Genomic DNA, 461,373 nt, shown 5'->3' on the forward strand with positions numbered 1-461,373 from the left:
GGATGAACTTCTGCGGCCTGCGTGCCTCCTTCAGAAACATAATTCGGGTTTGGATCTACGCCCCATTCACGTTGCCAATCTGCAAGTGGTTGTGGCTGAGGTTGATGCTCTGGTTTCAATAAATACTCAGACACATCAAAACCAATCCCTCCAGCACCAATCACTGCAACCTTTTGACCGACAGGTGCGCCGCGTAACACTTCTGCATAAGACAAGACTTGCGGTGAATCACTCCCTTCGATACGTAATACGCGTGGCACAACACCTGTTGCAATAATAATTTCTTCAAAGCCTTCACGCTCAAGCTGCTCACGATTCACCTTGGTGTTTAAACGTAAGTCGACGCCAGTTTTTTCAATCTGTACTTTGAAATAGCGAATGGTTTCATGAAACTCTTCTTTACCGGGTACAACTTTTGCCAAATTGAACTGTCCACCCACTTCATGACTTGCTTCAAACAGAGTCACTTGGTGTCCACGACTGGCTGCAACTGTCGCGGCTGACATACCTGCGACGCCACCACCCACAACCGCAACTCGTTTCGGTTGTTTCGCTTTCAAATAAACCAACTCAGTTTCAAACGCTGCACGCGGGTTAACTAAACAAGTAGCACGTTGGTTTTTAAAGGTATGATCTAAGCATGCTTGGTTACAAGCGATACACGTATTGATTTCATCGACACGATTGGTCGCTGTTTTATTCACCCAAAAAGCATCAGCCAATAACGGACGCGCCATTTGCACCATATCGGCTTTGCCCGATGCCAAAATCTCTTCTGCCGTGTCTGGCATATTGATACGGTTTGAAGCAATCACTGGCACAGCCACGTGCTTTTTCACTTCCGCAGTATAGTCAACAAAAGCAGCACGTGGCACCGAAGTCACAATGGTCGGAATACGCGCTTCATGCCAGCCAATTCCTGTATTCAATAAGGTAATGCCTGCTTTTTCTAGTGCTTGCGCAATCGTAACCACTTCTTGCATGGTATTGCCGTCATGCACCAAATCGAGCAATGACAAACGGAAGCAAATAATAAATTTCTCGCCGACTTGTGCACGTATCCCTTTGACAATTTCGACCGCAAAACGCATACGGTTTTCAATCGGCCCGCCCCAACGGTCTTCACGTTGGTTCACATGACGGCTTAAGAATTGATTCAGTAAATAACCTTCTGAACCCATAATTTCTACACCGTCATAGCCTGCCTTTTTGGCAAGACTGGCACAGTTAACATAGTCATCAATGGTATTTAAAATTTGCTTTTCAGACATTTGACGCGGTTTAAAAGGCGAAATCGGCGACTTGATTGGACTGGCAGACACAACAAAAGGTTGGTAGCCATAACGTCCAGCATGCAAAATCTGCATTAAAATTTTTGCGCCATGCTTATGTACGGCATGGGTCACTAAACGATGCGGAGCAATATCCCCCAGCGTATTCATCGTCCCGCCCGCAGGAAGAAGCCAACCTTGACGGTTTGGAGAAATCCCGCCTGTAATGATCAGGCCGACTCCGCCTTTAGCACGCTCACCGAAGTATGCAGCCAATTTTGGATAATTATAAAAACGATCTTCCAAGCCCGTATGCATGGAGCCCATCACCACACGGTTTTTAATGGTGGTAAAACCCAAATGTAAGGGTTTTAAAATATGTGCATAGCTATTGGTTGTCATCATGAATCCTTATCTTTGGCTTTGCAACTTGTTGCATACTACTTTAGCTGTTTTTTAAAATATTGGGATGACAATTTATAAAAAATTCTTGGCATCTACGGTCAATCCGACTGAACTCTCAAAAACATACGACAATAAAAAAACCAGTGACGTTGCCCTCACTGGTTTAGTTTTTTAGACCAAAGCCCTTTACTGCCAATGCTTCAGCTTACTGGTTTGACCAATACCCACATTAAAACTATTGGTTGGATCAAGCTTTTCATAATGCGTTCGTAGTGCAGGTTTTGCTACATATAAATGTCCGACATTATGCTCGGCTGGGTATTCGGCCCCACGTGCATCCAGTAAATGCCACATTTGGTGTTCCATCGCCAAAGGATCCACGCCCTTTTTCACAATATAGTCCTGATGAAACACATGACATAAAAAGTGACCATAATAGAGCTTATGAACAATCAGATCATCCATCTCTTTGGGTAAGGTTTCCACCCACTCTCGATCATTACGACGCAATGCGATATCCAGAGCTACAATATCTTCAACTTCTGAACGGTGCGTATCCCGATAGCGAATTGCTGCACCTGCAACGGCAAAGCGATGTAAAAATGCTTTACGTCCTTCTTCCTCGGTACAGTGGAAAAAATCACCTGAGGTTTTATCTTGGAAATAACGTTTTAAAAAGATTTCAACTGTCTCGACATCTTGATTTTCAATCCGAATAACCAAATGATGTTCATACAGGTCACGAAAAGCATTCATCCGTTTCGGTAAATGATTGGGCATGAATTTGGTCACCAGCTGCAAAACTTTATCTGACAGACCTTTCATACCAAATTTTTCTAAGTACGCATCGACCTTATCTTTCATTGCAAATGCAGCAGGTACTTTGGCTGTGCCGAGTTTTTCAATGAACATGAAGGTGTCTTTACCGTACTCTGCCCCAATGTCATAAGCCACGCGGTGGATGTATTCCCCTGCAATCGGCAATCGCGGCAAATCTTTTAGTAAAAAACGGCGGATTTCAGTCAAATCATCATGTGAATTTGTACCCACGTAGAATACTTGGCTTGGAATTTTTTCAAAGGTATCCAAACGTACGGCAAAAACACACACTTTACCCGCCGAACCCGATGCTTCATATAAACGAGATGGATCGGCATTAAAACGCGCGGGCGTATTTTCATCAACTTGTTTAACATCATGTCCATAACGATGGTCCGATGCGCAGCAGCCTGAGTTATTAATAATATCGCCGATTTGATAATTTTTCGTTTCAAGCTTGCTTAGAATTTCTTCAGGTGTTTCGCCTAGGTTCACTCCCAAGTGATTAACCAACTCTAACTGACCATCATCATTAACACGGGCATACAATGCCAGCTCAGTATAAGCAGGACCACGGCGAACCAAAGCACCGCCTGAGTTATTACAGACGCCACCTAAAACTGAAGCTCCAATACACGATGAACCAATCACCGAGTGTGGCTCCCGATTAAATGGCACCAATTCTTTTTCAAGTCGATCTAATGTTGCACCAGGTAGACAAATCACTTGCTGACCGTCATTAATGACCTGAATGCCAACCAAACGACGCGTGCTGATCAGAACCACAGGACGGTCATAGTCATCGCCAAAAGGTGTTGAACCACCAGTCAAACCTGTATTGGCTGCTTGCATAATCACAATACAATCTGCATCAACAGCCGCTTGCAGTACTTGCCACTGTTCCAGTAATGACCCTGGTGCAACAACAGCGAGTACTTTCCCTGCACCGTAACGACGACCTTGGCGGTATAAACGTGTGTCTTTATCGTCAGTTAAAACGTGTTGTTTACCCACAATAGTGATGAGCTTTTGAATAGTTTGCGGTGCGTCTAAATTGGATTGCATTTTATATCCTGCCCATTAATTTTTTGAGCTTTTCAATAAAGCTAGATTATGAAATAACACATTCATTTTTTAAGCGTATTAATCACGGTATTCGATGTCGTGTGGCGGCATGGATGCCGGCGTTGGGCGGGGTACAGGACCTACCCCTCGCCCAACAAAAGATTTTTGTTACTTTTCATCTTTGAAAAGTAAGGTATCGCCTACGCAATTGAACTTAAATTTTTTAATTCAAAATGAGGCAAAGGATGCTTCTTTATATTCATTCGCTTTTATTAGAGAGTTTTACTCAGCCAACTCTCGTTCTAACTTCACTAAACAGTCAGACGTAATATCAGCAATGGTTTTTGCACCTGTTAAAGTCATTGCCACACGCATTTCTTTATCAATTAAATCAAGCAGATTTGAAACACCCTCACCGCCTGCCGCACCTAAAGCATAAACAAAGGCACGACCGAGCATACACGTGTCCGCACCCAACGCCAGCATACGTACCACGTCTAAACCATTACGAATACCCGAATCCGCGAGGATTTTAATATCACCCTTCACTGCATCTGCAATTGGTGGAAGTGCACGTGCAGAAGATAAAACGCCATCCAGCTGACGACCACCATGGTTTGAAACCACAATCCCATCTGCACCGAAACGCACTGCATCTTTGGCATCTTCAGGATCCAAAATTCCTTTAATGACCATTGGCCCATCCCAAAACTCACGAATCCACTCAAGGTCTTTCCACGAAATAGACGGATCAAAGTTAGAACCTAACCAACCAATATAATCTTCTAGACCTGTAGGTTTGCCTAAGTATTTAGAAATATTGCCCAAGTCATGCGGACGTCCCATCATGCCGACATTCCATGCCCAATGTGGATGGAAACACGACTGCATATAACGACGCATTGCTGCATTTGGGCCACTCATACCCGAGTGGGCATCACGGTAACGCGCACCCGGTACAGGCATATCCACGGTAAATACCAAGGTTGAACAGCCTGCCGCTTTAGCACGTTCCAAAGCATTTTTCATGAAACCACGGTCACGCAGCACATAGAGCTGGAACCACATTGGACGCTGAATCGCAGGCGCCACTTCCTCAATTGGACATACTGAAACGGTAGAAAGCGTAAACGGAATACCCTTTTTATCTGCAGCGACCGCAGCTTGAACTTCGCCGCGGCGTGCATACATGCCTGTTAAACCGACAGGAGATAATGCAACAGGCATCGACAAAGTTTCATCAAACAGTTTGGTCTCTAAACTTAACTGTGACATGTCGTTCAGTACACGCTGGCGCAAAGCTATTTTTGATAAATCTTCTACATTACGCTTCAGGGTATATTCTGCATACGCACCACCATCGATGTAATGGAATAAAAATGGCGGTAAACGACGTCGTGCCGCTTCACGGTAGTCATTGGCAGAAGAAATAATCATGCTTATATCCTGTTTAATCGACTGGCGCGCTGACGACGAGCTTCTTCTTCATCAATCATTCGCACCTGTTGTACTACAAACTCAATGTGTCCACAGACTGCTTTACGTGCAGCTTCTGGATCACGACGTTCAATTGCATTCATGACTTGAAAGTGCTGATCATGCAATTGATCAAACCGGTGTGCTTCGCTATAGACTTTTCGGCGTCCCAAAGCGACGTTGAACTGCAACAAATCAAACAGACCACGCATCATCTGAATCAAAACCAAATTATGAGATGCTTCAGCAATCGCTAAATGAAATTTCGCATCTGCACGAGCCGCCTCGTCATCATTTCCCAAAGCCTGAAAATGGTTAATCTGATCATAATGATGTCGGATGTTCACCAGATCTTCTTGGGTTGCGCGTTGTGCTGCATACCAAGTTGTTCCACCTTCTAAAATAATGCGCGCCTCTTGCACATCAAATCGGTAGGCAGGATCTTCACTTATCAAATTACTAATCGGTTGTACGATTTGATAACTGGACCAAGTTGCTGGTAATTGTTTTAAAAAAGTTCCCGCTCCCACTTTGCTGACCAACATACCCATGCTGGTCAACTGCGAAATGGCCTCTCTTAAAGAAGAGCGAGAGACTTGAAGCTGTTCACACAGTTTTCTTTCAGCAGGCAGACGGTCTCCAACTTGCATATTGCTTTGTTCAATCAATACACGCAGGCTTTGTACAGCTTTATCGGAGACTTTCATCTGCTTTCCTTAACGTTGATACACAATTTGTGTTATGGAATCATCCATGGGAACACATAGGCTTGTAGGGTAATCATAATACCCATCATAATTGTGAACGTTATACTGTGTTTTAAGGTAAAACGGAATAAATCAGACTCTTTACCAACCAGTCCTACTGCCGCACACGCAATCGCAATCGATTGCGGTGAAATCATCTTACCGGTCACACCACCGCTGGTATTTGCTGCCACCAGTAAAACTTCTGGCACACCAATTTGCTGAGCTGTAGTAGCCTGAAGTGCTGAAAACAGTGCATTGGCAGAGGTATCTGAACCCGTGAGGAATACACCCAACCAACCCAAGAAAGGCGAGAAGAACGTAAATGCCGAACCTGTATGTGCAAGAGCCAAAGCCAAGGTCGAAGACATACCCGAATAATTTGCGATAAAAGCAAAAGACAACACCATACCAATTGAATAAATGGGAACTTTCAACTCATTCAGAGTTTCACCAAAAGTTACCACAGCATCTTTCGGTTTCATCTTCAAATAGGCAATTGTGATCAATGCTGCAATAAAGATCGCAGTTCCTGTAGCCGAGATCCAATCAAACTTGTAAATCGCGTCATAGTCTTTAATTTCAGCAACCACGGGTGGCATTTTTTGAATCATTTGATGCAAAAATGGCACTTTGATTGAAATCACGAGATCATGCAATGCACCGTCTTTGGCAAATAAATCCTTAAACGGTTTCACACTCCAGATCGTCACCATCACAGTTAAAATCGCGAATGGAGACCATGCTTTTGCAATTTGTCCTACAGTGTATTTTTGCTGTTTTTGTGCAGCCACATCTTCACTCATCGTTGCGTCTTGATCTGCAAAACGGAAAATGTGCTTCGGCTGCCAGTATTTAAACAAAATCGTTAAAGAAACCAAGGATGCAATTGCAGCCGTAATATCAGGTAATTCTGGACCGACAAAGTTAGAAGTTAGGTATTGTGCAATTGCAAAGCTACTTGCACCCACCACAACTGCAGGCCATGTTTCTTTAACACCGCGCCAGCCGTCCATAATTGCCATAATCCAGAACAACACGATTGGCACCATAAATGGTAGCTGACGGCCCACCATTTGGCTGATTTCCATCGTATCAACACCAGAGACTTGTCCAGCAACAATAATTGGAATACCCATTGCACCAAAAGCCACAGGTGCTGTGTTTACGATTAGACAGAGACCTGCTGCATATAACGGTTTAAAGCCTAAACCGACTAATAATGCTGCGGTAATCGCCACAGGAGCACCAAAGCCTGCAGCACCCTCTAAGAAAGTACCGAAAGCAAAACCCACCAACAGCATTTGTAAACGCTGATCTTCAGTAATTGAGAGAATAGAAGAACGAATGATGTCAAACTGGCCTGTCTTCACTGAAATTTTATACAGGAATACCGCACCAATAATGATCCATGCAATTGGCCATAAACCGTAGAGGAAACCATAAGCCATCGATGCGAATGCCATCAGCACCGGCATCTTATAGGTAAATAAAGAGACAAGAAGTGCAAGTACAACAGTGATCGTACCTGCCACACTGCCTTTTAAACGAAATATCGCGAGCGCCAAAAAGAAGAAGATAATCGGAATCAGTGCAATTAGACTTGAAATCCAAATATTCCCCATCGGGTCATACATTTGCTGCCATTGAAGCATTGTCATCTCCTTGAAATGCTTACTAAGATTTAATTTTGAGCATATTATTGGCACTTTTGCCAATATTGGACAGACCAATATGAGCAACCGTAAAGAGAAACAAACCAATAATGACTTATACTTGGCTTATTTTGATTTAAAATGAAGTAAAACTTCAATTAAAAGTTAATATTGGTATGACCAATATCAACTACCTTTATAAACACGATCATATTTCAATCAAATTAATATCATTGTTTTTACTGATATTTTTATGAAAATAATGCTAATTTTAGACTTTAGTCTAATAATATAAAAAATAATCACCGAACTTAAATCCAGCTTAATACTCAAAAAATGGAAAAATCACACAATATTGGTAATACCAATTTAAAACCAAACCAACCTCCCCACTTTTTTGATTAATTTACAGCCTAAACATCTTCTAAAAAGACAAAAATTGAGCACACAATATAGAAACCGATTTTATCCAGATTTTTTTCAACAGTATCGATATGCACATGAGCCTTAATATTTTTAAAGCCCTATGATTTTTTAGAAAAACCATTTGGAAAAGTGCTACAATCGCGGACATATGTATTCTTTCAGGCCACCCATTCTCGGTGCCTATATTTATATCGTTAGGATTAACAATGACTGATAATGCAACTATCTTGCAGAATGTCCCAGTTGGCAAAAAAGTTGGTATTGCCTTCTCTGGTGGTCTAGATACTTCAGCTGCACTTTTGTGGATGAAACAAAAAGGCGCAGAACCTTATGCTTATACAGCAAACTTAGGTCAGCCTGATGAAGACGACTACGATGCGATTCCAAAAAAAGCGGAAGCGTATGGCGCAGTCAAAGCTCGCTTAGTTGACTGCCGTTTACAGCTTGCACTTGAAGGTATTGCTGCAATTCAATGTGGTGCGTTCCACATTTCAACTGGTGGTGTACCGTATTTCAACACGACGCCATTGGGTCGCGCAGTAACAGGGACTATGCTTGTTACCGCAATGAAAGAAGATGATGTCAACATCTGGGGTGATGGTTCAACATATAAAGGAAACGATATTGAACGTTTCTACCGTTATGGTTTGTTGACCAACCCTGCACTTAAAATCTATAAGCCTTGGTTAGACCAAACGTTTATTGATGAATTAGGTGGCCGTGCTGAAATGTCGCAATTCTTGATCGACAACGGCTTTGACTACAAAATGTCAAAAGAAAAAGCGTATTCAACTGACTCAAACATGTTGGGTGCGACCCACGAAGCAAAAGATCTTGAATACCTCAATGCAGGGATCAAAATTGTTGACCCAATCATGGGCGTTGCATTCTGGAAAGACGACGTAGAAGTTAAAGCTGAAGAAGTATCGATTACTTTTGAAGAAGGCTTCCCTGTTGCAATTAATGGTCAACGTATCGAAGACCCTGTTGAGTTCATTCTTGAAGCCAACCGTATTGGTGGTCGTCATGGTCTAGGTATGTCTGACCAAATCGAAAACCGTATTATTGAAGCAAAATCTCGCGGTATTTATGAAGCACCAGGTATGGCACTTCTACATATTGCTTATGAGCGCTTGGTTACTGGTATTCATAACGAAGACACGATTGAACAGTACCGTATTAACGGTCTACGTTTAGGTCGTTTACTTTACCAAGGTCGTTGGTTCGACTCTCAAGCATTAATGCTTCGTGAAACTGCACAGCGTTGGGTTGCCAAAGCCATCACTGGTACTGTGACTTTAGAGCTTCGTCGTGGTAATGACTACACCATCATGAACACTGAGTCTGAAAACCTCACTTATGAAGCTGAGCGTTTGACGATGGAGAAAGGCGATTCAATGTTTACGCCAATGGACCGTATTGGTCAGTTAACTATGCGTAACTTGGACATCACAGATACTCGTGCGAAACTTGGTATTTATACCAATACTGGTTTATTAGCTGTAGGTACTGGTTCTGCTGTTCCACAGTTAAAAGACAAAAACAAATAAGTTTGTTGAATGTCAAAAAAACCGCTCATAAGAGCGGTTTTTTTTATTTTAGCGATTCATTCTATACAAGTCGATGTGGTTAAGGGCTGATAATAAATCTGGTTACGCCCCAATTGCTTGGCGCGGTATAAAGCCTGATCTGCGATACCCAGCAACTCGACTTTACTCAAATCCACCTCACCTTTAAAGACCGTAATTCCTAAACTAATGGTGACAAATGGAGATACTTCAGACATTTGATGCGGAATTTCCAAACGTTCAATCGCTCGGTAAATATTTGAAGCCACCGCATAAGCGCCATGTGCATCAGTTTCAGGTAATAACACCACAAACTCTTCGCCGCCATAACGCGCCACAAAATCCATATGCCGAATCGCATTTTTAATAGATTTTGCAATCGATGAAATCACATCATCGCCCTTTTGGTGACCATAACAGTCGTTATATTTTTTGAAAAAATCAACATCAATAAACAAAATCGACAAGGGTGTTTCATCCTGACGTGATTGCTCATAATAAGTATCCATCATTTCGTCAAAATTACGCCGATTTGATATCTTCGTCAGCTCATCATTCTGACTCAAATGCAGCAATTCTGAAGTATGTATTCGATGTATTTTTTCACTAATTTTAGCGCGACGAATATTTAAAAAAATGATGCGCTCGCGGGCGTAGATCATACGGCTGATGATAAACCCCAGCAAACAGCTACCAAACATTACACGCCCCATCACGATCGCATCAAACTTGACCAGAGTCGAAATCAGGACTAAAAATGAAACCCCAGCGGCTGCCATACCAGTCATAAAAACATATCCTGGTTTTACCCCAGTCAGCAAATACCCCAAGACATAAATCATGCAAATGATCATCATCGCTTGATGACGCAAAGCTTCGGTATGCACCGATATGGTCAACCAAGTCGTCGAGACCACGGCCCAAAACACAGCAAACATGGCTGCATAGGCAAAAAAAGGCTTCAGCTTGACAAAATGTGAAAAAACATAAAGAAATAAAAGACAAACTGCACCATTTAGCAGCCCCAATAAGCAATGAATAAAATCTTGTTTAAAGTGAGACTGTTCAATAATCCAGTAATCCCCCGGAATCGTCAAAATGGCGAAAATAAAATAAGCCAAAACACCAGACCAAAGAAAGTCATTAATATTGCGACGTGCGCGCTCTAAGTTTAATCGCCAAAACTCTTGTTCTAATTTCTGAGGAAAAACCTGACCAATGCGACGGTTGTGTCGTGTAATCAGCTCTTCCATTTTTTCTTTGTCATACTGAAGTTTGGCGAGGTTGTATTTATATTCCATACCAGACCAGATTTAATTCTTGTAGTTGCCTAAAAATAACACAAAATTACAAAGATAAATCATAATAATCAGACAAGATGCCTTTATTTGTCATTACCATTTTTGGCGCATATGCATTATCATCTGTTTTATTTCTTTGACAGAAATCGCCTTGAATACGATTACGATTCTCCAGCCAGATGATTGGCACGCTCACCTTCGTGATGGTCTTGCATTACAACGTACGGTTCCCGATTTAGCCCAACAGTTTTCACGCGCTATTTGTATGCCAAATACCGTACCGCCTGTTAAAACGGTTGAGGAAGCGAATGCGTACCGTGAACGCATCATGGCGCACGTACCAGAAGGTAATGCTTTCGACCCACGTATGGTGTTGTATTTTACTGACACAACTTCACCTGAAGAAGTCAAGAAAATTAAAAACTCTGAGTTTGTAAATGCGATTAAACTCTACCCTGCTGGCGCGACCACCAATTCAGACAATGGTGTAAGCGACATTCGTAAAGTCTATGCCGTTATTGAGCAACTTGAAGAACATCAGGTTCCATTACTGCTGCATGGTGAAGTCACACACAATCATGTCGATATTTTCGACCGTGAAAAGCGATTCTTAGACGAAGTTCTTTCTCCGTTGCTAAAGCAATTTCCAAAACTGAAATTGGTTTTAGAACACATTACCACCAGTGAAGCGGCCAACTTTGTTTTAGAACAAGACCGCAATGTCGCTGCAACCATTACCCCGCAGCATTTACTGTTTAACCGCAATGATATGTTGGTTGGTGGCATTAAACCGCACTTCTATTGCTTACCCATTTTAAAACGTCAAACCCATCAGCAAACTTTGCTCGAAGTTGCGACCAGTGCCAACCCTAAGTTTTTCTTAGGCACAGACAGTGCACCACACTCTAAAAATGCCAAAGAAAATGCATGTGGATGTGCAGGCTGCTACAGCGCACCAACGGCAATTGAACTTTATGCTCAAGCCTTTGATCAAGTGGGTAAACTTGAACGCCTTGAAGGTTTTGCCAGCCACTTTGGTGCAGACTTCTACGGTCTACCGCGCAATACTTCAACAATTACACTGGTAAAAGAAGACCAAGTCATCCCTGAGAGTTTAGACTATTTGGATGGTGAACAGATTATTCCGCTGTATGCGGGTAAAACCATTCAATGGAGAAAAGTGTGACAAATGAAACATTGCCAATAATTGGTCAGCGTTTCCGTGGTTTTCTACCTGTTGTTGTCGATGTCGAAACAGCAGGTTTTAATGCACAGACCGATGCCTTATTGGAAATTGCTGCAATTCCGATTATTTATAATGAAGAAGGTCAATTTGTACCGGGCCCTGCACATCATGCGCATATCAATCCCTTTGAAGGTGCAAATCTAGACCGTCGTTCACTGGACTTTATTGGTATTGATCCCTTTAATCCCATGCGCATGGCCATGGCTGAAGACGAAAAAACAGCATTAAAACGTATTTTTAAAGCCGTCAATGAAGTCCGTCGCCAACAGAACTGTACACATGCGGTCTTGGTCGGTCATAACGCCCACTTTGATTTAGGCTTTGTACAAGCAGCGATTGCACGTACAGGTACTAAAAATCAAAACCCATTTCACAGTTTTTCAGTATTTGACACCGTCACCCTAAGTGCTGTGATGTTTGGTCAGACTGTTCTTGCGAAGTCATGTATTCAAGCTGGGATAGAGTTCGATGGTAAAGAGGCCCACTCGGCTTTATACGATACTCAAAAGACCGCCGAACTGTTCTGTTATATTTTGAACAAACTCGCACCACACCTACTTGACACTCTGATGGCGGATCAATAAGATACCGCCATCCTCGCAACGTCCCTATCGTCTAGAGGCCTAGGACATCGCCCTTTCACGGCGGTAACCGGGGTTCGAATCCCCGTAGGGACGCCATCTTATTCTATTTCTAGAACACATCACTTTTCATTTAATCGGCTATTGACCACCGATGTTTCATTTCAGTTTTAACCATACGCTCGCTATACTATGGTCTGTGTTTTTCAAGGTTGATTGTTATGCTTAAGAAAATTCTAATCTTTTTATTAATTCTATCGCCTTCTATTTTTTATCTATGGTTTGTCCAACAAGGAACCAATAACACTAAACAAGACCCTGTCGCACAAGAAATCCACTCAAGTGTTGAAAACAGCCCTTCTTACCCAACACCTGACCACTAAAAGATAGTCTTTAAGCATTTGTTTTTTAAATTGATACCGATAGTTCATCAGAAAATTTCAATTCACGTGATTTTTCATCTTATTAAAAACTAGAATATAACTTTAAGCCCATTCTTTGATTTTCTATGCAATCTGCAACGCCGCCTTCGCAGTCGTCAACTGATTCACTGCAAAATACCTCATTAAAACGTGCCATGAGCACACGCCACCTGATCATGTTATCGCTTGGTGGTGCCATTGGTACAGGCCTGTTCATGGGCTCAGGCGAAGTGATCTCTCAGGCAGGCCCTCTCGGTGCTGTGCTGGCTTATATTATTGGGGGTTTGATCGCATATATGGTCATGCTTTGCCTTGGAGAGCTTGCAGTACATTTACCTGTTTCTGGTTCATTTGGTGCCTTTGCAACACGTTATATTGGCCCTGGCACAGGTTATATGGTGTCGTGGATGTATTGGCTCGGCTGGTCGGCAACACTTGGCACCGAATTTACCGCAGCAGCCATTTTGGTACAGGAATGGTTCCCACATACGTCGATCTGGTTATGGACGCTAATCTTTGCCAGTGGCGTCCTGATTTCAAACCTTAGTTCAACCCGAGCTTTTGCAGAGTCTGAGTTTTGGCTGTCCATGATTAAAGTCGCAACTGTACTTATTTTCATTCTATTAGGCTTTGCCTGTATTTTCGGTGTTATCCCTTTTCAAGGGTATGAATCTGCCCCCTTATTTAACAGCTTAACCGCACAAGGCTGGCTACCAAATGGCCTTATTCCGTTGTTTACCACCTTATTAATTGTGAACTTTGCCTTTAATGGCACAGAAATGATTGGTATTGCCGCAGGTGAAACTGAAAACCCAGAAAAAAATGTACCCAAAGCCATTCATGCCGCGGTTTGGCGCCTGATTATTTTCTTTGTTGGTACCATCATTGTCATCAGTTCGCTACTTAGCTACACAAACACAGGTTTGCAAGTAGGTGGACATGGCGGCTTAAGCAGCAGCCCGTTTGTGACTGTATTTACCCAGATGGGTATTCCTTACGCCGAAGATTTTATCCGTTTTGTGATTATCACGGCATTATTATCAACCGCAAACTCAGGCTTATATGCTGCATCTCGTATGATGTGGGCCCTGTCCTCACAAAACCAACTCCCCAAGCTTTTTGCCAAAGTAAGTAAATCTGGGGTGCCTTATATTGCCATTTGGGTCACCATGATTGGTGGCTTACCAGGCTTGCTCTCTGAGCAGTTTGGTGCAGATGTCATTTTTAAGAACTTGATGGGTGTTGCAGCATTCACTATGGTGATTGTCTGGATGAGTATTTGCTGGAGTCAGTTTAACTTCCGTCGCCAATGGTTAAAGCAAGGTCATGCTTTATCGGAATTGAAATTCCGTACCCCGTGGTATCCGTTGGTTCCGATCCTAGGCTTTATCTGCTGTACTGCGACAGGTTTAAGTATGGCGGCAGACCCTGAAATGCTTTCAGGTTTTATTGGCTGCTTGCTCTTTATGGCCGCTTGCTATACCAGTTACTATTGGCTCTATCACAATAAAAACTAAGCATCTTCAGCAAAGTGAGCTCAAGCTTATTTTTTGAGCTCACTTTTGCAACAATAAAAAATTCATTCAATTTAATTACTTGTTTTGCCTAATGTTTGAACTTTCAACCATCACAGAGCAAAAACCCTTTTGACAAATAGGCCTTTAATCCTTAATATACGCATCACCTCACAACGTCCCTATCGTCTAGAGGCCTAGGACATCGCCCTTTCACGGCGGTAACCGGGGTTCGAATCCCCGTAGGGACGCCATCTCTTGATCTTATCCGATCAACACTTATTCATAATTACTATTATTTCATTGCAGATTTGCAGTTTTTCACTACAATAGCCCGCTTCATTCCTGAACTTATTAACGCTTATGCACTCATCTCCGAATGATGCTTCGCATCAGGGCAATTCTGCGCCTTTAAAACGCGCTATGAGTACTCGACATCTGGTTATGATTTCGCTTGGTGGCGCAATCGGGACTGGCCTATTTTTAGGATCGGGTGAAGTCATTGCACAAACGGGGCCTGTAGGTGCCATTATTTCTTATTTCCTCGGCGGGATCATTGCATATATGGTCATGCTGTGTTTAGGGGAACTTGCTGTTCATATGCCTGAGTCTGGCTCATTTGGCGCCTATGCCAAACGCTATATCGGACCAGGTACAGGTTATACCATCACATGGCTGTACTGGCTAACGTGGTCAGTCACGCTAGGAACCGAGTTTACAGCTGCCGCACTGCTCATGCAGGAGTGGTTTCCAGATAGTTCAATGTGGATGTGGACTCTAATTTTTGGTGCATTTGTATTTAGTTTAAATATGATTTCGACCAAATGGTTCGCTGAATCTGAGTTTTGGTTGGCTTTAGTCAAAGTTATCACCGTTGTTATTTTTATTTTATTGGGTCTACTCGCTATTTTTGGCGTGATTGGCTACAGAGGCTATGAAGCTGCGCCTTTATTTAGCAACTTAACAGCTCAGGGTTGGTTCCCAGAAGGCTTGTTCCCTATCTTTACCACCATGTTGATCGTGAACTTTGCATTTTCTGGTACAGAGCTGATTGGTGTTGCTGCGGGTGAAACCAAAGATCCTGCTAAGAATGTACCCAAAGCCATCAATACTGCGATTTTCCGCTTATTGATTTTCTTTGTGGGTACCATATTGGTCGTGACTTCACTCCTTCCGCATCAAGAGGCAGGTTTAGCGGCTGAAGGCGTGAGTAGTAGTCCATTTGTAACCGTATTCCAACACATTGGCATTCCTTATGCTGAAGATATCATTCGTTTTGTGATTATCACTGCGTTGCTATCTGCTGCGAACTCGGGACTATTTGCCGCTTCGCGTATGATGTGGTCGTTGTCTTACCAAAAACAGTTGCCAGCAGTCTTCTCAAAAATCAATGCACGTGGTGTCCCTTATGTGGCAGTCATCGTGACCATGATTGGGGGGATGCCGGGTTTACTGTCTGAACAGTTTGCACCTGAAGCCATTTTTACAAACCTTTTAGGTATTGCAGCGTTTACCATGGTCGTCGTTTGGATGAGTATTTGCTTAAGCCAATTTAACTTCCGTCGCCAATGGTATAAACAAGGACGTAAAAAAGAAGAATTAGGTTTTGCAGCACCCCTGTTCCCTATTGTGCCAATCCTTGGCTTTATCTTCTGTTTTATCACCTGCGTCAGTATGGTGTTTGATCCAAGTATGCGTATTAGCTTCTTTGGTTGTTTACTGTTTATTGCAGTATGTTATGCAAGTTATTACACCTTTTATCACAAGAAATCTTAATCCTTACTGTTAAAAAGAGCGACTTCGGTCGCTCTTTTTTTTATACTGTTTTTATCGAGTACATCATCGGTGCATGCCTGATGAATATTGTATGGATTCATGGGATGAATCAGCAGCACAAGACTGCGCGTACCCTGCTTCAACATTGGCTTATGATCTTACAACAGGTACTGAGCGAACTTGGCCGTGCAAATGACCTTCGCTATCTTCAGCGGCACAGTCGGCTGGCCTTTTACGGAGATCTTCTAACACGTCAGCATTTAGAAAACACCCTCAATGCCAGCACCCTCATGCCACAACATTGGTCTCCTTTTTCTTTTTTACATCCTATTCACCTGACGCACACCGCTGCACCCAATATCGAACATCAAGCTGAAATTTCTAAAAACCCCCAGCTCACCATTTCAGATGAACTCTCATTCAATAATAAAATTAAATACATCAGCCTCCTCAGCAAAGATCTGGCCTTACGCGACTTAGCTAGTTTAATCAACCACTTCCCAGAGCTGCATAGTAGCTTTATTCATCGTTTTTTGATGGAAGCGTATCTATATTTATCCAATCCACACTTCATCCACACCGTGCATACGCGTCTGCATGAGCACTTACACGGTACGAAACCCAATATTGTGATTGCCCACTCTTTAGGCAGCGTGATTGCCTATAATTATTTAATTCGACACCCTGAACTTAAGATTCAAGCACTAATTACCCTCGGTTCACCACTTGCTTTTCGCGTTATCCAGTGCCATTTACAGCAACCTATTCAACGGCCTGCAGCTTTATGTGGCGATTGGATCAATTTTTATTCAGATGCTGATTTTCTGAGTGCTTTTCCACTGAACCAAAAACCGTTTGCTTTTACTCCCGCCATTATCAACAAGCAAATCACCACCGATCTTGCTCATCCTCATCTGATCGAAGGCTATTTACGCCATCCCGAGTTCATCAACAACTTGCTTAAGTTGCTTAAAAAATCGGCTTAAATCATATGATTTTTAATCATTTTATCTAGATTGTTTTAAATTTATGCACTCAACACTTAAAACTAGAATTATTTAGAGAAAAGCGTTTGACACCCCTCTATTTTCGCCCTAATATACGCCCACCTCTGAAACGTCCCTATCGTCTAGAGGCCTAGGACATTGCCCTTTCACGGCGGTAACCGGGGTTCGAATCCCCGTAGGGACGCCAATTTCAGAAGTAAAGTTTTATTAAGTCCCTATCGTCTAGAGGCCTAGGACATCGCCCTTTCACGGCGGTAACCGGGGTTCGAATCCCCGTAGGGACGCCATTACTTAAGATCAAAAGTAATTGGTTTTAAAACATCACTTCTGTACTGTCCCTATCGTCTAGAGGCCTAGGACATCGCCCTTTCACGGCGGTAACCGGGGTTCGAATCCCCGTAGGGACGCCATATTCGAGATTGATTCTTTCTAAAGTCATCTCACAAAAAAGCCCAAGCATTATGACTTGGGCTTTTTTATTGCTTGTCTATTTACGATCAACTTCAATTAAAGCGGTCGAGGCAAAAATAGCCTGTGGCGCAATCACAGTTTCATTCAAGGGAATGTTTTTCCCATATCGCTGTTGCATGAGTTGCTTGACTTCAGGCGAACTTAAATTAAATTGCTTCAGTTTGGATAACGGCGCCAACTCAATGCCTAAAGCATCATGATAGGCCTTCCAGACTATTTCTGAGCAATATAAAGCACGATTGTCCCACTCAAAATAAAGATCATAAGGCTGGCCTAAGTATTGTTCTGCGTTCTTGATCAAGTGCTGCTTTTGCTGAACAGTCAAATTCGTTTTAAAGCGCTTCACCACATAATGCCGTTCAACCCCGCGATCAATCCACTGCTGAAGTGCAGTATATTTCACAGGCTGAACCGCCTCTAAAACCCATGATTTTCCATTTTTATGAACAATTAAACCCATATGGCTATAACGGGACTTGGTCGCTTTTTGTATCCCTAAACTTTGCTGAGACTTCGAAACATGAAAAATAATATCGCCCGTTTGATAGGACATATTCGCCCATAGCAGCTGAGGACTTACCAACAGTAAAACAGCACTTAAAATCGCAACATTTCTATTTTTCATCCTAGATTTCCTTTATTCTTCTTTTATAGATACGATCAATCACTTAAAACTAAAAATATTTATGATCTTACATCATCTTCAAAACTCGCGTTCACAACGTATTCTTTGGCTACTTGAGGAACTTGAGCTATCTTATGAACTCAAGCTGTATGATGCAACACAAGCTAGACAAACGAATCTGAAATTTCCAACGCTCGACATTCCACATTATACTCAGACGATACGACTTACGGAAAGCAGCGCAATCGTAGAATACTTATGCCAACTGTGCCAGAAGTTGATTATTCCTCATAAGCATACACAGTATTGGAACTTCTGTTTTTATAGCCATTATAGCGATGCCAGTCTCATGCCCAATTTGGCATTGAAACAAGTTTTCCAACACATTAAACAACAAACACCTTTGCTTGTACGTTTTGTGAGTTTGGCCTTTCAAAGCGCGTTCAATCGTGCTTATTTAAACCCTGAGCTACATCGGCAACTTAAAGAAATTGATACCCACTTAAGCACGCATTCATACTTTGCAGGCGATGTGTTTAGTTATGTGGATATCTTGATGTGGTTTCCAATCTATGCGGCCAGTTATGCCACTCCGCAGTTTGCCCAGTATCAGTCTATTCAACACTATTTCACCCAAAAACAAAGCAGACCTGCCTTTAATGCTGCAATGGCACGTGGGCAATGGTCTGCTTCTTATTTTGAACACTATTGGTCTATCACACAGTGAGGCTATGCTTAAGCTGACTTTCTAGAGTTGACTTGCCCCTTAATCACGGCTTTCACATTGCCTTTTAAATAATTAAAAAACACTTTGAGCGGTGACAGTTTCGGATTTGGTTGTTTACCTTCTGCGATATCCTTAAATTGTGCGGCATACCAGATCACTTCCATAATCGCCATTTTATCAATCATCGAAATACCTGTTTTGATCTTATCGACTGCATAACGTACATCTTGCCCTGCAATTAAACGATTGGTCACGTCGGGTTCTACCGCAAATGGACGCGCCATCCCAATAAAATCACACGCGCCACTCGCTAAGGCTGCGTTCATACCCGCAGCAGTACGAAAACCGCCTGTCACCATCAGCTTACACTGGACTTGTTCACGAATTTTTTCAGCAAACTCTAAAAAGTAAGCCTCACGTGCAATGGTCGACGCTTTACGTTTTTCTTGCTTCACCCCTGCCATCGCAGGTGCTTCATAGCTGCCCCCTGAAATTTCAATCAAATCAATCCCAGCCGCATCAATAGCTTTAAATGTCGCAATGACATCTTCTTCACTAATCCCGCCACGCTGAAAATCTGCTGAATTAAGTTTGACAGAAATAATAAACTGATCCGAGGTCGCTGCACGTACCGCTTTATAAATTTCCAATAAAAAACGCATGCGGTTTTCAGCAGAGCCACCCCATTGATCTTGGCGTTTATTGGTCAACGGCGATAAAAACTGACTGATAAGATAACCATGCGCACCATGTAATTGCACGCCTTCAAAACCCGCTTTTTCACAGATGGCGGCTGAAGTTGCAAAACGTTGGATAATATCAAGGATTTCATCTTCACGAAGCGCTCGCGGCGTTCCGAAGCTCATTGCTAAAGCAGGGCTAAACGGTACTGCTGAAGGTGCAACCGTTTCCTTATTTAAACCCTTAGGACATTGACGGCCCGGATGTGACAACTGCACCAATTGCACCATGCCATGTTTTTTACCAATCGCAGCCCATTGTTTTAGTGGTTCTAAGTCACGTTCGGTTTCAATCACCACCACGCCTGGTTCATTTTTAGCTCGGAAGTCCACCATCACATTACCTGTAATGGCACAGCCTAGGCCTCCTTTTGCCCAAGCCTCATACAAGCCTAAGTGCAAATGATTCGGCTGGCCAGCATGATTGGCCAGTGCTTCACTCATTGCCCCTTTAATCATCTTATTTTTAAAATGGACCTGCCCAATGTCGATTGCGCTTGCAAGCTGGCTCATGAAAATTCATCCTTTAATATTTTTTAGTGTTTTTACTCTATGTGTTTTTTGGCTACAGTCAAGAGAATTTGACAATTCATTTTGTCAAAATTTCTGATCTTTTATTTAGAAAATGATTTTACTGATACTGACTGGCTTGAATCAATTGACGCGTATAGTCAGACTGCGGTTGCTCAAAAAGTTGTTCAGTGGCTTGCAATTCCACTACTTTGGCATGTCGCAAAACCAAAACCTGTTGGCAGAGTGCACGTACCACTTGTAAGTCATGGCCAATAAACAAATAGCTGATACCCTGCTCGTGTTGTAGACGGCGTAATAACGCCACAATCGAACGCTGCGTACTTCGGTCTAAGGCCGAAGTTGGTTCATCTAAAATCAATAGTTTAGGTTGAAGCACCAAGGCTCGTGCCAAAGCCACACGCTGCCTTTGCCCACCAGATAGCTCATGTGGATAATAGCTTTTAAATGCGACTGGCAACTCCACCTGAGTTAAGACATTCTCAATACGCTGTGTTCGCTCAAACAAAGACAAAGGCTTTAAAGTCAAACCTTCTGCAATGATCTGTTCAACACTCATGCGTGGGTTCAAACTTGCGAACGGGTCTTGAAACACGATTTGAAAATCACGACGTAGCGGACGCAATGCCTTTTGCGAGAGTTGGTTTAAATCATGTTCTCCAAACTGGATCTTTCCTCGACTTTCAATCAGCCTTGCTACGGCCAGTGCCAAAGAACTTTTGCCTGCACCACTTTCCCCAACAATTCCCAAAGAATGCCCTTGAGCCAAGCTCAAGTCCAAAGCTTCAACCGCAGCAAGATACTGTGTCGTGCGATTAAACCAGCCTTTTTTAATCGGAAATTTAACCTCAAGTTGTTTTAAGCGGAGCAAAGATGCTGCATCTTGTACGTTAATGGCTTGACCAAAAGAATGATTGAGTAGGTTTTGAGTATAAGTAGACTGCGACTGCTCAAAAATCTGCGCAACCTCTCCTTGCTCTACAACCTTACCTTGATGGATGACCACGACATCATCAGCATAGTGTTTCACCAAGTTGAGGTCATGGCTAATCAAAATCATGGCCATGTTATGGCGCTGTTGTAAAGACTTCAGCAAGTCTAAAATTTGAACTTGCAGCATGACGTCTAGTGCTGTGGTGGGTTCATCTGCAATCAAAATATCAGGCTCTTGCACCAGTGCCATGGCAATCATGACCCGCTGACGCTGCCCGCCAGACAACTCATAAGGAAAACGCTGTAACACACTTTCAGGATTTGGAATACCCACATCCTCTAGCAAGGTAATTACTCGTTGTCGCGCTTGAGCTTTCGACCAACCCTGTGACCATAAAGTCTCGGCAATGATCTTTTCCACCCGATGCAAAGAATTTAAAGCGGTCATTGGCTCTTGAAAAACCATCGCGATTTTTTGCCCACGAATCGGCCTAAGTTGCGCATCGCTCAGCTTTAAGAGATTTTTTCTGTCTAATAATAGTGAGCCTTGCACTTGTAAATCTTTCGGCAATAAACCCATCAAGGCTAAAGCACTGACCGATTTTCCTGAACCGCTCTCTCCAACCAGCGCCAAAGTCTGCCCAGCACGTAGTTCAAAACTGAGCTGATCGACTAATACCCGTTCTGAACTGTGAATGCTCAGGGCATTCACTTCAAGTATCGGAGCTGTTCTATTGGCGTCTAGGGTCAAATGCATCGCGCAAAGCCTCCCCGATATACATCAGCAACGCAAGCACAATAGCCAAGCTAAAAAAGCCAGACAGAGCTAACCATGGTGCATTTAAATTATTCTTGCCTTGTAACAAAAGCTCACCTAATGATGCCGCATCAGGCGGTAGGCCATAGCCCAAGAAATCCAGTGCGGTTAGCGCTGTAATATTGGCTGTTAAGATAAAAGGCAGTTGTGACAGACTCGAGCTGATTGCGTTAGGTAAAATATGCCGAAAAATAATAGCTCGGTTGGTGACACCTAAACTTCGCGCAGCACGGACATAGTCCAACTGGCGGGCCCTTAAAAACTCAGCACGTACCAGTGGAACTAAAATCGTCCAACTAAATAACAGCATGATTAAAAATAACCAGTAGATATTTGGGCTGAACATGCTGACTAAAATCATCACCATGAATAGCATGGGTAGCCCACCCCACACTTCTAAAATACGCTGTCCGATTAAATCGACCCAACCACCGTAATAACCTTGTAGTGCACCAATCACAATGCCCAGTACAGCTGAGCTGAAAGTCAAAACAAAACCGAACAACAATGAGACACGTAAGCCATATAATATTCGTGCCAAAACATCACGACCTTGGTCATCTGTCCCGAGCCAATTTTGCATCGTGGGTGGTGACGGTACAGGGACAGTCAAATCTACATTGGGAGTTTGATATGAATATTGGATCAACGGCCAAACAACCCAACCTTTTGCTTGAATCAGCTGTTGTACCACTGGATCTTTATATTCAGTTTCAGTTTCGAACACACCGCCAAAAGTCGTTTCAGGATGGTGTTTCAATACAGGGAAATACAAAGCATGATCATACTTAACCAACAGCGGCTTATCATTCGCGATCAATTCTGCAGCTAAAGACAGTACAAAAATACAAAGAAATAAAATACAACAACTAAGACCAAGCTTATTTTGCTTAAATCGCTTGAAACCTGCCTGTAAAATAGGTGACATCAGCCTCTCCCTTGCGAATCAAAATGAATTCGCGGATCAATCAACTGATACAACACATCGCCAATCAGACGCAGCAGCAAGCCCAACAAAGTAAAAATGAACAATGTGCCAAAAATCACAGGATAGTCTCGTTGCACAATCGCCTCAAAGCCCAATAGGCCTAAACCATCCAGATTAAATATGATCTCTATAAATAAATTGCCCACAAAGAAGTAAGCGATTAAAGCTTCAGGTAAGCCTGCCACCACAATTAATATCGCATTACGAAACACATGACCATACAACACTTGAGACTCAGTCAGGCCTTTAGACCGTGCCGTCAGCACATAAGGCTTGCTGAGCTCTTCCATAAACGAATACTTGGTGAGATAAGTCACTGTAGCAAAACCACCAATCACCATCGCTAAAAGCGGTAAAGCCATATGCCAGAAATAATCTTTAATTTTGCCCCATAGTGACAAGTCCGCAAAATTCTCCGAAACCAAACCTTGTAAGGGGAACCATTGGAAGTAAGATCCGCCTGCAAAAAAGACAATCAAGAGAATTGCAAAAATAAACGCAGGAACCGCATAAGCCACTGCCAACAGGAGCGATGTAGACTGATCAAACACTGTGCCGTGGAATCGGGCTTTTTTAATGCCCAAAGGAATCGAAATCAGATAAATCAGCAAAGCACTCCACAGCCCCAAGGACAGCGATACAGGTAATTTATCCTTAATCAATGCTGTAACGGGCTGGTCTTTAAAAAAGCTCGTGCCGAAGTCCAGTTGCGCGTAATTTTTCACCATTTCAAAGAAGCGTATATGCATGGGCTGATCAAAACCATAATGTGCTTTGATCTTTGCGAGCATTTCATCACTTAGTCCTTGCGCGCCTTGGTAGACATTTGAGCCTCCACCTGCACCGCCCAAATTACCCAAAGTTTGCATAGCTTCCGCTTGTTGAATGGCTTGCTCAACAGGCCCACCAGGTGCAATTTGGATCACAGCAAAATTGATCAGCAAAATCAGAAATAAGGTCGGAACGATCAGCAACAGCCTTTTGAATATATACATACGCATCTCAAAACCCCCTATGCCAGCTTATGGCTTGGCTGCCTGACCTAAGTACTGACTCACCTTTTTCGCCTGTTTGGCATCACTCCACCAATAATCCAAACCGACATGCAACTGTGGACTCCGTGCTGGTTTTTGATACATGTTCCAATAGGCATACCATTGATCCGCTTTACCATAGGTCGGTATTTGATAATAACCTGCACGCAACAAGCGATCTAAAATACGCGTTTGCACGACCACTTGCTTACGATCAGGCGCTTGAATCAACTGTTGAATCATCTGATCAATCACCGGATTTTGAATACCCGAATAATTATAATTTCCCACCTGATGGGCTGAAGCACTGCCCCACAGTTGCACCTGTTCTTTACCCGGTGTCAAAGACTGCGGCATCGTTTGTAGGGTCATATCAAAATCTTGAGTACGCATCCGCTCATAGTACTGCGGTGTATCAACCTGTCGAATGTTCAGCTGTATTCCTAGGCGCTTTAGATGGCGAACAAAAGGCGTAATTTCACGTACAGCATCACTCGGCTGAATCAGAAATTCAAACTGAATCGGCTTATTTTTCCGATCCAACAATTGCCCTTTGGCATTATATCTATAGCCGTTTTTTAATAAAATCTGTCGTGCGATAAGCAAATTATTTCGATTATAGCCCGATCCATCTGAAGCTGAATAACGCCAGTTCTTTAAAACGCCATCTCGCTGTACGGGATGCAATTTCGCCAAATAAGGCTTTAAGATTTTGATTTCAGCAGCCGAAGGCACACCCTTCGCCTCTAGTTCACTATTAGAAAAATAACTTTGCAAGCGTTGATATTGCCCATAGAACATCGCTTTGTTTTGCCACTCAAAGTCGTAGGCATAAGTTAAAGCTTGGCGAAAATAAATATCTTGAAAGGGCTGACGACGGGTATTAAACACAAAACTTTGCGTCGGTATCGGATTGAAATGCTTAAAGCGATATTTTTTAACGAGACCTTGTTTTACTGCAGGAAAATTATAAGCAGTCACCCATTGTCGTGCGGACTCTTCCTCATGCAAGGTATATAAACCCGCCTTAAATGCAGTAAAAGCAATATCTTTGCTACGATAATACACATAACTCACGCGGTTAAAATTATAGCGCCCTTGGTTGGCCTTTAAATCTCTGGCCCAATACTTTGGATTACGTTTATAAACAACCCTCTGCCCTGCATTGATTTTCTCTAAGAGATAAGGGCCTGATCCTAAAATCGGTTTGATCGAAGTTTTACTAAAATCTTTGCCTTGCCAGTCTTTTTTGGAATAAATTGGCATTCTGGCCACAATCAAAGGCATTTCCACATTATTCCGGGTTTTAAAATGCATTTTGACGCTGTATTTGGACAACACTTCTGTCTTGGCTAAATCTGACAAATACATCTGTAAGCCAAAATTGGATTTGCTTTGAAAGATATCAAAACTGAACTTTACATCGGCTGCGGTAACAAGACTGCCATCACTAAACCGTGCGTTAGGGTTTAAATGAAAAATGATAGCGTTAAAATTTTTCGGGTCATAGCTGACCTTTTCTGCCAGCAACGGATACATCACCGCAGGCTCATCCAAAGAACTACTCATAAGTGAGTCAAATAAATAGTTGGTTCCCTCAACCGCAGTACCGCGACCATTCATGCTGTTTAAGTTATCAAAACTCCCAATGACTGCACGTGTTAATTCGCCACCCTTCGGTGCCTGCACATTGGCATAAGGCAGATGATCCAATTGGCTGTATTTCGGCGTACCATAAGGTGCAATAAAAGGCATGGTCTGCAGTGCAGACCATGCCTTTAAAGGAATCGTTACAAGGCTGAACAGCAAGAGTGTTGTTCTAACCGTCATCGAAGCTTTCTCTGAAATTGCATTTCAACTCAATATTAGTTCGGCACCTTAATTACATCGCCAATGCGCAACTGCGTATTCGGTTTAATGTCATTGAGCTCAGCCAATTGCGAAGTGTCCATACCATAACGACTTGCCAGTCCAATTAAGGTATCGCCACGTTTTACTGTGTACTGCGTAATCAGTTTCGGGATTTGAATGGTCTGCCCAACTTGTAAGCCTGCACGTGCACTCAGGTTATTTAAACTAGCAAGCTCTGACACCGACATCCCAGCACGGCTTGCAATTGAGTTTAACGACTCGCCTGACTTCACTTTATAAGCTTCAGTTGCTCGACCTGAAGTTGCTTGTGATTTTGCTGCCACAGTTTCTGTTTTGACTGGAGCTGAATCAACATCACCTTCAATTTTCAAACGCTGACCGACACGAACATTCGCCGTCCGACTCAGGTTGTTCAATTCAGCCAAATAGTTCAGTTGCAAATGATATTTACGTGCAATGCTATTTAGGGTTTCACCCGATTTCACAACGTGAATATCGGTTGAGTTATTACTTGCAGTGGTTTGTTTTTCGACTGTTTTCGGCGTTTCAACAGCAGGCACTTCACCGGTTAATTTGAGTTTTTGACCTGCACGTAAGCCTGCTGTACGACTCATGTTGTTGAGGTCAGCAATATAATCCATACCCAAATTATATTTCGAAGCAATCGCAGTTAACGAATCTCCTGACTGAACGGTATAAGTATCTGGCACAGTTGAACCCGCAGGGATCTTAATACTTTGACCCACTTGTAAACCGCTATTGGTTGACAGATTATTGAGATCAGCCAACTCCGACAAGCTCATCTTCGACTGTGATGCAATGCTATATAATGTGTCACCACGTTGTACTTTATAACTTTCAACTTTGAACTGTGGCTCAGCTTTGACTGGAAATGCTTTGGCACTACTTGTCGTTAAGCTTTTGACATCATTGAGTGGCACATTAATTTTTTGTCCCACCAACAGGTTGCTGCCCGCATTTAAACCTGGTGTTAAATCTGCCAATTCTTGATTTGACAGCGCATAGCGGTCTGCAATCAGTTTCAGATATTCGCCACGTTTCACCGTATACGACTGGGTTGCCACTTTGGTTGGGCTGCTAGTTTTTTCATCGTTGGATTTAGTACGGGATTGAGCTGTTTCTTTTAAAGAAAGCTTTTGCCCCACACGTACACCACTCGTTACGCTTAAACCGTTATAATCAGCCAACTGTTTTAAGCTTAAACCGAACTCATCCGCGATACCGGTTAAGGTATCATTGGCACGAACAGTATAACTCTCAGGTTTAGTCTCAGCTTTCACGGTAGAACGTACTTCTACTTTTTCAGCTTGTGGCTTTGCATCATATAAATAAATCGATGTACCGACATAAAGTGTGGCATTGGCATCCATTTGGTTCCACTTCGCCACATCACGCCAGTTCACCCCATTTTTGGCAGCAATCAGCGCCAAAGTATCACCCGGTTGTACGGTATAAGTTGAACGTTTACCTTTTGGCGGAACAATTACAATTTCAGAGTCAGTCTTAACAAAATTTTTGCCTTGATTACGCTTCACTTCATCTGAATCTAAACGAGTATTGTCAGCCACAGATTTTGGATAAGCAAAACCTTTGGTTAACTCTTTACCTTGCAGCTCTGCCACAGACTGACTGGTTTGAATTGCGGTGAGCTTAATTTTACCATCTAAAGGATCCACAATTTCTGTGCCTTGAGGGGCCAAAGCTTGAATTTCAGCTACCACTTCAGCTTGCTCTGCTTTCGTCGCAACTGGTTTCAGAACTTCATCGACAGTTTTGCTTTGACCTTCAGCTTGAATTGCCGCGGTTAACTGCTCACGTTCTGCTACTGAAATTAGTGGTTCAACGGAAACTGGTTTCACTGGGGTCGCTGGCGTCACCGCAACTGGAATACGCGGCGCACTTGGAATATCGCTATTGGCAGCAAAAGCAGCCAGTGCATTAGAACCCTTAGGCGTTGAACCACGAGGCGGCGTAGAGATAGCTGCACCGCTTGACGACGTAACCACAGATGAAGTGGTAGGCTTTCCTGTTGTGGTTTTTGTGGTTGTCGTCGCTAAAACAGGTGGTGTAGTTTTCGACGGTGTGATCGCTTTGGTATTTAACCTCGGTGATTCAATTTTGCTTGGTTGAATCGTTTGGTTATTTTCAGGCAGTTTGGTATTTGCAGATGCCCACAAGCCGCCTGAACCACCCTGTAATTTTTTCAAACGTACATCCACTGAAGGGCTCAAATCCGCAGGAATTAAAATCCGCATTGGACTTGCACCATCAATCCATTCACCACGGTGTCCCGGATTTAACTGATACAGCTCGGCACGACTTAAACCGGTAATCGACGCAACTTCATTTAGACTCACCGCGCCCACAGTGACTTCTCTAAAGTGCGGACGATTGGCAATCGGCGGTAAATTGATGTTATAGGCATTTGGATTTTTAATGATCTGCGCAACCGCCAAGAAACGTGGCACATAGTTCATGGTTTCTTCAGGCAGTTTTAATGACCAATAGTCCGTCGGCAAACCTGCGGCTTTATTACGGTTAATCGCTTGTTGAATACGGCCCGGACCTGCATTATAAGCTGCTAGGGCAAGTTCCCACGAACCGAACTGGTTATATAAACTGCCCAAGAACTCATACGCAGCCCGTGTTGACTCCACCACATCACGGCGTCCGTCATATTGGCTACTTTGTTTTAAGCCATAAATACGTCCCGTACTTGGAATAAACTGCCATAAGCCGGCAGCCGCAGCACTACTGGTTGCAGCAGGATCGTACGAACTTTCAATCACAGGCAGAAGAGCCAGCTCTGTTGGTAATCCGCGACGCTCGGCTTCTTTAACGGTGTGATACAAATAACGTGAAGCACGTGCACTTAAACGATCCAAATACGGTTGACGTGAAATGAACCACCCGCGCTGTGCATCAATACGCGGATTCCAATGATCGCTGTTCATTTTAAAGCCCACGGTCATACGCTTCCAAACGTCACCGTGCTTTAACACCAACAGGCGATCCCCTTCCACCGCACGCATGTCGGTTGCAGAAAGTAAATCTTCTAAAGAATCTAGACTATTTGCGTCTAAGTAGTTTGATCCGACTTGTTTGGATTTAGATGTTTGCGTTGCACTTTGCGTCGAGGAGCAACCAGCCAGTCCAAGTGTCGCGAGAGCTGAACCGAGTACTGTAATTTTAAATAATGTCGGTAACATCGGTTGGCCAAAAATGGCAGCTGACTTATACATAAGAAAATCCAAACAACTCGTATAAAATTTATTTTTTAGATCTGCCATTGTAGTAAAGCACGCCGCAGACACAAGGCGTTAATTTAACTTGAAATCAGTATAAATGTTACAAGAAATTAAAAAAGCTGCATCTTATACACTTCTCTAGTGCATTTGCGTTATACAATGGTGCCCGCTTAGTTTTAATTTTCAGTTTACGGAAGTTGTGTATGTCACAAACAATTACCCTGTATGTCGATGGTGCTTGTCGTGGAAACCCTGGTCTTGGGGGATGGGGCGCCTACATTATTACAGAAACTGAAGAACATAAACTGTGTGGCGGTGAAGACAACACCACCAATAACCGTATGGAACTCACCGCGGCCATTGAAGGCATTCTTTTTTGCCCAACCGATGCAAAGTTGGTTGTCTGGACAGATTCAACCTATGTCAAACGCGGCATTACCGAGTGGATTACGGGTTGGAAAAAGAAAAACTGGAAAGATGTTAAAAACCCAGATTTGTGGAAAAAACTCGATGCAGCCTGCCAAGGCCGTGATATCGACTGGCACTGGGTTAAAGGCCATGCAGGTCATGAAGGTAACGAAATGGCAGATCAATTGGCAAACCTTGGTGCCGATCAAACACAGGCTCAACTTCGTCAGTCTAAAACAGCGACAACAGAACCGTCTGTAGATAAAAAAAAAGTTGAACCAGACTGGTTGTTAAACGACCCTTTTGGTTTAGGTTTCGATGACGAAGAAGCCGATGACAGCGAAGATTTAGCCGAAAGTGAAATACACGTTACAGAACAAGAGCCAAGTTTAGTCGCTGAACCAGAACTTGCTACAACAACTCAGTGTTCTATTGAACAAACGCCTGAAGTTGTGGCAAGTGTGGATTTAACACAACTCAAACAACATCCACAAATTGTGATTACTCCACGTAAGGTTGAGGTCTTTGGACCTCGACAGCTCATCCTCGATACAGAGACCACCGGTTTTTATTATCAAGATGGCGATCGCATTATTGAAGTTGGTGCGATTGAAATGGTGAACCGGAAGCTCACAGGCAGCTCTATTCATATCTACATCAACCCGAAAAAACCTGTGGGCGATTCTGAAAATGTCCACGGGATCTCTGATGACTTTTTAAAAGATAAACCGCTGTATCAAGAGATTGCTGACACTTTATTTGCCTATCTCAAAGGTGCGGAAATCATTGCGCATAATGCAAGCTTCGATATGAACTTCTTAGACATGGAGTTCAAGCGTGCAGGATTTGTTGCACTTTCTGAAGTTTGTGCAGTGACAGATACCCTCGCGATGGCAAAATCTAAGCATCCGGGGCAAAAAAACTCACTCGATGCCTTAGTTCGCCGTTACGAAATTCCACAGCGTGACCGTACCTTCCACGGGGCCTTACTGGATGCTGAAATTCTAGCCGACGTTTACTTGGCTATGACAGGTGGTCAGGTTTCCTTTGATATGGATGCCCTGTCACATAGTGAACAACAAAATGGGCAAAGTCAGCGTCAAACACTGGATATTGAACTGGCGGTAATTCACCCTTCAGCCGAAGAACTTGAAGCACATGAGACTTGGGTCAAACAATACCAAGAAAAACATGGCACACCCTGCCTTTTTGCCAAATAAATTCTAAAGTTTTTGTTAACTTTTGTATTACAAGATTTTTCAGTTAGGCTATAGTGATAAACAAGTTGCTATGCCTTCTTTGGGCCGCATATAAACACGATAAAACACTAGGATAGGTGCAGATCAATGTCTTACCAAACCTCTATTCATTTTGATCCAACGGCGCTGCTGATAATAAAAAATGAAGTGGATAACTCCATTAAGCTGGTTGAATCAGCTGTGAGCACCTTAGCGGAAGATCAGACTTTACCTTTTGGAATTGACGATGCATTAAACCAATTTGAGCAATGTGCTCAAGTGCTTGCATTGATTGATATGTCGAGCTTAGCCAAAATTGCTGAATATTCCGCAGAGCTTATGCGCAAGATCATGGGGAATCCTGCACAGATTAATACGCAAGATGTGATTGCACTCAGCGAAGGCACGACCATGCTGAAGCGCTATATTGAATTCATTTGTTTAAGAGAAGTGAAAATTCCACAGTTTTTACTCGACACCTTAAACCGTCTTGAAATTGCATTAGCAAAGCCTTTAACGCAAGAAGGTCAGCACATCGAGTCCTTACTAGACTGTATCACCCCAGATTTCAGCCTCCCTCAAGCACCAAGTCTTGAAAAATCTCAATATGTTCACCGCCTGTACAAGCTGTCTTTAAGTCAAATGTTGAAACAAGAAGAAAGCGAACTTGATTTACAAGCAATGAAATTGGTGGGCACTTATTTAGCGGGTCTAGCAGAACAAACGCCGAGTAAACAATATTGGAACTTGGTCTATGTTGCACTCAATCAAATTGAACAATTGCTCATTAATGAACCACGTTTACGCACTCTGATTAGCATCGAACGTAACATTGCACAGTTCTTTACTGCGCCTGAACGTTTCAAAGCCAGCCTCACCGATCTTGCCAACATTCTCAGCTTATGTATCAGCCAAGAAGACGAAGTGTCTCAACACATCCGTGGCAAACTCAATATTGGCGACGACCTACTCACAGATACGCAGCTGCAAGTTTTCAGTCGTCATCTGTATGGCCCAGATTTCGACACGATGCATACCATTAGTGATTTGGTAACCACCGAAATGTCGCAAATCCGCAATGACATTGAGTACAACTACCAAAACATGACCCCTGAAAAGACCCAAGAGCTCCAAGCAAAACTGGTCGATTTGGCGAACATTTTCAAAGTATTGAACTTAAATGAAGCGCATAATGACTTAAACCGTCAAGCAGCATCACTTAGTCAAGCAGATATGCTGAAAGATGAAGGTTTTGCGCAGCAGTTGATGAACGTGATCTTGTCGGCAATGAACTCGATTGGCGTGTTAGAACGTCACCATACTTCAAGCCGCCTACAGCTTCGTGTGAACAACATGAATATTTCACTAGACCGTTTAGATGAAGCCCATGCTGCTTTATTGACTGAGACTAAAACGTCTATTGACTTAAGTAGTCAAGCGTTGGCGCAATATCAGCAAGAACAAGATTTAACTGCTCTTGAGAATACTCCTGCACAACTACGTGAAGTTGCTGGCGCAATGCTGTTCTTAGGCGCTGAAAATGGTCAAACTGCTCTGAATCTTTCAGCAGATTTTGTGCAACAACAAATCACGGCTGAAACTGCGCTCACTGCCGCTCAGGTGAATCATGTACTTGATGCTCTCGCAAGTGCAGATATGCTGATTGATAACTTAAAAAACAAACAGCCTGTATTACACAGTATGTTTGATGTAGCATTGAACAGTAGCCAAAAACTAAAGACTGTTGCCTAATGTCAGAACTTTCACTTGCTTATATTTTCCACCAACAACAATTGTTGGTGGACCATAACTTTCAATTGCCTCGTGTAGAAAAGCTAGCAAGTGATTTAAGTTTTCACTCGGATGATCAAGTGATTGCCCGAGACCTGCTAGACAATGAGCCGATTCCTGATGGCTTAGAACTCATCCCAATTCGCCAGTTGCTTCCACTCTGGAGCACCAAACAATTCGAACAGGCCAGCCGAGCTATTCAACTGTTAGAATGGCGTCGCAATCATAAATTTTGTAGTCATTGCGGCCACGCCACAGAAGCGCATGCCAGCGAATATGCCATGATCTGCCCTGCCTGCGGTTATCATCAGTATCCACGAGTACAACCCTGTGTTATCACCGTCATTACACGAGGTGAAGATGAAATTCTGTTGGCAAAAAATGCGCGTAATACCCGTAGCAATATGTATGGGTTGATTGCAGGCTTTGTTGAAGTCGGTGAAACCTTAGAAGAAGCGGTACGCCGCGAAACCTTGGAAGAAGTCGGCATTCAAGTTAAAAATATTCAATACTTGGCGAGTCAGCCTTGGCCTTTTCCAAGTAACTTAATGATTGCGTTTAAAGCAGAATACGCATCGGGTGAGCTTTGCTTACAAGAAGAAGAAATCAGCGATGCCCAGTTCTTTAAGTTTGATCAATTGCCTGAAATTCCGTTCAAAGGCAGTATTGCACATGCCATGATCATGCATGCGACAGAAGGCACAACGGTCGCAGATGATACACGTGAGTGGCTGTAAGCTCACTCACCATCGCTACAACAAATACACTTTAAAACCTAATTAGTGCTTAAGCGCATCCTCGAGCGCCTGCATAATTTTTTGCTTGGTCGTGAAGTAACGACTAAACAAACTCGATACCGAACCAATCATTGAAATATGACCAATGCGTGGCACCGTCCAAAGTTGACTGTAGTTGCCTTTTTCTTTCAATCTACGATCCAAATCAACAGCATTGCTTAACCCAACAACATCATCATTCTCAGCAACCAACAGATAATGTTTAACCCTATTCGACTCGACGAAATAATATGGCATCACTTCTTGATAAGGTCTGTTCTGATCAAAAGCATCCGCACAAATTGGATCACCTTTATAGTCAAAATGATAAGGGCCTGCCAAACCAATAATAGCAGTAATTTGACTGCGGCATTGTATTTCATATGGCTTCGGATGATAGAGCGCAGACATCACATTAAACGCGCCCGCAGAATGCCCCATCAACACCACTTTTTCCGTTGAAATTTGATATTTAAGCTGATGTACATTGAGATAATTTAAAGCCAAGCTGAGATCATCAATAGAGGCAGGAAAAATATGCTCAGGCGCCAAGTGGTAGTTAATTACAGCCACATCAAAGCCTTCTTTTGCAAAGGCTTCTCCAATAAAACGATAATCTTTTTTATCGCCATGCATCCATGCGCCGCCATGCACAAATACGATCAGAGGTCGGTGTTCACGCGGTGTTTGTGTACGAAACAAATCTAAACGATGTCGCGCGCGTAGCCCATAGGCCACATTTTCTTGGACCGAATAACCCTTACGCGGTGTTAAACGGTTTAAGGCATAACTACCGACATCATAAATACGAAAGTCACGATAGAGTAATCTTGCATACTCTACCGAACGATTCAGTCTTTGAACAAAAGGCTGAAGCTTATTGAACATTATTTGGCTCAACTTGGTCTGGGTCTATCGCAACAGGCGTTTGCTCTGTCGGTGTTGAATTAATCATTGGTGATGCAAATGCACTGGTCGTTTGCGTCTGTTGCTCTATATTATCCACCAATGTGATAATTTTAGTCACATTCCCCACTTGCTGTAACACTTGGTTTAAATCGGTAATTTCAGCACCATTTAAACGTCCCATCACATATAACACGCCATCTTCGGTGTGAATACGCACTTTCGCATCTGAAACAACAGCAGCTTTCATGATCAAGCCACGTGTATTTGCTGTAACTGAGGTGTCTTGCATGATGGTGCTATAACTAATTTGGTTTCCAACTGTAATGTAGTTATGCACGGTTTTGACATCCGACATCGCACGTACATTGTCTTCAGCCAATTGACGTAAGTGTTGATCGGGTACTTGTCCTGTTAATAAGACATTGCCATGAAAACTTTCGATATTGACACGTGACTGTTTAAAACGACTGTCCAATTTATATAAGTTAATTTTTGCAGTACGCTCAATTGAAGAGTCAATAAAGACCTGCCCTAATGAACGTGCACCGCTTTCTGTTCCTACAGCGGCTGTTCCTGTCCCACCCGAAATGAAACTTGCACATCCAGATAAACTTGCGACGCATAATACGGTCATTGCAATACGATTGAACACTCAGCAAGACTCCTCAACTTTTCAAACTATTTTAATTCAGCATTTCAGCTTTGATTTTGTTCAAAGATTAATAAAGTCTTGATCAAAAGTAAAAGCATTTTCTATCCATTGCTGATCATAAGTGAATTTTGAAAAATCTTGCTGTATGGTTTTTGCAATTTCTTTAAAAAAATCAAAACAAATCACATCAAAGCGGCAATAATATTGCTGGAAATGTGGATGATCTTGTAAAAATAACATGGCCGTTTTTGCTATTTTGCGTTGTTTTGAATAGGAAATTGTTTCAATAGCCTGCGCAAAACGCGTTTTTGAGCGTGCTTTGACCTCAACAAAAACCAATTCCTGCCCTTTTTGTACAATCAGATCAATTTCACCAAAGCGCGAGTGATAATTGGACTGCACATGAACATAACCCTGTTCTTCTAGCACAGTCAAAGCTTGTTGCTCTGCCCATTGTCCCAGTTTCATCTCTTTATCTTCCCTACTTCGTTTTTATTTTTTTAATCATCACATTTCGAAAAACTAAATATCGATCAAAAATCTCACGTCTTGATGTTTAAAACCACTGCTGTGAGTCTCTCGAACCAAACAATTCATTTCATTCTACGTTTTAAAGCCTTTTTGGCGTTTAGATTTCAATCGAATGTCTTCCCGACTCCTGCAAATCCATCGCCGACAATATTCTAACTCACGCCACGACGGACAATTCAGGTAGAATGCTTATCGTGGTATCGGTTGAATGCATCAAAGCACTCAAGCCAACCTATTATTTTATTATTTTGCAGCGCGGAGAAAACCCATGAGTGCCCAGTTATTTGTAGTCGCAACCCCTATTGGGCACTTAGATGACATGACTTACCGCGCAATTGATGTACTAAAATCAGTCAAAATCATTGCTGCTGAGGATACACGAACTTCAACACAATTACTGAAACACTTTAATATTCAAACACCTCTCACCGCATGCCACGATCATAACGAAAGCAACAAAATTGACACCCTTATTCAGCGTTTGTTGAAAGGTGAAGATATGGCGCTTATCAGTGATGCAGGAACGCCTCTTATCAGTGATCCAGGTTTTAAATTGGTTCGTGCGGCACAAGAGCATAATATCCGCGTAATCCCTGTACCGGGCGCATGTGCTGCCATTGCAGCTTTAAGCTCAGTGGGCTTACCAAGTGATCGTTTCAGCTTTGAAGGTTTTTTGTCTTCTAAACAAACCCAACGACTGGCAAGTTTGGAAAAGCTCAAAGACGAAACGCAAACCCTTATTTTTTATGAAGCACCACATCGTATTTTAGACAGTGTCAGTGACATGGCTAAAGTCTTTGGTGCTGACCGCCCTGTCGGTTTTGCCCGTGAAATTACCAAAACCTTTGAAACCATCAAGAAGATGACATTAGGTGAGTTGGTTGAATTTATTGCAAACGATCATCATCAACAAAAAGGTGAGATTGTATTGGTTGTTGGTGGCGCGACCACTGAAAAAGATATGGCACAAGAAAAACTCGACCAGCTTTTAACGCGTCTCTTACAAGATTTGTCAGTGAAAGCTGCATCACAGTTAGCGGCTGATTTGACAGGTATTAAAAAGAAAATTGCATACCAACGCGCTTTAGAACTAACGCAAGATCAGGCTGAATAGGCTTCAATAGCTTAGAATAAAAGTACTGTTTTTATTGTGAATGAAAAAAATAAAGAGCAACAGACGTAAGTGCTTTGGCCTTTCTCTGCTGCTCTCCATGTTAAGCGGTTCCATGTGAACCGCTTAACTCAAATTATGTAGTTATATTATTTAAAATTTATAAGCATGTGTATGGGTTGACTGATCGTCAGTTATAATCTCTATCGAATTAGCTTGCTTCTTGGTAAATACGACCGCCGGGTAGTTGGCAAAAGTATTGTTTCAATGCATCCAAACAACGATGGATCTTCATCGGCTGTTGCTCATGCTTTGAAATGATGGCATATAGCGTAAAGTTAGGGAGCTTCCACTCTGGAAGAACTTCCACTAAAGAACCGTTAACCAATTCTTTTTGCACATCCAAATATAAAATACGTGCAACCCCATGCCCATGTTGGCATAAAGTCTTTGTCACTAAAATATTATTACTGGCTACTCTTGATTTCATCTCAAGTTTAACCGCGTCACCTGTCACCACATTTTTAAAATCAAAATCATGATTATTTTTCATAATCGTGATCGGAATAAGATCATGATTTTTCAAATCTTCAGGTCGTGAAATTGGTGCAGACTGATTCAAATAGCTCGGTGAAGCAACCAAAATCTGTTCCACACGCGCCAGTGGCACGACATGTACACTTTGATCGTCAACTGTTGGGCTCATTCTTAGGGCAATATCAATTCGCCCATTCATCAAATCCACATAATGATTATCTGCTTCAATATGAATAGATAATCCGCGATGTGCAGACATCCAATGCGACAAAGCAGGAATCACATGATTGGCACCTAACTCTGGCGTAGTGGCTATTCGCAGCTCACCCACAAGATCATCGCGCAATTCATTGATACGTATTTTGCCACGTTCAGCAGCGGCGAGCATTTCTTGACAGCTGTGGAAAAAAGCTTGGCCTGCTTCAGTTAAATTCAACTTTCTTGTTGAGCGATGTAAAAGAACAACTTCCATCTCTTGCTCTAAAGAACGAATTTGCTGACTCACAGCACTTGTAGTGATGCCTAACTCACGCGCGGCCCCACTAAATGAACTCTTTTCAACAACACAAGCAAAAACACCCATTGCCCGTAGTTGATCTAACATAAAATTCTCTCTGGATTCATGAGAAGTTTTCATCTATTTGATAAAAACAACTCATTGTATTATACGGTGAATTTTTTGCGTTGCATCCAGATTTTTTAATTTAATGGTAAAACTATAGTCGGATTGATTGGCTTGCCATCTAAGCGTACTTGGAACTCTAACATGGTGCGCGTTGCACCTGTGGATCCCATTTCAGCAATTTTCTGTCCTGCCGTCACATTTTGACCGCTCTTCACATTCATTGCACTGTTGTGTGCATATGCTGTGATATAACCATCAATATGCTTAACCAAAATTAAGTTCCCATATTCTTTCAATCCGTCTGCTGCATACACCACTTGGCCATCTGCTGCTGCATAAATTGGATCACCTTGGTTACCAGCATAGCGAATACCTTTTACATTATTTGCTAAATTATAACCTTGCAAAACAGCGCCGTTACTTGGTTTTACCCAGCGTAAAGTTGAACTTTTCGAGCTCGCAACAGGTGCGGTCGGTACTTTAGCAGGAGTTGTTGTAGTTGTGGTGGTCGTATTTTGACTCGGGAGACCAATATTTTGACGTTGAATTGGAGCGGTTTGTGTAATAGGTTGCGTCGTGGTTGTACGCGGACTACCCGAACCTTTTAAACGTAATGACTGCCCCACATAAATACGATACGGCGCAGCAATATCATTCATGTCTGCAACAGAGGTATAACTCAGCCCATAACGAGTTGCAATACCGCTCAGCGTGTCGCCTGAACGAACTGTATAATAGTCTGGTGCTTTCGCAAAACGTGTTGCATTGTTAACCTGTGGTTTAGAAGCACAACCACTCAAAATAACAGTTGAAACTACAGCTGTGGATAACACGACAGTTTTCAGTAGTGCTGTAGGAATTGCAATGAAACGAATTTGAGACAACACAGACATTTATCTTACTCTCTAAAAATACAAAAAAATAATCAGTTTAATTTGCGCTAAGATTAGCAAAAAAGTATGTGAAAATAGTATCTCTGCGCGTATTTTCACAAAGTTATAACAAACAGCTGAATACATTCCTTGTATTGCTCAGCTGTAGCGCCTTTTAAGCACTTATTTGCCCTTGTAATGCATGCAAAACTTCATAGTTGGTTGCATCCATCTGAATAGGCGTAATACTCACAAAACCATTCGCCACAGCGAAAAAGTCTGACTCTACCTCATCATAACCTCTTTTCGGTTCTGCCACAGCTTCACCCGCAAGCCCAATCCAGTACACTTGACGACCACGTGGGTCAACATGACTGGTAATCGGCTTAGACTGACGACGACGTCCTTGATAAGTAATTTTAGCGCCCTGTAACTCAGCGACATCTGGAATATTAATATTTAAAATATGGCGTGGTGGCAGTGCTGGCAAACCTTGTTTCACAAAGTCATGCACCCACTGTGCAGCATGATGATAATCTTCTGGGCTGTTGTACGATCGCACTTCAGGGCCCGCAAGTGATACCGCAATGGCTGGCTGTTTCATCAGTCGCCCTTCAAAGGCTGCTCCGACTGTACCTGAGTAGAGTACATCATCACCCAAGTTTGCCCCGCTATTGATACCACTAACAACCAGATCAAACTCAAAGTCAAATAAGCCATTCATGGACAAATAGACACAGTCGGCGGGTGTTCCATTGACTGCCCACATGTCGGGTGCAATTTCGATTGGGCGTAAGGGGCGATCTAAAGTCAAAGCACTGGAAAAACCACTGCGTTCACTTTCAGGTGCTACAATCACCACGCGACCTAATGGACGTAAAGCATGTGCGAGCGCTTGAATACCTGGTGCAAAAACACCATCGTCATTGGCTATTAAAATATTCACTGATGGATCTTCTTAAATCTATATGAGTCGGTAAAAGCCTTATACATCTATTTTGCACTCGTCTTCGTCTTTTTAATCTTTACGGGTAGCTTGAAAAAACTAAATCTTTAAAGCGAAAAGAAAAGCTATAGAGTCCTCGATGCAGAACGACTATACATTGAGATCAGGCAATCTGAAAAGATGAAATCATTGATCTGGGTGAGTACTTTAATCTTGCATGAGCAGAGTGCAAAAAAAGAGAGAGCCTAAAAACAGAAGAAGCTCAGCATACGTTCTATTACAGAAAATGCTTTTAAGTGTTTTGATATTAAGCCAATTTATTCGCGTTTTTTACTCATTTCGGATAACAAATCCAGTTGTATTTCTTGTATTTGGGTTAACCTATTCCACTGATGCATCAACAGATGATCTAGTTTTTCATTTAAGTGTTGAATTTCTAACTCTGCCTTTAAATTAATTTTATAATCGTTTTGCGAACGCAATCTGTCTTTGGCTTCCTGTCTATTTTGGCTCATCATAATCACGGGAGCTTGAACCGCAGCAATACAGGATAAAATTAAATTTAATAAAATAAAGGGATAAGGATCGGCAGGATGCGTAACCATGACCACTGTATTAACAATAATCCAAATGGCTAGGAAAGTCGCAAAGCACATGAGAAAAGCCCAACTACCGCCAAAGGTCGCAATTTTATCTGCCAGCCTTTCCCCTAAAGTCCAATTTTGATCCAACTGGTTTTCAACATTCTTGGTGATCACTTCATGTTGTTGCAAACTTTTAATCACCTCATATTCAAGATCAGTCACTTCCCCCTTTTCAGACTTTAACAGGGAATGAACATACTGAATTCGATACTTGGTTAAGTCTGCTTGGCATATATAACTTTGAGGCGACCATTCTGGAAAATCATGTGAAATTTCTTCGGTAATAGATTTTCGTATTGCCCCCATAGGAATGAGGTTTTTAATGAGGAATTTCTGCCCACAGACTAAACATTCATTACTTTGATTTTTTTCGCTCATGCTCGTTCTCTTTTATAATCATTATTGGTTTTGGGGAGATAAACATCATCGAACAAATTTTAAACCAATGTCAAATTTTCACCATCACTCAGAGTAGCTCCTCATTAAGATTTTTCTAGACAGTAGCCATGAATAAAAAAATGCCACAGATATAATCATGATTCTGTGTCTTAAATAAGGCTAAACAAGTTCATATCATCAGGCTAAAAATTAAAAAAATCCAGCTTTAGAGCAAGGAGACAATCAATGCCTAACTCCGCAAGGCCTATGCGTTTAGGTCTACTTTTTCACGCCATATTACTCACAGGTGTCGCAGCTAATGTAGATGCGAATACACCCTCTGTAGTGTTGAGTTCTTCCAAAAATTTTATGTATCCAGATATAGATCATGGTCTAAGTGAAAGTCTTTATCCGAATGAGGCCGCCACTGCTAAAGAAATCGCGAATATCATTGAAATGACGATCCGAAAACAATATGCCACAGATATCGCACTACGTGATGCACACCCTAAAGCACATGGTTGCGTACGCGCAGAATTTAAGATAAACGAGACATTGCCTCCAAACATGGCTTATGGTGTTTTTATTCCGGGGAAAACTTATCAAGCATGGATTCGTTTTTCGAATGGATCGAGTAATGCAAAACAGGCGGATATAAAAAAAGATGCACGCGGCATGGCGATCAAACTTTTAGCCGTGCCAGAGAAAAACCTTTTAGATGAACCTGCGCCTACGCAAGATTTTATCATGGTCAATCACCCTGTATTCTTTGCCAATGACCCTGCTCGTTATCTATCATTTATGCAAGATATCAATAGCGATCGTTTTCTAAAAAAAATGCATGTCCCTTTTGCATTAGGAGCTAAAGGCACTTGGATTGCCTTGAACACTAGAAATAAAATTTCAAATCCACTGCAAACCAGATACTGGTCTATGGTGCCCTATCAGTTAGGAGTTGGCGATCATCGTCAAGCAGTAAAGTACTCTGCTCGTGCATGTTCAAGCGTTGTTAGCCCGATTCCAGTTACTCCTCAAAAGGACTTTTTAAGAGAGGCACTTCGAACGACCTTACAAGACCGTGATGCCTGCATGGAGTTTTTAGTACAACCTCGAACATCCAACTCAATGTCTGTTGAAGACTCGATGACGGAATGGAAAGAAGACCAAGCCCCTTTCTATAAGGTGGCCACTATTCGTATTCCTCAGCAAGTTTTTGATACCCCTGAGCAAAATAAGTTTTGTGAAAATCTATCCTTTACACCATGGCATGCATTAGCTGAACATAAACCACTGGGTGCGATAAACCGAATGCGCAAAGTCATATATGACCAGATTAGTCGCGTCAGACATGAGATGAATTCGGCTAAACAAACAAACGCTAACAATGTCGAAGATCAATAAGGAGTCCTATGGTTAAACTCAATGGCCTGTTAATCTGTGTGTCTAAAGAAGAAGTCTGTATGGTGATAGAACTCCTTCCAGCGCATATTGAATTAACTCATCAAGAAGAAGGCTGCATTTCTTTTGAGGTCAAGCAAAGCCTCGACCCTTTTATCTGGGAGGTGCAGGAAGTGTTTGATAGCATGAAAAGTTTTAAGCATCACCAAAGTAGAACGGCCTCGTCCATTTGGGGAGTGAAAACGCAAAATATTAAACGGCAGTACAAAATATCTGAGGGTGAATAAGGTTTAAGTTTCTAGCTATAAAATGACAGGTCTATGACTAAAACTTGAAATAGCCCTCAAATGAAAGCTCTCTCTATTCAGATCATAAAATTTAAAAATGTTCTGCACTAAAAAACACAATGAAGAATAGCGGTTTTTGTATGGATCATCATGCATTGATCAGGTGTTAAAGCTAAGAGCTTTTTTAGTGAGCAATCGCTGCTGCTTTGGGTTTAAAAGCCACCAAACAAAAGACGATAAAAGCACATAGAACAAAGGATGCGCCAAATCGACTCAGATCCAACCCTCCGTGACTAATGGGCTTATCTAGGAAATCCCCCAGTACGGCACCTAATGGTCGCGTGAGTACAAATGCAGCCCCAAATAAGAAAGTTCTAGAGATTTTGGTCCACATATAAAGCATGGTCAGCAATAAAAGTAAACCGCCAAAGATAAGTGCTGCACTGGTATAGCCCAGCCCTTGTGTATCTGCTGTCCAATCCCCTAGCGCTGTGCCCAATGTTTGGGAAAACATGATGGTCAGCCAATAAAACGCTTCACTTTTGGAAGATTGAATACTTTGTACCGCAATTGACCCGCTGCTGTAGTACCACGCCAATAAAGATAAAATAAGTAAGCCGAATAAGATTAAGCTGCCACCTAAATAGCCCAGTCCTAAGGTACGATCAACATAGTCCGCTATAGTTGTCCCTAGAGTTGTTGTTGCAATAATTGTAGACCAATAAAAAAATGCATTATATTTTTTGGCCTTAATCTGTGCCGCAACGAATATTGCAAAAATAATGGCGAAGATGCCCGTACTTACGATATATCCCAGATTAAGCGACATGGATAAGGCATCCCCCGCTGTTTCACCCAGTGTTGTTGCCGCAATTTTAATGATCCAAAACAACAAAGTGACTTCAGGCACCTTGCTCAACAACTCATGCAGTGTTTTTTCCTCAGTCATGATACGTACCCAAACCTTATTCTTTTGTCTATGCTGAATAATAGTGCTCACAACTGAAACCAATCTTAAATTTCAAAGACCTCGCCCATAGAGGCTGTTTATGGCTTTCAACACCACAACATCTATAGACTTTTCATTCGCTTTATAAATCGTATATTGACCATGAAACCAAGCTGAGTTGCGTTAAACAGCTAAGCTCATGTTGTCGCTCGCTACTCGTAAAGACAGCTGTAAAATAAGTCATGACAAATGTTCTGTTCGCATCAATTTAATTTGCGATATTTTTGAATTTACCTGATTGACCCGTCTATAAGTAAAGGGTTTAGCTTAATGGAACAATGAACGAATGATGGAAACTATGCTTACTGTATCTCGCTTAGCGAAAAAACTCGGTTTATCCAGAACGACTATTCTCTATTATGAGCAACAGGGTTTATTAAAACCAAGCTTAATCGCTGAAAATGGATACCGGTGGTACGGTGAAAGTGAAATTGAGCGTCTTAAAAGCATCATCTCCTACCGTTCTTACGGACTATCCATTTCAGATATTCGTTTTCTTTTATAACCACTTAGCATATCCCAAGGGCAGATCTTGGAAAATCATTTTCGGGCATTGGAACAAGAGATCAATAACTTAAGAGCTCATCAAAAAGCCATCATTGAGTTATTGAAAAAGTCCATTTTATTAAAGGAAAAGTTCGTGAATAAAGCTAAATGGGTAGAGATTATGATCGCAGCAGGTTTATCAAAAGAAGATATGATGAAGTGGCATCAAAAATTTGAAGAGATGGAACCTGAGGAGCATCAAAAATTCTTAGAGTCACTCGACATGACACAAGATGAAATTACAGCTATTCGAAGCTTATAGTGCTTTTTAGCTCTCCAATCTTGAACATGGTGACTATCAAACTCAAGACTCAGTAGCTCTCATCTAAGGGCTATTGTGGATTCACTGCTTACCTATCGTCAGTATTTTTTATCCCTAAATATGATTCCTGCACCAACAAGCAGCTCATCCTAAAGACCGCCAAAACAGAAGATTAGAAGTCGTTAGGATGATCATTGGCGATTAAAAGGTCCAAAACAAAAAACTTTATTAAAAAATGACTGGTCAGAACTTTTCATTGAATTCTAACTGAAAATATATATATTGAGTCTCCGCATCCACCATAAATATGTGATTTTAGAAATGATTAAAAGCTTAACATTACGTAATTTCTTCGGATTAGGCATGGCTATCATGATTTCTCAATCTGCTTTTGCACTAGAGGGATTAAGCACAGAAGAAGCCAACACCATCGTGAAAGAAGATATTGCAGCAGCGCAAGTCATGACCGAATTTTGCCCTGCTTTGGTGGGTCAAGGCCCTAAAATTGAAAGCAACATTCAAACTTTAATTCAAACCTATTTACAAGACTACTCAGATAAGTCGATGACCTATGCAAAATTACAGTCAGACAGCGAATACCAGTCGATTCTGAAAGAAGCTCGTACAGATGCAAAGGGTACTGACAAAGCAGAACAAAAGTCAGTATGTGATGACGTTGTAAACTTTGAAGGTTAATTCAAGTTCTACATCTATATCGCAAAAAAGGATGAATAATGGGGTTATTCATCCTTTTTTTATTGGACGGAAAAATGTAAAAACAATGAAGCGACTTCAACAGCTTCTATACATTTTTGCGCTTACATTTACTTAAAATTTGTTTAAGCTCATCCTATTATGGCAACAACATGTATGCACTTAGGGTTTAGAATGAATTTAAATGTAATGAAAAAAGTGATTTTGGCAGTTTGTGGTTCTTCTTTGATTGCCATCGGTTCGGCTCATGCGGCCAATAAAGACGAAAATATTGAAGTGACTCCACTGCAACAAGTGACGCAGCAAGAGTTGGCTGCAATTTATGTCCTATCAGAAGTTTGTCCAAGTCTCGTTTCAGACCAGAGTCAGTTTGAAAATGGCTACAACGCTTTGGCTAAAGAGTATCTACCGCAACAGAAAAATCCGACTGAATACCTTAAAAGCCTTAGCAAAGAGAAAAAATTCAAGCCTATTTTAGCCGAAGCTCAATCCGATGCGAAAAAAGCAGGCAAAGCAAAAAACCAAGAAATTTGTAAAGAATTGAGCACTTACAGCAAATAATACCAATTGGTTACAATATCTTTGAAATAAGCCGATTTCTACCGTAGAAGTCGGCAGAACTTTGTCCTAAAATGCAAAGCTCTCGTGCTTATACTAAAGAAATCGGAACCCCTTAGAATGATTCAAAAAAGCGCCCTTGCTGCGGCATTACTCGTACCAAGCATTTCATTTGCAGCAACTGTCTTATCCTCACCACCAGAACTAAATAATAAATCATATGTGCTGATGGATTATGAGACTGGGCAAATCCTCGCATCTAAAAATGAAAATGAAAAATTAGCACCAGCATCAATGACAAAAATGATGACGAGTTTCATTATTGAGCAAAAGTTGTTGGCGGGTGAGCTAACCGAAGATGAAAAAGTTCGGATGAACGAGTCTGCTTGGTGTCGTGGTAGTAGTTCAGAATCATGTATGTATGTGCCATTAAATGGTACTGCGACTGCATTAGAGATGTTACGCGGCATTATCATTCAATCGGGTAATGATGCATCTAAAGCTATGGCTGAGCACATTGCTGGGAACGAAGGCACTTTCGTTCACATGATGAACACTGAAGCAAAACGTATCGGCATGACCAATACCAGCTTCATGAACTCAACAGGCATGCCTGCTGAAGGTCACTACTCGACCGCTAAAGACATGGCAACGCTTGCACAGCACATCATTCACGACAGTTCAAAATATTATCCGATTTATTCTGAAAAAGAATTTACCTTTAACGGTATCAAACAAGGCAACCGTAATGCCCTGCTTTATACTGACCCAAGTGTCGATGGTTTAAAAACTGGTCATACTGACGAAGCGGGTTATTGCTTAACAACTTCGGCTAAACGTGGCCCAATGCGTTTGATTTCTGTGATTTTTGGTGCGCCAAGCATTCAAGAACGCGCAACGCAAACACGTGAAATTTTAGCGTGGGGTTATGCAAACTTTGAAACCAAAAATGTTCAAGCTGCGAACCAAGTTTTAGCAAAATCAAAAGTATGGTTTGGTAAAGAAAATGACGTACAAATTGGTTTAGCTGAAACCTTCAACGTAACGATGCCGAAAGGCCAGGCCAACGCAATCAAAACACAACTGGTGGTTCAACCAAAACTGACTGCACCGTTGAAAAAAGGACAAGTGGTTGGTAAATATGTAGCAAGCCTTGATGGTAAAGTGATTGCTGAAAAACCACTTGTGGCGCTAAAAGATGTTGAAGAAGCAGGTTTCTTTGCACGTATGCTTGACCACATCAAACAATTCTTCTCAAACTTATTCTAAGCAGCAACATTTAGACTTAAGTTAAAGCATCCACACCTCGGTCTGGGTGCTTTTTTATTTTATAATGGACACCTACATAAAAGCAGAACACCAACATGGCTAAAAATATTCGCCCTTATTTGAACAGCACGCCACAGCTTGGCAACAACTGCTATATCGATGAAATGTCGGTAGTGATTGGTGATGTCATCTTGGCTGAAAATGTTTCTGTATGGCCTTTTGCCGTAATTCGGGGTGATGTAAACCATATTCGGATTGGTAAAAACTCGAATGTACAAGACCATGCAATGCTGCATGTTAGTCATAAAAAAGCGGACAAACCAAATGGCTCGCCTTTAATCATTGGTGAAGATGTCACCATTGGTCACCATGTCACCTTACATGGCTGTACCATCGGCAACCGTGTTTTGATTGGTATCAATAGCATTGTTTTGGACGATGTCATCATTCCTGACGATGTTATGATTGGTGCAGGAACACTGGTTCCCCCAGGTAAAGTGCTTGAAAGTGGCTATTTATATGTCGGTAGTCCTGCCAAAAAAGTTCGCCTTCTGACAGAAACAGAATTAGCATTCTTACCATATTCAGCACAAAACTATGTCAAAGTATCGGGACATTATTTAGAGCCATGATCATTGGGAGCATTTTGCTCCCCTTTTCATATCAGATCAAATAACAAGCATCACCTTCAAAAATGCTGAATCTGCGGATTAATACTTCTCAAACTCAGTCACTAAAAAATCAATTAGTGCTTTTACCGATGGTAATAAACCACGTCGAGAGGTATAAGCCAGATGAATCAGTTCGGGTTTTGGCTCCCAGTTTGGAATCACTTTGACCAAACGGCCTTCTTTTAAATCATTATGAATAATCAGCTCTGGTAACTTGGCAATCCACGCCTACCACAATACCTGTATAGCCTAGCGGATGAAGAAGATACCAAAAGCGTGGAACTAAGCTACTAATTTTATATCCATAACATAGCCACCACCGCCTAAATTTTGTAGAATACTCCTTTTACCCCATGGTGCTTTTACATGACCGCTTGGACAGCTCACGTCACCGTCGCAACTGTTGTTGAAAAAGACGGAAAATTTCTATTTGTAGAAGAGCATACTGCGGGTGTGACACACACTGTATTTAACCAACCTGCAGGCCATGTTGAATCAGGTGAAACACTCATCGAAGCTGCCATTCGTGAAACTATGGAAGAAACTGGACATGAAGTGTCTATAGATGCGTTATTGGGCATTTATACCTATACACCACCTATGTTTCCAGATCGCACGTATTATCGTTTCTGCTTTTTAGCGCAGTCACTTCATCACAATCCAACGGCCGAACTCGATACAGGTATCGTGGGTGCAGTATGGATGACTTTAGATGAGCTGCTCGAAACGGCTCGTGCACGTAGTCCATTGGTGATTAAAGCGGTTCAAGACGCACTCGCGGGGCAAAAATATCCTTTATCGCTCGTTTATGAGCACCAAAATTCTCCCCTTATTTCAAGTTTGGATGCCTAGTCCTATGCAACAACGTGTCATCGTCGGTATGTCGGGTGGTGTAGATTCATCTGTTTCTGCTGCTCTTCTTCTTCAACAAGATTATCAAGTTGAAGGTCTTTTCATGAAGAACTGGGAAGAAGACGACGGCACGGAATACTGCACGGCGATGGAAGACTTAGCCGATGCTCAAGCCGTCTGTGACAAACTAGGGATTAAACTACACACCGCCAACTTTGCTATGGAATATTGGGATCGTGTATTTGAGCATTTCTTAGCGGAATATGCTGCAGGCCGTACTCCAAACCCAGATATTTTATGTAATAAAGAAATCAAATTCCGTGCGTTCTTAGATCATGCTATGCAACTGGGCGCAGACTTTATTGCGACTGGTCACTATGCACGTCGCGGCGAAACTATGACCAACTCTAAAGGTGAGGAATACGCACCTTTACTGCGTGGTTTAGATAAAAACAAAGACCAGACCTATTTCTTACATGCTGTGCATGGCCGTGAAATTAATAAGACGTTGTTCCCTGTAGGGGAAATTGAAAAGCCTGAAGTACGTAAAATTGCGGAACAATACGACTTAGTCACAGCGAAGAAAAAAGACTCAACGGGCATCTGTTTTATTGGTGAACGTCGTTTTAATGACTTCTTAAAACAATACTTACCTGCACAAGCTGGAAAAATCGTCTTAGATGATGGCAAAGAGGTTGGTGAACATCACGGCTTAATGTACTATACGCTCGGTCAACGCGGTGGTATTGGTATTGGTGGTTTGAAAGGTGTAGCTGAAGGCGCATGGTTCGTTCTACATAAAGATATTGAAAACAACCGTTTGGTGATTGGTCAAGGTCATGAACATCCACTGATGCAAAGCACTGCGCTTTGGAGTGAAACGATTGACTGGGTCGCAGGTGAAATGCAGATTCCTGAAACAGGTTTCCGTTGTACCTCACGGACGCGCTATCGCCAAGATGACCAAGATTGTGTGATCTTTAATGATCCGACTACCCAAGGTGGCGTACGTGTTGAGTTCGATGAACCCCAACGTGCCGTGACGCCGGGTCAGAGTGTCGTATTCTACTCAGGTGAAGTTTGTTTAGGCGGTGGCGTGATTCATCATACCAATGCTCCTAAACCTGATTTTATTTAAAGGATTTTAAGACATGGCTGAGTTACCGTTTCAACAGCCTCAAACTTTGAACGAACGCCAAAACCGAGCTTTAGCGTTGGCGGCTGTTTTTCAGTCCGCGCAACTGACGCATATGACCGCCTTGAGCGGTCAGCAAAGTATTGGGGAAAGCGGTAACTTCTATTTAGAGCAGTTGATTAAAGCCAGTTTAAATATCCGACCAAAGGGCAACCAAAGCGGACAAACTTTAGACTTCTTTCATCAGCTGGCGGACATCTCCTTAGGACTAAAAACCTTAGAAAGTAGCATTACCCAACCCTTTAATACCTCACCCAAAACTCGAATTCCCAAATTATCCACTGCTAAACTTCCCATTACTTATGCCATGGCGCTCTTACAACTCGAAAAGAAAGTGTATAGCAACCCCAAATTCGTTGAAATTATTGAACAGTCCCAACAAAAAATCTTAAGACAGCTTTCTTTTTTCGATAATAACTATTTACATCCAAGCATCATTGCCAACCTCGCACAAACCTACGTCGACACCGCAGGACAAATTAACCCACGCATTATGGTGCGAGGTAATGCAGAAGCATTTAAAGATTCATCGCATACCAACCGCATTCGAGCTTCCCTCTTCACTGGCTTACAAATGGCACATTTATGGCGTCAGCTCGGTGGAAGTTCATGGGGCATGGTGTTTAGCAAACGCAAATTGCTTAAAGATATTCAAGATCTCGCTCGTTTACAGTATCAGGTGATTTAACACATGATCGACGGGCTTTTTAGTTTTACGTTTAATTCCAAAGTTTAAGGAATCGCTATGAACGCTTTAACCGCACTTTCTCCATTAGATGGACGCTACGCTAGCAAATGTGATGCGCTTCGTCCTTTCCTCTCTGAGTTTGGTTTAATCCATGCTCGTGTGACTGTTGAAGTGCGTTGGTTACAAGCGCTTGCAAACCGTCCAGAAATCACTGAAGTGCCTGCTTTCAGTGCTGCGACCAATGCTGCACTTGATGCAATTGTTGCTGACTTTTCTGAAAACGACGCCAACCGTATTAAAGACATCGAACGTACTACAAACCATGACGTCAAAGCGGTTGAGTACTTCCTGAAAGAAAAAATTGAAGGCATCGAAGAGCTTAAAAATGCGGGTGAATTCATTCACTTTGCATGTACGTCTGAAGACATCAACAACTTGTCGCATGCATTAATGCTGAAAAGTGGTCGTGATGTATTGGTTGCATCTATGCAGCAAATCATTGACTCAATGGTGGCATTGTCTGAAAAGCATGCTGACCAACCTATGTTATCTCGTACACATGGTCAGACGGCAAGCCCAACCACTTTGGGTAAAGAAATGGCAAACGTAGCTTATCGTCTTGCGCGCCAAATTAAACAGTTCAAACAAGTTGAGCTTTTAGGCAAAATTAACGGTGCGGTAGGTAACTATAATGCTCACCTTTCTGCTTACCCAGACATCAACTGGCCTGCACACTCACAAGCATTCGTTGAGTCTTTAGGCCTAAGCTTTAACCCATACACCACTCAAATTGAGCCGCATGACTATATGGCAGAACTGTTTGATGCTTTACGTCGTTTCAATACGATTTTGATCGACTTTAACCGTGACGTTTGGGGTTATATCTCGCTTGGTTTCTTCAAGCAAAAACTCAAAGATGGTGAAGTGGGTTCTTCAACGATGCCACACAAAGTAAACCCTATTGACTTCGAAAACTCAGAAGGCAACTTAGGCTTAGCCAATGCTGTACTGGCGCACCTTGGCGAAAAACTTCCAATTTCTCGCTGGCAGCGTGACCTAACGGACTCAACTGTACTACGTAACATGGGTGTTGGTTTTGCACAAAGCTTGATCGCTTTTGAAGCCTGTTTAAAAGGTATTGGTAAACTTGAACTGAATGCTGCACGTATTGATGAAGACTTGAACAATGCGCAAGAAGTTCTAGCTGAACCAATTCAAACGGTAATGCGTCGTTACAACGTTGAAAAACCATATGAAAAACTAAAAGCATTAACTCGTGGTCAAGCCATGACACGTGACATGATGGTTGACTTCGTCAATGGTAATGAACTTGAAGCTGTCCCTGCTGCTGACCGCGCACGTTTAGCGGAAATGACACCTGCAACCTATACAGGTAACGCAGCTGAACAAGCAAAACAAGTTGCTGACTTAATTTCTAAAATCTAATTTTTAGAAATTGAAAAAAAGCGGAGCTTAGGCTTCGCTTTTTTATCTATAATTCAAACAAGAATCTCCTATACGCATAATTGAAAAACCAATAAAAATGATGACAATCCTGAAAAGTAAAACAACGAAAGCTCACATTGACTATCAACTGAAAAAGCCGCATTGGATTGCGCTCATTGTACTCGCTGTCGCCATTGCTTTCGCATCGATCCACCCCCTTGAACTCAGCTCTTATATTTTGCATCAGGTCGGAACCGTATTCATGTTGGTGACGCTGATCATTTGTCTTTATAAAATGGGGCTCAGCTTAATCAGTTTTATGCTTTATATTGGATTTTTGCTGATTCATATACTCGGTGCGCATTATCTATATTCTTATGTACCCTATAATGAATGGTCAATTCAATATTTAAACCTCGACCTCAACCAAAGTTTAGGTTGGACGCGGAATATGTATGATCGCTTTGTACATTTAGCATATGGTCTGCTGCTCTACCCGTTTTTCTACCGTCTGTTTCAAGTGTGGCTGCCTCAACTTTCTAAACTCACCCTATTCTTGCTGGTCATTCAATTTGTGATGGCAAGTAGCCTCATTTACGAATGGATTGAATGGTTTATTGCGATGGGCTTATCGCCTGAAGATGCTGAAAACTACAATGGGCAACAAGGTGATATTTGGGACGCACACCAAGACATGCTTTTAGCCACAGTTGGTGCAATCATCACAGGCATAGCCTGTCTATTGAAAAAGTAATCATTTTGCCTACGATTCGTCTAGCACAACAATTAACGACGATACAGGACTCATTCAAGCGCAAGTGATTTGTACATCAGTTTTAAAAAACAAAAAAACACCACGTCAGGCGTGGTGTTTTTAACTCTCTTAGTCTTTCGCAGACTCATCTGTTGGCACTTCAGTAATTCGGCCACCGCGAGCAAGGAATGCCGCAACTTCGTCTTCAAGTGCTTGGCGTTGTTTTAATTTTGCAGTCACCGTAAGTGTTTCAGCTTCGGCAACATCACCATCACTTGCAGCATTATCAGAAGAATCTGATGCGCCTTTTTCCGCTGCTTGAGCTTCGTCTTCGTCGACTGTTGAGTCTTCTACATCATCATAATCATTTGAATCAGTCATCTTAATCTCCCCACAAATGACATTTTAGGTTCCCATGAATTACTGGTTTCCAATTATGTTGAAATTTAACAAGCTCTCAGCCTTTCGCATAGTCTTATTCAACGGAAAATCGTATCTTTTTTAATCAAAATCGTAATCTTATTTTACGACTGGCTAAAAAATAACACTTCCTTTCTTACACAGCATAACGCGTCTCTTTGAGCAACCCTAAACCATTGGCCTGTGCCATAAAAGCATCTTTTAATACAGGCAATTTTTCAACCTGTTTCAAACCAAAGTTTCGCGCCCATACCACAGGAAAGAGTTGTGTGGTTTCCATCCAACCGATGGCAGACATACTATGCATCATGGCATCATTTTGTCCTTTACGGCGGTGTTCATAACGCTTCAGTGTTTGCTCATGTGCCCACACGCCACGTGCTAGATCATGTAGTAATACATCACACAGTACAGCCGCATCAAGACAACCAATATTCACCCCCTGTCCTGCTAAGGGATGAATCACATGAGCCGCATCACCAATTAAAGCCAAGCCCGCTTTAACATATTGCTGTGCAGCACGTGCTTTGAGTGGGAAAGTGGCACGCGGTGTTGCTTCCAACACTTCGCCTAACATATGATGACTTTCTCGCGTTAACAGCTGGGTAAATTCAGCATCTGAAAGTGCAGCATATTCTTCTGCATAATCATCGGGGAGCGTCCATACGATAGACTGCCAATGCCCTGCTTGCTCTGGTTTTAAACTCGCCATTGGTAAAAATGCCAAAGGCCCCGTTTCTAAAAAAATCTGACGTGCAACGTGTTGATGAGGCTGTGCAGTGCGAATGGCACAGCTTAAACCAGCCTGTTTGTAGTCCAGCACATCGATATCGATAAACGCTTGTTCCCGTACAAAAGAGTTTGCACCATCTGCACCAATCACCAGTTTGGTTTTCAACACCGTACCATCGGCCAAATGGATATACCATAGCCCAACACCTTCTTCGACACGCGTAACTTTAACTTGGGTGCGGTAATCGTTGAGTACAGCAAGCATCTGCTGTTGAATCGCTAAATTAAGCAAACTTGGCTCAACCATAGAACCGAGGGCTTGTTCGCCATGTGGTTCCTGCTTGGACGCATGACCAAAGTTAATTTCACCATAGCCATTTTTATTCCACACCTGCATGCCACTATACGGCATCTGGCGGGCAATTTTATCCCAAACATCAACGGTTTTAAGTAGGTGTATCGTCGCTTGACTGAGTGCCAAGACACGTGGGTTTGCAACACTTAAGGTCTTGTGCTCATCTAAAATAGGTGCAGCATCCAATACGGTAGCTTGCACACCGCCTTGTGCCAAAAGCAAGGCGGTCAGTCCACCAACCAAACCACCGCCAATAATCACCACATCTAAAACATCAGTTTGAACATGACTCATGCTTTTAGCCCCATGGCATAGTTGGCAACGAGTGGTTTAATGCCTGGAATCGTATCAAATGCGACCAGACCAGTATTCCGAATAAACTTTAAGATTGGATTGCTATTGCTAAAGCCTCGTACCACCGAATCACAGAACTTAATTACGCGTTGTTGATCGGTCAAACGTGAAGCCTCATAGGCTTGCAGCATTACGGCATCGCCCAAGTCGGCATTTTGCGCAATTTGCTCCGTTAAATAACGTACTAAGACGTGCGCATCTCGCATACACAAGTTAAAACCTTGCCCCGCAACGGGGTGAATGGTATGCGCAGCATTGCCCATTAAGACCACTCGTCCTACGGCCTGCTTTTCTGCTAGTACTTGTGATAATGGAAAGCTAAAACGCTTACCTGTTTTTTGAAACTTTCCTGCACGGTCGCCATAAGTGTCTTGTAAGGCATCTAAGAAATGTTGGTCATTTTCATCGCCCAACCATTCACCTTCAGTACCTTTTTTCACAGGCCAAACCACGGAGCGACGGTATTCACCTGGAAGCGGCAACAGTGCCAATGGCCCTAAGCTACTAAAACGCTCAAAACCCACATGGTTATGCGGTTTTGAAGTTTGTACCGTGGTCACAATAGCGACTTGATCATAGTCATGCTCCGAAGCACCTATTCCTAAGGCTTTACGGCAGAATGAATCACGTCCATCTGCGGCAATGACAAGTTTTGCTTGCAATGACAGTTGTTCTTCTCCACGACTCGCTTCTATGTAGGCCATATCAGCATCTTGGGTCAGTTGGGTGACTTGTACACCATCAATCAGTTCAATGAATGGTTTCTTCTGAACTTCCGTCAGTAGTACACGACCGAGCCATGCGTTTTCTATGACCTGTCCGAAGCTTTCGACTTTTTCTTGTTCTGCTTTGAGTCGCGCCTTCCCAAAGCTACCTTGTTCGGTGATATTCACTTCTAAAATAGGTGTTGCATGTTCTTGTAAAGCGCTCCACAAACCCAGTTCTTGGTAAATTTGAACTGTCCGACGTGACAAGGCGCTGTTTCTTGCATCAAAGCTAGAGTGGTATGGTGCAAGGTTTACATCATCATAATTTGGGTATTTGATCGCCTCTAAAAGCTTCACCGCAATGTTTTGTTTGGCTAACATCAACGCCAGACTGAGTCCGACCATACCACCACCGACTATGATGACTTCTTGTTGCATGCTTCTATCCTTTTTATGGCGTACCTAAAGTCAAAAACTTCAAATACCTATAAGTTTTAATGGATTTATATTACATCAAAGATTTTCTTTTTTATAATGAAATGGATGTTTTTACGTACTTTCACCGTAAAGTGTCATGTCATGATTTCTGAAAAGACAGTCTTTTAAAGTTCCCTCAAAACTTCTTCAGGACACTGTTTAAACAGACTTATAAGAAATGTGCAACTTTAAACAAATAATGATCATGAAAAATGAATAATACATAAAAAAGCCCAACCACTTCAGATTGAGCTCTTCAATAAAACATAAGCAATTGAATTTAAAATGTAATTTAAAGGATTACTAATAAGGTGTATTATGTTATTTTTAGCAAATTTAAACATTTACCTTATAATTCAACTGTAGTTCATCCGCATTTCTCCCTCTAATGCCCCAGTTTTCTTTAGGAGTTTCAAATATAGTTATCTCAACATCATTTGAATCAATACCGCATAGATTGTTTATATTTTCGAATAGAGACCTAATAAATGCTTTTTTAGTCTCTTTTGTTCGTCCATCGAACATAGAAATTTCAATAATTATATAAGATTTACTGCGATCTACTGGATATACAAAATTCTTGGATTCTAGTGCGATAAAACGTTGAAACCTTTTCTCTTCAGGGTATTTTAATTCTTTAACTAAAGCCTGATGGATAGCTTTACTTAAATTATCACGATGTAATTCTATTGTTTCATTTAAAGCATAAATTTTTATCTGAGACATTACTTTCTCTAAATTAAAATCCTAATTTTAGCTTAGTTTCTCCCCTATTTAACATAATAGTGCTTATTCGAAACAAGAGTCTTAGAATCTAATCAAAGTATCTCTAATTCCTTTAATGCAATTCTCAGCGTCCGAATTGCGGAAGCACGAAAAAGAGGATTTGTCCCATCAGCGGAAGGATTTTTATCTGTCCAAGCGATTGCGGCAAGACATTGAATACCCACATAGAATAGAAATTTCATTTTAGGCACTGTCTGCTTATATGTACACTCCCAACCTTCTAAAAAAGCATTCCGTAATTCTAAATCAGAGAAATCTATATCCACCCAAATAATTTTGGCTAAATCATAAACCGCATCTCCAATACGAGCAGCGTCAAAGTCTATAATACCCGAAATCCGATTTTCACTGTCTGCAAGGATATTTCGACCAATATAGTCACAATGCAGTAAATGAAGCTGTGTCGGCTCACATATCGCTTTAGCGTATTTTCGTAACTCATTCAATTGGTCACAAAACTCATGATAATCAGATGACAATGGATTTATACGAGACATCCATTTTGAGATCATCAATTCTAATTGTTGCTTCCACAATACCCAATGTGTTGATAAGCCGTCTCGATCTTGCCAGAACCTCATATTCAATATGCGCGTTTGTGGAAGCGCACGATGAAGTTCGCCCAAAGCTCGTCCTACATTCCAAAGCAAAGAGATTTTCTGTACCCGCGTACAATTCTTTAATGCTTGATCGACTTGAGTACCTTGTATGGCACTCATGACAAGGATAGAAGAACCTTCCCATTCAAACTTATTTAATACATTTGGCGTTAGTGGAAATTCTTTGAGAGCTTCTAAGATTTCACAGTAACGATCATTAGCCGTTTGATTATTTGCTATTTTGATAAAGACTTCTCCTTGAAAGGATTGCCCTTGATACACTGAAACCCCATTTCTCTGTGTAACTAAATCTAACGTCTTTGCCTGAATTCTATGCTTTAAATCAGATAAATCTTTCATGCTGTCTAATTTCTGTTGTTAATAAAAATGATGATGAAATAACTAAAATTTTTTATTTATAAATATTAGAACTATTGCAAAAGTCAAAAAAACGATCATTTATTGGCAATATAATGAGTGTTGAATGTCACTTTCTCTTGGTGAGAACGTCAGGATGAGGGATGATTCTTCATATAAATCCTCTCCCTAGCCCTCTCCTTTGAAAAGGAAAGGGAACTTTCATTGTGATTTCAATACAGTTCAAAAAACGACTTATGCAAGAACACTATTCTACTTGTCTATTTAACAACTCCATAAACACCTTATAAAAAATAAAAGCCGATCTCATGATCGGCTTTTATACAGTAAATTATATTTATCGCGCCATTAACGCTTCAATCTCTTCTACCGACTTCACCACTTTCGCAGTCAAATTCAGTGGACCGTTTTTGGTTGCTACGATGTCATCTTCAATACGAATACCAATGCCACGCCATTTCACATCAACCGTTTCATCATCAGGTGCAATATACAAGCCTGGTTCAACCGTCACCACCATGCCTTCTTCATAGGTACGCCACACACCTTCTTGCTTATATGAACCAACATCATGCACATCCATACCGAGCCAATGTCCTGTACCATGCATATAAAACTGACGGAAACTTTCCTTTTGGATAATCTCTTCAATATCACCTTGCATAATCCCCAGATCAAGTAGGCCTTGGACTAGAATGCGCACAGCAACATTATGTGGTTCTTTATACGAGTTGCCTACACGCACTGCGTCAATTGCAGCAAGTTGTGCATCGAGAATTACATTATAAAGAGCTTTTTGCTCAGGGCTGAACTTTCCATTGACGGGGAAAGTACGGGTGATGTCTGAAGCATAATATTCATATTCACACGCTGCGTCGATCAGCACCAAATCGCCATCTTTTAGCTCTTTGTTATTCTCTACATAGTGCAAAATGCAAGCGTTTTCACCACCACCGACAATGCTGTTATACGACGGTACACAGCCATTTTGACCAAATACATAATTCAGCTCAGCTTCTAGAGCATATTCCATCATGCCTGGCTTAACAGTTTGCATGGCACGAGTATGCGCTTGTGCGGAAATATCTGAAGCTGTTTGCATCAATGCAATTTCTTGTTCTGACTTAAACAAACGCATTTCATCTAAAATACGATCGAGCTGTATCACTTGTGCAGGTGCAGCAGTCCCACGACGTGACTCACCATTGGCCGTCGTGATCCATTTTGCTACACGCGCATCAAATTCGGGCTGTTGCCCAATACGATAAAATAATTTTTCTTTGCTTAAGAGTTTTTCAATGATTTCTTCATCTAACAAATCTATCGCATACGCTTCGTCAGCTTCATAGTCGTCTACCGCACCATCCACACCTGCGCGGTAACCATTCCAGATTTCCATCTCGCGGTCACGTTCACGGCAGAACAAACTGTAGCTGTACCCGTCTTCATCGTCTTCGGCAAAGGTTTCAATAACCGCTACGGCTTCGGGCTCAGCAAAACCAGTCAGATAAAAGAAGCTGCTATCGGTACGGTATTTATAGTCTGCATCACGATTACGCATCGCCACTGGACTGGTTGCGATAATGGCAATACTGTTCGGACCCATTTGTGCAGCTAAACGGTCACGGCGTTCCTGAAAATCCACTTGCGTTAGTTTCATGTTTGATCTGTCTTTTTTATACCAAAGAATAAAAATGCCACGCGCACCCTATCATGTACGCGCAGCAAGTCTTATGCCAATCAGCTTGGGCGATGCGGCGTAAACATTTCTACAACATTGTTCGCTTCTGTTACAGAACGATCAATTTTTTGCTTGTTATGAAAGTGTTTAAGCAGCGAACTTTCATCAACTGCAATCTTTTTGCGGCCTACAGATAAGCTCACAGGAATTAAACGTACAAACTCGTATAACTCTTGATAGCTCTCTTCACCCTCTTCATCATCATCAGTTTCTTCAAACTCAACTGCCGCCACATCTTGTAAATGTTCGATAAGTTCCATTTCATCTGGGCGAATATGACCCGACGCCAAACCAAAGCCCAGCACTACGCCTGCGCACCAATCCGCCAAAGCTTGTACACGATCTGCTAGCGTATGAGTGTCATCGGGAAGTAACGGTAAATAGTCCAATTCATCGTCAGAAAGTGCATGTGCGACATCTTCTGCTTCATCGGCTAACAAAGCCAAAGCTTCTTCGCTTAACTCAGGAATTTCCAAAGTCGTGAGGATGTGTTGCCACTCTTCACGGCTCGGTGCCTGAGTTACACAAATGATACCCGTGAGTAAACCATGTAACTCACTTGGGCTAGAAATCTCTTCAATTTTAGAAAAATTTGGCTGCCATTCTGACCAACCTGAAATATCGTCTTGCATTCGTTTATCCAATCTCTATACTTCTTATATATTACCTTTGTTTGCAGCACTGTGCGACCACGATATGTTAGAAGAATTACAGCGTCTACAGGCGCATATTGGCGTTTTAAAAACGCGACTTGCTCATTTTGAAAGTGAAAATAGCACTTTAAATGCAGCTAAACTGGATGCTGAAGAACAGCACCGTTCTCAAGTTGTGCAAAAAAATGGCTTAATTACCCAGAAGCAAGAACAAATTGATGATTTAACTGAGCAATTAAGCAGCGCTCAGACCCAATATCAACACTTAAACACTGATGCGACTGCTTTGGCCGATCGTTATAGTCGTTTGGAAAAAAGTTGTACGGATTTAAAAAATCGCTTTCAGGAAATCTTGGCTGAACGTAATGAATTACGTGCAATTAAAGAAAAAATGAACAATGATCAGCGGCAAGCTCAGCAAGAAATCCAAGCACTTCAGCAAGAACGTGAAAGATTGTTACAAAAAAATGAGCATGCCAAAGCTAAAGTCGAAGCCATCATCCAACGTTTGGCTGTTTTAGGCACAGAGCAAGATCATCACGCGCAAGAAATTCAACAACTTGCCCACCCTACTGAAGCTGGCGAGGAAGTTTAATCATGAGCGAACCAATTACCGTTGAATTACGTGTCTTAGGTCATAGCTTTCGTTTAGTCACAACGGAAAAAGAAAAAGCCGACCTTGAACGTGCAGCTCTGCTTTTAAATGATAAATATGATGAGTTTCGCCGTAAAGCGCCACGGGTAGAACCCAGTAAAATTATCATTATGGTGGCACTAGAGTTAATGCAAGAAGTATTGTCGATGAATAAAACACTGCAAGAGTATGCACACGCAGAACGATTACTGGCAAATATTATCGATGACGTTGCGGAACTTGTTTAAACTCGACTGAATTGAATAAAGTATCAACACTTACTCCAGTTGTTTACAGTTCGTAGCGGTGTATGAGTTGCCATCAGCGTGAGATTCGTTATACTTAAGGCAACTCTGAGGTGTTCGCCAGCGGGTCTATTCCCCTGCCGATACTTAAACTTATGGATGTGTTCTGTATATTTAGAGTGTATGCCCACTTTCATGTGGGAAACCCAGCAAGTATACGTCGCGTCCACCTTGAACTCATCGGGTTCAGGGTAACGACACATGCAGCGGCATCTTCGGAGTACTTTAAGTGATTGTTTTTTAATAATCATGAACAAAATTTCTAAATTCTCTATCAAATTAATTTTCATTTTCTAGCCCTTTGTATACTCCATGTATACCAAAGATCTAATCACTAATTCAGCTAGTGCTGTTAGGAAATGAAAATGTCTAATAAGAAAGTAATTATTACCCTCTCGTTTGTTAAAAACCTGATTAAACAACTGTCAGATCCAAACGCGGAAGATTCATTAAAAGAATCAAAATCATATTGTTTTGATATTCCCACGGGTAAACAAATCTTCTTTCGTGACCTTAAACTTATTGGCTTTGCTATCAGGGCCACTCGCCATTCTCTGGTATATACCGTTGAGAAAAAGATGCCAAGTGGCGCTCCTTGTCGTGTAACCATCGGTGATCATGGTCTTTATACACCTGAAACAGCAAGGCAAAAAGCTACCGAGTACCTTCTAGAGATGTCCCAAGGGATAAACCCTAATGACAAAAAAGAACAGCTACGTCAAAAAGCTTCTCAGGAACGTCATAATCATCGGCAAATTCCGACTGTGTTAAATGCTCATAAACACTATATTGAATCTAAATCAGAGCTAAAACCCAATACAGTCGCTGTATATGACAGAGATATGAATCTGTATTTAAAAGATTGGCATCATTTAAAAATTACAGATATAACCATGGAAATGGTAGTTGAAAAGGGCTTTGTTGCACAAACCTATCTCTAAAGGCTTATTCCACAATATAATTCTCAAATGAATAAGCCCACACCTAAAATCTATCATACAACCAATTGGTCTTCTTATAACAGTGCATTAATAAATCGAGGAAATCTCTCAATTTGGTTTGATCCCAAGACTCAATGGTACGCTCAACCCAAAGGTAAACATGGTCGAAATCAAACTTATTCAGATACAGCCATCCAATGCTGTTTAATGATCAAATCCTTATTTCGTCTTTCTTTACGCATGGTCACTGGCTTTGTGCAAAATCTCATTCATCTTTGTAGATTAGATTGGACAGCACCAGACTATTCCACCATCTGCAGAAGACAAAAGCATATTGATATTGCAATTAACTATCAAAAAAGCAGTAATGGTCTCCAGCTACTCGTCGATTCTACTGGCTTAAAGTTTCTAGGCGAAGGTGAATGGAAGCGTAAGAAACACCAACCTGAATATCGTCGCCAATGGCGTAAACTTCATATTGGTATAGATGCTGAAACCCTTCAAATACGCGCTATTCAACTCACTACAAATAATGTGAGTGATTCACAAGTGCTTGGTGATTTACTCGATCAGATTCCACAAGATGAGCAGATTGACTCTGTCTATACTGATGGGGCTTATGACACCAAGCAATGCCGTCAAGTAATTGCAGACCGACAAGCACATGCGGTGATTCCGCCAAGAAAAAATGCGAAACCTTGGAAAGATACAAAGACCAGCTCGCTAGAGCGAAATGAATTACTTCGAACAGTTAAACGTTTAGGAAGAACAATATGGAAAAATTGGTCAGGCTATCATCGCAGAAGTCTGATAGAAACCAAGATGCATTGCATCAAATTATTAGGCGATAAACTCCGTGCGAGAAACTTTCAAAGCCAAGTCAATGAGATTCATGCACGTGTGGCCGTATTAAATAAATTTACAGATTTAGGTCGACCTCACACCCAAGTTGCCACTTAAATTTAGATAACTTGGAAGAAGTTTAGCTTTTGAATGTTTGTGCAACAAAGCCACATAAAATTAACTTTCAATACGATATTGGAAGGTATTTTTAACATTCGACACACTGGTCGGTTTGCCATCGACGAGACGAGGCTGATATTTAAAAGTGAGTGCAGCCTGAATCGAAGGTCGTACAAACATCGGATGACAATCGCCTTGTGCTTTAGGATTTTCTACCCGTCCTTTTTCATTTACGCTATACATCACTGTGCAATCCCCCTCAAGTTTACGATCCAAAGCTTGTTCAGGATAGGCTGGTGCTATTTTTGCAACAGGTTGATAATTTTTAACATCAAATGTTTCAGGATGAGTTTGTGCTTTGGGTTCTACTGATTTCTGGGTCTTTGTCTGAGTTGGTATATCCGCTTTAGACTGCGTATCTACTGTTTTCTGAGATTCAGCTGCTGCCGTTTGCTTTTCTGTCATGACTTGCTGTGTCGGTTTAGCCGCTGTAGGTACAATTTTGTTGCTCTGTGATTCTACAAACTTCTTGGTGGTTTTCGGTTGAACTTCAGCAGGTTTCACAATCTGTTTTTTTGGGACAGGCTCATGTAGCAGTTTTTCTTCGACTATCAGTTCAGGCTTTTTAGGTTGTGGTTGCTGTTTGGCAGGAGGTGGTATTTGCACAAATTGTAATTGAATGGTTTTCGGCTTAGGTTCCACCAATGTTTCATGCATCTCAACCGTACATAACCATGCAATTAGCGCAATATGCAATCCAGCCGTGACCGAAAGCGCTAGACCTTGATCACGAAACCTAATTTTGGAAACGGTTGCCATCATGATTGTGGTTCCTCTGTCACTAGCCCCAAGTTCGTTACCCCACTTTTTTGCAAGGATGCTATGGCCTGTGCAACCAGTTGATAATCGGCATCCTGATCGGCACGCACATAAAACTGTAGGCTTTTATCTTTTTGAATAATCGGAACGAGCTTTTGTTGCATACTGGCTAAATCAATGGCCTGATCCGTGACTTTCTCAGTATTCACTTCCGAACCAATATTCCAGTAATACTGACCATTGGCTTGAATAGATAAGGTCACAATACGCTGCTGTTGTGACGCGGGCATGACATTGGCATCCACTTTAGGCAAATCAATTTGAATGCCTTGTGTCAACATCGGTGCAGTCACCATAAAAATCACCAATAGCACCAACATGACATCAATATAAGGAACCACATTCATTTCAGCATTGAGTTTTAATTTTTGAGGACGCTTAATCATGGCTGTTGCTCCTTAACGCGAAGCGCGCTCAGTGTGCCCCAACAAACGATAAATACGCGTTTGCAACTCATTGGCAAAACCGTAATAACGACTGGAAAGCTTGTCAGCACGTGCCGAAAAGCGGTTATACGCGACTACCGCAGGAATAGCGGCAAATAAACCAATGGCTGTTGCAATCAGCGCTTCTGCAATTCCAGGTGCAACTGTATTGAGGGTTGCCTGTTCAACGGCAGACAGTCCAATAAACGCATTCATAATGCCCCAGACCGTTCCAAATAAGCCTATATACGGGCTGACTGAACCGACTGTTGCAAGAAAGGTCAGATTTTGCTGAAGCTTTTCTTCTTCTTCACTGATGCTGCTGAGCAAACGACGTTCTACCCCATCAATCACATCACTTGTAGTGAGTTGCTCATCTTTGATCAATTGATGGTATTCATCCACCCCATGTTGAAAAATGCTGACTACGCCTTTCTGTTGTTCAGGCTGTTGGTAATCTTGCTGTAAAAGATTGAGATCTTTTTGCTGTCTAAAATTCTTTAAAAAGCGGTTCCAAAGCTGCTCTTGTCCACGAAGTAACATACCGTGACGCACGATTAAATACCAACTTACTACTGAGGATAAAACCAAAATCAACATCACTACTTTCACCAACACACTGGCATGGCTAATCAACATCCAAACCGACATTTGATCCATTGTTGCTTGCATAACGCACTCCAATTTTTTACTGCATGGTGCAGTACATGTATATTTTTAAAATGGGCTGTGACTCTTTGCCCCAGCCTATGTACTAAAGCGCTATTTAGTCTAAATGCAGGGCTTGAGCGATTTTTTCCCATGGCACATATTTAAAGTTCTGATTGGTTTCAGGCATCCGTTTACGTCCATCTTGCACCACCAACATGCCTTGCTTCCATTTGCCACCAAAATTTAGGGAACTCACATCTAGTCCATCTGTTTCAGACACAGCGTCAATGCCTTTGTCGATATTGATGCCTACACGAAATGCGCCACGAACCGTATAAGGTGCTGCGGCATCAAGCACCACAAAGCTGTCATTGCCTTGGCTTGAAACTACCAAATAACTTTGCTTTTTACCGTGATAAAGTCCCATTCCCTCAATGTCATCATGCATCACCTCTCCTACACCTATCACCTGCTGCATAGGGAGCTGAGTTTTTGGATTGAGATCTTTTACCCACACCGCGACATCTTCTTCACCCAAGAAAATACGTCCTGTGGCGTCGTCTACGACACAGCCTTCAGGTTGGGTTTTAACTGAAAAACGTTGTACTTCTTCAGCCCTTAATTTTTGCTGCGTAGCGGTAATGTGGTATTGAACAAAAGTCCCGTTTTTATCGTTTGGAATGGCATAGATTTCACCTTGAGCATCGCGATACATACAAATGCCGTAGATGTCATCTAAAGTCGTTGGTAACTCACCAAGCACAAAGACCCTGCCTGTTTTTGGTTGAATCGCAAATACATGTAAGCTGTTGTGGTCTCGGTTCGATGCCACAGCCAAATCAACCGTTTGATTACCCCACTTAAAGCCATGGCGTACATCGACATTATTGAGTCTCCCGACTGGCAAATACTGTACAGCTTTACCTTGTAGGTCATTGACTTGTAAGCCGCCTTGTTTATCTGTCGCTAAAATACGGGATTGACTCGGCTGTGTGGCATTGTGCCAAATAGCAGGATCATCAGCCGCATCACCTGTACTTGGCACACCCTCTGTCTGCACTTCTGCAGGGATAGTGATGATACTTTGAGCTTTGGTCTGGGTCTGAGTTTCCCATTCAACATCGGCTGCTTTCACCGTTTTATCATCTAAAATCAGTAGAGATTTATCGGTTAAATTTCCGCGAATACTCAGACTTTCCGCCTCCTTTAAACCACTCAGCTGTAATGGTTCTAGGATGTTCCAATGCTTGTCTTGTTTTTGATAACGATAAAGCAGTGGTTTTTCTTCATCAAGCACCGCAATGTGATCATCCACAATGCTAATTGCGGATGGTGTCCCTTGAATCGAGCCAAACGGTTTTACCAAATCGACTGCTTGGCGCACCATATCTGCTTCAGAATGGGCAGGATAGACCCAAACACCGACATTTTCTTCATTGATTAAGAGTTCTGCACTAGTATCATTCACCTTGCAAACAGTACTTGCAGGTGGAAAACTTAAACGACGTACCAACTGCGGCAGGGCCAATGCTTTTTCACGATTCGCCACAAGCCACTGCTCACCTATCCCTTCTTCACCGACTAAAAAGGCAAAACTCAAGCCTTGAGCATCGGTGTATAGACAAACATCTTCGGACTTAAATGAACGCTTTGGAATAAAGCTGGCTTTGTCCCATACTTTATTTTTTAAGTTCATGCTCATCAGTTGAATTTGCTGTTGTTGCAAATTCGATGCAGCAATCAATAAACGCTCCGAACCAATCCGGTAATCAAAACGTCCAAACTGCCCTTGAATGTGATGCAATACATTTTGTTCATCATCTAAAAACTGAAGACCTTTATTCTTACTGCTCAATAGAGCTGTCACTTCTGGCCATGTACTTAAGCTCAACCATTGCACATCTTCAGTTTTAGCTTCATTTGTATCAACTTCGCGTAATTGGAGCTTTTCTGCTGTTGGCTGATCCACCGTTAATGGTTGTGAGCTTACAGGAGATGGAGAAACACCATGCTGACTACATGCTGTCAGTAACACTATGCAACTTGTTAAAACAGACAATTTAAAGCTTGAAAAATTCATAAAATTACTCAAATTTGGGCAACCATATCTCGAGGTTTTCTTCTCAACAAAGAAAACCTGAGCGTTTATTTAGTGAAATTTAAAAATGGGTGTAAGTCAGAGCAAGCTTATAGGCTGGGCCATATTCTTCATACTGCGCGTTGTAAGCCTTCGCACCTGCGTAGTTGTAATAGTGCTCATCGGTGATGTTTTGTACATCAAACTTTAATTGTAAATTTTTTGACAAATTCAGATGACTACTAAAGTCGAGAAAGACTTGCTCATCGGTATAAGTATCTTTTTCAGGCGTATCAATATCACCTAACTCATATAAATAGCTAGACTTATAGTTTGCAGACAAACGTACGCCGAAACGCTCATTTTCCCAACCAATCATGGCATTGCCTACCACATCCGACTGGTTTGGTAAATGAATACGACGGCTCAGAAGTTCGCCATCTTTCATCGAATCAATATCTGCTTCTGACTTACTAAAGGTCGTATTAAAGCCCAGCAAGAAACCATTCCAAGGCGCTCCTAGATGGTCAAACTTTTGTGAGTAGGCAAACTCCATCCCGTACAGTTTTGCTTCATTACCATTTTTATAGGTAATAGCTTCATCAAAGTCAGCCCATTGCCCTGTTCCTGCAATATTGGTGTTATAAATAAAGTTATCGATATCTTTATAAAATGCGTAGAAACCCACCATACTGGCTTTGCCAAAATACTTTTCTACACCCAGATCAAAGTTAGAAGACTCTAAAGGCTTTAACATTGGGTTACCAAACTCAGCTTCATCACCATCGATATAGACACCTGGTGCACTTTGCGCAAAGTTCGGACGTACCACACTATTGGTCCAAGCGGCACGGAGGTAAGCGTTATCGGCCAATTGATAACGTAAATGTAGGCTTGGCAACCAATGATCATAGTCATTTTTATATTTAGTCGCAGTGATCACATCATCGTTGAACTCAAAACCACGTGCTTCAAAGTTGGTATTTTCATAACGTAAGCCTGCAATCACACGCAGTTGATCCAAATCAACGGTATTCATGACATAAGCCGCTTGTATGTCTTCATTCGACTTAAAGTCATTAATGATTGAACCGTCAGCAACCACATAATCATTTGGATTTAATCCACTGATTTTATCTTTAATAGCGTTTTTATTAATGGTTGGACCAAACTGACCCAGTTCATAATGGCTGTTTGAATTGAAATCTGAACTTGACGTACTGAGATCTTCATATTTCCATTCATCGGTATTGTTGGTTTTTTCACGTTGGCTGATTTTTCCGCCGAACTTCAATGCAGCAGCATAATTCCCCAGCATATAGTCTTTCAAAAAGTCTAATTTACCGTTGTATTCTTTATCGGTGGTTTTAGATTTTTCCCACGACACCGAATCTAACTCATAGTTGGCCGCATCATAAAAATCTTGGTCTGCCGTAATTACAGGTTTTTGCGTACTATTAAATCCAACATTACTAAAATCACCTTGGTATTTTGCCCCCGAAATTCCCCCTGGATTTTCCTCCGATGCTTCGCTATAACCGAGCTGACCTTCCACCGTCCACGTGCCAAAACCTTGCTTACCACCGAGGACAAAAGACTGTATTTCTTGTGTTTCTTCACGGCTCTTCAGTGAACGAGTCACTTCTGCATCACCACGCTGGCCTGCAAGTTGTGGATCAGAAAATTCAGCCGCCACTTCCTGACGTGATTCAGTGTCTTTAAAGCGACTATATAAAGTTCTTAAATAGTATTCGCCTGTGTCATTCGGACGGTAATCAAAGTTTAAACCCGCACCAATGCGCTCACGCTCGATGTCATATTGACGCATTGCGGTTTCTTCAAGTGCGTCACCATCCCAAGCCCCACCCGTTTCAACATTGTCCGAGCCAAATTTTCGGTTTTGATAACTCAGTGCCAGTGCCACCCCAAGGTTGTCTTGCCCCTCACCAACACTGAAACGATTACTGAGAGCACCAGATGCTTTAGGGCTATATTTTTCCCGTTTTTCATCATAACCACCTTCAACCGTTCCCGTATAAAACAAACCGTCATGGTCAAAAGCCGATAAACTTTCAACCTGCACCGTACCACCTAATGAGTTGGCATCCATGTCTGGTGTCAGCGTTTTCACCACAGCCAATGACTGTACTAGCTCTGAAGGTAAGACATCCAATGCTACGCCACGGCGATCGCTTTCAGGTGCAGGAACCAAAGTACCATTGATGGTTACTGCATTTAAGTCAGCGCCTAAACCACGAACGGAAACAAAACGTCCTTCGCCTTGGTCACGCTCTGTAGATACACCTGGTATCCGTTGCAACGCTTCTGCGGCATTGTCATCGGGTAATTGTCCAATGCCATCGGCATGTACCACACTGCTGATTTGGTCGGCACGTTTTTGTTCTTTGAGTGCTTTATCCATACTTGCAGCTTGACCAATGACCTGTACATATTCCACCGTGTTATCTTCGGCATGTAGATGCGTCATGCTCAGCATTGACAGGACCAATGTGCTGAGCTGAAAACCCGCACGCTTATGTTTCATGAAACGGCTCTGATTATTTTGCATTATGTTCTTCCCCTCAAGCCAAAGTGGCATGGTTTGAACGCACAATAGAAATTGAATGTGAACATGATGTGACAGTGCCTTTTACGATCTGCCCTTTTTATTTGTTTTTGGCCTTTTTCAGTAAAAAGTGAGCTAATTTGATCTGTATAGAGAAAATACTGAGCATACAGAATGATGCATATTCCCCTCAAAGATAGGGTTTTTCAGCATTTTTATTCTCAAAAATCAAAAATACCCTGATCTATTTTGACCCTAGCCATTGCCATCAAACTGTCATCTAAATCTGTTTAGCTTGGGCGAAAATAAATCATTTCAAAAAATGCTATGCCTAAATACTTTGCTTACTACCGCTGGCCTTTATTATGTGTAGCGACTGCCTGTAGCTTATCCCTTTGGTTGTTTATCTTACTTGGGCAGAGCAAGTCATTTGCTGAATGGAACTGGGTCGATATTTTAGGTGAAGGGGGAGCAACTGTTTTTATTGGTATTTGGATTTTCTTTATTATTAAAAGCCGTCCTTTGGGCCGTGTAACCAACTATATCTTTTATGGACTGTGTTTTATTTTTTTCCACATGTGGATGGACAGCTTAGATGAGTTTATTCGCCTGCCTAAAGAAATCATGTGGGATGCATGGCTTGAGTCCATTCCTTTTCCAATTGGACTGTGTCTATTTACCATCGGGATTTATTTTTGGCATCAAGAAGAACTGGCGATTTCTAAACACATGCAAAAAAGAGAACGCATTTATCGGGATCATCGCTTATTCGATGCACTCACCCCTTTGGCCGATGCTCATTATTTTAAAACACAGCTCAAAGCCGCAATCGAGCAAAACTTGCATGAACCCAGCGACATGTCCGTCATACTGCTAGATATGCATAATTTTAATCAGATTAATCAAACACATGGCTTTGATGAAGGCACATCTATTTTACAGCATGTTTCACAATTGATTAGCTTAAACTTACGACCACAAGACCTGCTCTGCCGCTTCGCAGGAGATCGTTTTATTATGTTGTTACCAGAGACTAAGCTACAACAGGCTGAAAAAATGGCTGCTCAACTTGAACGCATGCTTATGGTCAGTGCTTATTATCAACGTGATCTGTCCGTGCACATTCCTCTAAAAGCACTCACGACCTGCTGCGCTGTCGGACAATACCAAACTGTCCAACAACTCTTGAGTGCCTTAAATCAGCAATTGCTCCAAGTGAAGCAGTACTACTCACCGAAGCGAGTCATGGTATGAGCTTTGAATGCGACTACAGCTACATTCCTGCGCATCATCAATTGTCTATTTTAATTGATTTGGCAGCGAGTCATGAAGTCGAACATCACGTCCTGCTCAGTGGCAGCAGTATTTTCTTAGAAGATATCTTTTCGGGGCAAAAACTAATTAGTCAACAACAGTTACAACAGGTTTTAAAAAATGCTGAACAGTGTTTTCGCAATCAGGACATCAGTTTCTTATTTGGTCAGCGCAGTTTAACCACTCCCTTTAATGACGCCATTAAATCCATGCTTTATGCATCGACCTTCGATGAGGCACTTAGCCGTTATTTAGAATTTTCCGCGTCCGTTTCACCATGGTTATGCCCTCGACTCATGTATAGTCAAAGCCATATTCATATTTATTGGTTAGATGAAAACAAGCTTGAAAATCGCTTTTTAATCGAAAGTGCAATGAGTGCAATACAAGCGTTTAGCCGTCAACTGTACCAAGCCAAATTAGCGTGGAAATTCGAGTTTAATTTTTCTGAACCGGATTATATTGAACAATATTGGACACATTTAGGCAGTGCTTTAGAGTTTAATCGCCCGATCAACATGATGAGCCTACCTCGCGATTTGATTTATGAAAAACTTCCCAATGCCTCTTCGACCTTAGCTTCAATCAGTTATCAATATGCGCTGAAAGAAATGACAGCTCAAAATATTCAACAGAGTTTTTTGCTCAGTTTGCACCAATATTTAATGCAGAATATTCAAAATAATATTCAACTTGAACAAACCGCTGACTATTTTCAAATGAGTTCTGCCACCTTAAAACGTAAACTGAAAAAGCATCAGACCCATTTTCAAGCGCAACTCGATCAAAGTCGTTTGCATACTGCCATCATTTTATATCGTGTACATGGTTTTAAAACTGAACAGATTTCTCAGTATTTACAAATTAACGATGCCACTAATTTTCGACGTGCGTTTAAGCGGTGGAGTGGTTTAACCGTACAAGCGGCACAGTCCTAAGCGCTTATTTTTCCCAAAAAAATCACGGGTATTTCTATTGTAACGTCGAAATTAAAAGTCAAAAACTCATCGGCTAATCACTAAAGTCCGCATAGTCACGTTCGCTGTATTTTTCTGTTTGTGTCCAAGGTGTAGCAACATGTTGGCCAATTTTGCGCACGGTAAAGGTTTTGGCATAGCCTGAGGTCGGTTTGAGCAATTCATATTTTTGAACCAGTTGATCCTGTTCACTCCATATAATATTCAACGTTTGCCCAGCACTGCGTATTTGATAATGCGCTAACTTCGAATCACGTTGAATCAATTGTGCTCGCTTTAAAATGTCAGGATGAATCAAACTATATTCACAGCGCCAACAGTTTTTCATCCCTAGCATTTCTTGATCGACATCCTGCAATTGCACCCGCATTTTTTCATCTGGCAAAATATAAAAACGCTGAAACGGACTTTCTACGTTTGCTTGCCCGACTACATCTTTGCGCTGCATCCACTGAATTGCACTGTCAAAACTCACATGCTCATGGGTGTCTGTTTTGGCAGACACATGAGTGTTGCTATGTATCTGGGCTTCGTCAGCATGCGTTTGTGTGTTTAAACGTTCAATCCAAATATTTTGCTCATCTCGAATTATTTTCTCACTGTATTTTTGAATGGTCGTGACCCCATTGGCATCCAACCGTTCAATCTGATAATCAATACGATATTCATCGGCCGACCATACCCATGGACTGAGCAAACTGAAAGACAATGCTAAGAATTTCATTTTGAATTTGAACGGCCGTATAAATCTTGTATCCATTAGAATCCAAACGCCTTTTTCAATTGCTCAAATACCCATGTATTTTCTTGTGTGCCTTTGAATAGATTTGAATTCTTTCCTTCAGCAAACAGCATCACATCTCCGCCGCCATGTGTTTCGCTTTTCGTCAGTTGTACCCCGACTTCTTGTTTATAGTCGTCAGCAAAGGCTTGCTCGTTGCTAATACTGTCACGAATATCTAAACGTTTACCCGTACCATTTCCAAAAACAAGCGTCGTTCCTGTTGCCCCATTTACATCGCGGTATGGATTATGTACTTGGCCATCAGCCAGCACTTTGCTGTAAGCATTTTGCTCTTTTGCAATATTATAGTCATAGCTCAGCCCCAAAATACCTGGATTAGTTTCCGTCGTTTGACCCGTTCGTGCGGCATAACCATTAAAGGTCATCACATGGTCATGGTCTGCCGTCACTACAATCAAGGTATTGCTCAAATCCACTTTATCCAGTGCAGTTTGAATTGCATCATTAAATGCCTTGGTTTCCTGCAATGCCCGTTTGGCATTATTGGCATGTAGCGCATGGTCAATACGCCCACCCTCAACCATCAAGAAATAGCCTTGTCCATGACTCTGTGCTTGCAGTGCATCAATCGCTTTACTGGTCATCGCCGCCAGACTCGGTTCAGTCTCTATATTCTTCTTGAGTCGATCCAAATCAAAATTTAAATGCGACTGTGTGGAGAACACGCCGAAAATTTTCTGAGTATTGACCGTCTGTGCCAAATCACTTTGGCTTAAAACGGTTTGATAACCCTGCTGTTTAAACTCTGCCAATAAATCACGACCATCCAAGCGCCCTTTGGGGTTAGAGACTGCATCATAAGGCGTCCAATGATTTAAGCCGCCTCCCATAAGGACATTAATGCCATCCAATAAGTTTGGATTATAAGCTTTACCTTTTGGAACAGCTTGAAGCGCTATATCGTATTGCGCATCACGGTGACAGATATGTGCATAGGTTGCCGCAGGTGTGGCATGGGTGAGTTCGGTCGTCGTCACTACGCCAACCGCTTTACCCTGCTTTTTTGCCAGTTCTAAAATACTTAACGCAGGCATCCCTGCGACCATACTACTGCCCTGTTCTGGACAACGGTTGATGGCTTTCGCTAAGCTTTTGCCATTCGGCAATTTTCCTTCTTCAGGTTCGACCGCAACCGTTCCTGTTGTCATGGCAATCACTTCATTTTTATTTTTCTGCCCAGTCATATAGGCGCCCATAGAGGGAGCGCTATCTGTGGTTTGACCATCCTCAGAATAGGTTTTAATCCTTGCTGCGTGCTTCATGCTGTCCATGGCCAGTTTGCCATTTTCCCCCACAGCATAAATACGACTTGCCGTCACTGTGGTTGGTCCCATGCCATCGCCTAAAAAGAATATAACGCTTTTCGTCGGTGTAACTGTGGTGTCCGCAGCATACAAAGCACTTGAAGAAATCGACGCTGTAAGCAGAAGCATCATGTATGGGATGGTTTTTAAAGTATGTTTCATGTGATATCCCTCTGCTATAAGCCTGTGATCTTACGAATGAGGTGATTGACCTCAATATTTTCAAGGCTACCTGAGAACTGATCGGCTCCCTGACCAATCGCACCTAAAAACACATCTGCACCGCCATGCGTTTCTTTATCTTTATAGCCCGTTTGAATCACAGCTTCTTGTTGGAAATCATCCGCAGCAGTGCCCGTACACCAACCCGTTTCAGCCAAAGGATAGGTGAAACTATATTTTTCACCTTGTGGTGCCTTTGGCCCTTGTACAGGATGACAGACATCAGTGTCTTTTAAGTTCAGTACCAAGTCATCCATACGGTTTTGAGTGGGGCGTTTTTTGCCCGTACCAAAACCGATAATCGGATAAGGTTGACCATGAATATCTTGAGCAAAGCCCGCTTGATCATAGTTTTTTACCAATCCAAGCACACTGGTTTCCTTACCTTCGACGTATTTTCCTGTACGCTTGGCATAACCATTTAAAACCAAGGTGTGATCATGGTCGGCTGTGATTACAATCAGTGTATTTTTAAGTTCAGGATCACTTTGTTTAAGCTTTTGAATGGTTGCTTCTAAAGCATCATTTAAGGCAATCGTGTCTTGTAAAGCACGTTTGGCATTGGTGTCATGCAGCGCATGATCTATACGCCCGCCCTCCACCATCAGGAAAAAACCTTTTTTATTTTGCGTCAGGATGTCTAAAGCAGACAGCGTCATTTGCTTGAGACTCGGCTCTGCCAAGTTTTTCTTGGTGCGATCCAAGTCGTAATTTAAATGGCTGTGATTAAATAAACCCAATAATTTTTCATTTTTCGCCAGCTGCACTTGGGAGAGTTGGTTTTCATCAAAAACTACGCGGTAGCCTGCCTTTTGCATCTCGGTAATTAGATTGCGCCCATCAGTACGCTCTCCGTCTGCATCTTTAGGCAAAAATTGACGCTTGCCGCCGCCTAAAACCACATCCACTCCATCTTTGAGTTTTGGGTTATATCTTTGATAAGCATCCCCTTTTGAACTCGGCACCAGCTGTGATGCAATATCATTTTCAGCATCACGGTGGCAAATATGCGCATAAGTCGATGCTGGTGTGGCATGCGTGATCCGCGTCGTGGTCACAACCCCTGTCCCCCAACCCTTTGCTTTGGCTAATTCGAGTAAAGTCTGTGTGTTTTGCTTATTTTTGTTTTGTGGGTTAGTCCCGCACTGGTTATTCCCTACTGAATCAGGTTCAACTGCAATTGTCCCTGTCTGCATCGAGATCACCTCATTTTTCATCTTCACACCGGTCATGTACGCACCCATCGAAGGTGCACTGTCAGTGACTTGCGCATCTTCAGAAAAGGTACGAACAAAGGCAGACTCAGGTAACCGATCAATTGCTAACTGACCATCTTCACCGACAGCATAAATGCGGGAAGCGGTAAGTGTAGTCATGCCCATTCCATCACCCAAGAAAAACACTACACGTTTCGGTTGTTGGACTTTTTGTTGTTTGAGTAGTTGTACTGCATGAGTTGGTTGAGCTTGCATTAAATCACTACTTTGACAAGCGGAGAGAAATAAAGCATTCAAACTTATATATGCCACACTGATTGTTTTTAATTGGAATTTTTCAAGAAAACCGAGCATTGCATCAACCCATCTAAAGATGGCTGAAACATACACTTCGGATATTTAAATCCGATGACATTTAAGCATCAATATAAATTTACTCACTTTCGAAACGCTTTTTCATTTTTTACAATTATCAATATTAACCATCAAATTTGTAACGCAATCTAACGTCTTTATTCTCATTTGACAATGGTTATTATTTACTTTTTGGTAAAATTCAATCAAAATCCCCCAGCCTTCTACAAACCAATCTTTTGAATTACTGCTAAAAATGAAATAGTTAAGCTTTTTTATAACGTATCTTATTAACTTTATGCACTTTTTTACAATAACCACCACTCTCGGGGATCTTAAATGAAACGCTCTTCCATGTTACTTGCTATAGGGCTCTTAATAACCACTCTTTCAGGCTGTGCGACATCACGCGGATTGATTCAAGTTCCAACGCCTAATACTTCCGCATCCTCTCAAGAAGTGCCGAGTTCTAAGAAAGCAATTATCGCGCTGGTCGAAGATAATAGAACATTCCAAGACAAACCCACCACACCTGATATTCCGTCTTTAAAGGATGGTTTAGCCAAAGCAACTACTGAAGAAAAAGCAAAAGCTGTTGCGCGTAAAAGAAATGGCTACGGAAAAGCGTTAGGCGATATTCTTTTAGAAAAAGAGACCGTGTCTGAGTTATTACAAAAACGCACAACTCATGCACTTAAACAATCAGGTTATGAAGTCATTACAGACAATGAAACCAATCGAGCAAATGCCGATCTAATCCTCACCATTAAAATTAATAAATTTTGGTCATGGTTCCAGCCTGGATTTGCGTCAATCAAAATTCACTCAGAAATAGATACAAATGTCGTGAATGCGAAAGACTTGAATACAGCCCCTCTCCACATTTATAGCAAGGTGACAAAATCAGCTCAAATTGCCAATGGTACGAAATGGGTAGAAAACATTGATGGGGTACTTGATGATTATGAGTCTAAATTAATTTCTGCATTGCCAAAAGCAAATCCATAAATAGCTATAAAGTAAAAAAAGCCCTATGTAGAGGGCCTTAAAAGCTAACGAATGTTATACGTTAAAACTTGGGCCATTCTTTAATGACCCATGTTTTTTTAACCACAAATAAAGATAAGTACTACCACTTATGACTATAAGAAACTTTTAACGTTGCTCCATTCGCTACTAAGTGACTTGTGTTGTCACCAGATCTTAGCAATTGGCTATAAAGTGGGTAATATTTTCGGTTAAACATATTTTCTAAACCAATAGTTACAATATCTTTTTTGTTAAGCGCAAAACTACTGATTAAGTCGGCCGTTGTATAAGATTTCACATCATAACGACCAAAACCGTTTACGCCATTCAACCTGTAGTCCTTCGCACCAAAGTAAGTTGCCTGTAGTCTATTCGTCCAAGTATCAGTTGGACTATAAGAGATGTAACCAGTCAATTTTAATGGTGGGATTCTGAAGCCCGTCATATCTTGTTCTTTATTCGTGTTTTGTGGAGTTTCACGACCTTTCATCCACGTTACACTCCCCCCAGTCCCCCAAACATTAACATCATCAATGTAGTCAATAGTTGCTTCAACACCAGAAACTTTCTCTTTTGTTCTAGCAAGAACCAATCCATTGTTAAAAGATTGGACACCTCCAAGGTCAGAGGTTGAATGGAATACGGCAAAACTAGATGAGATATTTTTAAAATCACCCTTCCAACCCAGCTCATAATTATCAACTTTTACAGGTTCTAAAAATGATGAAGCAAGGTTAAAACCGACTCCAGCATTACGTATAACTAAACCAACATCAGGAAGTTGAAAGCCTTGATTAAAAGAGCCGTATATCGAGTGTTGATCAGTTGGAGAGAAAGTAAGATTTGCATTATATAACCATGCATCAGCTTTAACTTTACCCCCTTGGACTGTATAAGGGTTTGGTTTACCTAACTGAGATAATGGGATGAAACTATCGATTTCAGCGTAACTATCTTCATAACGAGTTCCAATCTCAGCAGCCCATTGGTCATTAAATTGATGCTTAAATTGAACAAATCCGCCAAGACTTTGAGTTGTGAGCTCAGGCAAATAAATAAGATTCCCAATTTTAACAAACTCTAGACCACCAGACTGATCATAAATTTGAGGGTCAAAAATATCCAAGGGCATCTCGCTCTTTTCACGACTAAAGTCACCGCCCCAAACGACAGTTGTATCACCCAAGAATTCAAGTGGAGTCGAGACTGTTAAGCGACTACCTAGGACATTATTTTCTTGGTAAATTTGATCTACTTGTTTTCCACGATTTGCATTACCACGCGCATCAAATGGTGAGAAGCGAGTAAAGAAGTCTCGATAGTAAAGTTGTGCATCAACTTTATTTCCTAATAAATCTTTATTGATATAGGTCAAATTATAGATTTGATTTTCATTTTTATTTTGATCTTTTAATTTTAAACCTTTAATTGCTTGAGCAGGTACACTACCAAGAGGATATTTTTTTGTGCTCGTATCAGCTGCATAATCAGAATCTTGTTCTGCATTATAGTAATTCGCCGCAAGCTGTAGGTATTGATTGTCATCAATATGATAGCCAATTTTACCCCCTATGCTATAGGCATCAGCATCATAAAGATCACCTTGACTGGGTTCTGGAGCAACTCTATCACCACTGGCATCATATGGACTACCAATACGTTGATAGCCAAAGTCCAATGCATAGTCAAAATTATCCAAGCTTCCCGTAAAATATTGGTGAATATCCCCACTTAATGCATCTGTACGGAAATTAGTTAAAGGGCTTTGTAAGCCAATAACAGTTTTAGCTGTAGGTTCTCCACCAGCAGCTTTAGTTGTTATAGATATAATCCCGCCTGCTGCACCACTACCGTAAATGGCGTTGCTTCCTCGAATAACTTCAATATTTTGAATACTTTCCGGATCAATAGAAGAAAGACCTCTAGAAGTATCACGCGTTAAATTCATCGGAACACCATCAACTAAGATAAGTGCATTTCGCCCACGTAATGTTTGTCCATAATCTGTAATTGTACGACTTGAATCAGATAAGCCAGGCACAGCTTTTGCTAAAACAGTTGCAATATTCCCTGAAGAACCATTTTTTAAAAGTTCAATTTGTTTTTCATCTAAATTTGTCACTTGTTTTGATTTTTCTTGTACTTCATCAGCACGTGAGGCAGTGAATGTCATTGTTTCTAACTGTTGTACAGTATTTTCTGATGGAGAAACCTTTTCTGAGTTTTCTGCAAAACTCGAATTAGAAATGAAAATTACACCTGTTGTTGCTAATATTGGGAAAAGTTTTTTAGACATAGATATTGAAGAGGGCTTTTTCATAATTTGCAAATAGTAATAAGAATTTTTATCAAAATAATTCTTGTTTACTTTCCAGTCAATTTTTTTATCAAATAACTTTAAATTATTTATTGTAAATAAATAATTTAAAGAAAAAACTATTCAGCTGTTTTGATACGTAATTTTCTAATATTGAAGGGCTTTGTTGCACAAACATTCAAAAGCTAAACTTCTTCCAAGTTATCTAAATTTAAGTGGCAACTTGGGTGTGAGGTCGGCCTAAATCTGTAAATTTATTTAATACGGCCACACGTGCATGAATCTCATTGACTTGGCTTTGAAAGTTTCTCGCACGGAGTTTATCGCCTAATAATTTGATGCAATGCATCTTGGTTTCTATCAGACTTCTGCGATGATAGCCTGACCAATTTTTCCATATTGTTCTTCCTAAACGTTTAACTGTTCGAAGTAATTCATTTCGCTCTAGCGAGCTGGTCTTTGTATCTTTCCAAGGTTTCGCATTTTTTCTTGGCGGAATCACCGCATGTGCTTGTCGGTCTGCAATTACTTGACGGCATTGCTTGGTGTCATAAGCCCCATCAGTATAGACAGAGTCAATCTGCTCATCTTGTGGAATCTGATCGAGTAAATCACCAAGCACTTGTGAATCACTCACATTATTTGTAGTGAGTTGAATAGCGCGTATTTGAAGGGTTTCAGCATCTATACCAATATGAAGTTTACGCCATTGGCGACGATATTCAGGTTGGTGTTTCTTACGCTTCCATTCACCTTCGCCTAGAAACTTTAAGCCAGTAGAATCGACGAGTAGCTGGAGACCATTACTGCTTTTTTGATAGTTAATTGCAATATCAATATGCTTTTGTCTTCTGCAGATGGTGGAATAGTCTGGTGCTGTCCAATCTAATCTACAAAGATGAATGAGACTTTGCACAAAGCCAGTGACCATGCGTAAAGAAAGACGAAATAAGGATTTGATCATTAAACAGCATTGGATGGCTGTATCTGAATAAGTTTGATTTCGACCATGTTTACCTTTGGGTTGAGCGTACCATTGAGTCTTGGGATCAAACCAAATTGAGAGATTTCCTCGATTTATTAATGCACTGTTATAAGAAGACCAATTGGTTGTACGATAGATTTTAGGTGTGGGCTTATTCATTTGAGAATTATATTGTGGAATAAGCCTTTAGAGATAGGTTTGTGCAACAAAGCCTCTTCGGAGTACTTTATTTAGTTAAAATAATAATTACATACAACGCTAATACTCTTTCATTTTTATTTTTCAAGCTTATAGTTTTCATCTTGTCTCTCTGCTACCAAACAAAATGATTATTGAATATCTCTATCTCTTAAAATAACGCTTTTATTGGACTATTAAATCTTTATCGAACCATTTTTCCACTACATTTGTCCATAAAACAAAGCCAATCAGCCCTCAATTATTAAGAATTTCTAAATGAAAAGCCTGACTTAGCTAAATGCTGCATCAGGCTCATTCACATGATTTAATTTTTTAGCAAATCGATCCAATAATATGCTCTGCGTGACAGGTCGCTCCCTGCTGAGCTGTCAACTGAATTACCCCACTTTGATGTGCAAGTACAGGAACTTCCATTTTCATGGCCTCCATAATCGCAACCACTTGCCCCTCTGCAACCTGCTCCCCGTTTTCTACTTTCCAAGCGCTAATTACGCCATTGATTGGTGCAAGTAAGTGTTCAGCACTCACTGCTGTTTCTGTAGCCGGTTGGTCTTGAAACGTCATTGTAGGGTTTTGTGCAAACATACCCGCAGGTAAGCCTAAACGATGTAATTTCCCATCAATTTCAATATAACTGAGTAACATCGGCTGTTGATGATTCGGAATACTGCGTTTCGTTGGCTTTAAGTCCTGTTTAAAATCATTTTCAATCCAACGAGTATGGACATTAAATGTGTCGGTAAAATCAGCTTCATTTAATACAGCACGATGAAAGTCTAAAACCGAAACAACACCTTCAATTTTAAATTGCTTCAGCGCACGTTTAGCGCGAGCGATCGCAATTTCACGGGTTGGGCCTGTGATAATCAGTTTTGCCATAAGCGAATCAAAATGACTCGACACCAAAGAACCAGTACGAACACCTGTGTCTACGCGTACGCCCTGGCCAAATGGTGCTTCAAATAAACTCAATACACCAAATGCAGGAATGAAGCCGCGAGCAGGGTCTTCAGCATTGATACGAAACTCAATGGCATGCCCCTGCACTTTCGGGGTTTCTTTGATTGAAAGTTCATGGCCTTGAGCCACTCGAATTTGCTCAACCACCAAATCGACTTTGGCCGTTTCTTCCGTGACAGGATGTTCCACCTGCAAGCGGGTATTTACTTCTAAAAATGAAAGCTTTCCATCACGGCTTAGCAAATATTCAACGGTACCCGCACCGACATAGTTGGCTGCCTGACAGATATTTTTGGCTGAAGTTAAAATTTCTTCATAAATTGCATCGCTGATAAAAGGCGCTGGGGCTTCTTCAACCAACTTCTGATTACGACGCTGTAGCGAACAATCACGTGTACCTAAAACCACTACATTGCCATGTTGATCGGCAATCACTTGCGCTTCGACATGGCGAGGCTGATCTAAGTATTGCTCAACAAAACACTCACCGCGGCCAAAGGCAGCTTGCGCTTCACGTACAGCCGAATCATACAGCTCTTTTACATCTTCCAGTTTCCAAACGACTTTTAAACCGCGACCACCACCGCCAAACGCGGCTTTAATCGCAATAGGTAAACCAAACTGCTTTGCAAACTCGAGGGCTTCATCAGCATTATGTAAGGGGTCTTGTGTGCCTTGAACTAAAGGTGCACCCACTGAAGCAGCTATCTTACGTGCTTCAATTTTATCACCCAATTTTTCAATGGCGCTTGGCGATGGCCCTACCCACTTTAAGCCTGCATCAATTACGGCCTGTGCAAATTCAGCACGTTCAGATAAAAAGCCATAACCCGGATGCACCATGGTCGCTTTGGATTTTTTAGCAACCTCAAGAATGGCTGGAATATTCAAATAAGTTTCACGTGCAGTTGCACCCGCCAAACCCCATGCTTCATCCGCCAGTTCGACATGCATACTGTCCATATCGTCATCAGCATATAAAGCAACCGATGAAATACCCATATCACGGCAAGCATGAATAATACGAACGGCAATTTCACCACGGTTTGCAATTAATAATTTTTCAGTAGTCATCATTCATTCTCAAAATCTGTAAATTCGGTCATTTTTTTAAATTTGATTTGGCAATCTGCTGGAATCTGTGCCACCAAGTCCCAATGGTGCTTCGCCACAGCCGCAATCACGGGGTAGCCACCAGTTAAAGGATGGTCATTCATAAACAGTACAGGTTGACCGTTTGGCGGAATCTGCAAGGCACCAATACAAGTTCCTTCACTTTCCAACTCATGAGTAATTTTGCGCTGCAACGGCTGCTCACCTGAAAGCCTCAGTCCAACCCGATTACTTTCATTGGTCACAAGCCAAGCTTGCTGACATAAGCGCTCAATGCTCTCTACTTCGAACCAATCCGTTCGCGGTCCCATTACAATGTCGAGCTCAACCACATCGCCGACTTTGGGCAAGTGTAACTTCGCAATTTCGGTATTACTGATATTTGAAACTTCAACCTGTCCTTGATTAACCGTATCCCCCATTTTTAGAGGTTCTGGTCCTAATACAGCCAAACTATCAAATGAGGCGCTATTCAGCACAGGCTGTACGTCGATACCACCACGAATCGCCAGATAATTTCTTAGCCCTGCCGTCGGTGCTTGAATCTGAAATTCATCACCTTCATCAAGGGCAATCGCTTGATAACTCTCAAAGTCAGCCTTTTGGTCATCACTAAATTTCACGTGGATGTTTGAAATTGCTCCCGTAACCGCAATGACTGCGGACTGATGCATTTTGGCTTTCAAACCACCATTTAAAATTTCAATCACAGGCGTCGGAGTTGGGTTACCGACAATTCGATTTGCACTGTGCATCGCCGATACATCCATCGCCCCTGCAACACCAACCCCAATCTTGGTCTGGTTAAAACGCCCTTCATCTTGGATCAGCATCTGTAAACTCGGTGCTGTTACCGTAAACAAAGGCATGGATTGTTTAGGTTCAACTGTACGAGTGACTTGCTGTGGTACGCTAACCGTGGTCGGTTGATGTGTGACATCTTCAAAATGTACTGTCATCCCCGGTAACAGTAGCGCTGGATTTTTACGTTCCAAATCCCACATTTTTTCAGCAGTCGTACCGATCAACTGCCAGCCCCCCGGACTGTCTTTCGGGTAAATCCCTGAATATTGTCCTGCCAGTCCCAAAGAACCCGACGGTATTTTTTTACGTGGCACAGCTAAACGAGGAATATCTGTAAAAGGTCGATCGGGACTGCTCATATAAGCAAAGCCCGGCGCAAAGCCAATAAAAGCCACATTCCAAACACTTTGACGATGCTTCAAGATAACTTCAGCAATTGAAAGCCCTTGTAACTCTGCAACTTGAGCAAGATCTTCGCCCGTATAGCAGATAGGAATAATCAGCTCTTGGACATTACGCTCAACGCCTGAACCAATTTTTATAGTCTGAATCGAAGCAACCAGTGTTTTAAAGGTGGTTTCGATTTCATTAAAAAACACTAAAATTGTTTTTGCAGCAGGGACTAAGTCTTTAATTCCATTCAATTGCATCGTGTGCAATTTATTGTACAACGCCAATGTTTCCTCTAGGCTGGCAAGCTCTATGAGAAAACAATCCGCGTTTACCGATAAAAAACGCATGTGCCTATCCTTTTTAATTGTTCTTTCGTCCCGCTTAACCTATCCATGCACGATCAGGAATGTCGGTAATGAACATATGACCGGGTGCATGGCTAATGGCAAAAGGAATTTTTGAGTTCATCACCGCCGCTTGTGGGGTTACACCACAAGCCCAAAACACAGGAATTTCCCCAGCCTCAATACGTGAAGCATCACCAAAGTCTGGCTGATTCACATCACGAATGCCTAAACCTTCAGGATGTCCAATATGTACAGGCGCACCATGCACACTTGGCATCCGTGCTGTAATTTTGACGGCATCCGCGATTTGATGGGATGGAATTGGACGCATAGAAACCACCATATTGCCCGAAATACGTCCCGCAGGCTGACACTGAATATTACTCAAATACATCGGCACATTGGTCTGATCATGGATATGACGAACTTCAATGCCCGCCTCTTGCAATGCAGTTTCAAAAGAGAAACTACAGCCAATTAGAAACGTCACCAAGTCAGGATGTGCATGATAAATGTCACTCGCATCCGTTACTTCATCGACCATTTCACCCTCTTTCCAGATGCGATAACGTGGAAAGTCGGTGCGTATATCTGAGTTTTCTGCCAGTCTTGTGGCATAAACACCTTCCTCTAGCACGTCTAAAACAGGGCAGCTTTGCGGATTGCGATGTGCATACAGTAGAAAATCATAAGCCCAATCTTTAGGTACCGAAATCATATTGACCTGCGTCATGCCCGCAGCCATACCCGCCGTTGGTTTGTCAAAGCCTGCACGAATTTTTAAACGTGCGGCTAAAGCGGCTTCAAGCTGCGCTGAATCGACTCGGATATCCTTATACATTGCTTACTTCCTCATGCTTTAAGACAAAGGGACGAATTTCAATATGATGATTTAGCAGTTCAGCTTTAATCGCAGCCGACATCTCTAAAGCACCTGCGGTGTCACCATGTAAGCAAATCGTGTCCGCTTGAATAGGGGTAAATACACCATCAATCGACTCAACGCCGCCATTTTTCAACATAGACACCACACGGCGTGCCACAAAGGCTGAGTCATGTAAAACAGCCCCGTCCAAACGTCGTGAAACCAATGAACCATCACTGTTATAAGCACGGTCTGCAAATGCCTCAGATACAACCTTTAAGCCTGCTGCACGTGCTTGCTCAACCAAATGGGAACCTGCCAGTGCCACCAAAACCAGTTCTGGGTTATACATTTTAACGGCATCAATCACCGCAGCGGCCTGAGCGTGATCGTGTGCAATGGTGTTATACAGTGCGCCATGTGGTTTCACATATTGCACGTGAGAACCAGCCACTTTAGCTAGACCATCCAGTGCAGAAATTTGATACAGCACATCGGCAATCAGCTCATCACGTGACACATCCATATTGCGGCGACCAAAACCAACGAGGTCTGGATAAGATACATGCGCGCCAATCGCGACGTTTAATTCAACAGCTTTACGCAGTGTCTTTAAAATCCCCAGCGGATCTCCTGCATGAAAACCACATGCAATGTTGGCACTTGTCACCACGGGTAGAATTTGGTCATCATTGCCCATTTTCCACGAACCAAAACTTTCACCTAAGTCACTATTTAAATCTACAAACATGGCTTAATTCCTTTATCACTTCACCGTCTACTGGCTTAAAGTTTGGTTAAATAATTAAAGACTGTGGTAAAGGACATATAGCCCATCCACCATGTCAACATACATGTGAGTACACCCAAAATAAGTAACCATTTTGGATAGTTATAATTCCCCATCATATCTTTACGGCAAGCGGCAACATAAACAAAAATAGTTAAACCAATCGGCAGTACCAAACCATTAAAGCCACCAACGAAGATCAATAATCCAGCAGGGGTCGCGCCCAGTACGACATACAGTAATAAAGCCAAAGCGATAAATGTAATGGTGGTGTAATTGGTTTGTTTTGGACTGAGGTTTTTCTTAAATGCGGTAAAGAATGAAACCGAAGTATAAGCCGCGCCAATGGTACTACTGATCCCTGCTGCCCAGAAAATCAGACCAAATAATTTATAACCGAAAGTCCCTGCGGCATATTGAAAAGCTTGTGCTGCTGGGTTGGCATCATGGCTGGCTAAATCAATGCTTGCACCACTCACCACTACGCCCAAGAAAGCTAAAAACAGCACATAACGCATGATGCCCACAACCACAATACCTTTGGTTGCAGCTCTTGCGACTTCATCAATATTTTCAGGGCCAACCGCGCCTTTATCCAGTAAACGATGGGCGCCTGCATAACAGATATAGCCGCCGACCGTTCCACCAACAATCGTGGTGATGATGGCAAAATCAATCTGGTCGGGTGCAAACGTTTGATGAACAGCTTGGCCCACAGGTGGCATCACAATGACAGCAACAATGATAATCAAGATGATTTTGAGCAACCCCAAAACGATCATGCTTTTATCCATCGCCAGCGTGGCTTTTCTTGAAGCAAAAATTAAAATGGCTAAAGCACCACTTAAAATGCCGCCCCATTTAGTGTCTAACCCAAATAAGGCATTGAGACCTAAAGCCGCACCTGCAATATTACCAATACTGAAGAAAAAGCCACCCAAAATGACCAGAAAAGCCAGTAAATAACCACTGCCCGGCAAGGCTTTATTGGCAATATCCGAGGCACGCATTTGCGTCAGCGTTACGACACGCCAAATGTTTTGTTGAACCACATAATCAATCAAAATAGACACGAGAATGGCAAAGCCAAACGCCGCACCCAATTTCACAGTAAAGACCGCGGTTTGAGTGAGAAAACCAGGTCCCATGGCGGAGGTTGCCATCATGAAGATTGAAGCAACAATGGCCCATTGGCGATCTGATAAAAAAGAAGATTTTAATAAAGACATATTTAATGCGTTCCTCGTCCATTTGAGCTTAATAACGCTATTTTCAAGTTGAACCAAGAACATCATTTTGTTTGCAAATTCTGTTCTTAAATCCCTTTAACTGACAAAGATTCCCTGTTGCCCAACCAAAGCCATGGCGGATCAAATCTTCTATTTGAAATAAGAACATAGGCAAGCGCGATGAACAATACGACTTTTTACATCCATTATTAAAACTAAATGGCTGTATTTTATTATTTTTTATTTATTAAAAGTCTAATGATAAATTTTACTTATCACGCACGATAAGCTGCTTTTATAGTTTTTCAAACAAATTACGTTTTGAGATAAAGAAACATCACTTGTCAAAAAACTGCGTACGCCTCAATTATTTTTTAATTTTCTCAAGCAATCTTTTCATTGCGCTTTCAGAAACAGTGACTGCGACATCGGTTAATTTCTCTTTCAAGGCAGCATCATTTCCTTGCATATAAATCGAGGTGAAATGAAAGGTCTTGAGCTGGATCGGGGTATTTAAAATTTCCAAGCGACCATCGGTAATTTCCTTTAGCGCCGTTAAGGTCGGCACAACGGCGATTCCCAAACCTTGCTCCGCAAGACGCAATAAGGTCGCAAGCGAATAACTGGTAATTGAAAGCGGCTCATCCAGTGCCTGCTCTTTCATTTTGGCCTTGAGCTCTTTATAGGGATAGGTAATTTTTGGGTAAGTTAAAATGGTATGAGACATCAATGCCTTAAATGACATTTGCCCCACACCACCTTTAAAAGAAGGCGCTGCCAAGAAACTCAGTTCAAAGTCGCACAGCGCCTGCTCTACACACTCGAAAGCCAAAGTCGGACCCAGCAAAAAGGCCATGTCCAAATCTCCCGTACGCACACCTTCTTGCAAATTTGGGGTTAAATCCACCACAATTTCCACAGAAACTTTGGGAAACTCTTTTTGCACTTTTTCGATATATTCAACCAACCACGTATAAACGATGGTCTCGGAAACGCCTAAACGAATTGTTCCTGTGAGGTGCTGGTTTTCAGTCAGCTCAGCCACCAAATCGGTTTCTAAACGCATAAACTTTTCAGCATATTTAAACAGGGTCATGCCTTTATGGGTGGGTTTAAGCTGTCGAAAGCTGCGATCTAGAACTTTAAAACCTAAATCATTTTCAAGAGAGGTGATTTTTTGTGAAACGGCAGGCTGAGTCGTTTGTAATTTTGTGGCAGCCTTATTGAAACTATTTAAAGTCACAACCCAATAAAATGCTTCTAGATTTTTTAAATTCACCCTGAATCCTGCCTTTACTCCATCCCGCTTATAGTACGGCAGTTCCCACTATTTTTTAAGTTACTGTTTTATATAATTTCAAAATGTCTCACGAGATGATGATCATTCAAGCGCTATGCCTTGCCCAAATACATCTATTTTGCGTCTTATACAACCTTACTCGCTCGAACCGGATCAAGGCTCTTTAAATCAAGTTTAGTCAAAAAAAGACGCTTGTAAAAATCAATGTTTATTCGCGCTGCACTTCATCCCATCACGAATCATCATAAAAAAAGCACCTTTGTTAAAAAGATGCTTTTTTTAAACTCAACTGAAAAGGGAGTGTAAAAATCTAAAAGCGCTTATTTACTCTTCTGTAAACGTAAAGCATTTAAGACTACGGACAATGAGCTCAATGACATAGCCACCGCAGCGAACATTGGGGTGAGTAATAACCCTGTTAATGGATAGAAAATTCCTGCTGCCACAGGTACACCTAAACCGTTATACACAAAGGAAAAAGCAAGGTTTTGTTTCATATTCCGCACACCCAGTTTCGCCATATGTAGCGCATCGGCTGCGCCACGAATATCACCTTTAACCAAAGTCACTTGTGCGGTTTGTTTAGCAATATCGGTTCCGTTCCCCATTGCAATTCCGACATTGGCTTGTGCCAAGGCTGGTGCATCGTTAATGCCATCTCCCGCCATCGCCACAATTTTACCTTGGGCCTGATATTTCTTCACGATGTCCAGTTTTTCAGTTGGAGTGCAGTTGCCATATACATGCTGAATCCCCAGTTCTTTTGCGACTAACTGTGCATTCTGCTCATGGTCACCTGTTGCCATCACCACTTCAATGCCATCAGCCATCAATTGCTTAATGACCTCTTGCGCATTTGATTTAATCGCATCGTGAATAGAAATATAAGCCAGCACTTCTTGGCTATTGCTTAAGAAACTGATCACATTGCCTGTCGCACGCTGCTGGTTCAACTGGCTTTGCAAAGTATCATCTAAAGTGATGCCGAGCTGTTCAAGCAGCTTTTGGCTACCAATATAGAGGGTTTGCTCGCCAATCTGACCTTTGACACCAAAGCCAGTCACATCCTCAAAGTCTGCCACTTTCAGCAACTGCTGTGAAGGCACAATTTGCGTCAAAGTCTGTGCAATCGGGTGACTTGAATATTGCTCAATCGAAGCAATCCACTGTTCCGCTTGCGCTTGGTTCACATTTGGGCTGAGCAACTGAATTTCTTTAAGGCTTGGTTTACCTTCCGTCAGAGTCCCTGTTTTATCGACAATCAGGGTATTCACTTTACTTAAAGCTTCAATCGCCTCTGCATCTTTAAATAATACCCCTTTTTGTGCCGCGCACCCTGTAGTGGCCATCACGGACATTGGCGTCGCCAAACCCAGCGCACATGGGCAGGCAATAATCAATACCGCCACCGCACACATCAGAGCCAAGTCAAATTGCGCACCACCAAACACCATCCATGCAACGAAAGTCAAAACACTAATCAGTAACACCACAATCACAAAATACTTGGCAAACACATCGGCCAAACGTTGTAACGGTGCTTTAGAACGCTGTGCTTCTGCCACCGTCTGAATCATTTTCGCCAAAGTGGTATTCGCCCCGACCGCCGTGGTTTGAATACGAATACTGCCTTGTTGATTGACCGTACCACCAATGACTGTGTCATGCATTTGCTTTTTCACAGGTACAGGCTCCCCTGTCATCATGGCTTCATCGACATAGGTTTTGCCTTCCACCACCACACCATCTAGTGGAATCTGTTCACCTGAAGAAATCTGTAGAATATCCCCCTGCTTCACCATGCTAATTTCAACTTCAACCACCTGATCGGCTTGTACCAATTTGGCAGTATTCACTTGTAACTTTAACAAGGCTTTCAGCGAATCTGCGGTTTTGGCACGCGCTTTCAGCTCCATGATTTGCCCCAGCAAGCTTAAGGACACAATCATACAGGCTGCTTCAAAATACACCGCCACGCCATGCCCTGTTTTGGCTGCCATCGGAATCAAACTTGGGAAAATAGTCGCCACCACACTATAAATATAGGCCGCTAACACCCCGACACCAATGAGGCTCCACATATTTAAGTTGCGGGTTTTATACGAGGTCCAGCAACGCTCAATAAACGGTTTACCCGCCCATAGCACTACAGGAGTCGCTAGGACCAACTCAATCCACGGCTGAATATGCGGTGAAATGAAACTATGAATATGTGAACCCATCGCCAGTACAAATACAATCAACGTAAGCGGCAAAGTCATCCAAAAGCGATGGCTAAAATCCACCAATTCAGGGTTCGGTGCATCATCTAAAGTCGGTTGCATCGGCTCGAGTGCCATACCACAAATCGGACACGTCCCCGGTCCCTTTTGTACAATTTCAGGGTCCATCGGACAGGTATAGTCCATATCCGCCGCCCCTTCAGGCACAGGACGCTGATCGGGTGGAATCAGATAAAATTCAGGGTCAGCCTTAAACTTATCTAAGCACGAAGGATTACAAAAATAATAAGTCTGTTGCTGATAATCCGTTTTTAACTCTGTATTCGGATCGACTGACATGCCACAGACAGGGTCCATAAACTCAGCTGATCCAGATGGAGCATGATGTTCATGTTGATGTTTCCCACCACCACAGCAACTACTTTGGGCAACTTCTACCTTCGGCTTGGGTGCACAGCAACTTGCTTTGCTGTCTGGTTCTATTTTCGGCTTAGGCTCACAACAAGATGTTTTTTTCTCTGTCTCTTTCGGAGTTGATCCACAACAGCCAGCAGTAGAAGTAGACACCGATGCTGCATCTTCAGTTTTTACATAAGCCTCTGGGGTTGCAATAAACTTTTGCAAACATTTTTCACTACAAAAATAGTAGTCCTGTCCCTGCCACACGGTATGCGGTTTAGTTAAATCTGTTACGGTCATACCACACACAGGGTCAATAAATGTGGTCTTCTCTGCATCTGACACAGGTTTTGATCCGCAACCACAACCTTTGGAAGTAACTACAGCACTTTCCTCTTTCCCCTGAGATGAAGCATCGCTTATATCTGTTTTGGATTGACTACAACAAACACTGGGCGCCCTTTCTGATGTTAAGTAAGCCTCTGGATTGGCCGAAAATTTCTTTAAACAGCCTGAGCAACAAAACAAATAACGAACTGATTGATACTCATACACATGAGGAGAGTCCTCTGCGACCGTCATCCCACAGACAGGATCGATATTCACCACCATCGGCGCTAATTTCTGTTTGGAACAGCAAGACGTTTTGTGTTGCTCACTCATTCTGACTCACCTTTTATTTTTTGATTGTGTTAGCATAAAGTCTGTACCTAGGTACTGAGTCAAGCCTTTTGGAGATTATTTTATGCTCACTATCGGCAAGCTGGCAAAACACTGTCAAGTGAATGTGGAAACCATTCGTTATTATCAACGGATCGGTCTGATGCGTATTCCTGAAACCACACAAAACTATCGCTACTATAGTCAGCAAGATATTGAAACCTTAAGCTTTATACAAAAAGGTAAAGATGCGGGCTTACAGCTCAGTGAAATTCAAGATCTACTACATTTGCAACTGGATGACCGTGAAAAAGTCCGTGATGTGATTCAGCAACGACTGGAAAAAATTGATCAACGGATTCAAGAGCTGAATGCTTTGAAACAACGCCTTTCAAGCTGGGTGGATGAATGTAAAACCACCACCGACAGTTGCTGCCCAATTTTGCAAGAGCTAAAAAAAGGTTCAACGATTGCACCATAAACAGATACCATCTTTGAAATTTGACGATCATTTTCACACACACCTTTTCGATTCTCAGGACTGCGTTCACCATGTCGATTGAACTTGCCCAACTCAGAAAACAGCTTCGCAAACAACGCAGACAAGTTTCCGCCTATCAACAGCAGCAGTCCGAACTTCAAATTTTACAACGTTTAAGACGTGTGCCCGAATTTAAACATGCCACCCGTGTCGGGATCTATCTACATGCTTTTGGGGAAATTCAAACCCATAAAATCATTGAATATTGTTTTCATCAAAAAAAAGCAGTGTATTTACCGATGATTTGCAATATGAATCAGCGCTTAGTGTGGGTCAAAGTTTCACGTCATCAATTTCAAAATAAACGCTTTTCTCACCATCCGTTGGGTATGCAAGAGCCTATGGCAACACGTGGTCAGCACGTTTCACATTTAGACCTATTACTCATGCCCTTATTGGCGTGTGATCCTTATGGCACACGCATTGGCATGGGTGGTGGTTTTTATGACAAAACCTTGGCTTCTGCGCCCTATCACCGTCCGTTTCGTTTGGGTTTGGCCCATCACTTCCAGTTGGTGCCACAGCGCTTAATTCGAGAAACATGGGATCAACCTTTGGATGGGCTGCTGACCCCTCAACAGCATTTACGCTTCAAGCGCTAAAATTGACATTTTTGACTGTTGAGAATACTTAAAAATCACATGTTTAGTCATTTTTTATACAATTTATTTTGACCTGCCCTTGTATTTTTTAAAATACCCATCACTATAAAAAACATGGCAACACCGTTGTCACTCATTAGGAGTGCCCATGTCTGAAATTATTATGAATCAAGAAACCTTAGAGCCTCAGGTTCCAAGTGTATTACCACTTTTAGCGTTACGTGATGTGGTGGTGTATCCGCACATGCAAATTGCGCTATTTGTAGGTCGTGAAAAATCGATCAATGCAGTTGATGTGGCTCGTAACAGTGACAATCTAGTATTTGTAGTTGCTCAGAAAGATTCTCTTTCAGAAGAAATTGATCACGACAACTTATATCAATACGGTACTGTCGCGAAGATTGTGCAAGTTGTGAATCATGAAAATGATGAAAACTGTATAAAAGTATTAATTGAAGGCTTGCATCGTTCAAAGCTAGAAAAAATCATTGATGAAAATGATTATCTAACCGCAGAACATGCGCTTAGCCCAATGTCAGTCCACATTGACGAAACCACGCAAGAAACACGTGTCCAAGAATTACGTGCCCTATTTGCTCAATATGCTGAAGCAAAGCTGCGTAATGCACGTGAACTGATTGCTGCTGCGAACAAAATTGACGATTTACTGCAGTTGTTATTCTTCGTAGCGACCCGTGTTCCACTGAATATTGATGTGAAGCAAAAATTCCTCGAACACGATGAGTTTGAAGCCCATCTACAAGAACTGATGACGTATTTATTGCAGCAATCTGAAGAACAACAGATTGAGCAAACTTTACATGACTCAGTGAAGCGTCAAATGGAGAAAAATCAACGCGAATACTTCCTCAATGAAAAGATGAAGGTGATTCAGCGTGAGCTTTCTGACATGAATGGCGGCGCGGAAGATGACGTTGCTGAAATTGAAAAACGTCTTGCCGAAGCTGATTTGCCTGAACACGTGCGCAAAAAAGCTGAAAGCGAATTCCGTAAGCTTAAAGCGATGCAACCTGCGTCTAGTGAAGCGGCTGTGGTGCGCAATTATATCGAGGCCATTTTAGATACGCCTTGGAATAAAGCCAGCAAAGTCAGCATTAACTTAAGCAAAGCGCAAGAAATTTTAGATACCGATCATTACGGCTTAGATGACGTAAAAGATCGTATTGTGGAATATTTAGCGGTTCAATCTCGCGTGAAAAAACTCAAAGGCCCAATCCTTTGTTTGGTTGGCCCTCCAGGTGTAGGTAAAACTTCACTGGGTGAATCTGTTGCGAAAGCGACAGGTCGTGAGTTTGTGCGTATGGCACTCGGTGGCGTACGTGACGAAGCGGAAATCCGTGGGCACCGTCGTACTTATATCGGTGCGATGCCGGGTAAAATTGTGCAGTCTTTAACGAAGGTCGGCGTGAAGAACCCATTGTTCTTGCTCGACGAAATCGACAAGATGGCACAAGACTACCGTGGCGACCCTGCTTCTGCGTTGCTTGAAGTACTCGATCCATCACAGAACAGCAAGTTTAACGATCACTATTTAGATCTTGATCTGGACTTGTCTGAAGTGATGTTCATTTGTACTGCGAACAGCATGAATATTCCAGAAGCCTTGCTTGACCGTATGGAAGTGATTCGTCTACCGGGGTATACCGAAGATGAAAAAGTGAATATTGCTGAGCGTTACCTTGTTCCGAAAGCAATGAAGAACAATGGCCTACGTGCGAAAGAATTGACTGTTCATGAAGAAGCGATTCGTGACATCGTACAACGTTATACACGTGAAGCCGGTGTGCGTAGTTTAGAGCGTGAAGTCTCTAAAATTGCCCGTAAAGTGGTAAAAGAAGCGGTCAGCAAGAAGGCGAAAAACCTACAAGTCGACGTGACTTCGGCTAACCTTCCAGACTACTTAGGTCCACATAAGTTTGACTTTGGTATGGCGGAAGACGAAGCCCAAGTGGGTCGTGTCAATGGTTTAGCATGGACTTCGGTCGGTGGTGAGTTGTTGACCATTGAAGTTGCAGCGGTCAAAGGTAAAGGTAAATTCATTACCACGGGTTCACTCGGCGATGTAATGAAAGAGTCCATTACCGCAGCTATGACTGTCGTGCGTACCCGTGCAGATGAATTGGGTATCGAATCGACCCGCTTTGAAGAAACCGATGTTCACGTGCACTTACCAGAAGGTGCAACACCGAAAGATGGTCCATCTGCAGGTTTAGCGTTAACAACTGCATTGGTTTCTGCTTTCACAGGCATCCCAATTCGTCCAGATATTGCCATGACAGGTGAAACCAGTCTTGGTGGTCGTGCAATGCGCATTGGTGGCTTGAAAGAGAAACTACTGGCTGCACACCGTGGTGGAATTAAGCTGGTCTTCATTCCTCAAGACAACGTCCGTGATTTATCTGAAATCCCTGACAATGTCAAAGAAGGTTTAGAGATTAAAGCGGTGAAATCGATTGATGAGATTTTACCACTGGCGTTGACCTCTATGCCTGAGCCTTTGGTCAAAGCACCAATAGTGAAAGCGGTCGATGAAGGCAAAAAAGCTGCACGCCACTAATTCGGCATCGTAAAAAAGAGAGCTTCGGCTCTCTTTTTTATTACAATTTACTGTAGATAACACCACACATCTTTATGCTTTTATTTCCTACAATAATTTGATCAAGGGATACATGTAGGACAACTAAAATGAAAAACCCGATTGGCTGGTTTGAAATTTATGTGGATGACTTATCTCGTGCCAAACAATTTTATGAATCTGTTTTTAATATTCAATTAACTGAATTAACCCCACCAGCAGATGATAATTCACTGCAAATGTGGGCTTTCCCCTCAGACATGCAAGCCTATGGTGCTTCAGGTGCACTGGTGAAAATGCCAGGCCTATCCGCAGGAGGAAACAGTACCTTAATCTATTTTTCATGTGACGATTGTGCGAATGAAGCGAGCCGACTTGTTGAGTCTGGTGGAAAAATTCATGAAGCAAAAACGGCCATTGGTGAATATGGTTTTATTGTGCTGGCCTTTGATAGCGAAGGAAATATGATTGGCCTACATTCCATGACGTGAAATGAATCTACCCATTTTCGCTTAGTTGGTTTGAATTTTTGTATAAAACCTTTTCCTCTATCATCCATCAGACTTGAAAAATCGATAAAAAGCCCGATATAAATAATAAGAACAGATACGCGCTGTATGTTTCTTTTTATTGATAATTTGAAATTGCATGGTCATCTGATTCTCCAGACGGATGACCTTTTATCGCAGTTCTCGCTACTTGGGAACTGCGTTTTTTATTGCTCAAAATACATTAAGGTTTCAATAAATGCTGTACCAACCCATCGATCACATTCGCCATTTTGGTCAAATTCAACGTTGCTAAGCGGTCTGCTTTGGTATGGTAGTGACCATTTCGATAAAATGCGGTATCGGTAATCATGACTGCGGGAATATCAAACTCCCAATAATTCAAATGATCTGAAAAATCAAAAGCATTGGCAAAGCTCGGAGCAACCAAACGCTGACATTCTAACTGATCAAGTTGCTGCATCGCTGCACAATAGCCTGCGCCTAAATCACGTGAACTGACATTACTCACTGTCGCAATAAAATTACCATGGCTTGGATAAATCCACTTTAAGCCCACAGGATAGCTTTGGATGGGTTGTTCGCTAAAGAAGCCGATCATTTCTAAAATATACACACCTTTAATCTTATCTTTTTGTGCCTGAACCGATTTCGCATGCACATAACTGCCCATTTGTTCAGTTTTAGAAAACGGTGGTTCTTCTAAACTATAGAACACAAAGTCCACATTGTTAGGCAGTTTAAACTTCTGCTCTGCCAAAATACGCGCCGTTTCAATAACGCCTGCAACACCAGAGGCATTGTCATCTGCACCATCTTGATCGCCAAAGACGTCATAATGCGCCCCAACAATCACGCGGTCTGCCCGTCCGACGTTTAAACTACACACTACATTTCGGTAAATTTGCTGATTGGCCGTAAAGTTTTGATAGTGACACGGAACGCCCAATAAGCGCATTTGTTCTTTGATCCATGCAGAGACACGGTTCAGTTCATCAAGGTTTTTATAGTTACGTGCTTTGCCCTGACCAATCACTTGCTCCAAATAGACTTGTAGGTTTTGTTCATCAGCCATTTTGGCGTTGCTTGCAAATACCTGCCCTGTGAAAGTACCCAGTACAACAATCAACAAAAAAGCCTGTTTTTTTAAAGTTTTGAGCCACATTGTTATTATTCCAAGTATTTCTTATTCCTTTCATCTGTTGAATTAAGCAACATTAGTTCAGTGAATTCAATTGCATTTTGTTTCGTCTCACTGCAAAGCATTGCTTTCACCGTTATAATGAATCGTCTCCTTATACATGCCCCATTATGAAAATCCGTATTCTGACCATTGGTCAAAAAATGCCTGCATGGGTACTGACTGGTTTTGAAGATTATTTCAAACGTATTCAACCTTTTGTGCAAACGCAGATTATTGAACTGCCAATGGCAAAGCGCGGTAAAAATGATTCAGAAGCAGATATTTTAAAATACCGTCAAATTGAAGGTGATAGCATTTTAAATGCAATGAAAGGTAACGAAGTACTGATTGCTTTGGAAGTCGGTGGTCGTGAGTTTAGCACCGAAAAACTGGCAGAAACCATGAAAGGGTGGATGCTTGAGGGCAATGATATTGTACTGGCAATTGGTGGGCCTGACGGTCACTCTGAAGCAGTACGTAAAGCAGCTGCTTGGCATTGGTCTTTATCCAAACTGACTTTACCACACCCGATGGTTCGCGTGATGCTGATTGAACAGCTTTATCGTGCTATGAGTATTAACCATAATCACCCTTATCATCGTGCAGGTTAAGCTCAAGTATTGTTCTTTTTTTGGAACAATACGTTGATATTTCCCCCATTACACAGATGATAAGAATCTGACAAAATCCTTTTCATCTTCCCTTATTAGGCTTTCACAATGAACTTACAAACGCTACCCGGCTTATTCATTTCTCATGGCTCTCCCATGCTTGCGTTGAATCCAGAGCAAGTTGGGCCTGCGTTACATCGTTTGGGTCTAAACTTACCGACACCACAAGCAATTGTGATTATGTCCGCTCACTGGGAAAGTAACTCACTTGAAGTAAGTACTGGAGCCCGTCCTGAGACATGGCATGACTTTCGAGGCTTTCCTGCTGAGCTTTATGACATTCGCTACCCAGCACCCGGTCAACCTGTTCTAGCCGAAGAAATTCTACATTTATTGGCAGAAGCGGGTTTTTCAGCTCATGCAAACAGTACTCGTCCGCGTGATCATGGCGTTTGGATGCCTTTACTCCATATGTATCCAGATGCAGACATCCCTGTGGTGGAAATTTCACTCCCGATGAATCTGTCGGCAGAAGAGATTTATAAAATTGGTCAAACCCTTGCGCCACTACGCGAGCAGCAGGTCTTGCTCATTGGCTCAGGGAGTATTACCCATAACTTAGCCGAGTTGTCTTGGCATGGTCAGTCACAAGCGGTACCTGAGTGGGCATCGACATTTCGTAATCATGTGGTCGCGAAACTTAGCCATCAGGACTTTGACGCCATTTTAGACTGGGAATCGATTCCTTTTGTCCGTCGTAACCACCCAACGTTAGAACACTTTGCCCCAATATTTTTTGCGATGGGTACAGGACATCGTTTTAATATTGTGCATAGTAGCTTTACCATGGGTGCACTGGGCATGGACATTTACCGTTTTGATTAATGTATAAATTTTACTTATATATTAACAAAAAAATATTTATGGATATATTTTGAAACCCAAAAGAACTGAATGTATCCATTCTTTTAAAAACAACATCGGATATCATGTATCTTGTTATTTTAAATCAAGAACTTGTAACCCATGAAATTAAAATATTTAGCGATTGCCCTTTTCCCACTCGCACTGGCTGCTTGCCAATCATCTGATATTCAAAAAGTAGGAGATTTGGCTGTGTCTGTACTACAACAACAAAATGCAGATCAAACACTCGCAAACTACCATTGGAGCGCGAACACCGCAGGTACGCCTAAACCTTTGGTTTTAAACTTTGACAAACAAGCTGGTCGCTTAGGCATTGCAACCAGTTGTAACGGTATGGGGACTAGCTGGAAAGTTGAGAGTAATCAAATCGTGACGGGTAACCTGATGGCGACTCAAATGGCATGTGAACCAAAAGCCATGGCTCAGGAAGGCATGGCAGCAGATTTATTTGACAACCGTAAAGCACCGTTTGTTTTAAACCTAAATGATCCTGATGCGCCAACACTGACCGTGGTATCGGCAAAAGGTGAAAAAATTGTATTCACAGGTAAGCAAACTGCTGAATCGAAATATCAAAGCCAAGGTGAAACTGTTTTCTTAGAAATTTCACCAGAAACCAAAACATGTTCTGCAGGTGTTGCCCGTATGGAATGCCTACAAGTTCGTGAAATTAAATATGCTGAAAATGGCCTAAAAACGCAGGTCGATAAAGACTGGACGTTATTCTATAACCATATCGATGGTTTCACCCACAATCCGAAAGAGCGTCAAATCGTACGTGTTAAACGTTTTGAAATTGCCAACCCTGCGGCTGACCAATCAAAATATGCTTATGTTCAAGACATGATTATTGAACGTGAAGCGGTCAAAGGTTCATTGTAATCGTTCAATGACCTAGAAAAAAACCGAGGCTATCGCCTCGGTTTTTTATTGGGATTTTCTAAGTGTACAAAACTTAGAATACGCCTTGAGCTAGCATTGCATCTGCAACTTTTACAAAGCCTGCAATGTTCGCACCATTGACATAGTTCACAGTACCATCTGCTTGTGTACCGTATTTCACACAGTTACGGTGAATTTCTTTCATGATCGCATGTAAGCGCTCATCGACTTCTTCAAAAGTCCAACCCAAACGCAAAGCATTTTGTGACATTTCTAAGCCAGAAGTCGCAACACCACCCGCGTTCGATGCTTTACCTGGTGCGTATAAAATTTTCGCTTCAACGAATTTTTCGACTGCATCTAAGGTAGAAGGCATGTTTGCCCCTTCAGCGACACAAATCACACCATTTGCAAGAAGTACTTCAGCATCTGCCTGATCTAACTCATTTTGAGTTGCACATGGCAGTGCAATATCACATGGAATAGACCATGGACGCTGACCTTCTAAGTATTCAAAGCCATGCTTAGATGCAAACTCAGAAATACGACCGCGCTTCACATTTTTCAATTCCATCACTTCAGCAAGTAAAGCATCGGTAAAACCTGCTTTTACATATACCGTACCCGCAGAGTCAGACAATGAAACGACTTTTGCACCCAGATACATTGCTTTTTCAGCAGCGTACTGTGCTACGTTACCAGAACCAGAAATCGTGACTGTTTTGCCTTGGAAGCAGTCGCCACGTGTTTTCAGCATTTCTTCAGCAAAATACACTGTGCCGTAGCCCGTTGCTTCAGGACGCGCCAAAGAACCACCAAAGGTCAAACCTTTACCCGTAAACACAGATGAAGTGTCATTACTTAACTTCTTCATCATGCCAGCCATATAACCCACTTCACGGCCACCCACACCAATATCACCCGCAGGGATATCCGTATTTGAACCTAGGTGACGGTATAGCTCAATCATTAGCGCTTGGCAGAAACGCATAATTTCGCCTTCAGACTTACCCTTAGGATCAAAGTCTGAACCACCTTTACCACCGCCCATTGGCAGTGTAGTGAGGGCATTTTTAAAGGTCTGTTCAAAACCCAAGAACTTAAGAATAGACAAGTTCACCGATGGATGAAAACGCATACCACCTTTAAATGGACCAATAGCCGAGTTGTATTGAACACGGAAAGCACGATTTACATGCGTTTGACCTTGATCATCCACCCATGAAACGCGGAATTGAATCGCACGCTCTGGCTCAACCAAACGCTCCAGCAAACCGTGGTCTGCATAACGAGGATTTTTTTCAATGAACGGCCAAAGGCTGGTCATGACTTCCTCTACCGCTTGTAGAAATTCGGGTTGATGTTCATCACGTGTTTTCACGTAATCTAAAAACTCATTAAGGCTGTTATATTTCAACGCTTAATCCTCAGCAGAAAATGGATCAAAATTGGTCAAATTTTATAAACAATGTTAAATTTTGGCGCAAACAATTAAATATCTTTTACCAACAATTCACAACACATTTCTATAAAAAAACATATTTATCATTTATATAACAATTATTTATATAAAACATACCTCAAAACTGGTTATAAAAAAACACCAATGAAAACACAGGTTTAAAATCTTTTTTTGCTCAAAAATGATGCAGTTAATGAACCGTTTTAGAACACAGGATTATTCAAAAAAAACATGGTAAAATTCAGTGATCTACCTATTTCTCCTAATATCTCTGCAAATTCAGTTGCAGGATTGGTTTACGCATGAATTCGCACATTTCCCTGATCCAAAATATCGATGCCCTCCTTCCCCAAACCCAATGTGGACTCTGCGGACATCGTGATGGATGTCTGCCTTATGCCCAAGCCATCAGCGAAGGTGAAGCAGCCAATAAATGTGTACCCGGCGGGCAGCCTGTAGCCGATGCATTGGCTCAGTTGCTAAACAGGCCAGCATTAATTGCAGAAGAAAGTATTTGGCCTATTCAAGCCGATGGCCGCCCACAGAGAATGAAAGCAGTTATTCGTGAAGATGAATGCATTGGTTGTACCAAATGTATTAGTGCCTGTCCTGTAGATGCCATTATTGGCTCAGGTAAACTTATGCACAGTATTTTGACTGACCTGTGTACAGGCTGTGAATTGTGTATCCCACCTTGTCCTGTCGACTGTATTGACCTTATTCCAGATGTAGACGGCATACCGACGGAAATCTTGCGTAAAGCTGAGCAAGATGATTTAAGACAACGCTATTACGCACATATTCAACGTGAAGAAAAACAGCGTCTACACCGTAAAGGCCCAGTGGTTCGTGCAGAAATTGATACGGCTTTATTTGCCCAGTTTTCAGCACAGAACGATACTATACCCGATATTCAGATCATTGAAAAAGAACCAGAAATGGCAGCAAAACTCGATGCAAAATCCACCATTGAGCTGGCGAAATTACGCGTACAAATTAAAAAATTAGAAAAGCAGCTCAGCGTTCGTGAAGATACGAAAAAACGTTTGTTGTTAGATGACTTAACCCAACACCTTCATCAGTTACAGGAAGCTTAAAACATGCTCACAACAAGCGGAAAACCTGTAAAAAACATGACCAAAAAGCAAATCCAAATCTTTTTTGAACGTTTACGTGCGCAACGTCCAAATCCCAAAACTGAATTAAATTATTCGAGTCCTTTTGAGCTGTTGGTGGCTGTGACCTTGTCTGCTCAGGCGACAGATGTGAGTGTCAACAAAGCTACAGACAAACTCTTTCCTGTTGCCAATACACCTGAAACTATTTACGCCTTAGGGGTCGATGGTTTAAAAACCTATATTAAAACCATAGGTTTATATAATGCGAAGGCCGAAAATGTAATTAAAGCCTGTAAAATGCTGATTGAAAAACATAACAGCATCGTGCCAAACAACCGTGCCGATTTAGAAGCTTTACCCGGTGTAGGGCGAAAAACAGCCAATGTAGTGTTGAATACTGCTTTTGGGCAACCGACCATGGCGGTCGATACGCATATTTTTCGTTTAGGCAATCGTACGGGATTAGCGGTCGGCAAAAATGTGCTTGAAGTCGAGCACCGTTTAGTGAAAGTCATTCCGAAAGAATTTATTGTGGACTCACACCATTGGCTCATTTTACATGGTCGATACTGCTGTATCGCACGCAAACCGAAATGTCATGAATGCATCGTTTCAGATGTGTGTAACTGGCCAGATCGTTTTGAATTTGGTGCAGCACGTATTGCCACAACGACGATTGAAGCTGAACACTAAAGTTCAGTTTTTTTATTGTTGATTTGATTTATCTTTTAAGTCTTGCTGCAACTTCGGATGCAACTGACGTTCTGGTTGCTTCTTCGACAGTTTTTCTTGTTTACTGACATCGCGTAGCATTTTTACGCTAATGCAAAACAAACCCACCAATACCGCCACGGCAACAATAATTAAAACAATGATTCCAACTTGTGCCACACGCGACTCCATTTTTAGAGGATCAAGAAAAAGAGCCCTAATATGACTTAGAGCTCTTTCAATGTCAAAACATTGCCATGTTTAAAACATGCAATTATTTGTCTTGATCAAGAATCGCGAACAAATCTGCTTGTACTTCGTCAATTGGACGTAAGCCATTCAGCTTGTCATAGGTTGGTGCATTTTCACCAGACGCTGCGCGACCTTGGTAGAAACCAACCAACTGTTCAGTTTCAGTGTGGTATGAACCTAAACGCTTACGAATCGTTGCTTCTTGGTCATCTGGACGCTGTACCAGCTCTTCACCAGTTTCGTCGTCCTTACCTTCCACTTTAGGTGGGTTGTAAACGATGTGATAAACACGGCCCGATGCAGGGTGCTGACGGCGACCAGAAAGACGTTGTACGATTTCTTCGTCAGGTACATCAATTTCAATCACGTGATCAATGTTGATGCCTTCATTTTCAAGCGCTTCGGCTTGAGGAATGGTACGAGGGAAACCATCAAAGATACAGCCATTTACACAGTCAGGTTGTGCAATACGTTCTTTCACTAAACCAATGATCAGTTCATCAGATACAAGACCACCATTGTCCATCACGCTTTTAGCTTGTAGACCGAGTTCAGTTCCTTCACGAATTGCAGCACGGAGCATATCACCGGTTGAAATTTGTGGGACATTGTAGCGCTTACAGATCAACTGAGCTTGTGTACCTTTACCTGCTCCAGGTGGTCCGAGTAAGATAATGCGCATAAAAAAACATCCTCATTTAAACAATATATTTGACGCTTTATACATGCCGACAAATTCGACATATTTTTAGCATCTAATTATAAGAAAGCTACAAACAAATGTATTGTACCCGCAATGAAGCCCGTTACCCCACCCAATAAAATCAAAATCCATTCGTCTTCCTGAAATGCAGGACGTAATAAGTTTTGAAATTCTTTCGGCGTTAGCTCCCGAATACGGTCTCTAAACATTTGATAGATTTTCTGTGCACGGCTCGCATTGAACGCTGGGTCGCATACAGGCACCATCGTAATTTCAATTGAACGATCAATCAAGTCCGTCTTGAGTTTTGCGTATTCACGTGGCCCCAAAGACAGCTGCAAAGATGTTCTCACCAATGGTGTTTCCATAATTTCATTAATATGACGTTTGACAATACGACGGGTCTTGTCTTTTTTATTGCCATACATCATTTCAGTCATGATGGATTTTAACGTAATCAGGTCTTCTGTGACTACACTTGCAAACACATCAGACACTTCTTCTTGACGCTTCATGAAAGCGCCTTGCACATTATAAGTCCCAATGCGCGGAATCACAGGCTTAATCCATGGAAACTTACGATCTTTTGTTAATTCAGTCAGTTGCAGATATCGAACATAGTGTGGCTCAATTGGATTAAACACCATCCAAATCGCAATCCAGTTGGTTAAGAAGCCCCATACTGCCGCCCAAAATGGTACGGTCCAATGCCATGGCACCACAAACCAAACAATCATTTGGAAGATACCAAAGAACATCCCAATGAGGGCACTAATATGCCAAATAAAGTTGATTTCTTTCTGACCCACTTTCAAGAACATACGCACCATTAGTCTGCGGTCACCTTCCATTTGGCTGACCACCATATCGCGCATATCCACAAGTGACTCGACGTTCATGGTCAGTTCGGTCACTAATTCTCTGAGCACAGCCGGAAGCTGTTTGTGTGCCTGCGCATAAATTCGACGCTTAATCGAATAAGGTAAGTTTTCCCAAAGTACAGCATTACGGTCAATCATGACTTCATCAATCAGGTGCTCAAGTTCAAAACCAACTTGCTCACCAATGATTCGCGCCATATCCTCAGGATCCATTGCATCTAAAAATTCACGCAAAGAACCAAGCTTAGATAAGGTGTTATCCGTAATGATGCCTGAAATACGCCCCGCTTTTCTGGGCACAATGCCCTGCCAACCCACAGGCAAAGGCCCAATATGAAAGCCCCAAAATGTAATCGGGTAAAAGACCATTTTCAGGGCCATCCAAACGTGCGCCCAAGTCACAAAAGCAGTCACAGGAATAATGCTGAGTACAGCCCAAAAATCGGGTCGATTCAAAAAGGTTTGCCACAACTGATTGACGTACTCAAGCATGCATAACTTCCATATTTAATTTTATTAACTGAATTATATAGCGTTTTAAAAAAGATATTGTGTCTACAAACCGAAACTTAGAGTATAGGAAAATTGTAGTCTCGGTTCAGTTTCTGCAACCACATAGCCCGATTTGGCTTCGAGTTTTTCCCCTGCACCAATCCCTACACTGAAAGTGCTGATTCGTTCAGGACTCAGTAACACATAAGCAAGATCTACACCACCACCAAGGCGAGATTCGTACTCGCCATCCACTTTCTTACTGTCAATATGCCCCGCATAAACACCGAGATAATAGCCATTTTTATCTTTACCAGTAAAATGAACTGGAAATCTAAAACCCAACTGACCACCTACAGGGTAATCATCATTGATAAATACCCCAGCTTTTGCGTATGCAATGCCATAAGGATTCACCCATTCCAGATTGGTGTGCAGTAATTTCTGCGTTACACCAGCCCCTACATTCCACGTTTGAGCACTGCCAGCAGGAATTTTTGCATCTGGCAAAAAGGAATTATCTTGAGCGTAGGCTACGTTTGCACAGGCAACAAGTGCCAACACTGGATAAATTCTTGTCATTATTGTCACCATTATCCGTAATGTTATTTTAGTAATTGGTCCCTTTTTACAGGATTTTGACTGTAGCAGAATTTATAAAACACTTATATACAGCAATTTATATTTTTGATGTCTATAAAGTCAAAATTTAGGCAAAAATGAAAAGCAGAAGCCGCGATTACAAATATCAAAACAGTGTGACATGCGTTAGAATAGCGCGCAGGTATTTTCCTCTTTATCCATGTGTTTAAGTCGATTTGGTATGAAACAGCACTTTCCTTTAAAAAATGTCCAACAAGAAAAGCGCATTTTTCGCAATCGTACCTTTATCTCCATGGGTATTGTGGTTTTCTTCTTGCTGATTTTAGTCACTCGCTATGCCTATTTGCAGCTGGTTCAATTTGACGAGTTTTCAACTGCATCCGATCAAAACCGCATTCGCCTACAACCTTTAGCCCCTGCCCGTGGTTATATTTATGACCGCAATGGTGTGCTGTTGGCGGACAACTATCCAGTCTTTACCGCGACGATGAGTCGAGCGGATGTGACGGATATTGATGCCACGATTGAACGTTTAACGCCAATCTTAGAACTCACCCCTGATGATATTGAGCGCTTTAACAGTCGTATTAAAGCCTCACGTAAAACTGAACGCGTTTCCATTAAACTTAATCTCAATGAAAACGATATTGCTCGCTTTAGCGAAGTTAAATATCAATTCCCTGGGGTTAATATCGAAACCCAGATGACGCGCTACTATCCACATGGTGAGCTATTTGCCCATGTGATTGGTTATGTCGGTCGAATTAACGATAAAGAATTAAAAAGCATCAATAAAGATTTGTATGCGGGCACTAACCTGATTGGTAAAATTGGGGTAGAAAACTCTTATGAAGATTTGCTGCATGGTGTACCAGGAAATGAGTCGGTCGAAGCCGATGCGCATGGTAACGTGCTACGTCATTTAGGTCGCAAAGAACCCGTTCGTGGTAATGACTTATATCTTTCACTCGATTATGGCTTGCAGACGGTTGCCTCAGAGCAGCTTGCAGGTCGTCGTGGTGCAATTGTGGCGATGGATCCACGTACAGGTGAAATTCTTGCCTTGGTCTCAAGTCCAAGTTTTAACCCTAACCTGTTTGTCACCGGCATTAGTCATACCGACTATAGTGGTTTACGCGATAACCTCGATCAACCCTTATATAACCGTGCTGTGCAAGGCGCTTACCCACCTGGCTCGACCATTAAACCGATGTTTGGTTTAGGTGGTATTCATTATGGCTTAATTGATTGGGGCACGGCCATTTCCGATCATGGCTATTTCACACTTCCGGGCGATTCGCATAAATTCCGCGACTGGAAAAAGTCAGGACACGGCGTAGTCAACTTGCATAAATCGCAAGTGGTCTCTTGCGATACCTTCTTCTACATTCTGTCGTTCCGTATGGGCATTGAAAAAATGAACACATGGATGCGCCAGTTTGGCTTTGGTGAAAAAACTGGTGTGGATTTACCAAGTGAAAGTACAGGCCTTTACCCAAACCCCGAATGGAAAATGCGTACCCGAGATGCCAAGTGGCTCAAAGGGGAAACCATTTCAGTAAGTATTGGACAAGGTGCTTTTACAGCAACACCGCTGCAATTGGCCATGGCAACAGCCATTACCGCCAACCATGGTTCACATGTGATTCCGCATGTTTTACAAACCAGTAAAGGCGCAAAACCACATAAAGACTTAAATGCACCTGATGGCAGAATCCAGTTCAATGGCACCGATCAAGACTGGATACAAATGCGTGATGCCATGGTCGATGTCATTGAAACAGGGACTGGACGTGGCATTCGCACGCCAATGTATAAAATTGCAGGTAAAACCGGTACTGCACAGGTCAAAAGTATTGCTCAAGGTAAACGCTATAATGAAGCCCTATTGACTGAACGTCAGTTAGATCACGGTTTATTCGTAGGCTTTGCACCTGCGGAAAACCCTGAAATTGCGATTGCAGTGGTTTGGGAAAATGGTCGTCATGGTGGTTCTGCGGCACAGCTGGCTCGTCCGATCTTAGACTACTGGCTGCTCACACGTCATAAAAATCCAATTCGTCCACAAAACCATCAAATTAGTGGCGGCTTGATGACAGCGGGGATTAAACCGGGTGAATTACCAAGTGGTAGCACTCCACCAGCGACCACAACTGGGACAAGTACAGCTACGCCAACCAGTACTTCCAATACAGCACCCGCTTCAACAACGGCAAATACAAGCCGTTCAGCTACACCACCTTCTGCACCTGTGGAGTCAGACTAATTATGAAAAACCAACTCCGCATCATTGGAGGGGACTGGAAACGTCGTCAACTGCCTTTTGCCAATATTGAAGGTTTACGCCCTACGCCTGATCGCGTACGTGAGACTTTGTTTAATTGGCTCATGTGGGATGTGCAAAACACCAATGTTTTGGATATTTGTGCAGGTTCGGGTGCGTTGGCATTTGAAGCCTTATCACGTGGTGCATCAAAGATAGTGATGATTGAACCTGACCGCAGTCAAGCACAGTTTTTAACGCAAAACTTGGAACTCCTTAAAGTCCCTAAGTCTCGTGCCCAGTTAAAAGTAGCGACTGCACAGCAAACATTAGCCACCTTAAAAGAGCAATTTGACTTGGTCTTTTTAGACCCACCGTATAGCCTAGAGCTATGGGAAGAACTGGCCCTCTTGGCGGATCCGATAATTCAAAATAATGGCTATATTTATGTAGAAGCCGATCGGGATTTGAATCTATTAAAACTTCCAGCATCGTGGGTGCAAGTGAAGAGCACCAAAGCTGGGACTGTACGTGCAGGTTTATATCAAAAGAAAGTGGTGGTTTCCCCATAATCTAGACACTTTTACGCCCTTTTGATTTAGGCCATCACGAAAGAAATTGCTCTTAGTGCATATTAGTGTGGTTCTGAGCTACGCTATGTATAAAGATCAATATACATATTCAAAATCAAGCTAAGGTTTCAATCATTTTTCATGTCTAAAACTATGTAGACAGATCGAAAAACCATACACTCGCTAAAATTTTAAATATATCGCATATGACTTGGTTGATCTTTATCTTAGGTGCAATGGTGGCGGGTTTTGTACAGGGACTCACGGGCTTTGCATTTGCCTTAATTGCCATGTCATTTTGGGTCTGGATCTTGGCACCTCAGCTCGCAGCGCCCTTGGTGGTGTTCGCCTCAGTCTGGAGTCACCTAATTTCCTTAAAGTCGGAATCTGCCTTTCAACTTGATAAAAGCCTTGTTACGCCTTATATCCTTGCAGGTCTGATTGGCGTTCCATTGGGTACCTATCTGTTAGACATCATTCAAGCACATACCTTTAAACTGGTTCTAGGAATTTTTTTGATTCTTTGGTGTCCATTGATGTTAATTAATCCCCAGATTCGCTTCATTCAAAACTCTGGAAAATACGCCGATAGCAGTATTGGTTTTCTTGGAGGTGTATTGGGTGGGTTAGGAGGCTTTTGTGGCTCACTGCCTTCAGCTTGGGTCATGTTAAAAAACCTTCCTAAAGAGCAACAGCGCTCAATTTTAAGGCATTTTAATTTCGCCATTCAGCTATTCACCTTACTCACCTATCTGCTCCGCGGAAATTTAAACTTGCAACATTTACCCTATATGGGCATCTTACTTTTGAGTGTGAGTCTACCTGCCATGCTCGGCGCGCAATTGTTTTATAAAATTTCTGAGCGGCAGTTCAAACATACGGTACTGGGTTTATTGTTTAGTTCAGGCTGTTTTCTATGTATCAGCTATCGCTTTCTGTAGTGCTATAAAAACCTGACTCTGCACTTTGGCATTGGCTTGGGTCAGCAATTGTGTGTTTTGTGTCAAAATAGGCTCATCTTTAAACAACTTAGCTCTACTGGGCTTTCTCCAACTCCAAAAATCTTTATACAATTGGCACACCTTCAAACCCACCGCTCACCATATATGAAACTGCCTCTTGCACTACTGAGTATTTGCTTTATCAGTGCTTGCTCCATAAGCTCATCCAAAGAAATAAAACAAGCCGAAAAACTTCTCCAATCTTTTGACTGTCAAAATATAGAGCGCGATCAGGCAGACCACAGCAGTATGACCAGTTATCATGAACAAGTGCTTGCCAGCAGCAAACAAAAAGCCCAATCCTATGTAGAAAGCTATCAACATGGCGATCAAATTTTTGACCTGCCCCTGCCCGAAGTGATTGAAACACAGCTACAAAGTTATACGGCCGCATGCCAATCACTAGGTGGGGTTTTACCCAATCCCCAGCAAAGTCCTTAAAATACGATTAGCAATAAAAAAGACAGCTCGAAAGCTGTCTTTTTTATTTCATATGATTCGAATTTAAGACACAGTTGAGTCGTTGTGATAGCGAGTATCGACACTGAAATCTTGAGGAAATTTAGCAGAAATTTGCGCATAAAATGCCATAATTTCAGCCATATCTTTTTCATAATCACCAGTAGGATAAATAATTTTACCCACTCCAGTTTTTTTCTTCGCATAGTCCATATAGGCCAACGCAATTGGAACACCTGCACTAACTGCAACATGGTAAAAACCTGTTTTCCACTGTTCCTGCTTGGCACGTGTCCCTTCAGGGGTGACCAACATCACCAACTTAGGGTGTTCTTTAAAAAGATCACTCATGAGTTGCACCATACTTGGACGTGGTTCACCTTCATGCTTCGGACGACGGTCAATACCTATCCCGCCCATTGCACGAACAAATGGCCCAAATGGCAGTTTCATATAGCTGTCTTTAATAGTGATACGGACATGCACACCTAAGGCCTTTAATGCCAAACGAGCGTACAGCGCATCCCAATTGCTGGTATGTGGCGCTGCAATCATTACACATTGATCGATATTCAAATCCCAATGATTATCAATCTGCCACCCCATTAAGGCTAAACTTTGTTCTGCAAGCTTTTCGAACACAAAAAATACCACATTACTGAAAATCCGCGCCGATTCTAGCAATGCTGCTGATCAAATACACGGCGAGACGCTCAATAAAACAACAATTAATCTATAAACGTATATTTTATTTAATTCCAAATATTTCAAGAAAAAACAGGGTCTTTGAGATTAAAGGTAAAAATACGTGAATAGTATTCTTTATTGAAGATACAGAAGCACTCACAGATCTTCACAGATTCATTTCCTGCACTACTGTAGTGTAAAACTAAACATTGAATAATATCAGGTGCTGTATATGCAAAAGACTGTTTTAGCACTATGCCTATCTTTCACCATGTTAACTGCATGCTCAAAGCCAAATGAAAACAATCCTCCACCAGATCACAATGTCACGGCATCTCTGGACGACAGTGCTAGCACAACCGTGATGGATGCACCAGACACAGCAAATGCCTTAGATTGGGTAGGCACATATCAAGGGGTTCTACCCTGTCATGATTGTTCTGGGATCGACACTGAACTTGAACTGACCTTAGATCATCATTTTGTGCTGAAACAAAAATTTTTAGGCAAATCGAATAATAATTATGTCAATGAAGTGAAAGGTTCATTTCAATTTTTGAATGACTCTGATCAACTGATACAGCTCGACTCATCTGGTGATAGCCGTATTTATTATATTGGTGCGCAATTCATTGAAATGCGTGGCGATAAAGGCCAACTACTGGATCAACCTGAGTCCAACTTTAAACTCACCAAATCCTTAGAATAGACACTCGCAACATTCTGAATGATTTAAATTGCTTCTTTATATATCACAGCATAAATTTCACCAAAACATCAAAATGGTGGCTGAATTACTTCGGCCACCTTTATCAGAGTTTACTGCTTTTGGGTCTGCATATTCTTAATTAGCTCGCTAAAATCAAGTGTTGCAGCTTTTTGTACAGGTGGATAATCCATCAAAGATTTAATGTGTGAACCCAGTAATGCCTGTAAAGGTTCAGAAATCCATTGCTTGGTTTGAATAATCTCCGAACGGTCTCTAATACTATCAAAAGTCTCAAATGGGTCTTGACGAAGGTTGTACATCACTGGAAATTTTTGCTTTTGATATTGGTCGTAATAATTTTCACTGGTTTCAAAATGAACTTTCCATTGATTAATACGAACTGCACGTAAAATCGATTCATGATAGTACAGAAAATTATCTCGCATACTCTCTTTTGATTTGCCCGTCCAATAGTCGATATTGTTTACACCATCAATAATTTGCTTACGATTGGTTTTCATCACCTCGACCACATTTTTATTCCCTGCGACATTCGCCAAAGTTGTAAACAAATCCATATGCGACTGAATGCCGTGTTTCACTTGTCCCGCAGGAATATGTCCCGGCCATCGCACCATCATTGGAACACGGACTCCCCCTTCATAGGTCGTCATTTTTTCACCACGGAATGGTGTGGTTCCACCATGATTTTTTGCACTGTGCTCAGGGCCATTATCAGTGGTATAAACAATGATGGTGTTATCCAACACCCCCATCTTCTTCATATCATCCAAGAGTTGACCGACTTGCATATCGTGTTCAACCATACCGCTGCCGTATAGATCATCTTCTGAGGTGGCTTTAGCAGCTAAGTAACGATGCTCAGGACGTAAATGGGTAAACATGTGCATACGACTTGGGTTTAACCATACAAAAAACGGCTTGTCTGCTTTTTTACTGCGCTTCATAAAGTCTAAGCTGGCTGCAATGAATTCATCATCCACCGTTTCCATGCGTTTACGCGAAAGTTCACCCGTATCTTTACATTTTTGCTTACCCATTTTACCAAAACGCGGATCATTCGTTTCATCATCTGTAGTGTTTGCATAACAGTGTAGAACGCCACGAGTACCAAATTTTTGACGGAATTCTGGATCTTTTGGATAATCAAATTGCTCAAAAGTCTCCTCAGTATTGAGGTGATACAAATTACCGAAGAACTCATCAAAACCATGTACCGTTGGTAAATGTTCGTTACGGTCACCCAAGTGGTTTTTACCAAACTGACCACTCATATAACCCAAAGGTTTTAGTACTTCTGCCAGCGTTGGTGTTTCTGGTTTAATCCCTAAAGGCGAATCTGGTCGCCCTACCGTGGTCAAACCTGAACGAATTGGATACTGACCCGTAATAAACGATGCACGACCTGCGGCAGAACTTGGCTGTGCATAATGATCAGTGAACATAATGCCTTCTTTGGCAATACGGTCAATATTCGGCGTGTTATACCCCATAACCCCATGGCTATACGCGCTGACGTTTGTCATGCCCACATCATCCGACATAATCACCAAGATATTCGGTGCTTTTGCCATCAGGGCGGTTGAAAGCAAAGCCCCTCCTGCCAGAGCGATGGAACGTGCAATAATTTTTTTACGCATATGTTTTCCTTAACAGTTTTTGGAACAGATAAAAACTCACTTTCAAACAATTGTATCCACACAATCATTTGATACTTCATCATTTATGGGCGACGTCCTGCCCTACGTTATTACGGTTCTTTTAATGTGGTTGTAAGCGTTTCGCAATCTCACTTTTGGAAGTGGTTGCGGTATGAAAAAATTTCTTTAAGCCTGAGCACAGGTAATGTAAGCCAACTTCTCCTTCAGGGGTTTTCAAGAAACGGTCTTTCGGACAATCGCCCCAGCACAGTTGTAAATATGGACATTTGCGGCAGTATTCTGGGAGTGAGTTTGACTTGGCATAGGCAAATTTCTTTTGTCGCTCTGCAAAAACCAAATCCCCCTGATGGGTCTCTTGAATATTGCCGAGCTTATATTCTGGATAGACAAAGTGATCACAGGAAAATAAATCACCATTGTGCTCCACTGCGAGTGACTTCCCGCAAATCTGTCCAGATACACATTTTTGTGCGCCATATCCAAACATCATCGAAATCACATTCTTAAATTGATCGATAAACACTTGTCCAAAGTCTTGAGCAAACCACTCCTTCCATACAGTAGATAAGAAGCTCCCCCAATCATCCGCAGCAATCGACCAGTCGGTTACTACGGAATCAATAGTTCCGGGTTGTGCTGCGGTACTGCCTAGTTTCGGTAAATCGGCTGGATTCCAGTGTCCTGGCGCTGTTTGTTGGAACTGCGCACTTTCCATGCCTGGAATAAACTGAATCATGTAAGGTTTAACCTGATCACGCAGGAAGCGGTACACATCGAGCGGTCGTTTGCTGTTATCGCGATTGACCACACATAATGCGTTAAAGCGTATTTGGTATTGATGCAGTAGTTGCGCAGCATGCATCACTTTGGCATGGGTAGGTTTACCACCTTTGTTATAACGGTGGATGTCGTGCAAATCGGCTGGACCATCAATGGATAAGCCAACAAGATAATCATGTTTTTTTAGAAAGGCACACCAGTGTTCATCGAGTAAAATACCGTTGGTTTGTAAGTCATTTTCAATGCGTTGATTGGGTTTCTTATATTTATGTTGTAGTGCAGTCACGCGTTTAAAGAAATCCACCCTCATTAAGGTCGGCTCACCGCCCTGCCAACTAAATACAATTTCATCCCCAGTTTGTGCTTCAATATATTGCTTAATATGAAGCTCTAGCATTGACTCCGTCATGCGCGGAGTTTTCGGTTGATGCAACATATCTTGCTTATGCAAATAGAAGCAATAACTACAGTCCAAGTTACACTGTGCGCCAGAGGGCTTGACCATCACGTGATAGCGATATGTTTGTCCCTGCACTTGCAGGCTTTTTAAAGGCGGCGATTCAGCTTGTATAGGTATCATTCGCATTTTTTAGAGTCCTCATTTTTTCAGCGTTCAGGCACTAATTCGCAACTGTACATAACCATGTGCACAAGTCATTTTGCGAAAAGAGATTAGCGAGTTTCATTCCATTCACTACATGAAGTCTGCTAAAGAGCAGAGCCGTTTTGTATTTTGAATGGATTAACCCGAGTGACTGTTGCCGCTAAACACGCAACAGGAAGGCTGCTATAAGATAACCTTTCAGATATTTTGATAATTTCAATGTTTTATAATTCATTCTCTTCTTATCCCTAAGCTTAATTGTCATCAGCAAAGCTACCGTGTAAGAGTAAAAATCAACAGCCAATTCCAATTTAGGCATGCTGAAAAATACTGACCCATCTCACACAGTTGCATTGCTTGGTAGAGCACGTTATCAAACTTTGAAAATAGAAAAACCACTCAAAAGAATGGTAATTGTATTTTTTATGGTCTCTACTTATTAAAGCTTTCTTCGGATTCAGATCATGTTCTAAAACTTATTATTCTTTAGCGTGTATTTGAAAAAATGCCTTTTCCTATACAGCGAATACAGACCTATCGTCGTCTGGAATTTTTGCTGAAAAAGGATTTTGTTGCACAAATATTTAAAAAAATACCCCTAAGCGACTCAAATTTAAGTGACAACTTGGATATGAATTCGGTCTTAAAATGGCTATACGGGCATGTACCTCGTTGACCTAGCTTTGAAAGTTCCTAGCACTGAGTTTATCGCCTAGTAATTTGATGCAATGCATCTTGGTTTCTACCAAACTACGACGATGATAGCCTGACCATTTTTTCCAAATCATTTTTCCTAGGCGTTTAACTATTTTCAATAATTCATTTCTTTCTAAAGATTCTACTTTTTTGTCTTTCCAAGGCTTTGCATTTTTTCTAGGTGGAATCACTGCATACGCTTGCCGATCTGCAATGACCTGACGGCATTGTTTTTGTGTCATAAGCCCCGTCTGTATAGACTGAATCAATCTGCTCATCCAATGGGATTTGATCAAGTAAATCACCGAGTACCTGTGAATCACTGATATTGTTCGTTGTGAGCTGAACTGCACGTATTTGCAGCGTTTCAGCATCTATACCAATGTGAAGCTTACGCCATTGGCGATGATATTCGGGCTGATGTTTCTTCCTTTTCCATTCACCTTCACCTAAAAACTTTAAGCCAGTAGAGTCCACGGGCAAGTGAAGTCCATTACTACTTTTTTGATAGCGAATTGCAATATCAATATGCTTCTGTCTTCTACACAGCGTGGAATAATCTGGTGCTGTCCAATCTAATCCACTAAGTTTAATGAGGCTCTGAACAAATTCTGTGGCTAGGCGTAAAGAGAGTAGAAATAGCGATTTGATTATTAAACAACACTGAATCGCGGCATCGGCATAAGTTTGATTTCGACCTTGCTTACCTTGTGGTTGAGCATACCATTGAGTCGTTGGGTCAAACCAAATGAAGATGTTTCCTCTATTTATTAGTGCTCAGTTATACAAAGGCCAATTAGTTGTGCGATAAATTTTAGGTGCAGGCTTCTTCATTTAGAAATTATATTGATGAAGAAGCCCTTAAGAGTAGGTTTGTGCAACAAAGTCTATTCAGATTAAAAATGGCTAAAAATATCAATTATTTTAATTTAACAGCCTAACTAAACCACTTTAAGCATTATGCACCAAACCAATCCAACATTTACAAATAATAAAAAGGCCGCATTTAAGCGGCCTTTTTACATCTAAAATAATATGGTGCAGCTTACATCATTCCGCCCATACCACCCATGCCGCCCATATCAGGCATTGCTGGCTTGTCTTCTGGAACGTCAGTAATCATACATTCAGTTGTCAACATTAAACCTGCTACAGATGCAGCATGCTCAAGTGCAGAACGCGTTACTTTCGCAGGGTCAAGAATACCCATTTCTAGCATATCGCCATACTCAGAAGTAGCAGCGTTATAACCGAAGTTACCTTCTCCATTTTTTACCGCGTTGATCACAACTGAAGGCTCATCACCCGCATTCGCAACGATTTGACGAAGTGGTGCTTCAATTGCACGACGTAAAATGTTGATACCTACGTTTTGATCGTCATTCGCACCGTTTACGCCGTCAAGTGCAGCTGCAGCACGTACCAGTGCAACACCACCACCAGCAACCACACCTTCTTCAACAGCAGCACGTGTTGCATGAAGCGCATCGTCCACGCGGTCTTTCTTCTCTTTCATTTCAACTTCTGTCGCTGCACCAATTTTGATCACAGCTACACCGCCTGCCAATTTAGCAACACGTTCTTGAAGTTTTTCTTTGTCGTATTCAGAAGACGATTCTTCAATTTGCGCACGAATTTGAGTGACACGTTCAGCAATTTGAGCTGCGTCACCAGCACCGTCAACAATCACAGTATTTTCTTTAGATACAGTGATTTTGTGCGCAGTACCTAAGTCTTGAAGAGAAGCTTGTTCTAAAGTCATGCCGACTTCTTCAGAAATCACAGTCGCGCCCGTCAAGATTGCGATATCTTGAAGCATTGCTTTACGACGGTCACCAAAACCTGGTGCTTTAACCGCACATACTTTGATAATTCCGCGCATGTTGTTCACAACAAGTGTCGCTAACGCTTCACCTTCAACATCTTCAGCGATGATTAAAAGTGGCTTGCCTGTTTTAGCAACAGCTTCAAGTACAGTAATCAATTCACGGATGTTGCTGATTTTTTTGTCAACAAGCAAAATGAATGGGTTTTCTAATTCAGCAGTTAACGTATCTTGTTTGTTTGCAAAGTATGGGCTGATATAACCACGGTCAAATTGCATACCTTCAACAACGTCCAAAGCATCTTCAAAGCCTGAACCTTCCTCAACGGTAATTACGCCTTCTTTACCCACGCGTTCCATTGCTTGTGCAATGAGTTTACCTACAGTTTCGTCAGAGTTTGCAGAGATTGAACCCACTTGTTCAATCGCTTTGGTATCAGACGCTGGTTTAGCCGTTGCTTTAATTTCAGCAACCAATGCTTTAACTGCAAGGTCAATACCACGTTTCAAGTCCATTGGGTTCATGCCCGCAGTTACAGACTTGATGCCTTCATTTAAAATTGCTTGAGCTAGTACAGTTGCTGTTGTTGTACCGTCACCAGCAATGTCATTGGTTTTAGAAGAAACTTCACGAACCAATTGAGCGCCCATGTTCTCAAATTTGTCTTTTAGAGAGATTTCTTTCGCAACCGTTACACCATCTTTAGTGATGTGCGGCGCACCGAAAGAACGGTCGATCACAACGTTACGGCCTTTAGGACCTAAAGTTACTTTTACAGCATCTGCAAGCACGTTTACGCCTGCAATCATTTTAGAACGAGCTGAATCACCAAATTTTACGTCTTTAGCTGACATACTAAACTCCAAATATTCTTAAATTTTAATCAATTGTATTGCTTAAACAGCAAATGAACGTTCTGAATTAACCTTCAAGAACCGCTAAAATATCAGACTCTTTCATCACAAGAAGTTCTTCGCCTTCAACTTTAACTTTAGTGCCTGCATATGCACCAAACAGTACATTGTCGCCCACTTTTACGTCTAAAGCACGAACGCCATTGTCTGTAATTTTGCCATTGCCTACTGCAATGATTTCACCTTGAGCTGGCTGTTCAGCAGCAGAAGTACTCAAAATTAAACCACCTGCAGTTTTAGTTTCCTTTTCTACGCGGCGAATCACAACGTTGTCATGTAAAGGACGAATTTTGCTCATTTCTTGCTCCATAGACATTTTTAAAATGCCGTTGTTTACGATGTGAAGATGACTTCTTATTCCTAGGTCATCAACAAAATTTTGATATGACACTTTTGTGGGGATGGAATAAAACGCTTCAAGGGCAAACACAAAATATTTTTATATTTTTGCGCTCTTTTTAAGCAAACCTCATCAAAGTTTAGATACTCAATTCAATCTGAAGTATTTTGCTGCATCAACTCGAAGTGATTTGTTTCAGCGTTAAAGCTCAAATGTTGTACATCAGCATTCGGCAAAATAATATTCAAGCTATTGGGCAAGCCCGCATGTAAACGATAAGACGTTGCCGTTCCCGCATGAATATCCAGCACAGGATGCGATACCCCAAGTTGATAAATCTGATTCAAATCATAAACGGCAGCGTGGTGTAAATGCCCATGTAAGAGTCCATTTAAACCATGTTGGCTCCATTGCTCCAACGCAATACGACCAAGCATCGGACAGTCTTTCACACCATGACTATGGTCTGGTGGAGTATAAAAAGGCTGATGCGCGACGATCAGTTTAATTTTGTGTGCAGGTGCTTGCTGCAACTTCAGGTCAATCTCTTGAATTTGATTCAGTGAAATATGCCCTCGCGTGTGGTAACGCCGACGAATACTATTCACCCCAACAACATAAAAGTGTTCAGTCTCTAAGGTGTTTTCCATCCCCCCAAAAAACAGTTGATAACGTGCAAAGGGACTGAAAAAACGATTCCACACATGGTACAGCGGAATATCATGATTCCCCGGCACCACCAAATATGGCAGCTTTAAACTGTCTAAAAACTGTCGACAAGCATAAAACTGAATAAACCGCGCGCGCTGCGTCAAATCCCCACTGACCACTACGGCTTCAAAAGGATGTTCCTCACATAACTGACGAATGGCCTGCAAACAGGCTTCGCGTTCGGTCCCAAAGTGTAAATCCGACAAATGTAAAATCATGCGGGAACCATGATATTCAGCGCATGCTTACGTACTGTAATTTTCAGCGGTGGTGTCATCGTGACAATTTCTCCATCTACCGCAACCGTGAGCTTATTACGCTTTGAATGAACAATCACTTCATCTGCTGCAAAGCTATAAACATCGGAAGCCTGATCCAAATTGCCTTTAATCAGCTGCCATAAGATCTTGAACAAAGTCCGCTTATCACTTTTTGCTACTACCACGCCCGCCACTTTGCCTGCTTCCGCCGCCTCGGCAATACGTAGTTTCATTTCTGCCAGTTGAAGTTGATTATTGCCAAAGAAAATCAATGGCGTTTTCACTGGGTAGCGCTGTCCATCGACTTCTACTTCAAGTTTTAACTCTTTACGGTCGCGGATGAGAACATCCAATGCTGAGGTATACGCATGCAATGGAAAGCGCCCAAAATGCTTATTAAACTGTTCTCTTTTTTGAATAAATAAAGGATAAAGCCCTAAACTGGCATTGTTCAAATAGATATGTTGATTCAGCTGTGCCACATGTACAGAACGTGGCTGCCCTTCACTAATTGTTTTGGCCGCATCTAATAAATCCAACGGAATATTCAGCACTCGCGCAACATAGTTAAAGGTACCTAGCGGCAAGATCCCCATGGGAATATCCGTTCCCATCAATTTAGATGCAACAGCATTTAAAGTGCCATCGCCACCTGCAGCAACCACGACCCCTACATTCTCCGCTTGACGATGACGTAGTAAAATATCTTGCATCATCTGATCAAAGTTGATGCACTCACTTAACTCAAATGACTGTATTTCAAAACCCGCAGTACTCAGATCTGCTACCAACTGTTCATACACTTCATCTTTATTTGCGGCATGAAAACCTGATTTTTTATTATAAATAAGTGATAAAGGTTTGAGTTGCTCTGACATTTTGCACCTAAACTTGAAGTAATTGCTCTATTTTTGTCCAAATATTCAACACTTAACAGTTTTGTTATGTAAAATTCAAATGACTACCATTTATTTAATCAATAATAAATCTCAATCACAAAATAAATGCAAGCATATGATTTTAATACTAATATCTTAAATGAATAATCCTCATAAATATAATAAATACACAAAATAAAAGCAAGAAATCTAACCAAACTATTGTTTTTTAATAATTAAAATGAAGCAACTCCATCGAGCTGTTCATAATTTAGATACGCCTTTGGTCTTATTTTTTTTATCAAATTATGCTTTAATACAGCCACTTTTTTTTCATCTTTTCATCTCTGCAGTAAATTTTATTGCTGAGATTGTACTTTGTACAAACGTGTACATATTTGAGATAGGCCTCACCATGACCCAAGTGAACGCACCAGAATTCGTTCGTCACCCTAAGCTTATTGCGTGGGTGGAAGAAATTGCAAAATTAACAAAACCAGCGAAAATTGAATGGTGTGACGGCAGCGAAGAAGAATATCAACGTTATATCAACTTGATGATCGCTAACGGCACAATGCAAGCGCTTAACCAAGAAACGCATCCTGGTTCTTATCTTGCTAATTCTGATCCTTCTGACGTTGCTCGTGTTGAAGGTCGTACTTACATCTGCTCTGAAAAACAAGAAGATGCTGGTGCAACAAACAACTGGGAAGAGCCTGCTGAAATGCGTGCCCGCCTAAATGGTTTGTTTGACGGTTCAATGGCAGGTCGTACTTTATATGTAGTACCGTTCTCTATGGGCCCATTGGGTTCTCATATTGCGCACATTGGTATCGAATTAACTGACTCTCCATATGTAGCAGTTAGCATGTCTAAAATGGCTCGCATGGGTAAAGCTGTTTATGACGTTCTTGGTACAGACGGTGAATTTATTCCTTGCGTACATACTGTTGGTGCGCCGCTTGCTAATGGCGAAAAAGATGTTGCATGGCCTTGCAACCCTGAAAAATACATCGTGCATTATCCAGAAACACGTGAAATCTGGTCTTACGGTTCTGGTTACGGCGGTAACGCATTACTAGGTAAAAAATGCTTAGCTTTACGTATTGCGTCTTCTATGGGTCGTCAACAAGGTTGGTTAGCAGAACACATGCTGATCCTTGGTGTGACTAATCCTCAAGGCGAAAAACACTACATCGCAGCGGCATTCCCTTCTGCTTGTGGTAAAACAAACTTCGCAATGTTGATTCCACCAGCAGGCTACGAAGGTTGGAAAATTGAAACTGTAGGTGACGATATTGCTTGGATCAAACCAGGTGAAGACGGTCGCTTATACGCAATCAACCCAGAAGCAGGTTTCTTCGGTGTAGCGCCTGGTACCAATACCAAGACCAACCCGAACTGTATGGCTACACTTCACAAAGACGTGATCTATACCAACGTTGCGGTAACTGACAATGGTGAAGTATGGTGGGAAGGTCTAACTAAAGAAGCACCTGCTAACCTGACCAACTGGAAAGGTCAACCTCACACTGGCGCAGAAAAAGCGGCTCATCCAAATGCGCGCTTCACTGTTTCAGCTGGTCAATGTCCTTCTATTGATGCTGACTGGGAAAATCCAGCCGGTGTTCCAATTTCAGCGTTCATCTTTGGTGGTCGCCGTGCGGACACAGTGCCTCTAATTTCAGAAGCATTTGACTGGGTAGATGGTGTTTACAAAGCTGCAACTATGGGCTCTGAAACAACTGCTGCGGCCGTAGGCCAACAAGGTATTGTTCGTCGTGACCCATTCGCAATGCTTCCATTTGCTGGTTACAACATGGCGGATTACTTCTCTCACTGGTTAGAGCTTGGTGAAGAAGTTGCAGCGAAAGCTAAAGCTGCGGGCAACAAACTTCCGGGCATCTACAATGTGAACTGGTTCCGTCGTGATGCTGAAGGCAACTTCGTATGGCCTGGTTTCGGTCAAAACATGCGTGTTCTTGAATGGATCATTGACCGTTGTGAAGGCCGTGCTGATGCAGTTGAAACACCAATTGGTTTAGTTCCAACGTATGAACAGTTGAACTGGACAGGTTCTGACTTCACTAAAGCCCAGTTTGACCTTGTGACTTCTCAAGACAAAGATCAATGGATCAAAGAGCTTGAAAGCCACACTGAACTATTCGACAAACTTGGTGAACGCCTACCAGCTGCACTTAAAGCTCGTCAAAACGAACTTTTAGATGCTGTTAAGCAATCTGCTTAATCTTTAAATTAAGCCAAAAAAAAGACCGCATAAGCGGTCTTTTTTTAATCTATTTATAATTTTAAAACTATATAAGTCAACAAAATTTATCCAGCCAATCGCGACTAAAATAAGTAGCAACAACTCAGCCAGCACTTCATGTTTACTCGATCAAAGCCCCCTCCGATTCAACTCAATTTTGAAATCAAAAGCTCAGCAAAGTCGCCAAGAGCACTTATGGCAGCATAGTTGAACTCTATCCGCGTCTTGCTGAACGTGCACAATCAAGTCGGTGTTACGTCGTCATTGACTACAATGCCAGCCAACGCTTTGGCGTATTGTCCGTCCAGTCGTTTGGGGAACGGCTGTAAAATGGAAGACACCTGTAGACTGTAAACAGCTCGGCGGTATCAAAGTTTAAATCTAAAAAAGCCGCAATAGCGGCTTTTTTAATAGAACGGAATGAAATGTAACCTGACACAATCAATACTATGCAGCATCCTCTTGCAGACGACGCAGGTGTAAATCCTGCAAGTAGAGGTCTAAAGCTTGGGTTTCTAGTGCATCAAATTTTAAATACAGCTTAGTCCGGCGTTTTAAAATATCTTCACTGCTGATGGCCCACTCACGTTTCACCACATAATCCACTTCTTGCTGATACAAACCATGGCCAAAAGACTGCCCTAAAGTTTGTACATCTTTGTTCTCACTGAGCATATGCCACACTCGACTACCATAACTGTTTGCCCAACGATGCGCTGTTTGAAAATCCAGTCCTTTGATTTCATGCATCAACTCTGCACATAAAACCTCAACTGAACTAAAACCTTCCGCACCTGGGAGTTTTGCCTCAGCCGTCCATTCCGCCTTCATGTGTGGAAAATAACGTTTTAGCTGTAGCAAAGCCGCTTCCGCCAACTTTCGATAAGTCGTTAACTTTCCACCATAAACAGATAATAATGGTGCTTCATCCGCAACAGGTTTAGATATCGCCAGTACATAATCACGTGTCACTTTAGAGGCTTGTGTACTTGCATCATCATACAATGCCCTTACACCTGCAAAGCTTGAGATTACATCTTCTTGCTGTAATTGAAGCTTGAAATGGTCATTAATCACATCAATCAAATAAGCAGTTTCCTGCTCGGTGATATGGACATGATTTGCATCCCCCTCAAACTCTACGTCCGTGGTACCAATCAGGCTGTATTCATCTAAATAAGGAATTACAAACACAATGCGTTGATCATCATTTTGTAGAATAAACGCATGCGGTTCCGGGTATAAACGCTTCACAATAATATGACTGCCCTGAACCAATCGAATGCCTGCCTTTGGGGTTTTGGACAGTTGCTGTTGAATAAAATCCGTGACCCATGCACCCGTTGCATTAACCAAAGTTCGAGCTTTAATTTGGTAATGTTGTTTTTGATGCTCTAAGGTTAGACACCACACACCCTCCTGCTGAACCGCAGAAACACATCGTGTTTGTGTCCGAATTTGAGCTCCCAGCTCATGCGCTTGAATTGCATTAACTACCACCAAACGAGCATCATCCACAGTACAGTCCGAATATTCAAAACCACGCTTAATGGTGTCTTTTAACGGGCTATCGACATTAAAATGAACAAGCTCCGAGCCCTCTAATGTTTCTCGTTTTGCCAAATAGTCATAGATAAACAAGCCTGAACGAATCAACCACGCAGGACGCAAATAAGGTAAATGCGGCATAATAAAACGCATAGGATGGATCAAATGTGGGGCTTTTTTTAACAGTACTTCACGCTCTAATAGCGCTTCACGCACCAAACGAAATTCTTTTTGTTCGAGATAACGCAATCCACCATGAATGAGCTTGCTACTGGCTGAAGACGTATGACTAGCTAAGTCATCTTTTTCGCAGACGAAAACACTTAAACCGCGCCCTACAGCGTCATTTGCAATGCCCACCCCATTGATGCCCGCGCCCACAACGGCAATATCATAAATGGCATCTGTGTCTTGCATATTCACCTCTCTCATTGAGTTATTGTGTTATTTTTGTTCTTCACGCTAAACTTAACATCAAAATCCAACCTTGTCATACTCCAAAGCCATTCAGATCAGAGGAAATTCGTTATTCTAAATAAATTAATAACTGCATCTATTTTTACAATTTAATTTTTAATTTTGACTATTCAGTGAAAAATCGACTAATTTCCAAGCTAAAAAACACTTTCTTTTCTAAAAATCAACATTCACCATAAAATAAAAAAGCCCTATAACCCCTTGTATTTTAATTGACTATTCACACATTAAAAAATCACAAGAGTTTGTTTTGAATAAGTAAAATGATAATTTCCCATTAAAATAAAGATATTCATTAGAAAAACTTAACAGCATATAAATCATACCAACATTTAGACTAAAGTCGAATGAAGTCCAAGGATAAGGGGCGTATAACGAAACAGAATTTTTTGTTTAATCTTAAAATATATTGTTTTAACTTTTTCTACTTAAAAAGTTAAAAGATGTATTTTCCGAACTTCTCTTTGGGAAATTTTTGTGACTGATCTATCTCCCCAAACTGCTCCAGTAAGCATCGATAAAAAGACCCGCTTAAAATCGATTCTCGGTGGTTCAGCTGGCAACTTAGTTGAATGGTATGACTGGTATGTCTATGCCGCATTTACCTTATATTTCGCGCCACAGTTTTTCCCTGAAGGGGATGACACGGTAAAACTGTTACAAGCTGCTGCCGTCTTTGCACTGGGCTTCCTGATGCGTCCTATTGGCGCGTGGATCATGGGCATTTATGCAGATCGTAAAGGACGTAAATCAGGTCTTACCCTCTCTGTATCTTTAATGTGTGTAGGATCTTTGATTATTGCCTGTGCACCCACCTATGCCAGTGTGGGTATGCTCGCACCTGCCTTATTGCTCTTTGCCCGTTTATTGCAAGGTTTAAGTGTTGGTGGAGAGTACGGTTCAAGCGCAACCTATTTAACGGAAATGGCTGGGAAAAACCATCGTGGTTTCTTCTCTAGTTTTCAGTATGTGACTCTCATTTCAGGTCAGCTCTTGGCGCTGTGTGTGTTGATCATTTTACAACGCACCATGAGCGAAGCACAGTTATCTGAATGGGGATGGCGTATTCCCTTCTTCATTGGTGCTGTACTTGCCATTGTGGTGTTCTGGATTCGTCGTGGTTTGGTTGAAACCCAATCCTCAAAAGATGCACAGGAACAAGCTAAAAATGGTGGCCCAAAATCTAGCGCACTTGCTTTATTTACCAAATATCCAAAGCAAGCGTTCACCGTAATTATGCTGACTGCAGGTGGAACACTGGCATTCAATACCTTTACCACGTATTTACAAAAATACTTAGTCAACACCTCAGGTTTTGAGAAAACCACAGCAACAGAGATCACCACAGCTGCAATCTTTGTCTTCATGCTATTGCAACCTGTGGTGGGTGCACTGTCTGATAAAATTGGTCGTAAACCAATTATGATCACTTTTGGTGTATTGGGTGTACTGTTCACGATTCCAATTTTCAACGGTCTTGGTTCAACCAACAGTCCAACAACCGCATTCATGCTATGTATGAGCGGTATGGTAATTGTAACGGGTTATACCGCAATTAATGCCGTAGTCAAAGCAGAGCTCTTTCCAGCACATATTCGTGCACTAGGGGTTGCCCTGCCTTATGCGATTGCCAATACTATCTTTGGTGGTACAGCAGAACTTGTGGCGTTGAGCTTTAAAAATGCAGGACATGAAAACTACTTCTTTTACTACATCACCTTCATGATTGGCTTATCTCTACTGACTTACATCTTTATGAAAGACACCAAAAAGCACAGCATGATTACCGATCATTGATGCTTAAATTGACTGTGTAAGTTAATAAGCTAAACATAAAAAATGCCTTCTCGAATAAAGGCATTTTTTATGTTTGATCAATTTTTTTGCCGAAACTTGATCGATTGAAATATCGTGAATTACACCTGTGTATGGCATACTAAGAACAAGAATAATGTTAGGAACTTTTTATATGAAAAATACGTATAAACTTTTAGGCTTAAGCTGTATCGTTTTAGCAGTATCTGCATGTCAAAGCACACCTCGCCAGTACAATGGCAATGTTGGCTATCAAATTGAACATCAATCAGCGTCGAGTGCTACCCTTGCTTATACGCTTGCTGCTCGTAAAAATCAGCAACTCGATGAAAATAAATTACAACGTGCTTGCCAAAAAGTTTTAGGTTCACAAAAGAATTATAAATTGGCGATTTTAAGTATTAATGAAATTCCTAATACTGCAGCAGATGTTCCCGAATATGGACGCCAAATTGGTCAAACTCGTGCCACTTTTGGCTTAAGCAATACACCTGACTTACACCAAGGTGAAAACTTTGCAACACGCGAGTCACTTGAAGCACGACCAAGCACACTACATGTTGTACGCTATACGTGCTCTTAAGACCTTCTGATATATAAAAAAGGGCTTAGTGCCCTTTTTGAACATTCAACGTTCGATAAAAACTCACATTGCGAAACTCTAGTGACTCATCTAGATCTGGCCAAGTTGTGGCACTACGCTCATCAAGCTTTATGTATTGCGGATGACTAAAATTTTTAACACGACTATCTGCCACCCAAACCTCAGGTGCAAACTTTAAAAACTCATCTAAAAAGAAACGATTACATTGGTCATATAAAACATCGGCAGCCAATAGAATATCGACCTGTTCAGATTGATATAAGTCATCCAAATACTCTAGCTCTACGTTATTGAGTTCCGCATTGGCACGGCAAGCATCTAAACTAACTGCATCAATATCGCAACAAATCACACGTTTTGCGCCCGCCATTTTGGCTGCAATCGCCACCACACCTGAACCTGCACCAAAATCCAACACCACCTTATCTTTGACATGATGAGGCTCTGCCAGTAACCACTGCGCCATGGCTAGACCTGAAGCCCAACAAAAGATCCAATATGGCGTTTCATTCCAAATACGACGAATGATTTCATCATCCAGTTTATCGGTTGGAAATACTGGAGGAATGAGCCACAGTGAAATGGATGTCTCAGGAAGTTGCTGAGCTAAAAGCTCACAATTTGGAATCACCTCATGCAAGGCTTTTAGTAAATGTTTAGGTGCTTGAGGAAATTGGAAAGTACAGCTCATGGACATTTTATATTTGTAGAATTTTTTAATAAACGCACGACGGAGTCTTACACATTAAGACGCATGATATGCATAACCTTCGGTTCGACCTACTTTTGTTTCGACAAAAGTAGGCAAAACCATTGCCATTTGCTGAACTCGACTGAAATCATCATTTATTTAATGCTTCGCAGAAACATTTTTATCGAATTTGGTCCGGCCTCGAACAGCAGCAAATGACGATGTCACGACTCCAACACCAACATAAAACTGATTTTAGAGTCTTATAAAAATTAACCTAAAGCTTTTTCAGCAGCTTCAACTGTTTGACGAATTAGTGTCGTAATCGTCATTGGGCCAACACCACCTGGAACAGGTGTGTACGCAGAAGCCACTTCTTCAATACCGACCAATTGAATGTCGCCTACACCACCACCATCACGTGGATGGAAACCAGCATCAACAACCACTGCACCTTGTTTGATCCAATCTTTTTGAATCAATTCCGCCTTACCAACCGCGCCCACGATAATATCGGCTTGTTTCACAAAGTCAGCTAAGTTCTGAGTACGTGAGTGGCAGATCGTTACGGTCGCATTGGCTTGAAGTAACATCGCAGCCATTGGCTTACCCAAAATTGCAGAACGTCCTACAACAACAGCATGCTTTCCAGCAATTTCGATATTGTTTTCTTGCAAAATAGTCATAATACCTGCAGGTGTCGCAGAACCATATGCTGCTTCACCCATGGCCATACGACCAAAACCAAGACACGTTACGCCATCCACATCTTTTGCAAGAGAAATTGCATCAAAACATGCACGCTCATCAATTTGTTCAGGCACTGGATGTTGAAGCAAAATACCGTGAACATCAGGATTTGCATTCAGTTTTTCAATTTCTGCCAACAATTGTTCAGTGGTGGTCTCTTTTGGAAGTTCAACTTTAAGTGAGTCCATACCAACACGACGGCAGGCATTTCCTTTCATACGTACATAAGTTGCAGATGCACCATCGTCACCCACCAAAATAGTCGCAAGAATTGGGGTACGACCTGATTTTGCTTTGAGCGCTTCAACGCGAGTTAACAAGTCAGCTTCAATTTTTTTTGCCAATGCACGACCATCTAAAACTAATGCCACGGCACATCTCCAAGTGTTGATATGAATCAATTTTGCACATAATACATGATAATTTTAAATATTTTTCGCTATATGCTGTTTTTATGCGCATACGAATGAAAGCGCTATTGTTTTTTTTTCAGAGCTTGCTAATATACGCATCAACAAGACGCGGCGGGGTGGCAGAGTGGTCATGCAGCGGACTGCAACTCCGTGGACGCCGGTTCGATTCCGACCTCCGCCTCCATCTTGTTAAAGCCCGAGTGGTGAAATCGGTAGACACAGGGGATTTAAAATCCCCCGCCCACAAAGCGTGCCAGTTCGAGTCTGGCCTCGGGCACCATTCTTATACTTCTAAGTATGGTGCATATAAAGAACCCAGCGTTAAGCTGGTTTTTTTATGCCTACAGAAAAAGCATAATGCAATGCACAAAAAAAGAGAGCACATTGACTCTCTTAAAAATAATATCTCATTCGTTTATCACGATAAGGGTGGTAATAAGTAATGTTGCAGATCTTGTTCTAATTTTTCTTGAAAATGAGCTGGCTCAATAATTTTAATGTATGGAATCCAATAACGTACCAAAGGTAAAAGTTGCATTTCATGGCAAATTTGACAATCAATTAATAAACCACCCGATGCATCTTCTAGTACAATTTGTTGCTCTGGCAATAACAGACGTTGCTTAAAATATAAAGCAACTTCAGGTCGCACCGATATTTTGACCGTTTGCTTATGCTTTGCAAACCAAATCCCCTCACTAAGCTCTAATTGGGTCAAAACTTCTAAATGGTGCTCGAAAAGCTCCGACTCATGTACAACCACTTGATCTATTTTACTTAAACGATAAGCACGTAATTCATCAACTACAGCTGCAGCCAAATACCAACTTCCCTGATGATGAATTAAACGATACGGGTCAACATGGCGCAAACGATCATTATAAATAAAACTGATTTTTTGACGCTTATGAATCGCGCCCGCAAAAACCTGAAAATGTTCAGCAAATTGCTGTGCATTTTCATAATAATAACCTTTGGCAGAGAACACTTGATTCGCACGCTCATCAAGCAGGCCACGTAGAAAAGACATATCTAGAGATGGATAGAGCTCACTGATCCCAGAAAGCTGCGCAAAGTTCTGAATGTCTTGTAGCTTAAAGCGCCCAAGATAAACAGGATCTAAAAAGTACTTCTTGGTATATTCATCTTGAAGTAAAGGTAAATACGTATTGAGACGATCAAAATCTCGCTCTATTGTCCGAGTACTCACCTGAAATTCATGTGCTAGTTCTGCAACCCCCAATTGATACCCAGTATTTAATTTAGTCAAAATATTTGCTAAACGCTCCGCAAGGCGTTCATGTGTTGAAGCTTTACGCTTCATATTGCCCTCGCTGCACAATCAATGTTGTGTCTTTATTTATAGTTAAATGCCTAAGCATTATATTCAATATAAATCACTGAATAATATTAAGTAAAAGACAAACAGTCAACTTTCAAGCTATGTCATGTTTTTATCAAAAAAAGCGCTCAATGTTTGTTAGATTTCCTCTTCTTTACAGCGGTTTTCTGATGCGCTAATCGCTCTATATAGCGTTCAAAATGAATTAAGGCTTTATACAACTTATGTAACTCATCAGGTAAAACACTATTATAGATAACCGCCTTATGCAAGCGCTTGAGCGCACGGAAACCATGTGCATGTGTATATGATGTCGATAAAATTTTCATGACAACCCTCTTTTCTGTTTTATTTTTCATTTAAAACCACGTAAATTTGTCAGGTTTAAATTTAGTTGCAAATTTACACCACAGTTTTGACAGGTTGTGTCGAACAGTTATCTTTTTTTAATCTTTGTTAAATTATTTTCTATTTTCAGTACATTATTTTTATTTTTTGGAAAAATTTTAGGCAAAAAAAAGCTGACACTAGGTCAGCTCTATTTTTTATACTATAGAAATATTACAAAATTTTTACCACAATTTTACCCACGTGCTCACCCGTATCCATGCACGCATGTGCTGCTTGAATCTGATCGAAATCAAAAGTTTGATAAATCATTGGCAAGCACTCACCTTTGGCCCATAGCGGTGCTACATGATTTTGTAAACCTTGTGCAATCTCAGCCTTCTCAGCCGTATTTCGTGCACGCATGGTCGAACCTGTGATGGTTAAGCGCTTCATCATAATTTGCCCCAACTTAACCTCTTTGGCTTTTGCCCCACCCAAAAAGGCAATATAAACCAAACGTCCATCGCGGCGAAGCAAGTTCAAATTCTTTTCCAAATACGGTGCACCCACCATATCTAAAATCAAATCAACACCAGCATTTTCCGTTCTCTCATTGATCTCGTGTTCAAAGTCTTGGGTTTTATAATTGATGGCATCTGTTAAATTTGCAATGGCTTGTACTTTTTCATCGCTGCCAACGGTTGCAAAGGTTTTAATGCCCAATGCTTTACATAGCATGAGTGCCGTGGTGCCAATACCACTGGTTCCGCCATGCACCAACACCACTTCCCCTGCTTTGGCTTTACCCATTTGGAACACATTTGCCCAAACCGTGAAAAAAGTTTCAGGAATAGCCGCCGCTTCCACAAAGCTTACATTTTCTGGAATATGTAAAGTTTGACTTTGTGGAACCACGCAATACTCTGCATAACCACCACCATTGGTCAAACCACAAACTTTATCGCCTAATTTAAACTGTGTAACTTCAGCTCCAATTGCAACGACCTCACCTGCAACCTCAAGTCCTGGCACTTGCGTTACCCCAGCCGGCATTGGATATAAACCCTGACGCTGTAAAATATCTGGACGGTTAATACCAAACGCATGAACCTTAACCAAGACCTCGTCTGCTTTTGCTTCAGGGATAGTCACTGTTTCATATGCCAGCTTATCCACACCACCCGGCTCTGTAATAATGACCTGTTGCATCGTTGTTTGTGACATGATTTATTCCTAACTCTTGCGATATTTTTCAAGTTTCATAGACCTATTTGATCATAGAAATAAATTGAAATGAAGAACACCGTACTTATGTATAGTGTGAAGACTATTTTGCTGCGTGATAGCGCTGATCATTGATAAAAAAAGCAAGCTGGGACCGCTCTCGACATCCCTCTCAAACATTACTTAGAACGATTCGGGCCAAATGAAAAGCACAGGTATGTCAGTTGCGTGGCTGATCAGGCAAAGATACAAACTGCATTAGAAATATACGAACCAAAGGTAAAAATACCATAATCAGAGGAAATGCAATCAACCAAGATAAGCTCCAGCTTTTGAGCCAAAGATGGAAGAAATTATGCACTAGGCCTTTATTTAGCAGTAAGTTAAAACCAGAAATAGAACCACTCATCAGGCCGGAAAGCAATAAAGGCATTAACCAATTTAAATGTTTGATATGAATTTTGGGGAGCGTGTTGAACATAATCGACCTGAGTAAATAAAAATTAGCTTTGGCTTTGCGTTTTAACGGTTTGTTTTAAAGCTTTCATAAACTGCCCTAAATGTGGCATAAAGTCTTTAAAGAGTGGAAGGTTTTTATGCTCCAGTATCACCTCACTAAAAAGCTTTAAACCAACAGCAAATGATTTCGCTGCTTCATCATCCAGCATTTGACTGTTTTGAATCACCTGTAACACTTTAAAAATATCGTCGTGGTTATAGCTGTTAAAACTCAAAGTATCGGTATAGGTCGACGGGTTGCCTTGAGCATCTGCAATGTGTTTGAGGGTGACTTCATAAGCATGTTGTTTCATTCTGTTTTCCTAGAGACGTGCAATATTCACCGCTGCTTGATCAATTTGTTCTGCAATAACACGAATTTGTTCAGCGCTCAGCTCACTGTGTTGTATCTTGAGCTTTAAGGAAGCTTTGAGGTTTTCCATCGCACGTTTAATGTCAAGATATTGTTCATTATTTTGAATTTGTTTACGCGTATCAAAACGAGATAAGATCTTTTCCACACTTGCTTGCTCAACCTCAAGATGCTTCAAACCCAAGGCCGTTATACGGTATTGCTTGCGCTCAGCATCATCTAACGCGACCTGAACAAACTGCTGCTCTTCCAAATAATTCAAGGTTGGATAGATCGTTCCTGCACTTGGGCAATAGCCCCCTCCCACAATTTCACCCACTTCTTTAATAAGGTCATAGCCATATTTAGGCGCGAATGAAATGAGATGTAAGGCTAAAAGTTTCATCTGACCCGCTTCAAATAGGCGCTGTTTACGTAACACTGGTGCTGTCTCTAAATCAGCAAAGGGTTCAACTTTTTGTGCTTTAGACATAAAAAGATACATCTTTAAATTATTAAGATATATCTTAAATAATTTTTTAATGATTGCAACCTCAAGCCCTGAAATAGAACATCAAAATTTAAGATCGAATGGATAAACGTGAAGGATTACTTGATATTTTTAGATAAGATTGCTGAACAGTTGCAATACCGCTAAAATTTAACCTATGTTTTCACATTCCCCCTCAAGTGAACTCTGACAAAACTCCTAAAATTCAGAATTAAATTAAAATGACAGATCAACTCAGAAAAAAATTTGAAAACCTACAACTCAATGCTGGGCAAGGCAAGATCAGTGCATTTCTTTCTGTTTCCTTAGGCTTTTTGGGTATTTTTGCTGCTTTATGCTTTTTATTTCCCACTGTGCTCACCACACCAGAGCTACGCCCGCTATATAGCAAACACTATGATGTTTTCTACTATACCTTACTGTTTGGCATTGTAATCAGTGCTGGCTTTGGTACCTATAGTGCGATCATTAAACAGAATAAATATGGTTTTTATGGTTTGTGTATCACCATTTTAGCAGCTATTTTAGGCTGTGGACTGATCAAAGCACCGACATTGCCAGCCCTACCCTTTTATGCAGGTTTTGATTATTTCGTTATTACCTTAATCATCCTTGCTTTGGTTTTTATCCCACTTGAAGGATTCTTTGCAAAGAACACTGAACAGAAAATTCTGCGCGTTGGCTGGGTCACAGACATGAAATATTTCATGTTTAGCCATATTGGCATTCAGCTTTTTTCGTTTTTAACGGTCATGCCTATTCAGTATTGGATCACGCACATTCCCGACAACCCGATTGTGCCTTATGTGCAGGCACAGCCAATTTGGTTACAGTTTATTGAGCTATTGATCGTGGTGGACTTCACCACCTATTGGTTACACCGTGCGATGCATGAAGTGAATTTTTTATGGCGCTTTCATGCCATTCACCATTCAACGGAACAAATGGACTGGCTAGCCTCTTCACGCTTACACATCGTTGAAGTGTTAATGACCCGTTTTATCGCAACCTTACCAATTTTCTTGTTAGGTTTTCATACGTCTGCGGTCTTTGCTTATTTAGTCTTTATTTCTTTCCATGCCATTTTTATTCACTCCAACGTGCGTTTTCGCTTTCCCTATCTGCGCTGGCTGATCGCAACACCTGAGTTTCACCACTGGCATCATTCTTCCGAAAAGCCTGCGATTGATAAAAATTATGCAGCCTTTATTCCACTTTATGACGTGATTTTTAAATCGATTTATATGCCTAATCATTTGGCCAGTGTATATGGCACAGTCGGCTATAAAATTCCAAACAGTTTTGTGAAGCAGTTTACGTGGCCATTTAAACGTTATGTGAATAAACTGAAAAAGCGCTTAAATAAAGATAATGAGACTTCCTAACAAAACCAATCGATTAACAATCTCAATAATTAAAGCTTGTCTAATCCCTCACCAAAATCGAAAACCTGTATCTCCGCAGGTTTTCTTTCATTTTCCAAGCCTTGTAAATCGAACTTAAATTACGCTCGCCCTTTAAATTCTTTTACCATACGATCACTCACGTCCTCTGGATAACACAGTGGCGCAGCACCACCGACTCGATTGTAAGCACTACGTTTACCACACCGACTTCCATTTCTTGCAGTATTGTAAGTACAAGGACAATTTCCCGAATACGCTTGTATCGATTGTTGAATAATTTCCTTCTTAATCGCTTCATCACTTTGCGTGGGCTGTTTAGCATCAGCAGCAAAAGTTAAAGTTAAACCAATAAATAATAATATTTTTTTCATAATACCCCTCTACAAAAGAGGCATTCTATAGCACTGAATTTTTATTGAAATATCATATTATTTATTTGAATAATATTTATCCATCTAAAATAGAAATAAAAAACCCACCTTACGGTGGGTTCCTTCAAATCAGCTCAATCTCTTATAGACGAACCAATTCAACAATTTTATCAGCTAGCTCTTCAACCGCATCTTGAGTGAATGCGACATCTGTGCCGTCGACAAGGTCAGTCACCACAACCACACCTGTTTCACGTACTAGTGCAACCTGATCAGCAGTTAGACCCGCTTTCGCAATCGCAACTACACCTTGTTGAATCAACAAGTTTTCAAGTGCTTGTGCATTTTCTAGAGCTTTCGCAGAGACAGTTACCGCAGCAGGTTTTTGACCTAAACGTGCAGCACGGTCTTCCGCTGTGACAGGGTTGCTATGCGCAGACCATTCCACAGACTCTTCCACCATACCCGCACCAATCGTCACGTTGTTTAAACGGTCGATGAAGATAAACGAACCTGTATAACGACTGTCTTGGTAGCGATCAAATACGACAGGCGCATCAAACTCAACGGTGACATTAGCAATGGCATTCAGCTCAAGGCTATCGACTTGTACCTTTTCCAATGTATTGACATTGGTACGGTAGTTAATTGCAGTGACTTTTGCAGGAACAGTTTGCGTACCCACTTTTAAGTTATACAACTTACCAATCACCAGCGGTTGATCTGCCATCCAAACCACAGTGGCATTGACCGAACGTGAAATTTCTGGCGCAGCTTGATCCGCACGTACAAGCACGTTACCACGCGAAATATCAATTTCGTCATTCAGCGTCAACGTTACTGCTTGACCTGCAACGGCACGCTCTAAGTTCCCATCATAAGTAACGATTTCTTTAACCGTCGACGACTTGCCTGATGGTAAAGCCACGATTTTATCACCTACCGATACATCACCTAGCGCAACTGTACCGCAGAAACCACGGAAGTTGAGGTTTGGACGGTTCACATATTGCACAGGGAAACGAAAATCGTTGGTCACTGAACTGCGGTTAATTTCCACAGACTCAAGCGTACCCATTAACGTTTCGCCTGTATACCATGGCGTATTTGGTGATTTATTGACAACGTTATCACCATTCAATGCTGAAATAGGCGTAAAGATAATGTTGTTTGGCTTACGGTCACCCAATTGCGCCACAAAACCTGCATACTCCGTCTGAATTTCATTGAAGCGCGCTTCAGAAAATTCAACCAAGTCCATTTTGTTAATCGCAACAATAATGTTCTTAATGCCCAGTAAGCTTGCAATATACGTATGGCGACGCGTCTGAGTTTGTACACCATAGCGCGCATCAATCAAGATAATCGCAAGATCACAGGTTGACGCACCCGTTGCCATATTACGCGTATATTGCTCATGTCCCGGTGTGTCAGCAATGATGAACTTACGTTTTTCAGTTGAGAAATAACGATAAGCAACATCAATGGTAATACCCTGCTCACGTTCAGCTTGTAGACCATCTACAAGGAGTGCTAAGTCAGGTGCATCGCCTGTCGTACCGACTTTTTTAGAGTCACGAGTCACCGCTTGCAATTGATCTTCATAAATCAATTTTGAATCGTAAAGCAAACGACCAATTAAAGTTGACTTACCATCATCGACGTTCCCGCAAGTCAGAAAACGCAATAAGTCTTTATTTTCATGTTGTTTTAGATAGCCCAAGATATCTTGGCTAATCAGTTCTGATTGATGAGACATTGCTCAAAACTCCACATATTCTTTAGAAATCGGTTTTAATCTCTTTAATCCCTCTAAATCTCCCTTTGATAAAGGAGGACTTTCCTCCATTTATTTCGGGAGTTCCCCCCTCTTTTTTAAAGAGGGGCTAGAGGGAGATTTTAGAAATAACCTTCTTGCTTTTTCTTCTCCATCGAGCCCGCTTCATCATGGTCAATCATACGACCTTGACGTTCAGAGCTGGTTGCAAGCAACATTTCTTGGATAATTTCAGGTAAGGTATTTGCCGTTGACTCTACTGCACCCGTAAGTGGGTAACAACCAAGTGTACGGAAGCGTACCGATTTCATTTGTGGAACTTCGCCTTCTTTTAAAGGCATACGTTCATCATCAACCATAATCAGGGTGCCACTACGCTCAACCACAGGACGTTCTGCAGCTAAGTAAAGTGGAACCAATGGAATGCTTTCCAAGTAGATATATTGCCAAATATCAAGCTCAGTCCAGTTTGATAGTGGGAACACACGAATACTTTCACCTTTGTTCACTTTACCGTTGTAAAGATTCCAAAGTTCAGGACGTTGGTTTTTTGGGTCCCAACGGTGTTTCGAGTCACGGAATGAATAGACACGTTCTTTCGCACGTGATTTTTCTTCATCACGACGTGCACCACCAAATGCCGCATCAAAACCGTATTTATCAAGTGCTTGTTTTAAGCCTTGAGTTTTCATGATGTCGGTATATTTTGAGCTACCATGGTCAAATGGGTTAATGCCCGCATCTTTCCCTTCTTTGTTTTGATGTACGATCAAATCAAAACCATGGGTTTTTGCCATGTTGTCGCGGAAAGCAATCATGTCTTTAAATTTCCAACCCGTATCGACATGTAGAAGCGGAAATGGAAGCTTGGCAGGATAGAACGCTTTGAGCGCCAGATGCAGCATCACTGCTGAATCCTTACCAATAGAATAAAGCATTACTGGGTTTTCAAACTCAGCAGCTACTTCGCGGATAATATGAATACTCTCAGCTTCAAGCTGTTTAAGATGAGTAAGTCTTTCCTCATTTAATGACATTGACAGCACCAACTCACAAAAATCGTGTACTTATTACACTTTTAAAAATATATATTCATTATAAAGATTTAGTTATACACACTATTGCTTGTTTTATTATATTTATATGCAAAAACCTCATATAAAACAAAATTGATAAGCCCTATAAGTTTTATTCAATAATTAGATATCACTAAATAAACTCAAATATTACATCAACTTCATTCAAAGTATTCAGCCTATTTACCAATTCACTCTTCGATTTTCCTCTAATTTTCTGCTAGGTAATACATCTACAAATAGGCTTTGTTGCACAAACCTATCTCTAAAGGCTTATTCCACAATATAATTCTCAAATGAATAAGCCCACACCTAAAATCTATCGTACAACCAATTGGTCTTCTTATAACAGTGCATTAATAAATCGAGGAAATCTCTCAATTTGGTTTGATCCCAAGACTCAATGGTACGCTCAACCCAAAGGTAAACATGGTCGAAATCAAACTTATTCAGATACAGCCATCCAATGCTGTTTAATGATCAAATCCTTATTTCGTCTTTCTTTACGCATGGTCACTGGCTTTGTGCAAAGTCTCATTCATCTTTGTAGATTAGATTGGACAGCACCAGACTATTCCACCATCTGCAGAAGACAAAAGCATATTGATATTGCAATTAACTATCAAAAAAGCAGTAATGGTCTCCAGCTACTCGTCGATTCTACTGGCTTAAAGTTTCTAGGCGAAGGTGAATGGAAGCGTAAGAAACACCAACCTGAATATCGTCGCCAATGGCGTAAACTTCATATTGGTATAGATGCTGAAACCCTTCAAATACGCGCTATTCAACTCACTACAAATAATGTGAGTGATTCACAAGTGCTTGGTGATTTACTCGATCAGATTCCACAAGATGAGCAGATTGACTCTGTCTATACTGATGGGGCTTATGACACCAAGCAATGCCGTCAAGTAATTGCAGACCGACAAGCACATGCGGTGATTCCGCCAAGAAAAAATGCGAAACCTTGGAAAGATACAAAGACCAGCTCGCTAGAGCGAAATGAATTACTTCGAACAGTTAAACGTTTAGGAAGAACAATATGGAAAAATTGGTCAGGCTATCATCGCAGAAGTCTGATAGAAACCAAGATGCATTGCATCAAATTATTAGGCGATAAACTCCGTGCGAGAAACTTTCAAAGCCAAGTCAATGAGATTCATGCACGTGTGGCCGTATTAAATAAATTTACAGATTTAGGCCGACCTCACACCCAAGTTGCCACTTAAATTTAGATAACTTGGAAGAAGTTTAGCTTTTGAATGTTTGTGCAACAAAGCCCTACAAATACCTAAAGTCTGTTTCATTGAGGTTCTATGTATATGACTTACCAAACTCGTAGCTTAGAGTATTAAAAAGCACACTCAATACAGACCAGCTTGTTGATTTTATATATCAACATGATAACCAAAAATTTGGATTCCAATTACTTCGAGATTAATCCGTAAAACATAAAAACCCGCAATAAATGCGGGTTCTATCACTCTCAAATATTAATAATGAAAAACGCGTTTATCCAAAGGTATTTCTATACCAATCGATGCACCAGCATCATTACCATGTAAATCAGAATCGCTGAACCAACCATTAATTTTGATTGGTACAAATGGACTTAAGTAATGTGACCAAGTTAAATCGATAGCTTTAATATCATCTGTTTCAGGAAAGGCTGCATTGGTAATACGGCCAGATTGATTAACCTTTGCAAATAATAATCGACCATTTAGACGGTTCATTGCATCGAATCGAATATCACCACCCAAAGATACCATTTCACCATCACCACCCATAGCATGCCCCAATGGGAAACCATGTTGGTAATAACCATCGGTATAAGTTGAATGATTATATGAAACCCCTAACGCGTCACGGTTGGTACGAGTATCAGCCCATTCTGTATAAAGTTGATATGGCATGTTTTTAAAAGATGACGAATAATCTACGCCAGCAAGATACATTTTTTTAGAAGGTAATCCACCAGCCTCATCCTCACCTACATATTGTCCATACAGACTCATAGGTACACTCAACAACTGCTGAAAATTCAATCGAGCATCAAATCCTGCAACCTGATTAGACGGATCAGGTTCTCCTGTACCACCGTTATCCTTGTTTCCAATCATAGCATCCCAGAATGAGCTAAAACTTTCTGGTCGTCCCTCGCCCCCCCACTGAAAAGCACGTGAAGCGCCTAATTCTAAATAAGGTAAAGGTTGTGCCGTAAGACGTAGACCCACTAATTTAGCATCAGGTACAGCAGAATAGTCATCTAATTGACCTGCAAATGCTTGATATTGCCACGGACCAATCCATGACAACCATTTTGTTTCAAAAGCTGATTGATCTGCGCGCTGAGCGGTAAAGCCATAGACTGGGCGGCTCGCATCACCTCGTAAAAGACTCCCATCATGACCTGGCCCCCAATATGTTGGTATCTGACCAGCAATCAACCATTGATTCCACAATTTTCCAGCTATGTAAGATCCTTCAACATTAACTTCTTGATCGTTGTCAATTTGTGGGTCTTTTTCTCCATTCACTCTAAGGCGAATATCCCAATTTTCACCACCAGCATTAAATTCCAAACCTGCTTGGTACTGTGCTTTTTCTTGATCACCAAAAGCTTGAGGAATTTCCTTTTGATCACTCTCTGCAAATAAGCGTGCTTTAAACATCGCGTTCTCACGATCGAGATGAGCTCGCACTGACTCAATAACTTTTTGCTGAGCAGGAGTCGCAACTTTAGCCTGAGACAATACTCTTTGAATTTCATCACCGCTCATTGGCCATGTAGATGTGCTAATTTGAATCACACCCTGCTGATTTAACCAGTTTAGATCTGTTCTTAAATTTTGATCATTTAAAACGAGACCTTGAGCAAAGATACTCGTTGTTGCACCCATTAGCACAGCGATTGCAAGTGTTTTTTTTAGAAACATTCCGTTTTATTCTCAGGACTTAAAGCTAAGTGTTACCTTATTTTTTTTATCTCTTTTTTACAAGCTTTTCTATTTAGTAATGTTGTAAAGATCAAAAAAAACCCGCAATGAATGCGGGCTTTTTATGTTCAGATCAAACTTAGTTTTTATGACGCATGTGTGGGAACAGAATCACATCACGAATACTTGCTGCATTAGCGAATAACATAACTAAACGGTCAATACCAATACCCTCACCCGCTGTCGGCGGTAAGCCGTACTCAAGTGCTTCAACAAAGTCTGCATCGTAGTGCATTGCTTCATCATCACCTGCGTCTTTTTCTGAAACCTGAGCTTGGAAACGTTCGGCTTGGTCAATCGGGTCATTCAACTCTGAGAAACCATTCGCAAGTTCACGGCCACCAATAAAGAACTCAAAACGGTCCGTAATGTGTGGGTTATGATCATTACGACGTGCCAATGGCGATGTTTCAGCAGGATATTCTGTAATGAAAGTCGGTTGACGTAGCTGAGTTTCAACAGTTTCTTCAAATACGATGGTTTGAAGTTTACCCAGACCAAAACCTGGTTTTACCTGTTCTTTCAGCTCTTCTTGCACAAATTTTGCCAAGAATTCACGGTCATTGACATTTTCAGGCGTGAACTGTGGGTTGTGTGCAAGAATGGCATCAAACATTGAAATTTTCTTGAATGGGCCTTTGAAGCTATACACTTCTTCACCATAAGGCACATCGGTTGAACCCAAAATGTCCAGCGCTAAACGCTCAAGCATATTTTCGGTAAGTTCCATCAAGTCTTTATAGTCTGCATAAGCTTGATAGAATTCAATCATGGTGAATTCTGGGTTATGACGCGTCGAAACACCTTCGTTACGGAAGTTACGGTTAATTTCAAACACACGCTCAAAACCACCAACAACCAAACGCTTTAAGTAAAGCTCAGGCGCGATACGTAAGAAAAGTGGCATATCCAAAGCATTATGATGCGTTTCAAATGGACGCGCTGATGCTCCACCTGGAATCACATGCATCATCGGTGTTTCTACTTCCATGAAGCGCTTTTCAGTTAAAAATGCACGAATGCCTGAAACCACTTTGGCACGGATTTCAAAAGTCTTACGTGTTTCTTCGTTCACAATCAGGTCAAGATAACGCTTACGATATTTAACTTCAGTATCGTTTAAACCGTGGAATTTATCTGGAAGTGGGCGAAGCGACTTGGTTAAAAGCTCAAAATGTTCGATATGCACATAAAGGTCACCTTTACCAGAACGACCAATATAACCTTTCACCGCGATAATATCGCCAAGATCTAAGCTCTTAATGGTTTCTAAGGTTTCTGGTGCTAACTCTTTACGCGCTACATATAACTGGATACGACCCGTCATATCTTGGATCACGATGAATGAACCGCGGTTCAACATCACACGACCCGCTACAGACACATAAACATGCTCTGCTGCTTCAATTTCTTCTTTGCTTTTGTCTGCAAATTGATCTTGTAAGTCTTGAGCATAATGTTCACGTTTAAAGGTGTTTGGCCATGGGCTAGTGCCCGTTTGTTTGGCTTGATCTTCAATCTGCTTTAACTTGGCATGACGCTGTGCAATTAAATCGTTTTCGGAAATGGCTTGTTCAGAAGTCGATTGAGCGTTTTGTTGCGTCATCTCTGCCTCGTATATGTATTAAAAAACGGAAGTTGCATAGCATAGCAGAATTCCAGACGAATGAGCATCATCAAAAACCACGCGATATATAAAAAAGTATACATCCTGTTTATTTCAGAGCTAAGACGCCCTCTGTATAAAAGTTCTGTCTATTTCTTAGACCAAAAGCTAACTTCATTTCACGATCAATCCCTCTACAATGGACATTATAAATCGTGGAAAAGTAAACTTTTCTCCACTCATAAAATAATTTAGTTTTTTAATTGAATGATAAATCATGAGCAGATGCGAATCTAAAATTTTGTTTTTGCATGGATTAGACTCCTCACGCGAGTCCACTAAGTTCCATGCCATTGATGCAAAGCAGAAATTTTGTATCGATATCGATTATCGCTATCTCAATTTTTCTACCGTAGCCAGTTTCTACGACGATATTATTGAAAAAATAAAACCTGAAATTATTGTTGGACATTGTATTGGTGCGTATTGGGCATTGAAAATGTCGCTGCTGCATCAAATTCCATGTGTGATTGCCAACCCACGTTTAGCCCCTGACTTTCGCGATGATTACCCGAGCATTAATGATACTGACTTAGATCACAATGTGCCGCAAGTGGCCTACTTGGAGCTGGGAGATGAATTAATCGATATGTACGCGGCACAGGAAATTTTAGAAAATTACATGTTGATTCAAGCGGTTGAAGGCGGACATCACCGACTACTTAAACCTGAAAATATTAATCAACTGATTGAACATTTAGAACAACAATATTTATATAAATAAAAAAAGCCTTGGATGTCCCAAGGCTTTTTTATCTGCTTATGCCGCAACAGATTCTGGTTTTGATTTGTCATCTAATACTGACCAAATCTTTAAACCTAAGTCAGTATGCAAATCAGGCAAATCAAGAAAAATACTGGCACCGAGCACTTCATGATTACATTTTGCCACCAGCTGATTAACGGCTTTTAATGTCCCACCTGTCGCTAAAACGTCATCTACAATAATCACTTTTTGCGATGGAGTATTGGCTGACATTTCTAAGCGGTCTAATCCATATTCCAAACTATAACCGACACCCACCACCGGTGGTGGCAGCTTGCCTGCTTTACGTACCAACAATAAACCTTTACCTAAACGTTGTGCCAATAAGCTCGCAAGCACAAAACCACGCGCTTCTACAGCAACAAAACTATCTACTTCCGCCAACTGCTCAGCAGGAATACTTGCAATTAACGCGTCGGTTAAAGGCTCAATATTGCTCATAAACAATGGGGTTAAATCGAAGAAGCAAATCCCAGGTTTTGGAAAATCTTGGACCGTACGAATGTGCGACCACAACGTTGTAGACAAGTTGTTCATAGGAGATCAATAAAATTTGAAAAGGAATAGATGAATTTTACAGCTTTATCTGTTAAAAAAACAGTCAAGCACTGGCTATGCAGCCGACTGAACAACCAAAATATTTATGTAAGTTATTGTTTTCAATTAAATCATTTATTTAATAAATATTAGGTATAGATACACTCAATATTAAAATAGCAATTTAACTTTGAGTTTACAGCACGACCTTAGTCTATACATCAATAATTTTATAAGGCTAGCTGACTGAAAAAACGCATCTTTTTTAGATGTAATTATCTATAACCTTCACACATTCGCAAAACGCGATCTGGTTTTAAATGATACGTTTTGTCCTGATCATCGCTTTTAGCCGATAGATTCAATCATTAAACTCCGATATTTACTTTACATTCGTATTAGAACTGCGTAAAAATTTAGATTAGCGAAGTATGCTAACCACTCAGATGAGTAGCAGCTTGCGTAATGGATTATTTTACTGAACCCTTTCTTGTTCAGCGTTTTGGAGAGTCAAATGAAGAAGTATCAATGCATCGTTTGTGGATGGATTTATGACGAAGCAGAAGGTTGGCCACAAGATGGCATCGTGGCGGGAACGAAATGGGACGATATCCCTGACGATTGGACTTGCCCAGATTGTGGCGTGTCAAAAATCGATTTTGAAATGGTTGAAATCTAATTCATAGTGTTAAAGACCATGCAGCATGGTCTTTTTTTACGTCTTTAAAATAATCTCTGGAGAACCTTATGCATCCCATCGTCATCATTGGCTCAGGTATGGCAGGCTATGCTGTAGCACGTGAATTTCGCAAGCTGAACCCTGAACAAGAGCTGCTTATGCTATGTGCAGATGATGCGACTAATTATGCCAAACCAACATTGTCCAATGCCTTTGTTGCCAACAAAGCGCCTGAACAGATTGCTTTGGGTGATACAGAGAAAATGGCAACACAACTGAAAATGCAAATTGCCACGCATACTTGGGTGAAAGAGATTCATACTGAACAACAGCAGTTAACCGTTATTAAAGATGGCGCTGAATCTACACAGCCCTACTCTCAATTGGTTTTAGCGGTAGGAGCAAACCCAATTCGCTTAGCCATTGCGGGCGATGGAAGTACTGACATTCAAGTTGTAAACAATCTAGACGACTATAAAACCTTCCGCGCAAAACTTGAAAAGCGTGCAGACAAACGTGTAGTCATTTTAGGTGCAGGTCTTATCGGTTGCGAATTTGCCAATGATTTACAACATACAGGTCATCAAGCTACCGTTATCGACTTGGCAAACCAGCCTTTGGGCCGTTTATTGCCAGCGCATGTTTCAAGTGCCTTTAAAGAAAACCTTGAGGCAACGGGTATTCATTTTGTCCTTGGCACCACAGTTGAAAAAGTGTCTAAAATTGAAAATGGTGACTATGTTGTGACCTTAGCCAATGGTCAGTCTTTAGTCGCAGATGTAGTCTTATCTGCGATTGGTCTACAACCAAACATTTCCCTTGCAAAAGAAGCAGGTATTCAAACCAGTCGTGGCATTTTGACCAATGCACAACTTGAGACGAATCAACCGCATATCTACGCCGTAGGAGATTGTGCTGAAGTCAATGGACTCTTGCTACCTTATGTGATGCCAATCATGCAACAAGCACGCGCTTTAGCCAAAACATTAAATGGCGAGACCACTGCGGTGCATTACCCTGCTATGCCTGTAGCAGTTAAAACACCCGCTGCGCCGCTCACTGTTTTGCCTGCGCCAATCGATGCAGAGGTGAACTGGGAAACTGAGGAATTAGACGATGGCATGATTGCCAAAGCCCTAGACAGTCAAGGTACACTTCGCGGCTTCGTACTGCTCGGTGCAACCGCAGCGAAACAACGTTTAGCATTAACAAAACTGGTTCCAGACTTGATTCCAGCACAGGTTTAGAGTTTAAATAAAAGGACATTTATAACAATAGATGTCCTTTATGTGAGGATTACAATAATGAATAGCGCACTCCAATATAATCTTTCACCCTATACCTCTTTCATGCGCGAAACCAAAGTCGACTTAGGCAATGGTATTGAACTCCATGTCGAAATCGGTGGCGAAGACCATCATCCGACCATTGTTTTGATCATGGGCTTAGGAGCACAGCTGTTATTTTGGCCTGATTTCTTCTGTAAATCTCTGATTGATCAAGGGTTCCGTATCATTCGCTTTGATAACAGAGATATTGGTTTATCTTCAAAAATTAAACATCAAGGTCCACGCTTAAACACCCTCAAACTGATGGGGCGTTTTGCTTTAGGTTTAGATAACCGTGGTGCACCTTATGACTTATACGACATGGCTGACGATGTGGCACTACTTTTAGACCGTTTAGGTTTAGATGAAAGCTATGTGATTGGCGCATCCATGGGCGGTATGATTGGGCAAATTCTAGCAGCGCGTCATCCACAGAAGGTCAAAAAGCTCGGCTTAATGTTCACCAGTAACAACCAACCTTTACTGCCACCGCCTTTTCCAAAGCAACTCTTTAGTCTAATTGGTCGACCTGAATCGACCGATGAAGAAGGGATTGTAAGCCATTCTTTGAAAGTGTTTAAGCTTATTGGCTCACCTGATTATCACAATCCAATCGAGTCAATTCAGACTTCTCGCAAATTATATCGCCGAAGTTATTACCCTGCGGGTGTACTTCAACAGTTTTTAGCAATATTATGTACAGGTTCTTTATTGCAACTGGACAAACAGATTCAACAACCGACCCTTGTGGTGCACGGTTCGCGAGACCGTTTACTCCCGCCTAGTCACGGAAAGGCCGTTGCAAAGGCAATTATGGGTGCTAAATTTGAATTAATTGATGGAATGGGGCATGATATCCCACCTCACTTCATTCCAAATCTTAGCGAATTATTTGCACAACACTTTAAATTATAATCATTAGGACACTATGGCTGCATTACCATCCTTAAGACAGCTGTCATATCTCGTTACACTGTCAGAAACGCTGCATTTTACTGAAGCTGCACGCCGTTCATTTGTAACCCAATCGACTTTGTCGGGCGGGATTATGGAGCTTGAACGCCTACTCGGTGGCGTACTTGTAGAGCGTGATCGCCAAAATGTGCGCTTAACTCCTCTAGGCGAGCAAGTCGTTGCTCGTGCTCGTGTTCTACTGGCAGATGCTCAAGACCTGATGCGTTTAAGCCGAGAAATGAGCGAGCCTTTAACTGGTGATTTACATCTAGGTGTTATTCCAACCATTGCGCCATTTATTCTGGCGCAATTGTTAGATGAAGTGCATAAGCAACTCCCTAAAATTCAACTACATTTACACGAAGCGCAAAGTGAGAAAATTGTAGAAAAACTCGAACATGGCAATTTAGACATGGTCGTTTTGGCTCTACCTTTTGATACACGTGGCTTAAAAGTTGCTGAAGTCGCAAAAGAAAGTTTGTTTTTGGTCTGCAATAAATCAGATATCGCAAGCCAAGCCAAATCGCTAGACGACTTAGACCTTTCGCGTTTAATGTTGCTTGAAGAAGGCCACTGCTTACGTGACCACACTCTAAGTGCCTGCCCTATTGGTGAGCGTAAAAACGATCATCGTTTAAAAGCGAGTTCTTTACCGACCCTTGTGGAAATGGTATCGGCTGATCTTGGTTTTACTTTATTACCTGAAATCGCAATTCATACCAATATGATTAAAGCGAATCCAGATTTAATGGTCAAACAAATTGAAGCTGCTCCAAGTCGTATCTTGGCTTTGGTGACACGTAAAAGCACTCCGCTACAAAGCGAATTTGATGTGCTATTACAAATCCTGCAAAAAATTACTCAAGATCTACACTAAGCTTATTTTAGTGCATAAAAAAGGAGTCAAACATGACTCCTTTTTTTGTGCCTGAATCTTTTTTAGATCCAAGCCTCCCCCCAAAATTATTTAATCACATCTAGCAAATAACGCTGTGCATTATGCTCGGTTTCGCCTTCAGCTGGCGTCGCACGAAGCCAAGTTCCATCACCTTGTAGTAACCAAGCTTGTTGATTATCCTGCAAATAGGTCAACAAACCTTGCTGATAAATACGTTTTTTCAAAGCTGGATCTTCAATTGGGAAACAGGCCTCAACACGATTAAATAGGTTCCGATCCATCCAGTCGGCGCTCGAACCATAAATGCGTGCATCGCCATTATTACTAAAATAGAAAACACGCGTATGTTCTAAGAAACGCCCCACGATCGAACGTACACGAATGTTTTCCGAAAGCCCTGGCAAGCCCGGGCGTAGACAACAAATTGAACGAATAATGAGATCAATTTGTACACCTGCCTGTGATGCCTCATACAGCTTATTGATCAGTTGCACTTCGGTTAGTGCATTCACTTTCACAATAATTTGTGCTTTCTTGCCCGCTTTCGCATTGGCAATTTCATCATCAATAAAGTGGATCAATTGTGCATGGAGCGTAAACGGCGCATGAAGTAGCTTTTTCAGCTTCGCCATTTTCCCCATACCTGTCAACTCTTGGAAAATACGGTGTACATCTTCACACAACTCTTTATCGGTCGTGAGCAAGCCATAGTCGGTATAAATTCGTGCATTACCCGCATGGTAGTTACCCGTTCCCAAGTGCACATAACGAACGAGTTTATTATTTTCACGGCGTACCACAAGAATCATTTTGGCATGGGTTTTATAGCCCACAATGCCATAAACAACCACTGCACCCGCTTCTTGTAGCACATTTGCCACTTCGATATTTGACTCTTCATCAAAACGCGCACGCAGCTCAATCACCGCGGTAACTTCTTTACCATTACGCGCCGCTTCTGCTAAGACTTGTACAATTTCAGAGTCTGCACCACTGCGGTATAGGGTTTGCTTAATTGCCAACACTTGTGGGTCACGTGCCGCTTCACGCAACAAGTTAATCACAGGTGCGAAAGACTCAAACGGATGATGTAGTAAAATATCCTGCTTCTGCATTGCAGAGAACATGCTTTCCGACTTTTTCAACACTTTAGGAATAACAGGAATATGTGCGTCATACCGTAGATGTGGACGTTTAAAATTGGACAATAAACGCGCCAAGTTCACAGGTCCTTCGACTTTATACAACTGCTCCTGATGCAGATCAAATTCATCTAGCAAGTAGTTATAAATATGTTCTGGACAGTTTTGTGTAACTTCCAAACGTACTGCTCGTCCAAAACGACGTGAACTTAACTCACCTTTCAGTGCTTTGGCTAAGTCTTCCACATCTTCATTGAGCGCCAAATCAGCATTCCGTGTGACACGGAACTGATAACAGCCTGTTGCTGTCATCCCTGGGAACAAGTCAGAAACATGCTCATGGATGATAGCTGAAAGCATCACATGATGCTCTTTTCCACCTGTGAGCTCATCCGGTAGACGAACCACACGTGGCAATGAACGTGGTGCAGGAACAACGGCCAAATCAATCTGACGACCAAATGCATCTTTCCCTTCCAAAGTCACAATAAAGTTGAGACTTTTATTCACTAAACGCGGAAATGGGTGCGCAGGGTCAAGGCTAATCGGTGTTAAGACAGGTGCGACCTGTTCTTGGAAATATTTCTTCACCCATGAAGACTGTGCAGGCGTCAGTTCCCCACGGCGTAAGAAGCAAATGTCTTCCTCACGTAGTTTCGGCAGAATTTCATCATTGAGAATACGATACTGACGTTCAATTGCAGCATGTGCAGTTTGCGAAATTTGATCGAGTACTTGGCGTGGAGTTAAGCCATCGGGGCTACGGCTTTCATTACCCAGATCCAACTGTTCCATGACGCCCGCAACGCGAATTTCAAAGAACTCATCTAAGTTACGTGAAAAAATCAGTAAGAAATTCATCCGTTCTAACAGCGGATGTAAAGGATCTACGGCTTGTTCCAATACACGTAAATGGAAATCTAATATCGATAACTCACGGTTAATATAGCGATCGTTATACGCGTATTCAGGTTGTAGTATCGGAGATGTGCTTGCTGCCGTATTCATAGCTAACCTTTGATTATTTGAATGCGTTTTATCATGATAAGTATGCTTCAATTTTGTGACAATTTCATAAAAAAAGCCCATAAATTTGGGCTTTTTCACATCAATCAAATTAAGGGATATCGCTATAGCGCATATACTTTCGAATCATGCGCTCACGGTTTTGCAACTTACGGTCATTTTGATGGTCTTGGTAGTATTTCGGATTGGGCAAAATAGCCGCTAAAAAGACCGCCTGCTCTCGGCTTAAGCTACGTGAACTTTTACCAAAGTAGTGTTGGGTCGCAGCTTCCACGCCATAGATATTATCGCCAAATTCCACCGAGTTCAGATATACTTCTAAGATGCGTTCTTTGCTCCACATCCGTTCCATCATCCAAGTTGCAACAGCTTCCTGCCCCTTACGAATGAATGAACGCTTGTTATATAAAAATAAGTTTTTGGCCAATTGCTGAGAAATTGTTGAACCGCCGGCAACCACTTTGCCCGTGTCATTATTACGTTCAAGCGCCGCTTGAATCCCATCCCAGTCAAAACCATGATGTTGCATAAATTTGCCATCTTCAGCCGCAACAATGGCTTTTTTCATGTACTCACTGATCTCATCATAATCACGCCATTCGTGTTGAATGGGTTTAGATGGCTCAGACCAATAATCAATCCGCATAAACATGGTGGTTTCCACTGGCTTGTAACGCCACCACGCTAGGCTTGCAAAAATCCACAACTGTACCAAAAGCACGAAGCTGACAACGACTAACAAACTACGAACAATAAAAGCTTTCATGCCAGTGGCTTACTCCAAAAATCATTTTTATTCATGCTAAGCTTGGGCAAATATAGCAAAATTTTAGCAAGAATAGCATGACCGAGCTTACACCTCCGCAAATCAAAACAAAATTTGACGTACATTTATGGTGGATTACCGCCGTCATTATTGCCGTGAATGTTGGGTTGTTTTTTTGGCAAGTCCTGCATGGCATGGATGTCAGCAATCCAAGTACAGCTGATGCCATACGCTGGGGAGCAGACTATGCACCACTTACCTTCTTGGCTGAACCGATGCGTTTATTGAGCAGTATGTTCTTTCATTTTGGCTTGGTTCACCTCATGTTGAACATGTGGGCGCTGTATATTTTTGGCAGTGTGCTGGAGCAAATGTTTGGACGTGTCTATTTTCTTGCACTATATGTTCTTGCTGGTCTCATGGGTAGCTTGCTCAGTGGTTATATTGCCATTCAAGACAGTTATGAACTGATTCGTATTGGGTTAGCAAACCCTGAACTCTTGCCTCGTGTCGGTGCAGGGGCTTCAGGTGCCGTCATGGGGCTGGGTGCAGCGCTGACGGTTCTATCCCTTCTGCCGATGCTCCCACAGCAACGTTTTATTTTAGATAAAAAGACTTTGCTCATCGTGATGGGAATCAACTTAGCCATGGGTTTTATGATTTCAGGGATTAACAATGCCGCACATATTGGCGGCATGTTGATGGGTGCTGTCTTAGCGGCACTTTGGTATCTCTCCCAAAAGGCGCAGCAGCGTTGGATTATGCCGCTGAGTCTTGTTTTAGCTGCATGCGTATCATATTGGTTTTACTTACACTGCCAAAACCTTGTGGTCTACATTCAACCCTTATGGTCAGAAGTATTAATGATGATGCGTCAACAGCTCAATTTCTAAGATTCAACGCTTAACGTATTAAGAGATCAATCACGATTGATTGATCTCTCTCAAACTTTGTAAAGGTGGAATCTCACTGAGATAACTTAAGCGATAACGCCCAATCAGCGCGCAGAGTAAGGTCATGAACAATGGTAAAATGAGCCAGATTTCCCAGTGTGGCTGAATGGCTAATCCCATGCGATAACATGCGACCGCACTTATCGCTTCAGCAAATAAACAAGAAACCACACCTGCCATAAAACCAATAAAGCCAATTTCTAGACTGAGCATGGTTCTGAGTTTTTGTTTGGAACCACCAAATGAACGTAATAACGCCACTTCACGTTTACGCTCATCCATAAGTAAGTTCAGGCAAGCAATTAAAACCAGAATACCTGAAATACTCACCAAAACCGCGAGGATCGTGACAATCTGCACCAGCACCGTCACAATGCGCTTAATTTCATCTAAAATTAAACTGACATCAATAAAGACAGTGTTGGAAAATTGCTGAATAATGCTGACCAATTTCGCTTTGTCAGACTCAGGAACATAGAAACTACCCAAATAACTGCCAGCATTTTCATCCATGGTCTGTGGCGCAAAAATAAAGAAGAAATTTGGGCTAAAACTTTCCCATTCTACAGTTCGTAAGTTTGCCACTTTGGCGTGAATGACACCCTCTGGTAAGCTAAAGGTCAGTTGATCCCCCACTTTTATCCCAAGCTCTGTCGCGGTATTGGCTTCTACCGAAACTTGTCCTTTTGCTGTGAGTTTTGATGCCCCAGAGACAATTACATTATCTTTAGGATAATTGTCAGCTTGAGTCAAATTTAATTCGCGGCGTAAGGAATTATTTTGCTTGACCAAATCCGCAGCAAAGGGCTGTCCATTTTTGGCAATCAGCCTGCCCCGAATATTGGGATAGAGCGGTGTACTGTTCCATTGGTTCTGCTCAATTTGTGCTTTTAACTTAGGCATGTCAAAAGGCGGTAAACCATATACAAACTGATTCGGGGTTCCCTCAGGAATTTGCTGCTGCCAACGCTCTAATAAATCAGTGCGTAGCACGGCTAAGACCGTAATTAAACTAAGTCCCAAAGCCAAAGCGGTAATCTGAAATGCAGTTTGATAAGGTGTGCGAACATAAGCAGAAACCGCATTTTTCAAGCCACGCAGAAACTTCAAACTCTGCCAGACTACAGCGTATAACACTGCACATAGAATGATAATTGCCCCAATCACCATGGCTGTCAGTACCATGTTTTCAGTCAGAACGATACTAAACAGCACCAGACTAGCCGTTCCTGCGAGCAACATCCAAAACATAGACGAAACCGATTTTTCTTGACTGCGAATGACTCGGATCGGTGGCGTATTTAACAGTTCCCAAAAACTCGGCAAGACAAAACCCAGAAGCACTACGGCACTGGTCAACATAGCAATCGGAATCGGCCCGAGCAGCATATCCCACGCTGAAAACGCAATACTTAAGTGTGGGATCAGTTGTAACATCAACTGTAACAAGCCATACCCCAGCCCAACACCCACGGCACTCCCGACCAGCATGGCAAGCAAAAACACCACACCCAACAAACTGAGATAAGCCCAGAGAATTTGTGACTTCGCCGCCCCCATACAACGCAATAGCGCAATGTGATCTTGGTTTTGTTGTACAAAGCGCTGACTGGTCAAAGCAATCGCAATTCCACACAGCAAAATCGTTAAAATATTCGCTAACTGCAAAAAAGTGTCCAAATTTGCAATTGGTTTCATTAAGCGGGTATTACCCTCACTGGCATTGCGTAAGCGTAAGCTGTTTTGTGGTTCTTCAGCATTGACACTTTGAGCTGCCGCACTGGCATCTTCAGACAATACATTCTGCTTCTTAAAATTTGCTTCAAACTGCTGAGTATTTTGTGCTGTACCTGCCATCAGTAGACGATAGTCAATGCGGCTACCGACTTGTATGGCGTTGGTCTTGGCAATATCCGCTTCAGAAATAATCACCGTTGGCGAGAAACCTGAAAAGCCCAACTCTAGATTGGAATCATGCTCAATCAAGCCTGTCACCTTGAAAGTACCATCTGCAATATTCAGCTGATCGCCCAGTTTAACCCGTAGCAAATCCATAGCACGTTGACTCAACCACACTTCACCCGAAGCAATATGCTTCGCAGCAGGCTGAATGCGTAACTCTCCACGCAGAGGAAAGGCTTGATCGATGGCTTTGACATTGACCATAACAAACTGATCATCGGTATATGCCATCGAACTAAAGACAGTGACTTCGGATTGTTTTAAATTAAGAGCTGTCGCTTGCGCTTTCCATTTCGGATCGAGCTTTTGACTGTCCGTTAGAACCAAATCCCCTGCTAGCATCTCAGCGGCTTGAAGCGCTACGGCATTTTGAATTTGCTCATTACTAAACTTCAGCGCGGTCGTTGCACTGATCGCGAGAATCAACGCAATAATCAATAAATACACACCGCTACTTTTAAAACTTTGCTTCAGCAATGGATGAAATAGAGAATTCATTTTCATCCTCCCGTTCGAGGATGTTCGATCAACTGACCATCGAGTAATTCAAAATGACGCTGACACTGTTCTGCAAGCGTATGGTCATGCGTCACTAAAATGAGGGTCGTACCCAACTCACGGTTCAATTGAAACAATAATTGCTCAATTTCTCGCGCAGTTTGACTGTCTAAGTTTCCTGTTGGTTCATCGGCAAAGATAATTTTTGGCTCAGCAATCAGCGCACGGGCAATTGCGACGCGCTGCTGCTCCCCACCCGAAAGTACCTTCGGTGTTTGGGTGGCCTGTCGTTCCAATCCAACTTTTTGCAACAAACTCAAAGCGCGTTGCTCCGCTTCAGCGAAGCTAAATGATGCATGAAGCCGTAACGGCAGCATCACATTTTCAACAGCAGTCAGGTGTGGTAGCAGTTGAAAGGACTGAAACACAAAGCCAATATGCTTTAAACGCACCTGTGCACGCTGTTCTTCATTGAGCTTGCCAATACTTTCACCACAAACGATTAACTCACCACCGCTAGCCTGATCTAAAGTCGCCAAAATACCCAGTAAGGTAGATTTTCCTGAACCTGAACGTCCTGTAATTGCGACTTGTTCACCTGCTAATATGCTCAGACTCAAATCTGAGAAAATGGTCAGTTCTTTTTGCGGAAGTTTAATCTTTTGTGTCAGTTGCTGGGCAGAAATAATCACTTGTGGCATGATGCTTACATCACTATGAACTTGGGTCATAACATCCCTATATGCAAATATTCGTGAAAAATCGCAAAATCAAAAAACGTATCAGTTCATACTTGGTTTTGCTTGCACTGTGCCTAAGCCCCACTTGGGTTTTTGCAAAAACCGTGATGGTTTTAGGAGATAGCATTAGTGCAGGTTATGGCATAGAACCACAGCAAGCATGGGTAAATTTACTGCAAAAAAGGTTAGACCAACAGTATCCGAAACAACACAAAGTGGTCAATGCCAGTGTGAGTGGTGAAACCACCAGTGGCGCTTTGGCTCGTTTACCCAAACTGTTGCAAACGCATAAGCCAAATGTGGTGGTGATTGAGCTTGGCGGGAATGATGGACTGCGTGGTCAACCACCTCTGATGATTCAAAAAAATTTAGCGCAATTGATTCAGCAGAGTCAAAAAGCCAATGCCACTGTGGTTGTCTTGGGAATGAAAATGCCACCAAACTATGGCACAGCCTATAGCAAGGCATTTGAAAATAATTACAAAGTGGTCAGTCAACAATACAAAGTTAAATTGCTGCCCTTCTTTTTGGAAGGTGTAGCGGGAAATAAAAGCTTGATGCAAAAAGATTTAGTCCACCCAAACGCCAAAGCACAGTCTATTTTATTAAATTTAGCTTATCCCTATGTAAAAGGCGCTTTATAAAGCGCCTTTTACTCTGATCAGCACATAAGATCAGAAGTCAAAAAAAACCACTTCACCACTTTCAAGTGAGTACTCAGCACCAACCACTTGTAACTTGCCTTTGGCAATCAAACTCTCAAGCACAGCTGAGCCATGACGTAACTGATTTACAGAGGCAAATACATTTGAACGTACCGCATGTTTAGACAGTTTGCATAAGTCATGTTTCAGTTCGGTTTGCATCAAGGTTTCAACCGAAGGACGGACACGGTTTACAATCGACATCAAGTTTGCAGACGGTGGGCTATCTGGGTTCATCAGGGTGTCAATGGTGGCTTGAATCGCACCACAATGGCTATGACCAAGTACCACAACGACCGCACAGTCATAACGCTCAGCAGCAAACTCAACACTGCCAACCTGTGAAGGTGCAACTACATTTCCTGCAACACGAATAACAAACAGATCACCCAAACCTTGGTCAAATACCATTTCTGCAGGCACACGAGAATCAGAACATCCCAGTACAATGGCAAATGGATTTTGGTCTTCCGCCATCTCTGCTCGTGCTTGGTGAGACAATTGCTTATGGTGGGTTGTCTCACCCGCTACAAAACGTTGGTTACCTTGTTTTAGACGGCTTAAAGCTTCTTGAGCTGTTAGCATTCCTTTTTCCCACCCGATTGTTGTTAAGTCGCAATAGTTTAATCTTAGAGAAATTGATTGTCACTTGCAAAAAACATAGCGGCTTCTTTTTTTGCTTAATTTTAAATTTGCATTTTATCTCAAACAAATCGTTACGCAGTTCACACTTTATCCAAATGCAGTATATCCTTTCAAATAAATAATTAATGACATTTACATGAAAGCGATTAGAATCAAACAGACCTGTAAATAAACATAAAAACTATTCAAAATCAGAGCATTTTTATCTTATTCGGTCAGTTTTTTCATTCATCTCCGTTTAAGGATGAACCATGATGATGCGCTCAAAATCCATCTTGAAACAAAGTCTAAAGGCCAGTCTATTCGCCTTAGCTTTGTCATTTTCTTTCGCCAGCCATGCGGTCGAAAATACCATCATCAAAGACAAACTCAGTTTACAAAGCTACCTTCTACAAGAACGCGTCACCGCCGGCTTAAAAACCAAAACGCTTAAAGTGGATGACATCGTTTGGAGCTATAACGAAGGCGGTGCAGTTGATAAGCCAACGATTTTGCTGATTCATGGTTTTGCTGGAAATCGAGACAATTGGAACCGTGTGGCACAATTTCTAACGCCGTATTACCACGTGGTTATCCCTGACCTTCCGACCAATGGCGACACCAAAGTCCCTGATGATTTTGATCTCTCTATGCCAAATGTCACAGAGCGACTCCGTCGTTTTGTTGAAGCCATTCATATACAAGATAAGCTGAATGTTGCAGGACATTCTATCGGTGGTTCAATTGCAACTCTATATGCCGCACAATACCCTTTTGACACGCAAAGTTTGTTTTTATTGAACAGTGCGGGCATTTATAAAAACGCCAACACCAACTATGCCAAAGACCCGCAATATTTAAAGCACCTGATTGTGAGTAAACCGGGCGATTTAGATGACGTGATGCAACGTGTCATGCAAACGCCAATCAAAATGCCCTATTATTTAAAACGCGCCCAAGAAAAACAGTTAATTACTCAGGCTGAAAAAAATACTAAAGTGATTGAGCAGTTGGTGACCTTGAACCGAATTTATACCACCGACTCCTTTGCTCGAGTGACCCGCAATATTGAAGCGCCCACCCTCATTTTGTGGGGTAAGCAGGACAAAATTATCAATGTCGAAGTCGCGAATGAGCTCAAAACCTTATTGAAACGTGCTGAAGCTCCTGTCATCCTTAACAATGTTGGCCATATGCCACTTTTGGAAGCAGAACAGGCCGTTGCACAGCACTACCTACCTTTTCTTGCAAAAACACAAAAGTTAAAAAATCCATTGGCTGATAAACTGATTCCATTAAATTAATTTTGTTGAGTACGTATGCAGAAACACCCGATGATTGAGCAGCTCATTGAAGCTCATCTTAATTTTTTAGATCATGAGTTTTCGCAAGCAAGTACCGTACAAAATGAATTCACTCTCTTTTATCACTGGTTTAGAAAACAAACTTTGCAGCAACTGTGGAGCTTTGAAGACATCAATGCGCTGTTGCAAAAACAAGTCCTAGCCACATCTGCGACCGAGCATCTGATTTCACAAATTGCTGAGCACATCAAGTTTGCGTTGATTCACCCCATCAATGAATCAACCAAAATTGCCGATGTGATTCCTGTACTTACCATCGACAAAATTGCGCAGTATGTCGCGAGTAAAAGTGGGCATCGTCAGCGCCTAATTAAAACTGTAGTAAATAACCCAGCTTTTTCGGCCATGATTACCCAGCTGATTCAGCACTCGATTCAAGACTATTTGAACAACTCGGTGATGACCAAACGTGTGCCGGGTGTTTCTAGTTTTATGAAAATGGGCAAGTCGGTACTGGAAACCGTCACGGACTCAAACCTAAATGACACCATCGGACATTATTTGCAAAAGAACATTTTAAAACTCAGTCAAATGAGCGAACAGGTGTTAAATCAAAACTTTAATGATGAAAAGCTATATCACTTTCAAGCCAACCTTTGGCACAAAATCAAAGACATGCCTTTATCAGTTTTGAAAAATTATATTGAAGTACAGGACTTAACTCAAACCGTCGCAATGGGTCACGAAATTTGGGCACACATGCGTCAAACCGACTACCTCCAACAACAGGTGCATGACGGTGTTTACGCTTGGTACATTCGCAACCAAGAACGAACTTTTGATTTACTCCTACGTGACTTAAATATCGACGAAGCTTTAATTCAAAATGAACTTCAAGATTTATTGAATCCTATTATTCAAGAGCTCATCCGATCACATTACTTACGTGATCGAGCACGTTATTATTTAGAACAGTTTTATTATTCTGATCAAGCACAAGCGATTTTAAAGCCATAAAAAAAGCCGCGTTATGCGGCTTTTTTCTTTCATAATTTAGAATGCATACTTCAAGCTCGCATAATAAGCTCGACCTGGTTCGTTGTAGGTTTGACTTGTCGACTCACTGTCTCTCAATTTCTGCTCATCAAAAATGTTACTAATTCCGACACGTGTACTTAAATTTTTACTAAATTTATAACCCAAATTGATACCAGCTATACCATAACTTTTTACAACGCTTGGTTTAAGTGCATCATTTGCCCCACCTGAACCAACCCCAGCTTCAATACGATTTTGAGCATATTGACGTGACTTCTGACGACCATATTGGGTATAAATAAAGTTTACATCCAGTTGGTCAGTAATATCATAATCGAAGATTGAATTGATCGTATAATTCGGCACTAAAGAAAGTGGATTGCCTGTAGACTTATCTTCCGAGTCCATCATATAAGTGAAGTTATTGGTCCAGCTTATTCCATCCCATTCCATTCCAATACTACCTTCAAAACCTTGGATTAAGGCCTCAGGTATATTTTCCCAACGTAAGACATTCCAATTCACTCCAGACGTTGTTGTAGCTGTAGCTAGAACTTCATCACCTGCTGCAATCTTGTCTTTATAATCGTTTCGGAACCAAGCCAAACTTGCATTTAAATTATCTTTTGCAAACTGTATTCCTAACTCTTTATTTACAGAAGTTTCGGGTTTTAAATCGGCATTCCCTTGAAGTAAACAACGGTTTTGAATCGTTGCAGGACACCCATTACCATTTGTTGATAACAAGTATCCTTCTGAGTTCTGATACATATTCGGCGCTTTATACGCTCTTGCTATACCACCTTTTAAAGTGAAATAGTCTCCAAGTTTTTGAGTAATATTTAAACTTGGACTCCAATTCGATCCCGATTTATCATGATCATCAAACCGAACACCCAAAACTAAATCTGTGCTATCTGTAACTTTAAAATTATCTTCAAAGTACACAGAAGCGATACGTGAACTCATATTGCTACGGTCTTTTGGAGCTATCACATCTAGGCCTGACGCACTTCCAGTTGATCCAACCGTTGTGTTTGCTTCATCTTTAAAATCATCTTCAATCCATTCAGCACCTACAGTGATATTTTGGGGAACATAAAATTCCAGAGGAATATTCACCTCACCGTTTAAACGGAAAGTATTTAGTGTTGATGTTGATTTATCAGTTGCGGTATTAATACGACCCTCTGTACTCCCTCCAAGGCCTTCTAATAAGCGTTTATTTTTAGTTTTATCATATTGAATTATAAATTTATTATTCCCCCAATCCCACTCGCCATCATGCATTAATGAATAGCTATCACGATACATTGTATTCGTTTCACTACCGTATAGAGCTGAAAGAATGGCATTGGCTTCCGCATCCGCATTCAGTTGTGAATCCCCTGAATAAAGATTACCTTGACGACTCGAAGATGCATCAAATGTTAGTGTTTGACCATCAACAATTTGCCAAGCTAGGCGTGCTGAAACATCTTCATTCTTAACACCTTCTCGACCTGCTGCTGTACTATTGATTGACTTATTAATGTCAATCGCATCAGGCTGTGTCTTATTAAAGTTACCGTATAAGCGATAAGACAAGACATCCTTAATAATTGGTCCACTAAGATTTATACTGACACGCCCTGACTCCCCTTCTTTCGAGTCCTCTGGCTGATTCGCATAAAGTTCAACCGAACCATGAACTTCGTTTGTGACTTTTTTAGTTTTAATATTAACAACACCACCCATGGCACCTGAGCCATAACGAGCAGCCGCTGGACCACGCAATACTTCAATAGATTCAATCGCATCTGCGGGCACCCAGTTTGAGTCACCGCGAGTATCACGTTCCCCTCTCCAGCCATAACGCACAGAATTTCTCGAATTCACAGGCTTACCATCAACCAAAATCAAGGTATTTTCTGGCCCCATACCGCGAATATCAATTTGGCGGTTATTACCACGTTGTCCCGTTGCACTATTGCCTGTTAAATTTACGCCAGGCATCCGACGTACATATTCAGAAATATCATTTACAACAGGTAATTTTTCTAAATCTTTATCCGTAATAATAGATGCGCCTAGAGACTGCTTAACCTGTTCCTCAGCCGTTAATACAATCGTTTGTAATTGTGTTGTATCTTTTTCTGCCCCTGTAGTCAGCGATTCATTCGCCATCGCAAATGAACTCATTGCCCCTACAACAGCCAAAGCCAAAGTTGATCTCGTCAGATTTTTACCCATAACGCATACACCCAAATACAAAAGAAGGAGAGATTGTGTAAATTTCGTAGGGTATCTTAACAAATGATAAACATATTGCAATAAATATTGATAATTATTCTCAATTATATTTTACCTTTAGATAAAATATAACCCCCTAATTTAAGGAGGTTATTTGGTAAAATGGTTTAAAAATTATTTGAAGTACGCGCCTTCCGCCTGTGTATGGTCTGTCTGGTCAATAACACGACGTAACTCAGGAATGTGTTGTTGTAACGTCGTTTCAACACCCTGTTTCAAGGTGACATCAATTGCTGAACAACCTTGGCAACCACCGCCGAACTTCAGCACAGCCGTTAAACCATGCTCTTCATCTTCAACTACTTCAACCAATGCACAGTTACCACCATGCCCTGCTAGACCAGGGTTAATTTCAGACTGAAGAATATAAGTAATACGCTCTTCAATCGATGCATCAGGACCGACGCGTGGTACTTTCGAGTTTGGTGCACGGAAAGTTAACTGCCCACCAAAACGGTCTTTGTTGTAATCAATCACTGCATCTAATAAATATGGAATAGACGGTGTGTCGATATACGCAGGAAAGTCTGGATAATCTTGACGGTAATCGGTTGGGATCACTTCTTCAGGCGCGCTATATGCCATACAACATTCAGCACGTGGTGTACCCGGATTTTCAACAAATACACGTACAGCAATACCAGGTGTATTTTGTTTTTCTAGTAAATCACGTAAATACTCTTGTGCAGTTGGAGTAATCAATAAGTTTGGAATTTCCTCTGCAACTGCAGTGCTGCTGTTCTCAGTCGACATAACAATCATTTCCTCAAGCTGAAGCTGCTATTTTAACTGAAGATGCGGGGTAATGAAAAAAAATCAACCAAAATTGTCGGATTTATTATGAAAGTTCATCTTTCCGCTCAATTTAATGGCATTATGACCACAAGATAGTTATATGTAGAACATCTCAGAAATGTTGGATTTACCTTTTAATCATACAGTTACGATCATTATTATTACGGTCATTATTTCTATGGTGGCATTTTCAAATCAGAACGTGATGAACCGTCTGATTTTCTGGCCTCCTGCGATGCAACGTGGACAATACGATCGTTTTATTACACATGGCTTTATTCATGCCGATGGTATGCATCTCCTGTTCAATATGTTCACCTTGTTTTTCTTTGGTAGCATTATTGAAAGTTTTTACCGCCAATACTTCTATGAGTTAGGTTTTATTTTGTTTTATCTGGGTGGCTTAATTTTTGCCATTTTACCAAGTTATTTAAAACATAAGAATGATGTGCGCTGGGCAAGCCTTGGTGCTTCTGGTGCGGTCTCTGCGGTATTGTTCGCTTATGTGTTGTTTGAACCTTGGAAGCTAATTTTTGTGTTTTTTATTCCAGTACCTGCGATTATTTTTGCAGTGTTGTACGTGGCATATAGCATCTGGTCAGGTAAAAAAGGCAACTCCAACATCAATCATAGCGCCCATCTTTGGGGAGCTGCTTATGGGGTCATCATGACCTTAATTTTAGAGCCGCGTCTTATCCCACACTTTCTGAGCAAATTAACCCAGTTACCTATTTAAAGCCGAACCCCTAGATTGCAAATGGATTGCATCCATACGCATATAGGCTTAGTAACATTTTTTCACAGCAACGGGTGGTCCTGATTTTTACAATAAACATCAGGACAACTATAAACCAAGGAAATTGCGATGAAAATAATGTCTATATTTGCAGCCTTGATGATCAGCCTCAGTTTTACAGCCTGTGCGGTACACACCCCTGAAGGGAGTATCATCGTCGATCCTGATCGTTCTTATTATCCTCATGGCCAAGGCGATTTCTGTCCACCCGGACAGGCCAAAAAAGGTCGCTGCTAAACTCAAAAGCCTTCTGTTCAGAAGGCTTTTTTATTACATATATTTTTACATAAATTTGGCATGAAATGCCAAGCAGGAATTTGATTTGGCATAGATAATGTTTACAACTGTATATAAATAGCAAATGCCAGTGAGATTTCTTGCATGTCCAATCCCTTAGATGGTCTTCAATTTCCAATTTACTCGAAAACACAAAAAGTTAGTACCTCACGTACAGGGAAAGAGATTATTGCAGAGGCCTTAGCCAATGTTGATCACCAAAGCTCTGTTACTGCACTTACAGAAAAGAACTGGCGTAAACAATATCCACGCTATTTTAAATCCTTAGTTGAATTTGGGATTCGTAATCAAATTGCACCGATTCAAATGGCACAAGATGGGCTCAACAAAGCACATAATGTGTTTGAGTTTTATCGAGATGGGCAAAAGCATCTCCTCAAAGATGTAATGTCACTTGAAAGCGCACCACTGCATACTATTAAACTCAAAGGCGAAAGTCATGCGACGCCTGAATGGTCAGTGCCTTATAAAGGCCAACAACTCAAAGGGGGTACTTTACTTGCACAAATCCAAACATGGTTAGATGCAGGTGTGATTGAACCAAGCCATGCTGAAGCACTGATTGCTTGTGTGGAACATCCTGAATGGTTTGATTTATCAGATCGCACGATGGTTTTGTTCGGTGCGGCCTCTGAAGTAGGTCCACTCACATGGTTAGCCCAATGGAAAGCCAATATTGTGGCGGTTGATTTACCCAATAGTCGTGTATGGGGCAAAATTTTAGACACTATCCAACACGGCAATGCCACGCTATATGCCCCATCGGTTGAAGCGCTGAGTGCAGAAACACCTGTCGCTGTTTTAAAAGAAAAACTAGGCGCAAACCTACTGACACAAGTACCTGAAATTGCACAATGGTTGGTACAAAACCCACATCAGTTAGATTTGGCTGCGATTGCTTATTTGGATGGTGAAAAACATGTCCGCGTTTCCGTTGCAATGGATGCGATCATGCAATATGTCAGTGCACAAAAAGCAGATACCAGTTTGATGTATATGTGTACACCTACCGATGTCTATGCAGTTTCAGAAGAAGTCATTACAGCGTCTGAGCAAAAGTTCAGTGGACGCTCTAAAACGCAGCAGATGATTAGCAAGAGTATTTCAACCCTCAGCGGACAACTATTTTTTAAGAAAAACCTACATGAGCTCATCGAGTCGGATAATACGAAGTCTTATGGTATCGCCGACTGTTTAGTGATTGAACAAGGGCCGAACTATGCGTTGGCTAAACGTATTCAGCAGTGGCGTGCAACGCTTGCTCGCTCAGAAGGTCAGCGCGTCAGCATCAACATTGCGCCATCAACCACCACGCATTCTGTCACCAAAAATCCACTGCTCAAAGCCGCATTTAATGGGGCGAGCTTGTTTGATGTTGAAGCCTTTAAGCCAGCAACCACCAATGCCATCATGGCGGCTTTATGGATCCATGATCTGCGCAATCCTGAGTCTGTAGCCAATCCAGAGAACAAACTTGAACATCCTCTAGAGCTGATGATGCATGGTGCCAATCACGGTGGCTTATGGCGTGTCGCTTATTTAGCACGTACCGCACTACCCTTTGCAGCACTTTATGGTTTTGCCGCAGACAAGCTACCACTCAACAAGGTATTTGCTTTACTCAAAAAGTAAGACCTTGAATACCCGCTTCAATAAAATACAGAGCTAAAAAAACGCTACCTTCGGTAGCGTTTTTTATTATTGGTTTTTACCAATCAGATTAAACAAACTGTAGGAACAACCAGAACAAACCACCTGATAAACAGATCGTTGCTGGCAAGGTAAAGATCCAAGCCGAAAGAATGGTTCTCACTGTTGCAAAGTTTAGACCTGACTTATTCGCCACCATGGTCCCTGCTACCGCAGAGTTCAATACGTGTGTGGTCGATACGGGCATACCAAAGCCATCAGCAGCTGCAATCGTAGTCATCGCCACCAGCTCTGCTGACATGCCTTGACCATAAGTCATATGGTTTTTACCAATACGCTCACCTACAGTCACCACAATACGCTTCCAACCCACCATCGTACCAAGACCTAAAGCCAATGCCACAGCCACTTTCACCCATGTTGGGATGTACTGTAAGAATGAATCTAAGTTACTACGATATTCTTTTACTGTCTTTTTGCCCGCTTCAGACATCGCCGGCAATTGATCCGCTTTATCCAAACGTTTGAATGCTGTCGTGCTTAAGTACATGTCATTACGTAGTGCAGAAACTTCAGCTTCAGGAATATCTTTAAGATCTCCATAATGACCAACACGCTCACCCAAATGATCTGTCAAACTGGCTAAAGCAGGTACGACTTCTGGGGTCATTTCTTTGGTTTGAATATATTGCGTGATCACCGTACGGGCTTTTTCATCTGCAATATCGTTATGATTCGGATAAATCACAGCCGCAGTTTGATCTGAAAGTTGAGCAAATGACTGAATATGCTGTGAATCTAAATTCTTATTTAAAGAATAAGCCAAAGGCACGATACCAATCAAAATCAGCATGATTAGACCCATACCTTTTTGACCGTCATTTGAACCGTGCGCAAAACTCACACCTGTGCAAGTAAAAATCAAAATGGCACGAATCAGTGGAGGTGGTGGTTTGTTGCCTTCAGGTGGTTGAAATAGTTCCAGTTGTTTCTTAAAGATTTTTTTCACCAATAAGAACAACACTGCTGCAAAAGCAAAACCGATCATGGGTGAAAACAGTAAAGCTTTACCGACTTTAATCACCTGATCCATATCTACACCCGAAGCACCGCTACCCGAATGCATCAGGTAGTTCATGATGCCCACACCCAAGATTGAACCAATCAAAGTATGTGAACTTGATGCTGGAATACCCAAGAACCATGTGCCCAAGTTCCACAAAATCGCAGCAATCAACATGGCAAACACCATGGCAAAACCTGCGCCTGAGCTGACATTCATAATCAACTCAACGGGCAGCAGCGCAATAATACCGTAAGCCACTGCACCACTTGCGACCATAACCCCAAGGAAGTTACAGAAACCTGCCCACATCACCGCAACAGGTGCAGACAGTGCATTGGTATAAATGACCGTTGCAACCGCATTGGCAGTATCGTGAAAGCCATTTACAAACTCAAAACCCAAAGCAATGAACAATGCCGTCGCTAAAAGAATTAAAGAGTAAAGATTCAGTGCAGGAACATGCGATAAGTCAGCAGAAAGCTGAAAGCCAATATAAATTAGCGTTGAAATAATGACCGTTAAAAACACCGGCATAAAAAATTTCGGTGTAGGTACGTGCACATTCGTCGACTTGACCTGTGTCACGTGCACCTGATCTTGGACGGGAGGAATATTAGAATTCATGCAGACGGCTAAAGAGGATATCAATATCCCCTATTGTTCAATTTAATTGTGACAATTATATGACAAATGCGTGTCACATGAAGCCAATTTTTTCATAATTGGCTTATTTTAGATCAGCAGTAAATCGCTTATAAGCCTTGAACGCACTGTGCTGGCTCAAAATTTAACTTTTCGGTGCGGATTACGCTGAATTATTTTTTTACATTTGGCTGTGCTGTCTGTAACAATCTGCTCCAATCAATATTTTTCATCTCTATTTCTTCTGATCTATTAACATAGCGGGTCTATATTTCACTTTCGTGAAAACTAAAGCTAAATCAGCCTTTTTTATTTGCCATATAGCCAATACCACTTGAATTAGGCATCAATCAACCTGCTTTTCTGCTAAAATATTGCACGTTTTGAAAACCTGTTTGTGAGTTTTGAATGTCTACACTTGCCACCTTAAAAGCACTTCTTGCCGAGCGCATCCTTATTATCGATGGTGCGATGGGTACCATGATTCAGCGTCACAAGCTCGAAGAAGAAGATTATCGTGGTGAACGCTTTGTAGATTGGGCTTCTGACCTCAAAGGCAACAACGATCTTTTGGTGCTGACTCAGCCACAAATTATCCAAGGCATTCATGAAGCATACCTCGATGCTGGTGCAGACATTATTGAAACCAACAGCTTTAACGGCACACGTGTTTCCATGTCGGATTACCACATGGAAGATTTGGTGCCTGAAATTAACCGTGAAGCAGCACGTTTAGCCAAAGCCACTTGTGAAAAATACTCAACCCCTGACAAACCACGTTTTGTGGCAGGTGTATTGGGACCCACATCACGTACCTGTTCGATTTCACCGAATGTAAACGACCCTGCGTTCCGTAACATTACTTTTGATGAATTAAAAGAAAACTACATTGAAGCGACGCATGCGTTGATTGAAGGTGGTGCAGACATCATCCTGATTGAAACCGTATTTGATACCTTGAACTGTAAAGCGGCAATCTTTGCGGTGAAAGAAGTGTTCAAGCAAATTGGTCGTGAACTGCCAATCATGATTTCGGGCACCATTACCGATGCATCTGGTCGTACCTTAACAGGTCAAACCGCAGAAGCGTTCTGGAACTCGGTTCGTCATGGTGACTTACTCTCAATTGGTTTTAACTGTGCGCTCGGTGCAGACGCGATGCGTCCACACGTTAAAACCATTGCTGATGTAGCCGATACTTTTGTTTCAGCGCATCCAAATGCAGGCTTGCCAAATGCTTTTGGTGAATATGACGAAACCCCTGAACAAACCGCAGCCTTCATTAAAGAATTTGCAGAAAGTGGTTTGATCAATATTACCGGTGGTTGCTGTGGTACAACGCCTGATCATATCCGTGCAATTTACAATGCAGTGAAAGACATTCAGCCACGTCAGGTGCCAGAAACCAAACCTGCCTGCCGTTTAAGTGGTTTAGAACCGTTTAACATTTATGATGATTCGCTATTCGTGAACGTCGGTGAACGTACCAACGTCACAGGCTCAAAAAAATTCCTACGTCTCATCCGTGAAGAAAAGTTTGCTGAAGCTTTAGAAGTTGCACAACAACAAGTTGAAGCTGGTGCACAGATCATTGACATCAACATGGATGAAGGGATGCTCGATTCGCAAAATGCGATGGTGCATTTCCTGAATCTGGTTGCATCTGAGCCTGATATTTCTCGTGTGCCAATCATGATTGACTCATCAAAATGGGAAATCATTGAAGCTGGTTTGAAATGCGTACAAGGTAAGCCAGTCGTCAACTCGATTTCCTTAAAAGAAGGTTATGACGAGTTTGTCGAAAAAGCGCGCTTATGCCGTCAGTACGGTGCTGCGATAATTGTTATGGCCTTTGATGAAACAGGTCAGGCAGATACCGCAAAACGTAAGCGTGAAATCTGTAAACGTTCTTATGATGTTTTAGTCAATGATGTTGGCTTTCCAGCCGAAGATATTATTTTTGACCCGAATGTGTTTGCCGTGGCAACAGGGATTGAAGAACATAATAACTATGGCGTCGATTTTATTGAAGCTACAGGTTGGATCAAACAGAACTTACCGCATGCCATGATCTCGGGTGGTGTCTCTAACGTCTCCTTCTCATTCCGTGGTAATGAACCTGTACGTGAAGCGATTCACTCTGTGTTCCTTTACTATGCCATTAAACAAGGCATGACTATGGGTATCGTGAACGCTGGTCAAATGGCGATTTATGACGATATTCCAAAAGAACTGAAAGACGCGGTTGAAGATGTTGTATTGAACCAAAATCAAGGTGAATCTGGTCAAAACGCCACAGAAAAACTGCTTGAAGTGGCAGAAAAATTCCGTGGTCATAGTGGCGCGCAGCGTGAAGCTGAAAATCTTGAATGGCGCAATGAGTCAGTTGAAAAGCGTCTCGAATATGCGTTGGTAAAAGGCATCACTACCTATATCGACGAAGATACCGAAGAAGCCCGCCTCAAAGCCAAACGTCCTCTTGATGTCATTGAAGGTGCATTGATGGATGGCATGAACGTGGTCGGCGACCTGTTCGGTTCAGGCAAAATGTTCCTACCTCAAGTGGTCAAATCTGCACGTGTGATGAAACAAGCTGTGGCTTGGTTGAACCCGTACATCGAAGCTGAAAAAGGCAATGCACAATCTAAAGGTCGTGTGTTAATGGCAACGGTAAAAGGTGACGTACATGATATTGGTAAAAATATCGTTGGCGTGGTCTTGGGCTGTAATGGTTATGACATCGTTGACCTCGGCGTCATGGTGCCTGCGGAAAAAATCCTGCAAACCGCGATTGATGAAAAATGTGACATTATCGGTTTATCAGGTTTGATCACCCCATCTTTGGATGAAATGGTGTTTGTTGCCAAAGAAATGCAACGTAAAGGCTTTGACATTCCATTGTTGATTGGCGGTGCAACCACCTCTAAAGCACATACCGCAGTCAAAATTGACCCTCAATATTCAAATGATGCGGTAATTTATGTGGCCGATGCTTCTCGTGCAGTCGGTGTGGCAACCACCCTACTCTCGAAAGAAATGCGCGGTAATTTTATTGCTGAACATCGTGCTGAATATGCCAAAATCCGTGAGCGTTTAGCCAATAAGCAACCGAAAGCTGCCAAACTCAGCTATGCCGAATCAATCGAAAATGGCTTTAAAGTGGATGCGAATTATGTGCCACCTATTCCAAATACGATGGGTACACATGTACTGACCAACTACCCACTAGCAACATTGGTGGAGTATTTTGACTGGACACCCTTCTTTATTTCTTGGAGTTTGGCAGGTAAATTCCCGAAAATCCTGACAGATGAAGTTGTGGGTGAAGCGGCAACGGATTTATACAATCAAGCGCAAGCCATGCTCAAAGATGTGATTGAGAATAACCGTTTCGATGCCCGTGCTGTATTTGGTCTATACCCTGCTCAACGTACAGGTGCAGATACAGTCAGCGTGTTTGATGAAACAGCGCAGAATGTCACGCATACTTTTGAACACTTGCGTCAGCAGTCTGACAAAGTTACAGGCAAGCCGAATTTATCTTTAGCCGACTTTATTAGCACCTCGAAAGACAATACCGATTACCTTGGTGGGTTCACTGTGTCGATCTTTGGTGCAGAGGAATTGGCGAATGAATATAAAGCCAAAGGTGATGATTACTCTGCGATCTTGGTTCAGTCTTTAGCGGATCGTTTTGCCGAGGCATTTGCGGAGCATTTGCATGAGCGTATCCGTAAAGAGTTCTGGGGCTATAAAGCCGATGAGACTTTGGGCAATGAAGAATTGATCAAAGAGAAGTATGTCGGTATTCGTCCTGCGCCAGGTTACCCTGCTTGCCCAGAGCATTCTGAGAAAGCGGTGTTATTTGACTGGTTAGGTTCGGAAGCGAAGATTGGTACGAAACTGACTGAACACTTTGCGATGATGCCGCCTTCTTCTGTCAGTGGTTTCTATTATTCACACCCTGAAAGTGAATACTTTAATGTGGGCAAGATTTCTCAAGATCAGCTTGAAGATTATGCGAAGCGTAAGGGTTGGTCACTGGATGAGGCGAAGCGTTGGTTAGCCCCCAATTTAGATGATTCGATTGTTTAATTTAGAGTTATTATAATCTCCCCTAACCCCTCTTTAAAAAAGAGGGGGATGTCATGTGATTAAATGAATTGCGTGACAGCTTCTCCCTTTTTCAAAGGGAGGTTGGGAGGGATTGCATTGATCTTTAAATAAAAAATATATAATAGACCTCTTGCGAAAGTCGTTATTGCAAGTTCATCCGGTTTACCAGTGCAGCGATTAAGTTAATGCGTAAACCGAATCTTTTCCGTCGATTTCGATAGCGTTCACTTAGTATTCTAAATCTTTTCAATTGACTGTTAATATGTTCGATTACAACTCGTATTTTTCCAATCATTTTATTGTACTTTTTCTCAACATCAAATAAGGGTAAATTCTTCTTTTTCTTTATTGGTATCAACAATTTAAAGCCATCTTACCCTAACCCATAGTACCCTAAATCGGTCATAACATATTCAAAATGTTTGAATTTTTTTACTGTTTTTCTTGCCAATTTAATATCATGCTGACTGCCAGAAGATATATCTACTCCTATGATTTGTTTACTCTTCGGATGATAGATCACTTGGGCTTTTAGCGTATGTTTCTTCTTTTTACCACTGTAGAACTTACTCTGATTTTTTTTTCGGGCGTTCTATTGAACATTCTGTAACATCAATAATGACCCAGTTAAATTGTTCGTCTGCTGTTGTAATGCTTCGTTTTGGCAGGGTAAAACGCCTTGATTTCATTAATGCATCTTCAACCTTTTTAATGGTTCGATTCACATTACTTTCAGCGATATGGTAATTTGCAGCCAATTCCAATTGAGTGCTGTAATTCCGTAAGTAATTGAGTGTTAATAATAATTGATCCTCTATAACTAAAGTATGAGGACGCCCAGATTTCTTTTTAAGTGATTCTGCTTCTTTTAAAACTTCGACCATTTCACTAAAAACTGGTCGAGGTACACCAACCAAGCGCTTGAATTCAGAATCTGAAAAACGGTTTAATTTCTGATATTTCATGAAATCTATATTGAGGCAGTTTTTACTTTCGCAAGAGGTCTAATTTACCAAATAAATATTTTAGAAAACTATCAAATGGCAATAATTAAAAATTTGACTTAGCAAGTTTAGAATCTATTTGTAAAATTTTAGGTGATACTGCTGATGGACTTACTGGTACAGAAATTAGTAAATATTTATCCGAATGCAATATTAAAGACCCTCAAATAAATTCTACTAAGTGGAAACGTTTATACGATTCACTAGCCCTTAAACAAAAGGAAGACCAATGTGCAAATAATATTATAGCTTTCATTCAACATGTGATTAGACCATCTCGCCATGTAGATAATCGAACATGGTTTGAACAAATAAGAATGAAATTAAATTATGTTCTTTCATTTGAAGGCTTTGAAATAACTGAAAGTGGTTCTATAAAATATGTAAATACAGTTAAAACATTTTCTGAAGCTGAAGAACGCGCATCCCAACTTAAAAGAATTCTTATAGATAGAAATATACATCCAGACGTGCTCTCATTTTGTAAAGCCGAATTATTAGTCGACAATTATTTCCACACAGTCTTTGAAGCAACTAAAAGCATTGCCGAAAAGATCAGAATCAAAACTAATTTAACCAGTGATGGTTCTGAGTTAGTTGATCATGCTTTTTCATATAAAGGTAAAATTCCTTATTTAGCATTAAATAACTTAACAACTGAAAGTTATGAAAGCGAGCAAAAAGGATTCATGAATTTATTAAAAGGGGTATTTGGAACTTTTAGAAACACTACAGCGCATGTTCCAAAAGTAACATGGGAAATCAATTAACAAGATGCTCTTGATATTTTATCAATGATTTCTCTTATTCATCGAAAACTAGATAAAGCAGTAGAAGCTAAAAAAATATACGAAGGAAATTTGTAATCTTCCCCCCTTTAAAAAGGAGGGAGTTTCGTGAATCCAATACCATCATCAAATTCACGGCAAGTCCTCCTTTATAAAGGGGGATTTAGGGGGATTCTGGATTGGGCGGTTTGAAATATAAGTTCAATAACATCATCAATTTCAGTCAAAACCTGTCTATTACTAAACCTCAACACTACAAGTCCTAATTCGACTAAAACCTCATCTCTAACCCGATCAGCTTCTAAACCTTCTTCAGTAAAGTGTTGCCCACCATCACACTCAATCACCAAATTTGCAGCAGGACAGTAAAAATCCACAATGAAATTTAAAAGTGGCTTCTGCAGATAAAACTGCAAACCTAAAATTTGCTTAGCACGAAGCTTTGACCATAAACGCTTTTCAGCATCAGTCATATTATTTCTAAGATCACGAGACAGTTGTTTCAAATTTTTATTATAAGGTTGCATTACAACTCACTTGGTTTTTATATCTTCTTTTAAGAATCTTGGCATAATAAATGTCACTCAAAATCAAGCTGTTCTAATTGAATCTCTACCACATTCCAGTGATGCATCATCTCGCGCAGCACAATAAAGTAAACCAAACTTGAAATACCGTCATCAGCCACTTGAGACACATAGTATTCCCTACGCTCAACAAAAGTATTAAAAGCACTTTCAAGTTGCACACGGTCAATCGATTGCTGATCTGGAAAAAATAATGCTAAAACCTTTTGGAATAATATATCTGAAGTGGTGGCAATCTTGGGTTGGGCATACTTCATCTGAACGGATTCTAAAAGCTCTTCAATCATATAAATCATCGACTCAATCGCAAGCTCATCTAGCAGCCCACGACGCATACTGTTTGACTGTATAAAGCTTAAACCTTTGTCTAACTGAATATGCTGCCCATCCATTTCAAATGAAAGTTGATCTACGCCCAAGGAAAATTTGAGTACACCATTCAGATCAGTCATCGCATTAATCCTCCAGAGCCAAAGCATGTATACACCCAATGCATTTTTAACGAACGATTATCATCCTGCCGAAATGCAATCGCGCCATCTTAGTTTGATAAGATAGCGCGATTAAAACTAAAGGTCAGCAGTATTCAGTTAGTTTACTTGAGTCTTCGGTAAAAAGAAGGTCGCCAAACCGAGTAAAGGCAATAACGCACACACGCCAAACACCCATTCAATGCCTTTGACGTCAGCCAAATATCCTAAGCCTGCTGCGGCGATGCCACTCACACCGAACATTAAACCGAACATCAAACCTGCAATCATGCCAACTCGCCCTGGAACAGCTTCTTGAGCATAGACCACCATTGCAGCAAAGGCAGAGGACATTACTAAACCTGTGATAATCGAAAGTATGGTCATCCAAAATAGATTGGCATGTGGCATCATCAAAGCAAACGGCGCCATACCAACAAAAGATACCCAAATTACCGCTTTACGCCCAATTCGGTCTCCAATCGGCCCCCCTGCAAATGTACCCAAAGCCACCGCTGCCAAAAAGGCGAATAGATGCAACTGAGCACTTTGCAAACTGAGCTGAAACTTGTTCATTAAATAAAAAGTGAAATAGTTACTGATGCTGGCGATGTAAGTAAATTTGGCAAACATCAACACGCAAATGGTCGACAGCGCAATAACCAATTGACGTCCATGTAATTTGCTTTGAACTTGCTGTGCCTTGGCTGCCAACTGTTTTTTACTGTGGCTGATGCTCCAACGACTGACACCGAACAGCACCCAAATTGCCAGTAAGGCAAATACAATCAACCATGCCACGGCGTGCTGTCCAAAAGGCACAATAATCAGCGCCGCCAATAAAGGCCCAATGGCTGTACCTGTATTACCACCAACCTGAAAGGTTGATTGTGCTGTACCAAAACGCCCACCCGAAGCCATACGCGCCACACGTGAAGCTTCAGGGTGAAAGGTCGAGGAACCCACACCAATCAATGCCGATGCCATGAGCAATACGATAAAATTCGGTGAAAATGCCAACAGCAAAATGCCGCTAAAAGTCACCACCATACCGAGTGGGAGCAGATAAGGTTTCGGATGTTTGTCGGTATAGAGTCCAATCCAAGGTTGCAGTAGCGATGCCGTAATTTGATAGACCAATGAAATCAGTCCGACTTGCGCAAAGCTTAAGGAAAAATTGGTTTTCAGCATTGGATAAATGGCTGGCAAAACGGCTTGAATCAAGTCATTCAGTAGATGCGCAACCGCCACCGCTCCCACCACTTTTATAATCATACCTTGCGGTTGCTCATTGATTGTAGCTTCGCCCATACCCTCTTTCATTTGAATTGAAGACGACATCCCTCGCAAACTCCATGTATTTTTCATCAGGCATTGATTGTAAAATGTCATTCATAAGACTATCTTCCAATAATCATTGTATAACTGACAATTTTAAACTGCACATGCCAAATTCTCTGATTCAAACCGAAATGTCCGAATTGGTGATTGGGCTTTCTTCTGAGCATACCTACCGAGAGATTACCCCTACGCATACCCATTCGCGAGCGCAGTTTCTGTATGCTTCGACAGGGATGATTCAAGTGTTCACCCCAAACCACGTTTGGATCGTGCCGCCGATGTGCGCGCTATGGATTCCGACCCATGTCGAGCATAGTGTGATTTCATTAAGCCGAGTTAAACTCAATACTGCATTGGTTCAGGCCGATGCAGCTGCACTGCTGGGGCAACATTGTTTTATTATTCGGGTCAGCAAGTTATTGCATGAGTTATTGATTCGGCTCAATGCGATAGAACACATTCCACCTTCCGAGCTGATCAGCTCTGATGAACTGTCTCGATCTTTACAGATTTTAATTTTTGATGAAATTCATAAAGCCAATCTGTTGCCCATTCAAATTCCGTGGCCACAAGACAAACGCTTAATGAATATTTGCCAAGCACTATTAAGTACGCCCGATCAGTTAAAAGATTTAAGCACATGGGCAGATGAAATTGGCACCAGCTCCAGAACCTTGATGCGCATGTTTCAAAAGGAAACGGGGCTGTCTTATCGCACATGGGTTCAGCAAATGCATATTGCCCATGCCTTAAGTAAAATTGCCAGTGGTGAATCTGTCGCGCAGATTGCAAGATCTCTTGGCTATAGCAATCCGAGTGCATTTAGTACCATGTTTAAACGTCATTTGGGACAGACCCCGCAACAGTTTAAATATAAAGATGAATAAAATGACACTCGTGACTAAGCACTCAGGCGATCGACAAATAAAATACCATTGAGATGATCGATTTCATGTTGCACAATGCGTGCAGGAAAACCTTCAAAAGTGCTTTCCATTACCTCACCAGTCAAACTGTGATACAGCACCTTAATACTTTGCGCACGCTGTACCTGTCCGCGTTCATTCGGCACACTTAAACAGCCTTCTTCACCCAAGGTCATTGCTTGCGAAAACTCTAAAATTTCAGGATTGACCATCACCACGGCGTCCATTTCAGGCGCATCGGGATAGCGTAAATTTGGCCGTGAAGCCACAATAATGACCCGCTTTGAAATATAGACTTGTGGTGCAGCAATGCCCACACCGCTCCGCTCTAACATGGTCGCAATCATGGCCGAGGCCAACTGCATGAGCCAGTCGCTATTAAATTCTGCATCTGCGACGCGAGCAGCTTTGAGTCTTAAAATATCTTCACCACGTTGTGCAACAGGTAAAATGACACTCATACACAAATCCTAAATTTTTATACCTATTTATTCTTTTTATATCATAAGCTTTTTATCTCGCCTGCGTTATATATTTACGTTGACCGTCAAATCAACTATGTTGATTCATGTATAATTTTTAGTTCAGCCCCAGTAAAGAAAGATTGATTATTCATTCAAAAAAGACTTCTTTAAAATCAAATATAAACCTTTATTCAGCTTTGGAAATATACGCATGGATGCAACACCACGTTTGACCAGAGAAGACAAACGTACCCTTGGGCTGTCATCACTCGGTGGTGCACTTGAGTTCTATGACTTTGTTATTTATGTTTTTTACGCCAAAATTATTTCTGAGTTGTTCTTTCCCGCAGGGCTCAGCCCATTTTGGGCCATGCTGAATACTTACGGTATTTTTGCCGCAGGTTACTTCTTCCGTCCACTTGGCGGTGTAGTCATGGCGCACTTTGGCGACCTCATCGGGCGCAAGCGTCTCTTTAGTTTATCTATTTTGCTCATGGCTTTACCTACCCTCATGATCGGGGTTATGCCAACTTTTGAAACGATTGGTTATACTGCACCGCTGCTTTTGCTCCTTATGCGGGTGGTACAAGGCATTGCAATTGGTGGAGAAATTCCAGCGGCATGGACCTTTGTTTCTGAGCATGTTCCATCTGAAAAAATTGGTTTTGCCAATGGCTTACTTACGGCTGGTTTGTCACTCGGCATCTTGCTCGGTGCTTTAATGTCACTGTTCATTTCTCTTCAGTTTAGTGAAACATCTGTACATGATTGGGCATGGCGCATTCCCTTTATTGTGGGCGGTATTTTTGGCTTAGTGGCCTTGTATTTACGTAGTTATTTGAAAGAGACCCCAGTATTCAAAGCCATGCAAGCACGTAAAGAGCTTTCTAAAGAAATGCCGGTCAAACAAGTCTTAGCCCGTCATAAAACCGCCGTGGTGATTGGTATGCTCTTGACTTGGTTCTTAACTGCTTGTGTAGTGGTTCTGATTTTAGCCATGCCAAACTTACTGACGGGTGCCTTTGGCTTTGAACGTAGCGATGCGTTTCAAATGCAAAGTGCTGCGATCATCATGCAAATGCTGGGATGTATACTCGCTGGGACCTTAGCCGATCGCTTTGGTGCAGCCAAGGTCTTGATTTTTGGCTCGCTCGGTGTCGCCGCTATCGCAACCATTTTCTATCACAGTTTAGGTGCGGTCAGTCCAACTACGGTGTTTGCACTGTATATGCTTTTGGGATTCTTTTCAGGCACGGTTGGGCTTGTGTCCTATAGCATGGTCAAGATGTTCCCTGCTTCGATCCGCTTTTCGGGCATTTCGTTTTCCTACAATGTCGCCTATGCCATTGCAGGAGGCATCACACTCCCTTTGGTTCAATGGCTCAGTCTCTATAGTAACATTGGCGCGATGTATTATATTTGGCTAGTCTGTTTGGTTTGCTTCTTCACAGCTTTGGTTTATCGAACTCAGTTTGAAGCCAAACCCTAAAATAATAAAACCCTTCATAAGCTCTTTCTAGTTGAAAGTGTATAGAATAAAAGTAAGATGTAAGTTTAACTTTTAATATCAATTTGTTTTACTGTAGTGATTAAAGGCAAAAGTATGTGGATTTTTAATCCAGTTGCCATTCTCATAACGTAGAGTGTCTGCCTCACCAGAATCAAGCATACGTACCTGATAAGTACGTAATGGCAAATGCAGTTTAATAAACAGCACCATACTGGTTACAGGAGACCAAATTTGATAAATGGTTATACGCTTATTATTGCGAGTAATTTTTTTACTGCGCCATACGCAATCTTGGTCCTTTTTATCAATCAGGTTTTCATCGACTTCAAACCAATCGCCGCCTTGAGTTGCACCTTGACCTGTCTGTTGTTGCGCCCACAACCAATCTACAAAGTGTCCTCGTGGTTTTGGACACAAGATATGGCGTAAATCACAAATATAACGGTATGGCAGCGGATTATGTATCGTTTCGGTGTTGCTAACTTTACTTTTTACTTTTTCAAAAGGATTGGTGTACAAACGAATAGTTTTGCCATTATCGTCTTTCTGACTTAGATGTGTATTGAGCACCCAATCAATAAAGTGGGTGGTATGATTTAATATATTTGCTGTAGATCTATTATCACCTTTATTTGTTTTTTCCAGCAGAATGCGCTTAAGTTCATTGGTTGAAGCATGCCAACCATTTTTGCCTAAGAATAAGCTCAAAACATCAGAGGTGAAGGGAGCTGAACTAGTGAGGTAAATATCAAAAAAATTACTTAAAGCCTCAAGTTTAACCGCTGTTCCTACATCTTGATTCGTTATCCATTCCTCGGCTAATTGGCGCCATATTTCCCATTTTTGACCGTATTTTTTCACAAGCCATTGTAGGGTAAAATCATAAGAACGACCGTCCTGTTTCTTCCTTTTATTTGTTTTTTTATCTACCATTGCGCTTTCCTAATTTTCGATACTTTCCAGTAAATAATTCTTCAGGGTCAATATCATTAAAACCACGCTCAGTTAATACCTCCCAGCTACGCGTACCTATTTTCTCTACAGGCTCTATCGGGTTTAAAAGTCGCTGTGTCGCTACATTAAGACTGGCAGTGACTTCTTTTGTTGTTGGTGTGGTATAGACCGCTTGTGACTGTAATGATGCATGGTGTAAACATTTCTTAATCACAATTTCTTGTACATCAGCCCTGCGTAAACGTCTTCCATAATTATGTCTGTGTGAGTGAGGTGATAATCCATCGGCTTTACAAGGTCTAAGTCCAATACGCTTTAAACCTTGACAGTAATTGTAGTGAAATGCATTAAGCGTGTAGGGATTACCAGTATGATTACGATGGAAACTCACAAATGCATATGGATGATTGCGCTCAATAATTGACAAAAATCGAGTATAGTTTTGCCAAAGTCTAGCAAATACCTCCCCAAAGATTATTGGAAACCAATGCACTTCTATGTATCCATCTTTGCTGTCAAGTACCCGATTTTTCCAGCCAACATGCTTTTTACCCATAAGATGATTGCGAGGGGTTAAAGCATATTTTTCTTTGAGATAGGCTGCACGAGTTGTCTTTCCTGAACGTCCTCGCCAGTTATTCGGGGCTTTACTATCTTCTGGATGATAGATGCGAATCTGAACACTATTCTCGTTCGATGGGTCAATAAAGACATCTTCAAGCCATAGGTGTAAAGCCTCAGATTCTCGTAAACCACCACCATGCATGAGCAGTAAGATTAGTTGATCACGCAATGCAGCCCTGCGATCTACTGCGCCACCCAAACCATCGAAATAAAAGGCTTCAAAATAACGTTCAGGAAATTCAATAGCATCTTGAGATTGCTTACCTAAAGGACGCTTTCCTTGAATGCTACGAGCGTAACGAACGGTAGTATTGACATGCTTATCTTTGATATGACCAAGAAAGTTGTGTTGGTTTCTACGAAACCATGCAGCGTAATTAAGGCGTTGCGTCAAGCTGTCAGCTTCAACCGGTGGATTCATTGAAACCGCACCATGTTTATCTGCCAACCAATTAGTAATTTTAGTTAATGCATCGATATGTAAGCGAGCTACTTGTTTACTGCAAGGTAGCCAATACAGCCCGGAGGGATCTAATCCATCATCGCCAATAGTTCCTGTATATAATCGACTACTAAAACTCTCAAACATGGCTTGTAGCGAGGTAAATCCATTTACATGCACAACCATGTATTCAAGTAGAAGTTGTGTTGCTTTGATGCAATTACTGATGGTCGCTTGACTCCTACCATCACGCTTTAACTTCAAAGCATATTCAACTAATTGTTTTATTGGTTCTTTGTTCTGATCAAGTAATACGGGTATTTCTGTAAAAACACCTGAATTATCATCTACCACTTTTGCGATGACTTTTACTGTCTGCATAGTTACTCTCTTGAAATTATATCAAGTAAAAATAAAAAGCAGAAAGCACCATAAACATTGATAAAAAAATCAATGCCACTTAGAATGAATTTGTCTTGGACCTGCAAGTTAAAGACAAATTCATAAAGGCCTATACATCAATATGTATGGGTCTTTATGCTTATCTGCTGATAAACAAGAATTAATAAATAATTTAATCCATATACCTTTGCTCCTTAATACCTAATTTTACTGCGATTCTATGACTCTCTCCGCGTAGTGGGACTTTATTATTTTTTAAAATTCGATATACAAGATCAGGTGAGAAATTATTAATACGTGCCCATTCGGCTATAGAAATTCCAGACTGAGAAAAATCATCTCTAACTTGCTTAATTGACTTGATCATATCAGACGAATTTTGAATAAATTTGACGAAAAAATATCGGATGGGAATGCTTAAGTCAAGTAATTATTTTTTATTTTAAGCTATTGTTTTTACTATAATAAATTAATTGAGAAACGTTTATTTATTCATTATATCGTCCATTAATTTAATATTTGATTTTATATTTTTAATATCATTCTCCATAGTTTCTTTATGGTTAATAAAATATTTCTCTAATGTTTTATCATCCGATAATAATGATTGTAGAAACTCAATATTATTTTCTTTATCTTTAATTTGATCTAAAAATTCTGTTTTCTTTTTAGAAAAAATCTCTTCCAATTTTTGCTTCTTTGTTCGATTCCTGAGTTCATTCATACGCGGAGTTTCGGTATAAGAAAAAACATTTTTTCTTGATGTTTCATGATTAACTTCTAAATATTGAAATCGTATTAAAACTTTTAAACCAGAATACATCAAACGCTTGGTCTGATCCTAGACAGTATCGTGGACAACAAATCCCTCTAAATTCTTGAAATATTTCTGTTCAAAGGCTTCTGGGCTTAACCAGCCGTTTGCAGAATGTCTTCTGATTCGATTGTAATAAATCTCAATATAGTCAAACAAGACAGCATTCGCTTCTTTTCGAGTGGCAAACACACTGCCATGGACCACATGACCTTTCAATGTATGAAAGAAGCTTTCAGTCACTGCATTATCCCAACATGAGCAGTATACTGCGCAAGACTGCGTGACATACTTAGAACGCAGTTATTCGTCAATAATAGCGCCCTAAAATCACGACTACAGTACTGTGAGCCTTGGTCCGAATGTACCATGACACCCATTGGATACCCCTGACGAGCCATTGCATAATGAAACGCATCACACACCAATTGACGGTCTATTCGATGGTTGGTTTGCCAACCGACAATACGACGGCTGAATAGATCCAGCATCACACATAAATACAGCCAACCTTGCTTAGTACGGATATAGGTAATATCCGTTGTCCAGATCTTATTGGGTTCATTGACCGTAAATTGACGATCCAACAAGTTAGGCGCTGTAGGCAAACGATGGTTTGAATCAGTCGTATGCTTGTATTTACGTGCAATCCTGCTACGTAAACCAAGCTTTTTAAGCATTCTTCCAACGGTTCGTTCGCTCATGCTGTAACCTAAATCATGCATGTCATGTACCAATGAAGGTGCACCCAATCGTGCATGATGCTGCCAATACACGGCTTTTAAATCATTATATTTCTGCGCTAGATTGGTCTGGCGTTTTCGCCAGGCATAATAGCCTGAAGTGCTGACACCCAGGCATTTACAGGCAGAAGATACAGTGACTTCATTCACATCCAGATCTTGAATTACCGTGTACTTTTCTTGGCATGATCTGTCAGAAAGTACACATGCGCTTTTTTTAAGATGTCATTGGCGTCCCTGAGCTGTTTGACTTCTTTCTCTAATTCTAAAATCCGCTGTTGTTCTGATGAAAGTTGGCGTTTGCTTGAAGCCGCCGGATTGATTTCACGAATCCATTTATCCAATGTTGAATAACCAACACCTAATTTCTGGGCGATTGCAGCTAAAGATTCGTGCGAGTTTGAAAGTGCATAATCAATTGCTTGCTGTTTAAATTCAGGACTAAAACGTTTAGCCATTTCTTGAATCTCCAAAGATTAAAGTTACGTTATCTTTAGAGGGACGTGCTGTCCATTATTTTGTCTAGGATCAGTGTAACGGTTGTAGACGTTTGCATCATTCGCCCTAATCAAAATAAAGTTGATAATCGGTGGTTAATGCATACCATTAATTCACCAGTTATGCGCCAACGTATTAATGAATATGTTACAGGCACGACTAGGCAACGTATTTCTAGAGGAAATTTCTCAAAACTTAAAATTTCTGTCCCACCACTTGAACAACAACGCCGAATTGCGTCTATTTTAGATCAAGCGGATGAGCTACGCCAAAAACGTCAGCAAGCGATTGAAAAGTTAGATCAGCTTTTACAAGCCACCTTTATTGATATGTTTGGCGATCCTGTCAGTAATCCTAAAGGGTGGGAGAAAGAAAAAATGGATACCCTTATGACGATTGTTCGCGGAGGGTCGCCAAGACCAATTGAGAATTTCTTAGGTGGTACTTATCCTTGGATCAAAATTGGTGATGCTACTAAAGGTGATGATTTATTTATTACTAAAACCAAAGAAGCAATTACTGAAGAAGGCTTACATAAAACAAGACTATTACCTGAAGGAAGTGTAATCTTTGCGAATTGTGGAGTAAGCCTTGGGTTTGCACGTATCTTGAAAATTCAAGGATGTATTCACGATGGTTGGTTAGCATTTCAAGATATTCATGAGGATAAAATACATAAATTATTTTTACTAAAAGCTCTTAATTCAATTACTCAATATTTTCGTGATACCGCTCCAGATGGGACTCAACCCAACCTAAATACAGCCATCATGAAAAATTTTGAATTAATTATCCCACCAATGGATTTACAACTTAAGTTTATAGCTATAGTCGAATCCATTGTAAACCAAAAGAAAATATTGGAAACTTCAAATATTGAGTTTTCTAATCTATTCAAATCATTACAAAACCAAGCATTTAACGGAACTTTATAAAATTTAATTTAAAATATGAGGGAATATATACATGAGCAACTTCTCGTTTTTAGAGCCTGAATTTAAAAGTTTAGCAGCGACAGCCAAAGAAGCTGAAAAGCTTGTGTATATATCCCCACAATTTGCCCTTGCTGCGGCACGTTCATCACTCGAAAACCTTGTACTGTGGCTGTATCAATACGATAAGAAACTCACCCAACCTTATGATCCGTCACTGCATAACCTACTCAACGACCTCAAGTTTAAAGACCTGATTCCACCCTATATTTGGGACAAAATGGACAACATCCGCATGGTCGGCAACAGTGCTGTTCATGGGAAAAAGTTCAAGCAGCTCACAACAGAAGAAACGGTAAAACACATCAGCCATTTATTTCTGATGTATGTCTGGTTTGAACGTAACTATGGTTCACCTTCAAAAGACCGTTCACAATCGATTTTATTTAACCCAAAACTCATACCAAATGCTGACAATACTCAGCAAATCACCGCCAACAAAGAACAACTGCAAAAAGAAACTGAAGCTAAAGAAAAACAGTTTGCAGAACAACATAAAGCTTTACGGGAACGTGAACAAAAACTATTTGAGCTGTCCGCCAGTTTAGAAGAGCGTGAAAAATTACTTGCAAATATAGATGCTGAACTTGCACAAAAACGTGCAGACGTTGAACAAGCCAAAATTGCCAACAGCAAAATCGAAGACCATACCGACTATAAAGAAGACGAAACTCGAAAACTTAAAATTGACCTCATGCTTGAAGAAGCAGGCTGGGAAATCGGTACATCGGTTCGAGAGGAAGTTGCTGTAACAGGTATGCCGAGCCCATCGGGTAAAGGTGCAGTGGATTATGTGCTGTATGATGCCAATGGCTTGCCTTTGGCGGTGGTTGAAGCAAAACGTACATCGACTGACCCTGATATTGGACAGCAACAAGCCAAGCTCTATGCAGACTGTTTAGAGCAACAAACAGGACAACGCCCTGTCATTTTCTATACCAATGGTTACAAAACCCGAATTTGGAATGATGTGCAAGGTGGTCCACCACGCTTAGTTCACGGTTTTTTTACACAAGCAGAACTCAAGCGTCTGATCGAAAGACGTAAGAACAACCCTGATTTGAGTAGCTTCCCGATCAATGCGGAGATTGTCGAGCGTTACTACCAAACTCGTGCCATCAAAGCCATGCTTGCAGCCTATCAACGTAAAGAACGTGCAGGCTTACTGATTATGGCAACAGGCACAGGTAAAACACGTACTGCCATTGCACTGGTCGATGTGCTGATGAAAGCCAATGTGGTACAAAAAGCTTTATTCCTTGCCGATCGTACTTCATTGGTCAATCAGGCACACAACGCTTTTAAAGCCAATTTAAAAGATGCCTCATTCGTCAATTTGCTTGAGGATAAAAACCAAGTGGGTCGAGTCTATTTCTCGACCTATCAAACCATGATCGGCTTAATTGACGAAAAAAATGCCGATGGTACACGCCAATTCGGTACAGGCATGTTTGACCTGATTATTATTGATGAAGCACACCGTAGCGTTTACCAAAAATTTGGCGAGATTTTTAAATACTTCGATAGTTTGCTTGTTGGTTTAACCGCAACGCCACGAGATGAAGTAGACCGTGATACATACGCACTGTTTGGCTTAGAAAGCGGTGTCCCGACTGATTACTATGATTTAGATCAAGTGATTGCCGATGGCTATCTTGTGCCACCGAAAGCCTATTCTGTCCCACTTAAATTCATGCGTGAAGGCGTGAAATATGACGAACTCTCTGAAGAAGAAAAACAACATTGGGATAGTCTAAATTGGGGCGATGAAGATGCACCTGAAGAAGTTTCAGCATCCAAGATTAATAAAGAGCTGTTTAATACAGGCACGATTGATTTAATGCTCAAGCACTTGATGGAAAATGGCATTAAAACCGAAGGCGGTGATCGTCTTGGTAAAACCATTATCTTTGCCGTCAATCAAAAACATGCCCAGTTTATTGCTGATCGCTTCAATGAAAACTATCCGCAATATGATGGCAAGTTTGCCCGTGTCATTACCCATGCCACTAAGTATCCACAAAGCCTGATTGATGACTTCAGCAAGAAAGACTTGCCTGAGCCACAGATTGCGATTTCAGTGGATATGCTCGATACAGGGATTGATGTACCTGAAGTGGTCAACTTAGTATTCTTTAAAGCGGTTCGCTCTAAAGTCAAATTTATGCAGATGATTGGGCGTGGTACACGCCTCTGCAAAGAATTATTTAGCCCTGAAAAAGATAAAAAAGAATTCTTTATTTTCGACTATTGTTCTAACTTTGAATACTTCAATGAAAACCCTGATGGTGCGCCTGTTGCGACCACAGAACCATTAGGACAACGTCTATTTAAAGCACGTTTAAATATCCTGAGTTTACTGAATGCGAAGGACGATGCCACCGAAGAATTAAAAGCTGTACAGCAAGATATGCGTCAAAGTTTACAGACTGAAGTGAAGTCCATGAACAATGAGAATTTCATTGTGAAATCTGAACTTGAGCATGTTGAACATTTCAAAAATGATGATGCTTGGAAAAACTTGGATGACCTTGCCATCGGTACATTACGAGAACACATTTCTAAATTACCAAACCAACTTGAGCCTGAAACTTTAGAAGCCAAACTGTTTGATATGCTTTGCTACAACCTTGAGTTGGCAGTATTGGAAAAGAACAATACAGCGATTCAGAGTTATGCCAATAAAGTGATTGAAATTGCTTCTAAACTGGAAAGCAAAGAAAATATTCCTGTTGTTGCAGAACAGATTGCGCTGATTCAAGACATTCAAACCGTTGAATATTGGAAAGGTATTACCTTGCCAATGCTTGAGGCGATGCGTAAACGTATTCGCGGTTTGGTGAAACTGATTGAAAAATCGACCTCGACCATTGTCTACTCCATGCTAGACGATGAAATTGGACAGATGCAAGAGGTTGATATTCCTGTCGTATCAAGTGGTGTCAATTTTGCACAGTACCGTAAGCGTGTAGAAAGTTTCATCAAAGCGAATGAAAATCATATTACGATTGCAAAGTTAAAACGTGGTTTGACTCTTACACCGACTGATTTAAGTGAGCTAGAGCGTTTTGTTTTTGAAGCTCAAGAAGTTGAAAGCCGAGATAAATTTGAAGAATGTTTTGGGACTGAAAAATCCTTACCTCTCTTCATTCGTTCTCTGGTCGGATTAGAGCGTCAGGCGGTACAAGAAGCTTTTTCTAAGTATTTACAAGGCTCAAGCTATAACGAAAAGCAAATCCGCTTTATTGAAATGATGATTGAGCATTTAACCCAACGTGGTGTGCTAGAAGCTTCTCAACTGTATGAACCACCATTTAATCAGATTCATTTTGAAGGGATTGATGGTGTGTTTAATGATGGAGATGCTGATGAAATCTTTGAAGTAGTGGAAGCGTTTAATCAGAGTGCGGTGGCATAGGTTATAGAGATGACGTTCCCATGTACGCGCTGTGGCTTATGTTGTTTAAATATTAAGAATATAGAAGCACTTAAAGAATTTCATCGGGGGGATGGCCGATGTTTTTATTATCATCCAGAAGATGGGTGTGTGATATATAAACATCGACCATTAATTTGTCGTATAGAAAATATGTACCAAAAATATTTTACAGGAGTTATGTCTAAGAATGAGTTTTATAGAGCAAATGCCAAAGTTTGTAATACGTTGCAAGAACAAATAAATTTACCTTTACACCATAGAGTAAGAATGAATGAAGAATAATGTAAATTATGCGTATTTAAAGAAAGAATTACCTCATTTAGAACAACAAATAAATCGCTTTGAGTATATAAATCAACGTAATCAAGACTTTAATGTTGTAGTTTATGGAAAATATAACCATGGTAAGAGTTCATTATTAAATGCACTGTTTTGTAAAGAAGACCACTTTAAAGCAGAAGATAAGAGAACAACAACTGAAAATGCAACCTATGTAGATTCAAATACGGGGGTTGCATGGATTGACACACCTGGTTTAGCTGCCGATGTTGCTGGTGAAGATGATGACCATGCGAATAGTGCAGTTACTAAAGAAGCTGATTTAATTTTGTTTGTTCATAACGTCAAAGTGGGTGAATTAGATCGAGAGGAAATGGAGTATTTGACTCAGCTACTTCAATTAAAAAAACCATCACAAATCATTCTAGTACTGACACAGCAAGATCAACTAAAATCGGATCAATTTGAACAGGTATTTGATAACATTAGTCAACAAGTAGAGAGTCTAAATTTAATAAAAATTAGTGTATCGCAAACACGCTATTTTAAGGGTATTAAAAACAATAGTTCCAACATGCAACAAAGAAGCAATATCGATGAATTAAAAAAAATGATTCATCAGAAGTTAGCTGATTTTAATCAAATAAAGTCAGAAGAATATAAAGATTTACAGACACAAATTTTAACCAGTTTAGAAAATAAAAGTGTGGAAATTTCTACGAAGAAACTTCACAAAATTGAGGAGTTAAATAATATTCATCTTAACTTCCAAACAGACGTCCAAAAGTTAATACAAAAAATTCAACAACAATTTTAGGGGGAAATATGCCTTTACCATTACTAATTGGGTTAGGGGTTGCAGCGGCAGCAGCAGCGGTTGCTGCTGTTGCAATGAGTGATGACAATTCATCATCTGACAATGATCAGGCACGTTTAAATGCTGAGAATGAGGAAAAGCGAGAAAATGCTAAACTTGTTCAAAAAGAAGCCGAAGCTAAAGCCAAACTTACAGCGAGAAAAAAGTTATTGGATACTGAATTCTTAAAATTAGCTGAGCAGTATTCTCTGCCTACCGATGATCAAACGCGGTTGAAAAGTTTAGTTATTCACAAAACGAGCTTGAATAGATTGAAATCGCACATTGAAAATATTTGGCCAAATTCTGAAATATCAAAAAAATTATCTAGAGAAATTAAAGATCTAGATGTTGAATCAAAACAGCTCAACGCTAATATACAAGCTTTAAAAGAGATAAAAAATGCATAAACAAGTATTCTTCGATCAGTTGGAAAAATTTGAAACTGGCTATATTAAACAAGCAAAACAAGCTGATGAATTGATTCAAAAACAAAAAAAACAATTGCATCACGACATGTTCGAGTTATTAAGTCAGCCGAAAAAATTAAATAGCAGAGGTGCTTTAGCTAAACAATTTGATAGTCTGAATTTTGAGCTTAAGAATTTATTTGAAGAATGGGATAAGCAAATTCTTAATCTGTTAAAGATGCAGGAGTTAGCAAATACCTATCAAAATCGAATTATTTTTCTAGTATTTGGTAAAGTCAATGCCGGAAAAAGTTCCTTCACCAATTTTATTTCTGAATTATTTGAATCAAATCAAGTTAAGCGTTTTACATTGCAGGATGGGAAAATTGTTCAAGTAACAGAAAAATTTAAAGAAGGTTGCACAGAAACGACCTCTACAATACAGGGTGTTGAATTGGGGCAGCATTTTTTATTGTTGGATTCTCCAGGCTTACACTCAGTCACTGAGGAAAATGGTGCACTCACAAAAGAATTTGTAGACTGTACTGACGCTATCTTATGGTTAACACCTTCAAGTTCACCCGGTCAGACACAAGAATTAGACGAATTACGTGAGGAGCTTTCAAAATCTAAACCTCTCCTCCCTATTATTACTGCCAGTGATATTTTGGAAGAAGACGAGGATGATGGTGAGTTGATACAATTCTACATCAACAAATCTGATCATGCTCGTCAGGCTCAAGAAGAAGATGTCCAAGCTCGTTTAAATCAATATGCTCAAGCACGCAATCAATCAATCTTATCAGTATTAAAAAAGCCAATTTCTATATCAGTTTACATGTATAGAGAAAACCAAGATGCTGAGGCTGCGGGATTAAATCGTTTGTTGTTAGAAATGAGCAGCTTGCTCAAAGAGGCTTGTGAATACAAATTAAGAAAGAGTGAGCAGCAGGCACAAAATTTTCTTAAAGAAAAAATGTTATCTATGCTAGAAAAGAATTTCCTAGCCAGATTGAAGGAAGTAGAAGTTTCGATCGATACAACATTAGATACTCTAGACAAGCAAGCCAAAACAATCACCTTAGATATTCAAAGTGAAATGCTAATACTTGTTCCTAAGTTAATAGAAAAACATGCAAAGCAAAAAGATAAAAATAAGTTAGTCGAAGATATTAATCAAAAGTTGAATACTTTACTTAATCAAAAATTATCGGAAACACTAGGTAAATTAGTATCAGAAATTCAAAAAATTTCTGATCAAATTTCTTCTGATCAAATTAAAGATTTTGAAAATAATACTATCGAAATTGAACAAAGTAAGGGAAAAGTTTTAAGTACCGCAACAAGTATATTTGGTGGTCTTGTGGGGGGGGCTGCAACAGGAGCAGCAGTGGGTACATTGGGAGCTGGACCTATTGGTACAGCCGCGGGAGCTATTGTAGGTGGAATTGTCGGTGGTGTTAGTTCTACATTTGCTGGAGAAAAATTGTTTGTTGAAACGGAAACAGTGACAGAGATTGTAGGTGTTTCATCTCTTCATGTTGAAGAAAGTTTACAAACATACTTTGATCAGCAAATTCCTAAATTTGTAGATAAGGCATTTGAACAAGTGAAAAATGAACTTAAAAATTATGATGCTCAAAATAGTGCATTAAAACAAATTGTGAATGCATTTAAACATAAAATTGAAAACAATCAGCTGGAGATCAAAAATGTTGCCTAATTTGATTCACATGTCAAATGCAGTAGATCAGGTTAAACTATTACTAGATTCCTCTAACATAATTAATGAAGAGAAAAAAATAGAGTTATTTGATGTAATTGAAAAATTTAATCAAAAGAAGCTGAATTCTGCGCTCAATGTTATGTTGTTTGGTGCCTATAATGCAGGTAAAAGTACCTTCATTAATACTTTAATGGCAAAAGACGTAGCACAAGTAAATGACATCCCAACAACAGATAAAGTTGATGAATATCATTGGAATGGCATAACTATTTGTGACACTCCTGGAATCAATGCACCAATAGAGCATCAGCAAGTAACAGATGAATACTTAAAACAAATACACGCAATTGTATTTATATTGCGTGAAACGGATGTGGATGCAAAAAATTTATATGACCGCATGTTTGAAATGTTAAAAAGTAATAAAAGTATCTTTGTTATTTTTAATCACCAATTTAAAATGGAAGAGCAAGATAAATGTCAGTTGATTGTTCAAAGGATACAAGAAAATCTAGTTAACTTAAGTTCCTCTTTCAATATTGATACTGATCAATTAGCTAAAATTAATATTTACCCAATTAGATTGCGTGCTGCATGTAAAGGGGCTATAGAAGGAAAAGATGCGCTATTAAGTAAATCTGGATTTAAAGATTTTCAAATTGCATTTCAAAATTGGTTAGACTTTGAAAGTGATTATCCTCAATATTTGCAAGCACTTTATAATTATTTAAATGAGCATCTTTTTCATGTGTTAGAAAATAATCTGTTGGAAATAAATAATATACCTTCAGAATTAGATGTATTGTTGGAAAATAAACGAAACTATGAACAGCAATCAGTTCAATCAACTTTAAAAATAAACAATAAAATTAAATCGTTAGTACAGCATTCAAAGCCTAAAGTAATTGAAATCTTGAACAATGCTCAAAGCCAAGAACAAGCAGAAGACGAAATTAATACTTTGTACTTGAGCTTACAAGAGCAAGTAATGGAAGTTTTAGCAGAAGAAATAGAAGATAACAATGAACAGAATTTACAAAAATGGCAAGCAAATCTAGAGAGCATCCGTAATCGTCCTGAATTAAAAGGAAAAGAGTTATATAAAACTCTGATTGAAAATGGTTTAGAAGTATTGTCAAAAGAACAAAATATTAAACAAATATTGTTAGCTGGAAGAAAAATGAAGATTCCAGGTTTGAAAGGTCGTTGGGAAAAAACTCTAGGTAAATGGGCCGGAAAAGGAGCGATAGCAATTCAAGTTCTTATGGCAGGATATGAGCTTTATAACGCACATTCTGAGCAAGAGAATGCAAATAAAGAGATTAGAGAGTTTGAAGTTGCAAGATATCAAATTATTAATACCGTATTAGAAAGCTTCTATCAGTACTTATCTGAATATGCCGAGGGAATGTTAAAATTAACATATGGTAAGAAAATTAATGAAATTGAAACGAGTTTAAACACCATTCATGAAAATGATCATCAAGTTGATAAATTCGTACAGGAGTTTGAAATAATCAAAAATAATTTTAAGAAATTTAATGAGCTAGAAATGGCCTGATTTTGTAAACTTAATAGCCTTTTATAAATATGTAAAGGGCTAATTTTTTTGGATCTTTTAATAACCTCGGAATTATACTTAAGGTACTGGATGAATCAGAGTGAAAGTTGTCTGAATAGACAGTAATTATTTTATAAGTCAGACTTCCTCTGTCCAAGTTAAACAAGAATCACTGTTCATGTCTGTACAATATTCTGTGTTCACTTAGATAATAATATGCAGAAATTGGCACGGCAACCGAAGTTTCCCTTCCTATTAGTAGTCACAGGAGTCAACATTGCCCAATACCGCAAACGTATAGAAAGCTTTATCAAAGCCAATGAAAACCACATTACCATCGCCAAGCAGTACAACAAGCCGTTTCAAAATATCTGCAAGGTACGACTTACAACGAGAAACAGATTCGTTTTATAGAAATGATGATTGAGCATCTGACTCAGCGTAGTGTGCTAGAAGCCTCTCAATTGTATGAACCACCATTTAACCAGATTCACTATGAAAAGATTGATGGTGTGTTTAATGATGGGGATGCTGACAACATTATTTTCGAGGTGCTGGAAGCATTTAATCAGAGTACGGTGGCTTAGCACTTGTTATTGAGTTTTTATAATTTATATATTTTTTACTAGGGTCTGTTGACATTTACTGTTCATAATTAACCCTATAAAGGTAGCCATAAAAATATACAGGCTAAAGCAACAGAACTTTGATAATTTCTTTTGAGCTTGTCATATCGAGTAGCTATTCCTCTAAATTGCTTTAATCTACAAAACATATTTTCAACTAAATGCCTGATTTTATATAAATACCAGTCCATATGGTCATTGTTCGATTGGCTATTTGTTTTCTTTGGTATATTCGCTTTAGTCCCTGTTTTCCTGATCTGTTCACGCAGTGGTTCTGAATCATAGCCTTTATCTGCACATACCACTTTTGTCTCTTTTAAATCTAATGTTGATATTAAATCAGGTGCAACTTTAACATCATGTGTGGTTCCATCGGTAATCATGAAATCAATAGGATTGCCATGTGCATCAACAATCAAATGTATTTTTGAGGAGTTTCCTCCTACACTTTTAGAAATAGATTGATTCGCTATGCCGGCAGAATGTTGATGAGCACGTACATGAGAGCCATCAATAAAAATCCAATCCATATCGGGGCATGAGGCTAGTAATTTGAATAATCTAAGTAACTTACCGCTGCTTGACCAACGATTAAAACGTTTGAAAATAGAGTTTGAATGACCAAAACAACAAGGAATATCTCGCCACGGACAGCCTGTTCTAATTCTATAGAGAATAGCTTCAATAAAATTGCGTAAATTTGAGTTGTGGTGAATGGATAAATTACGCAGAATAACTTTCAACTTTTGCCAGTGTTGATCTGTCAGCATGGTACGAGGCATAGCGAATAGTAAAATTGGGTTTGGCGATTTGATTTTACTACTTCGCTATTTTTTTAAGCTAAAAGTGTCAACACACCCTCTAGTAAGATTCATTTCAAATTACTCCTCCAGTAATAAAAAAGATCCCATTAAGGGATCTTTTTTATGTGTTTTATATAAATTACTTTACTAGTAATAACAATCGAAGGGTTTCTTTTTATGCAGCCTACTTTGAAAACATAAGATCAAAGCCTTTAGCTTAAAGTTTCTGCATACAGATTTTGGCGCAGTTCATCTTCTACGATATCCAGCTCGATTTGACTAAACTTACGAATTTCACCTTCAGCATGTTTTTCTAACATACCACCAATTAATGGCACTTTCACTTTTACAGTCCACTCCAGTTGAAAGTGAATCTGCTCATCATTACCCGATACACTACGTTGGCACACAGCTTCTAAAGGTAAGTTCGGGTCTAAACGGACTTCCGAACTGAGCACAACTAAATCACTGACGTCGGTACGTTGTAAGCGAAAGGCATCTTTAAGAAATTTCTTCGCAATATCGGGAATATTGACATCCAAATTATACGCGCGCTTAAGGGTATAAATATCACCGACTTTATTCGACTCCAAAATTTCCAACTTCTCACCGGGAATACGACGACAAACATTTTCATGTAAGCTGATATTGGCTGCGAGTCGACGGAAGTCATCCAATGAAACACCGTTGATGGTGGCATTGACTACAAACTGATGTGCCATAACATTAAATCCTTTATTTTTTGTTTTTGTAAACATGCATGCCCTGATCAGGACTGAAAAACTGGATCTCGTCATCCTGTAGAAAAGTCAAATATAGACGATGTTCCAGCACCGACTATACCGCGATCTAGATTTCAATGTGTGCCATTCTGTATGACAATATCATCTGCAATATGAATAAAAACCACACGCTCAAAACAGGCCAAGCGAATATCAAAATGCTCTGCCCCATCATCCAGTCCTGTGACCGCCCAACTTGCACTACTGGGTAAATCCCCCAGCCAAGTGGCCTGATAAAAATCAGCAACCGAAGCAAAGTCCAAATATTGCTGTGGACTTCCTTTTAACCGTTCAATGACCGACTCAAATTGAGCCAATTGTATTTGTTTAAAATCAATCAACACTACCCAGCCTATACACTTTTGAGCTGTTGTTTATGACGTACCTGAGTCCATTGCCACCAGCCAAAAGCCGCCAAGCCAACAAAGCCTGCATATAAAGCCGCGGTTAGGAACAAATCTTTATAGATAAACATACCGACATAAACAATATCGACAAATACCCACAACACCCACGTCGCAATATGTTTACGACTGGTCCAATAGGTCGCCAACAGACTAAACGCTGCAAGCTGCGCATCCAATAGCGGTACAGCAGCATCGGTCAAATACTTTAAGCTCAGGCCAAATACTGCACCAGCCGTAGCGGCAAGTAGCATTTGCAAAATCACTTGCCGAGCTGTAATCGGTTCAATCCGAATATCATGATCTTGTTGTTTACCTTTGAGCCAGTGATAAAAACCATAAAAGTTCACCACCACAAAGAAAAACTGCAAAATGGTTTCGCCATATAGCTTATAGGTATAAAACAAATAGCCATATAACAAGAAAGCAGCGAAGTTAAACCACCAACACCACATATTGCGCTTAATGGTCAACGTCACCCCAATTAAGCTAATGATGACTGCAAATATTTCAAAGCTAGACATGGTTCAACTGGTATTCAAAGAAGTGCTGCTATTATGAAAAAAAACTCAATAAAGGCAAGACAATTCCACTCAATCTAAACGTCGATCTTTTTTCGGGGAATCGGATCAAACTGTCGAGTCACAGAATGAATACGCATAAGTTTTGACAGTTTTCTAACAATCGTTTAAAAACTTATAAAACGATACAGGGATAATCAAAATGTCAGAACAACAAGGTCGTGTCAGTCGCGAAGTTCGCGGTTCATTATTTTTAATTGGTTTAGACCGCGCAGCCAAGCGCAATGCTTTCGATAGCCATATGATTCATGACTTATCACTGGCCCTCACCGAATATAAGGATGATCCTTCACTGCGCTGTGCCGTAATTTTTGCACACGGGGAACACTTTACAGCTGGGCTTGATTTGGTTGAGTTGCAACCCAAGCTCAATGCAGGCGTTTTCGACTTTCCCATGTCACAAATTAACCCTTGGGGCACCAGTTCCAGACCTCGCACCAAACCCGTGGTTGTGGCAGTCCAAGGCTTTTGCTTTACCGCGGGAATTGAATTAATGCTCAATGCCGATGTGGTGATTGCCGATGCCAATACACAATTTGCCCAAATGGAAGTACAGCGAGGCATTTTACCCTTTGGCGGTGCAACGGTTCGTTTTGTACAAGCGGCGGGTTGGAACAAGGCTATGCGCTATTTACTCACAGGTGACAGCTTCAATGCGCAAGTAGCTCTCGATCTCAATTTAATTACCGAGGTTGTAGAAGCATCTACGCCAAACGCTGCATTAGAGCGAGCATTGAACCTTGCAGAATCGATTGCACAAGCAGCACCACTCGCCGTTCAAGCCACGCTGGCTTCTGCGCAACAAGCCGTACAACACGGCGCAGACTATGCCTTTGCACATTTACAAGAGCACCTCAGCCCGCTACTCAAAACCCAAGATGTCCAAGAAGGTGTCATGGCGATGCTACAACGCCGCCCTGCTCAGTTTAAAGGACAGTAAAGCTCAATGTCTGGAAGCCACTTTAGGATTTAACAAAAAGAAGAAACGATGATGCAAGCCACCGCCCATTTAGATTCGACCCAAATTGAGAAACAAACTGTAAAATTTTCAGCAACCGATGGTTATGTACTCGTTGGTACACGTTATCGCTCATCTGAGCCGATCAAAGCCAACATCATTGTTGCCAGTGCAACAGGTGTACCACAGCAATTCTATCGCCGCTTTGCCGAGTATGCAGTAGCTCTAGGTTATCAAGTCCTAACTTTTGATTATCGTGGTGTAGGGCTTTCTGCACCGAAGCAACTCAAAGGTTTCGGCATGTCCTATTTGGACTGGGGGCAGCTAGACTTGTCGGCTGTCATTGACTCTATCCGCAAAGATGACAAACCTATTTTTGTGGTTGGACACTCTTATGGAGGCCAAGCACTCGGTTTAACCCACAACCATGACCAAGTCACTGCGATGTATTGCTTTGGCACAGGTGCGGGTTGGCATGGCTATATGCCATTTCGGGAAAAAATGAAAGTGCACGTCATGTGGAATATTATTTTCCCGCCGATGGTTGCACTAAAGGGCTATCTGCCTTGGAGCCTGCTAAAAATGGGTACCGATTTACCTGTGGTTGTCTACACACAATGGCGAAAATGGTGTAAAAATCCGACCTACTTTTTTGCAGATCCCGAGCAACAACACTTACTAGAACAGTATGCACAGGTCAAAACCCCAATCTATGCTGTTTCAGCACTGGATGATGACTGGGCTTTACCCGACTCAAGGCATGCATTTATGCAGCATTATCGAGATGCGAACATGCATTACCTCAATATTGAAGCCAATGACTATGGTTTAAAAGAAATTGGGCACATGGGATATTTCCGCCAAGGAGCCGAAGCCATCTGGGAAGATATGCTGAACACTTTTGATGGCTATTTATCATCACCAACCACTACGGAACGTTAAAGCTCTATGCGCCCACAAAAACTGAGTAAAGAACAAATCCAGTTGCATTGCATGCAAACCTTTAAAACCCATGGTTATGCAGGCACCAGTATGGATTTACTAGCAAAGTCTTGTGGGCTCAGTAAAGCAGCATTTTATTATTATTATCCCAATAAAGAAGCTTTGGTTTTAGATATTTTGCAAATCAGCCAGCAATACTTAAACCATAAATTGTTCAGCATTTTGAATGATACGCACTTAGAGTATTGCGTTCGCTTTGAACACTTGCACCAGCAATCTGTCAGCTTTTTTAGTGTTGGTGTTCAAGGCTGCTTAGTCGGGATGCTGTCATTGGAAATCCCGCATTTATCTGAACAAATTCATCTCAAAATTCAGTCTATTTTCCAAGATTGGGAGTTGGCGTTGTTCCACTACTTCCAGCAGGTCATGCCAATTGCTCAAGCTGAGGCACTGGCTAAAATCAGTGTTGCCGATTATGAAGGCGCAATTTTAATGAAACGCTTAAAACAGGATGACTTCTATCTAACTCATGTTGCAGAACGAATTCTTAAACAGTTATCCATGGCTGTGATGGAAGCTGCGGAGGCTTAAGCGAGGAGATCAATCACGAGTACGATGGCTTTTTTTATGCTCGCGTCCACTGCGGTCGATATGCGTATAAAACATGCCATAACGACTTACATAGTATTCAAGCGACTGATCATAGAAGCTCCAAAAAATAGACCATTCATTTAAATCCATTTTGCGGATTTGCGCCTGGGTTTTCGCAGGCATTTTGACCAATAAGGTACTTTGCATCAGCGTTGCATCTTCTTCAGCCGTGAGCAATATCGCTTGATCTAGAAATAGAGTCGCCACGTCATCGAACAGTTCTTGTTCATAAGCATCAACTTCAATAACACGCTCAACCTGAGGTGCTCTATTGGTATGCGTTGCCATTTGCACAGATGCTGCTTTAGATTCAACCGCTTTTTTTTGTCGCTTCAGAAAGCGGTGCTTTTTTTGAATTTTGATTACAATAATAGATGCCGCAACCAAAGCAATGAGTATGCAAATCATCAGTAAAAATGTCGCCATGCTCAGCTCTCGTAACAAATATTCACTTTTAAAATACAGCATTATCGCTCAAATAAACACCAAATTAATTAAAACAGACTACGTATGAACTCAAACGCTCAATTCGATGACTTGTAATTGGGTGTTGACTCTCAGACCAATTCAAGTGATTCAACACATATTCGCACAAACGTGAAAGGCATCACGATATGTGATTTTTCACTCACAAAATCACTATAAAAAATAATTAACTTAATGCGATTGAACAACAAAGTTACATCCCTACTAACAGTAATTCAATTTAATAAATACAGTCGCTAGCATGAAATAGCTGTTTCTATAGCTCTAAGAAGAAAAGATGATACGGGCAGCCCAACTTCAGGACATTCCTGAAATTTTAAATGTCGTGCACGACAGTATTCGATCATGTATCAAAGACCACCATCGCCATGAAAGTACGATTCAAATTTGGCTAGAAAATAAAACCCAATCCAACCTGATTATGTGGATGCACTATAACGACAGCTGGGTCTATATACTCAATCAGCACGTAGTGGGTTTTATTATGGTCAGTGATCAAGGCCGTATTTTACTCAATTATATTTCATCCGCTGAACAAAAGCGCGGCATTGGGAAAGCCTTATTAGAAACCGTTATTGAACATCTTAAACGTAAAAAAATTCGTCAAATGAGTTTAGAAAGCACCCAAACGGCATGCTCTTTTTATCAAAAACATGGCTTTCAAATCCACGTCCAAGACATCCCAAATCCCAAAATGGTGGCTATGGTTAAACTCTTATCCTAAAGGTGATTGACCGAAGCATGACTCACCTAAAAATCACTCATTTTCATATGATTCATTGGGCATTTTCATCTGATCACGCCCCGCTTCTTTGGCTTGATACAGTTTTAAATCGGCCGCTTTCATAAGGTCGTGAATATTGGCATAACTCGTTTCACGATCCATCCACGACACTCCCATACTCAAAGTCACATAATCTTTGCCATCTAGGCGGTTATGATGCTCAAAGCGCGCACTACGCACCGCATCTAAAACGGTTTGCATAATCTGGCTAATAATCACAAGTGGGACATTATATAAAACAATGGCAAACTCTTCCCCACCATAGCGTGCTAAGTAAGCATTATGTGGCAGTACCGCACCAATGACTTTGACCAGATTTTGCAGGACTTCGTCGCCCTTTAAGTGCCCATAGTAATCATTATAATTTTTGAAATAATCGACATCCATCATGGCAAAAACCAAAGTTGCATGACTATTTTGTTGTGTTTCAACAAAGCGCTGCTGAATTTCTTGATTCAATGCACGCCGATTATAGGCGCCTGTTAAGGCGTCAATTTGAATTTGATATTCGAGTTTTTCATTTAAGTCATGTAATTGAGAGGTGCGCTGTTGCACTTTTTGCTCTAAAGAATCATTCAATTCAATTAAATTATTATTTAAACGTTCGGTATGGTAAGTCTGATAAGCATAGTTACGTGATTGTCGGAACATCACCAAAAGTGCATACAGACTGGTAGAGATAAAAGATAGATGAATAGAATCAATCACATGTAGCGTTAGTAAAAAGTCATGAATGACCGATATACACAGCAATACCACGGCGTATAAATTGATTTTCGAATATTTTTGTTTGGTCTTTAAAGTAAGGTAAAAACCATAGGCAAAATTAAGCAAAATAACAATACTGAAAAATGCGCTATAAAAAGCCAGCTGCTCAAAAACAACTTGCTCGGATAACAAGGTAATGACGATATTCAAGGTCAAAACTAAAATGGAAACGGTATAAATCCAACGCTGTAAATAGTACTGATTGAGCAAATACATATAGCTCAAAAAAAACATGACCGCTAAATAGATAAATAAATATTCTAAACGTATGCCCCACAACCAGTTGATATCTAGGAAGGTCGTATAAGCATATGGCGCAGTAAAAAGATTATGTAAGGCAAGAAATAAAATAAAAATACCAAAAACAAAAATACTTTTACTATTCCGTTCATCTGAACCACGGAACATCGAGAACATGGTGGTGAACATTCCTACACCAAACACCACGCCACAGATCATGGCGATACTCATCATCAGTTGCTGATAATGTCGATTAATCGTTTTAGCAATGCCAATATGCATGGGGCTTTCAAGGCCGCCGCGTAAATTGTTAAAGTTTGAGGCTTGTATACTTAAAGTAAAATAGGGGCTGTCAGGGACAAAATAAGCAATCCGCGGTGCATTTTCTGTTTGCTGTGCTCCCGCATTATCCGCGACATCCCCTAAACGAACTAAAAAATCGCCATTGAGATAAACCCGATAAGCACAATTTTGATTGGGGATATGAATGGCTAGCCTTCGACCAATAAATTCATCCGGAATTTTGAAATGACCGACAAAAGTCCCATAACCCGTATTACTGCCTGTAAGTTCTTGAAATGAAATTGGCAATTCGGTAGTTTTAGAAGGGAGTTTACGATTAGGCTGAGAAATCAGCTCTTGGTCATAATAAGACCATGTACCTTTTAAATAACTGGTGGTTTGTTCGGTGAATTGAATGTCATTGACATTTTTTTGATGCAAATAATACTGCGTGGGCTCAGCTTCATATTGTGCCCACGTCGAAGGTATCAAACTTAAAACCAGCAAACAGCTTAAAACAAACCCAAACAAAGACCGTTTGCTCAATGAGCTATACAAAAGCGACTCTTCCCTTAAATACGCTCTGCCTAATAATTAATCTACAAATGTTTTTCTTAAAAACCAAGTGTTTTTACAAATGAATCAAATACATCCTTGTAATTGACTCTTTTATTTATCAATATTTTTGATTAATCACGTGTTTTTACATCATACAACTCAATTTCAAAAATCAAATTTGAATTGGCAGGAATAATATTACCCATTTTACGCTCACCATAAGCCAAATGTGACGGCACGATGAGTTTACGTTTACCACCCACTTTCATGCCCATAATACCTTGGTCCCAACCTTTAATGACACGGCCTGTCCCAATAACGGTTTCAAAGTAATTTCCGCGGTCTAAAGATGAGTCGAACTTGGTTCCATCTTCTAACCAGCCCGTATAATGCGTGGTGATTAAAGCACCTTTAACCGCTTCTTTACCCTCACCGACAACCAAATCAATAATTTCTAATTCTGCGCTCATGTTTTCGCTCCCAACCTGTTCAATCAATAAATCTAGTTAAACTGCTTGTTTATTGCAATTGCGTCCACTCAATAATGGCTTGAGCATTGTCACCAATTAAGGTCCACTCACCATCCATTACATTTAACTGAAGTTGCATGGTCCGCTCACACAGGGCTTGAACCGCTTCAGTACTTGCAGTCGACAACTGCCAAATTTCAACATTGTTCAATGTCTTCAACTTACTGTTGCGCTTATACCATTCATCGACCGCTGTGCCATAAGTAACAATAGCCACTTGCTTACAACGTGCACTGGCTTTTTTCACTTTATCTTCGTCTGGGCTGCCCACTTCAATCCATTTCACCAACTGACCCGTTAGGTCTTTTTCCCACAGCGCAGGCTCATTGGTTTCAAATAAATCTTTGGTAAACTCTAAAGCTTCATCCGCAAAACGTGCAAATGCCAACAAACGCACCATCAAACGCTCAATGGTTTCTGAAGGATGCAATGCCAAAGTCAGTTGATAGTCCCCATATTGGTGGACATCCATATTGGCAATATTCAAATCTGCCTTATAAATTGTAGCTTTAAGCGCCATACATACCATCCTCAAATTTGCCGACTAGCATATAAGATTTCGGCTTTTTTTGCTTAAAACAATTTAAGTCATTGCTCTATGCGACATTCAAAAAGTGCGCTTTCAAAGTCCATCCAATCTCTTTCATTTTGAACAATCAATTCAACTCGATTATCAATTCCTTCCTCGACATCTTGATAGTTAAATTGTTCAGGATTGAAATTAAATGCCTTCCACCCCTGATTGGTATGGAAAATTCCTTTAATCCGTCGCCAATCTTGCTGTTCGCAAAGCAAATCGAGTAAATCGTAAAAGTCAAAAACCCAACGCTTCGGCATTTTCCAACCTGCAACACTATAACCTTGCGCCGTTTCTACATAGTGATACGGCAACTGTTTAATCTCGGGAAAATCTTGTTGAGTCGCTTTCAACTGTTGCTGAATGTTCAGTAAAGGCTGCTTGAATCGTTTTGTTCCGATGTACTCAAAATCAATTTGCGCAAGCTCAATCTTGCCCTGCTCTGCCATCAGCCACTGCTGAGCATAAGGCTGATATTCAGTTTGCAGTTTTTCAAGAGCATCTTGATCTATTTTTTGCATTTGAGCTTGATGCGAAACCACCACAATCTGCGCCGCTTTCAATTGATCCTGATAGAGATTTTGTGCTGTCCATGCATGATCATGTAAACGCGAACCATCCAGCACCGTGATCGGCGCACGCATGTGCAGGGTCGAGTGCCAATGTGGCTCGGTCAGTTGCTCTAGTAACTGTGCTGGATGTCCCAAGCCTGTGGGTTCAATAAACAACCGATCAGGCTTTTGTTCTGAGAGCAAACGAGACAGTGCAATTTGCATCGGTAGTTGGCTGCTACAACATAAACAACCACCGAGTAATTCTTTCACCGCATAGCCTTCCGTTTTTGGCATGAGCTGTTGATCTACGCCAATTTGCCCAAACTCATTCATCAGTACCGCCCAAACTTCATGTTCCGGTTTCTGACCTAACAAATGCATGAGCAAAGTGGTTTTACCTGCACCAAGAAAGCCCGAAATAATATGCGTAGGAACCGCCTGCGGCATCGACATCAGTTTCAAAATTTTATACCTAGCATGGAATATGATAAAAACAGCACAATAAAATAAGCCTTTATCTTAATTTAAATCACCAGCTTTCTCATCTCAAATCCATGGCATCGAACACTCAGCATTCAGTTGGCTGACATTTCATTCATTTATACCCCTATTGGACAAACTTCCTTACATTTTACTCAGTACTGAAATTAGGGTTTCGCACTTAATTCGCATGCTTTGTACAGTTTATGTGAGTTTTCAAACATCCATATTGATCATTAATTCTTCATTTCCTCTCAATCTATTCACAAAAAACTTCTACTTGTTACTTAAAGCTTACTATTTTTTCATCATCTGTAGTTTTAGGTAATGTGCACTTTTCACATTGTTGCTTCGATTGAACCGCAGATATTCAGGCGATAGCATGAAGCTCAGTTCAAATTGATGTGATGATCAGTCTGAACTATTTTTATCTATAAAATATAAGGATGCCAAAACCATGAAACTTTCTCACTTAATTATTGCAACATCTTTAACAGCTGCGAGCTTTGCAACTTTTGCTGCACCTCAACAAGCGCCAGCTCAAGAAGACAAAGTTGTAGTATCAACCCAAGAAACAGCTGAAACTACAGACTTAAGTGCAAATGCACCTGCTTCGGAAGCATCAGCAGAACAACCGAATCAAGAAAAAGCTGCTAAATAATTGAAATGTTGAGAGATCCGGTGGCTTACTCTCCTGCTGGATCGCAACAACTTTTTAGCGTCACTTGAAACCAAGATATATCCTGTCTTGGTTTCTTTTTATTTATGCGCATAGACTTTAGAAGTTTGAGATCAACAGGTGCAAAAAGCCAAATTTGCGTAGTTTTCCCATATGAGCTTCTATTCAAAACATAAACGTTAGACATAAAAAAAGATCCCCTATGTAGGAGATCTTTTTTTTTAAACTTAACTATGTGAGGCTTTTTTATAAATACTGCACGAAGGATGATGGTTCTCTTGTAAACGCGCGACCTTACGTTGTTCTGCCGCTTCAAAACGGCAACGCTTCCAGTCATTGTCCAAATTCAACGCAGGAATTTGTTTTGGCTTACCATTTTCATCTACCGCGACCATGGTGAAGTAACAACTATTGGTATGGCGTACTGTACGCTTTTGAATATTTTGTGCTTCAACACGAATACCAATTTCCATCGAAGTACGACCGACATGGTTCACGCTTGCCAAGAAAGTTACTAACTCGCCCACATGAATCGGCTCTTTAAAATTAACTTTATCAACAGATAAGGTCACCACATAACTTCCTGAAAAACGACTTGCACACGCATATGCCACTTGGTCTAACAGTTTCAAAATGGTGCCACCATGCACATTTCCTGAAAAATTCGCCATATCAGGTGTCATTAAGACCGACATAGTGAGTTCAGACTGGTCATCCGCAGCCGCAGCAATTTGATCTAATGGGGACATCGCGTTCTCTAATTGGTAAGATAATAGGATATGTGACATTTATTATATCGGTTTTGAACGCTAAATTTGGTAACAAAACCATCATTATTATTTATAGTGATTTAAGTATCATTCAAAAAAATATATATAAAGAAGACTAAGCTTTTGAATCTATAGGCCTTCTTTAAATTTTAATTTATTCAAAAACATTGTCGCTGTGATATTTTCGCAGCACATAAATGGCTTTGAGCCTCATTAGCATGTATTTCTAGTTATAGAAACACATGCTAGTCCAGTCCATTCAGGCTTTTATTTTGAAATCACGCGTGATCAATGCGTTCGTGCTTGAATACTTTGAATATTCAATTTTTGCTTATAATTTTTCTGCGCAAAAACTTTTTGAATCTGTCCTAACTGCGCAACGGTTGCATCGACCCCAGCTTGCATGGTCAACTCACGTCCACTCACATCAAAAATATGTACTTTCTCACGCAAGTCTGGCTGAATCACAATATCGGCATTTTTCAACTCAATTTGTGCAAGGTTCTTTTGCATGATATTGATATTTTGGTTAAACAGCCCCCAGACATTTGAGGTTTCGGTATACATCGGCTGCGCCAAAATATCGACCGCGATAATAATATCTGCCCCTAACTTACGTGCCACATCAACAGGTACAGGGCTGACTAAACCACCATCTACATATTCGTCAGCACCAATCTTGGTTGGAATAAACATACTCGGGATCGATACCGATGCTCGAACTGCTTGACCAGTATTGCCATAGTTAAAGACAACCTTTTTGCCTTCTTTTAACTGTGTCGCCACCACATACATCGGGATAGGTAAGCGCTGAAGTGGAATGTCGTTCACTTGTTCATTGACATAGTCTTCAACTTTTTGACCATCAAAGAAACCTTTCATGTCCAAACGAATATCGCGCACATCATTGGCTTTCATATTCAGTGCAATATCACGAATTTGATTGGCATTTTTACCACTTGCATACAGTGAGCCGACGATACTGCCAGCACTGGTTCCCACGATAAAGTCGGGACGAATCCCCGACTGCTCTAAAACTTGAATTGCGCCAATATGTGCATAACCACGTGCACCACCACTCCCCAACACCAAGGCAATAATTGGACGGTTCTGTTCTTTTTTGAGCTGTTTAAAATTGATCTGGTTGAGTCGCTCTTGGGCTTCCCCTGACTCAGTTTCGGCTGAAAAAGCCTGATTTGGCGTTTCTTGAGCCACTTTGGGCATGCTTTGACAGCCTGCTAAAGCGAGCAATGTAAACGACATAAGGCTAAGTTTAATGTTTAACATGATTCACCGAGGTTAAGATAGAGCGAAGTTTTCCAGCAGCATAGTGTATGAAAATCAGCAGTCCAAGTACTGTTGTTTTTCGTAAAAGCGTCATATTTCTCTATTATAATCTGTTTCAATTTTTCAGCATAATTCAACATGCACACTCAGCAGCTCATTCGCATCTTTCTGCATTTTTTAAAATTGGGCTGCTTGTCTTTTGGTGGCCCTGCTGCTCATTTGGTGTTTTTTCACCGACATTTTGTACAACAACTTCGGTGGTTGAGTGATGCTGAATATGCCCAGTTGGTTGCTCTCGCACAATTGCTCCCAGGACCGACCAGCAGCCAAGTGGGTATTGCCATTGGTTATCAACTCCAAGGCTACCGCGGTGCGTGCGCGGCTTGGCTCGGTTTTACTTTGCCGTCTATGCTCCTCATGGCATGTTTCGCGGTACTGGGTCAGCAGTATTTCAATCAACTCAGTGCGATGACACTACATAGCATTCAGTTGATCGTTTTTGCTGTGGTGGTCTGGGCCTTTTGGCAAATGTTGACAAGTTTCTGCAAAACTATCTGGCAATATGTGCTGATGCTACTTAGCACCTTGTTTCTTTACTTTGTGCCATGGTCATTCAGCCAAGTTATCGTCATCTTTGTTGCTGCTCTTGTCGGTATTTATTTCGCATCAGATTCGACATCAAAGCTCCAAGACAGCAGCTTAAAATCAAAAGTCCAAGCAAAGCAGACTTATCTTTGGCTAATTGCCTTTGTTTTGCCTTTTGTAGTTTTTATGGTGTTGCATTCATCTTCTTCACTCTTCTCACAGAGCCTGTTCAGTTTTTACCAAGCAGCCTCTTTGGTTTTTGGTGGTGGGCATATTATTTTGCCACTTTTACATCAGGACTTCGTCTCCAGCCATATTTTATCTGCCGAACAATTTGACTTGGGTTATGCGCTGGCTCAACTCATGCCCGGCCCCTTATTTAGTTTCGCAAGTTACTTAGGTGCTTTACTGCCTTTAACTCCGTTTGTTTGGCTGAATGTGGTTCTAGCCACTTTAGCAATCTTTCTGCCCTCATTCTTTTTAATCTTTGCAGCCTTGCCCTATTGGTCTTGGCTTATGCAGCAAGCTGCAATACGAAAAGCCGTGATTGGGATTAATGCTGCAGTGGTAAGTTTACTGCTGTGTTTAGTGATACAAATGGGACAAAGTTATTTCAAGCATTGGACTGACTTAGTTTTTGTAATCGCTGTTATTTTACTACTTCGAACCAAACTCCCGATTTGGCTAAGCCTGATTTTAAGTTTTGCACTGTATCAGCTGTTGTTTTACTTTAGCGGCTAAATAGCCATAAAAAAGCCCCTATCAATGTAGAGGCTTTTTTAATGTGCTAAAAGATTACCAAATGTCTGATTTCACTTTGTCTTTAAATTTAGGATGGTTATCCAATTTAAACACTGGCTCTTTCACACCTTGTTTCAGCTGTGCCAAATAGTCTTTTAACAGCATCAATAAGAATGGTGTTAACAGCAAAATAGCAAACAAGTTAATGGTGGCCATAACGCCCATGAACAAATCGGCAGTGTTCCAAATGAGAGGCACACTCATCACTGAACCGAGATACACCATAATCAAAACAAAGATACGGAAGACGAACATCACCTTGGCATTGTTATTGATAAATTGCACATTCCCTTCAGCATAAGCATAGTTACCAATGACTGATGAAAAGGCAAACATGAATAAAATCGTTGCAAGGAAGTCATCACCCCAAGAACCAATTTGGCTCTCTAAAGCCATTTGGGTGAGCGCTACGCCTTCAAAGCCCGCATCATGATAAAGTCCTGAGGCCAAAATAATAATCGCGGTACATGAACACACCACGAAGGTATCCACAAATACACCGAGCATTTGTACCAAACCTTGGTTTACAGGGTGCTTTACATCCGATGCAGCTGCCGCATTCGGTGCTGAACCCATCCCTGCTTCATTAGAGAATAAACCACGTTTAATCCCCATCATCATTGCCATAGAAACCATCGCACCGAAGAAACCACCAGCAGCAGCTTCAAACTCAAAAGCTTTAGAGAAAATGAGCTGGAAGATATCAGGTAAAATAGCGTAATTAATTACGGCGATATATAAAGCAACAGCCAGATACAACAAGGCCATCAATGGCACAAAACTTTCTGCCACTTTGGCAATACGTTTGATCCCACCAAAGATAATCATTGCGGTCAGCAAGACTAAAGCTAGTCCAACCCAAGACACCACAATATGAATGCCGCCGAGTTCAAATGCCAGATTGGCTTTATCCCATCCCCATGCATGTGCTGTTGCACCCGTAATTGCATTGGCTTGTACTGCGTTAAACACAAAACCATAGGTTGAAATAAGCGCAACAGCAAAGACTACACCCAACCATTTTTGTTTCAGGCCTTGGGTAATATAGTAGGCAGGTCCACCACGGAACTGTTTATTTTCTTGGTCGCGCACCTTGAACAACTGCGCGAGAGATGACTCAACAAAAGCCGAACTCATTCCCAAAAATGCAGTGACCCACATCCAAAATACTGCACCCGGTCCACCAATCGCAATTGCGATCGCAACGCCCGCAACATTACCTACACCTACACGACTTGCAAGCCCAGTGACAAAAGCCTGAAAAGGTGTAATGCCATGATCATCATCACATTCCTTACGGCTTGATTTCATGACCTTGATGCTGTGCAAAAATAAGCGCACCTGTACTGCACCTGTAATTAGGGTGTAAAACAAACCGACCGCAACAAGGAAAATCACCAAAAAGTCCCACAGAGGTCCATTCAGTGTATTCACCCACCCGAGTAATGTTTCATTTAATTGATCATTCATCTCGATATCCTAATTATTGTGAGAGACCTGAAAGCAAAAAAGCCCTAGTTTCCTAGAGCAAATTGCATTTCTAATTAGTTAAAATATTGCAAAATAGACTGAATGACAGCCACGTTAATCAAGTCTACAAAGAATGCGCCACATAAAGGCACAATCAAGAATGCCTTGTGCGAAGGACCATACATGTTGGTAATCGCCTGCATGTTTGCAACCGCAGTCGGGGTTGCACCCATACCAAATCCACAGTGACCCGCAGATAGCACCGCAGCATCGTAGTTTTTACCCATTACACGGAATGTCACAAATGCAGCATATAAGCCCATCGTAATTGTTTGTGCACCTAAAATCACCACAAGCGGACCAGCAAGGTCAGCCAATTGCCATAATTTCAATGAAAGCAAAGCCATCGCAAGGTACAACGACAGTGATGCATTACCAAATACATCAATCGCACGGTCAAAGATTTGAACTTTGAAAATACCTTCCAACACATTACGTAAAATCACACCACCTGCAAGCGCCCAAACAAAAGTCGGTAACTCAAGCATTGTGCCTTTCATATGACCGGTCATAAAGTCAGCAAAAGCCAAACAGCCTGCAAACAAACCTAATGTCGTAATCGCATTATCCGCAGTGATTAAACGCACACGATGTGGATATTCAAACGGTACATATTCTGTTGAATTAATATCAGTCAGTGGCGTGTTATCACTCTTTTCAATTTGTTCATTGGTACGTGGTGTCGCCAATTGATAGCGGTTAATAAGTAACTTCGCTAAAGGACCGCCAATCAAACCACCAATAATCAAACCAAATGTCGCACTCGCCATACCCAAAGCTAATGCACCTTGGATACCATGTTTAACTTCTAAAATTTCACCCCAAGCACCCGCAGTACCATGACCACCAGTTAAGGTAATTGAACCTGCAATCAAACCAATAAGTGGGTCAATACCCAATAAAGTTGCAAGGCTAATGCCGACAAAGTTTTGCACCACAATAAATGATGCGACAGCAATCAAGAAAATAACCAGACCAATTCCCCCTTCGCGCAATTTGGCAAAGTTTGCACTTAAACCAATTGAGGCGAAGAAAATCAGCATAAAACTTGTTTGCAATTCGCTACTGGTCGTGATGCTATAGCCCCAAAGACTATGCACAACCAAGGAGATAATCGCTGCAACTAAACCACCTGCGACAGGCTCAGGAATGTTGTAGCGTTTCAAGAAACCAATTTTATTTACCAAGAAGCGGCCAAGTAACAAAACGATGACGGCTGCAATCAAGGTATAAAAAGCGTTAAAAGTAAATTCCATGACAATTGTCCATAAAGCGGATGCTTAGATTTTGTTATCTGGCTAATAAGCCACCGAATCCATTGATACTTCAAGAGATATTTCGTAAATCTGAGACAAACTCAGTCTTGCGTATGGAAGTTCAGGCAACGGGTAAATTGGTAACAAACTAAGCGATCTGATGCATAACATGTTCAGTTCTACACGATGAGTAAACTGAAATAACGTAATGCCCAATAATGTTTGGACACAGATACGGTTTTTGAAAAAAATCACAAAACCGCCCCATATTGCTTTAAAAACAAGCAATAAATGCACAATATGGGCGAAAGACGGACATTATGCAGATTTTTTATAGATAATCTTTATTTTTTTACAATAATTTCCAACTATTTCACTTATTCTTTTCTGACCCAATACTTAAGTCTATATTCAAAATGTATTTAGTCTGTATAAATTTCTCGACTCAAACAAAACAGGAGCCTAAAGCTCCTGTTTTTAAACGGCTTTGTTGCATAAAGCCTTTGACGGCAGAGTTTTCCTAAGTTGCTAAAATTTAGGTTACAACTTGGGTATGAGGTCTGCCTAATTCTGTAAATTTATTTAATACGGCTACGCGTGCATGGATCTCATTCACTTGGCTTTGAAAGTTTCTCGCACGGAGTTTATCGCCTAATAACTTGATGCAATGCATCTTAGTTTCAACCAAACTTCGCCGATGATAGCCTGACCAATTTTTCCATATTGTTCTTCCTAAACGTTTAACTGTTCGAAGTAATTCATTTCGCTCTAGCGAGCTGGTCTTTGTATCTTTCCAAGGTTTCGCATTTTTTCTTGGCGGAATCACCGCATGTGCTTGTCGGTCTGCAATTACTTGACGGCATTGCTTGGTGTCATAAGCCCCATCAGTATAGACAGAGTCAATCTGCTCATCTTGTGGAATCTGATCGAGTAAATCACCAAGCACTTGTGAATCACTCACATTATTTGTAGTGAGTTGAATAGCGCGTATTTGAAGGGTTTCAGCATCTATACCAATATGAAGTTTACGCCATTGGCGACGATATTCAGGTTGGTGTTTCTTACGCTTCCATTCACCTTCGCCTAGAAACTTTAAGCCAGTAGAATCGACGAGTAGCTGGAGACCATTACTGCTTTTTTGATAGTTAATTGCAATATCAATATGCTTTTGTCTTCTGCAGATGGTGGAATAGTCTGGTGCTGTCCAATCTAATCTACAAAGATGAATGAGACTTTGCACAAAGCCAGTGACCATACGTAAAGAAAGACGAAATAAAGATTTGATCATTAAACAGCATTGGATGGCTGTATCTGAATAAGTTTGATTTCGACCATGTTTACCTTTGGGTTGAGCGTACCATTGAGTCTTGGGATCAAACCAAATTGAGAGATTTCCTCGATTTATTAATGCACTGTTATAAGAAGACCAATTGGTTGTACGATAGATTTTAGGTGTGGGCTTATTCATTTGAGAATTATATTGTGGAATAAGCCTTTATAGATAGGTTTGTGCAACAAAGCCTTTTTAAACTACAACTATTTCATCACATGATCAGAAGCTGTATTTCGCCATTAAGCCAACACGGTTGTCTTTTTTGCTTTCACCAGCAAAGGTATCACGTTTACCATTGATATATTCAACACCTAAGTCCAACGGCTTAACTGGTGAATAGATGAAGTTAATCCATGCTTGGTAAACTTCTTCATTTGCAGCATCATTTATACGCGCGTAATCAGTACCATCATCCGCAAAGAGTGCGCCATACGCTAAAGTCGAACGTAATTTTTCGTTAAATTTATACGTACCACCGACTTGTACACCAAACGCTTCATTTTGCTCGATATTGCCATTTACTGGATCTACATAAAATGCTGTATTGCTTCCGTATAAATAGTTGCTATTGCCCTGTACATAGGACACATCAGCACTTAGTTTTAAAGGATCAATCACTTGATAGTTTACACCAGCAGCTAAGCCCCAACCTGTTTTATCATCACCAGATGATTCAGACTTATAGTGCTCCACTAAACCACGAACAGATGCATTCGCTTTGCCATCTGCAAAACCTTGCGTTAATTTCGCAGTTAATACTGGTAAGCTATATTTCACATCTGAACTAACAGTCTCCCTCTTAGTTACACCATCAGTCGTGGTAACTTTAAGCTGGTTTGCTGAACTATTCCCTTCTTCCGCAGCAATAAATAATTTCGTTGCAGGCGCCAAGTTAAAGCCATAACGTACTTGTGGAATACGTGCTGTACCCCCCCCCACGTTAGTGCCGAAGTCAATCATTTCTGGTGCATGGCTAGACAAGAAGTTAGATGTAGTTTGACCAAACAACCAGTTGTTATAAGTCAAATATGCATGACGAATACGCAGTGCTTCATTTGTTCCAGCGAAGTCGACTTCTACTTTACCGCCAAGTTTGTTATCACCAGCCACATTGGTATTGAAATCTAAACCTAAACGTGTAGTTTTTGCTGTTGCACGAAGTTTGTCTTTAGTTTTACCATCTGAACTTGCAACTTTGTTGAAGTCGTCATCCGCACCTTCAATAATGTAGTTTGCATCGCCACGAACAAAACCATATAGGTTAATGTCTGCGCCAGACTTAGATTTGAACGAAGATAGTGGAGATTCAGCTTTTACAGGAGCTGGCTGTGTTTTCACTTGTTGAATCTGAACTGCTTGTTGTTGTTGAACTTGTTGCTGTTGTTGCATCAATGCTTTTAGCTCTGCAACTTCAGCGCGTAATTGAGCGAGTTCTTGTTGTTCTTTGGTTGCAGCATGAGTTGTTGTCATCATCAGAGCAGCCACACTAAGTGCTAGGCTTTGAGCGATAAATGGCTTTTTATTGAGGGCTAAACGCATACACAAACTTCCTTTATTACATTGTTAATAGTGAATCAAAAATTCCATTTCAGTAAAATTTTTTGCACAAAAGACCACTCCGTTTTGGTCTTTTCATATGCAAAGTAATCTTATAAAGATGAAAAATCGCACATTTCGATGTTTTAAGATATGACCTTTTATTACTCTTGCCACTAAAGTCTAATGCACACAATTTCAAACGATAATTGATGTTATTCGCGATTGGCTTTGAAGCATCAAATTACAATTTAGACAGACTTTTGCAATAATTAAGTAACAATTCTTCATATTTTCTTAAATATAGACTGAGTTTTATTTGAGATCTATATTTTTTTCTTATAACTAAAGTCTTAGTCTAATAGATAGCCACCTATGCCCAATGATGGGTCAAAATCACACCTTTGCACCAAAAAAGCCTAACTATTCAGACGATTATTGAGCATGATAAATAAAATATCCCCAAGCACGAATACACGGTTATGGCAAATAGATGTGCTCATAGGAAAACTCCTAACAAAATGTTTGAGCAAACCCGTCAAACTCAATTTAGACCGTCTGAACATCCTGAAAAAAACATCTAATAATAAGAAACTTTTGGATATTATCCGAAAAAATGGATTTCGCCTTTTATTGAGCACCGCAGCGAAAATGGTTGGGGCTTATATGGCTTGCTTAATATTCAAAAAGGTGAAAAAGCGAAAATCGCACAGCAGCAATCATGTAATGACTAATTTTTTGATACACCTGTTGGACTATTCTTAATAGTTAATCAAGCTATGAGCATCGGCGCGAAATGAATTTGTAATGATGATGCAAAATGTCATGATTGCAGCCAAAGTACGAGGCTTAGACACTTGCCTACAAGCCGCATGGAATCATCTTCATGCTCTCGTGCTGAATATACTTGATGCTGTACAGAAAGAAGAATTGGTCTGCAGTATAGCACTAGGTTATGCGGATCCTGAGCGGATCGTCAATCGCTTTATAACACCACACGCACCAGTTGAAGATTTTGCAGTATTATTAAATAATGACTAAGATTTAAAGCATTCATTTAAATACAAAAAGAGACTAAAATGAGTCTCTTTTTTATATAGTCACGACTTCAATTTTTAGGCTTTTTCGTGCTCAAGCTTAAACACATAATACAAAGCCAAAGCCACAAAAATAGCCATAACGATGGCCATATTCAAAAGTGCCGACCAAAGTAGAAAATTAAGAATCACGCCACAAAGTAGACCACAACCAAATTGCATACTACCCATAATCGCACTGGCCGTTCCTGCCCGTGCACCCTGCTCAGACATTGCAATCGCCATAGCATTTGGTCCTGTAAAACCAATTGCTGCGACAGCAAGAAACATCCCTGCGCAAACGATATATAAAGGAGCATGCGTCATGCTGCCCGCTACCAACAGCAGCCCCACACCAACCAACTGCAAAAAACTGCCTAATTTTAAGCGCTGAAAAACACTTAACTTTTGTGCCAAGCGCTTATTTAAAGTTGAGAACAGCATAATCCCAACCGCATTGGCACCAAAGGCATAGGCAAAAACTTGCTGACTTAAGCCGTAACCATCCATCAGAATGGCAGCAGAAGCACTGATATAGCAAAAGAGTACAGCCCCAGCAAAACATCCAACAAACATCGGACGTCTAAAGCTCGAATCTTGCAGAATCGCCCCGTAGAGGTTTAAAACTTGATTAAAGTTAAGCTTTAAACGGCGCTTCGGATCTAAAGTTTCTTCAAAGAAAAAGTGTACGCAGCACAGGCTTCCCAAACCAACGACCATCAAAAAGGCAAAAATACTATGCCAACTACTGAAACTCAGCACCAACGCGCCTAAACTCGGTGCAATAATCGGCGCGATGGTAGTCACAATCATCATACTGGCAAATGCTTGAGCTGAGGCTTGCATATCTAAACGATCACGAATCGCAGCACGGGCAATCACCACGCCCACACAACCGCCTAAGGCTTGCAAAACCCGAGCGGCAATGAGACTCCACTCACTGTTTGCAAACACACATAGTAAACTGGCAATAATGTAGAGACTTAGGCCAAAATACAGCGGTTTTTTCCTTCCAATTCGGTCACTTACCGGCCCATAAATCAATTGTCCAATAGCCAAGCCTAAGAAGTAGGCAGGTAAGCTGTTTGCCACTATTTGTGTGCTTACCCCAAAGTCATTCGCCATTTGTGGCAAAGCAGGCAAATACATATCAATAGACAGTGGACCGAGTGCAGTCAGTGAAGCAAGTAAGAGAATCCAAGCGTTGGAATAGACCGCTTTTTCCTGTGTAGTCGACATAGGATTAATTTATGTTTTGGAAGGAGAGTTTGCAGACAAGTTTACACGCTCCATAGTATGATTTATACCAGAGCAGGTGAAATTTCACATATTCTCATATTTGAAAATTGTCCAACCCTAAGCGACAAACAAAGGTGCCCTTTGAAAGCATGGCTGACCAGTCTAAAACAGGCTACTTATAATACAACCTTCATGTATAACCTCCGCATGGTCATTACTTTTGCAGGGACTGCTTTTGTTCCATATTTTATGGGTTTTCAACTGGCAACTATTCCGCTGACACTCGGTGCAGTTGCTGCGGGTTTAAGTGATATTGATGACCGCTTTTCCGTGCGGATCATGAATTTAATTTTTACCTATATTGGCTTTTTCATTACCGCAACGTCTATTTACTTTTTATTTCCGCACCCAATTTTATTCGCACTGGGTCTAATCGTTTCGTGTATTGGTCTGATTTTACTGGGTTCACTGGGACGTCGTTATGCCACGATTTCCTATGGTTGCTTAGTGGTTTCGGTTTACTCCATGCTCGGTGTCGGACTTTTTGACAACTGGTATACACAACCGTCTCTGCTAGTGATTGGGGCAATTTGGTATAGTGTTATTTCAACCATCAGTTTTCTGCTCTTTCCCGTTCGTCAGGTACAGGACAATCTATCGAAGTGTTATTCCTCACTCGCCGATTTTCTGTTTGCAAAATCCAACCTGTTTGATGTCGATATGACAGCAAACAGCTATCAACAGAGCATGATTGAACTGTCGTTGGAAAATGGTAAATTAATTGCAATTTTCAACGACATGAAAACCGCCCTACTCACCCGTTTAAAAGGTGACCGTGGACAACGGGATACCCGTCGCAGCCTGCAATATTATTTTGTGGCGCAAGATATTCACGAGCGTGCAGATTCAGCACATATTGACTATCAAAAACTGGCGAAAATTTTTCAACACAGCGATATCTTATTCCGCTTTCAACGAATTTTATCTATACAAGCTAAAGCCTGTAAGGACTTAAGCAGCAGCATTTTAAACCGTCAAACCTACACCCATAATAAGCGCTTTAAACATGCTTTTGAAAATCTCCGTTTATCATTAGAAAAGCTGAGAGATGAACAACAATATGACCAAATTTGGGTCAATGCTCTGTTTTCTCTGTATCAAAACTTAAAGTCGATTGATGCTCAGCTACGTAACTTAGAAACTGAACGCAATATTAAACTCGATAAAACCAAGCATATCGAAAGCCAACTCAAAGATGATGACTTGAAAGGCTGGGATGACATTAAGGTTCGGATTAAACAACATCTCACCCCAGAATCGGTGTTATTTCGACATGCGATTCGTTTGTCTATCGTGCTATTGGTTGGATATATCTTTGTTCAAGTCACTAACATTGAATATGGGTACTGGATTCTACTTACAGCACTCTTTGTCAGTCAGCCCAATTTCAACGCAACCAAACGTCGTTTACGTTTACGTATCGTAGGAACGTTGGTCGGAATCATTTTAGGGTATGCCGTATTGTACTTTGTACCTTCGATTGAAGGACAACTTCTCGTCTTGGTCATCAGCGGGGTACTTTTCTTTGAGCTGCGCAGTAAACAATATGCACAAGCCACCGCTTTCATCACTATTTTGGCGCTGATTAATTTCAACTTAGATGGTATGGGATACGAAGCTGCCCTTCCGCGCATGATGGATACCTTAATTGGCTGTGGTCTGGCATGGTTAGGCGTGAGTTTCATTTTCCCTGACTGGAAGTTCCGTCGCCTACCCCGCACAATTTATCGTTCGCTTTCCGCTCAATGTGATTATTTAGCTGAGGTGATTGAACAGTATAAGTCTGGACGCAACAATGGCCTGAATTATCGAGTGGTCCGTCGTGCGGCACACAATACTGATGCCGAGGTTGCTTCACTCATTTCCACTTTAGCCACCGAGCCCGATTTTGACCCAACGCAAAAAAGCTTGGCATTTGAGTTCTTGTGCCTCAATCATACCTTTATTAGCTATATTGCAGCTTTGGGGGCTCATCGCGAAAAAATTGACGACCCACAAATTTTAGAATTGATGGATCGCGCTTTTGACAATATCCAAGGTGCGCTACTGCGGGATGAAATGCCTGATTTAACTGCGCAAAATATGCTACAGACCATTCGTCAGCGTTTAAGCCAAAATAATGAGGAAGATCAGAAGGCATTGATTATTTTACAACAGCTTTCCTTGATGTTTAGCATCTTGAATCAGTTCAGTCGTTTGAAGCAAAGTTTAAGCCACGAACGGGATCATGAGGCCACAGAATTGGCTTCATTATAATTTGGGTGATTTTGGAACAATATACTCACTGAAATGCTCTAAATGATGCTAAACTTTTTGCAGTTTTAAATCTGTTACTTTCACTATGACCGCGAAAAATTTATACGCTTATACTTTACAGCCTGTGACCTATGAAATCACTGAAGCTGAACAACGCGATGCTCAATTAAAAATTTGGCGTAGCACAAACAAAATTAGCATGAAAGCTTGGATCATCATGGCTGTCGTTACAGCCCTTTCGATTCTTGGCCTAATTTTACTCAAGAATTATTCAACCATCTTTTGTTGGGTCGCAATCGCCTGCGTCGTGGTTTACCTTTTAGTCCGTAAATTCGGCTTAGAATGGTATGTGAAACGCAAAATGAATGAGTTTCCAGTTCAGGAAATTAAAGGTATTCGTTTAGGCGTACAACCTCATGGTCTGATTATGCGCCAGCAAATGGGCATGCAAGAAGGTGTCGGTGCGATCGGCTGGAAAGACATCTACGAATGGTATAACACACCTGAGTTTTTGTTGATTAAATTCAAAGTGAAAGGCCAAGAAGGTGCATACATTCTGCCAAAACGCATGGATAGCAAAAACTTCTCGTTTAATACGATTCGTAAACATTTAAAAGAAACAGTCGGTGAAGCGCAGCCACTTTAAGTCCTGCCTTTCTCTTCTATAAAAAACCTCCACCTTTTGGAGGTTTTTTTTATATCCCAAACTCTCGAATACAAATGATAATGAGAATAAATATTAATTTCTAAATCCATATTATCTTCTCAATCTTCAGGTATAATTTGCGCACAACAAATCGCTCACCATTAAGTATCGCCATGTTTAAAAAAACATTTTTCCAAGTGCATTGGTTTTTGGGAATCACTGCGGGTCTTATCCTGTCGCTTATGGGCGTCACAGGGGCCATCTATTCTTATGAACAACAAATCTTAAAATGGATGAACCCAGATAGCTATACCGTTCAAGCAACACAAAACAATAAATTAACCCCTGCTGAGCTGTATCTACATTTCCAAAAACAAGATCCTGCCATCAAAATCAATAGTATTACGATTGCTCAAGAGTCAACCACTTCAAGTACGGTCAATATCGAGAAAGAAGGCGCACGTCGTGGTTATAATATGATGGTGAACCCGTATACTGCTGAAGTCCTACCCGAAGTTAAAGGCCGTGAATTTTTTAACTTTATTCAACAGTTGCACCGTAATTTAACTATCGGTCCTGTCGGTAAACAAATTACTGGCGCTTGTACCCTCATGCTTATTTTCTTTGTATTGAGTGGTCTGTACTTACGTTGGCCCAAACGTCATTCCATCAAACAATGGTTTTTTATTAAACCTAAATTGAAAGGGCGTAACTTCATTTGGGATTTGCATGCTGTTGTTGGTACTTGGGTGGTGATCTTTTATCTGATCTTGGCCTGTACAGGACTGTACTGGTCTTATGATTGGTGGCGTGATGGCATGTTTAAAGTCCTCGGTGTTGAACGCCCACAAGCACAAATGCAAGAAGGACCCCGTCCAAATGTTGGTGCAACTCAAGGCCCACGTGGCGAACAGGCTGGTGCTCGTGGTGGCGAATCACGTGAGCAAGGTCGTGGCGGCCCACAAGGTGAACACACAGCCCGTGGTGAACGAGGTCAAGGCGAACAACATGGTGAGCGTAAAGGCTTATCTCCAGAACAAGTACAAATTGCTTTAACCCAAACGTGGACAGGATTTAATGCACAAATTGGTCGAGACTATTCAACCCTGACCCTAAATATTCCGAAAAAACCTGATGGTACACTTGAGCTTTCATTTGTAGATGCAATTCCACAGCATGAGCGGGCGCGAAATTCAGCGGTCTTCAATTATCAAACTTCACAAATTGAAAAAATGGAGTTATATGAGCAGAAGAAGCTGAATGAAAAAATCATGAGCAGTATGCTTCCTGTACACCGTGGTAGCTTCTTTGGCCCAATTTATCAATTCTTTGCCATGTTTGCATCACTGATGATGCCACTGTTCTTTGTAACGGGTTGGATGCTGTATCTCAAACGCCGTAAGCAAAAGAAACTCACCCAGCAAGCCCGTGGTGGAGCGTTGAATGTTCCAGTTGATCTACATGCGAAACCATGGCTCATTGCCTATGCAACTCAAACGGGTGTTTCTGAACAAATTGCTTGGCGTACTGCAACCAGCTTACAAGAAGCAAGACAACCTGTAAGCGTTAAAGCTGTGCAACACTTAACACAGGATGACTTAAAAGCTGCTGAGCAAGTGCTTTTTGTTGCAAGTACTTATGGCACGGGTGAAGCACCTGACTTAGCCAGTAGTTTTGAAAAGAAATTTTTAAATACAACTTTGGATTTGTCACACCTTCACTATGCCGTTTTGGCTTTAGGCTCTCAAGAATATCCTGATTCCTATTGTAGTTTTGGACATCGCATTGATAGTTGGTTAAAAGCCAATGGCGCACATGCTTTGTTTGCAACCATTGAAGTCAACAACGCAGATAACAATGATATTCAACGTTGGAACAGTGCTCTTGCCTCTGCAACCAAACTTGAACTTCAAGCCATGAACATTGACAAAACCTTTGATCAATGGAATTTGGCACAACGTGAAGTACTCAATCCAAATAGTGTCGGAGCACATGCTTATAATATTGAGCTAAAAACCAACTTCGATGCAACATGGCAAGCAGGTGATATTGCTGAAGTTCAACCAGGTAACAGCACAGCACGTATCCAAGCCTTTATGCAAAAGCATCACATTGCAGCACAGAGCATCGTTGAGTCTTTAGCCATTTCCATTGAGCAAGCGCTTTGGGATAAAAACCTCAACACAGAGATTGAGCCTTTTGCCAATTTGGAACATTTACTGGAACAGTTGAGCCCTTTACCTACACGCGAATACTCAATTGCAAGTGTACCGACTCAACAAGTGTTACGTTTAGTCGTGCGCCAACAGCAAGATTCAGCAGGTGAACTGGGCTTAGGTTCTGGTTGGTTAACCCAACATGCCGAGCTTCAGCAACCTATCGCACTACGTATTCGTACTAATGAATCATTCCATTTGATCAATGACAACCGTCCTATCATTTGTATTGGGAACGGTACAGGCATCGCAGGTTTAATGAGTCTACTCCATGCACGTACCCGCCTAGACTATACGCAAAACTGGTTGATCTTTGGTGAGCGTCAACGTGAACATGATTTCTTCTATCAAAGTACGATTGAAGCGTGGCAAACCACAGGCATGCTACAACGCTTAGATTTAGCGTTCTCGCGAGATCAGGCAGAGAAAGTCTATGTACACCATAAACTGCGTGAACAAGCCACTGAGCTTAAAACATGGGTTGAAAATGGTGCCGTAATTTATGTCTGCGGTAGCATTAATGGTATGGCGAGCGATGTCGATGCTGCCCTAATTGAAATCTTAGGCGAAGAAAAATTAGATCAACTCCGTCAAGAAGGTCGTTATCGTCGCGATGTTTACTAAACACTAAGTCTAAATGAAAAAACCGAGCCACAGCGCTCGGTTTTTTCATGCGTAAATTTGCTAGAATCCATGCAAACGATAACCCACAAGCCTATATGCAAAAATCAAAAAGAGTCATTAGTTTTATTATCGGGTCATTACTGTTCGCAGACGGCCTGTATTTTGTTTTACAACTACGCTTTAATTTTGGCGCCCTCTTGCCCTTATTGATTGGACTAGGTCTAATCACTTATGCACACGCTTATCCTAAGCTTATCGCCTATATTCAAACTAATACAATCAGACAATCAATATGGCGTTGGGCTTGGGCTATTTTCTTTGTTTGGGTTTTTAGCTTAGTCATTTTCTTCGCCTTTTTAGGGTTTTCAAATCAACAAAATACCCCTCATGTCGCTGCACCCGCTATTGTAGTTCTTGGGAGTGGTCTGAAGCATGGCAAACCGAGTCCAACATTGGCCAGCCGTTTAGATCAAGCGGCAAACTATGCCAAGCTACATCCCAACAGCATTATGGTCGTCAGTGGTGGCCTATCTTTTCAGCAAAAAAATAGTGAAGCTGAAGCAATGCGGCAGTATCTGATTGATGTACACCATATCCCAGCACAGCGTATTTACACCGAAGATCAAAGCACCAGTACTGAGTTAAATCTGATCAATAGTAAAAAGATTTTAGCCAAGCAGCATATTTCTCTCCAGCAACCGATTGCTATTGTGACCAGCGATTTTCATATTCCACGTAGCCGCGCTATAGCCATACGTCAGGGTTATCAAACGCCCATCATGATCAGCGCTCAGACACCTCTTGCCATTCGCTATAATGCATGGTTACGTGAGTATTTTGCATATTGGAGTGGTTGGTTACTCAATGAATACTAAAATGGGATCATCTTGAATTAATGGAGGCGAATTGTCCGTGGCGATGGTAATTGTAATTGTTTAAATAACTCAGGCTTCTGCATTGAAAATTGATATAAATAGTTTTTGATATCTAATAATAATTTTTCTGGTGCAACCAAGACATTTTGTCCTTCTGGACTTAAATTCATCGAGACCGTGGTTTTTTCTGAACGTAAGAATGGAATCACTTTTTCGACTAAATCGCTAAGACCAATACTCTGGATTTCGTAGCCTGCCCAATTATCTTTCACTAAAAGCTGTGCTAAACCTTTACTCTGCCACATCGCAAATGAACGTTGACCGGTTGGCGTAGCACATAAAGCCCAGCCATCTTGGTATAAGGCAATAACATGGCCTTGATGCACGATAGTTTCGATAAAAAGACGATAGATTTCAAGAGGATCGTAAGCAATATTTTGATTTTTAGACGCAGCTTTGCGTTGATATGGGTTTCTCATAAATCTGTCATATTTTAAAATTATTATTGCACAGAAGTGTATGAAAACAGCTTGAGATAAGCAAGGTTTTTACGATAAGGGAATATGGTGGGCGCTGACGGGATCGAACCGCCGACATTCTGCTTGTAAGGCAGACGCTCTACCAACTGAGCTAAGCGCCCTTGAGAAATAAAAATAGCGTCGCTATTTTTATGATGCAAGAGAGAAATCTTGCTTGATTCCATTTACTAGCACAAGGGATCTAGAAAATGGCGCAGCGGACGGGGCTCGAACCCGCGACCCCCGGCGTGACAGGCCGGTATTCTAACCAACTGAACTACCGCTGCAACGGTAATTGCGAATGCAATTAGGGTCATTAAGCTTTACAGCTTGAATATGGTGGGCGCTGACGGGATCGAACCGCCGACATTCTGCTTGTAAGGCAGACGCTCTACCAACTGAGCTAAGCGCCCTGATTAAGATTGTCAGTCTTAGTGTTTAAATTTAAGCTCAGGGACTTAAATTTATATTTTAAATGGCGCAGCGGACGGGGCTCGAACCCGCGACCCCCGGCGTGACAGGCCGGTATTCTAACCAACTGAACTACCGCTGCGTCGTAAAATATGGTGGGCGCTGACGGGATCGAACCGCCGACATTCTGCTTGTAAGGCAGACGCTCTACCAACTGAGCTAAGCGCCCTGATTAAGATTGTCAGTCTTAGTTTTTAAACTTAAGCTCAGGAACTTAAATTTAATCGATTCTTTGAATGGCGCAGCGGACGGGGCTCGAACCCGCGACCCCCGGCGTGACAGGCCGGTATTCTAACCAACTGAACTACCGCTGCATCGCAAAAAATCTGGTGGGCGCTGACGGGATCGAACCGCCGACATTCTGCTTGTAAGGCAGACGCTCTACCAACTGAGCTAAGCGCCCTCATTAAGGATTTCGTATAAATGGCGCAGCGGACGGGGCTCGAACCCGCGACCCCCGGCGTGACAGGCCGGTATTCTAACCAACTGAACTACCGCTGCACTTACACAAAGTCACTAATGTGGTACAAACAATATTAAAAATCTTAAGTGGCGCAGCGGACGGGGCTCGAACCCGCGACCCCCGGCGTGACAGGCCGGTATTCTAACCAACTGAACTACCGCTGCACGTAAGATCTTTAACGTAAAGGCTTGGTGGGCGCTGACGGGATCGAACCGCCGACATTCTGCTTGTAAGGCAGACGCTCTACCAACTGAGCTAAGCGCCCTTAACGTCTTTATCGTTTGTGAGGTGCATTATAGAGAATCTTTACAGGCTGTCAAACGCTTTTCGGCTTGTTTTCGCTTTTTTGCAATCGAGTGATTAAAAAATAGGTCAAATGGTATAAAAACAAGTATTTTCTGTATGTTATTTAACATATTTGCGAAAATTAAAATGATTATTCGCTAAATTTCTTTTCCTCAAAATACACATTTTCTATGATTAATCCCCTTCTTCTATTAAATACTCATATTTTAAATTACAGCGGTGAATACTCAATAAAATAAGCTTGCACATTTTTTAACAACTATTTTTAGAGTTCAAGTTTATGTTCGGAAATATAAACCAGTGCATTGCAATCAATTAGTTCAAATAACTCTATAACATCCGTATTACGCATACGAATACAGCCATGCGACATCGGCATCCCCATTGGTTCGCTATCTGGTGTTCCATGAATATAGATATAACGTTGATAGGTATCGCAGCCTTCCCCGCGATTAAAGCCTTCTTCTAAACCACTCAGCCATAAAATCCGAGACAAAATCCAGTCTCGTTCAGGAAACTGATTGGCTAAATCGGTGTCGTATACTTCCCCTGTAGGCTTTCGAGCAATAAAAACGGCATTTTGAGGTTGCTCAGCACCATGCTTCTCAGCAATGAGATGCCAACCCCGTGGGGTTTTACCACTATTTTCAACTTCGCCAATGCCATTTTTTCCTGACGAGATCAGATAAAATTTATTCTTTTTAGGCAGTGTTAAAGTCTGTTCAGCCAGATCAATCAAGACGTCTGCATCAGCAATTACATAAGACATCAGTTGTCCTCTATTTGTTTTTTATCTACTCCAGTATTTGGTTCTGGGCGTAACCATAACCATATTGCGACTAGCAGCATGGTGGTATTGGTAAATAATTTCACAAAGAATGGTGCATTGGTCAGTAGCATGATCAGTCCACTGATCAACATCATGATACTGGCAAACCATTTCGCTTTACGTGGTACAGTGCCATTGGCACGCCATGCTCTTAACGTTGCGCCATATTTAGGATGGTTGAGTAACCAAGCATCCATTTGTGGCCACCCCTTAGATGCAGCCCAAGCAGCCAAGATCAGAAAAACAGTTGTTGGCATACCCGGCAACAGTGCACCGATAAAGCCTAGGATGACAAAGATCACCACTAAACAACGCCAAAACAACGTTTTCATACCACTTTCCTGAGCACCGAATTGCGGTAGTATAAAGTGTTTTTTAATTTTATCCGTTGTCCTTCTGCATATTTAGCTTCTTTTTTAAGGCACTCACATGCATCTCATTTCACAGCATCAGTTGTTTGAACCTTGGCTCCAATTCAAACATCCATTGCTTCGCCAGTTGGCTTTTGCTGTAGCAAGTCCAAACATTTTATCTGCGTTGCCGTTAGAGCTCGATATACAACATGCTTTTCATTTTCATCCCTCACAAATCTGGCAACAGCACTTTCAAACCTATTTACCTCGCCTTAAACAGCTCGATCAAGACCCGAAAGAACTCGAAGACTTTATGGCTCAACTGAAAAGTACCCGTCTGGGTCTGCGCTTTGAAATGTTCATGTGGTTTTGGTTACTGGATCATCACTATCATGCTTATGAATTATTGGGTCATAGTATCCAAATCATTGATGGTGCACGGACTACGGGTGAACTGGACTTTTTAATTAAAAATACCGAAACCAATCAAGTCGAGCATTGGGAAGTCGCGTTGAAATATTATTTAGGTGAAACAGATCTAAGCTTAACCACATGGTATGGGTTGAATCGTACTGATACTTTAAACCGAAAACTAAAACACTTTACTCATAAACAGTTTCAATTCCAGCAAGCTTTAGACACAGGCATTCAAACGCGCTTTGCCGTTTTAAAGGGGCAACTCTTTCTCCCTCTAAGAAATGGTTTCACAGCAGTTGATGCTTTAAACCAATACTCCCTCCCCGATTGGCTCAATCCTGACCGTCGACTAGGTACTTGGGGTAACAGCATTCCAAAGGCCGACTTGAATTACTATCGCCTACAACGTCAAGAGTGGATTTGCCCAAATGCTGAAGTCAGTAGCCAAAATGCACATTGGTGGACCAATGGACTGTACTTACAAAATCAAAACAATCAGTTTTATATGTACCGAAATCCAAATTTGATTTTAACTTGATTTTGCAGAAGTTACTTTATACAAAAATACATAATACAACATACGCTTACTTATCTCCTGTAAAACCATGCTATTTTTTATAGTGTTTATTTTTTAATCTTAAACAACATCAGAACAAAATCATTTGATGAATACACTAAAAATTTTGGAGATAGAGATGAAAAAAATTGTTTTAAGTTCACTAGTGATGCTTTTTGTTTTAACAGGCTGTAATACCGTCAAAGGTATGGGTAAAGATGTCTCTTCAGCAGGTAATGCTGTATCAAATACCGCTGAAAAAACCCAAGATGAAATCCGCAAGTAATTAATATCTGCACTTCAAAACCTTATCAATTGATAAGGTTTTTTTATTGCTAAGTTTCGCATTCCAGAGATTAATCGCCTATTATAGTGCCGACTGTTTTATTGACTTTGAAATGCGCATGACCTCTTCTGCTACTCTCGATTTAAGCCTCCAACTTTTACGTCAGCCATCGGTTACACCTGTGGACCACAACTGTCAAAATATTATGGCTGAACGCTTAAAAAAAATTGGTTTCAACATTGAGTCTATGCGCTTTGATGATGTTGATAACCTATGGGCACGAAAAGGCACTGAAGCACCTGTATTCTGCTTTGCGGGTCACACCGATGTCGTTCCTACAGGTAATTTAGATGCTTGGAACTCAGACCCATTTGCCCCTGAAATTCGTGATGGCAAGCTTTATGGTCGTGGCAGTGCAGACATGAAAACGGCCTTGGCTGCAATGGTGGTTGCTTCTGAGCGCTTTGTTGCAAAACACCCAAATCATAAAGGCTCAATCGCGTTCCTCATCACATCAGATGAAGAAGGCCCATCGATCAATGGCACGGTCAAAGTGATCGAAACACTCGAAGCCCGTAATGAAAAAATGAAGTGGTGTTTGGTGGGTGAACCTTCAAGTACCCATCAACTGGGTGATATTGTTAAAAATGGTCGTCGTGGTTCACTCAATGCAGTACTGACAGTCAAAGGAAAACAAGGTCACGTGGCTTATCCACATTTAGCCATTAACCCAATTCACATGGCCTCTAAAGCTGTTGCTGAACTTTGTGATACGGTTTGGGATCAAGGCAACGAATACTTCCCTGCGACGTCTTTCCAAGTGTCAAATATTCAAGCTGGTACAGGGGCAACCAATGTCGTTCCAGGCACCATGACCGTGACTTTCAACTTCCGTTATTCAACTGAATTGACCGCTGAAGAATTAAAAGCACGTGTTTTAGAAATTTTGGATCGTCATGGTTTAGTCTACGACATTAAATGGACACATTCAGGCTTACCATTCCTGACGCCAGTGGGTGAGTTGGTGAATGCAGCTAAAAATGCCATTCGTAATGTAACTGGTGTAGAAACTGAGCTTTCAACCTCAGGCGGAACATCTGATGGTCGCTTTATTGCTCCTACAGGTGCTCAAGTACTTGAACTTGGTGTTCTCAATGCCAGCATCCATCAAATTGATGAGCATGTGAATGTCGCTGATCTTGAACCACTTGCTGAAATTTACGAACAAATTTTAGAAGGCCTTTTGGTATAAGCATTCAAACCCATATAAAAAAGGAACTCAGTTGAGTTCCTTTTTTATTACATTCAAACTTAAGCTTAAAGCCCTAAACTCGCCTGAATTTTATTTAAATTCGGTACATGGTAAGTCTCATCTCCCATACGCACCAACTGGAAAATAGTGGGATCATTCACAGGGCTTTCATCATCAACAATTTCAGAAATACGCAAACGAATTGACTTCGGCATTTCATTACACATCAAAGCAAAGCGCTGAGAAGCATCATCCCCCTCAATCACCAGCGCCACCCCTTCCATTTGGTCAGGACGGTTGATGGCATAAACAGGCAGATGAAGATCATGCCATTCCACCGTTTTCACTTGCGTATCACTATCGAGCGCTGAAAGTACAATATTTTGAGGCAAGAGCATGGGTTTTTTACCATGACATTCAATGATATAAGCATCAATAAAACCCGTTGATACTGTAATCAGATATTGCAATTCTTGCTGACTGATTTGCTCATTCATGCTCTTTGAAACATTTGCATTCATTTATTTACCCCTGCTTTTCAGCCAATAACTGCTGAATGTTGGCAAGTAACTCTGCCTCTTGGAATGGTTTGCCCATGTAGTGCGTCACGCCCAAGCTGAAAGCACGTTCACGGTGTTTTTCACCCGTACGCGATGTAATCATAATAATCGGCAAGTTCTGGTGAATTTCGTGGTGACGAACCAAGTTCGTTACTTCAAAACCATCCATACGTGGCATTTCAATATCCAGCAACATCAAGTCTGGCTTAACGCTCTCCAGCTGCTCCATCGCATCGACACCGTCTTTTGCAGTCACAATATCAAAGCCTTGACGCTCTAATAAGCGCGATGTGACCTTACGTACCGTAACCGAGTCATCCACAATCATCACTAAACGACGCGTATCCTGATGACGACCAAAGTCACGATGATCGGCGGCATGCGTTACACGCTTGGTACTTAAAATCTGACGTGCAATGTTCTGACCATCTAAAATCAAACACACATGGCCATCACCCAAGATCGTTGCACCCGCAATTGCACCAATGCTGGCAAACTGTTGTCCAACTGGCTTCACTACAATTTGCGCACGTGAACCAATCAGCTGATCAACCAACAATGCAATGGTTTGTCCACTATTGCCTTTAATCAATAACACCGGCAATGAATGTCCAATATTACTCAAACGCGGAATCGGCTGATTGGATAAAAACTCAGATAAATAGCGCAGTTTATAACTCACACCATCAATTTTAAATTGGTCATCTTTGCTGTGGAAATAGTGATCCAGTGCTGTTGGAGCAATACGCACAATACGATCAATCTGCGCCAATGGAATCGCATATTGTTGATCACCGGCTTTCACCATCAACGCATCACTCACCGCTACCGTAGTCGGTACGCGAATAATGAAGGTCGTACCGAATCCAATTTCCGATTCAACCGTGACATGTCCACCCAGTGCTTTAATTTCACTTTGTACCACATCAAGACCAACACCACGTCCAGAAATTTGCGTCACTTCTTTGGCCGTACTAAAACCCGGATGGAAAATAAACTGTAAGATTTCCTGTTTATCCAACACTTGATCGGCTTTAATTAAACCTAAGTTTAGCGCTTTCGCTTTAATCGTGCTTTCATCAATACCTTTACCATCATCTTTAAAGCTGACGATAACGTCTGTACCTTGACGGCTAATGTTTAGTTCAATTTGGCCTGTCACTGATTTTTTCGCAGCACTACGTTGTTCCGCATCTTCAATACCGTGGTCGATTGCGTTACGTAGCATATGCTCAAACGGCGTAACCAAACGTTCAAGAATCGTACGGTCCAACTCACCTTCGGTGTTATGGACGACCAATTCCGTTGGACGGTTCAAAGTTGATGCGGTCTGACGTACAATACGTTGCAAACGAGGCAGCATACGTGAGAACGGTACCAAACGTGTCCGCATTAAGCTTTCTTGAATCTCTGCTTGAATACGGGATTGTTGTAATAACAAGCCTTCCGCATCACGAATTTTCTCAGCCAAAGTGCTCTTGAAGTCGACCAAATCCGAAGCTGATTCGGCTAAGGATTTAGACAATTGATTCAGCGATGAATATTGGTCCATTTCCAAGGGGTCAAAGTCTGCGTAGCGCGAGTTTTCAGAACCGTGCTTCGCAATAATTTGACTCTCAAGCTCACCTTCCATTCGACGCAACTGATCCGCCAAACGCTTAATTGCAAGCTCCATCTCGTTCAACGTATTGCCGAGCTGACCTAAGTCCATCTCAATACGTGAACGGTTAATCGCATTTTCACCGGACAGGTCGATCATTTTCTCAACCAAATCAGCTGAGATACGAATCATTTCATTACCACCATCCAAGTGAGTCGTTTCTTTCCACTCACCCAGCATTGCTGGCGGCTCAGTACCATCACCCTGCACAAACTCAAAACTTGGTACCGCATTAAGTAAATCAATTTGAGTTACACGCGTCGGTAATTGCGCAATCACATCCACATAATCAATAGATGCTAAGCTGTTTTTCAAACCATCATAATTACTAAAATCACGTTTGAAGATGGCTTGTTTTAACCATTCAAATGCGGTTTGCAATAATGGGTCATACACGTTTGAACTGAAATTATGTACAGCAAATTGCTCAAATGTGGTTTCTAGTTCATAAGCAATCGCACCAACGGGTTCATTCTCCGCCATACGTGCGCCGCCTTTTAAACTGTGCGCGGCACGTTGCAATTGTAGTAACACACTACGGTCACTACGTTGTTCAGTCCACTGTTTCAGTAAGCCATCCGTAGTCGCTAAAATTTCTTCAGCTTCTTCCAAGAAGGTTTCTTCAACAATTGATAACAGACTGGCTGCTTCTTCTTGGACAAGTGACGGAGTATCCAGCTGTTCAACGACAGTAACGTCCGTGTTTTCAACTATACTTGACGCTTCAATTGCAGTTGCTGACTCAACAGCAGCAGCTGTTTCAACTTCAATCGTTCTATCTACATTAGATAAAGATTCTTGAACTAGAGGCTGAGCCTCTTCAATTGCTTTAACAAACGCCTCAACCAAAGGCTCAGATGCTGAAGCGGTAAGAGTCGTACCCTCAACCAAGCTCTGAATGTTATGCAATACCTTAATGGTCGCTGTTGCTGGGTAATCAACCTTCTCCGTACGAATGACCTGAATTCGGTCTGCGACGTCATCCTGTACTAAGCGAATGATGCTGATCAACTGTGGCGTTGTGGCTATTTGCTGACGAATCACACGCTCATAAATAGACTCTAATTCGTGTGCAATCGAACCAATAAAAGGTGCAGAAATCATATTGGCACCACCTTTTAAGGTGTGCAAATAACGCATTAAATTATTGAGCGCTGCTGTATCATTGCCATTTTTAGACCAAGTATTAAGATCCTGATCCATCCCCATCAATAATTCTTCGGCTTCTTCCAAGAAGATATCGAGCAAATCATCATCAAAATCGGTATTGGCCGTATTCGATTGCTTGTACTGATGATCCGATGCAATTTGCTGCGAAATCTGCGCAAGATCAAGGCTTGGTTGTAAAGTATTTCCAGAAACAATAGCCTCAGCAACAGGTTCAATTACCGTCGTCGAAGTCGATTCAACATCTTGCTGTACGAAGGCCATTAATTCATTCAGAACTTTATGCACTTCTTCAGTCAGAATAACACGCTGACCCGCAGCTAAAGTGTCAAATAAATGGATAAATTCTTGATGTGCCTGACCAAATAACTCATATGCATAGTCTACATTGAGTAATTCTGGCTTTTCCAGTAAGGCTTGATAACCCGCATATAGCTCAGAAGTAAAGTCATGAATTCCTTGAGCAGCACGGTTATTGGTGAATTCTAGCAATTGTTTTGCTTGTTCACCTAAGTGCTGAATATAGTCTGGATATTCAACCTTAGCACGCTGATCAAACTCAAACTCGGCATCAAGCAACAGATCAATATTTAACTCGATCAGCTTCGAAACCATACCTTGTGGGTTTAGCTCATCAGCTACGTCTTCAATACTGAAACCATAGTTATCCCAAGCCGTAGTGAACGTGGCGTAAATCACGTCAAGCTGTTCGTTCGTACCACGCCCAAGCACGTGTAAATAGTCACGTACAAATTCAGCATATTGGGTGAGTAAAGAGATTTCCTTCGAGGTAGAAACGATCTCTTCTTGAACCAAAGTTTTAAATAGATTTTCAACTTTTGAGCTGGCATTAAAGACATGCTCAATTTGCGCCATAGACGAACTACCGCGCAATGTATGTAAAGCCCGGATTAAACCATTGTAATCTTGTACTTTGGTTTCATCTGCATTTAAGAACTGATCGATAGTCGCTAAATGGTCTTCCGCTTCTTCAATGAAGATCGCTAAAGTTTCTTCAAGGACATCATGCACTTGATCATCCTGCTCAGAAACGTCTGCAACTTGTGGCTCAGATTCAGCCACTTCGATATCGCTCAGCTCTAATCCCGTCACGACATCATTACTATTTAGATGATTAGACAGTTGTAGCAACTCTTCTAGAGCAGGTTCTAAACTTTGATTTTGTTGTAATTGTTGTCCAATTAAAACCAATGGACGAAGATCAAGATCAATTTTCTGCATCTCTTTAAAAGTCGGGTACAGTTTAAATTGATACAGTTTAAATACTGTTTTAGCAAATTTTTGAACCGTTGCCGTAAGCGGTACAGCCCCTGAAATCACACGGTTTAAGGTATCTTCAACCGCCCATGCTGTTTCACCTGCTGACTTTGCTCCCACCATACGACCAGAGCCTTTTAAGGTATGGAAGTGACGGCGTATGCTCAACAAGGTTTCTTGATGGGTCGGTTCAGCGTACCACTTTTCAAATAATGGATCTAACTCAACGAAGATTTCTTCAATTTCTTCAACAAAGATTTCAAGAATTTCTGCATCTTGATCTAGATAACTATCTTCCGGAAGCGTTGTCGTTTCAACTAAATGTTTTAATATTTCTTTCATAGCTAAGGCTTCTTGCGTTGTCAGCTACCCAAAAAAGGTGCATAAACTTCATTATAACCATCATCCCAAACCAGCCTTTTGGCTCAAGCAAATTGAGTTGATGTGTATCCTGATTTTGGTATGCCACTCAAGCGATGAGCAGCATACCCTCCCCCAAAGCAAGTGCTTAATCAGGCAGTTTAAAGTCTGTTACAGACTCACGTAACGCTTCCGCCATATTTGCAAGTTCAGAGACTGAACGTGCTGTATCGAAAGTCGCAGTGGTGGTTTGTGAGGTAATTTCTTGTACGACGTTCATCGTGGTTGCAATATGACCTGCAGACGCTGACTGTAGCTTTGCTGCATCCGAAATGTTTGCAATCAATTTCGCCAAATTACCCGATACGTTTTGAATCTCATCCAGTGCAACACCCGCATCCTTAGATAAGTTCGCACCACGTACAACCTCAGACGTGGTTTGTTCCATCGAAATTACAGCTTCGTTGGTATCGGTCTGAATGGTTTTTACCAGTGTTTCAATCTGTTTGGTTGCTGAAGCAGAACGTTCTGCAAGACGCTGTACTTCATCCGCAACCACGGCGAAACCACGACCTGCTTCACCTGCCATCGATGCTTGGATCGCTGCATTTAAAGCCAAGATGTTCGTTTGGTCGGCAATATCGTTAATCAAGGCAACGATGTTACCAATCTCTTGCGAAGATTCACCCAAACGTTTAATACGTTTAGAGGTTTCTTGAATCTGCTCACGAATGATATCCATACCTTCAATTGAACGGTTTACAACGTTCGCGCCATTTGCAGCAATTTTTACTGAACGTTCTGCTACCACCGCTGATTCTTCAGCGTTTGAAGATACTTGGTCAATTGACATTGCCATTTCGTTAATCGCGGCAGATGCACCCGCAATTTCTTGCGCTTGGTGTTCAGATGCTTCGGCTAACTGGTTGGTAATCCCCTGCGTACTTGCCGTATATTGTGCAACTTCTTGAGAGGTTTCAGTAATACGCGATACAAGATCACGTAATTGGTCAATTGCGAAGTTAATCGAGTCGGCAATTGCACCCGTGAAGTCTTCAGATACCGTAGCATATGAACGCAAGTCACCATCTGCAAGATCGGCAATCTCATCCAGTAAACGTAAAATCGCGTTTTGGTTACGGTCATATTCATCTTGTAGACGAGATACACGTTTTTTATCTGATTCGCCACGAAGTACAAGTAATTTAAATACACAGAATAAGAAGGTAATCAGGGCTAGAATTAGACCTAAGGCAGGAATTGCAATCGCTAAACCTGTACCACCAGATAATTTATTTAAATTGCTTAACAAAGCATCCGACTGTTCAAAAATCGATGATGACGCTTGGCGTACTTTAACGATTTGTGATGAGTTCTTTAAGACGGTTGCTGCTGCTGACTTCAGTACATCATCATATTCAGATTGAATACTGGTTAAAGAGTCACGCATTTCAGGGTCATTAATACGCTCTACACCTAAATCCGCACTGCCATTTAACTGTGCGTTTAAGTATGACGCGAAGGTTTCTGTATCTGAGCTAAAGTCATCCGCAGATTCACGCGAGTTGTCTGAACCGGTTAATACCGAACCAATTGAACGTAAAATACGTTCCGCAATGAATACTTGGTTTTTTGCAATTACGACTTGGTTAGCTGGCACATTTTGACGTGCCATTTGGTCAACCATTAAGTTGTATTCGGCCTGAATCCCCGGAATACTTTCACTAATCGCAATGTTGGTATCGTAGAGTTGGTTAATGATTTTTTGTTGTGAAGCAATTAAATCAATATTTTCAGAAACTTTTTTCCACTGTGCATCTACTTCACGCAGTGCGTCTGTGCTCGCGTGAATATCTTTTACTGTTTCTAAATTTTCAGCAAAAGACTTTTGTGATTCTGTCAGTTTTTTAATAGCTTCAGGCGTACCTGATGCTGTTGCTTCAGTTGCCTGACGCGAAATCGTTTGTGATAAAAGACGTAAATCACCCAAGCTACGGGTGAATTCGTTATTTCGAGGTACACTATAGAATAGGTACAACAGTAAGAAAATTGCCAGTACGATACAAAATGCCGCACCCAAAATTAATGGCTTGGACTTTTCACTATCACCAAATACACGTGAAAACTGTTCCGTCTGTGATTGAAATTTTGCTACTAAAGCATTTCCACCTGAGCGGTTACTGCTTCCATCCGTATTTTTCTTTTTAAGTTTAAAGCCCATGCAGCTTCTCCCCGATTTACGCCCTTATAATTTCGCGCGCGACAATGATATTAATTTATAAATTTTATAGATGCGTTCATATACTTTGGATTGTCTAATAAGCGACTGAATAAGAAAACATGCCATTGTTGGTTGTGTTGGTGAAAATACCCTTGGCAATATTCTTTTAAATTCCGATCTAAATCTTCATGTTTAGAAAAGAAACTCTTCTTATTAAAGTGCTGAATCCCCAGAACCTGATCTACAACTAAACCGACATAGTGGTCATTATGACTAATACAGAGTACTTTTTGAGTTGGTGAATACGCACTACGATGCCCTGATACATAGTGCGCTAAATCGGCAACAGAAAGTAAACGTCCTCGAATATTGGCCAAACCCACAACCCAAGGTTGAGTATTTGGCACTAAGGTATATTTCGGAGGATAAATCACCTCTGCAACTTCACCTAATGGCGCAACGAAATATTGCCCCATCATCTCAAAAGCAATGCCCGACCAGCGGTTTACCTCATTTTCGTTTGAAACGTAGTTTTTATTACCACGTTTAGCAAGTCGAAGTAATTCGATAAATCCATTTGCTGCCATAGAGCTTATCCTGCGTTCAGGTGTTGCTTAATCACATCAATCAGTTGGTTTTCATCAACAGGCTTGGTTAAATAATCACATGCACCTTGACGCTTACCCCATACACGGTCTGTAGCCTGATCTTTAGTACTGACGATCACTACGGGAATGTGTTTTGTTGTTGCGCCACGCGCAATTTGACGGGTTGCTTGGAAGCCATTAACGCCTGGCATCACCACATCCATCAACACAAGATCAGGAAGTTCAGCTTGAGCCATGGTTACACCATCGGCACCATTCGACGCTTCAATCACTTCAAAACCGTGTTTCCCCAAAATTTCTTTAAAGCGGAATGTCTCTGTAGGTGAGTCATCCACAATTAAAATACGCGCCATAATTTTCCCCAATTACACTTATATTATTTATGCTGAAACGTGATTACGAATCGCATTTAATAATTCATCTTTACTAAACGGCTTTGTTAAATATTCATCTGAACCAACAACACGCCCTTTGGCTTGGTCAAATAGACCATCTTTGCTAGAGAGCATCACGACAGGAATATTTTGATAATTTTGTGAATTTTTGATTAATGCACACGTTTGATAGCCATCTAGTCGTGGCATCATAATGTCGACAAATACGATATCAGGATTGGCTTGAGCAATTTTTGACAATGCGTCAAAACCATCGACAGCAGTCACAACCTCACAACCTTCGCGTTGCAATAATGTTTCAGCTGTGCGACGAATGGTTTTTGAATCATCAATGACCATTACTTTTAGATTCTGGAATTTATCGTCCATTTAATATGACCCTTCCCATTTTTAGAATGTTTGTAGAAACAGATTCGTAGACGCTTTACAAGTTACGTACACTTTTAACATATATTTACTTATATTTTCAACGAACAGTTTCCGCATAAAACCACACTTCATCTTCTTTTTAAGAACGGCTTCACACTTTCCTATACCCGTCGATTTTTTTTTGACTGATTATATTTTTTATTCCTAAATTTAGGACTAATATAGCACTATTTATTGCTTGTAAATAAGTAATTTAGTCAACTTTAAACTGGGGGTATCGATGCTTAGGGAGTTTAATCACAAACTTGCTTTGATCGTGAAAAAAAGGATGACTGCGAAAGTCATTTTGCTGGCTTTGCTAAGTTTGCAGACCATCTCGATTATGGCCGATCCACCTAAAGCGGTCTGGTATCGATATTATGAGAGTAAAGGCATCGCGAACGTCAGTAGCAGTGTCACGCCCAACCATATTCGTTATGGTTATGAAGCACTCGATAGCAACATGCAAGTGATTCAACGAGCACGTCCATACAACGCAGAAAAAGATGCGCAATATGCTACACAACGTGCAGCAGCAGCCAAGCAACGCGAGTCAGATCTCAAATTAAAACGCGCTTATACCAACAGCCAAGTCGCTACTCAAAAACGCAATACTGCCCTTTCCTATATCTTAAAACAGATTAAATTCCAGCAAGATGAATTAAAACAATTACAGAATGACCGTATTGGATTCTTACGCCAAGAAAAAGAAAACATGCGTAAAGGCAAAAGCAATCCGAAACCGCTCCAAGATATGATTGATTATAATTCCAAAAATATTGTGATGAAAAAAGAGCAAATACAATCGTTACAAAGTCACTATCGTAATACCAAGGCTGAATACGACAGAATTATTGCTCGTTTAAAAACACTTGAATAATCTGCGTCTTATTTACAGTGTGCTGACTTTCGCCGCTAGACCAAAGGATTTGACTCAATGCAGGCTGCACCATGTATAAAACCCAAATTAAGCCGCCAAGTGCTCCCTATTTTTAAACTCAGTCCACTGTGTCTGTGCTTACTCCTCTCCGCCTGCCAAAAACAAGACGAAGTCACCTCCCCTACTTCGTCTACAGCTAAAATCGAGCTGATAGCACAAGACTTGGTTCAGTTCCAAGAAGGGCCTTCTATCCAACGTACCGCCTTTACTGGCACCATTCGAGCCGTCAACCAAAGTTCCATTCAGGCTCAAGTGACAGCGACAGCAACCGCAGTTTCACTTCAAGTTGGACAAACCGTTCAAAAAGGTCAAGTACTGGTTCGATTAAACAATCAAGATAATGCTGCGCGGCTTGCCCAAGCTCAAGCCAATCTTGCTTCAACCCAAGCCCAAGCCAATCTTGCAAAAAGCATGGTTCAAAGAAAAAAACGTTTACTCGATCAGGGCTTTATTTCTAAAGTGGAATATGAACAAAGCCTTGTAGACTATCAAGCTCAATTAGAAAATGTACGTGCGCAACAAGCCAATGTTGATATAGCCGAAAAGGCGGATCGCGATGGCACTATTTTAAGCCCGATTTCAGGGGTTATTACTCAACGTCAGGTAGAACCTGGACAAACAGTATCCGCAGGACAAACCCTATTTGAAATCATTGACCCGAGTCATTTAGAAATACAGGGCAAAATTCCAAGCGATCTCCAAGCCGCTTTAAGCTTGGGAGGAAAAATTGAATATCACTTGCAAGGCAATCCTCAAAAGCTAACCGCCAAGCTTACTCGTATTTCCCCGATTGCTGACCCCGCAAGCCGTCAAATTGAGTTTTTTGCTCAGCCAATGGAAAGTATTAATTCATTGAGTATCGGGACCTTTGTAGAAGGCGACATGCTTGGTTCACAGTCCATCACAGGCCAAATTATCCCGCTTGATACCATTCAAGATATACAAAATTCACCTTATGTTTGGGTGATTCGCCACAATAAGATTGAACGTGTTCACATAAAAGTATTGGAACAATGCTATAGCAACAACAGTGCTGTGGTACAGGGACTACAAACAGGCGACCAGATTAGTCGTATAAAGTTTAATCACAAAGATTTGCATCAAATGGTGACAATCAATCCATAAAAATAAGAAAAGGTTGTTGCTATGTGGTTAACCCGTATTAGTGTGAAATATCCTGTTTTTACCATCATGATGATGTTTTGCCTGATGGTTTTAGGCTTAGCCTCTTGGCAAAGAATGGGAGTTGAGGAGTTCCCTGACGTCGACTTCCCCTTCGTTGTGGTTTATACCACCTATCCAGGAGCATCCCCTGAAACAGTGGAGTCTGAAATCACCAAGAAAATGGAAGACCAAATCAATACCATTTCAGGTTTAAAACAGGTCATTTCTCAGTCTAGCGAAGGCTTATCGACCATTATTGCTGAATTTGATCTCGATGTTTCTTCTGCTATAGCCGCGCAAGATGTCCGCGATAAAATTGCACCGGTCACCGCTCAATTTCGAGACGAAATTCAAGACCCGATTGTTGAACGTTACGACCCTTCTGCCAATGCCGTGATGTCGATTGTATTTGAATCACAAAACATGTCACTGAAAGACCTCAGTTCTTATTTGGATCAGCGCATCGTTCCGCAGTTTAGAACCGTTTCTGGTGTCGGGACAGTCAACTTATTGGGTGATGCCAAGCGACAAATTCGCATACAGATTGAACCCCACAAACTACAAAGTTTTGGGATTGGTATTGACCAGATCATCAACACGCTAAAAGCTGAAAATGTCGAGGTTCCGGGTGGAACATTGAAACATGGTAATAGTGAGCTTGTGGTCGAAATCAAGTCTAAAGTGATTCATCCTTTAGCCTTCGGCGATTTAGTGATTGCCAATAAAAATGGTGTACCGATTTATTTGCGCCAAGTTGCAAGCATTTCAGACAGCCAAGCCGAACTTGAGTCGAGTGCCTATTTAGATGGTAAAACCGCGGTTGCGATTGATATTTTACGCAGTTCCGATTCAAATGTGATTGATGTAGTCGATGGTGCTTATGAGACCTTAGCAGATATCCAAAAACAGTTACCTGAAGGCACCACAGCAAAAGTCGTGGTAGATTCATCCAAAGGCATTCGTAATAGCATCACCGATGTTGCACGTACCATTATTGAGGGTGCAGCTCTTGCCGTTTTGATTGTCCTGCTGTTTTTAGGCTCGTTCCGTTCCACCGCCATTACAGGCATGACGTTGCCGATTGCTCTTCTTGGCACTCTGACGTTTATTTGGATCTTCGGCTTTAGCATCAACATGATGACCTTACTGGCACTATCACTCAGTATTGGTCTACTGATTGATGATGCGATTGTGGTCCGTGAAAATATTGTGCGACATGCAGACATGGGCAAAGACCCTGTCACAGCAGCCCTTGATGGCACCAAAGAAATTGGACTCGCTGTTTTAGCCACCACCTTAACCATTGTTGCGGTGTTTTTACCTGTGGCATTTATGGGTGGTATTATTGGTCGATTTTTCTATCAGTTTGGCGTAACCGTCAGTACTGCTGTGCTGATCTCCATGTTTGTCAGCTTTACTTTAGATCCCATGCTATCTGCACATTGGGCTGAAAAGCATAATCCACATAAACCACCCAATCGAGTCAAACGTTTCTTCAATTGGATTTCTAGCAAACTAGATAATCTCAGCCATGACTATGAGAAATTACTTAAGCTTGCTCTGCGCTTCCGATTCATCACCCTCATGATTGCTGTGGCTTCGCTATTCGGTGCATTAGGCTTATCTAAACTAATTGGAACAGAGTTTGTCCCTGTTCCAGATAAAGGTGAGATTCGGATTAAGTTCGAAACACCTGTCGACGCCTCTTTGGAATATTCACAAGCCAAACTGCTGCAAGTCGATAAAATTATTCAGCAGCACCCTGACGTTCGAGCAACTTATGCGGTGATTAATGGCGTTACGGATCGTGGTAAAAACCATGTCAGTATTCGCGTAACCGTTACGCCACGCACAGAGCGTAAGAAAAGCTTAACCGACTTAAACAATGAGTTCCGCCAACGCCTACAACAAGTAGGTGGCATTACTGTGACCTCAATTGCCTCCGCAGATGAAACAGTATCGGGCGGACAAAAACCCGTGATGATTTCCATCAAAGGTCCAGACTTAGCCGAATTGCAAAAAATTTCAGACCGCTTTATGGCAGAAATTGCGCAAGTCAAAGGCATTGTCGACTTAGAAAGCTCACTTAAAGCTCCTAAACCGACTTTAGGCGTGCATATTAATCGGGTCTTAGCCAGCGATTTGGGCCTATCGGTCAACCAAATTGCCAATGTCATTCGCCCACTGATTGCAGGGGATGATGTCACCACATGGCAAGATGACAAAGGCGAAACCTATGACGTTAACCTGCGCTTAACTGAAAATGCGCGTAGCTTACCTAGTGATGTACAAAACCTTTACCTCACATCGCAAAAAACGGATGCCAATGGTCAAGCTTTATTGATTCCCCTATCTAGTGTTGCGCATTTAGAGCAAAGTCTGGGGGCATCGCAGATTAATCGTCGCGATCTAGCACGGGAGGTCTTAGTCGAAGCCAACACCGCGGGTCGTCCTGCAGGCGATATTGGTGCAGATATTAAAAAAATTGAAGACAACTTTGACCTTCCTGCAGGTTATAGCTTTGACACACAAGGTTCAAACAAAGACATGGCTGAATCTGCAGGTTATGCCATGACCGCAATCACCTTATCCATTGTGTTTATTTATATTGTGCTAGGTTCGCAGTTTAATAGTTTTATTCACCCTGCGGCGATTATGGCTTCCCTTCCGTTATCGCTGATAGGGGTGTTTTTAGCGCTCTTCTTATTTAACTCCACCATGAACTTGTTTTCTATTATCGGTATTATCATGTTGATGGGTCTGGTGACCAAGAATGCAATTCTATTGATCGATTTCATTAAAAAAGCCATGGATCACGGCGTTGATCGTTATCAAGCGATTATTGATGCAGGTAAAACACGTCTACGCCCTATTTTGATGACTACTAGTGCCATGGTGATGGGCATGGTGCCTCTGGCTTTAGGGCTAGGTGAAGGAGGGGAACAAAGCGCACCGATGGCACATGCAGTGATCGGCGGTGTCATTACATCGACACTACTAACCTTGGTGGTGGTTCCTGTGATCTTCACCTATTTAGATGACTTTAAGAACTTTATGCTGCGTCAAGTACGTAAAATCATGTCATAATAATCAACATTTTTCTGAGGTGGTGTCGACATGCCTCCTCATTTTTTATCGTATAATCTTTGACTTTCAAAGTTTAAAATTTTAGGACAGTTTCCATGCGCGCGAGTCGCTTTTTATTTGCAACGTTAAGAGAAACCCCAAATGACGCAGAAGTGATTTCACATCAACTAATGCTGCGTGCTGGGATGATTCGTAAATTGGCTTCAGGTTTATATACTTGGCTGCCGATGGGCGTTCGCGTATTAAATAAAGTTGCAGCGATCGTTCATGAAGAAATGAACAATGCGGGTTCACTCGAAGTCCTGATGCCCGTAACTCAGCCAGCATCTTTATGGGAAGAATCTGGTCGATACGTCCAATACGGCCCTGAACTGCTTCGTTTCAAAGACCGCCATGGCAACCCTTTCGTACTTGGCCCCACCCACGAAGAAGTCATTACCGACCTTGCGCGCAATGAACTCAAAAGCTATAAACAATTGCCTGCAAACTTCTATCAAGTACAAACCAAATTCCGTGACGAAATTCGTCCACGCTTTGGTGTAATGCGTTCACGTGAATTTATTATGAAAGATGCTTATTCTTTCCACGCAAACCAAGAATCACTGCAAGAAACCTATGACATCATGTATGGCGCGTACTGCAAAATCTTTAGCCGTTTAGGTTTAGATTTCCGTCCAGTACAAGCCGATACAGGTTCAATTGGTGGTTCAGGCTCACATGAATTCCACGTATTAGCATCAAGTGGTGAAGATGATATCGCCTTCTCGACAGAGTCTGACTATGCAGCAAATATTGAAATGGCTGAGGCCGTTTTAGTTGGGGAACGTGCAGCGCCAACCAAAGCATTAGAAGTTGTCGATACACCAAATCAAAAAACCATTGCAGATGTCTCTAACTTCTTAAAATCTGATCCTGCTCACTCTGTAAAAGCCTTGTTAGTGCAAGGTATTGCAGCCGAAGAAGGCCAAGCAACACCGGTAGTGGCATTGTTCTTACGTGGTGATCATGAGCTGAATGAAATTAAAGCCGAGAAGCATCCATGTATCGCATCACCATTAACTTTTGCAACAGAAGAACAACTTGCTGCACTGGGTTTAACCGCTGGTTTCTGTGGACCACAAGGCTTGGTAGAAAAAGGCTTAACGGTCATTGCCGACCGTGCTGCATCGGTACTGTCTGACTTTGTTGCGGGTGCAAATGAGGTTGATAAACACGTGACTGGTCTAAACTGGGAACGTGATGCACAGTTCACCGAAGTTTATGACTTACGTAATGTGGTTGAGGGTGATCCTTCTCCAGACGGTAAAGGTACGCTGCAAATTAAACGTGGTATCGAAGTGGGGCATATTTTCCAACTCGGTCAAAAGTACTCAGAAGCTTTGGGCTGTAAAGTTCTAGGTGAAGATGGTAAGCCATTTACTGTCACCATGGGTTGTTACGGTATTGGTGTAACACGCGTGGTTGCCTCTGCAATTGAGCAAAACTTTGACGAAAAAGGCATTATTTGGCCTGCGGCAATTGCACCATTTGAAGTTGCCATTGTGCCTATGAATGCACATAAGTCTCCACGTACTTTGGAAGCAGCTGAAGCACTGTACGCTGAACTCACGGCAGCAGGTTATGATGTTTTACTGGATGATCGTAACGAACGTCCAGGCGTGAAATTCTCAGACCTTGAGCTTACAGGTATTCCTCACCGTATTGTGATTGGTGAGAAAGGCTTAGATGCTGGTACTTTTGAATATAAAGGTCGTCGTGATGCTGAATCTGTAAACATTTCTAAAGAAGAGTTATTGGCGAAAATTGCAAAATAATTCATTTTAGATTAAAAAAATCCCGCGTATATCGCGGGATTTTTTATGAAAATTTAATTAGCAGAATTTTAAACCACCGTAACAGTTTGATCTAAAGTTTTGCCCTTGTAAGCTTAAATTGGTCAGTGGAAAATCCAAAGTCGTCGTATTCATTGGAACATTCCCAACAACTAAGGCAGAACCACCGACACATCCTGTTAAAAGATTACCGCAATTTCGAGGATTGTCCGTTAGATCTTTATTAATACCCGCAATGGTTTGTTTTAAGACTTCATTGGTAATTGCCACTTTGGTCGTTGGGCTTAAGCTACCCAGTTCGACTTCATCTTCCATTGCCAGCCACCAACCTTTATTCGCACCAACCGCAGCACCCGTCCATAAAATATCTTGGGACTGCAAGGATAATGATGCTGGGTTGTTTAAATACAATGCGTGAATTAAGCCTAAACTTTGGTTCACAGTGATATCTGTTTTAAGCCCAGTAATATTGCCGGACACCTGTTTATCTAAGTTTAAAAAACCGAGTACTTTAGCTGTTAATTGTCCACTAAAATCAATTTTCCCAACAGTACCCGTCCCTTTTAAAGTTACATCCTTCATTCGAGTCCCCGACACAACTGTCGAATTAATCGTAAAAGGCGCTGTAGTTGAAGATAGATTTAAATTATAAGTATCAGACGTATATGAAATATCATAACAAGGGTCTAAAGAACCACTGACACAAGTTGTCCCAGAACTACTTCCGAGTAATCGTCCTTGCACAATACCATTCATAGTTAATCCTGTATCTGCAAAGGTCATGCTACGAGCTGCTGTCACTGCAGTACCAGATGCAGTTTTGGTTTTCATATATCCACTAAAGGTATTAATTCCATTAGGTATCGCATTATTATTTGCATCTACATCATTATTGGTACCTAATGTCATCAAACCTTTAATCTTTTCAGCACTGACACGAAAACCGAGTACTTCACGTGTTGCGGCTGAAGTCGGGTTTTTAATGGCAAACTGAATAAATGGATTTGTGATTAATGCCGAAGTTGCTGCACGCTGATCCGATGTATAGTTCGCATCATCAGGTAGTCCACTTAAAGAAATATGATCGATATCAATATCACAACTGTTGGCTCGAATGGAATTGTTGTCGCCACCGCACCCCAACTGAAGCTTCTTAATATTGGCATTCAGCTCCAATTCTGCACTTAGAGCCAACTTATAAAACCCAATATTTGATTGATTATATGTTTTCCCTTGTGCATCGGTTGTATTCGTCCCCTGCTGAAACTCTAGATTCATCAAAGATTGACCTTCAACTTCTGACAACTCCTCGTCATTTAAAGCGGTCATCGCATAACTTTGACTCAAGCCTAATGTTGCTGTGATTAGAATTGAAATTAAAGACTTATTCATTTTATTTATTCCTTGTCATCCTTTTTAGCGCGGCGTAATCCCTAATGTGCTACGCATAGCCCCACCCGTAATGGCAATATCTGCAACCTTCTGCATGGTACCTGTTGGAGACAATGCAACCTCCGTTCTAAAGGCAGTTCCTTGTCCACCTGCTAATGCCTTATGGTTAAATTGCACTTGATTGTCTATGACAACTGAGTCCTTTTGCATATGAATTTTTCCATTCAAACCTAAGTGACCCTGCATTTTGTTTAAGTTAAAACTTGAGGTTTTTGTTGCTGTTCCATTACTGTCGGTATTACTTAAACTAATAAAACTTCCTTTTTTACTTTCATTACTCAGGTCTGTGCTACTCAATGTATTAAACTCAAAATTAGATTTAAATGACAAATAGTTGCTTTGTGGTGTCCCACCTACAGCCTCAAGCCCAGGAATAATAAAGAGTTCGCCTTTACCATCTAACATAAAAGCAATCGATGCGAGAACATCATCTTTTTTGGCAAAGTTATTAATCGGCACGACTTCTTTGGCACAACTATTCACCCCTGCTGGACAGTTATACAGTGCACCCGGAAGCTGCCCGATTGCGATTTCAGCATTGGCAGCAAACAATAAATTATCAGCTTTGATATAGATTTCATTTTCATTAAAACCAATCACACCATTGGCTTTAAAATATGAATCAATATTGCGTAAGCCTGTATAGTAGTTAACTTCTTCTCCATGCTTACTCATCGCACCATCAATGACGATAATAGACGTTGTTTTCGGGTTGCCTTGACTATCTTCACCATAACCATCGGTTGATACCGCGATGTCATAGCCCAACCCATCCTTCACTGTTCCAGCGGTATTGGTATATTTCTTGGCAAAAAATGCTGCATTGGCATTTAGGTTATAAATTGGAATACCTAAGCCCCATGTCCCTTCGTTAGTATTGTTTACCGCAATCGAATTATCTGAAATAAAGCGGGCTTTACGTGCAATGGCTTGAAAATCGAGCCCACGCACAGCAATAAAAGCCATATTTGAAGCATTGCCCGTTGGCGATGGGTTATAAATCAGTTCATAGTTTTGCGCACCCAATATCGTCTTAATTTGGTCATTGACCACAAAACCCATTGAGTTGGTGCGAATGTTATTGATGTAAATCTGGCCAAAATCAATATAGGCATTTTGACTGTTTATTGCTGAATTAGGGTCAGTAGAAGAACGTACATTCAGCGGTGATAAGTTTGAAAATTCGATGGCATAACTGCCTGTACCAGTATGCCCTAATTCAAACGTTGTCGGTGTCGCAGCGCCGAGCAAACTATTCCCTGCACGAGTAAAGTCAGCCGATACATTTAAATGTAAGCCGCCCGCATTCTTAAAACCATAACCTGCAGATGCAACCACCTCATTTTCTTGAACATTGCCGTTAACACGGTTGACCGTATTAAACTTAGCAACACCAGTTTGGTCAGCATTCAACGCGATCTTGCCATTGGTTAATGCACCCGATGCCCCTATCCGAATTAAGTTCCGGTGAGTCGAGTTTGCTGAGCCATAACGTAAATCGACGTTTAACCCCGGATTTGTGGCATTGCCTACACGGCTGTCATGCACATCAGTTTTATCTTCCACTCGACCTAAAACAACAATATTATCGCCAACACTGCCCTTTGAGGTGAGAACTACACCTTCCGTTTCATCGATATAAAGATATCCATCAGCAGATAAATTGAAGTTGAAATCTTTTAAGGTTAAATCTTGATTATTTTGTCCATAGCTAATACTGGCATTCTGCAATTTAAAATCTAAATGCACCTTTGAGTCGCGGTTAAACAAACCATTCGTCGTTGCCAAGTACACTTCAAAAGGTGAAATAGTCGAAAGCTTAAAACTTCCTAAATTTTGGTCTGTTTCACCTGTTGCACAATTCGGCGAACACATCAGCATGATTTGGGCAGCCGTTGCGGTAAAAGGTGACACACTTGCAGAGAGCTGAATGCCAACCCCTTGCGTACCATTGGCTAATTGTGTTGTTCCCACATCAAAATCGAGTTTGGTTTTAATGTTGTTATAACCAGTCGCCGTTTTTACTTCAATATTATGTAAACCCAGTTTAATCGGTGTTTTTCCGACTTCCGCTGGATCAACCCAATTCAATTGTTTAATGTCAACTTTTGAAGCTTCATGGATAATTGAAATACCATCTTGACCCGTTACATCACTTAAAATCTGATCATTCAAAGCTTGTAATGCATAACTTTGATTCGCTGCACAGATACACAGTGTCAGAAGGTTTAATTTTATTATTTTATGCATCTCAATATCCTTTTGAAACTATATGTCTAACAGCGGCTACCCGCAGTGCCCGAACAGTTATAGCTAAAGATTTTTAGATTTCCATCCAGATGTAAGTTTCCGTGAACATTTAAGCCCATAAAGCCTTGTTCCTGACCTTTATCAAAAGTGGGGACAGTTTTACTCGTACCATAACTGTTATACGTTGAGGTATTGAAATATCCATTTTCACCACTTTCTACTGAAAGGCTGGCAAAACCTAAGTTACGAATTTTAAGGGGTTTATCATCGAAAAATTTTAACAGCATCGCAGTTTGTGGCTTACCTTCTTTATTCAGAATTGTGGTACCTTCCAGCGAAAATTTATCAATTTGCATGGTGCCTTGGAACTGCTTAAACACCAGCCATTTTCTTTGCCCATTTTCCTTATGATTATTTGGAGAAATAGCGATACGACACAGTTCTAATAAAGCGCAATCTTGATTTGCACGCATTTGATAATACGCTTCAGTGACAATAGCCCGCCCATTCGCATCTACACCATTGGTTTTGGAAATCGTATTTAGACTCATATCATTGGCATATTGATGGTTGATCGATAGCGTTAAGCTCAAATCTGCGCCGCCCTGCCCAGTCACACCGACCAGTTCCTTATTATCCAAATCTACCAAACCCGCTTGAGACAACATGGATAGCGACATCAACATAGTTACACATAATTTTTTCATCATGTCGGTATCCTATAGCCCTGTGGTCTTAATTTTTAAGTGTTGGATCAATACACCATCGATAGCAACTGAACCCAAATTCACAGGAACTGCTGTTCCAGTCCCGCGGAATACCACACCAGTAGATTGTGTCGCCGTATTGGCTTTGAGCGTATTGGTGGTCGGATCCCGTGTCACGCTACCAATCGAAATACTGCTATGTGTTGCGTTATTTCCTTGGTATTGAATCGCAGTACTCCCTGCCCCAGTTTGAACAAAATTCGAACCACAATAGGCCACATTACAGGTTGATCCTTTATAATCTGCATTGTTTCCACCTTGTACATCTGGGTAGTAGGTATAAATCTGCTTATAAATTTCAGGCACGTTCGGAATACGCGTGACTTCAAGAATAATATTGCGTCCTTCCGAACCTACAACAAAAGGCTGATACATATTGCCCAAGACCAAGTTAATATTTGGGCTATATAAATAAAGCCCCTCGCTCGCATCAAAGATTGGAGCCAATGAACGATCTAATGCGGGTGTGACTGCCGTACCGTCGTTGGTCGCAGCTGTGCTCAGTCGAAGGACTTTGCCATTCAACTGCGCTTTATTTGCATCTGTATTTTCATAGATTAATGTAGATGGATCATCATTAGTATTGATCCGAAGTAAGGCTGCCATCCCAAAGGTTTTATTTTGCTGGTCTAAGGTAGATGCTTGAGTTTGAAACATACGAACCTGTGAGCCATTTAAACTCAATCCGTTGGCAACCGCCTGTAAACGTATTCTTTGGTTTAAACTTAAATCAGGATCCGCAGCCGCATTGGTTGTTGTCGGTGCACCTGTAATAGGGTCCACTTTATTTTGGGAATTCCAACTGCGTGAAAAAGCATCCCACCATAGACCTAGTTTAATATTATTATCTGCTTCATTTGCTACAACAGTTGCTAAAGGCGCTTCCAGCCCTAGAAAACTCACATCTGAACTTGCATTCGATTGATGAAACTGTTTAATCCCCGTGGCTGTACCAGCGCGAAATAACCAAGGATTAACATCGCTTCCCCATGTAAAGCCCTGATTGCTGAAACGACTATTGGCATTATTATCAGACCGTGAAAGTGCTAAACCATAAATAAAGATGTCCGCTTTGGTTCGTTTCGTGCTCAGATCATCAGCATCGGTATATTTGGAGTAGTTCTCACCCACAGGAATAATACGAATGAAACCCGTGTCGTATTGTTGTGGATTGGCCACGCCACGGTTGTAGCTAGAAGCAGTGGAGAGATCATTGGCCCCTTGGAACACCATCTTGAAGTTTTCAGGAAGTAAAGCAATGCCTTCACCCGTAGTATCCGCTAGATATTCATCGGAAAGTGACTCAAGGGCAAATGTAGACTGCGCAAGTATGAGTCCGACAAGACTAGCTAAACAGGATTTTTTCAATCCTGCGGGATATATACGATTCGTCATCTCGACCATCCTTATTATTCGATGCTCCGCATCTTTATGTACTGCATCCTTTGCTTGGCATTTTACTCTGCGCACTATAATTTTTATTTGCGTCAACCAAAGCACTCTATTTCACAATTGATTATGCTGAAACTCAACACAAATGCAAAACCAACTGTCCGATAATATTTATTTTCCGATGAATGAATTGACATAAAAAAAGCGGATCAATGATCCGCTTTTTTAATATCAAAAACTTAGGTCTTTGGTAAAGTTACACCTGTTTGACCTTGGTACTTACCACCACGGTCTTTATACGATGTTTCACACACTTCGTCAGATTCGAAGAACAACATTTGTGCAACACCCTCACCTGCATAAATACGTGCAGGAAGATTAGTTGTATTCGAGAACTCTAAAGTAACATGACCTTCCCACTCAGGCTCAAGTGGTGTGACGTTTACGATAATACCGCAACGTGCATAGGTCGATTTACCCAAACACACAGTCAACACATTACGTGGAATACGGAAATACTCAACGGTACGAGCTAAAGCAAATGAGTTCGGCGGAATAATACAAACATCAGCTTCAATGTCGATAAAACTTTTATCATCAAAGTTTTTTGGATCTACAATTGCCGAGTGAACATTGGTAAAAACTTTAAACTCACGTGCACAACGAACGTCATAACCATAGCTCGACACGCCATAAGAAATGAGTTTTTGACCATTTTCATCTAAACGAACTTGGTTTTCTGCATACGGTTCGATCATGCCGTGTTTTTCGCTCATTTCGCGAATCCAACGATCGGACTTAATAGCCATTTATTCTTTCCAAAAAAGCTTAATTTCAATAATTGCGTTGTACTTTAACTGAAATCGCTTTCAATGAAAATAAGCGCGTTTAAGTTCGCAAAATTTCTGTCTTTAATTACTAAATTAAAAGCTTAAAATCGCAGAATAGCTCAGCGGAATCGAAAAACTCATCAAAACCAGTGATGCTGTTTTTTGCAGGTTAGATTGGTTCAGCCAACGAATTTTATTGCTCGCTAAAATTGACCCGATAAAAGTCCAAAAGAAAGCAATTGGAACAATCAAAACCAAAAACAGCGACATATGTGACAGATAATAATCTAGTTTTGTCCACGCAATGGTTGGGAAAATGGCTGAAGCAAACAATAATGCTTTAGGGTTCAATAATGTTGCCAAAAACAGTTCACGCGCCCGAATAGTCGGTTGATTAAAACTCACTTCAGCATCGGCTGTACGCCATAATTTGATGGCCAAATAAATGATATAGCTTGCGCTGAACAATTTTAAAATGGTCGGCAATAAAGGCAAGTGCACAGACACTTTTCCAATGAGGAAGCCCCATGCCGTGATTGAAATGAGATAGCCAAAAGCTTCTGCAGGAATGAGACGCAATGATTTACGAATACCGACTTGAATACCCGAAGAGGCAAGTAAGGTATTGGTCGGTCCTGGAGTTAAAAGAATGGTTATCACTAAACCAATAAAAAACCAAGTGACCATATTCACAGACCCACATATATATAACTATAAGCGTAATGACTTGCCATGCTGAAAGCAATCAAATTTAGTGAACCGTGATAACAGTTTTTTTAATTTTCATTCAATACTTAACATAAATAACGTATGAGGCCCTTACCCAATCTAGCATTCATAAAAATGACGCCACATGCTTTATTCTTTTTTCAAATCAATGATTTTATAAATCAAATAGACATGCCTAATGAAAAAAAAACTATTCAAATGATTTTTAATCAGTTACTTTTTAAAACATGCGTATTTTTATTCATCAATCTGATCACGCTAAATCAAGGATAAAAGAGCCAAGTGAATGGCTTTGAAGATAATAAAATGAGGAAAAGTATATGAAAAAATGGACTCAACTCACGCTACTTTCAATTGCACTTGCAGGTCTAGGAGCATGCTCAAGTGACAATAAAACCACGACTTCAGGTGATGCTCAAACTGAAACCAGTGCACAAGCATCCGACAAACTCCAAAGTAAATTTGTCAACATAGCAACAGGTGGCGCATCTGGCCCGTATAACGTGATTGGCACCAGTTTGGCTGAAATTTATAATAAAACCTACGGTGTAAATTCAAAAACCCAAACCACAGGCGCATCGGTAGAAAATCTTAACTTACTCAAACAGAGAAAAGTTGAAATGGCTTTTGTCATGAGTGACAGCTTAACCGAAGCACTGAATGGCACAGGTAGTTTTGCCAGTGGGAAAATTGATAATGTCCAACAAATTGCAGCACTTTATCCCAACTATGTGCAAATTGTGGCATCAAAAAAATCAGGCATTAAAAAGCTTGAAGACTTAAAAGGTAAGCGTATTGCCGTCGGTGCTCAAAACTCAGGCGTTGAAGTTAATGCGCGCACCCTCTTAAATGGTTTTGGTATTACTTACAATGACGTGAAGGTCGACTATCTAGGCTATGCAGAAGCCGCGGATGCTTTAAAGAGTGGAAAAATTGACGCTGCATTCTTAACCAGTGGTATCCCCAACTCATCCTTGATGGAACTGCAACAAGGTTTCGATTTACAACTGGTCGGGATTGATCCTGAGAAAGTGAAACAAATCGCCAAAAACCAAACCTATTTCCTATCTCTAAATATTCCCAAAGGCACTTATGGCAATGCAGAAGATATTCCAACTGCGGCCATTATGAATGCTTTAGTGGTACGTTCCGATCTTTCTGAAGATGATGTCTACAAACTGACCAAAACCTTCTTTGATAGTTTAGGACAGTTGGCCAACTCACATCAGGCAGCGACAGAAATTAATCTGGAAACAGCTCAAAAAGGCGTGGTTGCTACGCTACACCCTGGGGCTAAGCGTTATTACGACGAACTTGCAGCGAAAAAGTGAAGCTGAAAAAAAGTGCAGTGTTTACTGCACTTTTTCTACTCAGTTTATGCGGGCTGTTGTTCTTGCCTGTGCGCTATAGCGAAGTGACTGTTGCTCAAATGCAGTGCCGAATTTCAACAGCACAATTTAATTTGCAGTGGAAACATTCAGTTGAAAAAACTCGTTGGATTGAAAACTATCAACGAGAGCAACAACACTTTATATTGCGCTACACCGACCTGATTTCTTTCGGTGCAGGCACACCGAATGACTATCCCATCATCTTTCAAAAAGAAGGTATGGTCAGAATGAAAGTTAATCGGCAAATTGATCAAATCAACTGGATCATTTCCAAGAATATGCAAGGCAGTATCATCATTCACCAGAGCGTCTGGCCCATTTTTCAACAATATCCAGATTACACCTTGGTGCAAATTACAGCACAACAACAGCCCTTGTGGAAAGCATGGCAGATCGGAGAATGCCGATGACTCAAAATGAAGAAAAAGTTGCCCCTGAACAATTAGATGAGCAACAACAACAAGCCATTTTAGAAAAATTTGATCGTGAGTCAGTGACTCGTTCCCCAAGCAACAAATCTGTGGCATGGTTCATAGCGGCGATTGCTATTTTCTATTCCTTATTTCATTTATTTATTACCTTTAATCCACTACCCGAACTGATTCAGCGTTCCGCCCATGTCGCTATTGGTTTGGTTTTGATCTTTCTACTTTATCCTGCGCGTCAGTCCAGTTCACGACAAAGTATCCCTTGGTTGGATTGGTTACTTGCCTTAGCCGCTTTAGCAACCTTTTTATACCTTTGGAAAGAATATCAAGCCATTATGACCACACGTGGTGGTATTCCAAACACCTTAGATATTGTTTTTGCCATTTTAGCCGTGGTGCTGGTGGTTGAAGGCGCTCGGCGGGTCATGGGATGGATGCTGCCTATTTTAGGTTTAGTCTTTCTGTCTTACCCGTTTTTTAGCCACTATGACTGGGTCCCTGATCGTTTATTGACGCGTCCATATAGTATTAGTGATATTTTCGGGCAAATGTATTTAAAAACCGAAGGTCTTTATTCTTCCGCAATCGGTGCTTCAGTCACTTTCATTTTCCTGTTTATTTTGTTTGGTGCTTTTCTAGCGAAATCAGGTATGGGTAAACTATTTAATGATCTCGCGATGGCGCTTGCAGGACATAAACAAGGTGGTCCTGCAAAAGTTGCCGTCATTTCCAGTGGATTTATGGGCAGCATTAATGGCACAGCAGTGGCCAATGTCGTGGGTACCGGTTCATTCACTATTCCCCTGATGAAAAAAATTGGCTACCACAAAAATTTTGCAGGCGCTGTTGAAGCCAGTGCCTCGGTGGGTGGACAAATTTTACCCCCTGTGATGGGAGCCAGTGCCTTCATTATGGCTGAAACCACGGGTGTCAGTTATGGCACCATTGCCCTTGCAGCCACTCTTCCGGCTTTGCTCTACTATTTGGGTGTAATGGCACAAGTTCATTTCCGTGCTGGTAAAGACAATTTAAAAGGCGTACCGAAAGCGGATTTACCACGGGTTAAAGATGTCCTTAAGGAACGAGGACACTTGCTTATTCCGATCGTGGCTTTGGTGTTTTTCCTCTTTCAATCCATTCCTGTCAGTTATGCCGCGGTCTACACCATTGTCTTAACTGTGATTGTGGCGAGTTTCCGCAAATCGACCCGTATGGGCTTCAAAGAAATATTAGAAGCGCTCGTCGATGGTGCAAAACAATCCCTTTCGGTCATGGCAGCCTGTGCTGTGGTGGGGATTATTATTGGTGTGGTGAGCCTGACCAGCTTTGGCTCTGTCATGACCTCCTCAATTATGAGCATCGGTGCAGGCAGCCTATTTCTAACGCTGTTCTTTACCATGATTGCATCGATGATTTTAGGTATGGGACTACCATCGATTCCAGCCTATATCATTACCGCGACTATGGCTGCACCTGCTTTGGCAAACTTTGATATTCCAACCCTGGTGGCGCATATGTTTGTGTTCTACTTTGGTCTTTTTGCCAATATTACTCCCCCTGTCGCCTTAGCCGCCTTTGCAGGTGCTGGAATTGCAGGGGGCGACCCTATGCGCACGGGCTTCCAAGCCTTGAAGCTTTCTTTAGCGGGTTTCATTGTCCCATTCTTGTTTGTCTATAACCCTGCCATGCTGATGATTGATACAGCCAATGTCGCAGTCAATGCACGTGAGTTTGCTTTTCCTGCATGGACAACTATTGTGAGTATTGTCTTTACCTCAGTAGTCGGTATTTTGGCGCTGGGTGCTGCAGTTGAAGGTTACTTTAAAGTTGGTTTGAACTGGTTCTGGCGAATTTTCTTAGGTGTAGGTGCTTTATGTATGATTATCCCTGAAACTGTGACTGATATTATCGGGATTGTGATGGTGGTGATCGCCATCAGCATTAATATTATGCAAGCAAAAAAACAAAATCAGTCCTATTCACTCTCCTAAAAAAGAAACAAAAAAAAGCCCAACTTAATGTGTTGGGCTTTTTTATGGCTCATTTAGAAAATACGAGTCTGATCTTTTTCAGCCTGAGGCAGTGCGGCTGCAATTTTTTCAGCAATCTGCATATAGCTATCTGCTGCACTGTCTTCCACTAAAACAGAAGGCTTGCCCGTATCCGCATTTTTACGGATTTGTACATTTAAAGGTAAACGTCCCAACAGCGGAATAGCATATTGCTCAGACAGTTTATCACCGCCGCCCGTACCAAAAATTTGGTCTTCAAATCCACAATTTGAGCAAATATGGGTCGACATATTTTCCACAACACCCATAACTGGAATATGTACGCGGTTAAATAACTCAATGCCTTTGGTCGCATCCATAAGTGCCACGTTTTGCGGTGTGGTTACAATCACCGCACCTGTCACAGGAATACGTTGCGCAAGCGTCAACTGAATATCACCTGTACCCGGTGGCATATCAATCATCAATACATCTAAGTCAGGCCATAAGGTTTGATTGAACAACTGCATCAATGCCCCTGTCGCTTTCGGCCCACGCCAAGCCACAGGAGTATTGTGATCACCTGTTAAATGCCCAATCGATAACACTGCCAAACCATAGGCATCTAAGGGTACAAAATTTTCCGCTTCAATCATCGGCGTTTTGCCCGCATTGCCCAACATGGTCGGAATACTTGGACCATAAATGTCCGCATCTAAGACCCCAACTTTTAAGCCTAGCTTTTGCAAAGCAAGTGCAAGGTTTACCGTGGTGGTGGATTTGCCAACGCCCCCCTTGCCCGAGGACACCAAAATCACATTTTGAATACGCGGATGCTTCGGCACATCACGTTGTTGTGGCGCTGCTTTTTGGATGGGTGGGTTGTTAGGATCAGTTTCAACGGGTTGTGCAGCAACTTGGGCTGCTGAGCCTGAAGCATCAATCACTGGGGGTAAATTGCTTTTCGGTGCAGCCTCTTTTGCTTGGCTTGAACAGCTCTCACCTTCAGCATGCTGATGTCCACAGCCACCTGACTTTTCTTTATGTCCCGTTTTTTGTTGAATCACATGCATGTTTAATTCTTTGATACCGCATGCTTCAAGCGCAACCGCCAAATCATCATGAATCTGTTGTAAATCATCTGCTTCGGCAGGAAAAGTATTGATGGTAATTTGCAGAATATTGCCCTGCACATTCACTTGAGTAATGCGGTCTTTCAACGCATGGTTTGAATTGGGCAAGATATAGTTTTGCAGTACTGTTTGGATTTCTTCTTCCTTTACCTCCTGCGCAGGAGAAAAAACTGATTTAAGAGAAGAAAGCCACGACATATATGTACTCCAAATTCGAGTATTCAGCTGAATGCTATAGTTTAACCACAAAACGAACTTAGGTTAAGTTCAGTATTTATGGATTATGCCATGAAATTTAGTATTCCTAGCTTTTTAGTTGGTTTTATACGCTGAATATCAAAGGGCGAAGCTTAGTCACTTAAGCTAACTGAAAAAATAAAATCGGTGAATTACATCAAATTTGAACGTAAAGAATTGTAAGTACAATCCAATCTCCCTAATTAAGGTGATGTTATTGCATAGCAAAATATCTATATTCTATTGTTCTATCTTGACGCGATTTGGGGAGAAAAAAATGAAACTTTGGGCCGTGGTTGTTTTGGCTTGCACCATATCTAGCTTTAGTTTTGCAGATACATCAACCAATTCATTTAAAACCCCTGCGGGTCAAACGGTGACTATCGGTGATCAAGTTCAAGACATGCAGAAAAAAATCGATTTATCGCCCATTTCTATGTCCTCTACCCCAATCAACAGTGCACCGAATAGCCCACTTGAGACGGTATATGTATATGAAATTGCAAACTATCGTTATACCATCCGCACCGTAAACAATCAAATTCAGAGCATCATGTGGTTTAACTTGGACGCAGACCCTGCACTCAGTACACAGTCTACGCCATAGTCTTAGCGAACATTTAAGTCCGACATTCGCCATCTCGGACGGATTAAGCTTGGTCGTCTTTTTTAAACTTTTGCAGTGTCTCTGTGGCTTTCTTTTTCAACTCGTCAAACTTTTCAGTGGCTTGCACCTTGAATTCTTCCAGTTTAATTTCAGCCTCATGCTTTAACTCTGTGGCTTTAAGTTTTGCCTCATCCAGTTTATGCCCTGCTTCAACTTTAAAATGATCCAATTTTTCCTGCGCAACTTGTTTCGCATGCTCGGCTTTGGCTTGTGCAGACTCCAACTTTTGCTCAAAGGCTGCATCACCTTCGGCTTTACTTTCTGCTGCGTTCTGCTTTAAGTCAGTCAGCTGCTTTTCAGCATCAAGCTTCGCTTCAGTGGCCTGATGCTTAACATCTTCCAGTACTTTCTCGCCTTCGAGTTTTGCCGCTTGCGCTTTCAACTTCAAGTCTTCACCCAACTCAGTCGCTTTGGTTTTTAAATCATCGAGTTTATTGTCATTCGTCATGTCACAGCCCTCTTTCGTATTTAAAATTTTGCTTAACTCAGAGTTATACCTTGCTTTTTAAGTGCTGACGTCATTTGCATCATTTGGAAACAATAGCTGTACAGGATGCAGCAATTTAAACACCATCCTGTACCACTCAACGGAAGAGACTAACGCTTTAAAGTACTGATAAAACTGATGACTGCAAACAGCCAAATAAACAAAATGAAACTGCGGGCTTGAGTGAAATGGGTCACGTCTGCACCATGTACCATATTATGACGGCTGGCCGTGACACTAGAACTCGCATCCATTTTCAATGCTTCAAGGCTCAGAAAATACGGATTGATTTCACTGGCAATTTTAACTTTATGCCATAGGCTTTTGACTTCATGGCCTTTCAAACCCGGTACAATTTTATACACATCGACGAACTTGGTTTGATTTTGCTTTAAATACCCATGTTCAATCAGCGCATCCGTCAAAATTCCTTCAATTTGACCATAAAGAACCGTAATACAACCTGCATAACACTGCTGTTGATACAGTTTTAAGATTTCTTCAATCACGCTGCGGCGCTGAGCTTGGAATGCACCCAAATCCATCGCGTCGTAAGCGTCAAGCAAAGTCGCTTGGAAATAGTCCGTTTGGATTAAATTGGGCAACTGAAACTTAGTCATATCAGCTTCTTTTTCATTGGCCATTTGCCAGAAAAACAACAGATTGAGCACGTCATTGGCCATTGGTTCATCACTTTCATACTCAAGTTGATCCGCCATTACCGCAAAGTACGAATCTTCAGACTCGAGCTGACGGAGCGACTCGACCAATTGTGCATGTGGTCGACTACCCATTGAAGCAAGATATTGTTCAGCTTGTTGTAAAAGACGATTGCCCAATAGTTTGGTCGCTTGTGGATTTTGCGGAATTCGGGTCACGGGTTGGTCGAAATCAAAATCATCATCGATCATGGACGGCATACTCTTAAAAACGGGCTGAATCTAAGTATTATCGCTGTTATTGCAAAATGGATATATAACCATTTCTAATTTTCTATCTTTCTTTTTCCATTTGAGAGATTCTCTGAATAACGTCAGAACCTAATGATCTTGTGTTTTTTTCATTCCCTTTCAGGTTATTTAAATCAACATTAATTCTAATAGCAATTTCTCTTAATATAGGTTTTGCAACAGATTGCAGCACTTGATTTTTGCTTATGTTAATACTTAAGTTTGATAATTGCTGAATCTGATACTCTCCAAAAATCACTTCTTTAATTACTGAAACATTGTCACTAACGATCTCTATCTCATAACCCAACTCATCAGCTCGGTCTAAAATCGCCTGAATATTTCCTGCACCCCATTGATTTGAAATAACAAATTTTCCATCAGTCAAATCTAAAACCTCATCGACTTCAGAAAAATATCTATTCTTATCATTTGTCTGAATCACTTCATCATAACGCTTGTACATTTTTCTCCCCTTTCTTAATTCTTGAGGAAAATCAAACAATAAATCTTCAAGAGATAAAATATTATTATTTTTAATATGTGTTTTAATTAGTTCTAGTACCAGTTTTCTTTTATTTAACTCTAATCCGTTAAATAAGTATTTAGAATAATCCTTACTATTTAGATTTTTCTGTATTTCTCTTCTTTCTTCAGCTTTCTTTTGAGCTCGTATTTGATAATCTTTTGCCTCAGGCAAAGGTAACACTTGCTGGATATCAATCAAAATTTGATCTTGATATTTGTATGGTTTCATTCGAACACAAGTAATATCCAAGTCCCTCTCATTCAACCATATTACGGATGTAGTCAGTTCTTTAGAAAACTCAGCAGAAACTAGAATGATTCGAACATCATTACCAAAATTTGTTTCATTAATCGCATCTAATTCAATAAAATCCTCAATAGTTTCTCTAGCATTTTCTCTTGTAAAGCCTTCCTCTCCATTTTTGTTTCTATAGTCTACCAATACATCCAATGCATGCTCAAAAGTCATGGTAGAAATCATAGAAGCGTAACGAAGGGCCTGTAACTCCATATGATCACCTGTATCGGTGCGTTTTAACTCTATGATCACTAAATTTGCTTGTTTATCAATTGCTAATAAATCAATACGTTTACGTGAAGCATCCCATTCTGCATATTCCTCCGTTAAAACTAAGCAATCCGCTGCAATCACGCTAATATTCTGCTTTAAAGCTTGCTGTAAATGCTGACGCTCTAAAATAGATTCATTGATAAACGTTGTTCCATGTATGGCATTTAATTGACCATTCTCCAATAAGAATATGCTCATATTTACCTTATGCTATTAAATTAAATAAATAAAATTGCAGTTAGACTAACATGTAGAAGTTAAATCATCTCTTGTTTTTATTCTACTTTTTAGGAAGCATCGCTTTGTATTACCTCATTCATCAGGTAAAATCGTTGACCTTATATAAAATACGAATGAGAGAGTCATATCCGTGCGTAATATTTTAGTCACTAACGCCCTACCATACGCCAATGGTCCCATCCATATGGGACACTTACTCGGTTATATCCAAGCAGATATTTGGGTTCGTGCCATGCGTGCAATGGGACACGATGTGACTTATGTATGTGCGGATGATGCTCACGGTACAGCCATCATGCTACGTGCCGAAGCGAATGGTATTTCACCAGAAGATCAAATTGCCAATGTGCAAAAAGAACACATCCGTGATTTTGACGGTTTTGGCGTGCATTTCGATCATTATGATTCAACGCATAGTGATGAAAACCGTGTTCGTGCTTCTGAAATTTATGTGAAAAACCGCGAAGCAGGCAATATTGCCATCCGTCCTGTCAACCAGCTTTTTGACCCTGAAAAAGGCATGTTCTTATCGGATCGTTTCATTAAAGGCACGTGCCCGAAATGCAAGTCGGAAGATCAATATGGTGATGCGTGTGAAGTCTGCGGTACCACTTACAATGCAACCGAACTTTTAAACCCGAAATCGACTTTAAGTGGTGCGACGCCTGTAGAGAAATCTTCAGATCATTACTTCTTTAAACTGCCGAATTTCTCAGAATATTTGCAAAAATGGACGCGTGACCAAGGTCGCTTACCTGTCTCAATTGCCAACAAACTGGATGAATGGTTTGAAGCGGGTCTATCCGACTGGGATATTTCACGTGATGCACCGTATTTCGGTTTTGAAATTCCAGATGCACCAAACAAATATTTCTATGTTTGGGTAGATGCACCCATTGGTTATATGTCGAGTTTTGAAAACTATATCAAAGCTAAACGTCCTGATTTAAGTTTTGACGACTTTTGGAAGAAAGACTCTGACAAAGAAGTCTATCACTTCATTGGTAAAGACATCGTTTACTTCCACGCGCTGTTCTGGCCTGCAATGCTTGAAGGTGCAAACTACCGTACGCCATCAGGTTTATTCGTCAATGGTTTCTTGACTGTAAACGGTCAGAAGATGTCGAAGTCTCGCGGTACATTCATCAAAGCTGAAACCTATTTAGAGCACTTAAACCCTGAATATTTACGTTACTACTTCGCGTCTAAACTGTCTGATAAAGTTGAAGACTCTGATCTGAACTTGGATGATTTCGTTCAGAAAGTAAACTCAGATTTGGTTGGTAAAGTGGTCAACATTGCCAGTCGCTGTGCAAAATTTATCAATACTAAATTTGATAATAAGTTAAGTGCAACTTGTGCAGAGCCTGAATTGGTACAAAGCTTTATTGATGCAGGCGATTTAATTGCGAAAGCCTATGAAGCACGTGAGTTCTCTGCTGCGATTCGTGAAATTATGGCGCTTGCAGATAAAGCCAACCAATATATCGATGAGAAAAAACCTTGGGCTTTAGCAAAAGTTGAGGGCGAAGAACAGCAAGTACATGATGTATGTTCGGTCGGGATTAACCTGTTCCGTCAATTGGCTGTGTACCTTGCGCCTGTACTTCCGACTTTAGCGGCTCAAGTGCAAGAGTTCTTAAAACTAGACCGCTTTGACTTTGCTTCTGCTCAAACGGCATTGGTGGATCATGAAATTGCATTGTTCCAACCGTTAATGCAACGTGTAGACCCGAAAGCAGTTGCTGCAATGGTCGATGCTTCTAAAGACTCTTTAGCGGCTGCGGCTGAACCTGTAAAAGTTGAGAAGAAGAAAGAAAAGAAAGCTTCGACTAAGCCTGAGCCAAAAGTTGGCGAGGCAGAAGTGATCGGCATTGAAGACTTTATGAAAGTTGACCTTCGTGTTGCTGAGGTTTTAGATGCAGCTCACGTTGAAGGCTCGGACAAACTTCTTCAATTGACTTTAAATGTCGGTGAAGCTGAACCGCGTAATGTGTTTAGCGGTATTCGTGAGTTCTACCAACCACAAGACCTTAAAGGTAAATTGGTGGTGATGGTGGCTAACCTTGCACCACGTAAAATGCGTTTTGGTATTTCTAACGGTATGGTTTTAGCTGCGGGCAATGGCGAAGGTGTTTGGGTGATTTCACCTGAGTCTGGCGCTAAAGCTGGCGATAAAGTATCTTAAGGTTTAATCATTAAAAGAAAAGCCTCTACGTTGTAGGGGCTTTTTTATTATTTGCTGTTTCTCCCCCCTCATCCTAGCTTTCTCCCTCAGGGAGAAGGAACTTTCATTAGGGAATAATTTAATTACACGCTCTCTTTTAATAAAAAAGATGAGAAAACCATTATCTAATCAAATGACCAGCGACATGGATGTCGCCCGTTCACTAGGGGGCACATGGATGTGCCCTCTAGTGAACAAAGGGGTTTTGTTACTTTTGCTCATTCAAAGGTAAAGGGAATTAAATAAACAAACTATTCTGCCATTACTTTTTCATATCTATTTCGACAAGCGCTACAGAACTTACTTTGAAAACTAATTTCATCTCCAGTTAAGCTAGACTCACATACATCACAAATCTGTTTTGCCTGATATTGACATGAAAAACAAAAACAACTTTCTATCGAGTAGGCATTCGTCCAACATGATGGACATGTGCAAAATACTTCGTTTAATGAGTCTCCAAACATTGAATCTCTTCTCTGTTGATAGTCAACTTCTTGCTCTATAGCGGAGACAATCAATTCGTGATAATCAGTTTCTTTAAAGCAAGATAAACATCTATATTCAATTTGATGGGAATTAGTATTGTTCTTCAGAGGTTTAATGACATCAAATCCACATTCTGAACAATTAGACTGTTTGATAAGCTCTAAAATCTTAAAGTTATAGTATGTATTTGAATCTAAATCATTAATACACTGGTTCCTTTCAATCTGATACACCCGATCTACTTCTATTAAGATCGACCAAATTTCTTCACCAAAAATTTCTATAGGATCTCGTTGTAAATATTTTCGAACAAAATCATTTATTACATTAAAGCTTACTGCTACTAAGCCTAAAATTATCAAAGGATTTTCATCGCTATATTTATGCTCAATATCATTTCTAATTTTTTGAATTTTTTCTAACTCACCCCATTCTATCAAAACTTGACTTTCATCTAATTTATCCTTGAGCTGCTTAAAGTCTAATGTTTTTTTCCTTCCCTTTTCTTTTGATTTTAAAGGTATATAAATTAAATCTGGGTTAACTGTGTATAGATAATATTTAAAAAGTAACAAAATCCCTGAAAATAGATTTCTTGTACAGGAAATTAATCTTTTCGGATTTTCTTTAATTAACTCATAGTCTTCTATTCCAAGCTGAATTGAGTCAATTGCATTTTGTAGTATCGTCATTCAAAAGTTACCATTTTAATTTTTATAACGTTCATCTAGTCACTATACCAAGCTTATGCTAGAACAAACATATCACTATCAAATCTATAAGAATTCCTATGAAAAAATTGAAATCTAAACTCACCGTTCTAGGCTTATTAGCTACTGCATTTTCATCAACCTTCGCCCTTTCCCCACCTGCCCCAATCCCCCAACAAAAACAAGTCGCTGGCTATTATCAATACCAAGCGGGTGATGTACAAATCACGGCCCTGCTCGATGGCACCAATTTCATGTCGCCTAAACTCTTTCAAAACATTCCAGAAAAAGATGTGCATGAAATATTAAAGAAATACGCTGCCGACCAAGCCAAAGGCGTTCCAACCTCTGTCAATGCCTTCCTTGTGAATACAGGTCATTCTCTGGTTTTAGTGGATAGCGGCGCTGCGAGCTGTTTTGGCGCACATTTGGGTTCAGTGTTAAGCAATTTAAAAGAATCAGGCTATCAACCAGAGCAAGTCGATACCATCTTACTGACGCATCTACACCCAGACCATGTGTGTGGTATTAGCCAAAATGACGTGGCAAACTTTCCAAATGCAACAGTTTATGTTTCGAGCGATGAAGCGAACTATTGGCTAAACCCGAAACAGGTCGAAAAGCTCCCGAAAGAAAAACAAGCGGGCTACTTAGGAACTGTTGAAAAAATTAAACAAGCCATTGCGCCCTATCAAGCCAAACAACGCTTCAAAACGTATCAATTGGGCGATCAGGTTCAGGGCTTTAAAGTGATTAATACCGCGGGGCATACACCCGGACATTTTAGCTATGAGTTAAAAACCAAAGATGAAACGGTGGTATTTATTGGTGACATTGTGCACTCTCATACTGTGCAATTCGACAAGCCAGAAACCGCTATTGATTATGACATCGACCCGAAAAAAGCAGTGCAAACCCGCTTAAAGCAATTTGCTGAATATGCAAAAGGCGGGCAAACCATTGCAGCACCACACTTGCCATTCCCTGCTATTGGACATATCTATTCAGCAGATGGGAAAAGCTATCAATGGATTCCTGTGCATTTTAAGGATTAATTTATACGAAAATCGTCTCTTTTTTTGCTGAGAGTTAAAAGGCTCTTCATCCAAATAGAAGCTTGTTAAATCATAAAAATCCCCTCATTTGAGGGGATTTTTTTTACTGCTGTGGACTTATCGAGTTTTGTACAAAATGCGGAGAGCGAGGTCCATATAGCAACCCTTTTTGCTGCATCAACTGTGGAGCATACAACTGCGTACTCACACTGTTAGACAGTACATAGGCTTTGTCCGATAAGTGATTGGAAATTTGGTCAATCAAAGCACCCACTAACATTCCGACCAGACCTGCGTTGCTATTATTATTGGCTTGTTGGATTTTTTCCTGACCTTCCCATAATAATGTTCCGGTTTTTAAATCAACCAATTTCGCCTCTACCGCAACGGTCGAAACGGATTGAATCACCTGATACTTAGAACCATATTCTTTAACTTTGACATACAGTGCGGCATCCGCTCCAAAAATGTCATTGAGTTTCTGAATTGGAATTTGCTGCGCATCATAGCCATTGGTTACGCCGTTTTCTTTAAATAGCGTATCGACCACAGAAATGGGGAACACGTAATAGCCCGCTTCTGCTACAGGTAAAGTCACGGTAGACCAATACCCATAAGTTGCCCGTGTATCGGGTGTCTCATTCACAGGTGGCAACACCAAAATGGATTTTGGCATATTGGCATGATAAGCAGATAGGTCAAGATTGCTTTTTGGTGTCGTAGCACAACCTGTGAAGAGTGTCACAGCAAGGCCAAGTACGCATAATTTTTTGAAATGTTTCACTTCACACTCCCTGCCGCAGACTGGGCTGTCATTTTTTTCAAAAGACGATCCATTAATACTGCCGACTCTGGGTAGGTTTGACGTTCAAGTTCAAAATACTGAACAGCACGTGGCCCGTTATTGATATTCAAATTCAACAAACCCAAATGTGCATACAATCCCGGAGGCACTGCTGCATTTTTAGCTTTGGCTTTTTCAATATCTTTTTCAAGTTTGCCAATCTGTTCTTGTGGAGAAGTCTTTTCTGGCAGACTCAACATCAAATAGGTTTGCTGCGGGTATTCGCCCCAGCTATATAACGATTTTGGCGCTGAAACACAGCCCACCAAAGTCATGGTGCAGATTGCACCTAAAACCAATACGATTTTTTTCATTGATTCAAACCAGTTACTGCGCAGACCACTTATTGGTTTGAATATCCAACACCAAATTATTAACCGCTTCGCGTACAGCCAAATCTAAAACTTTGCCGTTTAAAGTTGAGTCATAAGAAGCGGTAGAACCAAAACCTAAGATTTCACGTTCACTGAGTGCATACTCGCCTGCGCCTTGCACAGAGTGAACAATTTCTGCTGTTTTGACATCTACAATGTTTAAGTTCACTTTGGCATAAGCAATTTGGGTTTTACCACGCCCCAATATGCCAAATAGCTGGTGATCACCAACTTCTTTACGGCCAAATTCAGACACGTCGCCCGTTAATACATAACGTGCGCCTTTGATGGCTTGAGAGGATTTAGTAAAGCCTGCTTCTTGTTGTAATTCAGCAAGGTTGTCACGGTTTAGGACAGAGAAATAGCCCGATTGCTGTAAATGCGTTTCTAAAATGGTTTTCGCCTGACCACCTAAACGATCAACATTGTCTGAGAAAATGCCACGCATGTAGCTTGAGCGGTTGTCAAATTTCCCTACAGAAACAGGCGTTTTAGTGCCAGCGTATTTAACGGTCGCCACTGCCGCTGTTACTTGCGGTGATTGAATTGTTTTTGACGTTTCTGTTGTTGAACATGCAGATAATGCTAAGCCACTCAAAACGGCCAAAAATATAGATTTATTCAAAATTTATCCCTCAAATCTTTAATTTAAAAATCATTAAAAAATCAATGGGATTATAACCATTTAGCTTTTCGTTACCTATACAAAATCCAGTTTTGTTGTTGTAAACCTTATCACTTCATGCCAAAAATAAGTTTCAAACCCAACACCGTCATTACGGCCCCTGCTGCGCGGTCAAATACGGCTTTAAACTTCAAATACACACGGCGCGGCTTTTCAGCAGACAATGCCACTGCAACCAACGAACACCAACCCGCATCAATAAAGAAACACAGGATAGGTAGTACAAAATAGTAATAGGTTGGGATTTCTTTGGGTAAAAGTGCAGTAAAAATACTGGCTAAAACAATCGCAATTTTAGGGTTGGAGAGCTGAGTAATTAAACCAGTCATAAAGGCACGGCGTAAAGTCATTGCTTTTGAGCTGGAATGATCTGCCTCAATCGGCTCTTTGGCATGTTTAATAATTTTAAACGCGAGCCAAAGCAAATAGATCCCACCACAAATTTTTAAGGCCAAATACGCTGACGGCACTGCCAACAAAAAGGCTTGTAAACCAAGTACAGCCAACAGACCAAAAACAGCTGCGCCTGTTCCAGTTCCCAATGCGGTAAAGAGTCCATGCTTTCGAGAAATCGCAATCGAATTTTTTGCTACATAAATCGACGTCGGTCCAGGGCTCATTGCGCCTAACATTAATGCAAAGGCAATCGAGCCCAAAATCCAAAATGATTCCAAGAGTGACCTCTAAATTGAGAGAATTTATCAGCTGCGATTTTACGCTAAACAAAGTTTTTACGATATTCACTTTATCAGTTATTTTTCACATTTATATCGTGATCAAGCCACAGCGTGTACGTCCATTATATTTTTTAATGATAAATAAAAAGCCTATTTTTAAGGAAATTTGGCATAGGCCATAGTGAAAACAACAATAGAGCAATTACTCAACAATAAACTTCAACATCAGTTATTTAGATCATATTCAATTTTAATAAAAAGACAAATGTGTATTAAAAATAGCCATCATATGCTGATTTTTGATTACAAAATATAATGGGGGATTGCTTCCCTTTTCATACATTTTTCATATATAAAAAGACTTACTATTTATAAGGTTTTATTTCTCTAAACCACATTTTTAACTTCATAATTTTTAACATCAGAATTAAAGGTGAACCATGCAAAATAAGAAGCGCACCCCATTAGACACGCAACAGTCCCATCTTTGGATCATTGGTGGTGGTATTGCAGGTATGGCTGCTGCTGCATTTGCGATCCGTGATGCCAAAGTCCCTGCCAAAAATATCCATATTTTAGAAGAACTCGATATTTCAGGTGGCTCGATGGATGGCGGACATACACCGCATGCCGCGCAAGCTTGGGTAACACGTGGTGGGCGAATGCTGACCGATGAAACTTATTTATGCCTATGGGACTTATTTTCCAGTATTCCATCATTAGAAGATCCAAACGTTTCAGTCCGTGAAGAATGTCGTGAGTTTAATGAACAAGTGAAAACCCACGCCAATGCACGTTTAATTGATGCCGAACATGTCATTGCGGATGCAGCAAAGCTTGGTCTGAATAAACTACATCGTGCACAGATGCTGCGGCTATTGGCTTCAAAAGAAGAAAAAATTGGCAGCCGCCGCATTGATGAGTTTTTTGATGAGGCCTTTTTTGAAACCAATTTCTGGCGCATGTGGCGCACCACTTTCGCTTTTCAAAAATGGCACAGTGCAGCAGAGTTAAGACGCTATTTCTTGCGTTTTATTCAAGAATTGCCACGCATTCATACCTTAGCGGGTGTGAAACGTACTAAGTACAACCAATATGATTCAATGATCCTTCCCTTACAGCGTTGGTTAATCGCACAAGGGGTCGATGTGCGTTTTGGACACTATGTCACAGATGCGGACTTCATTACCAATACTGAAACTCAAGAGCGCCATGCCTCGCATCTATACGTACAATTGCCTGAAGGCTCAGAGCAAATTAATCTGAAAGCCAATGATTTAGCCATTTTCACTTTAGGTTCCATTACTGCGGACTCACGTTATGGCGGTAATCATGAAGTGCCTACCCTCATTCGTCATCGAGAAGATCATGGCTGGACGCTTTGGGAAACACTGGCACAAAAAGCCCCAGACTTTGGCCGTCCAATGACTTTTTATGGCAATGTCGATGAACATAAGTGGGAATCTTTCACCCTGACCATGAAAGATGACGTGCTGCTTAAACGCATTATTGACTATACGGGGAATGAACCAGGCACCGGCGCACTGATGACTTGGTATGAGTCGGGTTGGCATTTATCCATTGTGGTCCCTGCGCAGCCACACTTTGCCGACTTACCTGAAGGCCTGTATACCTTATGGGGCTACGGTTTCCAAATTGATCATATGGGCGATTACATCAAGAAACCAATGTCCGAAGCCACAGGGCAAGAAATCCTAACAGAACTGATTAAACAGCTCGGTTTTGACGACATTTTAGATCATGTTTTGGCAACCACCAATGTAACCACTGCCATGATGCCATATGCCTCTGCCCTATTCGCCTGCCGTAAGCCGGGGGATCGTCCACAGGTAATTCCACAAGGCTCACAAAACTTTGCTTTCCTCGGACAGTTTGTGGAAATTGAAGATGACGTGGTCTTTACTGTGGAATATTCAGTTCGTGGTGCGATGCTTGCCATTTATGAATTCTTTGGGGTGGAACGTGAAATCCCTGAAATTTACAACGGTCTGCTTGATCCGAAAGTTGGTTTGAAAGCTTTGGAAACCGTGTTCCACTAAGCTTTTAATAATAGTGATAAGAGCACCTTTATGTCGCTACTATTACATAGTTTAATTTAAGCAACGTTTGGATACGCGAGTGTGGCAGGGATGCCACACGTTATCCATCATAACAGGGATGTTATGTATGGGTAACAAAGGCTTTTGCTTACTTTTGGCCTATCAAAAGTAAGGTTATTGCCTACGCAAACACCTTTTGTACTTTATTGAAATGTTGAGGCCGTGTACGCACCTAATTTTAAATTGGATAAAAAGAAAAATTAGATAAAACTTTATACCTCATTAGTAAATAAATTGACTAATCAACATAGGAAAAACACCTCCACGTTTTAAATAAAATACCGAAACTGACTAAGTGCTTTTCTATCGTTTTCTCATGATTTTAGATTTCATAAAAATTACAAAACTCACTTGAAGCTTTGACTGTACAGATGCAGCATAAGACTCATCTAAAACTTTAAAAACAAATCTATGAAACTAGCAGAAGCACTTTTATTGCGTAGTGATTTACAAACCAAACTCACCTCTTTACAACAACGCATCAACAATAATGTGCTAATCCAAGAAGGCGATGAACTGAGTGAAGACCCCAATGCGCTGATGGGTGAGGCTTTTAGTGTAAATACAGAGTTACATCATCTGATTGAAAGAATTCATGCGACCAATGCTCAAGCTAAAACCAGCACGGGTCAATCCATGCTCAGTGTTTTAAACACACGTGATTTACTCACACAACAGCATCGTATAATTCAACAGGCCATCGATAGTTCACGACGTGAAAATGGTCGTTATAGTTCGAGTGAAATTCGCTGGGTTAAAACCATTACGGTTGCAGACTTGCAAAAACAAGCCGATGCAATTAGCCAGCAACTCAGGCAAAACAACTTAGAGATTCAAGCTTCAAATTGGCAAATAGAACTGGTCTAGCCAAGTTGAGCAACAACAGTTTGGGCATATTGGGCGAGTACAAGGCCTTTTATACGTTTGTAAGGCTTTAATTCAACAAACGTTTGCAGGAAGTAAGACGTCTACTTCACATTTTCACAAATCTGGCGTAGCACAATGCATCTTTTATACTGCACATCGCACCTTGCACCACCATGTACTGACAATATGCCTCCCTATTTTTACCTATTAGTAGGCATCAGCCTGTGGAGGCTTTTTCTGATTAAAAGCCATATCTTGTGATGGAAGTTTATAGTCACGATCATGCACAGGAACACCACCAATAATCATGGTACGAGCCTCAGTTCTAGGCTGATTCAAATCCTTTTTTGCATCACACGCGGTCAGTTGAGTGAGCAATAAAACCAATACTAGGGTAGATAAGGTTTTCATCATAGCCCCTCATTTATCATTATTGTGCTTTCAGCATAGCACTTTTATTTTTCCAATCCTATCGACTTTGTTACAACTCTTATCCATCTACATGAGGGTTCTCTGTGAATTTTCTTTATAAAATAAATATCAATCATTCATAAATAAAACAATAACATGAATGATTTAAGTTAACCAAAATTCGATCTAAATATTTATTCGACATATTTAAAAAACTATCTTGGCGGAGTCTTATCTTGTTTTATTCAATTTCTTCATCAGCCTGCGGCTCGCCCTACTTTTGTTTAGGCAAAAGTAGGCAAAACCATTGTCATCTGCAAAACCTGTTCATTTCTTGGATTCATTAAAATATAGCGAATAAAACATTATCTTATTTACACCATGCAGGTTGCAGATGACGTTTTCGAGTAGAATATTTCTTATCGAAATTAGATTAAATTAGAAAAACGCAAAGTAATTTACAAAATTTTACAGGATTCAATATTTACAACGGACACTTTTGTCCGTTAAATAATAGCACTTCCAAATTAAATGAAATAATCACCATGACCAGTCGTCAACAGCGTGCAGCACAAAACCGTGAAGAACTGCTCGAAGCTGCGGTTCAGGTTTTTCGTACACACGGGATCAATGCCCCCTTACAACTGGTAATTGATGCCGCCAATGTCGGGCGGGCGACGTTTTATCGTAATTTTGATGACCGTCGTGCCTTGGTGATTGCACTCATGGAACAAGCATTGGAACGTCTCGCAGTTCGTGCAGAAGCGTTTTCTCAATATGACGATGGTTTTATCCGTTTAATTGAAAACCATGTTTATAACTTGCCCTATTTAACCGCACTGATGGAGTATTGGCGGGTGATTGATCGTGATGATCCCGTCATGGTCGATATCTACGCGCGCCGCGATGCGATTTTACAGCCTTTGATTGATCAAGCCATTCGACACGGCGTATGCCGCCCCGATTTGACCACCCAAGATTACGCCATGATTACGGCCATTTTAAGGACTTCATTTCAAGGGTTGACCGATATAGAGCAACAACAACTTGCACAACGTGCAATTGAACTCTTACTCAACGGTATTCGGGCATAAAGGTCACCACTCATGACACAGCCACCGCGTTTACTCGAACCTGCGCCAAACTGGACAGCAGAAGAAAAGCCAACCCTACCCGGCTCTCCTGCCGTGATCGCGCACTCCACGCCTAAGCGCTTCATATATTTTTTTATTGGCTTGTTTGTCGCACTGTCTGCAAGTCTCAGTAATGGTTTCATTACTGCAAATTTGCCCTTAATTCAGGGTGAATATGGGCTAACACCCTCTGAGGTGGCATGGATTCCTGCGGCTTATGTGATGGCCAATGTCAGTGCGAACCTGATTCTGTTTAAAGCCCGCCAACAATATGGCCTGCGTCTATTCTCTGAAATTGGCTTACTGATTTTTATTGTAGTTTTGGTTTTACACGTCTTTGTACATACCTTTGAAATGGCCGTACTGGTACGTTTCATTAGCGGCATGGTTGCAGCACCACTCAGCTCCTTAGGCATGTATTACATTATGCAGGCCTTTAAGCGGGAAAATTTTGGTCGCAGTATCTATTTGGCTTTAGGCTTTCAGCAGCTCGGTATTCCTTTGGCATGGATCATTTCTCCGTATCTCATTGACGTCAATAACTGGAATGTCCTGTATACCTTTGAAATTGGTTTAGCCCTGTGCTGTTTCGCAATGGTGGTGTCGCTGAAGTTGCCCCGTAGTTTAAGAATTGCTGTTTTTGAAAAGCAAGACTTCTTCACCTTTGCCCTACTTGCGCCCGGTTTTGCCTTTTTGTGTATTGTGCTGACCCAAGGGCCTATCTTGTGGTGGTTTGAAGTGAAGTGGTTGGCATACCTTTTAATTGCAGGGTTTAGCCTGATTGTGATTGGTTTGGTCTATGAGCATTATCGGGTCAATCCATTGATTATGACGCGTTGGCTGGGGACATCATCCACGCTTCGTTTTATCATCGGTGCCTTTGCAATTCGCTTCTTAATGTCGGAGCAAAGTTATGCTGCCGTGAGTTTTCTCAAAACTATGGGCATGGGCCCCGATCAATTTGTCCCACTCTATGTCGTGATCTTTTTAGGCATCGTGTCTGGTACCTTATTTAGTGCCATCACTTTTTCACGTGAACGGATTATTTGGCACTTACTATTAGCAGAAGCTTTGGTGTTGATTGCTTGCGGACTAGATTTTCACCTTACCAGCGATATTCGCCCTTCCAACTTCTACGGCAGTCAGTTTTTGGTGGGCTTTGCCAGTGGTGTGTTTATTGGTCCACTCTTGATCACGGGTATCTTAAGCGCCATGCAAAAAGGCCCCACCCATATTGTCACGTTTATTGTTTTATTTTCAGCGACTCAAACATTTGGTGGCTTAGTCGGTTCATCGTTTTACTCCACCTATCAACAAGTCCGAACCCAAAACTATCGTGCTGAGATGATTCAACAACTTCCCGAAACCAATCCATTGATTGCACAGCGTCTTTTAGCGTATCAACAAAGTTCGCATACTTACACGCTCGATCAGCAGTTAGAGCAACAACAAGCCTTAAAAAATCTCAATCAAGTGGTGACTCGAGAGGCTCAAGTTCGTGCCTATAACGATGTGATTAGCTTTAATGGCGTTGTTGCTATGCTGCTGTTGTTGTGGGGCACATTCCTGATTGTGCGGAATCAATATCATCTGCGGCAACAAGCGAAAATCGGTCCTGCCTAATGCCACTGCTCCCTATTTATTGAGAAATTGTTATGTCTGAAGATCAAAAACCAGTAGCTCCCGCTGAAACAACCGCAAGGTCTGAAAATACCTCTCAGCCTGAACAGCCCGTGGCAGCAGCAACACCGATTACACCGCCTTCGAGTAAACTGATTCCAACAGCGAAACGTACGCTGATCTTGATGTTTATTGTGCTGATCATCGGTATTGGCATCATTTTATGGGCATGGAAAATTGGGCCCTTTGACAGTGCTGTTGAGTCCACTGACAACAGCTATGTCAAAGGCAAAACCACGGTGCTTTCTTCGCAAATTAATGGCTATGTCAAAGATGTATTGGTCAGTGATTTTGATCATGTCAAAAAAGGACAGGTGTTGATGCATATTGATGCCACGACTTATGACCAAAAAGTCACTCAAGCAGAAGCTGGGGTGGATCAAGCGCAGAATGCACTGTCCAATCAAAGCCAAAATATTGCACAGCGTAAAGCCGATATTGTGGCGGCAGAAGCCAAAGTTGAACAAGCGCGAACAGCCTACCAACTATCATTGGCACAACAGCAGCGTTATCAACAGTTGGGCGACTCTGGCGCAGCGTCTAAATCGGAACAAGACAAAGCCTTTGCCGATACCCAAAATAATTTAGCTTTACTGCAACAAGCACAGGCCAATGTATTGGTGGCAAAAGAAGCGCTCAAAACCGCACAAGTGGCTGAAACAGGACTCAAAGCACAAGTGACCAATGCCTCTGCGCAACTGGATCAAGCAAAAACCACCAAAAACTACAGCAGCATTATCGCCCCGATGGATGGACAACTGGGTGAAGTTAATCCTCGCGTGGGACAATATGTGGCCGCAGGCACACAGTTGCTCTATCTGATTCCGCGGCAAACTTGGGTCACCGCAAACTTTAAAGAAACTCAAATTGCCAACATGAAAATTGGGCAAAAAGCATGGTTCACGGTGGATGCCCTCAATCATCAGAAATTTACAGGTCATGTGGAACAAATTTCCCCAGCAGCGGGCTCAGAGTTCAGTGTGCTTAAAGCCGATAATGCTACGGGTAACTTTACCAAAGTGGTGCAACGCATTGCGGTACGGATTGCGATTGATCCAAATCAGACGGGTATCGAAAATTTACGCCCAGGCATGTCCGTGATTAGTTCGGTCGACACCTACTCTGCACAGCGTTAATTCTGTGCAGAAACCACGACTTTTCACTTACACTAAGCACTCAACCTGATTGATAAAAGTCCTATGTTTGAACAGATTGCGCAGTCCATTCCCTATCAGCACATCAGCGTTGGCGGAGTCAATATCAGCATCAAACGTTTAGACCTAGTCCATCCGCAAATTTCAGGCAATAAATTTTTTAAACTGAAATACAACCTGTTGGCGGCACAGCAACAAGGCTGTAAAAAACTGCTGACTTTTGGCGGTGCCTATTCCAATCATATCGCCGCAACGGCCTATGCAGCACAGTTGTTTGGATTTGAGAGTCTGGGCATTATTCGAGGTGAGGAGCTGGCTAGTAAAGCTTTGAATGCAACTTTAAGTACAGCACAGCAATTCGGCATGCAGTTGCAGTTTGTGACGCGAGAAGCCTATCGGCAAAAGCAAAGCCCAGCCTACTTAGCACAGTTACAACAAGATTATCCTGATTATTATGTGATTCCTGAAGGGGGAACCAATCCTCTTGCCATTCAAGGCTGCACAGAAATTCTCTCTGATGCGGATAGACAAAATTTCGATCTGATTTGCTGTGCTGTGGGTACAGGTGGCACCATTGCGGGTCTGATTGAAGCCAGTCATTCACAGCAGCAAATTTTAGGTTTCTCTGCACTCAAGGGCGATTTCCTGAACACAGAAGTCGAGCAACTGACTAAAAAACGGAATTGGCAAATTACCGATCGATATTGCTGTGGCGGTTATGCCAAAACCACCGCTGAACTATTGCAATTTATCCGTGCGTTTGAACAGCAATATGACATTCCACTGGAACAGATTTACACAGGCAAAATGCTGTTGGGCTTAAGCGATTTAATTCAACAAGGTACATTCCCCATAGATCATCGTATTTTAGTGATTCATTCAGGTGGGTTGCAAGGTCGTTTAGCTACGCTTTAGATAGTCCTGAAAAAGCAAAAAAGATGGTCTATAATGCCCTGCTTTATTCTCCCGTGAGTGTGTCATGTCCGCAAATCAATATGATGTCTTAGTTTTAGGTGCAGGTGCATCTGGCTTAATGACAGCCTATATGGCAGCTCAACGCGGACGTAAAGTGGTGGTGGTAGAAAAAGCCAATAAAGTCGGCAAAAAAATTCTCATGTCAGGTGGGGGTAAATGTAACTTTACCAACCTCTATGTCGAGCCAAGCAACTTTATTTCACATAATCCGCACTTTGTAATTTCAGCCCTCACTCGTTATACCAATTGGGACTTTATTGGGATGGTTTGTGAGTACGGCATTGAATATGAAGAGCGTAAACACGGTCAGCTGTTCACCCTAAAAGGTGCCAAAGAAATTTTAGCCATGCTATTGAGCGAGTGTGAAAAAACAGGTTTGGTCGACATTAAAACCGACTGTGAAGTAAAAGCTATCACCGCACTCGATGAGCAAGGTTTTCAAATTGCCACGACACTGGGTTATTTTGAAGCTGAATCTGTCGTGGTTGCATCAGGTGGTTTATCCATTCCAACTTTAGGTGGTTCTGGCATTGGTTATGAGATTGCCAAACAATTTGGTCATCATGTTTATCCGACTCGCGCTGGTTTAGTGCCCTTTACCTTCTCGGATAGCTTTAAAGAAGTGACCACACGCTTAAGTGGCAACGCGGTCGATGCGACTTTATCGAATGACTTAAACGCTTTCACCGAAGCCCTTTTATTTACCCATCGTGGGCTCAGTGGGCCAAGCTCGCTACAACTGTCGAATTATTGGGATGTAGGACAAAGCTTCAAAATTGACTTCTTGCCAAGTGTGGATTTGCAAGACTACTTAAAAGCCAAGAAGCACAGTCAACCCAAAGCCCTACTTCGCACTTTACTGGGTGAACATTTCCCTAAAAGTGTAGTGGTTGAACTACAAAACCTCATTTGGCCAGAACTGGCTGAAACAGCAATAGGTCAGCTTTCTGATGAAAAACTCGAACACATTGCAACGCGCTTACATGCCTTTGAAGTCAAACCATCAGGAACAGAAGGCTACCGTACTGCTGAGGTGACTTTAGGTGGCGTAGACACCACTGAAGTTTCATCGAAAACCATGGAAAGTAAAAAGCAAAAAGGCTTGTACTTTGTCGGTGAAATACTGGATGTTACAGGACATTTGGGAGGCTTTAACTTCCAATGGGCATGGTCATCTGCGCATGCCGCATCAGAATATGTCTAAGCAATGTACTTAAGCTATAAATTATTCCAAATAGTCCGTGCGTAGCAGTACGCACTGCTTTTGCTTCTGCTGACGGGCAAGTGCTAAGTCCATTTTCGCAATGGCAATATGGACATGGCTCGGCTGGATCACTGAACGTTTTGTCATCAAAGTTTTTTTTAATATTTGCATCATCTGTTTTTCCTTTTTAAACTGCAATTTATAAAAATAAATCGTGAAATGTCCATGCAGCTATAATAAAAGTATAGGCATGTAAGTATTTCTAATTTATGAAATATCCATATTCCACATGCATCAAACATACCAAATTAAATTTCATTCCACACTATAGACTTTTGTATTATTTTTCATCAGATTCATCCGCATCACGGCCCTCAGTTGCAGTAGTCGGTATTCTTTCAGCATTGGTCTGTGTTGTCTCATTGGTCTTAGGTTTTGCAAAGACAAATTTATAAGCACTCACAAAAAATCCAACCGTAATACCTGCAATGATGATTGGGGCAAAATATTTATTTGGGGCTTTTTTTGACATCAGTTTACTCCAATAAAAAAACACCAACCGCCATCAGCGGTCGGTGTTTAGTGTGATTAATTTAGTCTGGATCTTTGGGGTGAACGTCAATATCTTGTTCAGCTTCACCCGTTGAACCAAAAGGTTTATTTAAAGGTTTATGCGCAGGATCAACCTCTGCTGTAGTTGGAATATCATCTGCATGTTGATATTCCTCTGCAACCGTTGGCGTATCCATTTGCTCTTTCAGTGAGGCATGTTCTTCTTTGCTCTGTGCTGATTGCGTGCTTTCAGCTTTGGCCTGATAAAGTGGATTCGGTTGCGTACCTTCTTTTTTGGCTTTATCTAACAAATCGGTCAAAACCCGTTCCGCAGGTTGACGCCCACCGAGACCAAAAGCCAGTGCAAAAGCAATAGCAACCGCACCAAGCGTTAAGCCAAAGGCCAAATTCACAATCGAATCTGCGATACCCATTGCACGCAAGCCCATCGCCAATACCAAGCCAATGATCAAGACACGTACAATGTTCGCCACCCAACGAGAGCTGTTGTATTCACCACGCTCAATCACCTGAGCAACCAAGTTCGCCAGCCAGAAGCCCACGCCCAGAATGACTGCACCTAATAGGATGTTTGCACCAAACTGGATAAACATCGCAATCAAACCACTGATCTGTTCAAAGCCGAGTCGATTTGCTGCTTCAGAGACCGCAAATAGCATGGTAAAGAACACAATAAAATAACCCACAACGCAAGATGCTTTGGTGTTTCCTAAGAAACGTTGCAAGCCAACTTTGTTTGGAATGTCATCTACACCTGTTCCCGACAAGACTTCAACCACAAGACTTGCGACAAAACGTGACACCACATAGGCCAAAATTAAAATTAATGCCGCTGCAATGATGTGCGGAATTGCATTCATGATTTCATACAGCATGGCCGTCGCTGGTTGAGAAATTGCATCAATGCCTAAAGCTTCAAACGCAATAATCAGCGCTGTGATAATAACCATTGCAAAAACAAAAGATCCGAGCACTTTAGCCAAATCTGAGTTTTTAAACAGTCCTACTTTTTCAACCTGTTTTTGTACATCTAGGCTTCTCAATAAGCCCTCAATAATGCCCCGTACAATTTTGGCTAGAATATAACCTGCAAAAACAATTACACCCGCAATAAAGATATTTGGTAGATACAGTACGGCTTCATTGACCATATTTTGGATCGGAAAGAGCAGCCCAGTCAGACCGAGTATCGACAAAACAATGGGTAAGAATAGTAATAAAATCAACCAATAGACAATTTCACTGATGTTTTGACTCAGCGTACTGACTCCGACATCCTGACTGAGTTTTTCATCTAACTGAGTTCGATCCAATCCTTTTTGTAAACCCACTTTGACCAGCTTTGCCACAATCCAGCCAATAAAGCCCACAGCAACAGCAGCCAACAATTGTGGTATAAACAACAAGAACTGTTGAACCATATTACTAAATGGCCCACTTACACTGGTGAGATTGAGAACATTGAGTGCACCGATCACCGCAATAATCAAGATGAGCCAAAACACAACTCGAGAAATAATATTTTCAATATTCGAGCGATGGCCAGTAGCACTGGAAAGTTTTTGGTTGGTCCCGAGTTTGGTTAAAACCTTTTTCACAGCACCTGCAATCAATAATGCAATAATCCAACCAATGATCAGGATGGCGATTGCGGACAGGATTGGGTGAAACTGGTCCCAATAATACATCGCATCAAATCGACCCTGATGCCCTACATAATCATTCATTTTGTTCTCCCTCTTGTTGTGTCTACATCACAGCGACCTTTGCTCAACTACAGATTTTAGTTTTGAAGTGATTGTCTGCCATGAGGTATGAATGAGAAATGGAATACCTTTTGATGACTGCTAAAGAAAAAACCCCTGTACATTACAAGGGCTTTAGTCACATTTAGCGGTCAGTTGCAGTCGCCGTATTGCTATCGGTGGCTACCGCTTCGTCACCTGCTGTTGCAGTGGTGCTATTATTCGGTGTTGCAGGCTCTGCGCTCGGATTCGGATGACCTGGAGGCGCCTCATTCGGATTTGGCTTGGTATCTGCAAACATATAAAATAATAATGCGATTAAGAAAATTCCGACCAATGCCAATATATACAAGGGCACGCGTTTTTTCTTCTGCCGCTCCTCTGGCGTTTGTACATGGGACGGTTTATTGAAATCATGTGGCATATGTTCCCCCTCAATTTTCTATTATCAAGTTGTCGAATTCTCATACTAACAACTGCTTGTGTAGCATTGTGTTTCAAAGCATAGTGAGATAGTAAACAAGCGCTTTATTTTAATCTAAGCTATTATTTTTTAATATTTTAAAAACAGTCGCTCATCAATCAATTTAGTGTTAAAAGTCATATAAAAAGTATTTTACCTAGACATAGACAAAAAGAGTCTGGCGAACAGCGTTCTTTAAATGAATTTGCGCTATAATTATGCACCTTGTTTTAGCTGTTTTTGGACTTTATGGCATATCGTCAACAAAGTGTAACGCTTGATTTAGACACTGATGTTACGCACCAATGTCATTTGCACTACACGCGAGACCAACATCTTATTGGTATTATTGAATTTTCTAAGCCTAGTTATATTTTAAAATGGGGTGATCTGGAGTTTTTCCGTCGTCGTACTGAAGAGTTTTCAGTGATGCCTTTTCCTGAATGTGTCAATGCCATGATTATTGACATTCGAAATGTGCAAGCCTTTTTAGATAATGAAACACCCATCATTCCTTGGCGCTTACTGGAAGAAGAATGTCCAGTACGTTTAGTTGTACCTCAAGACCGTTTAGATCACTATATTGGACTGTTTGAGCCAACATGGCTGACGACGGATATAGAAACGGCTATTTCTGAAATCCGTGAATATATGGATATGTTTGTGCACTAAGCACTTCTTCATACACACCTGCTCATATCCTCCCATTGCGATTGTGCCCTACCATTTGTTCATAACGTACAGTCGCTTTTAGTTTTTAATCCTCTGCGGAAAGCGTAGGACAGTAAACCGAATCTAACTGACCTTTATATACTGCGTCATAAAACGGATCATCTTCAAAATAAAGCACTTTTCTTTTTTATTGCAGTTTTAGCATGTTCTACACGAACAAAATCCATTCTGTCATGCATCCATAACGAAACGCATAGCCAACCCCGTGGCATTAGACATTAGCCTAATAAAATGAATTATAAAACTTGAAATGGCACGCATTATGCATAATTTTCTTTTTAATATCAGAGGAATATAGCGATGCACTTATTTAAAGCATTATTAACAAAATATTAAAAATCCCACTTGAGCAGCAAAAGCAATCTCGATTAAGATGCAGACTAAGCTGTAAAAAAATACCATAAAAAGAACATCTTTTGCACAGAATAAAGCTTTAACCCAATTCTGACGTTTTTGATAAAAACAATGCAATTGATGCTGCAAACAAAAGGAGTTTGTACATGACCATGCAACGTAATCTTTCTGCCTTATTTTGTGCAAGTGCACTTGCGCTGAGCCTCAGTGCATGTAGCGACAACAAAGCACCTGCAACGGATGCAGCTAGCACTGGCGCAGATGCTTCACAGTCAGGCACTTTAGATAAGATTAAAAAATCAGGAACCATTGTTTTAGGTTACCGTGACTCCTCTATTCCATTCTCCTATATCGCAGACAATCCAAATCAACCTGTCGGTTATGCACATGATTTACAGCTCAAAGTGGTTGAAGCTGTTAAACAAAAGCTGAATATGCCTGATTTAAAAGTTCGCTATAACTTAGTCACCAGCCAAAACCGTATTCCATTGGTTTCAAATGGCACAGTCGATCTTGAATGTGGTTCAACTACAAACAACAAAGAACGCCAGCAACAAGTTGATTTTTCTGTGGGCTTCTTTGAAGTGGGTTCACGTTTACTTACTGCAACCGATTCAGGCGTGAAGGACTTTGCTGACTTAAAAGGCAAAAAATTAGTGACTACAGCAGGGACAACCTCTGAACGCTATATCCGTCAGCATGAAAAAGAACTCGGTATTGGTGAAGTGATTTCTGCAAAAGACCATGCTGAATCATTCTTGATGCTCCAAAGCGGTCGTGCTGCTGCGTTTATGATGGATGACATTTTACTCGCTGGAGAAAAATCGAAAGCCAAAGATCCAAACAAGTGGCACATTGTCGGTACAGCACCAATTCAAGAAGTTTATGGATGTATGTTACGTAAAGGCGACACGGGCTTTAAACAAGTGGTTGATGATGCAATTAAAGCCACTTATAGCTCAGGTGAAATTAACAAAATGTACAACAAATGGTTTGAACAGCCAATTCCACCGAAAAACATTAACCTGAACTTTGCTATGTCAGACCAACTTAAAGCCTTAATTGCAAACCCACATGACCGTGATCAGTAAACGATAAAGGAAAGATTAATGTTCACTCAGGCAAAGTTTCTTTGCCTGACCTATTTTAGGGGATTGTCATGAATTATACCTGGAACTGGGGCGTCCTTTGGCAATCCACAGGCGTCGGAGATAGCACCTATCTCAGTTGGATTTTAATTGGTTTAGGCTGGCTGGTTGTTATTGCCATTGTGGCTTGGAGCATTGCAATGGTGCTCGGAAGTATTCTCGGCATTATGCGCACGCTTCCCAATAAAACCGCACGTGCTATCGGCACTGGCTACGTCACCATTTTTCGTAATGTACCGCTACTGATCCAATTATTTATTTGGTTTTATGTGGTGCCGAATTTCTTACCTGGTCCGATTAAGTCATGGTGGATTAATGATTTAAGTGCAGGAACAACAGCGCTGATTTCAGCCAGTATCGGTCTTGGACTGTTTACCGCAGCACGTGTCTGCGAACAAGTCCGCACAGGTATTGAAGCTTTACCTACTGGACAGGTTAATGCAGGTTATGCCATGGGGTTTAGTACCGCACAACTATACCGCTATGTCATTTTACCGCAGTCCTTCCGTACGATTTTGCCGCCTCTGAGCTCAGAGTTGACCAACTGCGTCAAAAATACTTCTGTAGCCTCTTTAGTTGGGGTCTCCGAGATTATTTCGCAGATGAAAACCATCAGCGAATATACGCAGAACACCATCGAAATCTATACCTATGTCACGATTATTTTCATCGTTATCAACGTCTGCTTAATTACCTTAATGACGCTGCTTGAAAAACGTTTACGTGTTCCAGGTTTAATTGCAGGAGCTAAATAATGGAATGGCTCACCGCATTTACCCATGATTTGCAGTTATCTGCACCTGCCCTATGGCATGGTTTAAGTATCACTTTAAAAGTGGTCATCATCGCCACCATTGGCGGTATTTTCATTGGCACGCTGTTGGCACTGATGCGTTTGTCTTCAATTCGCATCTTGAATTTAATTGCCCAAGGCTATGTCAATTTATTCCGCTCGATTCCACTCCTATTGGTATTGATGTGGTTCTACTTTGCTGTACCCTTCATCTACACCACAGTCACGGGAAATTACCTGACCATTGATACCGCTTTGGTCTCAAGTATTGTGGCGTTCATGCTGTTTGAAGCGGCTTATTTCTCGGAAATTGTACGTGCAGGAATTCAATCAATTCCTAAAGGACAGTCTGCCGCGGCTTATGCACTAGGCATGACCTATGGTCAATCCATGCGCTTAATCATTTTGCCGCAAGCCTTTCGCAAAATGACACCGCTGCTGTTACAACAAACCATCATCTTGTTCCAAGACTCAACCATGGTATACGCCATTGGACTACTCGACTTCTTCCGCACCAACTACGTGCGGGGCGATTTGATGTCTCTATTAACGCAATATATTTTATTTGCTGGCTTGGTGTATTTCACCATCAGTATGCTAGCCACATATGCAGTAAAACGATTACAAAGGAGGTTAAGCGTATGAGCGACCAAAAAGTAATGATTGACCTCCAAAATGTCAGTAAATGGTATGGCGATTTTCAAGTCTTAACCGATTGCACCACACAAATTTGCCAAGGTGAAGTGGTGGTGGTCTGTGGTCCATCAGGCTCAGGAAAATCGACCCTGATTAAAACAGTGAATGGACTGGAAGCCTTCCAACAAGGTCAAATCACAGTCGATGGAATACCCATCAAAGACCCGAAAACAGATTTGACCAAATTACGCAGCCGTGTAGGTATGGTGTTTCAGCACTTCGAGTTGTTTCCGCATCTCAGCATTACCGAGAATTTAACCATTGCCCAAATTAAAGTATTGGGACGCTCTGAAGCTGAAGCGAAAAAGAAAGGCTTAGGCTATTTAGAGCGTGTTGGGCTAAGTGCACATGCACATAAATTTCCAGCACAACTTTCAGGTGGACAACAGCAACGTGTCGCAATTGCCCGCGCCTTAAGTATGGATCCGATTGCCATGTTGTTTGATGAGCCGACATCGGCGCTTGACCCTGAAATGATTAATGAAGTTCTTGATGTGATGGTCGAGTTAGCACATGAAGGCATGACCATGATGTGTGTCACCCATGAAATGGGCTTTGCCCGCCAAGTGGCCAACCGTGTATTGTTTATGGATCAAGGTAAAATTGTCGAAGACTGTAGCAAAGATGATTTCTTTAACACCAAACGTGGTGATCGTGCTCAACAGTTCTTAGACAAGATCTTGCACTAGCACAGACGTGTTATCCCACATTAAAAAAGCAGATCACACAATCTGCTTTTTTAATTCATGCTCTAGTCTAAAACCAAGCGCGCATTGGTGGCTTGAACAGGACGATTATTCGGATACCCCATCAGTGCAGCGAAGTTTGCGATTTGCTGTGCTGATGCCTGCTGAATATCTTTTAAGACCACCCAACGTACACCTTCAGTACACGGCGGTGTCGTGAGCGAACCATTAAAGCGGTAGTACTCGCGATGTGTCGGCAAAAATTGATCTGCGTTTAAATTAAGTGCTTTCTGGGGTTGCCTGTACTGCTGCCACAGTCCATCAAGTGCTTGATTCTTTTTCCCTTGTTCATACATCATCGCAATCACAGCCAGCTCGCCTTTTTCAGAAGCATGGACTAAATGTAATTCCATCGGAAAGCTTTTGCCGTGAACCGTATTTTCTGAAGGGCTATGTAAATGCATTTGCAATAATTGAAATCGTTCTCCCTCTAAACTTAAATAACTGCCTTGATGAAAATTGGCTTGTAAAGTATGAGGGAGCTTCACGATACTCGTTGCAGCCGTTTTATAATCAAAATCAAGTGGTGCAAGGTCTGCTGAAATCACATGCTCAATATTAATGGGCGATTGATTATGCCCCGCACAAGTTTGGTATTTTCTATTGAGCTGGCTCCAATACTGCGGTGCGGTTTGTGCTTGATAACCCCAATCCGAAGTTACTTCACTACTGGCCCAAGCCATCACACATGGGAGACCAAACAATGTCGCTATTAGTTTTTTCTTCATCATAATCCATCAAAAAATATCAGTTTAAAACGCCCCAATATCCTCTAAGAAATCACGCTCAAGCAGCAAAACCTAAAATGCCAATTCTGCCTGCTTGTCTTTGTTTTTTGTGCAAACTCTGTAATCATGACTTTTCAGCAAAAAGCCAATATTGCCCGACTATTTTGTCTCGTTGTAGATGTAAAACGATGAAATAGGACTGATCATATATGACAATAATTACAATTAATTACATATAGTTATGTGATTATTCATGTTTTATCTTCAATAGATTAAAATAAGAATGAGAAAATACAAATCATGTTTAAAAACTTTCACTGATGCACAATCAGCACGCACATTTCATGGCATGAGCGTTCCAAAAGAGAACAAAGCAACGGAAACTCAGCTCACAATAGCTGCTAACCGAATTTTTTTATCATTTTTTTGTGTTGCTACTTTTTGGGTTTAACTCAAGAGATAAAATATACATCTGTATATTTAAAATAAAAGAAACTTAGATAAACATAATATATTCATAAACTTAATATTAACTTATATTTTAACCCATGCACCACTGCAATGCACAAACACCATCATGGTGCATACTTTTGCTTTATATCGAGTCTTGTTATTTTTAAGCAAAACTTAATCAATATTTCCTTTTTGCTGAGATCTTCACGAAATTACAGGCATCAGTATACTGAGTTTCTTTTTGCAAAATTTTGCACTCAAATGGAACCTAAACATGCAAAATATTGACTTACTTTTTCTTCTTCTTGGTGCGGTTTTAGTCCTTGCCATGCACGCAGGCTTTGCTTTTTTAGAACTAGGGACAGTTCGTCATAAAAACCAAGTCAACGCTTTAAGCAAAATTTTAACGGACTTTTCACTTTCCGCAATTGCCTACTTCTTTGTAGGTTACTATATTTCCTATGGACACCATTTTTTCCATATTGGGGATACCTTAGCGGCGGATCATGGCTATAACCTGATGCGCTGTTTTTTCCTGCTCACTTTTGCAGCCGCAATTCCAGCGATTATTTCTGGCGGTATTGCCGAGCGTGCTAAAATGCGCTCACAAGCGATTGCAACCGTGTTATTAGTGGCCTTGGTTTATCCTTTTTTTGAAGGGATCGCGTGGAATGGCAACTTTGGTTTACAGCAGTGGCTACAAGATACTTTCGGCGCAAGTTTCCATGACTTCGCAGGTTCAGTGGTTGTACATGCTATGGGAGGCTGGATCGCTTTGGCTGCGGTGGTTTTACTCGGTGCACGTGATGGACGCTACAAGAAAGATGGTCGTGTCAGTGCGCATCCTCCTTCCTCTATTCCTTTCTTGGCTTTAGGTTCATGGATTTTGATCGTGGGTTGGTTTGGCTTTAACGTGATGAGTGCACAGCGTTTAGATGCAATTTCAGGACTGGTCGCGATTAACTCACTTATGGCAATGGTTGGCGGAACCTTGGCAGCCAACTTCGCAGGAAAAAATGACCCAGGCTTCTTACACAATGGGCCCTTAGCTGGTCTCGTTGCAATTTGCGCAGGTTCGGATGTCGTACATCCGATTGGGGCATTGGTGATTGGCGCCATTGCTGGACTGATTTTTGTCAAACTTTTCACCTACACCCAAAACAAGCTGAAAGTCGATGATGTACTCGGAGTATGGCCTTTGCACGGCGTATGTGGTGCCTTTGGTGGGCTTGCAGTCGGGATCTTTGGTCAAAAATGGCTTGGGGGCTTAGGCGGTGTTGCGATGATGTCACAGCTGATTGGTACGCTCTTAGCAATTGGTATTGCTGTTATTGGTGGATTGGTGGTCTATGGCGCTTTAAAAGCCACGATGGGCATCCGTTTAAGCCAAGAAGATGAATTCCGCGGTGCAGATTTATCTATTCATAAAATCTCTGCCAACTCAGATGACAGCATGTTCTAAACGCATTTGCATTTTAGTGCGGCTCACATGGGCCGCTTTTTTTTATTCCTATTGAACATTATAAGGGGCTTTTAGCTTTCTAAATAATCAAAAATCTCGGACAATGCCGTGATACTCGGTGCAGTCATCTGTACTGAAGGAACATGAAAGCCTGATAGCCACAGCGCTTGCATTCCTGCCTGCTGCGCACCTTGTACATCATTAATAGGATGATCACCGATAAATAAGCACTGCTCCACCTCAACAGCCAATTGCTGTGCGGTGTCAATAAAAATATCAGCTTGGGGTTTGGCTTGACCAAACAATCCAGAGCTATTAATCACATCAAAATAATGCTGAAAGCCCAAGCCATTTAATATAGACAGCCGTGTGGCATGACCGCCATTTGAAATAATGGCGAGTTTATATCCTGCTTGCTTTAGACGGGTCAGCGTTTGTTCAGCCTCAGGCATCGCCACAGCACTATGACCAAACTGTGCAAACCAAAAATTGCTTAACTCTTCTAAATGTGGAGGCGCCTGCCAGTTTAACTCCTGTAGCAAAGCGTAAGCCACTGAAGCACCAATACTGGGATGGGTTAAATACTCTTTTAAGGGATAGCCACCATTGTCGATCCGATTCACAATCGACTCAATCTGCTCCACATCAACGCAGTTAAGTTGGCTTTGATAAGTATCGGCAAGATCTTGACTAAAGGTCGCAACACTTCGCCCACGATGCGTCAAGGTATTATCCAAATCAAATAGAACAGCACGTATCGACATGTTTAAACCTCATGTGTTTGAGAGCAAATCTAACACTGAAACGACACTTTGTATTCGCCTTAAAACGATAACCAAAACACAGATCATGCTAAAGTAGATGAAACAGCGTTTATGTTAAGCCTCGTTTAAGCTGACACTGTTGGAATAGCGCTTATTTTTAGAACATGGCCTCACTTGTGTCGGATCAGCAACGTTTTTTCATCCTTCAGTTTTTTATTTTGACGCTGGGTTTTGCCATATTGTGGCTGCTCTTCCCTGTGGCAGGCACCATCGACTTACAACTAATTCACCCCTTTATGGATCAAACTGGTCATTTTCCACTAAAGCGCGACTGGGCCTTAGCAGAACTGAATCACCGTTATGTCAAAGACATCATCATCGCGGTGTATGTGATTTATTTGCTGAAATGGCTCGCTTCATATAAAAGGGCTACGTTCAAGCCCCAGCGTTGGCAAAATGGCTATTTCATTGGCTTAGTCCTCATCAGTACCAGCCTCATTGGGATTTTAAAATCACAATCCGCACATGCCTGCCCATGGGATATGACTCTGGCCACGGCACATGATTTCTTTTGGGACTTATCCGCCAGCGCAGGGCATTGCTTCCCTGGAGGACATGCCGCAACAGGTTTTGCGCTCTTTGTGGGATATTTCGTATACCGTCTAAATGAACCCAAACGCGCGTGGTTTTATTTGCTTGCTGCCCTAATTCTAGGCTTTGTCATGGGTTGGGCGCAAATGATGCGGGGTGCACATTTCCTCAGTCACAATTTATGGACCGCGTGGGTAATTTGGCTGGTCAATGTACTGGCATATGCGCTGTGTTATAAGCAGTTTATACAGTCCAGCCCAAATCAAGCAGAAACTACAGTTTAAAAATCACTTGAACTTTTAAGCCGCCCAATCCTGTACTTTGTCCAAAGTGCAGTTTGGCGCCAATTTTTTCTGCGGCTTTATCGACAATGGATAAACCCAATCCACTGCCGACTTCCAGATGGTGATGTACGCGATAGAAACGCTTTAAGATATGATCATAAAGTTCTGGCGCAATCCCCGGCCCACTGTCTTCAATTTGAACAATGGCTTGCTGATCTTGCTGATAAATAAAGACATTAATCACACCCTGTTCAGGCGTATATTTAATCGCATTATCTAAGAGATTATAGATAATAGAATGTAAGGCTGAACTTTGAGTTTCTATCCAAAGTGCTTCATGCTGTTCCAAGCCCAAATCAATGTTTTTGGCTAGCGCCAGCTCCATCAGTTGCTCCATACATTCAACCGCCACATCACTTAACCCTAGTCTTTGTGTAGGTTCTAAACTTGGTACAGAAGCATCCTGTTTTGCCAAATTGAGCAGTTGTGACACCAAATGTTGAATCCGAATTAAGCCTAGACTTAAGTTTTTTAACGCTTGGTGTTCTGGAAATTCATGCAACAAAATTTTCATTTGCAAATTCAGTGCGGTAATGGGGGTTCTGAGCTCATGCGCTGCGTCGGCAATAAATTGCTTTTGTTCTTGTTGCGACAGCGAAATTCGTTCAAATAAACGGTTCATTTCATTGATGGTCGGAAGAATTTCCAAAGGATAACCATCGGGCCGAATCTCACTCAGTTCATGCGGTTCACGCTGTGCAAGTTCCGCTTTAAACTCATCTAAGGGCTTTAGACTACGCCCAATAATCCAACTCAGTCCCCATAAAGCCAAAGGCATAAACAGTAAATATGGAATCAACATATTAGCCGCCAGCTCTAAAGCCAGCTTTTGTCTTACACTGCGCTGTTGGCTGACTTGAATCTGGTACTTCTCTGTTGGCAGCACATAGGTATTCCATAAGCCTTGTGCTGTATGGTGAGTATAAAACCCCGCTTTTTTAACGGGTTGTATTAATAAATCAAACTCATGTTGCCGTTGTTCAGGCAGTCCATACGACCAGACATCTACAAATAAATCTTCTTCGTGATAGTGTCTGTCCGCTTCAAACTCGCTCTTAATTGGAGCGGGATCATGCGCTGCAACACGCTCTGCCAAATTACGCATTTGTGCATCGAGGATCTCATTGGTCTCTTCAAGGGCAATGCGATACGCTGCAATCACCAACAAACAGCCCATCACAATACTAAATAAAGAGGTATAGGTAATCAGTTGACGCTTTAAGGAAACAGGAGTCGACTTCACCATTTTATGCTTCAACCTGCCCCAAACGATAGCCTAGCCCTCGAATGGTACGGATAAAGTCTTTGCCAAGCTTGGCACGCAAATGGTGAATATAAACTTCAATGGTATTGCTGTTAATTTCCGAGTCAAGGTCATAGAGCTTTTCTTCCAAATTGGTTTTGGAAAAAATTTTATTGGGATGACTGACCAGAGGAATTAAAATAGCCCATTCACGGTTCGACAAATCAATAGTCTGCCCTTTGTACTTGGCTAAGTGCAAATCTTCATCTAACTCTAGACCTGCATAACTTAAAGTCTGGCTTTGCTTGTGCTGTTTTAACGCTCCACTGCGACGTAATAGCGCATGAATACGTGCCAGCAACTCATCAAACTCATAAGGCTTAATTAAGTAATCATCCGCGCCATGGTTTAAACCATCGACTCGGTTTTGTAACTGATCTCGTGCCGAAATAATCAACACAGGCAAAGTCGGATAAAGCGAACGGATATTTTTTAGAACCTGCATCCCATCCATCATCGGTAGGCCCAAATCCAGCAACACCACATCAAATGGATATTGTTGTAATTGCTTTAAACCATCAAAACCATTGTTGACCCACACCACATCAAACTGCTGATAACGCAGCAGCGTTTGTGTGGACTCAGCAATCATAAAATCATCTTCAATAATCAATATTTTTGACATGTTCTAAGCGCTCACTTTGGTCGCGGTACAGTGTTCTAACATATTATTTTTTGAATCAATCACCGTACTTTTTACCCCAAGTAAACTCAATAAGCTTGGGAACAAATGATCTTGGCTTAATTCTTGGCTTTTTTGTTGCCCTAAGCAAGCGATTTGTTGCGGATTCTGCTTTTGCCATGTTTCTGAAAACCACATCAGCATCGGCACGTGGGTCTGTTGGCTCGGTGCAATAGCATAAGGTGAACCATGTAAATACAGCCCGTGCTCACCAGTCGACTCACCATGGTCAGATAAATACCAAAAACCGGTCTCAAAGTTTGAGTTTTGCTTTAATACACCGATCAGTTGACTCAACACATGGTCGGTATAAACAATGGAGTTGTCATAACTATTTTTCAGCTGTTCAGGTGTGCAGGCTTGAATGGCATTGGTTTCACACATCGGTTGGAAAGGCTGAAACTTAGGCGTTGAACGCTTATAGTAAGCTGGTCCATGACTGCCCATTTGGTGTAACACAATTAAACGTGGCGTTTTATCATCAGCCGCAATACCAGCCATATAGGCTTTTAAGCTATCCACCAAAATTTCATCGGTACATTCGCCATCGGCTGAACACCATTTTTTCTGTATCGGTTCTGGAATTTTATACTGTTCAACCCGATCACAAACGCCTTTACAGCCAGAGTTATTGTCAATCCATGTCACTTTGTAACCAGCACGCTGTGCAAGATCTAATAAACCTTCACGGTGGTGCGCTAACTGTGCATCATAGTTTTCACGTGGCATGCCTGAAAACATACAAGGCACAGAAACCGCAGTGGCTGTCCCGCAAGAACTGACTTGATTAAAGTTGATGACATTGAGTTTTTCCAGCTCAGGATTGGTCTTTTTCGCATAGCCATTTAAAGAAAAACTTTCTGCACGTGCCGTTTCACCGACCACCAAAACCATCAATTTCGGCAAGTTTTGCTGTCCGACTTGCTTCATCAAATGAGCATCTTCACCATAAGTCACTAACGGTAAATGCTGCTGTGGTCGATTCTTTTTATAATACGACAGGGTTGAACTGATCGCATTTTGCGGTGAAATCATCCCTTTGAGATCACGATGCTCACGGAAAATCGCGGCATAATCAACAAAGAAAATAAACAACATGCCTGCAATCAGTAAAATAGAAACTGCACTACCGAACAGCTTGTGCAGTAACACGGTTTTAAAAGGATCACGGCGGATTTTAACCTTAAATAAAACGACTAAAGGTAGCACCACCATCGCCCCAATCCACAGTACTAGACGCCATGACAACAAGTCGCGCACTTCATTGCCATCGGTTTGCATCATGTTTTGGATCTGATCTGGTGTGATCGAAACGCCTAAACTGTTGACAAAATACGCACTCATTCCACCAATGATGATCAATAACGCAGCCAACCCTTTAGCCATCGGCCGCCACTGTAACAGCTGAAAAACCAAATGATAAAAAGCCAACACCACCAAAATGGTAGCGCCGATAAAGGCATAAGCTTTGAAATCATGATACGGTGTAAGCAACTGAACTTGCTTATAGAACATCACGTTTAAAACCACGGCTAACCACAGCGCCAAATAGATGTTAAAGCGCGAAAGTGAAACTTCTTTAAAAATAGACTGCAAATTGAACATTTTAAATCATGTCTTGCTGAGCGGATGCCCCAATGTAGTTTTCTAAACTTAAAACTCGCTTAAATAAAAAAGGCGCTGTGGCCGAATATATAAAGTCATACCGATCAGTTAAGCAATCAGATGCCCTTTTTGAGCCGCCCAATATTATTTGATACGCGGAAACGTCATCCGCAACCTGCATGTCCATTTAAAAGGAATATTTTTGCAGAATGATCATTTAAATGCAGAAAAGCAAAAGGTTTTGCGGATGACAAATGTTTTTGGTTCTTTTGGCTACGCAAAAGAACGGACGAGCTCCAAATATTAAATTTTAAAATACGAAGATTCCATCATGAACGACAAAAAGTTAAGGAGTTTCTATAAAACTCCTTAACTGATCAGCATTAATCTGTATAGACTTTACCCTTTTCTATCACTTAAACATTAAAATTTGTATTCAATCCCTGTGCCTACTACAGGTTGTTTGGTTTCAAATGATGCTTGTTCAAGCGTCAAAATCCCTGCGTAACCATAAGCTTTAACTTGCTTGGTAAAGGCATAATCAGCACCTGCAATAAACTGCTGTGCATCAAAGTCATCTTTAGATGTTTTAAAGCTGGTTGAGTTTTGACTGTATTGAGCTTTCACTGTCCAAGCTTTGGCAGTCGGTAAGTTATATTCAGCCCCAACCAACCAGCCTTGTGCGTCGTCTATGGTAGCTGCGACAGCATCATTACCTTGTACATCCGCCACTTCAGAAGTTTGATATAAGGCTTTCAACGCCAAACCATTATTCAGATTTACTCGGCCAATGGCACGCAAAGTATCAGCTGCTGCAAAGGCACTACCTGCCACCCCGCCAGTCACTTCAGGCGCTGAAGCATTCAAAGTGCCACGTCCTGCAAAGGTTGACGGAATGGCCTTATCATAACCAATCCCTGCAACAAACTTTTTACTGTCATAGACCACTGATGCTGACCAAGCATCGCCCAGACCACGCCCTGCAACTTTTGCACCGCCTTTAGATTTTTCAATACCACCAGCTTCACCTGTTGCTAACAGTGCCGCAGCTTTCAGTTTACCTGCGCCCACTCCCCAAGCAGGTGTTTCATAGACCAGCACATTATCAACTCGGTTTTCACCCGTGAAAATCCCCGCCACATCGGCTTTATTGGCCACATAGTTATTAAAGGTATCCACCACTGAAGACAGTTGTTTAACGGGGGTATCAATTTTACCGACTTTCAATGTACCCAATTTCTGGTCTTGTAAGCCAACGAGTAAATTACGCGGAACGAAAGTATCCGTGCTACCACCATTGTCCACATAGAAGGTAAATTCAGCTTGGTATAGTGCATTTAAGCGATCTGTCAGTTTCTCTTCGCCCTTTAACCCCAAAAAGGAGTTGTTAGAGTTCAACTCGACCACATCTCGGTCTTTATTTGGCGAAGCATTGTCTTCAGGTAAATAATCGGCCGTGACATCAATTTCACCATAAAAAGTAGGTGCTGCGAATGTTACCCCTGCCACTAAACTTAAAGCGATTGCGGCTGCAATTTGTGTTTTCATTATCAAAATATCCTACGGTAAATTTGTTACAAATATTACCGTTCAGACATATATGACAGAACAATTAAAAAATTATTTAGTTATATTTTTTAATTTTTTACATCATTATTTAGCACTTTTTATGATTTATTTATGAATGAATTATGAAAGGTCTGAATGCATCGCAATGCCACGCCATTTGAAGATAAACCACAGGCTCAACATCGCAATGACTACAATCATACACAGATAATTAAAATAGCCGAGCCAATCTCCCAATAGACCGCTCACACTATACAAACCACCACTGACAGTGGCCATCAACGCTACTTGAAAAGTAAAGTCCGTGCCTGCCATATGTTTACGACTGTACTGCATCACTAGGGTGAGCATGACCACCAACAGCATCGATGAGGTCATATCTTCAAAGGCATTGATCAGATATATCAGCCACGGCTGCATACTGTGCTGGTTTTCATATTGAAAGGCCAACCATGTATAAGCCGCCAGACTGAATATTTTTAGCACCGAATACAGTACTAAAGCCGTGTCACGGCGAATCAACTTCAAACTATAACCCGCAAGTCCTGCACCGATTAAGGCGGCACATGCACCCAACATGGTGACATAAAGCCCTATCTGAGAAAAACTCAGACCCAAATCGACCATCAAAGGCTTCAAAAGTGGCCCTGCTAAACCATCAGCAATTTTAAAGCTCAATAGCACTGCTAACCATGCTGCAAGCAAAGGACTCTGGACAAAATAAGCCAAATAGTTTTTGATCTGCTGGAGATTAAAAGGTGTGGTCTGAGCTGCTGAAACCTCTCGATGCTTTGGCTCTGGATAAATTAAAATCGGCAGCGTGTTTATAAAGACCATTGCCGCCAGCATCAAAAAAGTGCTCTGCCAACTCAGCCAATCTAATGCCCACAAGATTGCTCCACCACCGACAATAAAACCCAGACGCGATCCAATCACCTGAAAGGTATTGCCCCAGTGCTGTTGCTCCCCTTTTAAAATATTGACCGCCAATCCATCGGTTGCAATATCTTGCGTTGCCCCTAGAAAATTCATACTCAGGAGGCCCACAAAGAAAGCCCATAAATAAATAGGTTGATTTAATCCATCAATCGGGAGGAAAGATAGTCCGATCAGCACCAGCACCGTAAGGAACTGCAATGGAATAATCCAACTCCGATAGTGGCCGAAACGAGTGATCCCAAAACGATCCAGTACAGGTGCCCAAAACACTTTGATCGACCACGGCAACATCAGCAGTCCGAAGCCTCCAATCTGTGCCAATGACACACCCTGTGCTCTTAAAATGACGGGCAAGGCATGAGTCATAAACCCGACGGGTAAGCCCTGCGCCCAATACAATGAAAACAGCAAAATATATACATTGCGAGTCTGTAGCATGCTGTTCCTATATACATGGATTGGTCAAAATATTCATCTGAGATCGCTATCCCTTCACTTTTTTTGCCAATGAATTCAAGCCGATCAGTGCTTATGATGAGATCATATACATCTTGGTCGATTGAGTATAATAACAATGAACCAATATTTTCCAGAACTACCAGATCAAGTTCCAAGTCGTAACTCATCTGCATTCACTCGCGCTATTTTTAAGCAGCTTTATTTGGCGCAAGGTTGGCGCTTTGTTGGCGAATTTCCCAACCTGCCTAAAGCGGTAGCAATTATCTCGCCGCATACCTCCAATATCGATGCATGGCATGGCTTTACGGCTCTACTGGGCTTAGGCCTCCAAATCACCATTTTTGGCAAGAACAGTTTGTTTCATACCCCACTGAAACCTTTACTTGAGTGGATTGGCGTCATTCCTGTCAATCGTAGCCATGCCCAAGGGTTAACCCAAGACATTATCGATATTATTCACAGCAAAGAAAAAATTTGGTTCGGGATGGCACCTGAGGGCACACGTAAGCAAGCCGAATCCATCCGTAGTGGCTTTTATCGCATTGCGTATGGTGCACAGATTCCAATTGTGATGTTTTCCTTTGACTATGCGCAAAAAACTATCCACTGCTTGGGCGTGTTTCATCCCACAGGGCATTTTGAGCAAGACCTAGAGCATATTTTAGATCTGTATATCGGCAAATTTTCAGCCAAGAACCCAAAATGGTTAGCCAAGCCTTTACAAAAACGCTTAAAAAATAGCTAGTAAATCAAGGTCGAATCTGCTGAGATGTGCACCATTATTTGTTTTGCGTTTTAGTATTTTTGACCATGAATTTTGCTCGTTTATCTCTGATTGGTGCACTCACACTGACTATGGCAGGATGTGATCTTGCATCAAAGAAAACACCAACAACAACTCCCATTCAAGCTCGTGAACCTGTGATTGCGATTGCACTCGGCGGTGGCGGTGCCAAAGGCTTTGCACACATTGGGGTGCTTAAAGTTTTAGAGTCACATGGTATTAAACCTAAAATTGTCACAGGAACCAGTGCGGGAAGTTTTGTGGGCAGTATCTATGCCAGTGGTAAAACGCCTTTCCAACTTCAGCAAATTGCCTTGACCTTAAAAGAATCGGACATTCGAGACTTAACCCTCAACTCCCAAGGGTTTGTTCAAGGTCAAAAGCTGCAAGACTATGTCAACAAACACGTCGGCAACAAACCGATTCAACAGTTCCCTATCCGCTTTGCTGCGGTGGCGACCCGTCTTGATACTGGACGTAAAGCCGATTTTATCAAAGGCAATGCAGGCCAAGCAGTACGTGCCTCATGCAGTATTCCGAACGTTTTTGTACCTGCAGTGATTGGTGGAACCAAGTATGTTGATGGCGGTCTGGTCAGCCCAATTCCAGTCAAAACAGCCAAGGACATGGGTGCGGATATTGTGATTGCTATTGATATTTCAGCGCGCCCTGTCGGTAACAAACCCCTCAATATGTGGGGCTTGCTCGACCAGACCATTAATATTATGGGGCAGCAAAGCATCAATGAAGAATTGAGCCAAGCGACTGTGGTGATTCAACCCAAAGTCGGACACTTGGGCACTTTGGACTTAAAAGCCAGCAATCAATCTATTTTAGAAGGTGAAAAAGCCGCTCAGCTCAAAATTAAATCGATCGAAAAAGCCATTGTCGATTTTAAAAAGACCCCAGCTGCTTTTAAACCTGCGCCCAAAGCCAAATTCTAAAAAATTTGATTTTTAATATTCAAAGACTTATTCATCTGCTAAATTGATATAGATGCTTCTGCATCTATATCCCTATAACGAATATATGAGTAGATGTATGGAATTTGCTTTTGAACCTTGGCACTGGTTTGTATTGGGCGTTCTGTTAATGTTATCAGAGCTGATTCTGCCTGCTTTTGCCGCATTGTGGTTCGGTATTGCGGCCATTATGGTCGGTATTCTGTACTGGATGTTCCCCATGATGGATGTTACCACGCAGTTTGTGACGTGGATTATTTTGTCGATTTTATGCACTTTACTTTGGTTTAAGTTTATTAAACCGCTTTCGACTGACAAAACCAAAGCAGGACTGTCTCGCGAAGCAACCATCGGTCAAATTGGCATGGTGATTCAAGCGAGTCCTGAAAATGAACACATTCGCGTTCGCTTTCCCATTCCAGTACTCGGTTCAGATGAATGGAACTGTCGTACTTTAGATAAAGTCCACGTCGGCGACCGAGTGCGTGTCGTTGAAATACTGGGCAATGATTTAATGGTCAAAGCACATCTCTCAACCAACGAAAATAGATAAAAGTGAGTTAAGCATATGTCTGGTGGATTTATTGTCGTTTTAGCAATTTTGGCTTTTGCCGCTGTCACCATTTTTAAAGGTGTCCGTATTGTTCCACAAGGTTATAAATGGATCGTGCAACGTCTGGGTAAATACCATACCACGTTGAGTCCAGGTCTCAACTTTGTGATTCCTTATGTCGATGAAGTGGCTTATAAAGTGACGACCAAAGACATTGTATTAGACATTCCCTCTCAAGAAGTGATTACCCGTGATAATGCCGTTTTGCTCATGAATGCAGTGGCCTACATCAACATCACCACGCCTGTAAATGCCGTCTATGGGATTGAAAACTATACATGGGCCATTCAAAACTTAGTGCAAACGTCACTGCGTTCAATCGTTGGTGAAATGGATCTCGATGATGCGCTATCGTCTCGTGATCACATTAAAGCCAAACTTAAAGCAGCCATTTCGGATGATATTTCAGACTGGGGCATTACCCTAAAAACCGTTGAAATTCAAGATATTCAACCCTCTTCAACGATGCAGGCCGCAATGGAAGCGCAAGCGGCAGCTGAGCGTCAACGTCGTGCGACCGTGACCAAAGCAGACGGTGAAAAACAAGCAGCGATTTTAGAAGCTGATGGACGTTTAGAAGCGTCTCGTCGTGATGCAGAAGCACAAGTGGTCTTAGCAGAGTCTTCTCAGCGTGCCATTGAAATGGTCACTTCGGCTGTGGGCGACAAGGAAATTCCTGTGGCTTACTTGTTGGGCGAACAATATGTCAAAGCGATGCAAGACATGTCTAAATCGAACAATGCTAAAACAGTGGTGTTGCCAGCCGATATTTTAAGTACCATCCGTGGTGTTATGGGACGTAAAGACATCTAACTGATGCTTGGTTTCATTGAATGAGGACAGCTTTCGAGCTGTCTTTTTTATTGTGGTTGAGGAAAAACTCAAGCCTCTAAGGAACAAGTATTAAACAAGAGGACATAGTATGTCCTCTTGTTTAATCTAAACACTGAAACTTAGCTTTGGCGAGCCAATAAAAACTGTGAAATCTGATTAAGTTCTGCTGCAGCATCCGTTGGGAAATAAGCCAAAGCAGCAAAGGCTTGATCATGCAAAGTCTTGGCATAGTCTTGTGCAGCCTCAAGTCCCATCAAAGCTGGATAAGTCGATTTTTCGACTTGCTCATCCTTCCCTGCGGTTTTACCTAGGACATCTGTATTTGAAATGATATCTAAAATATCGTCTTGCACCTGAAAAGCCAAACCAATTGCCTGCGCATATTCGCGTAACTTTGGAATCGCTTGATCACAACCGTCAAATACAGTCACCGCGGCCATCATCACCGCAGCAGAAATCAATGCACCCGTTTTATTTCGATGGATATTTTCAAGTGCAGTCTGATCGACACGTTTACCTTCGGCTTGCAGGTCGAGGACTTGTCCACACACCATTTTAGAACTCGCTGTCGCTAAAATTTGCATCTGCTTCAGTACAATACCCTGATCAACCACTGGGCCAGCATCAAACAGTCGACTACCTAAAATTTCAAATGCCATAGACTGCAAGATATCGCCCGCAAGCAACGCTGTATCTTCACCATAAGCCACGTGACAGGTCGGCTGACCACGACGCAAAAGATCATTGTCCATACACGGCAAATCATCATGTGCCAAGGAGTAACAATGAATCAGTTCCACTGCCACCGCGGCACGGCGCACGGCAGCTGCATTATTGTTTGGATTTAAATGTGCCGTGGCATAGCACAGTGCAGGACGCACACGTTTACCACCTAACATGACCGCATGATGCACGGCACTCTTTAACGGTTCTGGAATTGAAAAAGCATCAAGTGCCGTCAATAAATCATCGTGAATACGTTGTTGAGCCTGTTGGAGTGCATTTGCTGATACGTCGGTTAGTGCTGACACATTCGCCTCGAATAACAATAGGATAAATTAATCTGGTGCTCAGTTTGCCTGAGCCGATCATTTGAAATGATCTGTTGGCATGATACTGCTTTCTGCCCGCTTTCTCTATGCCGAAAGCACAAACAAGGCACAGTATTCTATTAATTTTTGCAGACTAGATGATAAGAATAACTTTTCTACTATTTCAAGCCGCCATTACACAAGCAATCAGGCTCTAAAATTCACCTCTCATGCTCTTGGTTATTTTTAGCCTTCTTATCACAGACCTAGAGTTGACATAAAAAAGCCTCTACAGAAAGAGGCTTTTTACATCGCGTTAATCCAAGCTTTCCGCTGGAATACGCACCCAACCTTCCATCAACACGCGTGCACTACGGCTCATGACAGCTTTTTTTACTACCCACTGACCCTTTTCTTGTATCGCTTGCGCTCCCACACGTAAGGTCCCTGAAGGATGACCAAAACGAACGGCTTCACGTGCTCCACCACCCGCGGCCAAATTGACCAAGGTTCCTGGTATCGCTGCTGCGGTACCAATGGCAACAGCTGCTGTCCCCATCATCGCATGGTGTAATTGACCCATAGAAAGTGCACGAACCAATAAATTGGTGTCTTGCTCTGTAATGGTTTTACCACTCGACGAGACATATTGTTTTGGCTTAGAAACAAAAGCAATTTTAGGCGTGTGTTGACGACTGGCAGCTTCAGAAATGTCTTGAATCAGCCCCATCTGTTTTGCACCATAGGCACGAATGGTTTCAAAACGCGCTAAAGCCTTGGCATCGCCATTAATTGCGTCTTGTAATTCACTCCCCGTGTAGCCAATGTCTTCCGCATTTAAGAAAATGGTCGGAATACCTGCATTGATAAACGTTGCTTGGAAGCGGCCAATCTCTGGAACCTCTAAAGTGTCAACCAAATTCCCTGTTGGGAACATGGCACCACCATCTTCACCATCATCGGCTGGATCTAAAAATTCAATTTGCACTTCTGCAGCTGGGAACGTCACGCCATCAAGTTCAAAATCACCTGTTTCTTGAACTTGCCCCTGCGTAATAGGTACGTGTGCAATAATGGTTTTTTGAATATTCACCTGCCAAATGCGGACTGTGCAGATGCCATTTTCTGGAATACGTGCAGCATCGACCAAACCATTTGAAATCGCAAATGAGCCTACAGCAGCCGTTAAGTTGCCACAGTTTCCGCTCCAGTCGACAAACGGCTGATCAATCGACACTTGCCCAAATAAATAGTCGACATCATGTTCGGGCTGTTGGCTCTTCGCTAAAATCACCGTTTTACTGGTACTCGATGTTGCACCACCCATACCATCAATCTGCTTTGCATAAGGATCGGGGCTACCAATTACACGGAGCAATAACTGATCTCGAACGCGTCCAGCCTGTTGCGCAGCTTCTGGGAGATCATCTAATTTAAAGAATACGCCCTTACTGGTCCCTCCACGCATATACGTTGCTGGAATTTTGATTTGCGGTGCAAAACTCATTTTTATTGAATCCTTCATATTTATCATTGTGTTAAGTCAAAAGATCTGATTTAACTTAGGCTCATCATACCTTTTTTCCCTATGCCTACGTAAAATACAGACTTAAGTCTAAAAAAACATCATTTGTGAACGTCCGGTTTCCAAATAAAATTCCTGATTTGATAATTTAAATAAAATTAATATATTGATTCGTATGTTTTTTATTTACAATTCATTACACATTATTTTTCATATGAATAATAACTTTTTTTCATGAATTTTGAGCTACTATGCGATTTCTTCACGATCTATTACAATCGGAAACACTTATCCATTGTCGGGCTGAAATAACTTGAATAAAGAGTCGTCTCAACTTCAGCGTGGCTTAAAGAACCGTCATATTCAATTGATTGCCATGGGCGGCGCAATTGGTACTGGCTTATTTTTAGGTTCCGCACATGTGATTGAATCTGCTGGCCCATCCATTATTTTGGGCTATGCAATTGGCGGTTTAATTGCATTTCTAATCATGCGTCAACTCGGGGAAATGATCGTTGAGGAACCTGTAGCTGGTTCTTTTAGTCATTTTGCAAACAAATACTGGGGCAAATTTGCAGGCTTTTTGGCTGGCTGGAACTACTGGATTCTATATGTTCTAGTAGCCATGACCGAACTGACCGCAGTTGCGAAATATATCAACTACTGGTGGCCCCACATTCCTGCGTGGGCATCTGTACTCACCTTCTTTGTTATCATTACCTTAGTCAATTTAGGTAATGTGAAATTTTATGGTGAATCAGAGTTTTGGCTAGCTATCATCAAAGTCACGGCCGTCGTCGCCATGATTGTTTTTGGTCTTTATCTTTTGGCTACAGCAGGCGCAGATTCTACGGCTTCATTCAGCAACCTTTGGTCACATGGCGGTTTCTTCCCACATGGTGTTGAAGGTCTATTCTATATGCTTGCCTTCCTCATGTTTGCCTTTGGCGGTATTGAATTAATTGGTATGGCTGCAGCAGAAGCTGATAACCCACAAAAATCAATTCCTAAAGCAATCAACCAAGTGGTATTCCGTATCCTCATTTTCTATGTGGGTTCATTAACCATTTTATTATCACTTGTACCTTGGAATGAATTGCAACTTGGCGGCTTAGATAAGAGCCCATTTGTAATGATCTTCAGTCAATTAGGTATTGGTTGGGCCGCGCATTTGCTTAACTTTATTATCTTGACTGCAGCACTTTCTGTATATAACAGCGGTATGTATGCTAACAGCCGTATGCTGTTTGGTTTAGCACAGCAAGGCAATGCACCTAAAATCTTCAGTAAAACCAATAAGCAAGGTGTGCCAATTCCAGCAGTCTTGTTCTCTGCTTTACTGATTTTCGGTTGTGTACTATTAAATTATTTTGCGCCAGAAGATGCTCTCAGCAACTTAATTTATATTGTTGTTGGTGCTTTGGTATTGAACTGGGCCATGATCAGCTTAACTCATCTTCAATTTATGAAGGCCATGAAAAGCGAAGCAAAAAAACCATTATTTCCTGCACTTTGGTCGCCTTTCAGTAATTACCTTGTTCTTGCATTTATTGCTGTAGTGCTTTACATCATGTGGACTCAAGGTTTAAGCGGCGCTGTGATCATGATTCCAATTTGGATTGTATTAATGTTCGTTCTATACAAAATTCTGTATAGAAAAGCATAAAATATTCATTTTTAAATAGTTATTGTTTCGGCAATAACTATTTTTTTTGAGTAAAATCAGCTACATTAACCGCACTTTTGCGCTCTTAGCTTAACTGGATAGAGCAGTTGCCTCCTAAGCGACCGACGTGGGTTCGAGTCCCGCAGAGCGCACCATTTTATGGTTGTTTTCAACCTCTCTATGCCTAATCATAAACACTAAAAATTCGATTCATCGCGCCCAGATACTAATAATCCCCTTCAATCTTGGACGCTGATTCAACAGCCGCTCAAGCTAATGCAAAAAATTCAGCGTGATCAAACTCGCTCGCGGCGACACCTACATCTGGGTTTTCAAATCAGGTTTTAGTAAGTCAAACTGTTCTTGATCTTTTACAATTAATTTTCGTGCTCAAATCAGTTGCTTGGCTGTTTCATTTTCAAATAGCTATTCTCAACAGATGCACTGAATGAGCCAAATTTCATACCCAATTTTTCCATTCTATTTTAGTCCTATAGCACAGATTTCATCCTGAAATCTTGGTATAACAAAGCGCCCCTATTTTAAAAATATTTTTATGAATAATATTAATTTAATTTATAGGTCAATCATTTACCAATTTTATTTATTACGTAATTAAATTACGTATTGAATAATAATTTAGATCAAGTATGATGAATTAAAACTTCTACACTTGTTCACTCAACATTAAGAATGCTGCAGAACAGGTGCCCCATGTCAGACAAACGGATTTGTCTCTCTCGCTCTAAAATTGTAGCGACCAGTCCGTTGGCTCTGAAAGGAATCGTTAAAAAAGATAAGCAATAGGATTGCTTAAAAAAGAAATGAGGACGTTGTATGAATGAATTAGCCAACCCATTAGAACTGTGTGGATTCGAATTTATTGAATTTGTTTCTGAAGATGGTCAGCTAGATGCGGTGTTTGAAACCATTGGGTTCAGCAAAGTGGCAAAGCATAAGTCTAAAAATGCGTATTTATGGCGTCAGGGCAAAATTAATATCATTCTAAATTATCAGCCTGAATCGTATGCAGCTTATTTCTATAAAGAACACGGCCCTTCTGCCTGTGCAATGGGTTTCCGCACCAAGAATGCGGCAAAGGCATTTAAAAAGGCGATAGAAATTGGTGCTGAACCCATTTACAACCAAGTTGGCCCGATGGAGCTGAATATCCCAGCGATTAAAGGGATTGGCGGCTCTCCTATTTTCCTTGTCGATTGTGACATTTACCAAAATGACTTCATCTTCTTTGATGATGTAGCATCCAATCCTGTCGGCACAGGTTTATATGAAATCGACCATTTGACCCATAATGTGTATAAAGGCCGTATGCAGTATTGGGCTGATTTCTATGAAAAGATTTTTAACTTCCAAGAAATTCGCTACTTCGATATTAAAGGTGAATATACTGGCCTGACGTCCAAAGCACTCACGGCGCCAGATGGCAAAATCCGTATTCCGCTCAATGAAGATTCGGATAAAGGAAATGGTCAGATTGCCGAATTCCTCAATGAATTTAACGGTGAAGGCATTCAGCATATTGCCTTCATTTGTGATGACCTGATTAGCACTTGGGACAAGTTAAAAGCTTTAGGTGCCAAGTTCATGACACCTCCGCCAAATACCTATTATGAAATGCTAGATGAGCGTTTGCCTAACCACGGTGAACCTGCTGATGAACTACAAAAACGGGGCATTTTGCTGGATGGCAATACTAAAGACGGTAATAAACGCCTCTTGTTGCAAATTTTCTCCCAAAATATGCTAGGCCCTGTCTTCTTTGAATTTATTCAACGTAAAGATGACGACGGTTTTGGTGAAGGCAACTTTAAAGCGCTATTTGAGTCGATTGAACGCGATCAAATTAAACGTGGCGTTTTAGATGTATCGAAAGCTTAAACGATTTCTAGAATTTCCCTGTACATATAGTTTTATGTACAGGGAAATTTAACTTTTGCGCAAAATTATACTCGTAAAAATTAAAGTCCGCTCCGATGACAATATAAAAATAACTAAACATCATCATGGTTCAAGGCTTTATCTCACATGGATGAAGAATAAAAATGCAGCACATTGAACAAGGAAACCTGAAAAAAGGTTTAAGTAATCGTCATATTCAGCTCATCGCCCTCGGTGGTTCTATCGGCACTGGGCTCTTCCTCGGCATTTCACAAACCATCAAACTCGCAGGACCTTCTGTTATTTTAGGCTATGCCATCGCAGGCCTTATTGCCTTTCTCATGATGCGCCAGCTCGGTGAAATGATTGTGCATGAACCCGTGAGTGGTTCTTTTAGTCATTTTGCTTATAAATACTGGGGCAAATTTGCGGGCTTTATGTCTGGCTGGAATTATTGGGTACTGAATATTTTAGTGTGTATGGCTGAACTCAGTGCTGTCGGCCTCTATATCCATTACTGGTGGCCTGATATTCCAACGTGGGTTTCTGCTTTGGGTTTCTTTATTTTCATTAATGTCATTAATTTACTGCACGTGAAATTATTTGGTGAAATGGAGTTTTGGCTAGCCATCATTAAGGTCGTGGCAATTATTGCCATGATTGCTTTTGGGAGTTACTTGCTGGCTAGCGGTAGTGGTCATAGCCAGTCTAGCTTACAAAATTTATGGCAGCTCGGTGGCTTCTTTCCCAATGGTATTACAGGTTTAGTGATGGCTATGGCCATGATTATGTTTGCTTTCGGTGGAATTGAACTGGTAGGTATTGCAGCAGCAGAAACAGATAACCCTCAGAAAACCCTCCCAAAAGCCGTCAATCAAATTGTTTACCGCGTCTTGTTGTTTTATATCTTAAGCCTAGTCGTAATTTTGTCGCTTTATCCATGGAATATGATGGCTGAAGGCGGTAGTCCTTTTGTATTGATTTTCGACTCTTTAGGCAGCCAAACCGTGGCCGCTGTTTTAAATTTTGTGGTTTTGACTGCGGCTGTTTCTGTCTATAACAGCACCAATTACTGTACCAGCCGAATGCTGCTGGGTCTGGCACAACAGGGCAATGCCCCAAAATTTTTAAGCAAAATTAATCCGCGTGGTATTCCTGTAAATGCCATTATGGTTTCAGCTTTCTTTACTTTAATATGTGTTCTGATTAACTATTTATTTCCTGAAAAAGCATTTAACTTACTCATGATGCTGGTCGTAGCGGCTATTGTGATTAACTGGGTCGTGATTTCTTATACACATTTAAAGTTTAAAAAAGCCATGAATCGCATGCAGGTAAAAACTCACTTTCCAAGTGTGGCCTATCCATTTACCAATTATTTATGTATTGCCTTCATGGCGAGTATTCTGCTCATTATGAGTCGTAGCCCAGATATGCAAATTGCAGTTCTTATGATTCCAGTCTGGATTGCAATTTTACTGACGGCTTATCTCTTTAAACGAAAGCAAGAAGATCATGTTGCGTTGCTTGAAAAAAGTAAAATCACTTCCTTACCAGAAGCGTAATATCGTATTTATCATATTAGGATGTATTCATGTTTCAACATATTGATGCCTATGCAGGTGACCCGATTCTTTCTCTGATGGAGGAATTCAGCAAAGATACGCGCCAGAATAAGGTCAATCTCAGTATCGGACTTTATTATAATGAAGATAATATCGTGCCGCAGCTACAGTCGGTTCAAGAAGCCTATACGCATTTAATTCCAGACTATGACAAAGTCCGAGTCTATTTGCCGATGGATGGGCTCAAAAGCTTTAATCAGGCTGCACAAGAACTCATTTTCGGTCAGGCGAGCCCTGCCCGTCAGCAAGGGCGTATCGTTACCATTCAGACTTTGGGTGGTTCTGGTGCACTCAAAGTGGGTGCAGACTTCTTGAACAAATACTTTCCGCAGTCTGAAATCTGGGTCAGTCAGCCGACTTGGGAAAACCATATTGCGATCTTTAATGGCGCTGGTGTTCAAACCCATTTCTATCCTTATTACGATGCGGATACCCATGCCGTGAATCTCACGGCGATGCTAGATACCCTAAAGCAGCTACCTGCTCAAAGTATCGTACTACTGCATCCTTGCTGTCATAACCCGACAGGTGCAGATTTAGCACCTCATGAATGGGATCAAGTGATTGAGGTTCTAAAAGCAAACAACTTGATTCCTTTCTTGGACATGGCCTATCAAGGCTTGGAACAAGATGCTTATGCGATACATGCGCTAGATCGGTCTGGTATGAACTTTATTGTCAGCCATTCTTTTTCCAAGATCTTTTCCTTATATGGCGAGCGCGTTGGTAGCTTAAGCTTTGTCTGTGATGACGCAAACATTGCCCAAAATGTATTGGGTCAACTTAAAGCGACAGTCCGCCGCATTTATTCTAGCCCAGCAGCCAACGGTGCGTTATTGGTGAGTCAGGTATTAAATGACACAGCGTTGTCTCAGCTATGGCAGTCTGAATTAGAAGAAATGCGTCAGCGCATTTTACTGATGCGTCGCTTACTTGAAGACAAACTCAGTCAAGCGCTACCAGATATGGATTTTAGCTATCTGACCCAGCAACAAGGCATGTTTAGTTATACGGGCTTAAGTGCAGAACAGGTCGATTTGCTGAAACAAGATTATAGTATTTATTTAGTCCGCAGCGGCCGTATGTGTACTGCTGGCCTGAATTTAAACAATATTGATTATGTGGCTGAGTCGATGGCAACTGTGCTTAAAGCTGCAAGTTCCACTGAGTCTGTGTTTGCTTAAGATATATCATGCTCACTTAGGCTTCTCACTCTAGGGTTAGAAGCCTTTTTTATCGTTATTTTTCAGAATTTGAATCTAGGCAACCTAAGTCTACGGGTTTCAGCGTCACTATCTAGTTCCTAATTTTCCCTTTTCCTTTAGACAAGGTGTCAGAAGATGAAATATTGATACTGTCTAGCACGACCGCATCCCATAAAAAAATCCACCAGAGGGTGGATTTAAAACTTAATTCATCTTTTCAATGTAATCGACGCTTTTATATGGCAGCAGCTGGACGAAATAAAGCATCGATCTGTCGCTGTACGCCAAGTACATAATCAATTGCTTGCTGCATTTGCCCTTCAGGTAACTGATCTTCTGTGCCAATACAAGTAATGACATGATCCAGTTGCTGCGTGAAATTAAAGACTGGAATACTAATCGCATTGATCCCAGCCATCATATCTCCTGTGACTGAAGCATAACCTTGACTCAGGATTTTCGCTTTCAGCTCTAAAAAATCTTCCCAATTTGCAGGATACTGCTCTGGTTTAGCGCTACTTTCCCATTCTTTTTCCAATAATGGCTTGATGATGTGCTCAGGCTGATAGCAGGCATGCAAGCGCCCTGTCGCAGATTTGAGCAGAGGCATGCGTGAACCGACTCGAGTAATAATATTAAAGACATGGTTAGATTCTAAAGACTGAACCACGACCGCGCCATCGGCGAACCATTTACTCACATGAATACTGCAATTCAGACTTTGCTGGATGTCCTGAATATAACGCTGGCTTAATTCCAGCATATCTGTTCGCTTGAGTGCATTCACCCCAAAAGCATGTGCGCGCTCACCTAAACTATAACGCCCATCAGTTAATTGCTGAGCATAGTCTTTACGAATCAAACTCACCACATAACGGTGTACTTTGGCCGGATGCATGGATAAAACTTCGGACAGCTCTTTTAACATCATCGGTGCATTATGTGCGGTTAATGCATCTAATACGGTTAATCCAACTTCCAGAGACTGAACCCCTCCCTGTATTTTTTCTTCCTCAACACTCATCGCTTTACCCTGCATAGCTGCATTAGTTGTCATAACTCCATTGGTGAATTGTACTACTTAAATCAAAAATGTGAGCCATCTAAACCTGACTCTCTCATTCAGAGTAGTATAGTCCAACAATTTACACTATTCATAAATAAATTATTTATTGCGTAATTTTAAAATATAAGTATGATTCTATCTAGAACTTAAATTTTCCACGGAAAGGATCAATATCCATGAGCAAACGCTTGAAGTCATTTGTTGAAATTGCTGCACATTCAGATTTCCCGCTAGAAAACCTGCCTTATGGCATTTTTAGTGAAAAACACAATTCGCAGCCTCGTGCTGGCGTAGCACTGGGAGAATGGGTGATTGATCTGGCGGTACTGGAAGCGCATAGTTATTGCAAACTAACAGATGGCAAACTGGTCTTTAATCAGCCGACACTGAATATGTTTATTGAATCAGGTCAAGCCAATTGGTCTAAGGTCCGCGCAGAATTACAAGCTTTGTTGTCCGCAGATAATCCTGAACTTCGTGATAATCAGGCCCTGCGTGATCAGGTCTTCTTCAAACAATCAGACGTCAAAATGCATATGCCTGTACACATCCCAGGCTATACCGATTTCTATTCATCTAAAGAACATGCCACCAATGTCGGTTGTATGTTCCGTGACCCGAAAAATGCGCTGCTACCCAACTGGTCAGAACTCCCTGTTGGTTATAACGGTCGTGCCAGTTCGGTCATTGTGAGTGGTACAGACATTGTCCGCCCATCAGGACAAATCAAGCTGCCAGATTCAGAACGTCCTATATTTTCTGCTTGTCGTAAACTCGACTTTGAACTGGAAACTGGCTTTATCGTAGGTAAATCAAGTCAGCTGGGTCAACCTGTTCCAATTGAAAACGCTTGGGATCATATTTTCGGTATGGTGCTGTTTAATGACTGGTCTGCGCGTGACTTGCAGCAATGGGAATATGTACCACTTGGCCCGTTTAATGCGAAAACTTTTGCGTCATCTATTTCACCTTGGATTGTGACGCTGGAAGCACTTGAGCCATTTAAAACCAGTTCTCCTGAACAAGAGCCGAAACCTTTGGCTTATCTGCGTGAAGACAACAGCAGCAACAGCTATGACATTCATCTTTCGGTTGAAATTCAGCCTGAGAATGACGACAAAAGTGATGTGATCTGCAAAACCAACTTTAAATATATGTACTGGTCCATGGCTCAGCAGCTAACTCACCATACGATTGCGGGCTGTAACTTGCAGGTCGGTGATTTGATGGGTTCAGGGACCATTTCAGGACCAACTCCAGATTCTTATGGTTCATTGCTCGAAATCACATGGAATGCCAGCAAACCTTTAACGCTATCAAATGGCGAACAGCGTAACTTCATTCAAGACGGCGATACCGTCATTATGAAAGGCTATTGTGAAAAAGGTGATTTGCGTATTGGCTTTGGTGAAGTCAGCGGCAAAATTCTGCCAGCAGTGGATTTTGGTTTTACCCAATAATTGCAGATCAGGATGTTGCCCATGAAACTGTATACCTATTTTCGTAGTTCTGCGGCTTACCGAGTTCGTATTGCCTTGAATTTAAAAGGTCTGGCTGCTGAACATGTACCTGTGCACTTAGTCAATAATGGTGGTGAACAGCATAGTGAAAGCTACCGTCAAATCAATGCGAGTGAGCTGGTGCCCACATGGGCAGAGCAAGATTTTGTCTTGACCCAATCGCTAAGTATTCTTGAATATTTAGAAGAAAAATTCCCAGACACGGCCCTGCTCCCTCAAGACTTGCAGCAGCGTGCTTTGATCCGTGCATTTAGTTTAAGTATCGCCTGCGACACCCATCCGCTCAACAACCTACGGGTACTTCAGTATCTGGTGGGTACATTGGAAGTAAGTGATGCGCAGAAAATAGCTTGGTATAAACACTGGGTTTTAACGGGCTTTAAAGCCCTTGAAGCACAGCTAGAACAGTCAAATGGCAAATTCTGTTTTGGCAGTCAGCCGACCCTAGCGGACTGCTGCCTGATTCCACAAGTCTATAACGCTCTACGTTTTAATCTTGATTTATCCGATTATCCAAAAATTTGTTCGATCTACACCCATTGCAACACTTTAGAAGCCTTTCAACACGCTGCACCTGAAATGCAGCTTGAAGCCTCTTAAGTTTTTTATAAGGATATAAAAATGACCATTCAAATTGAAAAAATCCACCACGTGGCCTACCGTTGTAAAGATGCCAAAGAAACGGTGGAATGGTACAAAAAAAACCTAAATATGGATTTCATTCTCGCCTTTGCTGAAGACCATGTCCCTTCAACCAAAGCCTTTGATCCCTATATGCACCTATTCCTAGACGCAGGAAATGGTAATGTTCTGGCTTTCTTTGAACTGCCAACCCAGCCTGAAATGGGCCGTGATGAAAACACCCCAAAATGGGTGCAGCACATTGCACTCAAAGTCAAAGACCGTCAGGCACTGATTGATGCTAAAGAACACCTAGAAGCCAATGGCATAGAGGTCTTGGGCATTACCAATCATGGTATTTTCCACTCAATTTATTTCTTTGATCCAAATGGTCATCGTTTGGAACTGGCCTATGACGATGAAAAAGCGCCACAAAAAATTGCCATGATTACAGAACAAATGAAATATGACATGCTGGAAGAATGGAGCAAAACCAAACGCGCACCGCAGCATACGCACTTCCTACATGCAGATGAATTAAGCCAAAACTCTCGTACCGCCAAAGTAGACGCTTAAGTCTGGCGGAAGTTGTGCTGATGGTGAATGCCTTAGAGGCAACTTCAACGATGATAAAAAACGCAAAGCAGCTTCGGCTGCTTTTATGATTTAAATAGATAGGATTTCTTATTTTAATTAGCTACTTAGAGTACCTTAAATCTCCTATCAATCATCAATAATTGCTTTCCATTTGCTTCACGGCGAATCCTATTTCCGTCCTCATCCGTATCGAATCAAATTGTTCATGCATGAAACCTGTCTATGCATCCCTTTAAACTTATAGGTTTAAGCACCAGTCAAATAGGCAGCAATTTCATCAGCCGCAGCTCTTGCTGTTCTGGACACTCCAATTAAAGTCGCCGATGCCATGCCTGTCCACTCACCATAGCCAACCAACCATAAGTTATTTAGTTTCATTGAACGCCCATTATAAACAGCAACCGTTTGATCAGGCCCTACCACACCAAGACTTCTTAAATGATTGAGTGCGGGGTTAAATCCTGTACACCAAATGACAGCATCTACCACTTGTGTTGAACCATCAGCCCAAATAACCGAATGCTCAGCAAATGCTACAAAAGGCTCTCGACTGTGCAAAACTCCTCGTGTTCTTGCCTCTTTGACACTGTCAATCATGACAATATCTCCCAACCCACCTGCGAGCTGTTCCAAACTCCGACCTTCCTGTTGTGCTTTTAAACGCTCCGTTGCACGAAGAAACAAGACCCGCCCATCCACATCATCTGATAAAAATGCTGGTGCTGTCATCGTGACCCAAGTTGTTTCTGCCACTTTTGAAACTTCGGCAAGAATTTGTGCGCCTGAGTTACCACCACCGACAACGATGACTTTCTTATTTTTAAAAGGCGCTGCATTGACATAGTCCGCTGAATGAAGCTGTATTCCTTTAAATTTTTCACGTCCAATATCATTAGGAATATGAGGCTGGCTCCATGTACCTGTTGCACTGACCACAGCCTTTGCCCGCCAATATTGATCTCTAGCATACACATCTAAATAGCCATCTTTTTGTTCAATATGATCGACATGGACTGGCCGAATGGTCGGAAATTGATAGCGTTGCTCGTATGCCGACAAATATTCGATCACTTCATTTCGCGTTGGGTAGGTGTGTTCAGTCGTTGGCATCATCCAACCCGACAACGAACTCCATGTATGCGGTGAAAAAAGACGTAGCGACTGCCATGCATGCAGCCATGCACCGCCAGCTTGCGATTGATCATCTAAAATCACAAATGGAACTTTTTTACGTTTGAGAAAATAAGCTGTAGCAAGTGCCGACTGACCACCACCAATAATAACCACATCGACTTCTGCTTGTAGTTGTGCCAAAGCCACTCTCCCATTTGCTATAGTGAAACCATATTCATAATTAAAAAAGCCCAGTCTATTCAACAAACTAAGTGACTTTTAAAAACTGATCAAATCTGTAATTGGGCTTTTCAATTGCACAAGCTACTTTTCAACATCTTTGATCATCTAGAGTTTATAAACTCCGTTGATTAACACGCTTAGATAATTCTTCTGCCGACTCTTTTCGCTCTGAATAACGGTCTGTGAGGTACTGACTTTGCCCACGCGTCAGTAGCGTGAATTTATACAGCTCCTCCATGACATCGACAATTCGATCATAAAAAGCTGAAGGTTTCATCCTGCCATCTTCTTCAAACTCTAAAAAAGCTTTGGGAATAGACGATTGGTTTGGAATGGTGATCATCCGCATCCAACGGCCTAAAATACGCATCTGGTTTAAGCTGTTAAAAGACTGCGATCCACCACTGACTTGCATGAGCGCCAAAGTCTTGCCTTGGGTTGCACGAATCGCACCACCTGCCAATGGAATCCAATCAATTTGTGATTTAAAAATTGAACTCATGGAGCCATGACGTTCCGGCGAACACCATACCATCCCTTCTGCCCATGCGAGTAGGTCATGCAACTCTTTAACTTTGGGATGCTCAGTGTCCGCATCTTCAGGTAAAGGCAAGCCCTTAGGATGAAAGATTTTTACTTCAGCACCAAAATGCTCCAAAATACGCCCAGCTTCCATCACCGCTAATCGGCTGTATGAACGCTCACGGTTAGAGCCATAGAGCAGCAAAATACGTGGTGGATGATCCAACTCTTTAGCTTGTACCTTTTCTAAAGTCGGTTGATCGAGAAGATTCATATCTACATTTGGGAGAATCATAGAAATTACACCTCTGCTTTAAAAAACTTTTTTCTAAGCCACAAAGACACACTGACCAAAGCAATCAACACTGGTACTTCAACCAATGGGCCGATCACCGTGGTAAATGCGACTGGTGAAGCTAAACCAAAGGTCGCAATCGCGACAGCCAGCGCCAATTCAAAGTTATTTCCCGCAGCTGTAAAAGAAATAGCTGTGGTTTTAGGATAATCGTTCCCCATCCATTTGCTCATGAAGAAGCTGATGAAGAACATCACGATAAAGTAAATCGTCAATGGAATCGCAATATGCAAGACATCCATCGGTAAGCTCACTACGTCGTTCCCTTTGAGACTAAACATCGCCACAATCGTGAACAATAACGCCAACAAACTCAGTGGACTGATCTTCGGTAAAAAGACATGTTGATACCAATCCAGACCTTTAGCTTTTACTAGAGTGAATCGCGTCATAAAGCCAAGGAAAAATGGAATTCCCAAATACACCAGTACCGCATGGGTAATGGTCCAGAAATCGACATTGATTACCTGTCCTGCAACACCAAAATATGGTGGTAAGAAGGTCAAGAACAACCAAGCATAGGTACTGAAAAATAAAATTTGGAAGATACTGTTAAAGGCCACCAATGCAGCAACATATTGGTTATCCCCACAGGCCAAACCGTTCCACACCAAGACCATGGCAATACAGCGCGCTAACCCGATCAAGATTAAGCCCGTCATGTATTCAGGATAGCTGTGTAGAAAAATGATGGCTAATGCAAACATCAATACAGGTGCTATCACCCAGTTCTGAACCAAAGACAAAGTTAAGGTTTTTTTGTCTTTAAACACTTGTGGTAGCGCTGCATAATCCACTTTAGCTAATGGTGGATACATCATCAAAATCAAACCGATTGCAATCGGGATATTGACGGAATCCACACTCATTTTATCCAAAGCGACAGGGGCTTGCGGAAAAAACACGCCTATCGCAATCCCTAAAGCCATGGCAATAAAAATCCATAGCGTGAGGTTACGATCTAAAAAGGATAATCTTTGTTGAGCCATGATGTTCTCATTCAATATCTGAGATGTGATTGATTGCAGCAATCAATTCAGGACGAGACATATGCGCTGTATCGAGTGCCCATAAAGCGTCTAAGCGACGGTTGATATGGTCTACAGTCACTTGGAATGCTTTGAGCTTTTCTTCTTTCGGCAAATCTAAATGTGATGGATCAGCCAAACCCCAATGTGCCTTAATTGCACCACCTAAATACAGTGGACATGCTTCTTGAGCTGCCGAATCACAAACCGTAATCACCACGTCAGGTTGGTATTGTTCACAATCATCAATGGTTTTACTCCACAAACCATCTGTTGAAAGACCTAGGTTTTCCAAGGTTTCAATGGTCAATGGATGTACTTGCCCTGATGGCTTACTACCTGCACTGTATGCTTTCCAACCTTCAGGCGCACGGCTGTTAAAAAGTACTTCAGATAAAATGCTACGACAGCTGTTTCCAGTACATAAAAAAAGAAATTTCATATTTTTACTACTCGCAATAACTATTAATTTGTTGAAATGATGGAGCAACTTTTGGCTGTAAATCGGCATTTTTAAGGGTATTTAAGACGTCTATGCACCAAGTGGGTAAATTGGGATTGAGACTGTAATAGACCCATTGCCCTTGACGTCGATCTTGTAAAAGACCAGAAGAGCGTAATAAGGCTAAATGCCGTGAAATCTTGGGTTGGCTCAACTCTAGTTTTTCCGTCAAATCACAAACACACTGTTCATTATTTCCAAGAACCAACATGACGATATTGAATCGCGTTTCATCAGCTAAACATTTAAAAAAATTGATTTGATCCATACTTTCACCTACTCAAACCTCTGGATATAGCAATACTTACAGATACCCAGTACATATTTATTTTAATCGCTGCCCATTTGCATCCAACACTTGTTCACCGTCTTCTTTACTAAAAGCATCCTTTTGTGGGAGTGGCAGAATTTCTAAAACCAATTCTGACGGACGACTTAAACGAGTTCCTAATTCAGTGACTACGAATGGACGGTTAATCAAAATTGGATGCTGCAGCATAAAATCTAAAAGCTGTTCATCCGTCCAGTCCTCACGGCCCAACTCGAGATCACGATAAGGTTCAACATTCTTACGAATCGCTTCTCTCACCGTTAAACCTGCATCCGCGATCATTTGAATCAGTTCATTTTTAGATGGAGGTGTTACAAGGTACTCAATCACTTCAGGTTCAATATTGGCATTACGAATTAATGCCAATGTATTACGTGATGTACCACATTCAGGGTTGTGATAAATCTTAACTTTTGGAGTAGCAGACATTTGCTCAAACTCAATTGAATCCTTATATATACTTATATATGAATAAACATATATATGCAACTCCATATTTTAAGAATAAAAAATGATCTTTTTTGAATATATAGTGATCGAATGAGCATGTTAAAATTAAATAAAATATAAGATTTAGAGGTCAAGCTATGGAAACAGTCATGATTACTTTGATCTTAGTTATTATTTTGATTTTACTTGTCATATTTTATAAAAAGAAAAAATAAACGATGGCTTTTGGATTTATGGATAGGCTCCGTAATAACCTAAATCATTCATTGATCTGTGAAAAGGTAAGAGAGCTTTTCGCTCTCTTCTTAGCTTAGGAATTTCTGAATCATAGCCCATCAAATCAGCAACACCCTCTAACACTGTCATACAGCGTTAGAGGGATAATGATCTAAAGATTGTATTGCTTCGGCTGTCTAATTTGCCGTATTAGGCATCATCACCAGCCCAGACCATATTCCCTTTTTTAAGCATTACTTAATGCACTGGCTAAATCACCAGTACCCTTCAAGTCAGACACCTGTCCGTCCAAAGGCTGACTAAACTGGATACGCTGAATCGTTGCTGCCCGCTCTGCGGAGAACACTGGGATTTGACTCATCGCAAATTCAGACAGTGCGGTAATGGTCAGTGAGGGATTCACACCTAAATTTCCAGGTACAATCGAACCATCTAATACGCGTAAATTTTGATAACCAAAGACTTGACCAGTGAAGTCCACAACGCCATTCGACTTGTCATTACCCATCGCGACACCACTCATAATATGTGCTGTCGTTGGCGTTCCCAGTAGAATTTCAGTAAGTGCAGAACCTGGCTCTCCACCCAACTTTTGTGCAATCATTTTAGTGGCTTCTTCAGCCGCAGGGAATGAAACTGTGAGTGGCGTATCCCCTTCTTTTTGCACGGCAGTAATACTATTCTGGAACAGTCGATACCACTTTCTACGCCATTCAAAATGAATGAATGCTTCAGACTTTTGCATTACCAATAAAATAATAGAGTCTTTGGCTTTACCCTTATAACTTAGCACTTTAAAGGTTTTTAAGGGATGCAACAGTGTAGTGAACACAAACTTCATAAAGCGCATAAAGCCCTGACCAGTCACCATCGGCACATATGGAATATAAATCCATGAAGCATCAGCACCTTCAGGGAAACGTGTGACCTCAATATTGGTATCTGCATCAACCGAAATAAAAGAGCTGATTGCCACCCCATCATCCAGTTTTTTTCCTGTGTTGTTTACTGTGGTCAGGGTTTCCGAATTCGTCCGAACTTCCTGTCCCAGCAATGAAGAAATATTGGGTAAAGTCTTATGCTGATCACGCATTTTTAACAACATCGGTACCGTACCCATCACCCCTGCAGATAACACTACCCCACGACTGTGCAAACTATACTGACGAACTTGTTTCCCAAGGGTTTCTTTGACTATTACTTCGTAACCTGCGCTACCATCTTCATTCAGTGGTTTAATTTTCACCACTTCTGAACTTGGACGAATTTCAACGCCATTACGCTCAGCAAAATACAGGTAATTTTTCATGAGGGTATTTTTTGCATTGTTGCGACACCCCAACATACAAGCACCACAATAAATACAGGAGTTACGATCTGGCCCATCTCCATTAAAATACGGGTCTTTCGCTAATTGACCTTCCTGACCAGCTGCTTGCGAAAAGAATACCCCTGTGTTGACCGTTTTAAAAGAGTCTGCATATCCAATTTCACTCGCAACTTCTTTTAACGTGTCATCTGCAATATTGGTATAAGTATTATTCGCTGTACCCAACATACGTTGAGCGAGACCATAAAACGGCTTTAAGGTTTCTTTCCAGTCTTTACGAATCTTGGTCCACGCCTCGGACTCAAAAACAGCATCAGGTGGAATTAAATGTACATTGGCATAAATTTGTGAGCCCCCACCAACGCCTACCCCGTGCAAAATGGTGGTTTTACTGGTGAAAGTAAATTGCATCGTACCTCTGAATCCCAGTTCAGGACGCCACAAATAGTTTTTGGTGTCTAAATTGGTGGTTGGAAAATCCTTATCTTCACGGCGTAAGCCTTTCTCCAAAATCAGGACTTTATAGCCTTTTTCACTAAGGCGTAAAGCACTGACCGATCCACCAAAGCCTGAGCCAATCACAATTTGATCATAATCAAAATCTATTTTATTCATCCTATTAACTCCTTTAATAGTTTTATTTTTCTGTTTTTAAATTTAAGCGCTTATGACTTCATCCGAATCAATAAATTCAACAGCCAATTGGCAAATTTTCCGTAAGGCGGCGCGAGAAACTTCAAGCTTGAAAAACCCGCCTGATAAAACACAGGACGCATTTTGGAAAAAGTCAAAAAGCCTTCATAGCCATGATAGTGCCCCATCCCGCTGGCACCGACTCCACCAAATGGTAAGTCATGCTGCCCGACATGAAATAAGGCATCATTGACCGAAACCCCGCCCGACATAACTCTGCTGATATAAAATTCGACTAAGCTTTTGTTATTGCTAAATGGATAAAAGGCCAATGGACGATCACGCTGAACAATATAGTCAACAACATCTTCAGGCTTTTGGTAGGTTTTGACCATCAAGATCGGGCCAAAGGTTTCACGCGTATCAATTTCCATCTCATCATTACTGTTCAACACCAAAGTCAGTGGAAATTTTCGTGTCGCAGCATCAGGCTCTTGCTGATTTAAATTAATTAAACTAGCCCCTTTGGCTTCAGCATCTGCCAAGCTATGTACTAAGCGCTGAAATGCACGCTCATCAATCACAGAAGTATAATCTTTGCTATGAATATCAGGCACATGTTCCTGCACCCAAACTGATGCCGCTTGAATAAACGCTTGTAACCTCGACTCATGTACAAATAAATAATCGACATTGGTACAAATTTGTCCCGCATTAAACTGTTTCACAAACATAATGCGTTCTACAGCTTTCTCAATAGGGTATTCAGGGTCAATCACCGCAGGAGATTTACCACCCAGTTCCAGAGTCACAGGGGTTAAGTTTTGTGCTGCAGCAGCCATGACTTTACGCCCTGTCGCACCAGAACCAGTAAACATCAGGTGGTCAAACGGCAATTTTGAAAATGCGATACCCACTTCACCAGTCTCATCGAAAATCTGTAATTTTTCCGCTTTAAAATATTTGGGGCTTAACTCAATCAGCAATTCAGCCAAATGTCTTGAATTTTCAGACATTTTAACCATAGCCGTATTTCCCGCAGCAAACACGGCCGACAACTGTGAAAACATCAAATTGATGGGAAAATTCCACGGCACAATAATTCCAATCACCCCCAGTGGCTGAGGAATTACGCGGTTCTTCGCACCAAAATACAAGCTATGATCGACATGTCTTTTTTGTACTTTAGTCCACTGTTTCAAGTGTTTGATGCTGCCGTTAATATCATCTGTGACCGTAATAATTTCTGCCAGTAAGGTTTCATGACGTGAACGATTGCCATAATCTCGATTCAGGGCTTCAATAATTGCTTCACGGTGATCGTTAATCAGTGCTTTTAAATTCAGTAAATGTTGCTTACGTTGCGCAATCGTTTCAATGCCTTGTTGATGAAAGCTTTTGCGCTGCAATTGAAAACAATCGTGTAATGTCTGTTCTATCACTGTTTGCTCGATATGAGGCTGAACCGTAAGTTGCATATGCTTTTCCTTTCACGGCTAAAAATGGTGATTCAATACTTCTTTTCTATGTTGATTGAGACAATCTCTTATCCTACTTTAACAAATGACTTGAATTATGCTTGACTTTTTAGGACACTAAATTGATCTTTTAGGACAACACGGAATGTTGTAATGGGAAGTTATATTCGTGCAGCCAGCCTCGGCGGTTTTGAAGACTTAGTCCGTAGTTATGGCGTAAACCCTATAGAAATCTTGAAAGAGATCGGGATTTTACCTGCTTTACTCCGTGATCCAGATTCATTTATTCATTATGATCATTATTTAAATTTATTGGAAAAAGCGGCCTTAGCTTGTCAGGATGATTGCTTCGGTTTAAAACTCGGTGCACTCCAAAATATTAGCACAATCGGTTTGATTGGCGTCTATATGTCCCGACAAATGACCATACTTGAAGCCTTAAGCGTGGCGCAAAAATATGTCTATTTACATGCTGAAGGCATTGTCTTCCACGTCTCGCAACATAATGCTCTGCTCTGTAAGCTGAACTTTGTGCGTTTAAGTGAATACAACACCGATGTACCACAAAAATCACAACTGGCCATTTGCCTTGTCGCGAATATTTTAAAAGATTTGATTGGCCCGCAGTGGCATGCAGAAAAAATTTGCTTCAAGCAAAAAGCACCACAAAAAGGTGCTCAAACTTTCCAAGCACATTTTTCATGTCAGGTAGAGTTTGAAACCGATGAAGATGCACTTTATTTTCCTGCAAGCTTTTTAAGCTATAAACCCTATAATTTTAATGAAGATGCCATCAATCAGCTGATCGTACAGCAGCTTGAAACACAAAGCAGCACCAAAACTGAAGACAATACCGCACTGATAGAGAGTTCAGTCCGCATGCTGATGGCGACAGGAGACTGCAGCATTGAAAATATCGCACTCTGTATGGGCATGCATCCGAAAAAGCTTCAGCGCGCTTTAAAAATGCAAGGAACAAGCTATCGAGATATACTCGAAAATGTCCGAAAAAAAGAAGCACTGCGTATGCTTGATGCAGGCAATGTGAATTTGACGGATATTGCTCTACAGTTGGGCTATGCAGAGTTATCTATTTTTAGTCGCAACTTTAAAAGTTGGTTTGGCGTTCCTCCAACCGAGTTAAGAGACAAAAGTCGAAGCCATATTGTATGACTTCTGGTTTTGCTACTTTGTTCAATAATGAGCATACCTCTGAGTTTCAAGATCAAACCAAATGGCAATATTTCCACGATTAATGAGAACTCGGTTATATGAGGAGCAATTGCTTGTACGGTCAATTTTAGGTGCTGGCTTCTTCATTCGGAAATTATATTGCTAAAGATGGCTTTAAGAATAGGTTTGTACAACAAAGCCCATCCTTCTAATCATTTATGGTTCACAGTAGAGCGATAGCGAACTAAAACTCTAAATTTTTTAATAAATTATGCTTTTAACGGTATAACAAAACTACAGCTTAATTTAAGTCAAGATTGAGTGCTGATTACACCGCTTAATAACCACCTGTATTCATTCATCTATATTTAAAACTAAAGATTTTTGTTCTTAACATTTGTTTCAGCTTTTATATATTTTTTATAACACAACGCAATATAACCGCAACAATTATCATTGTCGCTGTAGACAATATTAATCATGTAAAAAACAATAACTTGATCTTCTAAATAAAAATAATCGATAAATGATCTACGAAATATAATTTTGTATTATAAATACAGTAAAGAAAAAAGTGATACGAATCACAAAAAGGATTTATTTTTACGCTTAATTGAGTAAATTTTAACCAAAAAATAAATTTTATATTTCAAATTATATATTTATATTTTTCATTAACTTAAGTTGAAAAAAAGTGTTTTTTTAGTGTAAAAACTCTATTGCGATCACTTTTTGAACTGATTAGTTATGTCTAGAGCATTTACTCTTATTTTAATTGTGCTATTTTTGTGACACGGAGTAACAAATGATTTCGGTTAACCGACTTCTCCAAAAGCCAAAAAACATAAACACAAAATGAGCAACAAACATTTGCATTTGCACCTCAAGGAAAGACGTAGAATGAAATTAAAGACATTAACGACAGCAATGATTTTAGCAACTGTACCAATGACGGGGGCATTTGCCGCTGCTCTAGATCGTTCAGGTCAGTCAATCTCTGCATTCTTGCAACCTGGTAATTACTTTGAAGCAGGTATTTCTGTATTAGATCCAGATGTATCTGGGAAGGCTATTTCAACTGCTGGTGGCGGCAATCTTTCTGACATGGGAGATGATTACTACTTCCCCTCAGCTGCTCTTAAATTACAAGTAACAGACCACTTCTCATTTGGTTTGATCTATGACCAACCATTTGGTGCTGATGCTGCATACTCAACAAGTGACCCACTTGTTGGTCTCAATACAGGTTTGTTACACTTAAACGGTGAAGCAACTGAAGTAGAAGTTGACACTCAAAGTTTGTCTATGATTTTTGGTTTCCAGCCAAATGAAAATTTCAACATTTATGCTGGTCCTGTTTATCAAACAATTAAAGGTAATGTTCAATTACGTGGTGCGGCATATGGTTCAGCTAACGGCCTTGGCTTATATAATGCTGATTTAGATGAAGATGGTGCAGTTGGCTGGTTAGCTGGCTTTGCTTATCAAATTCCTGAAATTGCTTTAAAAACATCTATCACTTATCGCTCTGAAATTGACCACAAAGCATCTGCTCGCGAATATGGTCAAAGTAACGTATTAGCATTTGTTGGCAGTAGCCCTGTTTACGATGTAGCAACAGATGCAAATATTACAACTCCCCAATCTGTTAACCTTGATTTCCAAACAGGGATCATGGCAAATACAGTTGCCTTTGCAAATGTACGTTGGGTGAATTGGAAAGACTTTTCTATTGACCTAAAACAATTCGGAACTGTTGCAGATACTCTAGGTGCGCTAGGCCAGACTCCAGACAACCCAAATGGCTTTGATATTGTTGGTTATACTGATGACCAATGGTCAGCAAACGTAGGTGTAGGCCGTAAATTTAATGATCTATGGGCAGGTAATGTCTCAGTAGGTTGGGATTCTGGTGCAGGTAATCCTATATCAACTCTTGGCCCAACTGAAGGTTACTGGAATGTTGGCTTAGGACTTCAATATAGTCCAACACCTGCAACCTTTATCGCTGGTGGTGTTAAATACTTCTGGTTAGGCGATGCAAAAGCGCAAGTCGCATCTAACTTTGGATCAGATACTTATGTTGCAGAATTTAATGACAATGATGCTTTAGCTTATGGCTTAAAAATCGGTTACAAGTTCTAATTACTAATACTGAAAAAACCATCTGCAAAGATGGTTTTTTCATTTTCAACAATGACACCTACGCTCTTTTTTATACACTTGTGATTCATTTGAGCAACAAATAAACACTTAAACATTTTGCATAATATTCAATCAGCCACTCAGCATCTAAAAATAAATCCATATAAATCATAAAATTAATATTTTTTTTTAGTGTTTTTACTCTACACAAGTATATTTTTTAACTTTTCAGTTCATTTTACAACCGTAGTTGAGCATTTACTCTTTTTGTATTTATGTTACTTTTCGTGCCAATCACTTACATAAAGCTACAACAAGGAATGTTCCCTATGAAGCTTACAGCTCTTCGCTCGGCTATTTTACTCAGCTTAATCCCAACAACTTCTGTCATAGCTGGCGGTCTAGATCGATCTGGGCAATCAATGTCTGCTTTTTTTCAATCGGGCAACTATGCTGAAGCTGGTTTTACAGTAATTGATCCAACTGTAGAAGGTACCTCTACAGTTGTTAAAGATGAAAAAATCAGTGATATGGGAGGTGATTACTACTTCCCTTCTGCAGCGATTAAAATACAGCCAACCGATAATATTTCACTAGGATTATTATATGATCAGCCTTTCGGTGCTGATGCAACCTACTCATCAACAGCAGGTACATTTGGTAATGGTACGGAAGGAACTTCTGTTGAAGTTGATACTCATAATCTAACTGCGCTGATTGGTTACCAACCCAACCAAAACTGGAATTTTTATGCAGGCCCCGTATATCAAACAGTTGAAGGAAAAGTTTCATTACGTGGCGCCGCATACGGTGGTACTCGTCTATTAGGTGGCTACGACATAGATCTCAAAGAAGATGATGCTTTCGGTTGGATTGCAGGTGCCGCATACTCTATTCCTGAAATTGCACTTAGAGCTGCTATCACTTATCGCTCTGAAATTAAACATGAACTTGATACTTCAGAAACATTTGCCCTAGGTGCTGTTGTTCGTCCCAACTCAAACACAGAAGTTGTTACACCTCAGTCTGTAAACATTGATTTGCAATCAGGTGTCGCTAAAGATACCTTAGCTTTTGCAAATATTCGCTGGGTACATTGGGATCAATTTGCAGTTAAGCCAACATATTTAGCTGCTGCAACACAAGCTGCAAGAGGTAAAGCACAAAATCTAATCGACTATTCAGATGATCAGTGGTCTATTACAACAGGTCTTTCTCATAAGTTTAATGATAAATGGGCTGGTTCAGCTTCTGTTGGTTATGACTCTGGAGCAGGTAACCCTGTTACGACACTTGGCCCTGTAGAAGGAAACTGGAGTATTGGATTAGGCGCTCAATATAGCCCTGCACAAAGCTATTTCATTGCTGCTGGCGTACGTTACCTATGGTTAGGTGATGCAGATGCACAAACAGGTGGGAATGTTGTTGGTAGCTTTGAAGATAACAGCGCCCTTGCATATGGTATGAAAATTGGCTATCGCTTTTAATTAATCTATGTTAACTAACATTGAATTCAATGAAAAATGGCGCTAATTGCGCCATTTTTTATTATTTTAAAATCAATATATTAAGCAGGAATATCACGAACTGAAGCATTACGAATTGCCTCTTTTAAAGCTGCATAACCATGAATTGCAGGGAATTGTGGGAACTCTTTAATCACGTTTTCTGGTGCATCAAACAAAAAACCTTTATCCGCTTCACCCAGCATAGTGGTGTCATTATAAGAATCACCTGCGGCAATCACACGGTAATTTAGTCCATGCAATGCTTTAACTGCTTCACGTTTTTGGTCAGGTTGGCGCAGCTTATAGGTTGTAATCATACCCTTTTCATCAGTCTCTAACTTATGACAAAAAATCGTTGGCCAGCCCAGCTGTTTCATTAATGGGTGCGCAAACTCATAGAAAGTGTCTGACAAAATAATCAGCTGAAAATGTGTACGTAACCATTCAACAAATTCTTTTGCGCCTGGAAATGGGCCCATCTCAGCAATGACTTCTTGAATATCATTTAAGCCTAAACCATGTTCTTTTAATATATTCAAACGCTGCGTCATGAGCACATCATAATCAGGAATATCACGTGTGGTTGCTTCAAGCGCTTTAATGCCTGTTTTTTTAGCAAAGTTAATCCAAATCTCTGGAACTAACACCCCTTCTAGATCAAGGCAAACAACTTCCATGAATACTCCCTTTTATTTACGTGGAAAAATTTTGAACTATCATAGCTTAATATTTGTCTAATGCATTGCTGTTTTTTAAATCTATTTTTTTCATAAGCATTTATTTTTTAGTGATAAGTGGTTTATTTCAACTCTATTAAAATGCACAGCAAATAACGTAATATAGGTCTTGTTAGATTCCAAGCCTATTGCCAGGATACTTATGACAACCATTCCAACTATTGATCTTGTTGATGCTCTCGCAGCTGAATATGCAGACAAATCACCAAGTGAAATTTTAGCACTTGCACTGAATCAAACGGGTGAAATTGCCATCTCGTTTTCAGGTGCAGAAGATGTCGTACTTATTGATATGGCTGCTAACTTAGGTAAACCTTTTCGTGTCTTTAGCTTAGACACAGGACGTTTACATGCAGAAACCTATCAATTTATCGAAACTGTGCGTAAACACTACAACATTAATATCGAAATTTGCTTCCCAGAAGCAGATGCCGTTCAACAACTGATCAATGAAAAAGGTTTATTCAGCTTTTATCAAGATGATCATAAAGAGTGTTGTGGTATCCGTAAAGTTCAGCCTTTACGTAAAAAATTAGCGACTTTAGATGGTTGGATTACGGGTCAACGTAAAGACCAAAGCCCAGGCACACGAACTGAGATTCCAGTTATTCAAGCAGATGCAGGCTTTTCAGGCGAAGGCAAACAATTGATTAAATACAATCCTCTTGCCAACTGGTCCAGTGCCGATGTGTGGAGCTACATTCGCATGATGGAAGTGCCTTATAATCCATTGCATGAGCGCGGTTTTATTTCTATTGGCTGTGAACCATGTACGCGTCCAGTGTTACCAAACCAACATGAACGTGAAGGACGTTGGTGGTGGGAGGAAGCGACACACAAAGAATGTGGCCTACATGCAGGTAATTTGAAAAAGTAAAGATCAAAACCACTGCAAAGCAGTGGTTTTTTCGCAACCAATGGATACACACAAAGCGCTCCCATTGTTAAAAAAAATCGATATACTAGCTTTAAGTTCTATAATTCTAACAAGATTGCTCATATAGGAGCGGTCAGATATTGCAGTGAGGCAATCCAGACTATGCGTCCATTACATCCGATTGACTTTATTTTTTTATCACTTGAAAAACGCCAGCAACCCATGCATGTCGGTGGATTATTCTTATTCCAAATCCCGGAAAATGCACCTGCCAGCTTCATTCAAAATTTAGTTGCAGATATTCGTAACTCCAAATCCATTCCTATTCCTCCATTTAACAACAAACTCAACGGCTTATTTTGGGATGAAGATGAAGAGTTTGATCTTGATCACCATTTTCGTCATATCGCACTCCCACAACCGGGGCGTATTCTTGAACTGCTCACCTATATTTCACAGGAACACAGTAGTTTAATTGATCGCGCTAAACCGTTATGGACCTGTCATATTATTGAAGGGATTGAAGGGAATCGTTTTGCCATGTACTTCAAAATTCACCATGCGATGGTGGATGGTATTGCGTGTATGCGTTTGGTGGAAAAATCATTATCACAAGATCCAAATGCAAAGAGTATTGTACCACCTTGGTGTGTTGAAGGCCCTCGTGCGAAGCGTTTAAAAGAACCGAATGTTAGCCGCTTTAAGAAAATAATGAATGGCGTAATGGGCCAGCTTGGGTCAACACCACGTGTCATGTATGAGTTGTCACAAACAGTCATGAAAGATATGGGACGTAATCCTGATTATGTTTCAAGCTTTCAAGCACCCAGCTCTATTCTGAACCAACGGGTTAGCTCTTCGCGTCGTTTTGCAGCACAGTCTTTTGAGTTTGATCGCTTACGTCATATTTCTAAAAGTCTAGGGGTCACGATTAATGACATCGTACTGGCGATTTGTTCAGGTGCCCTACGTGAATATCTTTTGTCCCAAGACGCACTTCCTAAAAAGCCTTTAATTGCCATGGTACCTGCCTCGGTTCGTGATGATGATTCGTCTATGTCGAATCGTATCACCATGATTCTGGCAAATTTAGGCACGCATAAAGAAGATCCACTAGAGCGCCTCGCAATTGTTCGTCGTAGTGTGCAAAATGCCAAAGAAAAGTTCAAACGCATGAACTCAAACCAAATTTTGAACTATAGTGCGTTTGTTTATAGTGCTGCTGGTCTCAATATTGCCTCAGGCTTACTGCCTAAGCGCCAAGCATTTAATCTGGTAATTTCAAATGTTCCTGGCCCACGTGAACCATTGTATTGGAACGGGGCACGACTCGATGCGCTATACCCTGCCTCAATCATTTTAGATGGTCAGGCACTCAACATCACCATGACCAGTTATTTAGATAAACTTGAAGTTGGTTTGACGGCTTGTCGAAATGCGCTACCGAAGATGCAGAATCTACTCACACACTTAGAAGAAGAGATTCAACGCTTTGAGGCGATTGTGGGGATCGAAGACCCAAAGTTGCAAACGGTCAGTTGATGCCGCAAAAAAACGAATCAGAAATACAAGAATAATCAATAAAACTAAGGGGCTTCGATAAGCCCCTTAGTTTTTAATGCTACGACATTGTTTTAATAATTGATGACATGCAGTACGAATCATGGCAGTTGTAATTTGTACTTCTTTACCCTGATCATCCACGATATATGCATTATGCGTTACTTTCGTATCTAATAAATGTTTCAAACTAGGTTGAATAATTGCTTCTCTAACACCCATATCACACCTCATTTGCTAAACCTATTTGGGAGAATAAGCTTTGGCTATTTCCGTGTTTCTAGTATTAAAAATCTAAGATCGAAAGTAAAATTTCAGTTGTAACAACTATTTAACCATATATTGTTACAATTTCAGCTCAGAATGATATCGTATTGCTCTTGCGTATATAAATTTTCCACCTGAAATTTAATCACACGACCAATGAAATGCTCTAAATCAGCGACTGCTGGGGCTTCTGCAGTTAACAAACGGTCAATCACGGATGGATGCGCAACGACAGTAAAGCCAGTCTGAGATTGATACGCACGTGTATATCTCATGATTTCTCGAAAGATTTCGTAACATACAGACTCAGCTGTTTTCACATAACCCCGTCCCTGACAGGTCGGACAAGATTCACATAATAAGTGCTCTAATGATTCACGTGTACGTTTACGTGTCATTTCGACCAAACCTAGCTCAGAAACCTGTGTAATTTTGGTTTTTGCATGGTCTTGCTCAAGCATCCGTTCAAACTGAGTCATGACCTCAGTTCGATGCTCCTGCTCTTGCATGTCAATAAAGTCGATAATAATAATACCGCCTAAATTGCGTAGTCTCAGCTGGCGCGCAATGACCTGTGTCGCTTCCATATTGGTTTTAAACACGGTGTCTTCTAAAGAGCGACCACCCACATATGAGCCTGTATTAACATCAATAGTGGTCATAGCTTCAGTCTGGTCAATCATCAAATAACCACCAGACTTCAACGCAACACGCGTCTGCAGCGCTCTTTGAATGTCTTCTTCGACATTATACAAATCAAAAATTGGGCGCTCACCCGGATAATGAATAAGGCGTTCTTTGATATTCGGAACAAATTCTTCTACGAACTCTTGGAGCTTGCCATGTATTTCACGCGAGTCGACTGAAATTTTAGCGGTCTTTTCACTCGCAAGATCGCGAATAATTCGCTGGGGTAAAGGCAGTTCTTCAAAAATTAACGATGGCACCGCAATACTGATTTGCTTGCGCTGAATAAATTCCCAAAGTTTCGCCAAATAAGCCATGTCTTGCGCAATGGCAGCTTCCGCAATCCCATCAGCAGCTGTACGAACAATCACTGAACCCGGAAGTTTATGTTCCGCTTGAATACGCTCAATCATCGAACGTAAACGATCACGCTCAGCTTCAGACTCAATGCGTTGAGACACACCCGTATGATTGCCATAAGGCATCATCACTAAATAGCGCGAAGGAATGGAAAGATCAGTTGAAAGCCGAGCCCCTTTGGTGCCCAGCATATCTTTCATGACTTGAACAGTAAGAATTTGTCCTGGCTGTAAGAGCTCAAAAACATTCGGGGTGGGTTGATTACGTGACCAAACCATATCATTAATATGTAAAAAAGCAGTTCGTGACAGCCCGATATCGACAAAAGCAGCCTGCATTCCCGGAAGAACACGAACCACTTTACCTTTATAAATATTGCCCACTAAACCACGTTTCACCGTACGCTCAATAAATAATTCATTGACCGTGCCGTTTTCAATTAACGCGACGCGACATTCCATAGGCGTGACGTTAATTAATAACTCGTCAGACATAACAAACTCAAAACATTATAAAAAATCTTTTGAGACAGTTAATTTAGTGCCTTAACTGCCTGTAATAACTGTACCGTTTCATGTAACGGCAGCCCCACGACATTGCTATAGCTTCCCTCTATACGTGGAATATAACGTGCTGCAATGCCTTGTATAGCATAGGCTCCCGCCTTGCCAATGGGTTCAGATGTAGCCCAATATGCTTCCATATCATTCGGGCTCAAATGCTGAAATTCAACTTCAGTACGAACTACTATACTTGAAATTTGCGTATTTGTACGAACACAAACCGCAGTATATACATCATGCTTGCGCCCAGAAATTTTTCCCCACATTTCAAATGCATGCTGCTTAGATTCTGGTTTGCCTAAAATCTCTTGATCGACCCCTAAACTGGTATCGGCAGCAATCACAATTGCATCTGGGTATTGAAGCTGTACTGCCTCAGCTTTGGCACATGCCAGTCGCTCCACATAATGAGCTACCGACTCGCCTGCTTGTACAGACTCATCAATATCTGGACTATAGATATCAAATACTAGACTGAGCTGCTCAAGCAGCTCACGGCGACGGGGCGAACTGGATGCTAAAATTAAACGCGCCATTTCTTCAAGATGAAATAGACCATAGGGAAAGTCAGCACACTACTCAACAACGGTTGCCAATGACGTGCAAGAGAAAACTGTGCCCCGATCATAATTTGTGCGATCCAGGTAATAAACAAATGCGCGATCACAGCCAAGGTAGCGATGACCCAAATATTGGCAAAGGTCATAATTCGACGTTCCCGCGTTAAAAAACGGGACACAAATGTAATCAGGACAAAGCTGAGCGCGTTTAAGCCCAAAGGTGCATCAAGTAGTAAATCGGTGAAAATCCCGACTGCAAAGGCAAACCAAATCCCGCTCCATGTCGGCTGGCATAGCACCCAAAACAGCATCACCATCATCATAAACAGTGGACGCCAACCAGAGAGCGCATAAGACAAGGGATAAACCATCAACACTGAAGCAATGATCACCGAAAAAATGATCGGAAATAAGGGGTCACGCTGTTTGGCGGCACGAAGTTTAGCGATCGGCATGTGGTTGCTCCATCGCTAAAGAATCGGAAAATAACACAACGACATGATGCCCACCCGCTAACTGTGCAGCAGGAACAACATCAATTTGAGCAAACTCGCCTGAATTATGACGACTGATTTTTGAAATGGTGCCCACCAGATAACCTGCTGGAAAATGCTCACCTAAACCAGAGCTATACACTTTTTCACCCACTTTAATTTCGGCACTGGTCGGCACGTATTCCATTTTCAAATGACCCAAATCTCCAGTCCCTGAAACAATGGCACGCATTCCAGATCGCTCTAAGCGAACCGAAAGAGAATGTTCCTTATCTGAAAGCAACATGACGCGACTACTATGCGGATAGACATTAATAATCTGTCCCATAATACCTTTGTCATCGAGCACGGTTTGCCCGACCTTCAACTGACTGTTGGCACCACGGTTTACCACAATAATATGACGCAATGGATCGGCATCTGTCCCAATGACTTCTGCAATTTCCATACGACCATCAATGATCAACGGGGTATCTAACAGACCGCGTAAACGCGTATTTTCCGCAGATAATTCAGATAATTTTTGTAAACGCACCTGCGCCTGCAATAACTCGGCTTGCATCGCGGTATTTTCACGGCGCAATTGAGCTTCAGACTTGGTTTGTTGATTCAGCCACTCTCGCGATAACACGGGATAACTTGCTACGGCATAAATTGGATTATAAGCGGCGTACAAGACATCTCTTGCAGGTTGAATCACATGCGGCATGCGCCAGTTAAAAAACAGCACGACCAAGCATGTGATCACTGCAATGATAAATGAGCGAAAAGATGGCGGTTGTCTGGAAAACAGATTTGTTTGCACCCGCCGATTCCTTTATTAGCCTACAAATAACATGTCGTGATTTGGATTATCGAAGAATTCTAAAACTTTACCACCACCACGAGTGACGCAAGTTAGAGGATCTTCTGCAACCACCACAGGTAAGCCTGTTTCTTGCGCAAGAAGTTTATCGAGGTTACGCAGTAATGCACCACCACCTGTCAATACTATACCGCGCTCAGCGATGTCTGAAGACAGCTCAGGAGGCGTTTGCTCAAGTGCAGATTTCACAGCTGAAACAATACTTTGTAATGGATCAGAAATCGCTTGCGTGATTTCGTCCGAAGTCACAGTGATCGCACGTGGCACACCTTCAGCAAGGTTACGGCCGCGAACTTCAATTTCAAGTGTTTTAGAATCAGGTTCTGGTAAAGCCATACCCACTTCTTTCTTGATAATTTCAGCAGTGGTTTCACCAATCACGCAACCATGTGCTTTACGTACATAGTTAATGATTTGTTCATCAAATACATCACCACCAATACGTAGTGAGTCAGCATAGACACAACCTTGAAGCGAAATAATCGCAATTTCAGTTGTACCACCACCAACATCGACCACCATAGAGCCGCATGCTTGTTCAACTGGCATACCTGCACCAATTGCAGCAGCCATTGGTTCTTCAATCAAACGAACATCACGCGCGCCTGCATTAAATACAGCTTCACGAATAGCACGACGCTCAACCAAAGTTGATTTGCAAGGCACACACACCACAACACGAGGTGCAGGTGGGAACAGACGTTTTTCATGTACTTTACCAATAAATTGGTTCAGCATAGTTTCGGTCACTTCAAAATCGGCAATCACACCATCCTTCATTGGACGAATGGCAGAGATATTTGCAGGTGTACGGCCCAGCATTTGCTTTGCATCAAGACCTACCGCGGCAACGATTTTTTGTGAACCACTGTGACGAATCGCCACAACTGTCGGTTCATTTAATATAATGCCTCGTCCTGGTGCATAAATAAGTGTATTTGCTGTACCTAAATCAATGGCTAGATCGGGCGAAAACAAGCCAATTAGTCTTTTTAGAATCACGGAGACGTTCTCGATTAAACTTTATGTGGACGCAAGGTGGCAACTTTAACTAAATGTGATGATTTGAACAAGTCAATCGCTTATTATAACGCACGATATTTTGAAATTTTTTAATACTGACTCAGGTGATGTTATGTCTACATCGGATGCACAGCATTCTGCAGATTTAAATGCACAAACAGTTTCAGCAATCGCCAATCTTGCTCGATTGTCGCTAGATGATACGCAATCTGCTGAATATGCTCAAAGTCTAAATAAAATTTTAGGCATGATGGAAACCTTAAAAGGCATCGACACCGATGGTGTTGAGCCGCTTAAAAGCCCATTTGATCACCCACAACCCTTACGTGAAGATGTGGTTTCAGAAACCAATCATCGTGATGAATATCAAGCCATTGCACCGCAAGTGCAAGACGGTTTGTACCTAGTTCCTCGCGTGATTGAATAATTTCTATTCAGTTAAACCATTATTTTGTAAAAATTAACGTAAAGACATTTCTCATGACAGATTTACATCGCTTATCGATTCGTGAACTCTCTGAGGGTTTAGCTGGGGCTAAATTTTCATCTCGCGAACTGACTGAACATTATTTAAAGCGCATTGCAAAACTGGATACACAAGTTAAATCTTATGTAACCGTGACTGCAGAACAAGCGCTTGCACAAGCCGATGCTGCCGATGCTGCAATTAAAGCAGGCACAGCAACCGCATTGACAGGTGTGCCAATTGCACACAAAGACATTTTTTGCACCCAAGGCATTAAAACCACTGCGGGCTCAAAAATGTTGGATAACTTTATCTCTCCTTACGACGCTACCGTTGTAGCGAAAGGTAAAGCCGCTGGTCTAGTCACTTTAGGTAAAGTGAACATGGACGAATTTGCAATGGGTTCAACCTCTGAGAATTCATTCTACGGCGCTACAGCAAACCCTTGGAACTTAGGTCATGTACCAGGTGGTTCTTCAGGTGGTTCTGCGGCAGCGGTTGCAGCGGACCTTGCTCCATTTGCCACAGGTACAGACACAGGTGGTTCAATTCGCCAACCTGCATCGTTCTGTGGCTTAACGGGTCTTAAACCAAGTTATGGCCGTGTCTCGCGCTTCGGGATGATTGCGTATGCATCATCGCTGGATCAAGGCGGGCCAATGGCACGTTCGGCTGAAGACTGTGCCTACCTCATGAATGTGATGGCAGGCCATGACGCAAAAGACTCAACATCCGTTGAAAAAGACGTTGATGACTATGTGGCGAACCTAAACGGCACATCTGTTAAAGGTCTACGTATTGGTATTCCAAAGCAATACTTCAATGTCGCTGGTTTAGACGCAGACGTAAAAGCACGCGTTGAAGAATCATTGAAAAAATTGGAAGAGATGGGTGCGACTTTGGTTGAGATTGACCTCAACATGACTGAAGCTTATGTTCCAACCTATTACTTGATTGCGCCTGCTGAAGCGTCATCAAACTTGTCTCGTTACGATGGCGTGCGTTATGGCTACCGTGCAGAGAACCCTGTTGACCTGATGGACTTATACAAACGTTCACGTTCTGAAGGTTTTGGTGCAGAAGTGCAACGTCGTATCTTGATTGGTACATATGCGTTGTCTGCGGGTTACTACGATGCTTACTATGTCAAAGCACAAAAAGTCCGTCGTCTGATTCAACAAGACTTCTTAAAAGCGTTTGAATTGGTTGATGTGATTGCGGCACCTGCTGCACCAACCACGGCTTATAAAATTGGCGCGAACTTGTCCCCAGTTGAAATGTACTTGGGCGACATTTACACCATCGCGGTCAACCTTGCGGGACTTCCTGCGATTAATGCACCTGTTGGTTTTGACAAAGACAACTTACCTGTGGGCTTACAGCTGATTGGTAACTATTGGTCAGAATCTCAACTGTTGTCTGTGGTACATCAGTACCAACAAGCGACGGATTGGCATACGAAACGTGCGGCAATTGCTGAGGAGAATGCATAATGACTAAAAATGCTGCTAAACCAAAATCATTATTGATTGATGGTTGGGAAGTCGTTATTGGGATCGAGATTCACACTCAGCTTGCGACCCAATCTAAAATCTTCTCAGGTTCTTCGACTGAATTTGGTCAAGACCCAAACACCCAAGCCAGCCTCGTTGACTTGGCAATGCCGGGTGTACTACCTGTATTGAACAAAGAAGTGGTCGATTTAGCCATTCGCTTTGGTTTGGGTATTGATGCGTACATTGACCAAGCGTCTGTGTTTGCCCGTAAAAACTACTTCTACCCTGACTCTCCAAAAGGCTACCAAATCAGCCAGATGGATAACCCGATTGTGGGCTTGGGTCATATCGACATTCAACTTGAAGATGGTACGGTAAAGCGCATTGGCGTAACGCGTGCCCACCTTGAGGAAGATGCAGGTAAATCGATCCATGACCAGTTTGAAGGGATGTCAGGCATCGACTTAAACCGTGCAGGTACACCTTTGCTTGAAATCGTGTCTGAACCTGATATGCGTTCGGTTGAAGAAGCGGTGGCTTATATCAAATCGATTCACACTTTAGTGCGTTGGTTGGGTATTTCTGACGGTAACATGGCAGAAGGTTCATTCCGTGCAGACTGTAACGTGTCGTTACGTCGTCCGGGTCAACCGTTTGGTACACGTTGCGAGTTGAAAAACCTCAACTCATTCCGTTTCATTGAACAAGCGATCAATGTTGAAATTGAACGCCAAATGGAAATTTTGGAATGGGATGGCACGATTGACCAAGAAACGCGTCTATTCGACCCTGTGAAGATGGAAACACGTTCGATGCGTTCGAAAGAAGAAGCGAACGACTATCGCTACTTCCCAGACCCTGACTTGCTGCCTGTGATTATTTCAGATGCGCAAATTGAAACTGCTCGTGCTGCGTTGCCTGAGCTTCCTGCGGCACGTCGTGAGCGTTTCGTAGCGGACTTTGGTGTCACTGAGTACGATGCGCATGTCTTGACACTGACCCGTGAAATGTCAGACTTTTATGAAGTGGTTGTGGCTGCTGCTGGCGGCGCTGCACAAGGTAAAGTGTCTGCAAACTGGGTGATGGGCGAATTCTCAGGTGCTTTAAATAAAGCAGGCTTGGAACTCGCAGACTCTCCTGTTTCGGCTGAAAAACTGGGTGGCATGGTTGCGCGTATCGTGGATAACACCATTAGCGGCAAGATTGCGAAGCAAGTATTCGGCTTTATGTGGGATGAAGGCAAAACTGCGGACGAAATTATTGCGGAAAAAGGTTTGAAGCAGGAAACTGATACGGGTGCGATTGAAGCGATTATCAAAGACGTGCTTGCTGCCAATGAGAAGATGGTTGAAGAGTTTAAATCTGGTAAAGAGAAAGCTTTCAATGGTCTAGTGGGTCAAGTAATGAAAGCGTCTAAGGGTAAAGCTAACCCTGCGCAAGTAAATGAATTGATGAAGAAATTGATTGGTTGATTTATTCGCTAATTAGTTGATTTCATGTTATAAAAACCTCACAAATGTGGGGTTTTTTACGAGTAGGTTATGGCATCAAAAACTATTTTTAATATTTCTGAAGAAAAAACAGCGAAACTAGCAGTACTCATTGATGCAGATAACGCATCAGCCAAGGATATAAAAAATATTTTAGATGAACTTACCAAATACGGAGAAACAACAGTAAGGCGTATTTATGGGAACTTTGTTAGCCAAAATGGTAGCTGGAAACAAGCCATAAATGATTTAGCGATTAAACCCATGCAACAATTTGCTTATACCACAGGAAAAAATGCCACTGACGGCTTTATGATTATTGATGCGATGGATTTACTCTATACTAATCGTTTTGATGGCTTTGCTCTAGTTTCTAGTGATAGCGATTTTACTGCCTTAGCTATTCGTATTAAAGAACAAGGAGCAACCGTTTACGGGGCGAATTCAAACATGAGGTGCGACAGTTTCAAAAGCCATATGATAATCAACAAGCTGAGCAAATTTCTCTAATGGTGTAAGCCAATCTAACGCCTTTCTAGGACGAGTATTCAGTGACATGGCAACTTGATTTAAATAATGCTGATCTGCCTGATTTAAATCAATCCCTTTAGGTAAATATTGCCTAATTAAACCATTCATATTTTCGCATGTGCCTTTTTGCCAAGGTGAATGTGGGTCACAGAAATATACATCTATGCCTAAATCTTCTTCGAGTATTTTATGTTCTGACATCTCGCGTCCACGGTCATAGGTCAACGTTTTACGCAGTTCTGCAGGTAAATATTTCAGAGCTTCAGTTAAAGCCTTGCGCACTGATTCTGCCTTTGCATCAGGTAATGTTGCCAAGATACAGAGCCGTGTATTTCGTTCAATAAGTGTTGCTATCGAACTTTTATTGTCTTTACCTTTAATTAAATCAGCTTCCCAATGACCCGGTATTTTTCTTTCTTGAACTTCGGCTGGGCGCTCATGAATAGTTTTAATATCCTGTAATATAGAATCTTTTTTAGGTTCACCGTTAGCTTTTCGCTTTTTATTTTCATGACGCAGACAGGATAATAAGTCTTTTTTCAACTCACCCTTGGGTAATGCTCGTATCGTTGAATAAATCGTTGTATGGCTTACATTCATTGTTTGATCCAAATCAGGAAATGTCTTTAAACGCTTTGCTATTTGCTGAGGAGACCATAAACAACGGATCGCTTCAACAATAAATTTCCAGAGGATTGAATCGATTTTGAGTTTTCTGTGACCACGTCTACGTCTAGCGAAGGTGTTATCAGAAGCATATCGAGCTTGATAAACGTCATTGATGCTATTTCTTTTAAGCTCACGATAGATCGTACTAGGATGTCTTTTAATGAGTTCAGCAAATTTTCTGGCTGAAAAGCCTTCTTTTCTTGACTCAAGCATTAATGCAGTACGATCTTCAAAGTTAAGATGATGGTATGACAATTTTATATACTCCATAAACCCTTTAAATTAATTAGGTGGTTTATGTCGCACTTCAAGTTTTACTCTGCCCGGTTTTGGAAAAATGCAAACTCCTGATGCCTTTAAAAATGCTTGCTCACATTTTACTTATGTGGAAAACTTAAGTGATGAAGAAGTTGCAACAATACCTCAACCAATTAAACAACAGAAAAACACCCAAACAGTAACTAAAGAAACTACTAAAATAGAATCAAAAACTATAACAACCTCCAATTCTAATACTGAACTCCCCTTATCCACTATACAGCAAGTTTTTGATAATCAAGATGCTGAATGGATTACTGTTGCATCTTTAGGCTCTCAACTAAAATTAATGAAAACTGATTTTGATCCAAGAACTTATGGATTTAAACGCCTTAATGATTTAATTAAAGGCTTTCCGCAAATTTTCGAATGTGATGAACGTACTCTAGAAAATGGGCATAAGCACTTGTATGTAAAGTTAAAATAAAACAGTTCGATGCTTTTGTAGTTTGCTTGATGAAAGCGCCTAAGGGTAAAGCTCCCCCCTACCCAAGTGAATGATTTGATGAAGAAATTGATTGGTCTGATTAGTTTTGGAATAAAAAATCCGCTTTAGAGCGGTTTTTTATTTATATGTTTATTATTTTTTTGAGCGATATTTTCCAAGTTTCTTATGATTTTCTCGTAGTCATTAACATTATTTATTTGCGCAAATTGAGATTCAATTTTTTTAAGATCAAACTCACTTATAACATCACTATTTATTTTTAAAAGATACTCAAAAGTAATTACTTTTCTGGCAATAAAATTTGTTTTAATGCCATCATAAGTATAAATAAAGAAAGGAATACAACCTAATAAGAAATAAAACACCATAAAAATGTAGAAGTTTTTATGATTTCTTAAGACCCAGTTTTTCTCTTTTTCTTCACATTCAACTCCATCTCGCTCGTCATCAAGTTTCTTCTTTACTTTCGAAAATAATATTACGCACATAAAAATGGTTACTAAGCCAAGCATCATCACAATGAGACTATAAGTCTTAGCTTGAAATCTATCTAAACTACGTAAAGCTATACTTTGATAAATCTCATCACTAAAACTTGATGAAGTCTGCACTAAAAAATTAATAATTCCATTTCCAAGAAAGCTAAATATGGGTTTCAATACTACTTCCCAAACACCACTTCCTAAACCACCTACAATTAAAGTACCTAAAATCCCAAGTACCCAACCTAGTGCATTATGTTTTTTTATAAAATCTTTCATCATCAATAAGCTATATAAATTTCAATCAATAATACTATATAAAGGTTGGTTTATTCCTAATAATTAACAGCTTAAGTTTTACCTAAAATTTAAAATATAAAGCTAAAAAACCTCCGAAGACATAACATTGAAGAAAACATGGTCACTAAAAAATATTCTCAATCAGCAAACTCGAAGACTTTGGATGCATCCAACTATCCAAGTCCTTTTTTATGCTTGATTTCTGAATCCCTCTCCTTGCGAAGCTTCGCTTCTCACCTTTAAAAAAAGGAAACTTTGTCATGTGATTAATTTGGTACGCGAAGTTCCCTCTCCTTTAATAAAGGAGAGGGCTAGGGAGAGGATTTCTACATGAAGTAGTTTTTAATTCCCCCAAATTACTACACTAAACGTATTCTATTACTTTAAAAACATTCACCACTTTAAGAAATCAAAGGACAAAAATGAAAATAACCATTCTCACACTTTCTACCCTTGCCTTCTTCAGCACCACTGCCTTTGCAGAAACCAAACCCAATGTTCCTACCATAGAAGCTAACCAAATATTTAAAGCCGCAGGCTTTTCAAAAACCAAACATGGCTGGGAAGGTAGCTGCGACACAGGTAAAATCACCACATACAAAGACTTAAATGGTGACGGGCTAAAAGACGCGGTCATTTCAGACTACAGCACCATGTGCTATGGCAACACAGGTGTCGGTTACCACATCATTTCTCAGCAAAAAGCTGGAACATGGAAACTCATTTTTGAAAACATGGGCATCCCTACTTTTCTACAAACCAAAGGAAAAGACGGTTGGCCAGATATTGAAAATGGTGGCCCCGGATTTTGTTTTGCTGTTTACCGCTGGAATGGTCAAAAATATGATGTCAACCGTTATGAATATAACGGCAAAGCCTGCACATTAGACTATTAACACCTTAGCATAGTAAATTTCATATCAGTGAATATATAAACTGATTGATTTAACAAGCTTTTACAGACAGGGATAACGCCTCAATTACTTGGAGCTTTTTTTATAAAAATGACCTCAGTTATACGACTAAAGAGCACTGAATGACTTAAAAATGACATCTGAACTGTGCTAATTTAGATCAAAATTGAACATAAATACGCACAAACAATAAAGAGGGTTTAAAAATGTCAAAACAAATTTTAATGCTCGTCGGTGACTATGCCGAGGACTATGAAACTATGGTGCCTTTTCAGTTTTTAACAGGTCTCGGTTATACCGTTCACGCAGTCTGTCCCGATAAAAATGAAGGTGAAAGCATCGCCACAGCCATTCATGACTTTGAAGGTGAGCAGACCTATAGTGAAAAACGCGGTCATAACTTTGCTATCAACTACAACTTTGAAGCGGTACACACTGCGGACTATGCCGGTTTAGTCATTCCCGGTGGTCGTGCGCCCGAATATTTACGCATGAATGAACGTATTCTTGAGATCGTGCGTGAGTTTGATGCTGCGAAAAAACCAATTGCAGCAGTTTGTCATGGTGCACAAATTCTTGCGGCAGCCGATGTACTCAAAGGTCGTACTTGTTCCGCTTACCCTGCCTGTGCAGCCGAGGTGAAACTTGCTGGTGGGACTTATGCGGACATTGAAGTGACTGAAGCTGTAACCGATGGACACTTGATCACAGCACCGGCTTGGCCTGCCCACCCTGCTTGGATGGCACAGTTTATTCAAGCTTTAGGGGCGACTGTGACGATTTAATTGTGTTGTTCCTCAAATGAATCTTTTATGAGATGGCCTATCAGCCTTTAGATTCAAAAATAAAAAAGCTCCTTCGATTCAAGGAGCTTTTTTTATAACATTAATGCTTTCGATTCAGTTTATAAACAGTTCTTACTATTCATAATTTTCAAATATTTTAATCGATTAAACTACCTCGTCACGCCTAACTTATTCCAAATTTCTGGGGTTAAAAAAGTCGTGACCAATTTATTCAAATCCACATAGCGCAGTACGCCTTGCAACTGCCCTTTCACTTCAGGGTTCTTTAAAATTTCCTCACCTGTAATCTGTCCAAGTTCTTGAAAGCTGTCTCCAACCGCTTGTAAGCCTTCAGCTTGAATCACTGCTTTGGTCTGCGCTGAACATTGCTCCACCAAAATGCGTTGTAATACTTGTGCTAAGTTTTTATCTAGCTGTGTCCGCTGTGCATCGGTGACATTGCTATACACCTTCAGATCAGGATGTGCAGCCAGTGCCGCAAACGTCCACTGCAACACAGTAGTTTTATCTGTTGCTGTCGTTGACTTCACCAAACAATTACTCAATTGGTCGACTGTAGTACTGGCCGTTGCAACTTGGACTGAACCACACAAGGCTGCTGCCAAAACAGCATGACGAAAAATAACAGAAGACCGACCACGTAAAACGCTTAAAACAGGCTGTGACATAAACTCAACTCCAATCAACAATTGCATTCTTTGTATCACAAAGCCCGCCAATCAGCCTGTTATGGAACTGTAAAATTACCGTGTAGTTGGAGAAAATTAAATCGCTCAATTCAAGCGATTTCCCTATTTAACTCAGCAGTTTCAAAGGCAGTGAGCTGTGGGTGTACGGTCGGGCATGCATTCCAAAACCAATAGAAGTAACCTTTGGGGTCAAGCAAAGTATACATCTGAATCGTAGATTGACTACTTTCGCCCTTCCAACACGCTAAAGCAGCATTACGGTTATTATGTAAATCGATAAATTCAGGAGCAACTTGCTTCGGCATTTCAGGAATATAAAGTGCGTCACCATGTTCTACCCACAAATCAGCCAAGTAAATTTTTCGGTCTTTTGGAAAATATCGTCCTGCTGAAATTACTAAAGGTAGTTTATTTGGATCGGTCGAAGCAAATACATGCGGAAAGTCATGATGCTCTAGGTCTGTGACGACAAAGGGATATAAGGTTTTTGCATCTAGATTGATTTGAGTTGGGTCATAAGGGAAAAAATGACCGGCCAACATGCCATATTGATATTTAATTTGAGACAACTTTTTCTGCGTAGCCTGTACCTCTATCGCCTGTCTAGCTTTCACCAAAGTCATACCAAATGCGGCAGCAGTTTCTGGCGTGGCTTTGAGTGGCATAAACTCAAAAGAGTTTCCTGCGAACGCTAATTGGGTCTGCTCTCCCCAATGGGTTTGGATCGTCGCTATTTCTTTGGGTACATCATAAACATGCCCCCTACTCATATGGGCGTTGGTTGAGGATGCTTGAATCAGCTCAATAGCATCTGATACTTCGGCTAAATACTCGGGTGTTCCACCATTGTTGTAAAAATAAGGCTGAGCTGAAATATCAACGTCTATTTCTTGCACGGTCTGATCTAGCAAAGGCGCAGTAAAATAGGTGGCTGGGGTTTGCACATTACTCATGATGTATTTCCTTTGGTTGAGGTGCTCACATGAAGTGCGGTCGCAAACAGCCTAAAATCTTACTTCATTTGCTTGAGCATATTTTTAGCACCTGTGTGGTTATGATTTTTGGCTAAGTTCTGCAAAACATATTTTGCCTGCCCTTTAGGGTTGGAAAAACGACTGCTATAACTTGGAATACCCGTTAAACAACGTGCAACTAATATGCCCGATTCGGTATAGACATTTGAGGCATCCGACCCCGGCAAACGACCATAGTTATATGCGCGTTGTGCACTGTTACAGGCAGCGACTTGGTTGCGTCCACTGTTAATATCACGGCGTGCAGCCACATACAGTTTGGCCTGTTGCTGCTGCGGTGTTTCTACAGCTTTGGCGACTTTAGGTGGTACTTCCACTTTGTTTTCTTTTTTAGGCTCTACTTCTTTTTTGCTTTCTTCCTCTTTCTTCACCTCTGCCTTGATCGCAGGTGCCTTCGTCACCGCTTTTTTGCTTGGTGTAATAGGTGCCATACTCCGTGGTGCTGGCTCAGTCAGTACTTTGCTTTGTAAATTAACCACACGAGTATCATTTGAGTTAGGCAGTTTACGTTCAGACAATGCCTCAATGCTCACCGACCACTGCTCGCCATTATTGAGCTGGCAACGAAAAGCACCCGTACCCTGTTTTAAACTGTTATAGGTGCGAAGTAATTTTTTCGCCCACGGATCTTTCACTAAGCTAAAACTACTTTTTTGTGTCTGAGTAAAACGCCCACCATGTGCTTGGCAATACTGACTAAACATGCTGCGTGGATATAGCACCTCGATATCTTTTTCATTTTTTACGCCTACCGTGTGATAGACGTATTCTTTGCTGTTTTTATCGGTATCATTAATTTTTCGTTCTACGATTAATTCTTGTGGTGATGCAATATTTTTAAAAGGTGCTTGTGCTATATTTCCCAGACTGGTACAGCCCTGCAACACACTCCCCAAAACCCCAAATACACATAAAATTTTATAATTCACTACGACTTTACTCTTAAACACCCGCATAAAAACATTAGCGGAAAGCTCATAAAATAACAAACTTAAATAACTGTTTTTATTATTTATTTTAGCTTGACGCACACATCATTCTGCTTTGTTTTATGATAAACCCAACAACATTTCATCAATTTAATTTGACCCATACAACAAAAATTACAGACAAGATGATGCTTGAGCACATAAAAAACCTGCCGTGAACAGCAGGTGAGATACATCAAAAATATTTAGTCATCCAAAGTCGATTCAAAAGCTTTTAGACGCTTATAAATCGAGAGCAGTTCAATAATGGTTTTCCATGACAAAATTAGATATTGAAATGACTCTCGTACTTTATCAAACACATTACCAATTTGGTTGATTAAACCTAGAGTCATTTTCCCTGCTGCAATTGCGGGAAATAACACCACCAAACTGTATAAAATATCCAGTTGTCGATACCATGTCGCGACTAAGTTAAAATAAGCATAGTGAAAATAAAGTCTAAAATAATTCTTTCTTACTCTGCTAAACAGTTCGACCAATGTTGCAGGTTGGGCACGGTCTGCATGGTCTTCCCCATACACCAACTCTTTACGGTAAGCCGCTTCAACCTTCTGATTATTAAACTCTAAACCTGGTAGTTTACTTCCCACTACCATTAACAAGACCGTACCAAAAATAGCCCAAATAATAGAAGCCCAAACTAGGGAATGCTTTACTTCACCCACAATAGGCAATTCAGGAACATTCTTTGAAAGCTCAAATAGAATTGGTAAGAAAGCCACCAACACCATCACAGCCTTGATCAACTCAACGCCCAAATCTTCTAAAATAGTAGCAAAGCGCATAGTGTCTTCTTGCACACGTTGTGATGCCCCTTCTATATGACGCAATTTTTCCCAGTGTTGGGTGTAGTATTCATTCATCGCTGTACGCCACCGAAATACATAGTGGCTGGTGAAAAAGGCATTGATCACTGCGAAAGTGACCGCAACCATCGCAATATACAAGAAGGTTAAAGTACCCATATATAGGTCTTTAATGTTACCGCCTTTACCAAGCATGCTTTGAATGAGATCCCAAAATGGTCCATACCATGCGTTGATGGCAACACTGACCTGTACACCAAACCAGATGTTAAACAGAATAAATGCGGAGCCCCAAATCGACCATCTTTGCCATTTATTGTCTGAGACAAAACGCCAAAATAAGGCAAAAAAGGTTGTTGCTATAAAAAACCAGAGATAGAACCACAGAAAAGACGGAGACCAAAAACGGCTCACTCCTATAGGCAGTTCAGCCGTTGCATATCCTTGCGGCCAACCTATGACGCTTCCCCATGTATTTCCCCCTGTGTACCACAGTACGACATTGATCACCGACCAAAGTAATACCGAAATGAAGAACCATCTAGGGTTTGGGAAAAATGACTTAAACATGAACGATATATATCCCTTTTATATTTCAGGTATGCAATCCGTGCATACTAATCCTTATTTCTTAATTTAGTACAATCGCATTACAGCAAGTTTGTACACTTTACTTATCCTTATTGGGTTATACGTTATTTGATTTGTATACCCCTTCACAAGAGCTCAGGACATTATTTTCCGACTTGATCAGTCACATCACAATCAAAATAAATTATTTCAATAACTTATGAAAATACGAACGGGCTTTGCCCCAGATTTAAAATAATATTTTATTGCTTATAACTTTTGGGTTTCAAACTGAAAAATTGCTTAGGATTTAAAGCGAGTGCAATGATGGTATTTCTCTGACAACCATACGATTACTTGTTGATTTTATGTATGAAAGAATGAAGTTTGCACATTTTAAAATAACTTCATGCTACTATCTTTTCATTAAAAACTATTGGATCTATGACATGGAAACCCTAGTACTTGAACTGATCAAACCACTCACACTGACAAAAGAAGACTTTCCACCCATTAACTTTGAAGAAGGCACTGTGCTCAAAGTTCTCATGAAAACACCTACAGGTTACTTGGTAACGGCGGACTCTCGTTTTAATTTTACGGTGTCTTTTGATGATGAAAATCAAGTGTGGCAGAAGCTTTAATTTGCAACGCTCTTTAATAAAAGAATAATCCATTCAATAAGATAAAAATAAAAACCATCTTTTTTTATTGATTTAAAACTGGTTATTTTTATTAAAATTTAGTTTTCTTATACCGAATCAGCAAATGAATACCGTGCTGAGAGTTTTCTATACCTATTGATTTTGTGATTTCTGGGGCTCATTTGTATCGTCGTTATGCATCCATTTTATCCTTAATCTCTTGATTTAATTGATCTACATTAAATCCTTCATCCTTGTTAAGTAAAACTTTGAACTATAAATCAGAAAAAGAGAAAGGATTTGAAAATCTTCAGTCTATAACTCTATATTTACCGACTCATTCACCAAGCTCATTACTATTTAAATCTAGGTCTTTCTGCAAAACCTATCGCTATAAAAAAGCCTCAGATACGAGCATCCAAGGCTTTTCAATTTTTAAACGTGTGCTGAGCTAAGTTATTGCGCGGTATAACCACCATCCATTACCACGGCTTGACCCGTTACACCGCCCGCCTTATCGCTGGCAAGGAAGATTGCATAATCCGCAATTTCTTCTACACTCAGTAAGCGTTTTTGTGGCACCATCGCCAAAATCACATCTTCTAATGCACTTTGCTCACTGACATTTCGAGTTTTAGCCAAGTCATGAATTTGACCGCGTACCAACGGTGTATCGACATAGCCCGGACACAGAGCATTCACCGTAATACCATCACGCGCGCACTCTAAAGCCGCCACTTTGGTCAAACCAATCACACCATGCTTAGCACTGTTGTAGCCGGCCTTGCCAGCAAATCCAATTAATCCATTAATCGAAGCCATATTAATCACGCGACCAAACTGCTGTGCTTTCATGATTGGAAATGCGTACTTAATGCCAATGAATGACCCCACCAACATGACATTAATCAGCTTTTGATAGACTGCAGTTGGAAAGTCTTCAATCACTGCAACATGCTGAAAACCCGCATTATTGATGAGAATGTCCAACCGACCATAAGTTTTCTGAGTCAGTTCAATCGCAGCTTTATATGCTTCTTCATCAGTCACATCACAAGGCGCAGACAATGCTTCAAAGCCTTGCTTTTGAAGTGCCGCCACAGTTTCAGAACACTTCTGGGCATTCATATCAGAAATGACAACTTTGGCACCTTCACTGGCAAATTTCTTTGCAATTTCATGTCCAATACCACTGGCTGAACCTGTAATAAATGCCACTTTATCTTTTAACAGTTGACTCATGATGTACTCCGTTGTCTTCTTTTTTCATTCCAAAGTCTTAAACAATACCAAACCAAGTAAAGGCAGCAATAGCAACAAATACCGCGATGGTTTTAATAATCGTGATGGCAAAAATGTCTTTATAGGATTGTTTATGGGTTAAACCTGTCACAGCAAGCAAGGTAATCACGGCGCCGTTATGCGGTAAGGTATCCATACCGCCAGAAGCCATCGCAACAATACGGTGTATGACTTCAGGTGGAATACCCATGGCTAAAATCGCAGCATTGTATTGATCGGCCATCGCACTTAAAGCGATACTCATACCGCCAGAGGCTGAACCAGTCACACCCGCTAAAACTGTCGTGGTAACCGCACCATTGACCAGTGGATTGGTAAAAGTATTGCCCAATGCATGACTAATAATCGCAAAGCCCGGTAAGGCCGCAATAATCGCACCAAAACCATATTCAGATGCGGTATTCATCACGGCAAGTAAAGACCCGCCAATACTGGCATTGACACCATCTTTGAAGCCCGTATAGACACGACGGAAGTCAAATGAAATTGCCGCGATAATACCCACAATTAAGGCTAAACCCACGGCCCAAATGGCAGAAGTTTTCGCAACATCGACGGTGTAAGCTGCAAGTCCAATAGCATTAAAGTCGAAACCGTTTGGATACCATTCTTTAATTGCAGTGGATAAATACTTATTGGTCACGGCAACTAAAATGAGCGGTACAAAAGCCAACCATTGACGTGCGGTAGAACCATTCGCTGTTGTATCTAAGTTTTGCTTCAGTTGTTGTTGCTCGGCTTCAGTCAGCTCAATACCTGTGGCATAACCATCGCCATTTCGAGCGGCTACACGGCGACGCCATTCCAAATAGCTCAAGCCTGTAGCAAGAACAAATACCGCACCAATCAAACCGAGAAAAGGTGCTGCATAAATGTCTGTACCAAAAAAGGTCGTCGGAATAACGTTTTGAATCTGTGGGGTTCCCGGCAAGGCATCCATGGTAAAGGTAAATGCACCAAGGGCAATGGTTCCCGGAATCAAACGCTTTGGAATATTGGCTTGTCTAAAGAGTTGATTTGCAAATGGATAAACTGCAAAGACCACCACAAAGAGACTGACACCGCTATAGGTTAAAATCGCACCCAAGAGCACAACAGTTAACATCGCATTTTTAGAGCCAATCAAATTCACAATGGTTTTGGCAATGGATTCGGCAATCCCTGACATTTCAACCACTTTACCGAAGATGGCACCGAGTAAAAACACCAAGAAATAATCTTTAATGAACCCAACCATTTTGGGCATAAATACGCCTGAATAAAAAGGCAAAACGTTAGCAGGGTTAATCAGTAAAACTGCCAACAGGGCACAAATTGGTGCCATAAGAATGACAGAAAAACCTCTGTAGGCTGTATACATCAGTAGCCCAAGAGACAATAAAATTACACACAAATCCCACATATTTTTTACTCCATCCTTAAAGAAAATATGTCTTGATGTGCTGTAATATTAATGGCGAATGATGTCAAACCTAGTTGAGTCACAGTGCAATCAGCCTGTGTGGAATACGCATTCATCGACCGTCTATTTCCCTCATGACGAGATGTCTATTTGCATTCTGATCTATGTACTATATTTATCCATCAGAGCATTAATATTTCAGCTTATGGGTCAGACTATAATGCATATAAACCCACGCATTGTTTGAAAATAATCATTGAGTAAGAAGAAAAATTGATTAATATCCAAGCCCTAGCAAGACTGATAAAACTAATTGCATCAAGTTAAAGGTAAAATTTTAAAATCGAACGAAATGACTATTTTTATATTTTTCATTCAGTTAAAACATATTTTTACAGACTATCATGCTGTTCGATTTATACTGCTTTGACGACTTGATAAAAATGCACCCACTTCCATCACTTGATCTGTTTTGACCGTCTGTTGTATTTTTCATGTAAACCATTTGAGAACAACACGTTCATTTTCATTCAACATCGTGTTGCATCATTGCTCAGGGAAGCTCATGACACTCAAACAATTAAAAGCCTTTTTGGTCCTTGCACGTACGCTTAATTATGCCAATGCAGCCAATGAGCTGTGTCTGAGCCAATCCGCTCTCAGCTTAAGTATTAAAACATTAGAAGAAGAACTCGGTGGAAAACTGTTTAAACGCAACACGCGCCGAGTAGAAATCACCACTGAAGGTCAGTCCCTCATTCCCTATGCCAAAAAGCTCTTGGCCAACTGGGAGGATATGGAAAAAGATGTCAAACAGCGCTTTAAACTCAACCGTGGTACTTTAAATATTGCCTCAATGCCCTTTGCCACTCATGCGGTACTCCCCGAAGTGATGCATGATTTTGCACAGCAGCACCCCAACATCAGTTTTTCAATCCATGACATCACCAATGAAAAAATCATTGAAAAAGTTCAAGAAGGCATCTTTGAGATTGGCATTTGTTTTGAACCTAAACCGAATGATCAACTGATTTTTCAGCCCTTATTCAATGAAGACTTTTTGGCTCTGCTGCCCAAACACCACGTCTTAGCAAAACAAAAAAGCGTGACATGGCTTGAACTCTGCTCTTATCCTTTTGTGACCTTACAAAACCCCTCGATTATTCGGCATGTGATTGAGGAGCAGTGTGCGGCGCATCAAGTGGTGTTGGATTTGAAAGTCGAATGCCACCAAATCAGTTCTCTATCTCACTTTGTTGCCTATGGTATGGGTGTCAGTGCTATTCCACGACATTTCCAAAAATTCATCGATCTTGAAAAAAATGTGTTGGTTGAAATTGAGGACAATCAAGCGCAACTCGCGGTGGGCATTATTTATAAAAAAGATTATGAACTGTCTAACATGTCGTCCCAATTTATTGAAACCACACTTTGGCATCATTTCTAAGCGAAGCTCTCCCTCCTTCGGACGAAACTGAAGCTAAACCTTAATAGCTCAGAATAAGCCGTATGATTATTTGCATGGCTTTACCACATGCTTTGACTCTTCTTTTATTTATTTTTCTTCGTAAATATTCTGCATTAATGAGTTTTTCTTATTATACGTTAGAAAGATTCAATTTCTAAAAAGTGCAGTGCAATGCTAAAAAAATAACAAGCAAGGAAGATCAGGAAATAAAAGATGAATAAAGTCGTCGCAAATGCAGCCGAAGCATTGGCTGATGTGGTTACCAATAATCAAACGGTTGCCGTGGGTGGTTTTGGCCTCTGCGGTATTCCAGAAGCATTAATTGATGCCTTAAAAGATACAGGTGTCACAGGTTTAACCTGTATTTCGAATAATGCGGGTGTGGATGGCTTTGGTTTAGGTAAATTATTAGAAACCAAACAAATTAAAAAAATGATTGCGTCTTATGTCGGTGAAAATAAAGAGTTTGAGCGTCAGTATCTCAATGGTGAACTTGAAGTTGAGCTCACTCCGCAAGGTACACTCGCAGAAAAACTACGTTCAGGCGGCGCAGGTATTCCTGCATTTTTCACCCAAACAGGTGTAGGCACCCTCATTGCCGAAGGCAAAGAAGTCCGCGACTTTGATGGTCGTCCGCATATTTTAGAAATGTCCCTTACTGCGGACATTGCTTTAGTGAAAGCCTACAAAGCCGATAAAGCCGGTAACTTGGTATTCCGTAAAACAGCACGTAACTTTAACCCTGACTGTGCCATGGCAGGCAGATTCACCATTGCCGAAGTTGAACAGGTGGTTGAAATTGGTGAAATTGATCCAGATGACATCCATTTACCGGGGATCTACATCAACCGCGTGGTGCTCAATGCCACCCCCAAAAAGCAGATCGAACAACTGACCATTAAAGCAGAGGAAGCTTAATTATGGCTTGGACACGTAATGAAATGGCGCAGCGTGCTGCCCTTGAACTCGAAGATGGTTTTTATGTCAACTTAGGTATTGGCTTACCGACCTTAGTGGCCAATTATCTACCCGAAGGGATCAATGTTTGGTTACAGTCAGAAAATGGCTTGCTCGGTATTGATGAGTTTCCAACCCGTGATGCAGTCGATGCAGACTTGATTAATGCAGGAAAACAAACTGTCACCGCACGTAAAGGGGCTGCATTTTTCTCAAGCTCAGAATCCTTTGCCATGATTCGTGGTGGTCATGTCAATATTGCTATATTAGGTGCAATGGAAGTCTCTGAAACGGGCGACTTGGCAAACTGGATGATTCCGGGTAAAAAAGTCAAAGGCATGGGCGGCGCAATGGACTTGGTCTCTGGTGTACAAAAAGTCGTGGTACTCATGGAACACTGCGCCAAAGATGGCACGCCAAAAATTGTGCCTCAATGTACCCTACCACTCACGGGTAAAGCTGTCGTTAGCCGTATCATTACTGACTTAGGAGTGATGGATATCACTGCTGAAGGTATGAAACTGGTTGAACTGGCACGCGATGTGAGCCTAGAACAAATCCAGAAAGCGACTGGATTAGAACTTATCATCAATGACTTTAAAGCTGCTTAAGTACAAAACAGCATCATTCAAAGCAGCTTCGGCTGCTTTCTTATTGGGCTCACTCAAAAATATTTTCAGTTACCAATAGGTATTTTTATGGCCTTTAAATCAAACATAAAAACCATCATCAGCTTGTTCAAGAGCATCTCTATACTCCCAAATTTAGGGAATGATGACTCCCGCGCACATCTTTTTAACCCAAATATCGGATGAAAAACCACACCGCTCGGCTACTATATTTGCATTCCACATCTAGAGGTTCCCATGTCACAACAAGATTATGAAAATGGTTTAAAAGTTCGCACAGAAGTCATGGGCGAATCTTTTGTTAAACGTGCTCAAGACAATACTGTACCTTTCACCCAACCTTTGCAGGACTGGATTAATGAACATGCTTGGGGCTCAACATGGCAACGTGAAGGTGTCTTACCGCGTAAATATCGCTCGTTAATTACCATTGCATTTTTGACGGCACAAAAGAGTCCAACTGAGTTGAAAGGTCACGTTCGTGGTGCGCTAAATAACGGTGCAACGGTTGAAGAAATTCAAGAAGTCCTTTTACACAGTTTACCTTATTGCGGCGCACCTGCGACTCAAGAGGCGTTCCGCGCTGCACTGGAAGTGATTCAGGAATATCAAAGTAATCCATAAATAGATTAAGCGCCCATACAAAAGCGTCTTTTGCAGTCGTATGGCGCGATTCATCTGGTTTGGCTATGCAGCATTTTTGGTTAGCCAAACCATTTTCATTAAAAGGCTTTGGTTACACTCATGCCTACACTAAAGTTTCGGCCATCGGCAGGTTCAAAGAAGCGACTATTGCCGTCATTCACAATTACTGAGCCAACATAGTTACGGTCAAACAGGTTATCAACTCGGGCATAGCTGTTTACTTTCCAGTCACGATTTACCCATAAATAGCCGACATTTGCAGCCATGACGGTATAACTTGGCGCAGTATCTGAGTTGATATCATCGACATAAATTTTATCCATATAGCGTGCTTCTAAGCCTGCTTGGAAACCCTGTTCAGGTTGCCATGCAATACGAGTAAACGCTTGGTTTTTGGCAATTCCGGGAATCTTATTTCCTTTATTAATGGCTTTCGCATAAGGTTTTTTTGAATCATCTGGATTCGCTATTTCTGCTGTATAACTATCAAATTCAGCATCGATATAACTAAAGCTCGATTGTATGTTGAGCTGTTTCCAGATCGTTTGTTGCCATGAAAGCTCTAACCCTTGTCGCGTGGTTTGATCTGCATTACGAAAAGTCGCACGACCATCACGTGTTCCCGCTGTCACTATATCGTTTTTTGTATCTGTCTGGAAAACAGCTAAAGTGAAGAGCCCGAATGGATTCTGCGACTTTAAACCTAGCTCGTAATTATCACTACTCGCAGGTTTTAACGCAAAATTCATACCCGATTTCTTAGGATCAGCGTTATAAGCCATTTCGGTAAAGGTAGGGGTTTCAAAGCCTTTGCCATAACTGGCATAGGCATAAAGTTCAGGTGAAATTTCCCAACCTAATGCCACAGATGGCAATAATTTTTGATAATCGGTTGAGCCACTGTCATCACCATTGCCATCTACAATGTAATGATCATCGGACTCATAATGCACATTGCTATAGCGTAAGCCTGTATCAAGATGCCACGTAGGTAAGAACTGCCATGAAGCTTGTACATACGGATCTAAATTCCATAAGGTATTATTTTCATTACGGCGTAATGCACCTTTTACACCAAAGTTACTTTCATTATCATAATTTTTATAGCCTTTCCGGTCTTCAACCATCCGGTCTAAAGCCACACCGGCAACTAAAGTTGTATTCGGTAAAAGCGCTTTACCCGTCCAACGGAAGTCTGCACCATAATAATCCCGATCAAAATCAATCACGCCACCTGCATGGCGATCATTCTCTTGAAACTCTTTTGGAATCGACTGATATTGTACAACTTGTCGGTTGCCCAAATAGAACATGCTATACAACTCTTGCTGGTCATTCAGCGGCTTAGTCCACGTCAGTCCTGTTTGGGTTTGTTCAATTTCTTTACGGACATTATAGGTATTTTTGCTATCATTGACTTGTTTTGGATTGGCTTTCCACTGCTCACGCTTTAGACCTTGTGGGTCGTCAGCATCAATATCGACACGATTCATCACCCAGTTGATTTTACTGCCATCCTCTAAGTTCCACGTCAGTTTGGCATTATTCAATACTTTTTGTGCTGCACTATGGTCTCGAAAACCATCAGTATCAAAATAAGAAGAACTAATCACATAAGCGGGCTGATTGGCCTGTTCGGAACCCCCTTGTAATTGGATATTGGCTTGTTGCTTATGGTGGCTGCCTGCATTAAGACCCACTTGGATTGAGTCTTTCCCTTGCCCTTCTTTGGTCTCAGTCAAGATGGTTCCACCTGATGAGTTACCATATAAAGATGAAAATGGCCCTGTCAGTACTTCAATGTGATCTAAACTATTGAGGTCAATATTGGAACTTTGCCCTTGACCATCAGGCATGGTCGCAGGAATACCATCGACATACATCCGAATGCCACGCACGCCAAAAGTCGAACGAGCGCCAAAGCCACGCATCGAAATCTGTAAGTCTTGCGCATAGTTTTCACGGTTATTGATTTGTAAGCCTGCAACCCCTTGTAAGACTTCAGATAGGTTCACATTGGCATTGTTTTGTACTGTAGCCGCTTGGACTTTTTGAATGGATGCAGAAGTCGATAACAACTCGCTATCGGTATGTACCGCTTGGACGGTGATGACGGGAAGTTGATATTCTGTGGTTTCTGCATAAGCATGCATAGACTGTAAAATAACCGCAGTCAATAAGGCTTGTTTAAAAGGCGCAGGCATCAAATAAGTTAATCGCACAATATTTCCTTGCTTGTTATTACCATAAAAATGGGAAGCCTATCATCTCGACAGGCTTCCCATACAATAAAACGTTTTAATCGGCTAAGCTATACGCAACCACATAATCACCATGATCAGGCGACTGACGTGCCCCACCTGCGGAAATGACCACATATTGCTTGCCTGTTTTTGGAGAAATATAGCTCATTGGTGTACCTTGGCTACCTACGGGTAAACGCGCTTTCCATAACTCTTCACCATTAGATGAATTGAAGGCGCGCAAGTAGAAGTCTTGTGTTGCAGCAAAGAACACTAAACCACCTTGAGTTGCCATTGGACCACCAATAGTTGGCATACCAATCGGCGCTTTTAAGCCCATTTTGATGCCCATTGGACCCGTATCTTCAACCGTACCTAAAGGCACTTGCCAAGCCACTTGACGGGTTTTCATATCAATCGCCGTCATGGTTCCGAAAGGTGGTTTTTGACATGGAATACCTAATACCGACATAAAGCGGTTTTTATTCACTTTATACGGTGTACCTTTCATTGGCACTGCGCCCATACCTGTGTTGACCTTCTCTCCACCACTGGCTTCAAGTTTTAAATCTTCAGGCGTTTGTTTAATCAGCTGAATCCACAGACCTAGGCGCATGTCGTTGACAAACATATAACGATGCGTTGGGTCAAATGCGATACTGCCCCAATTCATCCCACCCAACGAACCCGGAAAACTTAAAGATATATCAGAACCCGGTGCTGTAAAAAGACCGTCATAGCGCATTGATTTAAAGTTAATACGACACATCAACTGGTCAAATGGCGTTGCGCCCCACATGTCCGATTCAGTCAAAGTTTGATTGCCAATTTGTGGCATTTCAACTGAACGTGGCTGAGTTGCACTGTATTGCTCATCAGGAATATCTGCAGCTTTTACAGGTTGCTCAACCACTTTGGTTAAAGGCTGACCCGTAATACGGTCAAGTACAAAGAACTGCCCTGACTTGGTGCCAATGACGACAGCAGGTTTGGTTTGCCCATTTTGCATCGGAAAATCGACCAAGCTTGGCTGCATGGGTAAATCGAAGTCCCAAAGATCATTGTGAACGGTTTGATAAACCCACTTCTCTTTACCTGTGGTTGCATCCAAAGCCAAAACGGAAGAATTGTACTTATGGTCTACAGGTTGACGATTTCCACCCCAGACATCGACCGATGAACTTCCCATCGGTAAAAACACCGTGTTCATTTGCGGGTCGTAGGACATTGCAGCCCAAGAGTTAGCTGAACTACGTTTGTAGATTTCACCCGGTTTGAGGACATAGTTTGGATTTGGGTTACGTGGATCAAAAGCCCAGCGTAGCTGTCCAGTAATCACATCATAAGCACGAATCACACCACCCGGCATATCGGCTGCAAAGTTGTCAGCAATACGACTTCCAACGATGATACTGGTGCCTGCAATGGTTGGCGCCGAGGTCACTTCAAAACGAGGCGCTTGCGTGCCCGCACCTAGACCATCTAGTAAGTTCACTGTTCCATCAACACCAAAGTCTTTACAGCGTTCGCCTGTATCGGCATTGACTGCAATTAAACGACCGTCAGGTGTATTGGTATAAACACGACGTGGACATGCAGTATTATTTGCCACCGCTGTCACCGCACTTGCACCTGCTAAAGTCGGTTGTACCAAGGCTTGAGTCGAGTCAAAGTAACCCACACCACGGCAACGCTCCCAAGCATCGGCTTTTGAGTTCACTTCAGCCTTCCAGATTTGTTTACCTGTATCTGCATCTAAAGCAATAATGTTGTTATGCGGTGTACATAAAAAGACTTTATCACCGACCTGTAAAGGCGTGAGCTGGTCTTCTGCGCCATTACCCGTACCTGTGGTCATATCGCCTGTTTGAAAGCGCCATGCTTCCTTTAACTTAGATACATTATTACGGTTAATTTGATCCAGTGCGGCAAAACGACTTCCACCGGCATCATTACCATAGTGCGACCAATTCACTTGTTGAGTTTGAGCTGTTACAGGCACTAGGGGTAGTTCTTCACCACTGGCTTTTACCGTTGGATGTGGAATAAACATGCCATACAAACCACCGAGCATACCTAACACCGTTAAACCACCTAAGGCATAAGCGGGTGCTGAAGGCGCAATTTGAAATTGGTACTTACGAATAGCAGGTAAAGTAAAACAGAGTGCGGCAAATAAACCCGCAGGGAACATTAAACGTGAATGGAGTGCCCAAAAATCCCAACCTGCATCAAACAGTGCCCAAACCACGGTTCCAAGAAAAACCAGTGCAAAAATCCAGACACCCAATGCTTTTTTTCTAAAAATAAATATTGCGGAAATAGTAGTCAATAAACCTGCAATGAGGAAGTACCATGAACCACCTAGACTAATCAGTTTTCCACCACCGATTAAATAAAATAAGCCAGTCAGCAATAAAGCTAAGCCTAATATAAAGCACCATATTTTAAATATGGGTTGAGATTGCGCTTCGGACATACTTTTTACTCCAAATGCTGTGTTTTAAATGATCTCTCCTACTTTGTTTTGAGCATCATTCACACCACATCCAAACTTTGAGCATCCACAATTAACTTGCTTCAACAATGAAAAAAGAGTGTTTAGGGACTGTTGATATTTCATAAATGGCTTGCGTTGTAGGCTAAAATTGAGCAGGCAAGGCATGGAACGATGACAATAGTGGGACTATTTTCAAGTTTCATAACGATGCCTGTGAAGATTTTAGCCACAACCTTTTAGGACTAGAGTATTTTTTGATGCTACGTTGTTGCGAACCACTTATTTAGAATGACTAAATTGCGTATTTCACGCCTAGTATCATCTAAAAAATACTCGTTGTCGCAAGCATAGATGAAGTGTCAACAGCCCCTGACTCAGCAACAGTATTGCTTACATTTTAAACACTCTTTCACTTTAAATACGATTAAAAATTCACCTTAACGCTAAGACCCGCTACCCAAGCATCATCCACTTCTTTCACACCAGAAGGTTGATAGATATATTGTAGGTTGGGTCTGAGCATCACCGCAGGTGACCACTGATAGGTATAGTTCAACTCAACATTGAGTTCGTCATGTTGAATTGGGACATAATCGCTAGCGAGCGCGTCATAACTGTAATAACCACGGCCTTCGTTAGTGGCGATTTGCTTGTCCGTCGCACGATCATTCACGACATAATTGGCTAAACCAAAACCAATAGAATCATTAGGACGGCTATCAAAAGGACCTTTGTACCAAAGCGCCAGTTGTTGTGTACTTTCTACAAATGTTGTGGCCTTATCGTTCACTACGCCATTAAAACTGATATATAAACCACGCTTCGGATCAGCTCCGTGTTGGGTCAGTTGTTGTTGTGCATTCAGCCAAGAACTGTATTTTCCATCTTGCATTTCACCACTGCGAATGTCTTTTGCCTCAGCCGTGGAATACAGTGCACCCACTTTATATTCACCAGACAAACCATTAAATGCTGCTAACTTTGGTTTCCAAGCCAACTCTACAGGAATGGTTGCCCCCTCAACATTGTCCATGTCAAGGTTAAAACCATCACTGTCTGAGTCTGTTTTGACATTGTCTGGATTGACTTCATACACGCCCAAACCAAGTGACCATGCAGGTGCAAATTGGTATTTAATATTGGTGCCCCAGAGTCCTACAGGCCAGTTGTACCAGATCGAACCGATGGATTTACCTAACTGACCACCACACAAAAGTAAGTTCTGGAATTCACATTGTGAGCTGTTAAAGTCATCCGACATGCCCATACGTCCAATCTTAAATTGGACACGGTTATCATCAAATCCTGTTTTGATCCAAGCCTGAGTTAAGCGCCAAATCTTGCCACGCCCGTAAATTTCTTGAGTATTGCCTAAAGTACTGGCACGCGGGTCTTTAATGCGTTCAAGCGTTAAGGCGTTACCATCACGTTTGGTAATCATTAAGCCTGCGGTGGTGTTTTCCCAACCCGCAATTTTATTTAAATCAAAATTGGCACCCAGTGTGAGCTGCGCGGCATTGTCAAAACTATTGTCATCGTTATAACCACCATCCAGATTGGTTGCCGCCTGACTCATAATTGCCGCAGTAAATTTATAGCCTTGATCTTCCAGTTGCTTCCGCTCACCGTTCCAATCCCCAAATAACCATTGACGATCAGCCGAATAAAATTCATTGGCCGAAGCCAGCTGGCAAGTTAAAAGTGCCAAAGATAATGTGCCAAGTTTTAATAGTTGTTGCATACCAAACATCCCTTTTTGTGAGGAAAGCTCAACTCAAGTGAGCTTTCCATGCATTTATGCTTATTTAATATGAACGGCTGGACTGAGTTCAGAAGTTGCACCTAAATGATCGGTCACATTGGCTGTCACACTGGCAGCACCACTCAGTGTTTTCCAAGTAGTTTGACCTTGACCTTGTGCATTGGTTTTTACCACTTGCGCACCTAAGTACTGTTCAGCTTCTTGACCATTCGCTTGAAGGTTGGCAAAGAATTCAACGTGATAACGTTGATTTGGTTGCCCTTGAACTGTCGCGGTGACTTGACCTTTGTTATAGCTTAAACGTGGCGCTAGGATATTTTGGTTTGGGATCGCATTACAGCCTTGTTCATTCGACTGTGTACAGGTTTTTTGCAGTTTTGCTGCTTCAATCACCACACCACCACCACGAGAACCGACAAAGCCAGCATGTTCAAGTGCAGGCACTGCAAATACAATGGCACCCAAACGTTGATCTGGCACACACGAACCACCTGCTTCACAGCGTTTAATGTCTTTGCCATTGTCCCAAATTAGGTTTTTGGTCAATGTCGTACGGGCATTGGCATCTTTTTCTGAACGAATGGCAATGCCAAGACGGTTACCATGCACTTTGTTACTGTCAAAAATGTTGCCATCACCCGTGAGGTTAAAGCCTATCGAATTGTTGGTCAGTTCGTTATAAGCGATGTAATTGCGCTTACCCCAGTTAATTTGCAAACCATCAGAATAGTTTTCAAATTTGTTGCCGACCACTGCGTTGTCATTGCCCCACAGGATTTCAATACCCTGAGACGGCTCTGGATTGGCTTTGGTTGAAGTAAATAGGTTATTGGCAACAAGGTTAAATGCGGCGCCACGAGTCAGCTCTAAACCATCACCATTATCGACAAACAAGTTGTTCAAGACTTTGTTGTTATTAGTGGTGGTCGAGGTCGGATTGCCCTTACCGTCATCACCCGTCAACATCACGCCTGAGCCACCGTAGTTATTACTGATACGGTTATGTTGAATCAAGTTATTGCTTGAACGGTTCACCAAAACACCAATACAGAACCGATGAATATCCAGACCTTTTAGCGTCACACCATTCACATCTTGTAGAACCAGACCCGGCAAAGTCGTGGTACGGACATTGGTGCCGTACTGTTCAGGGTTTGCCCCTGGGCAGGCTTTCGCGCCTTCACCTTTAATATAGTTTGAACCATCAATCGCAATAAACTCGCCTGTTTTGTCCCATTGCATCCCGATGATCTTCACTGAAGACTTAATTGGCGGCAAAGGCTGATTTAGTTTAATTGCATAGGGGGCTTGCCCCACAGCTTGGATGTGAATTTCATTTTCTTGCGTCGCATTGGCATTCGATTGTTCAATCGCCCAACGCAGTGAACCTTTTGCACTATCGTCCTGATAACGATCCACAATATAAGTTTCTGCACTGGCCAAACCTGATGCCGCTAAACTCAAAACCAATGTGGTCAAACGTAAAGTTGATGGTTTCATATTTTAAATCCTTTTCTATCCTTGAACATGAATAACGCAGTGCGTTAAGGGGTTGGTTGTACAGTTTTCAGCAACTGTTTGAGTTGAGTCACATCAATTTGACCCGGTGCAGAGGCTTCACCAATCATGCCAAAACTTAGGCTACCGCCCATGTTGGCAGTCGCCACACGTGAAATGGTGCCCAACTGCCCCATCGACATGGTCAGTAGTGGTTTTTGACTTTTTTGGCTGACGACCAAGGTGGCATTCATGAGGGTAAAGACATCTTGTTTTGACTTTGGCATTACCGCAATTTTCAAAATGTCGGCACCCATCTGATCTTGTTTTAGCAGACGGTTTTCAATGTCTTGTTGCTCAGGTGTCTTTGCAAAATCATGATTCGACATGATCACCAACACCTTCTTGTCATGCGCCAATTGGATTAATTTCGCCACACTGCCTGCATCACGGAACATTTCAATATCCAGCAATTGCATAAATGGCTTTTTCAGGTATTCACGATAAATTTTTTCATAGTTTTGGTCAGACACCGTCATTTTTCCGCCTTCGTTATGGGTACGAATGGTGGCGATTAACGGTTTGTCTTTTAAAATTTGATTCAACTGCTGACCCAATGCCATCACTTTTTTAGTGTCGGCAGAAAATTCCAATAGGTCGATACGAAACTCAGCCACGTCAGCGTTTGGGTTATTGGCAATCACTTGGGCTTGGGCAATGGCTTGCTCTGCTGTCTTTGCGGTAATCGGCACAATAGTTTTGACAGGTAAGTCACCAATATTGAGGTTTTTCACCATATAGTGTTGTGCGCTTGATTGAGCCACTTCCGCTGCAAATGCTGGCATTGCTGCTAAAACAGCACTGCTTAAGCAGAGTTGCATCGCAATTTTTTTAATCTTCATCATTACATTTCCTTGTATTTTCAAATTATTGCCAGACTTCTGTCATCAACGGCAAATATACGTGGGATGAATGAAATGGGTCATACCATCACCACGTATAAACTTTTATCTTTAGAGTTAGTTCAAGATGTCTCGCACTAAATCTTGGAAAATTTAGATATCCAAAAAGACCGTTTCGTCTTCTCCTTGAATACGAATGTCAAAGCGATACACCACTTCACCATCACGCTGTTCACGTTTTGCAATGAGGGTTTGACGACGAGGTGCCCACTCAATGCCTTTCAGCACAGGATCTTGTGCATTGGCTTCCGCTTCATCTTCAAAATAGACACGAGTGTTCAAACCGATGTTGATACCGCGTGCGAAAATAATCAGGGCAATATGCGGGGCTTGAGTTGTGCCTTTACGTCCCGGAACAGCACCCGGTTTAATGGTATTGAAACTCCAAAAACCAGTTTCAAAGTCTGCCCCTGTACGTCCCCAACCGAAGAAGTTTGGATCGACCGCTTTGCCTTGAATATCCGCCGCACTTGGATACACGCCGTTGGCATCAGCTTGCCAAATCTCGATTAAAACATCACGTAATGGCAAACCTAAGCCGTCAAACACCTGACCTTCCAAGCGAATGCGTTCGCCTAAAGTATTTTCTTTAACCAGTTGGTTGTTAAAGTTATTTTCAAAGACTTCAATGTTGGCTTGTTTTGGTAACAAACCAATGTGTACATATGGTCCACCTGTTTGAGATGGAGTTTCATGCAATTCTTGAAAGTTCCAATTGTTCATGTTGCTCTCCCTGAATTAAGTCAAATCATTTTCGAAATAAGTCGCACGACGACCACGTAAAGTGATGTCAAAGCGGTAACAACGGCTGTCTGCTTCAATGAAGTTGCTCTTGTCTTCTAAAGCAATCAATGCGCGACGTTGTTCTTCCGAAGGAATGGTTTTAATAATCGGACACGAATCAATCAGCGTATCGCCTTCAAAGTAGAACTGCGAAATAAGACGTTGTGCCCAACCATCAGCAATCAAAGAGAAATGAATGTGTGCAGGACGCCATTCATTAATACGGTTACGCCAAGGATATGGACCCGGTTTAATGGTACGGAATACAAAATAACCATTGGCATCGGTCATCATGCGACCACAGCCGCCAAAGTTCGGGTCCATTGCACCAATAAATTGGTCATTTGGATGACGGTAGCGCCCTGAAGCATTGGCTTGCCACACTTCGAGCAAAGCATTTTTGACTGGGCGACCAAACTGATCACGGACATAACCATGCACAATAATGCGCTCGCCAATCGGCAAACCTTCTTTGGCATAGTTCAAGATCAAATCATTGTCTTTAGGACCAAACTGGTCTGCACTGAAATGCGGTGCGGTCACTTCAGTTAAAGTTTCTGCAATTGAGATCAATGCATTTTTAGGCGAGCGTAATACACTGGTTTTATAGCCGGGTGCATATGCTGGCGGATGATCTTCGGTATTGCGTTGTGCATAAGCACCTAAAATAAGTTGCGACATGTGACGTCCCTCTTAATCTTGTTCCATTACTCTTGATTCATTTGTTCTTGGCTAAGCTGCTGTTCGCTGAGCTTTTGCGGGGCAATACCCAAATCTGCAAAAACTTCTTCTGCCATATGCATAGCTGCATTGGCTGCGGGTAAACCTGCATACAGAGAACAGTGCAAAATCAACTCTTTTAAATCATCCTTGGTCACACCATTGTTAAAACAAGCACGTAAATGCATACGTAGTTCGTCTTCACGGCCCAGTGCCAATAAAACGGCAATGGTGACTAAGCTACGGGTATGACGCGGCATGCCCGGTCTAGACCAGACTTCGCCCCACGCAAAACGGCTAATAAAATTTTGGAAGTCGGCATTGAAATCATTCAAGTTCTCAAGTGAACGACCGACATGCTTTTCACCCAGCACTTCAGTGCGTACGGTAATTCCTTGTTGATAACGTTGTTCATCATTCATGGGAGAAACCTCAATTAGGTCGCATCGGTATGTGCGACCAGTGATTTAACAAAAATAGCGACTGCTGCTGCTGTTGCTGGAATTAACAGCAGACTTAAAATAGCTGTAAACGACCAGTCATTGCCCAGTAAAACTGCGCCGATCCATGCACCAAATACTGCACCGAAACGACCAATCCCAGACATCCACGCCACACCTGTTGCACGGCATTGGGTTGGGTAAAAACGCGCACTCAGTGCTGGCATTGCCGACTGCGCACCATTAATTGCAACACCAGCGCAAAGCACTAAAATGGCAAGTAAGGTTGGATTTGCTAAGCTCTGACCAACGGCAAAGGCAAAGATCCCAGCGACAAAGTAGAAGCATGCAATAATGCGGTTCGGGTTGAAACGGTCCATTGCCCAGCCAATAAATAAAGCACTGAGTACACCGCCAAACTGGAATAAACCACCAATAAATGCAGCTCGTTCCATGGTTGCGCCAGTTTCACGCATTAAGGTTGGTAACCAACTGGTGAGTAGATAAATCATCACCAAACCCATGAAATAGGTCAGCCACAATAAAACCGTGCCTTTGACATATTTCTGAGAGAACAGCATGCCAAACACACCTTTCTTCTCTGCACCTTCAGTTTTTTCTTCAGGTACATGAAACTCAGTAACACCCTGTACTTGCATCGGTGCAATACGCGTCAAAATTTTGCGGACTTTTTCACTGTCACGACCTTTCACAATCAAGAAACGATACGATTCAGGTAAGAAGAAAATCACCAAGATCATCAAAATTAGTGGAGACCAACCGCCCAATAAGAATAAGCTGTGCCAACCAAAGGTTGGGATCAACCAACTGCTAATGAAACCGCCTGTCGCCATACCTAAGTTGTAACCACAGAACATGCAGGTCACGAGTAACGAGCGTGAGCGCTGCGGGCAATATTCAGAAAATAGCGTGGTTGCATTCGGCATTGCAGCACCCAAACCAATACCCGTTAAAAAGCGCAGTACCACTAAAGTGTTTAAGTCAGTTGCATATGCCGATGCCAGAGTAAAACCACCAAAAATCAGCATCGAAACACTTAAAACAATCTTGCGCCCAAAGCGGTCAGCGGTTGGACCAGACACCAAAGCACCAATAATCATGCCGCCTAAAGCCGCACTCATGACTGGACCCAGTTGTGAACGGTCTATTCCCCAGTCTTGTGCCAAAGCGGGAGCAATAAAACCCATTGCCGCAGTATCAATACCGTCAACAAAAACAATGAGAAAACATACAATTGCAATCAACCACTGATATTTGCTAATCGGTGCATCATTAATCAGTGCTTGTGCGTCTATACTCGTTTTTTGAGTAGCGTATTCCTGAGACGCCATACCTGCCTCCTTGGGCTGAAAGTCCTTTTAAAATCCTTAAACTATTGAATCGATTCAATAAACTGACTCAGGGTTTGATTAAACAACTCGGGCTGCTCAATATTGGAAAGATGCGATGCATCAATCACCGCGAGTTCACTCTTTTGAATCTGTTGTTGCATGAAAATGCCATCATCAACTGTCGTTACAGGATCCAAAGCCCCTGCAATTACTAAAGTTGGAATGTGAATATTCTGAATCTCGTTGCTCAAATCGGCTTGTGCCAATGCACGGCAAGATTCTGCATAACCCAATGCTGGCGTAGTCGCTAAAGACTGAATGGTGCGCTGCGCCAAAGCATCGTGTTGATAATCAAACTGTTCGCTGAACCAACGTGTATGTGTTGTCGCGACCAAATCTGCCAAACCATTTTCAATCACGGCATCGGCACGCGTATTCCATCCTTCTTCATTCCAGATTTTGGCTGCTGAGTTGGCCACGGTAATGCTATGAAAACGATCTGCATGGTGAATACCGAGCCATAAAGCGGTCATGCCGCCCATCGAAATGCCGCAGAAATGCGCTTTTTCAATGTTTAAACCATCAAGAATATCAATCACATCTTCTGCAAGATTTTGTACAGTGGTTTGCTCAATCACATCGCTTTTCCCATGACCACGGGTGTCATAGGTCACTACTTTAAACTGCTGTTCAAAGGTAGCAACTTGTGGCTGCCACATGCCTTGATCGGTACCGAGTGAATTTGAAAATACAATCACAGGCGCATTGTCTTGCCCACTGATCGCAACGGATAAAGTCTTGCCTTGACGATTGGTCATCGTGATATTCACTTTGCCTCTCCTTTTGCCTCTTGCAACACCGCATCAATCTGGTCTTGAATATTGCCAAGATAAGATTCGGGTTTAAAAATTTCTGAAATCTGAGCTACGCTGAATAAGTCTTTAACTTGATCCAATTCAGCAATCACATCTCTTAAGTGCACGCCTTTTGCAACAGCTGTTTTACACGCGTCCTCTACCAAATGATGAGCCTGTAAACGTCCGATGTGTGGCGCCAATGCCATCATGACCGCTTCTGCCATGATCAAACCCTGTGTGCAAGCTAAATTACGTTGCATGTTTTCAGCATTAACTTGCATCCCTTGTAGAACGTCCAAAGTCCGCTCTAAAGCACCTGCACAGAGTTGGAAAATTTCAGGCAATGCCAACCATTCCGCATGCCATCCACCTAGACTACGCTCATGTTCCTGCACCATGCTTTGGTACAAACTTGACATCAGCACAGGCACACGATTGGCTGCTGCCAAAACGGATGCCGCAGCAACAGGATTACGCTTATGTGGCATGGTTGATGAGCCACCACGCCCTTTCGCTGCCGGCTCAAATACTTCTGCAATTTCAGTTTGCATCATCAACGACCAGTCACGTGCCATTTTGCCCAGACCACCTGTCACTATTGCGAGAACACCCGCCACTTCGACAATACGGTCGCGCTCACCATGCCAAGTACAGCTTGGAACTGAAAGTTGTAACTGTGCTGCAAATGCTTGCACAACTGCTGTGCCTTGATTTTGCAAAGATGCCAATGAACCCACTGCACCGCCTAATTGCGCAGTGAACACACGTGATTTCATAGCTTCAATACGGGCTAAATCACGATGAAAAGCCGAAGCCCAACGTGCGAATTTATGCCCCAGCGTAATCGGTAAACCTTGCTGTAACCATGTTCGTCCAATCATCACTTGTGAACGATACTGCTGTACTTGAGCTAAAGCTGCGCGATAACATTCTTGAATTAAAGCTTCAACCTGCGTCATTGCTGCACGGCATTGCAAAATACAGGCGGTATCTAAAATGTCCTGACTAGTTGCACCCCAGTGCACATAGCGCGCAGTATCTTCATCACTTTGTTTCACAATTGCGGTTAATTGCTTTACAAATGGAATCGCAATATTGCCCGCTAAGCCTGTTGCTACAGCCAAAGCATCAAAATCAATCTGATCGAGGGCAGTCTGGGCAACTTGGGAAATTGCTGTTGCTGCAGATTCTGGAATGACACCGACCTGAGCCTGCGATTTTGCCAAGGCAACTTCCGCCTCAATCATGTATGACACCAACGCGCGATCACTGAAAATTTCAGTCACCTCGTTTTGGTAAAATAAGCTGGCATATAACTGGCTCATGATCGCTATCCTTAACTCTGCTTTAAACGCGCTGAATAATCATTGCAATACCTTGACCGACACCAATACACATTGAACACAAGGCATAGGTGCCACCGGTTTGTTCTAATTGATTTAAAGCTGTGGTCACCAAACGTGCACCCGAAGCACCCAATGGATGACCAATCGCAATCGCACCACCATTTGGATTCACTTGAGTCGTGTCATCTGCTAAACCGAGGTCACGGGTAACGGCAAGTGCTTGTGCTGCAAAGGCTTCATTCAGCTCAATCACATCCATCTGCTCGATTGTGAGATTGGCTTGTTTGAGTAACTTTTTGATGGCAGGTGCAGGTGCAAAGCCCATGATGCGCGGTTCTACACCCACTGCTGTTGAAGCAATGATTTTGGCACGTGGTTTAAGTTGGTACTCTTGAATCGCCTGTTCCGAAGCGATCAGTACAGCAGCCGCACCATCATTGATGCCTGACGCGTTTCCCGCGGTGACGGTGCCTTCTGCTGTCACGACTGGCTTGAGTTTCGCCAAAGCTGCTAAGGTGGTAGATGCACGTGGATGTTCATCCGTGTCGACTACGATTGGATCACCCTTACGCTGTGCAATATTCACAGGGATGATTTCATGTTTAAAAAAGCCTTGAGCTTGCGCGGTTGCGGTGCGCTGTTGACTCGTCAAGGCAAACTGGTCTTGATCTGCACGATCAATATTAAATTGTTGTGCCACGTTCTCCGCAGTCTGCGGCATGGTCTCTACACCATACATCGCTTTCAGCTTAGGATTGATAAAACGCCAGCCCATAGTGGTATCTTCAATCTTTTGACTACGGCCATAGGCGGTTTCTGATTTACCCATCACAAACGGTGCACGGGACATACTTTCCACACCGCCTGCGATAATTAAATCCGCTTCGCTGGCTTTAATCGCACGCGCTGCCATGGCAATTGCATCTAGTGATGAACCACATAAACGGTTTACAGTCGTGGCTGGGACTTCAACGGGTAAACCTGCAAGGAGTGCTGACATGCGTCCGACATTACGGTTATCTTCTCCCGCTTGGTTGGCACAGCCATAGATCACGTCATCGACTTGGGTCCAATCCACACTGGGATTACGTTGCATTAAGGCTTGAATCGGCACGGCGCCCAAGTCATCGGCACGCACTGGAGCGAGTCCACCGGCATAACGTCCGAATGGGGTACGGATGGCATCAATAATGTAAGCGTTTTTCATATCTATTCTTCTCTTAATCCTCCCTTAATCCCTCCTTTAAAAAGGAGGGAGACCTACCGCACTTGATGCTAGAGAAGTCCCCCTTTAGCAAAGGGGGATTTAGGGGGATTCAAATCATTAATTCTGTTGTGTCGCATCCACTAAAGTTGCACCGGTCATTGCCTGCAATTCTGCAAAGCTTAGACCGTCGACTTTCTCAATCACTTTTAAACCTTCAGCGGTGACATCAATCACACATAGATCGGTGTAGATACGATCGACACACTTCAAACCTGTCGCTGGGTAGCTCAGTTCAGCCACGATCTTCGGTTCACCCTGTTTGGTGACATGGTCGGTGGTGATAAAGACTTTCTTGGCACCGACGGCTAAGTCCATCGCACCACCGACGGCAGGAATAGCATCGGGTGCACCGGTATGCCAGTTGGCCAAGTCACCATTGGCTGCCACTTGAAAGGCACCTAATACTGCAATATCTAAGTGACCACCCCGCATCATGGCAAAAGAATCCCCATGATGGAAAAAGCTACCGCCTTCGAGCATAGTCACATATTCTTTACCCGCGTTGATCAACTCAGGGTCTTCTTGGCCTTTTTCAGGCGGTGGACCAAAAGCCAATAACCCATTTTCAGAATGTAAGAACACATCTTTGTCTGAAGGCAGGTAGCTGGCAATCTTGGTCGGTAAGCCAATCCCAAGATTGACATACGCACCATCTGGAATATCTTGTGCCACACGTTCTGCAATTTGGTTACGGCTGAGTTTTTGATAGCTCATGATGTTCTCCCGATTACACAGCAACAGGTTCAGGTTGAACCTGCACCACGTGTTGAACAAAAATACCTGCGGTAATGATGTGTTCAGGGTCTAAAGCACCCAAGTCCACCACTTCAGAGACTTGTGCAATGGTTACATCTGCGGCCATGGCCATAATCGGGCCGAAGTTACGTGCCGATTTGCGGTAGACCAAGTTACCCCAACGGTCGCCTTGTTGGGCTTTAATCAAAGCAAAGTCAGCTTTGATTGGATATTCCAGTACATAATCTTTACCATCGATGTGACGGGTTTCTTTGCCTTCTGCCAATAAAGTGCCATAGCCGGTTGGGGTGAACACTGCACCGAGTCCCATACCTGCAGCTTGAATACGACAGGCCAAATTGCCTTGAGGCACCAGTTCCAACTCAATTTTGCCTGCACGATAGAGTTCATCGAAGACCCAAGAGTCGGACTGACGTGGAAACGAACAGATGACTTTTTTCACGGCACCGGCTTTGAGTAGCTTGGCTAAACCATAGTCACCATTACCAGCATTATTGCTAACGATGGTAAGGTCTTTAATGCCGAGTTGAATTAAGCCATCGATCAGTTCCGCAGGTTGTCCTGCAGTACCAAAACCACCAATCATGATGGTTGAGCCGTCGGTGATTTGGGAGAGCACTTCCGCGAGGGATGCCGCGCTTTTATCTATCATTAGATAACTCCATTGTGCATCATGCAAATTTGAAAAGGCGCGGAAAACTAACTTATACTGGAGGATGATTCAGCTAAAACCACATTCCCTAGTTTTTTAGTTCGATTTCCTTATCTGTTCATTTTTTATAATTTCTCCACTTTAGGATAGATAGTGACCATAGGTTTTGTTCGATCATCGAACAAAAAATCTATAGATCGAACAAAACCTGATTATTTCACTCTGATTTCACGTTATAGTAAAAATAATGAATTAATAAAAATCGAAAAAGGGAACATGATGGAAGAAGCAGCCGAGACAAAAGAAAAGCGTCTTCAACACAAAGACAATAAAAAAACTATTCGACATGAAGATTTTGTCGCAGGTATTAGTAAAGGTATGGCTATTCTCGACAGCTTTGGTACTGACCGACATCGTTTAAATATCACTATGGCAGCAGAACGCACAGGCATGACTCGTGCTGCGGCACGACGCCATTTACTCACCCTTGAATATTTAGGCTATTTAGAATCTGATGGTCATTATTTTTATTTAACTCCTAAAATTCTTAAGTTTTCAGGGTCTTACTTAGGTGGAGCACATCTTCCTAAAATTTCACAACCTTTGCTGAATCTGCTCACCAATCAAACCTCACTCATTTTTTCCGTTATGGTTCTAGATGGCTATGAAGCCATTACCATTGCACGCAGTGCCGCGCACCAGCAAACGGATCGCGTCAATCCTTATGGTCTACATTTGGGAAATCGCTTACCTGCACATGCGACATCGGCAGGCAAAATTTTACTGGCCTATCTCGATGATCAGGAACAATGTGAATGGCTGAATCAGTATCCGCTACAACGCCTAACCAAATACACCCATACCAACAATGAAACATTTCTGGCTTTATTGCATGAAACTCGAGAGCAAGGTTGGTGCTATTCATGTGAGGAACATGAATTGGGCGTACATGCCCTTGCCGTTCCGATTTATGGCCAACAGTTAAAAGTGATTGCCGCCTTAAATATTGTTTCCCCTACCATGCGCACAACCAAAGAGTATTTGATTCAACACATACTGCCATTACTACAAGAAACCGCACGCGAACTACGTAATATTCTGTAACTGTGACACCTTCGGCATAACTTTAGTTAATTTCATGCTGTACACACTTCAGCACGTACAGCATTTTCTGTTGAAAATATTATTTCACCACAACTTTCGGATTAGAGTTACCCCACATGGTGTAGACATCTGCCAGCAAAGCGCCATTGTATTCTTCCAAATCACTTTGCTTCACTGTTGCACCCCTTTGTTCGCCAAACAGGACCACTTCATCATTGGCACGAATATCTGGAAAATCAGTGACATCCACCATGGAAGTGTTCATAGAGGTGCGCCCAACTACAGGCACTTTATGCCCACGAATCAACACATAGGCTTTATTACTAAATGCACGTCGATAACCATCTGAGTAACCAAGTGGTAAGTTCGCCAATAGTGAATCACGCTTCAAAGTATACGTTTGGTCATAGCCAACTGTTGTGCCTTTCAAATAGGCATTGACTGTTGCCACTTGAGTTTTAAAGGTCATCAGCTTTTTATATTCAGCTCGATCTGGCAGGCTGTCACCATAAATCACACCGCCTGCACGTACCATATCTAGGTGTGACTTTGGAACCGTCAAGGTCGCAAAAGAATTTGCGGTATGTAAAGTCAGTGCTTCTCGCTTTAATTTGGCTTTTTTAATTATCCAGTCCGTTTGCTGGTTAAAGACCGCCAAACGTTCACGTACATATTTTTCATCTTCCACAGCATAATGCGTCATGATGCCCACCAGCTTTAAATTTAGCAGTTTGGTCATGCGTAGCGCTTGCTGTTTACCTAGTGCACTGTCCAGCTCTAAACCGTTTCGGTCCATACCCCCTGCATTTAAACCCAAATGATACGCAAGGGTTAAACCTTGTTGTTTGGCCCATACTGAGAGGCGCTGTGCTTGTTCATAGTTCCCCAACAACTCTTCCATGTTTAAGGAAGCAGCATTTTGGATTTCTTGATCAGTCGCAGCACGTAGCCTTAATAGGCGCCCCTGATAACCAGACTTGCGCACCATCGCTGCTTCAGCATTACTGGTGATACCAACACAGGGTACATTAAGTTTCATAATACTCGGCATCAACAGTTCAATCCCATGACCATAAGCATCGGCTTTCATGACCGCACAAATCTGGCTTTTGTCCTGTAGCTGCTGTTGTAAGGTCTGAATATTCTGCTCAAAGGTCTGCACATTAATTTCGACCCATGCATTGGCCTGTGGTGCTGCCACTTGTGTCGCTGAAAGATGTGGCGTCAATAACGGTGCGGCAAAACTGCTCTGTATATGTAGTAATCCTGTACCCAACATGCATACCCAAAGTGTCGCTTTTTTCAAAATAAATCCCTCTGCTTTGCGATAAAAATAAAGGAGGAAAACTCCCCCTCTGTTCCTTAATTATTTTCTGGCATTTCATCCTGTTCAATGCGACGACCATGGGTCAAAATCCAGTTACGCTCTGCATATTTTTTCGTTTTATAGTAATAAGCAATACCTAATCCAATAAACCAAAGTGGAGAGAACGCTAACGAAATCATGGTGTCATGATCGAGCGCCAAAATCGCTACCACAAAGATTAAGAACAATAAGGTAAACCATGCCATAAAACGTCCACCCGGCATTTTATACGCTGACTGTTCATGCAGTTCAGGCGCTTTTTTGCGATAAGCCAAGTACGATAAAATAATCATGGCAAAGGTGAAAATACATAAAATCGAGGTGAAGGCTGAAATGATGATAAATGCCGTCATTACATCAGGCACAATGAACAAAATTGAAGTACCTACCACCACACAGAACATCGAGAACATTAAACTCAATACAGGCACTTTGCTTTTCGACAGTCGAGCAAAGCTTTTCGGTGCATCTTTTTCTACCGCTAAACCGAACAACATCCGGCTGGTGGCAAACACCCCACTGTTCGCTGAAGACATGGCAGAGGTGGCCACGACAAAGTTGACAATACTGGCTGCTGCAGGCAAACCAATTAAAGTAAACATTTCAACAAATGGACTCTTGTCTGGTGAAATCTGCGACCAAGAAGTGACTGCGATAATACAAACCAAAGCACCGATATAGAACAATAAAATACGTAATGGAATTGAGTTAATCGCGCGTGGTAAAGCATGATGCGGATCTTTAGTTTCTGCTGCTGTAGTTCCCACCAATTCAATACCGACAAAGGCAAATACCGCAATTTGGAAACCAGCCAAGAAACCCGTTAAACCATAAGGGAACAGTGACTCTTTCTCGACCACATGGGCTAAAGACGCTTTCACACCATCTGGAGAGACAAAACCAATCGTAATCAGATAAACACCGACCAACAGGAACATAATGATCGCGATAATTTTAATTAAAGCAAACCAGAACTCCACTTCACCAAACAGTTTTACCGCAACAAAGTTCAATAAAGTCAAAATGGCAATGGAGGTGAAGGCGGGTATCCATGCGGGGAGATCGGGATACCAAAACTGTGCATAGCCTCCAATCACAATCACATCCGCAATTGCGGTGACAATCCAACTGAGCCAGTACGACCAACCCAAAAAGAACCCTGCCCACGGCCCCAAATAAGCCGTTGCAAAGTCTGCAAAAGATTTGTAATTGGTATTAGAAAGCAGTAGTTCCCCCATCGCACGCATGACGAAGAAGAAGAAGAAGCCAATAATGAGGTAAGTTAAGATGATCGAAGTACCCGACACAGCGAGTGTCTTGCCCGACCCCATAAAAAGACCTGTACCAATCGCACCACCAATCGCAATCATCTGAATATGACGATTGGTCAGTGAGCGTTGCAGTTGTTCTTCCTCAACTGACTCGTAATGATGCCCACCCAGTAAATCACCGTCTAAGGGCTCTTTTTGTTGATGGGTCTGTTTTCCATTCATCATGTTTTTACTCCAATTTACAACCCAATGGGTGTAAATATGGGACTCAGATTTAGATAATTCCTTATTTCATCTCAGTCCAAAATTAAGCTACATATTATTTTTCAATAACATTAATTTTTATTATTCAGCACCACACTATTTATCTCTTTATGGCGGCAAAATAATACTCACACAGGCTGCAAAACCCATGCCTAATTTAATTATTTAATATTAAAAAACAACAATTTAATAAAAACACAACACAAAATCATCCATCGATTATAAGTATCCTTATGATCGACAGATGAAAATATTGAATTAATATTTTTCTCAATATCCATATATTCAATTCCATTGAAAATTAATTTAACGACTTAAGTTCGATAAACCACCATCATCACATTTAATAAATTGACTGAAATCATCAAGCATGAACCTCAGTTAATATCAGCCCAGCTCTTAATCCCTTTTTCACTTGAGTATTCGGAAATAAAATTCGAACCTGATCAGGTGCAGTCACATACGGTTTGCCCTGTTGCAGAGCAATCACTGCATCAGTTTCGAACACGGAAAAATTAGGCGCAGAATCTGCCAAATTAAGCTGGAAGTCATCTTCAGTTTTGATGATCGAATCAACGACTCGAAAAGTTTGAATTGCTTGTTTTTGACGGATAGGTAAGGCCTGCTCACTCACCACGGTGCGAAGCACATGATTAATCGCGGCGAAAGCCGCCAAATCATTTTGGCCAAAGGGTTTGGCATGACCAAGTTCAAGCGTCGAACTGGCTGCTTGAAACTGAGCGCTGCTAAAGTGCGTAAAGGTACGACCTACTGCATTGTGATACACCAAGGCATCCAGTTCCGCAGCTTTTAGGCTGTCCAACATCACCGCATCATAGTCATGGGTTTGATAAGGAAATAAGGCAAAAGTCGGCAACAAAGATGGGCGAATCGCAGTGTGCAAATCATAATGATAGCGTCGCACTTGAGCTGGACTATCATTAAAAAAAGCGGTGACGGTCTGTTCTAAGACCGCCACCCGCTGCGCTTCAACTGTGTCGGTAAATTGTTGATAGGCCCCGCAGAACATGCGGTTCATATCATTTTCAACATAACGTTGCCCTGTGCGAATCGCGATAGGGTTACCTAAAATCAGTAATAACTTCACCTTGAGCTCTAATGCCCCTGCAAACAAATCTTGACTCAACTGCGCCAACAACTCGATTGGCGCAGTTTCATTGCCATGCACACCCGCGGAAAGCACGACCGCTTTTTCATAAGCCTGTTTTGGCGTAAAAGATAAAACACCTTCAGCCAACCACTCCCAACAAAAATCATGCTGTACGCCATGCACTACAGCCGGGACACGTTGTGCTAAAACATCACCTAGAAAATTTATCATCTGCTTTCCCTGCACGATTGCTTAACGTTGGAAGTGATACACCGAACCTAAGTTCAAAATTTGAGTCAACTCATCTAACGCAGTACGGCTTTCAATCAGTAATTGCGGGTCAGCCAAATCTTGCTGCGCCAGCTGGTCACGGTAGTAGTGATCCACCCACGTATTTAAACGGGTAAACAAGGCATCATTCATAAACAGGTTTGGATTGATCGCGTTCAGTTCTGCTTCATTCACCGCCACACGTAAACGTAAACATGCAGGACCACCGCCATTGCGCATACTTTCACGCAGGTCGAAGACTTTGATGTCATCAATCGGCGTACCCATTTGGATCATGTCGTTTAAGTAGCCCCACACTGCTGGGTTTTGATGCGATTCTTCAGGCACCACAATGCTCATCCCGCCATCGGCACGCGTGAGCAATTGGCTATTGAACAAATAAGTATTGACCGCATCTTTCACAGATACACGCTGATCAGGCACTTCAATGGACACAAACTCTTGACCCAAACGCGCCATTTTTTCGCGAATTTCTGCCAACGCTTCCGATTGGTTCAAAAATGCATGCTGATGGTGAAACAAGACGTTTTGGTTACTCACCGCAATCACGTCGTTATGGAAAACGCCTTGGTCAATCACATCGGGATGCTGCTGGACAAAAACGGTTTGTTCCGCTTTGAGTTGGTGTAAACGTGCTACTGCTTCACTCGCCTCACGCGACTGGCGTGCAGGATAGTGTTTCGGACCGATACCACCACCGAGGAACTGCTGACCATAGACAAACACTTGCACGCTGGCTTGGTCATACGCACCGCCTAAACGGTTATGGTTCGCCGCACCTTCATCACCAAACAAAGCCACTTGTGGCAGTGCTTCATGATGGGCGAAGTGACGCTCATCCTTAAACATGGCTGCCATCACGCGTGATGTAGTATCGTGTTCAATAGAACGGTGGAATTTGTTGTTCAAATTTGCCGCAGTAAAATGTACACGACCATCTGCGCTGTCTGCCGACGGTGAAACCGTTGCCGCATTGGCAGTCCACATGCACGATGCAGAACTCAAAGCTGATAATAACGCAGGCGAAGTTCGCATCGCTTGTTCGATGACGCTGTGATCATCACCGCGAAAACCCAATTTGCGCAAAGTCGGCACATGTGGGCGTTCTTGTGGTGCAAATACACCTTGCTTTAAGCCCATGTCGGCCAAAGCTTTCATCTTTAACAGACCTTGCTTGGCAGCCAACTTTGGGTTGGAAAGATTATTTTGATTTTTGGTGGATGCTTCGTTTCCGAATGACAATCCCGCATAGTGATGCGTTGGACCGACTAAACCATCAAAATTAATTTCATAGCCTGACATTTCTAAACTCCCTTTTTGTCGACTTACAGCACAATGCCTGGCGATAATTTTTCAGGTAGGCTTACCTGCTGACTTTCCAGTGATGCCATTGGCCATGCGCAGTAATCTGCGGCATAGAAAGCACTGGCACGATGATTCCCTGATGCACCAACACCACCAAATGGCGCGGCACTTGAAGCGCCTGTTAATGGTTTATTCCAGTTCACAATGCCTGCACGCGCTTCAATCAATAAACGATCAAACAGATCACGGTCAGGTGAAACTAGACCCACCGACAAACCGAATCGAGTGGCATTCGCCAGTGCCAAAGCCTCATCGAAATGGTCATAACGATAGATACAGCTGAGTGGCCCAAAATATTCTTCATCTGGCACATCGCTAACATGGGTCACGTCTAAAAGACCCGGACTTAACAAGCTGCTGTTGGCATCCGCTTGAGTAACAGGGAGCAGAACTTGAGCCCCTAAATCGATTAGGCGTTGTTGTGCTTGTAGAATTTGCTGTGCAGCATGCAATGAAATGACACCACCCATAAACGGTTGTGGCTGAGCATCCCACTGACCCACAACCAAATTACGGCTGACTTCAACCAAACGTTGAATGAAGGCATCGCCTAGTGCACCATTTTTAATGATTAAACGACGTGCACAAGTACAGCGCTGCCCCGCTGAAATAAAGGCAGATTGGACGGTTAAGTTCACCACCGCATCAATGTCGGTAATCTCGTCGATAATTAATGCGTTGTTGCCACCCATTTCTAGCGCGAGAATTTTTTCTGGTGCGCCCGCAAGCTGCTTGTGTAAGTGGTAACCCGTATTGGCACTGCCTGTGAACAACAAGCCATCAATTTCATGCGATTGGGCCAGTGCTTCACCTGTACTGCGACCACCTTGTACCAAGTTCAATACGCCTGCTGGTAATCCTGCTTCTTGCCACAACTTCACGGTTTCTTCTGCTGTCCACGGCGTAAGTTCACTTGGTTTAAAAACAATGGTATTGCCCGCAATCAGCGCAGGGACGATATGACCATTTGGCAAGTGACCTGGGAAGTTATATGGGCCAAATACAGCCAAAACACCATGCGGACGGTGACGTAAAGACGCAGCGCCATCTGGCATTTCCGTCAGACTTTCACCTGTACGTTCGTGATAAGCACGTACTGAAATCGCTACTTTACCAATCATTGACTGAACTTCAGTCAATGTTTCCCAAATCGGCTTACTGGTTTCACGACTAATAATCGTTGCAAGCTGTTGTTTGTTTTGTTCTAACAAGCTGGCAAATCGTTGAATAATTTCAAGGCGCTCAGCTAAAGGACGGCGTGCCCAAGCGGCAAATGCTGCGCGTGCAGACTGACAAGCCTGTGCAACTTGCTCAGCTGTTGCTTCTGCACCATGCCAAATTGTGTCTTGCGTAACTGGATCGAGTTTGTCCCATGCCGTACCTTGTGCTGGAGACCATGTCCCGTTTATATATAAATTCCCTTGTGACATTATTTTTGCTCCATCTTATCTAAAGGCAACATACGAATGCTTTGCCCTGCTTGCACACCAAGGGCATGCGCTTGTTCTACCGTTAAACTTAAACTGTCTGTCTCAGCCGCATGCTGAATTAAAATCGCGCGATAGTCTTGATATCGATCATTCGCCACCAAATAACGCCCTGCACCTTCTGGTACGCTATCGACAATTTTGACGGCACAAGTGTGACTTTCTTTGACTGCACGAAGGCTACTGACTTCCGCTTCAAGCGTCGGGCCTGCATCAAAAATATCGACATAACCTTGGTAACACAGCCCTTCCGACTCCAACACACGAGAGGCAGGAACAGTCTGAGGATGTACCTGTGCAATCACTTGTTGTGCGGCCATCGGCAGTAAGTCGATATACACAGGAAAACGTGGCATCAACTCCGCAATAAAGACTTTTTGTCCAATACCACTGAGGTAATCCGCAGTCGAGAAATCCATATTGAAAAAGTGATGGCCTAAGGCATCCCAAAATGGCGAACGACCATTTTCATCCGAATAACCACGCATTTCTGCAATCAGCTTATTTTGAAAAGCCTGTTTGAAAGCTGCGATAAACAGAAAACGAATCTTCGACAGCAGTTTTCCATTTTGGTCTTTGCGGTACTCTGGATCTAAAAACAGTGTGCAGAGTTCACTACAACCTGTATGGTCATTGCTTAAAAACAGCGTATTTAAAGTTTTATAAACATTCAGAGTTTGTGAGGCATGGACTTGTTTGCCCACATGGTAGTTATAAAAAGGTTCAGTTAAACCCACTGAAACTTCAATGGCACTCACACCCACCACACGTTGTAACTGAGTATCTTCTAAAACAAATAAATACCCTTGTTCACTTGGTGCAGCTTGCCCCGCTAAGGTCTTTTGTGTGCGTGCAATTCGAGCAGATAAGATCTCTTTATTTTGGGGTAAAGAAGTCAGGCCAACGCCCGACTTCCCCGCCAGAATGTAGATATCATCTAAATCTCGATGCTCTGCATGTCTAACAATCATCATAACCAGTGGCCTATCACGCGCCAACAAAGCGCGCGAGCGCACGCTCAAAGCGTTGTAAACCTGCTTCGATATCTGCTTCTGGAATAATTAATGATGGCGTGAAACGAACGACATTTGGACCTGCAACCAGCGCCAATAAGCCTTCTTCGCCCGCTAAAGTCACGATGTCTTTGGCTTTGCCTGCATATTCAGCTTTTAGTACACAGCCAATGAGTAAACCTTGACCACGGACTTCTTCAAATAGGCCATAACGTGCATTTAACTGGTTTAAACCGTCGGCAAAAATTTGCGCACGTGTACGTACACCATTTAACACTTCTGGGGTATTGATCAAACCAAACACCGCATTGGCTACAGCAGACGCCAATGGGTTACCACCATAAGTCGTACCATGGTCACCCACCACAAACATGTTGGCAAACTTATCTGTTGTGATCATGGCACCAATTGGAAAACCGCCGCCGAGTGCTTTGGCTGTGGTTAAAATGTCTGGGATCACATCCGTATTCATATACGCATATAAAGCACCTGTACGACCGACACCTGTTTGCACTTCATCAAAAATAAGTACCGCACCATGTTGGTCACACAGTTCACGTAAACCCTTTAAAAATTCAGGGCTTGCCGTAATGACACCACCTTCACCTTGAATCGGCTCAACAATCACCGCACACGTGTCTGCATCAATCGCTTCACGTACGGCATCTAAATCATTAAATGCTAAGTGCTGAATACCTTCTGGAAGCGGTGCAAAATCTTGTGAATATTTCGGTTGACCACCTGCCGTAACCGTAAATAAAGTACGACCGTGGAAAGCATTTTTAAATGCAATAATTTTATTTTTGCGTGCAGAGCCTGAAACTAGGCCCACTTTGCGCGCAAGTTTCAAAGCCGCTTCATTTGCTTCTGCACCAGAGTTACAGAAGAACACTTTATCTGCAAAGGTGTTATCAACTAATTGTTTTGCAAGTGCAAGTACGGGTTCATTGGTATAACCATTGCCAATGTGCCAAAGCTTTTGACCTTGTTCGACCAAAGCTTTAACCGCCACAGGGTGAGCATGTCCAAGTGCATTGACCGCAATACCGCCTGCAAAATCGATATATTCCTTACCTTGCTGATCCCATAAACGAGAACCTTCGCCACGCACAGGAATAAACTGAGCGGGTGCAAAAACTGGCACCATGTACTGATTAAAATCTTGGCGAGCGGGTTGACTATTCTGGTTCATGGTTTGTTCGTCCTTAATAAATCTGATGTTGTTCTTTCTAATAATGTGGTGTGCCCCGAAGGGCACGGAACTTCCCCTTAACCTGGGAAAATTCCTCGTTCTTTACGTGCTTTTAAGATACGTTTACACGCCAAGATGTATGCTGCTGTACGTAGGCTGCACTGCTTTTCGCTTGCAGTGAACCAAACGTCTTCAACTGCTGACATCATGAGTTTGTCTAAACGTTGGTTAATTTCTTCTTCTGTCCAGAAGTAGCTCGCCATGTCTTGAACCCATTCGAAGTAACTCACAGTTACACCGCCTGCGTTACACAGTACGTCAGGTACAATCGTGATTTTACGTTCTAACAGAATGTCTTCTGCGTCTGGATACGTTGGACCATTCGCACCTTCCAAGACTAATTTTGCAGTCAATTTTTGCGCACGCTCAGGCGTAATCTGACCTTCTAAAGCCGCTGGAATTAAAATATCCATTTCAACCGACCAGAACGCTTCATCTTCAATTAAAGTGGCATCTGGGAAGCCTGCTACACCTTTATGAATCGCAACGTAGTCTTGTAACTGCTTAACGTCCATGCCTTCAGCATTAAAGATCGTGCCTGTATGGTCTTGTACACACACCACTTTCGCATTGGCTTTATGGAATAAGTAACCCGCTTCGCTACCCACGTTACCGAAACCTTGGATCGCTACACGACTGCCTTCAAGCGCAAGATTGATTTTCTTAGCAACTTCTAAACCAGTCACAAATACGCCACGACCTGTTGCACGCACACGGCCTAAAGAACCACCCAAGTGCACAGGCTTACCGGTTACCACACCTGTTACGGTATGACCTTTGATACTTGAATAGGTATCCATCATCCAACCCATAATGTCTGCATTGGTGCCTACATCTGGAGCTGGAATATCGACTTGTGGGCCAATCACTAGGCTAATTTCGCTGGTAAAACGGCGAGTTAAGCGTTCAAGTTCACGTGGAGACAATTTGCGGGGGTCTACACGCACACCACCTTTGGCGCCGCCATACGGTAAGTTTAATACCGCAGTTTTAATCGTCATCCACGCTGAGAGTGCCATGACTTCATTGAGTTCTACGTCTGGATGATAACGAATACCACCTTTACCCGGTCCACGCGACAAATTGTGCTGTACACGATAACCTTCGAAGTGCTGGATCGAACCATCGTCCATCACGATTGGTACATCAACAATCAAAGCGCGCTTAGGACGCTTTAAAGTATCGATGAATGGAATTAAGTCGTCTTCCAGATATGGCGCAACACGGTTAATCTGTGCAAGATAGGTCTGCCAAGCGCCACTATTGTCCATTTCATATGACAAAGACATGATGTTTCCCTTTGAAAATTTGGTGAATCAAATCCATTAAATAGATATGAGACATCACCCGCAGAACACATCGCCTCAGCTCGATGTAACGTTCATGTGAATACTGCTCAATATGCATAGTATGAAAAATCAAACTGCGCCGAAAAAGTTGTAATTTTGATTAAAATGAAATAAATTTCATCAAATTGATAACAGGAAAAATCAAAATGAATGATACGGACAGTCAAATCCTCGGCTTACTGCAAGACAATGCGCGTATCTCGATTACCGACATTGCCAACAAGCTCCGTATCTCTCGAAATACAGTGCAAAAGCGTATTGAATATTTGGAAACCAGTGGCGTCATTACAGGCTATACAGTGCGGATTAAACCGGGGACTGAGAAAAATAGTATCCGAGCTTGGATGAATATTATGGTCGAAGGCACCAAGACCAGTGCAGTCGTCAAAGAGCTCCGAATCGACTCTGCTGTGCATACCTTGCATAGCACCAATGGCAAGTGGGATCTGTTGGTAGAGTTGAAGTCTGACAGCTTAGAGAATTTTGACCGAATTTTAGAACGAATTCGAAATATTTCAGGTATTTACAATACTGAAACCAGCATTTTGCTTTCTACCTATAAAGTTTAAAGTCGATAAAGACAATCTGGAAAATTTATACTTCTCTCTAGCCTGTTGCCTTAAAGATCAAAAGACGTTGTAAATTGGATGCTGAACTAAAAATATATAATTCATAAGGATCAAATTTTTCTTTGTCTGAGCGGTTAGTGTGAATCTTTAACATTATTGATCCAAACTATCTTATTGTTTTATTTAAGATAAAATAGTATACAATATCCCACTAGATGCATTTAGCTATTATAAAAATCCTTTGATAGGCTCGACACTTGGCGGTCGTTTCTCCACCCATACTTAGTCTAGACCACTGATTTGGTCTGTGCTGGTTTGAATGGCATGACACTTCAAATGTTCTCATTTTAAAGCGTGACGAGCCTTTACTTTATAGTCAGTTTGATGGGGTTGATCCATCTCGAACTGTAAAAATGATTCAAGCAGAAAAAATACCAGAACTCATGCAATACATGGAAAAAATTTCAGGTGTAGTGGAGTATGAGAATCAGAGGTTTTTATTATTTTTTGGGTATATTAATTTAAATAATATTGAATTTAATTATATTTAAAATAAGTCTATTTAGTGTACATAGCGGGCTTAATAAATAAAATATCAATATTAAAATATTTTTTTATTGTAGTTTGGTTATTATGCTGATAAGCGAGTATGGTATGGGTAAGGTAGGTTTTGATTTCAAGGCTTCATTTTTATTTAGTGGAGTTATGGTATTGTTATCTGAGTTTCTTCTTGTTTTTTTTGATAAAGATATAATATTGATTAATTTGGAATTAATATTAATATTTCTTCCATTTTATATTGATGTTTCCTTGTTAAATATTATTGAGGTTAGAGCTTGGATTTACATATTTTTAATGTATTTCTTTTCTTTCCCTACTCTATTTTTAATAGTGTCGTATTTGCTTTATGACCATAAAATGCTAAATCACCCAATTCCTAAGAGGTTTTTAGTTTCAATATTGAATGTGTGTCTATCACCTGTAGCAATTATTTTACCTTTTATTGTTATGTTAGAAGGTGGGGATAGCATAGGTCGTGGAGGAGCATTTTATAGATTATTCACGAATTCTATGTTGGGTTTATGGATACTAGGTGCATTAATGTTTTACGCGATTACTTATATTTTTTGGAACTTAGTCATAGGAATGCCAAAAATGTGGGTTTCGCCAAAGAACAAATAGTAAATCTCCTTCATAAATCAAAAAGTGATCTTATTAGATTTATCAACCCTCACCTCTCATTGCTTCGAATTATAAGAGGATTATGACTAGACCATACAATATTAAAAATAAACCGACTCTTAACTAATATACACCCATAAAAAATCAGCCTTGAATGGGCAAGGCTGATTTTTAAACTGAAGGGTATTGGACTATCTTAAACCGATAAATCCACGCACAAATATTTCATTTCGAGATATTCGTCGATACCAAATTTAGAGCCTTCACGACCTAAGCCAGACTGCTTCACACCACCAAAGGGAGCCACTTCATTTGAAATCGCACCCGTGTTAATGCCGACCATACCGTACTCAAGTGCTTCACCAACACGCCACTGACGTGCGGTATTCTGCGTAAATAGGTAAGTTGCTAAACCAAACTCGGTGTCATTGGCCATTTGCACTGCTTCTTCTTCTGTTTTAAAACGGAATAAGGGTGCTAATGGACCAAAGGTTTCTTCTTTCGCGACTTTCATCTCTTGCGTCACTTCCGTTAAAAGTGTCGGTTCAAAGAAAGTACCACCTAAGCTTGAACGTTGACCACCGGTTTTAAGCTGCGCACCTTTGCTAATGGCATCGGCAATATGCGACTGTACTTTTTCAATCGCGGCTTCATCGATCAGCGGGCCTTGTGTTGAAGTCTCAACTCGGCCATCACCCACTTGTAAGTTCGCTACAGCAACTGCCAGTTTTTCAACCAAGGCATCGTAAATACCGTCTTGTACATAAATACGGTTGGCACATACACAGGTCTGTCCGCTATTGCGGAACTTGCTGGCCATAATGCCTTGTACAGCTTGCTCAAGATTGGCATCATCAAACACCAAAACAGGTGCATTACCGCCTAATTCTAAAGACAGTTTTTTGATGGTTGGCGCACATTGTTGCATCAAGATACGACCAACTTGAGTTGAACCTGTGAAGCTCAACTTTTTCACCGTGTCGCTTTCACACAGTGTTTTACCCACTTCGCTTGAATCACCACTGATGTGTAATAATACGTCTTGTGGCAAACCCGCTCGTATTGCTAACACTTCTAAAGCATAAGCCGTTAAAGGCGTTTGCTCAGCAGGTTTCACAATCATCGAGCACCCTGCTGCAATTGCAGGTGCGACCTTACGTGTGATCATTGCTGCGGGGAAGTTCCACGGCGTAATTGCGGCCGTAACACCAATCGCCTGTTTGATCACCAACAAACGTTGGTTCGGCAGTGTTGGTGTTAAAACTTCACCATCGATACGGCGCGCTTGTTCTGCAAACCAACGAATAAATGAAGCCGCATAGCCAATTTCACCACGTGCTTCAGCTAACGGCTTGCCTTGTTCTGCAGTCAAAATCTGAGCCAATGACTCTTTATTTTCCTGCATCAAATCAAACCAAGCCCAAAGCACATCAGCACGTTGTAGAGCTGTTTGCGCTTTCCACGCAGTTTGTGCCTTTTGAGAACGAGCAATCACTTGCTCAACTGACGCTCGGTCATGGGATTTCACCCATGCCAAGGTGTCATGTGTTGCCGCATCTTTGACTTCGATGTAACCGCCATTTTCAGGCACATCAAAACAAATATCTGGATGCTGTAATAAATCTTTATATTGCGCTTGAAGCATAGTCATTACTCTTCAATTATGCTGCAGCAGAAAGTGCAAAACCTTGTTTTAAAATGTTTAAGCCAGCACGGAATTGTTCTGCAGGAATCGTTAAAGGATATAAGAAACGGATCACATTACCATAACGACCACAGGTCAAAATAAGCAAGCCATTTTGCATTGCATAATTTTGAATTGCTTTCGCTTGATCCGCCGTTTCCAACTCAATCGCGACCATTGAACCCAACGCACGAATTTCTTGGACTGTAGACGAAGACTGTTTGAGTTCATTCAGAACTTCAACCAACTCTGCGCCCAATACATTTGCACGTTCGCAAAGACCTTCTTCTTCAATCACGTCCAGTACGGCATGCGCAGAAGCCACAGCCACTGGGTTACCTGCATAAGTCCCACCTAGACCACCTGGGTTTGGTGCATCCATCACTTCAGCACGGCCAACCACGCCAGAGATTGGGAAACCACCACCAAGGCTTTTCGCCATCGTGATTAAATCCGCTTTGGTCTCGTAGTGATCCATGGCAAATAACTTACCAGTACGTGCAAAGCCTGTCTGTACTTCATCTGCAATAATCAAAATACCGTGTTGATCACATAGCGCACGTAAACGCTTTAAGAATTCAGCAGGAACAACGTTGAAACCGCCTTCACCTTGAACAGGTTCAAGCACAATAGCGGCAACATCATGTGCCGCAATGTCTTCTGCAAAAATGTCTTCAATGCTTTCAATCGCAGCATCGACAGTAATGCCCTTTGACTCTACAGGATAGCGCGCATGGAAAACACCTGAAGGCATCACACCAAAGTCACGTTTGTACGGTGCAGTTTTACCCGTCATTGCCATGGTCATAAATGAACGACCGTGGAAACCGTTACCAAAAGTCACAATACCGTGACGACCTGTGTAAGAACGTGCAATTTTCACTGCATTTTCTACAGCTTCAGCACCAGTAGAGAAGAATGTTGTTTTCGCTTCACCAGCAATTGGCGCACGTGCATTAATACGTTCAGCTAAAGAAACATAGCTTTCATACGGTACAACTTGGTACGCTGTATGGGTGAATTTAGTCAATTGTTCAGTAACAGCAGCAATAATTTTAGGATGACGGTGACCTGTGTTCAGTACCGCAATACCGCCCGCGAAGTCTGTATATTGATTCCCTTCAGCATCCCAAATGGTGGAATTTTCTGCTTTCTCCGCATACCATTGACACATGACACCAACGCCACGAGGAGTCGCTTTTAGTTTACGTGCGTTCAGTGCAGAGTGTTTACTGTCCATTTTGTATCCTCATTCTTGATTCATACATTTATAAAATTTCAGCGTCCCGATCATGCTTTTTGCTGATATACAAAGGACGTGGGGTTTATTGCATTTTGCGCTTTTATTGGCACTAGACGAGAGCCACTTTTCATCAGACAGATGGAGCCAATTTACCCTATCCCTTTATAGTTATTTTCCACCTGAAATATTTATTTGATAAAAATAAACAACTTAAAAAATATCAATTAAAAAAGACATACTTATTTAAGAGAGCCATTACGGTATTCAATCGAATCACCAAAAATGATAAAGAAACCCAAAACTCAGCAGATGACTGTGCCAACCCAGAACCCATTTATGTCCAGCCTTACGCTTTTCTGACTATATTTTCAAACCGTTGTACGCGAATGTGTAAATCATCTAAAAAAACTTTTGCTTTGGATGCGACTTGTGTATATTTCCAGCCCCTTAGTCGCGGGCATTTGCTCCCAACGTCTACAAGCGAAATGCTTTACAACGGCTGCCTGACGAGATAATTTTGCATTTATGGTAATCGCTCACGAAAAGCCATTTTAATATTGTAGGAGAGAGCCAATTGCGTAGCTTGCTTGGAGATTATTTACTGCAACGATTACAGCAAGATATTGACGGAACCCTACAATTGCGGTTGTTTCGCTGCTTACGCAACGCCATTATTGACAGTGTGCTCGCACCCAAAACTCGCCTACCTGCATCACGTGATTTGGCCAAAGAAATTAAAGTCTCACGCAATACCGTACTCAGTGCATATGAACAATTACAAGCGCAAGGCTATGTTGAAGCACGTACAGGCCAAGGCACTTGGGTGGCTGAAAAACTGCCTGAATCCTTTTTGGTCAAAGCTGAAAATACCAATAGTCAAGCTCAAGAAAAAAAGACTCAGCAGAATTACAATTTGTCGCAACGCGGTTCCTATCTCATCGGCTATTCAGCTGCATCACCTTACCAATGGGGCGCGTTTGTGCCTGGTGCACCCGATGTCACAGAGTTTCCGCACCATATTTTTAGCCGTATTCAAACCCGCCTCAGCCGTGAACCCGAGATTAACAGTCTCATTTATAGCAATGCGGGCGGTTGTTTAGAGCTGCGCCAAGAACTGGCGGAATACCTCAAAATTGCGCGTTCGGTGCAATGCGATGCAGACCAAATCATTATTACTGAAGGGACACATCAGGCGATCGATTTGGTTTCACGGACCTTAAGTGACCCAGGCGATGAAGTTTGGATTGAAGATCCTGCTTATTGGGGGGCACGTAATATTTTACGCATTAATGGCGTGAATCTACGCTCCTTGCCTGTCGATCAAGAAGGCATTATTCCTGACCTAGACCCGAAAACCCCACCTAAACTGATTTTTGTAACGCCTTCACATCAGTACCCTTTAGGCTCTCACTTAAGTTTAGAACGTCGTAAACAACTGATTGCCATCGCACGCCAGCATAAAAGCTGGATTGTGGAAGATGATTATGACAGTGAGTTCCGCTTTTCGGGTCAGCCCTTCCCTTCTTTGCAAGGCTTGGAGACTGATGCACCTGTCATTTATATGGGAACCTTCAGTAAAACCATCTACCCGGCGTTGCGCATTGGTTATTTGGTGGTCCCTAAAAAGCTGTTTTCACCGCTGCGTATTGTGGCATCGGAGTTATATCGGGGCGGGCATTTACTGGATCAAAAAGTTTTGGCGGAGTTTATCCGTGAGGGCCATTATGAAGCACATATTCGTCGTATGCGTTTACTCTATAGCAAGCGTCACGCCTTTTTAATCGATCTGATTACACGTCATCTTGGGGCAGATTTCCTGCATGAATACAATACCGCTGCCGGTTTACATTTGATTTTAAAGCTGCCGAGCAACATGGATGATGTGCTGATTGCCAGCAATGCACTTGATCAAGGCGTGAAAGTTCGGGCGCTGTCACAATACTATACCAAACATTACTCAACACGGCAGAAAGGACTACTATTGGGCTTTGCCTGTGTCCGTGAACAGGAAATATTGGTGGCTTTTGGTGTGTTACTCAAATGTCTGCGAAATGCAGGAATTCGTACGCTGAGTTGATTGTTTTTATAAATTAGATACTTAAGTTTTTTTACAACCCTTCGACTTGCGACTAAAGCCGCGGTTACAAAGCTGAGTTTTGCTGCTTCATTCTATAAATTATTGAGATGAGAGTAAACATTGGCTCCCATGCTTTTCATATTTTAGCTGCAATTGGCTCCTTCCAAATGCTAAAAAATGGCTCTCGTTTACTGAGAACAAAAAAGAGAGATTAGGTGCATACATAAACAACATGTAACCGTTTTGTAGCCAAAGTGTGATTTTTCACGCTTTGACAGGAATATCAGATTTATTCATTTTTGCCTTAATAATGATAAAGCCTCTGATCATTCGGTTACAGTTTTAAAGGATGAGTAGTCCGAAAAAGGCTTTGCCCCTTTTGAAGCTACCTCCTTAAGATTAAGGAAAATTATATGGAAGCACCTAAACAAAGCGCTGTGCCGGATGCATCTCAAGGCTTAAAAAATGGACTTAAGTCGCGTCATCTCACCATGATCTCGATTGCAGGTGTCATTGGTGGTTCACTGTTCATCGGCTCGGGAAATGTTATCTATTCGGCAGGCCCGGCTGCAGTTTTGGCCTATGCGTTTGGTGGATTACTCATTCTGTTAATCATGCGTATGCTGGGTGAAATGGCCGTTCTCAATCCAGACAGTGGGTCATTTTCAACCTATGCAGATCGTGCCATTGGGCGTTGGGCTGGTTTTACCATTGGCTGGCTGTATTGGTGTTCTTGGGCTTTGCTGATGGGTTGGGAAGCCTATGTCGCAGGTAAAATTCTCAACAGTTGGTTTCCCTTTATCCCAATCTGGGGTTACATGCTGGTCGTAATTGTGTCCTTAGTTTTGGTTAACTTACAAAATGTCAAAAACTATGGTGAATTTGAATTTTGGTTTGCACTCATCAAAGTAATTGCGATTGTGATTTTCTTAGTAATTGGTAGCTTGGCTATCATGCATTTATGGCCATGGGGTCAAGCAACTGCATCAGGAATCACGCATTTAACCGCAGACGGCTTCATGCCGAACGGTTTCTCGGCAGTGATCACCGCCTTGCTCGGGGTTATGTTTGCCTACATTGGTGCTGAAATTGTTACAGTTGCGGCGGCAGAATCAGAAAATCCAGCCCGTGAAATCCGTAAAGCATCTAACTCTGTGGTTTGGCGGATTATGTTGTTCTATGTCGGTTCAATGTTTATTACCGTCTGCCTAATTCCACATAACAATCCACTGTTAAAAGATCCAACTTGGGGAACCTATAGTGTGACTTTGTCAGCACTTGGCATTCCAGAAGCAAAACACATTGTTAACTTTGTGGTCCTGACCTCGGTATGCAGCTGCTTTAACTCGGCACTTTATACCTGTTCACGGATGTTATTTTCACTGTCCAAACGTGGCGATGCACCGAAAAGCTTCGGTTCAATCAACCGTAATGGTAGTCCGTGGATGGGCGTTCTGGTCTCGTCATTATTTGCTCTGGTGGCAACGTACCTTACTGCAACTGAAAGTATGAATGTCTATGACATCTTCATGTTAGCAACAGGTACAGCAGCGCTGTATGTCTACCTGACCATTGCCTTCTCACAATTACGTATGCGTAAAAAATTAGAAGCCGAAGGACAAGTGATTGACTTTAAAATGTGGTTATTCCCTTGGCTCACTTATCTTGCCATTGTCTTTATCATTGGTGCACTCATTACCATGCTTGTGGAAGGTACCTACTTTAAAGAAGTGACTTACACTAGTTTACTTGCCTTGTTTATAGTTGGATTAGGCATCTGTGCACAGAAGTTTAACTGGGGAAAGCATGCTCAAGATAAGCCTATGAACACTCAAGCCGATTTAAGCAATAACCTTTAATTTTAAAATAATGTGGTAATGATCTAAGGTTACACCAGATTAAACCGATGGCTTTCAAGTGAGAGCCATCGGTTTTTTAGTGATAAGAAATGACCACTTAGATGAAACTCAAAATCTTAATTGAGATCTTTAATCAACACGTTTTTATGGTAAGCCTCGACAGGCTGCCCCACGATTACACGGTTCTTCAGTGCCCCTTCACGCCAACTTGAACGGTAAATGCCCATTTGGAAATAAGGTGACCACTTTTGATGGTAATTATTGACCCCACTGATGTTGGCTACTTCTTTTCCATTGTGTTTTACCACCACTTTCCCGGGAATCAGTTGATTGTTTGCATCAAGTTTTGACCATTGGATATCAAAATTCCAATCATTCCACTGGTTATAAGCCACAGGCACATCTAAGACATAACGCTTCAAAAGCGTTTCTGGAACCGCCAATGGCGAGCTCATTGGCTTCAACTCATATAAATGTAACTGCCATTCAGGTTTTAGACCTGAAAGCACCAAGGCTATTGGAGGATTCAAATCCTTTCCATTTAGGTTAAAACCATGCCACTGCGCCAGTATTGTTCCATACTGAAATGCTGGCCATGTTGAGGGAATATAATGAGAAAAAGAATAGTTGTAATGACCCCAACCAAATTGCTTTCGTTGTATTTCCGCGCGATAACATTGACCATCATCAGGCACGACAAATTTGGCAACATTCTGCCCTGTACCAGCTGGATCTTTAACTATCGTGGCTGAACTACGATTTTCAAAGTGGAGAGCCATTGCATTCCACGTCGACAAATCATTGCTGTATTTATCGACACGAATTGTCCCCGTCTCAAAGCCATCACGAAAAATGACCTTACTCTTTTCTTCTGTATTGTCGACCAATACATCATCCTCTTTAGGATCTGGTATCACATCTGATGGATTGACAACTTGTTGTGTATTTCTTGCAAAGACTTGTAGTTTGACCGTAGTGGTTTGACTGTCTTGTTGACCATCATTCACCATTAAACTCAGTTCATAATCTCCAGCACGGTCTGGAATAAAATGAAATGTTTTATCTGTACTGGCACCCAGACTGGGAAAGCTATTTTCTGGCTTTTTAACAACCGCCCAACGATAGCTCAATGTGGTCGTGCCATCATCGGTACTTTCAGAACCATCTAAAAGTATACTATCCCCGACCATAGCACTGTTTTGCGTTAACTGAATTACGGCTACAGGCATTTCATTTTGAACACCTTTTACCGTTGCTGTTGTTGACTGCTGATCCTAATCGCCCCCGCAAGCACTCATCCCCAAAACTGTAACTAAAACTAAAAAACATCTAATTTTTTTTCATGCAAATGCACTCTATTTATACCCACCCAAAATCTGCCATGTACCTCATCTCCCCCATTTCTCGTTGAGAATTGAAAGCAATAGAACATGGCCAAATTCAACTTTTAAAACCCTAATGAGGTTCATTTGAAACAATGAAACGTACTACTTTAGTTATTGATAAATGATCAATTTCCCCCAAAATCAAGCATTCAGCACAGCCTGCTCATCTTATAACATTATGAAAATCCAGCTCTTCTTTTTTTTATGGCTGAATACCTCAAAAAATGAGTATCAGTATTGAATATTTTAAAAAAGCTAAAAAATAGCAGTAAGGAAAAATAAAATATTAATCACACAAAATGCCCACTTTTTAACGTAATTGGCATTTTTTTTCAGTCTTTTATCTATATTTTTTTAACTTACAATTAGTTAAATTAACTTGCATCGATAATCATTAGCCCAACCTAGCATGACCACTTTTTTAACTATAAGATGATATTTTTACTCTAGGGATAAGAAGATGAATAAGAAGCCAACAATTATTTTAGTACATGGATTTTGGGGCGGCGCTGCCCATTGGTCTAAAGTCATTACTGACCTATCTCACCGAGGTTACGAAGCCCTTCGTGCCGTTGAACTACCTCTCACCTCTTTGGCTGATGATGTTGAACGAACCCGTAAAATGATTGCACAAGTACAAGGAGATGTACTTTTAGTTGGCCACTCCTATGGGGGGCGGTCATTACCGAAGTGGGTAATCAGCCCAATGTTGTTGGTCTAGTCTATATTGCAGCTTTTGCACCCGATACTGGTGAAAGTCCAGGTGGCATTACGCAACAACATTTACCCGTTGGTGCACCCAACTTAGAACCCGACAGTGACGGATACCTTTGGGTCAAAGCCGATAAATACCATGAAAGCTTCTGTCAGGACTTAACGAATGATGAAGGACTGGTCATGGGCATCACCCAGAAAGCCCCTGTTGCCAGTACTTTTGGCGATACCATTTCAAACCCAGCATGGAAAAACAAACCATCTTGGTACCAAATTTCAACTGAAGACCGCATGATTCACCCTGAAAACCAAGCCATGATGTCTTCACGCTTAAATGCTCAAAAAGTCATTTCTTTAGATGCCAGTCATGCTTCACTCGCGTCTCAACCCAAAGCCGTTGCTGATTTAATTGATGAAGCCGCAACTTTCCTTGCGCGTTAAACTATCTTTATTGAAGGGAGTCTAAAGACTCCCTTTTTTAGAGGTATTTTAAGTATCAAACGACTTTAAAATCACAATAGATAGTGCAATATTATTATCCTGTAGGTGTAAATATTCGCACATACTCGGTTCGATGGCTGTCAGCTAGACTTCAGCTTTTACTACTGACCTTATCATTCATAATGAAGCTCCCTCGTTAAAAGTTTTATTCAAACTACGCTATTTCAAACAAGGTGTTATGCAAATTTTGAATAACATTTTTTAACTAACTCAGCATCAAAACTTTCTGTATATTTTAATGAAGCAATAAGAATGAATAGATCATAAAAACAGTTCACAAAATATAACAGACTAAGTGCAATTTTCTATTTTGTTATATTTTTTCTCTCCAATTCTTGTACCTACATCTTCTAGGCATCCTGATGCAAGATCATCATCAGTATTTTAAGTAGGTAGTTTTTAATGAAACGATCTATGCTTTTTAATCATTCCTATCTAGACAGCAACTGGGTATCGAACCGTCGATATTCCTGCCAGCCATGGAGGATGCAATGAGCCTCGGATTAACCGCACTTGAGTTGGCAAGAATTCAATTTGCCTTTACTGTTTCCTTTCATATTATTTTTCCTGCAACCTCTATTGGTTTAGCCTGCTTTCTTGCCATGCTGGAATGGAAGTGGCTGCGCACCCAAAATCCAATTTATAAAGACTTATTTAAGTACTGGATTAAGATTTTTGCCGTGGCATTTGCTATGGGGGTTGTTTCGGGCATTGTCATGGCCTACCAGTTTGGGACCAACTGGAGTGAATTTTCACGCATCGCAGGCAGCGTCACAGGGCCACTGCTCACGTATGAAGTCATGAGCGCCTTCTTTTTAGAGGCGGGTTTCTTGGGCATTATGCTATTTGGTTGGGGACGCGTCAGTCCCAAAGCCCACTTTTTTGCCACTTTAATGGTCGCTATCGGTACCTGTATTTCCATGTTCTGGATTTTATCTTCCAACAGTTGGATGCAGACACCTCAAGGCTTTGCCATCGAAAATGGCATTATTGTCCCCACAGACTGGTGGGCAATTGTGTTTAACCCATCTTTCCCCTATCGATTTGCCCATATGGCAGCAGCGGCCTTCCTAGTCTCATCACTTTTGGTGGTTGGCACCGCAGCCTGGCATTTACTGAAAGGTCGTCGTGATGAGTTAGTGAAAAAATCTTTTTCCATGGGCTTATGGATGGTACTGGTCACATCTTGCTTACAAGTTGTGATTGGGGATAACCACGGTTTAAATACCTTAAAACACCAACCTGCAAAATTGGCAGCCATTGAGGGTCATTGGGAAACCAATCGTGATCATGGCATGCCTTTATTACTGTTCGCTTTACCGAATATGGAAACAGAGTCGAATGATTTTGAGATTGGTATTCCCAATCTGGGCAGTTTGATTCTGACGCATTCCCTAGAGGGTCAGGTCACTGGTTTAAAGGACTTCGCAGCTGAAGACCGTCCGAATGCACTGATTGTATTCTGGAGTTTCCGAGTCATGGTCGGCTTGGGTATGTTAATGGTTTTACTCTCATTAACAGCGCTGTGGCTGCGTAAAAAAGGCTCTTTATATGAAAGCAGTTGGTTTCATAAATTTGCCATCATCATGGGGCCTACAGGTTATATCGCGCTCCTAGCAGGTTGGGTCACTACAGAAGTTGGTCGTCAGCCTTGGGTCGTGTATGGCGTGATTCGAACTAAAGACGGTTTATCGCATACAGTCACCGCAGATCAAGTCGGCTTGAGCCTGATTATTTTTGTTCTGGTCTATACCGTCGTCTTTGGCGCGGGTATTTACTACATGCTGCGCTTGATCAAATTAGGCCCTGCTTTTTCTACGCCTTTAGATGCCGTGCAAGATACTGGCCCAGGGCATTTTAAAACCCCTTTACGTCCACTCAGTGCTGTTGAAGAATCTATCGAGACCACTGATCCTTCTGCTCAAAATAGTAAGGAGAAACCACATGATTGATCTCGCTTTGGTTTGGGTCGGTATTATCGGGCTCGGGGTACTCATCTATGTGGTTATGGATGGTTTCGACTTAGGCATTGGTATTCTGTTTCCCTTTATGAACGGAACGCAAGAACGTGATGTGATGATGAATACCGTCGCGCCCGTTTGGGACGGTAATGAAACATGGATGGTCCTAGGTGGTGCTGGCTTATTCGCTGCATTTCCTTTGGTCTATTCAACTGTTTTATCGGCACTGTATTTACCCATTATCTTTATGGTGGTTGCCTTGATTTTCCGCGGCGTAGCGTTCGAGTTCCGCTTTAAAGCCACGCGCACCAAATACCTCTGGGATCTCGCGTTTATCTGGGGCTCTATCTTATCGAGCTTTTTCCAAGGCGTGATTTTAGGGGCTTATATCCAAGGTATTCAGACTACCAATGGTATTTACAGCGGTGGTGGATGGGACTGGTTCACGCCATTTACATGTTTTACTGGTCTAGGGGTCGTGGTGATGTATGCCACTTTAGGCTGTGGTTGGCTCATTTGGAAAACCGAAAAAGAGATACAACAACGGATGTATCATCTGATGCCTAGGCTGATTATTGCTTTACTCATTATCTTCGGTGCCGTGAGTTTATATACGCCTCTGACCCATCCTGAAATTGCACAGCGTTGGTTCTCTCTGCCGAATCTATACTATTTTAGCCCAGTGCCAATTTTAGTCTTACTGTTTGTTGGCTTGATTCTATCGGCGTGCAAAAAGCAGCATGAACTAAAACCGTTTATCTATACTTTGGCTTTAGTCTTTTTGGCTTTTACTGGCTTCGTCATCAGCTTATGGCCCAATATTATTCCGCCATCAGTCACTATTTGGCAGGCCGCTGCACCTGAGTCAAGTTTGAAGTTCACCTTAGTAGGAGCTGCAATTCTCATTCCGATCATCATTGCCTATACCTTCTTGTCCTATTGGGTGTTCCGTGACAAAGTACGTATAGGGGATCAGGGTTATCATTAATTGAGGAGATAGACATGAAAAAATTTGTTGATCGACTCAGCCCACGATTATGGTTTATTTTATTGTGGTGCTTTGGCTTTATTTCTCTCGCACTGATTGCGGGTTTCTTTAAGCTGTTGCTGAGTTTTGCTTACTAAAGCCAGCCAAGCATTTTTTATGAATTAGGCACGGGACTTTCAATACATGTCCTGTGCCTTTTAATTGCAGCGAACCCATATGTATAAATCAGAAAAACTTGCGCTCAGCCTGAAACATTTGATTGAAAGTGGTTTTTGGAAAGCCAACGATAAACTACCTTCACTCCGTCAACAAGCTGAAACATCGGGTTTTAGCCTGATGACCGTGATGAATGCCTATCAGGAACTCGAAGCGCAAGGTCTGATTTATTCACAAGAAAAACTCGGTTACTTTGTGACAGGCGATGCACGCTCAGAAAGCAACTCCAATAGCGTCATCCTCAACGAAAAAATTGAAATCAACTCTAAAATTTTCAGATACTTAAAATCGATCCAATCTGAACAAATGGTTCCCTTTGGCATTGCCTTTCCCAACAGCCAACTGCTCTACTCTGCCAAGCTGATGCAAACGTTGGGACAACGTGCCAAACACCGTCTCAGTTATGAACAGATGCCAAGTTTACCTCCCGGAAACTTTGAGCTGCGGAAACTGATTGCACAGCGCTACTGTATGCAAGGGATTCCAACAGACCCGTCCGATATCGTAATTACCTCGGGCGGATTAGATGCTTTAAACCTCTCCTTACAAGCCATGACCCAACCGGGTGACTATATTTTACTTCAAAAAACAATATTTTATGGCGCATGGCAAGCGGCTGAACATTTGGGCCTAAAAGTCATTAGTATTCCTGAACATGAAGAACACGGTATTGACCTTGAGGCGTTTAAAGATGCAATTGAACGTTATCCAATTAAAGTCTGTTTGCTGATGCTCAACAGTCACAACCCAATTGGTTTTACGGTCAGTGATGACATCAAATACCAACTGGCAAAGCTTCTGCATGAACGTGATATCTATTTAATTGAAGATGATGTTTATGAGGAGCTTTATTTTGACCATAAAAAGCCGCTGTCGATGAAATACTTTGATCAGAAAAATTTGGTTTTACACTGCTCTTCTTTTTCAAAAACCTTAGGTGCGGGTTTTCGGATTGGTTGGGTCTATGCGGGTAAGTTTTCAGAACATATTCAGCATTTACAACTGATGAGTACGCTTTCCGTCAACTCGTTTATTCAAAATGCCTTGGTCGATTATTTATCGCATCGACACTATGAAAAGCACTTAAAAACTTTGCGTAACACCTTAAAACGTCTCAAAAATCAGTATTACACTTATTTATCTGAACATTTGTCTGAAGATTATCAAATTCATTATTATCCATCGGGCTATTTCTTATGGATTACTTTGCCCGAGCAGATCAATGGGAATTTGATTTATGAGCAGCTTTTAGAGAAAAATATCAGTATTGCGCCCGGTTCATTATTTTATCAAACGGACAATGTCCCACATCATATTCGAATCAATTGTTCATTTGAAATCAATGAACGTATTCAAAATGCCTTAGATGCCTTGATCCAATGTATTTACCCAGAAGCCTTTGAGTAAAAGTTGAATGCTTTAAATCCAAACTGATTTAAACCATCTTTTGATTTGAAGAGACCCACTCCCTCACACTGCAAATATCACCATCCCAGAGATAAAATGACATGATCAGATCTGATCATGTCATTTCTCTCAAGCTAGGTATAGGATTTCTCAGCACTCATATTCTGAAAATAGGTGCGATAGATATAGACACAGCCAAGTGAAAAGCCAGCCATCAGGCCGGATGCAACAGGTAAAGCCATCACGCTGTCTTAAGGAAAGACAAAAACCAAAAATGGAAAGGCATATACCGCAGGAATGCGCATATCAAAGAGCTTGAGCAAAAGAAACATCAAGGGCATATATATGAGGGTGAGCAAGATCCAATCTTGAATCCACAACTGCATAAGCACGGCCATTGAAATCGACAGTGTCAACGCAGCAATCTGCTTAAGGCACATTTTCAACGAATACATCATCATATTTAATGATTCATATACCACCACTGTAATCGGTGGAATCAGCGCCATCGCTTCAACCTTGAAAATAGCGGCGAGTGCAAAACCGATTAAGGTAATACTGGCATATACACCTATTTTTCGTCGATCAAAATTGCCTTTCTTCTCCACGCCTTGGTTCAGTTTAAAGAGCACAACACCCAACATCAGGATAAAACTGGTGGCAAAAATCGAAATCAAAAACGATATTTCATAGGCTTGGGTCACAATCGGCAAGAAACCTGTGGCCAGTGCGGGCGGTAATATATAGTTAAACATCCGCATCACGAGCAACATAGCACAGAGAACCAAAACCAGTTTGAACAAATATGAAATCGGCATCAAATTAATACAGAACCCGATTACAGCGGTCAAACTGGGTAAAATAAAAATTTTATCTGGCTGATTCAGCCACTGTTTATCTCGATAGACCCATAGCCCAACGGCCATCGCCGCCATTTCAGGCAGAATAATTTCACGATCATTCAGCCCATAGGCAGCCGCCACCATGAGTACTATAAAGACAAAGGCCGCGAGATAGCTTTTGGGGCTTAAGATTGTCTTTGCATGTGACATAGGATTCATATTCGATTCCTTATTGATTTAAAAAGATATAAAGCCAAGTAAATACTTCGTCACTGCTATCAGCGATGGGGCAAATAGCACCATAATGATTCCTGAAATAATCATCGAGAGACTAGCAATGACGCCTTCCAATTCATGCCGCTGTCTTGCCCGAGCTATACCCATAGCATGTGCGGCATTACCCAGTGCTGCGCCCGAAGCAAGGTGATTTTTATATTTGATCCAAAGCAAAAGAAGGTCTCCCAACAACATACCAACTAAACCTGTAATTACGGTAAAGAGCGGAATCAGGCTGATGGAGCCCCCGAGTTTTTCGGTGAGCACCAAAGCAAAAGGAATCGAAATGGAACGCGCCAACAGGCTATTTTTAACGATGTCATCAAAGTCCAATAGGCTCGCCAAAAACCAACTGCTGAAAATACCCACCAACATGGCGAGACTAGAACTGAAGAGCAACACTTTAAAATGTTGCTGAATCATGCGGCGATAACGAAATACAGGAATCGCAAAAGCCACCGTAATTGGGCCGAGCATGGCCACCAAATATTGGGTATAAAAGTAATAGTCTTGGAACTGATGCTGTAAAAGAAAGATCAGTATGATGCTCAAGCTAGGAACGACAATAATCGGAGATAAATAGATTTTTTGGGTTCGAACAAAAAGCTGCTTTGCCATGAAATAGCACAGCACAGTCCAAACCAAGTAAAAAATCCCCCAGCATTCAGTCATTCTGATCTTCCTGTTTTGATTCTTGATTTAGCACTGGCTGCTTTAACAACAACCGCACGCTATATACAGAAACCATCATCACCAAAGCGGTGCTGATTAAAATCACCAGCAGAATTTTCCAACCACTGGCAATCAATAAATCTTGATATTGAATCACGCCAACCACTGGCGGAATGAAAAACAGCAGCAGTTCAGCCAGTAACAGATTGGCACCGCGTTCAACGTGGGCTAATTTCAACCATTTCATTTCAAGTAAAAACAACAGCAGAAAAAACCCAAGTACCCCTGATGCCACAGGCAAATTCAGCAACTTTTGTAAGACATCAGCACAGCTCCAAACGGCCAAAATAATGATGATTTGGTAGCTCGCAGTTTTTAACTTCTTCAGCCGAGTTCGGTCATGCAACATCTCAATTTATGTCCGCATAAGCCCGCTCTTTAAACGGCTGGATCGAGACACGTTTGTAGGTTTCTAAAAAAGATTCATGTGCTAAACGTAGATCCAGATAAGTATTTAAAATTTCTTCGAGCACATCGGGAATATCTTCTGCAGGAAATGATGGTCCTAAAATATCACCGATGGATGCATCATGATCTGAGTTACCGCCTAAACTAATTTGGTAATATTCAGCGCCTTTTTTATCAACACCTAGAATGCCAATATTGCCGACATGGTGGTGTCCACACGCATTCATACAGCCTGAAATGTTCAAATCAACCTTGCCTAACTGATATAAAGCATCCAAATCATCAAAACGGCGAGCAATTGCTTCATACACTGGGATGGATTTGGCATTTGCCAAGGAGCAGAAATCGCCGCCCGGACAGCAAATCATGTCAGTCAGAAAGCCAATATGCGCACGAGCCAATATGCCACGATCTAAGACTTGCCACAGTTCAAACAGATCCTTTTGACGTACGTCGGTTAAGGCAATATTTTGCTCATGCGTGGTTCGCAGCTCACCGAAAGTATATTGGTCAGCCAAATCTGCAATTAAACTCATTTCATCGGAAGTGATATCCCCCGGTGCTACACCCGCCCGTTTTAAGCTGATCGTAACGATGCGGTAGCCCGCGACTTTATGCGCATGGGTATTGATATTGAACCAGTGTTTAAACTTTGGATACTGTTGGAACAAAGCCTCAAAATTTTCCGCATCTAAAGATTCATAGGCAAACGGTCGAAATACGGCATCCATTTGCGCTAAAACACTAGGCTGAACTTTGAGCAGGGTTTGAGTATGTGCAAACTCAGCTTCAACTTTTTCCGCGAAGCCCGCTGGACTGAGGGCTTTCACTAAAATTTTAATACGCGCTTTGTATTTATTATCTCGGCGACCATGCAAGTTATATACGCGCATGATGGCATCTAAATAGGCAATTAAATCTTCACGGGCTAAAAATAGCTTAATCACATGTCCCGCTAAAGGGGTGCGTCCAAGCCCACCACCGACTTTAATTTGATAACCTAACTCCCCCGTTCCATTTTCTACCAGATAGACCCCAACATCATGAAAAGTTGTGGCAGCACGGTCTTGTTCAGGGTGTGCACAAACTGCAATTTTGAATTTACGCGGAAGGAATGAAAACTCTGGATGGAAAGTACTCCACTGGCGAATTAGTTCACAGGTGGGGCGCGGGTCTGTGAGCTCGCCCTCAACTACACCTGCATATTGGTCTGTGGTGGTGTTTCGAATACAGTTGCCACTGGTCTGAATAGAATGCATGTGTACTGTAGCGAGTTCCTGCAAAATATCGGGGACATCTGCAAGCTGCGGCCAATTCAATTGAATATTTTGGCGCGTAGAAATGTGCGCATAACCACGGTCATACTTCTGTGCAACCTCAGCCACCTTACGCAATTGCACTGAGTTCATTAAACCATAAGGCACCGCCAAACGTAGCATGGGTGCATAGCGCTGAACATATAAACCATTTTGTAAGCGTAAGGGACGGTATTCTTCTTCGGTCAGTTTCCCCTCTAAATAACGCTGGGTTTGGTCGCGAAACTGTGCGACACGTTCATTTAATAAATTTTGATCAAAGTCTGTATATAAAAACATGGGGATGACCTAGGTATATGCATCAATATGAAAGAAAAGCTGTTTTGAATGGGAGATCAAAAATGCAAGTTAGGCGAAAAAAGTCGCCTACTTTCGGGACACGCCATGTTGTAGACAGGTCTGCATATACTCGGCATAGACCGATAACTTTTCATAAATATGCACCGCATAGAACATATCTTCAACCAACTGGGTCGCTTGCTGCTGGTTATAACTGCCATAACTCAACAGTAACTGCGCATTCAATGTGGCGAATTTTTCACATAAATCGATATATTGCTGATCTTTGTTTTTAAAGAACAATTTCCGCATATTCCATTCACTACTGTCGATGATGACATCTTGTGGATGGGTAGAAATATAGTTGATTTTGACTTTAAAAAACTGTTCCAGCTCTGCGAGTTTTTGTGTATTGAGCACTAATGATGTCACCAAAAAAATCTGCGAGACATCAGTTCGACATAGCGCTTTGATCAATGAAAAATAAAAAAAATCGACATCATTAAATACGCTATCACTCAAATCTAAATAAACATTGAGTGCCTCAAGCACATCATCTATTTTTAGGTTTTGTTTTTGCTCTGCTTGATAGTAACGATTGAGGATATTGAGGACGGTTGGTGTTGCAGAACTGCTATAAATCACAGGATGGTTCAAATTTGCCAAGATAAAAGGTGCAAATAAAAATGCGACCTCTGCATGTTCTGCTTGAATGGCAGACTGCACAATATACTGAACTTTAGCGCTTGAAAAATCACGTAAAACTTTAGCACGTAACAAAGTCGCTTCTAAGTTTAAATACTGCTGCGCAAGTAGATGTTGCAGTTGATCTGAAAGACCCTGCCCCTCAACCAATTCAGAAATTGTATTCAGTTGCTGTGTTATAAACATTACGCCACCATCAAGATTGTGATCCCTTCTTGAATCAAATTTTCAGCTAGTTTGGTGCTAATGAGTAGCTACAGTAAGGCTTGAAAAAACTATAACAGCGTGCCTCCTTCTCAAGTTTTATGGGTACAAAACCATCAAAATTAGAAAATAAATTCGCTATTTAAATAGAAGCCAATCCCCTCATGGCGTTATTTTGAGTGCCTAAAAATTCAGAAACTACTCTTCTCTTTTCCTATTTCAAGCTGACTGTTTAGCCATTGAATCTAAAATGGAATATAAAAAGGAGAATAAAAGTTATGGCTGACAAGACACCTCTAAAGTTGTTTTGATCCTTTCTAACACAACGGTGGTTTTAAACCATTGCACATTGGCATTATGATGAAAAAGCTGATCACATAAGGCTTGAAACCGACTCATACTTGGCACCAAGAGTACCAACATAAAATCCGCCTCACCTGTTACGTAATAGCACTGCTGTATTTCTGGAATTGAAAAACTTGCTTTCAACTCGTCAAGGTCAGTCACATGGGTTTGATTGACGCGAACCTCGACAAAAATCGTAATCACTTGTCCCAATTTGTCTGGATCAAGCACCGCGGTATTACCAATAATATAGCCACTGTCTCTTAATTTTTGAATGCGACGTTGTACCGAGGCCGTTGATAAATGCACTAAATCGGCCAACTCTCGAAGTGGCGTTAAGCAATCTTTTTGCAAATGCTCCAATAAAGCGAAATCAAATTTATCCAATTGCATGAGCAGCTTCCTGCGAGAAATTTTCTCATTCAAACTAATGATTACAAGCCATTTTATCAAGAGTATTGCAATAAAATATCATCCATTCATCCTGTTTTAGAACCGCCTATGTCTACGCATTCCAATACAGCACTTGGCATTAGCTTAAATGTCACGGCCTCGGTATTATTTGCTTTAATGTTTGCCTATACCTCACTTTTGGGCACGTTGGCGGGTACAGAAATATACGGCTGGCGCATTGTATTGACTATTCCATGTCTAACACTTTTTATTTGGCTCAAAGGCAATTGGTCTCAGGTGGTTGTTATTTATCGCCGTTTCTACCAAGAGCGCTTTTTCTTTTTAACGCGAATTTTATCTTCGTTTTTAATTGGGATTCAGTTGTGGCTATTTATGTGGGCACCCAGTCATGGCTATGGACTGGATGTTTCACTCGGTTATTTTATGATGCCGATTAGCATGGTGATTGTCGGTCGCATCGCATTTAAGGAGCGAATGTCACGCTTTCAGCAACTGTCCTGTATTTTTGCAGTGCTGGGGATCTTGAATCTCTTAGCCATTTCTCAAACACTGAGTTGGCCCACTCTGCTGATTTGCTTAGGTTATCCAATCTATTTTTGGCTCAGACAAAAAACGGAGACGAATAATATAGGCGGACTTTGGTTTGACATGATGTTGAGCCTCCCTGTTTGTATTTTCTTTATCATGCAAGGCAGTATCGTCACAGAAAGCCTATCTGAAAGCGCACATACGCTTTGGCTCATTTCAGGACTTGGACTAATCAGTGCGCTGGCTTTAGCATTTCAGTCCTTGTCTGCCCCGCATTTAAACTTAAGCCTGTTTGGACTGTTGGTTTATGTTGAACCGATATTGTTAGTGGCCGTTTCAATCGCCTTAGGGGAAAGCATTACTTCAGCAGAATGGCCAACCTATATCGCCATTTGGCTCGCAGTTTTTACCCTCATGCTTGAAGGATTACGCAGCTTTAAAAAGAATCGTAAACTTGCAGCATAGGCATTTTTTATGCATATTTTCCTCTAGATCGCTTAAATTTAGCCATCTAGACATGCTTTGGTGCTGAATCGAGAACTGACTTTCTGATCGTATTTAAATGGCTATTTGACTCCATGAGTTACGTGCTGACAATTTATATTTAAAACGACATAGAGTGAATTACAGTGAACCTTTTAAATGATAATGCTGCCTCACAATACTATTCAATAAACTAGAAAAGTTGATTGCAGGTTGGCTATGCAAATCCGCCTTGAACGCAATACCGAGTCCAATCGTAGCGGTCTTATTCTTCAGGTATTTATATTTAATCCCTTCAATTTTGAGCTGTTGAGTAGACTCAGGCACCAAAGAAATGCCCAAATTTGCCGCAACCAACGATAAAATTGAAACAATCTGAGGGGCTTGCTGTCCAATTTTAGGCGTGAAGCCATGCTGTTGGCAGCTATTTAAAATCGCGGCATACAGCCCTGCACTCACCTCTGGTGGTGAGACAATAAAGCTTTCATGCTTAAATTCTGCCAAATCTACTACCTCATCTTCTGCTGGATATTGAATCGGCAAGGCAGCAATCAATTTTTCATCGATCAAATTACGAATCGTAATGGCTTTAGGATACTGTGCAGGTGGTCGCACAATCGCAATATCTAATTCATTATTCAATAAACTTTCAATCAAAATCAAAGAATTGGCTTCTTTAAATACCAAATTCACCTGAGGGTATTGCTGTTGAAATGCTTGAATGGCGGTAGGAATTAAAGAGTTTAGAATTGAGGTGCCTGTAAAGCCAAGCCGCAGTTCTCCCAATTCACCATTTGCCGTACTTTGGGTCAATTTCACCGCATTTTTCAGTTGGTTCTGAACGGGCAAGACCATTTTAAGAAAAGTTTCCCCTGCTGGTGTCAGAGCTACACCATGAGAGTATCGATAAAAAAGTTCAACACCGATTTGCCTTTCCAACTTTTTAATTTGCATACTCAACGGCGGCTGACTTATGCCAAGACGCAAAGCTGCTTTAGAGAAACTTTGCTCTTCCGCGATAGCAATAAAATATTGAATATTGCGCAGCTCCATATATTAAAGCTATACCATTATTGAGTTATATATATTATACATATACAAGTATAGTTCTTAAAATAAAGCTTCTCTCCATTTTAAATCAGCCAAGTCATGAAACTGAGCTCTTCATTAGACGCAGATTGGTCTACCCCTCAACAGCCGATTCCGCAGACCATCAGCCAAGGTACAGTTGAGTATAAAAGAGCGGGCATGGCGCTGTTTTTGTTGGGCTTTGCCAGTTTTTCACTGATCTATTGCGTACAACCCTTACTGCCCAACTTAAGTCAGAGTTTCCATATTGTACCCAGTGCAAGTGCGCTAGCACTGTCGTTAACCACAGGCTTTTTGGCTATGTCGATCGTGCTATCCAGTGCCTTTTCACAAACATTGGGCAGAAAAGGTCTGATGTTTTTCTCTATGCTTTTGGCTTCTATACTCAATGTGGTATGCGCGGTTTCACCGAGTTGGCATGTGCTCATGGTTTCAAGAAGTTTAGAAGGTTTTGTTCTAGGTGGAGTTCCCGCTGTTGCAATGGCTTGGATTGCAGAAGAAATTAGTCACAAAAACTTAAGTAAAACCATGGGGCTGTATATTGCAGGCACAGCATTTGGCGGCATGATGGGACGTGTTGGCATGGGCATTTTGACCGAGTTTTTCTCATGGCGTATTTCCATGGCCATTCTTGGCGGCATCTGTCTGTTCTGTGCGTTTGGTTTTTTGAAACTCTTACCCAATTCACGAAATTTCATTGCCCAGCAAGGTCTCTCTTTTAAGTTCCATCTACATGCATGGTATGCACACTTGAGTCATATCCGCCTGCTAAAAATCTATGGGATTGGCTTTTTACTCACCAGTGTATTTGTCACGCTGTTTAATTATGTGACCTTCAGACTGTTTGCAGCACCCTATCATTTAAGCCAAACTCAGATTAGCCTCATTTTTTTATCTTATAGTTTGGGTATTATTTCCTCTTCGATTGCAGGCAATATTGCAGACCGAATAGGCAAAAAGCAGGTAATGATTTTGGGCTTTTTGTGCATGCTCTTAGGCGTGCTACTTACTCTTTCTGCCTCGTTGTTTTTAATTATTCTTGGTATTGGCTGTGTGACCACTGGCTTTTTCATTGCCCATGCCATTGCCAGCAGTCGTGTTGGAGAACTCGCAACATCCAATAAAGGTCATGCCACCTCCTTGTATCTGCTTTTTTATTATTTAGGTTCAAGCATTGTGGGTGCGTATGGTGGAAATATCTGGCAAAGCCATGGCTGGAATGGCATCGTTATATTAAATATTTTTCTGATTCTAATTGCACTCATCGTTATTTTTTCAATAAAACCGCTTCATTCTCCATCTGTTACCCATTAGGAATATTTACATCATGCAACAACACTTATTTGTTTACGGTACTTTAGGGCCAAACAAACCCAATGCTCATATTTTAGAAGCGATTGCTGGTATATGGAACAAAGGCTCTGTGAAAGGTTTGCTTAAGGAAGCAGGTTGGGGAGCAGAACTTGGCTTTCCTGGGCTAATGCTGAGTCCAGATGGACAAACTATTGATGGATATATGTTTAGTTCAGAGCAATTAGATACGCTGTGGAACAGCTTGGATGAATTTGAAGGAAGTGAATATCAGCGTGTTTTAACTGAAGTCACTTTAGAAAATGGGCAAATACAACAGGCTTATGTTTATGCGTTAAACCCAAATGGCTTTGTTGCACAAAGATTTAAAAGATAACACTCTGCTCATTTGAACAGAATTCAAGTGACAACTTGGGTATGAGAACGACCTAATTCGGTAAATTTGTTCAATACGGCTATGCGTGCATGAATCTCATTCACCTGACTAGAAAAACTCCTTGCTGTTAATTTATCACCTAATAGTTTGATGCAATGCATCTTGGTTTCAACTAAACTTCGACGATGATAACCAGACCATTTTTTCCAAAGCGTTCTTCCTAAACGTTTAACTGTTTTCAGTAACTCATTCCGCTCTAAAGATCTCAATTTCTGATCTTTCCATGGTTTTGCATTTTTTCTTGGCGGAATGAGCGCATGTGCATCTCGATCTAGAATGACTTGTCTGCAGTGCTTCGTGTCATAAGCACCATCGGTATAGACCGAATCAATTCGTTCATCTAAGGGAATTTGAGCAAGTAAATCACCGAGTACTTGCGAATCGCTCACATTATTTGTAGTAAGCTGTACTGCACGTATTTGCAAGGTTTCAGCATCGATGCCAATATGAAGCTTACGCCATTGGCGACGATATTCAGGTCCATGTTTCTTACGTTTCCACTCACCTTCACCTAGAAACTTTAAGCCAGTTGAGTCGACGAGTAGATGTAGCCCATCACTACTTTTTTGATAGCTAATCGCAATATCAATATGTTTTTGTCTTCGACAAAGCGTACTGTAATCTGGTGCGGTCCAATTTAATCCACAAAGTTTAATCAGACTTTGAACAAAACCTGTGACCATGCGTAAAGAGAGTCTAAATAAAGATTTGATCATTAAACAGCATTGGATGGCTGTATCTGAATAAGTTTGATTTCGACCATGTTTACCTTTGGGTTGAGCGTACCATTGCGTCTTGGGATCAAACCAAATTGAGAGATTTCCTCGATTTATGAATGCACTGTTATAAGAAGACCAATTGGTTGTACGATAGATTTTAGGTGTGGGCTTATTCATTTGAGAATTATATTGTGGAATAAGCCTTTAGAGATAGGTTTGTGCAACAAAGCCAACTGGTACTATCAGTGGGCAGAGGGAGACACCCATACTTTTTGATAGAGAATCGCAATATCGATATGCTCTTGTCTACTACAGAGGATTGAATAATCTGGTGCGTTTCAATCCAAACTACAGAGTTTAATGAGACTTTGCATAAAGCCAGTGACCATATGCAAAGAGAGTCGAAATAAGGATTTAATCATGAGACAACATTGAATGGCTGCAATCGAATAAGTTTGATTTCGTCCCTGTTTGGCTTTTTTTTGAGCATACCATTGGGTAGTAGGATCAAATAAAATCGAGATGTTTCCTCGATTCATTAAAGCGTGATTTTAGGTCGACCAATTGCTGATTTGATATTTTTTAGATACAGGCTTAGTCAGCTGAGTATTATATTGCTGAATGGGCCTTTAACAGTAGATTTGTACGACAAAGCCACATGGAGTTAAAAAAGTACTCAGATAACTTTCATTATCTGAGTACTTTTTTAATCGTTCAACTTATTAAATACGTTAATTTATTTTGGAAACATAAATCTCATAATGAGAATGCATACCTTTATTTAATATCACTTCTTCTATTTTATATTTTTCAACAATTCCATCGGACAAGAAATTATGCAGACAATCTCCCTCATTAAGTGGTGTACATATATCTTTACTAGTAATCATTGTCGATTGAACAATACAATTTTTTAAAATTAGATCATCTCCACCATCAATCCTGCTTAATTTTAAATCTATTTTATTCATCATATTGGATTTCCTTTAATAAAGTTTTTCGGATATCTCTTAATGATTATTAGCATTTAGATTATACGTCTGTAAAGTACAACTTATTGTAATTTGGTAATCTGTTCGGGAAAAAAACTAAAACTGCCGAAACAATAATTTTTTCCATGCCCCCGTGTAATATGAAATACGACGCACTAAATTAAAATATAGGCGGATTATAGGCTTTTTTTATCTTGTAAAAAATGCAGTATAAAATTCATCCAACTATTAGTAGACCTCATACCAAAGTTACTACTAAATCTGAGCAACTTAGAGTAGATTTAACGGTGAAATACTTTCGCAATAAAACCAAATAAATTATAATCTTACACAGTTTCGTCCACTGTTTTTAGCCTCATAAAGATTCTTATCAGCCAGAATAAATACTTCTGAAATATCTTCAGAAGCTTCAGGCCAAGAAGCGATACCTATAGAGACTGTAATCGATCCAACCTTTTCTATCGATTGCGCTTCCACTTCTCTTCTAAATCTTTCAGCACTTTCATAAACGTCTTGCTGGCTAACATCAGGTACAATAACAATAAATTCTTCACCACCATAGCGACAACAAACATCATCTTTCCGAAAATTCTTTTGCATCATTTCTGCAATATTTTTCAGTACTAAATCACCTTCAGCATGTCCATATGTATCATTTACTCTCTTGAAGAAATCTATATCTATTAATAATATTGAAAAGGAGATTTTCAAAGCTATTTTCTGATCTATAGACAAATGCATCCCTCTACGATTCATCAAACCGGTAAGAGGATCCGTATTAATGAAATAATCCATCTCAGTCATTTTTTTTGAAAAGTGATGAACACTCAATAAAAGAGCACGTTTAAATTTAACGATTTCATAATACCATGGGTTAATATTTTTAATTTCCCTACTTGCTTCAGGCTGATGTAAAGAGCTTGCCATATTTGCAAGCTTATGCAGAGGAGATGCTATAAAAAAAGAACACTTCCAAACAACATAAAAAATTAGTAAATAAAATATAAAGATTCCCGCTGATACTTTATAAATAATCGAATTCGCTTGTTTTAATAACTGCTTTGTGGGTTGCTGGGAGACAATTATCCAATTCGTCGTTTTTACATGTGAGAATCCAGCAAGATTATCAACACCTCTACTGTTGATAAGACGAATTTTCCCTGAATTTTGTTTTTTTATATAATCTAAACCAGTGTTATTTTTGATTATCTCACCGATTCTTTCATGATCAGGGTGAAATATAATTTTATCATTTTTATCAATTACATACATGTAACTTTTTCGATATGTTTCATTCGTTGATAAAAGTTGATTAATTACATTTTTTTCTTTTAAATATATCGCAGATCCAACAAAACCTCTGTAGCGCTTTTTTTCATCGAATATCGGATATGAAATAAAAACAATCATATTCTTTTTAACAGAAAGATATGGCGATGATATATATGGTTTTTTCCTTTATTGAATTACTAATTCCTAACGTAGTTTGTACTTTATTTTTATCAATATTCAATATATTTGGTGAATAATTAATCAACCTACCCTCTGAATCACTGACAACCACGCTATTGTAGTAATCAGATTGCATTTTTAATCTCTGTACTTCTGTTTCTCGGATCTCATTATCATCAAATTTTTTCCCTAAAATCTTTGCGCTGTATCCAAGTTCGATCAGTATATTCTTAAAGTGATTATCTATAATTATTGCAATCTTGTTTGCGTGTTCGGAATTAAGTGCTAATGAATTATTTATAAGCTGATTTCTTACTATATAATAGCTAATTACTGAGCTAATAATAAAAAGACTTAATACCGAAAAAATTGCTAAAAAAAGTATTAATTTTCTTAAATTTAAATTAATTTTAGATATTTCCATTTTTAATTAATTAGCCATAATTTCTTAATTTTATTACACCTTTAACATAGAGTTAAAGTTACAATTAGATTTTTATTACAATTTACAAAGATTAATTACGTTAACTTAAACTTTCCAACGGCAAAAATTTCGAATTCAAGTCACTTATTGGGGCAGGCCGTGCATAAAAATAGCCTTGAAATAAATCACAATCGTGTTGATAGAGCAGAATTGCTTGTTCTAGTGTTTCAACACCTTCCGCTACGACCTCTAAATTCAGCTGATGGGCTAGAAAAATTATCGACCGAACAATTGCAGCATCTTGAACACTAATTGTCAGATTCACAATAAAACTTCGATCCAGTTTGATTTGAGTAATAGGTAGTAGTCGTAGATAGCTAAGGCTCGAATAACCAGTGCCGAAGTCATCAATGACCACATGCACTCCTAAAGCACGAATTGATTTTAGAATTTCAATTGCCCTGTCCGCACCACTAATAATAACGCCTTCGGTAATTTCAATTTTAAGCAGCTCAGCTGGTAATTGACTTATTTTTAGCGCTTTTTGGAGTTCCTCAAGAAACCCAGCACGTCCAAACTGCAAAGGAGAAATATTAACTGAAACTGTGAGCTGACTATCATGCGCCTTATTCCATTTAGCGATATCTAAACATGCTGTTTCTAAAACCCACTGTCCAATATTTACAATTTGTCCTGTTCTTTCAGCTAAAGGAATAAAAACATCTGGAAAAATATAACCCCGTTCGGGATGATACCAACGAATCAGCGCTTCTACTCCCTGAACCACGCCTGTTAATGGTTTGATTAACGGTTGATAGAATAGTGTAAACTGCTTCTTTTTTACTGCTTCCATAAGTTCTAGACGCAGATGAGCATAGTCTAAATTGGGTGAAATCTTATTGCTTTCTTCATAACAATGCCAAGTATTACGGCCTTGTCTCTTTGCTTCTCTCATAGCCAAAGTAGACCGATATAAAAGTTCTGAAGCACATTGTATAAAACTGTTATTTATGACGATACCCATACTTGCGCTTAGATGGAGTGTATGGTCATCGACTTGAAACGGCTCTGAAATCAAATCAAGAATCTTTTTAGCTCTTGTGGTTATTTTTTTATGATCATGTTGGCCTTTGATCAATAATACAAATTCATCTTCGGCATACCGACTCAAAACCTCATCAGGTTTTAAAAAACCTTTTAGTCGGCTCGCTATATTTTTAATAACTTTATTACCAACGTAGTAACCTAAACTATCATTCATCGAACTAAAGTCATCAAGATCAATATAAAGTAAAGTTAGAAGCTTTTGTTTTTCGAAAGTTTGCTCTAAGACTTTTTCAAAAGTTATTTGATTTAGTAAGCCTGTTAATTGATCATGAGTATTTTGATATTCAATATATTCTTCATGGATACGTTGCTGAGTAATGTCTTCCTGAATTCCAAGAAAATGAGTACATTTGCCATCTTGATCCAAAATTGGCCCCAACATTAATCTATTCCAGAACCAGCTCTCATCCCTACAATAATTTTTTAACGTTATCTGAACATCTTTCTGCTCCTTTACCGCTTGCTTAAACAAAGCAAGTTGCTCTAGATTAGTATCTCGGCCCTGTAAAAAATTATAATTACGGCCTATGACTTCCTCTTCTGTATAACCAACTTGTTTAAGAAAAGCAGGATTAACAAAGCTGATCACCATGTTTTCAGAGGCATCCGTGATAAACATCCCACTCGGACTTGCATCAACTCCGCGCTTTAAAAGACGTAAGCTCTCCTTATTTTTCCGATTTACACTAATGTCACGTGCTATCGTAAATACACCTGTAACCTTTTGATTTTGAATTATTGGTAAATTGATAATATCAAGCCATATAATTTTTTCTAACGCATTGTAAACGGGAATTTCGTAATGTTGAGACTTCCCCAGTAGGGCAGATTTAAATGCAGCATCAACTAATTCATGATATTCATCAGGTATTAATGTCCAATAGTGTTTCCCCTGTATTTGCTCTTGTGAAAAACCCGTAATTTCACGACAAGCAATATTGGTATTAAGAACGTATCCTTGCAGATCAAGTTCAAGAATTACATCTGGATGATAATTGTAAAAAGAACTATATTTTTCATTTATGGCTATTTTTTGTTGGCGTTCATCATCAAGCTCAATCGCTAATGCAACTAAAGAGGCGGCCTGTTCTAAAAGACGAATATTATGTTTCGTCGGTTTTTTGGGAGTTCGGTAATAAGTCCCAAAAGTTCCATATAAAATATTTCTTGCATTAATAATAGGCATAGACCAGCAACTTGAAAGCTGCTCTGCCTTTACTAATGCACGATAAGCTGCCCAATTCGGATCTTCCATCAGATCCTGACTAATGACCAACTTACGTAAAAATGCAGCTGTTCCACAAGCACCGCGCTGAGGACCAATTTTTAAATTATTGACGGCTTTACAGTATTGATTTGAGAAATGTTGTTTACCACTGATAAGCTTTAAAGTTTGGTCATGTTCAGAATAAAGCATGATCGTAACTAAGGCATCTGGAATATGGGATTCAAGCCACCCAGAAATTGCATTTAGAATGGGTTCTAATTCAGCGTGCTGCCCTATAAGACTAAAAATATGATACGTATCATAACTCTCTCTCATTTACTCCTACCCTCGCTTAACCTCTATTCAATCCTTGGTCTATTCTTGGCTTCATTATTATAACAGTTTGTATATTTTCCATTTATGACTGCTCCCTTAACAAGTAACATTAGTCTTTCCTTATGACAATAACATTTTTATAGAATATCGATTAGGTCTCTTTCATAAGTGAAAAGTAATCTTTTTTATTCAAGTTTATACTTGGCATGGTTGAGCTAGGGAAAGGAATAGGCTTTGTTGTGATGTGGGTCTAGGATTTTAGACCACGCCTATAAGTGATAATCTACTCCCCAATGAGCATGGGAAATGCTTGTTTTTGGAGTCAACCATGACACGAAGAAAACGTCGTAATCATTCAAGCAGAGTTTAAAGTTAAAGTTGCTCTCGCAGCAATTAAAGGGGACCACACACTCGCTGAACTTTCTACTCAATTCGATTTACATCAAAACCAAATCATTGATTGGAAAAATCAACTGCTTGAGCAATCAATCAATATTTTTTCACGACTAACAGCACAACAAGAACCAGAGATTGACCTCAAAGCTCTACATGCCAAGATAGGACATCAGGCATTGCAAATTGATTTTTTAGAAGGTGCGCTCAGAAAAATAGGGCAGCTGAGCGGCAAAAAATGATCGATAAGACCCATCAACTTTCGGTACGACAACAATCGCAATTGATTCAAATCAATCGCAGTACGTTGTATTACAAGCCCAAAGAGATTTCATCCACTGATTTGAGTTTGATGCGTCTGATCGATGAAATTCATCTCGACTACCCATTTATGGGCAGTCGAATGATACGAGATATGCTACAGCGTCAAGGGCATCAAATAGGTCGGCGTAAAGTCCGACGTTTAATGCACTTGATGGGAATACATGCCTTGTATCCAGAACCCAATACCAGTAAGCCTAATCTTGCACACCGTATTTTCCCATATCTGTTGAAAAACATGGTCATAGATCACTCTAATCAAGTCTGGTGTACAGATATCACGTACATTCCTATGGGTAAAGGTTTTGTCTATCTGTGTGCAATTATAGATTGGCATAGTCGTAAAGTACTGGCTCATCGTGTATCGATCAGTATGGAAACAGACTTTTGCATAGATGCGTTGCAAGAAGCAATTGTGAAATATGGTTGTCCAGAGGTGCTTAATACAGACCAAGGCAGTCAATTCACAAGCGAGGCATTTTTGAATGAGTTAAAATTGCGAAATATCAGTATCAGTATGGATGGGAAAGGACGGTGGATAGATAATGTGATGATTGAGCGGTTATGGCGCAGCGTGAAGCATGAGGAAGTCTATTTGAAGGCTTACGATACGGTTAAACAAGCGAAACAATCAATTGCTGAATATTTGGATTTTTATAACATGATACGTCCTCATTCAAGTTTGAATAAGGCAACACCGAATGAATTTTATGATCAACATTTACTAAAAGTAATGGCAGCATAATTTAAATATTTAGAGCGGATTTATCACTTATAAAACTGAATTGAGTGGTCTAATTAACGGAACCACATTAGATGACCAATTTGTTGTACGGTAAATTTTAGGTGTAGGCTTATTCATCTGAGAATTATATTGCTGAATAAGCCTTAAGAGGTAGATTTATGCAACCAAGCCATGTGTGTATAGAATTTTGGTGACTATTCACAGTTCTGTTCCATGATTCATGGTTACTTCTTACTTATGTAACTATGTCAGGGGCGATACAAGAATTAAGGAAACCTTATGAAAATAGCGAATATGAAATTACTAGTTGGTGCTTTTATGGCCCTAACTTTAGCTATGCTTAGCCCTGCCGTACTTGCAAATGATAACAATGATATACGAAAGGCTGTTGTAGTTAAGTTTGCAAAAAAAGCTTACTCTGCAAATTATTACGGAAGGATAGATGGATACAAGTATGATTCCTACAAATTTTATGCTAAAAAAGGGCAAAAGTTAAAAGTGACGTTGACTGGAGGAAATGTTGAAACTTACTTATGGGGTAATCAATTAAAAGACTCTATCAATCTTGGAGAATATTCTCCAGAGCTTGATAATAATGGTATTTATATTTTACCTGCTTCAGGTGAGTATGAAATTAGAGTATTACAACCTAGATCACAGGCAAGAAAAGATAAAAAACCTCAATACTGGATGAGTATTAACATTAAATAAAAGACCTCTTGCGAAAGTATCGTTTTACCTAATTTTTGAATTGGCTAAAACCTTATTAAATGTAGCTTTATGCTGTTTAAATTTTGACTAACGCAAGAAGTCTAAAGACTTGCTAGATTCTTTTAAGCTTTTATACAAGGGTTCAAAAACTATTGCCAGTTAAGCGGGGCGTGATTTTTACGCAGATGTGTTTATGTTAGTAAAATGATATAGATTACTTGTTTAATACCCCGAGGAATAATTTAATCTTGCTGTGCGTTTGTCACTTTTCTTTCAAAAGTTGATTATATCTTTCAACGTAACCGTCGTGATATTCAAGCCCTTTTGATAGGAATTTGCAGTGAAAGAATAGGCGAAACTTATCTTAAATAATGGTAATTCCTTATCTTTAAAATAGAGAACGCCCGATGAAATTCATTAGGCGTTTACTTTAAATAAGTGTCAGCTTATTTTATAACCAGATGTACTTGTCAATCATGATTCTTTTTCTCAATTGCCTTAAAAAACAATCTTGCTATTTTTGACTTTTCACACCATTTTGTTCAATTTGTACTGCGGCTTGCCAGCTAGGTAGTTGGCTTAAACCTGCTACGTAATGTTGGATATGGGGATAATTTTCACCTTGTCCCATATGATAAACTAAAGCATGTAGTCCAAAGCCCATCATGAAGTCAGCACCGGTCAAACGGTCTGCCACTAGAAATTCTTTATCTTTTAAATATTCATTTAAATGGCTAAATACTTTATCGAACTCAACTTGAGTATAATTTTCTAGAAATACCAACTTCGTGCCCTGCTTGGTTTCTATCGTATTAAACGTTTTTAACAAAAATGGCAGCATGGCAGAGCTTTCTGAGAAATGAATCCACTGTAGATAATCGACATAGGTAGGTTCATCCATATCTGGTGCTAAATGCGGCGCAAGTTTCTGAATTAATAACTCAACGATTGCGCCTGACTCTGCAATAACTTTGCCATCCCATTCCAATACTGGAGATTTCCCTAAAGGATGGATGATTTTTAAAGATTCAGGTGCCAAATGCGTGCTTGAGTCACGATAATAGCGTTTCAGCTCATAGGGCTGCTTGATTTCTTCAAGTAACCACAAAATGCGAAAAGAACGTGATTGATCTAAATGATGTAGTGTAATCATGATAATTCCTATTTTTTTAAATTTTTACAACCACTTTGCCAAAGTTTTCGCCTTTCAACATACCATTGAAAGCATTGATCGTGTTATCTAAACCTTGCACCATATGCTCTTTATATTTGATTTTTCCATCTTTCAACCATTCAGACATTTGCTGATAGAATTCCGGATACTGACTGCCATAATCATCAAAAATAATAAAGCCTTGCATGCGAATACGCTTTTTTAAAAGGGTGGAAATAAAGCCCGGTAAACGGTCTGGCCCTTGTGCTTGCTCGGTAGCGTTATACTGGGAAACCACACCACACACCGGTACACGTGCCGCAGAGTTAAGCAATGGCCATACCGCATCAAACACTTTACCCCCTACATTCTCATAATAAATATCTATACCGTTGGGAACTGCTTGTTGTAATTGTTCTGCAAAATTTTCATCATGATGATTGATACAAGCATCGAAGCCGAGTTCTTCTACTGCATAACGACATTTTTCAGGCCCACCTGCGACGCCAACCACGCGACAACCTTTAATTTTGCCAATCTGTCCAACCGTAGCACCAACAGGTCCCGTTGCAGCTGCAACGACTAAAGTTTCACCGGCTTTAGGCTGACCAATGTCCAACAGCCCCATATAAGCAGTAAATCCTGGCATTCCCAAAATACCCAATGCCCAAGATGGATGTTCAGGTTGCATACCTAAGCTTTGACAGGCAGACCCATTAGAAATTGCGTAGCCCTGCCAGCCATTTCCGGAAAGAACCCACTCGCCTTCTTTGAATTTTGGGTTTTTAGAGGCCACCACTTGACTGACTGTTCCACCGACCATCACTTCGCCAATTTCAACCGGTGCTGCATATGAAGGAGCATCGCTCATGCGACCACGCATATAAGGATCGAGTGACAAGTAAATGGTTTTTAACAATATCTCGCCTTGTTTAAGTTCATTGAGCTCAACTTGTTCAATACGAAAATCGCTGTGTTTTGGCTCACCCACTGGCCGTTTAGCTAAAACGATGCGTTGATTAATAACTGTTTTCACACATATAACTCCATGTTTTATTTAAAAGTATTTTTCTTCACAATCAAAAACTGTGATTAAAATTTCTTTACATCCATTGTAGATGAGTTATAATAAAAAACAATACGACTGGTCTATTTTTTACAATAGAGTAAATAATTAATATGAAGCCTACTCCTATTAAAAAGTCTGAAGCGAAGCGCTTACACATTCTTAACACCAGTTCAGACCTGATTTTGCATAAAGGTTTTACTGGCGTAGGATTACAGGAAATTTTACAGAGCTGTGAAATCCCTAAAGGCTCGTTTTATCATTATTTCCAATCTAAGGAAGCTTTCGGATGTGAATTGGTACAGCATTATGTAGACAATTACCAAGTCCGTTTAAATGATGTATGGCGTTGTGATAAATCCCCTTATCAAAAGCTGATTGAGTATTTTAATTTATGGATAGAAGATCCTGAAACACAGTGTGGTTGGGCGGATAGCTGTTTAATTGTGAAACTTGCCGCAGAAGTTGCCGATCTATCTGAAGATATGCGCTCGATTATGTCCGCTGGCGTTGATGATGTAATCCAACGTATTGCTGGTTTAATTGATTTGGGAAAACAGGATCAGTCTATCCAAGCAGATACCGAGGCCTCTACTTTGGCACAAGTACTTTACCAAATGTGGTTAGGTGCAGCATTACTGAGTAAGTTGCAAAAAGATAAAACACCATTACATCAAGCTCTGAGAGCAACTAAATTTCTATTAAAAAGTGAAGATTCATAAAAATTAAATATCAACTACATAATTAATAATTCATGATAGCAGTCCAATGATTACCTATTATTGTGTTGCTATTAGATCAATTTACAATCCATGAGTATAGCGCACAATGAATTCTCCTTCTAAAGCCCTCATGACTCGTATTTTAGTTGGTTATTTAGGCTTATATCCCACCTTATTACTGGTTCTCACTTTATTAAAGCCAATTACTCAGCATCAAAGTTTCCCGATGATGGTGTTGATTGAAGTCATAGTATTAGTGCCAGTAACGCAACTGATTTCTTTTCCACTGGCTGGTTGGCTCATTACACAGCTAAAAAATTTTAAGAATTTGTTTTAACAAGAAATTGTGCTGGCAACAGCAATCCTAAGCCCTTATTTTGCCAACCACAAAGGTTGGCAAAATAACTTACTTAGTCGATATTAATCTGCGTAAGCTGGATAATCAATATAGCCTTTTTCCGTCCCACCATACAAAGTGCTTGCATCTACTGCATTCAATGGCCAGCCATTAGCGATGCGATCGGGTAAATCTGGATTCGCAATAAATGGGCGTCCAAATGCAATTAAATCGGCCAGCCCTGCCTCTAAAATTCGAGTCCCTCTTTCTGCCGTATATCGACCTGCGTAAATAATCCGACCACTGAAAGTGTCTCTGACATCTCTACGAAAATCATGAGGAAGTTCTGGTGCATTATCCCAATCAGCTTCTGCAATCGATAAATAGGCAATCCCAACTTCTTCAAGTATCTTTATGGCCTCAATATAAGTCACATGTGGATCATCTTCAACTAAACCCATGTAGACACGATCTTCCTCTGTACTTTCAAATAAGGGGGCAAAACGCACTCCTAAACGATCTGCACCAACTACCTCAGCAACTGCCTCTACTACTTCACGTAAAAAACGCAAACGATTGTTTAGTGATCCACCATATTCATCTTCACGGTGGTTACTATGTGCAGAGATAAATTGGTTCACCAAATAACCATTTGCACAATGAATTTCAACTCCATCAAAACCAGCAGCCAAGGCATTACGCGCTGCTTGAGCATAGAGTTGCACTAATTCTTTAACTTCTGCATTGCTTAAAGCACGTGGCATTGAAGGATCAGCCAAGGCCCCCGCATTGGGCCCGGTCTCAATAAAGACTTTAACATTACTATCAGCCCTAATAGCCGAGGGCGCGACCGGTGATGCATGATCGGGTTGCAAAGATGTATGTGAAACACGCCCAACATGCCAAAGTTGTGCAAAAATAATGCCTCCTTTAGCATGCACTGCTTCCGTCACTTTACGCCATCCAGCAATCTGTTCAGAGCTGTAAATACCGGGCGTCCAAGCATAGCCTTGACCACGGGGCTCGATTTGCGTACCTTCGGTGACCATAAATCCTGCACCGGCACGCTGTTGATAATAGGTTGCCATTAATTCATTTGGAATATTCCCTGGCTGACTACTGCGCGACCGTGTTAATGGTGGCAATACAATACGGTTTTGCAAAACATAAGGGCCTAAGCTTAAGTTCTGAAAAAGTTTGCTGTCTTTCATTTCATTGTATCCAAGTAATCATGACTTAATTGATCTAAATTAAAAAAATACCCTTCCTTCCTGTATATAGAAAAAATAAAGGAAGGAAAGCTATTCACTCAGGCCCTTCACCATTAAATGAGGGTTATTTTGCTTATTGCGCCAGTTGCTCAGCGTCAGAAGTTTTATTCACTGCTAAGCACCACAACAGACACTAGCTACTCTTTATTTCAACAATTGAAGTAATGCTGAGGCAGTTGCAGCAGAAGATGCTGGATTTTGTCCAGTAACCAGCAAGCCATCTACTTGAACATATACTTGCCAATCATCCACTTTAGAATAATGACCACCGTTTTGTTTAAGCATGTCTTCGACTAAAAATGGTACAATTTCAGTCAAACCTACAGCGGCCTCCTCAGTATTGGTGAAACCAGTCACTAATTTACCTCTGACTAAAGGCGCTCCATTACTTGCTTTCACATGACGAAGAACACCCGGGGCATGACACACTGCTGCAACAGGTTTGCCAGACTGAATCGCCTGTTCAATCAGAGAAATTGAAATCGGATCTTCTGCTAAATCCCACAATGGGCCATGCCCGCCTGGATAAAACACTGCATCATAATCAGCTACAGAAATTTCGCTAAGTTTATGCGTCTGTGTTAATGCTTGCATTGCAGTTGGATCTGCTTCAAAACGATGAGTGGTTTCAGTTTGAGCATCGGCTAAATTACTTTTCGGATCTAGTGGTGGCTGCCCACCTTGAGGCGACGCCAGCGTAACTTCAGCACCAGAGTCAATAAAGGTGTAATACGGTGCAGCAAGTTCCTCTAGCCAGAAACCTGTTTTCTTACCAGTATTGCCAAGTTGATCATGTGAGGTTAAAACGATTAAAATTTTCATGTTATTTCTCCGATAATTTTCAGGATTGAGGAGCATTGTTGAATGATCACATACCATGTGGCGTGAGCATGCCAGATACGTGCATTTAGCTTATATGCTCGTCTCGAGAATTTGGCGACTGATCTCTAATGAAACATTTTTATGTTCGCCTAGCTGTGTAAGATTATGTGATTTAAGTTGCGTAATGATGATCTCAATATCTGTCTCCCCCAGTCCATAATCGCTAAGACGAGTTGGCAGTCCGAGTTGCTCAAAGAAGGTTCGAGTACGGGCAATGGCTGCATCAATACGTTGTTCTTCATCACCTTCGACAATCTGCCAGACACGAGTCGCATATTGTAGTAATTTTTCTCGCTTCTCTTGACGACGTACTTGTAGATTGGCCGGCAACACAATTGCTAAGGTACGAGCATGATCAATACCATGTAAAGCCGTGAGCTCATGTCCAATCAAATGGGTCGACCAATCTTGTGGTACACCTGCTCCAATCAGGCCATTCAGTGCCATGCTGGCGGTCCACATCAAATTGGCACGCGTGTCATAATCTGCCGAATCTTCCAAGACTTTCGGTCCAATCTCAATCAGGGTTTGCAATAGACCTTCGGCAAAACGATCTTGTACTTGTGCATTGACAGGGTAAGTTAAGTACTGTTCCATGACATGAATAAATGCATCGACCACGCCATTTGCCAACTGGCGCGTCGGCAAGCTATAGGTTTTATTCGGGTCTAGCACCGAAAATTGCGGAAAAACATAGGGACTGCTAAATGCAAGTTTGGCTTGGGTCGATTTTCGGGTAACTACCCCACCGTTGTTCATTTCTGAACCGGTTGCTGGAAGAGTGAGTACACTGGCAAAAGGCAAAGCTTGGCTAATTTGAGTGCCATGGGTTTCTAAAATTTCCCATGTATCACCTGCATAATTGACTGCTGCTGCAATAAATTTGGTGCCATCAATCACCGAGCCACCGCCGACAGCCATTAAGAAATCAAGCTTTTGTTCACGAATCAGTTCTACTGCTCTCATTAGGGTTTCATAGCTCGGATTCGGTTCGATTCCTCCGAATTCGTGAATTTCTCGTGTACCTAATGCTTCACGCACTTCAGCTAATGTGCCATTTTTACGGGCACTTTCGCCACCATACAGCATTAATACCCGTGCTTCTGCAGGCACATAGTCATTGATTTTGACAATCGTGTCGGCACCAAAAAGAATACGGGTTGGATTATAAAAGTCAAAATTCAGCATATTTTTATCCTCAAAAATCAGTTAATGATTTGAAAAACCACCGTTATTAATCGCGTCAACTATAAAAATTAATCCACACTGCGGTTTTTGCTGTGATCATGCAGCAACTATATACAAAAATAGACCAGTCGTCTATTTTTATAAAAATTATTTCATCTTGCGACTTGAGTGATGGTTAAACACATTCAGGCTTGTTCTATAACACTTTTATTATTGATGTATTTTCACGAGCGATTGTTGTATGGAAGGTATCAACATGTATGACTACTGACATGGTCGTGAACGCATTGGCTAAAACAGTGAATGACTCATACAAAATAACGATGATTAAATATTTTAAAAGCAGATTGGCACGGTTTAGCAGATGTACAAATGCGACAGTAAATTAGATAGATTGGTTCAATATAAAGCATGTACATAGCTGCATTCATTTATTTACCCTGTTTTGATATTGACCCATGTAAATGATGAGATTAAGCCATTAAATAAAGTAGCCCAACTTGAATAAAAAGCCTCCGACAAACCTCACAGGGTTGAAGTGCTGCCTTTCATTCGAAATTTCAGGCAGCACCCTCATACATTTAAGCGTCGGTATGAGCTGGTAGTTTACTCGCCAAAACATCTACTTTTTCAATTGATGGTGGCTCTGAAAATAGCTCATCGGCCTGAGCCATCAACGCAGCTGCAACCTTGCCAGATAAATGTGCTTGGCGACCCGCCTCATCAGGAAATGCATCAAAAATACCAAATGTTGTAGGTCCAAGACGTAAGCCAAACCACGCAACTGTCGCAGGTTCTTCCATTACAATAGGTAAACCGGCTTTAAGGAAAGCTTCCACTTCGTCTTCTTTACCCGGTTTAGCTTCAAGACGGACATATAAAGCTGTTTTAAGCATGACTAAAACTCCACAATTGATTAGAATTCAAACTGATTCTGTCATTGCTAATGTATGCATGTCAGAAAGTTTTGTTGTATAAAAGTTAAAAAACATCCCATAGCTGAGCCAAAATTTAGGTTTTTATTTCGACATAATGCTATGAATTTATTCAAGTTAATATCATTAACATTTGAATCAAAAAATCAAGATATGAGATGATTAAATTCAATCTTAGTTATATAAGGATCAATTGACTCTACCTTAGATTTATAAGCTGACCTCTTCATCTGGAAGTTATATTGCTCAAGAAGCATTCAAGAACAACATGCACATCTTCATATCTATGAAAGTTATTTAGCTAGGAATTTGCTGTGAAACTCTATATGTTTCTCTATAAAGCTCGCAATGAAGTAATAGCTATGGTCATACCCTTCTCTTAGGTTAAGTGTAAGAGGATATTCTTGTTCCAAACAAATATCACTAAGAAGCTTAGGTCTTAACTGTTCTTCAAGAAAATCATCAGCTGTTCCCTGATCGACTAAAATAGGTAAATGAACTTCATCGTTTTTGATTAATTCAATCGCATCATAGCTTTTCCATAAAGTTTCAGTTTCACCTAGGTAGTGTGTAAAAGCCTTTTTCCCCCAAGGTACTTGGCTAGGTGCAACAATTGGTGCAAAAGCAGAAATACTTTTATACAGCTCAGGGTTTTTTAACCCAATGACTAATGCACCATGACCACCCATGCTATGCCCCATAATGCTTTGGACTTGGTTGGTCGGAAAATTCAGGTCAATCAGATTTCTGAGCTCTTCCACAATATAATCATACATTTTGAAATGCTGTGACCAGGGTGCTTGTGTTGCATTCACATAGAATCCTGCGCCTTGGCCTAAATCATAATCTGCATGATCTGGTACATCCTCTCCACGTGGGCTGGTATCTGGTGCAACAATAATGACTTTATGTTCAGCCGCATACTTTTGTGCTCCGGCTTTAGTAATAAAGTTCTGTTCGTTGCAAGTCAGTCCTGATAACCAATATAAAACTGGCAACTTCTCATCTTTGTCATGAGGTGGCAGATATATTGAGAATTTCATTGAACAGTTTAATGCTATTGACTGATGGCGATACACTTCTTGCGATCCACCAAAAGAAGCATGTTTCTCAATTATTTCCATAATCAATTACCTATGTTGAGCAAGACTTCATGAGAAATCGAGTAAACAAAGAGTCTGACATTCTCCACAGAGAATACTGATAAAGATTTAAAATGTAGGCAGGTTTGTTGAACCTATACATGATGGATACATAGATAGATCTGTTTTACAGATGATGTGCCGTTTTAGAGGATTCCATGCATGTCAATCATGATTCACATGCATGGAAAAGTATAAGGTCTGACGGAATTATTCGTAATGAATTACAGTACGAATTGACTTACCTTCATGCATTAGATCAAAGGCTTCATTGATCTGATCCAAGCCCATCGTATGTGTCACAAATGGTTCTAATTGAATTTTACCTTTCATGGCATCTTCAACCATTCCTGGAAGTTGCGTACGACCTTTTACCCCACCAAAGGCAGAACCTAACCATCTACGACCAGTAACCAGTTGGAATGGACGGGTAGAGATTTCTTGACCTGCGCCAGCTACACCAATAATTACGGATTGTCCCCAGCCACGGTGTGCACTTTCAAGTGCTGCACGCATCACATTCACGTTACCAATACATTCAAATGAATGATCTACACCCCAGCCAGTCATTTCGACAATGACTTGCTGGATTGGTTTATCGTAATCTTTAGGGTTCAAGAAGTCCGTTGCACCAAACTCTTTTGCCAGCGCAAATTTATCTGGATTCATGTCAACTACAATAATACGCCCTGCTTTAGCTTGACGTGCGGCTTGTACGACTGCCAGACCAATACCACCTAAACCAAAGACCGCAACACTATCACCTTCTTGTACTTTAGCCGTGTTATGTACTGCACCGATACCCGTTGTTACCCCACAACCCAGTAAGCAGACATGTTCGTGATTGGCTTCAGGATTGATTTTAGCCAATGATACTTCTGCCACTACAGTGTATTCACTGAACGTTGAGCAGCCCATATAGTGGTAAATCGGTTGACCATTGTAGGAAAAACGAGTGGTACCATCTGGCATTACGCCTCTACCTTGAGTTTCGCGAACGGAAATACACAAGTTCGATTTTCCAGATTTACAGAATACGCACTCGCCACATTCAGCGGTGTAAAGTGGAATTACATGATCACCTGGTTTGACGCTAGTCACGCCTTCACCAACCTCAACTACGACACCAGCACCTTCATGCCCGAGAATAGCCGGAAAAACACCTTCAGGATCATCGCCAGACAAAGTAAATGCGTCTGTATGACACACACCGGTATGGGAGATCTTAATTAATACTTCACCTTTCTTTGGTGGTGCAACATCAACTTCAACAATTTGAAGAGGTTGACCAGGACCAAACGCAACAGCAGCACGTGACTTCATGGAATAATTCCTTATACAGATCTATTTTAAATATGATTTTAGAATCTTGGCGATTTCAGCCAATTCTTCTTTTCGTTGTTGTTCTGTGGTTTCACCTGATACTAAAGTGTCCTTTAAATGAACCTCCAACATTTCATTCATCAAACCATTAATAGCACCACGCACAGAGCATATTTGTTGCAGAATTGCACCACATTCCACATTGTCTTCTAACGCTTTTTCAATCGCTTGCGTCTGACCTTTGATCTTTCTGACGCGTAGAAGAATCTTTTTTTTGTCTTCAACCTGATTAGGCATCAGACCTCCTTATTTGCTAGCATTAATACTATAGTACCCCATAGTATAAAAAAAGCAATAATTTTTATAAATCGAAAATTAAAAAGATCTTTAGCGAAAATTTTCTATCCCTGTTTTTAGTTTTTTTAAATTAACATCATAGAGCTTATGCGAAAGTCACAAAAAAAATGGGACTTTTAGCTCCCATTTTTTATTTTGTCTCATGTTCTTTGTAATGCTGTGACCTTTTAGAATTATGTTTCAAATTTTAGCCACTTTGTAGATATTTTGAACGTTTCAAGCCTTGAAAATACTACCGACAGTTTAGATTAAACTGCCTTTACAGACTGTACTAGAATATTTTTAGTGAGCGGATGATGTTTACTATTCATTATTTAGGAATTATTAAATCCTATAAATATCATTTATTGGATTAATTTATTTTGGTACTGTGCATATCATCCCCTAGTTAAGAATAAGGAACAACTATGAATAAGATGATGAATGCTCTTATCCTAGAAAATTTTGGTGATCATGAATTTACACGTGTAGAACTCCCTATACCTCAACCAGAGGCTGGGCAAGTTCTAGTCCGTATTCATGCTAGTGGTGTAAACCCTATTGATTATAAAATTCGTCTTGGTGAAGCACCATATGCTATGCCAGAGCTTCCTGCCGTGTTGGGAACGGATATGGCTGGGGTTGTCACTGCTGTTGGTGAAGGTGTCACCCACTTCAACGTCGGAGATGAAGTTTACGGTCTGATAGGTGGCGTTCGTGGTCTTCAAGGATCTTTAGCAGAATATGTTGTAGCAGATGCTGATCTGATCGCATTAAAGCCACGCAATATCTCTATGCGCGAGGCAGCAGTACTACCATTGACGTTTCTCACGGCTTGGGAAGGTTTAGTGGATAATGCGAAGGTCCAACCAGGGCAAACTGTACTGGTTCAGGGTGGTGCTGGTGGCGTTGGCTATATGGTTGTTCAGCTTGCAAAAGCACTTGATGCAAATGTTTGGGCGACTGGTCGTACAGCTGATCAATCACTGATTTCAGAACTCGGTGCAACACCTCTCGATTACACAACAGCATCTTCCGATGACATTATTGCTGCAAGCCCTGAGGGTCAAGGTTTTAACATTGTTTACGACACTGTGGGTGGTCCAGTACTCGAAGCTTCACTTTCCATGACAACTCACTATGGCCACATTACCAGCTGTGCTGCATTTGGTAATCATAATTTAGCGAGTTCATCTCTACGGTGTGCCACAGTGTCTGGCGTATTCGTCCTAATGCCGATGTTAACAGGCAATCGCCGTGCTCATCATGGTGATGTCCTTAAGATCGCGACTCGTCTCGTTGAGGAAGGTAAACTGCGTCCTATTGTTGATCCTCGTCATTTTACTCTAGACCAAGCGATTGAGGCTCATGATGCTGTTCAAGATCGCTCTGCCAATATTAAGGTCGTGATTGATGTCATTTAACGCACTTCAGGCCAAGACTTGGCGCTTCAATTGTATTGGAGATACAGATGTTCTGACATTAGAAACACTTCCTGTTGCTTTACCAGCAGCAGGAGAAGTTCTAATCCAGATGAAAACGATCGGACTCAACCGGGCTGATGTAATGTTTCGGCGTGGGACTTATATTCAAAAGGCAGTATTCCCTTCTCGTCTGGGATATGAGGGAGCAGGCATAGTTCTGGCAATAGGTGAAGGTGTACGCCAATTTTCTCCAGGAGATGCAGTATCGATTCTTCCGACTGACAATCTAGCCAAATATGGGACATATGCGGACAAGCTTCTGATTCCAGAAACTTTTTTAGTTCACAAACCCGATAGTTTAAGCTGGGAAGAAGCTTCTTCAATCTGGATGCAGTATTTGACGGCTTGGGGTGGTGTAATCCATGCTGGTGGAGTTTCGAAAGGAAAAACGATCTTGATCACAGCAGCTTCAAGTAGCGTAGGACTAGCTGCGATACAGATCGCTGAAGCAGCGGGTGCTAAGGTCATTGCAAGTACACAGACGATAGAGAAAAAGCAACGTTTACTGGATCTCGGTGTTAAAAATGTTATAGCCAGTGAAGATGAACCAGATTTGTATGAGGCGCTTGTTTTACGTTTAGGTGGAGAACATCTTGATGTCGCCTTCGATGCTGTAGGAGGGCCACATATTGAACAGATTGCCAAAGCGATGTCTGTAGGAGGAACTATGGTTATGCATGGTGCGCTTAGCCCGGAGATCACACCATTTCCCCTTAAAGTTGCATTACGCAAGAGCTTAACCATGCGAGGTTTTTTGTTCCTTGAGGTTCTGCATGACCCTGTTCTAAGAGAGCAAGCCAGACGATTTATTCTTAGCAGTATAGGTGCAGGATATCTTCGTCCAGTGATCGACCGTTGCTTTAACTTTGAGAACATGCATGACGCTCAGCGCTATCTTGAATCAAATCAGCAAATAGGAAAAATTGTAGTTACTCTAAATACATGATGGTCTTATCTGATTTCTACTTTCTAGAAAAAAGGTTAGTTCCTTCTGATTCAGGTTTCTATATGGCCCAGCACTTCCACTAAGTAATCAAACAATGCTCGGATTCGCAAAGGTGTCGGGCCCCGCTGTGGACGATATAAATACAGGCGCCAAACGGGAGAGGTTTCCTCATGAAGTATCTGAATGAGCTTACCACTCCTAAGCCACGGCAAAACTAGAAATCCAGGCATGTGTCCGAATCCAACTCCAGCGAGAATAGCTTGAAATTCAGCTTCTAGATCATCTGTAATAAAACGAGGCTTTGATGGCGTGAAGCTTCGACTTTCGGTGAATGTCCATGGCCAGTAACGCCCTGTTTTATGATCGAATAGTGCTGTTAGAGGGTATTTATCAAGGTCAATAATTTTTTTGGGCATTCCAACCTTATCAATTAACTCTGGCGTACCCACAGAATAAAAATTCACTTTAGCCAATTCCCTTGCCACATATCGATTGTCCGGCAAAAATCCAAATCTGATCCCGATATCTATTCGCTCATCGATCACATCCGAGTGTGAATCTGTTAGCACACAATCCACGACAATATCTGGATAACGTGTGGCAAATTCTGCTAGTGCAGGTACTACCAATTTACGCCCTAACACAGACGACACAGTAAGACGGACAGTCCCACGCATTTCATCTCGTTTTTCCTTGGTGTCTTTTATAATCAGAGCATCAATCGATCCCACCGCAAAACGTGCTTGCTTTGCCAAACGCTCACCATCAGCAGTAATTTTAATTTGTCGAGTACTCCTGTAAAACAGAATCTCTCCGCGCTGCTCTTCTAGCTCCTTTATTGCCCGTGTCACTACCTGCGGGGAAATACCCAGCTGAGTTGCTGCCTCTTTAAAATTTCGAGACTCTGCTGCGACACAAAAGATACGCATCATTTCCAATTTGTTCTGCATGTCCAATCCTGTGGTCTGGTAATTATTCCGTAAATAGGAATTCTGAAAGATAATATTATTCATTTATTATATATAACAAGGCTGTAATACTTAACCCATCAAATATGATTACCAGATAGGTTGAAGGTTACTTGTATGAATAATATAGAAAATAAAGTTATTGTTATCACAGGTGCAAGTAGTGGTTTAGGTGAAGCTACTGCTCGCTTACTTGCTAAAAAAGGTGCAAAGGTTGTACTTGGTGCTAGACGTACTGAAAAATTAGAGGCTATTGTTCACGACATTCGTGCTGAAGGTGGTCAAGCTGAGTTTATTGGTATGGATATAACCAAACCACAGGAAGTACAAGCACTTATTGAAAAAGCATTAAGCGCATTTGGTCAAATCGATGTATTGGTAAACAATGCTGGATTAATGTCTATTGCACCATTAAGTGAGCTAAAAGTTGATGAATGGGATCGTATGATCGACATTAATATTAAAGGTGTTCTTTATGGTATTGCAGCTACCCTACCTGTTTTCCAAAAACAAAACTTTGGACACTTTATTAATCTCGCATCTGTTGCAGGGATAAAAGTATTTAGTCCAGGAGGTACTGTTTATAGCGGTACTAAGTTTGCTGTAAGAGCCATCTCTGAAGGACTTCGTCATGAAGTTGGGGGAACAATTAGAACGACTACTATTGAGCCTGGTGCAGTTGAGTCAGAACTAAAATTTGGTTCGTCTCATAAAGAAAGTTCAGAGTTTGTTACTGATTTCTACAAACAAGCTATACCAGCTGACTCAGTCGCTCGAGCAATTGCTTATGCAATTGAACAGCCTGCGGATGTAGATATTAATGAAATTGTTTTACGCCCAACGAGCCAAGAGTTTTAATAATTGAATAACAAAAAATGGGAGCACCTCGCTCCCATTTTTACTATATTTTTAAAGTTAAGGACAAATCTATGAAAGCCGTATCGTATGTTATCAATAACCATGATGATTTTAAAAATTCATTGGTAGATATTGAAAAAGCGAAGCCTACACTTAAGGAGCGTGATGTACTGGTAAAAGTTCAGGCAATCTCTGTGAATCCAGTTGATACCAAAGTGCGAAAAAATTCGTCTGAAGCAAATAATCGTATTTTAGGTTGGGATGCCGTTGGGGAAATTATTGAAGTTGGCTCAAAAGTTACCTCGTTTAAAGTAGGAGATTCTGTTTGGTATGCTGGCGATTTAACCCGAGATGGTAGTAATGCTGAGTTTCAAGCAGTCGATGAACGAATTATCAGTCTTAAACCAATTACAGTATCTAATGCAGAAGCCGCAGCATTGCCATTAACTGCTATAACGGCATGGGAAATGCTGTTTGATCGGTTTCAAATTTCAGAAACAGATGTTGGCAGTATTCTGATTATTGGTGGTGCAGGCGGTGTAGGATCAATTGCTATCCAACTCCTAAAAGCAAAAACAAATCTGACCGTTATAGCAACAGCTTCACGTGAAGAAACGAAATCTTGGGTGGAATCACTTGGTGCCGACCATGTCATTGATCATAGCAAAGATTTAAACGAACAAATCGAAGCACTAGGTATTGAAAAACCAAAATACGTCTTCTCTACAAATCATACAGAAACATATATCAAGCAAATAGTTTCTCTGATTGCACCACAAGGCAAGCTTGGATTGATCGATGATCCACAAACATTTGATATTATGCCGTTTAAGACTAAATCTATTTCTATCCATTGGGAGTTGATGTTCACTCGTTCAATGTATGAAACCGATGATATTGAAAAGCAAGGTGATCTGTTGCAACAGGTTGCCCAATTAGTTGACCAGCAAAAAATTAGAAGTACCCTCAACCAAAATCTAGGCAAAATTAACGCTGCAAACTTGGAGAAGGCGCATAAGTTGCTTGAATCAGGTAAATCAAAAGGCAAAATTGTACTAGAAAACTTCTAAAACAAACTTAAGGTGAAATAATGACTATTTCAGTAATTGCGAACATTAAGGCAAAATCAGATCAAAAAGAAACGTTAGAAGCGCTTTTAAAAAGTGTAATAGAGCCTACGCTTCAAGAAGAAGGATGCTTGAAATATGAGCTTTATATTAGCGAAAATGACTCGAGTAGATATTTCTTCTTAGAAGAATGGCGTAGCAGAGAGGATTTAGATATCCATATAGCGTCTGATTATATTCAAAGTTTATTTGGTAATATCCAATCGCTAATTGAATCAAGTGATATTGTAGAAATCAAAAAAATATAGCTGTATTCGGACGTTATGATGAAGTATTCTTCAAATTAACATAGAGACTTAGAAAGCTAACATAAAAATGGGAGCTCTAAACTCCTATTTTTTCTGGTTTTTTAAATTTTTAGGGCTTTGTTGCACAAAGATTTGAAAGGCAAAGCGCCCCTAATTAAGCCAAATTTAAGGCGTAACTTGGGTAAGTGGTCGACCTAATTCCGTAAATCTGTTAAGGACTGCTACACGTGCATGAATCTCATTGACTTGGCTATCAAAACTCCTTGCATTGAGTTTATCTCCTAATAATTTAATGCAGCGCATCTTAGTTTCAACTAAACTTCGCCGATGATAGCCTGACCATTTTTCCATAGTGTTTACCTGAGAAGCACTGCTTCGCAAGATTAACTGTTCGAAGTAATTCATTTCGCTCTAGCGAGCTGCTTGCTCTTTGTTTCTTTCCATGGTTTCGCATTTTTCTAGGTGGAATCACCGCATGCGCTTGCCGATCTGCAATGACCTGACGGCATTTCTTAGTGTCATAAGCTCCATCGGTATAAACAGAGTCAATCCGCTCATCTTGTGGAGTTTGATCAAGTAAATCACCAAGAACCTGTGAGTCACTGACATTATTTGTTGTAAGCTGAACTGCACGTATTTGCAGTGTTTCAGCATCTATATCTATGTGCAGTTTACGCCATTTTCGTCGATATTCAGGTCCATGGTTCTTGCGTTTCCATTTGCCTCATCTAGAAACTTCATGCCTGAAGAGTCCATGAGTAGATGCAGCCCATCGCTACTTTTTTGGTAGCTGATTGAAATATCAATATGCTTTTGTCTTCTACAAAGCGTGGTGTACGAATATCACTGATATTCGGGGCTGCTCAGCCGCAAAGTTTAATCAGACTTTGCATAAAGCCAGTGACCATACGTAAAGACAGACTGAATAAGGATTTAATCATTAAGCAGCATTGGATGGCTGCGTCGGAGTAGGTTTGATTTCGCCCTTGTTTGCCTTTTGATGGAGCATACCATTGCGTAGCAGGGCGAATTCAAACCAAATGGCAATATTTCCGCGACTAATGAGTGCTCGGTTATATGCGGGCCAATTGGTTGTACGATAAATTTTAGGTGTAGGCTTATTCATTTGAAAATTATATTGTGGAATAAACCTTAGATATAGGTTTGTGTAACAAAGCCGAGCTCAAATGAGACCCCATATTTAACATGGTCAAAATATTAGCTAAACGATCAGCTAATCGCTCATGAGTAGAACTATTTTGTTTCATCAATCAATAAGCAAATTTATGTGGGTGCATGGACAGATTGTGTCATCGTTATCAATCTTTTACTCTTATTTATTAAAAATTTTAAATGTTGTTTAAAGTTCATTTTATTTCATTAAATAATACAAATTCTCATCTTTTCTGATGGGATGGCGTCAATTAAACTCAACTCCTAAGCTATTGATTTAGTGAATTATAAAGTCAATAGCATTTTACCTATACCCATTTTTTACCCAAATTAGATTTAGTGCATTGAATCACAAAAATAATCTTGTTCAAATCCGAACTAAAGGATTTGAAATGGTGTACTCATTATACGATCTTTATAGCTCAACCAAAATATTATAATATAACATTACATTTTTGATATTTATTTTTTGATGTATTATTCAGAAAGACACATTCAGGGTTAAAGTTATGTTTGAAATTATTGATGATTTAAAGAAAAAATTAGATCAATATCGCCCTTTATCTCCTGCAATTGTAAAAAATTTACAAGAAGATCTTATTGTCCGCTGGACCTATCATTCAAATGCCATAGAAGGTAATACTCTTACACTATTGGAAACCAAAGTAGTTCTTGAAGGTATTACTGTAGGTGGAAAAGCGTTAAGAGAACATTTCGAAGCGATAAACCATAGAAATGCGATTTACTACGTCGAAGACATTATTCGTAAGGAAGAACCATTTTCAGAATGGCAAATTCGCAATATTCATCAACTTATTTTAAAAAATATTGATGATGAGAATGCTGGGCGTTATCGTCAGCAAAATGTATTGATTTCTGGTGCTACTACTACCCCTCCTGACTATACTTTATTAAATGACAAGATGGCTCAGCTAATCGATTGGTATAACCTTGAAGCATATAAACTTCACCCGATTGAACGTGCAGCCAAAGTACATGCGGATTTTGTGGGTATCCATCCATTCATTGATGGCAATGGTCGCACATCACGTCTTTTGATGAATCTGGAACTGCTTAAAGCAGGCTATCCACCCTGTGTGATTACTGTAGAAAATCGTTTAGCTTACTATGAAGCATTGGATCAATGGATGGCTTCTGGAAAGACTGAAGCATTTATTCGGTTAGTTTCAGAGGCGGTACAAGACGGATTTAAACCGTATCAAGTTGTTTTAGGAATATAGAACTATACTAACTTACATTTTTCTTCATTTATCTTTGCTTAAGACATTTTTGTTTATTCGGCCGGGATAGTATGCGCACAGCAAAAAAATTAAACCTTTGTTTATTAAAACATTTACAACCAACCTACTTCATTGTACCGCGAAAAGTTAGCAGGCTAAAAAATATTAATGGCAATGTATCTACATTACAGCTGTTAATGAACCTCAAGCTGCTGAATTCTGAATATCCACCTTGTATCATCAGTGTTGATAATCGATTGGCTTACTATAAAGCTTTAGATTATGGATGGCTTGTGGAAAACGAAGCTTTTGCATATTTTTATAAAAAATTCTAACCTCAATAAAATTATTCTTAATAACATTTCACATAAAATTCACTATTAAATACCTATACTTGAATTGGAAGTAAAACGCTGAAATTTAGAACCACAAAAATTTAGCAAGTGCTTTTAAGGTAAATTTAGTAATTTTACCAATTATAAATTTATATAGGTGTATTCTTCAATGGCTATAGAATTTGTTTCCAAATCAAAGTTACCTACAGCGTTTGGTGATTTTGAAATTATGGCATTTCAAGACCAAAGTACTGGTGAAGAACATATCGCTCTTGCCAAAGACATGGATACTATTTCTAATCAACCTGTACTCGTCAGAATTCATTCAGAATGTTTAACAGGTGATGCTTTTGGATCACTCAAATGTGATTGTGGTCCACAATTACACTCAACCATGAAGATGATTCATGATGCAGGTCAAGGTGTCATTTTATACCTTCGCCAAGAAGGCCGTGGCATAGGACTAACCAATAAAATTCGGGCCTACGCACTTCAAGACCAAGGACATGATACCCTTGATGCAAATTTATTATTAAACCTGCCAGCAGATGCTCGTAAATATGACATGTGTACCATTATGCTTGATTATTTACAAATAAAAGACGTCAAGTTGATTACAAATAATCCATTTAAAATCAAATCTTTGACTGATTTAGGAATCAACGTTGTTGAACGTATTCCTTTAAAAGTTGGCTTAAATATTTTTAACAAAGATTATTTAGAAACAAAGCAAAAACGTATGTCACATCTGTATGATAATAGTGATTTTTAAAAAGCAATTACTTTCAGTAAAAAAATCCACGTATAAAGTTCCATCTCCCTTTCGGGAGAAGGCTAAGATAAGATACTGTTTTATATTTAATTATTGTTTTAAAGAATACCTATGAAAGAAGCTGGCCTACTCTTTATTTTCTCTCAGGATTTGCGAAAAAACTGTGACTTTTTCTAAAGTCGCATTCATCCCCTTATTAAAAAAAGTATTGACAAGTGCTGAGCCAATGATAATAAGATCTACTTTATTGGCTAATGCTTTAACATGACTTTCATTTTTGATCCCAAAGCCAATTGCAACTGGAATATTAAAAATAGGCTTGATTTCAGCAATCTTTTTCTCAATATTGGGTAGATTTAAATGCCCCCCTGTTAAGCCATTTTCTGCAACATGATATAAAAAACCTGTCGCGCGCGCTGAGATTTGCTCTAACCTTTCAACTGGGGTAGTCGGCGCTGTCATTGCAATTAAATGCATATTTTTTTCATTTAATTGCACTTCAAAGTTTTCTCGATATCCATATGGAGCATCTAAAATCAATATTCCATCTATAAGATTTTCTGTATCGGCGACAAGTGTTTCGAAACCATATTGCATCATCGGATTTAAATAAGTCATAAAAATTATTGGTGTCTTGTCATCATGCAGCCTGATTGCTTTTACCAACTCAATGGTCTGTTTGACCGTTTGACCTGCACGTAATGCTCTAAGATGTGCTGCTTGAATGATCTCTCCATCTGCCACTGGATCTGAAAAAGGAATGCCAACTTCAATAATGTCAGCCCCAGCTTGACCTAATTGGCTCAACAGACGACAACTTTCTGCAAAATTAGGATCTCCAGCAGTAAAATAACAGACCAGACCGCTTCGATTTTCCAGTTTCAATTGCTCTAATTTTTGATCTAGACGGTTCATGCTGTAGCTCCTGCAAGATATTTTTTGACCGTGTTTAAGTCTTTGTCACCTCTGCCGCTTAAATTGACAATAATAATCTGTTCTGGCTGCATTTCTTGAGCAAGTTGAATCGCATATGCAATCGCATGAGAACTCTCAAGCGCAGGAATAATGCCCTCCTGTTGGCTTAAAAGCTGAAAGGCATTTACCGCTTCTTGATCGGTGATCGCCGTATATGTAACACGTCCTGTTTCAAACAGAAGGCCATGTTCAGGGCCAACACCAGGATAATCTAAGCCAGCTGATATAGAGTGCCCTTCTAAAATCTGCCCATCTGAATCTTGTAATAAATAGGTTAAATTGCCATGCAGCACACCGACTTGACCTTTGCAAATAGAGGCGGCATGTTCACCACTATTTGTTCCTTTTCCACCTGCCTCAACGCCAAACATTTTGACATTCAGGTCTTCTAGAAAAGGATGCATCAACCCTAGTGCATTTGATCCCCCACCCACGCAAGCAACAAGAGCATCAGGCAGCCTATTTTCTTTCAGGAGTATTTGGTTTCTGGCTTCTAGACCAATAATTTTCTGAAATTCTCTGACCATCGTCGGATATGGGTGAGGGCCTGCGCCAGTACCCAACAGGTAATAGGTTGTATCCACATGACGAATCCAGTCACGTAATGCTTCGTTCATGGCATCTTTTAAAGTCCCACGCCCTTTTTGAACACTTCTGACTTCAGCACCGAGTAATTTCATGCGCTCAACATTCATTTGTTGCCGCTGAATATCTGTTTCTCCCATAAAAATGGTACATTTCATCTTAAACAGCGCGCAAACCGTTGCTGTTGCAACACCATGTTGCCCAGCACCCGTTTCTGCAATGATTCTGGTTTTACCCATAAATTTGGCTAATAAGATTTGGCCTACACAATTATTGATCTTATGCGCACCCGTATGGTTCAAATCTTCTCGCTTGAAATATATTCGAGCGCCGCCTGCATAAGCTGTTAGGTTTTTTGCATAAAAAAGAGGACTAGGACGACCAACAAAGTCCGTTAAAATCTGCTGATATTCAGCCCAAAATTCAGGTTTGTGCCGAACAGTATTAAAGGCTTGCTCTAATTCTTGAAGTGCCGGCATTAAGCTCTCTGGCATGTAACATCCGCCAAATTGACCAAAAAATCCCAAGTCATCAGGACCATTACCTGTATAAGGGGTTGTCATCTCATATCTCTTTTACTATCAAAACTTGTTTGATCTTAAAATATTTTCATTTTTATGATAATTGATATATTTTGAGCTTATGGTGTTAGAGAATTTTACAACATGAAACGCAGAACATTACCTCCCCTTAATGCTTTAAAAGCATTCGAGGCTGTCGCCAGAAATAAAAGTTTCAGTTTAGCTGCGGAAGAATTGTGTGTAACCCATAGTGCGATTAGCCATCAAATAAAGCAGTTAGAAGAATGGTTGGATAAAAAATTGTTTATTCGACATTCCTCGACCATCTCTCTGACGGCGGATGCCGAAGAATTATCGCTAGTTTGTACGCAGCTTTTTAATCGTTTAGAACAATGCGTCTTTGAGTTAACAAATAAAACTTCAGAAGTAGAAGTTGTAATAGGCGCTTCTCATAGTTTTATGGCAAATTGGCTGATTCCTCGATTAGAAAAGCTCGAAGTCATTTATCCCAATATCCATATCAAATTAATGACATGTAATGACTTAAAATTGTTAGAAAAAGAGAAAGTTGACATATTTATCAATAGCGTCAGTGAACATCATCTACTTCCCAACTTTTTGAATAAATATCTGTTATTTCCCGATAACATGGGTCCTATTTGTAATCGTGAAATAAATCTTCTTCATTCCGTAAATGATCTTTTAAACTATCCATTACTTCATACCCACTCAAATAAAAGTGCATGGCATACATGGTTTGATCAGTTTCAAATAAGCTTTTCCCCAAAATCCAATGACCGTTATTTTGATAGTCTGAATTTAATGATAGAAGCTGCCGTGTCTGGGTTAGGAATTGCCATAGCACCTCAAATTCTAGTAGAAAAAGAAATGCTAAATGGAAAGATCATTGCCCCTTTTGGTTTTATCTATTGTGACTATAATTTTTATGCAATGGTCAGAAAAAATAACGAAAATCGTGATGTTATGAATATCATTGATTGGTTAATGGCCGAAGAAAAAAGTTAAACCTTTAATCTTTGATTTGAAAAATTCTATTCAATTGCTCATCTATAACCTCTATTTCACATTCTGTTCACGCTGTGCTGCCTAAGGTATAAACATACACTTCATACGGACACTGATGATGAGACTTGTAAAAACACTAATTGCTACAGCCTTATCCTTGCCGCTTCTGTTGTTAGCCGGATGTAAAAGTATTCCCAGTTATTCAGCCGATTACGTCCAATCCAGAAACGGTATTCAGGGGATAGCGCTGGATCAGGCTAAAGCTCAGGATATCGGCCTCCGCTTTACCTCAGCTTTTAATACCTTGGGCACACCAGAATTTGTGGAAAGAGCCGGATCGCTGTATGCCGACCAGCTGTTTATTAACGATACCCTATCGCAATTTTCATCCCGTCAAAATCTACTCGAGCACTTTCAAGGCATGAACAAACGGGTCAGCAAGGTCAGCGTCAAGCTGTTAAACGCTTCTTATCATCAGGACTCTGCCTATGTGCACTGGCATATGGCCTATGATTTTAAAATGTTCGGCACGACCCGCAGTATGGACTCTTACGGTATCAGTGAAATCAAGATCAACGAAAACAACAAGATTATTTTCCAGCAGGATTTCTGGGACCCTGCGAATGGCCTGTATCGTTCCCTGCCTTATGTTGGAGGGGTCTACTCATGGCTACTGCCTTTCAAAAAATAGCGATCAGCACGGCGTTAGTGATGGGATGTAGCTTCTGTCCATGGGCACAGGCACAAAGCCTGAATCAATGCGGCAATGGTCCGCTGATGGTGGGACAAAAACATGTCGGTGTGGCTAGTTACTTTGCGCAAAACTGTAATCAGCCTTGGCAAGGCCAAAACATGCAGATGGATTTTACCTATACGCAGAATATTCCGGAATGGGCATTTAAACGTGCGGCCACACATTTACTGAAACGTAATATTAAAGACGCAAAAATACATGCTCTATTCAACCCAATCACTGATTTGTATCGTCCGGTCAAATCAGGTGACCTGTACCGTTTAAAATACAACCATGCTACACAGACCCTGAGCTTATCCTTGAACCAGCAAGGTTTAGGGCAGCTTAAACATCCTCTGGCACAACAATATTTTAATATATGGCTGGGTCCCCAGCCATTTAGTGCTAAATTAAAACAGCAATTATTAAATTAGTATCTGCCGCTATGTCGAAACATTTTATCCTGATGGTTGAAGACCATTATGAGCTGGCCTCTACCCTATGCGAGTTTCTGGAAGAACATGACTTTGTGGTCGATCATGCCCGCAATCTGAGTGCTGCTAGACAATTACTGAAACAGCAACGCTACCATATCTTGCTACTTGACATTAATTTGCCTGATGGTTCTGGTTATGAATTGTGCGAGTGGTTACGCAATGAAGAGGGGTTAGACTTACCTGTCTTGATGCTTACCGCTCGGGATACCTTGGATGATAAACTCAAAGGCTTCAATTCCGGCACGGATGATTATCTGGTCAAGCCCTTTGACTTTAACGAGCTGGTAGTTCGGGTCAAGGCCCTGATCAAACGTTCCATGGGTGAAGTATCTAGCAGTCGTCTGCAAATTCATGACCTAATTTTGGACACGGCAACACAGCAACTAACTCGAGCTGGGCAGAACATTGAATTGCCTCCGATTCAGTTTAAACTTTTGAAGTTACTGATGCGTCATTCTCCTAAAGTACTGACCAAACAGGAAATTATGATGCAGCTTTGGGGTGACGAAGAGCCAGAAAGTGATGCTCTGCGCAGTCATATCTATAATTTACGCAAAATGGTCGATAAACCCTTTGAACAAAAGCTGATTCACACCATATCTGGGATTGGTTTAAAGATTGCTCTCGAAGATGAAGCCTAATTTAGGTACACAACGACAATCAGTCCAGTGGTGATTGCTAGATCAACATCCTGATGGGTATTGAGATAATACTGCCGATCAAACAATTCCACTCGCCAGCCAAGCTGCTTGCACAACTTCTGTACCAATTGCAGTCCAATGCCATGACCTTTGATCTCTAATTGCAATTGCTGCCCCGACAGTTCTTGCACCTTTGAGTTATTCGGTAAAGGAATGCCGACACCATTATCTGCAATCAATACTGTATTTTTTTGCAAAATGACATCAATTTCTGTGCCTTGTGAATAATTCAGCGCATTGCGCAGAATATTGCCAAACACCATTTTGGTCATCGACGGGTAAAGTTTACGTGGCTGTTCGTTTAGATCTTTTTGAAAATTTATCCGCATGCCTTTGTTATGGCTAACACTATCCAGATCCTGAACTAAATTTTCCAAACATTCTGAAAGCATAGTTGATTCAGCGGTTAAAGTATTGGTGGTATTGCGGGCGATAGCCAGTAGTGTGTCAACTAATAGTTGCATGTCTTCAATGGTGTTGTTCAGGCGAGTAAATGATTTATTGTCCCCATAGCGTGCCTGACACAACTGCACATTGCCTTTTAAGATGGTAAGTGGTGTGCGAAGCTCATGACTGACATCACCAGTAAATTCACGTTCACGCTGAATAAACTCGCTTAATACCTGATGATATTTTTCTAGCGCCTGCTTCAGATATTCCGCTTCCAGATTTGAATCAGTCCGGATGTCATGAAACGGTGAAGCCTGATTTTTATAATCTTCCCAATCAATATGTTCCAGTGCGTTGGCAAGCCTTGTAATGGGAGAAAAATAGCGCCGGGCACGACGGTTCCACCACCACAGCACACTATATAGCACAAACAGGCTGACCATCAGCGGTGCCAGACCAAACAGCCACACCAGCTTGTTGACGTTGCTTTCACCAAACACCAGCAGCACATGCTGCCCATCTTTTTCGCCATAAACGGTCATGCGTTCCTTACCATCGACAAAATGCCGATTCACCCCTTGCTCAAGTGACATATTCTTAAATTGGGAGGGAGACACAGTGTTCCAGCGGTAACCATACAGGTTTTTGGTATCGGGCAATTCTGCGGCAGGATTACGTTCTAATCGCTGCCAGTAGTGTGACATTTCCTGTTCTAGCGCCGTTCTGAGCAAAGAACCTTTGATTACCCAAGCACTACAGCCAATCCCAATCACCACAGACAGGGCAATGAATCCGATTTGCAGCCAGTAGTAGCGGTTAAACACCTCACCCAGAGGATGATCGTGTTTGTCCCTGAACAGCTTTAACATTGGTGCATTCCCCGCTACCCCATCCGATTCGCCATTCAATTATACGGTTTTCTTTTTAAACAGAAAGTGACCGATCACCCACTCGCGTCCATGGTCATAACCAAATAGCTCGGCACAGGCCATAAAGAAAATCCGCCAGCGCTGCCACCAGATTGCGGCATCCGCGCCATAAGTTTTTTCAAATAAGGGCTTTAGCTCGGCCTGTTTACCATCCATATTTTCTAGCCAAGCATTTGCGGTACGTTCATACTGCGTACCCGCCCATTGCCAGTGCTGTTCTAGCTGTAAATGCTGCTGAAAATGTAGGAAAGTTGAGGCTGCTGGCATCAAACCACCACTAAAGAAATATTGCGACATCCAGTCAAACTCATTTTTGACTTCAAACGGGTAATGCAAGAAACGATGACAGAAAATATGACACCACAATAAGCCATCTGGTTTGAGCCAAATACTAATATTTTCAAACAGTTTTTGATAGTTGCGTACATGCTCAAACATCTCCACTGATACCACACGGTCAAATGACGCAGGTTCAAGTTGCAACACATTGACATCACAAGTGATCACATTAAGGTTATCCAGTTTTTTTAAACGGGCTTGTTCCTGAATATACTCGCGCTGGGTTGAAGAATTTGACACGACTGTAATACGGGCCGTTGGATAATGCTCGGCCATATACAGACTCAAAGATCCCCAACCGCAGCCAATTTCCAAAATATCCTGCCCGTCTTTCAGTTGTGCTCGCTGGCAATAGCAGGCAAGCGCAGCTTCTTCGGCTTGGTCTAGCGTCATATCGGCATGTTCAAATAGACTCGCGCTATATTTCAAACGCTTACCGAGTACTGCCTGAAAAAATGCGGTCGGCAGTTCATAATGCTGCTCATTGGCTTTGTCTGTATCAATGGCAATTTCGCTGTTTTTCAGCATGGTCAGCACATCCATATAGCGCCGGGCTGCCAGTGCTGGGTCAAAGCGTCCTTCCTGTGCCAGACGTTTTTTGCTTAGGCTGCGAATGCCCGCGCGAATCACCGAATCGGGCAGCTTGCCGCTTTCGACCAGTTTTAAAGATTGTTGAATCATAAAGTCCATGTATTTACCTACTGTTTGGGTGGCCACGGAATAAACATTGAAGTTCGTCGTTGATAGTCTTTATAGTTGTCACCACGGTGGGTGAGCGCCTGTTGTTCACTAAAGGGAATCCCGGTGATGTAGTACAGAAACAGCCACATCAGCAGTGGATAAATCCATAATTCATAGCATCCTGCTGCCAGACCGAGCACTGGATAAGCAAACCAATGCAGCCATTCAAAGAAATAATTCGGATGGCGCGAATATTTCCACAGACCCTGATCCATGGTTTTACCTTGATTCTGTGGATCTAGCTTAAAACGGTAAAGTTGCTGATCGGCAGTGCTTTCGCCTATCAAAGCGGATAGCATGATCATGCCCGCCACAATCACAGTGACCAAAGTCCAGTCATTCCATTGCTCGGTCGAGATACTTAACAACTTCAGCATTGGGTAAGAAAATAGTAGAGCCAAACCTGCCTGAAATATAAAAAACACCAGAAATCCAAGATGCTGATAATCCCCCATCGCTCGGCGCATGTTGGCATAACGCGTGTCTTCTTGGGTTTCATTGGCATAGCGCCGTAACAGATGCCAAGTCAGCCGTGAAAACCAGATCCCACTCGCCAGTCCCAGAAATAACCGAACCAACATCGGCGCACTGTCAATCACCCAAGCGGCAATAATCACATTAAGGGCAATACTGAAACTCCAAGCGACATCGACTAGCCCTGCTCTGCGGTTATAGGTCACCAACACCCAGTTACAGAGCATGATGAAGACATTGAACAAAAATAAATCTAGCAGCATGTCGCCCTCCTGTTTTATTTCTGCTTAGTAAGCACTGGCTTCAAACAGCAAATGCACATCACTGATCACACCTTCCCTAAAACCACCTTCGCAATAACACAGATAAAAATCCCACATGCGGATAAAACGCTCATCAAAATCAAGTTGCAGTACTTGATCACGCTGCTCCAGAAAACGCTGACGCCAACACTTCAGGGTTTGTGCATAGCTTTGACCAATATCTTCCAGATGTTTGAGACGAAGTTTTTGCTCAGAAGCCGTTTGCGTCATAACACTGATACATGGAATAAAACTACCGGGGAAAATATAACGCTTAATGTAATCCACCGTATTTAAAGCTTTAACATAGCGTGCATCTTCAATCGTAATCGCCTGTATCAAGGCTAGACCATTCGGCTTGAGGAGCTCGCGGCATTTTCGGAAATAAGTTGGTAAATACTGCTCACCTACGGCCTCGATCATTTCAATGGACACCAATTTGTCGTATTTACCCTCGAGTAAACGGTAGTCCTGAAGCTGTACAGACACCCGATGAGACAGCCCTGCTTCAGCAACTCGGGCGAGTGCTTCATCGTACTGAGCTTTGGAAATGGTAATGGTGGTCACCTTACAGCCATAATGCTGAGCCGCATAAATGGCAAAGCCTCCCCAGCCGCTGCCAATTTCAACCAAATGGTCCATCGGTTGCAATTGAAGTTTTTGGCAGATCAATTCTTTTTTATAATCTGAAGCTTGTTCCAAGCTCATACAAGGGTCTTTAAAGACAGCACTGGAATACATCATGCTGGAATCTAAGAACAATTTAAAAAAATCATTGCTCAAGTCATAATGCTCAGCAATATTCTGACGACTACCATCAATCGAATTCTTGCGGGATTTATACCAAGCCTTAAGTGCCAACTGGCTAGCTTTGGCCACTACATTTTGATTCATCCGATCAAGCACATCACGGTTACGTGCCAAAATGCGGATCACATCGACCAGATCTTCACTGCTCCAGTAGCCACGGATAAAACCTTCGGCAGCACCCAGTACACCATTACGGAACAGCAAATCCATCAGACGAACATCATGCACCTGTATCACCGCCTGTAAATCGCTATTTTCCCCGACAGCCCCGTTCCAGACGCCTTTAAAAATCAGCTGACCATGGCGTAATTTCAGCAGGTGGCGCAGTACCACCGGCAGTGTGCTTTGCTCTCCCATGAATAGTGTCTTCATCGCAATGTGTTTCCTTTTTCTTTTTTAGGATGTCGATAAAATGGAATTTTCTTTTTCCATAAACGAAAGGCGTGCAGATAAATTCCGCTGACCATCCTGAAGGGTTCAAGAACTTTCAGTACAGCATAACGATGCTGCTGTGAAGGAACCGTGATGGCCTGCAAGGAAAATTTCAGGGTGGCATCGAATTGCAAGATTCCCTGCTCAAACAGCTGCATATGAATCACGTTCTGCCGATCCGAAAAGCTGAAGCGCCAGCGATAATCCAGCCCCATCGGCATGAACGGCGACACATGAAAGGCCTTTTTAAAGTCAAACTGGTGACTCTGGTACGGCGCATATTCGTCTGGATTGTTCCGGCAATCGTGAATGTAGACCTGTCGTTCATTCCACGGTGTGTTGGTGATTTCACTCAGCACAAAGAGCAATTGGTCAGTGGCATCAAAGATCAGATAAAACACTACGGAATTGAAACGGAAACCCAGTGTGCGCGGCAAGGCCAGCACCCGGATGGAAGCGGCATGCGGTAACAGATAGTTTTCCCGCTTGATTAGCAGGCGTGCAACTTTCTGCCGGATTGAACCACATTCCATGCTCAGAAAATCGCGCTCATCCAGAGTCAGGAAATTCCAGCGGTTAGATGACCACAGCCAGGATTTACCGGTAAAGGTCGCGAGCTGATCCGGATCAAACCATAGATAGGTTAGCTGGGTCTCAAAAGCATGGGCTTTGGGCAAATAACGTCGGTGCCGGATTTCGGCAGAGGCAATCGCCAGTGGATACATCTGCATCATGTGCTCCTAGGCGGCCTGCTCGGCCTGTTTCAATAGCTGATCGACTACCCATGCAGCACTACGGGCACCATCCTCATGAAAGCCCCAGCCCCAATAAGCACCGCAGTAGGAGGTGCGGTTTTGGCCGTTGACCTCGGCCCAACGTTGTTGTGCCTCAATCGCGGCAGCATCAAATACTGGATGACGATAATATCGTTCTACCCATATTTTTTTCGGATCGAGGTTAAAGTTAGGATTGAGTGTGGCAAAGATTTGGGTTTTACAATTCAGGTTTTGCAACTGGTTCATCCAGTAACTGAAACCATAATGCATGCCACTATGCTGGAATGGAGTTGATTCGGTTGCACGACTAGGTGTCACATGTACATGCCAGCTGGCCCATTGGCGCCTGGATTTGGGCATGATATGAGTATCGGAATGCACCACCATATGGTTATCCTGATAACGAAACTTGCCAAGTACTTCCCGCTCTTGCGCTGACGGGTCTGTAAGTAAATTCAAGCTATCATCAGCATGGCTGGCAAAAATGACCCAGTCAAAACGTTCACTGCCCTGTCCAGTTTCAATCACTACATCATTGGCACTACGGGATACATGAAGCACACCTGTCTTGCGGAAAGTCATATTCGATTGGGCCTGAATGGCACGAACATAACGAGCTGATCCACCCTTGACCGTAAGCCACGAAGGTCGCTCTTTCAGCTGCAACATACGATGGTGCTGAAAAAAGCTCACCACAAATTTATACGGAATCTGTCCAGCTTGCTCTACTGGACAGGACCATAGCGCCCCGCACATCGGATAGAGATGTTCCTGACGAAAGGCTTCGGAATAGTCATGTCGATTGAGATATGCATCAATACTGAGCTGTGCATCGACCTGTTCAACATCAATATCTTTATTGGCCGCATAGAAACGGAACAGATCGGACAACATCGCGCGAAAATCTGCATTAAAAAAGTTTTGAGGTCGGAACAATAACGAGAATTTTTTTGAAGGATTGTACTGTAAGCCAGTGACCTGATTATTCACCGAAAAGCCCATGTCACTGCTTTGCGATTGAATCCCAAGTTCTTTTAGCATGGCGCAGAATAGCGGATAGTTATGCTCATTAAAAACAATAAAGCCACTGTCCACCGCAACCTGTTCACCATCGATATTCAGCTGATGGGTATCGGTATGACCACCAAAGTAGTTATTCTTTTCAAAGACTGTGACTTCATGCACTTTGCTGAGTTTCCAGGCAGCGTACAGACCGGAAATACCTGAACCAATAATTGCAATTTTCATGGTGATTCCTTTGAATGAATATTCGGAGTGCCGGTCTTGGCAGCTTTTTTCTGTTTTCGAGCCCGGGCAATTTTACTGACATCATAGACACGTGCCGGAATGGGCTTGAGTCCCCAGACCAGCCCGAACAAAGACATGAGTTTCAGCAGGTAATAGGTCACATCAATCTGCCACCAGTAAAAACCCTGCCGGGTACTGCCGGCATAATAATGGTGATTGTTGTGCCAGCCTTCGCCTAAGGTAATGATGGACAAAAACAAGTTGTTGCGGCTGTGATCATCCGTGTCAAAATCCCGGCTGCCATAATGATGCGCCAGTGAGTTAATACACAAAGTGGCATGGAGCAGTAACACAGTGGAGACCACAAATCCCCAGACCAGCAATTGTAGGCCGGAGGTACCAAGTTGCGGCCAGGTCATAGCTAGCCACTCCCCTAGCGCATAAATCCCGCCCGCGGTCAGCAGCACCACAATTAAACTGAAACGGTCCAGCCAGATCAGTTCCGGATATTTCATCCAATCTCTAATGACTTCTTTTCGCGTGGCAAAGTTATATTCATTTAAAAACCAGCCAACGTGGCTGTACCAAAAACCATGCGTGGAGGAATGCGGGTCTTGCAAGGTATCGGTATAGCGATGGTGATAACGGTGATGCGCCGCCCACCAGAGCGGCCCACGCTGCGCACTCATGGTACCCATCAGCACAAACAGGAACTGTACCAGACGCGAAGTCTGAAAAGTTTTATGTGACAGATAACGATGAAAAAAAGCGGTGATGGAAAACATGCGGATCAGGTAGAACGCCAGCATAAAGCCCAGCGCAAACCATGACACCCCCACCCAGAACACGGCGAGACAGGCCAGATGCAACAAAATAAAGGGCAAAATCCGGAGCCACTGAACCTGGCTGTTTTCAGCGGTCAGCGTTTCAGGCGATGTATGTATGGACCAGCTGTCTATCCATCGCATCAGGCTTTTCAACATGGACTCATCCTACTTTTAAGCGGTTGTCTTTATTCTATTTGATGAGTCTAATCAGTCAGATATGAATTTTATGTGAAGTGAAATAAAAAAAGCCGAACTGTAGAGAGACTAAGCAGTTCGGCAAAAGGGTAACAGATTAATGCGGCAATTTGATCAGTTTTGTGATGTCATAACCATAATATTTTGCTGTATCCAGATAGGACTGATAGGTGGCTTCATCCAGTTGCGGTTCGCGCGATAAAATCCACAGGTATTTGGTGCTCGGTCCACCGACCAGCGCCACTTTATATTCCGGATCCACGCGTAATACCCAGTAATGCCCTTTGGTAAACGGAATCCATCTTAAACCTGGCGGCAAAAAGCTGACCTTCAGTTTGCTGTTGCCCTGATTTTGCGAATAGGCCACCCCTTCAGAGCTAATCATTTCACCATTTTCAATCCGGCAGCTGTTTAAGACGCCTATGGTCTGATCGGCATTGACAGTGTATTGTGCCGAGATATCCGAGACACATTTACGCTGAAAATACATCGGTAAATGCGCAATTTCATGCCATTTACCCGCATACTGCCGGATATCCACCTGATTGACTGCCTGAGGGGCAACCGTTTCAGCCCGAGCAGTAAAGCTCAAGCTAATGATGGCCAGTGCTGTAACTGAAAAAACCGACTTGAATAGCATCTTCATTTTTAAGCCTTGTTTGATTTCAGGATTAGCATAACCCAGCTGAATGTGAACAAAGCGTGAAGATTAGATGCTGTGATTCAGTTTTTGTGGAGATGCCATTCGTTTATCCGCTAAACAATAATTAAGTCTTTAACATCGGAAAATTCAGGTTCTCGGGAATTACACCGATTGAAAATAAACTTCCTGATTTTTTTCTTAATTTAAGCAGTCAAACCAGACTGGTTAATTCAAAGCCATTCTTTGCTGTCATCGGCAACAGGTGTGCCATGCATCACATGCTGAATCATGGCATAAGCAATACTGCCCTTGAACGGAATCTCGGGTAACTGATCAAATTTGAAAAACCGCGCATCGCTGAGTTCATTTTCCTGAATCTGAATCTCGCCTGCATGATATTCGGCCTTGAAGGCCATCATCAGATTGCTAGGAAACGGCCACGGCTGGCTAGCCAGATATTGAATGTTTTTGATCTGTAGCCCCACTTCTTCCATCGTCTCACGGCGTACCGCCTCCTCCAGGGTTTCGCCCACTTCGACAAATCCGGCAATCAGGCTGTACATCTGGGTTTTGTTGCGGGCATTTTTTGCCAGCAGAATTTCATCTGTACCCCGAGTAATGATAGTGATCACACAAGGATTCACCCGCGGATACTGGTTATAGCCACAGGATGGACAGACCATGGCATAGTGACTGACGTGCTGCTGGGTGGCGTGACCGCATTTACTGCAAAAGCGGTGGTTACGGCGCCATTCCAGTAACTGTACCGCACGGCTGGCCTGTTCAAACTGCGGTCTGCTCCAGACTTGCACCAGTTGCCGGATTGGAACCAGCTGATAACCTTCCGGCACCGGTTCGTCTTCTTTCAGGTCACGAGCAATGATCTCGCCATTTTCCGACAGGTTTAGGTCGTGCTGCAGTCTTTCTACCTGCGGCAACTGAAAATGCTCATCCACTAGCAATTGCTGCTGTCTAAAAATATACGCTTTTGAATGCATGCTCATGACAATTCCCTGATTAAAAAAATCTCATACAGAGGGGTGTATGGGACAAAACTAAGGAAGCTCACATGGAGTAACTTCAAGCCAGATACTAGGCGTGAGCTACTTTAATTACAACCATAATAATTTTTATCTTTTTGATTAAAATCACATAATTTTCACACTACTCATGTATTAAGAAATCATGTAAAGCGAGTTTCATCAACTGGCTTTAGCATTGTAGGGATGAATATTTTGTTATAGCAGTACCCATCATTTCTGTGCGATGTCAGCGGGCCATCTGGTCGAGTTGGATTGATTCAACATGCAGAATGATCTTTATTTTCACAAAAAATTGAACTGTCTTGACTTACACTGCGCTATCTTTCATAGGGTCTGGAATGGCTATGCGTTTCGGTTTAATTCTGGGTGACCAGCTTCATCATCAGCTTGCTACGCTCAAAGCGCTAGATCGTATCAGGGATGTGATCCTGATGGCCGAAGTTGTTGAGGAAGCCACTTATGTCGCCCATCATCCGCAGAAAATTGCCCTGATTTTTAGCGCCATGCGTCATTTTGCCAAAGAACTCAAAGCAGAAGGCTGGCGTGTACGTTACCATGCTTTTAAATCTGATAGTCCGATTCGTAGCCTGCTGGATTTCGTAGAGTCACAACAGCAACTCTTACCAGTCACAGAACTGGTCATTACGCACTGCGGAGAATATCGTTTACAGCAGCAAATTGAACAGCATTGGAGCAAGCATCTGCAACTGCCAGTGCAGTGCCTGAATGATGAACGTTTTTTCTGTAGTCCAGAGCAGTTCCAGCACTGGGCCAGCCGCTACCAGACACTGCGTATGGAATATTTTTACCGGGAAATGCGCAAGCAAACCGGTTACTTGATGCAGGGACAGCAGCCGTTTGGAGAACAGTGGAACTATGACAGCGCCAATCGTAAGGCCTGGGCTGGCAATCCCCCTTTGCCTGCACCACTTCACTTTGAACACGATCAGATTGATCTGGATGTGCTTGAATTGGTTGAACGTGAATTTTCCCGTCACTCTGGCAGCCTTGACAACTTCCGCTGGGGCACCACACGTAGCAATGCTCTGCTTGCACTGGAGCATTTCATTACCCACAGTTTGCCACATTTTGGCGATTATCAAGATGCCATGGTTCAAGACTCAGACATGCTGTTTCACAGCCTGCTCTCACCTTATCTGAACTGTGGTCTGCTACTACCTAAAGAAGTCTGTGATGCGGCAGAAGCTGCATACCATGCCGGTCATGCACCACTGAATGCAGTGGAAGGTTTTATCCGACAAATTCTCGGCTGGCGCGAATATGTTCGCGGAATTTACTGGCTGTACATGCCAGAATATGCCAGCCGCAATGCACTGCAGCACTCAGCACCATTGCCACAATTTTACTGGACTGGCCGTACTCGGATGAACTGTATGGCTGAGTGTTTCCGTAATACTTTTCAGCATGCCTATGCACATCATATCCAGCGTTTGATGGTGACTGGAAATTTTGCCTTATTAACTGGTGTAGACCCGCAGCAGATCAGCGAGTGGTATCTGGCAGTCTATGCCGATGCCTATGAATGGGTAGAACTACCGAACACGCTGGGTATGGTGATGCATGCCGATAGCGGCTTGATGGCCAGCAAACCCTATGCGGCCTCGGGCAATTACATCCATAAGATGTCCGATTACTGTAAGCACTGTAGCTACAATGTCAAAACTCGCACCGAGCTAGATAGCTGTCCGTTCAATAGCCTGTACTGGTATTTTATGATCCGGAATGAGGCTAAATTTCGTACTCATCCACGTATGGGCATGATCTATCGACAGCTAGATAAACTTAAAGATCGGCATCAGATTATCAGCCATGCCCAGCAACTTCTTAGCCAGATCAATGAGTTATAAACGATGAAAAAACAGCATCTCCCTGAAAAAATCTGTATCTATTGTTTGCGCCCTTTTACTTGGCGCAAGAAATGGCACCGCTGCTGGGAGGAAGTACAATATTGTTCTGAACGATGTAAACGTGAGTCCAGACGGTAATCAAAATCAAACACTTAGAAACGCTTGTATTGGCGTGAACAATAGGCCCGTATCACATCAGGTAAACGCAGCTGCAGATGCTTGGTTTTTCGGCCTGTCACACGTGCACGCCACATTTTAAAGCTACTGGGTTTCATATTTTGCCGCATCAAGCGGATCACTGCCGCTTCGTTCAAACCAAACTCACATTGAATGGCTTCAAATGGGGTTCGATCCTCCCAGGCCATTTCGATAATTCTGGATAAGTCTTCTTCAGAAAATTGATTCATGCCATTCTCATTTTAATTACTATGAAGCTTCAATAAGTTCTATCAACTCATTTACATAACTTGAGTCAACTTTAATTCAACTAAAAGCATAATAATACGATCATGAATTTTTTGTGATTTTCTCTAGTTTACGGACTAAACACAAATAATAGGGCTAGTTAGACTTGGACTGCTCCCAGTATCCTAGACATTGAAGTAGCCTCATTTTGAAGCTGCCTCGAATGCTTCTGGACTCATCCCATCAAGATGCGAATGGCGCCTGATTCGATTATAAAACATCTCGATGTAATCAAACACATCCGCACGCGCCATTTCGCGTGCTTTATAAATTCTCTTTTTAATTCTTTCCTTCTTTAAGCTACTAAAAAAGGATTCTGCAACGGCATTATGTTCCTTTGGCCACAATTTCTTTTACTTTTGATGAAACCTGAAAGCGAGTAATTTCATCTAAAGGTAGCTCTAAAAAATCTTCAGTGATGTAGCCCAAACGGTATTTAACCGTGCTGATATATTTTTCACTAGACCACTGCGGACTCATTAATTCAAACCATTCATCACACACTTGTTTTAAATGATGTGAGACCTTTGATTTACCAGAAACTTCAGCTTTAAATTCCCGTGCAACTTTTCTTATTTCTTTACAGCCTACTTCGGGATATTCACCCAGTTGTTTCCTGGTCTGCTTTCCTTCAATTCGATATGAAAGTACCCATTTCTTTTTCCCAGTAGGAAAAACCTCAATAGAAAGCCCTTCCCCATCGGCTATTGAATATCGCTTTTCTTTTGGTTTAAGACTTTTAACTTGGATGTCTGTAAGCATTCTTGTTGTTACACGCGTGTCACTATTGTGTCACAAGTATATTTGATAGAAAGCAATTATCAATGACTTACAATAACGGACGCTGATAAACAACAGGCAGAAAAAAAGCCCTGATTTATTGCTAAACCAAGGCTTTTATTCACTTTTTTGATTAAACCTGATCATTAGCGATCATCTTTAATCGGTGGCGTCAATTAAACTAAACACATAAGCAGTTGATATAATTTAAAATAAATCTTATTCAACCAAACACCATACAAAATACCATACAAAAGCATTTTATTTAAATCGCAACTAACTCAGCTATTTTTTCCGCAACTATCTCCAACGTATCTTCAGATGTATCAAGACCACTTCTTGAAGCTAACATTGGACTGACATCTCTAAGTGCCTCGTACGTTGTATTATGTACAATTGGAATCAAACGGTTACCAGCTAGAAGAGTTGAAAGCTCTTTATCTGCTACACCTTCTTTAGGTAAGCGCGACAACAAAGCTGGTGTTACCAAAACGAGTCCAACTTTAGAATTAGCCAAACCTTTATCAATTGCTCTCATCATTGGAACACCCAAACCAAGGTCTTTTTCACTAAACCAAACTTTTACACCAGCAGCCTCTAGAAAATCGTGTAGTTGTTTAGCAGATTCCTTACGATCATCCCATGCATGGCATAAAAACACATCACGAAGGTCAGGCTGCTCAGAAGCTTTTTTCTCGATTACCTCTCTGACAGGTGTTAGGGATGTTACTTCATTTGTCGTATATACAAGAGAGGAGCCTGTTTTAGCCCAGCGAGGTTTTGAAACACTTTTTGAACTCCCACTGCCCCCAGCTCTACTAGAATCACTATAGGTGCTACTAGACCCATTATAAGAACTACCAGAACTATATGATGATGAGTAAGAATAACTACGAGAACGAGAACCATATCTGTTACGACATGCTGGGCAAGCCGCAGCAGCTGCAGCAGAACTATGGCCTCGAACAGGAGCTGTACATCTAGACATTTATTTTCCTTTTTTATGATTTATTCACATTTAGGTTTTAATTAAGCGATTAGCCTATTTTACAACATACTACTAACAAACTAAAAAATAAAAATAATTTTATGAATAACTTAACAAGCTGATATAGCTTCTTCGATTAAAATATCATTACCACAAAGAACAGCGAATTTAAATTATTAGCTTCTTTCAAAGACAAGGCTCGTCCCTAAGGGATCGAGCCTAATGCATTTGTTAACGCTCTTTGTTGAGCAGATGATTACGCCTGTACTGGCGGTTCAATTTTTTCATGCCGACTTAGGCCATATTCCATATCATATTTCTACTGCTAGGCAATAGTTTTATGCTTGTCTAATCTGGAAGAACAAGCCACGATTTTTTCATGCTGGTGTAGCATTATCCTGATTTAAGTCTCAGGCAAACCCGTATAAGTATATTTTCATCAGTGACCAAACTTCAGAATACTTACACTGTACCAATCTCGGCCTAGTCAGAGAGACCAATCCCCGACTGAGAAACACGACCAGTGTTCCATTAACCTTTCTTTTCTACATATTGTCCAACATGCTCACGCATGTGCCGACTCAAGTTTTCGCAATGAGCATCCCGACTGAAAAAAATCGAAATGTTTTAGGATTCGCTTTAAGCTAGCTATCTCATTTAATACAAATCTTACTATTAAGATTTGTATCACAATTTCCGCAAGTAAATACTTGCTTTATATGCGCTACTCACCATCGCTCCCACACTGAAAAAAATACAACAGACTTTTAACCAATTTAAGCCTTTTTATTCAGTGCTTCCCAAGTTATTTCAAAAGTGTCTTAATGTGCAGACCGTTTATCCTCTCGCCTGTATACATGCTTCCTGTTTCCCCCGACCGTAGTTCCTTAAAAAATATCGGGATATGATGTATACACAACTTTGTAAAGGGTAAAACTCTTACACTCCAATCAGCATCTATCGATTAATGCCGTTACACGTTTAAGCTATCCAGCGACCCATTCAGCTTGCGCAAAATGGTGCCAGCTTTTCCAGCGTTAGCCTCAAAGCCCTAGTACCTTACGGCACTCTCAGCAGCCATCGTGATTGGAAATGAGCATACTTTTCCAAGTAAATAAACTTGTTCGATCAAGCATACACATTCAGCTATTAACGGAGACTATCGCACATCCTATGCTGCTCCTAACTGTATCACTTTGAACAGGGTTTCAATGTTCCACTATTTTCATAATTTCACACCTAACTTGGCTATTACTAACCAAATGACCATTTCACGATAAATCGCTTATAGGCTCCCGTTTCCTTGTCGCCCAACCACTTTTTATTTGCTTGGAACTCTTAAAAAGTGAATGAACGGATAGAAAAAGGATATTGCAATCCTCTAGCCCCCGTTGCAACGTACCGAGCGAGGTTTCCCCAGCAGTCCGCTACATCGGCAGTATGAAGATGGTTAGTCTTATACTCAGGGCAATATGTATCAAAGTTTTTGAATGGTGGTCAGCCATTCAAACAACTTCAAAAAAAGAAAGTTGGAATGGATGGTCAATCCACAATTCGATTGATATGCCGTCATATTACCAGAATAAATTTAATATATCAATATTATTGATATATTATTTAAACAAGTATAAGATTTGCTGATTAAGTTTCTTAATGCGCACTAGGAACTACTTTATTGTCACCTTACAACGTGAGGTGACAGTGCTAGCGCAATTTGATCAATGCTGATTGCTGACGCGTTCAGCAAAATGGGAAATGTAGAGAAAATTATTGTTGATGAACAATTCAAAAATGAATGAAAAAATTTGGATTTAGGTGGATTGTTGATTGACATTAAAAGTGCATAGTTGGATGACGTAGAATGATTGATTACAGCCCCCACACAAAATACACCGCACAAAAAATTCAAGATAAGGTCACAAGAGGATCATATTTTTACTGCAAATTTATAGTGCAAACTGAGTTAGGTAAAATTGATATTGAAAAGATTATTCATAAATTAACCGAACGATATTCATTAAATTTAACCAGTCGGCAAAGAACATATCGACTAAAACAAGGATTACCTGTTGCTGATCTCATTGTTCAAGACATTCTTTATAAAGATGCATGGTTATTTGTCTTGTTGATCAAAACCCCTAATAGCCATCGTCACAGCAAAGAAACCATAGGCAAAGTGACTTCAACAACCATATCAGCATATACATCAAAAGATAAAATTGCTGAACTTGAACCTGTCATCTGGGACAAAATTACAGTCGGGCAAGAATTAACTTTTATCCGTCAATACTATAAAGACAATGAACAATTTAATTTCATATTGAATAAACCTTATCTATGCTTAGATTTTGGGAAATGTGAGGCTGAATTAGTACGGTTAAGCCATAAAAAGTATGCTGAACATCAGACTAAGTTTTACCGTAAAAATAATAAGAATTTCTCATGGACGTGGAGATTTAAGAAATCTGAAATAGAGAAACAAAAAAAAGAATTAACCCAAATTCTCAATCGAGTGATTTCCCAAAAAGATCAGACTAAGGCGCTCAATGATCTTCTTGCATGGCAGAATTATTTTAAAGTTTATGCAGTATTCAGAGGCAATCGACAGCAGGCGGGACGTTTATATACCTTCGGGAAACTATTCTTTTTCAGTCGGAAAAGACAACGATGGGATCAAGCACAAATGCCTGTGATGGACTTAACAATAATCGCGCGTTATGAAACCTATGCGGATTCTTATACTGAGTATTGTATGCGTAGATATTTTTATGAATCCTTTGAAGCAGAGCTTCCACGTGAAATTTCAAAAACTCAAGATTGGACATTAATTAATGCGTATATTGATGTTGAATATAACCAACTTTAACAAACCGTCTTGTTATTTATTTTACTTATAACTATTTTTTCAAACATCTGTAATTTTGATATAAGCCTTAATTTAAATTATGATAGTTGAGCCTGTTAATCTTTTAAAATCCAAATAAAACCTTATATATCAATATTATTGATATACATTTAGTGCGACAAATTTTGTCTTTCTATTTCCAATTTTGCTGAAAAAACTTTAATTTTCGGTACACTAGTCATGTTTTATTCATTTCATCGGACATGCATAACAATGACCCAAGTACAACTGCAACAATTACAAAAACAACTTTGGAATATTGCCAATACTTTGCGCGGCACCATGGGCGCCGATGAATTCCGTGATTACATTCTGGGTTTTATTTTCTTTAAATATTTATCAGAAAAATCGGTGAACTTTGCCAATGAATTGCTCGATGGTGAGGAGGTCAGCTTTTTAGAATTAGATGAAAATAATGCTGAGCATGTGCCATACATCGAAGAAATTAAAAAGAATGCCATTGCCGAAGTCGGTTATGCGCTCACACCCAAACAGCTATTCCATACCTTAGCCGAGCGTGGTCGTCAGGGCGAATTCATTCTGGATGATTTAACTGCGACCTTAAAATCGATTGAACAAAGCACGTTAGGTACTGACTCTGCCGATGACTTTGCCAACCTGTTTGAAGATTTGGATCTAAACTCGACCAAGCTCGGCAATAATGCCAGTGACCGTAATGCACTGGTGGCGAAAGTCCTGAGTCATTTAGATGATATTGATTTTGATATTAGTAATACCGAAGCCGATGTACTGGGCGATGCCTACGAATACCTGATTGGTGAGTTTGCCTCAGGTGCGGGCAAAAAAGCAGGAGAATTCTATACCCCGCAAACGGTATCGACTCTACTGGCAAAGATTGTCACCCAAGGCAAAGCGCGTTTACGTTCAGTCTATGACCCGACCTGCGGTTCAGGTTCGTTATTGCTGCGGGTAAAACGTGAAGTGAAAGATGTCGATATGATTTACGGTCAGGAGATGAATCGTACTACTTACAACTTGGCGCGAATGAACATGATTCTGCATGATGTGCATTTTGCCAAGTTTGATATTAAGCAGGAAAATACTTTAACTCGTCCGCAGCATTTAGATAAAAAGTTTGATGCGGTGGTGGCGAATCCGCCATTCTCTGCAAAATGGTCTGCCGATCCGTTATTTTTACAAGATGAACGCTTTGCTGCGTATGGCAAACTGGCGCCAAGTTCTAAAGCCGATATGGCGTTTGTACAGCACATGCTGTATCAACTGGATGACAACGGCACCATGGCGGTGGTGTTACCGCATGGCGTCTTGTTCCGTGGTTCGAGCGAGGGTGTAATTCGTCAGTATTTGATTGAACAGATGAACGTGGTGGATGCAATTATTGGTTTACCCGCCAATATTTTCTATGGCACTTCAATTCCGACCTGTATTTTGGTGTTGAAGAAAAGCCGTGAGCAGAGCGGCAATATTCTGTTTATTGATGCCAGCAATGATTTTGAAAAGCAGAAGAACCAAAACAAGTTATTGCCTGAGCATTTGGATAAGATTGTTGCGGCATTTGAAAAGCGTGAAAATATTGAAAAATACGCTCATGTAGCAACTTTACAGGAAGTCAAAGATAACGATTACAACCTCAATATTCCGCGTTATGTGGATACTTTTGAAGCGGAAGCCGAAATTGATTTAGATGCGATTGCAAAACAGCTTCAAGCTTTGGAACACGACAGCCAAAAGACCGATGCCATCATTGCAGATTTCTGCAAAGAGCTAGGCATTGTTTCACCTTTTGCGGAGGTGAAGTAATGGCTGTACCTAAGTTAAGATTTAAAGAGTTTGATGGGGATTGGTTTCAATCTAAAATTGGAGAAATTTTTCAAGTTACTTCTGGCTCTACACCATTGCGCAGTGATAACCGTTTTTTTGAAAATGCTGATATCGCTTGGGTTAAAACAACTGATTTAAATAACGGTTTAATCGAAAAAACAGAAGAGAAAATTTCTCAAATAGCTTTGAAAGAAACATCTGTAAAAATATTACCTAAGGGGACTGTTTTTGTAGCCATGTATGGTGGTTTTAATCAAATCGGTCGGACTGGGCTTTTAGTACATGAGGCTGCCTGTAATCAAGCATTATCAGCGATTTATCCTAACGAAAAAATTGATTCGTATTTTCTTCTAACCTTTCTAAACCATAAGGTTGATGATTGGAAAAACTTTGCAGCTAGTAGCCGTAAAGATCCAAATATTACGAAAAGTGATGTACTAGCTTTTCCACTTAAATATCCAGTAAAAGAAGAACAAACCAAAATCGCTTCTTTTCTTTCCGCAGTCGATGAAAAGATCAGCCAACTCACGCAAAAACATCAGCTACTCAGCCAATATAAACAAGGCATGATGCAAAAGCTGTTTAGCCAGCAGATTCGTTTTAAAGCGGATGATGGTAGTGAGTTTGGGGAGTGGGAGGAGAAAACTCTGGGCAGCCTTGGGGTTTTTAAATCTGGGCAGGGTTTTCCAGAAAAATACCAAGGTGGAAAAACAGGCGTTCCTTTTTTCAAAGTTTCAGATATGAATACTTATGGTAATGAAAAAAGAATGGTTGTGGCCAATAATTATGTTGATGCTGATTCAATACTAGAGATGAAAGTGAAGGTAATACTTGATGAGTCTATTATTTTTGCTAAGGTTGGGGCTGCTGTCTTTTTAGAACGTAAACGTTTGGCGACTAATTTTTTAATAGATAACAACATGATGGCTTTTACACCTGATCCAAAATTGAATATAAATTTTATTAAGCAATTTTTAGATACTATTAAGTTTTCTAATTTTGTTCAGGTGGGAGCTCTCCCTTCTTATAATGCTGGTGATCTAGCTATCATTCCAATTCATATTCCATGTGTTGTTGAACAAACTAAAATTGCTAACTTTTTATCTGCAATTGATCAAAAAATTGATATGGTCGCACAGCAAATTGAACAAACCAAACAATGGAAAAAAGGCTTGTTGCAGCAGATGTTTATATAGGTTTTGTTATGAAAAAATCCAGAGAACTTATAGCACTACATTCATCTAAACATAAATGGTTGCAAGATTTAGAAAGATTATTAAATCAAATTGATCAACAAACTAATCAGTGTGGAGATACACTGATTGAATGTAGTAAATCATTTATAGAAGCGATAGCTAAAAATATTATTTTAAAACTTAGACCGTATGAAAACGCCAAGGATATTAATTTATTGGATTTAGGGCGCTTGTTTAAAAAAGCTAAGGAGTGCATTTACGAACATTCAGCAATTGAAAATGTAATGCCAAAAAGCGACATAGAAAATTATTTTTCAGCACTTAATCAATGGATACGTTTTCTGGGGGAGATGAGAAATAATGTTGGTGAGATATCTCACGGCAAAATTCTTCCAAAGAGTTATTCAGTTGGAGTGGAATTAGCTCAGATTATTGCACAAACAACAGATCGATTATCATATATATTGCTTCTTCTTCTACTTAAAATTGATCTCTCTTACACACAAAGTTACCGTTACGAGGACTATCTTGAATTTAATGATTTTCTTGATGAGCAATTTGAATTACCTAGTGGTTTAAGTTATAGCAAGGCATTGTTTGAGCAAGATTATGATGCGTACTCAGAAGAGTTAGATAATTATCTTGATGCGCAAGGTATCGAAGTTGCTTAAGTTCTTGATTATAGATAATAAAGATTGAAGTGTATAATTTAAAAGATTAGAGGGTGAAATGACAGCACAAAGCGAATACCAACTTGAAAATGAACTGATTGGCCAGCTCAAACAACTGGGTTATGCCTCAGTCACGCTCAAGGATGAAAGCCAACTACTGTCTAACCTCAAAACCCAAGTCGAACGCGCCAATGGACTTGCGCCCCTGTCAGAAACGGAATGGAAACAGGTCATCAGTTTTTTAAATACGGGCACAGTATTTGAACGGGCCAAGAATCTGCGTGATCTTTTCCCGGTCAAATTTGATGATGGTACAAGCAAACACATCTTTTTCCTGTCTGATGACCCAAGCAAAAACATCTATCAGGTGACCAATCAAATTACGATTGACCACCGCGACTATAACGGCCGTACCAGCCGTTTTGATGTGACTTTACTGGTCAATGGTCTGCCTTTGGTACAGATCGAGCTGAAAAAACGCGGCATGGAAATTGCCGAAGCCTTTAATCAAACCCAACGCTATATTCGTGAAGCCTATTGGGCAGGGCAAGGGCTGTTTGGTTTTATTCAGCTTTTTGTGATTAGTAATGGTGCCAATACCCGTTATTACTCCAACGGCACCACAGGCATCGAGTTTGCCTTTCCCTGGGCCGATGTCCATAACAAACACATCAATGAAATTGTCGACTTTGCCGAAGATTTTTTCAATCATCAGCATCTGACCCAAATGCTGACCCAGTACATGGTGCTGCTAGAAACCACCAAAAGCCTGATGGTGCTGCGTCCCTATCAGATTTATGCGGTACAGAAAATTGTGGAGCATGTGCAAAACTCCGATCAGAACGGCTATATCTGGCATACTACAGGTTCAGGCAAAACCCTGACCTCATTTAAAGCCAGTCAGATCATCATGCAAATGCCTGATGTGGAAAAAGTCATGTTTGTGGTGGATCGTAACGACCTCGATACGCAAACCTCACGCGAATTTAATGCTTTTAAAGCCGACAGCGTGGACAGCACCGATAACACATCGACCTTGGTGAAACAGCTGGATCAACGTCATGACAAACTGATTGTGACCACCATCCAAAAACTCAATCGAGCCATCAGCACCGACCGTTATTTAGAATCGATTGATTATCTTAAAAATAAAAAAGTGGTTTTTATCTTTGATGAATGTCATCGCAGTCAATTTGGTGAGACTCATCAGAACATCAAAAAATTCTTCAGCAATGCCCAAATGTTTGGTTTTACTGGTACGCCTATTTTTGAAAAGAACAGCCAAAGCAAAGCAGGTTTAAAACTCACCACAGATTACCTGTTTAATGCGTGTTTGCATAAATACGTGATTGTCGATGCGATCCGCGACCGTAACGTATTGCAGTTCCAAATTGATTATCGTGGCAAATACACCGCCAAAGGCATGGCGACGAATGACAGTTATGAGGAAGATGTAGAAGGCATTGATACCAAAGAACTGTATGACAATCCGCAACGCTTAGAAATGATTGCCCGCTACATTGTCAATATTCACGATACCAAAACCCGTAATCGTGAATTTACCGCGATGTTCTGTGTCAGTTCGGTCGAAACACTGACCCAATATTACGACATCTTTGAAAAAGTGCAGGCTGATAAGCAAATTGAAGATGAAGCACAAGGTCGGATATTTAAACCGTTGACCATTGCCACCATCTTTTCCTATGCTGCAAATGAGGCTGTACCGACTGATGACTTAACTGGCTTGATTCACGAAGAAGCCGCAGATATTCCAAGTCAGGTCAATTCATCCAGTCGGGATAAGCTGGATCGCTACATTGCGAATTACAATCGACAGTTTAAAACCAACTACAATTCTGGTGATCAATTTTATGCGTACTACCGCGACATTGCACAGCGCGTAAAAAACAGACAGATAGATATTCTAATCGTGGTCAATATGTTCCTCACGGGCTTTGACTCTAAGCCGCTAAATACCTTGTATGTCGATAAAAACCTAAAATATCATGGCTTGATTCAAGCATTCTCACGCACCAACCGTGTCTATAACGATAAAAAACCATTTGGCAATATCATCTGTTTCCGCAACCTGAAACGCGCCACAGATGAAGCACTGGCGCTATTTTCCAATAAAGAAACGACCAAGATTGTACTTGTTCCCAGCTATGCGGAAATCGAACAGGATTACCAAGCAGCGGTGAGCAAATTGTTTGCCTTAACGCCCAATTACCAATCAGTCGATGATCTTGTCACTGAAGAACTGCAACTCGAATTTATTAAAGCTTTCCGTGAAGTGATGCGCTATAACGCGCAATTACAAACTTTTATTGAATACGATCAAGACCAAACACAACTTGATAAGCAGCACTTTGCAAACTTCGCCTCTAAGTATGCTGACCTATGTCGTGCCGTTAGAAAAACCACCAAGAGAGACAAAGTATCGGTACTGGATGATGTCGATTTTCAACTGGATTTACTGCATAGTGATCGCATTAATGTTGGTTATATCATCAACCTGCTACAGCTTGTTGTTGATACAGACTCAGAGGACAAGCGTAAGAAGTACCAAGCGCAAATTTACGATTTAATCAGTAGCGATATTAGCTTGCACGATAAGCAAGACCTCATTCAAAAATTCATTGAAGAAAACATGCCGAAGATGATCAATGGGCAGAGCGTCCAAACGGCTTTTTCTGAATTCTGGGATGCTGAAAAAGAACAGGCCTATCAGCATCTTTGTAAAGAAGAAAACCTGAAACCAGAAGCCATGAAGCAGGTTCTGGAGCATTATGAGTTCACCAAACGCCTACCACGTAAAGAAGAGTTGAAGGACTTACCAAACTATAAGGTTAAGCTGTTTGAGCGGGAGAACGTGTTTAGCAATTTGCTGGTCAAGACACGCCAGTTGATTGAGAAGTTTTATACTGGTTTTAATTAAATAATACACTTCAAAATGTGACTTTATTTCCAGAGAGTAAGCAGTGAAATTAGACTATATAGCAGGAACCGTGATCACTCATGATTAAAAATATGGATTCTTTCAAGCTGTCCTATGTGTATTTCTTTCCAGTGGTCTTTTTCCCATTTTTGAATATCTATCAATTTAGAAATGATCCAGATATTAAATCTTGGTTATTTAGAAATTTACTTGTCAGTTTTATAGTTATTTTGATCCCACTTTTTCTTACTTTAAGCATGATGATTACCAAGGTTTTATACAAAGATCAGGATAAAAATACAGAATATCGCTCAATAGGTTTGGGTTTGCTATGTTGTACATTTCTGACAGGAAGCAACTATTACCAATTTCAAAAATTTACAGTAGGAACAGACCTATCCATTGACTATTACCGAATGGTCATGATGATAAGTTTTCTAATCGCTTGTTTTATATCAAGTCTGTATTTCACATTGAAATATAAAAGATATTCACAAAAATACTCGGTTGATTTTAATGTAAAAACAATGAGATTTATGACGAGTACTGCCATCCCCTTCTTTATATCAGTAACTACTTTTTTTGTTGTTTAAATCATCAAAGTGTTAAACATGTTGGTAAGCAAGATGAATTTACAGCTGAGTAGTTTTCATACTTAACAATAAGGGTTTCTCTAATTTATAAGTTAAAGGGCGATATTATGAAAAATGGTGAACTGGAAAAGTTATTGACACCACCTGAAATAATTAGTGATCAACATAAAGATAATATTATAAAGTTAAATGAATATAACAATAAGTTAAAAATTTATCTAGTTGAAAACTATTTTAAAAAACCTGATATTTTATTGATTTATTTAAAGAAAATTGGGGCTGAAAAAATAATTAGCATTAGTGAGAATATTGAACTATTGCACAGAATATTCAGTAATATAGTTTTTTTTGATTATTTTAAGGAGAGTGAGCTTTGTGTGGCTGATCTAATTAAGATATTAACTATTTGTAATAATTCATCTGAATACTTTATTAATAGAATTAAGAATGAAGAAGAAATTATTAATAAAAAAATAAAAAAGCTAGAAGTCGTTTTTAAAAGTTTTATAGATAATGCAGAAGAACTTTATGATTTTGAGTTTTGGTTTAATGATAGAGCAATAAAAAATTTAGGAGAGATATTAAATATTATTGCACCTAATGATTTTGATAAAGAAGAGGAATTACTCAACTTGGAAATAGGCGACAAAATAAAATCCCTTGTAGTTTTTGAGAAAATTTTTGAAAATTACTATCAAGATGTAAAAAATATGTATGAAAGTAAAAGAGAATTAAATCCAAAAGAAAAAAACATAAATATTAATTATTTTGTTAGGGAGTTAAGGAATATTTTTGAATCTGGAAATAAAATAGAAATTCCCAATGAAATTATTTGCGAGCTGGTTTCTCTAATATTCGATAAACAGATGGATGATACTCAATTGAATAATATCCTTAAAAATTCTAATAAAAATATTTCAAATACTAGCTATACATTACAGTTTACAACGAAAGAAAATAATATTGAAGAAAGGGAATATATAAAAACCAAAAATTGCTTATAGTTTTTCTTGCACTATGTCAAGGTTATCTATGCCTGTTTTTTTTGTGGGTTTAAGAGCATTACTCTTTTTTTGATTATTTATAAAAATGCATGTATCTACTTTTTACATGAGAATTGAAATGCTAAAGACAAAAAAAGAAGTCTGCGAATTATTGAGTCTTACACGTGATGGTCTGACAAAGTTACAACAGAAAGATCCATCATTTCCTCGACCTATAAAATTTTCAAAAGAACGTCAAGCTCATGCATATTTTGATATTAAAGAGCTACAGGAGTGGCTTGAGTTAAAAAAATCTGAAAGAGAGGAATATTAAAATGAGTAATATTCTTTTATCTGAATTATCTAAAGACCAATTGATTGAAAAATTTGAAGAATATCCAATTTATGCCTTTCCAAAAATAATTGCTAATGCGATTCAAAAATCTGCTTTTTATCATCATGTTCCTGTTGCAGTCGCAGCTCAAACATATTTAGCTCAAATGTCATTTATCGCACAAAAATTTATTAATGCGCCAAGCGATAAAAAAGAAAGTGGACAGCCGGCAAGTCTAGCTGTATTGACAGTTTTTGCTTCAGGTGAAGGAAAAGATGTATGTAAAGATGATGCTGCAAAAATTGCAATCGAAGTCGATAATACGAATATGCAAAATTATAATGAAGAAATAATCGCATGGAAAATAGCACATCAAAAAAACAAAGGTGAACGTCCGATTAGTCCTCAATCAATTTTTGTAAGAGCAACCACGCAAGGTGTATTAAAGCATATGAGTATTAGCCCTTCTTCGAGTTTTATTTGGAGCACGGGCGAAGGCGGTTATTTGTTTGGCGGTTATTCTTTGCAAAGTGATACGAAATCAGATGCTTTAAGCACATTAACAGATTTAGTTGATCGAGGATCAGTAACTACAAATTTAGGGGGTGATGATAGTACTCTTGTTATGAATAAACGCTTTTGTTTGGATATAGCGGTTCAAGACGTCGTTGCACGACCATCTCTTGAAAATGAAATGTGTAAAAAACAAGGTTTTTTTGCAAGATTTTTATTTGCTGCACCTGAATCATTGCCTTTTAAGGAAATCACAAAAAATAATCGTAAATTAAAGTCTTATGATGATAATGATATAAATATGTATTGGAGCTTATGTCGGGAACTGCTTGACCCAATAAATTTAGCTATTGATACAGCTAAAAGACAAGTTATTATGAAAAATGACGAAGCTGATGATATTCATATTGAATATGAAAATTATATTAATTTTGAATCTCAAAAAGATGGTTTATATTATTCTATTCAAGCAAATGCAAAACGAACAAAACAATATGTTTTAAGAGTTGCGGCTATTCTTTCTTTTTTTGAATCTAAAAATATAATTGATGCCAAAATCATGAGAAATGCTATTGATATATGTAAGTATTCTCTAAATCAATGGCTAATATATTATAATAAGGGTGAAAAAACAGATAGTGAGATACTATTCTCTTGGATTAAAGAGCAATATAAACGTGGAAATAAAGTAATTTTAAAATCTAGCATTAATCAAAATGTTAGGAAAGTAAAAACTGCTCAATTAAGAGATGCAGCCCTAAAATACTTAATCGAAGCTGATTATATCAATATTGAAGAAATCGGAAAAAAAGAATATATCTCATTGACTAATAAAGCTCTTGAGAACATCTAAATTGCCTAAAACAACTAAAATATATACATGGTAAGGCTTTGACCGTAGATTGTAATATCTAATGAAGTCTAAATTGTCTAATGCTCAATTTGAGCTTAGACAATTTAGATCATATTAGACCATAGAATTCAGAATGTAAAACTAGAGTAGATATAGCGCCAATAAGATTTTAGACAAATAGATCACGTCGCTCTAAGATGCTAAATCATTTTCATCTTTCAACATATCAAGAATAAATAATTTTAATTGAGATACCTTAACTTTGTCAGAAGTCAAAGTATTTAAATTATCGATGACATCAAATTGCTCAGTATCAAAATTAAAATGTTGATTATTTATTAATGCATCCAAATAATCTGCCCAAATTTGCATCATTTTAGTTCTTTGTTTCAAATAAAGAGCGGCGAATTCAAACATGAGGTGCGACAGTTTCAAAAGCCATATGATAATCAACAAGCTGAGCAAATTTCTCTAATGGTGTAAGCCAATCTAACGCCTTTCTAGGACGAGTATTCAGTGACATGGCAACTTGATTTAAATAATGCTGATCTGCCTGATTTAAATCAATCCCTTTAGGTAAATATTGCCTAATTAAACCATTCATATTTTCGCATGTGCCTTTTTGCCAAGGTGAATGTGGGTCACAGAAATATACATCTATGCCTAAATCTTCTTCGAGTATTTTATGT

Annotated in this window: 398 protein-coding genes, 18 tRNA genes, 1 other RNA gene and 21 pseudogenes (2 of these 438 cut by a window edge); 190 read left to right on the forward strand and 248 right to left on the reverse strand. The window is 41.2% G+C overall.

Features of this window, described 5'->3' with window-relative positions; genetic code table 11:
• From ACFN7Z_RS11065 to lldP, 5 genes are all read right to left on the reverse strand, one after another.
• Positions 1 to 1,673 carry the 5' portion of an NADPH-dependent 2,4-dienoyl-CoA reductase gene (locus tag ACFN7Z_RS11065; RefSeq protein ID WP_010326374.1) on the reverse strand. It extends 364 nt beyond the left edge of the window, so the window shows 1,673 of its 2,037 coding nt (coding positions 1–1,673); it begins with the start codon at positions 1,671 to 1,673; the stop codon falls past the left edge of the window.
• 189 nt (positions 1,674 to 1,862) lie between these two features.
• Positions 1,863 to 3,560, reverse strand: coding sequence for a D-lactate dehydrogenase (gene dld, locus ACFN7Z_RS11070; RefSeq protein WP_010326373.1), 1,698 nt, complete (start codon positions 3,558 to 3,560; stop codon positions 1,863 to 1,865).
• A 282-nt stretch (positions 3,561 to 3,842) separates the two neighbouring features.
• Positions 3,843 to 4,997 (reverse strand): FMN-dependent L-lactate dehydrogenase LldD, encoded by a 1,155-nt coding sequence (gene lldD, locus ACFN7Z_RS11075; RefSeq protein WP_005399760.1) that lies wholly within the window; start codon positions 4,995 to 4,997, stop codon positions 3,843 to 3,845.
• A gap of 2 nt (positions 4,998 to 4,999) precedes the next feature.
• Positions 5,000 to 5,743 (reverse strand): transcriptional regulator LldR, encoded by a 744-nt coding sequence (lldR, locus tag ACFN7Z_RS11080; protein WP_010326372.1) that lies wholly within the window; start codon positions 5,741 to 5,743, stop codon positions 5,000 to 5,002.
• A 32-nt stretch (positions 5,744 to 5,775) separates the two neighbouring features.
• Positions 5,776 to 7,443 (reverse strand): L-lactate permease, encoded by a 1,668-nt coding sequence (lldP, locus tag ACFN7Z_RS11085; protein WP_171056716.1) that lies wholly within the window; start codon positions 7,441 to 7,443, stop codon positions 5,776 to 5,778.
• A gap of 626 nt (positions 7,444 to 8,069) precedes the next feature.
• On the opposite strand from lldP, the gene argG reads away from it, so the two are divergent.
• The gene (gene argG, locus ACFN7Z_RS11090) at positions 8,070 to 9,413 is read left to right on the forward strand and encodes an argininosuccinate synthase (RefSeq protein ID WP_004694013.1); all 1,344 of its coding nucleotides are present in this window, start codon (positions 8,070 to 8,072) and stop codon (positions 9,411 to 9,413) included.
• Between the two features lie 56 nt (positions 9,414 to 9,469).
• On the opposite strand, the gene ACFN7Z_RS11095 is transcribed toward argG, so the two are convergent.
• On the reverse strand, positions 9,470 to 10,732 hold the full coding sequence (locus tag ACFN7Z_RS11095; protein ID WP_010326369.1) for a GGDEF domain-containing protein: 1,263 nt from the start codon (positions 10,730 to 10,732) through the stop codon (positions 9,470 to 9,472).
• A gap of 151 nt (positions 10,733 to 10,883) precedes the next feature.
• Between ACFN7Z_RS11095 and pyrC the strand changes: the two genes are divergently transcribed.
• From pyrC to ACFN7Z_RS11145, 10 genes are all read left to right on the forward strand, one after another.
• Positions 10,884 to 11,918 (forward strand): dihydroorotase, encoded by a 1,035-nt coding sequence (gene pyrC / locus ACFN7Z_RS11100; RefSeq protein WP_010326368.1) that lies wholly within the window; start codon positions 10,884 to 10,886, stop codon positions 11,916 to 11,918.
• A complete protein-coding gene (gene rnt, locus ACFN7Z_RS11105; RefSeq protein ID WP_010326367.1) occupies positions 11,903 to 12,562 on the forward strand; it encodes a ribonuclease T in 660 nt (219 codons plus the stop codon). The genes pyrC and rnt overlap by 16 nt, the downstream gene beginning before the upstream one ends.
• Positions 12,563 to 12,582: 20 nt before the next feature.
• Positions 12,583 to 12,658, forward strand: a tRNA-Glu gene (locus ACFN7Z_RS11110).
• A gap of 409 nt (positions 12,659 to 13,067) precedes the next feature.
• Positions 13,068 to 14,498: an amino acid permease gene (locus ACFN7Z_RS11115; RefSeq protein WP_010326366.1), complete on the forward strand. Its 1,431-nt coding sequence runs from the start codon at positions 13,068 to 13,070 to the stop codon at positions 14,496 to 14,498.
• Positions 14,499 to 14,673: 175 nt separating this feature from the next.
• Positions 14,674 to 14,749 (forward strand) — tRNA-Glu (locus ACFN7Z_RS11120).
• Between the two features lie 109 nt (positions 14,750 to 14,858).
• The gene (locus tag ACFN7Z_RS11125; protein WP_058952081.1) at positions 14,859 to 16,271 is read left to right on the forward strand and encodes an amino acid permease; all 1,413 of its coding nucleotides are present in this window, start codon (positions 14,859 to 14,861) and stop codon (positions 16,269 to 16,271) included.
• Positions 16,272 to 16,351: 80 nt separating this feature from the next.
• Positions 16,352 to 17,257 (forward strand): alpha/beta hydrolase, encoded by a 906-nt coding sequence (locus ACFN7Z_RS11130; protein WP_058952526.1) that lies wholly within the window; start codon positions 16,352 to 16,354, stop codon positions 17,255 to 17,257.
• 132 nt (positions 17,258 to 17,389) lie between these two features.
• Positions 17,390 to 17,465, forward strand: a tRNA-Glu gene (locus ACFN7Z_RS11135).
• Between the two features lie 24 nt (positions 17,466 to 17,489).
• A tRNA-Glu gene (locus ACFN7Z_RS11140) sits at positions 17,490 to 17,565 on the forward strand.
• Positions 17,566 to 17,612: 47 nt separating this feature from the next.
• Positions 17,613 to 17,688: transfer RNA gene (locus tag ACFN7Z_RS11145), tRNA-Glu, on the forward strand.
• 77 nt (positions 17,689 to 17,765) lie between these two features.
• Here ACFN7Z_RS11145 and ACFN7Z_RS11150 read toward each other — a convergent pair.
• Positions 17,766 to 18,374 carry a YiiX family permuted papain-like enzyme gene (locus tag ACFN7Z_RS11150; RefSeq protein WP_010326364.1) on the reverse strand — a complete coding sequence of 203 codons (609 nt, stop codon included), beginning with the start codon at positions 18,372 to 18,374 and terminating at the stop codon, positions 17,766 to 17,768.
• 61 nt (positions 18,375 to 18,435) lie between these two features.
• Between ACFN7Z_RS11150 and ACFN7Z_RS11155 the strand changes: the two genes are divergently transcribed.
• Positions 18,436 to 19,101, forward strand: coding sequence for a glutathione binding-like protein (locus tag ACFN7Z_RS11155; protein ID WP_010326363.1), 666 nt, complete (start codon positions 18,436 to 18,438; stop codon positions 19,099 to 19,101).
• A gap of 8 nt (positions 19,102 to 19,109) precedes the next feature.
• Here ACFN7Z_RS11155 and ACFN7Z_RS11160 read toward each other — a convergent pair whose 3' ends face one another.
• From ACFN7Z_RS11160 to ACFN7Z_RS11185, 6 genes are all read right to left on the reverse strand, one after another.
• On the reverse strand, positions 19,110 to 20,354 hold the full coding sequence (locus ACFN7Z_RS11160) for an NADH:flavin oxidoreductase/NADH oxidase family protein (protein WP_010326362.1): 1,245 nt from the start codon (positions 20,352 to 20,354) through the stop codon (positions 19,110 to 19,112).
• A 118-nt stretch (positions 20,355 to 20,472) separates the two neighbouring features.
• A complete protein-coding gene (locus ACFN7Z_RS11165; protein WP_010326361.1) occupies positions 20,473 to 22,062 on the reverse strand; it encodes an ABC transporter ATP-binding protein in 1,590 nt (529 codons plus the stop codon).
• Positions 22,037 to 23,050: an ABC transporter permease gene (locus ACFN7Z_RS11170; RefSeq protein ID WP_010326360.1), complete on the reverse strand. Its 1,014-nt coding sequence runs from the start codon at positions 23,048 to 23,050 to the stop codon at positions 22,037 to 22,039. The genes ACFN7Z_RS11165 and ACFN7Z_RS11170 overlap by 26 nt, the downstream gene beginning before the upstream one ends.
• A complete protein-coding gene (yejB, locus tag ACFN7Z_RS11175; RefSeq protein ID WP_058952083.1) occupies positions 23,050 to 24,111 on the reverse strand; it encodes a microcin C ABC transporter permease YejB in 1,062 nt (353 codons plus the stop codon). The genes ACFN7Z_RS11170 and yejB overlap by 1 nt, the downstream gene beginning before the upstream one ends.
• Positions 24,112 to 24,132: 21 nt before the next feature.
• Positions 24,133 to 25,974, reverse strand: a complete 1,842-nt coding sequence (locus ACFN7Z_RS11180; protein WP_010326358.1) for an extracellular solute-binding protein — start codon at positions 25,972 to 25,974, stop codon at positions 24,133 to 24,135.
• A 35-nt stretch (positions 25,975 to 26,009) separates the two neighbouring features.
• Entirely contained in the window at positions 26,010 to 29,279 is a 3,270-nt protein-coding gene (locus tag ACFN7Z_RS11185; protein WP_010326357.1) for a LysM peptidoglycan-binding domain-containing protein, read from the reverse strand.
• Positions 29,280 to 29,488: 209 nt separating this feature from the next.
• Between ACFN7Z_RS11185 and dnaQ the strand changes: the two genes are divergently transcribed.
• The 3 genes from dnaQ (at position 29,489) to nudC (ACFN7Z_RS11200) (ending at position 33,459) form a co-directional block, all read left to right on the forward strand.
• Positions 29,489 to 30,913: a DNA polymerase III subunit epsilon gene (gene dnaQ / locus ACFN7Z_RS11190; RefSeq protein WP_010326356.1), complete on the forward strand. Its 1,425-nt coding sequence runs from the start codon at positions 29,489 to 29,491 to the stop codon at positions 30,911 to 30,913.
• Positions 30,914 to 31,039: 126 nt separating this feature from the next.
• Complete coding sequence (locus tag ACFN7Z_RS11195) at positions 31,040 to 32,683, forward strand: hypothetical protein (RefSeq protein ID WP_010326355.1); 1,644 nt, start codon at positions 31,040 to 31,042, stop codon at positions 32,681 to 32,683.
• A complete protein-coding gene (gene nudC / locus ACFN7Z_RS11200; RefSeq protein ID WP_010326354.1) occupies positions 32,683 to 33,459 on the forward strand; it encodes an NAD(+) diphosphatase in 777 nt (258 codons plus the stop codon). The genes ACFN7Z_RS11195 and nudC (ACFN7Z_RS11200) overlap by 1 nt, the downstream gene beginning before the upstream one ends.
• 42 nt (positions 33,460 to 33,501) lie before the next feature.
• On the opposite strand, the gene ACFN7Z_RS11205 is transcribed toward nudC (ACFN7Z_RS11200), so the two are convergent.
• Genes ACFN7Z_RS11205 through ACFN7Z_RS11215 form a run of 3 tightly spaced genes read right to left on the reverse strand, consistent with a single transcriptional unit; the run spans position 33,502 to position 35,527 of the window.
• A complete protein-coding gene (locus ACFN7Z_RS11205) occupies positions 33,502 to 34,386 on the reverse strand; it encodes an alpha/beta hydrolase (RefSeq protein WP_010326353.1) in 885 nt (294 codons plus the stop codon).
• On the reverse strand, positions 34,376 to 35,059 hold the full coding sequence (locus ACFN7Z_RS11210) for a BON domain-containing protein (RefSeq protein WP_010326352.1): 684 nt from the start codon (positions 35,057 to 35,059) through the stop codon (positions 34,376 to 34,378). The genes ACFN7Z_RS11205 and ACFN7Z_RS11210 overlap by 11 nt, the downstream gene beginning before the upstream one ends.
• Positions 35,060 to 35,119: 60 nt before the next feature.
• Positions 35,120 to 35,527 (reverse strand): YraN family protein, encoded by a 408-nt coding sequence (locus ACFN7Z_RS11215; RefSeq protein WP_005399780.1) that lies wholly within the window; start codon positions 35,525 to 35,527, stop codon positions 35,120 to 35,122.
• Between the two features lie 331 nt (positions 35,528 to 35,858).
• On the opposite strand from ACFN7Z_RS11215, the gene rsmI reads away from it, so the two are divergent.
• The gene (gene rsmI / locus ACFN7Z_RS11220) at positions 35,859 to 36,704 is read left to right on the forward strand and encodes a 16S rRNA (cytidine(1402)-2'-O)-methyltransferase (protein ID WP_010326351.1); all 846 of its coding nucleotides are present in this window, start codon (positions 35,859 to 35,861) and stop codon (positions 36,702 to 36,704) included.
• A gap of 208 nt (positions 36,705 to 36,912) precedes the next feature.
• Here the strand turns inward: rsmI and ACFN7Z_RS11225 are convergent, their stop codons facing one another.
• The 4 genes from ACFN7Z_RS11225 to ACFN7Z_RS11240 all read right to left on the reverse strand — a co-directional run bounded on the left by ACFN7Z_RS11225 (position 36,913) and on the right by ACFN7Z_RS11240 (position 40,703).
• Positions 36,913 to 37,842, reverse strand: coding sequence for a LysR family transcriptional regulator (locus tag ACFN7Z_RS11225; protein ID WP_010326350.1), 930 nt, complete (start codon positions 37,840 to 37,842; stop codon positions 36,913 to 36,915).
• Between the two features lie 95 nt (positions 37,843 to 37,937).
• Positions 37,938 to 38,756, reverse strand: coding sequence for a peptidoglycan DD-metalloendopeptidase family protein (locus ACFN7Z_RS11230; RefSeq protein WP_010326349.1), 819 nt, complete (start codon positions 38,754 to 38,756; stop codon positions 37,938 to 37,940).
• Positions 38,757 to 38,910: 154 nt separating this feature from the next.
• Positions 38,911 to 39,681 (reverse strand): 5'/3'-nucleotidase SurE, encoded by a 771-nt coding sequence (gene surE, locus ACFN7Z_RS11235; protein WP_005399784.1) that lies wholly within the window; start codon positions 39,679 to 39,681, stop codon positions 38,911 to 38,913.
• Between the two features lie 317 nt (positions 39,682 to 39,998).
• Positions 39,999 to 40,703, reverse strand: a complete 705-nt coding sequence (locus tag ACFN7Z_RS11240) for a DUF1003 domain-containing protein (RefSeq protein WP_395441784.1) — start codon at positions 40,701 to 40,703, stop codon at positions 39,999 to 40,001.
• 246 nt (positions 40,704 to 40,949) lie between these two features.
• Here ACFN7Z_RS11240 and ACFN7Z_RS11245 point away from each other — a divergent pair, with 246 nt between their 5' ends.
• Together ACFN7Z_RS11245 and ACFN7Z_RS11250 are read left to right on the forward strand one after the other, a co-directional pair.
• Complete coding sequence (locus tag ACFN7Z_RS11245) at positions 40,950 to 42,104, forward strand: catalase family protein (protein ID WP_130235017.1); 1,155 nt, start codon at positions 40,950 to 40,952, stop codon at positions 42,102 to 42,104.
• Positions 42,105 to 42,112: 8 nt separating this feature from the next.
• Complete coding sequence (locus ACFN7Z_RS11250) at positions 42,113 to 42,388, forward strand: putative quinol monooxygenase (protein WP_010326346.1); 276 nt, start codon at positions 42,113 to 42,115, stop codon at positions 42,386 to 42,388.
• Between the two features lie 184 nt (positions 42,389 to 42,572).
• Here ACFN7Z_RS11250 and ACFN7Z_RS11255 read toward each other — a convergent pair whose 3' ends face one another.
• Positions 42,573 to 43,337 (reverse strand): membrane protein, encoded by a 765-nt coding sequence (locus ACFN7Z_RS11255; RefSeq protein WP_010326345.1) that lies wholly within the window; start codon positions 43,335 to 43,337, stop codon positions 42,573 to 42,575.
• Between the two features lie 358 nt (positions 43,338 to 43,695).
• On the opposite strand from ACFN7Z_RS11255, the gene ACFN7Z_RS11260 reads away from it, so the two are divergent.
• The 6 genes from ACFN7Z_RS11260 (at position 43,696) to ACFN7Z_RS11285 (ending at position 47,378) form a co-directional block, all read left to right on the forward strand.
• Complete coding sequence (locus ACFN7Z_RS11260) at positions 43,696 to 43,902, forward strand: MerR family transcriptional regulator (protein ID WP_228127597.1); 207 nt, start codon at positions 43,696 to 43,698, stop codon at positions 43,900 to 43,902.
• Between the two features lie 27 nt (positions 43,903 to 43,929).
• Positions 43,930 to 44,205 (forward strand): hypothetical protein, encoded by a 276-nt coding sequence (locus tag ACFN7Z_RS11265; protein WP_224466827.1) that lies wholly within the window; start codon positions 43,930 to 43,932, stop codon positions 44,203 to 44,205.
• A 321-nt stretch (positions 44,206 to 44,526) separates the two neighbouring features.
• A complete protein-coding gene (locus ACFN7Z_RS11270) occupies positions 44,527 to 44,901 on the forward strand; it encodes an MCR_0457 family protein (RefSeq protein ID WP_010326344.1) in 375 nt (124 codons plus the stop codon).
• A 192-nt stretch (positions 44,902 to 45,093) separates the two neighbouring features.
• Entirely contained in the window at positions 45,094 to 45,480 is a 387-nt protein-coding gene (locus tag ACFN7Z_RS11275; RefSeq protein ID WP_010326343.1) for an MCR_0457 family protein, read from the forward strand.
• 117 nt (positions 45,481 to 45,597) lie between these two features.
• Positions 45,598 to 46,746: a D-alanyl-D-alanine carboxypeptidase PBP5/6 gene (gene dacC / locus ACFN7Z_RS11280; protein WP_010326342.1), complete on the forward strand. Its 1,149-nt coding sequence runs from the start codon at positions 45,598 to 45,600 to the stop codon at positions 46,744 to 46,746.
• A gap of 95 nt (positions 46,747 to 46,841) precedes the next feature.
• Positions 46,842 to 47,378, forward strand: a complete 537-nt coding sequence (locus tag ACFN7Z_RS11285) for a gamma carbonic anhydrase family protein (protein WP_010326341.1) — start codon at positions 46,842 to 46,844, stop codon at positions 47,376 to 47,378.
• Positions 47,379 to 47,456: 78 nt separating this feature from the next.
• On the opposite strand, the pseudogene ACFN7Z_RS11290 reads toward ACFN7Z_RS11285, so the two are convergent.
• A pseudogene (locus ACFN7Z_RS11290) lies at positions 47,457 to 47,639 on the reverse strand (LysR substrate-binding domain-containing protein); the annotation flags it as partial.
• A 144-nt stretch (positions 47,640 to 47,783) separates the two neighbouring features.
• Here ACFN7Z_RS11290 and ACFN7Z_RS11295 point away from each other — a divergent pair.
• The 5 genes from ACFN7Z_RS11295 to ACFN7Z_RS11315 all read left to right on the forward strand — a co-directional run bounded on the left by ACFN7Z_RS11295 (position 47,784) and on the right by ACFN7Z_RS11315 (position 52,352).
• Entirely contained in the window at positions 47,784 to 48,269 is a 486-nt protein-coding gene (locus ACFN7Z_RS11295) for an NUDIX hydrolase (RefSeq protein WP_010326339.1), read from the forward strand.
• Positions 48,270 to 48,273: 4 nt separating this feature from the next.
• Entirely contained in the window at positions 48,274 to 49,407 is a 1,134-nt protein-coding gene (gene mnmA, locus ACFN7Z_RS11300; protein WP_395441789.1) for a tRNA 2-thiouridine(34) synthase MnmA, read from the forward strand.
• Positions 49,408 to 49,420: 13 nt separating this feature from the next.
• The gene (gene hflD / locus ACFN7Z_RS11305; RefSeq protein ID WP_010326337.1) at positions 49,421 to 50,152 is read left to right on the forward strand and encodes a high frequency lysogenization protein HflD; all 732 of its coding nucleotides are present in this window, start codon (positions 49,421 to 49,423) and stop codon (positions 50,150 to 50,152) included.
• 57 nt (positions 50,153 to 50,209) lie between these two features.
• On the forward strand, positions 50,210 to 51,598 hold the full coding sequence (gene purB, locus ACFN7Z_RS11310) for an adenylosuccinate lyase (protein ID WP_010326336.1): 1,389 nt from the start codon (positions 50,210 to 50,212) through the stop codon (positions 51,596 to 51,598).
• A gap of 97 nt (positions 51,599 to 51,695) precedes the next feature.
• Complete coding sequence (locus tag ACFN7Z_RS11315; protein WP_010326335.1) at positions 51,696 to 52,352, forward strand: DUF2238 domain-containing protein; 657 nt, start codon at positions 51,696 to 51,698, stop codon at positions 52,350 to 52,352.
• Between the two features lie 129 nt (positions 52,353 to 52,481).
• Here ACFN7Z_RS11315 and ACFN7Z_RS11320 read toward each other — a convergent pair whose 3' ends face one another.
• From ACFN7Z_RS11320 to ACFN7Z_RS11350, 7 genes are all read right to left on the reverse strand, one after another.
• Positions 52,482 to 52,733 (reverse strand): hypothetical protein, encoded by a 252-nt coding sequence (locus tag ACFN7Z_RS11320; RefSeq protein ID WP_010326334.1) that lies wholly within the window; start codon positions 52,731 to 52,733, stop codon positions 52,482 to 52,484.
• 175 nt (positions 52,734 to 52,908) lie between these two features.
• Positions 52,909 to 54,153, reverse strand: a complete 1,245-nt coding sequence (locus ACFN7Z_RS11325) for an FAD-dependent monooxygenase (protein ID WP_010326333.1) — start codon at positions 54,151 to 54,153, stop codon at positions 52,909 to 52,911.
• Positions 54,150 to 55,358 (reverse strand): 2-octaprenyl-6-methoxyphenyl hydroxylase, encoded by a 1,209-nt coding sequence (gene ubiH, locus ACFN7Z_RS11330; protein ID WP_010326332.1) that lies wholly within the window; start codon positions 55,356 to 55,358, stop codon positions 54,150 to 54,152. The genes ACFN7Z_RS11325 and ubiH overlap by 4 nt, the downstream gene beginning before the upstream one ends.
• A gap of 375 nt (positions 55,359 to 55,733) precedes the next feature.
• Positions 55,734 to 56,123 carry a tautomerase family protein gene (locus tag ACFN7Z_RS11335; protein WP_010326331.1) on the reverse strand — a complete coding sequence of 130 codons (390 nt, stop codon included), beginning with the start codon at positions 56,121 to 56,123 and terminating at the stop codon, positions 55,734 to 55,736.
• Positions 56,124 to 56,215: 92 nt separating this feature from the next.
• Positions 56,216 to 57,142 carry a phosphotransferase family protein gene (locus ACFN7Z_RS11340; protein WP_010326330.1) on the reverse strand — a complete coding sequence of 309 codons (927 nt, stop codon included), beginning with the start codon at positions 57,140 to 57,142 and terminating at the stop codon, positions 56,216 to 56,218.
• Positions 57,143 to 57,497: 355 nt separating this feature from the next.
• Positions 57,498 to 58,820 (reverse strand): Xaa-Pro aminopeptidase, encoded by a 1,323-nt coding sequence (gene pepP / locus ACFN7Z_RS11345; RefSeq protein ID WP_010326329.1) that lies wholly within the window; start codon positions 58,818 to 58,820, stop codon positions 57,498 to 57,500.
• A gap of 80 nt (positions 58,821 to 58,900) precedes the next feature.
• A complete protein-coding gene (locus ACFN7Z_RS11350; protein WP_010326328.1) occupies positions 58,901 to 59,533 on the reverse strand; it encodes a UPF0149 family protein in 633 nt (210 codons plus the stop codon).
• A gap of 64 nt (positions 59,534 to 59,597) precedes the next feature.
• Here ACFN7Z_RS11350 and ACFN7Z_RS11355 point away from each other — a divergent pair, with 64 nt between their 5' ends.
• The 5 genes from ACFN7Z_RS11355 to ACFN7Z_RS11375 all read left to right on the forward strand — a co-directional run bounded on the left by ACFN7Z_RS11355 (position 59,598) and on the right by ACFN7Z_RS11375 (position 62,394).
• The gene (locus ACFN7Z_RS11355; protein WP_010326327.1) at positions 59,598 to 60,149 is read left to right on the forward strand and encodes a hypothetical protein; all 552 of its coding nucleotides are present in this window, start codon (positions 59,598 to 59,600) and stop codon (positions 60,147 to 60,149) included.
• Between the two features lie 2 nt (positions 60,150 to 60,151).
• A complete protein-coding gene (locus ACFN7Z_RS11360; RefSeq protein WP_004694243.1) occupies positions 60,152 to 60,436 on the forward strand; it encodes a cell division protein ZapA in 285 nt (94 codons plus the stop codon).
• A 99-nt stretch (positions 60,437 to 60,535) separates the two neighbouring features.
• Positions 60,536 to 60,719: non-coding RNA, 6S RNA (gene ssrS, locus ACFN7Z_RS11365), on the forward strand.
• Positions 60,720 to 60,858: 139 nt separating this feature from the next.
• On the forward strand, positions 60,859 to 61,434 hold the full coding sequence (locus ACFN7Z_RS11370; protein ID WP_010326325.1) for an integrase arm-type DNA-binding domain-containing protein: 576 nt from the start codon (positions 60,859 to 60,861) through the stop codon (positions 61,432 to 61,434).
• Positions 61,435 to 61,461: 27 nt separating this feature from the next.
• Complete coding sequence (locus tag ACFN7Z_RS11375; RefSeq protein WP_131230075.1) at positions 61,462 to 62,394, forward strand: IS5-like element ISAha1 family transposase; 933 nt, start codon at positions 61,462 to 61,464, stop codon at positions 62,392 to 62,394.
• A gap of 60 nt (positions 62,395 to 62,454) precedes the next feature.
• Here ACFN7Z_RS11375 and ACFN7Z_RS11380 read toward each other — a convergent pair whose 3' ends face one another.
• The 5 genes from ACFN7Z_RS11380 to ACFN7Z_RS11400 form a co-directional block, all read right to left on the reverse strand.
• Positions 62,455 to 63,219, reverse strand: coding sequence for an energy transducer TonB (locus tag ACFN7Z_RS11380; protein ID WP_010326323.1), 765 nt, complete (start codon positions 63,217 to 63,219; stop codon positions 62,455 to 62,457).
• A complete protein-coding gene (gene tolR, locus ACFN7Z_RS11385) occupies positions 63,216 to 63,662 on the reverse strand; it encodes a protein TolR (RefSeq protein ID WP_010326322.1) in 447 nt (148 codons plus the stop codon). Before tolR ends, ACFN7Z_RS11380 begins: the two co-directional genes overlap by 4 nt.
• 12 nt (positions 63,663 to 63,674) lie before the next feature.
• Entirely contained in the window at positions 63,675 to 64,373 is a 699-nt protein-coding gene (tolQ, locus tag ACFN7Z_RS11390) for a protein TolQ (RefSeq protein ID WP_004694253.1), read from the reverse strand.
• 94 nt (positions 64,374 to 64,467) lie between these two features.
• Positions 64,468 to 66,432 carry a phytase gene (locus ACFN7Z_RS11395; protein WP_010326321.1) on the reverse strand — a complete coding sequence of 655 codons (1,965 nt, stop codon included), beginning with the start codon at positions 66,430 to 66,432 and terminating at the stop codon, positions 64,468 to 64,470.
• 79 nt (positions 66,433 to 66,511) lie between these two features.
• On the reverse strand, positions 66,512 to 68,998 hold the full coding sequence (locus tag ACFN7Z_RS11400; RefSeq protein WP_010326320.1) for a TonB-dependent receptor: 2,487 nt from the start codon (positions 68,996 to 68,998) through the stop codon (positions 66,512 to 66,514).
• A 324-nt stretch (positions 68,999 to 69,322) separates the two neighbouring features.
• Here ACFN7Z_RS11400 and ACFN7Z_RS11405 point away from each other — a divergent pair, with 324 nt between their 5' ends.
• On the forward strand, positions 69,323 to 70,249 hold the full coding sequence (locus tag ACFN7Z_RS11405; protein WP_010326319.1) for a diguanylate cyclase domain-containing protein: 927 nt from the start codon (positions 69,323 to 69,325) through the stop codon (positions 70,247 to 70,249).
• Positions 70,246 to 71,247: an AraC family transcriptional regulator ligand-binding domain-containing protein gene (locus ACFN7Z_RS11410; RefSeq protein WP_010326318.1), complete on the forward strand. Its 1,002-nt coding sequence runs from the start codon at positions 70,246 to 70,248 to the stop codon at positions 71,245 to 71,247. Before ACFN7Z_RS11405 ends, ACFN7Z_RS11410 begins: the two co-directional genes overlap by 4 nt.
• Positions 71,248 to 71,320: 73 nt before the next feature.
• Here the strand turns inward: ACFN7Z_RS11410 and ACFN7Z_RS11415 are convergent, their stop codons facing one another.
• The 3 genes from ACFN7Z_RS11415 to ACFN7Z_RS11425 are packed head-to-tail and all read right to left on the reverse strand — an operon-like array spanning position 71,321 to position 75,188.
• A complete protein-coding gene (locus ACFN7Z_RS11415) occupies positions 71,321 to 72,010 on the reverse strand; it encodes a hypothetical protein (RefSeq protein ID WP_010326317.1) in 690 nt (229 codons plus the stop codon).
• 35 nt (positions 72,011 to 72,045) lie between these two features.
• Positions 72,046 to 73,557 carry an alkaline phosphatase gene (locus ACFN7Z_RS11420; protein ID WP_010326316.1) on the reverse strand — a complete coding sequence of 504 codons (1,512 nt, stop codon included), beginning with the start codon at positions 73,555 to 73,557 and terminating at the stop codon, positions 72,046 to 72,048.
• Positions 73,558 to 73,571: 14 nt separating this feature from the next.
• Complete coding sequence (locus tag ACFN7Z_RS11425; protein WP_010326315.1) at positions 73,572 to 75,188, reverse strand: alkaline phosphatase; 1,617 nt, start codon at positions 75,186 to 75,188, stop codon at positions 73,572 to 73,574.
• Positions 75,189 to 75,542: 354 nt separating this feature from the next.
• Here ACFN7Z_RS11425 and ACFN7Z_RS11430 point away from each other — a divergent pair, with 354 nt between their 5' ends.
• A complete protein-coding gene (locus tag ACFN7Z_RS11430; RefSeq protein WP_010326313.1) occupies positions 75,543 to 76,196 on the forward strand; it encodes a flagellar biosynthetic protein in 654 nt (217 codons plus the stop codon).
• A gap of 121 nt (positions 76,197 to 76,317) precedes the next feature.
• Here ACFN7Z_RS11430 and ACFN7Z_RS11435 read toward each other — a convergent pair whose 3' ends face one another.
• The 9 genes and pseudogenes from ACFN7Z_RS11435 to ACFN7Z_RS11475 form a co-directional block, all read right to left on the reverse strand.
• Positions 76,318 to 78,537 carry a TonB-dependent receptor gene (locus tag ACFN7Z_RS11435; protein ID WP_171253705.1) on the reverse strand — a complete coding sequence of 740 codons (2,220 nt, stop codon included), beginning with the start codon at positions 78,535 to 78,537 and terminating at the stop codon, positions 76,318 to 76,320.
• Between the two features lie 208 nt (positions 78,538 to 78,745).
• A complete protein-coding gene (locus ACFN7Z_RS11440; RefSeq protein WP_004637176.1) occupies positions 78,746 to 79,678 on the reverse strand; it encodes an IS5-like element ISAha1 family transposase in 933 nt (310 codons plus the stop codon).
• A 354-nt stretch (positions 79,679 to 80,032) separates the two neighbouring features.
• A complete protein-coding gene (locus ACFN7Z_RS11445; protein WP_010326311.1) occupies positions 80,033 to 81,754 on the reverse strand; it encodes a biotin carboxylase N-terminal domain-containing protein in 1,722 nt (573 codons plus the stop codon).
• Entirely contained in the window at positions 81,754 to 83,337 is a 1,584-nt protein-coding gene (locus tag ACFN7Z_RS11450; protein WP_010326310.1) for an urea amidolyase family protein, read from the reverse strand. Before ACFN7Z_RS11450 ends, ACFN7Z_RS11445 begins: the two co-directional genes overlap by 1 nt.
• A 34-nt stretch (positions 83,338 to 83,371) precedes the next feature.
• Entirely contained in the window at positions 83,372 to 84,178 is an 807-nt protein-coding gene (locus ACFN7Z_RS11455) for a putative hydro-lyase (protein ID WP_010326309.1), read from the reverse strand.
• On the reverse strand, positions 84,171 to 84,953 hold the full coding sequence (locus ACFN7Z_RS11460) for a LamB/YcsF family protein (protein WP_010326308.1): 783 nt from the start codon (positions 84,951 to 84,953) through the stop codon (positions 84,171 to 84,173). Before ACFN7Z_RS11460 ends, ACFN7Z_RS11455 begins: the two co-directional genes overlap by 8 nt.
• A gap of 35 nt (positions 84,954 to 84,988) precedes the next feature.
• Positions 84,989 to 86,243 (reverse strand): annotated as a pseudogene (locus ACFN7Z_RS11465) (NRAMP family divalent metal transporter).
• Positions 86,244 to 86,588: 345 nt separating this feature from the next.
• Positions 86,589 to 87,500, reverse strand: coding sequence for a LysR family transcriptional regulator MumR (gene mumR / locus ACFN7Z_RS11470; RefSeq protein WP_004694273.1), 912 nt, complete (start codon positions 87,498 to 87,500; stop codon positions 86,589 to 86,591).
• A 341-nt stretch (positions 87,501 to 87,841) separates the two neighbouring features.
• Entirely contained in the window at positions 87,842 to 90,805 is a 2,964-nt protein-coding gene (locus ACFN7Z_RS11475; RefSeq protein WP_058952085.1) for a heavy metal translocating P-type ATPase, read from the reverse strand.
• Between the two features lie 82 nt (positions 90,806 to 90,887).
• Between ACFN7Z_RS11475 and ACFN7Z_RS11480 the strand changes: the two genes are divergently transcribed.
• The 4 genes from ACFN7Z_RS11480 (at position 90,888) to ACFN7Z_RS11495 (ending at position 95,032) form a co-directional block, all read left to right on the forward strand.
• Positions 90,888 to 91,283, forward strand: coding sequence for a MerR family transcriptional regulator (locus ACFN7Z_RS11480; protein WP_010326305.1), 396 nt, complete (start codon positions 90,888 to 90,890; stop codon positions 91,281 to 91,283).
• A 71-nt stretch (positions 91,284 to 91,354) separates the two neighbouring features.
• The gene (locus ACFN7Z_RS11485; protein WP_010326304.1) at positions 91,355 to 91,945 is read left to right on the forward strand and encodes a 5-formyltetrahydrofolate cyclo-ligase; all 591 of its coding nucleotides are present in this window, start codon (positions 91,355 to 91,357) and stop codon (positions 91,943 to 91,945) included.
• A gap of 148 nt (positions 91,946 to 92,093) precedes the next feature.
• Complete coding sequence (gene lon / locus ACFN7Z_RS11490) at positions 92,094 to 94,523, forward strand: endopeptidase La (protein WP_010326303.1); 2,430 nt, start codon at positions 92,094 to 92,096, stop codon at positions 94,521 to 94,523.
• Between the two features lie 128 nt (positions 94,524 to 94,651).
• Positions 94,652 to 95,032: a VOC family protein gene (locus ACFN7Z_RS11495; RefSeq protein ID WP_004980894.1), complete on the forward strand. Its 381-nt coding sequence runs from the start codon at positions 94,652 to 94,654 to the stop codon at positions 95,030 to 95,032.
• A gap of 241 nt (positions 95,033 to 95,273) precedes the next feature.
• Here ACFN7Z_RS11495 and ACFN7Z_RS11500 read toward each other — a convergent pair whose 3' ends face one another.
• Positions 95,274 to 96,215, reverse strand: a complete 942-nt coding sequence (locus tag ACFN7Z_RS11500; protein WP_058952086.1) for a M20/M25/M40 family metallo-hydrolase — start codon at positions 96,213 to 96,215, stop codon at positions 95,274 to 95,276.
• A 146-nt stretch (positions 96,216 to 96,361) separates the two neighbouring features.
• Here ACFN7Z_RS11500 and rlmH point away from each other — a divergent pair, with 146 nt between their 5' ends.
• From rlmH to ACFN7Z_RS11515, 3 genes are all read left to right on the forward strand, one after another.
• Positions 96,362 to 96,844, forward strand: a complete 483-nt coding sequence (rlmH, locus tag ACFN7Z_RS11505; RefSeq protein ID WP_004980899.1) for a 23S rRNA (pseudouridine(1915)-N(3))-methyltransferase RlmH — start codon at positions 96,362 to 96,364, stop codon at positions 96,842 to 96,844.
• A gap of 108 nt (positions 96,845 to 96,952) precedes the next feature.
• Complete coding sequence (locus tag ACFN7Z_RS11510) at positions 96,953 to 97,729, forward strand: dioxygenase (RefSeq protein ID WP_010326300.1); 777 nt, start codon at positions 96,953 to 96,955, stop codon at positions 97,727 to 97,729.
• Positions 97,730 to 97,870: 141 nt separating this feature from the next.
• A complete protein-coding gene (locus ACFN7Z_RS11515; protein WP_010326299.1) occupies positions 97,871 to 98,653 on the forward strand; it encodes a DUF4377 domain-containing protein in 783 nt (260 codons plus the stop codon).
• 73 nt (positions 98,654 to 98,726) lie between these two features.
• Here the strand turns inward: ACFN7Z_RS11515 and gdhA are convergent, their stop codons facing one another.
• Positions 98,727 to 100,070, reverse strand: coding sequence for an NADP-specific glutamate dehydrogenase (gene gdhA / locus ACFN7Z_RS11520; protein WP_004980905.1), 1,344 nt, complete (start codon positions 100,068 to 100,070; stop codon positions 98,727 to 98,729).
• Between the two features lie 347 nt (positions 100,071 to 100,417).
• On the opposite strand from gdhA, the gene ACFN7Z_RS11525 reads away from it, so the two are divergent.
• Both ACFN7Z_RS11525 and nth read left to right on the forward strand, forming a co-directional pair.
• A complete protein-coding gene (locus ACFN7Z_RS11525) occupies positions 100,418 to 101,212 on the forward strand; it encodes an RnfABCDGE type electron transport complex subunit B (protein WP_159151848.1) in 795 nt (264 codons plus the stop codon).
• Positions 101,213 to 101,215: 3 nt separating this feature from the next.
• Positions 101,216 to 101,926: an endonuclease III gene (nth, locus tag ACFN7Z_RS11530; protein WP_010326297.1), complete on the forward strand. Its 711-nt coding sequence runs from the start codon at positions 101,216 to 101,218 to the stop codon at positions 101,924 to 101,926.
• Positions 101,927 to 101,938: 12 nt separating this feature from the next.
• Here nth and ACFN7Z_RS11535 read toward each other — a convergent pair whose 3' ends face one another.
• From ACFN7Z_RS11535 to ACFN7Z_RS11550, 4 genes are all read right to left on the reverse strand, one after another.
• A complete protein-coding gene (locus ACFN7Z_RS11535) occupies positions 101,939 to 102,124 on the reverse strand; it encodes a hypothetical protein (protein ID WP_371746420.1) in 186 nt (61 codons plus the stop codon).
• 94 nt (positions 102,125 to 102,218) lie between these two features.
• Positions 102,219 to 102,878 carry an adenylate kinase gene (gene adk, locus ACFN7Z_RS11540; RefSeq protein WP_004980915.1) on the reverse strand — a complete coding sequence of 220 codons (660 nt, stop codon included), beginning with the start codon at positions 102,876 to 102,878 and terminating at the stop codon, positions 102,219 to 102,221.
• A gap of 77 nt (positions 102,879 to 102,955) precedes the next feature.
• Positions 102,956 to 104,272 (reverse strand): hypothetical protein, encoded by a 1,317-nt coding sequence (locus ACFN7Z_RS11545; RefSeq protein WP_004694304.1) that lies wholly within the window; start codon positions 104,270 to 104,272, stop codon positions 102,956 to 102,958.
• Between the two features lie 63 nt (positions 104,273 to 104,335).
• Positions 104,336 to 104,854, reverse strand: a complete 519-nt coding sequence (locus ACFN7Z_RS11550) for a hypothetical protein (RefSeq protein ID WP_004980918.1) — start codon at positions 104,852 to 104,854, stop codon at positions 104,336 to 104,338.
• Between the two features lie 241 nt (positions 104,855 to 105,095).
• Here ACFN7Z_RS11550 and mrdA point away from each other — a divergent pair, with 241 nt between their 5' ends.
• From mrdA to ACFN7Z_RS11570, 4 genes are all read left to right on the forward strand, one after another.
• Positions 105,096 to 107,141 carry a penicillin-binding protein 2 gene (mrdA, locus tag ACFN7Z_RS11555; RefSeq protein WP_010326295.1) on the forward strand — a complete coding sequence of 682 codons (2,046 nt, stop codon included), beginning with the start codon at positions 105,096 to 105,098 and terminating at the stop codon, positions 107,139 to 107,141.
• Between the two features lie 2 nt (positions 107,142 to 107,143).
• Entirely contained in the window at positions 107,144 to 107,710 is a 567-nt protein-coding gene (gene rsmD, locus ACFN7Z_RS11560) for a 16S rRNA (guanine(966)-N(2))-methyltransferase RsmD (protein WP_010326294.1), read from the forward strand.
• Positions 107,711 to 107,916: 206 nt separating this feature from the next.
• Complete coding sequence (locus tag ACFN7Z_RS11565; protein WP_010326293.1) at positions 107,917 to 108,651, forward strand: sulfite exporter TauE/SafE family protein; 735 nt, start codon at positions 107,917 to 107,919, stop codon at positions 108,649 to 108,651.
• A gap of 165 nt (positions 108,652 to 108,816) precedes the next feature.
• Complete coding sequence (locus tag ACFN7Z_RS11570) at positions 108,817 to 109,152, forward strand: hypothetical protein (RefSeq protein ID WP_010326292.1); 336 nt, start codon at positions 108,817 to 108,819, stop codon at positions 109,150 to 109,152.
• Positions 109,153 to 109,215: 63 nt separating this feature from the next.
• On the opposite strand, the gene ACFN7Z_RS11575 is transcribed toward ACFN7Z_RS11570, so the two are convergent.
• Entirely contained in the window at positions 109,216 to 109,812 is a 597-nt protein-coding gene (locus ACFN7Z_RS11575) for a 1-acyl-sn-glycerol-3-phosphate acyltransferase (RefSeq protein WP_010326291.1), read from the reverse strand.
• A 277-nt stretch (positions 109,813 to 110,089) separates the two neighbouring features.
• Between ACFN7Z_RS11575 and ACFN7Z_RS11580 the strand changes: the two genes are divergently transcribed.
• Positions 110,090 to 110,566: a copper resistance protein NlpE gene (locus ACFN7Z_RS11580; RefSeq protein WP_010326290.1), complete on the forward strand. Its 477-nt coding sequence runs from the start codon at positions 110,090 to 110,092 to the stop codon at positions 110,564 to 110,566.
• 110 nt (positions 110,567 to 110,676) lie between these two features.
• Here the strand turns inward: ACFN7Z_RS11580 and ACFN7Z_RS11585 are convergent, their stop codons facing one another.
• The 7 genes and pseudogenes from ACFN7Z_RS11585 to ACFN7Z_RS11615 form a co-directional block, all read right to left on the reverse strand.
• Positions 110,677 to 112,227 (reverse strand): arylsulfatase, encoded by a 1,551-nt coding sequence (locus ACFN7Z_RS11585; RefSeq protein WP_171253706.1) that lies wholly within the window; start codon positions 112,225 to 112,227, stop codon positions 110,677 to 110,679.
• A gap of 121 nt (positions 112,228 to 112,348) precedes the next feature.
• A complete protein-coding gene (locus ACFN7Z_RS11590; RefSeq protein ID WP_010326288.1) occupies positions 112,349 to 113,614 on the reverse strand; it encodes an anaerobic sulfatase maturase in 1,266 nt (421 codons plus the stop codon).
• Positions 113,615 to 114,312: 698 nt separating this feature from the next.
• Positions 114,313 to 115,162: pseudogene (locus ACFN7Z_RS11595) on the reverse strand (IS5 family transposase); the annotation flags it as partial.
• 211 nt (positions 115,163 to 115,373) lie between these two features.
• On the reverse strand, positions 115,374 to 117,008 hold the full coding sequence (groL, locus tag ACFN7Z_RS11600; RefSeq protein WP_004694331.1) for a chaperonin GroEL: 1,635 nt from the start codon (positions 117,006 to 117,008) through the stop codon (positions 115,374 to 115,376).
• Positions 117,009 to 117,075: 67 nt separating this feature from the next.
• On the reverse strand, positions 117,076 to 117,366 hold the full coding sequence (gene groES, locus ACFN7Z_RS11605; RefSeq protein WP_010326285.1) for a co-chaperone GroES: 291 nt from the start codon (positions 117,364 to 117,366) through the stop codon (positions 117,076 to 117,078).
• 194 nt (positions 117,367 to 117,560) lie between these two features.
• Positions 117,561 to 118,337: a metallophosphoesterase gene (locus tag ACFN7Z_RS11610; RefSeq protein WP_130235179.1), complete on the reverse strand. Its 777-nt coding sequence runs from the start codon at positions 118,335 to 118,337 to the stop codon at positions 117,561 to 117,563.
• Entirely contained in the window at positions 118,334 to 119,257 is a 924-nt protein-coding gene (locus ACFN7Z_RS11615) for a diacylglycerol kinase family protein (RefSeq protein WP_130235180.1), read from the reverse strand. The genes ACFN7Z_RS11610 and ACFN7Z_RS11615 overlap by 4 nt, the downstream gene beginning before the upstream one ends.
• 415 nt (positions 119,258 to 119,672) lie before the next feature.
• Between ACFN7Z_RS11615 and ACFN7Z_RS11620 the strand changes: the two genes are divergently transcribed.
• Positions 119,673 to 121,505, forward strand: coding sequence for a phosphoenolpyruvate carboxykinase (GTP) (locus tag ACFN7Z_RS11620; protein ID WP_010326282.1), 1,833 nt, complete (start codon positions 119,673 to 119,675; stop codon positions 121,503 to 121,505).
• A 468-nt stretch (positions 121,506 to 121,973) separates the two neighbouring features.
• On the opposite strand, the gene glpD is transcribed toward ACFN7Z_RS11620, so the two are convergent.
• On the reverse strand, positions 121,974 to 123,491 hold the full coding sequence (glpD, locus tag ACFN7Z_RS11625; RefSeq protein WP_010326281.1) for a glycerol-3-phosphate dehydrogenase: 1,518 nt from the start codon (positions 123,489 to 123,491) through the stop codon (positions 121,974 to 121,976).
• A 537-nt stretch (positions 123,492 to 124,028) separates the two neighbouring features.
• Between glpD and ACFN7Z_RS11630 the strand changes: the two genes are divergently transcribed.
• Both ACFN7Z_RS11630 and ACFN7Z_RS11635 read left to right on the forward strand, forming a co-directional pair.
• Complete coding sequence (locus tag ACFN7Z_RS11630; RefSeq protein ID WP_058952087.1) at positions 124,029 to 125,348, forward strand: MFS transporter; 1,320 nt, start codon at positions 124,029 to 124,031, stop codon at positions 125,346 to 125,348.
• 172 nt (positions 125,349 to 125,520) lie between these two features.
• A complete protein-coding gene (locus ACFN7Z_RS11635; protein WP_058869220.1) occupies positions 125,521 to 125,949 on the forward strand; it encodes a hypothetical protein in 429 nt (142 codons plus the stop codon).
• 25 nt (positions 125,950 to 125,974) lie between these two features.
• On the opposite strand, the gene ACFN7Z_RS11640 is transcribed toward ACFN7Z_RS11635, so the two are convergent.
• Entirely contained in the window at positions 125,975 to 126,661 is a 687-nt protein-coding gene (locus tag ACFN7Z_RS11640; RefSeq protein ID WP_058952088.1) for a methyltransferase, read from the reverse strand.
• 272 nt (positions 126,662 to 126,933) lie between these two features.
• Positions 126,934 to 127,782, reverse strand: coding sequence for a bifunctional methylenetetrahydrofolate dehydrogenase/methenyltetrahydrofolate cyclohydrolase FolD (gene folD / locus ACFN7Z_RS11645; protein WP_058952089.1), 849 nt, complete (start codon positions 127,780 to 127,782; stop codon positions 126,934 to 126,936).
• Between the two features lie 152 nt (positions 127,783 to 127,934).
• On the opposite strand from folD, the gene ACFN7Z_RS11650 reads away from it, so the two are divergent.
• Positions 127,935 to 128,008 (forward strand) — tRNA-Cys (locus ACFN7Z_RS11650).
• 10 nt (positions 128,009 to 128,018) lie between these two features.
• Positions 128,019 to 128,104, forward strand: a tRNA-Leu gene (locus ACFN7Z_RS11655).
• A gap of 138 nt (positions 128,105 to 128,242) precedes the next feature.
• On the opposite strand, the gene ACFN7Z_RS11660 is transcribed toward ACFN7Z_RS11655, so the two are convergent.
• The 6 genes from ACFN7Z_RS11660 to ACFN7Z_RS11685 form a co-directional block, all read right to left on the reverse strand.
• The gene (locus tag ACFN7Z_RS11660; protein ID WP_058952090.1) at positions 128,243 to 129,148 is read right to left on the reverse strand and encodes a YafY family protein; all 906 of its coding nucleotides are present in this window, start codon (positions 129,146 to 129,148) and stop codon (positions 128,243 to 128,245) included.
• 146 nt (positions 129,149 to 129,294) lie between these two features.
• Positions 129,295 to 129,525 carry a hypothetical protein gene (locus ACFN7Z_RS11665; protein WP_371746419.1) on the reverse strand — a complete coding sequence of 77 codons (231 nt, stop codon included), beginning with the start codon at positions 129,523 to 129,525 and terminating at the stop codon, positions 129,295 to 129,297.
• Between the two features lie 202 nt (positions 129,526 to 129,727).
• Entirely contained in the window at positions 129,728 to 130,720 is a 993-nt protein-coding gene (locus tag ACFN7Z_RS11670) for an NAD(P)H-quinone oxidoreductase (RefSeq protein ID WP_058952091.1), read from the reverse strand.
• 220 nt (positions 130,721 to 130,940) lie between these two features.
• Entirely contained in the window at positions 130,941 to 131,201 is a 261-nt protein-coding gene (locus ACFN7Z_RS11675; protein WP_159151856.1) for a DUF2798 domain-containing protein, read from the reverse strand.
• A 22-nt stretch (positions 131,202 to 131,223) separates the two neighbouring features.
• Positions 131,224 to 131,532, reverse strand: a complete 309-nt coding sequence (locus tag ACFN7Z_RS11680) for a DUF3861 domain-containing protein (protein WP_010326274.1) — start codon at positions 131,530 to 131,532, stop codon at positions 131,224 to 131,226.
• Positions 131,533 to 131,541: 9 nt separating this feature from the next.
• Positions 131,542 to 132,063 carry a PadR family transcriptional regulator gene (locus ACFN7Z_RS11685; RefSeq protein WP_010326273.1) on the reverse strand — a complete coding sequence of 174 codons (522 nt, stop codon included), beginning with the start codon at positions 132,061 to 132,063 and terminating at the stop codon, positions 131,542 to 131,544.
• A 239-nt stretch (positions 132,064 to 132,302) separates the two neighbouring features.
• Between ACFN7Z_RS11685 and ACFN7Z_RS11690 the strand changes: the two genes are divergently transcribed.
• Complete coding sequence (locus tag ACFN7Z_RS11690) at positions 132,303 to 133,466, forward strand: sterol desaturase family protein (protein WP_010326272.1); 1,164 nt, start codon at positions 132,303 to 132,305, stop codon at positions 133,464 to 133,466.
• Between the two features lie 119 nt (positions 133,467 to 133,585).
• Here the strand turns inward: ACFN7Z_RS11690 and ACFN7Z_RS11695 are convergent, their stop codons facing one another.
• The 3 genes from ACFN7Z_RS11695 to cysD form a co-directional block, all read right to left on the reverse strand.
• Complete coding sequence (locus ACFN7Z_RS11695) at positions 133,586 to 133,858, reverse strand: hypothetical protein (protein WP_010326271.1); 273 nt, start codon at positions 133,856 to 133,858, stop codon at positions 133,586 to 133,588.
• Between the two features lie 142 nt (positions 133,859 to 134,000).
• Positions 134,001 to 135,617: a sulfate adenylyltransferase subunit CysN gene (gene cysN, locus ACFN7Z_RS11700; protein WP_058952092.1), complete on the reverse strand. Its 1,617-nt coding sequence runs from the start codon at positions 135,615 to 135,617 to the stop codon at positions 134,001 to 134,003.
• Between the two features lie 140 nt (positions 135,618 to 135,757).
• Positions 135,758 to 136,672: a sulfate adenylyltransferase subunit CysD gene (cysD, locus tag ACFN7Z_RS11705; protein WP_004694369.1), complete on the reverse strand. Its 915-nt coding sequence runs from the start codon at positions 136,670 to 136,672 to the stop codon at positions 135,758 to 135,760.
• A 335-nt stretch (positions 136,673 to 137,007) separates the two neighbouring features.
• Between cysD and ACFN7Z_RS11710 the strand changes: the two genes are divergently transcribed.
• Complete coding sequence (locus ACFN7Z_RS11710) at positions 137,008 to 137,940, forward strand: IS5-like element ISAha1 family transposase (protein ID WP_004637176.1); 933 nt, start codon at positions 137,008 to 137,010, stop codon at positions 137,938 to 137,940.
• A gap of 264 nt (positions 137,941 to 138,204) precedes the next feature.
• Here the strand turns inward: ACFN7Z_RS11710 and ACFN7Z_RS11715 are convergent, their stop codons facing one another.
• Both ACFN7Z_RS11715 and lysS read right to left on the reverse strand, forming a co-directional pair.
• Positions 138,205 to 139,650 carry a capsule assembly Wzi family protein gene (locus ACFN7Z_RS11715; protein WP_010326268.1) on the reverse strand — a complete coding sequence of 482 codons (1,446 nt, stop codon included), beginning with the start codon at positions 139,648 to 139,650 and terminating at the stop codon, positions 138,205 to 138,207.
• A 139-nt stretch (positions 139,651 to 139,789) separates the two neighbouring features.
• Positions 139,790 to 141,316, reverse strand: coding sequence for a lysine--tRNA ligase (gene lysS / locus ACFN7Z_RS11720; RefSeq protein ID WP_010326267.1), 1,527 nt, complete (start codon positions 141,314 to 141,316; stop codon positions 139,790 to 139,792).
• 277 nt (positions 141,317 to 141,593) lie between these two features.
• On the opposite strand from lysS, the gene ACFN7Z_RS11725 reads away from it, so the two are divergent.
• Positions 141,594 to 142,100 carry a YqiA/YcfP family alpha/beta fold hydrolase gene (locus ACFN7Z_RS11725; protein ID WP_010326266.1) on the forward strand — a complete coding sequence of 169 codons (507 nt, stop codon included), beginning with the start codon at positions 141,594 to 141,596 and terminating at the stop codon, positions 142,098 to 142,100.
• Positions 142,101 to 142,136: 36 nt separating this feature from the next.
• Here ACFN7Z_RS11725 and ACFN7Z_RS11730 read toward each other — a convergent pair whose 3' ends face one another.
• Positions 142,137 to 142,679, reverse strand: a complete 543-nt coding sequence (locus ACFN7Z_RS11730; RefSeq protein WP_010326265.1) for an adenine phosphoribosyltransferase — start codon at positions 142,677 to 142,679, stop codon at positions 142,137 to 142,139.
• A 514-nt stretch (positions 142,680 to 143,193) separates the two neighbouring features.
• Here ACFN7Z_RS11730 and rubA point away from each other — a divergent pair.
• The 4 genes from rubA (at position 143,194) to oxyR (ending at position 146,517) form a co-directional block, all read left to right on the forward strand.
• Positions 143,194 to 143,358 (forward strand): rubredoxin RubA, encoded by a 165-nt coding sequence (gene rubA / locus ACFN7Z_RS11735; protein WP_004694381.1) that lies wholly within the window; start codon positions 143,194 to 143,196, stop codon positions 143,356 to 143,358.
• Positions 143,359 to 143,426: 68 nt separating this feature from the next.
• Complete coding sequence (locus ACFN7Z_RS11740; RefSeq protein ID WP_010326264.1) at positions 143,427 to 144,605, forward strand: NAD(P)/FAD-dependent oxidoreductase; 1,179 nt, start codon at positions 143,427 to 143,429, stop codon at positions 144,603 to 144,605.
• Positions 144,606 to 144,662: 57 nt separating this feature from the next.
• Positions 144,663 to 145,601 (forward strand): alpha/beta fold hydrolase, encoded by a 939-nt coding sequence (locus tag ACFN7Z_RS11745; protein WP_010326263.1) that lies wholly within the window; start codon positions 144,663 to 144,665, stop codon positions 145,599 to 145,601.
• A gap of 13 nt (positions 145,602 to 145,614) precedes the next feature.
• A complete protein-coding gene (gene oxyR, locus ACFN7Z_RS11750; protein WP_004981021.1) occupies positions 145,615 to 146,517 on the forward strand; it encodes a LysR family transcriptional regulator OxyR in 903 nt (300 codons plus the stop codon).
• Positions 146,518 to 146,603: 86 nt separating this feature from the next.
• Here the strand turns inward: oxyR and ppk1 are convergent, their stop codons facing one another.
• Both ppk1 and mtgA read right to left on the reverse strand, forming a co-directional pair.
• The gene (gene ppk1, locus ACFN7Z_RS11755) at positions 146,604 to 148,688 is read right to left on the reverse strand and encodes a polyphosphate kinase 1 (protein WP_010326262.1); all 2,085 of its coding nucleotides are present in this window, start codon (positions 148,686 to 148,688) and stop codon (positions 146,604 to 146,606) included.
• 109 nt (positions 148,689 to 148,797) lie between these two features.
• Positions 148,798 to 149,472 carry a monofunctional biosynthetic peptidoglycan transglycosylase gene (gene mtgA, locus ACFN7Z_RS11760; RefSeq protein ID WP_004694386.1) on the reverse strand — a complete coding sequence of 225 codons (675 nt, stop codon included), beginning with the start codon at positions 149,470 to 149,472 and terminating at the stop codon, positions 148,798 to 148,800.
• A 77-nt stretch (positions 149,473 to 149,549) separates the two neighbouring features.
• Between mtgA and ACFN7Z_RS11765 the strand changes: the two genes are divergently transcribed.
• Positions 149,550 to 150,365 (forward strand): rhomboid family intramembrane serine protease, encoded by an 816-nt coding sequence (locus ACFN7Z_RS11765; protein ID WP_159151832.1) that lies wholly within the window; start codon positions 149,550 to 149,552, stop codon positions 150,363 to 150,365.
• 30 nt (positions 150,366 to 150,395) lie between these two features.
• Here the strand turns inward: ACFN7Z_RS11765 and ACFN7Z_RS11770 are convergent, their stop codons facing one another.
• Together ACFN7Z_RS11770 and ACFN7Z_RS11775 are read right to left on the reverse strand one after the other, a co-directional pair.
• Entirely contained in the window at positions 150,396 to 152,885 is a 2,490-nt protein-coding gene (locus ACFN7Z_RS11770) for an ABC transporter permease (protein ID WP_159151831.1), read from the reverse strand.
• 2 nt (positions 152,886 to 152,887) lie between these two features.
• Complete coding sequence (locus ACFN7Z_RS11775) at positions 152,888 to 153,616, reverse strand: ABC transporter ATP-binding protein (RefSeq protein ID WP_159151830.1); 729 nt, start codon at positions 153,614 to 153,616, stop codon at positions 152,888 to 152,890.
• An 11-nt stretch (positions 153,617 to 153,627) separates the two neighbouring features.
• On the opposite strand from ACFN7Z_RS11775, the gene ACFN7Z_RS11780 reads away from it, so the two are divergent.
• The gene (locus tag ACFN7Z_RS11780; protein WP_125274046.1) at positions 153,628 to 154,269 is read left to right on the forward strand and encodes an arylesterase; all 642 of its coding nucleotides are present in this window, start codon (positions 153,628 to 153,630) and stop codon (positions 154,267 to 154,269) included.
• Positions 154,270 to 154,299: 30 nt separating this feature from the next.
• On the opposite strand, the gene ACFN7Z_RS11785 is transcribed toward ACFN7Z_RS11780, so the two are convergent.
• Positions 154,300 to 154,914, reverse strand: a complete 615-nt coding sequence (locus ACFN7Z_RS11785) for a carbonic anhydrase (RefSeq protein ID WP_004981036.1) — start codon at positions 154,912 to 154,914, stop codon at positions 154,300 to 154,302.
• A 311-nt stretch (positions 154,915 to 155,225) separates the two neighbouring features.
• Between ACFN7Z_RS11785 and ACFN7Z_RS11790 the strand changes: the two genes are divergently transcribed.
• Both ACFN7Z_RS11790 and ACFN7Z_RS11795 read left to right on the forward strand, forming a co-directional pair.
• Positions 155,226 to 156,257, forward strand: coding sequence for an alpha/beta fold hydrolase (locus ACFN7Z_RS11790; protein ID WP_058869200.1), 1,032 nt, complete (start codon positions 155,226 to 155,228; stop codon positions 156,255 to 156,257).
• Positions 156,258 to 156,272: 15 nt separating this feature from the next.
• Complete coding sequence (locus tag ACFN7Z_RS11795) at positions 156,273 to 157,274, forward strand: hypothetical protein (protein WP_130235057.1); 1,002 nt, start codon at positions 156,273 to 156,275, stop codon at positions 157,272 to 157,274.
• Positions 157,275 to 157,310: 36 nt separating this feature from the next.
• On the opposite strand, the gene ACFN7Z_RS11800 is transcribed toward ACFN7Z_RS11795, so the two are convergent.
• Positions 157,311 to 159,527 carry a TonB-dependent siderophore receptor gene (locus ACFN7Z_RS11800; RefSeq protein WP_130235056.1) on the reverse strand — a complete coding sequence of 739 codons (2,217 nt, stop codon included), beginning with the start codon at positions 159,525 to 159,527 and terminating at the stop codon, positions 157,311 to 157,313.
• A gap of 174 nt (positions 159,528 to 159,701) precedes the next feature.
• Positions 159,702 to 160,340 (reverse strand): Fe-S biogenesis protein NfuA, encoded by a 639-nt coding sequence (nfuA, locus tag ACFN7Z_RS11805; RefSeq protein WP_004981041.1) that lies wholly within the window; start codon positions 160,338 to 160,340, stop codon positions 159,702 to 159,704.
• Positions 160,341 to 160,500: 160 nt separating this feature from the next.
• On the opposite strand from nfuA, the gene ACFN7Z_RS11810 reads away from it, so the two are divergent.
• The 3 genes from ACFN7Z_RS11810 to ACFN7Z_RS11820 all read left to right on the forward strand — a co-directional run bounded on the left by ACFN7Z_RS11810 (position 160,501) and on the right by ACFN7Z_RS11820 (position 163,107).
• Entirely contained in the window at positions 160,501 to 161,118 is a 618-nt protein-coding gene (locus tag ACFN7Z_RS11810) for a rhomboid family intramembrane serine protease (RefSeq protein ID WP_062034421.1), read from the forward strand.
• 129 nt (positions 161,119 to 161,247) lie between these two features.
• Positions 161,248 to 161,415, forward strand: coding sequence for a hypothetical protein (locus ACFN7Z_RS11815; RefSeq protein WP_004694400.1), 168 nt, complete (start codon positions 161,248 to 161,250; stop codon positions 161,413 to 161,415).
• Between the two features lie 144 nt (positions 161,416 to 161,559).
• The gene (locus tag ACFN7Z_RS11820) at positions 161,560 to 163,107 is read left to right on the forward strand and encodes a hypothetical protein (RefSeq protein ID WP_395441824.1); all 1,548 of its coding nucleotides are present in this window, start codon (positions 161,560 to 161,562) and stop codon (positions 163,105 to 163,107) included.
• A gap of 88 nt (positions 163,108 to 163,195) precedes the next feature.
• Here the strand turns inward: ACFN7Z_RS11820 and ACFN7Z_RS11825 are convergent, their stop codons facing one another.
• On the reverse strand, positions 163,196 to 164,815 hold the full coding sequence (locus ACFN7Z_RS11825; RefSeq protein ID WP_005399885.1) for an inorganic phosphate transporter: 1,620 nt from the start codon (positions 164,813 to 164,815) through the stop codon (positions 163,196 to 163,198).
• Between the two features lie 426 nt (positions 164,816 to 165,241).
• Here ACFN7Z_RS11825 and metH point away from each other — a divergent pair, with 426 nt between their 5' ends.
• Positions 165,242 to 168,928, forward strand: coding sequence for a methionine synthase (metH, locus tag ACFN7Z_RS11830; protein WP_159151829.1), 3,687 nt, complete (start codon positions 165,242 to 165,244; stop codon positions 168,926 to 168,928).
• Positions 168,929 to 169,091: 163 nt separating this feature from the next.
• On the opposite strand, the pseudogene ACFN7Z_RS11835 reads toward metH, so the two are convergent.
• A pseudogene (locus ACFN7Z_RS11835) lies at positions 169,092 to 169,914 on the reverse strand (IS5 family transposase).
• A 356-nt stretch (positions 169,915 to 170,270) separates the two neighbouring features.
• Between ACFN7Z_RS11835 and ACFN7Z_RS11840 the strand changes: the two are divergent.
• On the forward strand, positions 170,271 to 170,723 hold the full coding sequence (locus ACFN7Z_RS11840) for a TIGR02391 family protein (RefSeq protein WP_228259164.1): 453 nt from the start codon (positions 170,271 to 170,273) through the stop codon (positions 170,721 to 170,723).
• A gap of 167 nt (positions 170,724 to 170,890) precedes the next feature.
• Here ACFN7Z_RS11840 and ACFN7Z_RS11845 read toward each other — a convergent pair whose 3' ends face one another.
• The 3 genes from ACFN7Z_RS11845 to ACFN7Z_RS11855 form a co-directional block, all read right to left on the reverse strand.
• Positions 170,891 to 171,268 (reverse strand): endonuclease domain-containing protein, encoded by a 378-nt coding sequence (locus ACFN7Z_RS11845; RefSeq protein WP_130235052.1) that lies wholly within the window; start codon positions 171,266 to 171,268, stop codon positions 170,891 to 170,893.
• A gap of 53 nt (positions 171,269 to 171,321) precedes the next feature.
• Complete coding sequence (locus tag ACFN7Z_RS11850; protein WP_130235051.1) at positions 171,322 to 171,780, reverse strand: hypothetical protein; 459 nt, start codon at positions 171,778 to 171,780, stop codon at positions 171,322 to 171,324.
• A 138-nt stretch (positions 171,781 to 171,918) separates the two neighbouring features.
• Positions 171,919 to 173,139 (reverse strand): MFS transporter, encoded by a 1,221-nt coding sequence (locus tag ACFN7Z_RS11855; RefSeq protein ID WP_130235050.1) that lies wholly within the window; start codon positions 173,137 to 173,139, stop codon positions 171,919 to 171,921.
• Between the two features lie 104 nt (positions 173,140 to 173,243).
• Between ACFN7Z_RS11855 and ACFN7Z_RS11860 the strand changes: the two genes are divergently transcribed.
• Positions 173,244 to 174,026 (forward strand): helix-turn-helix domain-containing protein, encoded by a 783-nt coding sequence (locus tag ACFN7Z_RS11860; RefSeq protein ID WP_058869192.1) that lies wholly within the window; start codon positions 173,244 to 173,246, stop codon positions 174,024 to 174,026.
• 14 nt (positions 174,027 to 174,040) lie between these two features.
• On the opposite strand, the gene def is transcribed toward ACFN7Z_RS11860, so the two are convergent.
• Positions 174,041 to 174,526 carry a peptide deformylase gene (gene def / locus ACFN7Z_RS11865; RefSeq protein ID WP_130235049.1) on the reverse strand — a complete coding sequence of 162 codons (486 nt, stop codon included), beginning with the start codon at positions 174,524 to 174,526 and terminating at the stop codon, positions 174,041 to 174,043.
• Positions 174,527 to 174,740: 214 nt separating this feature from the next.
• Between def and ACFN7Z_RS11870 the strand changes: the two genes are divergently transcribed.
• Entirely contained in the window at positions 174,741 to 176,018 is a 1,278-nt protein-coding gene (locus ACFN7Z_RS11870; protein WP_130235048.1) for an MFS transporter, read from the forward strand.
• Between the two features lie 78 nt (positions 176,019 to 176,096).
• Here ACFN7Z_RS11870 and ACFN7Z_RS11875 read toward each other — a convergent pair whose 3' ends face one another.
• The 5 genes and pseudogenes from ACFN7Z_RS11875 to ACFN7Z_RS11895 all read right to left on the reverse strand — a co-directional run bounded on the left by ACFN7Z_RS11875 (position 176,097) and on the right by ACFN7Z_RS11895 (position 180,476).
• On the reverse strand, positions 176,097 to 176,972 hold the full coding sequence (locus ACFN7Z_RS11875) for a VPA1269 family protein (RefSeq protein ID WP_130235047.1): 876 nt from the start codon (positions 176,970 to 176,972) through the stop codon (positions 176,097 to 176,099).
• On the reverse strand, positions 176,962 to 178,440 hold the full coding sequence (gene gmtY / locus ACFN7Z_RS11880) for a gamma-mobile-trio recombinase GmtY (RefSeq protein ID WP_130235046.1): 1,479 nt from the start codon (positions 178,438 to 178,440) through the stop codon (positions 176,962 to 176,964). Before gmtY ends, ACFN7Z_RS11875 begins: the two co-directional genes overlap by 11 nt.
• A gap of 193 nt (positions 178,441 to 178,633) precedes the next feature.
• Positions 178,634 to 178,828: a DNA-binding protein gene (locus ACFN7Z_RS11885; RefSeq protein ID WP_130235045.1), complete on the reverse strand. Its 195-nt coding sequence runs from the start codon at positions 178,826 to 178,828 to the stop codon at positions 178,634 to 178,636.
• Positions 178,829 to 178,945: 117 nt separating this feature from the next.
• A pseudogene (locus ACFN7Z_RS11890) lies at positions 178,946 to 179,302 on the reverse strand (hypothetical protein); the annotation flags it as partial.
• Positions 179,303 to 180,476, reverse strand: a pseudogene (locus tag ACFN7Z_RS11895) (IS3 family transposase). It lies immediately after the preceding pseudogene.
• Between the two features lie 138 nt (positions 180,477 to 180,614).
• Between ACFN7Z_RS11895 and ACFN7Z_RS19725 the strand changes: the two are divergent.
• The 9 genes and pseudogenes from ACFN7Z_RS19725 to ACFN7Z_RS11935 form a co-directional block, all read left to right on the forward strand.
• Positions 180,615 to 180,888: pseudogene (locus tag ACFN7Z_RS19725) on the forward strand (restriction endonuclease subunit S); the annotation flags it as partial.
• A gap of 41 nt (positions 180,889 to 180,929) precedes the next feature.
• Positions 180,930 to 181,451: pseudogene (locus ACFN7Z_RS19730) on the forward strand (restriction endonuclease subunit S); the annotation flags it as partial.
• 31 nt (positions 181,452 to 181,482) lie between these two features.
• Complete coding sequence (locus ACFN7Z_RS11905; RefSeq protein ID WP_159151877.1) at positions 181,483 to 184,926, forward strand: DEAD/DEAH box helicase family protein; 3,444 nt, start codon at positions 181,483 to 181,485, stop codon at positions 184,924 to 184,926.
• 9 nt (positions 184,927 to 184,935) lie between these two features.
• On the forward strand, positions 184,936 to 185,229 hold the full coding sequence (locus ACFN7Z_RS11910; RefSeq protein WP_130235042.1) for a YkgJ family cysteine cluster protein: 294 nt from the start codon (positions 184,936 to 184,938) through the stop codon (positions 185,227 to 185,229).
• Positions 185,219 to 186,043 carry a GTPase gene (locus tag ACFN7Z_RS11915; RefSeq protein ID WP_130235041.1) on the forward strand — a complete coding sequence of 275 codons (825 nt, stop codon included), beginning with the start codon at positions 185,219 to 185,221 and terminating at the stop codon, positions 186,041 to 186,043. The genes ACFN7Z_RS11910 and ACFN7Z_RS11915 overlap by 11 nt, the downstream gene beginning before the upstream one ends.
• Positions 186,044 to 186,051: 8 nt before the next feature.
• The gene (locus tag ACFN7Z_RS11920) at positions 186,052 to 186,492 is read left to right on the forward strand and encodes a hypothetical protein (RefSeq protein WP_130235040.1); all 441 of its coding nucleotides are present in this window, start codon (positions 186,052 to 186,054) and stop codon (positions 186,490 to 186,492) included.
• Positions 186,485 to 188,215, forward strand: a complete 1,731-nt coding sequence (locus ACFN7Z_RS11925) for a dynamin family protein (protein ID WP_130235039.1) — start codon at positions 186,485 to 186,487, stop codon at positions 188,213 to 188,215. The genes ACFN7Z_RS11920 and ACFN7Z_RS11925 overlap by 8 nt, the downstream gene beginning before the upstream one ends.
• On the forward strand, positions 188,205 to 189,779 hold the full coding sequence (locus ACFN7Z_RS11930) for a GTPase (protein ID WP_165382171.1): 1,575 nt from the start codon (positions 188,205 to 188,207) through the stop codon (positions 189,777 to 189,779). The genes ACFN7Z_RS11925 and ACFN7Z_RS11930 overlap by 11 nt, the downstream gene beginning before the upstream one ends.
• 221 nt (positions 189,780 to 190,000) lie before the next feature.
• Positions 190,001 to 190,366: pseudogene (locus tag ACFN7Z_RS11935) on the forward strand (type I restriction-modification enzyme R subunit C-terminal domain-containing protein); the annotation flags it as partial.
• Positions 190,367 to 190,440: 74 nt separating this feature from the next.
• Here the strand turns inward: ACFN7Z_RS11935 and ACFN7Z_RS11940 are convergent.
• The 4 genes from ACFN7Z_RS11940 to pnuC form a co-directional block, all read right to left on the reverse strand.
• On the reverse strand, positions 190,441 to 191,187 hold the full coding sequence (locus ACFN7Z_RS11940; protein WP_130234824.1) for an IS5 family transposase: 747 nt from the start codon (positions 191,185 to 191,187) through the stop codon (positions 190,441 to 190,443).
• A 233-nt stretch (positions 191,188 to 191,420) separates the two neighbouring features.
• Positions 191,421 to 191,930, reverse strand: coding sequence for a DUF2505 family protein (locus tag ACFN7Z_RS11945; RefSeq protein WP_130235440.1), 510 nt, complete (start codon positions 191,928 to 191,930; stop codon positions 191,421 to 191,423).
• A gap of 134 nt (positions 191,931 to 192,064) precedes the next feature.
• Positions 192,065 to 192,334, reverse strand: coding sequence for a hypothetical protein (locus ACFN7Z_RS11950; RefSeq protein WP_130235441.1), 270 nt, complete (start codon positions 192,332 to 192,334; stop codon positions 192,065 to 192,067).
• Between the two features lie 8 nt (positions 192,335 to 192,342).
• Positions 192,343 to 192,918: a nicotinamide riboside transporter PnuC gene (pnuC, locus tag ACFN7Z_RS11955; RefSeq protein WP_130235442.1), complete on the reverse strand. Its 576-nt coding sequence runs from the start codon at positions 192,916 to 192,918 to the stop codon at positions 192,343 to 192,345.
• A gap of 199 nt (positions 192,919 to 193,117) precedes the next feature.
• Between pnuC and ACFN7Z_RS11960 the strand changes: the two genes are divergently transcribed.
• Genes ACFN7Z_RS11960 through ACFN7Z_RS11970 form a run of 3 tightly spaced genes read left to right on the forward strand, consistent with a single transcriptional unit; the run spans position 193,118 to position 195,466 of the window.
• On the forward strand, positions 193,118 to 193,915 hold the full coding sequence (locus ACFN7Z_RS11960; protein ID WP_159151896.1) for a crotonase/enoyl-CoA hydratase family protein: 798 nt from the start codon (positions 193,118 to 193,120) through the stop codon (positions 193,913 to 193,915).
• A 51-nt stretch (positions 193,916 to 193,966) separates the two neighbouring features.
• The gene (locus tag ACFN7Z_RS11965) at positions 193,967 to 194,875 is read left to right on the forward strand and encodes an alpha/beta fold hydrolase (protein WP_130235447.1); all 909 of its coding nucleotides are present in this window, start codon (positions 193,967 to 193,969) and stop codon (positions 194,873 to 194,875) included.
• Between the two features lie 6 nt (positions 194,876 to 194,881).
• Entirely contained in the window at positions 194,882 to 195,466 is a 585-nt protein-coding gene (locus ACFN7Z_RS11970; protein WP_130235444.1) for a TetR/AcrR family transcriptional regulator, read from the forward strand.
• A 9-nt stretch (positions 195,467 to 195,475) separates the two neighbouring features.
• On the opposite strand, the gene ACFN7Z_RS11975 is transcribed toward ACFN7Z_RS11970, so the two are convergent.
• On the reverse strand, positions 195,476 to 195,952 hold the full coding sequence (locus ACFN7Z_RS11975) for a hypothetical protein (protein WP_228259185.1): 477 nt from the start codon (positions 195,950 to 195,952) through the stop codon (positions 195,476 to 195,478).
• Positions 195,953 to 196,289: 337 nt separating this feature from the next.
• Here ACFN7Z_RS11975 and ACFN7Z_RS11980 point away from each other — a divergent pair, with 337 nt between their 5' ends.
• Positions 196,290 to 196,736: a GNAT family N-acetyltransferase gene (locus ACFN7Z_RS11980; RefSeq protein ID WP_130235446.1), complete on the forward strand. Its 447-nt coding sequence runs from the start codon at positions 196,290 to 196,292 to the stop codon at positions 196,734 to 196,736.
• A 33-nt stretch (positions 196,737 to 196,769) separates the two neighbouring features.
• On the opposite strand, the gene ACFN7Z_RS11985 is transcribed toward ACFN7Z_RS11980, so the two are convergent.
• From ACFN7Z_RS11985 to ACFN7Z_RS12000, 4 genes are all read right to left on the reverse strand, one after another.
• A complete protein-coding gene (locus ACFN7Z_RS11985; protein WP_279662095.1) occupies positions 196,770 to 198,644 on the reverse strand; it encodes a diguanylate cyclase domain-containing protein in 1,875 nt (624 codons plus the stop codon).
• A 131-nt stretch (positions 198,645 to 198,775) separates the two neighbouring features.
• Positions 198,776 to 199,114, reverse strand: coding sequence for an FKBP-type peptidyl-prolyl cis-trans isomerase (locus tag ACFN7Z_RS11990; protein ID WP_004981094.1), 339 nt, complete (start codon positions 199,112 to 199,114; stop codon positions 198,776 to 198,778).
• Between the two features lie 49 nt (positions 199,115 to 199,163).
• Positions 199,164 to 199,694, reverse strand: a complete 531-nt coding sequence (locus ACFN7Z_RS11995; protein ID WP_087010480.1) for a YaeQ family protein — start codon at positions 199,692 to 199,694, stop codon at positions 199,164 to 199,166.
• A 68-nt stretch (positions 199,695 to 199,762) separates the two neighbouring features.
• Positions 199,763 to 200,767, reverse strand: coding sequence for a GTP-binding protein (locus ACFN7Z_RS12000; protein WP_216070742.1), 1,005 nt, complete (start codon positions 200,765 to 200,767; stop codon positions 199,763 to 199,765).
• Between the two features lie 475 nt (positions 200,768 to 201,242).
• Here ACFN7Z_RS12000 and ACFN7Z_RS12005 point away from each other — a divergent pair, with 475 nt between their 5' ends.
• Positions 201,243 to 201,446 carry a hypothetical protein gene (locus tag ACFN7Z_RS12005; protein WP_004694446.1) on the forward strand — a complete coding sequence of 68 codons (204 nt, stop codon included), beginning with the start codon at positions 201,243 to 201,245 and terminating at the stop codon, positions 201,444 to 201,446.
• A gap of 245 nt (positions 201,447 to 201,691) precedes the next feature.
• Here ACFN7Z_RS12005 and ACFN7Z_RS12010 read toward each other — a convergent pair whose 3' ends face one another.
• Together ACFN7Z_RS12010 and ACFN7Z_RS12015 are read right to left on the reverse strand one after the other, a co-directional pair.
• Positions 201,692 to 202,213: an acyl-CoA thioesterase gene (locus ACFN7Z_RS12010; RefSeq protein WP_004694449.1), complete on the reverse strand. Its 522-nt coding sequence runs from the start codon at positions 202,211 to 202,213 to the stop codon at positions 201,692 to 201,694.
• Between the two features lie 309 nt (positions 202,214 to 202,522).
• A complete protein-coding gene (locus tag ACFN7Z_RS12015; protein ID WP_130235371.1) occupies positions 202,523 to 203,521 on the reverse strand; it encodes a patatin-like phospholipase family protein in 999 nt (332 codons plus the stop codon).
• A gap of 138 nt (positions 203,522 to 203,659) precedes the next feature.
• Between ACFN7Z_RS12015 and chrA the strand changes: the two genes are divergently transcribed.
• Positions 203,660 to 204,847 carry a chromate efflux transporter gene (chrA, locus tag ACFN7Z_RS12020; RefSeq protein ID WP_130235370.1) on the forward strand — a complete coding sequence of 396 codons (1,188 nt, stop codon included), beginning with the start codon at positions 203,660 to 203,662 and terminating at the stop codon, positions 204,845 to 204,847.
• A gap of 54 nt (positions 204,848 to 204,901) precedes the next feature.
• Here the strand turns inward: chrA and ACFN7Z_RS12025 are convergent, their stop codons facing one another.
• The 4 genes from ACFN7Z_RS12025 to ACFN7Z_RS12040 form a co-directional block, all read right to left on the reverse strand.
• Positions 204,902 to 206,377, reverse strand: a complete 1,476-nt coding sequence (locus ACFN7Z_RS12025) for a sodium:alanine symporter family protein (protein WP_130235369.1) — start codon at positions 206,375 to 206,377, stop codon at positions 204,902 to 204,904.
• 74 nt (positions 206,378 to 206,451) lie between these two features.
• Complete coding sequence (gene gltS, locus ACFN7Z_RS12030) at positions 206,452 to 207,693, reverse strand: sodium/glutamate symporter (RefSeq protein WP_058952121.1); 1,242 nt, start codon at positions 207,691 to 207,693, stop codon at positions 206,452 to 206,454.
• A 535-nt stretch (positions 207,694 to 208,228) separates the two neighbouring features.
• Positions 208,229 to 209,161: an IS5-like element ISAha1 family transposase gene (locus tag ACFN7Z_RS12035; RefSeq protein ID WP_308469433.1), complete on the reverse strand. Its 933-nt coding sequence runs from the start codon at positions 209,159 to 209,161 to the stop codon at positions 208,229 to 208,231.
• A gap of 84 nt (positions 209,162 to 209,245) precedes the next feature.
• Positions 209,246 to 210,565 (reverse strand): DcaP family trimeric outer membrane transporter, encoded by a 1,320-nt coding sequence (locus ACFN7Z_RS12040; RefSeq protein ID WP_058952122.1) that lies wholly within the window; start codon positions 210,563 to 210,565, stop codon positions 209,246 to 209,248.
• Positions 210,566 to 211,152: 587 nt separating this feature from the next.
• Between ACFN7Z_RS12040 and ACFN7Z_RS12045 the strand changes: the two are divergent.
• Positions 211,153 to 211,603, forward strand: a pseudogene (locus ACFN7Z_RS12045) (nitroreductase family protein); the annotation flags it as partial.
• A 74-nt stretch (positions 211,604 to 211,677) separates the two neighbouring features.
• On the opposite strand, the gene ACFN7Z_RS12050 reads toward ACFN7Z_RS12045, so the two are convergent.
• Positions 211,678 to 212,877 (reverse strand): multidrug effflux MFS transporter, encoded by a 1,200-nt coding sequence (locus tag ACFN7Z_RS12050; RefSeq protein WP_058952125.1) that lies wholly within the window; start codon positions 212,875 to 212,877, stop codon positions 211,678 to 211,680.
• Between the two features lie 141 nt (positions 212,878 to 213,018).
• Here ACFN7Z_RS12050 and yccS point away from each other — a divergent pair, with 141 nt between their 5' ends.
• The 4 genes from yccS (at position 213,019) to ACFN7Z_RS12070 (ending at position 219,554) form a co-directional block, all read left to right on the forward strand.
• On the forward strand, positions 213,019 to 215,193 hold the full coding sequence (gene yccS / locus ACFN7Z_RS12055) for a YccS family putative transporter (RefSeq protein WP_058952530.1): 2,175 nt from the start codon (positions 213,019 to 213,021) through the stop codon (positions 215,191 to 215,193).
• Between the two features lie 85 nt (positions 215,194 to 215,278).
• Positions 215,279 to 215,839, forward strand: coding sequence for a YcxB family protein (locus ACFN7Z_RS12060; protein ID WP_004981126.1), 561 nt, complete (start codon positions 215,279 to 215,281; stop codon positions 215,837 to 215,839).
• A gap of 173 nt (positions 215,840 to 216,012) precedes the next feature.
• On the forward strand, positions 216,013 to 218,679 hold the full coding sequence (locus ACFN7Z_RS12065) for a sulfite reductase flavoprotein subunit alpha (RefSeq protein WP_058952126.1): 2,667 nt from the start codon (positions 216,013 to 216,015) through the stop codon (positions 218,677 to 218,679).
• 95 nt (positions 218,680 to 218,774) lie between these two features.
• Positions 218,775 to 219,554 carry a YdcF family protein gene (locus ACFN7Z_RS12070; RefSeq protein WP_058952531.1) on the forward strand — a complete coding sequence of 260 codons (780 nt, stop codon included), beginning with the start codon at positions 218,775 to 218,777 and terminating at the stop codon, positions 219,552 to 219,554.
• A gap of 17 nt (positions 219,555 to 219,571) precedes the next feature.
• On the opposite strand, the gene ACFN7Z_RS12075 is transcribed toward ACFN7Z_RS12070, so the two are convergent.
• From ACFN7Z_RS12075 to ACFN7Z_RS12135, 13 genes are all read right to left on the reverse strand, one after another.
• Positions 219,572 to 220,033: a DUF2750 domain-containing protein gene (locus ACFN7Z_RS12075; RefSeq protein WP_058952127.1), complete on the reverse strand. Its 462-nt coding sequence runs from the start codon at positions 220,031 to 220,033 to the stop codon at positions 219,572 to 219,574.
• 85 nt (positions 220,034 to 220,118) lie between these two features.
• Positions 220,119 to 220,194: transfer RNA gene (locus ACFN7Z_RS12080), tRNA-Val, on the reverse strand.
• A gap of 88 nt (positions 220,195 to 220,282) precedes the next feature.
• Positions 220,283 to 220,359 (reverse strand) — tRNA-Asp (locus ACFN7Z_RS12085).
• 50 nt (positions 220,360 to 220,409) lie between these two features.
• A tRNA-Val gene (locus ACFN7Z_RS12090) sits at positions 220,410 to 220,485 on the reverse strand.
• Between the two features lie 63 nt (positions 220,486 to 220,548).
• A tRNA-Asp gene (locus tag ACFN7Z_RS12095) sits at positions 220,549 to 220,625 on the reverse strand.
• 11 nt (positions 220,626 to 220,636) lie between these two features.
• Positions 220,637 to 220,712 (reverse strand) — tRNA-Val (locus tag ACFN7Z_RS12100).
• 68 nt (positions 220,713 to 220,780) lie between these two features.
• Positions 220,781 to 220,857: transfer RNA gene (locus ACFN7Z_RS12105), tRNA-Asp, on the reverse strand.
• A gap of 13 nt (positions 220,858 to 220,870) precedes the next feature.
• A tRNA-Val gene (locus ACFN7Z_RS12110) sits at positions 220,871 to 220,946 on the reverse strand.
• Positions 220,947 to 220,967: 21 nt separating this feature from the next.
• A tRNA-Asp gene (locus tag ACFN7Z_RS12115) sits at positions 220,968 to 221,044 on the reverse strand.
• A gap of 49 nt (positions 221,045 to 221,093) precedes the next feature.
• Positions 221,094 to 221,170: transfer RNA gene (locus tag ACFN7Z_RS12120), tRNA-Asp, on the reverse strand.
• Between the two features lie 25 nt (positions 221,171 to 221,195).
• Positions 221,196 to 221,271, reverse strand: a tRNA-Val gene (locus tag ACFN7Z_RS12125).
• A 306-nt stretch (positions 221,272 to 221,577) separates the two neighbouring features.
• Positions 221,578 to 222,081 carry a cell wall-recycling L,D-carboxypeptidase ElsL gene (elsL, locus tag ACFN7Z_RS12130; RefSeq protein WP_058952128.1) on the reverse strand — a complete coding sequence of 168 codons (504 nt, stop codon included), beginning with the start codon at positions 222,079 to 222,081 and terminating at the stop codon, positions 221,578 to 221,580.
• Entirely contained in the window at positions 222,081 to 222,473 is a 393-nt protein-coding gene (locus tag ACFN7Z_RS12135) for a YbaN family protein (protein ID WP_058952129.1), read from the reverse strand. Before ACFN7Z_RS12135 ends, elsL begins: the two co-directional genes overlap by 1 nt.
• Positions 222,474 to 222,570: 97 nt before the next feature.
• Between ACFN7Z_RS12135 and ACFN7Z_RS12140 the strand changes: the two genes are divergently transcribed.
• The 3 genes from ACFN7Z_RS12140 to dapE all read left to right on the forward strand — a co-directional run bounded on the left by ACFN7Z_RS12140 (position 222,571) and on the right by dapE (position 225,005).
• A complete protein-coding gene (locus ACFN7Z_RS12140; protein ID WP_058952130.1) occupies positions 222,571 to 223,449 on the forward strand; it encodes a DUF1853 family protein in 879 nt (292 codons plus the stop codon).
• A 157-nt stretch (positions 223,450 to 223,606) separates the two neighbouring features.
• Complete coding sequence (locus ACFN7Z_RS12145; RefSeq protein WP_058952131.1) at positions 223,607 to 223,753, forward strand: entericidin A/B family lipoprotein; 147 nt, start codon at positions 223,607 to 223,609, stop codon at positions 223,751 to 223,753.
• A gap of 118 nt (positions 223,754 to 223,871) precedes the next feature.
• Positions 223,872 to 225,005 (forward strand): succinyl-diaminopimelate desuccinylase, encoded by a 1,134-nt coding sequence (gene dapE, locus ACFN7Z_RS12150; RefSeq protein ID WP_058952132.1) that lies wholly within the window; start codon positions 223,872 to 223,874, stop codon positions 225,003 to 225,005.
• A 65-nt stretch (positions 225,006 to 225,070) separates the two neighbouring features.
• Here the strand turns inward: dapE and ACFN7Z_RS12155 are convergent, their stop codons facing one another.
• The 6 genes from ACFN7Z_RS12155 to pilG form a co-directional block, all read right to left on the reverse strand.
• Positions 225,071 to 225,526, reverse strand: coding sequence for a hypothetical protein (locus ACFN7Z_RS12155; RefSeq protein WP_058952133.1), 456 nt, complete (start codon positions 225,524 to 225,526; stop codon positions 225,071 to 225,073).
• A 4-nt stretch (positions 225,527 to 225,530) separates the two neighbouring features.
• Positions 225,531 to 230,012: an Hpt domain-containing protein gene (locus tag ACFN7Z_RS12160; RefSeq protein WP_094148349.1), complete on the reverse strand. Its 4,482-nt coding sequence runs from the start codon at positions 230,010 to 230,012 to the stop codon at positions 225,531 to 225,533.
• Between the two features lie 166 nt (positions 230,013 to 230,178).
• On the reverse strand, positions 230,179 to 232,251 hold the full coding sequence (locus ACFN7Z_RS12165) for a methyl-accepting chemotaxis protein (protein WP_058952135.1): 2,073 nt from the start codon (positions 232,249 to 232,251) through the stop codon (positions 230,179 to 230,181).
• 50 nt (positions 232,252 to 232,301) lie between these two features.
• Entirely contained in the window at positions 232,302 to 232,838 is a 537-nt protein-coding gene (locus tag ACFN7Z_RS12170) for a chemotaxis protein CheW (protein WP_004694490.1), read from the reverse strand.
• A 5-nt stretch (positions 232,839 to 232,843) separates the two neighbouring features.
• Complete coding sequence (locus ACFN7Z_RS12175) at positions 232,844 to 233,212, reverse strand: response regulator (RefSeq protein WP_004694491.1); 369 nt, start codon at positions 233,210 to 233,212, stop codon at positions 232,844 to 232,846.
• 27 nt (positions 233,213 to 233,239) lie between these two features.
• A complete protein-coding gene (gene pilG / locus ACFN7Z_RS12180) occupies positions 233,240 to 233,623 on the reverse strand; it encodes a twitching motility response regulator PilG (RefSeq protein WP_004694493.1) in 384 nt (127 codons plus the stop codon).
• A 280-nt stretch (positions 233,624 to 233,903) separates the two neighbouring features.
• On the opposite strand from pilG, the gene ACFN7Z_RS12185 reads away from it, so the two are divergent.
• The 4 genes from ACFN7Z_RS12185 to ACFN7Z_RS12200 all read left to right on the forward strand — a co-directional run bounded on the left by ACFN7Z_RS12185 (position 233,904) and on the right by ACFN7Z_RS12200 (position 240,667).
• Positions 233,904 to 234,542 carry a hypothetical protein gene (locus tag ACFN7Z_RS12185; RefSeq protein WP_094148348.1) on the forward strand — a complete coding sequence of 213 codons (639 nt, stop codon included), beginning with the start codon at positions 233,904 to 233,906 and terminating at the stop codon, positions 234,540 to 234,542.
• 57 nt (positions 234,543 to 234,599) lie between these two features.
• Positions 234,600 to 235,727 (forward strand): efflux RND transporter periplasmic adaptor subunit, encoded by a 1,128-nt coding sequence (locus ACFN7Z_RS12190; RefSeq protein ID WP_058952137.1) that lies wholly within the window; start codon positions 234,600 to 234,602, stop codon positions 235,725 to 235,727.
• Positions 235,728 to 235,748: 21 nt separating this feature from the next.
• Positions 235,749 to 238,853: an efflux RND transporter permease subunit gene (locus tag ACFN7Z_RS12195; RefSeq protein ID WP_058952138.1), complete on the forward strand. Its 3,105-nt coding sequence runs from the start codon at positions 235,749 to 235,751 to the stop codon at positions 238,851 to 238,853.
• 95 nt (positions 238,854 to 238,948) lie between these two features.
• Entirely contained in the window at positions 238,949 to 240,667 is a 1,719-nt protein-coding gene (locus ACFN7Z_RS12200; protein WP_058952139.1) for a proline--tRNA ligase, read from the forward strand.
• A gap of 57 nt (positions 240,668 to 240,724) precedes the next feature.
• Here the strand turns inward: ACFN7Z_RS12200 and ACFN7Z_RS12205 are convergent, their stop codons facing one another.
• From ACFN7Z_RS12205 to ACFN7Z_RS12230, 6 genes are all read right to left on the reverse strand, one after another.
• Positions 240,725 to 242,077 (reverse strand): hypothetical protein, encoded by a 1,353-nt coding sequence (locus tag ACFN7Z_RS12205; protein WP_058952140.1) that lies wholly within the window; start codon positions 242,075 to 242,077, stop codon positions 240,725 to 240,727.
• Between the two features lie 24 nt (positions 242,078 to 242,101).
• Positions 242,102 to 244,387, reverse strand: coding sequence for a DUF6160 family protein (locus tag ACFN7Z_RS12210; RefSeq protein ID WP_058952141.1), 2,286 nt, complete (start codon positions 244,385 to 244,387; stop codon positions 242,102 to 242,104).
• Between the two features lie 26 nt (positions 244,388 to 244,413).
• Positions 244,414 to 245,097 carry a hypothetical protein gene (locus ACFN7Z_RS12215; protein WP_058952142.1) on the reverse strand — a complete coding sequence of 228 codons (684 nt, stop codon included), beginning with the start codon at positions 245,095 to 245,097 and terminating at the stop codon, positions 244,414 to 244,416.
• A 9-nt stretch (positions 245,098 to 245,106) separates the two neighbouring features.
• On the reverse strand, positions 245,107 to 246,549 hold the full coding sequence (locus tag ACFN7Z_RS12220) for a hypothetical protein (protein ID WP_058952143.1): 1,443 nt from the start codon (positions 246,547 to 246,549) through the stop codon (positions 245,107 to 245,109).
• Positions 246,550 to 246,785: 236 nt separating this feature from the next.
• The gene (gene dcd, locus ACFN7Z_RS12225; protein WP_004694514.1) at positions 246,786 to 247,355 is read right to left on the reverse strand and encodes a dCTP deaminase; all 570 of its coding nucleotides are present in this window, start codon (positions 247,353 to 247,355) and stop codon (positions 246,786 to 246,788) included.
• 114 nt (positions 247,356 to 247,469) lie between these two features.
• Positions 247,470 to 248,063: a LysE family translocator gene (locus tag ACFN7Z_RS12230; RefSeq protein WP_004694517.1), complete on the reverse strand. Its 594-nt coding sequence runs from the start codon at positions 248,061 to 248,063 to the stop codon at positions 247,470 to 247,472.
• Positions 248,064 to 248,425: 362 nt separating this feature from the next.
• Between ACFN7Z_RS12230 and ACFN7Z_RS12235 the strand changes: the two genes are divergently transcribed.
• From ACFN7Z_RS12235 to ACFN7Z_RS12245, 3 genes are read left to right on the forward strand one after another with little or no spacing between them, the layout of a single operon-like run.
• Positions 248,426 to 249,436, forward strand: a complete 1,011-nt coding sequence (locus ACFN7Z_RS12235; protein WP_395441852.1) for a TAXI family TRAP transporter solute-binding subunit — start codon at positions 248,426 to 248,428, stop codon at positions 249,434 to 249,436.
• Positions 249,433 to 249,906 carry a DUF1850 domain-containing protein gene (locus ACFN7Z_RS12240; RefSeq protein ID WP_058952145.1) on the forward strand — a complete coding sequence of 158 codons (474 nt, stop codon included), beginning with the start codon at positions 249,433 to 249,435 and terminating at the stop codon, positions 249,904 to 249,906. Before ACFN7Z_RS12235 ends, ACFN7Z_RS12240 begins: the two co-directional genes overlap by 4 nt.
• Entirely contained in the window at positions 249,903 to 251,915 is a 2,013-nt protein-coding gene (locus tag ACFN7Z_RS12245; RefSeq protein WP_058952146.1) for a TRAP transporter permease, read from the forward strand. The genes ACFN7Z_RS12240 and ACFN7Z_RS12245 overlap by 4 nt, the downstream gene beginning before the upstream one ends.
• Positions 251,916 to 251,968: 53 nt before the next feature.
• Here ACFN7Z_RS12245 and apbC read toward each other — a convergent pair whose 3' ends face one another.
• The gene (gene apbC / locus ACFN7Z_RS12250) at positions 251,969 to 253,246 is read right to left on the reverse strand and encodes an iron-sulfur cluster carrier protein ApbC (protein ID WP_058952147.1); all 1,278 of its coding nucleotides are present in this window, start codon (positions 253,244 to 253,246) and stop codon (positions 251,969 to 251,971) included.
• 316 nt (positions 253,247 to 253,562) lie between these two features.
• Here apbC and ACFN7Z_RS12255 point away from each other — a divergent pair, with 316 nt between their 5' ends.
• On the forward strand, positions 253,563 to 253,892 hold the full coding sequence (locus ACFN7Z_RS12255; RefSeq protein WP_058952148.1) for a hypothetical protein: 330 nt from the start codon (positions 253,563 to 253,565) through the stop codon (positions 253,890 to 253,892).
• A 43-nt stretch (positions 253,893 to 253,935) separates the two neighbouring features.
• Here ACFN7Z_RS12255 and ACFN7Z_RS12260 read toward each other — a convergent pair whose 3' ends face one another.
• The 3 genes from ACFN7Z_RS12260 to ACFN7Z_RS12270 all read right to left on the reverse strand — a co-directional run bounded on the left by ACFN7Z_RS12260 (position 253,936) and on the right by ACFN7Z_RS12270 (position 256,686).
• Positions 253,936 to 254,400, reverse strand: coding sequence for a hypothetical protein (locus ACFN7Z_RS12260; protein ID WP_004981189.1), 465 nt, complete (start codon positions 254,398 to 254,400; stop codon positions 253,936 to 253,938).
• 149 nt (positions 254,401 to 254,549) lie between these two features.
• Positions 254,550 to 255,350 (reverse strand): hypothetical protein, encoded by an 801-nt coding sequence (locus ACFN7Z_RS12265; RefSeq protein ID WP_058952149.1) that lies wholly within the window; start codon positions 255,348 to 255,350, stop codon positions 254,550 to 254,552.
• An 82-nt stretch (positions 255,351 to 255,432) separates the two neighbouring features.
• Positions 255,433 to 256,686, reverse strand: a complete 1,254-nt coding sequence (locus ACFN7Z_RS12270) for a hypothetical protein (protein WP_081316833.1) — start codon at positions 256,684 to 256,686, stop codon at positions 255,433 to 255,435.
• A 172-nt stretch (positions 256,687 to 256,858) separates the two neighbouring features.
• Here ACFN7Z_RS12270 and metG point away from each other — a divergent pair, with 172 nt between their 5' ends.
• Positions 256,859 to 258,916: a methionine--tRNA ligase gene (gene metG, locus ACFN7Z_RS12275; protein ID WP_058952150.1), complete on the forward strand. Its 2,058-nt coding sequence runs from the start codon at positions 256,859 to 256,861 to the stop codon at positions 258,914 to 258,916.
• A gap of 290 nt (positions 258,917 to 259,206) precedes the next feature.
• Here metG and ACFN7Z_RS12280 read toward each other — a convergent pair whose 3' ends face one another.
• On the reverse strand, positions 259,207 to 260,136 hold the full coding sequence (locus tag ACFN7Z_RS12280) for a hypothetical protein (RefSeq protein WP_058952151.1): 930 nt from the start codon (positions 260,134 to 260,136) through the stop codon (positions 259,207 to 259,209).
• A 98-nt stretch (positions 260,137 to 260,234) separates the two neighbouring features.
• Between ACFN7Z_RS12280 and ACFN7Z_RS12285 the strand changes: the two genes are divergently transcribed.
• Positions 260,235 to 261,209, forward strand: a complete 975-nt coding sequence (locus tag ACFN7Z_RS12285; RefSeq protein ID WP_058952152.1) for an MBL fold metallo-hydrolase — start codon at positions 260,235 to 260,237, stop codon at positions 261,207 to 261,209.
• Positions 261,210 to 261,312: 103 nt separating this feature from the next.
• On the opposite strand, the gene ACFN7Z_RS12290 is transcribed toward ACFN7Z_RS12285, so the two are convergent.
• From ACFN7Z_RS12290 to ACFN7Z_RS12305, 4 genes are all read right to left on the reverse strand, one after another.
• On the reverse strand, positions 261,313 to 261,993 hold the full coding sequence (locus tag ACFN7Z_RS12290) for a GNA1162 family protein (RefSeq protein ID WP_058952153.1): 681 nt from the start codon (positions 261,991 to 261,993) through the stop codon (positions 261,313 to 261,315).
• On the reverse strand, positions 261,990 to 262,367 hold the full coding sequence (locus ACFN7Z_RS12295) for a DUF4810 domain-containing protein (RefSeq protein ID WP_058952154.1): 378 nt from the start codon (positions 262,365 to 262,367) through the stop codon (positions 261,990 to 261,992). The genes ACFN7Z_RS12290 and ACFN7Z_RS12295 overlap by 4 nt, the downstream gene beginning before the upstream one ends.
• 13 nt (positions 262,368 to 262,380) lie before the next feature.
• Complete coding sequence (locus tag ACFN7Z_RS12300; RefSeq protein ID WP_058869141.1) at positions 262,381 to 263,052, reverse strand: CsgG/HfaB family protein; 672 nt, start codon at positions 263,050 to 263,052, stop codon at positions 262,381 to 262,383.
• 110 nt (positions 263,053 to 263,162) lie between these two features.
• Positions 263,163 to 263,786, reverse strand: coding sequence for a LysE family translocator (locus tag ACFN7Z_RS12305; protein ID WP_005399945.1), 624 nt, complete (start codon positions 263,784 to 263,786; stop codon positions 263,163 to 263,165).
• Positions 263,787 to 264,229: 443 nt separating this feature from the next.
• On the opposite strand from ACFN7Z_RS12305, the gene ACFN7Z_RS12310 reads away from it, so the two are divergent.
• Both ACFN7Z_RS12310 and ACFN7Z_RS12315 read left to right on the forward strand, forming a co-directional pair.
• Positions 264,230 to 265,849, forward strand: coding sequence for an oleate hydratase (locus ACFN7Z_RS12310; protein WP_058952156.1), 1,620 nt, complete (start codon positions 264,230 to 264,232; stop codon positions 265,847 to 265,849).
• Between the two features lie 471 nt (positions 265,850 to 266,320).
• Positions 266,321 to 266,776 carry a DIP1984 family protein gene (locus tag ACFN7Z_RS12315; protein WP_058952157.1) on the forward strand — a complete coding sequence of 152 codons (456 nt, stop codon included), beginning with the start codon at positions 266,321 to 266,323 and terminating at the stop codon, positions 266,774 to 266,776.
• Between the two features lie 207 nt (positions 266,777 to 266,983).
• Here the strand turns inward: ACFN7Z_RS12315 and ACFN7Z_RS12320 are convergent, their stop codons facing one another.
• Positions 266,984 to 267,187, reverse strand: a complete 204-nt coding sequence (locus ACFN7Z_RS12320) for an NF038215 family lipoprotein (protein WP_058952158.1) — start codon at positions 267,185 to 267,187, stop codon at positions 266,984 to 266,986.
• A 545-nt stretch (positions 267,188 to 267,732) separates the two neighbouring features.
• On the opposite strand from ACFN7Z_RS12320, the gene ACFN7Z_RS12325 reads away from it, so the two are divergent.
• The 5 genes from ACFN7Z_RS12325 (at position 267,733) to ACFN7Z_RS12345 (ending at position 273,333) form a co-directional block, all read left to right on the forward strand.
• Entirely contained in the window at positions 267,733 to 268,281 is a 549-nt protein-coding gene (locus tag ACFN7Z_RS12325; protein ID WP_058952159.1) for a TetR/AcrR family transcriptional regulator, read from the forward strand.
• Positions 268,282 to 268,293: 12 nt separating this feature from the next.
• Entirely contained in the window at positions 268,294 to 269,943 is a 1,650-nt protein-coding gene (locus tag ACFN7Z_RS12330) for an MFS transporter (protein ID WP_159151715.1), read from the forward strand.
• A 32-nt stretch (positions 269,944 to 269,975) separates the two neighbouring features.
• The gene (locus tag ACFN7Z_RS12335) at positions 269,976 to 271,136 is read left to right on the forward strand and encodes an HlyD family secretion protein (protein WP_159151714.1); all 1,161 of its coding nucleotides are present in this window, start codon (positions 269,976 to 269,978) and stop codon (positions 271,134 to 271,136) included.
• Between the two features lie 63 nt (positions 271,137 to 271,199).
• Positions 271,200 to 272,069, forward strand: a complete 870-nt coding sequence (locus ACFN7Z_RS12340; protein ID WP_159151713.1) for a 1-aminocyclopropane-1-carboxylate deaminase/D-cysteine desulfhydrase — start codon at positions 271,200 to 271,202, stop codon at positions 272,067 to 272,069.
• A gap of 64 nt (positions 272,070 to 272,133) precedes the next feature.
• On the forward strand, positions 272,134 to 273,333 hold the full coding sequence (locus tag ACFN7Z_RS12345; RefSeq protein WP_159151712.1) for an NAD(P)/FAD-dependent oxidoreductase: 1,200 nt from the start codon (positions 272,134 to 272,136) through the stop codon (positions 273,331 to 273,333).
• A gap of 21 nt (positions 273,334 to 273,354) precedes the next feature.
• Here ACFN7Z_RS12345 and ACFN7Z_RS12350 read toward each other — a convergent pair whose 3' ends face one another.
• The 4 genes from ACFN7Z_RS12350 to ACFN7Z_RS12365 form a co-directional block, all read right to left on the reverse strand.
• A complete protein-coding gene (locus ACFN7Z_RS12350; protein ID WP_004981224.1) occupies positions 273,355 to 273,507 on the reverse strand; it encodes a hypothetical protein in 153 nt (50 codons plus the stop codon).
• A gap of 166 nt (positions 273,508 to 273,673) precedes the next feature.
• Positions 273,674 to 273,865 carry a hypothetical protein gene (locus tag ACFN7Z_RS12355; protein ID WP_159151711.1) on the reverse strand — a complete coding sequence of 64 codons (192 nt, stop codon included), beginning with the start codon at positions 273,863 to 273,865 and terminating at the stop codon, positions 273,674 to 273,676.
• A gap of 61 nt (positions 273,866 to 273,926) precedes the next feature.
• Positions 273,927 to 275,633, reverse strand: a complete 1,707-nt coding sequence (locus ACFN7Z_RS12360) for a mechanosensitive ion channel (protein ID WP_159151710.1) — start codon at positions 275,631 to 275,633, stop codon at positions 273,927 to 273,929.
• Between the two features lie 163 nt (positions 275,634 to 275,796).
• The gene (locus tag ACFN7Z_RS12365) at positions 275,797 to 276,075 is read right to left on the reverse strand and encodes a hypothetical protein (protein ID WP_159151709.1); all 279 of its coding nucleotides are present in this window, start codon (positions 276,073 to 276,075) and stop codon (positions 275,797 to 275,799) included.
• A 288-nt stretch (positions 276,076 to 276,363) separates the two neighbouring features.
• Between ACFN7Z_RS12365 and ACFN7Z_RS12370 the strand changes: the two genes are divergently transcribed.
• The 5 genes from ACFN7Z_RS12370 to ACFN7Z_RS12390 all read left to right on the forward strand — a co-directional run bounded on the left by ACFN7Z_RS12370 (position 276,364) and on the right by ACFN7Z_RS12390 (position 280,526).
• The gene (locus ACFN7Z_RS12370; protein ID WP_004694572.1) at positions 276,364 to 276,786 is read left to right on the forward strand and encodes a hypothetical protein; all 423 of its coding nucleotides are present in this window, start codon (positions 276,364 to 276,366) and stop codon (positions 276,784 to 276,786) included.
• Between the two features lie 560 nt (positions 276,787 to 277,346).
• Positions 277,347 to 278,291: a transporter substrate-binding domain-containing protein gene (locus ACFN7Z_RS12375; protein WP_010326225.1), complete on the forward strand. Its 945-nt coding sequence runs from the start codon at positions 277,347 to 277,349 to the stop codon at positions 278,289 to 278,291.
• A gap of 68 nt (positions 278,292 to 278,359) precedes the next feature.
• Entirely contained in the window at positions 278,360 to 279,103 is a 744-nt protein-coding gene (locus tag ACFN7Z_RS12380) for an amino acid ABC transporter permease (RefSeq protein ID WP_004981232.1), read from the forward strand.
• Entirely contained in the window at positions 279,103 to 279,786 is a 684-nt protein-coding gene (locus ACFN7Z_RS12385; RefSeq protein WP_005399959.1) for an ABC transporter permease subunit, read from the forward strand. The genes ACFN7Z_RS12380 and ACFN7Z_RS12385 overlap by 1 nt, the downstream gene beginning before the upstream one ends.
• A 14-nt stretch (positions 279,787 to 279,800) precedes the next feature.
• Positions 279,801 to 280,526, forward strand: coding sequence for an amino acid ABC transporter ATP-binding protein (locus ACFN7Z_RS12390; RefSeq protein ID WP_010326224.1), 726 nt, complete (start codon positions 279,801 to 279,803; stop codon positions 280,524 to 280,526).
• A 62-nt stretch (positions 280,527 to 280,588) separates the two neighbouring features.
• On the opposite strand, the gene ACFN7Z_RS12395 is transcribed toward ACFN7Z_RS12390, so the two are convergent.
• Positions 280,589 to 281,311 carry a carbonic anhydrase gene (locus ACFN7Z_RS12395; protein ID WP_159151716.1) on the reverse strand — a complete coding sequence of 241 codons (723 nt, stop codon included), beginning with the start codon at positions 281,309 to 281,311 and terminating at the stop codon, positions 280,589 to 280,591.
• A gap of 727 nt (positions 281,312 to 282,038) precedes the next feature.
• Between ACFN7Z_RS12395 and ACFN7Z_RS12400 the strand changes: the two genes are divergently transcribed.
• Positions 282,039 to 283,226 carry an ammonium transporter gene (locus ACFN7Z_RS12400; protein ID WP_058952170.1) on the forward strand — a complete coding sequence of 396 codons (1,188 nt, stop codon included), beginning with the start codon at positions 282,039 to 282,041 and terminating at the stop codon, positions 283,224 to 283,226.
• Positions 283,227 to 283,297: 71 nt separating this feature from the next.
• Here the strand turns inward: ACFN7Z_RS12400 and ACFN7Z_RS12405 are convergent, their stop codons facing one another.
• Positions 283,298 to 283,990: an HAD family hydrolase gene (locus ACFN7Z_RS12405; RefSeq protein WP_058952171.1), complete on the reverse strand. Its 693-nt coding sequence runs from the start codon at positions 283,988 to 283,990 to the stop codon at positions 283,298 to 283,300.
• Between the two features lie 164 nt (positions 283,991 to 284,154).
• On the opposite strand from ACFN7Z_RS12405, the gene ACFN7Z_RS12410 reads away from it, so the two are divergent.
• Positions 284,155 to 284,865: a phosphatase PAP2 family protein gene (locus tag ACFN7Z_RS12410; protein WP_058952172.1), complete on the forward strand. Its 711-nt coding sequence runs from the start codon at positions 284,155 to 284,157 to the stop codon at positions 284,863 to 284,865.
• Here ACFN7Z_RS12410 and ACFN7Z_RS12415 read toward each other — a convergent pair.
• The 5 genes from ACFN7Z_RS12415 to ACFN7Z_RS12435 all read right to left on the reverse strand — a co-directional run bounded on the left by ACFN7Z_RS12415 (position 284,855) and on the right by ACFN7Z_RS12435 (position 291,461).
• The gene (locus tag ACFN7Z_RS12415) at positions 284,855 to 286,171 is read right to left on the reverse strand and encodes an ATP-binding protein (RefSeq protein WP_058952173.1); all 1,317 of its coding nucleotides are present in this window, start codon (positions 286,169 to 286,171) and stop codon (positions 284,855 to 284,857) included. The two genes, ACFN7Z_RS12410 and ACFN7Z_RS12415, sit on opposite strands and share 11 nt — an antisense overlap.
• Position 286,172: 1 nt before the next feature.
• Positions 286,173 to 286,853: a response regulator transcription factor gene (locus tag ACFN7Z_RS12420; protein ID WP_058952174.1), complete on the reverse strand. Its 681-nt coding sequence runs from the start codon at positions 286,851 to 286,853 to the stop codon at positions 286,173 to 286,175.
• Positions 286,854 to 286,856: 3 nt separating this feature from the next.
• Complete coding sequence (locus ACFN7Z_RS12425) at positions 286,857 to 288,515, reverse strand: phosphoethanolamine transferase (protein WP_058952175.1); 1,659 nt, start codon at positions 288,513 to 288,515, stop codon at positions 286,857 to 286,859.
• Between the two features lie 423 nt (positions 288,516 to 288,938).
• Positions 288,939 to 290,063: a porin gene (locus tag ACFN7Z_RS12430; protein WP_058952177.1), complete on the reverse strand. Its 1,125-nt coding sequence runs from the start codon at positions 290,061 to 290,063 to the stop codon at positions 288,939 to 288,941.
• Positions 290,064 to 290,204: 141 nt separating this feature from the next.
• A complete protein-coding gene (locus ACFN7Z_RS12435) occupies positions 290,205 to 291,461 on the reverse strand; it encodes an MFS transporter (protein WP_058952178.1) in 1,257 nt (418 codons plus the stop codon).
• Between the two features lie 136 nt (positions 291,462 to 291,597).
• On the opposite strand from ACFN7Z_RS12435, the gene ACFN7Z_RS12440 reads away from it, so the two are divergent.
• From ACFN7Z_RS12440 to ACFN7Z_RS12455, 4 genes are all read left to right on the forward strand, one after another.
• Complete coding sequence (locus ACFN7Z_RS12440; protein ID WP_058952179.1) at positions 291,598 to 292,227, forward strand: 1-acyl-sn-glycerol-3-phosphate acyltransferase; 630 nt, start codon at positions 291,598 to 291,600, stop codon at positions 292,225 to 292,227.
• A 65-nt stretch (positions 292,228 to 292,292) separates the two neighbouring features.
• The gene (locus ACFN7Z_RS12445) at positions 292,293 to 293,210 is read left to right on the forward strand and encodes a patatin-like phospholipase family protein (RefSeq protein WP_004981268.1); all 918 of its coding nucleotides are present in this window, start codon (positions 292,293 to 292,295) and stop codon (positions 293,208 to 293,210) included.
• A 97-nt stretch (positions 293,211 to 293,307) separates the two neighbouring features.
• Positions 293,308 to 293,781 carry an NfeD family protein gene (locus ACFN7Z_RS12450; RefSeq protein ID WP_395441866.1) on the forward strand — a complete coding sequence of 158 codons (474 nt, stop codon included), beginning with the start codon at positions 293,308 to 293,310 and terminating at the stop codon, positions 293,779 to 293,781.
• 15 nt (positions 293,782 to 293,796) lie between these two features.
• Positions 293,797 to 294,654 carry an SPFH domain-containing protein gene (locus ACFN7Z_RS12455; RefSeq protein ID WP_058869115.1) on the forward strand — a complete coding sequence of 286 codons (858 nt, stop codon included), beginning with the start codon at positions 293,797 to 293,799 and terminating at the stop codon, positions 294,652 to 294,654.
• Between the two features lie 140 nt (positions 294,655 to 294,794).
• Here ACFN7Z_RS12455 and ACFN7Z_RS12460 read toward each other — a convergent pair whose 3' ends face one another.
• Together ACFN7Z_RS12460 and prpF are read right to left on the reverse strand one after the other, a co-directional pair.
• Positions 294,795 to 295,706, reverse strand: a complete 912-nt coding sequence (locus ACFN7Z_RS12460; protein ID WP_058952533.1) for a polyprenyl synthetase family protein — start codon at positions 295,704 to 295,706, stop codon at positions 294,795 to 294,797.
• A 316-nt stretch (positions 295,707 to 296,022) separates the two neighbouring features.
• Positions 296,023 to 297,213 (reverse strand): 2-methylaconitate cis-trans isomerase PrpF, encoded by a 1,191-nt coding sequence (prpF, locus tag ACFN7Z_RS12465; protein ID WP_058952180.1) that lies wholly within the window; start codon positions 297,211 to 297,213, stop codon positions 296,023 to 296,025.
• A gap of 331 nt (positions 297,214 to 297,544) precedes the next feature.
• Between prpF and ACFN7Z_RS12470 the strand changes: the two genes are divergently transcribed.
• The 5 genes from ACFN7Z_RS12470 (at position 297,545) to ACFN7Z_RS12490 (ending at position 303,605) form a co-directional block, all read left to right on the forward strand.
• Positions 297,545 to 298,897 carry an amino acid permease gene (locus ACFN7Z_RS12470; protein WP_029574969.1) on the forward strand — a complete coding sequence of 451 codons (1,353 nt, stop codon included), beginning with the start codon at positions 297,545 to 297,547 and terminating at the stop codon, positions 298,895 to 298,897.
• Positions 298,898 to 298,976: 79 nt separating this feature from the next.
• Positions 298,977 to 299,052, forward strand: a tRNA-Arg gene (locus ACFN7Z_RS12475).
• Between the two features lie 682 nt (positions 299,053 to 299,734).
• The gene (gene hppD, locus ACFN7Z_RS12480) at positions 299,735 to 300,796 is read left to right on the forward strand and encodes a 4-hydroxyphenylpyruvate dioxygenase (protein WP_058952181.1); all 1,062 of its coding nucleotides are present in this window, start codon (positions 299,735 to 299,737) and stop codon (positions 300,794 to 300,796) included.
• 164 nt (positions 300,797 to 300,960) lie between these two features.
• A complete protein-coding gene (locus ACFN7Z_RS12485; RefSeq protein ID WP_004981288.1) occupies positions 300,961 to 302,361 on the forward strand; it encodes an amino acid permease in 1,401 nt (466 codons plus the stop codon).
• 29 nt (positions 302,362 to 302,390) lie between these two features.
• Positions 302,391 to 303,605: an amino acid aminotransferase gene (locus ACFN7Z_RS12490; RefSeq protein ID WP_159151708.1), complete on the forward strand. Its 1,215-nt coding sequence runs from the start codon at positions 302,391 to 302,393 to the stop codon at positions 303,603 to 303,605.
• A gap of 256 nt (positions 303,606 to 303,861) precedes the next feature.
• On the opposite strand, the gene ACFN7Z_RS12495 is transcribed toward ACFN7Z_RS12490, so the two are convergent.
• Positions 303,862 to 304,683 carry an IclR family transcriptional regulator gene (locus ACFN7Z_RS12495; RefSeq protein ID WP_058952183.1) on the reverse strand — a complete coding sequence of 274 codons (822 nt, stop codon included), beginning with the start codon at positions 304,681 to 304,683 and terminating at the stop codon, positions 303,862 to 303,864.
• Between the two features lie 185 nt (positions 304,684 to 304,868).
• Here ACFN7Z_RS12495 and fahA point away from each other — a divergent pair, with 185 nt between their 5' ends.
• From fahA to ACFN7Z_RS12510, 3 genes are read left to right on the forward strand one after another with little or no spacing between them, the layout of a single operon-like run.
• A complete protein-coding gene (fahA, locus tag ACFN7Z_RS12500) occupies positions 304,869 to 306,152 on the forward strand; it encodes a fumarylacetoacetase (protein ID WP_058952184.1) in 1,284 nt (427 codons plus the stop codon).
• A gap of 21 nt (positions 306,153 to 306,173) precedes the next feature.
• On the forward strand, positions 306,174 to 306,812 hold the full coding sequence (gene maiA, locus ACFN7Z_RS12505; RefSeq protein WP_058952185.1) for a maleylacetoacetate isomerase: 639 nt from the start codon (positions 306,174 to 306,176) through the stop codon (positions 306,810 to 306,812).
• Positions 306,813 to 306,833: 21 nt separating this feature from the next.
• Positions 306,834 to 307,409, forward strand: a complete 576-nt coding sequence (locus ACFN7Z_RS12510) for a VOC family protein (RefSeq protein WP_058952186.1) — start codon at positions 306,834 to 306,836, stop codon at positions 307,407 to 307,409.
• 267 nt (positions 307,410 to 307,676) lie between these two features.
• Here the strand turns inward: ACFN7Z_RS12510 and ACFN7Z_RS12515 are convergent, their stop codons facing one another.
• From ACFN7Z_RS12515 to ACFN7Z_RS12550, 8 genes are all read right to left on the reverse strand, one after another.
• The gene (locus ACFN7Z_RS12515) at positions 307,677 to 308,744 is read right to left on the reverse strand and encodes an ArsO family NAD(P)H-dependent flavin-containing monooxygenase (RefSeq protein ID WP_058952534.1); all 1,068 of its coding nucleotides are present in this window, start codon (positions 308,742 to 308,744) and stop codon (positions 307,677 to 307,679) included.
• 154 nt (positions 308,745 to 308,898) lie between these two features.
• Positions 308,899 to 309,603 (reverse strand): arsenical resistance protein ArsH, encoded by a 705-nt coding sequence (gene arsH / locus ACFN7Z_RS12520; protein ID WP_058952187.1) that lies wholly within the window; start codon positions 309,601 to 309,603, stop codon positions 308,899 to 308,901.
• A gap of 5 nt (positions 309,604 to 309,608) precedes the next feature.
• The gene (gene arsB, locus ACFN7Z_RS12525; RefSeq protein WP_395441872.1) at positions 309,609 to 310,652 is read right to left on the reverse strand and encodes an ACR3 family arsenite efflux transporter; all 1,044 of its coding nucleotides are present in this window, start codon (positions 310,650 to 310,652) and stop codon (positions 309,609 to 309,611) included.
• A 7-nt stretch (positions 310,653 to 310,659) separates the two neighbouring features.
• On the reverse strand, positions 310,660 to 311,133 hold the full coding sequence (locus ACFN7Z_RS12530) for an arsenate reductase ArsC (RefSeq protein WP_058952325.1): 474 nt from the start codon (positions 311,131 to 311,133) through the stop codon (positions 310,660 to 310,662).
• Positions 311,134 to 311,140: 7 nt separating this feature from the next.
• Positions 311,141 to 311,461, reverse strand: coding sequence for a metalloregulator ArsR/SmtB family transcription factor (locus tag ACFN7Z_RS12535; RefSeq protein ID WP_005012525.1), 321 nt, complete (start codon positions 311,459 to 311,461; stop codon positions 311,141 to 311,143).
• A 57-nt stretch (positions 311,462 to 311,518) separates the two neighbouring features.
• On the reverse strand, positions 311,519 to 311,953 hold the full coding sequence (gene arsC / locus ACFN7Z_RS12540; RefSeq protein WP_058952191.1) for an arsenate reductase (glutaredoxin): 435 nt from the start codon (positions 311,951 to 311,953) through the stop codon (positions 311,519 to 311,521).
• Between the two features lie 484 nt (positions 311,954 to 312,437).
• Positions 312,438 to 314,156 carry a GMC oxidoreductase gene (locus tag ACFN7Z_RS12545; protein ID WP_058952192.1) on the reverse strand — a complete coding sequence of 573 codons (1,719 nt, stop codon included), beginning with the start codon at positions 314,154 to 314,156 and terminating at the stop codon, positions 312,438 to 312,440.
• A 50-nt stretch (positions 314,157 to 314,206) separates the two neighbouring features.
• Positions 314,207 to 315,652 (reverse strand): coniferyl aldehyde dehydrogenase, encoded by a 1,446-nt coding sequence (locus ACFN7Z_RS12550; RefSeq protein WP_005399985.1) that lies wholly within the window; start codon positions 315,650 to 315,652, stop codon positions 314,207 to 314,209.
• A 153-nt stretch (positions 315,653 to 315,805) separates the two neighbouring features.
• Here ACFN7Z_RS12550 and ACFN7Z_RS12555 point away from each other — a divergent pair, with 153 nt between their 5' ends.
• Positions 315,806 to 316,825, forward strand: coding sequence for an AraC family transcriptional regulator (locus ACFN7Z_RS12555; RefSeq protein ID WP_005399986.1), 1,020 nt, complete (start codon positions 315,806 to 315,808; stop codon positions 316,823 to 316,825).
• Positions 316,826 to 316,855: 30 nt separating this feature from the next.
• Here the strand turns inward: ACFN7Z_RS12555 and ACFN7Z_RS12560 are convergent.
• Positions 316,856 to 316,972, reverse strand: a pseudogene (locus ACFN7Z_RS12560) (IS5/IS1182 family transposase); the annotation flags it as partial.
• Between the two features lie 753 nt (positions 316,973 to 317,725).
• Between ACFN7Z_RS12560 and ACFN7Z_RS12565 the strand changes: the two are divergent.
• Both ACFN7Z_RS12565 and ACFN7Z_RS12570 read left to right on the forward strand, forming a co-directional pair.
• Positions 317,726 to 318,970, forward strand: a complete 1,245-nt coding sequence (locus ACFN7Z_RS12565) for an OmpP1/FadL family transporter (RefSeq protein ID WP_010326172.1) — start codon at positions 317,726 to 317,728, stop codon at positions 318,968 to 318,970.
• A gap of 329 nt (positions 318,971 to 319,299) precedes the next feature.
• Positions 319,300 to 320,457 carry an OmpP1/FadL family transporter gene (locus ACFN7Z_RS12570; protein WP_029574964.1) on the forward strand — a complete coding sequence of 386 codons (1,158 nt, stop codon included), beginning with the start codon at positions 319,300 to 319,302 and terminating at the stop codon, positions 320,455 to 320,457.
• Positions 320,458 to 320,537: 80 nt separating this feature from the next.
• On the opposite strand, the gene thrH is transcribed toward ACFN7Z_RS12570, so the two are convergent.
• Complete coding sequence (gene thrH, locus ACFN7Z_RS12575; RefSeq protein ID WP_005399989.1) at positions 320,538 to 321,155, reverse strand: bifunctional phosphoserine phosphatase/homoserine phosphotransferase ThrH; 618 nt, start codon at positions 321,153 to 321,155, stop codon at positions 320,538 to 320,540.
• A 202-nt stretch (positions 321,156 to 321,357) separates the two neighbouring features.
• On the opposite strand from thrH, the gene ACFN7Z_RS12580 reads away from it, so the two are divergent.
• Both ACFN7Z_RS12580 and ACFN7Z_RS12585 read left to right on the forward strand, forming a co-directional pair.
• Complete coding sequence (locus tag ACFN7Z_RS12580; RefSeq protein ID WP_058869094.1) at positions 321,358 to 322,092, forward strand: phosphoadenylyl-sulfate reductase; 735 nt, start codon at positions 321,358 to 321,360, stop codon at positions 322,090 to 322,092.
• A 162-nt stretch (positions 322,093 to 322,254) separates the two neighbouring features.
• Positions 322,255 to 323,634: a wax ester/triacylglycerol synthase family O-acyltransferase gene (locus tag ACFN7Z_RS12585; protein ID WP_159151626.1), complete on the forward strand. Its 1,380-nt coding sequence runs from the start codon at positions 322,255 to 322,257 to the stop codon at positions 323,632 to 323,634.
• 66 nt (positions 323,635 to 323,700) lie between these two features.
• Here ACFN7Z_RS12585 and ACFN7Z_RS12590 read toward each other — a convergent pair whose 3' ends face one another.
• The 6 genes from ACFN7Z_RS12590 to ACFN7Z_RS12615 all read right to left on the reverse strand — a co-directional run bounded on the left by ACFN7Z_RS12590 (position 323,701) and on the right by ACFN7Z_RS12615 (position 328,450).
• Entirely contained in the window at positions 323,701 to 323,874 is a 174-nt protein-coding gene (locus tag ACFN7Z_RS12590) for a PA1571 family protein (protein WP_004981331.1), read from the reverse strand.
• Positions 323,875 to 324,005: 131 nt separating this feature from the next.
• On the reverse strand, positions 324,006 to 325,460 hold the full coding sequence (gene rng, locus ACFN7Z_RS12595; RefSeq protein WP_004981336.1) for a ribonuclease G: 1,455 nt from the start codon (positions 325,458 to 325,460) through the stop codon (positions 324,006 to 324,008).
• 38 nt (positions 325,461 to 325,498) lie between these two features.
• A complete protein-coding gene (locus ACFN7Z_RS12600; RefSeq protein ID WP_058952195.1) occupies positions 325,499 to 326,065 on the reverse strand; it encodes a Maf family nucleotide pyrophosphatase in 567 nt (188 codons plus the stop codon).
• On the reverse strand, positions 326,053 to 326,544 hold the full coding sequence (gene mreD / locus ACFN7Z_RS12605; RefSeq protein ID WP_058952196.1) for a rod shape-determining protein MreD: 492 nt from the start codon (positions 326,542 to 326,544) through the stop codon (positions 326,053 to 326,055). The genes ACFN7Z_RS12600 and mreD overlap by 13 nt, the downstream gene beginning before the upstream one ends.
• Positions 326,531 to 327,388 (reverse strand): rod shape-determining protein MreC, encoded by an 858-nt coding sequence (gene mreC / locus ACFN7Z_RS12610; RefSeq protein WP_004694667.1) that lies wholly within the window; start codon positions 327,386 to 327,388, stop codon positions 326,531 to 326,533. Before mreC ends, mreD begins: the two co-directional genes overlap by 14 nt.
• Before the next feature lie 15 nt (positions 327,389 to 327,403).
• Positions 327,404 to 328,450, reverse strand: a complete 1,047-nt coding sequence (locus ACFN7Z_RS12615; protein WP_087527717.1) for a rod shape-determining protein — start codon at positions 328,448 to 328,450, stop codon at positions 327,404 to 327,406.
• Positions 328,451 to 328,583: 133 nt separating this feature from the next.
• Here ACFN7Z_RS12615 and gatC point away from each other — a divergent pair, with 133 nt between their 5' ends.
• From gatC to ACFN7Z_RS12635, 4 genes and pseudogenes are all read left to right on the forward strand, one after another.
• Complete coding sequence (gatC, locus tag ACFN7Z_RS12620) at positions 328,584 to 328,898, forward strand: Asp-tRNA(Asn)/Glu-tRNA(Gln) amidotransferase subunit GatC (RefSeq protein ID WP_004694671.1); 315 nt, start codon at positions 328,584 to 328,586, stop codon at positions 328,896 to 328,898.
• A gap of 53 nt (positions 328,899 to 328,951) precedes the next feature.
• On the forward strand, positions 328,952 to 330,430 hold the full coding sequence (gatA, locus tag ACFN7Z_RS12625; RefSeq protein WP_058952197.1) for an Asp-tRNA(Asn)/Glu-tRNA(Gln) amidotransferase subunit GatA: 1,479 nt from the start codon (positions 328,952 to 328,954) through the stop codon (positions 330,428 to 330,430).
• A complete protein-coding gene (gatB, locus tag ACFN7Z_RS12630) occupies positions 330,430 to 331,905 on the forward strand; it encodes an Asp-tRNA(Asn)/Glu-tRNA(Gln) amidotransferase subunit GatB (protein WP_058952198.1) in 1,476 nt (491 codons plus the stop codon). The genes gatA and gatB overlap by 1 nt, the downstream gene beginning before the upstream one ends.
• Before the next feature lie 69 nt (positions 331,906 to 331,974).
• Positions 331,975 to 332,397: pseudogene (locus ACFN7Z_RS12635) on the forward strand (NYN domain-containing protein); the annotation flags it as partial.
• Here the strand turns inward: ACFN7Z_RS12635 and ACFN7Z_RS12640 are convergent.
• Entirely contained in the window at positions 332,368 to 333,336 is a 969-nt protein-coding gene (locus ACFN7Z_RS12640) for an IS30 family transposase (protein ID WP_005804963.1), read from the reverse strand. The pseudogene ACFN7Z_RS12635 and the gene ACFN7Z_RS12640 sit on opposite strands and share 30 nt — an antisense overlap.
• 124 nt (positions 333,337 to 333,460) lie before the next feature.
• Between ACFN7Z_RS12640 and ACFN7Z_RS12645 the strand changes: the two genes are divergently transcribed.
• On the forward strand, positions 333,461 to 333,868 hold the full coding sequence (locus ACFN7Z_RS12645; RefSeq protein ID WP_395441882.1) for an OST-HTH/LOTUS domain-containing protein: 408 nt from the start codon (positions 333,461 to 333,463) through the stop codon (positions 333,866 to 333,868).
• A 125-nt stretch (positions 333,869 to 333,993) separates the two neighbouring features.
• Here the strand turns inward: ACFN7Z_RS12645 and ACFN7Z_RS12650 are convergent, their stop codons facing one another.
• Complete coding sequence (locus ACFN7Z_RS12650; protein WP_058952200.1) at positions 333,994 to 334,653, reverse strand: hypothetical protein; 660 nt, start codon at positions 334,651 to 334,653, stop codon at positions 333,994 to 333,996.
• 440 nt (positions 334,654 to 335,093) lie between these two features.
• Here ACFN7Z_RS12650 and ACFN7Z_RS12655 point away from each other — a divergent pair, with 440 nt between their 5' ends.
• Together ACFN7Z_RS12655 and ACFN7Z_RS12660 are read left to right on the forward strand one after the other, a co-directional pair.
• Complete coding sequence (locus ACFN7Z_RS12655; RefSeq protein WP_058952201.1) at positions 335,094 to 335,567, forward strand: hypothetical protein; 474 nt, start codon at positions 335,094 to 335,096, stop codon at positions 335,565 to 335,567.
• A gap of 224 nt (positions 335,568 to 335,791) precedes the next feature.
• Positions 335,792 to 336,370 (forward strand): DJ-1/PfpI family protein, encoded by a 579-nt coding sequence (locus tag ACFN7Z_RS12660; RefSeq protein ID WP_058952202.1) that lies wholly within the window; start codon positions 335,792 to 335,794, stop codon positions 336,368 to 336,370.
• Positions 336,371 to 336,540: 170 nt separating this feature from the next.
• On the opposite strand, the gene ACFN7Z_RS12665 is transcribed toward ACFN7Z_RS12660, so the two are convergent.
• The 4 genes from ACFN7Z_RS12665 to sbmA form a co-directional block, all read right to left on the reverse strand.
• Complete coding sequence (locus ACFN7Z_RS12665; RefSeq protein ID WP_058952203.1) at positions 336,541 to 337,059, reverse strand: hypothetical protein; 519 nt, start codon at positions 337,057 to 337,059, stop codon at positions 336,541 to 336,543.
• A gap of 110 nt (positions 337,060 to 337,169) precedes the next feature.
• Entirely contained in the window at positions 337,170 to 338,033 is an 864-nt protein-coding gene (locus ACFN7Z_RS12670) for a hypothetical protein (protein WP_058952204.1), read from the reverse strand.
• Positions 338,034 to 338,092: 59 nt separating this feature from the next.
• Complete coding sequence (locus tag ACFN7Z_RS12675; RefSeq protein WP_094148459.1) at positions 338,093 to 339,145, reverse strand: hypothetical protein; 1,053 nt, start codon at positions 339,143 to 339,145, stop codon at positions 338,093 to 338,095.
• 143 nt (positions 339,146 to 339,288) lie between these two features.
• Positions 339,289 to 340,482: a peptide antibiotic transporter SbmA gene (sbmA, locus tag ACFN7Z_RS12680; RefSeq protein WP_058952205.1), complete on the reverse strand. Its 1,194-nt coding sequence runs from the start codon at positions 340,480 to 340,482 to the stop codon at positions 339,289 to 339,291.
• A gap of 449 nt (positions 340,483 to 340,931) precedes the next feature.
• Here sbmA and ACFN7Z_RS12685 point away from each other — a divergent pair, with 449 nt between their 5' ends.
• Complete coding sequence (locus tag ACFN7Z_RS12685) at positions 340,932 to 341,126, forward strand: hypothetical protein (RefSeq protein WP_004694700.1); 195 nt, start codon at positions 340,932 to 340,934, stop codon at positions 341,124 to 341,126.
• Positions 341,127 to 341,582: 456 nt separating this feature from the next.
• Here the strand turns inward: ACFN7Z_RS12685 and ACFN7Z_RS12690 are convergent, their stop codons facing one another.
• Together ACFN7Z_RS12690 and ACFN7Z_RS12695 are read right to left on the reverse strand one after the other, a co-directional pair.
• Positions 341,583 to 342,368 (reverse strand): 3-hydroxybutyrate dehydrogenase, encoded by a 786-nt coding sequence (locus ACFN7Z_RS12690; RefSeq protein ID WP_058952206.1) that lies wholly within the window; start codon positions 342,366 to 342,368, stop codon positions 341,583 to 341,585.
• A gap of 37 nt (positions 342,369 to 342,405) precedes the next feature.
• Positions 342,406 to 343,830, reverse strand: coding sequence for a GntP family permease (locus ACFN7Z_RS12695; protein ID WP_094148458.1), 1,425 nt, complete (start codon positions 343,828 to 343,830; stop codon positions 342,406 to 342,408).
• Between the two features lie 565 nt (positions 343,831 to 344,395).
• On the opposite strand from ACFN7Z_RS12695, the gene ACFN7Z_RS12700 reads away from it, so the two are divergent.
• From ACFN7Z_RS12700 to ACFN7Z_RS12715, 4 genes are all read left to right on the forward strand, one after another.
• Positions 344,396 to 345,277, forward strand: a complete 882-nt coding sequence (locus tag ACFN7Z_RS12700; RefSeq protein ID WP_058952208.1) for a LysR family transcriptional regulator — start codon at positions 344,396 to 344,398, stop codon at positions 345,275 to 345,277.
• Positions 345,278 to 345,511: 234 nt separating this feature from the next.
• Positions 345,512 to 346,216, forward strand: coding sequence for a CoA transferase subunit A (locus tag ACFN7Z_RS12705; protein ID WP_058952209.1), 705 nt, complete (start codon positions 345,512 to 345,514; stop codon positions 346,214 to 346,216).
• A 2-nt stretch (positions 346,217 to 346,218) separates the two neighbouring features.
• Complete coding sequence (locus ACFN7Z_RS12710) at positions 346,219 to 346,866, forward strand: CoA transferase subunit B (protein ID WP_058869077.1); 648 nt, start codon at positions 346,219 to 346,221, stop codon at positions 346,864 to 346,866.
• A 255-nt stretch (positions 346,867 to 347,121) separates the two neighbouring features.
• A complete protein-coding gene (locus tag ACFN7Z_RS12715; RefSeq protein ID WP_004694713.1) occupies positions 347,122 to 347,508 on the forward strand; it encodes a carboxymuconolactone decarboxylase family protein in 387 nt (128 codons plus the stop codon).
• A 98-nt stretch (positions 347,509 to 347,606) separates the two neighbouring features.
• Here the strand turns inward: ACFN7Z_RS12715 and ACFN7Z_RS12720 are convergent, their stop codons facing one another.
• The 14 genes from ACFN7Z_RS12720 to ACFN7Z_RS12785 all read right to left on the reverse strand — a co-directional run bounded on the left by ACFN7Z_RS12720 (position 347,607) and on the right by ACFN7Z_RS12785 (position 364,666).
• Positions 347,607 to 349,733 carry a TonB-dependent receptor gene (locus tag ACFN7Z_RS12720; protein WP_058952210.1) on the reverse strand — a complete coding sequence of 709 codons (2,127 nt, stop codon included), beginning with the start codon at positions 349,731 to 349,733 and terminating at the stop codon, positions 347,607 to 347,609.
• A gap of 94 nt (positions 349,734 to 349,827) precedes the next feature.
• Entirely contained in the window at positions 349,828 to 352,251 is a 2,424-nt protein-coding gene (locus ACFN7Z_RS12725; RefSeq protein ID WP_058952211.1) for a glucose/quinate/shikimate family membrane-bound PQQ-dependent dehydrogenase, read from the reverse strand.
• Positions 352,252 to 352,696: 445 nt separating this feature from the next.
• Entirely contained in the window at positions 352,697 to 354,013 is a 1,317-nt protein-coding gene (locus ACFN7Z_RS12730) for a carbohydrate porin (protein ID WP_395441889.1), read from the reverse strand.
• Between the two features lie 60 nt (positions 354,014 to 354,073).
• Positions 354,074 to 355,534: a NosD domain-containing protein gene (locus ACFN7Z_RS12735; protein ID WP_058952213.1), complete on the reverse strand. Its 1,461-nt coding sequence runs from the start codon at positions 355,532 to 355,534 to the stop codon at positions 354,074 to 354,076.
• 44 nt (positions 355,535 to 355,578) lie between these two features.
• On the reverse strand, positions 355,579 to 356,436 hold the full coding sequence (aroD, locus tag ACFN7Z_RS12740; RefSeq protein ID WP_058952214.1) for a type I 3-dehydroquinate dehydratase: 858 nt from the start codon (positions 356,434 to 356,436) through the stop codon (positions 355,579 to 355,581).
• 150 nt (positions 356,437 to 356,586) lie between these two features.
• Positions 356,587 to 357,216 carry a protocatechuate 3,4-dioxygenase subunit alpha gene (gene pcaG, locus ACFN7Z_RS12745; RefSeq protein ID WP_058952215.1) on the reverse strand — a complete coding sequence of 210 codons (630 nt, stop codon included), beginning with the start codon at positions 357,214 to 357,216 and terminating at the stop codon, positions 356,587 to 356,589.
• 15 nt (positions 357,217 to 357,231) lie between these two features.
• On the reverse strand, positions 357,232 to 357,957 hold the full coding sequence (gene pcaH / locus ACFN7Z_RS12750) for a protocatechuate 3,4-dioxygenase subunit beta (protein ID WP_058952216.1): 726 nt from the start codon (positions 357,955 to 357,957) through the stop codon (positions 357,232 to 357,234).
• Between the two features lie 26 nt (positions 357,958 to 357,983).
• Complete coding sequence (pcaC, locus tag ACFN7Z_RS12755) at positions 357,984 to 358,418, reverse strand: 4-carboxymuconolactone decarboxylase (RefSeq protein ID WP_058952217.1); 435 nt, start codon at positions 358,416 to 358,418, stop codon at positions 357,984 to 357,986.
• Between the two features lie 14 nt (positions 358,419 to 358,432).
• Positions 358,433 to 359,788, reverse strand: coding sequence for an MFS transporter (locus ACFN7Z_RS12760; RefSeq protein WP_058952218.1), 1,356 nt, complete (start codon positions 359,786 to 359,788; stop codon positions 358,433 to 358,435).
• 41 nt (positions 359,789 to 359,829) lie between these two features.
• Positions 359,830 to 360,606, reverse strand: a complete 777-nt coding sequence (gene pcaD, locus ACFN7Z_RS12765; RefSeq protein ID WP_058952535.1) for a 3-oxoadipate enol-lactonase — start codon at positions 360,604 to 360,606, stop codon at positions 359,830 to 359,832.
• A gap of 8 nt (positions 360,607 to 360,614) precedes the next feature.
• Positions 360,615 to 361,970: a 3-carboxy-cis,cis-muconate cycloisomerase gene (gene pcaB / locus ACFN7Z_RS12770; RefSeq protein WP_058952219.1), complete on the reverse strand. Its 1,356-nt coding sequence runs from the start codon at positions 361,968 to 361,970 to the stop codon at positions 360,615 to 360,617.
• Positions 361,971 to 361,992: 22 nt separating this feature from the next.
• Positions 361,993 to 363,198 (reverse strand): 3-oxoadipyl-CoA thiolase, encoded by a 1,206-nt coding sequence (pcaF, locus tag ACFN7Z_RS12775; protein ID WP_058952220.1) that lies wholly within the window; start codon positions 363,196 to 363,198, stop codon positions 361,993 to 361,995.
• Positions 363,199 to 363,315: 117 nt separating this feature from the next.
• Complete coding sequence (locus ACFN7Z_RS12780; RefSeq protein WP_058952221.1) at positions 363,316 to 363,972, reverse strand: 3-oxoacid CoA-transferase subunit B; 657 nt, start codon at positions 363,970 to 363,972, stop codon at positions 363,316 to 363,318.
• Positions 363,973 to 363,985: 13 nt separating this feature from the next.
• Positions 363,986 to 364,666, reverse strand: a complete 681-nt coding sequence (locus ACFN7Z_RS12785) for a 3-oxoacid CoA-transferase subunit A (RefSeq protein WP_058952222.1) — start codon at positions 364,664 to 364,666, stop codon at positions 363,986 to 363,988.
• Positions 364,667 to 364,945: 279 nt separating this feature from the next.
• Here ACFN7Z_RS12785 and pcaU point away from each other — a divergent pair, with 279 nt between their 5' ends.
• The gene (pcaU, locus tag ACFN7Z_RS12790; RefSeq protein ID WP_058952223.1) at positions 364,946 to 365,770 is read left to right on the forward strand and encodes an IclR family transcriptional regulator PcaU; all 825 of its coding nucleotides are present in this window, start codon (positions 364,946 to 364,948) and stop codon (positions 365,768 to 365,770) included.
• A 79-nt stretch (positions 365,771 to 365,849) separates the two neighbouring features.
• On the opposite strand, the gene alr is transcribed toward pcaU, so the two are convergent.
• From alr to ACFN7Z_RS12830, 8 genes are all read right to left on the reverse strand, one after another.
• Positions 365,850 to 367,049, reverse strand: a complete 1,200-nt coding sequence (alr, locus tag ACFN7Z_RS12795; RefSeq protein ID WP_228275914.1) for an alanine racemase — start codon at positions 367,047 to 367,049, stop codon at positions 365,850 to 365,852.
• A gap of 83 nt (positions 367,050 to 367,132) precedes the next feature.
• Positions 367,133 to 368,632, reverse strand: a complete 1,500-nt coding sequence (locus ACFN7Z_RS12800) for an amino acid permease (protein WP_058952225.1) — start codon at positions 368,630 to 368,632, stop codon at positions 367,133 to 367,135.
• Positions 368,633 to 369,035: 403 nt separating this feature from the next.
• Positions 369,036 to 370,013, reverse strand: coding sequence for a succinylglutamate desuccinylase (astE, locus tag ACFN7Z_RS12805; RefSeq protein WP_058952226.1), 978 nt, complete (start codon positions 370,011 to 370,013; stop codon positions 369,036 to 369,038).
• 21 nt (positions 370,014 to 370,034) lie between these two features.
• Positions 370,035 to 371,375, reverse strand: a complete 1,341-nt coding sequence (astB, locus tag ACFN7Z_RS12810; RefSeq protein ID WP_058952227.1) for an N-succinylarginine dihydrolase — start codon at positions 371,373 to 371,375, stop codon at positions 370,035 to 370,037.
• A 23-nt stretch (positions 371,376 to 371,398) separates the two neighbouring features.
• Entirely contained in the window at positions 371,399 to 372,868 is a 1,470-nt protein-coding gene (astD, locus tag ACFN7Z_RS12815; protein ID WP_058952228.1) for a succinylglutamate-semialdehyde dehydrogenase, read from the reverse strand.
• Positions 372,868 to 373,899 (reverse strand): arginine N-succinyltransferase, encoded by a 1,032-nt coding sequence (gene astA, locus ACFN7Z_RS12820; protein ID WP_058952229.1) that lies wholly within the window; start codon positions 373,897 to 373,899, stop codon positions 372,868 to 372,870. The genes astD and astA overlap by 1 nt, the downstream gene beginning before the upstream one ends.
• A gap of 13 nt (positions 373,900 to 373,912) precedes the next feature.
• Positions 373,913 to 375,130, reverse strand: a complete 1,218-nt coding sequence (locus ACFN7Z_RS12825; protein ID WP_058952230.1) for an aspartate aminotransferase family protein — start codon at positions 375,128 to 375,130, stop codon at positions 373,913 to 373,915.
• Positions 375,131 to 375,207: 77 nt separating this feature from the next.
• The gene (locus ACFN7Z_RS12830; RefSeq protein WP_171253722.1) at positions 375,208 to 376,482 is read right to left on the reverse strand and encodes a Glu/Leu/Phe/Val dehydrogenase; all 1,275 of its coding nucleotides are present in this window, start codon (positions 376,480 to 376,482) and stop codon (positions 375,208 to 375,210) included.
• A 203-nt stretch (positions 376,483 to 376,685) separates the two neighbouring features.
• On the opposite strand from ACFN7Z_RS12830, the gene ACFN7Z_RS12835 reads away from it, so the two are divergent.
• Both ACFN7Z_RS12835 and ACFN7Z_RS12840 read left to right on the forward strand, forming a co-directional pair.
• Positions 376,686 to 377,108 carry an Lrp/AsnC family transcriptional regulator gene (locus tag ACFN7Z_RS12835; protein WP_058952232.1) on the forward strand — a complete coding sequence of 141 codons (423 nt, stop codon included), beginning with the start codon at positions 376,686 to 376,688 and terminating at the stop codon, positions 377,106 to 377,108.
• 654 nt (positions 377,109 to 377,762) lie between these two features.
• Positions 377,763 to 378,290, forward strand: a complete 528-nt coding sequence (locus ACFN7Z_RS12840) for a hypothetical protein (RefSeq protein WP_094148456.1) — start codon at positions 377,763 to 377,765, stop codon at positions 378,288 to 378,290.
• 196 nt (positions 378,291 to 378,486) lie between these two features.
• On the opposite strand, the gene ACFN7Z_RS12845 is transcribed toward ACFN7Z_RS12840, so the two are convergent.
• Entirely contained in the window at positions 378,487 to 379,935 is a 1,449-nt protein-coding gene (locus ACFN7Z_RS12845; RefSeq protein ID WP_058952234.1) for an NAD-dependent succinate-semialdehyde dehydrogenase, read from the reverse strand.
• Positions 379,936 to 379,951: 16 nt separating this feature from the next.
• Complete coding sequence (gene gabT, locus ACFN7Z_RS12850; protein ID WP_058952235.1) at positions 379,952 to 381,214, reverse strand: 4-aminobutyrate--2-oxoglutarate transaminase; 1,263 nt, start codon at positions 381,212 to 381,214, stop codon at positions 379,952 to 379,954.
• Positions 381,215 to 381,791: 577 nt separating this feature from the next.
• Between gabT and ACFN7Z_RS12855 the strand changes: the two genes are divergently transcribed.
• Both ACFN7Z_RS12855 and ACFN7Z_RS12860 read left to right on the forward strand, forming a co-directional pair.
• Positions 381,792 to 383,294 (forward strand): PLP-dependent aminotransferase family protein, encoded by a 1,503-nt coding sequence (locus ACFN7Z_RS12855; RefSeq protein ID WP_058952236.1) that lies wholly within the window; start codon positions 381,792 to 381,794, stop codon positions 383,292 to 383,294.
• 413 nt (positions 383,295 to 383,707) lie between these two features.
• Positions 383,708 to 385,153 carry an amino acid permease gene (locus ACFN7Z_RS12860; protein ID WP_058952237.1) on the forward strand — a complete coding sequence of 482 codons (1,446 nt, stop codon included), beginning with the start codon at positions 383,708 to 383,710 and terminating at the stop codon, positions 385,151 to 385,153.
• A gap of 116 nt (positions 385,154 to 385,269) precedes the next feature.
• On the opposite strand, the gene ACFN7Z_RS12865 is transcribed toward ACFN7Z_RS12860, so the two are convergent.
• Complete coding sequence (locus tag ACFN7Z_RS12865) at positions 385,270 to 386,382, reverse strand: heparin lyase I family protein (RefSeq protein WP_228141069.1); 1,113 nt, start codon at positions 386,380 to 386,382, stop codon at positions 385,270 to 385,272.
• 616 nt (positions 386,383 to 386,998) lie between these two features.
• Here ACFN7Z_RS12865 and ACFN7Z_RS12870 point away from each other — a divergent pair.
• The 5 genes and pseudogenes from ACFN7Z_RS12870 to ACFN7Z_RS12890 all read left to right on the forward strand — a co-directional run bounded on the left by ACFN7Z_RS12870 (position 386,999) and on the right by ACFN7Z_RS12890 (position 392,325).
• Positions 386,999 to 387,693: pseudogene (locus ACFN7Z_RS12870) on the forward strand (alpha/beta hydrolase).
• Between the two features lie 551 nt (positions 387,694 to 388,244).
• A complete protein-coding gene (locus tag ACFN7Z_RS12875) occupies positions 388,245 to 389,705 on the forward strand; it encodes a cytochrome ubiquinol oxidase subunit I (protein ID WP_058952238.1) in 1,461 nt (486 codons plus the stop codon).
• Positions 389,698 to 390,702: a cytochrome d ubiquinol oxidase subunit II gene (cydB, locus tag ACFN7Z_RS12880; protein WP_004694788.1), complete on the forward strand. Its 1,005-nt coding sequence runs from the start codon at positions 389,698 to 389,700 to the stop codon at positions 390,700 to 390,702. The genes ACFN7Z_RS12875 and cydB overlap by 8 nt, the downstream gene beginning before the upstream one ends.
• 14 nt (positions 390,703 to 390,716) lie before the next feature.
• Complete coding sequence (locus tag ACFN7Z_RS12885; RefSeq protein ID WP_004694789.1) at positions 390,717 to 390,839, forward strand: hypothetical protein; 123 nt, start codon at positions 390,717 to 390,719, stop codon at positions 390,837 to 390,839.
• Between the two features lie 79 nt (positions 390,840 to 390,918).
• Positions 390,919 to 392,325, forward strand: coding sequence for a PLP-dependent aminotransferase family protein (locus ACFN7Z_RS12890; protein WP_058952239.1), 1,407 nt, complete (start codon positions 390,919 to 390,921; stop codon positions 392,323 to 392,325).
• A 251-nt stretch (positions 392,326 to 392,576) separates the two neighbouring features.
• Here ACFN7Z_RS12890 and ACFN7Z_RS12895 read toward each other — a convergent pair whose 3' ends face one another.
• From ACFN7Z_RS12895 to ACFN7Z_RS12920, 6 genes are all read right to left on the reverse strand, one after another.
• Positions 392,577 to 393,386 carry an HPP family protein gene (locus tag ACFN7Z_RS12895; RefSeq protein ID WP_228141070.1) on the reverse strand — a complete coding sequence of 270 codons (810 nt, stop codon included), beginning with the start codon at positions 393,384 to 393,386 and terminating at the stop codon, positions 392,577 to 392,579.
• A gap of 18 nt (positions 393,387 to 393,404) precedes the next feature.
• A complete protein-coding gene (locus ACFN7Z_RS12900) occupies positions 393,405 to 394,115 on the reverse strand; it encodes an LrgB family protein (protein WP_058952240.1) in 711 nt (236 codons plus the stop codon).
• Positions 394,108 to 394,524: a CidA/LrgA family protein gene (locus tag ACFN7Z_RS12905; protein ID WP_058952241.1), complete on the reverse strand. Its 417-nt coding sequence runs from the start codon at positions 394,522 to 394,524 to the stop codon at positions 394,108 to 394,110. Before ACFN7Z_RS12905 ends, ACFN7Z_RS12900 begins: the two co-directional genes overlap by 8 nt.
• Position 394,525: 1 nt before the next feature.
• Positions 394,526 to 396,178 (reverse strand): nitrite/sulfite reductase, encoded by a 1,653-nt coding sequence (locus ACFN7Z_RS12910; RefSeq protein WP_130235112.1) that lies wholly within the window; start codon positions 396,176 to 396,178, stop codon positions 394,526 to 394,528.
• An 87-nt stretch (positions 396,179 to 396,265) separates the two neighbouring features.
• The gene (locus ACFN7Z_RS12915; protein WP_395441902.1) at positions 396,266 to 397,069 is read right to left on the reverse strand and encodes a hypothetical protein; all 804 of its coding nucleotides are present in this window, start codon (positions 397,067 to 397,069) and stop codon (positions 396,266 to 396,268) included.
• A gap of 294 nt (positions 397,070 to 397,363) precedes the next feature.
• On the reverse strand, positions 397,364 to 397,825 hold the full coding sequence (locus ACFN7Z_RS12920) for an Lrp/AsnC family transcriptional regulator (RefSeq protein WP_058952245.1): 462 nt from the start codon (positions 397,823 to 397,825) through the stop codon (positions 397,364 to 397,366).
• 108 nt (positions 397,826 to 397,933) lie between these two features.
• On the opposite strand from ACFN7Z_RS12920, the gene rarD reads away from it, so the two are divergent.
• Positions 397,934 to 398,839, forward strand: coding sequence for an EamA family transporter RarD (gene rarD / locus ACFN7Z_RS12925; RefSeq protein ID WP_058952246.1), 906 nt, complete (start codon positions 397,934 to 397,936; stop codon positions 398,837 to 398,839).
• Between the two features lie 159 nt (positions 398,840 to 398,998).
• Here the strand turns inward: rarD and ACFN7Z_RS12930 are convergent, their stop codons facing one another.
• A complete protein-coding gene (locus ACFN7Z_RS12930) occupies positions 398,999 to 399,910 on the reverse strand; it encodes a LysR family transcriptional regulator (protein WP_058952247.1) in 912 nt (303 codons plus the stop codon).
• A 96-nt stretch (positions 399,911 to 400,006) separates the two neighbouring features.
• On the opposite strand from ACFN7Z_RS12930, the gene ACFN7Z_RS12935 reads away from it, so the two are divergent.
• Together ACFN7Z_RS12935 and ACFN7Z_RS12940 are read left to right on the forward strand one after the other, a co-directional pair.
• Positions 400,007 to 401,260, forward strand: coding sequence for an MFS transporter (locus tag ACFN7Z_RS12935; protein ID WP_159151629.1), 1,254 nt, complete (start codon positions 400,007 to 400,009; stop codon positions 401,258 to 401,260).
• A gap of 13 nt (positions 401,261 to 401,273) precedes the next feature.
• A complete protein-coding gene (locus ACFN7Z_RS12940) occupies positions 401,274 to 401,633 on the forward strand; it encodes a gamma-glutamylcyclotransferase (RefSeq protein ID WP_058952249.1) in 360 nt (119 codons plus the stop codon).
• A 23-nt stretch (positions 401,634 to 401,656) separates the two neighbouring features.
• Here ACFN7Z_RS12940 and ACFN7Z_RS12945 read toward each other — a convergent pair whose 3' ends face one another.
• The 5 genes and pseudogenes from ACFN7Z_RS12945 to ACFN7Z_RS12965 form a co-directional block, all read right to left on the reverse strand.
• Positions 401,657 to 402,589 carry an IS5 family transposase gene (locus ACFN7Z_RS12945; RefSeq protein WP_131229955.1) on the reverse strand — a complete coding sequence of 311 codons (933 nt, stop codon included), beginning with the start codon at positions 402,587 to 402,589 and terminating at the stop codon, positions 401,657 to 401,659.
• Positions 402,590 to 402,681: 92 nt separating this feature from the next.
• Positions 402,682 to 403,014: pseudogene (locus tag ACFN7Z_RS12950) on the reverse strand (transposase); the annotation flags it as partial.
• Positions 403,015 to 403,143: 129 nt separating this feature from the next.
• Positions 403,144 to 403,386 (reverse strand): hypothetical protein, encoded by a 243-nt coding sequence (locus ACFN7Z_RS12955; RefSeq protein ID WP_058952250.1) that lies wholly within the window; start codon positions 403,384 to 403,386, stop codon positions 403,144 to 403,146.
• A gap of 336 nt (positions 403,387 to 403,722) precedes the next feature.
• Positions 403,723 to 405,280 (reverse strand): annotated as a pseudogene (locus ACFN7Z_RS12960) (diguanylate cyclase).
• A 100-nt stretch (positions 405,281 to 405,380) separates the two neighbouring features.
• Positions 405,381 to 407,930 carry an EAL domain-containing protein gene (locus ACFN7Z_RS12965; RefSeq protein WP_395441906.1) on the reverse strand — a complete coding sequence of 850 codons (2,550 nt, stop codon included), beginning with the start codon at positions 407,928 to 407,930 and terminating at the stop codon, positions 405,381 to 405,383.
• 328 nt (positions 407,931 to 408,258) lie between these two features.
• Between ACFN7Z_RS12965 and ACFN7Z_RS12970 the strand changes: the two are divergent.
• Together ACFN7Z_RS12970 and ACFN7Z_RS12975 are read left to right on the forward strand one after the other, a co-directional pair.
• A pseudogene (locus ACFN7Z_RS12970) lies at positions 408,259 to 409,389 on the forward strand (IS3 family transposase).
• Positions 409,390 to 409,668: 279 nt separating this feature from the next.
• Positions 409,669 to 410,100 carry a PPC domain-containing protein gene (locus ACFN7Z_RS12975; RefSeq protein ID WP_058952252.1) on the forward strand — a complete coding sequence of 144 codons (432 nt, stop codon included), beginning with the start codon at positions 409,669 to 409,671 and terminating at the stop codon, positions 410,098 to 410,100.
• 514 nt (positions 410,101 to 410,614) lie between these two features.
• Here the strand turns inward: ACFN7Z_RS12975 and ACFN7Z_RS12980 are convergent.
• Positions 410,615 to 411,253 carry a glutathione S-transferase family protein gene (locus ACFN7Z_RS12980; RefSeq protein ID WP_058952253.1) on the reverse strand — a complete coding sequence of 213 codons (639 nt, stop codon included), beginning with the start codon at positions 411,251 to 411,253 and terminating at the stop codon, positions 410,615 to 410,617.
• Positions 411,254 to 411,269: 16 nt separating this feature from the next.
• The gene (locus ACFN7Z_RS12985; protein ID WP_058952254.1) at positions 411,270 to 412,289 is read right to left on the reverse strand and encodes an NADP-dependent oxidoreductase; all 1,020 of its coding nucleotides are present in this window, start codon (positions 412,287 to 412,289) and stop codon (positions 411,270 to 411,272) included.
• Positions 412,290 to 412,432: 143 nt separating this feature from the next.
• Here ACFN7Z_RS12985 and ACFN7Z_RS12990 point away from each other — a divergent pair, with 143 nt between their 5' ends.
• Both ACFN7Z_RS12990 and ACFN7Z_RS12995 read left to right on the forward strand, forming a co-directional pair.
• Positions 412,433 to 413,041: a TetR/AcrR family transcriptional regulator gene (locus tag ACFN7Z_RS12990; RefSeq protein ID WP_004733176.1), complete on the forward strand. Its 609-nt coding sequence runs from the start codon at positions 412,433 to 412,435 to the stop codon at positions 413,039 to 413,041.
• A gap of 106 nt (positions 413,042 to 413,147) precedes the next feature.
• Entirely contained in the window at positions 413,148 to 413,378 is a 231-nt protein-coding gene (locus ACFN7Z_RS12995) for a hypothetical protein (protein WP_001087973.1), read from the forward strand.
• Positions 413,379 to 413,461: 83 nt separating this feature from the next.
• On the opposite strand, the gene ACFN7Z_RS13000 is transcribed toward ACFN7Z_RS12995, so the two are convergent.
• From ACFN7Z_RS13000 to ACFN7Z_RS13010, 3 genes are all read right to left on the reverse strand, one after another.
• Positions 413,462 to 414,589 carry an alkene reductase gene (locus ACFN7Z_RS13000; protein ID WP_058952255.1) on the reverse strand — a complete coding sequence of 376 codons (1,128 nt, stop codon included), beginning with the start codon at positions 414,587 to 414,589 and terminating at the stop codon, positions 413,462 to 413,464.
• Between the two features lie 204 nt (positions 414,590 to 414,793).
• Positions 414,794 to 415,471 (reverse strand): type 1 glutamine amidotransferase domain-containing protein, encoded by a 678-nt coding sequence (locus tag ACFN7Z_RS13005; protein ID WP_058952256.1) that lies wholly within the window; start codon positions 415,469 to 415,471, stop codon positions 414,794 to 414,796.
• A 90-nt stretch (positions 415,472 to 415,561) separates the two neighbouring features.
• Positions 415,562 to 416,719, reverse strand: coding sequence for an iron-containing alcohol dehydrogenase (locus ACFN7Z_RS13010; RefSeq protein ID WP_058952257.1), 1,158 nt, complete (start codon positions 416,717 to 416,719; stop codon positions 415,562 to 415,564).
• A gap of 179 nt (positions 416,720 to 416,898) precedes the next feature.
• Here ACFN7Z_RS13010 and ACFN7Z_RS13015 point away from each other — a divergent pair.
• Positions 416,899 to 417,227 (forward strand): annotated as a pseudogene (locus ACFN7Z_RS13015) (IS3 family transposase); the annotation flags it as partial.
• A gap of 73 nt (positions 417,228 to 417,300) precedes the next feature.
• Here the strand turns inward: ACFN7Z_RS13015 and ACFN7Z_RS13020 are convergent.
• From ACFN7Z_RS13020 to ACFN7Z_RS13035, 4 genes are all read right to left on the reverse strand, one after another.
• The gene (locus ACFN7Z_RS13020; protein WP_004812141.1) at positions 417,301 to 417,615 is read right to left on the reverse strand and encodes a putative quinol monooxygenase; all 315 of its coding nucleotides are present in this window, start codon (positions 417,613 to 417,615) and stop codon (positions 417,301 to 417,303) included.
• A gap of 332 nt (positions 417,616 to 417,947) precedes the next feature.
• The gene (gene fghA / locus ACFN7Z_RS13025) at positions 417,948 to 418,778 is read right to left on the reverse strand and encodes an S-formylglutathione hydrolase (RefSeq protein ID WP_058952258.1); all 831 of its coding nucleotides are present in this window, start codon (positions 418,776 to 418,778) and stop codon (positions 417,948 to 417,950) included.
• 228 nt (positions 418,779 to 419,006) lie between these two features.
• Positions 419,007 to 420,119 carry an S-(hydroxymethyl)glutathione dehydrogenase/class III alcohol dehydrogenase gene (locus ACFN7Z_RS13030; RefSeq protein WP_005105874.1) on the reverse strand — a complete coding sequence of 371 codons (1,113 nt, stop codon included), beginning with the start codon at positions 420,117 to 420,119 and terminating at the stop codon, positions 419,007 to 419,009.
• Between the two features lie 21 nt (positions 420,120 to 420,140).
• Positions 420,141 to 420,416: a metal/formaldehyde-sensitive transcriptional repressor gene (locus ACFN7Z_RS13035; RefSeq protein ID WP_001133624.1), complete on the reverse strand. Its 276-nt coding sequence runs from the start codon at positions 420,414 to 420,416 to the stop codon at positions 420,141 to 420,143.
• A 467-nt stretch (positions 420,417 to 420,883) separates the two neighbouring features.
• Between ACFN7Z_RS13035 and ACFN7Z_RS13040 the strand changes: the two genes are divergently transcribed.
• Together ACFN7Z_RS13040 and ACFN7Z_RS13045 are read left to right on the forward strand one after the other, a co-directional pair.
• A complete protein-coding gene (locus tag ACFN7Z_RS13040; RefSeq protein WP_034617118.1) occupies positions 420,884 to 421,879 on the forward strand; it encodes a zinc-dependent alcohol dehydrogenase family protein in 996 nt (331 codons plus the stop codon).
• Positions 421,869 to 422,885, forward strand: a complete 1,017-nt coding sequence (locus ACFN7Z_RS13045) for a zinc-dependent alcohol dehydrogenase family protein (RefSeq protein ID WP_058952259.1) — start codon at positions 421,869 to 421,871, stop codon at positions 422,883 to 422,885. The genes ACFN7Z_RS13040 and ACFN7Z_RS13045 overlap by 11 nt, the downstream gene beginning before the upstream one ends.
• A gap of 50 nt (positions 422,886 to 422,935) precedes the next feature.
• Here ACFN7Z_RS13045 and ACFN7Z_RS13050 read toward each other — a convergent pair whose 3' ends face one another.
• Positions 422,936 to 423,835 carry a LysR family transcriptional regulator gene (locus tag ACFN7Z_RS13050; RefSeq protein WP_058952260.1) on the reverse strand — a complete coding sequence of 300 codons (900 nt, stop codon included), beginning with the start codon at positions 423,833 to 423,835 and terminating at the stop codon, positions 422,936 to 422,938.
• 135 nt (positions 423,836 to 423,970) lie between these two features.
• On the opposite strand from ACFN7Z_RS13050, the gene ACFN7Z_RS13055 reads away from it, so the two are divergent.
• The 3 genes from ACFN7Z_RS13055 to ACFN7Z_RS13065 all read left to right on the forward strand — a co-directional run bounded on the left by ACFN7Z_RS13055 (position 423,971) and on the right by ACFN7Z_RS13065 (position 426,086).
• Positions 423,971 to 424,711, forward strand: a complete 741-nt coding sequence (locus ACFN7Z_RS13055) for an SDR family oxidoreductase (protein WP_001059479.1) — start codon at positions 423,971 to 423,973, stop codon at positions 424,709 to 424,711.
• A gap of 71 nt (positions 424,712 to 424,782) precedes the next feature.
• Positions 424,783 to 425,781: a zinc-binding alcohol dehydrogenase family protein gene (locus tag ACFN7Z_RS13060; protein WP_058952261.1), complete on the forward strand. Its 999-nt coding sequence runs from the start codon at positions 424,783 to 424,785 to the stop codon at positions 425,779 to 425,781.
• A gap of 20 nt (positions 425,782 to 425,801) precedes the next feature.
• Complete coding sequence (locus tag ACFN7Z_RS13065; protein WP_058952262.1) at positions 425,802 to 426,086, forward strand: putative quinol monooxygenase; 285 nt, start codon at positions 425,802 to 425,804, stop codon at positions 426,084 to 426,086.
• Between the two features lie 165 nt (positions 426,087 to 426,251).
• Here the strand turns inward: ACFN7Z_RS13065 and ACFN7Z_RS13070 are convergent.
• Both ACFN7Z_RS13070 and ACFN7Z_RS13075 read right to left on the reverse strand, forming a co-directional pair.
• Positions 426,252 to 427,212: pseudogene (locus ACFN7Z_RS13070) on the reverse strand (IS5 family transposase).
• 43 nt (positions 427,213 to 427,255) lie between these two features.
• Positions 427,256 to 427,354 (reverse strand): annotated as a pseudogene (locus ACFN7Z_RS13075) (DNA-binding transcriptional regulator); the annotation flags it as partial.
• A gap of 414 nt (positions 427,355 to 427,768) precedes the next feature.
• Between ACFN7Z_RS13075 and ACFN7Z_RS13080 the strand changes: the two are divergent.
• From ACFN7Z_RS13080 to ribA, 3 genes are all read left to right on the forward strand, one after another.
• Positions 427,769 to 428,500, forward strand: coding sequence for a Fic family protein (locus tag ACFN7Z_RS13080; protein ID WP_058952263.1), 732 nt, complete (start codon positions 427,769 to 427,771; stop codon positions 428,498 to 428,500).
• 71 nt (positions 428,501 to 428,571) lie between these two features.
• Entirely contained in the window at positions 428,572 to 428,835 is a 264-nt protein-coding gene (locus ACFN7Z_RS13085) for a hypothetical protein (RefSeq protein ID WP_058952264.1), read from the forward strand.
• Between the two features lie 169 nt (positions 428,836 to 429,004).
• The gene (gene ribA, locus ACFN7Z_RS13090; RefSeq protein WP_058952265.1) at positions 429,005 to 429,607 is read left to right on the forward strand and encodes a GTP cyclohydrolase II; all 603 of its coding nucleotides are present in this window, start codon (positions 429,005 to 429,007) and stop codon (positions 429,605 to 429,607) included.
• Between the two features lie 126 nt (positions 429,608 to 429,733).
• Here the strand turns inward: ribA and trpA are convergent, their stop codons facing one another.
• On the reverse strand, positions 429,734 to 430,522 hold the full coding sequence (trpA, locus tag ACFN7Z_RS13095; protein ID WP_159151630.1) for a tryptophan synthase subunit alpha: 789 nt from the start codon (positions 430,520 to 430,522) through the stop codon (positions 429,734 to 429,736).
• The gene (trpB, locus tag ACFN7Z_RS13100; RefSeq protein WP_058952267.1) at positions 430,519 to 431,730 is read right to left on the reverse strand and encodes a tryptophan synthase subunit beta; all 1,212 of its coding nucleotides are present in this window, start codon (positions 431,728 to 431,730) and stop codon (positions 430,519 to 430,521) included. The genes trpA and trpB overlap by 4 nt, the downstream gene beginning before the upstream one ends.
• 102 nt (positions 431,731 to 431,832) lie before the next feature.
• On the opposite strand from trpB, the gene ACFN7Z_RS13105 reads away from it, so the two are divergent.
• From ACFN7Z_RS13105 to ACFN7Z_RS13120, 4 genes are all read left to right on the forward strand, one after another.
• Complete coding sequence (locus ACFN7Z_RS13105) at positions 431,833 to 432,714, forward strand: LysR family transcriptional regulator (RefSeq protein WP_004976964.1); 882 nt, start codon at positions 431,833 to 431,835, stop codon at positions 432,712 to 432,714.
• 118 nt (positions 432,715 to 432,832) lie between these two features.
• Positions 432,833 to 433,405, forward strand: coding sequence for a nuclear transport factor 2 family protein (locus tag ACFN7Z_RS13110; RefSeq protein WP_171253723.1), 573 nt, complete (start codon positions 432,833 to 432,835; stop codon positions 433,403 to 433,405).
• Complete coding sequence (locus tag ACFN7Z_RS13115; RefSeq protein WP_058952269.1) at positions 433,381 to 433,881, forward strand: chalcone isomerase family protein; 501 nt, start codon at positions 433,381 to 433,383, stop codon at positions 433,879 to 433,881. The genes ACFN7Z_RS13110 and ACFN7Z_RS13115 overlap by 25 nt, the downstream gene beginning before the upstream one ends.
• A gap of 11 nt (positions 433,882 to 433,892) precedes the next feature.
• The gene (locus ACFN7Z_RS13120; RefSeq protein WP_058952270.1) at positions 433,893 to 434,585 is read left to right on the forward strand and encodes a response regulator transcription factor; all 693 of its coding nucleotides are present in this window, start codon (positions 433,893 to 433,895) and stop codon (positions 434,583 to 434,585) included.
• Here ACFN7Z_RS13120 and ACFN7Z_RS13125 read toward each other — a convergent pair.
• From ACFN7Z_RS13125 to nudC (ACFN7Z_RS13165), 9 genes are all read right to left on the reverse strand, one after another.
• Complete coding sequence (locus ACFN7Z_RS13125) at positions 434,582 to 435,904, reverse strand: HAMP domain-containing sensor histidine kinase (protein ID WP_058952537.1); 1,323 nt, start codon at positions 435,902 to 435,904, stop codon at positions 434,582 to 434,584. The two genes, ACFN7Z_RS13120 and ACFN7Z_RS13125, sit on opposite strands and share 4 nt — an antisense overlap.
• 39 nt (positions 435,905 to 435,943) lie before the next feature.
• A complete protein-coding gene (locus tag ACFN7Z_RS13130; protein WP_058952271.1) occupies positions 435,944 to 436,993 on the reverse strand; it encodes a cyclopropane-fatty-acyl-phospholipid synthase family protein in 1,050 nt (349 codons plus the stop codon).
• 8 nt (positions 436,994 to 437,001) lie between these two features.
• Positions 437,002 to 437,781: a DUF1295 domain-containing protein gene (locus ACFN7Z_RS13135; RefSeq protein WP_094148334.1), complete on the reverse strand. Its 780-nt coding sequence runs from the start codon at positions 437,779 to 437,781 to the stop codon at positions 437,002 to 437,004.
• A gap of 24 nt (positions 437,782 to 437,805) precedes the next feature.
• A complete protein-coding gene (locus ACFN7Z_RS13140) occupies positions 437,806 to 439,002 on the reverse strand; it encodes a cyclopropane-fatty-acyl-phospholipid synthase family protein (RefSeq protein ID WP_058952273.1) in 1,197 nt (398 codons plus the stop codon).
• Positions 438,999 to 439,793: a DUF1365 domain-containing protein gene (locus ACFN7Z_RS13145; RefSeq protein ID WP_058952274.1), complete on the reverse strand. Its 795-nt coding sequence runs from the start codon at positions 439,791 to 439,793 to the stop codon at positions 438,999 to 439,001. Before ACFN7Z_RS13145 ends, ACFN7Z_RS13140 begins: the two co-directional genes overlap by 4 nt.
• 9 nt (positions 439,794 to 439,802) lie before the next feature.
• Entirely contained in the window at positions 439,803 to 441,086 is a 1,284-nt protein-coding gene (locus tag ACFN7Z_RS13150; protein WP_058952275.1) for an NAD(P)/FAD-dependent oxidoreductase, read from the reverse strand.
• A complete protein-coding gene (locus tag ACFN7Z_RS13155; RefSeq protein WP_058952276.1) occupies positions 441,083 to 442,069 on the reverse strand; it encodes an acyl-CoA desaturase in 987 nt (328 codons plus the stop codon). Before ACFN7Z_RS13155 ends, ACFN7Z_RS13150 begins: the two co-directional genes overlap by 4 nt.
• 136 nt (positions 442,070 to 442,205) lie before the next feature.
• Positions 442,206 to 442,754: a lipocalin family protein gene (locus ACFN7Z_RS13160; protein WP_058952277.1), complete on the reverse strand. Its 549-nt coding sequence runs from the start codon at positions 442,752 to 442,754 to the stop codon at positions 442,206 to 442,208.
• 227 nt (positions 442,755 to 442,981) lie between these two features.
• Positions 442,982 to 443,755 carry an NAD(+) diphosphatase gene (gene nudC, locus ACFN7Z_RS13165; RefSeq protein WP_058952278.1) on the reverse strand — a complete coding sequence of 258 codons (774 nt, stop codon included), beginning with the start codon at positions 443,753 to 443,755 and terminating at the stop codon, positions 442,982 to 442,984.
• 383 nt (positions 443,756 to 444,138) lie between these two features.
• Here nudC (ACFN7Z_RS13165) and ACFN7Z_RS13170 point away from each other — a divergent pair, with 383 nt between their 5' ends.
• Together ACFN7Z_RS13170 and ACFN7Z_RS13175 are read left to right on the forward strand one after the other, a co-directional pair.
• Positions 444,139 to 445,662: a cryptochrome/photolyase family protein gene (locus ACFN7Z_RS13170; protein ID WP_058952538.1), complete on the forward strand. Its 1,524-nt coding sequence runs from the start codon at positions 444,139 to 444,141 to the stop codon at positions 445,660 to 445,662.
• A gap of 3 nt (positions 445,663 to 445,665) precedes the next feature.
• A complete protein-coding gene (locus tag ACFN7Z_RS13175; protein ID WP_081316836.1) occupies positions 445,666 to 445,800 on the forward strand; it encodes a DUF2256 domain-containing protein in 135 nt (44 codons plus the stop codon).
• 14 nt (positions 445,801 to 445,814) lie between these two features.
• Here ACFN7Z_RS13175 and ACFN7Z_RS13180 read toward each other — a convergent pair whose 3' ends face one another.
• From ACFN7Z_RS13180 to ACFN7Z_RS13195, 4 genes and pseudogenes are all read right to left on the reverse strand, one after another.
• Entirely contained in the window at positions 445,815 to 446,069 is a 255-nt protein-coding gene (locus tag ACFN7Z_RS13180; protein WP_058952279.1) for a TIGR03643 family protein, read from the reverse strand.
• Between the two features lie 201 nt (positions 446,070 to 446,270).
• Positions 446,271 to 446,456, reverse strand: a pseudogene (locus ACFN7Z_RS13185) (IS3 family transposase); the annotation flags it as partial.
• 1 nt (position 446,457) lies between these two features.
• A pseudogene (locus tag ACFN7Z_RS13190) lies at positions 446,458 to 446,889 on the reverse strand (Arm DNA-binding domain-containing protein); the annotation flags it as partial.
• A 283-nt stretch (positions 446,890 to 447,172) separates the two neighbouring features.
• Entirely contained in the window at positions 447,173 to 447,895 is a 723-nt protein-coding gene (locus tag ACFN7Z_RS13195) for a toll/interleukin-1 receptor domain-containing protein (RefSeq protein WP_026444370.1), read from the reverse strand.
• A 1,861-nt stretch (positions 447,896 to 449,756) separates the two neighbouring features.
• On the opposite strand from ACFN7Z_RS13195, the gene ACFN7Z_RS13200 reads away from it, so the two are divergent.
• The 8 genes from ACFN7Z_RS13200 to ACFN7Z_RS13235 all read left to right on the forward strand — a co-directional run bounded on the left by ACFN7Z_RS13200 (position 449,757) and on the right by ACFN7Z_RS13235 (position 460,684).
• Positions 449,757 to 450,761, forward strand: coding sequence for a hypothetical protein (locus tag ACFN7Z_RS13200; protein WP_058952281.1), 1,005 nt, complete (start codon positions 449,757 to 449,759; stop codon positions 450,759 to 450,761).
• A 252-nt stretch (positions 450,762 to 451,013) separates the two neighbouring features.
• Entirely contained in the window at positions 451,014 to 452,582 is a 1,569-nt protein-coding gene (locus ACFN7Z_RS13205; protein WP_058952282.1) for a type I restriction-modification system subunit M, read from the forward strand.
• The gene (locus tag ACFN7Z_RS13210; RefSeq protein ID WP_058952283.1) at positions 452,582 to 453,799 is read left to right on the forward strand and encodes a restriction endonuclease subunit S; all 1,218 of its coding nucleotides are present in this window, start codon (positions 452,582 to 452,584) and stop codon (positions 453,797 to 453,799) included. Before ACFN7Z_RS13205 ends, ACFN7Z_RS13210 begins: the two co-directional genes overlap by 1 nt.
• 8 nt (positions 453,800 to 453,807) lie before the next feature.
• A complete protein-coding gene (locus ACFN7Z_RS13215; RefSeq protein WP_058952539.1) occupies positions 453,808 to 454,470 on the forward strand; it encodes an abortive infection protein in 663 nt (220 codons plus the stop codon).
• Positions 454,471 to 454,528: 58 nt separating this feature from the next.
• A complete protein-coding gene (locus ACFN7Z_RS13220) occupies positions 454,529 to 457,408 on the forward strand; it encodes a type I restriction endonuclease subunit R (protein WP_395441923.1) in 2,880 nt (959 codons plus the stop codon).
• Positions 457,409 to 458,108: 700 nt separating this feature from the next.
• Positions 458,109 to 459,005, forward strand: coding sequence for a hypothetical protein (locus tag ACFN7Z_RS13225; RefSeq protein ID WP_058952286.1), 897 nt, complete (start codon positions 458,109 to 458,111; stop codon positions 459,003 to 459,005).
• Between the two features lie 118 nt (positions 459,006 to 459,123).
• Positions 459,124 to 459,318 (forward strand): AlpA family transcriptional regulator, encoded by a 195-nt coding sequence (locus ACFN7Z_RS13230; RefSeq protein WP_002047799.1) that lies wholly within the window; start codon positions 459,124 to 459,126, stop codon positions 459,316 to 459,318.
• 1 nt (position 459,319) lies between these two features.
• Positions 459,320 to 460,684, forward strand: a complete 1,365-nt coding sequence (locus ACFN7Z_RS13235) for a DUF3987 domain-containing protein (protein ID WP_058952287.1) — start codon at positions 459,320 to 459,322, stop codon at positions 460,682 to 460,684.
• Positions 460,685 to 460,876: 192 nt separating this feature from the next.
• On the opposite strand, the gene ACFN7Z_RS13240 is transcribed toward ACFN7Z_RS13235, so the two are convergent.
• Both ACFN7Z_RS13240 and ACFN7Z_RS13245 read right to left on the reverse strand, forming a co-directional pair.
• A complete protein-coding gene (locus tag ACFN7Z_RS13240; protein WP_395441927.1) occupies positions 460,877 to 461,059 on the reverse strand; it encodes a hypothetical protein in 183 nt (60 codons plus the stop codon).
• Positions 461,060 to 461,093: 34 nt separating this feature from the next.
• A protein-coding gene (locus ACFN7Z_RS13245) for an IS30 family transposase (protein ID WP_005804963.1) crosses the window boundary here: on the reverse strand, positions 461,094 to 461,373 show its 3' portion. The gene runs 689 nt beyond the window's last position; only the last 280 of its 969 coding nucleotides appear in the window; its start codon lies off the right edge, out of view; its stop codon occupies positions 461,094 to 461,096.

Origin of the sequence: Acinetobacter sp. P1332 (genome assembly GCF_044057475.1) — a bacterium.
GTDB lineage: Bacteria > Pseudomonadota > Gammaproteobacteria > Pseudomonadales > Moraxellaceae > Acinetobacter > Acinetobacter johnsonii.

Coding starts and splice junctions, on each gene's coding strand:
- dld (WP_010326373.1), bottom strand. CDS start 3,560: ATGCAATCCAATTTAGACGCACCGCAAACTATTCAAAAGCTCATCACT.
- lldD (WP_005399760.1), bottom strand. CDS start 4,997: ATGATTATTTCTTCTGCCAATGACTACCGTGAAGCGGCACGACGTCGT.
- lldR (WP_010326372.1), bottom strand. CDS start 5,743: ATGAAAGTCTCCGATAAAGCTGTACAAAGCCTGCGTGTATTGATTGAA.
- lldP (WP_171056716.1), bottom strand. CDS start 7,443: ATGACAATGCTTCAATGGCAGCAAATGTATGACCCGATGGGGAATATT.
- argG (WP_004694013.1), top strand. CDS start 8,070: ATGACTGATAATGCAACTATCTTGCAGAATGTCCCAGTTGGCAAAAAA.
- ACFN7Z_RS11095 (WP_010326369.1), bottom strand. CDS start 10,732: ATGGAATATAAATACAACCTCGCCAAACTTCAGTATGACAAAGAAAAA.
- rnt (WP_010326367.1), top strand. CDS start 11,903: ATGGAGAAAAGTGTGACAAATGAAACATTGCCAATAATTGGTCAGCGT.
- ACFN7Z_RS11115 (WP_010326366.1), top strand. CDS start 13,068: ATGCAATCTGCAACGCCGCCTTCGCAGTCGTCAACTGATTCACTGCAA.
- ACFN7Z_RS11125 (WP_058952081.1), top strand. CDS start 14,859: ATGCACTCATCTCCGAATGATGCTTCGCATCAGGGCAATTCTGCGCCT.
- ACFN7Z_RS11130 (WP_058952526.1), top strand. CDS start 16,352: ATGAATATTGTATGGATTCATGGGATGAATCAGCAGCACAAGACTGCG.
- ACFN7Z_RS11150 (WP_010326364.1), bottom strand. CDS start 18,374: ATGAAAAATAGAAATGTTGCGATTTTAAGTGCTGTTTTACTGTTGGTA.
- ACFN7Z_RS11155 (WP_010326363.1), top strand. CDS start 18,436: ATGATCTTACATCATCTTCAAAACTCGCGTTCACAACGTATTCTTTGG.
- ACFN7Z_RS11160 (WP_010326362.1), bottom strand. CDS start 20,354: ATGAGCCAGCTTGCAAGCGCAATCGACATTGGGCAGGTCCATTTTAAA.
- ACFN7Z_RS11165 (WP_010326361.1), bottom strand. CDS start 22,062: ATGCATTTGACCCTAGACGCCAATAGAACAGCTCCGATACTTGAAGTG.
- ACFN7Z_RS11170 (WP_010326360.1), bottom strand. CDS start 23,050: ATGTCACCTATTTTACAGGCAGGTTTCAAGCGATTTAAGCAAAATAAG.
- yejB (WP_058952083.1), bottom strand. CDS start 24,111: ATGCGTATGTATATATTCAAAAGGCTGTTGCTGATCGTTCCGACCTTA.
- ACFN7Z_RS11180 (WP_010326358.1), bottom strand. CDS start 25,974: ATGACGGTTAGAACAACACTCTTGCTGTTCAGCCTTGTAACGATTCCT.
- ACFN7Z_RS11185 (WP_010326357.1), bottom strand. CDS start 29,279: ATGTATAAGTCAGCTGCCATTTTTGGCCAACCGATGTTACCGACATTA.
- dnaQ (WP_010326356.1), top strand. CDS start 29,489: ATGTCACAAACAATTACCCTGTATGTCGATGGTGCTTGTCGTGGAAAC.
- ACFN7Z_RS11195 (WP_010326355.1), top strand. CDS start 31,040: ATGTCTTACCAAACCTCTATTCATTTTGATCCAACGGCGCTGCTGATA.
- nudC (WP_010326354.1), top strand. CDS start 32,683: ATGTCAGAACTTTCACTTGCTTATATTTTCCACCAACAACAATTGTTG.
- ACFN7Z_RS11205 (WP_010326353.1), bottom strand. CDS start 34,386: ATGTTCAATAAGCTTCAGCCTTTTGTTCAAAGACTGAATCGTTCGGTA.
- ACFN7Z_RS11215 (WP_005399780.1), bottom strand. CDS start 35,527: ATGAAACTGGGACAATGGGCAGAGCAACAAGCTTTGACTGTGCTAGAA.
- rsmI (WP_010326351.1), top strand. CDS start 35,859: ATGAGTGCCCAGTTATTTGTAGTCGCAACCCCTATTGGGCACTTAGAT.
- ACFN7Z_RS11225 (WP_010326350.1), bottom strand. CDS start 37,842: ATGTTAGATCAACTACGGGCAATGGGTGTTTTTGCTTGTGTTGTTGAA.
- ACFN7Z_RS11230 (WP_010326349.1), bottom strand. CDS start 38,756: ATGTCTGTGTTGTCTCAAATTCGTTTCATTGCAATTCCTACAGCACTA.
- ACFN7Z_RS11240 (WP_395441784.1), bottom strand. CDS start 40,703: ATGAGCGAAAAAAATCAAAGTAATGAATGTTTAGTCTGTGGGCAGAAA.
- ACFN7Z_RS11245 (WP_130235017.1), top strand. CDS start 40,950: ATGCCTAACTCCGCAAGGCCTATGCGTTTAGGTCTACTTTTTCACGCC.
- ACFN7Z_RS11250 (WP_010326346.1), top strand. CDS start 42,113: ATGGTTAAACTCAATGGCCTGTTAATCTGTGTGTCTAAAGAAGAAGTC.
- ACFN7Z_RS11255 (WP_010326345.1), bottom strand. CDS start 43,337: ATGACTGAGGAAAAAACACTGCATGAGTTGTTGAGCAAGGTGCCTGAA.
- ACFN7Z_RS11260 (WP_228127597.1), top strand. CDS start 43,696: ATGCTTACTGTATCTCGCTTAGCGAAAAAACTCGGTTTATCCAGAACG.
- ACFN7Z_RS11270 (WP_010326344.1), top strand. CDS start 44,527: ATGATTAAAAGCTTAACATTACGTAATTTCTTCGGATTAGGCATGGCT.
- ACFN7Z_RS11275 (WP_010326343.1), top strand. CDS start 45,094: ATGAATTTAAATGTAATGAAAAAAGTGATTTTGGCAGTTTGTGGTTCT.
- dacC (WP_010326342.1), top strand. CDS start 45,598: ATGATTCAAAAAAGCGCCCTTGCTGCGGCATTACTCGTACCAAGCATT.
- ACFN7Z_RS11285 (WP_010326341.1), top strand. CDS start 46,842: ATGGCTAAAAATATTCGCCCTTATTTGAACAGCACGCCACAGCTTGGC.
- ACFN7Z_RS11295 (WP_010326339.1), top strand. CDS start 47,784: ATGACCGCTTGGACAGCTCACGTCACCGTCGCAACTGTTGTTGAAAAA.
- mnmA (WP_395441789.1), top strand. CDS start 48,274: ATGCAACAACGTGTCATCGTCGGTATGTCGGGTGGTGTAGATTCATCT.
- hflD (WP_010326337.1), top strand. CDS start 49,421: ATGGCTGAGTTACCGTTTCAACAGCCTCAAACTTTGAACGAACGCCAA.
- purB (WP_010326336.1), top strand. CDS start 50,210: ATGAACGCTTTAACCGCACTTTCTCCATTAGATGGACGCTACGCTAGC.
- ACFN7Z_RS11315 (WP_010326335.1), top strand. CDS start 51,696: ATGATGACAATCCTGAAAAGTAAAACAACGAAAGCTCACATTGACTAT.
- ACFN7Z_RS11320 (WP_010326334.1), bottom strand. CDS start 52,733: ATGACTGATTCAAATGATTATGATGATGTAGAAGACTCAACAGTCGAC.
- ACFN7Z_RS11325 (WP_010326333.1), bottom strand. CDS start 54,153: ATGAGTCATGTTCAAACTGATGTTTTAGATGTGGTGATTATTGGCGGT.
- ubiH (WP_010326332.1), bottom strand. CDS start 55,358: ATGCAACAAGAAGTCATCATAGTCGGTGGTGGTATGGTCGGACTCAGT.
- ACFN7Z_RS11335 (WP_010326331.1), bottom strand. CDS start 56,123: ATGTCTCAGATAAAAATTTATGCTTTAAATGAAACAATAGAATTACAT.
- ACFN7Z_RS11340 (WP_010326330.1), bottom strand. CDS start 57,142: ATGAAAGATTTATCTGATTTAAAGCATAGAATTCAGGCAAAGACGTTA.
- pepP (WP_010326329.1), bottom strand. CDS start 58,820: ATGAAACTAACGCAAGTGGATTTTCAGGAACGCCGTGACCGTTTAGCT.
- ACFN7Z_RS11350 (WP_010326328.1), bottom strand. CDS start 59,533: ATGCAAGACGATATTTCAGGTTGGTCAGAATGGCAGCCAAATTTTTCT.
- ACFN7Z_RS11355 (WP_010326327.1), top strand. CDS start 59,598: ATGTTAGAAGAATTACAGCGTCTACAGGCGCATATTGGCGTTTTAAAA.
- ACFN7Z_RS11360 (WP_004694243.1), top strand. CDS start 60,152: ATGAGCGAACCAATTACCGTTGAATTACGTGTCTTAGGTCATAGCTTT.
- ACFN7Z_RS11370 (WP_010326325.1), top strand. CDS start 60,859: ATGTCTAATAAGAAAGTAATTATTACCCTCTCGTTTGTTAAAAACCTG.
- ACFN7Z_RS11375 (WP_131230075.1), top strand. CDS start 61,462: ATGAATAAGCCCACACCTAAAATCTATCATACAACCAATTGGTCTTCT.
- ACFN7Z_RS11380 (WP_010326323.1), bottom strand. CDS start 63,219: ATGATGGCAACCGTTTCCAAAATTAGGTTTCGTGATCAAGGTCTAGCG.
- tolR (WP_010326322.1), bottom strand. CDS start 63,662: ATGATTAAGCGTCCTCAAAAATTAAAACTCAATGCTGAAATGAATGTG.
- tolQ (WP_004694253.1), bottom strand. CDS start 64,373: ATGCAAGCAACAATGGATCAAATGTCGGTTTGGATGTTGATTAGCCAT.
- ACFN7Z_RS11395 (WP_010326321.1), bottom strand. CDS start 66,432: ATGAATTTTTCAAGCTTTAAATTGTCTGTTTTAACAAGTTGCATAGTG.
- ACFN7Z_RS11400 (WP_010326320.1), bottom strand. CDS start 68,998: ATGCAAAATAATCAGAGCCGTTTCATGAAACATAAGCGTGCGGGTTTT.
- ACFN7Z_RS11405 (WP_010326319.1), top strand. CDS start 69,323: ATGCCTAAATACTTTGCTTACTACCGCTGGCCTTTATTATGTGTAGCG.
- ACFN7Z_RS11410 (WP_010326318.1), top strand. CDS start 70,246: ATGAGCTTTGAATGCGACTACAGCTACATTCCTGCGCATCATCAATTG.
- ACFN7Z_RS11415 (WP_010326317.1), bottom strand. CDS start 72,010: ATGAAATTCTTAGCATTGTCTTTCAGTTTGCTCAGTCCATGGGTATGG.
- ACFN7Z_RS11420 (WP_010326316.1), bottom strand. CDS start 73,557: ATGAAACATACTTTAAAAACCATCCCATACATGATGCTTCTGCTTACA.
- ACFN7Z_RS11425 (WP_010326315.1), bottom strand. CDS start 75,188: ATGCTCGGTTTTCTTGAAAAATTCCAATTAAAAACAATCAGTGTGGCA.
- ACFN7Z_RS11430 (WP_010326313.1), top strand. CDS start 75,543: ATGTTACTTGCTATAGGGCTCTTAATAACCACTCTTTCAGGCTGTGCG.
- ACFN7Z_RS11435 (WP_171253705.1), bottom strand. CDS start 78,537: ATGAAAAAGCCCTCTTCAATATCTATGTCTAAAAAACTTTTCCCAATA.
- ACFN7Z_RS11440 (WP_004637176.1), bottom strand. CDS start 79,678: ATGAATAAGCCCACACCTAAAATCTATCGTACAACCAATTGGTCTTCT.
- ACFN7Z_RS11445 (WP_010326311.1), bottom strand. CDS start 81,754: ATGACTACTGAAAAATTATTAATTGCAAACCGTGGTGAAATTGCCGTT.
- ACFN7Z_RS11450 (WP_010326310.1), bottom strand. CDS start 83,337: ATGCGTTTTTTATCGGTAAACGCGGATTGTTTTCTCATAGAGCTTGCC.
- ACFN7Z_RS11455 (WP_010326309.1), bottom strand. CDS start 84,178: ATGTATAAGGATATCCGAGTCGATTCAGCGCAGCTTGAAGCCGCTTTA.
- ACFN7Z_RS11460 (WP_010326308.1), bottom strand. CDS start 84,953: ATGTTTGTAGATTTAAATAGTGACTTAGGTGAAAGTTTTGGTTCGTGG.
- ACFN7Z_RS11475 (WP_058952085.1), bottom strand. CDS start 90,805: ATGAGTGAGCAACACAAAACGTCTTGCTGTTCCAAACAGAAATTAGCG.
- ACFN7Z_RS11480 (WP_010326305.1), top strand. CDS start 90,888: ATGCTCACTATCGGCAAGCTGGCAAAACACTGTCAAGTGAATGTGGAA.
- ACFN7Z_RS11485 (WP_010326304.1), top strand. CDS start 91,355: ATGTCGATTGAACTTGCCCAACTCAGAAAACAGCTTCGCAAACAACGC.
- lon (WP_010326303.1), top strand. CDS start 92,094: ATGTCTGAAATTATTATGAATCAAGAAACCTTAGAGCCTCAGGTTCCA.
- ACFN7Z_RS11495 (WP_004980894.1), top strand. CDS start 94,652: ATGAAAAACCCGATTGGCTGGTTTGAAATTTATGTGGATGACTTATCT.
- ACFN7Z_RS11500 (WP_058952086.1), bottom strand. CDS start 96,215: ATGTGGCTCAAAACTTTAAAAAAACAGGCTTTTTTGTTGATTGTTGTA.
- rlmH (WP_004980899.1), top strand. CDS start 96,362: ATGAAAATCCGTATTCTGACCATTGGTCAAAAAATGCCTGCATGGGTA.
- ACFN7Z_RS11510 (WP_010326300.1), top strand. CDS start 96,953: ATGAACTTACAAACGCTACCCGGCTTATTCATTTCTCATGGCTCTCCC.
- ACFN7Z_RS11515 (WP_010326299.1), top strand. CDS start 97,871: ATGAAATTAAAATATTTAGCGATTGCCCTTTTCCCACTCGCACTGGCT.
- ACFN7Z_RS11525 (WP_159151848.1), top strand. CDS start 100,418: ATGAATTCGCACATTTCCCTGATCCAAAATATCGATGCCCTCCTTCCC.
- nth (WP_010326297.1), top strand. CDS start 101,216: ATGCTCACAACAAGCGGAAAACCTGTAAAAAACATGACCAAAAAGCAA.
- adk (WP_004980915.1), bottom strand. CDS start 102,878: ATGCGCATTATCTTACTCGGACCACCTGGAGCAGGTAAAGGTACACAA.
- ACFN7Z_RS11545 (WP_004694304.1), bottom strand. CDS start 104,272: ATGCTTGAGTACGTCAATCAGTTGTGGCAAACCTTTTTGAATCGACCC.
- ACFN7Z_RS11550 (WP_004980918.1), bottom strand. CDS start 104,854: ATGACAAGAATTTATCCAGTGTTGGCACTTGTTGCCTGTGCAAACGTA.
- mrdA (WP_010326295.1), top strand. CDS start 105,096: ATGAAACAGCACTTTCCTTTAAAAAATGTCCAACAAGAAAAGCGCATT.
- rsmD (WP_010326294.1), top strand. CDS start 107,144: ATGAAAAACCAACTCCGCATCATTGGAGGGGACTGGAAACGTCGTCAA.
- ACFN7Z_RS11565 (WP_010326293.1), top strand. CDS start 107,917: ATGACTTGGTTGATCTTTATCTTAGGTGCAATGGTGGCGGGTTTTGTA.
- ACFN7Z_RS11570 (WP_010326292.1), top strand. CDS start 108,817: ATGAAACTGCCTCTTGCACTACTGAGTATTTGCTTTATCAGTGCTTGC.
- ACFN7Z_RS11580 (WP_010326290.1), top strand. CDS start 110,090: ATGCAAAAGACTGTTTTAGCACTATGCCTATCTTTCACCATGTTAACT.
- ACFN7Z_RS11585 (WP_171253706.1), bottom strand. CDS start 112,227: ATGCGTAAAAAAATTATTGCACGTTCCATCGCTCTGGCAGGAGGGGCT.
- ACFN7Z_RS11590 (WP_010326288.1), bottom strand. CDS start 113,614: ATGCGAATGATACCTATACAAGCTGAATCGCCGCCTTTAAAAAGCCTG.
- groL (WP_004694331.1), bottom strand. CDS start 117,008: ATGTCAGCTAAAGACGTAAAATTTGGTGATTCAGCTCGTTCTAAAATG.
- groES (WP_010326285.1), bottom strand. CDS start 117,366: ATGAGCAAAATTCGTCCTTTACATGACAACGTTGTGATTCGCCGCGTA.
- ACFN7Z_RS11610 (WP_130235179.1), bottom strand. CDS start 118,337: ATGATTTTACATTTGTCGGATTTACACTTTGGGACCGAACGCGAAGCC.
- ACFN7Z_RS11615 (WP_130235180.1), bottom strand. CDS start 119,257: ATGTCAGAGCAACTCAAACCTTTATCACTTATTTATAATAAAAAATCA.
- ACFN7Z_RS11620 (WP_010326282.1), top strand. CDS start 119,673: ATGACCCAAGTGAACGCACCAGAATTCGTTCGTCACCCTAAGCTTATT.
- glpD (WP_010326281.1), bottom strand. CDS start 123,491: ATGCAAGACACAGATGCCATTTATGATATTGCCGTTGTGGGCGCGGGC.
- ACFN7Z_RS11635 (WP_058869220.1), top strand. CDS start 125,521: ATGAAAAATACGTATAAACTTTTAGGCTTAAGCTGTATCGTTTTAGCA.
- ACFN7Z_RS11640 (WP_058952088.1), bottom strand. CDS start 126,661: ATGAGCTGTACTTTCCAATTTCCTCAAGCACCTAAACATTTACTAAAA.
- ACFN7Z_RS11660 (WP_058952090.1), bottom strand. CDS start 129,148: ATGAAGCGTAAAGCTTCAACACATGAACGCCTTGCGGAGCGTTTAGCA.
- ACFN7Z_RS11665 (WP_371746419.1), bottom strand. CDS start 129,525: ATGAAAAATAAAACAGAAAAGAGGGTTGTCATGAAAATTTTATCGACA.
- ACFN7Z_RS11670 (WP_058952091.1), bottom strand. CDS start 130,720: ATGTCACAAACAACGATGCAACAGGTCATTATTACAGAGCCGGGTGGT.
- ACFN7Z_RS11675 (WP_159151856.1), bottom strand. CDS start 131,201: ATGTTCAACACGCTCCCCAAAATTCATATCAAACATTTAAATTGGTTA.
- ACFN7Z_RS11680 (WP_010326274.1), bottom strand. CDS start 131,532: ATGAAACAACATGCTTATGAAGTCACCCTCAAACACATTGCAGATGCT.
- ACFN7Z_RS11685 (WP_010326273.1), bottom strand. CDS start 132,063: ATGTCTAAAGCACAAAAAGTTGAACCCTTTGCTGATTTAGAGACAGCA.
- ACFN7Z_RS11690 (WP_010326272.1), top strand. CDS start 132,303: ATGACAGATCAACTCAGAAAAAAATTTGAAAACCTACAACTCAATGCT.
- ACFN7Z_RS11695 (WP_010326271.1), bottom strand. CDS start 133,858: ATGAAAAAAATATTATTATTTATTGGTTTAACTTTAACTTTTGCTGCT.
- cysN (WP_058952092.1), bottom strand. CDS start 135,617: ATGTCTCATCAATCAGAACTGATTAGCCAAGATATCTTGGGCTATCTA.
- cysD (WP_004694369.1), bottom strand. CDS start 136,672: ATGTCATTAAATGAGGAAAGACTTACTCATCTTAAACAGCTTGAAGCT.
- ACFN7Z_RS11710 (WP_004637176.1), top strand. CDS start 137,008: ATGAATAAGCCCACACCTAAAATCTATCGTACAACCAATTGGTCTTCT.
- ACFN7Z_RS11715 (WP_010326268.1), bottom strand. CDS start 139,650: ATGTTTCTAAAAAAAACACTTGCAATCGCTGTGCTAATGGGTGCAACA.
- lysS (WP_010326267.1), bottom strand. CDS start 141,316: ATGACGCAACAAAACGCTCAATCGACTTCTGAACAAGCCATTTCCGAA.
- ACFN7Z_RS11725 (WP_010326266.1), top strand. CDS start 141,594: ATGAGCAGATGCGAATCTAAAATTTTGTTTTTGCATGGATTAGACTCC.
- ACFN7Z_RS11730 (WP_010326265.1), bottom strand. CDS start 142,679: ATGAACAACTTGTCTACAACGTTGTGGTCGCACATTCGTACGGTCCAA.
- rubA (WP_004694381.1), top strand. CDS start 143,194: ATGAAGAAGTATCAATGCATCGTTTGTGGATGGATTTATGACGAAGCA.
- ACFN7Z_RS11740 (WP_010326264.1), top strand. CDS start 143,427: ATGCATCCCATCGTCATCATTGGCTCAGGTATGGCAGGCTATGCTGTA.
- ACFN7Z_RS11745 (WP_010326263.1), top strand. CDS start 144,663: ATGAATAGCGCACTCCAATATAATCTTTCACCCTATACCTCTTTCATG.
- oxyR (WP_004981021.1), top strand. CDS start 145,615: ATGGCTGCATTACCATCCTTAAGACAGCTGTCATATCTCGTTACACTG.
- ppk1 (WP_010326262.1), bottom strand. CDS start 148,688: ATGAATACGGCAGCAAGCACATCTCCGATACTACAACCTGAATACGCG.
- mtgA (WP_004694386.1), bottom strand. CDS start 149,472: ATGAAAGCTTTTATTGTTCGTAGTTTGTTAGTCGTTGTCAGCTTCGTG.
- ACFN7Z_RS11765 (WP_159151832.1), top strand. CDS start 149,550: ATGACCGAGCTTACACCTCCGCAAATCAAAACAAAATTTGACGTACAT.
- ACFN7Z_RS11770 (WP_159151831.1), bottom strand. CDS start 152,885: ATGAATTCTCTATTTCATCCATTGCTGAAGCAAAGTTTTAAAAGTAGC.
- ACFN7Z_RS11775 (WP_159151830.1), bottom strand. CDS start 153,616: ATGACCCAAGTTCATAGTGATGTAAGCATCATGCCACAAGTGATTATT.
- ACFN7Z_RS11780 (WP_125274046.1), top strand. CDS start 153,628: ATGCAAATATTCGTGAAAAATCGCAAAATCAAAAAACGTATCAGTTCA.
- ACFN7Z_RS11785 (WP_004981036.1), bottom strand. CDS start 154,914: ATGCTAACAGCTCAAGAAGCTTTAAGCCGTCTAAAACAAGGTAACCAA.
- ACFN7Z_RS11790 (WP_058869200.1), top strand. CDS start 155,226: ATGATGATGCGCTCAAAATCCATCTTGAAACAAAGTCTAAAGGCCAGT.
- ACFN7Z_RS11795 (WP_130235057.1), top strand. CDS start 156,273: ATGCAGAAACACCCGATGATTGAGCAGCTCATTGAAGCTCATCTTAAT.
- ACFN7Z_RS11800 (WP_130235056.1), bottom strand. CDS start 159,527: ATGGGTAAAAATCTGACGAGATCAACTTTGGCTTTGGCTGTTGTAGGG.
- nfuA (WP_004981041.1), bottom strand. CDS start 160,340: ATGTCGACTGAGAACAGCAGCACTGCAGTTGCAGAGGAAATTCCAAAC.
- ACFN7Z_RS11810 (WP_062034421.1), top strand. CDS start 160,501: ATGTTGGATTTACCTTTTAATCATACAGTTACGATCATTATTATTACG.
- ACFN7Z_RS11815 (WP_004694400.1), top strand. CDS start 161,248: ATGAAAATAATGTCTATATTTGCAGCCTTGATGATCAGCCTCAGTTTT.
- ACFN7Z_RS11820 (WP_395441824.1), top strand. CDS start 161,560: ATGTCCAATCCCTTAGATGGTCTTCAATTTCCAATTTACTCGAAAACA.
- ACFN7Z_RS11825 (WP_005399885.1), bottom strand. CDS start 164,815: ATGAATTCTAATATTCCTCCCGTCCAAGATCAGGTGCACGTGACACAG.
- metH (WP_159151829.1), top strand. CDS start 165,242: ATGTCTACACTTGCCACCTTAAAAGCACTTCTTGCCGAGCGCATCCTT.
- ACFN7Z_RS11840 (WP_228259164.1), top strand. CDS start 170,271: ATGAAATTAAATTATGTTCTTTCATTTGAAGGCTTTGAAATAACTGAA.
- ACFN7Z_RS11845 (WP_130235052.1), bottom strand. CDS start 171,268: ATGCAACCTTATAATAAAAATTTGAAACAACTGTCTCGTGATCTTAGA.
- ACFN7Z_RS11850 (WP_130235051.1), bottom strand. CDS start 171,780: ATGACTGATCTGAATGGTGTACTCAAATTTTCCTTGGGCGTAGATCAA.
- ACFN7Z_RS11855 (WP_130235050.1), bottom strand. CDS start 173,139: ATGTCGTCTTCAATTCAAATGAAAGAGGGTATGGGCGAAGCTACAATC.
- ACFN7Z_RS11860 (WP_058869192.1), top strand. CDS start 173,244: ATGCCAAATTCTCTGATTCAAACCGAAATGTCCGAATTGGTGATTGGG.
- def (WP_130235049.1), bottom strand. CDS start 174,526: ATGAGTGTCATTTTACCTGTTGCACAACGTGGTGAAGATATTTTAAGA.
- ACFN7Z_RS11870 (WP_130235048.1), top strand. CDS start 174,741: ATGGATGCAACACCACGTTTGACCAGAGAAGACAAACGTACCCTTGGG.
- ACFN7Z_RS11875 (WP_130235047.1), bottom strand. CDS start 176,972: ATGGTAGATAAAAAAACAAATAAAAGGAAGAAACAGGACGGTCGTTCT.
- gmtY (WP_130235046.1), bottom strand. CDS start 178,440: ATGCAGACAGTAAAAGTCATCGCAAAAGTGGTAGATGATAATTCAGGT.
- ACFN7Z_RS11885 (WP_130235045.1), bottom strand. CDS start 178,828: ATGATCAAGTCAATTAAGCAAGTTAGAGATGATTTTTCTCAGTCTGGA.
- ACFN7Z_RS11905 (WP_159151877.1), top strand. CDS start 181,483: ATGAGCAACTTCTCGTTTTTAGAGCCTGAATTTAAAAGTTTAGCAGCG.
- ACFN7Z_RS11910 (WP_130235042.1), top strand. CDS start 184,936: ATGACGTTCCCATGTACGCGCTGTGGCTTATGTTGTTTAAATATTAAG.
- ACFN7Z_RS11915 (WP_130235041.1), top strand. CDS start 185,219: ATGAAGAATAATGTAAATTATGCGTATTTAAAGAAAGAATTACCTCAT.
- ACFN7Z_RS11920 (WP_130235040.1), top strand. CDS start 186,052: ATGCCTTTACCATTACTAATTGGGTTAGGGGTTGCAGCGGCAGCAGCA.
- ACFN7Z_RS11925 (WP_130235039.1), top strand. CDS start 186,485: ATGCATAAACAAGTATTCTTCGATCAGTTGGAAAAATTTGAAACTGGC.
- ACFN7Z_RS11930 (WP_165382171.1), top strand. CDS start 188,205: ATGTTGCCTAATTTGATTCACATGTCAAATGCAGTAGATCAGGTTAAA.
- ACFN7Z_RS11940 (WP_130234824.1), bottom strand. CDS start 191,187: ATGCCTCGTACCATGCTGACAGATCAACACTGGCAAAAGTTGAAAGTT.
- ACFN7Z_RS11945 (WP_130235440.1), bottom strand. CDS start 191,930: ATGGCACATCAGTTTGTAGTCAATGCCACCATCAACGGTGTTTCATTG.
- pnuC (WP_130235442.1), bottom strand. CDS start 192,918: ATGTCTAGCTTTGAAATATTTGCAGTCATCATTAGCTTAATTGGGGTG.
- ACFN7Z_RS11960 (WP_159151896.1), top strand. CDS start 193,118: ATGTCAGAACAACAAGGTCGTGTCAGTCGCGAAGTTCGCGGTTCATTA.
- ACFN7Z_RS11965 (WP_130235447.1), top strand. CDS start 193,967: ATGCAAGCCACCGCCCATTTAGATTCGACCCAAATTGAGAAACAAACT.
- ACFN7Z_RS11970 (WP_130235444.1), top strand. CDS start 194,882: ATGCGCCCACAAAAACTGAGTAAAGAACAAATCCAGTTGCATTGCATG.
- ACFN7Z_RS11975 (WP_228259185.1), bottom strand. CDS start 195,952: ATGGCGACATTTTTACTGATGATTTGCATACTCATTGCTTTGGTTGCG.
- ACFN7Z_RS11980 (WP_130235446.1), top strand. CDS start 196,290: ATGATACGGGCAGCCCAACTTCAGGACATTCCTGAAATTTTAAATGTC.
- ACFN7Z_RS11990 (WP_004981094.1), bottom strand. CDS start 199,114: ATGAGCGCAGAATTAGAAATTATTGATTTGGTTGTCGGTGAGGGTAAA.
- ACFN7Z_RS11995 (WP_087010480.1), bottom strand. CDS start 199,694: ATGGCGCTTAAAGCTACAATTTATAAGGCAGATTTGAATATTGCCAAT.
- ACFN7Z_RS12005 (WP_004694446.1), top strand. CDS start 201,243: ATGAAACTTTCTCACTTAATTATTGCAACATCTTTAACAGCTGCGAGC.
- ACFN7Z_RS12010 (WP_004694449.1), bottom strand. CDS start 202,213: ATGTCCCCATTAGATCAAATTGCTGCGGCTGCGGATGACCAGTCTGAA.
- ACFN7Z_RS12015 (WP_130235371.1), bottom strand. CDS start 203,521: ATGTTAAACATTAAACTTAGCCTTATGTCGTTTACATTGCTCGCTTTA.
- chrA (WP_130235370.1), top strand. CDS start 203,660: ATGCACACTCAGCAGCTCATTCGCATCTTTCTGCATTTTTTAAAATTG.
- ACFN7Z_RS12025 (WP_130235369.1), bottom strand. CDS start 206,377: ATGAATGATCAATTAAATGAAACATTACTCGGGTGGGTGAATACACTG.
- gltS (WP_058952121.1), bottom strand. CDS start 207,693: ATGGAATTTACTTTTAACGCTTTTTATACCTTGATTGCAGCCGTCATC.
- ACFN7Z_RS12035 (WP_308469433.1), bottom strand. CDS start 209,161: ATGAATAAGCCCACACCTAAAATCTATCGTACAACCAATTGGTCTTCT.
- ACFN7Z_RS12040 (WP_058952122.1), bottom strand. CDS start 210,565: ATGCGTTTAGCCCTCAATAAAAAGCCATTTATCGCTCAAAGCCTAGCA.
- ACFN7Z_RS12050 (WP_058952125.1), bottom strand. CDS start 212,877: ATGTCGACTACACAGGAAAAAGCGGTCTATTCCAACGCTTGGATTCTC.
- ACFN7Z_RS12060 (WP_004981126.1), top strand. CDS start 215,279: ATGACCGCGAAAAATTTATACGCTTATACTTTACAGCCTGTGACCTAT.
- ACFN7Z_RS12065 (WP_058952126.1), top strand. CDS start 216,013: ATGTTTAAAAAAACATTTTTCCAAGTGCATTGGTTTTTGGGAATCACT.
- ACFN7Z_RS12070 (WP_058952531.1), top strand. CDS start 218,775: ATGCAAAAATCAAAAAGAGTCATTAGTTTTATTATCGGGTCATTACTG.
- ACFN7Z_RS12075 (WP_058952127.1), bottom strand. CDS start 220,033: ATGAGAAACCCATATCAACGCAAAGCTGCGTCTAAAAATCAAAATATT.
- elsL (WP_058952128.1), bottom strand. CDS start 222,081: ATGTCTTATGTAATTGCTGATGCAGACGTCTTGATTGATCTGGCTGAA.
- ACFN7Z_RS12135 (WP_058952129.1), bottom strand. CDS start 222,473: ATGAAAACGTTGTTTTGGCGTTGTTTAGTGGTGATCTTTGTCATCCTA.
- ACFN7Z_RS12140 (WP_058952130.1), top strand. CDS start 222,571: ATGCATCTCATTTCACAGCATCAGTTGTTTGAACCTTGGCTCCAATTC.
- ACFN7Z_RS12145 (WP_058952131.1), top strand. CDS start 223,607: ATGAAAAAAATTGTTTTAAGTTCACTAGTGATGCTTTTTGTTTTAACA.
- dapE (WP_058952132.1), top strand. CDS start 223,872: ATGACCTCTTCTGCTACTCTCGATTTAAGCCTCCAACTTTTACGTCAG.
- ACFN7Z_RS12155 (WP_058952133.1), bottom strand. CDS start 225,526: ATGAATGCAAATGTTTCAAAGAGCATGAATGAGCAAATCAGTCAGCAA.
- ACFN7Z_RS12160 (WP_094148349.1), bottom strand. CDS start 230,012: ATGAAAGAAATATTAAAACATTTAGTTGAAACGACAACGCTTCCGGAA.
- ACFN7Z_RS12165 (WP_058952135.1), bottom strand. CDS start 232,251: ATGGGCTTTAAACTTAAAAAGAAAAATACGGATGGAAGCAGTAACCGC.
- ACFN7Z_RS12170 (WP_004694490.1), bottom strand. CDS start 232,838: ATGGCAGCAAATGGATTTATCGAATTACTTCGACTTGCTAAACGTGGT.
- ACFN7Z_RS12175 (WP_004694491.1), bottom strand. CDS start 233,212: ATGGCGCGTATTTTAATTGTGGATGACTCACCTACAGAGACATTCCGC.
- pilG (WP_004694493.1), bottom strand. CDS start 233,623: ATGGACGATAAATTCCAGAATCTAAAAGTAATGGTCATTGATGATTCA.
- ACFN7Z_RS12185 (WP_094148348.1), top strand. CDS start 233,904: ATGCTTAGGGAGTTTAATCACAAACTTGCTTTGATCGTGAAAAAAAGG.
- ACFN7Z_RS12190 (WP_058952137.1), top strand. CDS start 234,600: ATGCAGGCTGCACCATGTATAAAACCCAAATTAAGCCGCCAAGTGCTC.
- ACFN7Z_RS12195 (WP_058952138.1), top strand. CDS start 235,749: ATGTGGTTAACCCGTATTAGTGTGAAATATCCTGTTTTTACCATCATG.
- ACFN7Z_RS12200 (WP_058952139.1), top strand. CDS start 238,949: ATGCGCGCGAGTCGCTTTTTATTTGCAACGTTAAGAGAAACCCCAAAT.
- ACFN7Z_RS12205 (WP_058952140.1), bottom strand. CDS start 242,077: ATGAATAAGTCTTTAATTTCAATTCTAATCACAGCAACATTAGGCTTG.
- ACFN7Z_RS12210 (WP_058952141.1), bottom strand. CDS start 244,387: ATGCATAAAATAATAAAATTAAACCTTCTGACACTGTGTATCTGTGCA.
- ACFN7Z_RS12215 (WP_058952142.1), bottom strand. CDS start 245,097: ATGATGAAAAAATTATGTGTAACTATGTTGATGTCGCTATCCATGTTG.
- ACFN7Z_RS12220 (WP_058952143.1), bottom strand. CDS start 246,549: ATGACGAATCGTATATATCCCGCAGGATTGAAAAAATCCTGTTTAGCT.
- dcd (WP_004694514.1), bottom strand. CDS start 247,355: ATGGCTATTAAGTCCGATCGTTGGATTCGCGAAATGAGCGAAAAACAC.
- ACFN7Z_RS12230 (WP_004694517.1), bottom strand. CDS start 248,063: ATGGTCACTTGGTTTTTTATTGGTTTAGTGATAACCATTCTTTTAACT.
- ACFN7Z_RS12235 (WP_395441852.1), top strand. CDS start 248,426: ATGAAAAAATGGACTCAACTCACGCTACTTTCAATTGCACTTGCAGGT.
- ACFN7Z_RS12245 (WP_058952146.1), top strand. CDS start 249,903: ATGACTCAAAATGAAGAAAAAGTTGCCCCTGAACAATTAGATGAGCAA.
- apbC (WP_058952147.1), bottom strand. CDS start 253,246: ATGTCGTGGCTTTCTTCTCTTAAATCAGTTTTTTCTCCTGCGCAGGAG.
- ACFN7Z_RS12255 (WP_058952148.1), top strand. CDS start 253,563: ATGAAACTTTGGGCCGTGGTTGTTTTGGCTTGCACCATATCTAGCTTT.
- ACFN7Z_RS12260 (WP_004981189.1), bottom strand. CDS start 254,400: ATGACGAATGACAATAAACTCGATGATTTAAAAACCAAAGCGACTGAG.
- ACFN7Z_RS12265 (WP_058952149.1), bottom strand. CDS start 255,350: ATGATCGATGATGATTTTGATTTCGACCAACCCGTGACCCGAATTCCG.
- ACFN7Z_RS12270 (WP_081316833.1), bottom strand. CDS start 256,686: ATGAGCATATTCTTATTGGAGAATGGTCAATTAAATGCCATACATGGA.
- ACFN7Z_RS12280 (WP_058952151.1), bottom strand. CDS start 260,136: ATGACGATACTACAAAATGCAATTGACTCAATTCAGCTTGGAATAGAA.
- ACFN7Z_RS12285 (WP_058952152.1), top strand. CDS start 260,235: ATGAAAAAATTGAAATCTAAACTCACCGTTCTAGGCTTATTAGCTACT.
- ACFN7Z_RS12295 (WP_058952154.1), bottom strand. CDS start 262,367: ATGAAAAAAATCGTATTGGTTTTAGGTGCAATCTGCACCATGACTTTG.
- ACFN7Z_RS12310 (WP_058952156.1), top strand. CDS start 264,230: ATGCAAAATAAGAAGCGCACCCCATTAGACACGCAACAGTCCCATCTT.
- ACFN7Z_RS12315 (WP_058952157.1), top strand. CDS start 266,321: ATGAAACTAGCAGAAGCACTTTTATTGCGTAGTGATTTACAAACCAAA.
- ACFN7Z_RS12320 (WP_058952158.1), bottom strand. CDS start 267,187: ATGAAAACCTTATCTACCCTAGTATTGGTTTTATTGCTCACTCAACTG.
- ACFN7Z_RS12325 (WP_058952159.1), top strand. CDS start 267,733: ATGACCAGTCGTCAACAGCGTGCAGCACAAAACCGTGAAGAACTGCTC.
- ACFN7Z_RS12330 (WP_159151715.1), top strand. CDS start 268,294: ATGACACAGCCACCGCGTTTACTCGAACCTGCGCCAAACTGGACAGCA.
- ACFN7Z_RS12335 (WP_159151714.1), top strand. CDS start 269,976: ATGTCTGAAGATCAAAAACCAGTAGCTCCCGCTGAAACAACCGCAAGG.
- ACFN7Z_RS12340 (WP_159151713.1), top strand. CDS start 271,200: ATGTTTGAACAGATTGCGCAGTCCATTCCCTATCAGCACATCAGCGTT.
- ACFN7Z_RS12345 (WP_159151712.1), top strand. CDS start 272,134: ATGTCCGCAAATCAATATGATGTCTTAGTTTTAGGTGCAGGTGCATCT.
- ACFN7Z_RS12350 (WP_004981224.1), bottom strand. CDS start 273,507: ATGATGCAAATATTAAAAAAAACTTTGATGACAAAACGTTCAGTGATC.
- ACFN7Z_RS12355 (WP_159151711.1), bottom strand. CDS start 273,865: ATGTCAAAAAAAGCCCCAAATAAATATTTTGCCCCAATCATCATTGCA.
- ACFN7Z_RS12360 (WP_159151710.1), bottom strand. CDS start 275,633: ATGAATGATTATGTAGGGCATCAGGGTCGATTTGATGCGATGTATTAT.
- ACFN7Z_RS12365 (WP_159151709.1), bottom strand. CDS start 276,075: ATGCCACATGATTTCAATAAACCGTCCCATGTACAAACGCCAGAGGAG.
- ACFN7Z_RS12370 (WP_004694572.1), top strand. CDS start 276,364: ATGGCATATCGTCAACAAAGTGTAACGCTTGATTTAGACACTGATGTT.
- ACFN7Z_RS12375 (WP_010326225.1), top strand. CDS start 277,347: ATGACCATGCAACGTAATCTTTCTGCCTTATTTTGTGCAAGTGCACTT.
- ACFN7Z_RS12380 (WP_004981232.1), top strand. CDS start 278,360: ATGAATTATACCTGGAACTGGGGCGTCCTTTGGCAATCCACAGGCGTC.
- ACFN7Z_RS12385 (WP_005399959.1), top strand. CDS start 279,103: ATGGAATGGCTCACCGCATTTACCCATGATTTGCAGTTATCTGCACCT.
- ACFN7Z_RS12390 (WP_010326224.1), top strand. CDS start 279,801: ATGATTGACCTCCAAAATGTCAGTAAATGGTATGGCGATTTTCAAGTC.
- ACFN7Z_RS12395 (WP_159151716.1), bottom strand. CDS start 281,311: ATGAAGAAAAAACTAATAGCGACATTGTTTGGTCTCCCATGTGTGATG.
- ACFN7Z_RS12400 (WP_058952170.1), top strand. CDS start 282,039: ATGCAAAATATTGACTTACTTTTTCTTCTTCTTGGTGCGGTTTTAGTC.
- ACFN7Z_RS12405 (WP_058952171.1), bottom strand. CDS start 283,990: ATGTCGATACGTGCTGTTCTATTTGATTTGGATAATACCTTGACGCAT.
- ACFN7Z_RS12410 (WP_058952172.1), top strand. CDS start 284,155: ATGGCCTCACTTGTGTCGGATCAGCAACGTTTTTTCATCCTTCAGTTT.
- ACFN7Z_RS12415 (WP_058952173.1), bottom strand. CDS start 286,171: ATGGTGAAGTCGACTCCTGTTTCCTTAAAGCGTCAACTGATTACCTAT.
- ACFN7Z_RS12420 (WP_058952174.1), bottom strand. CDS start 286,853: ATGTCAAAAATATTGATTATTGAAGATGATTTTATGATTGCTGAGTCC.
- ACFN7Z_RS12425 (WP_058952175.1), bottom strand. CDS start 288,515: ATGTTCAATTTGCAGTCTATTTTTAAAGAAGTTTCACTTTCGCGCTTT.
- ACFN7Z_RS12430 (WP_058952177.1), bottom strand. CDS start 290,063: ATGAAAACACAAATTGCAGCCGCAATCGCTTTAAGTTTAGTGGCAGGG.
- ACFN7Z_RS12435 (WP_058952178.1), bottom strand. CDS start 291,461: ATGCTACAGACTCGCAATGTATATATTTTGCTGTTTTCATTGTATTGG.
- ACFN7Z_RS12440 (WP_058952179.1), top strand. CDS start 291,598: ATGAACCAATATTTTCCAGAACTACCAGATCAAGTTCCAAGTCGTAAC.
- ACFN7Z_RS12445 (WP_004981268.1), top strand. CDS start 292,293: ATGAATTTTGCTCGTTTATCTCTGATTGGTGCACTCACACTGACTATG.
- ACFN7Z_RS12450 (WP_395441866.1), top strand. CDS start 293,308: ATGGAATTTGCTTTTGAACCTTGGCACTGGTTTGTATTGGGCGTTCTG.
- ACFN7Z_RS12455 (WP_058869115.1), top strand. CDS start 293,797: ATGTCTGGTGGATTTATTGTCGTTTTAGCAATTTTGGCTTTTGCCGCT.
- prpF (WP_058952180.1), bottom strand. CDS start 297,213: ATGAGTTTTGCACCGCAAATCAAAATTCCAGCAACGTATATGCGTGGA.
- hppD (WP_058952181.1), top strand. CDS start 299,735: ATGAATGAATTAGCCAACCCATTAGAACTGTGTGGATTCGAATTTATT.
- ACFN7Z_RS12485 (WP_004981288.1), top strand. CDS start 300,961: ATGCAGCACATTGAACAAGGAAACCTGAAAAAAGGTTTAAGTAATCGT.
- ACFN7Z_RS12490 (WP_159151708.1), top strand. CDS start 302,391: ATGTTTCAACATATTGATGCCTATGCAGGTGACCCGATTCTTTCTCTG.
- ACFN7Z_RS12495 (WP_058952183.1), bottom strand. CDS start 304,683: ATGACAACTAATGCAGCTATGCAGGGTAAAGCGATGAGTGTTGAGGAA.
- fahA (WP_058952184.1), top strand. CDS start 304,869: ATGAGCAAACGCTTGAAGTCATTTGTTGAAATTGCTGCACATTCAGAT.
- maiA (WP_058952185.1), top strand. CDS start 306,174: ATGAAACTGTATACCTATTTTCGTAGTTCTGCGGCTTACCGAGTTCGT.
- ACFN7Z_RS12510 (WP_058952186.1), top strand. CDS start 306,834: ATGACCATTCAAATTGAAAAAATCCACCACGTGGCCTACCGTTGTAAA.
- arsH (WP_058952187.1), bottom strand. CDS start 309,603: ATGATTCTCCCAAATGTAGATATGAATCTTCTCGATCAACCGACTTTA.
- arsB (WP_395441872.1), bottom strand. CDS start 310,652: ATGGCTCAACAAAGATTATCCTTTTTAGATCGTAACCTCACGCTATGG.
- ACFN7Z_RS12530 (WP_058952325.1), bottom strand. CDS start 311,133: ATGAAATTTCTTTTTTTATGTACTGGAAACAGCTGTCGTAGCATTTTA.
- ACFN7Z_RS12535 (WP_005012525.1), bottom strand. CDS start 311,461: ATGGATCAAATCAATTTTTTTAAATGTTTAGCTGATGAAACGCGATTC.
- arsC (WP_058952191.1), bottom strand. CDS start 311,953: ATGTCTGCTACTCCAAAAGTTAAGATTTATCACAACCCTGAATGTGGT.
- ACFN7Z_RS12545 (WP_058952192.1), bottom strand. CDS start 314,156: ATGAATAAAATAGATTTTGATTATGATCAAATTGTGATTGGCTCAGGC.
- ACFN7Z_RS12550 (WP_005399985.1), bottom strand. CDS start 315,652: ATGCAACTTACGGTTCAGCCTCATATCGAGCAAACAGTGATAGAACAG.
- ACFN7Z_RS12555 (WP_005399986.1), top strand. CDS start 315,806: ATGGGAAGTTATATTCGTGCAGCCAGCCTCGGCGGTTTTGAAGACTTA.
- ACFN7Z_RS12565 (WP_010326172.1), top strand. CDS start 317,726: ATGAAATTAAAGACATTAACGACAGCAATGATTTTAGCAACTGTACCA.
- ACFN7Z_RS12570 (WP_029574964.1), top strand. CDS start 319,300: ATGAAGCTTACAGCTCTTCGCTCGGCTATTTTACTCAGCTTAATCCCA.
- thrH (WP_005399989.1), bottom strand. CDS start 321,155: ATGGAAGTTGTTTGCCTTGATCTAGAAGGGGTGTTAGTTCCAGAGATT.
- ACFN7Z_RS12580 (WP_058869094.1), top strand. CDS start 321,358: ATGACAACCATTCCAACTATTGATCTTGTTGATGCTCTCGCAGCTGAA.
- ACFN7Z_RS12585 (WP_159151626.1), top strand. CDS start 322,255: ATGCGTCCATTACATCCGATTGACTTTATTTTTTTATCACTTGAAAAA.
- ACFN7Z_RS12590 (WP_004981331.1), bottom strand. CDS start 323,874: ATGGGTGTTAGAGAAGCAATTATTCAACCTAGTTTGAAACATTTATTA.
- rng (WP_004981336.1), bottom strand. CDS start 325,460: ATGTCTGACGAGTTATTAATTAACGTCACGCCTATGGAATGTCGCGTC.
- ACFN7Z_RS12600 (WP_058952195.1), bottom strand. CDS start 326,065: ATGGCGCGTTTAATTTTAGCATCCAGTTCGCCCCGTCGCCGTGAGCTG.
- mreD (WP_058952196.1), bottom strand. CDS start 326,544: ATGCCGATCGCTAAACTTCGTGCCGCCAAACAGCGTGACCCCTTATTT.
- gatC (WP_004694671.1), top strand. CDS start 328,584: ATGTCTACATCGGATGCACAGCATTCTGCAGATTTAAATGCACAAACA.
- gatA (WP_058952197.1), top strand. CDS start 328,952: ATGACAGATTTACATCGCTTATCGATTCGTGAACTCTCTGAGGGTTTA.
- gatB (WP_058952198.1), top strand. CDS start 330,430: ATGACTAAAAATGCTGCTAAACCAAAATCATTATTGATTGATGGTTGG.
- ACFN7Z_RS12640 (WP_005804963.1), bottom strand. CDS start 333,336: ATGCTTGAGTCAAGAAAAGAAGGCTTTTCAGCCAGAAAATTTGCTGAA.
- ACFN7Z_RS12645 (WP_395441882.1), top strand. CDS start 333,461: ATGCAAACTCCTGATGCCTTTAAAAATGCTTGCTCACATTTTACTTAT.
- ACFN7Z_RS12650 (WP_058952200.1), bottom strand. CDS start 334,653: ATGATGAAAGATTTTATAAAAAAACATAATGCACTAGGTTGGGTACTT.
- ACFN7Z_RS12655 (WP_058952201.1), top strand. CDS start 335,094: ATGAAAATAACCATTCTCACACTTTCTACCCTTGCCTTCTTCAGCACC.
- ACFN7Z_RS12660 (WP_058952202.1), top strand. CDS start 335,792: ATGTCAAAACAAATTTTAATGCTCGTCGGTGACTATGCCGAGGACTAT.
- ACFN7Z_RS12665 (WP_058952203.1), bottom strand. CDS start 337,059: ATGTCACAGCCTGTTTTAAGCGTTTTACGTGGTCGGTCTTCTGTTATT.
- ACFN7Z_RS12670 (WP_058952204.1), bottom strand. CDS start 338,033: ATGAGTAATGTGCAAACCCCAGCCACCTATTTTACTGCGCCTTTGCTA.
- sbmA (WP_058952205.1), bottom strand. CDS start 340,482: ATGTTTAAGTCATTTTTCCCAAACCCTAGATGGTTCTTCATTTCGGTA.
- ACFN7Z_RS12685 (WP_004694700.1), top strand. CDS start 340,932: ATGGAAACCCTAGTACTTGAACTGATCAAACCACTCACACTGACAAAA.
- ACFN7Z_RS12690 (WP_058952206.1), bottom strand. CDS start 342,368: ATGAGTCAACTGTTAAAAGATAAAGTGGCATTTATTACAGGTTCAGCC.
- ACFN7Z_RS12695 (WP_094148458.1), bottom strand. CDS start 343,830: ATGTGGGATTTGTGTGTAATTTTATTGTCTCTTGGGCTACTGATGTAT.
- ACFN7Z_RS12700 (WP_058952208.1), top strand. CDS start 344,396: ATGACACTCAAACAATTAAAAGCCTTTTTGGTCCTTGCACGTACGCTT.
- ACFN7Z_RS12705 (WP_058952209.1), top strand. CDS start 345,512: ATGAATAAAGTCGTCGCAAATGCAGCCGAAGCATTGGCTGATGTGGTT.
- ACFN7Z_RS12710 (WP_058869077.1), top strand. CDS start 346,219: ATGGCTTGGACACGTAATGAAATGGCGCAGCGTGCTGCCCTTGAACTC.
- ACFN7Z_RS12715 (WP_004694713.1), top strand. CDS start 347,122: ATGTCACAACAAGATTATGAAAATGGTTTAAAAGTTCGCACAGAAGTC.
- ACFN7Z_RS12720 (WP_058952210.1), bottom strand. CDS start 349,733: ATGCCTGCGCCTTTTAAACAAGCCTTATTGACTGCGGTTATTTTACAG.
- ACFN7Z_RS12725 (WP_058952211.1), bottom strand. CDS start 352,251: ATGTCCGAAGCGCAATCTCAACCCATATTTAAAATATGGTGCTTTATA.
- ACFN7Z_RS12730 (WP_395441889.1), bottom strand. CDS start 354,013: ATGCAACAACTATTAAAACTTGGCACATTATCTTTGGCACTTTTAACT.
- ACFN7Z_RS12735 (WP_058952213.1), bottom strand. CDS start 355,534: ATGAAACCATCAACTTTACGTTTGACCACATTGGTTTTGAGTTTAGCG.
- aroD (WP_058952214.1), bottom strand. CDS start 356,436: ATGATGAAGATTAAAAAAATTGCGATGCAACTCTGCTTAAGCAGTGCT.
- pcaG (WP_058952215.1), bottom strand. CDS start 357,216: ATGAACAATTGGAACTTTCAAGAATTGCATGAAACTCCATCTCAAACA.
- pcaH (WP_058952216.1), bottom strand. CDS start 357,957: ATGTCGCAACTTATTTTAGGTGCTTATGCACAACGCAATACCGAAGAT.
- pcaC (WP_058952217.1), bottom strand. CDS start 358,418: ATGAATGATGAACAACGTTATCAACAAGGAATTACCGTACGCACTGAA.
- ACFN7Z_RS12760 (WP_058952218.1), bottom strand. CDS start 359,788: ATGGCGTCTCAGGAATACGCTACTCAAAAAACGAGTATAGACGCACAA.
- pcaD (WP_058952535.1), bottom strand. CDS start 360,606: ATGACCAATCGTCAAGGCAAGACTTTATCCGTTGCGATCAGTGGGCAA.
- pcaB (WP_058952219.1), bottom strand. CDS start 361,970: ATGAGCCAGTTATATGCCAGCTTATTTTACCAAAACGAGGTGACTGAA.
- pcaF (WP_058952220.1), bottom strand. CDS start 363,198: ATGAAAAACGCTTACATTATTGATGCCATCCGTACCCCATTCGGACGT.
- ACFN7Z_RS12780 (WP_058952221.1), bottom strand. CDS start 363,972: ATGAGCTATCAAAAACTCAGCCGTAACCAAATTGCAGAACGTGTGGCA.
- ACFN7Z_RS12785 (WP_058952222.1), bottom strand. CDS start 364,666: ATGATAGATAAAAGCGCGGCATCCCTCGCGGAAGTGCTCTCCCAAATC.
- pcaU (WP_058952223.1), top strand. CDS start 364,946: ATGGAAGAAGCAGCCGAGACAAAAGAAAAGCGTCTTCAACACAAAGAC.
- alr (WP_228275914.1), bottom strand. CDS start 367,049: ATGTTGGGTACAGGATTACTACATATACAGAGCAGTTTTGCCGCACCG.
- ACFN7Z_RS12800 (WP_058952225.1), bottom strand. CDS start 368,632: ATGATGAATGGAAAACAGACCCATCAACAAAAAGAGCCCTTAGACGGT.
- astE (WP_058952226.1), bottom strand. CDS start 370,013: ATGATAAATTTTCTAGGTGATGTTTTAGCACAACGTGTCCCGGCTGTA.
- astB (WP_058952227.1), bottom strand. CDS start 371,375: ATGTCAGGCTATGAAATTAATTTTGATGGTTTAGTCGGTCCAACGCAT.
- astD (WP_058952228.1), bottom strand. CDS start 372,868: ATGTCACAAGGGAATTTATATATAAACGGGACATGGTCTCCAGCACAA.
- astA (WP_058952229.1), bottom strand. CDS start 373,899: ATGATGATTGTTAGACATGCAGAGCATCGAGATTTAGATGATATCTAC.
- ACFN7Z_RS12825 (WP_058952230.1), bottom strand. CDS start 375,130: ATGAACCAGAATAGTCAACCCGCTCGCCAAGATTTTAATCAGTACATG.
- ACFN7Z_RS12835 (WP_058952232.1), top strand. CDS start 376,686: ATGAATGATACGGACAGTCAAATCCTCGGCTTACTGCAAGACAATGCG.
- ACFN7Z_RS12840 (WP_094148456.1), top strand. CDS start 377,763: ATGGGTAAGGTAGGTTTTGATTTCAAGGCTTCATTTTTATTTAGTGGA.
- ACFN7Z_RS12845 (WP_058952234.1), bottom strand. CDS start 379,935: ATGCTTCAAGCGCAATATAAAGATTTATTACAGCATCCAGATATTTGT.
- gabT (WP_058952235.1), bottom strand. CDS start 381,214: ATGGACAGTAAACACTCTGCACTGAACGCACGTAAACTAAAAGCGACT.
- ACFN7Z_RS12860 (WP_058952237.1), top strand. CDS start 383,708: ATGGAAGCACCTAAACAAAGCGCTGTGCCGGATGCATCTCAAGGCTTA.
- ACFN7Z_RS12865 (WP_228141069.1), bottom strand. CDS start 386,382: ATGCCTGTAGCCGTAATTCAGTTAACGCAAAACAGTGCTATGGTCGGG.
- ACFN7Z_RS12875 (WP_058952238.1), top strand. CDS start 388,245: ATGAGCCTCGGATTAACCGCACTTGAGTTGGCAAGAATTCAATTTGCC.
- cydB (WP_004694788.1), top strand. CDS start 389,698: ATGATTGATCTCGCTTTGGTTTGGGTCGGTATTATCGGGCTCGGGGTA.
- ACFN7Z_RS12885 (WP_004694789.1), top strand. CDS start 390,717: ATGAAAAAATTTGTTGATCGACTCAGCCCACGATTATGGTTTATTTTA.
- ACFN7Z_RS12890 (WP_058952239.1), top strand. CDS start 390,919: ATGTATAAATCAGAAAAACTTGCGCTCAGCCTGAAACATTTGATTGAA.
- ACFN7Z_RS12895 (WP_228141070.1), bottom strand. CDS start 393,386: ATGAATCCTATGTCACATGCAAAGACAATCTTAAGCCCCAAAAGCTAT.
- ACFN7Z_RS12900 (WP_058952240.1), bottom strand. CDS start 394,115: ATGACTGAATGCTGGGGGATTTTTTACTTGGTTTGGACTGTGCTGTGC.
- ACFN7Z_RS12905 (WP_058952241.1), bottom strand. CDS start 394,524: ATGTTGCATGACCGAACTCGGCTGAAGAAGTTAAAAACTGCGAGCTAC.
- ACFN7Z_RS12910 (WP_130235112.1), bottom strand. CDS start 396,178: ATGTTTTTATATACAGACTTTGATCAAAATTTATTAAATGAACGTGTC.
- ACFN7Z_RS12915 (WP_395441902.1), bottom strand. CDS start 397,069: ATGTTTATAACACAGCAACTGAATACAATTTCTGAATTGGTTGAGGGG.
- ACFN7Z_RS12920 (WP_058952245.1), bottom strand. CDS start 397,825: ATGCAATTGGATAAATTTGATTTCGCTTTATTGGAGCATTTGCAAAAA.
- rarD (WP_058952246.1), top strand. CDS start 397,934: ATGTCTACGCATTCCAATACAGCACTTGGCATTAGCTTAAATGTCACG.
- ACFN7Z_RS12930 (WP_058952247.1), bottom strand. CDS start 399,910: ATGGAGCTGCGCAATATTCAATATTTTATTGCTATCGCGGAAGAGCAA.
- ACFN7Z_RS12935 (WP_159151629.1), top strand. CDS start 400,007: ATGAAACTGAGCTCTTCATTAGACGCAGATTGGTCTACCCCTCAACAG.
- ACFN7Z_RS12940 (WP_058952249.1), top strand. CDS start 401,274: ATGCAACAACACTTATTTGTTTACGGTACTTTAGGGCCAAACAAACCC.
- ACFN7Z_RS12945 (WP_131229955.1), bottom strand. CDS start 402,589: ATGAATAAGCCCACACCTAAAATCTATCGTACAACCAATTGGTCTTCT.
- ACFN7Z_RS12955 (WP_058952250.1), bottom strand. CDS start 403,386: ATGATGAATAAAATAGATTTAAAATTAAGCAGGATTGATGGTGGAGAT.
- ACFN7Z_RS12965 (WP_395441906.1), bottom strand. CDS start 407,930: ATGAGAGAGAGTTATGATACGTATCATATTTTTAGTCTTATAGGGCAG.
- ACFN7Z_RS12975 (WP_058952252.1), top strand. CDS start 409,669: ATGAAAATAGCGAATATGAAATTACTAGTTGGTGCTTTTATGGCCCTA.
- ACFN7Z_RS12980 (WP_058952253.1), bottom strand. CDS start 411,253: ATGATTACACTACATCATTTAGATCAATCACGTTCTTTTCGCATTTTG.
- ACFN7Z_RS12990 (WP_004733176.1), top strand. CDS start 412,433: ATGAAGCCTACTCCTATTAAAAAGTCTGAAGCGAAGCGCTTACACATT.
- ACFN7Z_RS12995 (WP_001087973.1), top strand. CDS start 413,148: ATGAATTCTCCTTCTAAAGCCCTCATGACTCGTATTTTAGTTGGTTAT.
- ACFN7Z_RS13000 (WP_058952255.1), bottom strand. CDS start 414,589: ATGAAAGACAGCAAACTTTTTCAGAACTTAAGCTTAGGCCCTTATGTT.
- ACFN7Z_RS13005 (WP_058952256.1), bottom strand. CDS start 415,471: ATGAAAATTTTAATCGTTTTAACCTCACATGATCAACTTGGCAATACT.
- ACFN7Z_RS13010 (WP_058952257.1), bottom strand. CDS start 416,719: ATGCTGAATTTTGACTTTTATAATCCAACCCGTATTCTTTTTGGTGCC.
- ACFN7Z_RS13020 (WP_004812141.1), bottom strand. CDS start 417,615: ATGCTTAAAACAGCTTTATATGTCCGTCTTGAAGCTAAACCGGGTAAA.
- fghA (WP_058952258.1), bottom strand. CDS start 418,778: ATGGAAATAATTGAGAAACATGCTTCTTTTGGTGGATCGCAAGAAGTG.
- ACFN7Z_RS13030 (WP_005105874.1), bottom strand. CDS start 420,119: ATGAAGTCACGTGCTGCTGTTGCGTTTGGTCCTGGTCAACCTCTTCAA.
- ACFN7Z_RS13035 (WP_001133624.1), bottom strand. CDS start 420,416: ATGCCTAATCAGGTTGAAGACAAAAAAAAGATTCTTCTACGCGTCAGA.
- ACFN7Z_RS13040 (WP_034617118.1), top strand. CDS start 420,884: ATGAATAAGATGATGAATGCTCTTATCCTAGAAAATTTTGGTGATCAT.
- ACFN7Z_RS13045 (WP_058952259.1), top strand. CDS start 421,869: ATGTCATTTAACGCACTTCAGGCCAAGACTTGGCGCTTCAATTGTATT.
- ACFN7Z_RS13050 (WP_058952260.1), bottom strand. CDS start 423,835: ATGCAGAACAAATTGGAAATGATGCGTATCTTTTGTGTCGCAGCAGAG.
- ACFN7Z_RS13055 (WP_001059479.1), top strand. CDS start 423,971: ATGAATAATATAGAAAATAAAGTTATTGTTATCACAGGTGCAAGTAGT.
- ACFN7Z_RS13060 (WP_058952261.1), top strand. CDS start 424,783: ATGAAAGCCGTATCGTATGTTATCAATAACCATGATGATTTTAAAAAT.
- ACFN7Z_RS13065 (WP_058952262.1), top strand. CDS start 425,802: ATGACTATTTCAGTAATTGCGAACATTAAGGCAAAATCAGATCAAAAA.
- ACFN7Z_RS13080 (WP_058952263.1), top strand. CDS start 427,769: ATGTTTGAAATTATTGATGATTTAAAGAAAAAATTAGATCAATATCGC.
- ACFN7Z_RS13085 (WP_058952264.1), top strand. CDS start 428,572: ATGCGCACAGCAAAAAAATTAAACCTTTGTTTATTAAAACATTTACAA.
- ribA (WP_058952265.1), top strand. CDS start 429,005: ATGGCTATAGAATTTGTTTCCAAATCAAAGTTACCTACAGCGTTTGGT.
- trpA (WP_159151630.1), bottom strand. CDS start 430,522: ATGAACCGTCTAGATCAAAAATTAGAGCAATTGAAACTGGAAAATCGA.
- trpB (WP_058952267.1), bottom strand. CDS start 431,730: ATGACAACCCCTTATACAGGTAATGGTCCTGATGACTTGGGATTTTTT.
- ACFN7Z_RS13105 (WP_004976964.1), top strand. CDS start 431,833: ATGAAACGCAGAACATTACCTCCCCTTAATGCTTTAAAAGCATTCGAG.
- ACFN7Z_RS13110 (WP_171253723.1), top strand. CDS start 432,833: ATGAGACTTGTAAAAACACTAATTGCTACAGCCTTATCCTTGCCGCTT.
- ACFN7Z_RS13115 (WP_058952269.1), top strand. CDS start 433,381: ATGGCTACTGCCTTTCAAAAAATAGCGATCAGCACGGCGTTAGTGATG.
- ACFN7Z_RS13120 (WP_058952270.1), top strand. CDS start 433,893: ATGTCGAAACATTTTATCCTGATGGTTGAAGACCATTATGAGCTGGCC.
- ACFN7Z_RS13125 (WP_058952537.1), bottom strand. CDS start 435,904: ATGTTAAAGCTGTTCAGGGACAAACACGATCATCCTCTGGGTGAGGTG.
- ACFN7Z_RS13130 (WP_058952271.1), bottom strand. CDS start 436,993: ATGGACTTTATGATTCAACAATCTTTAAAACTGGTCGAAAGCGGCAAG.
- ACFN7Z_RS13135 (WP_094148334.1), bottom strand. CDS start 437,781: ATGCTGCTAGATTTATTTTTGTTCAATGTCTTCATCATGCTCTGTAAC.
- ACFN7Z_RS13140 (WP_058952273.1), bottom strand. CDS start 439,002: ATGAAGACACTATTCATGGGAGAGCAAAGCACACTGCCGGTGGTACTG.
- ACFN7Z_RS13145 (WP_058952274.1), bottom strand. CDS start 439,793: ATGCAGATGTATCCACTGGCGATTGCCTCTGCCGAAATCCGGCACCGA.
- ACFN7Z_RS13150 (WP_058952275.1), bottom strand. CDS start 441,086: ATGAAAATTGCAATTATTGGTTCAGGTATTTCCGGTCTGTACGCTGCC.
- ACFN7Z_RS13155 (WP_058952276.1), bottom strand. CDS start 442,069: ATGTTGAAAAGCCTGATGCGATGGATAGACAGCTGGTCCATACATACA.
- ACFN7Z_RS13160 (WP_058952277.1), bottom strand. CDS start 442,754: ATGAAGATGCTATTCAAGTCGGTTTTTTCAGTTACAGCACTGGCCATC.
- nudC (WP_058952278.1), bottom strand. CDS start 443,755: ATGAGCATGCATTCAAAAGCGTATATTTTTAGACAGCAGCAATTGCTA.
- ACFN7Z_RS13170 (WP_058952538.1), top strand. CDS start 444,139: ATGCGTTTCGGTTTAATTCTGGGTGACCAGCTTCATCATCAGCTTGCT.
- ACFN7Z_RS13175 (WP_081316836.1), top strand. CDS start 445,666: ATGAAAAAACAGCATCTCCCTGAAAAAATCTGTATCTATTGTTTGCGC.
- ACFN7Z_RS13180 (WP_058952279.1), bottom strand. CDS start 446,069: ATGAATCAATTTTCTGAAGAAGACTTATCCAGAATTATCGAAATGGCC.
- ACFN7Z_RS13195 (WP_026444370.1), bottom strand. CDS start 447,895: ATGTCTAGATGTACAGCTCCTGTTCGAGGCCATAGTTCTGCTGCAGCT.
- ACFN7Z_RS13200 (WP_058952281.1), top strand. CDS start 449,757: ATGATTGATTACAGCCCCCACACAAAATACACCGCACAAAAAATTCAA.
- ACFN7Z_RS13205 (WP_058952282.1), top strand. CDS start 451,014: ATGACCCAAGTACAACTGCAACAATTACAAAAACAACTTTGGAATATT.
- ACFN7Z_RS13210 (WP_058952283.1), top strand. CDS start 452,582: ATGGCTGTACCTAAGTTAAGATTTAAAGAGTTTGATGGGGATTGGTTT.
- ACFN7Z_RS13215 (WP_058952539.1), top strand. CDS start 453,808: ATGAAAAAATCCAGAGAACTTATAGCACTACATTCATCTAAACATAAA.
- ACFN7Z_RS13220 (WP_395441923.1), top strand. CDS start 454,529: ATGACAGCACAAAGCGAATACCAACTTGAAAATGAACTGATTGGCCAG.
- ACFN7Z_RS13225 (WP_058952286.1), top strand. CDS start 458,109: ATGAAAAATGGTGAACTGGAAAAGTTATTGACACCACCTGAAATAATT.
- ACFN7Z_RS13230 (WP_002047799.1), top strand. CDS start 459,124: ATGCTAAAGACAAAAAAAGAAGTCTGCGAATTATTGAGTCTTACACGT.
- ACFN7Z_RS13235 (WP_058952287.1), top strand. CDS start 459,320: ATGAGTAATATTCTTTTATCTGAATTATCTAAAGACCAATTGATTGAA.
- ACFN7Z_RS13240 (WP_395441927.1), bottom strand. CDS start 461,059: ATGATGCAAATTTGGGCAGATTATTTGGATGCATTAATAAATAATCAA.